Genomic DNA, 417,196 nt, shown 5'->3' with positions numbered 1-417,196 from the left:
GCAACACCGGTCACCATCACCGCCAATACGACCTATGTCGCCTCCTATCACACGACAGGCGCATACGTCGCGACCAACAATTTCTTTACGACTGCCGTCACCAATGGTCCGCTGACGGCCCCGTCAAGTGCGGTCGCTGGCGGCAACGGCGTCTACGCTTACGGCGGGTCGGCGACCACGGGGCTCTTCCCGAATGCTACCTTCAATTCAGCCAATTACTATGCCGATGTGATCTTCCGCCCGCAGCTTGCCGCATGACGCATCGGGAAGAGGAGTACGAACGGAATCGATGAGGCTGATAGGACGCAAATGCCGACCGCTCCGCCTACCCACGTTCACGGCGTGCCGATGAACAGGATCGAACGGCTCCCGGTAACCGTGCTGGCCGGCTTCCTCGGCGCCGGCAAGACGACGCTGCTCAGCCATGTGCTGAATAACCGCCAGGGCCTGCGGGTCGCGGTCATCGTCAATGATATGAGCGAAGTGAACATAGACGCCAGTCTCATTCGCGACGGCGGCTGCAACCTGTCGCACACGACGGAGACATTGATCGAGCTCAGCAATGGCTGCATCTGCTGTACCTTGCGCAACGATCTTCTGACGGAAGTGCGGCGGCTGGCCGAAGAGGGGCGATACGACTATCTGTTGATCGAAGGAACGGGCATTGCCGAGCCGCGCCCTATCGCGGCAACTTTTTCCTTCCGCGACGAGAACGGCGTCTCCCTCTCCGATTTTGCCAGACTCGACACGATGGTCACTGTGGTCGATGCTGCAAACCTGCTAGCCGACTACAGTAGCGCCGATCTGCTTGCCGACCGTGGCCTGCAGCGGGACCCAGAGGATCGGCGCACACTGATCGACCTACTGGTGGATCAGATCGAGTTTGCCGATGTCGTCGTGATCAACAAGATTTCGGACGCGACAGAAGAGATCCGCTCGGAAGTCCGCAAGACGGTGGCTGCACTCAACCCGGATGCTCACCAGATGGAGACGGATTTCGGCAGGATATCTCTCGATACCGTTCTCGATACGGGCCTCTTTGATGAAGCAAAAGCCGCCGCCCATCCCCTGTGGCACAAGGAATTGTACAGTCCAGGGGAGCATATTCCGGAGACGGAGGAATACGGCGTATCAAGTTTTGTCTATCGCACAAGGCGTCCCTTCGACCCGATGCGGTTTCGGGCATTCCTCGACGAGCCTTGGCCCGGAGTGTTGCGCGCCAAGGGCCATTTCTGGCTTGCCACGCGCCCACGTCATGTGGGTCTGATGTCGGCTGCCGGGATTCAGCGGCGCTGCGAGCCAATGGGACTCTGGTGGGCAGCCGTACCCCGGCAGGACTGGCCGGACCATCAGCAGTTTCATCAGCACCTGCAGAGCCGATGGGACAAGGCTTGGGGCGATCGCCGGCAGGAACTGGTCTTCATCGGCGTCGACATGGACGAGACGGGTGTGCGGACCGCACTTGACGGATGCCTCGCCAGCGCCGATCCGCGCGACTGGGCGACTCTCGAAGATCCGTTTCCGGCCTGGTAGCGCGGGCGGTGTAGTACAACTCGCGCGTTAACCGGCTCGACCAGCCGGAAAGCGGTTAAGATCATCATATCGACGTATGGGGGTACCACCCATCTACCCCGGATTGCTGTCGTCCGTTCCCTTACGAAAGCTGGCAGGATGCAATCTTGTAGTGTCGATCGACGGAATGGGGACGCCGCTGATGCGGAGAATTCATGTCAGTAATCGTGAGTATCTGAGTACAATTGGTGGAGCGTTGTGTATCGGTCGTGCGCCGCCTGCCTGGAGTGCAACCCTTGGATCCGCGACGGTCGTGTCCTCGACGAGCACAGACGGTTCCGCCAGCTTTGCCAGTCAGGGTAGCGCAACCGTCCAATCCTCCTTCACCGGCACGGTCACATCGTCCCTGATATCGCCAGGCGACATGCAACCCTCCCCGGCATCGTCGACGGCGATACCGGCGCCTGCGCCTGCGGCCGATGGCGGCGTTCTGGACACATCCACGAAGACGGCTTCGGCCGCGACGGTCTTCGACACGTCGTCCTCGACATCTCAGCGCACCGTGCTTGGCCCGGATCCGTACGAGGAGGCTGCGACGCTGCCCGCTGCTCCTGTGCTGACCGGTGTTGGCAGCGGTACCGATACCGGCAGCGGTGAAACGGTGGCGCCCGCTCCTTCGTCCAACAGTGTCGCCACGGCTTCGCTGCGCCTCCAGGCCTCGGTTGCATCCATCTCACTCGAGCCGAGCCAGGACTCTTCTGCTGAGACGACAGCGGCCCCGACAGCATTGTCGGGACCGGTGACGGTGCCTTTGCCAGTGGCGACGCCCAACAAGATCGCGCTCGAAAACCTGAAGCAGGGCAACCCCATCAGCGAATGGGGCCTGGAGGGCGATGGCAAGGGCACCATCCAGGGTTTTGCCACCGAAATCAGCACGAATATCGGCCAGACGGTCGATTTCAAGATCGCCACCGACTCCACGCACTACCGCATCGACATCTACCGCATGGGCTATTATGGCGGGCTCGGTGCACGCAAGGTCGACTCGATCGAGCAATCGCTGACCACGGCGCAGATTCAGCCGCATCCGATCGTCGACATGTCGCTCGGTCTTATCGATTGCGGCAACTGGTCGGTTTCGGCCAGCTGGCAGATCCCCGACGATGCGGTATCCGGTGTCTATTTCGCCAAGCTGGTGCGTGAGGACGGCACCGAGGATGCCAGCATCATCCCCTTCGTCGTTCGCGACGATGCGTCCACCAGCAATATCGTCTTCCAAACCTCGGATACGACATGGCAGGCCTATAATGCCTGGGGCGGCGCCAGCCTCTATTATGGCCAAGTGCCCGTCGATCCCGCCAACATGATCGGCTACCTGCCGCCGAACTGCAGCTGCGGCCTGACCGCGATCGGCCGCGCCTCGGCGGTCAGTTATAACCGCCCGATCATCACCAATACCAGCCCGATCGGCGGCTCGCATGATTATATCTTCGGCGTCGAATCATCCGCCATCTCGTGGTTGGAGCAGAATGGCTACGACGTGTCCTATATCTCGGGCGTCGACGCCACGCGCAACGGCGCGCTGCTGCTCAACCACGATGCCTATTTGTCCGTCGGGCACGACGAATACTGGTCAGCCGAACAGCGCGCCAACGTCGAAGCGGCGCGCGATGCCGGCGTCAACCTCGCCTTCTGGAGCGGCAACGAATGCTATTGGAAGGTGCGCTGGGAAAGCAGCATCGACGGCAGCGGCCAGGCCTACCGCACCATGGTCTGCTACAAGGAGACCTGGGGCACGAGCACGGATCCGAGCAATGTCGGCACCGGCACCTGGCGCGATCCGCGTTATGCCGATCCGGGCCAGGAGCCGGAGAATTCGCTGACCGGCACCATGTTCCAGGTGGACAGCTACCGCCAGGATACGATCTCCATCCCCTACGACTACTCGAACCTGCGCTTCTGGCGCAACACCGACGTTTCCGAGCTTCAGGAGGGCGGGACCTATAATCTGGTGCAGAACCTGCTCGGCTACGAATGGGATTCCGATGTCGAGAACGGCTTCCGGCCGGATGGGCTTATCAATCTGTCGCTCTCCTCGGTTTCGGTGAGCACGTACCTGCGCGACTATGGCACGTCGATCGGTTCGGCCGTCGCCACCCACAGCCTCACCATGTATCGGGCCGAGAGCGGTGCGCTGGTCTTCGGCGCCGGCACGGTCTTCTGGTCCTGGGGTCTCAGCGACAACCATCAGGGCCCGACAACGCCGACCGACCGCAACGTGCAGCAGGCGATGGTAAATATGTTCGCGGACATGGGCATCCAGCCGACGACGCTTGATGCGAGCTTGATCCTCGCGACGAAATCGACCGACACGCTGAAGCCCACCTCGTCTGTCACGTCGCCGATCGTAGGCGCAAGCTTCCTCGAAGGCCAGCGTGTGACGATTACGGGCACGGCGCAGGATTTCGGCGGCGGCATCATTGCCGGCGTCGAAGTCTCTACCGATGGCGGCCAGCATTGGTTCAAGGCCACAGGCCGCGAGAGCTGGAGCTATAACTGGGTCGTGCAGGCCAGCGGCAACTATACGATCATGTCGCGCGCCGTCGACGACAGCGTCAATATGGAGGCGCCGTCGGTCGGCAAGCAGGTGACCGTCACCCTGCCGGCAACGCAGGGCCTTTGGACGCTGGCGGAAAAGCCCGCTGTCGAAACGGCGATCGATCGCGATTCCATCGAGCTCGGCCTGCGCTTCCAGGCGACGACGGCGGGCTCGGTGCAGGGCATCCGCTTCTACAAGGGATTCTACAATACCGGCGACCATGTCGTCAGCCTCTGGACCGCCGATGGGACGCTGCTGGCGACCGGCGTATCGACAGGTGAATCGCTCTCCGGCTGGCAGACGGTGATGTTCTCCAGCCCGATCCAGATCGCAGCCGGCACGACCTATGTGGCATCCTATCACAGCAATGGATTCTACTCCCTCACCGGAAATTATTTCAGCGATCCCTATGGCAGCGGTGCGCTGAAGGCCGTCGATGGCGGTGGCGTCTTCGCCTACGGCACCACTGCCGGCACGTTCCCCGGCCAAAGCCCCGGCACCGGCACCAATTACTGGGTTGACGTGGTCTTTGATGCCGGCCCGAACAGCGCGCCGGTCGCGACCGATGATACCGGGCTAGTCATCACCAGCAACAATACCGTCGTCATCTCGATCGCATCGCTTGTCGGAAACGATACGGATCCCAATGCCGACGCGCTGGCGATTTCGGCCGTTGGCAACGCCGTCAACGGTACGGTGACGCTCAACAAGCAGAACCGCACCGTAATCTTCACGCCGACCAACAATTATTCGGGGCCGGCAAGCTTCACCTATACGCTGTCCGACGGGCGCGGCGGCACGGATCAAGGCAGCGTCAGCCTCACCGTGAACCCAGCCCCTGCTGGAGAAACGCTGTTTACATCAAGCGAAGGGCCGACGGGAGCACGCTTCAACGACGGCCAGCCGATGGAACTCGGCATGAAGTTCGTCGCTTCCTCCAGCGGATTGATTACCGGCATCCGCTACTACAGGGCGGTCGGCGATACCGGAGCCCATACCGGCTCTCTGTGGACGGCCGACGGAACGCGGATCGCGACCGTCACCTTCGCCGACAGCGGATCGGTGAACGGTTGGCAGACCGCGACATTCGCCAACGCAGTGCATATATCTGCCGGCACGACCTATGTCGCCTCCTACAGCACGACAGGCTCCTACGTGGCGACGGCGAACTATTTCACGTCAGCCCATACCAATGGCTCGCTGACGGCGCTTGCCGGCAGCAATGGCGTCTACACAGTTGGGAGCTCGGCATTCCCGACCTCCAGCTACCAGTCGTCGAATTACTGGGTGGATGTCGTCTTCAACCAGTCGACGGGCAATACGGCGCCGGTCGCCGCCAACGACAATGGCTACACGACCTACTCCGACACGTCGCTGTCGATTGCTGCAGCGAGCCTGCTTGCAAACGACACCGATGGCGATGGGGACTCGCTCAGCATCACCGGCGTCAATGGTGCGGTGCACGGAACGGTGAGCTTCAACAGCCAGACCAAGACCGTCATTTTCACGCCGACGGCGGGTTATACGGGCGCGGCGAGCTTCTCCTATACTGTTTCGGACGGGTTCGGCGGCACGGCGTCGGCCACGGTCAGCCTCACTGTCAACGCGCCGCCGGCCGGGGGCGCGACGTCGAGCCTGTTCACCGGCGCCGACACGTCGGGAATTGCTGCCGCCAACGACGCCAACTCGGTCGAACTCGGCGTCAAGTTCATCGCTTCCGCCAACGGCCAGATTACCGGGCTCACTTATTACAGGAGCGCCCAGGATACCGGCACGCATGTCGGCTCGCTGTGGACGGCGAGCGGCCAGCTGCTGGCCCAGGCGACCTTCATCAATGAAACGGCGAGCGGCTGGCAGACGGTTTCCTTCACCCAGCCGATCAATGTTTCGGCCGGCACCACCTATGTGGCGAGCTACCATTCGAACGGCTTCTATTCTTCAACGGCGAACTACTTCACGACGGATTATACGAGCGGCGCGCTGACGGCGCCGGCAAGTTCGCTCAGCGGCGGCAACGGCGTCTACGCCTATGGCACGGGCAGCCTGTTCCCATCCGCCTCCTACAATGCCACGAATTACTGGGTGGACGTTCTCTATCGGCAGGGCAGCGGGCAGAACACGGTTCCGGTCGCTGCCAATGACAGCGGCTTCTCGACCAACACAGGCACGCCGATCACCATCCAGGCCTCGGCGCTCATTTCAAACGATACCGATGGCGATGGCGATCCGCTTACGATCACCGGCGTCAGCGGCGCGGTCAACGGCTCGGTCGCCTGGAATGCCCAGGCCCAGACGGTGACCTTCACGCCGACGGCAGGCTATTCGGGACCGGCGAGCTTCAGCTACGCGATCTCGGACGGCAGGGGCGGCACGGCCTCGGCACAGGTGGCGCTCACCATCAGCAACGGGGCCGCTGGTCCGGAACAGAACCTCTTTGCCGCCAACGCGACGCCCTCGGTCGTCTCGGTCAACGACAACCAGCAGGTCAATCTCGGCATGAAGTTCCAGGCCGATGCCGCCGGCTGGATCACCGCCATCCGCTTCTACAAGGGCGCCGACAATACCGGCCCGCACAACGGCTATCTGTGGACCGCATCCGGCACCTTGCTCGGCAGCGTCACCTTCAACAACGAGACGGCAAGCGGCTGGCAGACCGCGCAACTCAGCCAGCAGATCGCCATCCAGGCGGATACGACCTACGTCGTCTCCTACTCGAGCAACGGCAATTATTCGGCGACCGGCAATTACTTCGGCAGCGATGTGACGAATGGGGACCTGAAGGCGCCTGCCGGCAATAACGGCGTCTATGCCTATGGATCGGGCGGGCTGTTCCCGACCGCCAGCTATAACAGCACGAACTACTACGTGGACGTGGCATTCAAACCGCAGCTCGCGGCCTGACGCCCACGCGGAAGCAAGACCAAGCATGCCGTGAAGTGTGAGAGTATCGATGATGCGTACAGATATCAGATTGCCGGTTACGGTTCTCGCCGGGTTTCTCGGCGCCGGGAAGACGACTGTCCTCAATCATGTCCTGAGTAATCGGGAGGGTCGCCGGGTTGCTGTCATCGTCAATGATATGAGCGAGGTCAACATCGATGCGGATCTTGTGCGCGAGGGCGGGGCAGATCTATCGCGTACCGACGAGACGCTGGTAGAGCTCACCAACGGATGCATCTGCTGCACGCTGCGCGACGATCTCCTGAGCGAGGTGCGGCGATTGGCAGCCGCCGGCCGTTTCGACTATCTGTTGATCGAGGGCACCGGCATTGCCGAGCCGTTGCCGGTCGCAGCCACGTTTTCCTTCCGCGACGAAAGCGGGGCAGCCCTTTGCGACGTCGCCCGACTCGACACGATGGTCTGCGTCGTCGATGCGGTCAATCTGCTTGCCGATTACCAGAGTGCCGAATTCCTTGCCGATCGCGGCGAAAGGCGTGACGGGGACGATGAGCGCAAGCTCGTGGAACTGCTCGTCGAACAGATCGAATTTTCCGACGTCGTCATCATCAACAAGGCAGGCGACGTGCCGTGTGCCGATCTTGCCGAGGTTCGCCGGGTCGTCGCGGCACTTAATCCGGATGCCCAGGTCGTCGAAGCAGTCTTCGGCCAGGTGCCACTGAGCACAATTCTGGACACTGGTCTCTTCAGCGAGGCGAAGGCTGCCCGCAATCCGCTCTGGCACAAGGAACTCTTCGGCTGGGGCGACCATGTGCCGGAGACCGAGGAATATGGCATCAAAAGCTTCGTCTATCGCAGCCGCCGGCCATTTGATCCCTCGAGGCTGCAGGATTTCCTCGGCAGGAAATGGCGGGGCCTCATTCGCGCAAAAGGGCATTTCTGGCTCGCGACAAGGCCTGACGAGATCGGTCTGCTGTCGATTGCCGGCACCCAGTGCCGCATCGATACCAGGGGTTTCTGGTGGGCCTCCGTCCCAAAGGTGCAGTGGCCACGCTTTCCGCAGTTCCGTCAGCTCATCGACCGGCATTGGGACGAGGTCTGGGGCGACCGCCGCCAGGAACTCGTCTTCATCGGCGCCGGCTTCGACGAAGGAGCAATCAGGGCGGCACTCGATGACTGCCTGACCGGTGAGGAGACAGGCTTCGATCCGCAGATAGCTATCGGGCTCCGGGATCCGTTTCCAGCGTGGCCGCACGGGCATATGCATGCACATTCAAACAGTTAGAGCGTCCTCATGGACGTAAGGCGCCCTAAGGTGAAGACGTTTTGATTATCAACCAGAGGAGAGAACAATGAGCAACGAACTTTACGCAGATGGCATCGGCGAAATCACCATTACCGGAACGATCGTGCGCATCGACCTGATGTCGCTTTCGGCCACCGATCGTGATGCCAACAACAACCCGAAGCCGGTCTTTCGCCAGCGCATCATCATGCCTGTCGATGCCTTCGCCAATGCGGTCGATCTCATGCAGAAGGCGCTCGGCGGGTTGGTCGAAGCGGGTGCGGTGCGTCGCGTTGGCGATATGTCAGCTGCGGCAGCTGCCGATATTCAATCGGGGCCGGCCGGCGCTTCGAACGCTTCGCCGAACTTCAACTGACAAAACAGATATCGCCTCGGTTTCGTATTGGGTTTCGGGTGGGCCATGAGTGGTTTTCTGCATACCAACCTGCATTGTCTGGCGCTCGTCGCGCGACATCACGGCGTTGATCTTGCTCCTGAGCGATTGCAGCACGATTATGCCGTCGGCAACGATCCCGTTGCCGTGCGGCAGCTGCTGCGCATGGCCAAGGATGCCGGCCTCAGAGCCCGGCATCTGACGCTCGACTGGCGATCGCTGTTTCAGCTCGGCGAGGCCTTTCCAGTGCTCGCGGAACTGACGAACGGCAATTGGGTGGTTATCGCCGACGCTGTCGGAAGCGGCGAGGAGGAGAGAATTCGCGTTCTCGACCCGCTCGCCTCACGCGCCGAAGCGATGATGCTCAGTGAAGAGCAGTTCGCCAAGGCCTGGCTCGGATCGGTGGTTCTGCTGAAACGCAATTATCGCATGTCCGATGAGGACCGGCCTTTCGGTTTCCGCTGGTTCGTCCCCGAAATCATCAGGCAGCGCAGCTTCTTCCGAGATGTCGCGCTGGCAGCCTTCGTCCTTTACGGCCTCGGACTGACGACCCCGATGTTCTTTCAGCTCGTGATCGACAAAGTGCTCGTCCATCAGAGCTATGCAACACTGACGGTTCTAACTGTCGGTATCGGCGTGGCTCTCATCTTCGATGCGACTTTCAGCTTCCTGCGCCGCTATTTGCTGCTCTACGCCACCAACAGGATCGACATCCGGGTGGCGACCCGCACCTTCGGCCATCTGCTCAATCTGCCGATCGCGCTCTTCGAGCAGGCTTCGGCCGGCGTTCTCGTCAAGCATATGCAGCAGACCGGGCGTATCCGCGAATTCCTGACCGGCCGGCTGTTCCTGACGCTTCTCGATGGCGTGTCCCTCTTCGTCTTCGTGCCGATCCTGCTTCTCTACAGTGTCAAGCTGACGCTCGTGGTCCTGGGCTTCGCAGCGCTTGTCGGCCTGGTGGTGATGCTGCTGGTCGGGCCGTTCCAGCGCCGTCTGCAGGCGCTCTACCAGGCGGAAGGCGACCGGCAGGCCCTGTTGGTGGAAACCGTGCACGGCATGCGCACCGTCAAATCGCTGGCGCTGGAACCGCGCCAGCGCAAAGTGTGGGACGATTATTCGGCCCAGTCGATCTCGGTGCGCTTCCGGGTCGAGAAGATTTCGACCATCGCCCAATCGATGACCGGCCTTCTGGAAAAGCTGATGAGCGTGGCGATCATCGGCCTCGGCGCGCTCGATGTCTTCAATGGCGCGATGACGATCGGCGCGCTTGTCGCCTTCAACATGCTCGCCGGCCGCGTCTCCGGCCCGCTGGTGCAGATCGTCACCATGGTGCATGAATATCAGGAAGTGGCGCTGTCCGTGCGCATGCTCGGCGAGATCATGAACCAGCGGCCGGAGCAGGCGGGCCGGGGGCGGGGTGTTCGCCCGCGTCTGCAGGGCCGCATCGAGTTCGACCGGGTCACCTTCCGCTACGCTGCCGACAGCGCGCCGGCGCTCGATAATGTCTCCTTCGCCATTCCGGCGGGCTCGGTGTTCGGCGTGGTCGGCAAGAGCGGTTCGGGCAAGACGACGATCACCCGGCTCATCCAGGGGCTCTATCAGAGCCAGGAAGGGCTGGTGCGCATGGATGGTTATGACAGCCGCGAGATCGACCTGGTGCACCTTCGAACCAGCATCGGCGTCGTGCTGCAGGACAATTTCCTGTTCCGCGGCTCGGTCCGTGACAATATCGCCGCCGCCAAGCCCGATGCCAGCATCGAGGAGATCATGGAAGTCGCCCGCATCGCCGGCGCCGAGGAGTTCATCGAGCGCCTGCCGCGCGGCTTCGACACGCTGCTGGAGGAAAACGCCGCCAACCTGTCGGGCGGCCAGAAACAGCGGCTGGCGATTGCCCGCGCGCTGATCACCGATCCGAAGCTGTTGATTTTCGATGAGGCGACCAGCGCGCTCGACCCTGACAGCGAGGCGATCATCCGCGACAATCTCAGCCGCATCGCGGCCGGCCGCACCGTCATCATCGTCTCGCACCGGCTTTCGACGCTTGTCAATGCCGATGCCATTCTCGTCGTCGAGCGTGGCAAGGTCGCCGATATCGGCCGGCACGATCAGCTTGTGTCGCGCTGCATGACCTATCGCCACCTTTGGTCCCAGCAGATGAGGCAGGTCGCATGAGCGCGCACGCGAGAAAACCCAACGAGAACCTGCCCGCCCCACTGGACGAAGGCCGCTCGGACGAGAAACCCTCCGGCAAGGGGAGGGAGCTCATCGCTCGCCCGCCGCTGCCGCCCGCAATTGCAGAATTCCAGTCCGATGCCGTCGAGCTCGAGGAACGGGCCCCGCCGCGGGTTGCCCGGATGACGCTCTACTGCGTGACGGCGCTGATTGCTTCGGCGATCATCTGGGCTTCGGTCTCGTCGGTCGACGAGGTGGTGATCGCCCCCGGCAAGCTCGTCACCACCCAGCCGACCATCGTCGTCCAGCCGCTCGAAACCTCGATCATCCGCACGATCGAGGTCAAGGCCGGAGAGGTGGTGCATGCCGGCCAAACGCTGGCGACGCTCGACGCCACCTTCAGCCAGGCCGATGTCGGGCAGCTGAGGGCGAAGCTTGCCGCTCTTGACGCCCAGGTGAAGCGGCTGGAGGCCGAGCTTACCGGCAAGGACTATTCGGAGATCGCCGGCAACACGCCGGATGAGCAACTGCAGCTGCAGCTGTTCGGCCAGCGGCGCGCCTTCTACATGGCGCAACTGCAGAATTTCGAGCAGCAGATCGCCGGCCAGTCTTCCGTTCTAAAGGCAAACCGCAATCAGGAGGCCGTGCTGAACGACCGGCGCGACAACCTTTCGCAAATCGAGGCGACGCGAAAGAAGCTCTATGACACTGAAAGCGGCTCGCTGCTTACCATGCTCGGCTCGCGCGACGCACGTCTCGATGTCGAGGCTGATATCACCGCCGTGCGCGGCAAGGCCGACGAGGCGGCTCACACCTATGCCAAGCTGCTCGCCGACCGCCAGGCTTTCATCGAGGATTTCCGCCGCGCCGCGATGGAGCAGCTCGTGGAGCTGCGCAGCCAGCGCGACATGGCGGGCGAAGAGCTGAAGAAACTGGAGCTGCGCCGCAACATGGTGGCGCTGACGGCACCGGCCGATGCCGTCGTGCTCGATCTGGCGCAACGTTCGGTCGGTTCGGTGGTGCGGGAGGCCGAACCGGTTGTCACCCTGGTGCCGATCAACGTGCCGCTCGAAGCCGAAGTGTCGATCAATACGCGCGATATCGGCCGGGTGGCCGTCGGCAAGGAAGCGCGTATCAAGCTCGATGCCTATCCCTTCCAGAAATATGGCACCGCCTCGGGTGAAGTGAGAACCATCAGCCAGGACACCTTTCTAACCGGCCAGCAAGAGCAGACAGCCACCCCCAGCCAGCCGGCCGCCCCCTTCTTCAAGGCGCGGATCTTGCTTGCCGATACCCGGTTGAATGCCGCGGATGTGCCGGTGCGACTGCTTCCGGGTATGACCGTGTCGACGGAAATCAAGGTCGGCAACCGCACGGTGATCTCCTATTTCCTGTATCCGTTGCTGCGCGGACTCGATAACGCAATACGTGAACCGTAGGCTGACGGATCGGTTGGGTGAAACCCAGTTCCGAGTGAGCTTTGAGGCAGATGTCGCGTCTGTTCGCCTGCATTTTAGGCCGCCTGCATGTTCGAAGTCGGTCGCCGCTTGACGCTATATTCGCCTAACCTCACACTCGCAGTGTCGGTTGGTCGCAAAGAGAATCGATGTCGATGGGCTTCGAACTCGCACCGGCCCCTATTTTGTTTGTGAGGCCGCGCCATGGATAAGGTGTTATCAGCCGTCGATCCTCCTGGCGGCGGCCCAGGTTCACACTGGAATTTCCCATGGCGGACCGTCCCCCGCTGGCTGCTTTGGCCGGTGCTTTTGATAGGCCTGTTGCTCGTAGCGGGCATCGTCGTTTTTTTCGGCGGAAGCGACCGCCTCGAAGACCCGGCTGCGCGCGTTGAAGATCGAGCTCTCAATAAGGCTGCCCCGTCATCGGAAATCGCCGCCCGCCGTGATGATGAGGCTGCTTCTTCTCGCCGGCCGCTCTCGATATCGCCGCAGCTGATCGAGGTCCCGAAGCCCGAGCTGGCAGGTCAGTTTCTGCGGATGTGGCGCGTCTCGGGGTCGAGCATTTGTGCGGCTCTTCGAGAGGCCGGTATCGCGATGAGCGAGTGGAAAACCGCATCGATGCGCAATCGCAATTATGAATGCTATTTTCAGCGCGTTTATCAACGGGACGAGGCGCGTCCCCTCAGTTCCACCTTCCTCAAGGTTCGTGGAAACGAAGCGGGCGAGATTGTCGAGATCCGCGCCAGGATCATCGGGCCGACAACAGATGCGCAGGGGCGCCTCGCCCCGGCCGTCCTGCGCATGTTCGAGATCATTGTGAAGCAGGCGTGTTGGAGTGATTTCGAGGATAGTCTCACGTCTATCCAGAACCTGCGAAATGTCGAATACGATCGATTCGGCGCCTATCTCAGTTTCACGCGCGAAGCGGACGGCGGAAGCAATTTTGATTTTGTTCTCGGTCTTAAGGCGACTTCAGCTTCGCAGGTGAGGACCAAGACGTATTTTTCGCCAGAGCGCTGGCTAACCGGGACCGATCGCCCGAACGTTCCAGGGAAGGTGATCCTCACCGACCCCTCGGGCACCATGTCAGCCAATTGTGCAAGTTGACCGCGTAGCCGGAGGGGCGGCGCGCGGCCCTTTCGCCAATCCTAGTTCTTTAGACTAGGTGAAGCCGACGTAGCCGCGAAATACCTTCGATCTCGCCAGCTGATGAAGGCTGGGCGGGGCTAGTCCATGCGGAGGTCGGAACCACCGCAGACGGGGCAGGCTTAGTTTTGACCAAGCCCAGAAGGAAGCGCCGTTCAGTCGTCCGAATAAGGCAGCCTTCGACTATTTACAGTATTGTTGCAAATGCTGTATATAACAGCAAATACAGCAAGCGAGGACGTCATGCCCAGGCCAAGCGGTTCCTATTCTACCAGTGCTCTCCCGGAAATCCGGAGACATCATCGCCGAAGCGCTTCGTCATCCGGTCACCATCACCCAGCGCAACAAGCCGCGTCTCGTTCTGCTCAACATTGAGGACTATCAGCGGCTGATGAAACAGTCCGACCGCCGATCCGCCGGCACGATCGAAACCATGTCGGATGAACTCTTCGCTGAATTCGAGAACGCCGTCGAGACCTATGCCGGCGAGGATGAGGCAGGTCGGTAGTGAGCTAGGACCTGATCCAGACCGCAAGCGTCATACGCTATCCTTACCTGTGGGCGCGGGAGGCTGAAAGTGGAGAGACGGAAGGACGCAAGGAGCGGCCGGTCGCCGTGGGCGTGAGAATGCCGCGGCCGGACGGTGATCTGGTCCTGTTCTTTCCCATCACCACCAAACAGCCGGAGGCATCGCGGTTTGCCGTGGAGGTGCCTGTGATCGAAAAGCGCCGCGCCGGCCTTGATGCCGATCGCCGGCTTTGGATCATCTTCGATGAGTTCAACACCGACACCGTCGGCAATTCATTCTATCTCGAGCCCGAGCCGCCGACAGGCCGCTTCAGCAAGGCCTTCTTTCTGCCGTTGCTGCGCGACTTCACCAGCCGCCGCAGGTCGGCGACGGAAGTCAGCCGGTTCCGCGACCTGCCGCGGCGAGAGTACGGCGACGCATTGATCGTCATGAAGTGGATTTGACGAAGCAGTTTGCCTCCGCCGCCGCATCCATATCCTTGCGACGGAAGTAGATCGCCCGTCCGCAGCTGTGGCGCTGCACGATGATGATCTGTTCGTCCGTGGGATCGCAATCAATCCCATCCGCAATCTCCCACGTCAGCAAACGCGGGGAGTGTGACATTCCAACTTTGCAGAAACAGGACATTCTAACTTTGCGGCTACAGGCGAATCCGGCGTAATCAACATTATGGAACTCGCCATGGAGCGAACGCGAAACCGCTAGGACAGTGCTCGTCGCGCCTAAGCCAATGCCCCGAGATATCAATGCAGAGCCACTCTGGCGGGCATCGAGCGACGCGACGGCCGGTTGGTTGCGCGCATGGTCCTCTCTAATCGCCTTTGATGATAGCTTCGGCAGCCTTCTCAGCAATCATGATCACCGGCGAGTTCGTGTTGCCGGAGACGATCGCAGGCATGATGGAAGCGTCGACGACCCGAAGCTTCGCCACGCCGTGCACGCGCAGCTGCGCATCCACCACCGCCATAGGATCGCTGCCCATTTTGCAGGTGCCGACGGGGTGGAAAATGGTCGTTGCGATGTCACCGGCGCGGCGGATCAGGTCCTCGTCGCTCTCATATTCTTTGCCCGGTAGCATTTCCTTTGGATTGAAGCGGGCGATGGCCCTTGTCCCCATCAGTCTACGGGCGTGGCGGATGGATTTTGCCGCAAGCAGCCGGTCGCCGGCTGTCGACAGATAGTTCGGTCGGATTTCCGGGGGTTGGCTGGCGTCGCCTGTCGTGACATGCACGGTGCCACGGCTTTCCGGCCGGAGATTGCAGACGGAAACCGTGACCGCGGGATAGCGGTGCAACGGCTCGCCGAGCCGATCCGTGCTGAGCGGCTGGACATGATATTCGAGGTCCGCCGTGGCGACGGCGGGATCGCTTTTGGCGAAGATGCCGAGCTGGCTCGGCGCCATAGAAAGAGGGCCCGACCGGTTGATGGCATATTGAAGGCCCATTCCGGCGCGGCTGAAGAGGTTGTGGTAAAGCTGATTGAGCGTTCGCGCGCCTTCGATCTTGAAGACCGTGCGGATCTGCAAGTGATCCTGGAGATTTTCGCCAACGCCCTTCAGGGGGTGACGAACCGGAATATCAAGGGCCGAAAGAACCTCCGGTCGGCCGATGCCGGAGAGTTCCAGGATTTTGGGCGAGTTGATGGCACCCGCCGACAATACGACCTCGCGGGCGGCACGGGCGATGCAGAGCCGGCCGCCAAGCCGGAATCGCACTCCGGAAACCGCCTTGCCGTCGAACTCCAGCCGTTCCGTCTCCGCGCCCGTCAGGACGCGAAGATTCCCGCGCTTCATCGCCGGCCGCAGGAAGGCTTTCGTCGTGTTCCAGCGCAGGCCGCCCTTCTGATTGACTTCGAAATAGCCCGAGCCTTCATTGTCGCCATCGTTGAAATCATCAGTCTTCGGAATGCCGATTTCTTCCGCCGCATCGCGGAAGGCATCGAGGATCGGCCAGGAAAGGCGCTGGCGCTCGACGCGCCATTCGCCGCCGGCGCCATGCATGGCGGATTTGCCGCGGTAATTATCTTCCGACTTCAGGAAATAGGGCAGAACATCGTCCCAGCCCCAGCCGGCGTTTCCGGCCTGCCGCCAGTCGTCATAATCGGCCGCCTGGCCGCGCATGTAGATCATGCCGTTGATCGACGAACAGCCGCCGAGAAGTTTTCCGCGCGGATAGTTCAGTGCGCGGCCATTGAGGCCGGCCTCGGCGGCCGTCTTCATCATCCAGTCGGTGCGCGGATTGCCCATACAGTAGAGATAGCCGATCGGCACATGGACCCAGTGATAGCGGTCCGTGCCCCCAGCCTCGAGCAGCAGCACCCGATTCCGAGGATCGGCCGACAGCCTGTTTGCCAGAACACAGCCGGCGGAGCCGGCGCCGACAATGATGAAGTCGTAGCTTCCCTCGTCTATCGGCGTTTCATTGCCTTGCATCGTCACGCTGCAACTCCCGTCGCCGTAGGTTCGGCTGCCGAAAGCCGCCGCCAGAGCGGCGCCATGGCTTCCCCTATGCCATTGTAGAGCGCGTAGCGCCGGTCGTAATGGGCGGCGAGCGCGGCATTCGGCCGATAGTGCCGGTCGATACGCACCATGGCATCCGCGCCTTCCGTGAAATCGGCAAACAAGCCCACTCCGGTACCTGCCGCGATCGCCGCACCGAGAGCCCCGGTCTCCCTGGAGCCGGCGACCGAAACCGGCCCGCCGAGCACATCGGCAAAGATCTGCGGCCAGAGGCGACTGCGCGATCCGCCGCCGGACAGCACCGCCTCGTCGAAGGTCGCCCCCGCTCCGCGGAGCGTCTCGACGTGTTGGCGGTGGCCGAAGGCAACACCTTCAAGAAGGGCGCGGATCAGGTGTCCCTTGGTGTGCCAGCCGGCAATGCCGTAAAAGCCGGCCCGTGCATGGCCGTCCTGCTGGGCGCCGTAGAGATAGGGATGATAGAGGGGATCGTCGGCAGCCGGCTGGATTTCCGCCGCCAGTGCGCAGCAGGCATCGAAGGGCGAGGCGCCCTCCGCGTGCTCGCCGTAAAAGAATTCCCGCACCAGCCATTCAAGATTGGCAGCCGAAGTGGCGCTGTTTTCCATCGCCATGTAGCGCCTGCGATCGAAGGTCGAGGACATGAAGACGGGTCCGCCGAGATCAGGCCCGTCGATGATGACCTGGTTGATGCTCCAGGTGCCGGCGATGATCGAGGCGCTACCGGTGCGCGAGACGCCCGAGCCGAGGGCCGAGGCGACGACGTCGAAGAGCCCTGCGACCACCGGCGTGCCGGCGGCAAGACCGGTTTCCGCCGCGACCTCTTCCGTCACCCTGCCGGCGATGTCGGCGCTTTCGATCAGCCGCGGCAGCAGGTCCATGCAGTCGCCGAGGCCGTAAGCCTCCATCAGCGTGCGGTCGTAACGGCGAGCGGCGAGATCGAGCAGCCCCGCCCCTGACATATCCGACATCTCGCTGACACGCTCGCCGGTCAGCCGGTTGACGACGAAATCCTTGGAGTAGAACACCGTGCCGATGCGTTGGAAAACCTCAGGGCGATGACGTTTCAGCCAGGCGAGCAGCGTCGGGGTCTGCGATGGCCAGGGCCGTTGGCGGGCGATCGGATAGGTGCGATCGCCGACAGCCTCGGCCGCCCATTCCTCGACGAGCCCGGTCGCCCGCGTATCGAGCGATTGGATGCCGAGGAAGGGTTCGCCATTTCGATCCAGCGCATACAGCCCGTTGCCGTGACCGGCGCAGCCGATTGCGGCGATATCAGCCGCAGCGATGCCTGCCCGGTCGAGGCAGGTGCGGATGACGCGTTTGGCGTTGGTCCAGAGCTCGCCGAGATCCCGCTCGACATGGCCGGGACATGGCATGCGGCTATGCCCCTCCTCTCCCGCATAGGCCACCTCCCGGCCGGTACGGTCGAAGATCACCGCCTTGATGACGGTGTTGCCGGCGTCGAGCCCCAACAGATATTCTCCCATTCCGAACCCCTCCCAAGGTTCTGTCATTGCCTGCGCAATTCCAAAGATAAACCGCTTCACGCTTTTCCGGGAATTGCTTCAGCACCTCAGCCTTGCTGATAGATTGCAACGGCTTCTTCGCCGCTCGCATCCTGGTGGATGATCGCCATCAGGGCGCGCACGACTGCGCTCGGATTGGCATGCTGGTAGATGTTGCGGCCATAGACCATGCCCATCGCCCCCTGCCGCATCAAGGCGGCGGATTTGGCGAAGACGGCGGCGAGATCCTCCTTGCCGCCGCCGCGCACCAGCACTGGGCATCGCGCCGCTTCGACCACGCGGTGGAAATCCTCCGCATTCGCCGTCGGATCGGCCTTGACGATATCGGCGCCCATTTCGCGGGCGAGCCGCGTCAAGGTGACGATCTTGTCGGCATCACCATCGACCATGTAGCCGCCGCGCTCGGTGACCGGCTGCATGACCAGCGGTTCGATCATCAGCGGCATGCTGTATTTCTCGCAGTCCGCCCGGACGCGCGAAATGTTCTGCACGCACTGGCGAAACAGATCGGGCTCATCCGGCAGCATGAACAGGTTGACCACCACGCAGGCGGCATCCATCTGCAAGGCGCCGACCAGCGGCTCCGCTTCGTTTTGCAGCACCGCCCACATGTCGCGATGGCGGATGCGGTTATAGGGATTGCCCATGTCGATGCGCATGACGAGCGCCGGCTTGTCCTTGCCGGGCAGATCCTGCAGCAGGTCCGCCTGGCCGTAATTCATCTGGATCGCATCCGGCTTCGCATCGACCAGCGCCTTGAGCACGGCCGGCATGTTCTCCAGCCCGTCGAGAAAGGACGGCTCGTTGCAGACGCCGTGATCGATTGCCACATCCAGGCAGCGGCCGTTGCCGAACAGCCGGTTCATCCGGACCTTGCGGTTGTCTCGCATAGTTCACTCCTTCGTTCGTTCCTTGCGGAAAGGGTTGTTTCGGCCACACCGTGGCGCTCGCGCATGATGGTGAGAAAGCGGATGTGTTCTTCGGCGGCGCGCTCAGCCGACCAGCCTCTTTCGGCAGCCAGCAGGCCGAGCACGGCGTCAGCCATGTCGAGCGAGAGCTCGCCGGAAATTGCCAGCGTCGTGCGGCGCAGCAGCAGGTCGTCGAGATGCTCGACGGCTTCGGCGTGGATCAGATACTGGATTTCGCGAAGGCTGTAGCCGGCATGCGGCAGAGGATGGTCAGGCGCTGCCGCGATGAAGCGGACGACGTCGTCGGCCTCGGTGCCGTAGCGTGCGAAGAGGATCGCAGCGCGATCGATGGAGATGCCCGTCGAGGCCGCAAGATCACGAACCCAGCCGCCGCTATCTTGGGGGAAGGCACGCCCGCCGCCAAATGCTCTTTCCGCCGTATTGATGCGCCGAGGCCGGCCGAGCCGTTCCAGCACCATGTCGGCCGCCAGCTCACCGAAGGAGCGGAACGTCGTCCACTTGCCGCCGATCATGCAGAGCACCGGCGGGCCGCCATCACCCCTTTCGATCACGGTGCAGAAATGATCCCGCGGGATGCGGCCGGTAAAACTGTCCTTGCTGGCCGGCAGCGGGCGCACCCCGGCAAACTGGAAGACGATCTCTTCCGGCCGGATGCGAATGCCGGGCAGCACGAAGGCAAGCGATTGCAGAATATAGTCGCGCTCGTCGCTCTCGCAGCGCACGGTGCCGGGGTCATCGACGCGAATATCCGTCGAGCCGACCAGCACCTTGCCGAGATAGGGAAAGAGGATGCAGATGCGCCCGTCCTCGTTCTCGTAATAGATCATGTGGCCGTCGAGCATGTCGCGGAGCGCCGGATTGTCGATGATGAGGTGCGACCCCTTGGTGCCGCCCATCAGTGGTTCAGGCCGCGCGCCTTCGGGAAAAATCGATCCATTCGCGATGTCGATCCAGCCGCCGGTCGCGTTGATGACCAGCGTCGGTTGGATGCGAAACGTCTCCCCGGCGATGCCGTCGCGGAGCTGAAAGTCCCCCGCCCCGGCCTGCTCAATCGTCGCATAGTTCAAGGCCCGGGCATGCGGACCGGCAGACAGGCCGTCGCGCAGCAATTCGATGCCGATGCGCTCCGGATGGCTCACCCAGGCGTCGTAATAAGTCGCGGAACTGCGGATCCCAGGATTGAGCGCCGGCCATTTTGCCAGTGTCGCCCGGCGTCCGCGAAACTGGTGGCGGGGCATCAGCGCGCGCTTGCGCGTCAGGAAATCGTAGATGGCAAGGCCAGTCTTGATGGCCACGGCACCGCGGCGGCTCGGACGCCGGGTGAGACCGAGGAAGCGCACGATGCCGTTGGCAAGACCGGAGAAGACGTCGAAAACAGGAACCATCGTCGGCAAGGGCGCCACATAATGGGGGGCGTTGCGCAGCAGCCGGTCTCGCTCGACGAGAGACTCCTGCACGAGGCTGAATTCGCCATTCTCCAGATAGCGCAGCCCGCCATGGACCATGCGCGAGAGAGCTGCACTGGCACCGGAGCAATAGTCGCCCTGCTCGACGAGCAGCACGTTCACGCCCTGCAGCGCCAGCTCGCGGAAGACGCTGAGCCCGTTGATGCCGCCGCCGAGGACGCAAACGTCCACCTTCGGGCTTTGGCGAAGCCCGTCCATTGTTTCCACACGGTTCATGATGGCGTCCGTTATCCGTCCATGGTGGCGAGCTGCGCCGATATGGCGGTGTCGATGGCCGCGAGATCGGCGGTTGAATGGCGAAGCGTTCCGGCCCGCGCATTGTCGAGCGCCTGCGCCGGGTTTCTTGCGCCGCAAAGCGCGAAGGTTACGCCAGGCTGGGCCAGTGTCCAGCCGATCACCGTCTGCGCGATGCTGGCGCCGTGGCGCTCCGCGACAGGCCGGATCGCCTCGGCAAATTCCTTGGCCTTGCGGCGGTTGGCGACGGAAAAGCGCGGATTGTCCTTGCGCTGGTCGTCGCCGGAAAACACGCGCTCAGGCCCGATCGCGCCGGAAAGCAGGCCGAGCGCCAGTGAGGAATAGCTGAGCGTCGACACGCCGTTGGCGATGGTGAGCGGCAGCAGTTCCGCCTCGATCTGGCGATCGATCATGCTGAACCGCTCCTGGATCGCATCGAGCGAACCGGTCGCGATATATTGTTCGAGTTCCGAGCGGTTGACGTTGCTGGCGCCGATCGCGCGGATCTTTCCGGCCTGTTTCAGCTCTTCCAGCGCCGCGACGGTCTCCTCGATCGGCGTCGTCGGATCCTGCCAGTGGGTGATGTAGAGGTCGATATAGTCCGTGCCGAGGCGGCGCAGGCTCTCCTCCACCTCGTGAACGATCGAGTCCCGCCCGAGATGGCGGTGAACCGGCTTGCCGTCCTGGTCGAAGAAATGGTTGCCCTTTTGCGTATGCCACACCAGCCCGCATTTGGTGGCGATCACCGCCTTGTCGCGGCGTCCGGCGAGCGCCTTGCCGACGATTTCTTCAGATCGGCCCAGGCCGTAGGCCGGCGCCGTGTCGATGAGGGTGACGCCGGCATCGAGCGAGGCCTGGATCGCGGCGATGGATTGCGCCTCGTCCGTGCCGCCCCACATCCAGCCGCCGATCGCCCAGGTGCCGAGGCCGACGGCCGAGGCCTTGACGCCGGAACGGCCGATTTCGCGGGTCAACTGTTCGCCGCTCATGCGGAAAATCCTTCCTCGGATGCGAGTTCAAGAATGCGCGCGCCCGTCGCCTCGTCGGTGACGAGCGTATCGAGGTGGTTGCCGCGCAGGATGCTGAGGATCGGTCCGGCCTTGTTCGGGCCGCTTGCGACGCCGATCTTCGTCGGGATCGAGGCGAATTCCGGCAGCGTCAGCGAAACCAGCGACCGGTTGAGACTGTAGTCGCAGACGCGGCCGTGATCGTCGAGCAAATGGGCGAGCAGTTCGCAGCTGGCGCCCGAACGCTCGATTGCCGCGCGATCGGTGCTGGAGGAAGGGTGAAGGTCGTAATAGCTCGAATCATCGGTCAGGATCGAGCCGATGCCGACCACTGCGACCTTCGCTTCCCGCGCCCGCCGGAAGACGTCGGCGACGGAGCGCATATTGATCAGCATCGACCGCTGCTCGGCGTCATCGGCAAAAAGCGGCGCGTGGATTTGGTAGGAGCGCCCGCCGAGCCGGTCGGCCATCAGGGTCGAGACGTGGTTGACGTCGGTATAGTGTTTGCCCTGCACGCAGCCGGTGGCCGGGATGACCTCGACATCGAAGCGGCGCGGCGCCTGGAGGCCGGCGACGACGGCGCTGACGCCCTTGCCGCCGGTGATGCAGATCGTATCGCCATCGGCGATTTCTTCGAGCAGCAGCCGGGCCGCCGCCTCGCCGACCGCCTGCAGCGCGGTCTGCGGATTGTCGGAGACTGTGGGGACCACGACCGCGCGGCTGATGCCGCCGACCGCCAGAAGCCGCTCCTCCATATCAACAAGAGGTTCGATCGGCGATTTGATCTTGATCTCGACCAGGCCGAGCTGACGGCCCCGCTTGATGAGACGGTTGACCGTGGCGTGTGAGATCCCGAGCTGATCGGCGATCTGCGCCTGCGTCAGCCCCTCCAGAAAATGCAGGACGAGGGCCTGGTGCATCTGGCGGGCGATGACGACTTCCTCACGCGGGGCTGTCGTCCTCGGTTTCAGTTTGGCGATCGGCATGTCAGGCGGCCTTCCGCTTGTGCAGGAAATGGTCGATGGATACGGCGGCAAGCAGGATGCATCCTTTGATCATGTCCTGCCAATAGACGGAAACGTTTAGCAGGATCAGCGACGAGGTGACGAGGGAAAGAAGCGCGATGCCGAGAATGGCCCCGAGGATGGTTCCCGAGCCGCCGTTCAGCGAGGCTCCGCCGATCACCGCGGCTGCGATGATGTTCAGCTCCATGCCGACGCCGAAAGTGGGTGTCGCCGCGCCGAAGCGGGACATGTAGATGACGCCGGCGACACCTGCGAGCGTCGAGCAGAGCACCGTCACCCAGAACTTCACCTGGTTCGTCTTGATGCCGGAATAGAGCGCCGCCTTTTCATTGCTGCCCGTGTAGAACACCTTGCGGAAGGCGGTCGCCCGGCGCAGCAGGAAATCGAACAGGATGACGACGGCGACGAAGATCAGGATGACATAGGGAATGCCGTAGAACGTGCCCTGCCCCACTGCCTTGAAGCCGACCGGCAGCGTGAAGAGCGAGAGCGGCGTGCCCTTGGTGATGATGAGGCAGAGGCCACGCACGATCACCATGCCCGCCAGCGACGTGATGAAGTGGTTGAGCCCGACGACCGTCACGAAGAAGCCCATGATGGCGCCGATGGCACTGCTGGCAAGAATGCCGGCAAGCGAGGCCGTCCACGGATCGAGGCCGGCGAGAAAGAGCGAGCCCGAGAGCACCATCGCGAAGCAGACGACGGAGCCCACTGCAAGGTCGATGCCGCCGACGATGAGCAGGATCGTCATGCCGACGACGACGATGCCCTCCACGGAAAAGCTCATCAGCATGGCGCGGAAATTGCCGAGCGTCAGGAAGTGCGGGGAGGCGAAACTCATGATGATGCCAAGCGCCAGAATGATCGCGATCAGCCCCGCCTCGCGCATCGTGCCGATGCGTTTGAAGGACGACGTCCTGGGCAAGCCTGCCGCCATCGTGTCGATTGCCATTTCCCTCTCTCCCATGTTCTCTTCACGCGGCATGGTCTGCCGCCCCTGCGCTGCCCATGCCGGAAGCAAGGCGGATCACGGCCTCTTCCGACATCTCGTCGGCACCGAGTTCGCCTGCGATGCGTCCCTCGCGGACGACCAGCAGACGGTCGGAAAGGCCGAGCAGCTCCGGCATTTCCGACGAGATGACGATGATGCCGATGCCCGAGCTTGCCAGCTCGCGCAGCAGCCGGTGGATCTCCGCCTTCGCGCCGACATCGATGCCGCGCGTCGGCTCGTCCATCAGAATGACCTTCGGCTTCACCGCGAGCTGCTTGGCGATCGCCACTTTCTGCTGGTTGCCGCCGGAAAGCGATTTCACCGGCGCCTCGATGCCGCTCATGCGGATGGCAAGCCTTCGGGCAAAATCATCTGCTAGCGCGGCCTCCGCGCGGGCGTTCAGCAGCCCGACCGAATTGGTGAGCGCCTTCAGGTCCAGCACCGATATGTTCTGCGCGATGGACATTTCGAGAAAGATGCCGGACCCCTTGCGGTCCTCGGACAGGTAGACGATGCCGGCTTTCACCGCATCCGAATAGGTGCGGATCGATTGCGCCGTGCCGTGCAGGCGGACGGTTCCTGCCGTACGCGGCCGCAGTCCGCAGATGCCTTCGGCGATTTCGGTGCGGCCGGAGCCAATAAGGCCGCCGATGCCGAGGATCTCGCCCTTGCGCAGGCCGAAGCTGACGTCGTGAAAACGCACGCCGTCACTGATGCCGTCGATCTCGAGCATGATCTCGCCTGAGGTTTCGCCGGCGCCGAGCTTGTCTGGATAGAGCTGCGTGATCTCGCGGCCGACCATCCGGCGCACCACCTCATCCGGCGTCACGTCGGCAATGCGGTCGGTGCAGACGTAGCGGCCGTCACGCAACACGGTGACCCGGTCGCAGAGGCTGAAGATTTCCGCCATGCGGTGGCTGATATAGATGATCGAAATGCCGTTCGACTTGAGGTCGCGGATGATCGAGAAGAGCTGTTGCGCCTCGGTCTCGGTCAGGGCAGCCGTCGGTTCGTCGAGGATCAGCACGCGGCAGTCGAGCGTCAGCGCCTTGGCGATCTCGACCAGCTGCTGGCTTGATATCGGCAGGTCGGCGACCTTGCGGCGGACATTGATCGCGGCAAGCCGGTTCATCACCGCCTGGGCATCGCGCTCCAGCCCGCGGTAGTTCATGAGCGGCGCCCGGCGACGGTTGGTCGCCGCCATGAACATGTTTTCGGCAACCGTGGCATCGGGGCAGAGCGCGATTTCCTGGTGCACCAGGCCAATGCCCAGAGACTGGGCGGCGGCGGGAGAGGAAATGCGCACAGCCTTGCCGTCGACGCGGATTTCGCCTTCGGTCGGCTGCAGCACACCGGCGATGATGTTCATCAGCGTCGACTTGCCGGCGCCGTTCTCGCCGCAAAGCGCATGGACTTCACCGCGCTCGAGGGTGAAGTCGACATCCGTCAACGCCTTCACCGCCCCGAAATGCTTGGTGACACCATGAATGGTGAGCACGGGCTCCGCCATCATCTTCCTCCTCTCCATCTCGGCCATCCGCACCGAAAAGTGCGGATGGCCTGTCGGGGTCTTATTCCTCGATGCCCTTCGTGCCGCGATGCTTCAGGTACTTGTCCCAATAGAAGTCGTCGGCATTTGCGGCGGTCACGATGGAGAGGCCGTTGTCGACGACCGGGATGCTCATCGGGTTGAAGCCCGAGCGCTTGGCGTCGTTCATCGGATCGATCAGTTCCGGGTGCTTGGCGAGCCACAGCAGCATGAAGCCCATGTAACCCTGCATGCCCTGGTTGGGGTTGATCGAGCCGAAGACTTCGCCAGCCTTGATCATGTCGAGAATGTTGGCGTTGACGTCGGCGCACATGACGAGGACCTTGCCGCCGGTTTCCTTGTTGGCCTGCGCGGCGCCGATCGCCGAATTCGCTTCCGGCATGAAGACCGCCCCGAGGTTCGGATTGGCCTGGATGAGGCTGGAAAGCCCTTGATAGGCCTTGGTCGGATCCTGGTTGGATGCGGCGCGGCCGACGAGCTTCATATCAGGCCACTTCTCTTCCATGCGGGCGATGAAGGCAGCGATGCGCTTGTCGTGGTTGTCCTGACCGGGATTTTCCAGAACGGCATATTCGCCCTTGCCGCCCATCTTCTCGGCGATCGCATCGGCGGCATAGGTGCCTTCGCGGGTGTTGTCCGAGGTGATGAAGGAGACGCGCTTGGAGAGCGGCGAGTCGGCGGCGAAGGTGACAACCGCGGTGCCTTGGCCGATGGCGCGGTTGATCGGCTCGATGAACGGGTCGGAGTTCATCGGATGAACGAGAATGCCGGCCGGATTTTGCGCCAGCGCCTGATCGAAGGTGGCGATCTGCTTGTTGACGTCATATTCCGGCGTGCCGGTATATTCCGTTTCACAGCCGAGCTGCTGCCCCGCCTGCTTGAACATCTCGTAGACGGGGAACCAGTATTCGACGCCCGAAACCATGACGTTCATGACGTATTTTTCGCCTGGCTTGCAGCGGAACGGGTTCTCCGTCGCAGCGGCGGCGGAGCCGGCGATAAACGTTGCAGCAAGAACCGCCATTGCGGTCGTGGTGAGTAAAGTGCGCAAGAGTCCTCCTTGAGGCCGAAGCCTCTCCCAATAGCCCGAGAGCGCCGAAAAGCGCCGCTGATCGTGTTGAAGTCCGGACTTCCTCCTCGACGTCCGGTATGGGCAGCTAAACGTAAAGCTCGAGGGCTGTCAATATAATTCACGATATGAAATATATTTCAGGAGGATCAGGTGCGGCGTCTCAACCGACGGATCGCCAAGGCGCGGTCGCGGCCAGCCACTGTCGTGTGCGGGCCTCGGGATCCGGGTTGCGAGTGATATCGGTGACTACGGCAGCGCTATCGGCGCCGTTTTCCAATACCAGCGCCGCGCGTTCGGCGGTGATCCCGCCAATGGCAACGAGCGGCATCGGCCCGACACGCCGCCGCCAGTCCGCAAGGCGTTCGACGCCTTGCGGCGCCCATCTCATTTCTTTGAGGATTGTGGGCCAGACCGGCCCAAGGGCAACATAGTCCGGCGCGGCGGCCAGCGCGGTTTCTAGTTCTGATGGATCGTGCGTGGAAAGGCCGAGCTTCAGGCCGGCGCGGCGAATAGCAGCCAGATCGGCAGCCATCAGGTCCTCCTGCCCGAGATGAATGAAATCGCAGCCCTCATCGATCGCCAGCTTCCAGTAGTCGTTGATGATCAATTGGCAGGCCGCTGCGGCACAGGCGGCCTTCGAACGCCGGATCTCCTGGCGAAGCACTGGCTCCGAACGGTCCTTGATGCGCAACTGGACGAGTTTGACGCCGAGCGGCACCAGACGCTCGATCCATTCGGCGCTGTCGACGATAAGATAGAAGGGGTCGAGCTTCATGAGAAGACGGCCTTTCCGATGACGGGAGTAGAAGGAACGGCCATGTCGCGCGGCTCCAGCGGCACGGCGCCATACGCGAGACGGCCGGCATCGATGGCAAGCGCGAAGGCCTCAGCCATGGCGGCGGGATCGCCCGCGCCGGCAACGGCGGTATTGAGAAGAACGGCGTCGTAACCGTACTCCATGACGGCGGCGGCATGCGACGGGCGGCCGATGCCGGCATCGACGACCAGCGGCACATCCGGGAAATGCGCCCGGAATGCCCGCAGCGCCATTGGGTTTACCGGTCCCATGGCGGAGCCGATCGGCGCGCACCAGGGCATAAGAACGCGGCAGCCGGCGTCCAGCAGCCTTTCGGCGACGACAAGATCGTCGGTCGTATAAGGGAAGACCTGAAAGCCCTCGCCGGTGAGGATGCCCGCCGCCTCGACGAGGCCGAAGACGTCAGGCTGCAGCGTGTCGTGATGACCGATCACTTCAAGCTTGATCCAGTCGGTGCCGAAGACTTCGCGCGCCATCTTCGCCGTCAGCACGGCCTCCTGCACGCTGTGGCATCCGGCGGTATTCGGCAGCACGCGTACGCCGAGCTCGCGGATCAGCTCGAAGAAGGCGCCACCCGCCTTGCCGCCGGCGGCCTCGCGCCGAAGCGAGACGGTGACAATTTCGGCCTTCGAGCGTCTCACGGCTTCTGCAAGGACGGCGGGTGACGGGTAGCGGGCGGTGCCGAGCAGCAGGCGCGAGTGGACTTCAACATCATAAAGTTTCAGCATCTCAGCCTCCTTGCATCGGTGAGAGAATTTCGATGCGGTCGCCTTCGCCGAGCCTGAAATCGGCGCGGTCCTCGCGGTGCACCAGCTCGCCATTGACGGCAGTTGCCAGCCAGCCGCCTTCGTAGTCCAGAGCGAGAAGCAGGTCTGCGAGCGTCGCGGCCGCGACCTGCTGTTCCTCGCCATTGATGATGAAGGTCATGACGCCCTCCTTTCCGGTTGTCCTTGTTCTGTGAGAAGACGCCGCGCCACCTCGCCGGCCATCGCCGGCGCCAGCAGAAAGCCGTGGCGATAGAGGCCGTTGACATGGAGGGTGGATCCCTCCTGTGTCACACGCGGCAGATTGTCGGGATAAGCGGGGCGCACACCTGCGCCGATTTCCGTGACCCGTGCCTCGCCAAAGGCGGGATGCATCGCATAGGCGGCGTTCAGCAACTCCATCAGCGAACGCGCGGTAACCGGGCCGGCATCGTCGCTTTCGATCATCGTCGCGCCGACCATGAAGCGGTTTTTCTCGCGCGGCACGATGTAGATCGGGTGGCGGGGATGCAGCAGGCGGACGGGGCGGGAGAGACTGAGCTCGCTTGTTTCGAGGCAGAGCATCTCACCTCGAACACCGCGCAATCCGGGCAGCCGGCCGATCTGGGCGGCACCGGTGCAGTCGATCACCCAGTTATAATCGACATCCGCTTCGCCGGGCTCGCCGAACGTCAGGCGCATACGGGCATCCTCAAGTCCTGCTGCCAAGGCCGAGAGCGCCTGTCGCGGATCGAGATGCGCTTCCTGCCGGAAGAACAGCGCCCTGCGGAAGCGGCCGGCGAGATCAGGCTCCAGTGCTACGATCGCCGGCTCGTCCAGCCATTCCCATCCACTTGTCCGGCGGGAAAAGCGGTCGAGCTCGCCGGCATCGCGTCCGCCCGCCACGACAAGCGTTCCCCGGCGTTTGACATGACCCGGCAATGCCGCCTCCCACCAATCGGCGGCCAGCCGGCCGAGCGTCAGCACCGGCTCCTCCGCGCTCTCCCGTTCGCACCACGGGGCCAGCATGCCGCCGGCAAAGCCGGAAGCGCCGGCGCCGACCTCGCCCGCCTGATCAGCGACGCTGACCCTGAAACCGTGCCGATAGAGCTGCCACGCAACGGTGAGGCCGGCAACGCCGGCCCCCTTGACGAGAACGCGCATTGTCATTCTCCGGCGGGCGGTTTCGTCGCCTCTGCGACCGGCATGTAGAGATCGCCGCCATCGCGGTACTTGGCCGCCATCGCTTCCAATCCCTCTTTCTGAGCTTCGGCGCGAATGTCGTGGGAAATTCGCATGGAGCAGAATTTCGGGCCGCACATCGAGCAGAAATGCGCCACCTTGTGCGCCTCCTTCGGCAGGGTCTCGTCGTGGAAGGAACGCGCCGTATCCGGGTCGAGGGAGAGGTTGAACTGGTCCTCCCAGCGGAATTCGAAGCGCGCCCGCGACAGCGCATCGTCGCGGATGCGGGCGGCCGGATGCCCCTTGGCAAGATCGGCAGCATGCGCTGCGATCTTGTAGGTGATGACGCCGGTCTTGACGTCGCTGCGGTCGGGCAGCCCCAGATGCTCCTTCGGCGTGACGTAGCAGAGCATGGCTGTGCCGAACCAGCCGATCATGGCTGCGCCGATGCCGGAGGTGATGTGATCATAGCCCGGCGCGATGTCGGTCGTCAGCGGTCCGAGCGTATAGAAGGGCGCTTCGCCGCAGACCTTGAGCTGCTTGTCCATATTCTCTTTGATCTTGTGCATCGGCACATGGCCGGGGCCTTCGATCATCACCTGGCAGTCCTTCGCCCAGGCAATCCTTGTCAGCTCGCCAAGCGTTTCCAGCTCGGCAAATTGTGCTGCGTCATTGGCATCCGCGATCGACCCCGGACGCAAACCGTCGCCGAGCGAGAAGGAGACGTCATAGGCACGGCAGATGTCGCAGATTTCCTCAAAATGCTCGTAGAGGAAACTCTCCTTGTGGTGATGCAGACACCACTTGGCCATGATCGAGCCGCCGCGTGAGACGATACCGGTGACGCGATTGACGGTGAGCGGGATATAGGCCAGCCGCACGCCGGCATGGATGGTGAAATAATCGACGCCCTGCTCGGCCTGTTCGATCAGCGTATCCCGATAGACTTCCCAGGTCAGATCTTCGGCAATGCCGTTGACCTTTTCGAGCGCCTGGTAAAGCGGAACAGTGCCGATCGGAACCGGCGAATTGCGAATGATCCACTCCCGGATGTTGTGAATGTTGCGGCCGGTGGAAAGGTCCATGACCGTGTCGGCGCCCCAGCGGATCGCCCAGACCATCTTCTCCACCTCTTCCGCCATTGACGAGGTGACCGCCGAATTGCCGATATTGGCGTTGATCTTCACGAGGAAGTTCCGGCCGATGATCATCGGTTCGGTCTCGGGGTGGTTGATATTGGCGGGGATGATCGCCCTGCCCTCGGCGACTTCCCGGCGCACGAATTCGGGCGTCACGAAATCCGGAACATGCGCGCCGAAGCTCTCGCCGTCGCGCGCGAGCGCCTCCTTCGCGGCCTGCCGGCCGAGGTTTTCGCGGATCGCGATAAACTCCATTTCCGGGGTGATAATGCCGGCACGCGCATAGGCGAGCTGGGTGACGGCGCGGCCGGCCTTTGCCTTAAGCGGCGTGTTGCGAATGGGAAATTCCGGCGTCAGCCGCTCGCCCGTGGCAAAACCATTGTCTTCAGGCTTCACCACACGGCCTTCACAGGCTTCGACGTCGCCGCGCGCCCTAACCCAGGCCTCGCGCAAACGCGGCAGCCCGGCGTCGATGGAGACCACATGGGCCGGATCGGTATAGGGGCCGGAGGAATCATAGACCGTAACCGGCGGCTCGCCGGAGGTCGGGTGAAGGCTGATTTCGCGCATCGGCACGCGCAGATCCGGATAGAGGGTTCCGGGTTTGACGATCTTGGTCGAGGCCGGAAGCGAGCCGGTGGTGACGACGGGGGTAAGCTGGGGTGCAACAATATTCATGGATGAGGCTCCAAGGTTTGACGTTTGGAGACCCAGTTCCAGTGTTGGAATGATGGAAGGACGCCTTGCGCGACAAAGCGAAAATCCGCCCAACAGCCGCAGCGTCCGCACCGTCCCTACGCCAGTATGAACTGGATCAGGTTCAACGGGTCACTGCGCCACAATCGGCAAAGCCGAATCGTCTAGCAGAATCTCAGCCCCTTGCCGGGACACCCCTGGTGAATGTTCGCCATCAAAGACCGCAGCGGCGCTTGTGTCAAGCCACGGCTGATGTGTTCTCGTCCAGCCCTTGAATTCGGGGCAACCCCGCGAAGCGATGAGTCGCAGGGAGGAACCGTTTCATCTTGGCTGGCGACTCGCCGCTTTTGAAGCCGGCACAAGATCGCTTACAATCCGCGGCTAGGCCGGTTCGAATTGCGATCGAATTTCAGAGCGAAGGCGGAGCGCCAGGTCGGGGCTGTCGGAGGTCAGGTGGCCGATTCCACGCTTCAGCCAGGCGCGGATCAGCGTTTCATCGTTCAGCGTCCAGGCGCAGAGCCGTTCCAATGGAAGCTTCTGCCTGATGAGCGGCCATTCCGCCGCCATCAGCTCGTGATGAATGGCGACAATATCGACCAGACTATCGACCCTTTCGAGAAAGGCCTGCAATCCGCCCTGTTTCGCAGCCCATTCTGCATTCACAGAGACGAGGCGGGCGATATAAGGCGCCACACGGCGGCACTCCTCAAGAAGAGGGACGTCAAACGAGGTTAAATGGCAGCGTGCGGCAAGGCCGAAGCCTTCAATTTCGGCGGCGACTTTTTCGACGATGCCGGGATAAGGCCGCCCCTCTTCATCTGATTTGATCTCCACATGGAGCTGCTTGTCGCCACCGGTGACGAGCACCGAGAGCACGTCCGCAAGCGTTGGCACAGTGTCATCGGAGCCTTCAAGATGGGTCTCGCCACGCAACTCCGGCGTCAGCGCACGAACCGACCCGGTTTTGTCCGTCGTGCGATCCAGCGTCGCATCGTGGATGACGACCAGCTCGCCAGAATTGGTGAGGTGTACGTCGAATTCCACTGCATCGATCTCGAGCGCAAGAACGTTTCGGAAGCCCGTCAATGAGTTTTCGGGCCATAGGTTGCGGGCGCCGCGATGGCCGGTGATCTTGGTCATGCAGTTCTCCTCAAAAATGAGACGGATCAGCGAAGAGTGGGATCAAGCTTGTCGCGCAGCCAGTCGCCGACCAGCGAGATCGCAAGCGTGGTCATCATGATCACGAAGGCCGGCGCCAGCATGATCCAGGGTGCGCGCGTCAGGTACTCGCGGCCAAAGCCGACCATGTTGCCGAGGCTGGTCTCCGGCGGCTGCACGCCGAGGCCGAGGAAGGAAAGCCCGCTTTCCATCAGAATGATCTCCGGGAAAGTGAGAGTCATCGAAACGATCAGCGTCGAGGCGACGTTCGGCAGGATATGGTTGATGTAGAGGCGCGCCGGCCTCGCTCCGAGCTGGACGACCGCGGCAGCATAGCCCTGCGCGCTTGCCGAGATCGCGAGCCCGCGGGCGATGCGGGCATAACGTTCCCAGCCGTAAAAGCCCATCAGGCCGATCAGCAGCGGCATCGAAGAACCGAAGAACGCAAGAATCGCGAGCGACATGATGAGGAAGGGCAATGCCGCCTGGAAATCAGCGAGCACAAGCACAAGATGCTCGACCGCGCCGCGGAACTTCGCAGCAGCAAAGCCAAGCGCCGTGCCGAAGACGGCCGAGATGATCGTGGCGCCGAAGGCGATGGCAAGCGAGACCCGGATCGACTGAAGGAGCCGGGAGAGGACGTCGCGGCCAAGTTCATCGGTTCCGAGCAGATGGGCGGGATTGCCCGGCTGCGACAGGCGGCTGCGCAAATCCATGGCGGTGATGCCGTAAGGGCGGATCATATCGGCGCAGAATGCTACGAACACCATGGCCGCAAGCCAGGCGATGGCGAATGCGACGGAGAAAGGCACGCGCCGCAACTGTCTGATGAAGCGGATGAGGATGGATACTTCGGACGATCGCGGGCGGGCGGTGTCGGTGACGCTCATGCCGGGCCTCCTGTCAATGGGCGCTTTGGCTGCGAAGCCGCGGATCGAGCCAGCCATAGAGCAGATCGACGATGAGGTTTGACGCGACCATGGCGGCGGCGATCATCAGCAGGATGCATTGGACGACAGCGAGATCGCGATTGGACACGGAGACGACCAGCAGGCGGCCGATGCCAGGCCATGAGAAGATCGATTCCACTACGACTGCACCGGCGATCAACGAACCGACCATGAATCCGACGATCGTGACGATCGGCACTGCCGCGTTCGGCAAAGCGTGGCGCCAGACGACGTCCGGCCACTTCATGCCTTTGGCGGATGCCGTGCGGATATAGGGCTGGCTCATCACTTCGATCATCGCGCTGCGCGAGAAGCGCGCGAGAATGCCGATTCCACCGATGCTCAGCGTCAGTGTCGGCAGGATGCCGTGCTGCCAGGTGTCCTGCCCACCGGAGGGCAAAACGCCGAGGGTGATGGAGAAGATCAGCACCAACAGCAGCCCCATGACGAAGGAAGGGATAGTGAAACCGAAAATTGCCGCCAGGATGACGCCCCGGTCGACCGTGCTCTGGCGGTGAAGGGCGGCGTAGACGCCGGCCGGAATCCCGATCACCAGCTTGAGCAGAAGCGCCGGCACGGTGAGCTGCAATGTCGCCGGAATGCGTTCGATCACCAGCTGGATGGCGGAGGCCTTGTCGCGCATGGAGACGCCGAAATCGCCGGTGAAAATCGATTTTATATAGGCAATGTACTGGATCCACAGCGGCTGATCGAGACCCCAGGCTTTGCGGAAGGCATCGACCGATTCCTGCGGAACATCCGGGCCGAGCATGACCTGGGCCGGATCGCCGGACATGCGCAACACGACGAAAGCGAAGGTCAGCACCGCGAGAATCGTCACAAGGGCACGAAAAAGACGGATGAGAGCGAAACGCAGCATGGCTTTCCCCTTACGCGGCGACCGGCTGGCCTGCGCCGGCGACCATGTGGCAGGCCGCGCTCCGGCCTTGCGCAACCTCTCGAAGCAGCGGCGCGCTTGTGCGGCAGATATCAGCCGCCAGGGGGCAACGCGGGTGGAAGGCGCAACCGGATGGGCGGTTGGCCGGGTTCGGCGGTTCGCCCTGCAGGATGACCCGGCCGATGAGCGGCTTGCCCGGTACCGGCACACTGGAGACCAGCGCATTGGTGTAGGGATGCATCGGCGTCTGAAAGATGACGTCGGACGACGCCTCTTCGACGATCCGCCCGAGATACATGACCGCAACCCGGTCGGCGACGTTGCGCACCACCTTGAGGTCATGGCTGATGAAGATCATGGCGATACGATGCTGCTCCTGGAGATCGCGGAGCATGTTGACGATCTGCGCCTGAATTGACACGTCGAGGGCCGAGACCGGCTCGTCGCAGATCAGAAGTTTGGGGCGCGAGGCGAGCGCGCGGGCAATGACGGCGCGCTGCCGCTGACCGCCGGAGAGTTCGTGGGGATAGCGCCCCGCCTGATCCGGCCGCAGCCCGACGGCAGCCATCAGCTCGGCGACACGCGTTGGCCGATGCTCCTTCGGTACCAGCCTGTGAATCGCAAGCGGTTCGCCGATCTGATCGGCGATCGTCAACCGCCGGTCGAGGGCTGCCAGCGGATCCTGGTAGACGAGCTGCATCTTGGCGCGTAGCGCCCGCCATTCCGGTGTGCCGAGCCTGGGCATCGGCCTGCCCTCGAAGAAAGTCCCGCCTCCCTGCGGCGGATCGATCCCGAGCAGCAGGCGGCCGAGCGTCGATTTGCCGGAGCCTGACTCTCCCACCACACCGAGCGTTTCGCCGGCCATGACCTTGAGTGCAATTCCGTCGACGGCCCGAACCGGCGTCATCTTGCCGAACGTGCCCTGGCGCACCGCGTAGGTTCTGACCAGATCTTTGGCTTCGATCAGAGGTTCGCTCACGATGCGGTCTCCAGAGCGTGCATTGCAAGCCGGCGTGTCGTTCCGACCGGATGATGGCAGGCAAGAACGCGACCATCGGCGGTCGAACGCAGGTCCGGCATGCGGATCCGGCAGTCCATGGCGACATTGAAACACCGGGGAGAAAAGGCGCATCCGTCCGGCATGTCTTGCGGATGCGGAACGATCCCGGGAATCGGAATAAGCCGATCGCGCGGGCCGTCGAGCCGCGGAATGGCGTCGAACAGGCCGCGCGTATAGGGGTGCTGCGGGCTCTCGAAGAGGGCTTCGATCGCACCCTGCTCCACGATGCGGCCGGCATACATGACGCAGGCGCGTTCGCAGACCTGGCTGACGGCGCCGAGATCGTGGCTGATGAAGATCGTCGCCATGCCGGTTTCGGCGCGAAGCTCGATCAAAAGATCGAGGATCTGCGCCTGAATGGTGGCGTCGAGGGCGGTGGTCGGTTCATCGGCGACGAGGAGATCCGGCTCACCGGCGAGCGCCATGGCGATCATCAGGCGCTGACACTGGCCACCGGAAAACTCATGCGGGAAGAGATCGAAACGGCGGCGCGCATCGGGAATGCCGACCATGTCCATCAGGCGCAAGGCCTCGCTCCCGGCCGCCGCGCCGAACAGACCGCGATGGATGGCCAGCGCCTCGGTAATCTGCCGGCCGATGCGGAGAACAGGATTGAGCGAACTCGACGGATCCTGGAAGATCATGGCGATGCGCTTGCCGCGCACACCCTCCAGCACGGGGCGCGCGCTGCCGAGGATTTCCTGTCCGTCAACGCGAACGGAGCCTGTGACCGTCGCCTTGCCCGGCAGGAGCCCGAGCGCCGCCAGCCAGGTGACCGACTTGCCGCAACCTGATTCGCCGACGAGACCGATCGCCTCGCCGCGGCGGACATCAAGGTCGATGCCGTGCAGGACCTGGACGCCGTCGAATGCGACCTTCAGATCACGCAGTTCCACAAGATTGGAAACCATCGGAGCTCACCTCCATTTCAATAGACGACGCCGGCCGCGAATAGGCGGCCGGCGCGGGGAAGCATTTGATCAGGCGTTCCAGTTCGATGCGCGGAAGTCCATGGCGAAGGCAGGCGAAGCCTTCCACTTGAGTGAGGACTTCATGCCGGTAAAGACGGCGTTCTGGTGCAGGACCTGGTAGACGGGATCTTCGCGCTCGCAGATTTCAAGCATGCGGGCGATCGCCTTCTGGCGCTGGGCCCTGTCAGTCGAAGTCTCGAGCACGACGGAGAGCTTGTTGACCTCATCGTTCGTCCAATCCTTCTTCTGCTGGACTTCGCCGTTCGGGCCGAACTGGACGACCAACGGGGTGATCGGGTCATTGATCGTGTTGGAAGCCGACCAGTCGCGCACACCCTTGACGCCCTGCGGATCGTGGATCTGCGCCCAGTTTTCCTTCATCTGGATTTCGACGTTGAGGCCGACCTGCTTCCACATCTCGATCATGATCTGCGCATTGGCGGTCTGGTTCGTATAGTAGTTGTTCAGCAGGCGGTAGGGGATCGCGTCGCCCTTATAGCCGGCGTCCTTCAACAGCTTCTTGGCCAATTCCGGATCGAATTGCGGGGCTGCCCATCCATCAACGAACATGCCGGAGGTCTTGAAGGAGTCGAACTGCAGACCGGCGGGAACGACAGTCTTTCCAGCCCATAGCGCTTCGACGATCGCCTGGCGGTCGATCGCATGGGTCATGGCACGACGCACGAGGGGACTGGCCAGGACCGGGTTCTCAGTGTTGAACACCGAGACGCGGTGATTCCAAATGGTCGAGCTCTGGACTTCAAGGCCCGAAACCGACTGGATTGCAGAGATCTGATCCGGCGGTAGATCGCAGGCGAAGTCGTATTCACCGGAAAGCAGGCCGTTGACGCGCGAGGCCACTTCCGGAACCTCGACGAAGCGGATCTGCTGGAGCGGCGGGCGACCGCCCCAATATTCGTCGAAAGCAACGAGCGTCAACGACACGTCCGGCTTGTATTCGCCCACCATGTAGGGCCCAGTCGTTACTGGCTTGCGGGCCCATTCGGCGTAGCTCTTGGCTTCATCCCAGGCGCGGCGGTTGGTTATCTGGCTGCCCATGGAATAGAGCCGGCCTTCGAGCGTCACGTCCGGCGTCGCATTGTGAAAGCGGACCGTGTACTTGTCGACGACTTCGACACCGGCGAGTGCGGGCCAAAGACGGCGGGCCACACCCGGGACGGTGGCCGGGAGTTCTTTGACGGTGGTCGGCTTGTTGTCGGCCTCGAAAATCGTCTTGCCGCCCTTCGGCTCGGTATTGCCGAAAATACGTTCCCTGGAGAAGGAGAAAGCCACGTCCTCGGCGGTCATTTCGTCGCCATTGTGGAACTTAACGCCTTGGCGCAGCTTCAACTCCAGCGTCTTGTCGTCGATGCGCTTCCATTCCGTGGCCAAGCCCGGTACCGGGCCCTGGTTGCCCATCCAGTCGCGCAGGATCAGACCCTCCCAGAAATTCGGGAAGAACACCCGCTCGCCGACATTCGACTGCTCGTTCCAGACATCCAGAGTATTGTTATTGGTGATCTTCTGAACGGCGATCGTTACCGACGGACGAACGGCCTGGCTGAACGACATACGTGGCAGGACGATGCTGCCGGCTGCTGCTGACAACAATCCCAACGCATGGCGGCGGTTGATAGAAAGCATGGGTCTCTCCTGTTGAAACAATGGTCAAAACCGGCAAGCCGCGCCTTCGCCGGGCGGAAGGCCGCCGCTTGGGCGTGGCGTTAAATCGACAGACGAATTTTCGCCGGCAGGCTAAGCGTTGTTGAAGCCCCTTTACCGCGCCGCCGACTTCGCGTAGCTCTAGGTTACAAATGTTACGCTCATGTGACATTTGAGAGGATTGTAATTTGTCCAATCAACAGCTCATGGTGAGGGCTTCGTGGCTCTATCACGTCGAAGGCCTGACCCAGGCGCAGATTGCCGAGCGGATGCTTCTGACCCGGCGCCGGGTGAACGAACTGCTTGCCGCGGCGCTGGACCAAGGCATCGTCCGGATCAGTTTCAACTCGCCGCTGGCGGAGAATGTCGAACTTGAAGCCGAGTTGCGCAACCGGTTTGGTCTTCGCGACGTGGTGATCGTCCCTACCCCTGTCGACAAGTCCCAGATGCCGGTCGTGATCGGCCGCGCCGCCGCGATGTTTCTCGAGCGGCTGATCCAGGCGAGCGACCCCTCCTCGCTCGGCGTCGGCTGGGGCGCGACCTTGCGGGAGACGGTACAGCACATGGCGGCAGCCAATGCGCCCGGCATCAAGGTTCGCTCGATGATGGGAGGGCTGACCCGTGGATCGGAGATCAACACATTCGAGATCGTTCGGCGCTTTGCCAAGGTGTTGAACGCTCAGTGCCATTATCTTGCGGCGCCGATTTATGCTGATGATCCGGGCTCCAGAGATACGATCGTCGCGCAGACGGTGTTCCAGAGTTTGCTCCGCGAGGCCACGGCAGTGGACATATCAATCCTGAGCGTCGGCGATGTATCGTCGGAATCGTTGCAGGTTCGATACGGGCTGCCGACGGGAACCGATATTGGTGAACTGACCAACGCCGGCGCAGTCGGCGACCTGCTCGGGCGATATCTGGATGCGGAAGGCCGCGAAATAGATCATCGGCTGAACCGCCAGGTCATCTCCCCCGAGCTTACCGACTATCGCCGGGTTCCGAACCGCCTGCTCGCCTCCGGAGGCGATCACAAGCGGAAAATTTTGTCGGCCTGTCTTACGGCCGGCCTCGCCACGGCCATTATCACCGACGCCGATAGCGCAGTTTGGCTTCTCGGCAAGCAGGGACCAAAATCCGCGAGCGTTGCTAGGGATGACTAGACTTCGTGGCTGTGAGAAAGGAACCGGAAGCCAGGATTCTGCAGCTAAGGGACGGCAATGAGGTCCAGGCGCCAGCTATTCGATGCGCCCCTTCGCGCGCCGCACGAATAGGCGCGCAATCTCCGGTCATATCAACCAATGCCAACCATGCGGGCCATCGGGTGGGCGAACCGGTGCGTGCGCCGGCGGCCGTAGCGGCGCCGGTCGCCCAACATTGATTGTGGATGGGCGGGCTTTACCGGCCCATTTCGCTCGCGCCCCTTGGACGCGTGCTCCATATTCTCTCGCTCACGGCCAGGTGACAGCGACCGCGCGTTCATCGGTCCGACGGCACCGGCTCATCATCCTGTCGCAACGCGATTTCTGCATTCATGGCTTATCGTTTCGTCCACACTGCCGATCTCCATCTCGACTCTCCGCTTCGGTCGCTGGCGCTTCGCAACGCCGAGCTGGCCGATCTCGTGAGTGACGCCAGCCGGCAGGCGCTGATCGTGATCGTCGACCTTTGCCTCGAGGAGCAGGTCGATGCACTCGTTATCGCCGGCGATCTCTATGACGGGGAGCAGACGTCGATGAAGACGGCGCGCTTCCTGGCTAGCCAGCTGGAACGGCTGCACCGGGCGGGGATCTGCGTCTTCAAGATTCGCGGCAATCACGATGCGATGTCGAGGATCGCCAGGGAGCTGGTGATGCCCGATACGGTGAAGATCTTCGGCGGCCACGCCGAGACCGTGGAGGCGACGAAAGGCAGCCTGTCGATCGCGATCCACGGTCTGAGCTTTGCCAAGCCGCAAGCGCCGGACCCGCTTCTGCCGAAGTACAAGCCGCCGGTGGCGGGAGCGGTCAATATCGGCATCATGCATACGAGCCTTGCCGGATCCGCCGGCCATGACGTCTATGCGCCCTGCAACGTGCTCGACCTTCACGCCTCGGGATTCGACTACTGGGCGCTCGGGCATCTTCATCAGCGGAGCCAGTATCCCGGCACGGCGACGATCATCATGCCGGGCATGCCGCAGGGCCGCGACATCAACGAGTCGGGCGTCAAGACCGTGTCGCTGGTGACCGTGGCGGATGACCGGACGGTGACGGTCGAGGAGCGGCGCACCAGCATCGCGCAGTTCGAGCGCGTCGATGTCGACCTCACGGGTGTCGATGATTGGCGTGATGCGGCCATGGCGATCGAAGCGGCACTTGCGGGGCAGCGCGACCATACGGCCTCGCCACATCTCGTCACGCGCCTCAGGCTTTCCGGCCGCACGCCGCTCTCCTGGCAGCTTCGCCGCGATGTCGACCTCATGCAGGCGGAAGCCGAGCAGCGCAGTGACCGGATCGGCCGGACCTGGATCGAGAAGCTCGAACTCGCCTTCGAAGCGCCCTCGATCCTCGCAGCCGAGTCCGCCGCCGATCCCGTCATTGAACTCGGCGCGCTGATGCGGGACGAGGTCATCGCCCGCAGCGGCTTTCGCGACGATGTAAGGGAGATGGTCAGGGACCTGCTCGCCGACCTGCCGCCCGAGAGCCGGGCCTTTGCCGGCCATGACGAGGCGGGTTTCGAATGCTTCATCGACAGCCTTCTCGCCGACGGCGCCGAGGACATCACCGCCCGGATGAAGGCCGCGGAGCGGGGAGACAGCTGATGCGCCTGCGCCGTCTCGACCTCATCCGTTATGGCAAGTTCACCGACCACTCGATCGACTTCGGCCCGGTCCGACCGGGTTCGCCCGATCTGCACATCGTCTATGGCCTCAACGAAGCGGGGAAGTCGACCACCTTCGCCGCCTACCTCGATCTGCTCTACGGCATAGGCGAGCGCAGTACCTACAATTTCCTGCATCCCTACAATACGATGAAGGTCGGTGCGCGGCTGGAATTCGGTGGCGCGGAGCACGAGCTGGCGCGGCTCAAATTGCGGACCGGCAGCCTCGTCGATGATCGGGGACAGGCTGTGAACGAGGCGCTGCTCGCCGGCGCGCTCGGCGGCGTCGGCCGCGAGGCCTATCGCACCATGTTCTCGCTCGACGACCAGTCGCTCAAGGAAGGCGGCAACGCCATCATCCAAAGCAAGGGCGAGCTCGGCGAGTTGCTGTTCTCGGCAAGCTCGGGCCTCGCGGGCCTCAGCCGTTCGCTGGTGACGGCCGTCGACGAAGCCAATGGAATCTACAGGAAGCGGTCGTCGAGCACGAAACTGGCGGAACTCAAACGCTCGCTCGAAGCGCTGAAGGCCGAGCGCAATGCCATCGACACGCTTGCCTCCACCTATTCGGGCCTGAAGTCGACCCACGAGCAGGCCGACGCCGCCTATGCCGCGACGACGCGGGAACTGGCCGAGGCCAAGGCCCGGCACCAGGAGCTGACGCGTCTTCTCAGCGCCCTGCCGGCGGCGCTGGAACTCCGGCGGCTGGACGCCGATGCAGCCGGCATGGGCGACCTGCCGCGGCCGCCGGCCGAATGGTTCACACTGCTGCCGCAGCTTTTCCGCGACGAGACGCGGCTGCAGGCGCTTGTCGAAACCGCCGACCGCACGCTGCGCCAGCTTGCCGACGAGATCGAGGCGATCACGATCGACGACAAGGCGCTGGCGATCGCTGCGCATATGGACATGCTGGATCAGGGTCGGGCGCGCTATCTCGCGGCTGAGAGCGACCTGCCGAAGCGCCGGCTGGCGCTGGCCGAACAGGAAGGCGAGCTGGTGCGGCTGCTGGCCGATCTCGAACAGCCTGGCCATACGACGCCCGAGGCGCTGCTGCTGCCCGCCTCGCTGATCGGCATCATCCGCGATCTCATCGAGCGACGTTCCGGCGTCGAGGCCAACCTGGCTGCCGCAGGCCGCGAACTGGTGCGAGCGCGCGAGAATTTCGAAAGGCTGAACAAGGAAGGCGGCTCGCAAAACGGAGCCGCGGTCGTCGATCCCGCGCGTCTCGGCCGCGTCGAGGCCGCCCTTGGCCGGCTGACGGGATCTGACCTTGCGGTGCGGCTCACCATGGAAGAACGCGCACTCGCCCAGGTGAAGCGAATACAGGAGAAGCAGTTCGCACAGCTTGCGCCCTGGACAGGTGATGCCGTCGCTCTGCAGCGGACGAGCGCGGCGGAGCCTCGGCAGGCCGAGGCCTGGCGTGGCCAGGCGATCTCCATCGACAAGCGGATTGCCGATCACGAGGCACGGCTGCGCGATCTCGGCACCGAACAGGCGCTGACCGAAGCCCGGATCGCGGCTTTCGTCGCCGGCGGTTCGATCGACGATGCCGAGGCCGCGAGGCTGCGCGACGAACGCGATGCCGCCTGGCAGGCGCATCTTGCCAGCTTGAATGCCGCCACCGCCCGGACATTCGAGGAGCGGATGCGCCAGGACGATGTCGTGTCCGCCGGCCGGCTGTCACGCGCGCAGGAACTTGCCGAGCTGCGTCAGCTCCGCCTGACCGAAGCGGCAACGGCGGCAGCGATCGAACGCCAAAGGGAATTGCTTAGAGAGGCGCGCGCCGAACATGATGTGCTTGCCGAGCGCATCCGCGGTCTCCTGCCCGAGGCAATCGAATATGACGCCAAAGCTGCGGCGCGCATTGCAGCACTTGAGGCGTGGAGCACCAAGCGAGCCGCGGCGCTGGCCGCCTGGGACGATCTGCAGCGGGCCGAAGAGGCGGTAGAAGTGCTTCGCTGCGAACTGGACAGCCATGCCGCAACGCTTGCGGCGAGCCTTGCGGATGCCGGCCATGGTGGCGCCGAGGATCTGCCGGTCGCCGCGCTGATGCAGGCGGCGAGCGATATGCTAGCCGCCGGCAAAGCCGAACAGGCGGCGCGACAGGCGCACGAGAAGGCGATCGGCGATCTCGACCGCGATGTCAGGGAACGTGACCGCGACCGGCAGGAGGCGGAAGCCGCGGTCGCGGCCTGGGACCGGGAGTGGGCGGAGGCGCTGTCGCGAACCTGGTTTGCCGACAAAGCCGGCTCGTTGGCTGCCGTCCGGGCCGTGCTGGATGCGCTCGGCACACTGCCCGCCATCCTGAAGGAACGGGATGACCTCGCAAGCCGCGTTGCCGCGATGGAGCGCGACCAGGAGCAATTCCGCGGGGATATTGCCGCTCTTCTCGCAGACTGCGGCCTCAGCCGGTTGGCATCCGATACGCTCGCCTCGGCCAATGCGCTGGTGGAACGCCACGAGGCAGCCCGGCATGCGGCTCAGCTTCGGGCAGACCGGCATGCGGATCTCGACAAACATTTGGAGAAACGACGGGCGCTGGAGGAGGAACTGGCCGTTCACAATGCCCGCAAGAATGAACTGACGGGTTATTTCGGCACGGACTCGCTTGCCTCAGTCGAAGCATTCCTGAACCAGGCGCGGGAGCGGGACCGGCTGGAGGCGCGCGCCGTCACCTTGCGCGGCCAGATCACCGAGGCGTTGCGCGCGGCAAGTTTTTCCGAAGCCGAACGCCGCCTTGCCGATATCGACGCCCATGCCGTCGAACGCGATGCGATGGAGCTTGGCGCCCGGATCGAGGATCTCACCGAGCGGGCCAAGCTTCTCTATTCCGACGTGTCGCTGGCGCGGCAGAAGCTCGAGGCCGTGGGCGGAGATGATGCGGTGGCGCGGATCGAAGCCAAGCGCCGAACCATCTTCCTCGAGATCGAGGAACTGGCCGTGCGGCATCTGACGCTGCGCGCCGGCACGCTGGCGGCCGAACAGGCGCTGCGCATCTATCGCGAAAAACACCGCAGCTCGATGATGAACCGCGCATCGGAAGCCTTTCACCTGATCACCGGCGGCAACTATTCCGGCCTGACGACCCAGCCCGACCGGGACAAGGAAATACTGATCGGCGTGTCGCGCGACGGCGGCTCGAAGCTTGCGGACGCGATGTCGACCGGCACGCAGTTCCAGCTCTATCTCGCGCTTCGGCTGGCGGGCTATGAGGAATTTGCAGCGCTTCGCCCGCCCGTGCCCTTCATCGCCGACGACATTATGGAGAGCTTCGACAATCCCCGCTCCGAAGAGGTTTTCCGCCTGCTCGGCGCAATGGCAAGGGTCGGGCAGGTCATCTACCTCACGCATCACTGGCATCTCTGCGAGATCGCGCGACACGTCGTTCCTGATGTCACCATACACCAGCTGCCATGACCGGCCGCAAAGACATCAGCCCTGCCACGGATCCAGCACGGCAACGCCCGCGCCTTCGAAATCCCTAATATTACGCGTAACCACGGTCAGGCCGAGAACCAGGGCGGTTGCGGCAATCAGAGAATCCACTTCATTGCGCCGATCCGGAATATGCAGATGCGCGCAGCGTGTGGCGATCGCATCATCGACCGGCAGGATACGGCCGGCGAATGCGGGCCGCACCTGATTTTCCAGCCATGCACGCAGGCGAGCCCCCTGCGCCGCATCACGGCGCTGCACGCCGAGTATCCCCCGTTCCAGCTCCAGGATCGTGATGGCGGAGATGCATAAGCTCGCGGTGTCTTGCGCCCCGGCCCATGCGACCACATTGGCATCTGCCTTGCCGTCTCCGACCTTACGCAATTCGGAAACAACATTGGTATCCAACAAATATTTCAAGACAGATCGACCCCGCGCGGGGCGATCTCAACACGAGGCGGGTCGAAGTCGATATCTGACAAACCCGGCATGAAGAGAGCATCGACCAGGCTGCGGCGCTTGCCGGTGAGGCGCTCGAATTCGTCATAGGTCATCAACACGTGAGATGGCTTGCCACGATCCGTAATGATGACAGGACCATTTTGCGCCGCCTTCTTTGCCCTGCTCACGTCGTGATTGAGTTCGCGGCTGGAAAGACTTGTCACGTTCATCACGCATCTCCATGTAGGTACATACCTACATATAGTATTCGGAGGATGCAAGGCAAGTCAGATCGCATGCCTCGGGCGTGTTGGCTTCCCAGGTAATCTCTGATCTAGTCTGGACTCTCCGCCGCGCAGACCAGCCGCGGCCCTAGCATTCGAAAACGAGCGAGAGCTGTATTCTCATGACCACTCACCGCTTCCTTCCGACGCGCTTTCACAATGTTCTCGGTTCACTTCCGCCGGCGCTGCATATCGCCGACGGCGATACCGTCGTCACCGAGACGCTCGACGCCATCGGCTTTGACAAGGACGGCATCCGGCGGACATCCGGTCCGAACCCGATGAACGGCCCGATCTTCGTGGATGGCGCCGAACCCGGAGATGCGCTGAAGGTCGAGATCGTCAGCATGCTTCCGACCAGGGGTACCGGCTTTACCCGAAGCATCGTCGCGGCCAACGTTATCGATCCGGAAACGGCTCGCGACCTGCCGCCGCGGGACATGGCGATTTGGGCCATCGACCGCGAAGCGCTGACCGTCCGGCTATCCGAGCCGGTCGCCGGCCTCGAAAATTTCGTTCTGCCGCTTGCCCCGATGATCGGCTGTTTCGGCGTGGCGCCCAGCCTCGGTCAGGCGATCTCGACGGCGACCAGCGGCGAATATGGCGGCAACATGGATTATCGCCTGTTCGGCCCCGGCACGACCGTTCGTTTTCCGGTATCGGCTCCAGGCGCGCTGTTCTTTCTCGGCGATTGCCATGCCGTGCAGGGCGATGGTGAGATCGTCGGCACCGGCGTCGAGACGACTTTCGAAGTCACGGTTCGGCTGACGGTGGAAAAGAAGGCCGGACTGGTCTGGCCGCGCGGAGAAACCGCCGAAGACATCTTCACCATCGGCAATGGCCGGCCCCTCGATCAGGCGCTTCAGCATGCCACCAGTGAGATGCTGAATTGGCTGGCCTCGGATTACGGCCTCGACAGAACGGCGGCAAGCCATCTGCTGGGCCAGGTGGTGCGTTATGATGTCGGCAATGTCTTCGATCCGGCCTATACGATGGCCTGCCGTGTCGCGAAGAAATGGCTGGTCCGCCGATCGTGACGGCATCTGCTTCAGTCGTAGCGCGACACAAAGCCGGAAACCGTCGCCAGGCAAAGCTGTTTTTCCTCGACATGAGGCATGTGGCTGGAATTTTCGAAGAGCACCCATTCGCAGCCGGGAACGCGTTCAAGGTAGGGCTTTACCACCAGGGGCGTCGCCTCGTCATATTTCCCCGAAATCAGCAGCGTCGGCGCCTCGATGCGGTCGAGCCGGTCTTCGATCGTCCAGTCCTTCATCGTGCCGATGACGTGAAACTCGGTCGGGCCGTTCATGTTGCGGTAGACGGTATTGTCCTCGTCCATGATCGCAAAGGTCCGCGCCACTTCCGGCGGCCACGGAACCACACGGCAGACATGGCGGTCATAGAAGACCCGTGAGGCGGCGATGTAGTCAGGATCGGTGAGGCTTCCCGCCAGCTCGTGTTTGAGCAATGTGTCCTGCACCTCTTTCGGCAGCTCCTTCCTCAGCCGGTTCGCTTCCGAAACCCAGGTGTGCATGTTGGCCGGCGAGTTGGCGATGACAAGCGCCTGCAGGCCTGGCGGCCGGCGTACCGCATGCTCGGCGCCGAGCATGCCGCCCCAGGACTGGCCGAGGAAGGCATAACGATGCTGGATGCCTATATGGGTAAGCAGCGCGTCCAGCTCTTCAAGAAACAGACCGACCGTCCAGAAATCCGGTCCCTTATCAGGAAGCCGGGTGGAATTGCCGTTGCCGAGCTGGTCGTAGTGAATGACCGGGCGGCCGTCGAGGGCGGCGATATCCTTGAAGGAATCGACATAATCATGTGTGCAGCCGGGTCCGCCATGAGCGACGACGAGGGGCAGCTTGCCGCTCTCCAGCGAGCCGGTGATGCGATACCAGGTGCGATAGTCGCGAAAGGGCAAATAAGCTTCATTCGTCGCGATTTCGGTCACCGGCGTCTCCATCTCTGGTCTGTTGAAGACCATAACGCGACGGTAGCGGCGACGGCAGCTATCACAAGTTATAGGGTGGCCAGGTCTGCGTCGGCCGTTCTTCGAGCAGGCGGTAATGGGTGGCGCGTACGACGGCCTGCGTGCGGTTGCGGGCGCCGAGTTTCTTTGCCGCCGCATTGAGATGCATGACCACGGTCGGCACCGAACGGTCGATGATGCGGGAGATTTCCTTGGCCGAATAACCTTCTGCCGAATGGCGCAGGCATTCGCGTTCCCGCTCTGTCAGCCGAACCGTGCCGACGCTCCTCGCCTTCCGGTCGAAAAGCGAATAGGCGGTCTCGTGGAAGACATGGGCCAGCAGGTTGAAGTCGGCAATATAGCGCAGCGCATGCCGTTCGAAATCGTTGTTGCGGCCGAACCGGATGCCGGTGACGGTGGCATAGTCGCCGCGTGGCATGTGAACCGGGACGGTGACGCCGGTCGACATGTCGCGTTCGCTCAGATAGCGCGTCACCGGCGCGGTGTCCTCGCTCATGAAGCCCTTGATCAGCGTGTCGGCATCGGGATCGTAATTCCAGAAGAAGGGTGCGGAGGTGCGCAGCGCCACCTGCTGCACCGGATCGATGCGGAAGTACCCGCGATCGAACCAGTAATCGTGCATGTCGTCCGAAATGTTCCTGAGCTTCAGTAGCGACGGTATCATGATCGCGCCGTCGAGATCGTAGGGCACCGGCGTATAGTCGTAGATCAGCGCCTCGAAGCCGATCTGCTTCATCGCCTCGAAGGCCTGGTCGATCCGGCCGTCCAGCGTTTCATGCGCTGTGAACTGCCGTCTGATCGTTCCGATGTCGTCAAGCATGGGCTGCTCCGGTTTCGACGTGGCGCCCTACCCTATCACTTCTTATAGCTGGCACGGAACGCGATTTCCGGTAAAAAATTAACCACGCCCAAATATTGAGCAAGTGAAACCTTCTGCCGGAGCGGTCAATGTGGCGTGAAATACAGCCGGACGAGCGATTCCAGATCGATGTCGATGGCTATCGCGTCGTTGCCTACAGTTTCGGGACCGGCAGCGAGACGATTTTCTGCCTGAACGGCGGGCCGGGTCTGCCCTGCGATTATCTGCGCGAGGCGCATTCCTGTCTCATCGACAAGGGTTATCGTGTCATCGCTTTCGACCAGCTCGGCACCGGCGCTTCCGACCGGCCGGACGATCCCTCGCTCTGGACGATCGGCCGTTATGTCGAGGAGACGGAAACGGTGCGCAAGGCGCTGGGGCTCGGCAAGGTCCACATGCTCGGCCATTCCTGGGGCGGGTGGCTGGCGATCGAATATGCGCTGACTTACGCTCAGAACCTCAAGACGCTGATTCTCGAGGATACCGTCGCCGACATGCCGCATCTAATTTCGGAACTGGAGCGGCTGCGCGCCGCACTCGGTCCCGAAACCGTCTCGATGATGCAGAAGCACGAGGCGCAGGGCACCTATAATCATCCCGAATATCTCGCCGCCGTCACCATTCTCAACTACCGCCATGTCTGCCGTCTGCCGGAATGGCCGGCGCCGGTCCGCCGCTCGCTCGACGACTGGAACATGGCGCCCTATGAGACGATGCAGGGGCCGAACGAGTTTCTCTATATCGGCAACCTCAAGGACTGGAACCGCATCCCCGATCTGCCGCGGCTGACGCTGCCGGTGCTGATCACGACCGGAGAGCATGACGAGCTGACACCGGCCTGCGCGCTGAGGATGAAGCTGGCGCTCCCGAATGCCGAGCTCAAGGTGTTTGCCGATGCCAGCCATATGCCGTTCTATGAGAACCCGCAGGATTATTATCCGGCGCTTCTCGATTTCCTGGCCCGGCACGAGGCAGGCTGATGCAAGAGGGAGCGAACCGGAGCCGACGAAGACAAAGGGGCGATCGCCGTCATGCATCGCTATAAATTCGTTCTGACGCGACCGCTGCAGTTCCTGCCCGTCATTTTCGGCATCAGCGTCATCACTTTCATTCTGGTCCGCCTGATCCCCGGTGATCCCGCCCGCAACATCCTCGGCACGCGCGCGACGCCTGCAGCCCTTGCCAGCATCCGCGCCCAGTACGGCCTCGATCAGCCGATGTGGCTGCAATATCTCTATTTCCTCAAGAATCTCGCCAATGGCGAGATGGGCAAGTCGATCCTCTACAAGATCGACGTGCTGAAGCTGATCGTCACCCGCATCGAGCCGACGCTGGCGCTCGTCGCCTCCAGCGTCGTGCTGTCGGTGCTGATCGCGGTGCCGATGGCGGCGATCGCTGCGCGCAATGCCGGCCGTGCGCCGGATCATGCGGTGCGCATCGTCTCGACCTTCGGCATCGGTTTTCCGCCCTTCTGGCTGGGGCTGATGCTGATCATCCTCTTCAGCGTCGAACTCGGCGTGCTGCCGGTTTCCGGCTACGGCGCGACCATCGGCGACAAGCTTTCCCATCTTGTGCTGCCGAGCCTGACGGTGGCGCTGTCGCTCTCGACCGTTTTGACGCGAAGCCTGCGGGCGGCAATGATTGAAGCGCTGAAGTCGGATGTCGCGACGGCAGCGCGCGCCCGCGGCATGCCGGAAGGCATCGTCTTTTGGCGGCATGTGCTGCCGAATTCGCTGGTGCCGACGATCAACCTGCTTGCCGTCAATATCGGCTGGCTGATCGGCGGCACGGTGGTGGTCGAGAGCGTCTTTGCGCTGCCCGGCATGGGACAACTGCTTGTCAGGGCGATCTTTTCACGCGACTACATGGTGGTTCAGGGCGTCGCCATGGTCTTTGCCTGCGCCACCGTGCTCATCAATTTCATCGCCGACATCGTCACTGTCGCCGTCGATCCGAGGGTGAAGTTATGAGCGTCGAGGCGATCGTCCCTGCATCGCCCGGCTGGCGCAGGTTTTTCCGCAGGCGGCTGATGCTTGCCGTCGGTGCCGGCCTGTTGCTGCTTTTCGTCCTGCTGGCAGTCGGCGCGCCCGTCATCGCGCCCTACGATCCGATCATGCAGAATGCCGAGGTGCGGCTGCAGGCGCCTTCCTTGTTACATCCGTTCGGCACCGACAATTTCGGCCGCGATATCCTTTCCCGCGTCATCTGGGGCGCGCGCATCGACCTGCAGATGGCCCTGATCGGCGTCATCTTCCCCTTTCTGATCGGCACGACCGTCGGCACGGTCGCCGGCTTCTTCGGCGGCATCGTCGATGCGCTGTTCATGCGCCTCGTCGATATCATCCTCGCCTTCCCCTTTCTCGTGCTGATGCTGTCGATCATAGCGATCCTCGGCCCCGGCCTCGGCAGCTTCTACATATCGATGGCGCTGGTCGGCTGGGTGTCCTATGCGCGGCTGATCCGGGCACAGATGTTGGTGCTGAAAAGCAGCGACTATGCCGTTGCCGCCGTCAGCCTCGGCTTCAGCCGCCCGCGCATCATGTTCCGCCACCTGCTGCCGAATGCGATCGCGGGATCGATCGTCTTTTCGATGTCGGATGCGACGCTGGTGCTGCTCAGCGGCGCCGCCGTCAGCTATCTAGGTCTCGGCGTCCAGCCGCCGATCGCCGAATGGGGGGTGATGGTCGCGGAAGGACAGAGCTTCATCACCACCGCCTGGTGGATCACCCTGTTCCCCGGCCTCTCCATCGTCTGCCTCGCCTTCGGTTTCAGCATGCTGGGCGATGCGCTCGGCGAGTTGCTGGGGGTGCACGAATGAGCGGCTCCCTGCTGTCCGTGCGCGATCTCACAGTCAGCGCCCATCTCGATTCCGGCCCGCGCACGCTGCTCGACGCCGTCTCGCTCGACCTCGGCAAGGGCGAGGTCCTCGGTCTCGTCGGCGAGAGCGGCTCGGGCAAGAGCCTGTTCTGCCGTTCGCTGGTGCGGCTGCTGCCCTCTTCGCTCTTGAAGATCGACAGTGGCTCGGTGCTGCTCGAAGGGCGCGACCTCATGCGGGTCGACGACGGCGAGATGCTGAAGGTGCGCGGCGGTGAGATCGGCATGATCTTCCAGAACCCGACCAGCCATCTCGACCCAGTGATGCGGGTCGGCGAGCAGATCGCCGAGGGCATACGCTATCACGAGGGGCTCGGCGCCCGCGAGGCCCGCGCTGCTGCGACTGATATCCTGGCGCAGGTCGGGTTCCCCGATCCGAAGCGTCAGTACGACAGCTATCCGCACGAATTTTCCGGCGGCATGCGGCAGCGGGCGATGATCGGCGTGGCTCTCTCCTGCAATCCGAAGATCCTGATCGCCGACGAGCCGACGACGGCGCTCGATGTGACCATCCAGGGGCAGATCCTGCGGCTGCTAATCGACATTCGCGACCGGCGCGGCCTGTCGATCATTCTCATTACCCATGATCTTGGCATCGTCGCCCAGACCTGCGATCGCATTGCCGTGATGCGCGGCGGCAAGCTTCTTGAAGCGGGGCCGAAGCGGGCGATCCTGGCGCGGCCGCAGCATCCCTATACGATCAGCCTGATCGACAGCCACCCTTCGATATCGGGCGAGACTCCCGCGTCGTCGCCCGCGGTGGCGGACGCCGGCCGGCCGCCAGGACCATTGCTTGAGATCGACGATCTCCATGTGCGGTTCAGAGCCGGCGGCGGCCTGCTGAAGGGCGGCGCCAAGTCGGTCAGCGCAGTTTCCGGCGTCAGCCTGCGGATCATGGCCGGGGAGACGGTCGGCATCGTCGGTGAGTCCGGCAGCGGCAAGAGCACGCTTGCTCGCGCCGTACTTAGCCTTACGCCGCTTTCCTCCGGCCATGTCACCTTCGACGGCGTCGATCTGGCGCTGCAGAAGGGCGCGGGCCTGGCAAAGCTCAGGCGCGAGACGGCGATGGTCTTCCAGGACCCCTATAACGCGCTCAATCCGCGATTGACGATTGGCCAGATGCTTGCCGAGGTGCTGAAGGTGCAGGGCAAAGTGGGCAAGGCGGATATCCCGGCGCGGATCGGCGAACTGCTCGATCTCGTCGGCCTCGAACGCGAATTCGCCGGCCGCAAACCGCGCAGCATGAGCGGCGGCCAGTGCCAGCGCGCCGGCATCGCCCGGGCTCTCGCCGTCGACCCGAAAATGATCATTGCCGATGAATGCGTCGCCGCCCTCGACGTCACCATTCAGGCGCAGATCATCGAGCTCTTCCGCGAGCTCACCGCGAAAATGGCCCTGACGCTGATCTTCATTGCCCATGATCTGGCGATCGTCCGCAATCTCTGCGAACGCGTGGTCGTCATGTATCGCGGCGAGATCGTCGAGGAAGGCCGCTGCGAAGAGGTGTTCGCGCGGCCTAAGCATGCCTATACGGCGGCGCTGATTGCCGCCATTCCCGACATCGATCCTGACAAGCCGCTGCTGCAAGGCGCCGGCGGCAGGGAGGATCTTCAATCGATACCGATCCAGCCCATCAAACGCATGCCATAACAACGAAGGGAACGAACTCATGACAAACAGGTGGAAATCATTCGGGCTCGCAGCCTTGCTCGCCGGCCTGACGCTCAGCGCAAGCTATGCCGATGCCGCCGGTGTGCTCACCATCGGCCGCCGCGAGGATTCGACGACGTTCGATCCGATCAAAACAGCCCAGAACATCGACAACTGGGTATTCTCAAACGTCTACGACGTGCTGATCCGCGTCGACAAGACAGGCACGAAGCTGGAGTCCGGTCTTGCCGAAAGCTGGACCGCCTCGGATGATGGCCTGACCTACACGTTCAAGATTCGCGACACGAAATTCTCGGACGGTTCGCCGCTGACGGCGGAAGACGCCGCCTACAGCCTGCTGCGCATTCGCGACGACCCCGCTTCGCTCTGGAGCGATTCCTACAAGGTGATCGATACGGCGGTGGCGACCGACGCGCATACGCTGACGATCAAGCTCAAGAACCCGTCAGCGCCGTTCCTGTCGACGCTGGCGCTGCCGAACGCCTCCGTCATCTCCAAGAAGGGCATGGAATCGCTGGGCGCCGACGCCTACGGTGAAAAGCCGATCGCATCCGGCGCCTTCGTGATCGAGGAATGGCGGCGCGGCGACCGGGTCATCCTGAAGAAGAACCCGAATTTCTGGCAGGCCGACCGCGTCAAGCTGGACGGCGTCGAATGGATCTCGGTGCCCGACGACAATACCCGCATGCTGAACGTCCAGGCTGGCGAGCTGGATGCGGCGATTTTCGTGCCCTTCTCCCGCGTCGAGGAACTGAAGAAGGATCCGAACCTCAATGTCGCTATCGACGCCTCGACGCGTGAGGATCATTTGCTGATCAACCATGCGCATGGCGCGCTCGCCACGAAGGAAGTCCGCCAGGCGCTGGATCTGGCGATCGACAAGAAGGCGATCGTCGATACCGTCACCTTCGGCCAGGGCACCGTCGCCAATTCCTACATTCCGAAGGGGGCGCTCTATTATTACGCCGACAATCTGCAGCGGCCTTATGATCCCGCCAAGGCCAAGGAGTTGCTGGCGGCCGCCGGCGCCTCCAACCTGACGCTCAACTATCTGGTGCGCGCCGGCGACGAAGTCGACGAGCAGACGGCCGTCCTGGTTCAGCAGCAGCTGCAGAAGGCCGGCATCACCGCCAATTTGCAGAAGGTCGATCCGAGCCAGGAATGGGACATGCTCGTTGCCGGCGATTACGACATTTCGGTCAACTACTGGACCAATGACATTCTCGATCCGGACCAGAAGACCACCTTCGTCCTCGGCCACGATTCCAACAACAACTATTTGACCAACTATAAGAACGAGGCGGTGAAGGAACTGGTCGCCAAGGCGCGTCTCGAGCTCGACCCGAAGAAGCGTGAAGCGATGTATGTCGATCTGCAGAAGATGTCCAAGGACGACGTCAACTGGATCGACCTTTATTACAGCCCCTATATCAACGTCACGCGCAAGAATATCGAGAACTTCTACCAGAACCCGCTCGGCCGATTCTTCCTGGAGGATACGGTCAAGAACTGAGTTCGGGCAGCATGCAAATGCTCCGTCGCCGTAAAGGCGGCGGAGCTTCATCTTTGCTGCGACACCTGGCTGGGGCGTGCTTACTCGGCGGCCGCCGCGAGCTTGTCCTGCGTCCTGGTGTCGAAGTCGCTGGCGTCGTGGCGTTCATGCAACTGACCCGACGGTTCGCCGGAAGTCCGGTTGACCATGCGTCCGCGCTGCACGGCCGGGCGGCTGAAGATCGCATCGGCCCAGCGCTGGACGTTCTTATAGTCCTCGACCTGCAGGAATTCGGCCGCGCCGTAGGTCCAGCCCTTCACCAGCCCGCCATACCACGGCCAGACGGCAATATCGGCGATCGTATATTGGCTGCCGGCCAGATATTCGGTTTCGGCGAGACGGCGATCGAGCACGTCGAGCTGACGCTTCACCTCCATGGCGAAGCGGTCGATCGCATATTCGATCTTCGTCGGCGCATAGGCGTAGAAGTGGCCGAAGCCGCCGCCGAGATAGGGGGCGCTGCCCATCTGCCAGAACACCCACGACAGGCATTCTGCGCGCTCGCTTGGCTCAGTCGGCAGGAAAGCGCCGAACTTTTCGGCGAGATAGGTGAGGATGGCGCCGGATTCGAAGACGCGGATGGGCTTTTCGCCGCTGCGGTCCATCAGCGCCGGGATCTTGGAGTTGGGATTGACCTTGACGAAACCGCTGCCGAACTGGTCGCCATCGCCGATGCGGATCAACCAGGCGTCATATTCCGCGCCGCTATGGCCAAGCGCCAGCAGTTCCTCGAGCATGATCGTGACCTTCTGGCCGTTCGGCGTGCCGAGCGAATAAAGCTGCAGTGGATGACGGCCGATCGGGAGCTCCTTCTCATGCGTCGGCCCTGCGATCGGGCGATTGATGTTGGCGAATTGGCCGCCATTCGCCTTGTTCCAGGTCCAGACCTTCGGGGGTACGTAATCGGAAGAACCGCTCATCTTTCAAACTCCTGGCATTGGTCGGATAGAGCGCGGCGCCCGGTTGGACGGCCCGCATTTTCCTTGACATAGCAGAGGCGATGAGGGTTTGTCACAGGTCTCGGACCTGTTTCACGCAATCGTCAGAGTCTTGGCAAAGCTCAAGAAAACGGCGGTTCAGGCGTCCGCTTCGGCAAGACGCCTGCCCGTTAAGGCCGAAAACAGACGTTCGCTGGCCGCCCACAAGGTGTCTCCTGGTCGGCGATGACAAACTGATCCGGCCTGATGCCGTAGCTGACCCGCTCGCGGGGATCGGCCGTGCCGGGACGCAGCGTTCCGCTCAGGCCGCCCCCTCGCCTTCATGATTGACAGCCGTCCTGGTGCCGGAGGAGAACATGATCAGGGCGAAGAGCGGTTCGGTGCCGAGGGCGCGCGCCCAGTGGCGGACGTTGCGGGGAATGCGGATGGCGTCGCCGGCTTCGAGCCGGTAAAGGGCATCGCCAAGCTTGTGTTCGCAGTTGCCGGAGATGACGTAGAGGATTTCCTCGCAATCGGGATGCGAGTGCAGCTGGTTGCGCTCACCGGGATTGATGCGGCAGGTGCCGAAGGTCATCTCGGCGCCGGGCGTGCCGTCGCCAGTGATCTTCCAGTTGAGTTCGCCCCATGTGGTCGGCATGAATTCGCCGCCGGCTTTCCTGAAAATGACATCTGTCTCGGTCAAGGTCGTCTTTCCCTGTTCAGAAATTTGTGGTGACGCCGGCATCCGCGCGTCGATAGAATTCGAAGAGCTTCATGATCTCGCGGGCAATTTCGAGTGTGCCGCGGGTGATCGATGTGCCGGAAAGGATCGCATCCGTCAGATGCAGGATCTCCGGCACGTAGCCCAGATAGAAGAGGTTGTTGTTGTAGAGCTGGCCGAGCGAATGCTCCGGCTCGTAGATGAGCGCGGCATTCTCGTCCGGCTGGATGAAGCTTGCGGCGCGGCCATAGGACGGCAGGTCCGCCTTGCGGAAGTAAGTCAGCCGGCTGCCGTTTTCGACGATGGCGTTGGCGCCTTCGCCGATGATCTCGACCCGCTCGAAGATGCTGCCGCCGGATTGGCCGGCGGCAAGGTGCAGCGTGCCGATCGCGCCGGAGCGGAAACGCAGGCTGGTGACGGTGGCCCCCGTCAGCGCTTCCCATTCATAACTGGCGCGTTCGATCTCGCCGCCGAGGAAATTGAGGATCGCGCCCGGATGAAAGATGTGGTCGAGGAAGCTCTGCATCCTGACGAGATCGGCGCGCTCTTCCGGCTTCGGCAGGCTCTGGGGATAACGGACATTGATCGAGGTCAGCCTGCCGAAACCGGGCGAGCCGATCAGGTCCTTGAGCTTCTCGATCGTCGGGAAGAAGGTTTTCTTGAGGCCGGTCATCACCATGCGGTCGGCCGCAGCACTGGCCGCCTGCAGCCTTTCGATGTCTTCCATCGTCGCGGCGGTCGGTTTTTCCATCCAGACATGCGCGCCCGCGGCAAGCGCGTCGAGCGCCAGATCCGTTGCCTGCACCCGGCCGTCGGGATGATAGGCGGTAACGAGAAAGACCAGCTCCGGTCTTTCCTGCTCGAGCATATGGCGGTGATCGGTATAGGCTTTGCCGGCGCCGAAAAGCTTGGCGAATTTTTCGGCGCGGGAAAGATCGAGATCGCAGACGCCGGCGAGCTCGACCGGGGCATAACGCAAGGCCGGGTAGATATTGCGGTAGGCATGGCCGCCGGCGCCAATAAAGCAGGCTTTGATGCGGTGGTCGAATTCGAAATTGTAGCGGATTTCCCGCTGGACGTGGTGCGACATGGTCAGCCCTTGATTGCTCCCTGCGTCAGACCCTCGGTGAAGCGGCGCTGCATCAGGATGTAGAGAAGAATGATCGGCAGGAATGAAATGACCGTCCCGGAGAAGACCAGGCGGTAATCGGACGCATAGGTGCTGGCGAAACGGACCAACCCGAGCGGCAGCGTCTGCACCTCCGGACTGATCAGCACGATCAGCGGCAGGAAGAAGTCGTTCCAGGTGGAGAGCGCGCTGATGATGACGAGCGCCTGCACCGCCGGCGTCGAGATCGGCAGGAAAACCTTGGTGAGGATCTGGATATGCGAGGCGCCGTCGATCTTGGCGGCCTCGATCAGGTCATCCGGCACGCCGATGAAGAAGCTCCGCATCAGGAATATGCCGAAGGGAATGCCGTTGCTCACCTGCACCAGCACGATTCCAGCAAGGGTGTTGACAAGGTTGAGCCCGAAGAGCACCTGATAGAGCGGAATGACGATCGCCTGGACCGGCACGGTGAGGCCGAGGATGAAGGCGTAGAACAGCCATTCGCGGCCAGGAAATCGGATCTTGGCAAGGGCATAGCCGGCAGGCGCGCAGGTAATCAGCGACAAGGCGACGACGCCGACAAGGTTGATGAGGCTGTTGCCGAGGAGGTCGCCGAATCCGCCGATCTGCCAGGCATCCAGATAGTTCCGCCACATCAGATCGGCGGGCAAGGTGAAGGGATCGGCCTGGCCGATTTCGGCCTCGGTCTTGAAACTCGAGATCACCAGCCAGATGAAGGGGGCAAGGATCAGGATCAGCGCTGGGGTCAGCGCCAGCGCCACCGGCCATTCGCGATTGCGGGCACTCATTGGGACAGCCTCGCGCGCCAGCGGTTGAAGACGATGGTGATGACAATGGCCAGCAGGCTGAGCAGGATGCAGAGGACCGCTGCCAGTCCGTGATCCTGGGATTGGAAGGCGAGCCGGTAAATATAGGTGGTGATCAGTTCGCTTTGGTAGAAGGGGCCGCCATTGGTCATGACGAAGACCGTGGCGAAGCCCTTCAGGCCGTTGATCATCGCCAGAGAGACGACGAAGGTCATCACCTCGCGAAGCCCCGGCAGCGTCACATGGATCAGCTGCTGGAAGGCGTTGGCGCCGTCCACCTCAGCCGCGTCGTAGAGCGAGCGGTCGATATTCTGCAGGCCGGCGATGAAGAGCAGCATGTAGAGGCCGAAGCCCTGCCACGAGCTTGCGACATTGACGGAAAAGAGCACCAAGGCGGGATCGGAAAGCCAGCCTTGCGTGAAGGAACCAAGCCCGATCCGCGTCAGCGTCGTGTTCAGGAGGCCGAAGAAGGGATCGTAGATATTGGCCCAGATGACGCCAACCACCGCCAGCGACACCAGATGCGGCAGGAAAAAGGCGGTGCGGAAGAAGACCTGGGTGATCCTGAGCCGGCTGACGGCGAGCGCCAGCAGCAGGCCGAGCCCGCCTGCCATCACCACATGGTATGCGAGCCAAACGAACGTATGGACGAGGCTCTTCCAGACGATCGGATCATGCGCCGCCTTCGCGTAATTGCCGAAGCCGACGAAGCTCGCGGACGTGTTGAAGCCGGCCGAACTGTTGAAACTCAGCCAGAAGGTAGCGGCGATCGGCAGAAGGGTGAAGACGGCGTAAAGGCCGAGCGCCGGTGCCATCAGCCAGAATGCGGTGCCGGCATCGCCATTGGCTGAGCTGGGCCCGGCCGCCCGGCGTTTGGACATACGGACGGATGTGCCGCCCGTATGTCCCGCCGCGGCAGGTCCGGTGCTGAGAGGAGCCACGACCTTGCTGCCTGATGTTTCGGGGATGGCCACTATTTCGCCTCTGCCATCTTTGCCTGGATCTGCTTCATGCCTTCCTCGCCGCCGATCTGGCCGGAGATCAGGCCCTGGATGACTTGGAAATAGGTGTCGAGCACGGTGCCGGGCAGATAGACGCTCGGGTTGTAGCCGACGCCGCCTGCGGCTGCGGCGAAGATATCCTTGAGTACCGGGGTCGGCGGCTCGACGCCGGGGATTTCGCGCGGATAGATCATCGTGCTTGCCGGATCCTGCGCGCGTTTCTTCATCACCGCATCCGACAGCATGAAGTCGATCCATTTCATCGCCAGTTCCGGCTGCCTCGAATTCACGGGCACCAGCCAGCTCCAGCCGACGCCGCCGGTCGGCATCGCCGCGCCCTTGATGTCGGAGGGCATCGGCGCATAACCGGCATTCGACAGGTCATAACCGGCCTTGCGGGCATTGGCGGTGAACCAGGGGCCGGCAACGAACATGGCGGCGCGCTTGTTGAACCAGAGCCGCGAGGCACCATCGAGATCGAGCCCGGCCATCTCCTTCTTGATGTCGCCCGCCTCGACCAGCTTCTGCAGTCGGACGGCGCCGGCGGCGACGGACGGGTCGTCCCAGGCGATCTCGCGGCGCAAGGCCTTGCCGATCACCTCCTTGCCGCTCGCCGACTGCAGCAGGTTGCCGAAGAGATGACCGGCGCTGCCTGTTGTACGCGGGCCGATGGCGATCGGCTGCAGGCCGGCCTCCTCGATCGATTTCATCAGCGTTTCGAATTCGCTCCAGGTCGACGGGATCTTCCACCCGGCCTGCTCGAAAATGTCCTTGTGATACCAGATACCAAGCGCATCGAGCCCATCGGGAACCTCATAGATCTCGCCGCCGAACTGGCCCTTCAGCTCGGTGTAAAGCCAAGGATAGATCTGGTCCTTCCAGCCGCGCTTTTCGTATTCTTCGGTGAGCGGGATCACCTGCTTGGCGTTTTTGACGACGCTGATACGGCCGATGCCTGAATTGGTAAGGATCACGTCGGGACCGGCGTCCGACTGGATGGCGGCCTGCACCGCGCCGTTGCTGATCGTGCCGGTCGGCGGCATGAATTCGACGGTCACACCGGGATTGGCCTTTTCGAAATCGGCCTTGATGCCGTTCCAGAGCTGCGCGACCAACGGTTCGGTGATCTGTTCGGGACCCCACATTTTCAGGGTTTCGGCGTGCGCCGGCGAGCTTGCGGCGATCATCGCCGCCAGTGCCGAGCCGCGGGTAAGAAATTTCAGCATTGTTCCCTCCTCCGGACCGCTCCCCGGCCCAAGTTTTTAGATTGTCGAAGGAGACCTCCCTCTCCTTCGATTTCCCCGGCTAACCCTTCTGAAACCGCGCCATGACGGCCTGCTGGACATCGCTGATATGCGCGTGCATCAGCGCCTTGGCGCGGGCAATGTCGCGCGCCTTGAAAGCCTGCAGGATCTGATCGCGCTCCTCGGCGGCTCTTTTGGCCAGATCGCGGCTTTCATTGGCGATCGAGCGGCAGATCTGTATCTGCAGCGCGAGCCGCGCCAGCGTCTCGATCAGCGGCAGGCTCCCGGAAAGCTCGGCAATCGTCTCGTGAAATTCCTTGTCGCGCGTGCCGTAAGTCTCCATGTCGCCGCGGCGCAGCGCGGCCACTGCCTCATCGAGGATGCGTTCGAAGTCGGCAATATGCCGGTCGCTCATCTGTGGAACGGCGAGCTCGACGGCGAAGCATTCCAGCGTCTTGCGCAGATTATAGAGGTCGTCGATCTCCTTCGGCGTGAAGCTGCGCACGAAGAAGCCGCGATAGGGCTTGATCTCGATCAGCCCCTCCTTAGCCAGCGTGCCGATCGCCTCGCGGAACGGCGTGCGGCTGACCTGCAGCCGTTCCGTCAGTTCCTTTTCATCGATCGACACGCCGCTCGGCAATTCCCCGGAGACGATCAGGCGAACGATTTCCTCGTAGATCCGCTCGCGAAGGGTGAGGTGGCGCGGTGCGTTCATGGTCTCCATTTCCGTCTGGCATTCGAGGATTAAGTATGCAATATGCAAAAGAATATACAATATGGAAAATACAAAATCGGGAATTTTATCGAAAACACACAGGGAAAGTTCAAAAAGGGGAGGAAAAGCAATGGGAAAGGTCTATGTCATCGGCACCTGCGACACCAAGGGAGCGGAACTGCGCTACGCCCAGGAGGTGATTAATGCGGCCGGCGCCGATGCCGTGCTGGTCGATGTCGGCACGCTTGGGGAGGATGCCGGCGCCGATATCCGGGCGCGCGACATCGCCGAATTTCATCCCGAGGGTGCGGCGGCTGTCCTCGGGCAAACGGATCGCGGAACGGCGGTTTCGGCCATGGCCAAGGCGCTGACGGCCTTCCTGACGTCACGCGGCGATATCGGCGCCGTCCTCGGCCTCGGCGGTACCGGAAATACCGCACTCGTCACGGAAGCAATGCGCGCACTTCCGATCGGTCTGCCGAAACTGATGGTCTCGACCGTCGCCTCCGGCAATGTCGCGCCCTATGTCGGGCCGAACGATATCACCATGATGTATTCGGTCGTCGATGTCGCCGGCCTGAATGCCATTTCGCGCAAGGTGATCGGCAATGCGGCGAACGCAGCGGCCGGCATGGCCCGCAATCCTATCCCCGCCTCGAGCAATGATCGGCCGGGTATCGGCATGACCATGTTCGGCGTCACCACAGCCTGTGTCACGCAGGTGCGCGAGATACTCGGCAAGACGCACGAAATCTACGTCTTCCACGCCACCGGCGTCGGCGGCCAGTCAATGGAGAAGCTTGCCGATTCCGGCCTGCTGCAGGGCGTAATTGATGTAACGACGACGGAGGTTCCGGATCTCCTTGTCGGCGGCGTCTTCCCGGCGACCATGGATCGCTTTGGCGCCATCATTCGCACCGGCCTGCCCTATATCGGCTCGGTCGGCGCCGTCGATATGGTGAATTTCGGCGCGCGGGAAACCGTGCCTGGGGCTTTCCAAGATCGGAGGTTGCATGTCCATAATGCGCAGGTGACGCTGATGCGCACCACGCCGGAAGAAAATCGCCGGATCGGCACTTTCATCGTCGAACGGCTGAACCGGATGCAGGGGCCGGTCCGGTTCCTGCTGCCGCTGCAAGGCGTGTCGGCGATCGATGCCGCCGGTCAGCCGTTCCACGATCCGGACGCCGATGCGGCGCTGTTTACGGCCATCCGCGATGGCTGGCGTGATGCGGAAAACAGGCGTCTCGTCGAGATCGACGCCCATATCAACAGCCAGGAATTCGCCGCGGCACTCGTCGCCAATTTCCATGACATCCATGCCTGAGGAGACAGTTTTGACCCGCATCGACAGAAAAGACATTCTGAACACGCTTCGCCGCAAGATCGCCGAGGGCCGGCCGATCATCGGTGGCGGCGCCGGCACCGGCCTTTCCGCCAAGAGCGAGGAAGCCGGCGGCATCGACCTGATCGTGATCTATAATTCCGGGCGTTACCGCATGGCCGGGCGCGGCTCGCTGGCGGGCCTGCTCGCCTATGGCAATGCCAATGAGATCGTCAAGGAGATGGGCCGCGAGGTTCTGCCGGTCGTGCGTCATACGCCGGTGCTGGCCGGCGTCAATGGCACCGATCCTTTCATGCTGCCCGATCACTTCCTCGAAGAGTTGAAGGCGATGGGTTTTGCCGGCATCCAGAATTTCCCCACAGTCGGACTGATCGACGGCACCTTCCGCGCCAATCTCGAAGAAACCGGCATGGGCTTCGATCTCGAGATCGACATCATCGCCCGCGCCCACGCCAAGGACATGCTGACGACCCCCTATGTCTTCAGCCGCGAGGACGCCGTCGCCATGACCAAAGCCGGCGCCGATATTGTGGTCTGCCATCTCGGCCTGACCACGGGCGGCGCGATCGGCGCCGAAACGGCGCTGACGCTCGACGGGTGCGTGGACAAGATCAATATATGGGCCGATGCCGCGCGGTCGGTGCGCGACGACGTCATCGTGCTCTGCCATGGCGGCCCGATCTCCATGCCGGCGGATGCCGCCTATGTGCTCGCCCGCTGCAAGGGCTGCAACGGCTTCTACGGCGCAAGTTCGATGGAGCGGCTTCCGACCGAGATCGCGATCCGCGCGCAGGTCGAGGACTTCACCAAGATATAGGCGTGGCTTGGACCGGCCGAGTGCCAGCTGCCGGCGCCTCCCTCGCGGGGCGCCGGCAGCGGAAGAGCTACGGCATGACCATGGCGCCGGTTTCCGACGGCGCGAGGACTTCGTCCAGCTGCCTGACGAGGGCGCGGTCGCCGTCCACATCCGCCGCCAGCCGGGAGAAAAGATCGGCCATACCCCGAAAAATCGTTGCCGCCGGATCGTCCTCTCCGAGGAAATCGGCGATCTCCTGCATTTCGGCAACCCAACGATAGGCCTTCGGATACATATCGGGAATGGATTTCGACAGCTTGCGCTCGATATCGGGAAGGCTTTCCGCGAGTTCGGCCTTCAGGCTTTCGGCAGCACCCGAACGCGATGCGGCAAGCAGCATTGCGGCACCAAGCCCGGCAAATCCCTTGTTAATGCCGGCATAACACATCTTCAGCGCCGATGCCGCGCCGAGCGGTCCATCGAGCCTGCGGACCTTCAGGCCATGTTTTTCAAGCAGCCGGCTCCGCTCCGCGCTATCGCCGCTGATATAGAGTGTCGGACCTGATTTGCCGGCAACCGGCGGACCGCCGATGATGGCGCCATCAAGGACTTCTACCCAGCTGCCTTCAAACCGCGCCGCCAGTGCCTGCATCGTTTTCGGCGCAATCGCATTGAGGTCGATGAAGGGCGGCGGCGCGGGATTCTCCAGTGATATTTCGGCGATGAGGCCGGCGACGCTCATCGCCTCCGCCGGCGGAACGATCGATAGGACCAGCTCTGTCTTCGTCAACTCCTCGAGCGCGACCGGAATCATCCCGGCTGCTTGCGCTCGTGCGATCGTCGGCTCGCTCCGGCCGTCGAGATAGGTCAGCACCGTGGCGCCATGGTCGATCAGCCGTTTGGCGACGGCGCTTCCCATCGCGCCCGATCCGATGATTGCGATATTGCCCATGTGAACCTCGATGATTGATGATATCGCGGTAAAGCTATTGCCGACGGCCGTGCCGTCAACTGCGACGATCCGCCCCGAGCCCCTCCAGATGGCCGCTTCCTGCGTTGCGATGTTGCGGCATTTCTGCTTGATATCGGTCAAAGCAGAGGTGGCCGGCGCCGGTATGATCGGTGCGCCTAGTCGTATTCGGGAATATTGAACTCAATGTATCGGACGATCATCTGCGGCATCGGCATGGGTTCCCGGGAAACGGCAATCCGCCTCCTGCGCCGGGCGGCGGCGCTGTTGGACCACGGCGGCAGCATCGTCGTCCTGCACGTCGTCGAGAATATTCCGCACCGCCACCTCGTGGATCTTCCGGAGGAATTCGAGACGACGGCGATGGCCGACGCCGAAAGGAAGCTCGTATCGCTCTGTCGGGAATTGGGTGTTCCGGCAACGGTCGAGGTTCGCATCGGCGTTGCGGCCTCCATGCTCGCGTCGGCCGCCAAGGAGAGATCGGCCGATCTCATCCTGCTGTCATCGCATGTCCCCGATATCACCGACTACGTCTTTTCCTCGATCGTCGAGAAGGTCGTGCGCCACGCGGGCTGCTCGGTGCTCATCGATCGCCGTCCCGATCAGTTGCAGGAAGACGGGGCGCTGTTGTAGCTCTCCACAGCCTCCCCTCCCCTCCGGCGCCCTGACCACCTATATTTCAGGCAAATCAACGGCAGAATTGGCTGCCTGAGCGGAGACATGCATGAGCCAGGATCCCTATGAGCTTCTGGGCGTGAAGCGGGATGCGTCGCAAAAGGATATTCAAAGCGCGTTCCGTAAGCTTGCCAAGAAGCTGCACCCCGACCTGAACCCCGGCGACCGGAAGGCCGAGGAGCGTTTCAAGGAAATTTCGACCGCCTACGAGATTTTGAGCGACGAAGAGAAGCGCGGACGCTTCGACCGCGGCGAGATCGATATGACGGGCGCTGAGCGGGCGCAGCGCAGCTATTATCGGGACTATGCCTCGGCCGGCGGCACCGATAATCCCTATCGCAGCAACGCCGGCTTCGCAGACTTCGGCGATGCCGACGACATCTTTGCGAGCTTCTTTTCACGCCGCACTGGCGGCGGCCGGGCGCGCAGCCAAGGCCAGGACCGGCGCTTTTCAATGGAGGTCGATTTTCTCGAGGCCATCAACGGCACCAGGACCGAGGTCAAGCTTCCGGATGGCCCCGCGCTAGAGGTGGGGATCCCGCCGGGAACGCGCGACGGCCAAACCTTGCGGTTGCGCGGCAAGGGGGAGCCGGGTGCTGGCGGCGGGCCGGCAGGCGATGCGCTCATCGAAATCCGTGTGCGTCCACACCGCTTCTTCACGCGCGACGGCGACGACATCCGCCTGGAGCTGCCGATTTCGCTCGGCGAAGCGGTGCTCGGCGGCAAGGTTCGCGTCCCCACGCCTTCAGGCCCTGTCAATCTGACGCTGCCGCCTCATTCCAACACCGGAAAAGTCCTGCGCCTCAAGGGCAAGGGCGTTCCGAAGCGCGGCGGCGGGCACGGCGACGTCTATGTCTCCCTGAAGATCGTCTTGCCCGATCAGCCTGATGAACGGCTGACGTCCCTGGTGAAGGAATGGGCGGCGGCACATCCACACGATCCGAGGAAGAACATGGAGGCCTGATCATGGATGATCATGAGTTCCGTCTTTACTTGCAAATCGATGTGGTCCAGCTCGATTTCTGGATCGAACAGGGCTGGCTTATCCCGGAGATCTCAGGCGAAAAGCGACAGTTTCGCGATGCCGATATCGCCCGCGCGCGGCTGATCCTGGATCTCATGCGCGATATGGGTGTCAACGAGGCCGGAGTCGATGTCGTCATGGATCTGGTCGATCAGCTTCATGGTATCAGGGGAACGATGGGCAGGCTGATGACGGCCATTTCCAGGCAGGAGCGCGATGTCCAGCAGCGGCTGGTCGAAAGTCTCGAGGATTTGGAACGGTTTTGACGAGGCCGCGGCTCGTGCCTATGTCGTGAACCAGTAGCGGACGATATGGAAGAACAGTGGCGCGGCGAAGGTGATAGAATCCAGCCGGTCGAGTACGCCGCCATGGCCCTCGATCACATAACCCCAGTCTTTGGCGTTGAGATCGCGCTTGATGGCTGAGAGCACGAAGCCGCCGAAGAAGCCGGCTACGACGATGACGGTGCTGATGGCGGCCGCCTGCAGGGGTGAGAACGGCGTCAGACGATAGAGCAGCGTTCCCACCAGGATCGCCGAGGCGCCGCCGCCGATCAGGCCTTCGAGGGTCTTCGATGGACTGATGTTCGGCGAGAAGCGATGTTTTCCCAGAAGCTTGCCCCACACATACTGGAAGACGTCGCTGAGCTGCACGACGATCACGAGATAGACGAGAAGAAGTGCCGACGGCGTGCCGGTCTCAAGCATCAGCAGTGCGGGCGCGTGGCTGATCGAGTAGACCGTCAGCATCAATCCCCATTGCACCCTGGCAGTCCGCGCCAGGAACTCGTTGACGTCACCGGTCAGCGTCGCCACCGCCGGCAGGATCAGGAAGGCATAGACCGGAATGAAGATCGCAAAGAGGCCGTACCACAATGTTCCGAGCAACACATATTGCAGCGGTAGGACGACGAAGAAGGATAGGAACAGCGCCTGGTGGTCGCCGCGCCGTGACGGCGTCAGCGTCCAGAATTCGCGAAGCGCCATGAAGGACAGGAATGCGAAGAGGATGACCACCGCCGTGTCGCCGAGCAGAATCGCGCCGCCGAAGACCGCGACCATGATCCACCAGGAGCGGATGCGGGCATTGAGGTTCTGCACAGTGGCGACGGAGCCGAGTTCGCTCGCGCGCCGCTGTAGGATGAAACCGATGGCGGAGGCGACGGCGAGCAGGCCGAGGATCGCGGCAAGGACGATGGAGAAAAAGCTAGTCATGCGACGCGCCCCCCGTCTGCCAACTCAATGATCGCGGCGCGGGCGCGGGCGAGAAATGCATCCTTGCCTTCGCCCGGTTCGACGCGCAGCGGCTTGCCGAAACGCGCCGTGCAGGTGATCGGCACGATCAGTATGCTTCCCTTCGGCAGGATGCGCTGCAGATTGTCGAGATGGATCGGCACGAGATCGACATCGGGGAAACGGCAGGCAAGGCGATAGATGCCGCTGCGGAACGGGGCAATCTCTTCGGTGGCGCTTCTCGTGCCTTCCGGAAAAATCAGGATCGAACGCCCCTCTTCGAGCAGCCGCTCGAGCGGCTCCAGCGGGTTGCTATCAGGCAGAGGCTTGCGGTCTATCAGAACGGCGCGCAGGCCCTTCTCCGCAATGAAACGGCGAAAGGCGCTGGTTCCCCAATAGTCGCGCGCCGCAACCGGATGGGTCAGCCGCCGCACCTGATACGGCAGGGCGGCCATGACGGCGACCGTATCGACATGGCTGTTGTGGTTGGCGAAATAGATGCGGCGGCGCGTGTCGGGCGTGCAGCCCCGCCACTCGCTGCGGGCGCCGACCATGATACGGACGAACAGCACAAGGAGGCGACGGACGAACGCGGTCATGATCGCTCCAGCGAACGGGCAAGCGTTGTCGTGCGGGTGATGCAGGTGACGAGGCTTCCGGCCGCGATGATGGCCGAGGTCAGGATCAGCGAGCAATGGCTGGCTAAGCTGGTCGGCGTGACGCCGATGCGCGTCAGCCACGCGCTCAGGGCGATCGTCCAGGACGATGACCGGCTCGCGATCGGTCGCCGCGAGGCGTCCTGTTCTTCACCCATTCCCTTGTTCCCCAACCCAACAGTTCTCCTGCATATCCTGCAAATATCGTCGCGCCAAGCCCTGCAGATCCGGTCCGAGCTATCATCTTGTCAAACGACGGAGGCGCTCGTTGGAAGGGAAATTCTCAACCGGGAAGCGCGACCGCATCGGGGTGCAGCCTGCCGCGCCGCGTTCTTTCCGCCAAGTCGCGGCGCCATGCAGGCATCCAAAAAAATCGGCGGCCGACGAAAGAGCCCAAGCAGTCGATCAGCCTGATTTTTAAGCCTGTTCTCTCCTTGACACCTTTTTAGGCGCTACTATGATTTTTGAACCAGATGGTAAAAAAGGGGAGCAATTGATGACCAAAGACATGCTGATTTCGCGCCGGGCAGTGATCGCATCGGGCATTGCGCTCGGAGTGAGCAGCCTGGCCCCGCTCGCAAGGGCTGCCGCCCCGCTGAAAGTTGCCGGCATTCATGCGTCGCCGGTTGAAAACGCCTGGAATTCCTGTCTTCACAATGCCCTTCAGGACGCTGCCAAGGAGGGCGTCATCGAATATGTCTTCTCCGAAGGTGTCTCAGGCACTGATTATCCGCGCGCCATGCGCGAATATGCCGAACAGGGCAACAAGCTGATCATCGGCGAAGCCTATGCGGTGGAGAAGGAGGCCCGGCAGGTCGCGGCCGATTATCCGGAGACCGCTTTCGTGCTGGGTTCGAGCGGCGAGCAGGCCGGTGACAATTTCGGCGTCTTCGGCACGTGGAATCATGACGGCGCCTATCTGGCCGGCATGCTTGCGGGCAAGATGACCAAGTCGAACGTCGTCGGTTCGGTCGGCGCCATTCCGATCCCCGAGGTCAACATGCTGATCAACGCCTTTGCCGCGGGCGTCAAGGCTGTCAATCCCAACGCCAAGCACCTGGTCTCGTTCATCGGCACCTTCTTCGATCCGCCGAAGGCCCGCGAGGCCGGTCTTGCCCAGATCGACGCCGGCGCCGATATCCTGTTCGGCGAGCGCATCGGCACGGCCGATGCCGCCAAGGAACGCGGCATCAAGTCGGTCGGTTCGCTGGTCGATTACACGCCGCGTTATCCCGATACGGTGTTTGCCAATGCCATGTGGTATTTCCGCCCGATCCTCAATGCAGCGATTGCCGATGTCGCCGCCGGCAAACCGGTCGGTAGGAACTACACGTCCTACGGCCTGATGAAGGAAGGCGGCAGCGACATCGTCTTCGTCAAGGGTGTTGCGCCTGCCGAGGCTGAGGCGGCGATGGAAGCCAAGCGGGCGGAGATCAAGGCCGGCACCTTCGAGGTCCCGAAGATGATGGAAGAGCCGAAGTAGTTCGGCTGATGCAGGGCGACGCGACGGAACTGGCGGCAGCGATCAGGCATGGCAGCCTGAGCGCTGTCGAAGCGATGCAGATCTGCCTCCAGGCAGCGGCGCGGCATGCGCCGCTCGGCGCGATCGCCTATCTCGACGGCGCCATGGGTCTTGCCGCGGCGCAGGCCTGCGACCGGGAGCGGCAGCGCGCGCCTCAGCATTTTTCGGCGCGGCCCTTTGCCGGCGTACCGGCCTTGGCGAAGGATCTGGGCGGTCCCTTCCGCGGACTGCCGGTAACCTCCGGTTCCCGCCTCTTCGAGAGAAAGGGCGGCGACGCCGATTCCGATCTCGCTTCGCGGTTCCGCGAGGCCGGCTTCTGTTTGTTCGGCCTGACGACGAGCCCCGAATTCGGCCTTTCGCTTGCCAGCGAACCGGCGGTGGGGCCCGTCTGTCGCAACCCGCTCGATCCCACGCGCACCGCCGGCGGCTCGTCCGGCGGTGCGGCGGCAGCGGTTGCCGCCGGGATCGTCGCGATTGCCCATGCCACCGATGCCGGCGGCTCGATCCGCGTGCCCGCTGCCTGTTGCGGCCTTGTCGGAATGAAGCCGACCCGCGGCGCTATCCCCTGCGGACCCTCTTTCGGCAACCACCTTGCCGGCATCGCGAGTGAACTGGCGGTCTGCCGCTCGGTGCGGGATACGGCGCTGATTTTCGACCGGCTGAGCGGCAATGCACGCGGCCCCGTTCCGGATCCCTCTCCCGCCGATGTCGATGCCGGCCGTCTGCGGATCGGCCTGTTGACCGACACCGGGCCGGCCTATCCGACCGAGGATCGCCGCCTTGCAGCCGTCGCGGACGCCGCGCGTGTGCTCGAAACGGACGGACACGTCATCGTTCCCTTGGCCTGGGCCGACTTCGAATGGAGTGTTGCCGCCAGCAGCCGTGCCTTCGCCGATATCGTTTCCGTCAACCTCGCCGCGCTGATCAAGGCGGCAGCCCTTGAGGAAAGCAGGGCCGAGCCCCTCACGCAGGCTTTCGCCATACGCGGACGAGCGCTCTCGGCAACCGAACTCTGGAAAACGCTGAACGATGCTGTCCTGGTGAGCCACGCTCTCTGGGCGCTGTTCGACAAAGTCGACTGCATCCTGATGCCGATGCTCGCCTCCGCGCCTCTTGCGATCGGCTCGTTTCCGTCCGATCATGCCGACACCGATCTGCATCTGGAGCGAATGACCGCGTTTGCGCCGCTTGCCTGCCTTGCCAATGTTTCGGGTTTTCCTGCTTTGACGCTGCCTTTCGGACAGGATGAGCTGGCCATGCCGCTGCCGGTGCAGCTGATGATGCCGATGGGTCACGAGCCGGGGCTTTTGTCGCTTGCGGCACGCCTGGAGGCGGAGGGCCGATGGCAGCACCGTTTTCCGGTGGCGGGGTTGCCGTCATGACGGGGCCCGTTCTCGAAATTGTCGGTGTCAGCAAACGGTTCGGCGCCAATCTTGCCAATGACAATATTTCCATGACGCTGGCCAAGGGCGAGGTCGTCGCTCTGCTCGGCGAGAACGGCGCGGGCAAGACCACGCTGATGAGCATCCTTTTCGGCCACTACGTGCCTGATGCCGGCCGAATTCTGATCGACGGCGCCGAGTTGCCGCAGGGCAAGCCGCGCGCGGCGATCCGCGCCGGCGTCGGCATGGTGCATCAGCATTTCTCGCTCGCGCCCAATCTGACCGTTCTCGAAAACGTCATGACCGGCACGGAAGGACTTTGGTCCTGGCGATCGGCAACATCGGCGGCACGCAAGAAACTCCTGGCGATATCGGAGCGCTTCGGCCTGCAGGTCGATCCGAATGCCCGTCTTGGCGACCTTTCGGTCGGCGAGCAGCAGCGGGTGGAAATCCTCAAGGCGCTCTACAATGATGCCCGCATCCTGATCCTCGACGAGCCGACGGCGGTGCTGACCAACATCGAAGCCGAGCGGCTGTTTGCGACCCTGAAGGAAATGGCCCGCCAGGGCCTGTCGCTGATCTTCATCTCGCATAAGCTCGACGAGGTGATGGCGGCGGCTGACCGCATCGTCGTGCTGCGCGCAGGCAAGATGGTCGCTGAGCGCCGGGCGTCGGAAACCAGCAAGGCGGAACTCGCCGAGCTGATGGTCGGGCACCGCGTGATGCGGCCCGTGCGCGAACCGTCGGCACCCGGCGCCGTTGCGCTCGAAGCTTCAGGCGTGACCGTGCGAACCGGCGGCATCGATCGCCTCAAATCGATCAGCTTCCGGCTGCATCAGGGAGAGATCCTCGGCATTATCGGCGTCTCGGGCAATGGCCAGGCGGCATTGGCCCATCTTCTTTCCGGCACGCTGGCGCGCAGCGGCGGCGACCTCAGGCTGTTCGGGGAGCTGGTCGGCGATCTTGGCGTCGCCGATGTCGTCGAAGCCGGCATCGGCCGCATTCCCGAGGACCGCAACCATGAGGGCGTGATCGGGGAAATGGCCATCTGGGAAAACGCCGTGCTGGAGCGCATCGCCTCGCCGGCCTTCTCGCGCCACGGCCTCGTCAACCGCAAGGCAGGCATGGCCTTCGCGCGCGAGATCATCGACGGCTTCGACGTTCGCGGCGGCGGCCCGGCGATCCGCACGCGGCTGCTCTCCGGCGGCAATATGCAAAAGCTCATCCTGGGGCGCAGCCTCTATCGGCTGCCGCGCATTCTGATTGCCGCCCAGCCTGCCCGCGGCCTCGACGAAGGCGCCGTGGCCGCCGTGCATGCGCGCCTGCTCGACGCCCGCCGGCAGGGGACTGCGGTGCTGCTGATCTCGGAGGATCTTGACGAGGTGATTGCGCTTGCAGATCGCATACAGGCGATCGTCGGCGGCCGGCTGTCGCCGCCCGTCGACGCCGATGGCGCCGACGCCCGCAGACTGGGGCTGATGATGGCTGGCGAATGGCAAGAGACCCGCGAGGCCGATCATGCGATTTGAGCGCCGCGAGCACCGCCCGCTTTATCTGCTGATCGTCACACCCGTTATCGCCGTCATCGCGGCGCTAGCGCTGGCGGGGATCTTGATTTCGATCGCCGGCGCACCTGTTCTCGATGCCTATTGGCGCATCCTGACCGGCGCCTTCGGCTCGCGGCTTTCGGCGACCGAAACCTTGACGCGGGCAACGCCGCTGATGCTGACCGGACTTGCCGCCGCCGTTGCCTTCCGGGCGCGGCTCTGGAATATCGGTGCCGAGGGCCAGTTCTATCTCGGCGCCATCGCCGTTGCGGCGGCAAGCTCGAAACTGCTCGGCGCTCTTCCGGCACCCATTCTTATTCCGCTGCTGCTGCTGATTGGTACGATCGCCGGCATGGTGCTGATTTTGCTCCCGCTGTGGCTAAGACTGCGCTTTTCCGTCGATGAGGTCGTCACCAGCCTGCTTATGAATTTCATCGCCGTGCTTTTCGTCTCGATGCTGATCGATGGCGTCCTCAAGGATCCGCTCGCCTTCGGCTGGCCGCAGTCGCAATCGGTCAGCGATCATGCCATGCTGCCGAAGCTGATCGCGCGCTCGCGCCTGCATATCGGTTTGGCGATTGCGATTGCCCTGGCGGTCGCCGTCCACTTCGTCCAGTCCCGCACCGTATTTGGGATGCAGTCGCGGGCCGCGGGCCTTAACCCTGCCGGTGCGGTTTTTGCTGGTGTGCCGCTCGGAAGAACACTGGTGAAGGTTGCCTGTCTCTCCGGTGGGCTTGCAGGTCTTGCGGGAGCAATTGAAGTGATGGGCGTCAAGGGTTACGTGACGACCGACCTGTCGCCCGGTTTCGGCTATGCCGGTATCGTCGTCGCAATGCTCGCCAATCTCAATCCGCTCGGCGTTGTCTTCGCCGCCATTTTCACGGCCACGATGTTCGTTGGCGCCGACGGCATGAGCCGAGGTCTCGGCATCCCGACCTATATTGCCGACGTCACGGTGGCGCTGTCGCTCCTGACGATGCTGATTGCATTGTTCTTCACCCAATACAGGATAAGGCGATGACGCAATTGTTCGATATCATCGCCTCCGCCGGCCTCTGGGCGGCAATCCTGCGGATCGCCACGCCGCTGATTTTCGGCACGCTCGGCGCTTTGCTGTGCGAACGGGCCGGCGTGCTCAACCTCGGCATCGAAGGCATCATGACATTCGGCGCGATGATCGGCTGGCTTTCTGTCTATCATGGTGCCGATCTCTGGACCGGCCTGTTGATCGCGGCGGTCGCCGGCGGCTTCTTCGGCCTGCTGCATGCGTCGCTGACGGTGACGCTCGGGCTCTCCCAGCATGTCTCCGGTCTCGGCGTCACGCTCTTTGCCTCCAGCTTCAGCTATTATGTCTTCCGGCTGATTGTGCCGCTTGCCAATACGCCGCCCACCATTGTGCCGTTCCAGCCGATCGCCATCCCCGGTCTCTCGACGCTGCCTTTCATCGGTCCGGCCTTCTTTACGCAGACGGCGCCCACCTATCTTGCGATCGTGATTGCACTGCTGATGGCCTACATCATCTTCGGAACTCCTGTAGGGCTCGCGATCCGCATGACCGGTGAAAATCCGCATGCAGCGGAAGCCCAGGGCGTTAATCCGATGAAGGTGCGATACGGTGCAGTCATCATCGGTAGCGCGCTGATGGGAATGGGCGGCGCCTTCCTGACCTTGTCGGCGTTCAACAGCTTCTTTCCGACCATGGTGCAGGGCCGCGGCTGGATCTGCATCGCGCTTGTCGTGTTCGCCTCCTGGCGGCCGGGCCGCGCGCTGTTCGGGGCTCTGCTCTTCGCCTTCTTCGATGCCTTTCAGCTTCGGCTGCAAACGGCGCTGAGCGGGCTTGTACCCTATCAGCTCTTCCTGATGACGCCCTATATCCTTTCCATCGCCGCTCTTGCCGTCATGGCCCGCCGCGCGCGCGTGCCGCAGGCGCTGATGCAGCCCTATCGTCGCGGCGAGCGCTGAAGCCGCCTTTTCCAGCGAGGTTCCGATGTTTGATCTAATCGTCAGAAACGCAAATCTCCCCGATGGCCGAACCGACATCGACATCGGCATTGAGGGCGACAGGATCATCGCCGTCGAGCGCAATCTGCAGGCGCATGCGCCAGAGGAAATCGACGCAACCGGCAGGCTGGTCAGCCCGCCCTTCGTCGATCCGCATTTTCACATGGACGCCACGCTGTCGCTCGGGCTGCCGCGCATGAACGTCTCCGGCACCTTGCTCGAAGGCATAGCGCTCTGGGGAGAGTTGCGACCGATCGTGACCAAGGAGGAACTGGTCGATCGCGCGCTGCGCTATTGCGATCTCGCGGTCACGCAAGGCCTGCTTTTTATCCGCAGCCATGTCGATACCAGCGATCCCAGACTGGTGACCGTCGAGGCGATGATCGAAGTCCGCGAAAGGGTCGCGCCCTATATCGATTTGCAACTGGTCGCCTTTCCCCAGGACGGTTATTACCGCTCGCCGGGGGCGATCGACGCGCTCAACCGGGCGCTCGACATGGGCGTCGATATCGTCGGTGGCATTCCTCACTTCGAACGGACGATGGGCGACGGCACCGCGTCGGTCGAGGCGCTCTGCCGCATCGCCGCCGATCGCGGCCTGCCGGTCGACATGCATTGCGACGAAACCGACGATCCGCTCTCGCGCCATATCGAGACGCTGGCCGCCCAAACCATCCGCTTCGGCCTGCAGGGACGTGTCGCCGGCTCGCATCTGACCTCGATGCATTCGATGGACAATTATTATGTTTCCAAGCTCATCCCGCTGATGGCCGAGGCGGAGATCAATGTGATCCCCAACCCGCTGATCAACATCATGCTGCAGGGCCGGCACGATACCTATCCGAAACGCCGCGGCATGACCCGGGTGCGCGAGCTGATGGATGCCGGGCTGAATGTCTCCTTCGGGCACGATTGCGTCATGGATCCCTGGTATTCAATGGGGTCCGGCGACATGCTGGAGGTCGGCCACATGGCGATCCATGTCGCGCAGATGGCGGGCATCGACGACAAGAGGAAGATTTTCGACGCGCTGACCGTCAATTCGGTGAAGACGATGGGGCTCGCAGGCTACGGACTGGAGAAAGGATGCAATGCCGATCTCGTCATCCTCCAGGCGAGCGACACGCTGGAAGCATTGCGGCTGAAGCCCAATCGGCTGGCGGTGATCCGCCGCGGCAAGGTCATCGCCCGCACGGAGCCGCGCATCGGCGAGCTTTTTCTGAACGGGCGTCCGGCCCGGATCGACCCCGGCCTGGACTACATACCTCGCTATTGAGAAGTGACGGCGCTGACCATCGCTGAAGTGCGAGACCCTCTCCGTCTCTCCGCTATCCCGCCGCTCGGCGAGCGGTGATGATCCATGCCTGCGAGTCGAACAACACGCCCTCCGGCGTCATATGCGCCTCCAGTAGATCACGCAGCCGCTCCAGCGGTTTGTCTGGAGGTTCGTCGGTTTGTGCGAGCGCGTCCTTCACAAGATAGAGGTTGATGAGCGCCTCAAACGCCGCATCGACATCCGATCCGTAAAAGACTGGCTCCCGCACCTCGGCAAAGTCGATCGCGGCGAAGCCTGCTGCGCTGAGAAGCTCGGTGGCGACGGTTGGATCGCCGAGCGAAAACGGATTGGGAGTACCCGGGGAAATGGCAGTTTCAGGCGCCAGGGCCTGCCGGATGGCGCCGGACCACGCGTTGCGCTCCTGGCTCTGCCATACCATCCACACGATGCGCCCGCCCGGCCGCATCGCCCGGCCGATATTGGCAAATGCCGCCGCCGGATCGGCAAAAAACATCACGCCGAATCGGCTGATGCAGAGGTCGAAACCGGCTCTCGGGAACGCATGGGACTGCGCGTCTGCCTGCTCGAACACCACATTTCGCAAACCCTCCGCGGCACTCCGCCGCCTTGCGACCTCGAGCATCTCAGCCGAAACGTCCACACCGACCGCCTCTCCCTGCGTTGCGGCGCGGGCGGCCTCGCGAGTCGTTTGCCCTGCACCGCAGCCGATATCGAGCACTCGATCACCCGCGCCGACGCCGGCGGCAATCCTGAGGTGCTGATTGTGTCTCGCCAGTTCCGCATCGTAAAAGTCGGCACGATCCAACGTCATAACGCTTCCCTCTGCTGTGTTGGATGGGGCAGTCCAAGCGGCCGTCACGCGTGTCATGTGACGCGAAAACAGATTGCATATTAGGATCAGTTATGCAAGGTGGAGAGTAATTGCTGGCTGCAACCAGGAGGATGAGGCCGTGGAAACGACCGGATCAACGCTCGTCACCGAAAAGATCGTCGAACTCAAAGGTGCGAAACTGCAGAGCCAGGCCTTCGGCGACCCTGCCGGCGCACCGGTCCTGCTGATTATGGGAGTGATGTCGTCGATGCTATGGTGGCCGGAAAGGTTCTGCGAGGAGCTCGCCGCCCAGGGACGCTACGTCATCCGCTACGACCAGCGCGACACCGGCCTTTCCACGCATTATGCGCCGGGTGAGCCGGGCTATTCGTTTGGCGATCTCTCCGAAGACGCCATCGCCGTTCTCGATGGCTATCGGATTGAAGCCGCGCATCTGGTGGGGATGTCAATGGGCGGTTTCGTCGCACAAGAGGCCGCATTGCGCCACCCCCGGCGGGTACTGACCCTCACTCTGATCAGCACGTCCCCGATCGGGATCGTTGGCCTGCCTTCCTCGACCAAGGCTTACAAAGAACATTCTGCCGCTGCCGAGCACATCGACTGGTCGAACCTTGAAGCCATTGCCGATTTCATGCGTCGCGATTCAGCCATGCTGGCCGGCACCAGGCATCCGCACGATGCCGAGGCGGCGAGCAACCTGATCGCACGCGACATGGACCGCGCCACGTCCTTTGTCAGCGCAACCAATCATTTCATGCTGTTGAGCGGGGACAAGGCCGCCACCCTGAATGCGTCCAACATCGTGGCGCCGCTGCTCGCAATCCATGGCACATCAGATCCGCTGTTTCCGATCGAGCACGGAGAGGCCTTCACCCAAGTCGCGCCGAATGCGCAACTGCACCGGATTGCCGGCGGAGGACACGAAATCCACGATCGCGACATTGACGAGATGGTGCGCGCCATTGCCGATCATACCAGGCTCTCACCCAGCGGCTGAGTGGCTGGACGCGCCAGCCATGCCGCTGTCGCTTCCAGCATGCCTGATGCATCAGGCGATCTTCTGACGGACCGGCAGCTTCCAGCCGGGTCGGACGAAGTGGCAGGTATAGCCGTTCGGAATGCGCTCCAGATAGTCCTGGTGCTCCGGTTCGGCCTCCCAGAAATCACCGGCCGGCACGACTTCGGTGACGACCTTGCCGGGCCACAGGCCGGATGCATCGACGTCGGCAATCGTGTCCCTGGCGACGCGCTCCTGCTCGGGGCTGGTATAGAAGATCGCCGAGCGATAGCTCATGCCGACGTCGTTGCCCTGGCGGTTGCGCGTGCTCGGGTCGTGGATCTGGAAAAAGAATTCGAGGATTTCGCGATAGCTGATCTTGGCGGGATCGAAGATGATTTCGATCGCCTCGGCGTGGGTTCCGTGGTTGCGGTAGGTGGCGTTCGGTACGTCGCCGCCGGTATAGCCGACGCGGGTCGAAATCACGCCCTTGTAGCGGCGGATGAGGTCCTGCATGCCCCAGAAGCAGCCGCCGGCGAGCACTGCACGTTCTTCGGTCATTGGGGTGTCTCCTTGTTTTCCAAGAGATAGTGTCTCGCGCCGCCGATTTCCATAAGGCGCAACGAGCGCAGCCTCGCTATCGCCGCCAAGGAAGATGATGAGGTCTATAGTCGCTGCCGGCTCAAGAAAATCAGGCCTTGATATGGAATCCTTCCTGGAGCCAGGGATGCAGCGCCTGGCTGGCCGCAAGGATATCGCCCTTCCCGTTGACTTCAGCACCTGAAAACCGGGTGACGATGCCGCCAGCCTCCTCGACCATCAGCGCCGAGGCGCCGAAGTCATGGATCGAAAGCCCATCCTCGAAAAAACCATCAAGCCTGCCGCAGGCGACATAGGCGATCGACAGCGCCGCCGAGCCGAGGCGGCGCACACCGGCCGTATTGGCCATCAGACGCTTGATGGCGTCAAAATAGGTTTCTTCGGCGACCGCCTTGACCTGGCCGGGGATCGGCAGGCCGGCGCCGATAAGCACGTTCTCGATGTCGGCGACATCAGCGCAGCGGATAGGCTCGCCGTTGAGATAGGCGCCGCCGCCGGTCTCGGCGCTGAACAATTCGTCCTGCATGGCGTCATAGACGACGCCGGCAACCAGCCTGCCGCCTTCGGCGATGGCGATCGTCATGCCGAAATGCGGAACACCCCAGGCGTAATTGGTGGTGCCGTCGATCGGGTCGATGTAGATGATCGGCGTGTCCGGCCCGGCCGTGCGGTTGCCGACGGCTTCCTCGCCCTGGATGGCATAATCCGGAAAGGCCTTGGTCATTTTGTCGACGATGATCTGCTCGACGGCGACATCGATCTCGGTCTGATAGTCGCGCGGCGCCTTGGCGAGCATTTCCCGAGAGGTTCGCCGCCGCAGCGAGACGCGGGCGGTTTCGCCCGCCTTCACCACTGCTTCGGCAAGCACGACAAGGCGGGATGACGCGGTCGGCGAAAGACGCGCCGATATGGGAGAAGATGCCATGAAAAATCCGGATGCTGCAGACGGTGTGCCTCGTGCGGAGCCACTCCCTTGGCAGAGGCCGATGATGGTTTTATGAACCCGCCGAGGCCTAGCGATGATATTATATCAGGCGGTCCGTCGATGCATCGAAGAGATGGATCTGAGCCGGGTCGACCGAAAGGCCGATCATATCTCCTGTTTTGACCCTGTCGCGGCGCGTCTCGACGATCGTCAGTTCCGGCTCGGTCGCCGCGACTATGAAGGTCGAGGAGCCGGTCGATTCGACGAAGGCAATCGGCACGTCGAAACTGCCCTGCCCGGGAGCGACAACCTCGATATGTTCAGGCCGGACACCTGCGATGAGCTTGCGGCCGGGCTCGATGGCGCGGTTGATGGCAAGTGTCTGCTTCACGGCGCCGAAATCCAGGATCAGGCTTTTGCCGTCTTCCGCGACGATCGCCGGAATGAAATTCATAGCGGGAGATCCGATGAAACCGGCAACGAACCGGTTTGCCGGCCGGTCGTAGAGATCGAGCGGTGCGCCCTGCTGTTCGATGATGCCGTCGCGCATCACCACCACATGGTCGGCCATCGTCATCGCTTCGACCTGGTCGTGGGTGACGTAAACGAAGGTTGCGTTCAGCCGGTCGTGCAGCGACCGGATTTCCTTGCGCATATGGACACGCAGCGCCGCATCGAGGTTGGACAGCGGCTCGTCGAACAGGAACGCTTTGGGATGGCGGATGATGGCGCGGCTCATGGCGACGCGCTGGCGCTGGCCGCCGGACAGTTCGCGCGGATAACGCTTGAGGAGATGCGAAAGACCGGTTGTCGCCGCCACCTCCTCTGCCGCCTTCTTGGCTTCCGCTTTGGCGATGCCGCGGATGCGCAGGCTGTAGGTCAGGTTTTCCTCGACCGTCATGTGCGGATAGAGCGCATAAGACTGGAACACCATGGCGACGTCGCGCTTGCGCGGCGGCACGCCGTTCATCAGCTCGCCGGCGATCCGGAGGTCGCCGGTCGAGATGCTTTCAAGACCGGCAAGCGAGCGCAGCAAAGTGGACTTGCCGCAGCCCGAAGGGCCGACGAGCGCGACGAAAGTACCCTTGGCGATCGACAGGTCGATGTTCTTCAGGGCGTGGAAGGCGCCGTAATATTTGTTGACGCCTCTGAGCTCGATCTGTGTGGTCATTTGAGGGCTCCAGAGGTGAGGCCGGATACGATGCGGCGCTGCAAGAGAACGAAGATGGCGAGGATCGGCGTCACATACATCGTCGCGTAGGCCATGATGTTGTTCCACTCGTTGGTGTTCGGCCCCATGAAGGAGTTGAGACCGACGCTTGCCGGCTGAAGATCGACCGCCTGGATCATCGACTTCGAATAGACGAATTCGCCGAAGGCCTGCATGAAGATCAGGATGGCGCTGACGAGAATGCCGTTGCGAGCGAGCGGCAGCACGATGTTGAAGAAGGCGCCGACGCGCGAATTGCCGTCGACGAGGGCCGCCTCCTCCAGCTCCTGGGGAACGCTCATGAAGGTGGCGCGCACCAGGATGACGAAGAAGGGCATGCTCTTGGCCGCGACCGCGATGATGACGGCAAGCCTGGGATAAGAGAGCATGCCGATCTGCGAGAATCCGACGAAGATCGGCGTGATCATCAGCGAGGCTGGCAGGACCTGCAGCATCAGGATCAGGAACAGGCCGATATCCACCCAGACGTTACGGTATCTGGCGAGCACATAGGCGCAGCCGACGCCGAGCAGCGTGATCAGCGCCACCGAGCCCAGCGCGATGACCAGCGAATTCCAGAGATAGCGGCCCATGCCGCGGCTTTCCCACACGTAGGTGTAGGTGCCCCATTGGGGTGCTGCCGGCCAGAAACTCGGCGGCGTGGCGAACATCTCCGAGCCGCTTTTCAGCGCAGTGATGTACATCCAATAGAGCGGGAAGAGATAGATCGCCGCCATGACGATCGATATTGCCAGCATCAGCCGGTCGCGGTTCGTGGTCGTGCTCATCCGCGCACCTCATGACGTGTGGAGCGGACATAGACGACGGAGGCGAACATGACAAAGACGATCATGATGACGGAGATCGTCGCCCCCTTGGCGAAATCATATTGGCGGAAGGAAAGGTCCCAGGCCCAATATTGTGTTACGTTCGACGAATTGTTCGGTCCGCCCGAGGTGATCGCGGCGAAAAGATCGAACTGCTGCAGGGTGAAGATCAGCCCGAGCGCGATGATCGCGCCGATCGTCGAGCGCATCATCGGCAGCGTGATCGTCCAGAAGCGCTGCCAGACATTGGCGCCGTCGAGTTCGGCCGCTTCGTAGAGATCGGCGGGAATGCCGGCAAGGCCGACGGAAAGCAGGATCATGTTGAACGAGGTGCCGAGCCAGATATTGGCGATGATCACGGCATAAAGCGAATAATGCGGGTCCGAGCGCCAGAAGATATTGCCGGAGATGATGCCGCTTTCCTTGAGGATGAAGTTCAGCACGCCGAAATCGCCTGACAGAATCCAGTTCCAGATGGCGCCGACGACGAGGCCGGGCATGACCCAGGAGACGAGGAACAGGCCGCGCATCCATGAGGCGCCGGGAAAATTGACCCAGAAGAACAGCGCCAGGCCGAAGCCGATCAGGAACTGGCCGGCGATCGAGCCGGTGACGAAGAGGACAGTGTTCGCGAGGATCGGCAGCGTTTCCGGCTGTGCGAAGAGGTCGGTATAATTCTTGAAACCGACGAAAGGACGCGAGAAGGTCCCGAGGCTGAACATGTCGACCTCCTGGAAACTCATCACCACATTGTAGATGAGCGGCAGTCCCGCCATCAGGAACAGAAAGCCGAGCGGGAAAGCGACGAGCACGATATCGAAACCGCGGCCGTCCCTGACGCTCATCAGGATCCTTTTCATGCGTCCTCCGATGCTCCGATCGGGGCCGCCTGGCGCATCATGCGGAAGACGGCCCCTGCCGGGAGGAAATGGTTGAGTTATCCCTTCTTCCCAGCGGGGGTCCGAAGGGGGAGCAAGCCTCAGCCTAACACCGCTTTGATCTTATCCGCGGCCTGGTCGAGCGCGTCCTTCGGGCTCATCTGGCCGGTCAGCGCCGCCTGGATGGCGTCCTGGATCGCCTTGGAGATCTTCGGCCATTGCGGGTGCGGGCCGCGCGGCTTGGCGTATTTCAGCTGTTCGAGGAAGACCTTGAGGGCGGCGTCCTTCAGCGGCTGGCCGCTTTCGGGGATGGAGATGTCGGAACGGGCCGGAAGCTGGCCGAAATTCTTGAACATCTTGTCGTCCTGCGAGGCGAAAAATTCGAGCGCCTTGAAGGCTTCGGCCGGATGTTTGCTGCTGGCGAAGATCGCCCAGTTGAAATCGCCCATGGCCGAGGACCGTTCAGCCCCTTCCTTGGGAACTGGAAGCAGGGTGACGCCCCAGTCGAATTTCGCTTCCTGCGTCATGCGGTCGAGTTCCCACGGACCGGAGATCGCCATGGCCGCGTTGCCGGAGTTGAACGTGCCGGTCGAATCCCACTGTCCGCGCGTCAGCGTGTCGGGAGAAGCGAGCTTCTCGTCCATGATCGTCTTCCAGATCCCGAGCGCCTTCACTGCGCCGTCGGCATTGATATGCTCATAGCTGCCGCCGCCCATCTGAGCCCAGGGGAGGAATTGGAAGGTGCCCTCCTCATTAGCCTTGGCCGAGAAAGCGAGACCGTAGATGTTCTTGGCGGGGTCGGTCAGCTTGCGCGCATCTTCGACCAGCTCGTCCCAGGTCTGCGGCGGCTTCGCCGGATCGAGGCCCTTCGCCTTGAACATATCCTTGTTGTAGTAGAGCGCGATCGTGTTCGTCGCCTTCGGCACACCGTAATATTTGCCGTCCCATTCGACCGATTTCAGCGGGCCGGGGAAATAATTATCCGGCTTGATGACGGTCGACTTGGCGATCATGTCGGTGAGATCGAGGAAGGCGCCGCGCGACGAGAACATCGCATGTTCCGGATTGTCGACCGCGATGATGTCGGGGGCTTGGCCGGTGGCATAGGCGCGCATCGCCTCGGTGACGACGTCGTCGAACTGGATCAGCCGGTATTCGATCTTAATGCCGTTGTTCTGGGCGTTGAACTCTTTGACGAGGTTCGGCGCCGGCTGGGTGTCCTTATCAAGCGACCAGAGTGTCAGCGTGACATCCTCGGCCTTGGCCGAAAGGCCGAACAGTGAAACGCCTGCAAGCGCCAGAGCGCCGAGAATTGCATATTTGCGGATAGCCATGGTTCTCCTCCTTTGTGGTTATCCCCGTTGCCGGCAATTCCTCCTTGCCGGGCAACGATGTCATCAGGCCGGATCGACGACGAATTCGCCGCCCCGGGCATGCTTGAGGTGGTTGAGCGCATAGACCTGGCCGGTCATTTCCAGTTCATCGCGGTAGACCGGGTCGTGCCAGCCTTCGATGTCGATCGAGCCTGACCAGCCGGCAAGCCGCAGCTCGGAAATGATGTCGGTCCAGTTGCTGTCGCCGAAGCCCGGCGTGCGCATGAAGACGAATTTTTCCTTGCCGAAAATGCCGTGTTCCTTGATGACTTCCCAACGAATGGTCGCGTCCTTGCCGTGGACGTGGAAGATTTTATGCGCCCACTTGCGGATCTGCGGCATGGGGTCGATCAGATAGACCATCTGATGGCATGGTTCCCATTCCAGCCCGATATGATCATCCGGCGTCTCGTTGAAGATCAGCTCCCAGGCATCCGGATTATGGGCGATATTCCAGTCGCCGCTTTCCCAGTTGCCGTCCATCGCGCAGTTTTCGAAGGCGATCTTGATGCCCTTGTCGGCGGCACGCTTGGCAAGCTCGCTCCAGATCTGCTTGTAGCGCGGCAAGCTGTCGGTCAGCGGCTTGCCGCGGATGCGGCCGGTGAAGCCGGCAACGCAGGTCGCACCGAAATGATGGGCATTGTCGATGCAATCCTTCCAGCCCTGCAGGGTCTCGAGGTCGATTGCGCTCTCTTCCAGCGGATTGCCGAACATGCCGAGCGTCGAGATGGTGATGTCGCGATCGCCGATCGCGTCGAGGCAGCGTTTGCCGAGTTCCGCGAGATCCTGGCCCTTGGTCGTCTGCCAGAAGAAGGGCTCGAAGCTTTCGAAGCCCAGATCGGAAATCTGGCCGATGCGAGAGGCGGCATCGCCCTTGTTGCCGCTGACCATGGTGCCGATGCGAATGGATTTTGCAGGGTTGCTCACGTCACGTCTTCCTATGCTGAAATTTCGATGCGCCGGCCGGTCTTGGCGCTTTCGATCGCGCCGAAGACCATGGCGAGGCTTCTGATATTGTCGGAATTGACCGTTTCGGGCTGCTTGCCGGTTCGGATCGCTGCAATGAAATCGGCGATGACGCTGGCGTGGCCGTGGGTTTCGGCATCGTGTTCAGGACCGGGAACGTTTACGGAGGCAGCTCCACGCAGAAGGCCGGGCTCCTCGCCGGCGACCGCCGCCTTGAAACTCTCCTCGCCATCCCAGGTCAGCATCCCCTTCGAGCCGACGAGGCGCCACTGGCTTTCCCAGCTGGTGCGCTCGCCCTCGGCGCACCAGGAGCCGCGATAGGTGAAGACGATGTCGTCGGAAAATTCGAAGATGGCGTTCGCCGAAGCGCCGTGCCGGTACCACGAGTCCTTCGGATTGCGCTCGACGCAATAGACGGCGAGCGGCTTCCTGTCGGCGACGTAACGCGCGGCATCGAAGGTGTGGATCGCCATGTCGAGAAGCAGCACATTGTCCATCTCCTCGCGGAAACCGCCGAAATGCGGCGCGAGGAAGAAGTCGCAATGAATGCCGGTGAGATCGCCGATCGCGCCGCTGTCGACGAAACGGCGCAGGCGCCTGATGCCGGAGATGAAGCGGCGGTTCTGGATGACGGCGTGGATGCTGCCGGTCTCTGCGGCGAGATCGATCAGCGCGGCCCCCTCGGCGAGCGAGGCAGCCATCGGCTTTTCGCTGAGCACATGGCAGCCGGCCTTGAGTGCCGTCGACACGACGTCGTAACGGGCGGACGGAATGACGATGTCGAAGACCAGGTCTGCCTTTGTCGCCGCGATGACGTCGGAGAGATCCGAACCGATGACGGCGCTGTCGAGGCCGAACTCGGCGGCGAGCTGTTCCGCCGTCTCGCGGTTGAGGTCGACGAGGCCGACGATGGTGATGGAGTCGGCGAGATCGGGGTTGGAAGCGATGGCACGCAACCAACCTTTGGACATAGCTCCGCACCCGCACAGAATGGCACTAAATTTCACGATTTCCTCCAGGGAATGGCGCCACTCTCCTCGTGACACGCACTCCGTAAACGTTTACGACTGTAGGCGAAAACATTTTGCGGTGTCAATAGAGGCCAACTGCGAAATTACGGCCCAGGAGGGAATCGCAGCCGATGAAGGGAATCCGCCAGCTTGCCGAACACCTGGCTATTTCGATCGGCACGGTGTCCCGCGCCCTGAACGGCAGGCCGGATGTCAACGAGGAAACGCGCCGTCGGGTGCTGGCGGCGGCCGAGGCGCTCGGCTATGTCGCCAATCAGTCGGGCCGGAGCCTGAGGCAGGGAGAGACGAAGGTCATCGGTCTGATGATCGAATCGAGCGCGGAGGCGGTGGAAAATGCCGACAACTTCTTCCTCGGCGTCACCAGCGGCTTGCAGAGCGTCTTCGCCCGCCACAAGCTCGACCTCGTCATGCTGCCCTGCCCGAGCGACGAGGACCCGCACGAATACTTGAAGCGCATGGTGGCGCGGCGCATCGTCGATGCGATGATCATCTCGAACACGCAGCGCATCGACCGTCGCATCGATCTTCTTTCGCGGGCAAAGATTCCGTTCGTTACGGTTGGTCGCAGCCTTTCGGCGAACACCTTCCCCTGGATCGATCTCGATTTCGAAGGCGTAGCCGACCGCGCGGTCGAGCGGTTGGCCGCGCAGGGCCACCGCCGGATCGCAATTACCGCGCCGTCGAGCGAGGTCAATCTTGGTTATGTCTTTGTCGAGAGCTATCGCCGTGCGCTCGAGCGACACGGCATCGCCTTTGATCCGTCGCTCGTCATCCGCGTCAAATCGAGCGAACAGGGCGGCTACCAGGCGGCCCATGAACTGCTGATGCTTGAGGATCGGCCGACGGCGGTGATCCTGATCTACGAGCTGATGGCGATCGGCCTTTACCGCCGCCTGATGGAATCGGGCGTCATGCCCGGCCGTGATCTCGCGGTGATCGGCTTCCGCGATGCGCCGCGCGCCCGATTCCTGCAGCCCTCGCTCAGTTGCTTCCGCATGTCGCTCTACGATCTCGGCGTCGCGCTCGGTCAAATGCTGCTCGCCCGCATGCCGGCCTATCGAGAATTCTATTCCGATGCCGGTGGCAACATGATCTGGCCACTCGAACTGGTGGCAGGAGAAAGCGACGCGTTCCAGCTGACGGAGGCCTGAAGGTTGCCGGCTTCGGCCTCCCCTGCGGGCACGGCAGAGGATATAATGGCTGGGTGACAAAAAATGTCTCGCGAAGCCCGATCATTCGAATTTAATCTCTATGCCAGCCGGTATTTCGGGTCGAATATGGTTGCCGGTTTCGATCGATCAGGAGGGGTCATGACGGTATCATCCATCTCGCGGCGCACGCTGATGAAGGGCACCGCCCTGCTCCTCGCGTCGACGGCGCTCGCTCGCCAGGCGCTGGCGCAGGCCACGCCCACCGGCGGCCGGCTGATTGTCGCGGCCGATTCCGAGCCGAAGAACCTCAACCCCGCCATCGTCGCTTCGAACGGCGTCTTCTTCATCGCCAGCAAGGTGATCGAACCACTGGCCGAAGCCTCGTTCGAAGGCAAGGACGGGCTTGCGCCGCGGCTTGCCACCTCCTGGGAAGGCTCGGCCGACGGGCTTTCCGTCACCTTCAAGCTGCGCGACGGCGTCACCTGGCATGACGGCAAGCCGTTTACCTCGGTCGATGTCGCCTTCTCCGCCCTCAACATCTGGAAGCCGCTGCAGAATCTCGGCCGCCTTGTCTTCGCCAATCTTGAAGCCGTCGATACGCCCGACGACTACACCGCCATCTTCCGCTTCTCCAAGCCGACGCCGTTCCAGCTCATCCGCAATGCCCTGCCCGTCGTCACCAGCGTCGTCGCCAAACACATCTTCGACGGCAGCGATATCGCCGCCAATCCGGCCAACAACAAGCTCATCGGCACCGGCCCGTTCAAGTTTGCCGAACACAAGCCCGGCGAATACTACCGGCTGACGCGTAATGAGAATTATTGGGACAACGATCAGCCGAAACTGGACGAGATCGTCTTCCGCGTGCTGCCCGACCGCGCCTCGGCGGGTGCGGCGCTCGAGGCCGAGGAAATCCAGCTCGCCGCCTTCTCGGCCGTGCCGCTGGCCGATCTCGACCGTATCTCCAAGGTCGATGGCATCAAGGTGATCTCGAAAGGTTACGAGGCCTTGACCTATCAGCTCGTCGTCGAGATCAATCACCGCCGCAAGGAGCTCGCCGACCTCAGGGTCCGCCAGGCGATCGCGCAGGCGATCGACAAGAAATTCGTGGTCGACACGATCTTCCTCGGTTATGCCGCCGCTTCCACCGGCCCGGTGCCGAGGAATGCGCCGGAATTCTATACGTCCGATGTCGCGGCCTATGATTTCAATCCGGCGGCCGCCAATGATATTCTCGACAAGGCGGGTTATGCCAAGGGGGCGGACGGCAACCGCTTCAAGTTGAAACTTCGTCCCGCGCCGTATTTTAACGAGACCCGCCAGTTCGGCGATTACCTTCGCCAGGCGCTTGCCGCGATCGGCATCGATGCCGAGATCGTCAATGCCGATGCGGCCGCGCACCAGAAGGCGGTTTACACCGACCATGATTTCGACCTCGCCGTCGCCCCGCCAGTGTTCCGCGGCGACCCGGCGATCTCCACCACCATTCTCGTTCAGTCCGGCACGCCTGACGGCGTTCCCTTCTCCAACCAGGGCGGCTATGTCAATCCCGAGCTCGACAAGATCATCAAGCAGGCCTCCGAAACCGTCGACACGGCGGCGCGCACCGATCTCTACCGCAAGTTCCAGCAGCTCATCGTCGCCGATCTGCCGCTGATCAACGTTGCGGAATGGGGCTTCATCACCGTCGCCCGTGACACCGTCCTCAACGTCGCGGACAATCCGCGCTGGGCCGTCTCGAACTGGGGCGATACCGCGCTGCAATCGTGATAGGATCGGCCGTAATTCTCTTCCGGAGGCCTTATCCGGCGTGAAACGCGCAATCCTCCTCCTGCGGCGTAGGGCGATCAGCAGCCTTCCAGTGCTGCTGATCGTGGTGATCTTCACGTTTTTGCTGCTCGAATCCGCCCCGGGCGATGCCGTCGATGCCTATCTGGGCGCGATCGGCGGCGGCGATGCGGCACTCAGGCAGGCGCTGCGCGAGAGCTACGGCCTCGACCGGTCCATGCTGGCACGGCTCTGGCTCTATCTTTCCTCGCTGGCGCGGCTTGATCTCGGCTGGTCCGTCGCCTTCGACCGGCCGGTCGGCGCGCTCATCGCCGAACGCCTGCCCAATACGCTGCTGTTGATGGGCAGCGCGACGGCGCTTTCTTTTGGCCTTGGTTCCGCGCTCGGCATCCTCGCCGGGGCGCGGCCGGGAACCTTGCGCGACCGGCTGTTGTCGATCGGCTCGCTGATCGTCTATGCCATTCCGAGCTTCTGGCTCGGCCTTGTCCTCAGCATTGCCTTTTCGGTGAAGCTGCGCTGGTTTCCGATCGCCGGCATCGAGACGATCGCTTCGGGCAAGACCGGCTTTACCCGCGCCCTCGACATATCAGATCATCTTGTCCTGCCGGTCGGCGCCCTGGCCCTGATCTATCTCGCCTTGTTCCTGCGGGTGATGCGGGCCGGCATGGCTGAGGCCTGGAAGCTCGATTTCGTCCTGTTCGCCCGCGCCAAGGGCCTGTCGCGCAGCCGCATCGTGCTTCGTCATGTGGCGCGCAATGCGCTGTTGCCGCTTGTCACCATGCTTGGGCTGCAATCGGCGGCCATGCTCGGCGGCAGCGTGGTGATCGAGAGCGTCTTTGCGATCCCCGGCTTCGGGCGCTTGGCGCAGGAAGCAGTCAACGGCCGCGACGCGCCGCTGTTGATGGGCATCGTCGTCACCAGCGCTGTTCTCGTCATTTCGGTCAATTTCCTCGTCGATCTTATCTATGCCGCGCTCGACCCGCGCATCGGCGCTTCGGAGGGTGACGCATGAGCCGTCTTCAGCGTCTGCTCGGCACGTGGGAAGGCATGGCCGGATTTGCGATCCTGGTCATCCTGCTTCTGTTCGGGCTGCTTGCCCCTATCATTTCGCCCGGCGATCCGCTGAGGATCGCCGGGCGGGCGCTGCTTGCGCCCTTCACCGACCCGGCCTTTCCACTTGGCACCGATCGCCTCGGACGTGATGTGCTCGCCGGCCTGCTCTATGGCGCGCGAACCTCGCTTGCCGTCGGCCTCGCGGCAGCCTTTTCGGCGATGGTCCTCGGCGTCTGCGTCGGCATGGCGGCCGGATTTTCCGGCGGGTTCGTCGACGAGGCCTTAATGCGCGTAGTCGACGCCTTTCAGATCGTGCCGGGCTTCCTGCTTGCCCTCGCCTTCGTCAGCACTATCGGGGTGTCGACCCCGATCGTCGTTTTTGCCATCGCGCTTGGCGCCTGGGCCGATCCGGCGCGGCTGACGCGAGCCCAGGTGCTGGCGATCCGCGAGCAGGATTACGTCGCCTCGGCAAGGGTGATCGGCATGCATCCCGCGGAAATCGCCTTTCGTGAGATCCTGCCGAACGCGCTGCCGCCGGTGCTGGCGCTTTCCGCTACCATCGTCGCCGGCGCGATCCTCACCGAGGCGGCGCTTTCCTTTCTCGGCCTCGGCAATCCGAATATCGCCACCTGGGGTTCGATGATCGCCGAGGGCCGCAGCGTGCTGCGCTCGGCCGCTTATCTCTCCGTCCTGCCGGGCGCCGCACTTGCCGTCACCGTGCTCGGCGTCCATCTCTTCAGCGAAGGTCTCGGTAAGGCGCTTGGCGATGACGGCGGGAGGGCGGCATGAGCGACATCTTCTGCAGCCTCCGGCAGCTTTCGGTCACCTATTGGCGCGGCAGGAACAATACGACCGCGCTCGATCGTATCGATCTCGATATTGCCACCGGCGAGAGGCTGGCGATCATCGGCGAAAGCGGCTCCGGCAAGAGCACGCTCGCCCGGGCGCTCGCCGGTCTGCTGCCTGGCGGAGCGAAGGTCACCGGCGAAATGCTCTGGCCCGCCCTGGGCCACCCGCCCCGCCCGGGCCGCGATTTCGGCTTCGTCTTCCAGGATCCCGGCACCAGCCTCAATCCCGTCCTGACGATCGGCGAGCAGATTGCCGAGGGCGCCAGGCGCCATCTCGGGCTCAGCCGGAAACAGGCCTCTATCCGAGCCGAGGAACTCCTTGGACGAGTGCGAATACCGCAGCCAGACAAGGCGCTGCGGGCCTTTCCGCATCAGCTTTCCGGCGGCCAGCGCCAGCGCGTGGCGATCGCGGCAGCGATCGCTGCCAAGCCCGCTCTGCTGATCGCCGACGAGGCGACGAGCGCTCTCGACGTCGTCGTCCAGGCCGAGATCGTCCGCCTGCTCGATGGGCTGGTGCGCGAGGACGGCATGACGCTGCTCTTCATCACCCACGACATCGCGCTCGCCTCCGGATTCGTCGACCGAATCGCCGTCTTCCGCGATGCGCGCCTCGTCGAGGCAGGCCCCGTGCGCTCGGTGCTTTCGACGCCCGTGAGCAACTATACCGCCGCTCTCATCGCCAGCCATCGCGATCTGGCGACGCCACCTTTGATCGAAGAGCCGGCGCCATGAATCCTCTGCTGTCCATAGAAAACATCTCGAAGGACTTTTCTTCCGCCGCCCGCCGGGTTGCCGCGCTCGACAATGTTTCGCTGACGATCGCAGCCGGGGAAACGCTCGGTCTGGTCGGCGCCTCCGGCAGCGGAAAATCGACGCTGTCGCGCATCCTGCTGCGGCTTCTCTCCTGTGATGCCGGTGCGATCCGTTTTGAGGGAGAGGATTGGTTGAGGCTGAGAGGTGCTGCCTTGCGCCGCAGGCGGGTGCGCATGCAGATGGTGTTCCAGGATCCGCTGGCCGCCTTCAACCCGCTGGCGACGGTCGGTTCGGTGCTTGACGACCCCTTGCGCATCCACGGCGTCGTGTCGAAAAACCGGCGTGCCGGCGAGATCGCCATGCTCCTCGAACGTGTCGGCCTGCCTTTCGACTATGCCCGCCGGCCGGTCCGCGCGCTCTCCGGCGGCCAGCGCCAGCGTGTGGCGATTGCCCGGGCGATCGCCACACGGCCGTCGCTGCTGGTGCTCGACGAGGCGGTCTCGGCGCTTGACGTCACCGTGCGCGGCAGGATCCTCGAACTTTTAGTCGAGCTGCAGAAGGAGCACGGCATTGCCTGTCTGTTCATTTCGCACGATCTTGCCGTGGTGCGCGCCGTTTCCCACCGCATCGCCGTCATGGACGGCGGCCGGATCGTCGAGACCGGTCCGGCCGCGGCGGTTGTCACCGCACCTCAATCGGCTGCCGGCCGGGCACTCGTGGCAGCCGTTCCCAGTCTTGTGACCGACCCGTTGTGAAGGAGGCGTCCATGTTCGATCTCGGTTGGAATCCCCTGCTCGGTACGCCTTCGTACCCCGCGGAGCGCTACGCCATGCTCGCCGACACGATCGGCCGCATTCTGCGCTGTCGGGGTGACGTCGTGCTGGTTCAGGCAGAGGCGGTGGTGGCGCTCGAAGCGGTGGCAGCCAGTCTCGCGCGTCCCGGCCTTTCGGCCCTCAACCTCGTCACCAGTGCCTATGGCGGCTGGTTCGGGCAGTGGCTGCGGCGAGGCGGCGCAAGCGTTCGGAATCTCGTCGCCGAACCGGGCTTGCCGATTGAGATCGACGCTGTCGCCGAAGCGCTCGATGCCGGCCCTCATATCGATGTGCTCGCCGTGGTTCACGCGGAATCTGCGAGCGGCATTCTCAACCCTCTGCCAGAGATACTCGCGCTTGCGCACGCCCGCGGCATCGTCACCGTCGTCGATGCGGTCGCCTCGGTCGGCGGGCATCGGATCGATGTCGATGATCTCGGCATCGACATCGCGGTTATCGGCCCACAAAAGGCGCTCGGCGGTCCGGCGGGTGTCTCTGCGCTCTCCGTCAGTCAGCGTGCCTGGCATCTCGTTCTCAAGGGCGGCGCGGCACGCGACTCGATCCTGTCGCTGGCCGATCTGAAGGGCTGGATCGACGACGGTCGGCGCATCCTGCCAGGAACGCCGGCGCCGCTGGAATTCCTTGCGCTGGAGGCCGCACTCGACCGCATCGAGGCCGAGGGCCTTGAAAATGTCGTCGCCCGCCATGCGCTGGCGGCATCGGCGACGCGGGCCGGGCTTGCCGCACTCGGCGCCCCGGTCTGGGTGCCGGCGGCAAAGGCGTCGAACCTGGTGACGGCGGTGCCTTTGCCGGAGGCACCGGAACCGGCTTCGCTGATCGCGGCCGCGGGGCGCCTAGGGGTCGAGCTGACGGAAGCCGTGGGAACGGCGCCCGCCCGCCTCGTGCGGCTGAACCACACAGGCCCGCGCGCCGCATTCCAGACAGTGCTCTCGAATGTCGTGGGCTACGGCGCGGCCCTCAGGCAGACCGGCCGTCCCGCCGATATCGCCGCCGCTGCAGAGGCTATAGCCGCAGCCTACAGTCGCTGATCTTATGTTCGGGTCTTGATAATCGCGGCTCGGCAAGGCAGGAGAGTGGCATCGCGGAGACCGGATGCAGATGACGAAATTGCTGGATGCGCAGGGCCTGGAGATTTTGCACGAGGGGCATCGCACCCGCCTGAAATGGCATCGGCTGCGCAAACGGTTTGCCGATCCGCTGTTCTCAGCTGAGGTGATGGCTGAGGGATTTGCCGCAGGCGCATCGATGGAACTCGATCTGCGCGTGCGCGCCGACGGCGGTTTCGTCGTGCTGCACGATGAGGACCTCGAAGGGGAAACGACCGGTCATGGACCGATCGCCGAAAAGCGCCTCAGCGACCTCAGTAATGTCAGGATGCAGGGGGGCGACCGGCCGCTGATCCTCAGCGAGGATCTTGCCGCCATGCTGCAAGCGGCCCACCCGGCCGCACTGCTGCAATTCGACATGAAGGACGACTACGAGGCGGTCGGCGCGCAGGGCATCGCGCATCTTGCCGCGCATTTTCAGGAGATCGCCGCCTCGGTGATCGTCAGCGCCGGCAGTCTCGACCTCATCGTCGCGGTCAAGGAAAAGCTTCCGCATCTGCTGCGCGGCATCGATCCCACGGACAAGCTTTACGATATCAGGCAGGCCGGCGGCTGGAAGGCGGTCGAGATCGAATTGCGCGCCGACCTCCGCGGCCCGACCGAACCGGACACGGTCTATCTCCACTGGCCGCTGATCCTTGACGCCGCGAAGGATGGATTGGATATGATCGCGCTCTGCCAGGGCGAAGGCAAACGCGTCGATGCCTGGACCTTTACCCTGAAGCATCCCGAGGTCGGTTTCAGCGAATCGGAATGGCGGAACTTCCAGGCGCTGATGGCGCTGAAGCCGGATCAGATCACCACCGACGAGGCGCCGGCGACCGAACGCGCCTGGAGCAGCCGCATGGCCGGCTAACCGGTCCGGAAATGTGCAGCCGTTCCGGACGATGGCATGCCTTAAGCAACGAGCTTTTAGCCGGCGACTGACAGCCCCTCGTTCTCAAGGATGAAGGCGAATTCGCCGGCAAGCCCCGGCGCATGGGCGATAACCGGCCCGCCATCCGCAAGCAGCTTGTCGATCGGCGGCATCGCCACCACAGCGCCGGCCTCTTCGGCAATCAGCGCGCCGGCAAGCATGTCCCAGGCATTGAGATGGCGTTCGTAATAGAGGTCGACGGCACCCTCGGCGACACGAACCAGGTCGATGGCGGCCGCGCCCGTGCGGCGATAGTCCATGCCGCGCTCGTGCAGCCGTCTGGAGACTGCGAGATAGTCGTCGAAATTCGTTTTGCGGGAATGGCCGAGGATGACCAGCGCATTGGCTGGATCGACGGTCGCGGCGGCATGAATGGCAAGCCCGTCCTTGAAGGCGCCATCGCCGCGCACGGCATGGAAAACCTTGTCCTCGGCGCCGTCGTAAACCACGCCGATCTCGATCCTGCCGCCGGCGACGAAGGCGATCGAGACGCCCCAATGCCGGAAGCCCCTGATGTAGTTGGTTGTGCCGTCGATCGGATCGACGACCCAGGTGCCGGCCGCGCCCGATCGGCCGCCGCTCTCCTCCCCCATGAACGTATCATCGGGAAAGCGCGAGATGAGCCCGTGGCGGATCGCCTGTTCGGCCTTCCTATCGGCGACAGTGACGAAATCCTGCAATCCCTTGTTTTCGACGGCGAGCGTGCCGGGATTGATGTCGCGCCGAAACCGGGCCGCTTCCCGTCCGGTCTCGAGGGCGACGGCGATCGCGACCTCCGCCCGTGCCCGAATGGCGGCGCTATCGAATGCGGAACTCATCAGGCAGTCCTTCTTCTTATCAGTGTCACCGGCGTAAACTCGACGCGCGCCGTCAGGTCCGGCTCGGCTATCCGGCTCATCAGCAGGTCGACGGTCTGTTCAGCCTGGACATCGCAAGGCTGGCGGATGGTCGTTAGCTCATAGGCGGTCCAGCTCGCCTGTGGAATATCGTCGTGGCCGATGATGGAGAGCGGCGGCGCGTCGTCGCGGCCGCGGCCCTGCATGATGCGGTCGAGGACGCCGCAGGCCATGTGGTCGTTGGCGCAGAACAAGCCGTCAATGCCGGATGCGGCAAGTTCGCCGGCCGCATCATATCCGCTCCGGTAATCGTTGATCCTGATCTGTAGAAACTGCGGCTCGGCGCCGAGTTGCCTGCAGCGGTCAATGAAGGCCTCGCTGCGCCGCCGCGCCGTGTAGGATATGGCGGGAGCGGCCATCACGGCGGGCTTTCGCACGCCGCTTTCGATCAAGTAGGTGGCGGCGAGATGGCCAGCCATGCGGTCGTCCGAGATGATGCGATCGACGAAGGGAATGTCGTTGCCCTTGTTGATCAGCACGATCGGGACCCCCTCGGCCGCACATTGCTCGCAGATCGCTGTCGGCGGTGCGTCCGAGGTGACGATGACGCCGGACACAGCGTAATGCAGCAGCTGGCCGATAACAGTCGATGTATCCGCCTCCTGCGAGGTCGGCAGCAGGATCGGGCGGAAATTGCGGGCAAGCAGCACCCTCGCCAGATGCTCGATCTGCATTGTGCGGAACGGATTGTCGAGGCCGGCGGCGACGACGCCGACGAGATCGGACCGTTTGTTGGTGAGGCTTCGCGCAAGATAATTCACCCGATAGCCGAGCTCCTTGGCGGCCTGATAGACCTTTTCGCGGGTCTTCGGCGAGACGCTGGCATCCGGCGTGAAGGCACGTGAGACGGCCGCGCGTGAGACGCCGGCCACCCGCGCCACATCGAAGGAGGTTACCTTGCGCGGTCCCTTATCCCTGTCTGGCAACTGCTTTTTCCCTCTCTGCCGACGGCCGCATCAGATCGGGCAGATCCGTGCAGATGCCGAGAACCGGAAGCTTCATGATATCCTCGAGAACGGCCGGCCGCTCCTCGTGCCAGAGCACGATCTCGCGGCCCGCCTCGAAGGCGCGGCGCGTCAGCGCGTCGCTCACCAGATCCTGCGGCCGCTCGCCTGCCCTCTCCCAGCAGAGATGCAGGATATCGGCGCCGGCCTCATCCCCCAGGGCATGCGGATCATGGCCGACACGGATCAGCACCGAAAGCGGGAAATCGCAGCCCGCGTCCCTGAGTTCACGCACCTGTGCCGTATCGAAGGAGCCGAGGCAGGCAAAACGCTGGTTCATCTCGGCAAGATGGCGCCAGCAGCGCAGGCCCGTCCCGGGCGCCTTGAGCTCGACGTAGAGACCCGCGCCGGTCTCGCGGCCAAGTGCGGCGACCTCCGCAAAACTCGGCACGTCGACGCCGTCAAGAGCGGCGAGCTCGGAGGCCGTCATTTCGGAAATACGGCGGTCGACGCCGAAGACGCGCTCGAGATGGTCGTCATGCGAGACGACAACCACGCCGTCGCGGGTCAACTGCGTATCGAGCTCCCACATCTCGGCGCCGAGTTCGGCAGCGCGGCGGAAGGCGGCGAGCGTGTTCTCGCGTTCATGGCCGCTGGCGCCGCGATGGCCGATGCAGAAGGGAAGCCGGCCCTTGGCCGCCGGCCAGCCGTATCGCTCGAAAAATGCCTGGAAATCGCGGGTCATCAGAGCCTCCTGCCGGTTTCGTCGAAGACGAACACACCGCGGCTGTCGATCGCCCACCGGACATCGTCGCCGACATGGATATCGTTGCGCACCGGCTGGATCGAACGCAGCAGCGGCCCGCCGGCAAGATGAACGTCATAGAGGTTCTCGCGGCCCTGCGTTTCGGCGAAGGTGACCTTGCCGGAAACGGGCGTGTCGCCTGCCGGGGTGAAGTGCTCCGGCCGGACTCCGAGCATCAGCTTGGTGCCCTCGGCGGCGCCGACGCTATCGGGCAGCGGCACGCGGATCTCGCTTTCCGGGATCCTAAAGGCGCCCTTGTCGACGACCCCGCGCAGGAAAGTGATCGGCGGATTGCCGAGGAAGCCGGCGACGAAGGCGGTCTTCGGATCATTGTACATTTCGGCCGGCGTGGCGATCTGGACGATCTCGCCTTCCTTCATGATGGCGATGCGGTCGCACATGCTCATCGCCTCCACCTGGTCATGGGTGACGAGAATGGCGGTGATGCCGGTCTCGCGCTGCAGGCGACGAATTTCCGAGCGCATTTCCAGACGCAGCTTGGCGTCGAGATTGGCGAGCGGTTCGTCGAGCAGCAGCACATCCGGCTTGCGGATCAACGCGCGGGCCAGCGCCACGCGCTGCTGCTGGCCGCCGGAAAGCTGCGCCGGTCGGCGTTCCATGAGATTATCGATATGGACAAGCCCGGAAATACGATTGACCTCCTTGCGGATGTCGGCAGCGTCGACGCCCTTCACCTTGAGGGGAAAACTGATGTTTTCGGCAACCGTCATGTGCGGATAGAGCGCATAGGACTGGAAGACGACGCCGACATTGCGGGCCTGGCTCGGCAGGTCGGTGACGTCGCGGTCGCCGAAGAGGATGCGCCCGCTGGTCGGCCGGTGAATGCCGCAGACCGCAAAAAGCGTTGTCGATTTGCCGCAGCCGGAAGGCCCGAGCAGCGCCAGCATCTCGCCGTCGCGGACTTCGAGCTGCATGTTCTCGATGACCTTGGTGGAGCCGAAGCTCTTTGAGAAATTGTCGAGGAGGATGCGCATCAGCCTTTGCTCCCGCCGCCGTAGATGTTCATGAGATATTTGTTGAAGAGCGCGTAAGCGATCAGCACCGGAATAAGGTAGAAGAGCCCGACCGCCTTGAACATATTGAAATCGTAATTGTTGTCGTCGGCGAGGAAGCCCGCAAGATAGACCGACAACACCTGCACGTCATTGCCCGGCGCCAGCACCTGCGGCAGGATGAATTCGCCCCAACCGGCGAGGAAGGAGAATAGCCCGAGCGCCATGATGCCGGGCTTGACCTGCGGCAGCACGAGGCTGCGCCAGACCCGGAAGCGCGAGGCGCCGTCGACGACGCCGGCCATTTCGATTTCCCAGGGCACGGTGTCGTAGAAGCCTTTCATCAGCCAGATGCCGAGCGGCAGGTCGATCGCCGCCTTCACCAGGATGACGCCGATCAGCGAGTTGTAGAGGCCGATCATCTGCAGCACGATGAAGATGGCGATGATCAGCGTCACCGACGGAAAAGCATGCAGCACCATGACGCCGGCGAGGAAGAAGCCGCGTGCCGGCACGTTGAGCCGCGACAGCACATAGCCGGCCATCGACGAGACGATCAGCACGAGGCTGGTGGTGCAGGCCGAAAACAGCAGCGTATTCACCGTCACCTGCCAGATATTCGCCTTGCCCGGCGTCGTCTGCCACAGGAAACGCCAGTGATTAAGCGTCAGGCCGGAGGGCAGCAGCGCATCCGGCTGCTTCACCGTCACGGTGTCGAGGAAGAGATAGACATACATCAGCAGCAGCGGCAGGCTGACAATGGTGAGCGCCGTTATAACGGGCCAGCTGCGGTAATTTGCCGAGGGCTGCGATTGTTCGGCCATGGTCAGTCCTCGATCAGGGGCTTGGCGACAAGCGTGCCGTAGTTGAAGACGCGCAGATAAAGGAGCGACAGCATCACGCCGATGACGACGAGCACCAGCGCCATGGCCGCGCCCAACCCGTATTCGAGATTGCCGGCATAATTCCTGAGCGCGGTGTGATAGGCGGAGAGCGCCCAGACCTCGGTCGTGTTGCCCGGCCCGCCATTGGTGGCGAGCAGGATTTCATTGAAGGAGGCGAGCAGCGACAGCGTCTGGTAGCAGGTGACGAAGAGGATCGGCCAGCGCATCTGCGGCAGGATGATGTAGCGGATCTGCTGCCAGCGCGAGGCGCCGTCGACCTCGCTGGCATAAAACTGGCTCTTCGGAATGGCCTTCATCGCCGAGGAGAACACCAGCATGCCCATCGAGGCGCCGATAAAGCCGTTGATCAGCACGACGAAGAACCAGGCATTATAAGCGTTGTCGAGCAGATAGTTCTTCGGCGGATAGCCGAACTTGCCCATCAGGATCGAAATGAAACCGGTATCCCAGGCGAGCCATTTCCACAGCATGACATAGATGACGACGGGGGTGATGCGCGGCAGAAGCCAGATGCCGCGAAAGATCGAGGCCGGCGTCGGCGGCATATAATGCGTCCAGATGGCGAGCAGCAGGGCATAGCCGACATTGAAGAGCGTCAGCACCAGCGCGACGTAGAGCGCGGTGTTGAAGAGCACGCGGGCCATGTCGGGCGAGGTGGCGATGCGCGAGAAATTGTCGGTCGTCCACGTCCAGCCGGTATAGGTGGCCTCGGCCACCCTTTCCTTCTGTTCCTGAGTCAGCTTGAGACCGACGGTGTCCAGCGCAGAAAACAGCTGCTCCTTGCTGTCGAACCGGGTGTTGACGACCGAGCGGTTGAACTGTTCGGAAATCTGCTTGACCTCGCGCGTCGAAGGCCGGTCGGCGAGGTCCTTGATCATGCGCTCGGCTTCGCGGCGCGTCGGGAAGACCTCGCCGGCATGTTTGGCGCGCAGCTCCGCGGCGATACCAGGCGCAAGGCCGAGACCCTCGACGGCCTTTAGGCCCGCCTCGTCGATCGCGTAGCGCGGTTCGGTCATCTCGGCGGCAATGTCGGGCATGGCCGACTTCAGTGCGATCAAGGAATTGGGTGCGATCTGATAGACGCCGCCGGAAATGCCGGTTGCGGTCGTCATATTGGTCATCGAGAAGACCGCCGTCAGAACGACCGGCATCAGGAAGAACAGGACGATCATGATCGCGGCAGGCGCGATCATCACCAGTCCAAGCCTTCTGGACGATTTCATGGAAGCCTCCTCGCGGGACGGACCGGGCAGCGGGGTCGCCGCTGCCCGGAAGAGTGCTTCGACTTTAGCGGATGACGATCTTGTCGCCGAGCGTGCTCTTCAGCTCGCTCTCGGCATCGCCGATGGCGGCGTCGACGGTCTTGGCGCCGGTCCAGGATGCCTCGAGGTTCTTCCACATAATGTTCCAATATTTTCCGAAATCGGAATTGTTCGGCATCGCATTGGCATGCGGCAGCAGGCGCTCGGTGGCTTCGCGAGCCCAGCGGTCGTCCGCATAGAAGTCCACTTCGGCTTCGGCTTTGGAGATGCCGAGATGGGCCGATTTGATCGCATGCAGCGCGTTGATGCGCGGTTCGGAGGCGATCGTGATCAGCTGAGCGGCGATCTGCGTATCTTCATCGCTGTGTCCTGCGGTCAGCATGTAGACGAGCGGATGCGTCAGCGTGTTGGCCTTGCCGCCCTCGCCGGCCGGGATCAGCGTGAAGACGATGTTGTCGAAGAAATCCTTCAGGCCTTCCTGGTTGACGAGGCGGGCATAATGCCAGGTGCCGGCGTCCCAGATGCCGGCCTTGCCGGTGGCGACTTCCTTCCACCACTGATCACCCGGCATGCCGATATGGTTCTTCTTGGTGACGCCCGTTTTCACGGCATCGGAGATGAACTGATAGGTGCGGGTCATGGCCGCCTTGTCGAAAACGAGCTTGCCGTTTTCTTCCATCGTGCCGCCGAAGCTCGTGTAGAACTGCCAGTAGTCAGGGCCGTTGCTGGGGCGCGGATAAAAGCCGTAACCGGGCTGGACGAGACCCTTGTCCTGCATCTTCTTGGCATCTTCGAGCAGGTTCTTCATGGTGTACTTGCCGTCCTGAACATTCTGCGGCAGCGCATCGAGATCGGCGTCGCTATAGCCGATCGCCTTCATGTAAGGCTTCCAGAAGAACATCGGGCGGGATTCGGCATCCTGCGGAATGCCGTATACGGTGCCGTTGTACGAGGCGATCTGCATCAGGTTTTCGTAGATGCCGTTGAGCGGCCAGGCGTCGAGATCAACGTGATCCTCGATCGGAACGATAAGGCCGGCCTGTGACCAGGGCGCGATGTCTTCATGACCGCTGGCGACGATGTTCGGGGCGGTCTTGGCTTCCGCGGCAAGCGTCAGCGCCTGCTTGAAATCGTCCCAGCCGGAATAGGCCTTCTTCTCGATGGTGATCTTCAGGTCTTCACCCTTGAGAGCTGCTTCGCGCTGCAGTTGCTGGGCTGCGATCTCGATGGCGTCGAGTCGATAGGTGTCGTTCGGGCCGGTGCCGCCTGCCCAGACGCTGATGGTGACGTCTTTGGCAAGCGCAACGGCGGAGGTCGAGGCCAGGATGGCGGCCGCAATCGTGAGGGATTTCAGTGTCGGCAAAATGGTCATTTTCTTCGTCTCCCTGGAAGAGCAGTGTGAGGCCTCTTGACGGGTCAGCACTGTCGCTTGACGGCCGTTCCGAAACCCACGAAAACGTGACTAGTCCCGCTCTATGGGGTCGATGTAACGGCCGAATGACAAAATTGAGCACGTGTGCAAAATTATTATGACGATGTCCTAAAGACTTGCAAGCGCCGGTTTCCGGCGGGGATGTTTTGCGCTTCAAATTGCGCTTTTGCTGGTCTAGCATTGCCCCCATGAGCCTAGAATCCGTCCGCGCCTTCCTCCGTGCGCATGCACCCGATATCGACATCATCGAAACCACCGAGAGCTCCTCGACGGTGGCGCTTGCCGCCGAAGCCCACGGCGTCGAGCCCGCGCAGATTGCCAAGACGATCTGCCTGCGCGTCGGCGAGCAGATGATGCTGGTCGTCGCCTGTGGCACGGCGCGACTCGACAATCGCAAGTTCAAGGACACGTTCGGAGCAAAGGGGCGCATGCTCGACGCAGAAGAGGTCGTGGCGGTCACCAGCCATCCGGTCGGCGGTGTCTGCCCGTTCGGCCTGCCTTCGCCGCTGCCCATTTACTGCGACGTTTCGCTGAAGCGCTTCGACGAAGTCGTGCCTGCGGCCGGCTCGACCAATTCGGCCGTGCGCATCGGCACCGGACGGCTGGCGGAGCTTACCGGCGCGAGCTGGGTCGATGTCTGCCAGTAAAGCGGCAAAAGAACTTCAAACCTGGGAAAGAGTCCCTATATTAGCTCTCGATATGCCGTGGAGCATGGACAGGAGATCAGGAATGCCGGGTACCGTTTCGCGTTTTGCCAAGTTTGCGGCGATTGCCGTACTGACGAGCGCTACCGTTTTTGCTTCGCTTGGTGATGCCGAGGCGCGCCGCGCCGGCGGTTCCGGTTTCGGCAGCCGCGGCACGCGTACATTCCAGGCTCCGCCCGTCACCCAAACCGCGCCGAACACTGCTGCGCCGATCGAACGGTCGATGACGCCGCGCACAACTGCGCCCGCTACGGCCCAGCAGCCGCTCGGCGCCCAGCGGCCCGGCTTCTTCAACGGCTTCGGGCGTTCGATGATCGGCGGCCTGATTGCCGGCGGCCTGCTCGGCATGCTGCTCGGTCACGGTTTCGGCGGCGGCTTCGGCTTCCTCGGCATGCTGCTGCAGATCGCTCTGATTGGCGGCGCCATCATGCTCGCCATGCGTTATTTCGCCAACCGCCGGCAGCCTTCCTATGGGGTTGGCGGCCAGAGCCGGTCCTACGGCCAGTCTTTCAATATGTCGCCGTCGAACAATTCATCCTTCCAAATCCCGGCGATCGGCTCGGGCGCTGGTTACGGTGGACAGGCGCGCGGCAATCGGCCGAAGGATGAGATCGGGCTGGCACAGGCCGACCTCGATCAGTTCGAAGAATTGCTGACGAGCGTGCAGACCGCCTATGGCGCCGAAGACTATGGCACGTTGCGCCGGCTGACGACACCGGAAGCGATGTCCTATCTTGCCGAGGAGCTCGGCGAAAACGCCACCAACGGCGTGCGCAACCGCGTCTCCGACGTCAAGCTGCTGCAGGGTGATATCGCCGAGGCCTGGCGCGAAGACGGCCAGGAATATGCGACGCTCGCCATGCGTTACTCCTCGATCGATGCCATGGTCGAACGTGACAGCGGTCGTGTCATTTCCGGGGATGACGGCCGACCGAGCGAAAGCACCGAGATTTGGACCTTCGTGCGCAGGCCCGGAGCGGACTGGAAGCTCGCTGCTATCCAGGGCACCGGCCAGCGCGCCGCTTAAAACAGCGCCTCTGTTTGTGCCGCCCAAGCTGCCGGTCAGCTTGGGTGGCATTTTAGTTGACCGCGACCGGTTTGGAGCGCATGCGGGAGACCGTCTCGCGTTCCGCCCGTTTGCAGCGCATCGGCGGCAAGCCACGATCCATCAGGTCCATATCTTCCAGCACCATGTCGCCCATCTTCTTGAAGGCGCTGTCGAGGGCGCCGGCCCGGTGCGCCGAGCGGATGAAGCCTTTCAGGCCGCGCACCGGATGATCGGGCGGCAGCGGCTCCTCAGGATAGACATCGCTCGCCGCGACGATATGGCCTGACGAGACGGCCGCCATCAGCGCATCGAAATCGACGACATCGGCGCGGCTGAGCAGGATGAAGGCCGCGCCCTTGCGCATGCTGGCGAAGCCCTCGGCGCCAAGGAATCCCCTGTTCTCGCTGGTGACGGCTGCGACGACGAAGACGAAATCGCTCTTGGTCAGCACATCCTCCAGGCTTGCCGGTTCGACGCCGTTTTCCTCGAGGATCGAGCGGGGCTGCCAGGGATCGAAGACCCTGATGCGCGCCCTGAAGCCGGACAGCACGCGACGCAGCGCCTTGCCGAGATCGCCGAAGCCAACAATGCCGATCTCGGAGCCTGCGATCAGTCGCGCGCTCGCATTGCCCTCCCCTCCCCAGAGTTCGCTGCCGTGGCGAAAGTCGACATCGGCATCGACGATGCCGCGCGCCAAGGCCAGCGCGAAGCCGAGACCGATTTCGGCGACCGGTTCGGCGAAGACCTGGCCCGTCGTCACGACATGGATGCCGCGCTGGAAGAGCACGTCATAGGGCATGTTGTTCAGGAGATTGCTTTCGACGTTGAGGATCGATCGCAGGACCGGCATTCTGGCCAACGTTTCCGCCGAAAGCGGCGGCTGGCCGATGATGTAGCGCGCTCTGCCGAGGATCTCGTCGCCAAGCCCGGCGATATTCTCCGGATCGGCTTCGACCACCTCGTATTTCGCATGCAATTCGGCGCGCGCCCGATCGCTGAAGATCAGATCGAGCGTGCGCGGTTCGGGCGCACTGATCGCCAGCGGCCGTTCGGCATTCGTCATGGGTGTGTCCTCCATCGCGGGCGGCTTGCATCGCCTCGCCTCTGAAGGGTTCATAGCCCCTGCCTGCAGCTGTTTCCAGTTCGCCAAAGAGGAATGCAGAGCGCGATCCGTAAAATCGGCGTCGCTCCTGAGCGACCGGCGCGGCGAGAAGCAATGGAAAGCGGCAATTGCCTATCAGATAAGCAGTTGAATTGACTTGTTATTTAATGACTTTTCCATTGACGCTGCGAATCCCTTGAATTAGCTTCAGGGGCGCGAGCCAGCCCTGGTCTTCGGCAGCCGCAGGATTTTCGAAAACGCGAGGGAATCGACAATGAAATCAGCACTGAAGAGCGGCCTGCTTGCCTTGGCTGCTGTAGCGCTTCCGGCAGTCGCTTCCGCCCATCCTGCCGTTGGCGAAGCCGCCGGGTTCAGCCATGGCTTTGCTCATCCGCTGTCCGGACTCGATCATGTCCTCGCCATGGTGATGGTCGGCGTTTTGGCTTTCCAGCTCGGCGGCCGTGCTCTCTGGCTGCTGCCGGCAACCTTCATCATGGTGATGGCGATTGGCGGGGCTCTCGGTGTTGCCGGCGTCAATGTTCCCTTTGTTGAAATCGGCATCGCGTTTTCCGTCATCGTTCTCGGCACCGTCGTTGCCCTCAATGTCAGGGCGCCGCTTGCCGCAGCGCTCGGCATGGTCGGATTCTTCGCCATCTTTCATGGCCATGCGCATGGCGCCGAAATGCCGGAAGATGCGGCCGGCGCCGCCTATGCCGCTGGGTTCATGATCGCCACTGCACTGCTTCACGTCGCCGGCCTCTCCCTTGGTTACGTCATCAGCCGGGCCGGCGAACGGCAGGGCGTCTTCGTAACTCGCGCGGCCGGCGGTATTGCTACCATCGCGGGCGTCGGCATCCTGGCCGGCTTGATCTGAACCTGACGGCATTGCAGCCGCCCCGGCGGCAAACGCTTCCAAAACATCACGGTGCAACGAGAACGCTCGGTTTGCGTGGCATAACCGGGCGTTTCTGCGTCATCGCTCAAAGTGCGGCGGACTTGACCTAAATCAAATCCTCTCCTGTCGCGTCGGGCTATAGCTGACGCACGATCAACGAACGGACATCCAAATTGACGCAGGGCCGCCTTGCCGGTTGTCGGTGGGGTGCGAGAGTCAGTATAGTGATTTCAGAAATTTCTGAAATCACAGTTGGAACGGAAACCGCTATGAACCTTCCGCCTCTCGTCCAGTCCTTCGTTCTCCACTTCGGCGAAATGGGATCTCGCTGGGGAATCAACCGCACGGTCGGCCAGATCTATGCGCTGCTTTTCGTCTCGCCGGCGCCGCTCTGCGCCGAGGAGATTGCCGACTCGCTCGGCATCTCGCGCTCCAATGTTTCGATGAGCCTGCGCGAACTTCAGGCATGGAACCTCGTCCTTCTCAAACACAAGCCGGACGACCGCCGCGATTTCTTCACGACGCCCGATGATGTCTGGCTGATTTTGCGGACGCTTGCCGAGGAACGAAAGAAGCGGGAAGTCGATCCGACGCTGTCGGTTCTGCGCGAGATCCTGATGCAGCGCCCTGCCAGCGAGGCCGAACGGCACGCGCAACAGCGCATGAGCGAAATGCACACGCTGATCGAGCAGCTGACCCATTGGTACGAGGACGTTAAACAGCTTGAAACCGAAAGGCTCGCGACGCTCCTCTCGCTGGGCGCGAAAGTGACGAAGCTTCTGGAGGCCAAGGACCGGGTGGTTTCGCTCGGCCGCAGCCGCCGGCCGAATCCTGCGAACAAGAGTTAGCGCCATGGGCACTGCTTTTTTCGACGCGAAGGACAGGAGGGAGACTGAGCCGGCGCTGAACGGCGATACCGTCTCGCCCCTCACCGGTCAGGATGATGCGAAAAGAGGGTTGCGCCGAGCGGCGATGCTGCAGGCACTCGCCGCCGCGATCTGGATTCCGCAGGCCGGGTTACTGGCCGTCTCGGTCGGCCGCATCGCCGATGGCAGCGGATTGCAGGCCGTTGTCTGGCCGGCCCTCGGCATCCTTCTTCTCGGACTGGCAAGAGGCTGTCTCGACACGGCCGGCGGCCGCCTGGCCTTTCATATCGCGCGCGCCGAGCTCAGCCGCAGGCGGCGGACCGCGGTTGCGACGCTCTCCACGTCGTCGCCGATCGATCGAGGCCGACCGGCCTCCGGCAAAGCCGCAAGTGTGCTGGGCGAGCAGGCTGAACTCATAGTGCCCTATCTCGCCCGTTTCCAGCCGGCGCGAGTGAAGGCGAGCCTTGTGCCGCTCGTCATCCTTGCCGTCATCCTTCCGGTCTCCTGGATTGCCGCGCTGGTGCTGCTGTTTGCCGCGCCGCTGATCCCGATCTTCATGGCGCTGATCGGCTGGCGTGCCCAGGCGGCCAGCGGAAAACAGCTTATTGCCACCGGCGGCCTCAACAGCTTCCTGCTCGATCGGCTGCGCGGACTGGCGACGATCCGTGCGCTCAAGGCGGTGGATGCCACCGCGCTCAGGCTGCGCCGCGAGGCGGAGTCGCTGCGTGCGCGCACCATGGCGGTGCTGAAGATCGCCTTTCTTTCCTCGGCCGTGCTCGAACTTTTCGCAGCACTCGGCGTGGCGATGATTGCCGTCTATGTCGGTTTCAGCCTGCTCGGCGAGATCCGCTTCGGCACCTGGGCAGGCCGGCTCGACCTGATCGAGGGATTGTTCATACTGCTGCTGGCGCCGGCCTTCTTCGAGCCGCTGCGCGAGCTTTCGGCGGTCTGGCACGATCGGGCCGCCGGCGAAGCGGCGCTGAAAGCTATGGACGCCTTGGCTGCCGGCGGTCTGTCCATTCGAGGATCGGCCGAAGCCGCGACAGCCCAGGGCACCGAGGCGCCGCACATCCGTTTTGAGAATGTCGATTTCCGCTACGCCGCCGATGAGCCGCTGGTCCTCTGCGGCTTCGATCTCGATATTGCCGCCGGTGAACATCTGGCGCTTCTCGGCGCCAGCGGTTCCGGCAAATCGACGCTTCTTTCACTGATGGCGGGGCTGGCGCCCTGCACCGGTGGTCGCATCGTCATCGGCGGCGTCGAGCTTGCGGATGACACCGCCGCGCTCTTGCGCGGCGGCATGGCGTGGATCGGCCAGAAGCCGCATTTTTTTGCCGGCACCATTACGGGCAACATCACGCTCGGCAGGTCCGACATCCCACGCGGCGATGTGACGGGTGCGCTTGATGCGGCGAGACTGGAAAAAGTAGCCGCCGCCTATGGCGGCCGACCGCTCGGCGAAGGCGGCATCGGGCTTTCCGGCGGCGAGGCGCTGCGGCTGGCGATCGCCCGCGCCGCCTACAATCCGCATCTGAGGATCATCCTCGCAGACGAGCCGACCGCGCATCTCGACGCCGCCACTGCCGCCGAAATCACCGAGAGCCTGCTGTCGCTTTCCCGTGGCCGCACTTTGATCGTTGCCACCCATGATCCATTGCTGGCCGCGCGCATGCACCGCACCGTGCGCATGGACGCCGAGTTTATTGTGAGGGAGGCCGCGGAGTGAGCACATTCACTGCAGATCTCAAGCCGATCCTGAGCCTGTTCTTTGCCGAGCGCAGGCGCGCTCTGCTGCTCGGCGCAGCACTTTCGGCAGCGACGGTTACGGCGGGCATCGCCCTGCTCGGCCTGTCCGGCTGGTTCATCACCGCCACCTCGCTTGCCGGCCTTTCGGCCGCTGCCGCCGTCACCTTCGACGTCTTCGCACCGTCAGCCGGCATCCGCCTGCTCGCCATCATCAGGACGGCGGCACGGTATGGTGAAAGGCTGGCGACCCATGACGCGACGCTCGGCGTGCTGGCCGCTCTTCGCGAAAGACTGTTTCGCGGCTTCGCCGAACCGGGTGCCGCACGCACGCTCCTGCATCGTCCAACAAGGCTGCTCTTCCGGCTGACGGCCGATATCGATGCGCTCGACTCTCTTTATCTCAGGATCCTTGTGCCGGCCGCGGTGGCGATCGGCGCTGCCCTTGCGGCAAGCCTCGTGCTGGGGCTCATGCATCCGCTGTTCGGCCTGTTATTCGGCGTCTTTCTCGCCGGCACCGGCCTGGGGCTGCCTTTGATCGCTGCTCGGGCGGCGCGCAAACATGCCCGCAGGCGCGCCCATGGCATCGAGGCACTGCGGTCGCGGACGATCGATCTCGTCGCCGGTCACACCGACTTGTTGATGGCCGGCCGACTTGCTGCGCAGAGGAGCGCGATCGCTGCCGCCGACCACTATGCCGGCCGCGCCGACGACCGGCTGAACCGCGTCGAAACCGGCCTGACATTCGCCTTCGGCCTCGTCTCCACCCTGCTATTGACGGCATCGCTGCTTGCCGTCGCCGCCCTTGCGGAAACCAACGCGATTACCACGCCGGTTGCAGCCCTCGGCCTGCTCGTCGCCTTTGCGGCCGCCGAACCCTTTACAGCTCTGCGCCGTGGTGCCCTGGAACTTGGCCGAACCCTGCTTGCGGCAAAGCGCGTCGCGCCGCGGCTTGCCGCCGCCGCAACGCCAGAACCTATGGGGCTGCCGCTGCCGGGATTTGCTTTTTCGCTGGCCGCTGTGTCCGCATTCCATGAAAATTCCGCCGTGCCGGCACTCCAGGTCAGCGAACTCACACTTCAGCAGGGCGAACGCCTCGCGGTGATCGGCAGCAGTGGTGCCGGCAAGTCGAGCCTCCTCGCTCTGCTTTCCGGGGAACTGCCGGCAAGAACGGAAAGTGTTGCGGCGGTAACGGCGTCCTTGCTGACGCAGCGGACGGAACTCTTCGAGGACAGTCTGCGCGGCAATCTCGCTCTTGCCGACCCGGATGCGAGCGAGACCCGTCTTCGGGAGGTGCTTGCTGCCGCCGGCCTGCTTGCCGATGTCGAGACCATGCCGCGGGGGATCGATACGCTTCTCGGCGAAGGCGGCCTCGGCCTTTCAGGCGGCCAGTCGCGCCGGCTGGCGCTTGCCCGGCTCTTCCTGCGCGACACGCCGCTCTGGCTGCTCGACGAGCCGACCGAGGGTCTCGACGGCGCCACCGCCCGCGACGTGCTCTGTCGCCTCTCGGCAATGGCGCAGGGTCGCTCGCTGGTGATCGCCACCCATATCCGCCGCGAAGCTGCGATCGCAGACCGCATCGCCGTCATCGAAGGCGGCCGCATTTCAGAAGTTTCACGCCGTGGGGAGGCGGCGTTCGAAAAGGCGCTCGATCGGCTTCGGCCGGACTGAGCACGACCGCATGCCCTCAGCGCCAGCCGGCGCTGAGAAACGCTCCGTACCCCGTGGGACCGTGGGAGAAAGACAATGGAACTAGATATCGTCGCGCTATCGCGCTTCCAATTTGCGCTGACGGCGCTTTACCACTTCCTGTTCGTGCCGCTGACGCTCGGCCTGTCCGTGCTCCTGGCGATCATGGAAACCGTCTATGTCATGACCGGCCGCCAGATCTGGCGGCAGATGACGAAATTCTGGGGCACGCTGTTCGGCATCAATTTCGTGCTCGGCGTCGCCACCGGCATCGTCATGGAATTCCAGTTCGGCATGAACTGGAGCTATTACAGCTATTATGTCGGCGATATCTTCGGCGCGCCGCTGGCGATCGAAGGCCTGATGGCCTTCTTCCTCGAGGCGACCTTCGTCGGCCTGTTCTTCTTCGGCTGGGACAAGCTGTCGAAGGTCGGCCATCTCGTCGCCACCTGGGCAGTGGCGCTCGGTTCGAATTTCTCCGCGCTCTGGATCCTCATTGCCAACGGCTGGATGCAGAATCCGGTGGGATCGGCGCTCAATCCGCAGACGATGCGCATGGAGATCACCAGCTTCTTCGATGTGGTCTTCAATCCGGTCGCCCAGGCGAAATTCGTTCATACGGTGTCGGCGGGTTATGTCTGCGCCTCGATCTTCGTGCTCGGCGTCTCGGCCTGGTATGTGCTGAAGGGCCGGCATATCGAGCTTGCCAAGCGCTCGATGACGGTCGCCGCCTCCTTCGGCCTCGCCTCGGCTCTTTCGGTCGTCGTGCTCGGCGACGAGAGCGGTTATCTCGCGACCGAAAACCAGAAGATGAAGCTCGCCGCTATCGAAGGCATGTGGAAGACGGAGCCGGCGCCGGCTGCCTTCACCGCCTTCGGTTTCCCCGATCAGGAAGCGCGCGAGACGCATTTCGCCGTGCATATCCCCTGGGTCATGGGACTGATCGGCACACGGTCGCTGACGACCGAAATCCCCGGCATCGACAAGCTCGAACAGCAGGCCGAGGTGCGAATCCGCGACGGCATCAAGGCTTACGACGCGCTGATGCAGATCCGTGCGACGCCGGCGCAGGACCAGGTCGCGCAGGAAGTGCGCAGCTCCTTCGAGGATCTCGGCCATGATCTCGGCTACGCGCTTCTTCTGAAGCGCTACGTCGACGATCCGCGGCAAGCGACCGACGCGCAGATCGTGCAGGCTGCGCGTGACACGATCCCGCATGTACCGACGCTCTTCTGGTCCTTCCGCATCATGGTCGGCCTCGGCATGTTCTTCATCCTCTTGACCGCCACTTTCTTCTGGCTGTCGGCCCGGCGCCATCTCGATAAATATCCGCTGCTGCTGAAGATTGCCATGCTGGCAATCCCCCTGCCCTGGGTCGCCATCGAGCTCGGCTGGGTCGTCGCCGAATTCGGCCGCCAGCCCTGGGTGATCGAAGGCGTGCTGCCGACGGCGGCCGCCGTCTCCAGCCTCGGCGCCGGCACGGTGCTTTTGACGATCATCGGTTTTGCCGCGCTTTACACGGTGCTGATCGTCATCGAGATGAGCCTGATGATCAAGGCGATCCGCCAGGGGCCGGAACCGGACGACGACCCGGAAGCCGTCCTGATTTCCGAAACCCTCGTCCCGGCCGCGGAGTGACCTGCCATGATCCTTCACGAACTCATCGACTACGAAACCCTGCGCCTCATCTGGTGGCTACTGCTCGGCGTGATATTGATCGCTTTTGCAACGACAGGCGGCTTCGATCTCGGAGTCGGCACGCTTTTGCCCTTTGTTGCCAGGACCGATGCGGAGCGGCGCGTGGCGATCAACACGATCGGCGCTACCTGGGAAGGCAACCAGGTCTGGCTGATCCTCGGCGGCGGCGCCATCTTCGCCGCCTGGCCGCCGCTTTATGCGGTCTCCTTCTCGGGCTTCTATCTCGCCATGTTCGCGATCCTTTTCGCGCTCATCCTGCGCCCGGTCGGCTTCAAATACCGGTCGAAACGGGAAAGCGTCCGCTGGCGAAACGCCTGGGACTGGACGCTTTTCATCGGCGGGTTCGTGCCGGCGCTGATCTTCGGCGTTGCCGTGGGCAACGTGCTGCAGGGCGTGCCGTTCCGCTTTGCCGAGGACATGCGGATCTTCTACGAAGGCTCGTTCTTTGCTTTGCTTAACCCCTATGCGCTGCTCTGCGGGCTGTTGTCCGTCGCCATGTTGACGATGCACGGCGCCGCCTGGCTGGTCTTGAAGGCGAGCGGGCCGGTGGCGGAGCGGGCCAGAAGCTATGGCAGTATCGCCGCCCTTGCCGCCATCGTGCTCTTTGCCCTCGGCGGCCTCTTCCTATGGATCGGCGTTGGCGGCTATCGCATCGCCAGCGATATCAGCCCGATCGGACCGTCAAACCCGCTGCTGAAGAGCGTGGTGATCGAGAATGGCGCATGGCTTGCCAATTACAACGCCCATCCGTGGATGATCCTGGCGCCTGTCCTCGGCTTTGCAGGTGCGGCACTGGCCTTACTCGCAATGCGGGCAGGACGCGAGGTGACGACGCTCATCTTCAGCAAGATGGCGATACTGGGCATCATCTCCACGGTCGGTCTGGCGATGTTCCCGTTCATTCTGCCCTCCTCGCTCGATCCGCGATCGAGCCTGACGGTGTGGGATGCATCCTCCAGCCATATGACGCTGTTCATCATGCTGGTCGTGACGGTGATCTTCCTGCCGATCATCGTTGCCTACACCGCCTGGGTCTACAAGGTTTTGTGGGGCAAGGTCGACGAGAAGTCGGTCACCGACAAGAACAGTCACGCCTACTGAGGGAGACGAAACGATGTGGTATTTCGCATGGATCCTCGGCCTGCCGCTGGCCGCCGCCTTCGCCGTCCTCAACGCCATGTGGTATGAGCTGATGGACGACGCCGCCAAGAAGAAGGCGTCCGAAACGTTGAAGTAATTAGGGAAAGGGCGCGGCTTCAAGCCGCGCCCTTCTATTGGGTCAGCCTTCCAGCCACTTTACCTGTTCGGGCGTCAGCCGGATGTCGAGTGCGGAGAGACTGTCTTCCAGTTCGGCGACGGTGCGCGGCCCGATCAGCGGGATGACCGGGAAGGGCTGGGCGATCACATAGGCGAGCGCGATGTGGATCGGGTTGCGGCCGAGCTTGTTGGCAAGTTCGATGGCGCGGTCGCGGCGTCCGAAGTTGCGCTCGGAATACCAGACGCGCACGATCTCCTCATCGTCTCGCTTGTCGCGGCCGGCGCGGCCGGTAAAGAAACCGCGACCCTGGCTCGACCAGGCAAAGTTCGGGATCTGCTTCTCGTTCAGCCATTTCTTCCAATCGTCATCGGAAGCGGCAACACAGCCGGCCCAGATGGGATCGAGCATTTCGGCAAGCGAGAAGTTGTTGGAGAGTGCGGCCGGCGCGGCCTTGCCGGTCTTTTCGGCATAGGCGATGGCTTCGTCGAAACGCGCTCGCGTCCAGTTCGAACCGCCGAAGATGCCACGGATGCGGCCGCGCTTGACCTCGGCATCCATGGCGTCGACGAACTCGCCGACCGGCACGTCGGTATTGTCGCGATGCATGAAATAGACGTCGACATAGTCGGTCTTCAGCCGGGCGAGCGATTGATCGAGCTGTTTTGCGATCATATCGGGGTAGCAGAGCGGCGAATGGGCGCCCTTGCCGATCAGCACGATCTCCTCGCGCGGCACCTTGCGGCTGGTGTGCCAGTCGCCGAAGATCGCCTCCGTCTTGCCTGCGCCATAGACAAAGGCCGTATCGAAGGCATTGCCCCCTGCCTCGTAAAAGGCGTCGAGCGTCAGCGAGGCGGCAGCGAAATTCGGGAAGAACTCGAAGCCGAGTGTCACGACCGAAGCGGGCTTGGAAATGCCGGGGATCTGGCGCTGCGGAATGCTATTGCCGAGCGTGACCGGGCCGCCGGCAATATTGTTCGTGCGCTTGACCGCCTTCTCGACACCGTATTCGAGACCGACCGAGGCACGCCATTGGTCAAGCACGCGCAGGTTTCCGATCGAATCCGCCCAGTTCATACCTGGAGTGCTGAACTCGGTTTTGCCAGCGCGGATGGCGTCGCCCGCCGCATCGGCTTCGAAGGAATAGAGCCAGCGATCTTCCTTGACCTCGATCGTCTCCTGTTTACCGCCCTTGAAGACTTCGATCTTGCCGACGCCGCCTTTGTGACCGGAGGCGAACCAGAAGTCGGCGACCTCGATCCGGCCCTCGGAGCCGATGATACGCAGGACGTTGTCCTGCTGCGCCATGATCGAGCAGGAGACTTCGGCAATGATCTCGTTCGGGAATTTGAGCACGGCCGACGCCCATTCATCGACGCCGCTCTCGCCGAGATGAGCGACACCCGAAACCTTCTCCGGTTCGAGGAAGGCCTTGCCTTCCGCCGCACCCGCAATCAGCCTGGCCATCGAGACCGGATAGCCGCCGACATCGAGAATGCCGCCGCCGGCTGTATCGTTGGCGAACAGCCGGTGTTCCGGCTTATAGCTGCCCATATTGAAGCCGAAGCTCGAGCGGATGATGCGTAGCGTGCCGATGACGCCGCTCTTGATGAGTTCGACCAGCTTCTCCGTCTGCGGATGCACGCGGTACATGAAGGCCTCGCCGGCAAAGACGCCGGCCTTCTTGGCTTCGTAGTAGACGGCCTCGGCATCATAGGCGGACAGCGCGATCGGCTTTTCCACCAGGATATGTTTGCCGGCGCGCGCAGCCTTGATCGCCCATTCGGCATGGCCGGTATGGGGCACGGAAATGTAGATCGCATCAACCTCGGGGTCGGAAAGCAGCGCTTCGTAGCCGTTGACGATGCGTGCGCCGGGGAAGTTTTCGGCAAGTCCCGGCTTGGAAGGATTACGGGTGGCGATTGCCACCAGCTTGCCGGTACGCGAATGGGCGACGCCATCGGCAAAGGTGCGGGCGATGGTGCCGGGGCCGATGATGCCCCAGCGGATCGGTTGATCGGACGTCATGGAAACCTCTTTCGTCTTTCTGCCTTGGGAGGGGTTTAGCGAAGCCGTTTGCCGGCGCCGTCGAAAAGGAATGTGTGGCTTGCGGGAAGGCCGACGGTCAGCGTCTCGCGATTGCCGGCGACACGCGATTCCGGCCGCTCGATGATCAACTGCTCGCTGCCAATGGCGGCGTAGATATAGCTGGTGTTGCCGAGATGTTCGGCGACGTCGATGGCGACGGTGAGATCGGCATCGCCCATGCCGGCATCGACGAAATGTTCGGGACGGATGCCGAGCGTCACTTTCGCGCCGGCTTCGATGGGATCGGCGACGGGCAGCGGCAGGCGCGTATTGGTGTTGCTTTCGAGTGCAATCACCGCCCTGCCCGGCTGCGTCTCGACCACAACGGCCTTAAGGAAATTCATCTTCGGCGAGCCAACGAAGCCGGCGACGAACTGGTTGGCGGGATCGTCATAGAGATCGAGCGGGGCGCCGATCTGCTCGATATTGCCGGCGCGCAGCACGACGATCCTATCGGCAAGCGTCATCGCCTCCGTCTGGTCGTGGGTGACATAGATCATCGTGGTACCGAGCTGCTTGTGCAGCCTGGAGATCTCTACCCGCATCTGCACGCGCAATTCGGCATCGAGGTTCGATAGCGGTTCGTCGAAGAGGAAGACTTCCGGTTCACGGACGATGGCGCGGCCGATTGCGACGCGCTGGCGCTGACCGCCGGAAAGCTGTTTCGGCCGCCGCTTCATCAGCTCGGTGATCTGCAGGATCTCGGCGACATGGCGCACGCGCCGCTCGGTATCGGCCTTCGGATTGCCGTTCATGCGCAGGCCGAAGCTCAGATTTTCCTCGACGGTGAGGTGCGGATAAAGCGCATAGGACTGGAAGACCATGGCGATGCCGCGATCGGCCGGCTCGACGTCGTTGACGACCCTGCCGCCGATCCGAAGCTCGCCTGAGGTAATGTCCTCGAGGCCGGCGATCATCCTGAGCAGGGTGGACTTGCCGCAGCCGGACGGGCCGACGAAGACGACGAATTCGCCATCCTTCACCTCCAGATCGGCGCCATGGATGATCTCGAAGCCGCCGAAGCGCTTGACGATGTTGCTGAGTGAAAGCTCTGCCATGCGGCCTCCCGATTATTTGATTGCGCCGGCCGCGATGCCGGCGATGAAATGGCGCTGAAGAGCCACGAAGACGACGAGGATCGGCGCCGTCAGCAGCACCGCGCCGGCCATGATGCCGCCCCAGGAGACCTTGGTGAGGCCGATCAGCGTTCCCAATGCCACCGGCGCCGTCATCATGCCCGGTCTGGAATTGATCAGCAGCGGCCAGAGGTAATTGTTCCACGAGTGCAGGAAGAGAATGATCGCCAGTGCCGCCATGGTCGGGCGCGCCAGCGGCAAGGCGATACGCAGGAAGATCTGCCATTCCTTGACGCCTTCGACCCGGGCCGCATCGAAAAGCTCGCCCGGCATCATCGAGAAGGATTGCCGCATGAACAGCACGCCGAGCGAATTGAACAGCGGCGGCACGATCAGCGCCACCCAGGTGTTTGCCAGCTTGAACTCGCGCGCCACCATGATGAATTGCGGGATGACGACCACGGAGAAAGGCAGCGTGATGGTGCCGAGGATGATGGCGATGACGACGGTGCGGCCGACGAAACGGTAACGTGCCAGTGCCCAGCCAGCCATCGAAGTCAGCAGCACCGAGAGCACCGTATAGATGAGCGCCACGCCGATGGAGATGACCATGGCCCCGATGAAATCGGTATCGGCCTGCAGGTTCTTGAAATTCTCGACGAAGTTGGTCGATGGCCACAGCACGATGTCAGGGCTGAAAATGCCGTTGTCGGGCATCGTGGAGAAGACGAACATCATCCAGAGCGGAAACAGCCAGATTATCGCAAGCGGCGCCAGTGCGGCATGCAACGCGATCTGGCGCAGCAGAAGGGATTGCGATTTGGATTTCATTTCGGATCCCTCCCGACCCAGAGATTGAGAAGCGAGATCGCCACGGCAAGGGCAGCCATCGTATAGGCGATCGCCGAGGCATAGCCAAAGTTCAGCGCGGTAAAACCCTGGCGATAAAGGAAGAGGCCGAGTGTTTCCGTGCCGCCGCCGGGACCGCCGCGATTGGTGATGAGGAAGGGCTCGGTGAAGAGCTGCATGGTGCCGATCACCGAAAGCACCACACAGAAGAGGATGATCGGTTTCAACAGCGGCAGGGTGATATGAAAGAACTGCTGTACCTTGCTCACCCGGTCGAGCGTTGCTGCCTCGTAGACATCGTCGGGAATGGCCTGCAGGCCGGCGAGGATGATGATGGCGTTATAGCCGGCCCAGCGCCATGTGACGGCGAGGATGATCACGGCCATCGCCGCATTGGCATTGTCGAACCAGGATATCGGGCTGAAACCGATGGCCGAAATCATCTTGTTGATGACGCCGAAATCGAGGCTGAACATCAGCCGGAACACGGCTGCGTAAGCGACCTCACCGACGACAACCGGCGCAAAGAAGGCGAAACGGAAAAGCGGACGCGCTTTCAGGAGCGGCGAATTGAGCAGCACGGCCATGACGGTCGCAAGCGCGATCATGACCGGCACCTGGATCACCAGAATGATCAGCGTGTTGTAAAGAGCGTTATAGAAGGCAGGGTCGTAGAAGAGCCGGCCCCAATTGGACTGGAAACTGTATTTCCACGGGTTGATGCGGGTGTTCTGAAAGGAAATCAGGAACGAATTGATGATCGGCCAGATCCAGAAGGTGGCAAAGATCAGCAGATAGGGAGCGAGGAACGCATAGGCGCTCCGGGTTCTGAACGGCATCCAGTTTCCTCCACACGAACTAAATGAATGACCGGCTGCGTTGCAGGCCGGGGGAATGCCGGGCGCTCGGAGCGCCCGGCATCGTCATTCATTGCGCGATGGGAAGACCGGTCGCCGAAGCGATCTGGTTGGCGGCGTCGTCGAGAGCCGCTTTCGCATCGGGGTAGCCGCCGGCGAAGAACTTCGCCTGCGTCGCCCTGAAGATGCCTTCAGCATCGCTCTGGAAGGCGGTGCCGCGGCTCGGAACGATCTTCGGCAGCGTCGCCAGGATATCTGCCCAGACCTTCTGCCCGCCCCAATAGGGCTGCGGCTCGTTGACGAAAGGATCCTTCTCGGCCGAAAGCAGCGACGGCACCAGGCCGAATTCCTTCAGCATGGTCACCTGCCCCTCGGTGCTGCCGAGGGCATAGTTGACGAACTTCCAGGCCGCTTCCTTGTTTGCGGACGCTGCCGAAATTGCAAGCGACGAACCGCCGAGATTGGCCGCGTGCGGGCCGTCGGCCGTCAGGCTCGGCATTCTGTAGACGCCCCATTTGCCCTTGAGATCGGGAGAGGTCGAGCGCACGGTGCCTTCATACCAGCCGCCATAGAGCTGGCTTGCCGCCTTGCCGGCGGTATTGGCCTGGATCTTTTCGTCCCAGTTGGCGGCCGTCAGCGTGCCGGCATCCTTCATCTCCTTTACCTTCTGCAGCGAAGCGACGCAGGCCGGCTGGTTGATGGTGATGTTCTGGCCGTCGGTCGAGAAATAGCCGCAGCCCTGCTCGTTGGCGATCATGCGGAACCATTCGCTGTCGCCGTTGAAATCGGCCTGTGCCATGACGACACCGGGATTGGCGGCCGAGATCTTCTTGCCGGCGGCAATGAAATCGTCCCAGGTGCTGATGGTGCTCGGATCGACGCCGGCCTTTTCATAGAGATCGCGGCGGTAGAAGACGGCGACGGGACCGGAATCCCAGGGCATAGCATAGGCGACATCGCCGACCTCGAGCTCGGTGCGCTTGAAGTCGGGGAACTTCGCCTGAATATCGGCTGTGTAACCGAGCTCTTTCAGATTGGCAAAGCAATCCGGGAAGCGGCTCCAGAAGATTTCAGCTTCGAAATTCTCGATGCTGACGATGTCGGGCAAGCCTTCGCCGCCGGCAGCGCAGGCTGCGAGCGTCTTGTCGAAGACCTGGCTGTTTCCGAGATCCTCCACGGTGATCTTGATATCGGGAAACTGCTTGTTGAAGCCGGGCAGCGTGGATTTCAATGCCGACGCGGCGACATTCCAGCTCCAGATGGTCAGGTTGGCCGACTGCGCGAAGGCGGAGCCGGAAGCGAGCAGTGCGACAGCTGTGGTCGCGGCGAGAAGTTTGAAGCGCATTGAAAATCCTCCCTTTTCAATTGCCGATCTTTCACGAACGCGGTTAGACTATCCGCAAGGGAGCGGCTGTCTCCTAAAAAGGGAATATGGATTTGGCGGAAAGTAAGATCGGCACGAGTGCAATCTACCGGCCCGGCGCCGGCAGCATCGAGGGTTCGCCGACGACGCTGCAGATGTTTCATGCCCATCCGCTCGTCATGGCCATGCCGCACTGGCATGCGCAGGTCGAGGTCAACTATGTCATGCGCGGCACTGTTCATTATCGGATGAGCGACCACGAATTCCGGCTGAACGCCGGCGAAATGTGCCTCTTCTGGGGCGGCCAGCCGCATCAGATGGACGAATCATCGGATGATTCGCTCTACGCCGGCGCCCACCTGCCGCTCATCTATTTCTTTCGGCTGCGTTTGCCGATCAGCATTTCCAGCCGGCTGATGAAGGGCGAGACGCTGCTGACTTCGGCAACCGATGCCGCCGACAACGAAAATTTCGCTCGCTGGTTCCGCTATTCCAAGTCCGGCGATTCCGCCAAGGCCCAGCACGCCGTCGATGAATTGCTGCTGCGCATCGAGCGTATTGCGCTCGAACCCTATTCGATGACGACATCGAAGACGACCGTCAGCCTGGAAGGCGATCAGCCGCATCCGAATTCCTCGCGCAGCGTCGCGCGCATGTGCGACTTCATCGCCGCCAATTTCCTGCAGGACATCGATTCGGTCGACATCGCCCGCGCCGCCGATCTGCACCCGAAATATGCGATGAACCTGTTCAAGCGATCGACCGGCATGACGATCAGCAAATATGTGACGCTGCTCAGGCTGTCGCGCGCCCAGGCGATGCTGATGAGCGAGGGCGCCAATGTGTTGCAGGTGGCGATGGACAGCGGCTTCGGTTCGATCAGCGCCTTCAACAAATCCTTCCGCCACATCGCCGGCATGTCGCCATCGGATTTCCGCCGGGATATCCGGCTGGTGACGACGGTGCCCGCCGGTTCCTTCCAGAACTAGCTCACAACACCGCGGCGACAGACGACCGTTTCTCGGCAAGTTCGATCTGAATCCCATCGGGATCGCGCAGAAAGGCAACCTTGTGCAGAATTTCGGCATTGACAGCCAGGCGCGGCCGTTCCTTGACCTCGACGCCGGCCTGTTCCAGCCGGGCGAATGTCTCATCGACACTTTCGAACAGGAAGGTCAGATGCCGTAGCCCTGCCGTGCCCTCGGGAACGTCAACCGCCCTTGCCGCACCACCGGCCGGCGCGACGATTTCGAGCATGCCGCCGCCGGCATCGAGAAAGGCGATCCCAGAGCCGTCGGCCATCGTCTTGCGCAGATGCAGGCGCAGGCCGAGCAGGCGGCAGTAAAAATCGATGGTACGGTCCATGTCACTGACCGTCATGCCGACATGTTCAAAGAATTTCAGCATGGGTGCTTCTTTCGTTTGCGGATGAGAACGGATTTCGGCGGCGGCTTGAATATTGGATGAGCGGGATTGCTGGAGGCTGCAGACGGGTGGGCGCTTGCGCTCTCTCAATCTCGCCACTAGGTTGTCGTCGAAACACGGGGCCACCAAAGTCATGCATATTCGAAGAGCGGTATCCGCCGATGCGGAGGAGCTGTGCAGTCTCCTGAACGAAATTATCCTGGCCGGCGGAACAACCGCGCTCGAGACGCCGCTTACCGCCGCGGAATTCGCAGATTGGTTCATCGACGGCGAGTTTCCCCTTGTCTGTTATGTGGCGGAGCATGACCGGTCGCTTGTCGGCTTTCAGTCGCTAAGCGGCGATCCGCCGAAGGGTTATGCCGATATCGCAACATTTGCCCGCATGAGCCCGAAGATCTCAGGCGCCGGCAGCGCCCTTTTTCCGGCGACGCGGGCAGCAGCCGAAGAGCTCGGGCTCGAATTCATCAATGCGACCATTCGTGCCGACAATGTTGGCGGTCTTGCTTATTACGCAAAGATGGGCTTCGAGCCCTATGACAGGCTCATCCAGGTTCCGCTGTTGGACGGAAGGCCCGTCGATCGGGTCAAGAAACGGTTCAAGGTGGATGCCAAGCCCCGTCCGGCACCCACCGTTTGACCGTTCGAAGGCCCCGTCGGAAGGCCCCGCGTCCGTAGCCCTATTAACGCCCCTCCCCTGCTTTGCTCACAGGCCGGCAGCCGCGCGCTGTTCCTCCGGAAGCCAGGAGCGGTAGAGCGGATGATCGGCGGCAATCGGCATCGGCGTCGGCTTGCCGGTGCGCTGCGAGAAATAGGCGGCCGTCACCAACTCCAGTGAGTTACGGGCATCCTGCAGCGTCACCGGCGGTTCCTTGCCCTCGATGATCGCCTTGTGGAAGAGCTCGAACTGGCGGGTATAGCCGTCCTCGCCCGGCACATAGGCGGCCAGCGCCTCGTCGATCCGCGCCTGGTGTTCCTCCGTCCCAGCCGTGAAGACCCAGGGATCGCGACCCATCGTGTAGGGTTCGAGTATGCTTTCGGCGACGAGATCGCTGAAGCAGAAGCGCAGCCGCGAGATCTCCTTGCGCGAGCCGAGCGTCATCGACAGCGTCGCCAGCGAGCCGTTCTGCATCTTGACCGAAAGGGCGGCCGTATCTTCCACTTCGATCGGATTGACCAGCGTCGCACCATAGGAAAACACCTCGGCGCAGGGTCCATGCACATAATTCAGCATGTCATGCGCGTGGATCGCGTGGCCGAGAAGGCCGCCGCCGAGCTCGCTCGCCCATTTGCCGCGCCACGGCACGGCGTAATAATCCGGGCCGCGCCACCAATGGGTCTCGATCGTCGTCAGGAACGGTTTGCCGGCCAGGCCGCGCTCGATCAGCAGCTTCAGCTTCTGCAGGCCGGAGCCGTAGCGATACTGGAAGATCGGCATCAGCTTTTGGCCGGGGAAGCGGGCGAGGATGCGGCCCATTTCGTCGACCTCGGCGATCGAGCCGAAGAGCGGCTTCTCGCAGATCACGTGCTTGCCGGATTCGATGCCCTTGCGGCAAAGCTCGAAATGCGAGCTCGGCGGCGTGGAAATATCAATGATATCGAGATCGTCGCGGGCAAACAGCGAGTCTGCGTCCTGCGTGTATTCGCCGATGCCGAACTCTTCGCACAGCGCTTTGCCGCGATCCTCATCGAGCGAGCAGAGTACGGGAACCTCAAAGAGATCCTTGTTCCAGCCGAAGCCGGTTAGGTGCCGCGCGGCAATGCCTGCGCCGATGACGCCGACGCGCAATTTCCTGGTCATGTCATCCTCCTCAGCGAGCGCCGATGCGCGCGGCTTTCGTCTGGGCTTCGAGCGAAAGGCGGCAGACCTCGAATACGTGATCCTGCGTCATCGCCGTCTGCGTGCGGTTGCCGACATCGGCGGTGAAGGCGTCGAAATAATCGAGCTTTTCGCCACTGCAATCGATATGGGTCATTTCCTTGCCGTTGACGAGGAAGAGGTGATCCTTGCCCGGCCGGCCGGCAATGTCGATATATTTGCGCAGCTCGATATAACCCTCGGTGCCGAGGATGGTCAGGCGTCCGTCGCCCCAGGTCGGCAGTGCCTCCGGCGTGAACCAGTCGACGCGGACATAACCTGCCGCTCTGTCGGAGCGCAGCAGCACTTCGCCGAAATCCTGGAAGGCCGGCTTGTCGGGCATGCCGAAATTGCCGATCGAGCTGGCGATGACCTCGCCCGATCTCGAGCCTGTATAGAACAGGAACTGGTCGACCTGATGCGAGGCGATGTCGACGATGATGCCGCCGAAGGCTTCCGGATCGAAGAACCAGTCGGGCCTCGTCGGCAGCTGCAGGCGGTGCGGGCCGACGCCGAGCGTCTGGATCACCTTGCCGATCGCGCCTTCGGCGACGAGCTTGCCGGCCTTGACGGCGGAGCGCACGCAATGGCGCTCGGAAAAGCAGATCGAGAAGATCTTGCCGGTCTCTGCCACGGTGCGTTTGACCTCTTCGAGCTGGGAGAAGGTCGTGACGCCGGGCTTATCGGTCATCACGTCCTTGCCCGCTTTCATCGCCCGGATGGCAAGGCCGGCGCGGTCGCGCGGGATCGCGGCAATGCAGATGACATCGATCGACGGATCGTCGAACAGCTTTTCGCGATCGATCTGCGGCGCACCGGGATAGGTCTTCTCGAACGTCTCACGCAATGCCGGCACCGAGGTCCGAGGGCAGTAGCCGACGAACTCGCCGCCTGCGGCAAGCAACCCCTTCACGTGATCGAACGTATGCCCATGGTCGATTCCGACGACGGCAAATCTCAACATTGCTGCAATATCCTCCCGGGATTTTCTGAGCACCGGCTGGCGCCGACATCCTCCATGTCGGGCAAAACAGATAACGAAACTTGCCTCCTGTCAAGGCGAGATCGAGGCTGAAATTGCCTATCGATATATGTAAATACCTGAAATCAAACAGATATTTAGTATCTAAATAGTTATTTACTGCCTTCCGGCGCCGTTTTGCCGACAAGCCGCTCATTCGATCCGATTGGACGAAAGTCTTTTTCTCCAGCATCTCTTGCCCCGTCTGCGTGAATGTGATCGATTTCTGCCGCCGCCGGGTTGGAGGGCGGCAACGACCTCGAAGATATTCAAAGAGCGCTCCCCGCTTGCCTGTGACGGAGGATCACCATGTCTCATCCCCTTCTCAATGCCGCTGCTTCGTCTGGTCTTTTTGTCGGCCGCGTCTGGAGCCCCGAGGCAGCAGGACCGAGCATCGTAACGCTTCGCGAGGGCATGTTGGTCGACATTACCTCGCGCGAGGCGCCGACGCTGAGTGCGGTGCTCGAAAAGCAGGATGCCGCCGGCTTCGTCCGCGCTGCAAAAGGCAAGGCGATCGGCTCGCTGGAGGAGATCGCCGCCAACAGCAAGGGAGCGCCGGACACGGCTCGTCCCTATCTGCTGGCGCCCGCCGACCTGCAGGCGGTCAAGGCCTGCGGCGTTACCTTCGCCCAGTCGATGATCGAGCGCGTCATTGAGGAGAAGGCGGCCGGCAATCCTGATCGTGCCGCGTCGATCCGCGAACGCGTCAGCACGCTGATCGGCGGCAGTCTCACCAATGTCAAGGCCGGTTCGCCCGAGGCTGCCAAGGTGAAACAGGCCCTGATCGACGAGGGCATGTGGTCGCAATATCTCGAAGTCGGCATCGGCCCCGACGCCGAGGTCTTCACCAAGGCACCGGTACTCTCTTCGGTCGGCTGGGGCGCCGATGTCGGCCTGCATCCGATCTCGACCTGGAATAATCCCGAACCGGAAATCGTGCTTGCGGTCAACAGCCGCGGCGAGATCAAGGGCGTGACGCTCGGCAACGACGTCAACCTGCGCGACGTTGAGGGCCGCTCGGCGCTCTTGCTCGGCAAGGCCAAGGACAACAACGCCTCCTGCTCGATCGGTCCGTTCATCCGCCTGTTCGATGCCGGTTACGGGCTGGATGACGTGCGCAAGGCCGAGCTCGACCTGAAGGTCACCGGCGAGGATGGTTTCGTGCTCAATGGCAAGAGTTCGATGTCGCAGATCAGCCGCGATCCGACCGACCTCGTCAAACAGACGCTCGGGCCCCATCATCAATATCCCGACGGGTTCATGCTCTTTCTCGGCACGCTGTTTGCCCCGACCCAGGATCGCGACGCGCCGAAGCAGGGTTTCACGCATAAGATCGGCGATGTCGTGGAGATTTCCTCGGCCGGTCTCGGTACGCTCGTCAACACGGTGCGGCTCTCCACCGAATGCCCGCCCTGGACCTTCGGCATTTCGGCGCTGATGCGCAATCTGGCGAAGCGCGGATTGCTATAAGTTATTGAGCGCATAACTTGTCGCGAAATGTACCGGCTTGGTGTCAGCCGCTCTGATCAACAGGTTTGCTATGACAAATAGCTGTCTACAAAGCGGTATCCAAGAACGCTCAGATGACGAAAAAGTGCGCCTTTGTGTCGCTAACAATGCCGACCTGTATCAGGCAATATTCCGTGCTCATGGATTGCCTGATCAGCGAACCAGCGCATTTTGGACAAGTGATGCAGTCGCACCTCCATACTATTCCAACATGACGACCCTTGACCGGGATGCAACTGAAAAGCAGCTGATTGAAATCGATCGGCTGACAGATCGGCTAGGACGGCGACCTAGTGTCAAAGACGGCTTTTCCAAGCTAGATCTCAACAACAACGGGTTCCGGTTGTTGTTTTCCGCATCATGGATTTGGGCTGAACCACATAAAAGTTCATCGAGTGCGCCTCAAGGTTGGGTACGCATTCGCGAGGTGGCAGCGCTGGATCGCTGGGAACATTCCTGGAAAGAGTCTGGTAGCCCGACCGATGCCAACGTCTTCACACCTGCCCTGCTTTCCGATCCCGACATGCACATCTATGGTCGATTGGCCGGCGACGGCTTTGATGCGGGGTTCATCGCAAATCGATCGCCGCAGGTTGTAGGCATCTCCAATATTTTTAGCTTGGCTGGTACGCCGCAGGCCTTCCGGGATGCAATTTCGTTGGCCAGTATCGCCTTTTCAGGCGATTTGCCCCTTGTCGGATATGATCGCGGTGAAGCGCTAGACGAAATGAAAAAGCTCGGTTTCAAGCCCGTCGGCCAATTGCGGATCTGGCTATCTGATGAGGGCGCATAAACGCTTTCCCCGTTTGTTGTCCATTAGCGTTGTTTGGCGGGAAACCAACGCTACGCCCTCTTACTGGTTCCGCCGCCTGCCCTGCAGCAGGTCGAGCACGGAGTTGGCTGCCTCGAGGACGTTCGTCCCCGGCCCGAACACCGCGGCAACGCCGTGTTCGTGCAGAAATTCATAATCCTGTCGCGGAATGACGCCGCCGCAGACGACGATGATATCGCCACCGCCCTTTTCTCTCAGCCTGTCGATCAGCTGCGGCAGCAGGGTCCGGTGACCGGCCGCCAGCGATGAGACGCCGACGACATTGACCTTTTCACCGAGCGCCACGCCGGCGGCCTCCTCAGGCGTCTGGAAGAGCGGTCCGGCAAGCACGTCGAAACCGATATCGCCGAAGGCCGAGGCGATCACCTTGGCGCCACGGTCATGCCCGTCCTGGCCGAGTTTGGCGACCATGATCTTCGGCCGCTGTCCCATCGCTTCCGTGACCTCCGCCATCCGGGTCTTCAGCACGGCAAGTTCCGGCTCGTTGTCATAGGCCTCCCCATAGACGCCCTTGATGACGGCAGGCGTGGCGGCATGATCGCCGAAGGCTCCGCGCATGGCATCGGAGATCTCGCCGACGGTGGCGCGCGCCCGTGCCGCCTCGATCGATGCTTCCAACAGGTTGCCGCTCCCGGTGCGCGCCACCTCTGCAAGGGCGGCCAATGTCTCGCGCACGGCATTGCCGTCGCGCCGCCGCCTGGTTTCCTCGATCCGTTTGATCTGGGCGGCGCGCACGGCGCTGTTGTCGATCTCCAGAATGTCGATCGGCCGTTCGTTGTCGAGCCTGTAACGATTGACGCCGACGATGACCTCTTCGCCCTTGTCGACGGCAGCCTGGCGGCGCGCGGCCGCCTCCTCGATCATCCGCTTCGGCAGGCCGTCATTGACGGCTTTCGTCATGCCGCCGAGCGCTTCGACCTCCTCGATCAGCGCCCAGGCCCTATCGGCAAGCTCCTGCGTCAGGCTCTCGACGTAATAGGAGCCGGCCAGCGGGTCGACCACCTTGGTGACGCCGGTTTCGTGGCTCAGGATGAGCTGGGTGTTGCGAGCGATGCGGGCGGAAAATTCCGTCGGCAGCGCGATCGCCTCGTCGAAAGAATTGGTGTGCAGCGATTGCGTGCCGCCGAGCACGGCCGACATCGCCTCGAAGGCGGTGCGGATAATGTTGTTATAGGGATCCTGCTCCTGCAGCGACACGCCGGAGGTCTGGCAATGGGTGCGCAGCATCAGCGAGGCCGCCTTGTTCGGCTGGAACTCCTCCATGATCCGGCTCCAGAGCAGCCGGGCGGCGCGCAGTTTCGCCGCCTCCATGAAGAAGTTCATGCCGATCGCAAAGAAGAAGGAGAGCCTTCCGGCGAAATCATCGACGTTGAGGCCCTTGGCAATCGCCGCCCTGACATATTCGCGACCGTCGGCCAGCGTGAAGGCCAGCTCCTGCACCAGCGTCGCACCGGCCTCCTGCATGTGATAGCCGGAGATCGAGATCGAGTTGAATTTCGGCATCTCCCTTGCCGTATATTCGATGATGTCGGCAACGATCCGCATCGAGGGTTCCGGCGGATAGATATAGGTGTTGCGGACCATGAACTCCTTGAGGATATCATTCTGGATGGTGCCTGAAAGGTCGGCCCTCGGCACCCCCTGCTCCTCGCCTGCGACGATAAAGGAGGCGAGGATCGGGATGACGGCGCCGTTCATCGTCATCGACACAGACATTTCCCCGAGCGGAATGCCGTCGAACAGGATCTTCATATCCTCGACGCTGTCGATCGCGACACCCGCCTTGCCGACATCACCTTCGACGCGCGGATGATCGCTGTCATAACCGCGATGGGTGGCGAGATCGAAGGCGACCGACAGGCCCTTCTGGCCGGCGGCCAGATTGCGGCGGTAGAAGGCGTTCGATTCCTCTGCCGTCGAGAAGCCGGCATATTGACGGATTGTCCACGGCCGGCCGGCATACATGGTGGCGCGCGGGCCGCGGGTAAACGGCGCAAAGCCGGGAAGCGAGCCGAGATGCGCGGCGCCTTCGAGATCCTCGGCCGTATAGAGCGGCTTGACGGCAATGCCTTCCGGCGTCTGCCAAATCAGCGTTTCGGGCGAGGCACGCAGTTCCTTCTGCGCAAGCTCCGCCCAATCCGACAGCGTCTTCTTCGTCATGCCTTCCTCCGGCTCTTTCATCGCACCTTATCATTTCATAGGCGCACAATGCGATAAAGCCTTAGGACGTTGAACGCAGCAAAGCATCGATCGCCTGCCTCATCCGCCACGAGTTTGCTGGGCCGACCTATTTGTGGTCCAGCCTGGCGACCAGCCGGTCACCGAGCCACTGAATGCCGCAGACGAGGATGACAAGGACGGCCACCACCGCGATCATCACATTGGTTTCGAAGCGCTGGTAGCCGTAGCGAATGGCGAGATCGCCGAGTCCGCCGGCGCCGATTGCGCCTGCCATGGCCGAGGCGCCGATCAGCGTCACCAGCGTCACGGTGAAGCCGGCGACGATGCCGGGCAGCGCTTCGGGCACCAGCACTTCGCGCACGATGGTCCAGCGATTGCCGCCCATGGCGCGCACGGCATCGATCAGCCCGCGGTCGACCTCGCGCAGCGACACTTCGGCGATACGGGCGTAATAGGGCGTCGCGGCGATGGCGAGCGGCACGATGGCCGCCCATGTGCCAAGCGCGGTGCCGACGATCAGCCGCGTCAGCGGAATCAGGGCCACCAGCAGAATGATGAAGGGCACCGAGCGGAAACCGTTGATAACAGCGCCGAGCACGCGATTGATCCAGAGATTTTCAGCGATGCCGCCGCGTGCGGTGACGACAAGGGCAAGGCCGAGCGGCAGACCGGCGACGAGGGAGATCACGCCGGAGGCGACGGTCATCAGGACGGTCTCCCAAAGCGAGCGGATCAGCAGTTCAAACATGATCGGCGTCATAACCAAGCACCTCCACCCGGGCGGACCGGGCCGTCAGAAATTGTTCGACCTTCCCGGCAAGCGCGGGGTCGCGCATGGGAACGGCGATGAAGAACCGCGCAACCGGCTGGTTCTGAATATGGTCGATGCCGCCATGGACCAGACGGAAGGAATGCGGCAGCGCCGCCGAAAGCTCGGCAAACAGCGCGCCTTGCGCTTCGGGCCCGGCCAGATCGACACTGAGGATCGCCTCACTGCCGGATGTCGCCGATAGCCGGCCGGCTATATGATCGGGAAGCTGCGGGCGGATGCCGCCGAGCAGGCTCCTTGTGATCCTTTCTTGCGGATTGGCGAAGACCGACCAGACCTGGCCCTCCTCGACGATCCGCCCGGTATCGATGACCGCGACCCGATCGGCAATGCCGCGCACCACTTCCATCTCATGCGTGATCAGCAGAATGGTCAGGCCGAGTTTGCGGTTGATATCTTTGAGTAAGGACAGGATCGACCGGGTCGTCTCGGGATCAAGCGCCGACGTTGCCTCGTCGGACAACAGCAGCGCCGGACGCGCCGCGAGCGCGCGGGCGATGCCGACGCGTTGTTTCTGGCCGCCGGAGAGCGAGGCGGGATAGGCCTTCGCTTTGTCGGCAAGCCCGACGAGCTCAAGCAGCTCACGCGCCCGATTCAGGCGCTCGGCCCTGGCAACGCCCTCGATCTTCAGCGGCAGCGCGACATTGTCTTCGACCGTCTTGGCCGAAAGCAGGTTGAAGTGCTGGAAGATCATGCCGATGCGGCGGCGCAGCGGCTGCAGTTCCCGTTCTTGAAGTCCGGTGATATCGCGGCCTTCGATACGGATCTCGCCGCTGTCGACGCGCTCCAGGCCGTTCAGGCAGCGGATCAAGGTCGATTTGCCAGCGCCGCTGCGGCCGATGATGCCGAGGACTTCGCCCTTCTTCACCTGCAGCGAAATGCCGTCGAGCGCGGCCGTGGCTCCGAACCGACGCTTCACGTCGACAAGTCTCACCACTTCTTCGGCCGTTGCTGCTTGCGGCTGCGGCTCGATTGTCGTGGCGGAAACAAAGGAATTCATCTGCTTTTCCTTAGAAACACCAAAGGCGGTCCTGGCATGAAACGCCCGGACCGCCTTTCGGCAGGCCTTAACCCCGGCCGAGTTTCGGATCAATAGGCGCTGAGACCCGTCCCCTTATAGACCTTGTCGAATTCGGCCTTGACGGTGTCGTTCTGATAAGACGACACAAGCGTCTTGACCCAGTCCGCATCCTTGTTCTCGGCCTTGACGGCGATGAAATTGCGGTACGGATTATCGGCGACCGGCTCCTGCGCGATGCGTTCGGCCGGAGAAAGGCCGCTCTTCAAAGCCCAATCGGTGTTGACCACACCGGCATCGAGATCATCGATCGAACGGCCGACGATGCCGGCATCGAGTTCTTTGATCTCGATCTTCTTCGGATTGTCGCTGACGTCGGCGACCGTTGCAAGAATGCCCGTGCCGTCCTTCAGCTTGATCAGGCCTTCGCTCTGAAGAACGCGCAACGCCCGGCCTTCATTCGAGGGATCGTTCGGGACGCCGATGACGGCCCCTTCCGGGATGTCGGCGACGGACTTGTATTTCTTGCTGTAGAGGCCGATCGGCCAGACCCCGGTATAGCCGGCGCGGACGATATGATATCCGTGCTGCTGGATCTGGTTATCGAGATAGGGCTGATGCTGGAAGGCGTTGGCGTCGATCTCGCCCTGCTCCAGAGCTTCGTTCGGCTGCGTGTAGTCGTTGAAGACGACGGTCTCGATCTTCAGGCCTTTCTTGGCCGCCTCACTCGTGACGACACGCCAGATGTCCTCCTCTTCGCCGGCCATGATGCCGACTTTGATCAACTTGTCCTCGGCAAAGGAGGGAGTGGGAACTGCAAAGGCAAAAAGTGCGGCAGCAGAGACGGCGACGGCAGCAAGAGCCGCCCGGCGCGAAAACTGTAAGCCGTGAAGGTTTTTGTTCTTGGTCATAGTATATCCCGTCTGAATGAATGAGGCCGAACGCCCCGATTAGGCTGAGCATGGCAAATGCGCGGATCGGGGGCGAAGCACGAACGTCTGATGTGAAGGAAGAGCCTGAAAAACTCTTGCCCCGCCTTCGATATCGGCAGGATAAATTTCTATCAAATTTATGGATTAATTGCGGCCCTTAAGCATGTCCTGAAGAATGAAGGTGGCGCTTGAGAGGCGCGCTCGCCGAGATCGTGATGGCGTAGCGCCTGTCCAAGTGTGGGCGACATCAGGGTAAAGCCATGCCAATCCTCCCCATCCAGATGCGGAGGAAATCTTTGGTTGCGGACCATATGGCCTCAGGCCGGCTTCTGCTTTGGGATGCGCGGCAGGAGGATCGTCAGCAGGCCGAGCAACGGCAGGTAGGAGCAGACGCGGTAGACGAAGTCGATGCCGTGCGTATCGGCAAAATCACCGAGCAGCGCCGCACCTAGCCCCCCTGCCCCGAACGCGAAGCCGAAGAAGACGCCGGCGATCAGGCCGACGCGGCCGGGCACGAGCTCCTGAGCAAAGACGACGATTGCCGAAAACGCCGAAGCGAAGATCAGGCCGATGACGACGCTGAGCACCCCCGTCCAGAGAAGGTTCGCATAGGGCAGCAGCAATGCGAAGGGAATGACGCCGAGGATCGAAAACCAGATGACGAAACGGGCACCGAAGCGATCGCCGATCGGTCCACCGAGGAAAGTGCCGACGGCAACCGAGCCGAGGAACAGGAAGAGCATCAACTGCGCCTGCTGCACGCTGAGTTCGAACTTGTCGATGACATAGAAGGTGAAGTAGCTGGAGACGCTTGCCATATAGACATTCTTCGTTGCCGTCAGCAGCACGAGGATCAGCAGCGCCCAGACGACCCTGTTCTGCGGCAGCGGCAGGGTTCGACTGACGGCAGGTCTGCTGGCGTTCTGGCGCCGATGGCTCATGTACCAGTTGCCCACCCAGCTCAGCACGATCATGCCGACCATGGCGATGACGGCAAACCAGGAGACACTGTGCTGGCCGAGGGGCAGCACGATGAAGGCGGCGAGCAGCGGACCGATGGCCTGGCCGGCATTGCCACCGACCTGGAAAAAGGACTGCGCAAAACCGTGGCGACCGCCGGAGGCAAGACGGGCGACACGCGAGGATTCCGGATGGAAGACCGCCGAACCGAAGCCGATCAGGCTTGCTGCCACCAGCAGCAGTGTGAAACTGCCGGCGTTGCCGAGCAGAATAAGGCCACAAAAGGTGCTCGCCATGCCGACCGGCAGGGAATAGGGCATCGGCCAGCGATCGGTGACGATGCCGACCGCCGGCTGCAGCAGAGACGCGGTGACCTGAAATGTCATGGTAAGAAGGCCGATCTGCACGAAGTCCAGGTCGTAATTCGCCTTGAACAGCGGATAGAGTGAGGCGAGCAGCGACTGCATGATGTCGTTCAGCATATGGCAGAAGCTGACCGCCATCAGAATAGACATCGTCGTTTTTTCGAAACGGGGCGCGCCTTCAGCAACGGTTGCCATCAATATCTCTCCTGAACAGGTACGGTCGGTGCCGTGCTGCGTCTTTTTCGATGGATTTTCGGCGATCGGGGCTGGCAAGACTGTCGCGCGACGGTCGCTGAGAAGCATTTAACCCACGCCTGGCAGCAATCGCCAGCCCGGTTTCTCCAGGATCGGTACGGCTTTTGTTCGATTTTCCTTCAGTGGAGCGGGTTCTTGCGCAGTCATCCCCTCTTTCCGATGGGGGTTTTCATACCACAGTCAGCCGGGATCGTCGCATATGTGGTATGCTATATGAAAACAACCATGGAAAACCGCTCAGGGGGGCACTACAGCTGCGGCGATTGAAATGCGATCGAGGCTGACAATACGCGATGAATGTCAAGACACCGAATGCCATAGACAGCTATGTCGGAGCGCGCATCAGAACGCGCCGGCAACTGCTCGGAATGAGCCAGGAACGGCTTGCCGATCAGATCGGCGTGACCTTTCAGCAGGTTCAGAAATACGAAAAGGGCATCAACCGCATCGGCGCGAGTCGTTTGCAGCGGATCGCCGAAGTGCTTCACACCTCACCGAGCTTCTTTTTCGAGCAGGGCGACTCCGAGCGGTTGGCGGTGCGAGAGCTGGATGCACCGGACCACGCCGATCCGGTTGCAGAATTCCTGCGAACCAAAGAGGGGCTGGTGCTCAATCGTGCCTTTCTGAAGATCGCCGATCCCCAGATCCGTGCGACGATCATTGCACTGGTAACGGCGATGGGGCAGGCGGAAAGCCGCGGTCCGACACTGGCGGCCTCCATCGGGGATATCACCCGCCCGCCCGGAGACTAACCGGACGGAATGGCAATTCGCGTGTTCAGATCCAAGTCATTTGCCAAGCTGCGGCGGACCGGCCAGTGTCAAAGGGTTTGCATGCTCGACATTGCGATTTCAGTACAATGCCGTTGTTTCTGCTTGGTCTCGTCCGATTCGGCCTGAATGCGCGATTGCCGCACGGGTCCAGGGCACGCTCGCTTGGGCAAGTGCTCGAAAAAGATTGGACAACTTCTTGATTGGGTCTTGTTAACCCTATTTGCCTTGCCACTCTTCCAGAATCGGCGATAAATGCGGTTTCAAAGCGCGCAGAGCTTTTAAATCGCATTTTCGAGATTTCTATGAATATGGCACCGCAGATAGAGAAAGCAATTTCCGATGTCGATCAGCTGATCATCGGTCAGGCGCAGGAACTATCCGACAAGCTGAAGCAGCATCGGCTCGAAATGTTTCCACCGCGCGCGCTGAAGGGGCTCAGGGAATTTCAGCTTGCCGAAGTGGCGCGGTTTCTCGGCGTAACCAGCGGCTATCTTCGCAATCTGTCGCTGGAGGGCAAGGGTGTCCTCCCCCAGGTGACCCCGTCGGGCCGTCGGTCCTACACGGCGGAACAGATGGAAGAGATGCGCGCCTTCCTCGAGCACAATGCACGCGCCGGTACACATTATGTCCGCCATCGCCGCGGCCACGAACATCTGCAGGTCGTCGCCGTGGTCAACTTCAAGGGCGGCAGCGGCAAGACGACAAGTGCGGCCCATCTTGCCCAGCACCTTTCCCTGACTGGTCACCGCGTGCTTGCCGTCGATCTCGACCCGCAGGCGTCTCTCTCGGCCATCCACGGTTTTCAGCCCGAGTTCGACGTCAACGAAAACGAGACGCTCTACGCCGCCATTCGCTACGACAACCGGCGTAGGCCGCTGCGGGAGGTGATCCGGCCGACCAATTTCCCGAACCTTGATCTGGTGCCGGGCAACCTGGAACTAATGGAATTCGAGCATGACACGCCGCGGGTCCTCGCCCAGGGCAAGTCAGGCGACTATGGACGCGTCTTCTTCGCCCGGCTGGACGAGGCGCTTTCTTCGGTCGCCGACGATTACGACGTCGTCATCATCGACTGCCCTCCCCAGCTCGGCTTTTTGACCATGAGCGCCATTTGCGGCGCGACGGCGGTCCTGATCACCGTTCATCCGCAGATGCTCGATGTCATGTCGATGTGCCAGTTCTTGCAGATGCTCGGTGAAGTGCTGAACACGCTGAAGGGCGCCGGCGGCAACATGAATCTCGACTGGCTGCGTTATCTCGTGACCCGCTACGATCCGCAGGACGGGCCGCAGACACAGATGGTCGCCTTCATGCGGTCGATGTTCAAAAACCACGTGCTCACCAATCCGATGCTGCGCAGCGTGGCGATTTCAGATGCGGCGATGACCAACCAGACGCTTTATGAGGTCGAGCGAAGTCAGTTTACCCGGGCGACCTACGACCGCGCCATGGAGGCAATGGATGCGGTCAACACCGAAATTGTCAATGTGATCCACAAGGCGTGGGGGCGGTAATGACCAGGAAGTTTACTGCAGTAAACCGTGGCGGGGAGACGGCTGATGGCGCGTAAAAATCTGCTCTCCAGCCTGATGGACGACGCCAAGAAGTTTACTGCGGTAAACAATGAGGATGAGCCGACCCATGGCGATGAGAAACAGCACATCACCTATAAAGGGATCGGCGCTCTCGGGGCCGTCACGCGCAGCATTGACGCGCTGGCTGCGAAGGCTGATGCAGCCAGGGCGATCGAAGAGCAATTGGCGAGCGGCGAGACGGTAGTCGATCTCGATCCCGCGCTGATCGAAGATTCCTTCGTGACGGATCGGTTGGTCCATACCGACGAGCAGTTCCGCGAGTTGGTCGAAGCGATCCGCCTGCGCGGGCAGGATTCGCCGATCCTCGTGCGCCCGCATCCCCAGAACGACGGCCGATATCAGATCGCCTTCGGGCATCGCCGCGCCCGCGCTGCTAAAGAGCTCGGCCGGCCCGTCCGCGCGGTGGTCAAGAAGCTCGACGATCGCGACCACGTCATTGCTCAGGGACAGGAGAATTCGGCGCGCGCCGATTTGTCCTTCATCGAGAGGACGATGTTTGCCGACAGGCTCGATGCGCTGGGCTTCGACCGGCAGACGATCATGTCCGCCCTCAGCGCCGACAAGACCACGGTTTCCAAGATGCTGTCCGTCACCAAACGGATTCCAGCCGAAGTCCTGGCTGCGATCGGCGCGGCCAAGACCACTGGCCGCGACCGCTGGCATGATCTTTCGGTGAAATTCGAGACTGAAAACATCGCCGCCAGGGCAATCGAGTTTACCAGGTCGGCGGCGTTCGAGACCGCCGAGCCGGACACCCGCTTCGACATGCTCGTTGCATTCATCAGCAGGAAGCATCGAGCCTTGCCCACCGCCGCGCTTGAACCCGTGGCCCGCGCCTGGCAGCGCCAGGACGGAGCCGTCAAGGCGAAGATCAAGGATGATGGAAGGCAGTTCACCATAGCGCTGAAGGCGGAAAAGGCATCTGCCTTTGGAGCCTACATCGCCAGCAATCTGGATCGCCTCTACGAGGCGTTCGAGAAGACATTGGATTCGACGAAGAACGGAGATCAATAAGCAAAAGAAAAGGCCCCCGAACGTTGCCGTCGCGGAAGCCCTCTCTGATCTAGACACCCAGAGAATCACATTTCCGCGAATCATAGTCAAGAGTCTTTGGCACCGAATTTGGTGAGCTGCGATCTTTTGCCTTGAGGAAGGCGAAGAAAATGGAAAGCGGAAATGTGACGACGCCCTTCGGGCGGCGGCCGATGACGTTTGGCATGTTGGCAAGCCAGACTGCGGCCGGAAAAATCGAGCCCGGTCGATCGATCGACAAGTGGAAAATCTACCGCGCCCTGTGTGAGGCCAAGCCGATGCTCGGCATCACCGACCGGGCACTCGCCATCCTCAACGCCCTGCTGAGCTTTTATCCCAAGGGAGAGCTCTCCGAGGAAAATGGGCTGGTCGTGTTCCCGTCCAATGCCCAGCTCTCCCTGCGCGCGCACGGCATGGCGGAGCAGACGATCCGCCGCCACCTGGCAAGCCTTGTCGAGGCTGGGCTGCTGATCCGCAAGGACAGCCCGAACGGCAAGCGTTATGCCCGCAAGGAACAGGGCGGGGACATCCGCGAGGCATTTGGTTTCTCATTGGCGCCGCTGCTCGCGCGCGCGGACGAGATCGAGCGGCTGGCGGCGGAGGTGGCGGCCGAACGATTGCATCTGCAGCGGCTCAAAGAGCGCTTGACGCTATGTAGGCGCGACGTTGCCAAGCTCATCGAAATGGCGCTGGAAGAGGGGGTCGCCGGCGATTGGGGGGGAATCCATCTGCATTTCCGCAATATCGTCGAGCGACTGCCACGCTCGCCATCCGCTGCCCAGATCGCAGATGCGCTCGACGAATTGGAACTGCTGCGCAACGAAATAACCAATCAGTTGGAAATGCAGGAAGAAACACACAATCGTAGCGGCAATGCCCCACATTATGAGCGGCACATACAGAATTCAAACCCACAATCCATTACTGAATTTGAACCAAGCTTCGAAACGAAGCAGGGCGCAATGGCGGACGATCGACCGGTAGGTCAGGCCGAACCGGCCGCCCCAGTGCAGAAAAGGGAAGACACGAACAGCCATGTCCAGGCCGCCACATATGCCTCCGCTGGCAGCGGCGCGCTCAAATCCTTTCCGCTGGGCCTGGTGCTGCAGGCCTGCCCCGAGATCGCGGCCTACGGACCGGAGGGCTCGATTGGCTCCTGGCGCGATCTGATGGCAGCGGCTGTGGTCGTTCGTTCGATGCTCGGTGTCAGCCCGTCGGCCTACGAAGAGGCCTGTGAGGTCATGGGGCCTGAAAATGCGGCCACCGTCATGGCTTGCGTCCTCGAAAGGGCAGGACACATCAACTCAGCCGGCGGCTACCTGCGCGACTTGACGCGTCGTGCCGAAAGAGGAGAGTTTGCCATTGGCCCGATGTTGATGGCCCTTGCCCGCACCAGTTTGCCGATGAGAAACAAGACAGGATGATTGGTCTTTGCCCGCAAGCTTATGGTCGACGGCTACAAGCGTTGTAGCCGCAAAGTTAGAATGTTGTCCTGTTTTTGCAAAGTTGGAATGTCATACTCCCCGTTTTGCTGACATGGGAGATTGCGGATGGGATTGATTGCGATGAGCGAGCGCGATCTGCAGCGGGTCGAGATTTTGTCGAAGTGATCGCCGGCCGGATAGCGATGGTCGCAGGGGCGCATGTGCTTGATCTGAGCTGGCGCCAGGTGCAGCGGCTGTTGGATCGCATGAGCACCGACGGCGCCGTGTCGATCCGACATAAGGCGATTGGTCGGCGTCGAACAACCGGATCAGGGACGGTGTCGGGATTTTGCGGTGACGCTGGTTCGTGAACGTTATACGGATTTCGGTCCGACGCTCGCGGCCCAGAAGCTTGCCGAGCGCGGCGGATTGCGGGTGTCGCGCGAGAGGCTGCGTCGCTAGATTTCGGAGGCCGGCCTGTGGCTGTAACGCAAGCAGCCGGCTCGATGCGCGATGGAAGGGACGCTCCCTGCCCTACAAAGTGTTCGACAAAGACCAGCGGGTGGCGCATGCGACCATCGTCGAGAACAAGCGGCTCGGCGATGCTCGACGATATCTAGGATATGCCAGGACCAGCTGCCGAAGCCTGGTGTGAAGACCAATAGCGAGAAGACGGCTACGTGCGACTGGCTCACGGAAGGATTTACGAACGATCCAGCGGTGATCGAATGCCATAAGGCTGGGCTGGCAAAGCTTAACGCTACCGAGTGAGGCGTTAATCATCGTCTCAAAGCTAAATCCCAAGCGTGCCCTGATCTGATCTTGCAATCCGGACCAGCCACTCAGATTCCGCCTGGACGGCCTGCCGGGATGGAGGCTACGTGACATTTCCTTTGCAGAGATCCGGACCTTCCAACTTATTCGTGGAGAATCTAACCCCAAGCGAATCTGCGTAATGCACGTTTTGGAACATTCTCGCCAAGCAGCCTGGTGGTTCAGTTTCTATCTGCCTGAAGACGTGCCATATGCTGCCGAATTCTCATCGCTTTGCCTTGCCACTTACGCGCTGGAAAAACGCCCGAATTGATCGCTGATCTAAGCGTTCCTGCCGCTTGGGATCAAACTAACGGATTGTACCGACGTTCGCTCTACGAGCTTGCAAGGCACAACGCGACTGCTCGGACGAGCCTTGTTTCCCGCGACCACGCTATTCAACAATTCCGCCCCTTCCAGACCTAAATCGTAATATGGCAAGGCCGCAGTGGTCAGTTCCGGCTTCAGCGCCAGGGAAACAGTCCGGAAATCGTCAAAGCCGACAATACTGACGTCCTCGGGAATGCGCAGACCCAATGCCATTGCTGCTATGTAGATCTGGATCGTCATTTCGTCGTTGCCGCTCATGATTGCGGTCGGCCGATCCTTTTGTTGCAGCATTTCTGTGGCGACGGCAAAAACGTAATTCTTCTCCGCTCCAACCGGTCCTTCCATGCCCAGACGGACACTCAGGTCGGTCTCAGCAAGGCCAAAGTCTGCAGCGGTTTTCCGGAAGGCATCGAGGCGCAGCTGCGCACCCAGCAAGATGGGATTGAGCCGGATGTAGCCGATCTTTCGATGACCCCGGTCAAGCAGATAGCGGGTAAGATCTTGCGCGCCTTGGTAGTCATCCGGCTCGATCGACGGCAACAGTTCCTGCGTTTGAGGCCTGCAGTTGATCATGACCGTCGGAATTCGCACGTCGCCTGCCTCAGGATCCACGGTGCGACGATACATTGTCACATAAAGAACCCCGTCAATCCGGTGGGACTGGAACATTTTCCAGATTTCAGCCTCTCTCTTGGACGAGGCACCTGTATTGGCCATGAGAATGGTCTTACCATTCGCATTTGCCCAATCCTGTATTCCCCGCACAATGTCGACCGAATAGGGCGTGGTAGACACATAATCTGTGATGATGCCGAAAGTGTTGGAGCGGCTCGACCTTATGAGGCGCGCGGCCATGTTCGGGATGTAGCCGAGATCCCGAATAGCCTTTTCCACACGCTCCCGTGTTTCCTCCGTCACGTAAGGCTCGCCGTTAATGACTCGGGAGACTGTCTTATTCGAAACCCCGGCCGCCTTCGCGACACTGATAATGCTGACCATGTCCCGCCATCTCCTTGTAGGCAACCGTTCTAAACCAGATGGCTGACAACGTCGACATATTTTTATGACAACGTCGACATCGCGTGTTGACAACGTCGTCATACCGAGATTATGTTCCAGGAATGCAAGGGTGCTGACGTCAGCGCCCGGGCGAGCAAGGGAGGAATCAATGAAGAAATTGCTTGGTGCCAGCGCGCTTGCGCTCATCTTCATGGCGGCCGCAGCGAAGGCCGAAACCATCAACATCCTTGTCGAAGGCGGCGGCGAGATGCTGCAGAAGGCCGCGGCCGAGAAATTCACCAAAGAAACCGGCATTGAGGTCAAATTCACCATCGTTCCCTATCAGGGCGTGTTCGACAAGTTCTCTGCCGAGATCGCCTCCGGCTCGTCGGCATTCGATATCGTGGCCATCGACGTCGTCTGGAACGCAAAGTTCGCGAGCCACGTCGAGGATCTTTCTCCCCTCTTCACCGACGCAGTGCGCAAGGATTTGCCGCCGGCTTTGCTTGCCGACGCAAAGGTTGGCGACAAAATGATCGGAATGCCCGCGTGGGCGAATGCCGAGATCGTCTTCTATCGCAAGGACCTCTTCGATAAGCCTGAGGAAAAGGAAGCGTTCCAGGCAAAGTTTGGGTATCCCCTTGCGCCGCCCAAGACCTGGCAGCAATGGCGTGACATGGCGAAATATTTCACGCGCGACACTGACGGCGACGGCAAGGTCGACTTCTGGGGCACCGACACCATCGGCACCTTCTCGGAAGAATGGATGGCGCATGTGCTGCAGGCGGGCTCGCCCGGTGTGATCCTTGACAAGGCTGGCAATGTCATCATCGACAACGAGGCGCACAAGAAGGCCCTCGAGTTCTATATAGCGCCGCACTGCACCGATCATTCGGTTCCTGATAACGTCAACGAAATCGGCTGGGGCGAGGCCCAAAATCTGTTCTATCAGGGCAAGACAGCGATGATGAAATTCTGGGCGCACGCCTACAAGATGACGCCTGAGGATTCCAAGGTCAGCGGCAAAGTCGGCGTCGCTCCGATGTTGGCCGGTGATGCAGGCATCGCCGCTATTCCGGGTCCGTGGTACAATGTCATTCCTTCGGCATCCCAGCATAAGGATGCGGCGAAAAAGTTCATCGCTTTCGCAATCGCCAACAACGGATTGGGCATCGAAGCCAAGCTCGGCCTTGCCGCGACAAACTCGGCCTATAACAGCTACGCCGGCAAGCCCGGCTATGAGCATTTCAAGCCGCTGCTTGAAACGTTGGGCGCGCCGGCAACACAAGGCCGGCCGATGAACGAAAAATATCAGGAAATCGTCGACGAGGCTGTCTTGCCGGCCGTGCAGCAGGCGCTGACATGCAAGGCGGACGTCGGAGACGTGCTGACGGAAGCCAAGGAAACGATCGAGGATATCCTCAACTAGTCCGACTTTTCCTCAACATCGCGGGAGGTTCATTTCACGTCCCGCGCCATCAGCTTTCGGAGACGAACATGTCGGATGAAAACCGATTTGTGCTCTGCATGCTCGCGCCCGCGGTTGCGATCCTCGGCTTGTTGGTCGCCTACCCCGTGGGGCTGCTGATCTTCGATTCCTTCTTCAAGGTCGAAACGATCACGCCTCACATCCGCGAATGGGTTGGGCTGCAGAACTATGTCGATGCCTTGACCTCGAAGCGCGTCGCCGAAAGCGCTCTGCGGACGCTTCGGTATTCGGTCTTCGCACTCTTCTTCGAGTTCACCTTCGGCTTCTGCGCCGCATTGTTGTTCTCGGCCATGGTGGGCCAGTCGCGTTGGCACCGCACGATCTTTGCTCTGCCGCTGATGGTGCCGCCGATCGTCGCCGGCCTACTGTGGCGGTTCCTGCTGGTCGGCAATATCGGCATCCTGAACTACGGGCTGGTTCGCCTGGGGTTGATCAGCGACCCCAACGAGATTGCTTGGCTCTCCAGCGAGGATATCGTCATCTATTCCGTATCCTTCGCCGACATATGGCTGACGACCTCCTTTGTCGCACTCGTGTCCTATGCAGGGTTGACGAACATCCCCAAGGATCTGCTCGAGGCGGCGCGGATCGACGGAGCGAACGCGCTCAAGCGGTTCTGGCATGTCACCCTGCCGCTGATGCGGCCGGTCATTGCCGTCGTGGTCATCGTGCGGGGCGTGGATGCCGCCAAGACGTTCGATCTGATCTGGATCCAGACGCAGGGCGGTCCCCGCCATGCCTCGGAAGTGTTTTCGATGAACATCTATCAGCGCATGGTTCGGTTTGGTGATCTCGGCGAGGCCTCCGCATCCGGTACGCTGTTCCTCCTCGTCATGATGGTTCTGGCCGGCATTGCCTATTGGAAGATCTGGAGGCCGGCCCATGCATAGAGCGTCTCGCCCCAATGTCAGCGGAGTCCTGATCAACGCCGCAGCCTTGGTGCTCGTGCTGTCCTACGCGCTGCCTTACATCTATTTGCTGATGACCTCGATCAAGCCGGCGGCCGATGTCCAGCAGATCCCGCCGAGCTTCTTTCCCGCCGCCATATCGTTCGAGAATTTTCGGGAAGTCTTGCAATCGTCGACACTTCCGAGGGCGTTCGCCAACTCCCTCACGGTGGCGGTACTAACGACCGCGCTTTCGCTGCTGGTGGCGGTGCCGGCCGCCTACGTTGCCACCCAGTATCGTCGCCGGATCACGACACTTTTCCTGCTCTTTGCCCTGGTCACGCGCATGGTGCCGTCGGTCTCGCTGGGCGTGCCGCTATTTCAGCTTTTGAAGTCCATGGGTCTGCTCGACACCATTCCAGGGCTGGTTCTCGCGCATACTTCGGCCGCTGTGCCACTGGCGCTGTTGCTGATGTCCGCATTTTTCGAAGGCGTGCCCAGGGAACTAGAAGAAGCCGCGCGCATGGATGGCTGCACAAGGTTCCAGGCCTTTCGCAAGATCATCCTTCCGATCATGACCGGCGGGATCGCGGTGACCGCGCTCTTTACGTTCATCACCAGCTGGAACGAGTTCCTCTACGCACTGCTGCTGACGTCTGAATCGACCAAGACGGCCCCGATTGTCATTGCCGAATACAATTCCGTCTATGGACTTGCCTGGGGCGCGATGACGGCCGCCGCGGTGCTCTATTCACTGCCCGTCATCATCGTAACGCTCGCACTTCAAAAGCAGATCGTCGGCGGGCTGACGTTCGGCGCTGTGAAGGGATGAGGAGACCAGCATGGCCGGTATAAAACTGCGCAATATCAACAAGATCTACGGAAACAGCTTTCACGCTCTGCATGATCTCAGCTTCGACATCAGGGACGGCGAGTTCATGGTGTTTGTCGGTCCGTCGGGTTGTGGGAAGTCGACAGCGCTCAGAATGATTGCAGGCCTGGAGAACATTTCCAGCGGTGAACTTAAGATCGGTGACCGGGTCGTAAACAATGTCGATCCCAAGGACCGTGACATTGCCATGGTCTTCCAATCCTACGCGCTCTATCCGCATAAGACGGTGCGCGAAAACGTCGCCTTTCCCTTGCTGATGGCCAGACTGCCCAAGGCCGAGATCGACAGCCGGGTGAACGAGGCCGCGCGCGTTCTCGAGCTGACGGCATTGCTCGACCGGAAACCGGCGCTTCTCTCTGGTGGGCAGCGCCAGCGCGTCGCGATGGGGCGGGCGATCGTCCGCAAGCCGGCAGCCTTCCTGATGGATGAACCATTGTCGAACCTCGATGCCAAGCTGCGCGTGCAGATGCGGGCCGAGATCGCCAGCCTGCAAAGAAAACTGAATGTCACCACCATTTATGTGACCCACGACCAGGTCGAGGCGATGACGATGGGTGACCGCGTCGCCGTCATGAAAGGCGGCGTGCTGCAGCAAGTCGACACACCGCAAAACCTCTACAATCGCCCTGACAACGTCTTTGTCGCCGCCTTCATCGGATCACCCTCGATGAACTTGTACGAGGCCGTTTTGAATGGCAGGACGCTGACCCTGGGCAACAACAGTTTCGAAATCCCTGACCGGGTTTTCGAATATCGCCCCTCGCTCAACGCTGCATCCAACCGTCGGGTCATTGTCGGTATCCGGCCCGAGCACATGAACGACGCTGCAATCCGGCCTTCTTCGGCCGAGATCGCGGCCCCGGTCACTCTAGTCGAGGCGCTGGGTTCTGAATCCATGGTGCACCTGAATATCGACGCGCCTTGGGTGGATGCCGGCGACCCGGACGCCATTGCCGACATCGGCAACGATAAAACTGCTGTCGCCCGTTTTTCTCCGAAGAGCACAGTCCGCGCCGGTGACGTTGCGCGCATCGCTATCGATGCGGAAGAACTTCACTTCTTTAGGCCTGACACCCGCACCAGCATCTGGTGATCAAAAACAGAGAGCTGCTTGAACGCATTTTCCCAGGCGTCTTGCGAGCAACCATCAGTCTACTCTCGCTGTGGAGTAAGAAATGTCCGAGGAGACATTAACAATGGCTAGCGAAAACTGCTTCGATGTCACGAAATATCCCGCAGGGAACCCCTATGAGGATATTGGAGCGGTCATCAACAGCATCATTGCCGATATCAAAAGACGGCAACCGGTATCCGATCTGAATGACGGCGGAAAACCCGGAGCGGTTATCTATATACCGCCAGGCGATTACCGGCTTGTCACTCAAGTCGTTATCGACGTGAGCTATCTGAAGATCGTGGGCTCCGGCCATGGTTTTACGTCTTCGAGCATTCGTTTCAACGTACCCGCAAACGAGCTGAGACTCTGGCATGAAGTGTGGCCGGGCGGAAGTCGGGTCCTCGTCGACACATCTCCAGTGGCCGCCGACGGTGAGGCCGCAGGAGCCGCGTTTTATGTTAAGCGCACCGGAAATCCTCGCATAAGTTCGGTGGAGTTTGCCGACTTCTGCATCGACGGCCTGCACTTCATTGACGATGGTTCGGGGCGAGATGACGCAGAAAATACATACAAGAACGGCAAAACCGGAATCTATGTAGGCAGCGCCAATGACTCATTCCGAATAACCGGGATGGGTCTTATCTATCTGGAGCATGGAGTTACTGTTCATCATGCAGATGCGCTCGCGATAGATAACAATTTCATTGCCGAGTGCGGCAACTGTATCGAATTGAAAGGTATGGGGCAGGCGTCAAGAATAGCGAATAATTTCGTTGGAGCCGGCTACAGGGGCCATTCCATCTTCGCCGAAAACTATGGGGGTATTCTGATATCCTCAAACAATGTATTCCCCAGGGGAGCCAGCAGCATCTATTTTTCCGGCGTCGTCCGTTCCTCGGTCACAGGAAATAGATTCCACTCCTTTTATCCCGGAATGTTGGTTCTTGCCGATAACTGCTGCGAGAATTTGGTCTCCTCCAATCACCTTTTGCGAGATCGCGAACCATGGGCGCCCATGCAGAAGTACGACAACGGGCTGGATGATCTGTTCGGACTTCTACGAATCGACGGGAGCAACAACTCGGTCATCGCAAACCACATCTCGGAAACGATTGATACTCAGTATATCAAGCCGATCGCCGCAAAGCCTGTGATTATCAACCTGGCCTCCGGGAGCGGAAATTACATCGCCAATAATCACATCGTGGCCACGACCGAAAAGTCGCAAAGCAGCGATGCACCCGAAAGTGCCTGCTTTTCAACACAAGTGGGCGCCTTGCTTTCAACGAGCAATTTAGAGACGCTCGAAGTCACGGCAGTGAAGGTCCAAGAGGGCTCCGTACGGAACACAGTGCTCGATTCAGGCAGTGACGAACAGGTTCAGTTGGATAGGACAATGAACGCGTTTCGGGCCACTCCAGCCATAGGATAGCCATAGCGGCTCCCGTGCTCAGATCGTCGGCCTCGGACCTTGAGCGCAACCGTTCCTGATCCTTGATCGGACACCAAGCGAAAAGAGAAAACTGAAATGCCACCTCAGTCACTGGCCGCGGTCGCGGCCAGATAGCGACCGTGCGCGGGGGCGGTGACCATTCACTTTGTGGAGGAACAGCATGCGAAGGCAGAAAATGCGATTGGCGCTTGGGACGCGCGTTGAATGCTGGGCGACATCGAAGGAACCGAGCTCAGACGAATTCCAATTTCGCATTCTGCAGGGGGACCAGCTCTTGTGGGGGGTGAAACGCTTCTCGGAGTTTTCGGAATTTTACAGCTACCATCATCGTGAAGCGGGTGAGGTGGAGTTCGAATGGGATGAAGGCAGAACAGACTTCACCTGGGCCTATGCTTACAATCCACGGACAGTCTCAAAGACCGGAATCACTGTTTTGGAATTCGGTGAACACTTGGTGGAGCGCACCGGACCCGAAATCGACGGCTGGTGTACAGCCGACCCGCAACGGCCACGCCTGCACTTCTCGCCAGTCAAAAACTGGATGAATGATCCCAACGGGTTGTGCAAGGTTGGCGATGTCTGGCATCTGTTTTACCAGTTCCATCCGGGCAGCACGGATTGGGGCCCGATGCATTGGGGGCATGCGACCAGCCACGACCTATGTGCGTGGCTTCACATGCCGGTCTTCTTGCGACCGGAACAGAATCTCGCCCGCCTCGGTGCGACCGGTGGTGCGTTCTCGGGGAGCGCGTTTAAGGATCGGGACGGAAAGATAAAGTTCTATTATACGGAGCGCCTGCCCGCCTACGATCTCTTCGCAGATTACCGCGAAGTCCAGAAGATCGCCGAACCAGGCCGCAACCTCATCAACGCCGAGCGGATCGCGACCGTGCTGGAGATCCGTCCGGAAGGCGTGAAGCATGATTTCCGAGATCCTAAAGTCTGGTGGGACGACGCAGCCAATGCCTATCGGATGATCCTGGGTGCATCGATATATGGCGATCCGGCGGTGCTGCTTTATGGCTCCGAGGATGGACTGGAATGGCAGTATCTGGGGCCACTTTACCGCGCGCCCGTCAATTTCCGCGAAGAAGGCGCCCGCGCCGTGGAATGTCCCGACTTCTTTCGGCTGGAGGACAAGTGGGTTTTTGTGATGGGCTTTGTGGGCCATATCGAACCAACGACACGGCGCCACAATCTCCTCTACGCCCTGATCGGCGAGTTTATCGACGATCGCTTCGTGCCTGATACGCCCGAGCTGCAACTGCTGGATTTCGGCACTGACTATTACGCGATGCAGAGTTTTGAAGCCGAAGGGCGGCAAATTGCCTTTGCATGGCTTTTCAACTGGGAATACCGCAAGCCAGAGGGTTCAGCCTATTCCGGCGAAATGTCCTTGCCCCGTGTTCTAACTCTCAGTGAAGACAAGAAGAAGATATGCATGCTGCCGGCGCACGAGGTCGACGAGCGCTATGTCGCCATCCCTCTCGCCCCGAACCAGAGCGGCGGTTACGCACTGCCCGGCGGTCCGATCGAGATCCGGCTTTCCGGATCGCTGCAGGGCAGCAAACTTGTCGCGACGGCGGGCGGCGAACTTGCTTTCGAGGTGGGCGTCGCCGACGGCATCCTTTCGATCCGGCTCGCCCAGGATGATGGCGCGATTCAATACGTGGCGGAGCTTGGCAGCGGGAGGGATCTTCGTCTGTTTCATGACCGCGGAATCGTCGAGATATTCGCCGATGGCGGAGCGGTTTGTGGAACCCGCCGCGGCTACGTAAATATAGAACCCGATCGACTGGAAATCTCATCCTCTGCATTAGCGCAGGTATTTGAAAGGCATTCGGAATGATTCTTTGCTGTGGCGAAGCAATGATCGATATGCTTTCCACGTCAGCGAAAGCCGGAGGACGGGCTTCGTTCCTCATGCCGCCAGGTCCGTCTTCGGCAGATGCGGGAGCATTTCCTCTTGAAAGCTTGCGATAGCGAGGCTGATCGTTCGAACGTCAGCCGCGAATATAATTCGGGTATTGGGCCCGGATCACATCGATGATCGACAGCGTGCCGGACAGATGTTTTCGGAGCGCCGCCGTCGCTGCTTCGGGCTTACCCGACGCGATGGCGTCGACGATTGCTTCGTGGTCGGCGAGGACCGTCTGCATCTTGCCCGGCATCGGGAGGTTGAGGCGCCGCAACCGGTCGAGATGCACGCTCTGGCGCCTGACATTGGCCCAAAGCTGCAATATGCCTGCTTTCTCGTAGATCTTCCGGTGAAAATCGCGGTCGATTTCGTCGAAGATGTCATAGGTCTCCGGGGACCCAACTGCCTTCTGCCGCGTCAAAATCTCGCGCAGGTCCGCCGCCGTCTCGGCCGGCGACTCCTCGGTCAGCCGCCGCACCGCCTCAAGTTCGATCGATAGTCGCAGAAACTGCGCCTGCCGCGCATGGTCGGTGTCGATCTTGGCGACAACAGTCGCATATTGCGGATAGACTTCGACAAGTCCTTCTTCCTGAAGCCGCATCAGGGCATCGCGCACAGGCGTCTGGCTCACCCCGAATTCCAGTTGCAGCGAGGCGCGCGACAAGACTGTCCCCGGCGCAAGCTCCACCGTCAATATCCTTGCCCGCAATATCTCGTGGATCTGCAGCGCCACCTGTCGTGACCGATCCAACTGGCTTTCCCGAACCATTCCGCTCATGTCTCTGCCCTGTTTCCGCGTCGTCAAATCGACTAAACCACATTTTTTGGCTTGATGCACTGATGCATTAGTGCTTCAATGACCAAATCCGCCTCGGGAAAGGCGGCAGAGGGCTGAGGCCCGCATCCTTTGGGAGGACCAGATGCAAATTCTAAAACATTGTCTTGTGGCCGCGGCGCTGACACTCGGCCTTTGCTCGGCCGGCCAGGCGCAGGAGAAGACCGCTATTTCGATTACCCGCCAGCCGGGCATTCTCTATCTCGCCAGCCATGTCATGGAGACCCAGAAGCTGATCGAAAAGCATGCGGCGGCCGATGGCGTGGCCGATGTGACTGTCGAATGGCGGACCTTCAGCGGCGGCGGGGCTCAGACCGATGCCTTGCTTGCCGGCAATGTCGACATCGTCAATACCGGCACCGGCAACCTGCTTCTGCTTTGGGATCGCACCAGGGGAAAGGTGAAGGGGATCATCACCAGCTCCGCGCAGCCGGTGATCATGGTCAGCAATGATCCGCGCATCAAGTCGCTGAAGGACATTACGCCGTCCGACAAGATCGCCGTGCCGACGGTCGGCGTGTCCACGCAGGCGATCCTGCTGCAGATGGCGGCGGCGAAGATGTTCGGTGAGGACAAGGTCAAGACATTCGATCCGAACACCGTTCAGCTCGGACATCCGGACGCGGTTGCGGCAATTGCCAATCCGAACCACGAGGTGAAGAACCATTTCGCAGCGCCGCCTTTCCAATATATCGAGCTGAAGCAGCAGGGTGTGCACAGGGTCACCGATTCCAAGGAGATCCTGGGCGGTGCGCTGACCCAGGCGACCTTCTTCACCACCACGACATTCGCCGACGCCAACCCGAAGATCGTCAAGGCGCTGCGCGAGGCGACGGAAGAAGCGGTCGCCTTCATCAAGAAGGATCCCAAGGCCGCCCTCGAAGCCTACAAGACAGTGTCGGGCGACAAAACCAGCCTCGATGATCTGCTCGCCATGCTGAAAGAGCCGGGCATGGATGAATGGCGCACCGACCCGCAGGGCACGATGAAATTTGCCGAGCACCTGCACAAGATCGGTACGCTGAAGACCATGCCGAAGGCCTGGACCGACTATTACCTGCCCGACTCCGCCTATCTCAACGGCAACTGACGGCACCAGGGCGGCGGCGCTTCAGAGCCGCGGCGCTTCAGAGCCGCCGCCCCCCCTTCAAGGAGTAATTCCAATGCTTCAGGCCATTGCCCGCACGGGCAACGAGACCGCACCGGCGGCCGAGAGAGAGCCCCTCCTCAAGGTCGACAACGTCACGCTGCGCTACAAGACCCCGAACCTGCTGGTCACGGCCACCGAGGGCGTCAGTTTCTCCGTCAGCCAATCCGACAGGTTCGTGCTGCTCGGACCGTCCGGCTGCGGCAAGTCAACGCTTCTGAAAGCGGTCGGCGGCTACATGACTCCATCGGCAGGTTCCATCCATATCAACGGGCGCCAGGTGAAATGTCCGGGACCCGACCGCATGATGGTCTTCCAGGAGTTCGACCAGCTGATGCCCTGGAAGACAGTGCTGGAGAACGTCATGTTCCCGCTGCTGGTCGCCCGCAAGCTGCCGAAGGGCGAAGCCGAGGCATTGGCGCGCGAATATATCGACAAGGTAAAGCTGACCCGCGCCGTCGACAGCTATCCCCACACCCTGTCCGGCGGCATGAAGCAGCGCGTCGCCATCGCCCGCGGCATGGCGATGCAGCCGGATATCCTCCTTATGGACGAGCCTTTCGCAGCGCTCGACGCGCTCACCCGCCGGCAGATGCAGGACGAACTGCTCCAGCTTTGGGAGGATACCAAGTTCACCGTCATCTTCGTCACCCATTCGATTGCCGAAGCAATCAAGATCTCGAACCGGATCCTGCTCCTGTCGCCGCATCCGGGCAGGGTCAAGGCGGAAGTGGTGGATGTCGACAAGGTCAGCCACCAGGACGGCAGCGCCGCAGCGCTCGAGCGTGACATCCATAACCTGCTGTTCTCCTCGGAACCCGGCCACAAGGAATAAAGCCATGTTGTCCGCAAACATCATTCTTGCGCCCGATGTCGAGGCCGCCAAGCCCTACGACAACGTCAAACCGGTCGAACAGAGGCTCAGTGCATTCGAAACGCTCTGGGGCATCGGCGCACTGCGCAAGACATTGCTGATCGTCACGCTGGCGATCGTCTGGCAGCTCTACGCCTCCTATCTCGATAATCCCCTTCTATTCCCGACGCTCAGCGACACGATCATCACGCTGATCGACCGCTTCGCCGACGGCACGCTGCCGGCCCGCATCTGGACGACGCTGCAGATCCTATTCACCGGATATGCGCTCGGCACGGTGCTCGCCGCACTCCTGACCGTGCTTGCCATCAACACGCGCATCGGCACGGATTTTCTCGAGACGATGACGGCGATGTTCAACCCGCTACCGGCGATATCGCTGCTGCCGCTGGCGCTGATCTGGTTCGGCCTCGGTGCCTCCAGCCTCGTCTTCGTGCTGGTGCATTCGGTTCTCTGGGCAGTGGCGCTGAATACCCATTCCGGCTTCCTCGGGGTCTCGCGCACCTTGCGCATGGTCGGTGCAAACTATGGGCTGACGGGCATTGCCTATGTGCTGCGGATCCTTGTGCCGGCCGCGTTCCCCTCCATCCTCACCGGCCTGAAGATCGGCTGGGCCTTCGCCTGGCGCACGCTGATTGCCGCCGAGCTCGTCTTCGGCGTGTCCTCGGGCCAGGGAGGCCTTGGCTGGTTCATCTTCGAGAACCGCAACCTTCTCGATATTCCGGCAGTCTTCGCCGGCCTCTTGACCGTGATCATCATCGGCTTGATCGTCGAAAACCTGGTCTTCCAGACAATCGAGCGCCACACCATCCAGAAATGGGGAATGAAGGAATAGCCGCGAATACGGTTTTCCCATCCCGAGAAGGTATCCTCATGACACACAGAAAAACGCCGGACATGCTGCGAAGCGCGCGGTGGTTCGCGCCTGATGATCTGCGCAGCTTCGGCCACCGCTCACGCATGATGCAGCTCGGCTATGCCGAAGAGGATTTTCGCGACAGGCCGATCATCGGCATCCTCAACACCTGGTCCGAGCTCAATACATGCCACTCCCACTTCAAGGAGCGCGTACAGGACGTGAAGCGCGGCGTCTCGCAGGCCGGCGGCTTCCCCGTCGAAATGCCGTCGCTGTCGGTCGACGAAAGCTTCACGAAGCCCACCTCCATGCTCTATCGCAACATGCTGGCGATGGAGACGGAGGAGACGATCCGCTCGCATCCGCTCGACGGCGTCGTGCTGATGGGCGGCTGCGACAAGACCACGCCGGGTCTCGTCATGGGGGCGCTGTCGGCCGGCGTGCCGATGATCTACCTGCCCGCCGGGCCGATGCTGCGCGGCAATTATGCGGGCAAAATCCTGGGCTCCGGCTCGGACGCCTGGAAATATTGGGACGAGCGCCGCGCCGGCAACATCACCGATGCCGAGTGGCTCGGCGTTCAAGGCGGCATCGCCCGCTCGGCCGGCACATGCATGACGATGGGCACTGCCAGCACCATGACGGCGATTGCCGATGCGATGGGCCTGACGCTGCCGGGCGCATCGTCCATTCCTGCCGTCGACGCCAATCACCAGCGGATGTCGGCAGCTTGCGGGCGCCGCGCCGTCGAGATGGTCTGGGAGGATCTGACGCCCGACCGGATCGTCACGGAAGCGGCATGCCGCAATGCCGCGATAGTCGCCATGGCCACCGGCTGTTCCACCAACGCCGTCGTCCACCTAATCGCGATGGCCAGGCGCGCCGGCATCAACCTGACGCTCGACGATCTCGACCTGCTTGGGCGGGTGACGCCGCTGATCGCCAATGTCCGCCCATCGGGGAAAGACTATCTGATGGAGGACTTCTTTTATGCGGGCGGCCTGCGGGCGCTGATGAAACAGCTCGAGGACCGGCTCGACCTGACAGCCCTGACCGTCACCGGAAAGACCATGGGCGAAAACCTGATGGGCGCGGAGGTCTATAACGACGATGTCATCCGGCCGCTTTCGAACCCGGTCTATCACCAGGGATCGCTTGCCGTTCTGCGCGGCAACCTCTGCCCCAACGGCGCCGTCATGAAGCCGGCGGCCTGCGATCCGAGGTTCCATGTGCATCAGGGGCCGGCGCTGGTTTTCGACAGCTATCCTGAGATGAAGAAGGCGATCGATGACGAGTACCTCGACGTCACGCCCGACCACGTCCTTGTGCTGCGCAATGCCGGGCCGCTCGGCGGTCCCGGTTTTCCGGAATGGGGCATGCTGCCGATCCCGAAGGCTCTGATCAAGCAAGGTCATCGCGACATGCTGCGCATTTCCGACGCCCGCATGTCCGGCACGTCCTACGGCGCCTGCATTCTGCATGTGTCGCCGGAGAGCTATATCGGTGGCCCGCTGGCGCTGCTGCGGACCGGTGACATGGTGCGCCTCGATCTGCCCAGCCGCCGGCTCGACATGCTGGTGGACGAGGCCGAGCTCGTCCGACGCCGAGATGCGTGGAAGGCGCCGGAGCCGCATTTTCAGCGAGGCTATGGCTGGATGTTCTCACGCCATGTGACGCAGGCCGACCAGGGCTGCGACTTCGATTTTCTAGAAACAAGCTTCGGCAGAGCCGCCGGCGAACCGGATATTTATTGAGGAGGGATGGGAATGACCGACTACGTACTGAGCGAGGCGACACGCGCGAAATTCAAGAAGATTTCGACCGCTTCGATCGCCACCGCCCTCTTCAAACGCGGCCTTCGAAACCAGTTCATCCAGGGTGTCGTGCCCGTGGCCCCTAAGGCGGAGGTGATGGTGGGACAGGCATTCACGCTGCGCTATATTCCCGCTCGCGAGGACCGCAATCCGATTACGGTTTTTCAGAACCCAAATCACCCGCAAAGAGTGGCGATGGAGACCTGCCCCCCCGGGCAGGTGCTGGTGATGGATGCGCGTAAGGATGCGCGAGCTGCGACGGCGGGTTCCATCCTGATCACCCGGCTGGCGCTCCGCGGCGCGGCGGGCGTCGTCTCCGACGGCGGCTTTCGCGATGCCGAAGGGATCGGCGCGCTTGATATGCCGGCCTATTACGCCAAGCCGTCGGCGCCGACCAATCTGACTTTGCACGAGGCGCTCGATATCAATGTGCCGATTTCCTGCGGTGATGTCGCCGTGTTTCCGGGCGACGTCCTGGTCGGCGACCGCGACGGCGTCATGGTCATCCCGGCCCATCTGGCTGAAGAACTCGCGGATGAATGCGCGAATATGGAAAGCTACGAGGACTTCGTCCTCGAGCAGGTCAAGGCGGGCGAGACTATCATCGGCCTCTACCCCTGCACCAAGGAGGAACATCGGCAGAAATATCAGGCCTGGCAAAAAGAAAACGGCCGCTGAGTTTGCCCGAAGGAGCCCGTGTTTCGAACCGAGGCCCCGCCCCCGGCTATTTTCCGTCAAGCCACTCTTGCAGCTCCGCCTCGGCCCGTTCCAATGCGCTGTAATTCAGTAGCTTGCGTAACAACGCAACGGTCACGGCACGGGCGCGCAGGTTGAAGCGGCCGTCTTCGTGATCGTCGCCGGCCGCCTGATACACGTCGAGCTTGTCATAGAGCTGCTGCAGCCGGTTCTGCACGCTGCGCAGCGACAGGCCACGGCGTTTGGCGATAGCACGGTCCGTCAGGCCGAGCGCGATATCGACGAGGATCTCGTATTCGGAATCGGTGAAGCCGTTTGTCTGGCCGAGGCTCTTCTGCTGCAGGCCCCGCACTTCGCGGTCGATGACGCATTGGCTCTCGATGAAGATCGATCGCAGGGCAAGCTTCAGCCGCTCGTCGGAAGCTGATTTCAGCACATAGCCATAGGCCGCGCCATCCGGCACGATGCGCGAGACGCCGCGCACATAGGCCTCGTCCGAATAGTTCGACCAGAACAGGATGCGTGTCTCCGGCCGCTCCTTCCAGATCGTGCGCGCCGCCTCTATGCCATTCCTATTGGCCATCTGCAGATCCATGACGATATGCGCCGACTTATGGTCGCGGGCAAGCTTCTCGCCGGCGGTCCCATTCTCCGCCTCGATGATCGTATCGCATTCCGGCAGGGCGGCATTGACCGCCTCGTGCAGGTAGGACCGGTGCAACGGGTCGTCCTCGACGATCAGAACCTTCATTTGGCCTCGCTCCTCAGTTTGGTTCGTCCGCCGGCCTATTCGGCGCAAGCGGCAGCACGACGCGGACGGCGGTTCCGCGGTTGTTATGGCCAGGCCCCGTCGTGAAACGCGCCGAGATCAGCCGCGCGCGGGTCTTCATGTTGTCGATGCCGCCACCGATCCGCCCCCGGACTTTGGAGAGCCCCGTACCGTCGTCGGAGATTTCGATCGACAGCTGTTCCTTGTCGGCCTCAAGCCGCACCATGATTGCCAGGGGCGCGGCATGACGCACGGCATTGTTAATCGCCTCCTGGGCGATCCGGAACAAGGCGACGCTGACGGTCGGTTCCAGTTGCTCCAGCGCGCCATTCGTCTCGTCGACCAAGCCCCATTCGATCGCCGATCCGGTATCGCGCGTCGAGCGGTCGAGATGATGCTCGATTGCCTGGGCAAGGCCGAAGAGCTGCAGCACGGAGGGTTTTGCCTGCTCGATGATCTGCCGCAGATCCTGCATGCAATGCTGCAGGGATCGCGAAACCGGTTCCAGCGCCTCGGCCGTCACTTCGCCATTGCGCGACAGCCGATCGATCCGGCGCGCCAGCCGCGTCAGGTCGGCAAGCGTCTGGTCGTGAAGATCCATGCCGATCCGCTGGCGCTCCTGCTCCAGTGCTTCCGTCAGCTTCAGGGCGCCTTGCCGCAACCCCTCCTCGCGAGCGCGCGCCTCCGCCTCCACGATCGCGGAGCGCTGCGCCTGCTCGGCGGCCTGCAGCGCGAAGAAATAGGGCGTCAGCAGATCGGCGATAATGCGGGCGCGTTCGATATCCTCCATCGTATAGACGCCGGCGTTGTGAGACGAACAGGAAAGCGCTGCGATAATCGTGCCCTGCACCTTCATCGGGACATGCAGGCGGCTTCTTAGAGACTGTTCGACGATCGGCCGCTTGAAGGCGCCCTCAAAATGGAAGCGCTGGTCCGTCATGGCATCGTCGGAGAGCAGAAAGTCGACCTCGCCGCGCAGCAGCGAACGAATGGGACTGTTGACCACCGGCGCACCGGCAATCTCGCCCCAGGCGGTCTCGATCCCGGTCTCATAGGCCGTGTGATAGTTGCCGCCTTCTAGCAGCACGCAGACGTCAAGATGGTCGTGCGGGATGATATGCGCGACCTCGGCCGCCACGGAGCGGATGGCTGAGCGAAAATCGAGTTGGCCGGCGAGCAGCCGGGAAATTCCGAGATAATGGTCGAACAGGGCTGCCGGTGCTGGTTGCAGCATTGTTAGTTCCTCCCCGTCACGACAGGCTTCTCAACCTGCCATGATCCTCTCCCAGTAAGCGCCGCGGAAACGCCGCCGTCTTGCGTAAACCCGCAGCTTGTTGCGCAAAACCCGCAAACAACTTGCCGCCTTGCCCCTGTACAGGTCTGCCGATCTCCCCCATCCTGCCCTTACTGAGAGGAGGAAGCTCAGTGCAAGAACAATTTTCACTCGGGCCCTGGGCCCACGGGAGTGAAGCGATCGGCCGACCGGCGCGATCATGAGGGAGGAAGACATGACAATTCGTAAGATGCTTCTGGCATCGGCCGCTATTGCTTGCGCCGCGATGCCCATTTCTGCCTTTGCCGACACCTCGAGCAAGAAGATCGCCCTTTCCAACAACTATGCCGGCAACTCGTGGCGTCAGGCCATGCTGACAAGCTGGAGCAAGGTGACGGGCGAAGCCGTGAAATCAGGCGTCGTTGCCGCGGCCGATCCCTTCACGACGGCCGAAAACCAGGCGACGGAACAGGCGGCGCAGATCCAGAACATGATCCTGCAGGGCTATGACGCGATCGTGCTGAACGCCGCCTCGCCGACGGCACTGAACGGTGCGGTCAAGGAAGCCTGCGACGCCGGCATCACCGTCGTTTCCTTCGATGGCATCGTCACCGAACCCTGCGCCTGGCGCATCGCGGTCAATTTCAAGGAAATGGGCCGTAGCGAGGTGGAGTATCTGTCGAAGAAACTCCCAGAGGGCGGCAATCTTCTCGAGATCCGTGGCCTTGCGGGCGTCTTCGTCGATGATGAGATCTCGGCCGGCATTCACGAGGGCGTCAAGCAGTTCCCGCAGTTCAAGATTGTCGGCTCCGTGCATGGCGATTGGGCGCAGGACGTGGCGCAGAAGGCTGTTGCGGGCATCCTGCCGAGCCTGCCCGAAATCGTTGGCGTGGTGACGCAGGGTGGCGACGGATATGGCGCCGCGCAGGCGATCGCCGCGACCGACAGGAAGATGCCGATCATCATCATGGGCAACCGCGAAGATGAATTGAAGTGGTGGAAGGAGCAGAAGGACGCCAAAGGCTACGAGACCATGTCCGTATCCATCGCGCCCGGCGTCTCCACGCTTGCTTTCTGGGTCGCCCAGCAGATCCTTGACGGCAAAGAGGTCAAGAAAGATCTCGTGGTACCCTTCCTGCGGATTGACCAGGACAACCTCGAAACCAACCTCGCCAATACCCAGGCCGGCGGTGTCGCCAACGTCGAGTACACGCAGGCAGACGCGATCAAAGTCATCGAGTCGGCAAAGTAATCTCCCGGCGAATGCCGCTCGGCCGCAAATGGCTGCGCGGCATTCCTTGCGATCAGGTGTGGCGGGCTAGCATGGATGACGTTTTGAAGGCGATGATCGCCGTCGAAGACGCCAAGGTGAGCTTCGGCGCCGTCAGGGCGCTCGACGGCGTCACGCTCCGCGTCATGCCTGGCGAATGCGTCGGCCTGGTCGGTCACAACGGCGCAGGAAAATCGACGATCGTCAGCGTTATCAATGGCGGCCTGACGCCGCATGAGGGAAGCGTGGCGAGTGATGGCGAGCGGCTGGAGCGCTATGGCATCAATGCCGCGCGAGGGCGCGGCGTGCGCTGCGTCTTTCAGGAACTGTCCCTCTGCCCCAACCTCTCCATCGTCGAAAACACGCGCATCATGCATCGCCATCTCGGTGGCTTCGGCTGGCGCAGGCGTGCCGCAAAAATCATCGAGAGAAGTCTCGATGCCGTCTTTCCCGGCCATGGCATCGATAGCGGCCGTGTCGTCGGGGATCTTTCGATCGCCGAACGGCAGATGGTCGAGATATCAATGGCTTTTTCCGATGCCGGCATAGCGCCGCGGCTGGTGATCCTCGACGAACCGACCTCGTCGCTCGACGCAAGCCTCGCCCGCCAGATGCTCGACCATGTCCGCCGCTTCGTCGCGGCCGGCGGCTCGGTCATCTTGATTTCGCATATCCTGCACGAGATCCTCGAAACCGCCGACCGCATCATCGTCATGAAGGATGGCCGCGTTGTTGCCGAACGTCCGGCGCGGGAGTTTGACCATCATGGGCTTGTGAAGGCCATGGGAACGGTTGTAAAGGAAGAAACCGGCGACCGCCCCGCGCGCGCGCAGTCCGAGGCTGCCCTCGTTCTGTCGCATCAGACGGCTGGCCGGCCTTTCACGGCCCGCAAGGGTGAAATCATCGGACTGGCAGGCCTTGCCGGCCACGGGCAGACCGAACTGCTGCTCGCGCTGCATGCCGCTCAGTCCGGCAACTGGCTGCCCGAACGCGATCCGCTCGTCACCTTCGTTGCCGGCGACCGCCGCCTCAATGGCGTCTTCGAACTGTGGAGCATCCTGCGCAATTTCTCGATTGCCTCGCTCGGCGATTTGTCGCGACGGGGTGTCATCGTCCCGGACGAAGAACAGACGAAGGGCAACGACTGGAAGCGGCGGATCGAAATCCGCACACCCGATATGGCGAGTCCTATCCTGTCGCTTTCGGGCGGCAACCAGCAGAAGGTGCTGTTTGCGCGCGCGCTTGCGACACACGCGCCCGTCGTTCTGATGGACGATCCTATGCGCGGCGTCGACGTCGGGACCAAGCAGGAGGTCTATGCTATCATCCGCGAGGAAGCATCACGCGGGCGCACCTTCATCTGGTATTCGACCGAGATGGACGAAGTCCGCCTCTGCGACCGCGTCTATGTCTTCCGCGAGGGCCGCATCACCGCCGAACTCGCTGGCGACGCCGTCAGCGAGACGAACATCATCGCCGCCTCCTTCGAAGGGGTCGCCGCATGACATTCCGGTTCTCCGCGGACGCGATGCGTCTTGCCATCCCCGCCCTGTCGCTGACCCTGCTGCTCGCTTCCGTATTCTGGCTGCAGCCGCGCGCCATGAGCTATGTCGGGCTCAACCTGCTGTTCAACCTGGCTGTGCCGATCGCGCTTGCGACGATCGCCCAGATGCTTGTCATGGCGGTCAATGATCTCGATCTCTCCATGGGCACCTTTGTTAGCTTCGTCGCCTGCGTCAGTGCCACTTTTCTGCGTGATGCGCCCGTTATCGGCATCCTGATCCTTTCCGGCGCGGTCGCAGCCTATGCGGCGCTCGGCGTGGTGATCCATTTGCGCAACCTGCCATCGATCGTAGTGACTCTCGGCATGAGCTTCGTCTGGGGCGGCCTTGCCGTGCTGCTGCTGCCGGCGCCGGGCGGGCAGGCGCCGGACTGGGTGCGCTCGCTGATGACCGTCAAGCCGCCGCTGGCGCCCATGGCGATCGTCGCCAGCATCGTCATCGCCGCCGTCGCCCATCTTCTCGTCATGCGCTCCTCGCTTGGCGTGCTGATCCGCGGCATCGGCGGCAATCAGCGTTCGGTGGAGCGCGCCGGCTGGTCGATCGTCGCAGCGCGCGCCGCAGCCTATGGGCTTGCCGGTCTCTTCGCTGTGCTTGCCGGTATCGCCCTTGTTGGTCTCACGACCTCGGCCGACGCCAACATTGCGCTGCGCTACACGCTGCTGTCGATTGCCGGCGTCATCCTCGGCGGCGGCGAGTTCATCGGCGGCCGCGTTTCTCCGATCGGCGCCGTCATCGGCGCGCTGACACTGACGCTCGCCGGCTCTTTCCTATCCTTCCTGCGCATCTCGCCCGACTGGCAGATCGGAGCGCAGGGCGCGATCCTGATCATCGTGCTCGCGTTGCGCTTGATGCTGAACCGCCTGGAGAAGCGGGAGAAACGCCGATGACCTCGCTCTTCAGCCTCTTCGGTAAGCCCTGGATCTGGTCGTGGCTTGCCGCCTTCGTCGTCTGGTTCCTGACCATCATGGTGACGTTCGGCGCCAGCACGCTCGGCCTGTCGCAGGCAGCATTCACCTTCGCGGCCTTCTCGGTCATCGTCGGCATCGGCCAGATGTTCGTCATCACGCTTGGTCCCGGCAACATCGATCTCTCGGTTCCCGCCACCATGACGCTTGCCGGTACGGTGGCGCTGAAACTGATGAATGTCGAAAACGGAATGATCCTGCCGGGACTCCTCGTCGCCATCGTCATCGGCCTTGTCATCGGCCTCGGCAACTATGTGCTCATCAAGGCGCTCCGGATTCCACCGATCATCGCTACGCTATCCGTGAGCTTCATCGTGCAATCCGCAGCGATCTGGACGAACCGCGGATTGCGGATCAAGCCCCCGAGCATGCTCGCGGAATTTACCACTTCGACCACGCTCGGCGTGCCGAACGTGGCGATCGTCGCACTCTTCATCTCGCTGATTGCCTGGTTCCTGCTCGAGAAGACGGTCTACGGTCGCTGGATCTCAGCGATCGGCCAGAGCATGCCGGCCGCGCGCATGGCCGGAATACCAGTCGACGGCACGCGCTTCGTCACATACCTCTTCTGTGCCGTGCTCGCTTCCATTGCGGGCTACCTGCTTGCCTGCTTCTCCGGCGGCGCGGCCCTCAACATGGGCTCCGAATATCTCCTGACCTCTATCGCCGTCGTGGTGATCGGCGGCACGGCGGTCGCCGGCGGCGATTCCAACGTGCCTGGCATCTGGGGCGCATCGCTCTTCATGTTCCTTGTTGTTTCCATGCTCAACACTTACGGGCTCGGCGCCGGCATCCGCCTCATCATGACCGGCCTCATCATCATCAGCGTCATCATGCTCGCCGGCGGCCGGCGGGTCGGCATGCGATAAACGGAAAGACCATCATGGCAGAGGCCAGCATCTACGAAATTCACGACCCGCGGTTCCGGCAGATGATTGTGACGAGCGCCGGCCTCGACGAACTCTATTCCGGCTGCCGCTGGGCGGAGGGTCCCGTCTGGTTCAACGATGCGAATCAGCTTCTGTGGAGCGATATTCCCAACCAGCGCATGCTGCGGTGGACGCCCGAGGGCGGCGTCTCTGTCTATCGTCAGCCGTCCAACTTCGCCAATGGCCATACGCGCGACCGGCAGGGGCGGCTGATCTCCTGCGAACATGGCGCGCGCCGGGTAACGCGCACCGAGATCGACGGCTCGATCACCGTGCTTGCCGACCGTTTTGAAGGCGCGCCGCTCAATTCGCCGAATGATGTGGTGGTGAAGTCAGACGGCACGATCTGGTTTACCGATCCGACCTACGGTATCATGTCCGACTATGAGGGGTTTCAGGCCGAGCCGGAGCAGGCGACCCGCAACGTTTACCGGCTCGATTCGGCGACCGGCGAGCTTGCTGCCGTCGCTAAGGATTTCACTCAGCCGAATGGCCTCGCCTTTTCGCCGGATGAGACGGTTCTCTATGTCGCGGATTCGGCAGCAAGCCACGATGAACACCTGCCGCGTCACATTCGCGCCTTCGACGTCGTCGGCGGCAGCAGGCTGGCCAACGGCCGCGTTTTTTGTCAGATCGACAATGGCATTCCGGACGGAATCCGCACTGACGTGGAGGGTAACCTCTGGTCGAGTGCGGCCGATGGCGTGCATTGCTTCGACACGACGGGAAATCTGATCGGCAAAATACGCGTGCCTCAGGCTGTCGCGAACCTCACCTTCGGGGGGCCCAGGCGTAACCGTCTGTTCATCGCGGCCACCTGCTCGGTTTATTCGATATACCTGGCTACGAGAGGCGCTCAGATGCCGTGAGCTTGTGTGCTCCGTTCTGTCGTAACATGGCGCATCAGATCGGCGAAGACGGCAGCGAGCTTTCGCATTCGACGTAGAACTGGACGTCAGATGCCCCGCCGATCACGCCTTGCCGGAACAATCAGTGAGCTTGCACGCTACTTCCCCACATTCAAACATGGGAGATGACAATGGCGTCCATGACACTCGAAGACCTCTCTTCGCACCTGAAGAAGATCGACTTCTGCATGTTCTCGACGAATGCCGGATCCGGCCGTATCTCAAGCCGGCCGATGAGCAATAACGGCGACGTCGAGTATGATGGCGACTCCTGGTTCTTCTCCTACGAGGAAACCCGGAAGATTGCAGAGATCGAAAGCAACAAGGACGTGTCGCTGACGTTCACGGCTCCCCCCAGCCTGCTTGGCAAGCCTGGAATCTTCATTGCGATTGAAGGCGTTGCATCGCTGGTGCGAGAAAGGGCCGCCTTCGAAGAACACTGGGTTGCCGATCTCAAGCGCTGGTTCCCGGAAGGGATCGACACGCCTGGCATCGTGCTGATCAAGGTGTCGGCGTCCTCTATCCAATACTGGGACGGTGAAGACAACGGCGAAGTCACCCTCGCCGGTTCCAGCGCGCGGTCCTGAATTAGGAGGAACGCAGCAAGGCGTCGATCTCGGACCGGGAAGGCATGGCGGGCGCAGTGCCCGGCCGTGTCACGGCGATCGCTGCGGTCGCACAGCCGAAGCGGATGGCCTCGATCGGTGCGTATCCTTCGGAAATCGCCGTTGCGAAGCCGCCGAGGAAAGCGTCCCCGGCTCCCGTCGTGTCGACGACATTTCCCGCCCGAAATGCAGGGACGAATTCGCTCTGCCCGGCGGCGTGATAGTAGGCCCCGCGCGCGCCGAGAGTGATGATCACTGCTCGCGCCCCCCGATCGACCAGTGTGCGAGCCGCTGCACCTGCCTGCTCATCGGTTTCGATAGCATGGCCCACCAATTCCGCTGCTTCGACTTCATTGGGGACGATGAAATCACACAGAGCGTAGATGCTGTCTGGGATCGTGCGTGCGGGCGCAGGGTTGAAGATCGTCGTGGCCCCTGCCCTTTTGGCGATCGACAGTCCATGGATGGCCGCCTCGAGCGGCTGTTCGAGCTGAGTCATGAAGATGGCGGCGCTTTTGATCTCGGCCCGGTTCGCATCGACATCCTCGATGCCGATGAGGCCCGCCGCACCCGGCGCGACGATGATGGCATTGTCGCCGCTCACCTCGTCGACGAAGATGAAGGCGGCGCCTGACGAAACGCCGTCCATCTTCATGACATTGGCTTTGACGCCCGCCTCCGCATAGGCTGAAAGCGCCATCTCGCCGAACGGGTCGTTGCCGACCCTTGAAATGAAGGTCACCTTGCCGCCGGCCTTTGCCGCCGCAATTGCCTGATTGGACCCTTTGCCTCCCGGCCCGAGCGTGAAACCGGAACCCATCAGCGTCTCACCGATATGGGGCAGACGCTTCGCCTTATAGGCGGTGTCGGCGGCAAAAATGCCGAGAATGACGATCCCGCTTTTCTCGCTCATCTCCGAGCTTCCTCCGCTGGAATGACGCCCTTGGTCAGAAGGAAGCAGCCGTAAAACCGCAATTCCCCCGTTGCGATCACGCAATAGGCCTTCTTGGCGATGTCGTAGAAGGCCATGCGTTCGACGGGATACATCGGCGAGGGCTTGCCTTCGGCGCGGTCGACAATCGCCTGAACTTCCTGCTGAATCGGCGGAATTTCATCCGGCTTGCCGATCACTTCCATACGGCCCACCGACGGCTGGATCGGTGTGTCCAGGGGCAAGACCGACAAGATCGCCTCGATTGCCTGCGGCGCAGGAATGTTCTCCATGGTCAGCAATTTACCGAGACGCGTCTGGCGGGCGATCGAATCCGATGGAAAATTCATGTCGGAGATGACGAGATAGTCGCCGTGCCCCATATTGCAAAGTGCTTGAAGAATGTCGCCGTTGAGTTCGGCCCTGATTCCCTTGAGCATTGATCTTCCATCCTTTTCTCGTGGCCGGAGCACCGGCCGTGCTTCAATTGGTATGCCCTGTGATATCCGGCTTCGGTTGGGGGCATGGGCCGCTGGAACCGCGCACGATCAGCGATCCGTCGACCATTTCGTCTGCCGTGCCCGGCGGCTCCTCCAGCAGAAGGCTGACCGCGCGCCGTGCCAGCATGTCGGCCGGCTGGCGTATGGTGGTCAGTCGCGGCACCACGAGATTGGCGAGCGAAATGTCATCGAAACCTGTGACCGACAGTTTTCGCGGCACGTCGATCTTGAGGTCGCGCGCCGCGCGTAGTGCGCCGATAGCCTGCTGGTCGCTGGCGGCCGCGATCGCCGTCGGCCGGTCCTGCGCCCGGCGCGAAAGCAGGTTACGGGCAATTCTTTCGCCGGACTCGTAGTCGAATCTGCCGTAGACGATTTCCAGGTCAACGGCCTCGCCGGTCTTGGCGAACCCGTCCATGCGGCTGACGAAGGCCTCCTTGCGCATGCGCCCGGCTTCGGTGTCGGTCGGCCCGGCAATATAGGCAATGCGCCGGTGCCCCAGCCCATAAAGATGATCGGCAATCAGGGTGGCCGCTTGCGCATGGTTGGTCGACACCAGGGGAAAGGTGCCGAAGCGCCGGTCGAGCGATATGACCGGGACCGAAGCCGGCAGATCAAGACCCGAACCGTCGCTCGAAGCCACGACGATGATGCCGCGCACCGACCGGTCGAGAAAGGCCGAAACGTGGCTCTGCTCCGCCTCGCTGTCGTCATGCGAGCTTGCCAGCATCAGGCTGTGACCGCATTCGAGCGCCGCACGCTCGACGCTTGCCGCAAGCTGCGCAAAGAAGGGATTGGTGATGTCGGGAACGACGAGGCCGATGACGTCGGTTCTGCTGGTGCGCAGCGCTCTTGCGGTGACGTTCGGCCGGTAACCAAGCGCCGAAATGGCATCGTTGACCTTTTCGCGCAGCATCGGTTTGACCGCGGCTTCGCCCGACAACACGCGCGAAACGGTGCCCACGGATACGCCCGCATGTTCGGCAACGTCCTTGACTGTCGGCATCTTCGCCATTTCCAACATCCCGCAGCTATTTTACGGCGCCTGCGGTCATCCCAGCGATGATATGCTTTTCCAGCACAACGCCGACGACGACCAGCGGCAGGATCCCGGCGGTGGAAAGGGCAGCCATCGACCACCAGTTGATGCCCTGGCTGCCTGTCTGGCTGGCGATCATCACCGGCAGCGTGTTGGTGTTGGTGGAGGTCAGCAGCGCGGCGAAGAAATATTCGTTCCAGCACAGGATCAGCGCCAGCAGGAAGGCGGCGACCATGCCCGGCAGAACCAGCGGCACGATGATGCGGGCAAACGCGCCCCAGACCGACAGGCCATCGACCAGAGCTGCCTCTTCGAGCTCTACCGGTATCGTGGCGAACTGGTCGCGCATGATCCAGACGACGATCGGCAGAACCATCAGCGTATAGACGGCGATCATGCCGGCATAAGTGTCGAGCAGCGCCAGTTCCTTGTAGAGAACCAGGAATGGCAGGGCGAGGACGACCGGCGGCATGATGAGCTGCGACAGGAAGAAAAAGGAGATGTCGGAATTGCGCATATGGCCGAACTTGTAGGAAAAGCGGCTGAGCCCATAGGCGGCCAGCGATCCGAGCACGACCGCAAGGGCCGATGCCGTGACCGAGATGATGACGCTATTCCAGAGCCGGCGCATGAATTCGTCGCGCACCGTCGATATCTGCGAGATGGTATCGGGAGAGAGCCCGAGCGAACGCCAGCCGAGCCAGCTGGGCGTAAAATTGAACCAGGGGATCAGATTGCCGCGCATGACATCCGCCGCCGTCTTGAACGAGGTCGAAACCGTCCAGAACAGCGGGAAGATGCAGACACATGCCCAGATGATGAGCAGGCCGTAGACGGCAAAACGCATGGCCCACCAGCGAATGCGCTGGCCCCGCCCGTATTTTTCGAGATCGATGCGAACCATCAGAGCCTTCCTGTCATCCGCTTGACGATACGGTCGGAAATCTTCATCAGCCCCGTCATCCCGACGACGATGATCACCAGATAGACGAGCGCGAGCAGCGTCCCATAGCCGACATTCGAACGGTCGCGGTATTCGCGATAGATGAAACTGGTGACGGAATCGGTCGCCCCGCCCGGGCCTCCCGATGTCACCGTGATGATGATGTCGGCGAGCTTGAGCTTGAAGATAATGCGGATCATCACCGCCGTGACCGACACCGGCAGCATGAGCGGGAAAATGACTTGCCAGAAGCGCTGCCACTTGGTGGCGCCGTCGACTTCGGCCGCTTCCAGCACCTCGCGTGACAGAGCCTGCAGTCCGGCAAGCAGCATGATCATCATGAACGGAATGAAGGTCCAGGCATCCATGATCATGACCGAAAGCCGCGCCGTCAGCGGATCGCCGAAAAAGGAAGGGTTTTCCCAGCCGAGCCAGCGGGCCAGGCGCGCGATCGGGCCGAAACGGGTCTCCAGCATCGATTTGCCGACCATCCAGCTCACCGCGACCGGCGACAGCATCAAGGGTACGAGGAAGGTGACCCGCCAGAACTTCCGGGCAAGAATTTCCTGATTGAGGAGCAGCGCCAGGCCGAAGGCGATCGCGTATTCGACTGCAATCGCTAGGGAATAAAGGATCATGTTGAGCAAGGCGTTGGCATAGAACGGATCGGCGATCATCCCTCGCACATTGTCGAGCCCGTTAAAACGCCTCCCGGCAGAAGATGCGAGGTTCCAATCGGAAAAGCCGATCCAGAGCGCAAAGAGTAGTGGAAACACCACCATCGACACGACGAAAAGCGCGGCCGGCAGCACAAAAAGCGCCTTCTTGCCGGCCTCGCCGTAAATGACCACGCGCGTGACGCAAAGAACCGCGGCCCAGAGGAAGTACGCATAGAGGACGGGTCGCCAGTTCGCAAAACCCCATTCGGGCCAGCCCAGCTCATGGGCACCCTGCAAGACAAAGGATGTTATGAACCATGCGGCGCTGAGCCACAGAGCCGCGCGACCCCAGAAACGGCGGCTCGCGGAAATGGAGCCGGCTTCGACCGTGTGCAGCAGGTCGCCTTCGACTGTCGACATGATATTCCTCGCCCGGATAGAAAAGGCGCCGGCGGATCGCTTTCGGTCCGCCGGCGCGTTTGGTCAGAGGGTCAGAGCCCGAGGCTCGCCCGATAGAGTTTCAGCTGGCTGTCGCGGCCGATCTGGTCGGTGATCTTTTCCCAGGCGGCCGCAATCGCATCCGCGGTCTCCTGTGCCGACTTGTACTGTCCGGCAAAACCCTTTGCCAATTCGTCCTCGGCAACGGAGTAATATTGGAAGATGCCGGGTATGCGCGGTTCGATCGCAGCATTTGGGTGGTTATAGCTGTCGGCGTTCGAACCTAGATAGTCCTCGACAAAGGCGCGGTCGTAACCAGCCTTTTCCCATTCGTCGTAGTTGAAGTTGGACTGACGATAGGGCTGGAATCCCGAGGGATAGGCCGAGGTCCAAAGCGACAGATCCTTGCCGCCGAGATGGGCTGCCGCAGACCAGGCCGCCTTGCGCTTCTTCTCGTCACTGGAGACCCGCTTGGTGACGTAGATGCCCCAGCCGAGATAGGCCATGTTGGGCGCTTCGTTATACTTCTCTTCCCATTGTCCGGTCTTGCGGTTGTAGACCCGGTTGGAGCCGCGGTTGATGCCGAAGCCGACCACATCGCCGACAACTGAGGAGTCCGAAGTGCGCGCGCTGGAGCCGACGTCGCCCCACCACATCAGCATCGCGCCGGTGCCCGCCAGGAACTGCGAGAAGGCCGTTGTGTTGGGATCCGCATTGATCTGATCGGCCGGATAGGCCTTGGCGGCGATCAGATCCAGCACATCCTGGATCGCCTGGACCCAGGCGGGGTTGTTGACCAGCGGCTTCATGTTTTCGGGGTCGAACAACCACGCCGGGTCGCCCGGATATTTGGCATAGGCGGTCGCGCGGTTCTCGATGAAATAAAAGCCGAAACCGCCCAGCCCTTGAGCGGGTCGAGATAACCGTAGGCCGGCTGGCCGGTCAGCGGATCGGTTTTGCCGATCAGCGCCTTGGACGCCGCGTTGACGTCCTGCCAGGTCTTCGGCGGCTCGGCCATGCCGCTGATCGAGCCTTCGCCGAAGTAATCCTTACGATAGGCGAAGGTGTGGCAATCGCCGTCTATTGTGACGCGGTAGGTCTTGCCGTCCCAGGTGCCGACCGGGGGCTTTAGGTAGTTCACCAGGTCGTCGGCTTCGATCTGCTTTGCAGCCCAGTCCGGCATCTCGTCCAAAAGCCCTCGCCCGGCGGTGTCGCCTTCGAAGGGCGCGCCCATTTCCAGAATATCGTAATCAACTGTGCCGGTGGCGATCGACTGTTGAAGGCGGGCATTGTAGTCCGCTTGCGCAAGGTCGATCCAGTTGATCTTGGCGCCGGTATAGGCTTCCCACGGCTTCAGGAAACCGCGGAACAGGAAGTTGTGAAGGTTCTGGTTGTTGAGCCCCATGAAGGTCAGCTCGACACCGGCGAATTCGCCCTGCTTGACGTTGGCCTTGGTCGGACCGAGGCAGAGCTCGCCGACCTTCTGCCAGTCTGCATCCGTCGGCGAGCCCTTGCCGACGCCGGGGATCTGCAGGATCTGGGCGCGCAGATCATCGGCGGCGAAGGCGGTGCCGGCAATTCCGCCCATTGCGCCTGATAGGCCGAGCAGAGCCGCTGCACTTGCCGTTCCGCGCAGGACGTCACGGCGGCTTGCCTGACGGCGCATCAATGCATCGTAAATTTCGACTTTCATGTCTTCCTCCTCCACGTTGTGCGCTGCCGCCAGTCGGTCTTGCCGAACTGGACCCGGTCCGATTTTGGGACTGGTCTCGTGCAGAACTATCTGGTAAACAGGAAAATGAAACGTTTCATATTCCTGTTTGAAACCGCTCCTCTCGGTCTCGTCATCGAGCATTAGACGGCAAGCGGGAAAAGTCAACATAAAATGAAACGTTTCATGGAGGAGGTTCGGCGGTATCTCGAGCAGCGGCAGGAGGCGGGTTTCTCAAGCTTGATGCCGCGGATATTGTCGAGAGATTTTTATCCCTCGGGATCGGCCCGTGGGTGGCCGGAAAGCGATTGGGAGGCATATGGCTGAGGTCAATATTTCGGAGGCGCGCAAGGCGTACGGCGCCCTAAATATCCTGCACGGCGTCGATATCGAAATTCGCGACGGCGAGTTTGTGGTGCTGGTCGGTCCGTCCGGTTGCGGCAAGTCGACGTTGCTGCGCATGGTCGCCGGTCTCGAAAGCATCACCGGCGGCACCATTTCGATCGGCGGAAAGATCGTCAACAATCTGCCGCCGAAGGACCGCGACATTGCGATGGTCTTCCAGAGCTACGCGCTCTACCCGCACAAGACCGTTGCCGAAAACATGGTCTTTGCACTGCGCCTGCAGAAGCAGCCGGCCGACGTTATCAAACAGCGCCTGCAGGCGGCGGCCGAAACGCTCGACCTCGTGCCCTATCTCGACCGCTATCCGCGCCAGCTTTCCGGCGGCCAGCGGCAGCGCGTCGCGATGGGGCGCGCCATCGTCAGGTCGCCCCAAGTCTTCCTCTTCGACGAACCCCTGTCGAACCTCGACGCCAAGCTGCGCGTGCAGATGCGCAAGGAGATCAAGGAGCTCCACCAACGGCTGAGAACCACGACGATCTATGTCACCCATGATCAGGTCGAAGCGATGACCATGGCCGACAAGATCGTTGTCATGCAGGGCGGCAAGGTCGAACAGACCGGAACGCCCCTGCAGCTCTACGATCGACCCCGCAATACATTCGTGGCGACCTTCATCGGCTCGCCGTCGATGAATCTGCTGAAAGGCCGCTACAAGGCCGATGGTGCGTCCTTCGTCACCGAGACGGGAGACGAAATTGCGCTTGGTTTCACGCCGGAAGCGACCGACGGGCAGACTGTGCTGCTCGGTGTGCGCCCGGAACATCTGTCGCTCGGCCCAAGCGGCTTGAGCGCGACCGTCACCGTCACCGAACCCACCGGCCACGAGACGATGGTGTTTCTGCGCTACGGCTCCGGGGAGCTTGTCGCCGTGCTGTCCGAACGGCACGATTTCGAGCCGGGTCAGGTCGTGACGATAGCCGCTCGGCCGGGTAAGCTTCATCTGTTTGACGCGGAGTCCGGCAAGACGCTGCGGCGAGATTGAGCAGCCGCTTCTTGTCGACGTCAGGTCGCCCGATAAGCGCGTGGGCTGCGCGGCGTCGGCAATGATCCGAGAGCACATTGCTCCTAAGCCGTCCTTGAACATCGCCTACAGTTCCTCAAGCGACGGCGGGAGGAGCGGCCGAGAACTTTCGATATGTGATTTCATCGATCAGGCTTATCATCGGTTTGGAGGCTGTAGATGCTTTCGACGGAGCGAGATCTAAAGCGGGGCGGTGAGCGGTTCCCCATTCCTTCGCAAGGCGAAGTCGAGGGCAGGCTTTTGATGTTCGAAGTGGTTGCCGTCACCTGCCTGCAGGAGCTTATTGCAAAAACAGATTCGCATCTGGTTTCCAGGCTTCGCCGAAAGCTCATTCGCAATCTGAAGGAAAGGTGCGCCCCGTTGAAGCTATGTACGGAGGACGAAAAGGCCGCAAAGGAGTTCGCGCTTCAACTCTTGAGCGCAGCGCTGGAAGAAGCTGAAGACGAGAAGCGAGCCGCTAGCCAAGATCCGCAGTGAGCCTTCGAGAGGTTCGGCTGAGTTTGATCGGTCAATGCTCGGATGGGCCGTGAGCGGGTTCCAAGAGCAAGGAGATCGAAATACACGCTCCTCAGCCGATGCCACTCAGAAATTCCTCGGTCTCCATGAGTTCCAGCTGGACGGAAAACCGATCGTGTAGCAGTTCCAGCGACGCGTCATACGTGTCGTCGGCGCTGCTGCAGACGGCGTCCTTCAGCACGATGACACGATAGGCGAGATCGATGGCACCGAGCGTCGTCGCAAGCACGCAGACATCCGTCTCCCCGCCGGTGATCACAAGGGTGTCGACCCGCTCCGACTGAAGGAGTGTATGAAAGCGGCCGTCGATCCAGGGCGAATAGGTGCACTTGTCGAAGGTTCGCGCCGGCGGAACAAGCGAGGCTAGCGAGGAGGCCAGTTCGACGAACTCGCGCGGGAGATGCTCGCCCGTCATCATCCACCATTTCTGGTAATAGTCGCGCCATTTTCCCGGCATCGCGTCCGGATGCTGCGGCGGCACGAAGCGGGTAAATATCGTCCGGGAAGGATGCCGGCCGGCAAGTTCCTCGATCTGTGGAGAGATCCGAACCATCCAGGGCACGTGCCACGGGGTCTCTTCGGCAAACATGCGCTGCATGTCGACGCAAAGATGCCGCCACTCGCCGATCCCGCCCATCACATTCTCCGTTCGTTTCGGGCGTCAACCGCTGCCCGGAACGAAAGTTCCCGACAGATGAAGATCAGCGGCTCTCTAGGCGATGGCTCCTGAGGCGATCGTCCGTGACCCGGCGCTGTTTTCCAACTTGGCGAAGCAGTCGAGTTCGCGAAGAGGAACCGGTTTGGAGAAGAAATAGCCTTGGAGATCGGTGCAGCCGAGGGCGGTTAGAAAGTCGCGCTGATATTCGGTTTCGACCCCTTCCGCTGTCGTCGAGATGCCGAGGTTGCGGCTGAGGGTGACGATCGCGCCGATGATCGCCGCACCGTTGGCTTTTGCGCCGAGCTGCGAGACGAAGGAACGATCGATCTTGATGCGGTCGATGTCGAAACGCACCAGGTGGCTGAGGCACGAAAAGCCGGTGCCGAAATCATCGAGAGAAATTTGAATGCCCCGGCTGCGCAGCGATTTCAGGACCGTATAGACATCCGAATTATCCTCGATCAGCGAGGACTCGGTGAGCTCGAGCTCGAGGCGGGATGGCGGTAGGCCGGTCTCTTCAAGCACGGCAAAGACTTCCTCGGCGAAGTTTGGTCTTCTCAGCTGAGCCGGCGACACGTTGACCGCCACGAAGGTGTCTTTGGGCCATTTGCAGGCGGCTTTGCAGGCTTCCCGCAAGACCCAGAAACCGAGAGCGTCGATGAGGCCGCCCTCTTCGGCCACTGGGATAAAGCTCGCAGGCGTCAGCAGTCCGCGCTGACTGTGGCGCCAGCGCACGAGAGCCTCAGCGCCCGAGGCTGTATATCCGCCCTCGGCGCGATGCACCGTCTGGTAATAGACCTCAAGCGATCCGAAGTCAGGCTTGCCGCTACCGAGGCCGGGTTTCGAACCGTCAGCGGCCGTGCCTTGGGCCAGGACTTCGCGCAATTCGTTCTTGAGAATGTCGCGCGCGTTTCTGCCGCCGTCCATGGACGGGGAATAGACGCGCCACTGGCCTCTCCCGCCCATCTTTGCCTCGTAAAGCGCGACGTCGGCATAACGCATGAGGTCATCGGCATTTCGTCCGGCGTCCGGCACGATGGTGATGCCGATCGAGCCGCCAACCCGGGCGACCGCTTCGCCCCTCAGAAGCGGGAAGGGCCTGCCAAGTTCGGCGACGATCGCGTCGCATATGGACAGCAGGATTTGATCGTCATTTTTGATGTCCCGCAGAAGCAGGGCAAATTCGTCGCCCCCGAGCCGGGCGAGCGTGTCATCAGGGCGAAGGACGGACCGGATCCGCTCCGCGGCCATCCTGATGAGTTCATCTCCGGCGGCATGGCCGAACGTGTCGTTCACGGCTTTGAAGCGGTCGAGGTCGAGAAGTGCTACGGCTGAGCGCTCGGTCGAATGCCGCGTGTCGGTCAGACATTCCTCGAACCGCATAGCGAACAAAGCGCGGTTTGGAAGGTCGGTCAGCACGTCATGCAAGGCAAGCTGCCTTGCATGCAGCTCGCTTCTCTTCAATTCGCCGAGACTGCTCCGCAGCCGTACCAGCAGCACCGAAAGCAGCACGGCGATCACCAGGGCGGCAATCGAAAGCGCCGGCATCAATCGGCCTATCACCCGTGAACCTGGAAGATCGGGTCGCCACACGATGAAGCCGATCGGTTCACCATTTGCCGTCGCGTCGATTTGGAACGCGACCTCATTTTCGTCGGGATCGGCCGTGCGGGCAAAGCGGGCTCCGTTGAGGCCCTGTTGCCGGCTCAGTTCGTCGAGGGCCGCACCATCGAGAAACCGCACGACGATCAGGAATTGCCGCATCGGCTGCGGCTGGCCCTGGGGCGCTTCGTTGATGGCGACGATGCCAACGATCGTCGGCCGGCCCTCCAGCCGCATCAGATTGGCGAGCGCATGGTTGGGGCGAAGCGCGCTCGCCCGACGGCTTTCCAGCGAGGATGGCATTCGGTCGCTGAAAGTCGGGCTTTGGCTTGCCGTAAGACGGCTGTCTTTAAGGAGCGGCAAAAAGAGAGGTTTCATCCACCGATAGCGTTTTTCGGTTTTCGCGTCGGTCAGCATGCTGAGCTGAGCCTTCTCGTCGACGACAAAGGCCTGATCGTATCCGAAGGCGGACATTGCGGTTTCGCTGATTGCGCTGCCGGCCGCCCCGGTCAGAACCGTATCGAGGCTGGAGGAAACCCCTGCCGACCGGGACGCGGGATAAACGCGGGCGAGATAGCCGTTGCCGAACTGACCGATGACATGGGCGACCTGATCGACCTGTTCGCGCAGGCGGGCATTCACCAGCTGACGCTGGCGATCAAGGGCCGCAGCGTCGCTTTCGGTTCCCGCCCAGAGCGCCGATAGCACGACGAGTCCAATCGCTCCGAGCCCGCTGATGGCGATCAGAAAGAGAATTCTTCCCGAGGCGATCCAGGACTTCTGAAACGTGTTGGAGCTGGAAGGAACAACGATGTGCAAGCCTGGACCCCTGGACACCACGATACGGGCGCATTCGTCAACGCTAACAAATAAGCGTTCACGTAGAATTAAAGGCTGCGGCGCACTATGGGGCGAGATCGATCACGCCCAGGGGGTTCCGGCGATGTTGCGAATATCCATACAGACTTTATTGCGCGGAGCGCTGATGGTGGGCGGGGTGGCTGTCGTTTTGGCTGCGGTCTCGCCGCTGCCGGTGGCCGCGCAAGAGCCAATGCCGATGAGAGTCGCCGTCGAAGGTGCGTTTCCGCCCTTCAACTATCTCGACGCGAACAACAAACTTCAGGGTTTCGACATCGATATTGCCAATGCCCTCTGCGAGACCGGCAAATTCGAATGCCAATTCATCATCGAGAAGTGGGACGACATGATCCCCGATCTTATTGCCGGAAAATACGACGCGATCATCTCATCGATGTCGATGAGCCTGGAGCGGCGCCAGAAAGTCGCTTTCACCGAGAAATACTACAACAGTCCGTCAGTGTTCATCGCTCGGAAGGATTCGCCGATCAGCGACGTCAGCCCCGCCGCCCTCAGTGGTAAAAAACTCGGGGTGACCTCTTCGACGGCGCAGGAATCTTACGCCAACCATTTCTATCCCGACATGAAGAAGACGGTATTCCGGTCGTCTCCAGAATTGTACAAAGGCCTGTCGGACGGGCGCGTCGACATTATCCTTGAGGATAAGCTCGCCATTTACGACTGGATCGCCAATACGAAGGCGGGAACCTGCTGCGCATTCAAGGGGCCGGATCTGGTCGACGTCACTTATTTTGGTGAAGGTGCCGGGATTGCGGTGCGTCTGGACGACAAGGAGCGTCTTGCACGCCTGAACGAGGCGTTGAAGGCGATCAAGGAAGACGGGACTTATGACATGATCAATGCCAAATATTTCCCGTTCAGCATCGAGTAGAAGGCTACAGAATTTACGTGATTGATGCGAGATGGCCGGTTCTTCCCGGCCATCTCCGTTTTGGTGCCTGATGCATGTCGCCCGGAAGTGTGCAGCGGTTCCGGGACAACGACATACATAAGAACAAGGAGCAAAAGCGCGCCCGCTGCACGCTTTTGCGCGATATGCTTTATCGTCAGGCGGCTTTCGCGACCTCTCCGTGCGGGTCGAGAACAAACTTCGTCGCCGCGCCGTGGTCGAAGCTCTCATATCCCTGGACGGCTTCGTCGAGCGGGATGACCTTGGCGTTGACGATGTCGGCGATCGGCAGGCGGTCGTGGAGGATCGCTTGCATGAGCTGGCGATTGTATTTGAGCACCGGCGTCTGGCCGGTGTGGAAGGACTGCGCCTTGGCCCAGCCGAGGCCGAAGCGAAGCGAAAGGTTGCCGTGTTTGGCGGCATTGTCGACGGCGCCAGGATCCTCGGTGACGTAGAGGCCGGGAATGCCGATCGAGCCTGCGGCGCGGGTGATCTCCATCATCTGGTTGAGCACGATCGCCGGCTGTTCGCCGCCCGAATGGCCGCGGGCCTCGAAGCCGACGGCGTCGATGGCGCTGTCCACCTCGTTGCTGCCGACGACCTCAGCGATCATGTCGCCTAGACGGTCGCTCTTGGAAAGGTCGATCGGTTCGAAGCCAACCTTGGCCGCATGTGCCAGGCGGTCCTTGTTGAAATCACCGATCATGACGACCGCAGCGCCGAGGATACGGGCGGAAGCAGCCGCTGCAAGGCCGACAGGGCCGGCGCCGGCGATGTAGACCGTCGAGCCGACGCCGACGCCGGCGCGCACGGCGCCATGGAAGCCGGTCGGCAGAATATCGGAGAGCATGGTGAGATCGCGGATCTTCGCCATTGCCTTGTCGCGATCCGGTATTTTCAGCAGGTTGAAATCGGCGTAGGGGATAGTGACATAGCGTGCCTGTCCACCGATCCAGCCACCCATGTCGACATAGCCGTAAGCACCACCGGCGCGGGCCGGGTTGACCGTCAGGCAGACGCCGGTATCCTGGGACTTGCAGCAGCGGCAACGGCCGCAGGCGACATTGAACGGCACCGAGACGATATCGCCGATGTCGAGCATCTCGACGTCGATCCCCTTCTCGATGATCTCGCCGGTGATTTCGTGACCGAGGACCAGGCCAGGCATCGCCGTCGTGCGGCCGCGGACCATGTGCTGGTCGGAGCCGCAGATGTTGGTCGAGATCACTTTCAGAATGACGCCGTGTTCGATGCGGCGGCCGTCGGGCGCTTCCAGCTTCGGGTCGTCGATGTCGCGAACTTCGACCTTGCCCGGCCTCAAATAAACGACGCCTCTATTCTTGCTCATGGATTCCTCCCATTTGTTGAATGCCTCGATCTGCAGCCGATGCAGCCGATGGCGATGCTTTCCTCCGGCCTGCCTCCTCTGCAGTCCGGCATTCACACGCCGCAACCGGCGGTGTTCGAATTTCGCAGATAGGCGGGGACAGACTGGATCGAGGAGAGAGTGAGTACGATAGGGCTTGCCTTGTCGTGCCGCTCTCGTCATCGCCCGCCGCAATCCGTAGATCTGCTGCGAAAAGAGCTGGTTTAGGCTACAGAACCTCCTTTCGATCCATCTGGATATCTTCCGGATAACGATCCGGTGATCCCAGAGGATTTCAGTCCTTCTACCACCGTGGCAGCGCGCCGGCGGCCTGTCTGCCATACTTCATGTCGCTCGCTTGCGCGGCAGCGCCGTGAACGTGACAAGAAAACCATGCCTGACGAAAAACAGAGCCCGGAAAAACGACACGGGTGCCCCTCAAGACGACAATCGGCAAAGTCGTCGTCTTCAGTCTCCGATGATCATATCTGTTCGGCCAGCGGCAGATGCCGTTTCCAATCGTGATTGGACATCGGCTGCGTCCTGAGCCACGCTGTTTTTGGGAGCGGACCGTCTATTTTTCCGAAGATAGGAGGCCGGAATGGAACAGCATGCACTGGAGCAGCTGAAAACAGTTGCGAAAATCAGCACGAGCATAAAGCCCCTTGAACTGACGCGGCGCGAACGCATTGAACGCTGGGCCGAATGTCTCGAACGCAGCCCCAAACCGTTTTTGAGGACGCTTCACGAGACAGAGTATCAGCCGATCGCAGATCGGCTTGCCCTGCGGGGTGACGACACCCCGATCTCCGTTGCGTTCGCTGATCCCATTCTGCGGGCGGCCGGAATGGAAAATGACAGCTATGGAGAAGCCAAACGGTTCTTCGAACTCGGCGACGAACAGTTGCACGAGCTTGTCTGCTTCTGTCATTTTGGCGAAAGTGTCAGCGCGGCAGCAGTCGCTCGCCGCGTGCGCAGGATCGCAGATCCGAGACCAAGCGGGTTTTTCGCTCAGCTTCGTGCGTTCTTCGGCTAAAAAAGCCGTGACGCTGTAAGGCTGGCGTTCGCGGCCCGTCACGGCTGCCGGCAGGTCACGCGCCACGGCAAGGCGAACAGGATCCGCGCAAAACGGTTGTCCGGTAACCGGAGGATAGGCTTCGCGCTTTTCCCGGCAAAACCGCTACGCGCTTTTGCGGGGTTGCCCTAGCCGGCGTAAGACCGCCGGCCTCGGTTGAAGTCGACCGCGGTATGCCAGAACACGGCGCCGAGGATGATCGCGCCGCCGAAATATGTGGCGACGGGCGGCTGTTCTGAAAACAGCAGCCAGACCCAGAAGGGCGTCAGCACGATTTCCATCGTGCCGATCAGCGCGGCTTCCGCCGGCGGCATCCGCTTTGCCCCGGCGAGGAAGAGCACCAGGGCGAGGGAGAAATTGGTGGCGCCGAAGGCGGCAAGGACGATCCAGTTGTGCAAGTCGAGCGAGCCGACCGAGCCGAACGGCGCGAAGATGACGAGGGTCAGGAAAGCGCTGACGACGGTCGGCGGCAGGCTCGGGACGCCGGGATCGATTCGCGGAATGATGATAACGAGCGCGAAGGAGGCGGTCATGCCGAGCGCCAAGAGGTCGCCCCAGCCGGTGCCGCCGCCAATCGACGAGGCGACGATGACGCCGACGCCGAAGAGGGACACGGCGCCGGCGATCAGCGTCCGCCTGGCGACCCTCTCCTTGAGGATGAGCCAGCCGAACAGAGCCGCGATGAAGGGCGTCGTCGCATAGATCATCGTCACATTGGCGACGGTGGTCATGTAGAGCGCCCCGATGAAACATCCCTGACTGAAGGTCTGGCATGCGATCATCGCAAGACCGGACGGATGGAAGACGGAACGCCATTGCCGCCGCGAGATGCCCCCTTCGAGGAAAAGGCAGGGGATCAGCAGGAACAGGCCTCCGAACAGCGACCGCCAGGCGATCGCCGTCCATACGTCGGTCGTGAGGAGTCGCGAGTAAACGCCGCTCGCGCTCCAGGCAAGCGTCGCGGCAACGATGAGAAGCACACCCTTCTCGTGCTCGCTGCCTGCGAGGCGCGTGGTCGGATTTTCAATAGTCACGCAGAGATTCTCAAAGAAGGAAGTCGAACGCCGCTCATTTCTGCGCCAGGAATTGACATTAGACAAACGGATAGTAGTGATAGCTATCATCAGTTTTTTCTATGGCTACCGATGCAAGAGCCGATCGAAAGCGACCTTCTCAGAACCTTCCTGGTTGTCGCGGAGACGTCGAACTTTTCGGCGGCCGCCCAGCGCATCGGGCGGACGCAATCTGCCGTCAGCGCCCAGATCAAGAGGCTCGAGGCGGCGATTGGCGAAAACCTTTTTGAGCGCGGCGCCCGCGGCGTGCTGCTCACGCGCCAGGGCATTCAGCTCGTGCCCTATGCCCGCAGGGTCATCGATCTCCTGAACGAGGCCGCAGCGACGATCCGCAGCAAGCCTCTGGACGGGCCGGTGCGCATTGGAATTCCCGAGGAATACAGCCAGACGGTGCTGCCGGCGGCGCTCGCGGCTTTTGCGGTGCGCCACCCAGCGGTCGAAGTAACCGTCTCCTGCGATTACACGGTCCGCAACCTTGCCGCCCTGGAACGGGACGAACTCGATCTTGCCGTCGTTTTTGACTGGAGCGATCAGAACAAGGGCGAGGTCCTCTGCGTCGATCCGACCGTCTGGGTCACATCGATGGTCCATCGGCTGCACGATCTCGATCCCCTTCCCATTGCGACTTATCGCAACTCCACCTGGTCACGCGATTTTGCGCTTCGGTCGCTGGAGCAGATCGGCCGCAATTACCGCATTGCCTTCATCGCCGATACGGGCTCGGGGCTGAAGAATGCCCTGACCGCCGGCCTTGCCGTCACGACGCTTTCCCGCAGCAGCATCCCGTCCGGCTGCCGGGAACTGACCGCCGAAGACGGTTTTCCGCCGGTCGATTCCTCAAAAGTGGTGCTGCGCCGGAGCACCTATCGTTCCAGCGAAGCCGTTCGGGAACTCGCCGAGATGGTGCGGGACGCTTTCCAGCCTATGGCGACGCCTGCGATGGCGTGATGCGACGGCGCAAGCGGCGCCGCGTCTCCGACGGGCTCTCGGAAAAACTTGCCCGGTAGCTCCTCGCAAAGGCCGAGGCCGAATTGAAGCCGGTCGCCGCCGCAATGTCGGCGAAGGAGGCCGTCGTCTCGATCACCTTGCGGCGCGCCGTGTTCAGACGCAGCGCGAGATAATGCACATGCGGCGGTGCGCCGATGCTCTGCTGGAAAAGATCCTGCAGATGCCGGGCGCTGACGCCCACCCTGCGGGCGAGCCGGGCCAAAACCAGCGGCTGCTCGATATGCTCTTCCATCAGATGCACCGCCTGCGTCACCCGGGGGTCATGCAGGCGCAGTCCCGCCGAGGCTGCGGAAAGCGGTTCGTCGATATGGAAGGAAGGCTGCTCGTAACGGAACAGCCGGCTGACTTCGAGCGCCAGCGAATAACCCTGCCGCTGCCGGATCACTTCGAGCATCAGGTCGACGGTCGGCAGCGACCCTGAGGTCGTCAGCCGCTTGCCGTCTATCACGAAACGATCCTTGACGGCCCTGACCTCGGGATAGGCCAGCGCGAAATCTTCGTAGTCCTCCCAGTGCACGGTCGCCGACAGGCCGTCGAGCAGGCTTGCTTCGGCCAGCAGCCATGTGCCGGACTCGACGCCGGCAATCACCGTGCGGTAGCGGGCGGCCCGCGACAGCTGCATTTTCAGCGCCGGCGTCGCGCTGCGGCGCCAGTCGTAGCTGGCCAGCACGAAAAGCGGTGCGTCCTCAGTCGACGCCCGGAAGCTTCCCTGGGCAGGCACGGCGATATTGCTGGTGGTCGGCACCGGTGCTCCGTCCGGCGTCAGAAGCCGCCAGCGATAGAGCTCGCTGCCGGCGATGCGGTTGGCACCGCGCAGCGGCTCGATGACGGATGCAATCAAGATCAGGTTCGTATCCGGGAGGACGAGAAGGTCGATATCGAGCCGTTGCTTCGATCGCTGCAGCAAAGCCATCTCCTCTTTCCGATAATGTATCGGATAGTACCGAAAATGCAAAGCATCCTCGGCCAACCTGCCGCGTAATGCCAGTCAAGACGGGGAGAACAAGAATATGCCATTAGCGATGAACCGCGATGTTTTCATCACCTGCGCTGTCACCGGTGCCGGCGATACGGTTTCCAAATCCAGCCTTGTTCCCATCACTCCCAAGCAGATCGCGGATTCCGCGATCGACGCCGCCAAGGCTGGGGCGGCTGTCGTTCACTGCCATGTCCGTGATCCGGAAACGGGGGCCGCCAGCCGCCGCAACGATCTCTACAGGGAGGTGACCGAGCGCATCCGCTCGGCTGACATCGACGTTGTCCTCAATCTCACCGCCGGCATGGGCGGGGACCTGATCTTCGGCGATGTCGAAAGCCCCCTCCCCCTCAATCAGAACGGCACCGACATGGCCGGCGCCAGTGAGCGCGTCAGCCATGTCGCCGAATGCCTGCCGGAGATTTGCACGCTCGACTGCGGCACGATGAACTTCAACCTTGGCGACTATGTCATGACGAACACGCCGGCCATGCTGCGGGCGATGGCGAGGAAGATGACGGATCTCGGCGTGCGGCCTGAGATCGAGGCTTTCGACACCGGCCATCTCTGGTTCGCCAAGCAGCTTGCCGAGGAAGGCCTGATCGAAGACCCGGTGCTGATCCAGCTCTGCATGGGCATTCCCTGGGGCGCGCCCGACGATCTCAACACTTTCATGGCGATGGTCAATAACGTGCCGCAGAGTTGGACCTTCTCGGCCTTTTCGATTGGCCGCAACGCCATGGCCTACCCGGCGGCAGCGGTTCTCGCCGGCGGCAATGTGCGCGTCGGACTTGAAGACAACCTCTTCGTCGGCAAGGGCCAGCTCGCCACCAATGCGCAGCTCGTCGAAAAGGCGGTGCAGGTGGTGGAAGGCATGGGAGCCCGGATCATCGGACCGGAAGATGTGCGCAAGAAGCTGAAGCTGACGAAGCGCTGAGGATATCATGACCAAGATCAGCAAGGCGGCTTGTATCGGCGGCGGCGTCATCGGCGGCGGATGGATCGCCCGTTTCCTGCTCGCCGGCATCGACGTCGATGTGTTCGACCCGCATCCGGAAGCAGGCCGCATTGTCGGCGAAGTCATCGCCAATGCCGAAAAAGCCTATGCCATGCTGACCGGCGCGCCACTGCCGCCGCGCGGCAGGCTCCGCTTCTGCCAGACGCTGGCGGAAGCCGTTGCCGACGCCGACTGGATCCAGGAAAGCGTGCCGGAAAGGCTCGACCTCAAGCGTGGCGTGCTGATCGAGATCGATGCGGCCGCGCGCCCGGATGCCCTGATCGGCTCTTCTACCTCGGGCCTGCTGCCGACCGATCTGCAGCGCGACATGACGCATCCCGAACGCCTCTTCGTCGCCCACCCCTATAATCCGGTCTATCTGCTGCCGCTCGTCGAAATTGTCGGCGGCGAGAAGACCTCGGCAGCGACCATCCGGGCGGCGATGGAAAGACTGCCGCCGATCGGCATGAAGGGCGTCCACATCGCCAAGGAGATCGAGGCCTTCGTCGGTGACCGGCTGCTCGAAGCGCTCTGGCGCGAGGCCTTATGGCTCATCCACGACGACATCTGCACCGTCGAGACGCTCGACGACGTCATCCGCTATTCCTTCGGCTTGCGTTGGGCGCAGATGGGCCTGTTCCAGACCTACCGCATCGCCGGCGGCGAGGCCGGCATGCGCCATTTCCTCGCCCAGTTCGGCCCCTGCCTCGCCTGGCCCTGGACCAAGCTCACCGACGTCGTCGATCTTGACGATGCGCTTATCGAAAAGATCGGCCGACAATCCGACGAACAGGCGTCCGGCCTTTCCATCCGCCAGCTTGAGCGAATCCGCGACGAAAATCTCGTCGGCATCCTGCAGGCGCTGAAGGGCGGCGACGGCGGCAAGGGCTGGGGCGCCGGCAAGCTGTTGAAGGGTTTCGAGCAGTCGCTGTGGGCGCGAGGGGGAGGCGAGACCATGCCCGCCGATCCTTCGAAGCCGCTGCGGCTTATCGAAGCCAAGGTGAGCCCTGCCTGGGTCGACTATAACGGCCATATGACCGAGCACCGCTATCTCCAGGTCTTCGGCGATACGTCCGATGCGCTGCTGCGTCTCGTTGGGGTCGACCTTGCCTATGTCGAGGCGGGGCACAGCTATTACACGGTGGAAAGCCATATCCGCCATCTCGGCGAGGCGAAGCTCGGCCAGGCGATCCATTCGGCCTGCCAGATCCTGACCGCCGACGAGAAGCGGCTGCATGTCTTCCACACATTGCACGACACGGCGACGGGCGAGCTCATCGCAACCGCCGAGCAGATGCTGCTGCATGTCGACAGCAAGGAGGGCAAGGCAGTGGCGGCGCCCGCCGCCGTGCTCGACAGGGTGAAGGCGATTGCCGCGGCCCATGCGGAACTGGCGCTGCCCGAAGGCGCCGGGCGTCACGTCGGCCAGAGGCGGTAGGAGGATCGGCATGGATTTCGGTCTCAGTGCAGAACAGGAAATGATCGTGGAGACGGTCCGCGCTTTCGTCGAAACCGAGATCTATCCGCATGAGAACGAGGTCGAGCGGACCGGCTTCGTCCCGCCGGAACTCGGGCGCGAGATCCAGCGCAAATGCATCGCTCTCGGCTTCTATGCCTGCAATTTTCCCGAGGAGGTCGGCGGCGCCGGCCTCGACCATGTCACCTTCACGCTGGTCGAGCGCGAGCTCGGGCGCGGCTCGCTGGGTCTGACGGTCTTCTTCGGCCGTCCCTCTGGCATCCTGATGGCCTGCGAGGGCGAGCAGCGCGAACGCTATCTCCTGCCGGCGGTGCGCGGCGAGAAGATCGACGCGCTTGCCATTACCGAGCCGGATGCCGGTTCCGATATGCGCGGCATGAAATGCGCCGCCCGCCGCGACGGCGCCGATTTCGTCCTCAACGGCACGAAACATTTCATCTCGCACGCGGATGTCGCCGATTTCGTCATCGTCTTTGCTGCCACCGGCGAGGAGGAAACGCCGAAAGGCATCAAGAAGAAGATCACGGCCTTTCTCGTCGATCGCGGCACGCCGGGGTTCGAGATCCTGAAAGGCTACCATTCCGTTTCGCATCGCGGCTACCACAATAGTACCCTCAGCTTTACCGATTGCCGGATTCCCGAAGCCCAGGTGCTGGGCGAGGTGCATCGCGGCTTCGATATCGCCAATCAGTGGCTCTACGGCACGCGATTGACGGTTGCCGCTACCTGCGTCGGCCGGGCACGCCGTGTCTTCGAGATGGCCCTGCCCTATGCCGCCGAACGCAAGCAGTTCGGCCGGCCGATCGGCGCCAATCAGGGCGTCTCTTTCAAGCTCGCCGACATGATCACCGAGATCGACGCAGCCGACTGGCTGACGCTTGCAGCCGCCTGGCGGCTCGATGCCGGCCTTTCCGCAGATCGGCAAATTGCCTCGGCCAAGCTCTATGCCTCCGAAATGCTGGCGCGCGTGACCGATGAGGCAATCCAGATCTATGGCGGCATGGGCCTGATGGATGACCTGCCGCTTGGCCGCTTCTGGCGCGATGCGCGCGTCGAGCGCATCTGGGACGGCACCTCGGAAATCCAGCGGCATATCATCAGCCGCGACCTGCTCCGGCCCTTGGGAGCATGAGCCGATGACATCCAGCCCGCTCGACCGCCTGGTCAGACCGCAAACGATCGCCGTCTTCGGCGGCCGTGAGGCGCGCCGGGTGATCGAGCAGTGCGACCGCATGGGTTTTGCCGGCGAGATCTGGCCTGTTCATCCCAAATTGGACGAGGTGCTCGGGCGGCCCTGCTATCGCTCGCTCTCCGATCTGCCCGGCGCACCGGACGCGGCCTTCGTCGGCGTCAACCGAACCCTTACCGTCGACATCGTTCGCGGCCTTTCACGCGCCGGCGCAGGCGGCGCGGTTTGTTACGCATCGGGCTTCAGCGAGGCGACGGCGGAGCTTGCCGATGGCGCCGAACTGCAGCAGGCTCTTGTAGCGGCGGCCGGCGACATGCCGATCCTCGGGCCGAACTGCTACGGGCTGATCAACGGCCTCGATGGTGCGCTTCTCTGGCCCGACCAGCACGGCATGAAGCGTATCGAATGCGGTGTGGCGATCCTCACCCAGTCTTCCAATATCGCGATCAACCTGACCATGCAGACACGCGGGCTGCCGATCGCCTATGTGGTCACGGCAGGCAACCAGGCACAGACATCGCTTGCGGATGTCGCCTGCGCGCTCATGGACGATCCGCGGGTTACGGCGGTCGGCCTGCACGTCGAAGGTTTCGGCGATCTCTCCGGCCTCGAACGCCTGGCCACCATTGCCCGCCGGTTGAAGAAGCCGGTCGTCGTGCTCAAGGTCGGCAGGTCCGAGCAGGCAAGACATGCGGCGGTATCGCACACCGCCTCGCTTGCCGGCAGCGATGCGGTAGCCGACGCCGTGCTCGCCCGTCTCGGTATCGGTCGTGTCCACAGCCTGCCGGCGCTGCTCGAAACCCTGAAGCTGCTGCATGTCGCCGGTCCTCTCCCCGGCCATTCGATCTCGTCCATGAGTTGCTCCGGCGGCGAGGCTTCGCTGATGGCGGATGCCGCCGTCGGCCGCGATGTCGAATTCCCGGCCCTGCAGCCGCAGCAATTGCCGCGTCTGCGGCGGGTTCTCGGCGAGATGGTGACGCTCTCCAATCCGCTCGACTACCACACCTTCGTGTGGGGCGATTTCAGCCGCCAGACAGAAGCCTTCAGCGCCATGTTCGCAGGCGGTTATGCCCTCAATCTCGTCGTCCTCGATTTCCCGCGGGGCGACCGCTGCGATGCGTCCGAATGGGCGACGACGGCGGATGCGGTCATCGCGGCGGCTTTCGCCACCGGCGCGCTGGCCGGTCTTCTCGCGACCCTGCCCGAGAATATGCCGGAGCCGATCGCCGATCGACTGATGACCAATGGCATCGTCGCTTTCTCCGGTATCGATGAAACCATCGCTGCGGCGGAAGTCGCCGCCGGCATTGGCCAAGCTTGGAATAGCCCGCCTCCCCTGCCGCTGCTCGACGTCGCCCCCACAGCCGGCGAAATCGAGACGCTGACGGAGAGCGAGGCGAAGGCCGAGCTTGCCGCCTGCGGCCTCCCCGTTCCCTGGGGGCTGCAGGCTTTTTCTCCCCGCGAAGCCGCCGAGCAGGCCGAACGGCTCGGCTTCCCCGTCGTTCTGAAGGGGCTCGGCATAGCGCACAAGACCGAGGCAGGGGCTGTCGCGCTCAACCTCAGGAATTCGCAGGCGGTGTCGGATGCGGCAGCGGCCATTGCCTGCGATGCCGGTTATCTCGTCGAGAAGATGGTCGATCCTCCGGTCGCGGAACTCATCGTCGGCGCCACCCGCGATCCCGTCTTCGGATTGTCGCTGACATTGGGAGCGGGCGGAATTTTCGTCGAATTGCTCGAAGATTCCGTCATACTGCCGCTTCCGACGACGAAAACCGAGATCTATGCTGCGATTTCGCGTCTCAAGATTGCGAGATTGATTCATGGCTATCGCGGCCGGCCAAGGGGCGATCTCGAAGCCACCGTCGCTGCTGTCGCAGCTACGGCAGAATATGTCGTAACGAATGCGGTGCGCCTGGAGGAACTGGACCTTAATCCCTTGATGGTTCTTCCCGAAGGGCTGGGTGTTGCTGCTGTTGATGCTCTCATACGGCGAAGGAGGTAGCACGGTTTGAGCGACCATATTGGCACACGACGTGACGGCGGCGTGTTGGAAGTCGTCATCGACCGGCCGAAGGCGAACGCCATCGACCTTGCGACCAGCCGTGCCATGGGATTGATCTTCCGGGATTTTCGCGACGATCCTGAGTTGCGCGTCGCCATCGTCACGGGCGCCGGCGAAAAATTCTTCTGCGCCGGATGGGATCTGAAGGCTGCTGCATCAGGCGATGCGGTCGACGGCGATTACGGTGTGGGCGGCTTCGGCGGATTGCAGGAGCTGCGCGACTTGAACAAGCCCGTCATCGCAGCTGTCAACGGTATCTGTTGCGGCGGCGGACTGGAGATAGCGCTTTCGGCCGATCTGATCATCGCCGCCGAACATGCGAGTTTTGCCCTGCCGGAAATCCGTTCGGGCACCGTTGCCGATGCGGCTTCGATCAAGCTGCCGAAGCGCATCCCCTACCATATCGCCATGGACATGCTTTTGACCGGGCGTTGGCTCGACGTGCACGAGGCGCATCGCTGGGGTTTCGTCAATGAGGTTGTGCCGGCCGAACGGCTGATGGAGAGAGCCTGGGAGCTCGCCCGCCTGCTCGAAAGCGGGCCGCCGCTCGTCTATGCGGCCATCAAGGAGATTGTGCGCGAAGCGGAGGGTTCGACGTTCCAGACTGCCATGAACAAGATCACCAAGCGGCAGTTTGCGACGGTCGACAGGCTCTATTCGAGCGAAGATCAATTGGAAGGCGCGCGGGCCTTTGCCGAGAAGCGAAGCCCTATTTGGAAAGGAAAGTAAGAGGCGGCGGCAACCGCAGCATTTTCCCGCATGATGCGGGCACCGGAGGTGGAGAGGAAACCGCCTGCGGACCTGCCCGGAAGTTCTGTCAACGCACCACAAAGAAGGAACAGGGGAATGAACGACTATAGCAAATATCTCACAAGCCGCGTCACCGCCGGCGGATTGAGCCGCCGCGAATTCATGGGACGTGCCATGGCGGCCGGCATCACACTTGCCGTCGCCGACAAGCTCTTCACCGAAAGTGCCGAAGCCGCCGAACCGAAGCGCGGTGGCCACCTGAAGCTCGGCCTAGAAGGCGGTGCCGCCACCGATTCCAAGGATCCGGCGAAGTTCTTGTCGCAGGTCATGTTCTGCATCGGCCGCTGCTGGGGCGACATGCTGGTCGAATCCGATCCGCTGACGGGTGCCGCCGTGCCCGCACTTGCCGAATCCTGGGAGCCCTCGAAGGATGCCGTGACCTGGACCTTCAAGATCCGCAAGGGCGTCAAGTTCCACGATGGCAAGGAACTGACGATCGACGACGTCGTTGCGACGCTGAAGCGTCACACCGATGCGAAGTCGGAATCCGGCGCGCTCGGCGTGCTCGGTTCGATCAAAGAGATCAAGGCACACGGCGGCAACCTTGTGCTGACGCTCAGCGAAGGTAATGCCGACATGCCGCTGCTGCTGTCGGACTACCATCTGGTCATCCAGCCGAATGGCGGCGTCGACGATCCGCTGGCCTCGATCGGCACCGGCCCCTACAAGATGACGAGCTTCGAGCCCGGCGTCCGGGCGACATTCGAAAAGAACAAGGACGACTGGCGCAGCGACCGGGGCTACGTCGACTCGATCGAGATCATCGGCATGAACGACGCCACCGCCCGTATCGCCGCACTGTCGTCCGGCCAGGTGCACTACATCAACCGCGTCGATCCGAAGACCGTCAACCTCCTGAAACGCGCCCCCAACGTCGAGATCCTCTCGACTGCCGGCCGCGGCCATTACGTCTTCATCATGCATTGCGACAAGGCGCCGTTCGACAACAACGATCTGCGCCTCGCGCTCAAATACGCCATGGACCGCGAGACCATGGTGGAGAAGATCCTCGGCGGCTACGGCAAGGTCGGCAACGACTTCCCGATCAACTCCACCTATGCGCTGTTCCCCGAGGGCATCGAGCAACGCGTCTACGATCCCGACAAGGCAGCCTTCCACTACAAGAAGTCGGGCCATAGCGGCTCGGTGCTGCTGCGCACCTCCGAAGTCGCCTTCCCCGGCGGCGTCGATGCGGCCGTCCTCTATCAGGAAAGCTGCAAGAAGGCCGGCATCGAGATCGAGGTCAAGCGCGAACCGGGCGACGGCTACTGGACCAATGTCTGGAACGTCCAGCCCTTCTCGACCTCCTATTGGGGTGGCCGTCCGACGCAGGACCAGATGTATTCCACCGCCTATCTCTCAACGGCGGACTGGAACGACACCAAGTTCAAGCGTCCTGACTTCGACAAGATGCTGTTGCAGGCCCGCTCCGAGCTTGATGAAGCCAAGCGCAAGGACATGTATCGTACGATGGCAATGATGGTCCGCGATGAAGGCGGCGTGATCCTGCCGATGTTCAACGACTTCGTGAACGCCTCGACCAAGCAGGTGAAGGGCTATGTCCACGATATCGGCAACGACATGTCGAACGGTTACGTCGCAACCCGCGTCTGGCTGGACGCCTGATGGCAGGGGGCGCAGCGCCCCTCCGATCTCCGACGAAGCTGGGACCGTGGGAAGAAAACCCTCGGTCCTCCCGACGTTTTAGCCAAAGGCATTTGCCATGACCAACCCTGCCCCAAGCAATATCTTGCCGGGCCTGAGGCTCCGGCAGCGTTTTCCGTTGCTTGCCCTCATCCTCGAGCGCTTCGTGCTCAGCATTATTCTACTTTTTGCCGTCTCCATCCTGATCTTCGGCGGGCTCGAAGCCCTGCCTGGCGATTTTGCCACCACCTATCTCGGTCAGTCGGCAACGCCGCAGGCGGTTGCCAATATCCGCCAGGATCTCGGACTGGACCGCCCGGTGACGACCCGTTACGTCGAATGGCTCGGCAATGCCGTCCAGGGTGACTTCGGCACCTCCTGGGCCAGCAAAAATTCGGTGAGCGAACAGATCGGCAAACGTCTCGGCAATTCGCTCTTCCTGGCGGGGTTTGCGGCGGTGATTTCGGTGCCGCTCGCTGTCGGTCTCGGCATGTTCTCGGTGCATTTCCGCAACCGCATGCCGGATAAGATCATCAACGTGATCTCGCTTGCGGCGATCTCGCTGCCGGAATTCTTCATCGGCTACCTGCTGATCCTCTTCTTCGCCGTGAAGTTCGGCATGGCGACCTTTCCGGCGACCGTCTATGACAGCATGGGCTTCGCCGAGCGGCTGAAGGCGATCGCGCTGCCGACCGCTACCCTGGTGCTTGTCGTACTGGCTCATATGATGCGCATGACGCGGGCTGCGATCCTCTCGGTGATGTCGTCGGCCTATATGGAGACCGCCGAGCTTAAAGGTCTCAGCGCCTTCCGCGCGATCGTCAAGCACGCCGCCCCCAACGCGCTGGCGCCGATCATCAATGTCGTCGCATTGAATCTCGCCTATCTCGTGGTCGGCGTCGTCGTCGTCGAAGTGGTCTTCGTCTATCCCGGCATGGGGCAATATATGGTCGACGCGGTCACGGTGCGCGACATGCCCGTGGTGCAGGCCTGCGGCCTGATCTTCGCGGCCGTCTACATTTTCCTCAATATGATCGCCGACATTCTTGCGATCATTGCCAATCCCCGGCTGAGGCATCCGCGATGAGAGCAAGAGACATTCCCATCACCGCCTGGATCGGCATGGCAGGCATCGCCATCGCCTTCATCTTCGCTGTCTTCGCGCCCTGGATCGCGCCTTACGGGGAGACCCAGGTCGTCGGTGACGTCTGGCAGCTGCCTGACGATAAATACATCTTCGGACTCGATAATCTCGGCCGCGACATCCTCTCGCGGCTGATCTATGGAGCGCGCACGACGCTCCTGGTCGCCTCCGCCGCCACCATCATCTCCTTCTCGCTCGGCGTCATTCTGAGCTTCACCGCGGCCGTCTCCCGCGGCATCATCGACACGGTATTTTCGCGTTTCAATGATTTGATGATGTCGATCCCGACGCTGATCTTCGCGCTGGTGGTGCTGGCGGTGCTGCCGCAAAACCTCGTCGTACTGATCCTCGTCATGGCGATCCTCGATTCCACCCGTGTCTACCGCCTCGGCCGCGCTGTAGCGCTCGATGTTGCAGTGATGGAATTCGTCGAGGCGGCCAAGCTGCGCGGCGAAGGCAAGCTCTGGATCATCTTTCGCGAGATCCTGCCGAACACGCTGTCGCCGCTGCTGGCCGAGTTCGGACTGCGCTTCGCCTTCTCGATCCTCTTCCTCTCGACGCTGTCCTTCCTCGGCCTCGGCATTCAGCCACCGGCGGCCGACTGGGGCGGCATGGTCAAGGACAATAAGGACGGCATCATCTTCGGTATCTCGGCAGCACTGGTGCCGGGCACGGCGATCGCGACGCTTGCCATCTGCGTCAACCTCGTCGTCGACTGGCTCCTGAAACGCACATCCAGCCTCAAGGGAGGGCGAGGCGATGCCTGAGCTTCTTTCCGTTCGCAATCTCAAAATCGAAGCGACGAGCTACCCGCCCGGTGAAGCGCCCAAGCGGGTAACGATCGTCGACGGCGTTTCTTTCGACCTGCAGAAGGGCAAGGTTCTCGGCCTGATCGGAGAGTCGGGCGCGGGCAAGTCGACGATCGGCCTCTCGGCGCTTGCCTACGGCCGCGGCGGCGCCGAAATCACCGGCGGCGAGGTGCGGCTCACCGGCACCGATATTCTGGCGCTCGGCAAAAACGGCATCCGGAAAATCCGCGGCGCACGGGTCTGCTACGTCGCGCAATCGGCTGCCGCCGCCTTCAATCCGGCGCATAGGCTTGGCGATCAGGTGATCGAAGCATCCGTCAAGCATGGATTGATGAGCAGGGAGGAGGCGCGCAAACGTGCGCTTTATCTCTTCCGTGTCCTCGGCCTGCCCAATCCTGAGACTTTCGGCGAGCGCTTCGCCCACCAGGTCTCCGGCGGTCAGTTGCAGCGCGCGATGACGGCAATGGCGCTCTGCTCGAATCCTGAACTCATCGTCTTCGACGAGCCGACCACGGCGCTTGACGTGACCACGCAAATCGACGTGCTGGCAGCGATCAAGCATGCGATCGAGGAGACCCATACGGCCGCCCTCTACATTACCCACGATCTTGCCGTCGTTGCCCAGATTTCCGACGACATAATGGTGCTGCGCCATGGCAAGCAGGTGGAGTATGGCAGCGTTCAGCAGATCATCGAAGCGCCGCGACAGGACTATACCCGGGCGCTGGTCAATGTCAGGCAGGCCTATCGCGAGGAAGCCGCCGATCAGTCCGCCGCGCTTCTCAAAGTGGAGAATGTCAGCGCCGAATATTCGAACGGCTTCAAGGTGCTGCACGATGTCTCGCTGCATGTGCCGAAGGGGCAGACGCTTGCCGTCGTCGGCGAATCCGGTTCCGGTAAGTCGACCTTGGCACGCGTCATTACCGGTCTCTTGCCGCCGAGCAGCGGGCGCGTCGTCTTTGTCGGCAAGCCGCTGATGCCCGGTCTCAAGAGCCGGCCGAACGACGACCTCAGACGCATCCAGCTGATCTATCAGATGGCCGATACGGCGATGAACCCGCGGCAGACGGTGCGCGACATCATCGGCCGGCCGCTGACCTTCTATTACGGCCTGAGGGGTGGCGCGAAAACCGCACGGGTGAAGGAACTGCTCGACCAGATCGAAATGGGCAACGGCTTCATCGATCGTTACCCGGCCGAACTGTCCGGCGGCCAGAAGCAGCGTGTGGCGATTGCGAGGGCACTCGCCGCCAAGCCGGAACTCATCCTTTGCGACGAGCCGACTTCGGCGCTCGATCCGCTGGTGGCGGAGGGCATCCTCAAGCTGCTGCTGCGCCTGCAGCAGGAAGAACAACTATCCTATGTCTTCATCACCCATGACATTGCGATCGTCCGGGCGATCGCCGACAGCGTGGCGGTGATGCATCGCGGCAGGCTGGTGCGGTTCGGGCCGAAATCGACGGCGCTGTCGCCGCCCTTCGACGACTACACCGACCTGTTGCTGAAATCCGTACCCGAGATGGAGATCGGCTGGCTGGAGCGCGTGCTTGCGACGCGGCGCATGGAAAGCGCCGGCCACTGAACGGAAAGGAATGGGTATGGGCTCGCGCGGCTTCACCACCATCGAGAATGAATGGATCACGCTGAAGGACGGAACGCGGCTCGCCGCACGCATCTGGATGCCTGACGGCGCCGAGCAGGATCTCGTTCCCGCCGTCTTCGAATTCCTGCCCTATCGCAAACGCGACGGCACCAGTCCTCGCGACGAGTCGACCTATCCGGTGTTTGCTGCTGCGGGCATTGCCGGGGTGCGCGTCGATATCCGCGGTTCGGGGGAATCCGACGGCGTCATCGACGGCGAATATACCGAGCGTGAGCTTGCCGATGCCTGCGAGCTGATCGCCTGGATTGCGGCGCAGCCGTGGTCGAACGGCGCGGTCGGCATGATGGGTATCTCCTGGGGCGGCTTCAACAGCCTGCAGGTCGCAGCCCTGCGCCCACCGGCGCTCAAAGCCGTCATCTCGATCGCCTCGACCGTCGACCGCTACAATGACGATATCCACTATAAGAACGGCTGCCATCTCTCCGCCCAGCTCTCATGGGCGGCGACGATGCTTGGCTACCAGTCACGTCCTCCCGATCCGGCACTTGTCGGCGAGCGCTGGAAGGAGATGTGGCTTGAGCGCCTGGCAGGCGAACCCTTTTTCATGGAGGAGTGGCTGACCCATCAGCGGCGCGATGATTTCTGGCGTCACGGCTCGATCTCAGAGGACTTTTCGAGCGTCGAAATCCCGGCGCTCGTGATTGCCGGCTGGGCCGACGGCTATCGCAATACCCCGCTGATGGCGGTCGAGGGTCTGGGCGAGAAGGCGAAGGCGCTGATCGGCCCCTGGGTGCACAAATATCCGCATTTCGCCTGGCCGAAGCCGCGCGCCAATTTCCATGCCGAAGCGATCGCCTGGTGGAACAGATGGCTGCGTGGCGAAGATAACGGCATCGACAGGCTGCCGCCGGCCCGCGCCTATATTCTCGATGCCGTCCGCCCGGCGCCGCGGCGTGACAGCGATCCTGGTTTCTGGGTGGCTAAGGACAGCTGGTCGCCGCCGAAGATGCAATGCTTCTATGTCGAGCAATTCGGCAGGCTGACGGAGGACATGCCGATCCCGCATGCGCCGGAGCATCCGGTCTATCTGAGTTCTCCCCTCGATACCGGCACGGCATCCGGTGAATATTTCACCCTCAAGCCCGACGCCGAAATGGCGATCGATCAACGCACTGACGACGCCGGCTCGCTGGTCTTCGATACGACGCCGCTGGCGCGGGATCACGACTATCTCGGCCGGCCGGTGCTGACGCTTGCGCTGCGATCCCGGGCAACGAGCGGAAATCTCTGCGCCCGGCTCGTCGATGTTCATCCTGACGGCACGGCGACGCGGGTCGCCTTCGGCGTCGTCAACCTCACCCATCGCGACGGCAACGCTGATCCGAAACCACTGTCCGCGGGCGAGACGGTGTCGCTCCGGCTTGTGCTCGATGCCTGCGGTTATCGCTTCCGCAAGGGCCATCGCATCCGCCTTTCGCTTTCCACCGCCTATTGGCCGATGATCCTGCCGCCGCCGGAACACGAAGGGTTCGATATCGATATTGCCTCGCTTGGTCTTGGGCTGCCGATGCTTGGCGAACACAGGAGCATTGAAATCGACGAACCGGCCAATCCCGATCCTTTACCGAAATATATCGAGCATGCCGCCGCCGCGACCAAACGACAGGTCGTCCGTGACCTTTCGTCCAACCGCACGAAATATCGCATTCATGAGGATACGGGGCTCTACGAACATCCTGAGACCGGCCTGTCGACCCGGCAGTTGCGGGAGGAAGTCTGGTCGATCTCACCCAATGATCCGCTGTCGATGACAGGGATTTCGACCTGGACCTGCGACATGCGGCGCGCCGGCTGGTTCGTCCGCACCGTCGCAACTGCGCGGATTGCCTGCACGGCGACCGATTGGATCATAAGCGCCATCGTCACGGCATTCGAGGATGACGTGCAGATCTTCGAAAAGGTCTTCGCGGAAAAGAAGATCGCCCGCGACCTGATGTGATCGTCAGGCGGTCGCAAAATGCCGGACGGCCTCGCAGATCGCGCGAAAGCCGTCCTTGGCGCCATCGCTCATGTGGCGGGCGCGCAGCCAGGCATGCACCATCTGCGGCTCCTCCCGGAATGAGACCACGATGCCCTCAGCAGCCAGCCGGGCGGCATATTGCCGGCCGTCGTCGCGCAGCGGATCGAAATGCGCGACCGTGATGAAGGCCGGCGGCAGCCCGGCAAGCGACGGCGCCTGCAGCGGCTCGGCGATCTCGTTGTTGCCAGGCGCCTGCAGGATCGTGCGATAATAGGTGACATCCGCCGTGGTCAGGCCGGGCGCCGCAGCCATTTCGACATAGGAACCCGCGGCAAGATCGCCGCCGAGCGCCGGGTAGATCAGCACCTGGCCGACGACGCCTGATAGCTCCTCATTGCGTGCGCGCAAGGCAAGGCCGGCCGCAAGATTGCCGCCGGCGCTGTCGCCGATCAGCACGACCTTGCTCCCGGCGGAAAGCAGATGTTTCAGCACGGCAAAACCGTCATCCGTCTGCGCCGGCCAGCGATATTCGGGCGCGAGCCGATAATCGACCGAGACGAGTTCCGCGCCGGCGAAATCGGCGATCTCGGCGCAAATGGCATGATGGCTCTCAAGCGAACCGACCACAAAACCGCCGCCATGAAGATAGAGCAGAATGGTGCGCGTGACGATTTTGCGCGGTCGGTAGCGCCGGATCGGGATGCGCTGAACCATACCGTCCGCAAAGATCATATCCGGGGGGAGCGGTCGGTCGAAGCGCGCGCAAAGAGCATCGTACCAATGCCGCTGCTGTTCGATCGACGCCTCGATCGCATCCGGCGGATAAAAAGCATCGCAAATTGCGAGAAATTGCAGGATGCCCTTTTCGGTGGGGACAGGCGTTGGAGCGGACATTGAGGGTCCTTTCGATTTGGAACATGCAGATCCATGTCTCTGGCCGACTCTGCCGTCATCTTGCGCCTTTGCGATGGAACCGATCTGTCCGGCAGCGACCCGTTTATGTCGCGGCGCTCGATTATTTCGAGCCCATTCAAAATTCGCAAAATTTTTTTGGCGTGGACCCAAGGAAAGCTATCGGAGAAACGTCTCAATCCCGAAATAGCATCTTGCTTGATAGCTTGGGGGTAGGTGCGCATTGGATGCGGAGCTCATAGAACGAGCGCAGGGAGGTGACCGGGAGGCCTTCGGGCAACTGGTCTCGCGCCATTATGATTTCGTTCACGCGACGGCATGGCGATGGTCGGGCAGTTCCACCGACGCTGACGATATCGCCCAGGAGGTCTGCGTCAAGCTCGGCGCGGCCATCCGCGGCTTTCGCGGCGCCAGCCGCTTCAGGACATGGCTCTACACGCTGACGCTCAACGCCGCCCGCGACCATAGACGCAGACTTGCGCGGGAAGAGCAGACATTCCGCGCTTACGCTGCCGAACCGCAGCAGGATGCGCCGGGCGGAAACGACGACGAGCTGTCGAGCGCATTATGGGCGGCCGTGCGCGCTTTGCCGGAACGGCAATGCGACGCCGTGCTGCTCGTCTATGGCGAAGGCCTCAGCCATTCGGCGGCCGCCGATGTCATGGGCTGCTCGGAAACGACCGTGTCCTGGCAGGTGCACGAGGCGCGCAAGAGGCTGAAGGCCATGCTCGGCAAGGAAGAGGTATGATGGACAAGGAACTCGAAAAGCTCTCCCGCCTGACACCGCCGGCAGCCGATCCGCAGGCGCGTGCACGCGCCCTTGCGGCGGCGATGCAGGCCTTCGACAGCGCAGAAAATAATGCAGCGGCAGCCCAAGGAAACGCGAAAGGTTGGCGTCCAAGCTCCATCATCAACCTGATATGGAGCCCTGCCGTGAACAAGAAATTCCTCGCCGGTTCAGCCCTTGCGACGCTGCTCGTCATTCCCGCCGCCGGCTATCTCACCCTCGAGCTGACCCGCAACCAACCGATTATCGACCAGGAAAGGATCGCCGGCACTGTTTCGAAAAAGGAAATGCCGATACCGACTGGCCGGCCGGCCGCGCCCGCGCTTTCCGAAGCGGTGACCGAAGAGAACCGGCTGCCTCAATCCGCGGCGGCCGACAGCGCTCAAGCCTTGCAGGACAAGGAGCAGGCGGTCGCGGCGCGGAAATCTGATCTCAATTCCGACGACATCTCCGCCCTCTTAAATAGGCCGGGTGGTACAATGTCCGAAGGGGCCAAACGCTCTGTTGCACCAACTGCCGCTGCTCCCCAGCAGCAGCTGGCGGAGCCGATGGCCGTCGCCCCCTCGCCTGCTCCGCCGACGGAAAGCCGTATGCAGGTTCAAGCCGATTCCAGTCGCGAGCGCTTTGCCAATGCTGCGGCAAATCCGATCAAGAGTGTCGCGACCGATCCGGTCTCGACCTTCTCCGCCGATGTCGACAGCGCCTCCTATTCCTTCGTCCGCCGGTCGCTCACCGGCGGGGCAATGCCCGATCCGCAATCCGTTCGCGTCGAGGAGATGATCAATTATTTCCCCTATGACTGGCCGAGGCCTGAAAATGCCGAGCAGCCATTCAAGGCGACCGTGACCGTGATGCCGACACCGTGGAACCACGACACGGAACTGATGCATGTGGCGATTAAGGGCTACGACATCGCGCCGGCGACTGCACCGCATGCCAATCTGGTCTTCCTGATCGATGTTTCTGGTTCGATGGACGAGCCTGACAAGCTGCCGCTGCTGAAAAGTTCCTTCCGCCTGCTGGTCAACAGGCTGAAGGCCGACGATACCGTCGCCATCGTCACCTATGCCGGCAATGCCGGCACGGTGCTCGAGCCGACGCGGGTGTCCGAGAAGTCGAAGATTCTCTCGGCGATCGACAGGCTGGAGGCTGGAGGCTCGACTGGCGGTGCCGAGGGCATCGAGGCGGCCTACGATCTTGCCCAAAAGGCTTTCGTCAAGGACGGCGTCAATCGGGTGATGCTCGCGACGGACGGCGATTTTAATGTCGGCCCGTCGAGCGACGAGGATCTGAAACGCATCATCGAGGAGAAGCGCAAGGAGGGCATCTTCCTCACCGTTCTCGGCTTCGGTCGCGGCAATCTCAACGATTCCCTGATGCAGACGCTGGTCCAGAACGGCAATGGCAGCGCCGCCTATATCGACACGCTCGCGGAAGCGCAGAAGACGCTGGTCGACGAGGCCGGATCGACGCTGTTTCCGATCGCCAAGGACGTCAAGTTCCAGGTCGAGTTCAACCCGGAACGGATCGCCGAATACCGGCTGATCGGCTACGAGACACGCGCCCTCAAACGCGAGGATTTCAACAATGACCGCGTCGATGCCGGCGATATCGGCTCCGGCCACAGCGTCACGGCGATCTATGAGATTACGCCCAAGGGAAGTCCCGCGGTCATGAATGACGACCTGCGTTACGGCGCCGCCGATAAGGCATCGGCCGAGACGCCAAGCAGCGCGCATCAGGGCGAGCTTGCCTTCCTCAAGATGCGCTACAAGCGGCCGGGCGAGGACAAGAGCGCCCTGATCACCACGCCGGTCGGTGACGGCAACACGGTCGCCACCATCGACGCCGCGCCGCAGGACGTTCGCTTCTCGGTGGCCGTCGCCGCCTTCGGCCAGAAATTGAGCCGCACCAGCGCCCTCGATGCTTATTCCTATCAGGCGATTGCCGATCTCGCTGCGGCATCACGGGGAACGGATGCCTTCGGCTACAGAACCGATTTCCTCGGGCTCATCCGGTTGGCTGACGGGCTCAGCCAGCGATGAGGAGAAAAGTACCGCAAGCGGAGGCCGCCTGGTAAGGCGGACTCTGCTGCTGGGCGTTTGAAGATTAAGGCGGATTTTCAGTGGGACGAGGAGCTTTGCGTTCAGCTGCGGGCAAATTCGAGAAGGGGACCGATGTCGTGATTGTCGGCGGCCTGAAGCGCCGCGACATAGCGCCTGCGCAGCTCGCCCATGTCGCCGAGGCGCCCGCTCCCCCAACTGAAGGGCTCTTCGTCCAGTCTTTCCACGAGAAGATCGGCTGCCAGCCGCGCATGACGCCCGTTGCCGTTTGGGAACGGGTGGATGGCGACCAGACGATGGTGGAAACGGATTGCGATCTCGTCCGTCGCGAAGGTCTCATGCTCGATCCAGTATCGCACGTCGGCAAGCAAAGCCGCGAGCTCGACCGGGATGCGGTAAGCCTGAATACCAATGTTACGCTCCGTCGCCCGGAAGCGACCTGCCCATTGCCAAACCTCGCCGAACATGCGTCGGTGCAATGTGCGCATGAAGTCTTCCGTCAGCATCCTGTCGACCGACATGTGACGTCGTCCGCGGACCCAGGCTGCGCCCTTGACGATGTTTTCCTGTTCGGCCTCGTTGAGGTCGTTTCGATGCGTGATCCAGCTCTGAAGCAGGCCCTCGCGTTCCTGCGGTTCAAGCGGTGTTGCGTCCTCGGGTTCCTGGAAGAGGTCGGTCATTTCTCTGACCAGAGATCGCGCTCGGAAAGCTGGTCACGGATGTAGGCCTGGATACGGGACTCAAGATCGGCGTCATTGGTTCCCTGCGCCTCCAGGCGCATCGTATGCGCGACCCGCTGAAGTTCGCGCAACGCGATCTTTCTCGCCCGTTCATTGAGCGAAATCTCGAGTGACGTATTCGGGACCAGTGCGTAAACGAGGGTGCAGTCGAGCGCCTCGGCTGCGCGGCGCAAGGTGCCAAGCTGGATCGTTCCTGATGCCTCCGACTTCTCGATCGTTTCCACTGTCTGCGGCCGGATCCCCATCCGGGAGCCGAGTTGGGCTCCGGTCATGCCGAGTGCGTCGCGCAATGCGCGAACCCAACCTTTGGGGGGCGCTCTGAAGTTTTCCGCAGGCTGTAGCGCTCTAAGGCGTTCATCAAGCCGTTTTCGCGCTCGTTTTCGCACCTCGCCCTTCATCACTCACACCTCTTGCCCTGACAACAAAATCATATCACAGGCTGATTTAACGCAGGTAAATATCAGTTTATAGGCTGATAAGCAATGCATAGGAATCAGCTTATAGCATGAGTAAGATGTGCATTTATCAGAGTCGTGGGCTGATTCCGTTGTCAAGCCCCACTCAAGAACGGGACGATGCGCGCGCTATCCCAGTCTTGACCCGTTGGCCGTGAGATACACGGCGTAGAGCGACGTGGTTGCGGTGATGAAGAGGCGGTTTCGTTTCTCGCCGCCGAAAGCGACATTGGAGACGATCTCGGGAATATGGATCTTGCCGATCAGCGTGCCATCTGGATCATAGCAGTGCACACCGTCGCCGGCGCTCGTCCATATCCTTCCCTTCCGGTCGACGCGGAAACCATCGAAAAGCCCCGCGGTGCATTCGGCAAAAATGCCGAGGTCGCTCAGCTTGCCATCATCGGACACGGCGAGCTTCCTGATATGGCGCGGACCGCCGGATAGGTGCGTCCCGCCGGTGTCGGCGACATAAAGCACTGTTTCGTCGGGACAAAAAGCCAGCCCGTTCGGCTTGATGAAATCCGAAGTCATCCGATCGGTTGCGCCTGTTGCCGGATCATGCCGGTAGACGTGGCATCCGCCGATTTCCTCTTCGCCGTAGTCTCCCTCATAATCGTGGAGGATGCCGTAGCTCGGGTCGGTGAACCAGACGGTGCCATCGGATTTGACTGTGACGTCGTTGGGCGAATTGAGCCGTTTGCCGGCAATCCGATCGGCCAGCACGGTAATCCCGCCGTCGAAATCCGTTCGCGTGACGCGGCGCGTCAGATGTTCGCAGGTGATCAGCCGGCCCCGATTGTCGACCGTGTTGCCGTTGGAGTTGTTGCTGGGCGAGCGGAAGACAGATGTTTCCCCGCTGGTATCGTCGTAGCGCATGATGCGGTTGTTGGGGATATCGGAGAAGATCAGGTAGCGCCCAGCGGCAAACCAGGCCGGCCCCTCCAGCCAGCGGCCGCCCGTCCAAAGCCGCTCGACGCGGGCATGGCCGACGAAGCAGTGTTCAAAGCGCGGGTCGAGAACCTCGAACCCCGTACCCTCGATTTCCCCGAACATGATGCCTCCTCGCGTCAGATTGTTATCGATACCATTTTGTCCTGTTTTGTGTCCTACGTACAGAGCAATGGACTGTGGAACGCGGCACTCCAGCAATAATATCCATTGTGCGATGATAGCGATAACTTTATCGTATCCTCAATTGCCAACTCGGTAGCTGTTTAAGGGCGGGACCAGTGAAAAACGAGGATGAGCCAAAAGACAAACGTCCCAAGGGAGGAGACGCCCAGAAGCTGACAATGGCTGAAGTCGCCAAATATGTCGGCGTCTCCGCCATGACCGTTTCGCGCGCCTTTCGCCAGGATGCGAGCGTTTCCGAAGAGACGCGCAAGCGCATCATGGAAGCGGTCGATGCGCTCGGTTACGTCATCGATCTCTCGGCCGGCAGCCTTTCCTCGCGGCGCAGCGGCTTCATCGCGGCGCTCGTGCCTTCCATCAACAATTCGAACTTCTCCGACACCGCCCGCGGGATCACCGATGCGTTGGAGAATACCGGCCTTCAGCTTCTTCTCGGCTATACCGACTATGCCGCCGAGAAAGAGGAAAAGCTGATCGAGGCGATGCTGCGCCGGCGCCCCGAGGGCATCATTCTGACAGGCGGTTCGCATACCGACCGGGCGCGGCGGATGCTTGATAAGGCCGGCATTCCGGTGGTTGAAACCTGGGAAATTCCGGAAGAGCCGATCAATCACGTCGTCGGCTTTTCCAACAGCGAGGCGATGTCGCTGCTGGTGCGGACGCTTGCAAGTCAGGGCTATCGGCGGTTCGGCTATATCGGCGGAACGACGGCGCGCGATACGCGCGGCAGCCAGCGACGAAGCGGGTTTTTAAAGACCGTCGACGAACTGGGATTCGGACCGGGCCGGGCGATTTCCTTCGGTGTGCCGCCGATCACCATGGAACAGGGCGGCCAGGCGGTGATGAGCCTCCTGGAGCGCTGGCCGGACACGGAAGTCGTTCTCTGCGTCTCCGACCTTTCGGCCTTCGGTGCGATCATGGAATGCAAGCGCAGGGGAATGCGCGTGCCTGAAGATATCGCCATTGCCGGTTTCGGCGACTACGAGATCTCGTCGATCTGTCATCCTAGCATCACCACGATCAATGTCGACTGTTACGGCATCGGCCGTCAGGCCGCCGTCCGCCTGCTCGATGCCCTGCAGGCGGGCGGCGAGGCGACCGGCGACGAGATCATACTGACCGGCTATAGGGTCGTGTTGCGCGAGAGCACGGATCGAAGCGCCCGGTAATCCGTGCCTTGTCAGAAGGCGATCTGGACTTTCATCGACTTGCTGCGGTCGCTTGCCAATTCAAAGGCGGTGACGGCCTCATCGATCTTAAAGACACCTGTCAGCAGCGGCTTCAGATCGACGCGTCGCGCGTTGATCAGCTCGACGGCAAGCGCAAATTCCTCGTGAAAGCGGAATGTTCCGCGCATCTCGATTTCCTTGGCGACGATCATGTTCTGCGGGATGGAGACATCGCCGCCAAGGCCGAGCTGCACGAGAACGGCACGGGGCTTCAGCACTTCCAGACCGGCGCGCACCGCCCGCTCATTGCCCGATGCTTCGAACATGAGGTCGAAATATCCCTTGTCGGCGCCGTAGGCGGCGAGGTCGGCGGCATGCGTCGCGACATTGATCGTTCGATCCGCACCGCTGGTGCGGGCGATCGCCAGAACGCTGTCGGTCACATCGGTCGCGACGATTTCGCGGGCGCCGAGAACGCGCGCAGCAACGATCGCCAGCATGCCGATCGGGCCGCAGCCGGTGACGAGCACCCGTTTGCCCAGCAGTGATCCGGCGCGGCTGGCGGCATGCAGCGTCACGGCAAAGGGTTCGGCGAAGGCCGCTTCGTGAATGGAAATGCCGTCGGCAACCTTGTGGCACTGCCAGCGCTCCGCCACCAGCCGCTGGCGAAAACCGCCCTGAATATGCGGCATTGGCATGGCGCTGCCGTAAAACCGCATGTTCAGGCAGTGGTTCTGCTGTCCCTTCAGGCAATATTGGCAATGATTGCACGGCCGGCTCGGAGACACCGCTACCCGGTCTCCGACGGCAAGATCGCTCACACCGGCGCCCAGCGCCTTGACCGTGCCGGCGATCTCATGGCCGAGGATCATCGGCTCGCGCAGGCGCACAGTGCCGAAGCCGCCATGATTGTAATAATGCAGGTCGGAGCCGCAGATGCCGCCGGCTTCGATGGCAATCTCAACCTGCCCCTCTCCGGCAACCTCCGGCTGGCGCTCCTCGATCCTGAGATCCTTGGCGGCATGAATGACGATGGCTTTCATAGCGAAACCCTCACACGACGGGAGTTGGAAGCGGGTTGCCGGCAAAATGCGCCGCGAGATTGTCTCTGACCAGCTGACCCATGGCCTTGCGGGTTTCGACGGTACCGGAGCCGTGATGGGGCTGCAACACCACGTTTTGAAGCGTCAGGAAACGCGCATCGATCTTCGGTTCGTTGAGGAAGACGTCGAGGCCGGCAGCCTGAATGGTGCCGTTCTGCAGGGCCGCGATCAGCGCCTCTTCATCGACCGTGGTCCCGCGAGAAACATTGATCAACATGCCGTTGGGACCGAGCGCTTTCAGCACTTCGGCATTGATGATCTTCATCGTCGCCTGCCCGCCCGGGACGATGACGATCAGGAAATCGGCCCAATCGGCAAGTGCGACCAGGTCCGGCTGGTAGGCATAGGCGACATCCGCGTGTTCATTGCGGGCGAAATAAGCGATGTCGCAGCCGAAAGCGGCGGCCCGCCTGGCGATTGCCTTGCCGATCCGCCCCATGCCGGCGAGCCCAACCTTCTTGCCGGAGACCCGGGTCACCAGCGGCATGGCGACATTGCCCCACCGGCCGGCGCGGACGAAACCATCGGCCTCCGGAATCTGCCGCGCCGTGGCAAGCAGCAGGCCGATGGCGATGTCGGCGACGTCCTGGGTCAGCACATCGGGGGTATTGGTGACGCGAATGCCGTTGACCCGGGCATGGGAGAGGTCGATGGCATCGGTGCCGACGCCATAGCAAGAGACGATCTCCAGCTTCGGCAATTGCTTCATCAGCTCGGCGGAGGCGCCGATTTCACCGCGCGTCGCGATGGCGCGAATATCCTTGCCGACCCTTGTGATCAGTTCTTGCCGGTTTGTCGCTTCCCACAGGCGGTGAACGCGATACTTCGCCTCCAGATCGACCATATCCCATTCCGGATAGGCTCCGGTCATCAAGATCTCTACTTCAGGCATTCCGTCTCCGCCGCATTTTGACAGTTGATTATGTTATCGATAACATATAATCCGGACAAGCGATGTCAAGTGAGTTTCACCTGAAGTGGCGGTATAAGCCGTCATTCGCAGCGACACCGGAGGAGTTATTTGCATGAAGAACTTGTTTGATCTGACCGGACGGCTTGCCCTGATCACCGGCTCCAGCCAGGGGATCGGTTATGCGCTGGCCGAGGGCCTGGCGCAGCATGGCGCTGAGGTCGTCATCAACGGCCGCACGCCCGAAAGCGTCAAACGCGCCGTCGAGACCCTCAAGGCTCAAGGCCTGTCGGCCCATGCGGCCATCTTCGATGTGACCAGCAAGGACGCCGCCAAAGCGGGCATCGATGCGATTGAGGCCGATATCGGGCCGCTCGACATCCTGATCAACAATGCCGGCATGCAGTTTCGCACACCTCTGGAGGATTTTCCGGCGGACAAATGGGAGCTTTTGCTGACCACTAATATTTCGAGCGTATTTTACGTCGGCCAGGCGGCCGCCAAAGCCATGATCGCTCGTGGTCAGGGCAAGATCATCAACATCGCCTCGGTTCAGAGCGAACTGGCCCGTCCCGGCATCGCCCCTTATACGGCGACCAAGGGCGCCGTGCGCAACCTGACGCGCGGCATGTGCGCCGACTGGGCCAAGCACGGCCTGCAGATCAATGCGATTGCGCCGGGTTACTTCAAGACGCCGCTCAACCAGGCGCTTGTCGACAATCCCGAATTCTCGTCCTGGCTCGAGAAGCGGACGCCGGCCGGTCGCTGGGGCAATGTCGAGGAACTGGTCGGTGCCGCCGTTTTCCTCTCAGGCCGAGGCTCGTCTTTCATCAACGGCCACACGCTTTATGTCGATGGCGGCATCACCACCTGCCTCTGACAGAGACGCGACGATGGAGCTCGAGAAAGAAGCGCCGTCTCTGGCCGTCCTGGTCATGGGTGTCAGCGGTTGCGGCAAGTCCTCGGTCGGCGAGGGCATCGCCGCTCGAAACGGCATGCGGTTTGTGGAGGGCGACCAACTCCACCCTGCGGCAAATGTCGAGAAGATGGCGAAGGGCATACCGCTCACCGATGATGACCGCCTGCCGTGGCTCGACCGGATCGGCGTGGAAATAAAGGCCGCGCAAGACGCGTCGCAAGGATTGGTGATCTCGTGTTCGGCGCTGAAGAGAATCTATCGGGAGAGGTTGAGGCAGGCGGCAGGCGGGCGCCTCGCCTTTGTTTTCCTGGAGGGGTCGCGCGATCTGCTGCTGTCGCGGATGCAGGCCCGTCAGGGCCATTTCATGCCGGCGTCGCTGCTCGATAGCCAGCTGCAGACGCTGGAACCGCCCACCGGTGAAGCCGGTGTGGTCACTGTGACGATCGATATGGCTTTGGATGATATGGTGGCGCTGGCTTGTGAGGAGCTGAGAGGCGCGGCCGTCAACGGAGGGTTTCATGCAGGATGATTATAGAGCAGACGTCGCCGTCATCGGTGCCGGCATCATGGGCACGGCGATTATCACGCGATTGATTGAGACCGGGCACAAAGTAACGGTCTTCGATCTTGATGCCGAAAAGGTTGCGGCGCTGGAAGCCAAGGGGGCTCGCGCAGCTGCTTCCGTGGAGGAGGCGGTCTCCGCCTCGCAATTCTGCGTGCTCAGTCTCAATCACGCCAGCATCGTCCGCGCTGTCGTTTTCGGCGAGAAGGGCGTTGCGGCGGCGGCCAGCGCCGACAAGCTGCTGATCGACATGTCCTCCATCGACCCCTCCGAAACGGCAGATATGGCGAAGCGGCTGCGTTCGGAAACGGGCATGGCATGGGTGGATTGCCCGCTTTCGGGCGGCGTGCCCGGCGCGCTCGGCGGCAAATTGACGATCATGGCCGGTGGCAGCCCCGAGGATTTCGAGCGGGCGCGCGTGGTGATGCGGCATCTTGCCGCCAATTATACGCTGATGGGCGCCTCCGGCGCCGGGCAGACCACCAAGCTGATTAATCAGCTATTCTGCGCCGTGCTGTTTCAGGCGGTCGCCGAAGCCGTCAAACTCGCCGAAGCTGGCGGCGTCGATCCCGCCGCAATTCCGGCAGCCCTTGCCGGCGGCCGAGCGGACAGCCGGATATTGCAGGAATTCATGGCAAAATTCGCCGCCCGGGATTTCTCGCCGACGGGCCGGATCGACAACATGCTGAAGGACCTGGACTCGCTTCAGGCCTTTGCGCTGAAGACCAACACGCCGCTGCCGATGACGGGTGTGGTGGTGGAGATTCACCGCCTGCTGTGCGCCGCCGGCCTTGGGCCGAAGGACTCCGCCGAGATGATGCATCTCCTCGACGGATTTCGCGCCGGCTGACCTCATCTTGCGGAGTGGGAATTGCCACTTTCCGCTTGACTACCGATGAATGTTATCGATAACATATGTTTATAAGAGCTGCAGCTTTGGGAGGAGCCACAGTGGAAGCCAAGAGACTGCTGGAGTTCCAATCGATCACCAAGAGCTTCGGCGGCACGCAGGCGCTGCGTGACGTGTCGATCGATCTGCGCGAGGGCGAGATCCTTGCACTGCTGGGCGAAAACGGCGCCGGCAAATCGACGCTGATCAAGACGCTTGCCGGCATCTACAAGCCCGATCATGGCGACATCCTTTTTCGCGGCCAGAGCTACCATCATCGCCCGCCGAAGCCGAACGAGCGGCAGCCGGTCGCCTTCATCCATCAGGATCTCGGTCTGATCGAGTGGATGACGGTCGGCGAGAATATGGGTCTGTCGCAAGGCTTCTCGATGCGAAGCGGTCTCATCGATTGGAACAGGACGCAGGCGCGGTCCAAGGAAGCGCTGAAGCTCGTCGGCTGCGACTTCGATCCGACGACGCGGGTCTCGGCCCTGTCGCGCACCGAAAAATCGCTCGTCGCCATTGCCCGCGCGCTTGCCGTCGAAGCCGACGTTCTGGTGCTCGACGAGCCGACGGCGAGCCTTCCGGCCGATGAAGTCGATCGGCTGTTCAACGCCATCCGCCCCCTGAAAGAGCGCGGCGTCGGCATGATCTATGTCTCCCACAGGCTCGACGAGATCTTCCGCATCGCCGATCGCGTTGCCGTGCTGCGCGACGGATGCATGGTCGGGCAGAAGCCGGTCAGCGAGACCACCCCGGACGAACTGGTGACGATGATCATCGGCCGCAGCGGCGACAGCCTCTTTTCCAAGGCCGAGATCAAGCCCGGCAAGGCGATCGTCGAGGTTCGCGACGTCGTCTGTGCCGGCACGAGCCCGATATCCTTCGATATCCGCGAGGGTGAGCTGCTTGGACTGGTCGGATTGCGCGGCGCCGGCCAGGAACGGATCGGCCGGGCGCTGTTCGGCTGCGAGCCCTTCAACGGCTCGGTTCTGCTGCATGGCGAGGCGCCGGATCTTTCCAGCCCGCGGCAGGCCATGGCCTCGGGCATCGGTCTGATTGCCCGCGACCGGACGGAGGAATCCGTCGCACTGTCGCTGTCAATTCGGGAAAATACCTATCTCAATCCGGGCGCCGTCGGCCGCGGGATTTTCTCCTTCCTGTCGCCGCGTGGCGAAGCCGATCTTGCCCATGCGATCGGCCATTCCGTCGGCCTCAGGCCGAACGATCCGGATCTGCCGGTGGAGGCGCTGTCCGGCGGCAACCAGCAGAAGGTGGTCGTCGGCCGCTGGCTGGCCACCGGCCGCAAGCTGCTGGTCGCCGAAGACCCGACCGCCGGCGTCGACATCGGCGCGCGCGCCGAAATCTACCGCCTGATCACCCAGGCGCTGGAAGCCGGTCTCGCGGTCGTCGTGGTCTCGACGGATTTCGAGGAAATCGCCCATATCTGCCACCGCGCGCTGGTTTTCTCGCGCGGCAAAATTGTCAGCGAACTGAGCGGAAGCGCCCTGACGACGGAGGCGGTCATCACCGCCGCCTCCGCGTCGGAAGCGGCTTGAGCCATCGGGAGAACAGCCATGCAATCCATAGAATCCACCGCGCTGGAGCCGACCAAGAGCGAAATGGCCGGCCTGTCCACCGGCCAGAAGATCGGACGCCTGATCCCGGTTTACGGTCTGGTCATCCTGACCGCCGGCCTGATCGTGCTCTTCTCGATCCTCCTGCCCGATACGTTCCCGACCGTGCTGAACGTCCGCTCGATCGTCTCCGACAAGGCGATCATCGCGCTTCTGTCGCTGGCCGCAATGATCCCGATGGCATCGGGCCGCATCGATCTGACCGTCGGCTACGGCATCGTGCTCTGGCATATTCTCGCCATCAGCCTGCAGACGGCCTACAGCCTGCCCTGGCCGGTCGCGGTCGTCATCGTTCTCGCGCTCGGCGTCCTCACAGGCTTCATCAACGGCCTGCTCGTCGAAGTCGCCAAGATCGACAGCTTCATCGCCACGCTCGGCACCGGAACGGTTCTTTACGCGCTTGCCCTCTGGCACACCGGCGGCCGGCAGGTGGTCGGTGTCCTGCCGGACGGTTTTTATGCGCTGAACGGCACCATGCTCTTCGGCCTGCCAATCACCGGCTTCTATGTGCTGCTGATCGCGATCTGCATGTGGATCGTCCTCGAATACCTGCCGATCGGCCGTTATCTCTATGCCATCGGCGCCAATCCCAAGGCTGCGGCCCTCAATGGCATTCCCGTCCGCAAATTCGTGATCGGCGCCTTCGTCACCTCGGGCCTGCTGGCAGCGTTGACCGGCGTCCTTCTCGCCTCGAAGCTGCGCATCGGCCAGGCGAGCGTCGGCCTCGAATATCTGCTGCCGGCACTTGTCGGCGCCTTCCTCGGGTCAACGACGATCAAGCCGGGACGGGTGAACGTCTGGGGGACCCTGATCGGCGTCATCATCCTGGCGGTCGGCATATCGGGAATTCAGCAATTCGGCGGGTCGTTCTTCGTCGAACCGCTGTTCAACGGCGTGACACTGCTGATTGCCATCGGCATAGCAGGTTATGCCCAGCGCAAGCGCGGAGCTGTGAGGAGGATCACACCCGCATCCAAATGAGGATGCCGGCTCATCCGGCATTCCAGAACAAACAAAATGGAGGAGTGAACATGAAGCGCAGGACTTTGATGCAGGCAACGGTCGCAACCGTCGCCCTCATGCTGAGCATGCCGGCGATGGCGGATTCGATGGCTGACGCCAAGGCCGTGGTCGAGAAATATGCGTCCAAGGTGAGCGCCTGGGATGGCCCGACGAGCGGCCCGAAGGGCGCCACCGGCAAGAACATCGTCATTCTTGCTGCCGATATGAAGAACGGCGGCATCCTCGGCGTCGTCAACGGCGTTCAGGAAGCGGCAGGCGCATTGGGCTGGACGGTGAAGGCGCTGGACGGCGCCGGTTCGATCGGCGGACGCACAGCGGCTTTCGGCCAGGCCATGGCGCTGAAGCCCGATGGCATCATCATCAACGGCTTCGACGCCGTCGAGCAGAAGCCTGCGATGGAAGCGGCGAAGGCCGCCGGCATTCCGATGGTTTCCTGGCACGCCGCTTCGGCGGTCGGCCCGGTTCCTGAGGTCGGCGTATTCGCCAATGTGACCACCGACGCGATGGAAGTCTCGAAGTCTGCGGCCGATTGGGCCTTCGCCGATGCCGGCGGCAAGCCGGGCGTCATCATCTTCACCGACTCCACCTATGCGATCGCGATCGCCAAGGCCGACCGCATGAAGAAGGAGATCGAAGATCTCGGCGGCACCGTGCTCGAATATGTCGACACGCCGATCGCCGAAACCTCCCAGCGCATGCCGCAGCTGACCACCTCGCTGCTGCAGAAGTACGGCGCCAAGTGGACGCATTCGCTGGCGATCAACGACCTCTACTACGACTTCATGGGCCCGTCGCTTGCCTCGGCCGGCATTGCCGGCGACGGCAAGCCGGTGAATGTCGCGGCCGGTGACGGCTCGGAGAGCGCCTATCAGCGTATCCGTGCCAAGCAGTACCAGGCCGTCACGGTGGCCGAGCCGCTCAATTTGCAGGGCTGGCAGCTCGTCGATGAATTGAACCGCGCCTTTGCCGGTGCTCCGTGGTCGGGCTATGTCTCGCCGTTGCACGTGGTGACCAGTGAGAATGTCGAGTTCGACGGCGGACCGAAGAACAGCTTCGATCCCGATAATGGCTATCGCGATCAATACAAGAAGATCTGGGGCAAATAGGCCTTTCAAGCAGGGCGTATCAACCGGTACGCCCTGATCCCTGACATCACATCACTAACGATCCAGCTCCTGCGAGTTTTGGAAGAGAGAACCTATGATCATTCGTTACGCTTTGTTTGAGGGCGAAATCCATCCCGGTCGGGAAGAGGAATTCCGCGACTTTGTGAGACAGCAGCTCGTTCCTCTCTGGACGCAATTTCCGGGTGCGGAGGAAATACGGGTGCTGGACGGGGTGGAGCGCGACGAGGGTGCTCCGGTCTATGCCATGGCGCTCGCCATTCGTTATCCCGACATGGAGGCGGTCGATATGGCGCTGCGCTCCAATGTGCGCTCGGAGAGCCGCGAGGTGACGGGGGAGCTGCTGAAGCTCTTCACGGGCAAGGTGCACCATCACGTATTTTCGGCCAGCGAATACCCGCCGCAGATCGCCTGATGTAGCTGATCCCCGCGGCTCAACCGGCTGAACCAAACACCTTCAGCGCCTTGGACACATCGTCTCAGGTGCTTTTTCATAAGATTTCCGATCCGGAGGTCAGAGCTCGATGACGCGGTGTTGGTCGTTGCAGCGGGCCGCAATGCCAAGTGCAAAGGATGTCAGGTCCCTGCCGCGCATTGGCTCTGGCCGGAATTCTTGGCGCCGTAGTGCCGCCGCCAAGCATCGTCCGTGCTCCTGCAGTGAATCCGAAGTGATTCGAAATTTCCGTTCGGCGTTCCTCAGATCATTGTCCGAGTGCAAGGCGCCGAAAGAGATGAGCGCCGGATTTACAACAGCAGATATCGGCGGTTTCTGCAAAACAACTTAGCATACTCTTCCCGCGTGGCGTCCGTGCAAAAAATGCTCACAAATTTACGAAAAGAGCAACATACTGGCTCTCCGTGGGCTCCGTTTACACTCTCTAAAATATATACCCCTAGATTTTTGGGATATCGGAACGACGTTCTCAGGATCGTCACCTACGCCATGATGGCGGGCCGGCATCCGAAATCTTGCATGAAATCAAGGTTGTTTCTTCACGTGCGCTTCCGCGTCTCGGAGCACTGGCTTCGGCCGCTCCGGGTAAGCAGCGTGCATGCGACGCGGCATGTCCGGCGCGACGAGCCGCGGCCGCGCGCATTCGGGGAACGGATCGAGACCGCACACATAATGAGATGTGTCGATCGATCCTGGTGCCCCAGCCACTTTTGACAAACCTCGCCAACGATGGAGAGTGCCAATGAACAGCATTAAGAGTTTTGGGATCGCGGTGCGTCTCACCCTCGGCTTTAGCTTCCTGATTCTGCTGATGGCCGGTCTGACCATCTATTCGGTTCTAGAGGTTGGGTTGATCAACAGCAATCTTGAAACGATCAACGACGTCAACAGCGTCAAGCAGCGGTTTGCCATCAACTATCGCGGCAGCGTGCACGATCGGGCGATCGCCATCCGCGACGTGACCCTGGTGAACTCGGCGGACGAACGCAAGGCGGCCGAGACACTGATCGAAAAGCTGGCGGCCACTTATGCCGAGAATGAAAAGCGCATGGCCGACATGGTTGCATCTCCGGCCGGTGCGACGGATCAGGAAAAGGCCATTTTGAACCAGATCGCCAACATCCAGGCGAAAACCAATCCTCTGGTTGCGGAAATCATCGCGCTGCAGGTGAAGGGCGATACCGAAGCGGCCCGCAAGATCCTGCTCGAACAGGCCCGGCCTGCCTTCGTGGAGTGGCTCGGTGCCATCAATAAATTCATCGACTACCAGGAAGCACTGGACAAATCGATCGGCGGCGAGGTTCGTAGCTCGGCGAGCGGCTTCAAGCCGATAGTGCTGACCGCGCTCGGCATTGCGGCTCTTCTTTCGGTCGTCGCTGCCGCCGTAACATCCCGTACGATCGTCGGCCCGCTGGCAAAGCTCCAGCTTTCGCTGAAGGCGATGGCGGAAGGCACTCTCCACGGCGACGGTCGTCTCGAAGCCCGCGGCGACGAGATCGGCAGGCTCGCCCGCGCCGTAGCCGGCTTGCGCGACGCGATTTCAGCAAAGGCCGAACGGGAGGCCGATGCGGAAAGCAAGCGGGCGGTGGCGGAACGTCACCGGCTCGAACAGGATGCCGACGAACGCCGCTCCCTTGCCGAGCAGACGGACCGGGCGGTCGGCCAGTTGGGCAGTGCACTGCAGGCGTTGGCCGATGGCGACCTCACGCAGCAGATCGGCACGCCGTTCATCCCGTCCCTGGAAAAACTCAGAGCCGACTTCAATTCCGCGGTCGAAAAGCTCCGTGCCGCCATGCAGAAGGTTGCCGAGAACGCCAGCGCGATTGCGGCCGGCGCACAGGAGATCCGCTCCGCTTCGGACGATCTCGCCAAGCGGACCGAGCAGCAGGCCGCCTCCGTCGAGGAGACCGCCGCTGCCCTGGAAGAGATCACCACCACCGTCGCCGACTCCAGCAACAGGGCTCAGGAGGCAGGCCAGCTCGTCCGCAAGACGAAAGACAATGCGGAACGCTCGGGCGGCGTTGTCCGTGACGCAGTCGATGCCATGGGCAAGATCGAATCCTCCGCCACCGAGATCGGCAGCATCATCGGCGTCATCGACGAGATCGCCTTCCAGACCAACCTGCTGGCGCTGAACGCCGGCGTCGAGGCTGCCCGCGCCGGTGAAGCCGGAAAGGGCTTTGCCGTTGTTGCCCAGGAAGTGCGCGAACTGGCGCAGCGTTCCGCTAAGGCGGCAAAGGAAATCAAGGAGCTGATCAACGCTTCGAACGGCCATGTCAAAAACGGCGTCGCGCTGGTTGGCGAAACCGGAAAGGCCCTGCAGGAGATTGCGGTACAGGTGCAGCAGGTCGACGGCAACGTCGGCGCCATTGTCGGCGCCTCGCAGGAGCAGGCGACGGGGCTGAAGGAAATCAATACCGCCGTCAACAGGATGGACCAGGGCACCCAGCAGAACGCCGCCATGGTCGAAGAAGCCACAGCCGCCGCTCACAAGCTCGCCAAGGAAGCCGACGCGCTGTTCCAGCTCCTGGGCCAGTTCAACATTGGCGGGGCGGTGGCATCGAGGCGCATATCGCAGCCTGCTCCCGCGCAGCATGCTCAGCCCGTGGCTTCGCCGGCGCGCCAGATGATCGCCAAGGTCGGTAGGTCGTTCCAGGGGAATGCGACCCAGGGGAACGCGGCATTGGCCGGCGATTGGGAAGAGTTTTAAACCACAGAGGGTTCTGCTGAAAAAATAAAGTAGCGAAGGGCAGCGTTTGCTGCCCTTCCTGTTCTTATCTTACGCCCGAGCCGGGACCTTGGCCGGAAGCAGGGCGTTGACCACGACCGCAACGGCGATGTTTGCCGCAAGCGCCAGCAGCCCGGTATAGACGGTGAAGGGTTCACCGCCGAGGCTGATCAGATGCAGCGGCTTCCAGCCGGCATCCCAGACGAGGTAGGTGCCGCCGCAGAAGCCGACGAACCAGCCGGCAAGCAGACCGGGTGCGCGGAACCAGTTGGTATAGAGACCGAAGACCAGAGCCGGCAGCGTCTGCAGGATCCAGATGCCGCCGAGCAGCTGCAGGTCGAGTGCGAACTGCGTCGGCAGGAAGATGATGACGAGCAACGCGCCGACCTTCACCACCAGCGACGTCACCTTCGCGACCTTGGCTTCGCCCGCATCGCTGACCTTGGGGTCGACATAGGCCTTCCAGAAATTGCGGGTGAAGAGGTTGGCCGCGCCGATGCTCATCACCGCCGCCGGCACCAGTGCGCCGATCGCGATCGCCGCAAAGGCGAAGCCCGAGAACCAGCCCGAAAACAGCGTCTTGAACAGGGTCGGAACGACGTCATTGGCACTGTCGAGCTTCAGGTTGGCGGCATGGCCCATATAGCCGAGCAGCGCCAGAAGGCCGAGCAGCAGCGTATAGGCGGGCAGCATGATCGCATTCTTGCGGATCGTCTTGCCGCTGTTGGAGGCAAAGATGCCGGTCAGCGTATGCGGATACATGAAGGCCGCGAGCGCCGAACCGAAAGCGAGCGTGGCATAGGCGACATACTGATTGCCGCCGAGCAGCAGGTTGCCGGAACCCTTGGCCTGGAAGGCCGCGTCAGCCGATGCGAAGACATTGGCGTAGCCGCCGAGCTTCGACGGGATAAGCGCGACCGCTGCGATCACCACAATATAAATCATGATGTCCTTGACAAAGGCGATCAGAGCCGGGGCGCGCAGGCCCGCCGAATAGGTGTAGAGCGCCAGCACGATGAAGGCGATCGCCAGCGGCAGCTCGCCGTGCAATCCGAGTGCCTTCAAGACCGCCGTCATGCCGACGAGCTGGAGGGCAATGTAAGGCATGGTGGCGATGACGCCCGTCGCCGCGACGGCGAGCTCGAGACCGCGCGATCCGTATTGGCCGTGAACGACGTCGGCGGCTGTGACATAGCCGAAATCCTTGGCGCGTTTCCACAGGATCGGCATGACCATGAAGACGAAGGGATAGACGACAATCGTATAGGGCAGCGCGAAGAAACCGTAGGCGCCGACGGTATAGACCAGCGCCGGAACGGCGATGACTGTATAGGCGGTATAGAAGTCGCCGCCGACGAGGAACCAGGTGATCCAGGTGCCGAAGTTTCGCCCGCCGAGACCCCATTCATCGATATGGGCGAGCGTCTCGGGCTTGCGCCAGCGGCTGGCGACGAAACCCATGACGGTGACGAGGGCGAAGAAGAAGATGAAGACGGCGAGCGCCGTGCCGTTGATGTCAGTCGTCATGGCGAACGCTCCGATAGGCAATCCAGGTCAGCGTCGCCGTGATCGGCACCCAGAGAAGCTGATACCAGTAGAAGAAGGGGAAGCCGAAAAGCGACGGCTCGCGGAGATTGTAGAATGGCGGCCAGAGCAGACCTATGTACGGAATGATCAGCAGCCATAGCGCTGCCTTGCTACGTGGTTTTTCCATGTCGGAGTACCTTTCAGGCGCCGCAATAGCGGTCGCCATGTTCCAGTTGTCGGCGTGGAAGGCAGGTCTGTCAGCCGGCGGCGGCAGCAGGCCCGGTTCGGGTCGCTCGAGCTTTTCCGGCGGATCGGAAGCTGATGTAACGCATGTGAATTCCTCCCAACGGCTGGCACTTGGCAAGCCGCGAATGGAGTCCTAGGGCGTCGGTTTTATCCTCACAAGATGGGCGCAGAGCTGAAATGCCGGGCTCTACCCAGAAGTGGGTAGGCGCGAATTTGCGTCGATTTTCGAGGCGATGCCGTGATCGAGCGCGTAGCGAATGAGGCCTGCGGTGGTGGGGATGCCAAGTTTCTTCTTGAGGTTCTTGCGATGGGTTTCCGCCGTGGCAGAGCTTATCCCGAGCACTTCGGCGATCTCGCGGTTGCTCCGCCCGGCAACGATCAGCCCGAGGATATCGCGTTCGCGCGGCGTCAAGGGGTTGCTCCCCTCCTCCCCCCGTTCCCCCATCAGCGCGTCGAAGACGCCCGAGGAGAAATAGGTGCCGCCATCCGCGACGGTTTCGATCGCCGCGACGATCTCCTCTGTGGAGACGTCTTTCAGAACATAACCGGCGGCGCCGCGCATGACCGAGGAGGAGATATATTCCCGGCTGTCATGCATGGAAAGCATCACGACGCGGGTCTCAGGAAGTTCGCTCCTGAACAGTTCGATCGCATCGATGCCGCTGAGCTTGGGCATGTTGATGTCCATCAGCACCACCTGCGGCTGGATCTGCCGGGCGATATCGAGCCCGGTTTGCGCCAAGCCCGCGGTGCCGGCGACCTCGATATGATCGAATGTTTCGAGCACGGCTTTCAATCCGTCCAGCACCAGCGGATGGTTGTCGATCAGGAGTACCTTGATTTTCGGGCGTTCCGTCATGCGGCTTGCGCCTGCTTGCCAGGGGCAAGATTGGCCGATCTCGGCATCATCGCCGTCAGCGTCGTGCCCGCCTCGCTGCTGTTGATGAGAAGCAGGCCCCGGAAGTGCGCCATCCGCTCCTGCATGTTGCGCAGGCCGAGGCCCGAGCCGCCGGACGCGCCATCCCTAGCGCCATCGAAGCCGGTGCCGTTGTCGGAGATGGTCATTCGGGCGCGGCCGCCGTCATTCCAGAGCTTGACCGAAAGCTTCGAGGCGCCCGAATGCCGTTCGACATTGTTGAAGGCCTCCTGGGCGACGCGATAAAGGGCGGTGCTGGCTTCCGCCTTCAGCATGCCGGCAAAGCCCGAGGCGTCGATCGTCGTCTCGATCCCCGTCCGTTCGGCAAAGTGATGGCACAGTGCCTCCAGCGCCGCCGTCAGGCCGAGATCGTCGAGCACGCGCGGGCGCAGATCATGCGAGAGCAGCCGGATTTCCTTGATGGCGCCGTTCAGCGCCTCGACGCCGCGCTCGATGGTCAGTGCCGCCTCGTCGACATTGGTCCTGACCTTGCGGCCGGCGAGATCCATCGCATAGCGCACGCCGAGAAGGGTCTGGGAGATGCCGTCATGCAGCTCGCGCGCCAGCCGGGTGCGCTCCTCTTCCTGGGTGTCGATGACCCGCTGCGTCAGCTCCTTGAGCCGGCTGTCGGCCATGCGGCGTTCGTGGAATGTCAGCAGCATGCAGGTGGTGAAAACGACGAGCACTGCGGGCACGGCGATCAGCGCGACGATGACGAAGGTCCGTCTGATATTGGCGCGCATCACCTTGTTGGCGGCCGCACTTTGGGCGAAGACGTCGTCCAGATAAACGCCGGTTCCCACCACCCAGTGCCATTTGTCGAGACTGACGACGAAGGAGAGCTTGTCGGCGATCTGTCCGGTGGAAGGTTTCTGCCATTTGTACTGGTGCAGGCCGCCGCCCGCCTTTGCGGTGGCGATCAGCTCGGCAATCACCTTGTCGCCATCGGGATCCGTCAGGTCGAGCCAGTTTTGTCCATGCCGGAAGCTCTGGCGCGGATGAACGATATTGTTTCCGTCATAATCGTAGACGAAGAAATAGCCGTCCTTGCCGTAGTCGAGCGAGGTCAGAATACTAGCCACCTGCTGTTTGGCGGCTTCGTCGTCGGGGCCGGCCTTGTCGTAGATCGTCTGGATGGCCGATAGGGCAAGATTGGTCAGATTGAGGATCTCGGCTTCCCTCGTCTTCAGCATGTTCTGCTCGAACGTCTCGATGCTGTTCTTGGCGAGATTTGCCGATTGCCAGGTGATGAAGGTGGTGATCGCGAGGATCGAGATGACGAGGGGGACGATCGCCAATGCGATGATCTGGTGTCGTAACGTCAACGATCGGTCCTCCCCGGGATGCGCGCCGGAATTATGCGCTTTGCCGAATGCGTGTCCAGCGGCTTGTCGGTGTTGGCCGGCAAGCGCTATTCCACTGGCACGAACAGGCCGAGCTTGACGTCACGCAGCACGACATTGGTATGCATGCGGCGGATCTGCGGATTGTCGGCCATGATCAGGGCGGCGATGTCGTCATAATGCTCGACGTCGCGGGCGGTGACGATCGCGATCAGATCGACGGCGCCTGTGACGTAATAGACTTGCTGAATATGATCCTGCTTCTCCGCCCAAAGGCGGAATTTCGCCAGCGCGTCGTAATTGTCGCGCTCGATCTCCATGCCGACGATGAAGACCATCGATGTCGGCGTCGCCTTGCGATCCAGTACGGCCACCTCCGCCTTGATGATCCCCTCCTCGCGCAGCCGCTTCAACCGCCGCTGCACGGCGGAGACCGACAGTCCGACCCGTTCGGCGATCGTTTCAGCTTTCAACTGGCAATCGCGCTGAACGATATCGAGAATGTCGCGGTCAAAACGATCCAGTTGCTCCATGGTCCAGTCCGATCCTTGCCACAGCAAGCGTTGCGCCACATTCGCAGCGTTGAAAACATTATTTTGCTCATAATATGCAAAAGAGATGGAAATTGCGCGAAAAAACCGCGTTCTTTTATCATTATCCTTCGCAGATTGAATTCAGCCGGAACTATGCATGTCGGATCAGCCCTCTCCTGCTCTTCGCGTCGAAGATCTCTATAAAAGCTTCGGCTCGCAACAGGTTCTGAAAGGTATCTCGACGGAGGCCCACAAGTCGGACGTGATTTCGATCATCGGTTCGTCGGGCTCCGGCAAGAGCACGTTCCTCCGATGCATCAATTTCCTGGAAACGCCGGATCGCGGCCGCATTGCCGTGAACGGCGAGGAAGTCGCGCTGAAGGCCGGCCGCGGCGGGCGGCTGCAGCCGCACAGCTGGCGGCAGATCGAACGGCTGCGGACCGGACTGGGGATGGTGTTTCAGAGTTTCAATCTCTGGGCGCATCGCACCGTGCTGGAAAACGTCATCGAGGCGCCGGTGCATGTCATGGGCATTTCAAAGCGCGAGGCGATCGAAAAGGCGGAATCTCTGCTCCACAAGGTCGGGCTCTTCGACAAGCGCGACGCCTATCCCGCCTTCCTCTCCGGCGGTCAGCAGCAGCGCGCGGCAATTGCGAGGGCACTTTGCGTCGATCCCGCCGTCATGCTTTTCGACGAGCCGACATCGGCGCTCGATCCGGAGCTGGTCGGTGAGGTCCTCAAGGTCATCCGCGATCTCGCCGAAGAAGGCCGGACCATGCTGATCGTCACGCATGAAATGCGTTTCGCCCGGGATGTTTCGAGCCGCGTCCTCTTCCTGCATCAAGGACGGATCGAGGAGGAAGGGCCGCCGGAACAGGTTTTCGGGGCGCCGGTCAGCGCCCGCTGCCGGGAATTCACCCGTCTCAGCGCCCATTGATCCACATCAGCCATCATCGACAACACTCGAACCAGGAGATACCTGCGAATGAAACTGCTCCCCACGCTTTTTGCCGGCGCGGCACTTGCGCTTTCTGCGGTTGCCGCACAGGCCGAAGTCCGCTTTGGCGTCATGAATGAATCCTATCCGCCGTTCTTCGCCAAGGACGCCTCGGGTGAGTGGCACGGCTGGGAAATCGACCTGATGAACGCCGTTTGTGCGGAGATGAAGGAGAAATGCTCAATCGTCGACATTTCCTGGGATGGTCTCATTCCGGCTCTTGAGAGCAAGAAATTCGACGTGATCTGGTCGTCGATGTCGAACACGGCGGAACGCTCGAAGGTGATCGACTTCACCGACAAGTACTACAACACCCCGAGCACGCTGATCGGTCCCAAGGACCAGAAGCCGGGCGCCACTGCCGAGGATGTGAAGGGCAAGACCATCGGCATCCAGGTGTCGACGATCCAGTCCGAATATTACAAGAAATACTTTGCCGAGGCGGCCGACGAAAAGACCTACCAGACGCTCGACGAGGCCTTCCAGGATCTGGCCTCCGGCCGTATCGACTACGTCTTCGGCGATTCCCTGGCGCTCGACGCCTTCCTGAAGAGCGATGGCGGCAAGGATTGCTGCGCCAAGATGGGAGATGTCGCCGACGACAAGGAAATTCTCGGCGCCGGCGTTTCGGGCGGTCTGCGCAAGGAAGACACGGAGCTGAAAGCCAAGCTGAATGCGGCGATCGCTGCGGTTCGCGCCAACGGCCAGTATGGCGCGATCACCAAGAAATATTTCGACTTCGACATCTACGGCGCGAAGTAAGCAGTCTCGGCGATGGCAACCGCGCAACAAGGCATTCTGGATCTGCTGTCTCCCTATCCTCCGGGATGGGGCGGCGTTCTTTTGGCAGGCGCGGTCTCCACGGTCGCCATCTCGGCTTGCGCCTTCGCTGTCGGAATTTTGCTCGGCACCGGCGGCGCGCTTGGAAAGCTCTCGGCCAATCGCGCGCTCCGCCTGATGCTCGATCTCTACACCACTGTCATTCGCGCAGTTCCCGAGCTGATCCTAATCGTCGGCCTCTATTATGCCGGCACCGACGGCCTCAACCGGCTGCTGGCGGCGATGGAGCTGCCGCCGATCGAAGTGAACGGCTTCGTCGCGGCCGTCGCCGTGCTCGGCTTCGTGCAGGGCGCCTATATGACGGAAGTGCTGCGCGGCGCGATCCTTGCCATTCCCACCGGTCAGATCGAAGCCGCCAAAGCTTTCGGCATGGGGCCGGCGCTGCGATTTCGCCGCGTCTTGCTGCCGGCGCTGTTGCCGAACGCGCTGCCGGGGATGGCCAATCTGTGGATGTCGGTCACCAAGGACAGCGCGCTGGTGGCGGTCGTCGGCTACCAGGAACTGGCGCTCGCCACCCGCCTCGCCGGGGCGAGCACCAAACACTACTTCGTGTTTTTCCTCGCTTCCGCCCTTCTCTACCTCGCCATCACGCTCGTCTCCAACGTCGCTTTCAAGCTGATCGAAGGACGGGTGCGGCGCGGACAGCCGCGTCTCGCCTGAGAAAGCCGCGCCCTATGAGTTTCACCTGGATCTCTTCCTATTGGCCGCTGCTTCTGACCGGCGCCTGGCAGACCGTGTCGCTGCTTGTCATTTCCGTCATATTTGGTTTTCTCATCGCCATCGGTCTGGCCTTCGCACAGGTCAGCGGTGGCAGGCTGACGCGGCTGCTTGCCCGCGGCTACTGCACCTTTTTCCGTGGCACGCCGCTGTTGATTCAGCTGTGGCTTCTCTATTACGGCGTCGGCTCGCTGCTGCCGATGGTCCCCGGCATCCGCCAGACCCTGTTCTGGCCGATCCTGCGCGAAGGCTTCTTCTTCGCCGCGGTCAGCTTCACGCTGAATTATGCGGCTTACGAGGCAGAGGTCCTGCGCGGCGCGCTGCTTGCCGTTCCCAAGGGTGAGCTCGAAGCCGGGCGAGCCTTCGGCCTGTCGCCGTGGAAGCTGACCCATCGGATCTGGCTGCCGCGCGCCATCCGCATTGCGCTGCCGACGATCGCCGGAGAGATCGTCATGCAGCTGAAGGCGACGCCGCTTGCCTTCACGGTGACGGTGATGGATCTCTATGCCGTAGCCAACAAGGTTCGCCAGGACACGCTGCTGGTCTATGAGCCGCTGCTTGTCGTCACCCTCTTCTATCTGGCCCTGACCGCAGTCATCGCCCGCGTCTTTCGAGGTCTCGAAGCGCAGGTGCCGGTGCGGCGTTAGGCGGACGGACGTTTCTCACTTTGTTTTTAAAGCCCGCCGCCGGCAACGGCGCGACAGCCTGAATGGAGATCTCTTCATGAGCACGATACGAATCCTCGATGGCGGCATGAGCCGCGAGCTGTTGCGGCTCGGCGCCGAATTGAAGCAGCCGGAATGGTCGGCGCTGGCGCTGATCGATTCGCCGGATATCGTCCGCGAGGTGCATAAGGAGTTCATCGATGCCGGCTCTGAGGTCATCACGGCCAATAGCTATGCGCTGGTGCCCTTCCATATCGGCGAGGACCGGTTTCAGAAGGAGGGTGCAGCGCTGATCCGTCTTGCCGGCCGCCTGGCGCGCGAGACGGCCGATTCCGTTACTGATCGCAAGGTGCTGGTCGCCGGTTCGCTGCCGCCGATCTTCGGCTCCTACGAGCCGCAGAATTTTCAGCCTGCGCGGGTGCAGCATTATCTCAGGGTGCTTGTCGAAAACCTCGCCCCCTTCGTCGACATATGGCTCGGCGAGACGTTGAGCCTGATCGCCGAGGGCGACGCCGTGCGCGAGGCGGTGGCGGCATCGGGCAAACCCTTCTGGATTTCCTTCACGCTGGCCGATGACGAAGCGGATATCAAAAGCGGCGAGCCGAAGCTTCGTTCCGGCGAAAGCGTCGAGGCGGCGGCGGCCTGGGCGGTGTCATCGGGTACGGAGGCCCTCCTGTTCAACTGCAGCAAGCCCGAGGTCATGCGGACAGCTGTGGAGACGGCAGCGCGGGTGTTCCGCAAGACGGACGCCCCGATCGAAATCGGCGTCTATGCCAATGCCTTCGAAGGGGAACAGGGCGAGTCGGCCGCCAATGAAGGCCTGCACGAGACCCGCGGCGACCTGAACGACGACGTCTATTCGCGTTTTGCCTGCTCCTGGGCCGAGGCTGGCGCGACGATTATCGGCGGCTGCTGCGGCATCGGTGCCGCCCATATCCATCGCTTGGGCAAGACGCTTTTGCGCTGAAGCCGCGGAGAGTGGCGGCGGTCGTTCATGCCGCCGCTCTCTCCGATCGATCGGGATGCGGTGCGCCGTTATTTCTACCGCCGAAACTTAGGCTTTGCCGGTGAGAGAGCCTGTCGATAAATAACTTGATTTGATTGATCATCTTTTATAACCCGACCTCGTATTTAACTGTTGGAAGGTTGTCATGAATTTCAGATCCGTGGCCAGCTGGCTGGCTGCCTCGTTTATTTCTATTTCCGCTGTTTTCTCCGCGTCCTCTGCCATCGCAGAGCAGAAAACGATCACCGATGTGATCGGCCGCCAGGTGAAGGTCGACCTTCCGGCCGAGCGCGTCGTCCTCGGCTTCTATTTCGAGGATTACATGGCCGTTGGCGGCGAGAAGGCCTATGATTCCGTCGTCGGGATTTCACGCGAGGCATGGGAGGGCTGGGTTCCCGCGAACTGGAAGATGCATCTTGCCCACCACCCCTCGCTTGGCGACATTGCCGATGTCGGCGAAGTAGAAGCCCAGACTTTTTCCATCGAAAAGGTGCTGAGCCTTAATCCCGACCTGGTCATCCTGGCCGACTGGCAGTACCAGGCGCTCGGCCAGGACGCCCATCGTCTCGAAGAGCAGGGAATTCCTGTCGTTGTCGTCGACTACAACGCCCAAACCGTCGAGCGCCATGTCGCCTCGACCGTGCTGTTCGGGCAGCTGACCGGCCAGGATACGCGCGGCAAGGAGATCGCCGATTGCTACGCCGGCGCGCTGAAGGACATCGCCGTCCGTGTGGCCGCATCGGGCAAGCCGAAGCCAAAGGTCTATGTCGAATTCGGCAATAAGGGGCCAGCGGAATATTCCTTCACCTACGGCAAGAACATGTGGGGCGCCATGTCCACGGCGGCCGGCGGCGACAATATCGCAGCGCCCTTCGTGGAGTGGTGGGGGCCGATCAATCCGGAGCAGGTGCTGGCGTCCAAGCCGGATGCCATCTTCATTTCCGGCCGCGAGAACAACAAGAGCGAGACCGCTCTCCCGATGGGACAGGGTGTGAAGGCCGACGAAGCCCGCGAAAAGCTCAAGGCTTTCGAAACCCGCCAGGGCTGGAGCGAACTGCCGGCCGTCAAGCACGGCCAGCTCTTCGGCGTTTATCAGGGCGCCTCCCGCACGCTCTCGGATTTTGCAATGGTGCAGTATATCGCCAAGCAGCTCTATCCCGAGCAGTTCAAAGACGTCGACCCGGTTGCCAACTACCTCGGCTATTACAAGAAGTATCTGCCGGTGGTTCCCGAAGGCACTTTCGCCATCGCCGTCAAGGGTTGATCCTGGTCGGTCCTTCTTTGCGAGCGCCATGTTCCATGGCGCTCGTTTTCCGTTGAAATGGGTGTTTGGATGACAGTGACCGCCCGCAATGCCGAAGCGATCGGCGCGCACCGCCTGCGCGAACGCAGGCGCTGGCGCAGTCTTCTGATTTTCGTGGCTCTGATGGTGGTTTGCCTCGTTCTCGATATCGCGACAGGCCCGTCGCTGCTGTCGCCAGTGGAAGTGGTGCGTTCGCTCACAGGTCTCGGCGAGCGCGCGGCCATGACTGACGCCATCGTTCGCGGCCTGCGCCTGCCCATGGCGCTGATGGCGCTTGCCGTCGGCGCAGCACTCGGGGCCGGAGGCGCGCAGATGCAGACGCTTCTCAACAATCCGATGGCAAGCCCCTATACCCTCGGCATGGCGGCTGCGGCGGGGTTCGGGGCGGCGCTGGTGCTGGCGCTCGGCGGTTTCGGCCTCGATGCGATGATCGCCGTGCCGCTCGGCGCTTTCGTCTTTTCCATGTTGGCGGCGCTCTTTCTCTTCACGCTGGCATCGATGCGCCGCATGACGGCGGAAACCATCATTCTCGGCGGCATCGCTCTGCTATTCTTGTTCCAGTCGCTGCTGTCGCTCATCCAATTTCTGTCCTCGCCGGAGCTGTCGCAGCAGATATTGTTCTGGCTGTTCGGCAGCCTGACGAAAGCGACCTGGCCGACGCTTGGCCTGACCGCGGCTGTCACCCTCGTCTGTTGCGCCATGCTGATGGCGGATTCCTGGAAAATCGCGGCCTTGCGCATGGGGGAGATGCGGGCCGCAAGCCTCGGCGTCAACGTGCGGCTCTTGCGCATGAAAGTCCTCGTCATCATCGCGGTGATGACGGCGACCGCCACGAGTTTCGTCGGCGTGATCGGCTTCATCGGCCTCGTTGCCCCGCACATCGCCCGCATGACGGTCGGCGAGGATCAGCGCTTCTTCCTGCCGATGTCCGTCGTCAGCGGCGCGCTGATGCTGTCGGCCGCCTCCGTCGTGTCGAAGTCGATCATCCCCGGCGCGCTGTTTCCCGTCGGCATCGTCACCGCCATTGTCGGCGTGCCGTTCCTGCTGTGGTTGATCTTCGCGCCGAAGAGGTCCGGCGTATGATCCGCCTCGAAAACATCGCCATCGAACGCGGCGGGCAGAGAATTGTCTCCGGTATCGACGCCTGCCTGGAAGCTGGAAAGATCCATGCCGTCATCGGTCCCAATGGCACGGGTAAGACCACGCTTCTGCGCGCCCTCTTCGGCGATCTGCCGCTTGCCGAAGGCAGGCTCACGCTCGGCGGGCACAGTCTTTCCGCCGGACGCACAGGCGCGCGGGCGCTGAAATCGTGGCGTGAGAGCTTTGCCTATATGCCGCAGGACACCGCCACGGATATTGCGCTCACCGTTCTCGAGGTCGTAGTTCTAGGCCGCCTTGGCCGGCTGTCGCTGCACATTGATGACGAAACGCTCGAAATGGCGATGACGCGGCTTTCACAGACCGGCATCGACCATCTCGCCGGCCGCAACATCGCGTCGCTGAGCGGCGGACAAAGGCAGATGGCGCTGTTTGCCCAGGTGCTGATGCGCGCGCCGAAAGTCATGCTGCTGGACGAGCCAGTCAGCGCGCTTGATTTGAAGCATCAGCTTGCCCTGCTCGACCTGGTGCGCCGGGAAACGCGCGCCAATGGCTGGATCACCATGGTGGTGCTGCACGATCTCAACCTGGCCTGCCAGTATGCCGACAATCTGCTGGTGATCGCTGAGGGAACGATGAAGGCAAGCGGTCACCCGCAATCGATCGTCACACCGTCACTGATCGCACAGACTTACAGCGTGAATGTCGAAGTTCTGCGCGATCGGCGCGGCCAGCCCGTCATTCAGCCGCTGGTCGCCGAAAACGCGTGAGAGTGATGCTGACGACCAACGCGGCAGTTCATTTTGCCGTTTTTTGAAGTTCGAGCAGAAGCTCGATCAACTTCGGCGCCATCACCCTGATTTCTGAAAGATGGACGGCGCTCAGCCTCATCAGAAGCTTATCCGCCTTCTCTGTCAGGAGGATCGTCTGGCGACGCCTGTCAGTAGGATCGGCATGGCGCTCGACCAGCCCTGCGTCCGACAGCCGTCCGACGAGTTCGGTCGCCGTGTGCGGCGCGATGATCAGCCGCTCGGCCAGCATCCCGATGGTCATGGCTTCGCCGCCGCGTTGTCCCTTGATCGCCAGCAGCGCCTGATGCTGCTGCACGGGCAGTCCTTCCGACTGGGCGGCTGAGGCGCTGAAGTCCATGAACTGGCGAAGCGCGAACCTGAGGTCGGCGAGCGCCTCGTAATCCTCCTGTCTCAGCGGCGGCGGGATTTTCTTCACAGTCATTCTCCTCTGCCGCTTGGTTCGCAGGAGGCGATCCATGCGTGCGCTATTGCCGATCTCGAATAGATGCACGGCCGCCAGCCGGTCAAGTGAGGCATCTTCCGACAGATTTTCGTCTTCTCGCTTTCGTCCATTGATTTATATCGTATCACGATATAATGACGCCACACGAGCAGACCCATTTCCGCATACCAGAGGCTTCCATGGCGCAGCAGCAACCAAGCAACCGCCCGCATGATTTCACCGGCGGTCTTTCCCGGCGCGAGGCCGGCGATTTCACCACCGACAGGCGGGTGCTCCTGCTGATCGGAATGTCCATCATTATCGGCACATCAGGTGCGTTTGCGGCCTGGTGTCTCGTCAGCCTGATCGCGCTGGTGACCAATGTCATCTGGTTCGGGCAGATCGGCATTCAGCCTAACTCTCTGGCATCAGTGCCGCGGTCGCTGTGGATGGTGCTGGTGCCGCCGCTCGGCGGGCTGGTCATCGGCCTGATCGCCCGCTACGGGTCGGAAAAAATCCGCGGCCACGGCATTCCCGAGGCGATCGAAGCCATCCTGATCGGCGGCAGCCGGATGTCGCCGAAGGTCGCAGTCCTCAAGCCGCTGTCATCGGCGATCTCGATCGGAACGGGCGGCCCGTTCGGCGCCGAGGGGCCGATCATCATGACCGGTGGGGCGATCGGCTCGCTCTTTGCTCAGTTCTTTCACATGAGCGCGGCCGAGCGCAAGACGCTGCTCGTCGCGGGTGCCGCCGCCGGCATGACGGCGATCTTCGGCTCGCCGATCGCCGCGGTCATGCTGGCGGTCGAACTGCTGCTGTTCGAATGGAAGCCGCGCAGCTTCATTCCCGTCGCTGTCGCCGCTTGTGTGTCGATCTGCTGGCGTCCCCTGCTTTTCGGCACCGGCCCGCTGTTCCCGATCCATTTTCAGGTTGATTTGCCGTGGTGGGGGATTTTCGCCTGTGCGGCGCTGGGCATCATATCGGGGCTGCAATCGGGATTGTTGACGACGCTGCTCTATAAGATCGAGGATCTGTTCGAGGCGCTGCCGATCCACTGGATGTGGTGGCCGATGCTCGGCGGTCTCGTCATCGGTCTCGGCGGCCTGATCGAGCCGCGGGCCATGGGCGTCGGTTACGACATTATCGATGGCCTGCTCAACAACCGGCTGCTCGCGCCGGCAGTCATGTCGATCCTCTTGGTGAAAACCGTCATCTGGCTGTTTGCCCTCTCGTCGGGAACCTCAGGCGGCGTGCTCGCCCCCCTTCTCATCTTCGGCGGCGCGCTCGGATGGCTGGTCGGGCTGATTATGCCTGGCAATGATCCCGGCTTCTTTGCACTGCTCGGCATGGCGGCGATGATGGGCGGAACAATGCGCGCGCCGCTGACGGGAACCTTCTTCGCGATGGAGATCACCGGCGACGTCAGCACGCTCGTTCCCCTGCTCGCCGCAACCGTGGTCGCCTATGCCGTCACGGTGCTGCTGCTGCGCCGCTCGATCCTCACCGAGAAGATCGCGCGCCGCGGGCAGCACATCACCCGCGAATACGGCGTCGATCCGTTCGAGCTTTCCCGGGCAAGGGAAATCATGATCAGCGAGGTCGATACGCTTCCCGTTACCATGACGGTCGGAGAAGCCTGCGATTTCTTCGCCTCGCAGCAGAAGACGCACCGGATCTATCCGCTGGTCGATGCTGCGGGCAAGCTCGCCGGCATCGTCTCGCGAGCCGATGCCCTGCTCTGGCAGGGCAAGCCCGACCTCGCGGCCCAGACGCTTGGCGAAACCGTAACGGATGATTCCGTTCCCGTCGGGCATCCTGACGATACGGTCGCATTCATTGCCGATCTGATGCTGTCGACGGATAACGGCCGTATTCCGATCGTCGATCCGGCATCGGGCAGACTGCGCGGCCTGATCGCCCGAAAAGATCTGCTGCGGCTGCGCAGTTCCTCGAGGTCCGCGGAACTGGACCGGCGGCCCTATCTGACCGCAGGAGCGAGAAGCAAACCGTAATAGCCGCGCCGCTTGCCAGGTTTGTAGCTTCGGCTTATATAGTCATCATGGTCATTCTGGTCATGGAGTTGCGCAATGGAGCCATCACGGCAAGGCGATGAAAGCTGGACCGTCGCCAGCGCAAAGGCAAAGCTTTCCGAGGTTATCGAACGCGCGCAATCCGCGCCGCAAACGATTACCCGGAACGGCAAGCCGAGCGTCGTCGTCGTCTCCGCCGAGGAGTGGCAGCGCAAGACTGCGCGCAAGGGTACGCTTGCCGAATTCCTGATGAGTTCGCCGCTGCGTGGCGCCGATCTGGATATCGAGCGTCAACGCGACGAACCGCGTGATCCCGAACTGTGAGGCTTCTGCTGGACACCAACGTGCTGTCGGAGGTGACGAAGCCGAACCCCGACATGCGCGTCTTGGCTTGGCTGGATAAGCTGGATGAGGATCGCTCCTTCATCAGCATCGTGTCGGTCGCGGAGATCCGGCGCGGTGTTGCCTTGATGGACAACGGACGGAAACGCGACGCGCTGGCCGAATGGCTTGCCCGGGACCTGCCGCTACGCTTCGAGCGCCGTATTATCCCGGTGGATGAGCGGGTTGCCTTAGCCTGGGGGGACCTTATGGGCCGCGCGAAGCGGAGCGGCCGCGGCCTGTCGTCGATGGATGGACTGATCGCTGCAACCGCGGTTGCTCACGATCTCACTCTCGCCACGCGCAACACCAGGGATTTCGAGGGGTTCGGGATCGAACTCATCGATCCCTGGATCGCATAGCCCCGCGAAGGCTGCGGCGCAGCCTTCAATGCAGCCCGAACAGGTTGAGCAACTCCTCGCGGTGCCGGACGAATTCCGGGGCGCTGCGGTCGCGCGGGCGCGGCAGATCGATGTCGATCAGGCGCGGCTCGCCTCCCTTTTCCCGCGGCAGGATCAGAATCCGGTCGGCGAGATAGATCGCCTCCTCGAGATCGTGCGTGACGAGAATGGTCGTCACATCCTCGTCGCGCCAGATGCGGGCGAGCTCCTGCTGCATGCCGATCTTGGTCATCGCATCGAGCGCGCCGAGCGGTTCGTCGATCAGCAGGATTTCCGGCTGGACGGCAAGCGCCCGGGCGATGCCGACGCGCTGCGCCATGCCGCCGGACAGTTGCCTTGGATAGGCCGCCTCGAATTGCTGCAGGCCGACGAGCTTGACGTAATGGCGCGCACGCGCCCTCGCCTGCTCGCGGGTGAGACCTCTCGTTTCCAGCCCGAAGGCGACGTTGCCGAGGACGTCGAGCCAGGGAAGAAGGCGCGGCTCCTGGAAGATGACGGCGCGTTCCGCGCCGACGCCGCGGATTGCCTTGCCGTCGACGATTACCTCACCGGTATCGGACTCTTCGAGACCGGCCAGTACCCGGAGCAAGGTCGTCTTGCCCGATCCGCTGGCGCCGACGATGGCGAGGCTTTCACCGGAGCGGATGTGGAGGTTGATATCTTTCAAAACCTGCAGATGGCTGCCGTTTAGCTTGTAGGATTTTGAGAGGTGACGGATCGTCACCTCTCCGCGGCGAATGTCCTGGGCGAGGCTCATTGCAGTTCCTCAGTTGCTTGCCGGCTTGGCGTCGGCGGTGAAGATGATGTCCTTGGCCGCCAGCTGGCCCTGCTTCAGCTTGCCTTCGCGAACCAGGACGTCGATCCAGAACTGGATGTCGCGCTCGACTGGCAGGCCGCCGGCGCGCACGCCGTAGCCCCGGAAATACTGCGCGATATCAGGGTTCTCGCCCCGCTCGCTGAGTGCCTTGGCCAGGATCTTCTTGGTCTCCTCGGGATGTTCGCTGGCATAATCGAGGGCACGGGCCGATTGCTCGACGAAGATCTTTGCAGCCTCGGGATGCTGCTGAATGAAATCACGGCGCAGGACCACGAAGCCGCCGGCGATGTCGCCGAGCACGTCGGTATCGTCGAAGACCGCGCGCAGGCCGCCGTTCTTCAGCGCCGCACCCTCGAAGGTCGTCTGCCAGTAGCCGAAAGCGGCGATATCGACCTGCTTGGAGCGCAGCACCTGCTCGAGCTGCGGCCCAGGAACGACGACCTGGTTGGCGGAATCACTCGGCAGGCCAACGGAATGCAGGGCTTCGCGGATGGTGTAATCGAGATGGGCGCCGAGCGTGTTGACGGCGATGCTCTTGCCGGCAATGTCCTTGATGCTTTTGATCGGGCTGTCTTCCAGCACGTAGAAGGTCGACTGCACTTCGTCATTGATGCCGTTCGATGGATAAGCGGCGACGAAATCATTGCCGCCGATGATCGAATTCAGCACGGCGGAGGTGGCGGCGCTGCCGATCTCCACGTCCCCGGATGCGAGAGCGATGAGAGAGGCCGGGCCGCCCTGGGCATAGCCGACATTCTCAAAGGTGATGCCGGTGTCTTTGAAATAGCCGAGCTCTTCGGCGAGTTCATGGGCGGCAAGGCCGCCTTGGCTCGCGAGGTAGCGCAGTTTCACCGTGTCGGTGGCGGCGGCCGGCGTGGCAAGACCGAGCGCGATCACGGCCGGCAGGAGAAGGTTGCGGGGATGGAAGGTCATGGAAAGTCCTTTCGGAAGAGGAAAATCGGAGGAAAAGATCAGGCGTTCGGCTGCGACCAGCGGCAGAGGCGGCGCTGCAGGAGAACGAGCAGGGCATTGGCGGCAAGCCCGAGGAAGGCGAGCAGCAGGATCGCCGCAAACATCAGCGGGATCTGGAAATTGTACTGGGCGTTCATGACCTGGAATCCGATGCCCTTGTTGGCGCCGATCATCTCGGCGGCGATCAGCAGCAGAAGTGCGGTCGTCGCCGAGAGACGCAGGCCGACGAAGATCGCAGGAACGGAGGCCGGCAGGATGACGCGGCGGAAGACGGTCAGCGATCCGGCGCCATAGGTCCGCGCCATCTCGATGAGCTTCTTGTCCACCTCCTTGACGCCGCCGATCGTGGCGAGCAGCACCGGGAACAGCGTCGCCCAGAAGATCACGAAGATCTTCGACGTTTCGCCGAGGCCAAGCAGCAGGATGAAGACCGGATAGAGCGCCAGCGCCGAGGTCTGGCGGAAGAGCTGCAGGATCGGATCGAGCGCCTGTTCGACCGCCCGAAACTGGCCCATGAACAGGCCGAGCGGAATGCCGACCACGACGGCGAAAGCAAAGGCGGTGCCGGATCGCTGCAGGCTGATGGCGATGTCATCGAGCAGTGCGCCATTGGCAAGGTTGGTCCAGAGCGCCGACAGGATCACGTTCAACGGCGGGAAGATGGCGGGATTGATCCAGCCCCTGGTGCTCGACACCTGCCAGAGCACGAGGAAGGCGATGAGCAGACCGTAGCGCGGCAGAAGCGATGCGAGCAGACCGCGCACATGCGACGCGAAAGTCGGCGTAATGCTTTCGCCGCTCTTCAGGCGGCCGAAGCTTCTTGGGAGAGCCTGATTGATTTCATAAGCCATGGACCGCTCCTCACTCTGCTGCCTGGAGAGCTGCACGGCCCGCAGCCCATCGATTGGCCGGGAAAGGCAGGCCGAGGTTTTCCCGCAGCGTCTTGCCTTCATAAGCTGTGCGGAACAGGCCGCGGCGCTGCAGTTCCGGGATGACCAGATCGACGAAGTCGTCGAGCGCGGTCGGCAGCCAGGGCGGCAGAATGTTAAAGCCGTCGGCCGCTTCGTTCTCGAACCATGTCTGCAGCGTGTCGGCGATCTGTTCGGCAGTGCCGACGATGGTGTAGTGACCGCGGGCCGATGCGATCCACTGATAGAGCTGGCGGATGGTGAAGTTGTTTTCGTCGGCGATCTGGCGGATGAGGGCTTGGCGGCTCTTCATGCCCTCGGTCGGCGGCGCCGGCGGCAGCGGTCCGTCGAGATCATAGCCGTGCAGGTCGAGCGTGCCGCCGGTTAGGCCGTTGAGGAGGCCGATCCCGTCCTCTTCGACGATGAGCGACGTCAGACGGTCGTATTTCTCCCGCGCCTCCGCTTCGGTTCTGCCGACGAAGGCGGAAACGCCGGGCATGACCAGGATGTGATCGGGGTTACGGCCGAGGCCGCGGGCGCGTGCCTTGATATCCCGGTAGAATTCCTGGGCGGTTTCGATGTGCTGATGGGCGGTGAAGATCACCTCGGCCGTAGCCGCGGCAAGACCGCGTCCGTCTTCGGACTGCCCGGCCTGCACGATCACGGGATGGCCCTGCGGCGAGCGCGATACGTTGAGCGGGCCGCGCACGCTGAAGTGCTCGCCGCGATGATCGGTGTCGTGCAGCTTCGCCGGGTCGTAGAACACGCCGGTCTCCTTGTCGCGGATGAAGGCGTCGTCCTCGAAGCTTTCCCAGAGTTTGCGGACGACGTCGACGTGCTCGGCGGCGCGGCGATAGCGCTCGGCATGCGGAAGCTGGGTGTCGCGGTTGAAGTTCTGCGCCGTGAGGTCGCCTGTCGTGGTGACGACGTTCCAGCCGGCGCGGCCGTCCGAGATCAGGTCGAGCGAAGCAAATTTCCGGGCAGTGGTATAAGGCTCCTCGTAGGTGGTCGACGACGTCGCGATGAAGCCGAGATGTGTGGTCAGGGGCGCGAGCGCCGAGAACAATGTTACAGGTTCAAAGCCGGCCACGCGGGCGTTGCCGCCCTCACGCGCGCCGCCGAAACCGACCGCCAGTCCGTCTGCCAGGAAATAGGCATCGAAGAGGCCGCGCTCGGCTGTCAAAGCGAGCTTTTTGTGAAATTCGAAACTGGTGGCGCCATCGGCCGGCTGGTCGGGGTGGCGCCAGGATGCTACATGCTGTCCGCCACCAGGAAGAAATGCCCCAAGCCTGATTTTCCGTGTCATTTCGCGTCCTCTCCGTTTGCCGCCAACGGCTCCGTCGTTTCGGGCCGAGGCCAGTTTGGCTTGTCAGGACGTTAGAGTACGTTCTCCATAGATTTTATAGAGAAACTTAATTTCCAAATTGCGGGAGAAGAGTGAATAGTTTTGCGGGATCGGTCTGAATCTGGAAATCGGAGATCGGCGCGCCCGCAAGATGGCGTCTTGCGCTCGGTCGCTGCGTGGCTATGTCAGGCGGGTGGGCGGCGTTTTAGCGGCTGTCGCTGAACGCCTGCGGACGCACCGGCTTGTCGACGAATGTCCGTGCCGGCAGATATGCCTTGATATGCAAGGCGTCAGCCCCGTCTTGGCCGGGCCGGGGCATGCTCCAGGCCGGCGGCGGCCCTCTTCAGGCAGTCGAGATAGCGGTCCCGGTTGGCGATGCCGTCGTCGCGGGGCGTGACGAGGCAGAGTGTAGCTGCGGCATGGCCTTCCTCGCCGCGCACCGGCACGGCAAAACAATGGGTGAAACTGTCAACGATGCTGTTGAAGGTAAAGAGACCTTCACGCTCGGCCTGGCGCACCTCGGCGATGAAGGTCTGAGGCTCGAGCCATTCGCCGCCCGGCAGCCGGAAATCCTGCGGCGGAATGAAATTCAGGATGTCCTGATCCGACAGATGCGCAACCAGCAGGCGGCCCGACGCCGTCCACGGGATCGGCACCGATTGGCCAACATCGGTCGAAATGCGGAACGGCCGCGCGCCTTCGCGCATGCGCACCACTGTGTATCTGTTGCCATCCAGCATGCAGAACTGCGCCGTCTCCCGTGTCTCGCCGGCAAGCCGTTCCAGCGTCGCCTCGCATTCGCGGGTGAAATCGAAATGGTTCTCATAGGCGGCGCCGAGGAAATAAAGCTTGCGGCCGAGATAGACGCGCCCCTCGCCGCCGGTGAATTCGAGAATGCCATTGCTCAGCAGCAGGTTGACGAGTTCGTACACCGATGAGCGCGGCGCACCGATCTGCGCGGCGATTTCATTCGGCTTCAAGGCCTGCCGCTTCTGGCGCAGGAAATCGAGGATCTCGAAGGCGCGGTCGAGCCCTCGGGCGCGCTTGCCGGCTGCTTCGTCCTGAACTGCATCCATCACTGTCAATCCGTTCTTCTTGGGCCCCGTGCTTGTCGGGCTCTGTTCTTGTCCGGCCAAGCTTTTCAAGCCGTCTGCCGCGACTGTCAATCGATCGCGTCATGCTTCGCAAATGAATCTTCGCACCCCCTCTTGCGGGGTAAAAAAATCGGCATAAGATCAACTCGTCCGGTATAAAGATCATATGTACAATATAGCGGACAGATATAAATGGCAAGCCGCCAGCGCTGCCGCAAAAAGGGGATCGACATGAAGAATTTTGAAGAAAGCATTTCCGTTTCACTGCGCCGCCGCCTTCTCGCGGGCGCTGCTGCTGCCGCGGCCCTCCTCGTCTTTTCCACGGGAACGGCCTCGGCCGCCGCCAATTGCATCAAGGGCGACAGGAAAGCGCCTTATACGATCGGCTGGGCGAACATCTATTCGGTGCCGACCTGGATGAAGCAGACCGAAGGCACCATCACCGCCGAGGTGGAGGAGCTGAAAAAGGCGGGTCTCGTGAAGGACCTGATGATCACGGACGCGCAGGGCAACGCCCAGACGCAGATCCAGCATATTCAGTCGATGATCGACGCCAATGTCGACGCCATCGTCGTCATCGCCGGATCCTCCAACGCGCTCGACCGCGTCATTTCTGATGCCTGCGACAAGGGCATTGCCGTCGTCAATTTCGACAGCCTTGTTAATACCGACAAGGTGACGGCGAAGATCAACACCGATTCCAACGAATGGGGCGCGACCGCCGCCAAGTGGATGGTCGACCAGCTCGGCGGCAAGGGCAAGATCATCATCATGAACGGCCCGGCCGGCATTTCGGTCAGCGACGACCGTCGCAAGGGTGCCCAGCCGGTGCTCGACGCCAATCCGGGTCTGCAGGTGATCACCGAGACCAACACCGAATATAACGTCGCGCCGGCACAGGAAGCGATGACCAGTCTGCTGTTTGCCAATCCTGAGATCGACGGCGTGCTGTCGCTCGGCGGCGCGCTGTCGGCCGGTTCCGTCCTCGCCTTCGAGCGCCAGGGCCGCGACCAGGTGCCGACAACGGGCGAAAATGCCCGGCAGTTCCTGGAACTGTGGAAGGAGAAGGGCCTGAAGGGCTGGGCGACGATGCAGCCGAACTGGCTCGGTGCACTTTCCGTCTATACCGCCGTGCAGGCGCTGCAAGGCAAGGACGTGCCCTCCTTCGTCAAGGTGCCGCTGCCCGTCATCGACGACAGCACCATCGGCAGCTACCTCGCCCGGGCCGACAAGTTCCCGGCTGACGGCTATATCTACTCGGATTATGACAAGGCGCTCTTCGACAAGCTGCTTGCCACCAAATAATCCGGATTGAGGGATGCCGTCATGACGGAAGAAAGACCCCTGCTGGAAGCCCGGCAGGTGTTCAAGGGATTTTTCGGCAATCCGGTCCTGAAGGGCGTTGATATCGCTCTTCTGCCGGGCAGGGTTCACGCCCTGCTCGGCGAGAATGGCGCCGGGAAGTCGACGCTGATCAATCTCCTGTCCGGCGCCCTCTCGCCTGACAGTGGGTCCATTCTTGTCGACGGCAAGCCTGTCGGGCGTTTCAGCCCGGCGGCGGCGCGCGCGGCAGGCATCGCCGTGGTTCAGCAGGAGCTGAGCCTGACGGCCAGCCTGTCGATTGCCGAAAACATCGGGACCGGCGCCTTTCCGCGCCGGTTCGGTCTCATCGACTATCGAGCGCTGCATCGCGGCGTACGAGAGGTCTGCGACATGGTCGGGCTCGCCGAACCGCTCGACATGCCGGTCGCCGATCTCTCGCTTGGTCGTCGTCAGATGGTGGAGATCGCCAAGGCGCTGTTTCGCAAGCCGCGCGTGCTCATCCTGGACGAGCCGACCTCATCGCTCTCCGCCCATGAAGCCGGCATCCTTGCCCGCCTCATCGAAACGCTCAAGGGTCGCGGTACCGCACTCCTCTATATTTCCCACCGCCTCAACGAGGTGCAGGCGCTCTGCTCGCATGTCACGGTGCTGAAGGACGGCGGCGTCACGGCCGACCAGTCGCTCTCCGGCATAGATGGCGAGGGGCTGGTTCGGCTGATGGTCGGCCGCGAGACCGGCGACCTGTTTCCGCCGCGCCCAGTCGCCAAGCCCGGCGTGATGCGCATCAGTGTCGAGGATTTTTCTGCCGGCATGGTCCGCCATATCGGCTTCTTCGGCCGCGCTGGCGAGATCGTCGGCATCGGCGGGCTGGTGGGACAGGGGCAGGAAGACCTGCTGCTCGGCCTCTATGGCGCGATTCCCGCGTCTGCCGCCCGGGCGGAAGTATCAGGCAAACCGGGCCTGCCCGCAAATGTCGGTGCGGCGAATGCGGCGGGCATCGTCTATGTGCCGGCCGACCGCAAACATGAGGGACTGGTGCTGCCCCACTCCATCGCCGCCAATCTCATCCTACCCTCGCTCGGACGGCTCGCCCGCAAGGGACTGCGCGACCGGCCGGCGGAAAGCGGCCTGGTCGCCGACCTCGCCCGCCGGCTAACCATCAAGGGCGATACGGCCCGCCCGGTGCAGGCGCTTTCCGGCGGCAACCAGCAGAAGGTGGCGCTTGCCAAGTGGCTGCCGCTCGATCCCTCCATTCTGCTTCTCAACGATCCGACCCGCGGTGTCGACATCGAGACCAAGCGGGAAATCTACCTGATGCTGCGCGCCTTCGCCGCCGAGGGGCGGCTCGTCATTCTCGTCAGTGCGGATACGCCGGAACTCGTCCATCTCTGCGACCGCGTCGTGGTTCTGCGCGAGGGCCGCGTCGCGGCAACACTATCGCAGGATGCGATCAGCGAAGGCGCGATCGTCGGGGCGGCCATGGGTATTGCGGCTACGCCGCGGGGAGAGGCGGCATGAGCACGATTTCGTCATCCCGGCTCTACGGTTCGATCCAGCTCCGCCGCAACCGCGGCCTTGCCGGCCTCTATCTGGTCGTCGCCGGCTTTCTCATCCTCTACGCGGTGCTCTTTCCCGGCATCCTGACCATCGGCGGATTTTCCAAGTTCACGCAAAACTGGTTCCCGCTCGCCCTCGTCACCATGGCACAGGCGCTGCTCATGCTGAACGGCGGCATCACGCTGGCGATCGGCCCGCTCGTCAGCCTCGGCGCGGTGATCGCGGCGACGACGATGCAAGGGGTGCTCGGCGTACCGGGCGGCATTGTCGCGGTCGCGCTCGCCGGCCTTTCGATCGGCGCCGTCATCGGCGCCATCGTCACGTATCTGAGGCTGCCGGCGATCATCGTCACGCTGGCCGGCTCCTTCATCATCAGCGGCGTCGCGCTCATCCTGCTGCCGCGGCCGGGCGGCTTCATTCCCGACTGGCTGTCGACGGTGCTTGCCGGCCACACGCCCGTCGCCTTCCTGCTGCTCATCGTGATCCTGGCGCTCTGGAAAGCCTTTCTTGCAACGCCGCTCGGCCTCGGAATCTATGCCGCCGGCGACAACCCGGTCGGCGCATTTCGCTCCGGCGTGCCGGTCGAACGGGTGAAGGTCGCAGCCTTCGCACTCTCCGGTCTGCTTGCGGCGCTGACCGGCCTCTTTGTCGCCGCACAGACCGGCTCGGGCGATCCTGTCATCGGCACACCCTTCACGCTGAACTCGATCGCCGCCGCCGTGCTCGGCGGCGTCGGCTTCCTCGGCGGCAAGGGCACGATGCGCGGCGCGATCTGCGGCAGCCTGCTGCTCTCGGTGATGATCAACGTGATGTTCTTCATGGGCTTTCCGCCGGTCGCCCAATATGTCGCGCAAGGCTTGATCATCGTCGGCGCGGTCGCCGTGCCGGAACTTCTTAACGGTTGGAGGGCAAGGCGATGAACATCGTCAGATCCGCGTTTCGCAATCCGCCGCTGCTGACCTTCCTTCTGGTCGCGCTCGTCTGGATCGTTGCAAGCTTCACATTGCGCGGTTTCGGCGCCTATGGCCATCTGCGCTACCTGCTTGAACTCGCTGCGGTGATCGGCATCGTCGCGGCCGGTCAGACGCTCGTCATCCTGATGGGCGGCATCGACCTTTCGGTCGGCGCTGTTATCACCGTCACAGCTATCCTGTTGCCCCTGATCTCTCCGGCCTGGGATCCGACCGGCCTTGCCGGTATCGCCGTAGCCCTTGCCATCGCCACGGTAATCGGCCTGATGAATGGAGCGGGTGCTGCCTATCTTCGCGTGCCGCCGATCATCATGACGCTTGCCATGGCGACCTTCCTGCAGGGCCTGCTCGTCATCGTCGCCGGCGGCAGCGCCGTCACCGTCAGCAATCCGGCCGTCATTCTGCTCGGCCAGGCGCGGCCGTTCGGCATTCCCTCGGGCATTCTGCTGTGGCTCGCCGTCGCGATCGTCGTCCTGCTGCTCGTCCACCGCATGCCGATCGGCGCCCGGTTCCTGGCGCTCGGGGCAAACCCGCTCGCCGCCCGGCTTTCCGGCGTCAGCATCACCCGCAACACGCTGATCGTCCATACCCTGTCCGGCTTCTTCGCCGGGCTTGCGGGCATTCTGGTGCTCGGCATGAACCGGCAAGGTTATGTCGGCATCGGCGACCCCTATCTGCTGACCTCGATTGCCGCCGTCGTGCTCGGCGGCACCTCCATCCTCGGCGGCCGCGGCACCTATGCCGGCACCATTCCGGGGGCGATCCTGCTCGTCACCACAACGGCGCTGATCACCGTCGTCAACGCCTCGCCCGGCTGGCGCTCGATCATGTTCGGCACGCTGATCCTCGCCCTGCTGCTGGTGTCCGGCCGCGAGGCGCGCCGATGACGAAGCGCTATGACGGGCCGGTGATCGACCCGCACCACCACCTCTGGGACCTCAGCCTGCAGCGCCACCCCTGGCTTGAGAAGGCGCGGGCTTCCGGCGAGGAGATGGTGGTCGGAAACCTCGGACCGATCCTGCGTGATTACGGCATCGACGATTATCGCGCCGATGCCGCGCAACAGAACGTCGTTGCGACGGTGCATGTGGAGGCCGGCTGGTCGGCTGCCTACCCGCTGGAAGAGAGCCGCTGGCTGGAGGGTCTCGACCGCAGCTCCGGCGTGGCGCACCGTTATATCGCCGGCGTTCCTCTCGACGGCCCGGATGCCCCGCGCCTGCTCGAAGCGGAAGCGGAAAACCCAAACGTCGTCGGCATCCGCGATATTCTGAGCTGGCATCCCGATGCGGCGAAGCGTTTTGCGCCGCGTCCGGATCGAATGGGCGATCCCGCCTGGCGCGCGGGACTGGCCGCGGCCACCCGGCTCGGGCTGGTCTTCGACCTGATGCTTTATCCCTGGCAGATGGCTGAGGCGCTCGACCTGGTGCGGGCCTTTCCGCAAACGCTTTTCGTCCTCAACCACGGCGGCAGCCCCATCGACCGGACGGAGGACGGCATGGCGCTCTGGCGCCGCGGCCTGCGGGCGCTCGGCGGCGAGCCGAATTTGCGCCTGAAGATCTCCGACCTCGTCGCCTATGACCATGCGTGGACGCTTGAAAGCCTGCGGCCGGTGATTGCACATTGCCTCGATTGTTTCGGCCCTGAACGTGCGATGTTTGCGAGCGATTTTCCGGTCGCCGGCCTGCATGCTTCTTTCGACGAGGTCTATCAGGTGTTCCGCACGGTCGCCGCCGAGCTCTCCCTCGACGAGCAGCGCGCTTTGTTCTTTGCCACCGCCAACGACACCTATCGCTTTGGTTTGGCCGATCCGGCCGAGATCGGGAGAGGCTCCCATGTCTGACCTTCATGCCGCGAACGAAAACATCCTGATCGACGAGCGGACGCGCGGCTTTCCCCCGGGCCATCCGCCTCTTTCGCCTGTTGCGATCGGACAGCAGGGGTGGAAGCCATATGACGGCAGGATGGCGCTGCCGCTGCTCTCGCTCGACCGGCGGGCCTTCGCCGGGAATGTCGAGCTGATGATGGCCTATGTGAAGAGCAATAGCGCCGACATTGCTCCGCATGCCAAAACGCCGATGTCGACAGCGCTGGCGGACATGCTTCTTTCGGCCGGCGCGTGGGGTACGACCGTCGCCGACATTCGCCAGGCCGCCGTGCTGCTTAGGGCGGGGCAGCGCCGCCTGATCCTTGCCAATGAGATCGGCGGGGCCGCCGCCGCCCGCCGGCTGGCGGCGCTGCTTTCGGACTATTCCGATGCGGAAGTTCACGTCTTCGTCGATTCGACAGCGCTGGTCGAGGCGCTTGCCTCCGCCTGGCTGGAACGCGGAGATCTGCCACCGCTCGGCCTGATGGTGGAATTCGGCGCCGGCCGCGCCGGCCTTCGCAGCGCTGATGCTGGCGCGGCGATTCTCGATGCGATCCTTGCCGTGGAGACGCCGGCCTTCCGGCTGAGCGGCATCGCCGCCTATGAGGGCGCGGCGGCGACCGCCGATCCGGAAGAGACGATGCTTCGCATCGACGCGCTGATGGCGATGACATCAGATTTCCTGCCGAAGATCCGCGCTGGCATCGGAAGAGAGCGGCCGCTTCTCGTTACAGCAGGCGGTTCGGCGTTTTTCGATATCGTGGTTGCGCGGCTTTCAGCGGTTGTCGCAGCCGATCCCGCCTGCCGACTGGTGCTGCGCAGCGGCGCAATCTTCTTTCACGATCATGGCGTCTATGAACGTGGCCTTGCCGGTCTCGATGCGCGCGGCGGCTTTCGCATCGGCGGCGAAATCGTTTCCGCGGCGGCAGGTTTCCGTCCGGCGCTCAGGATCTGGGCCGAGGTCCTGTCGCGGCCGGAGCCAGGGCTTGCGATCTCAGGTATGGGCATGCGCGATGTGGCGATGGACCAGGGCCTGCCGCGGCCCTTGGCGCTTTATCGCAATGGCACGTGCTTCGCCGACCTCGAAGGCGCCAGGGTTTTCCGCCTCAATGATCAGCACGCCTTCATGGCGCTTGCCGATGACAGCGACGTCGCCGTGGGCGACGTCATCGAGTTCGGCATCTCGCATCCCTGCACGTGCCTTGACCGGCATGCGATCCTTTATGGCCTCGATCCGGATCACTCGGTGACGGCAGCCTATCTGACCAGCTTCGGCTGAATTCTCCCTCGTTAAACCAAGAAAAGGAAAAGCTGCATGATCCAGCGTTATCAGAAGGGCTCGCGTATGAGCCAGGCCGTCAGCTACGGAGGTCTCGTCTATATCGCCGGTCAGGTTGCGGAAAACCGCAAGGCCGATATCGAGGAGCAGACCCGCGATGTGCTCGGCAAGATCGACGCCCTTTTGAAGGAAGCCGGGACCGATCGCTCGCGTCTCCTCGCCGTCAATATCTTCCTGCCGGCGATTACCGATTTCGAGGCGATGAACGGCGTTTATGACGGCTGGATCGACATCGAAAACCCGCCGGCCCGTGCCTGCACCGAAGCCCGCCTGGCCGACCCGGACCTGCGCGTCGAAATGACCGCGGTGGCGGCGCTGTAACTGCGCGGCGACCGCCCGCACTGGAGGGACCATGCATAGCGGCCTCGTCAATCCGATCGACTTTTTGCGTGAGGGCCGCCAAGCCGGCCAACTCGCTATTCCCTATTCGATCGACCGTTCGCCCTATTATCAGATCCGCATTCCGATCCTTCGCCTCAGAAATGGCGAAGGGCCGTCTTTGCTGCTGATGGCCGGCAACCACGGCGACGAATACGAGGGCGAACTGCAGCTCGGACGGTTGATGCGCCTGCTTCACGTCGCTGACATAAGTGGCGCCGTCACCATCCTGCCGATGGCGAACCTGCCGGCGGTGATGGCGGCCAAACGCTGCTCGCCCTTCGACGGCGGCAACCTCAACCGGGCCTTTCCCGGCGATCCCACGGGGGTCCCGACAGCGCGCCTGGCGCATTTCCTAGAACACGAACTCTTCCCGCGCCATGACGTCGTCTTCGACCTGCATTCGGGCGGCACGTCGATGGCACACCTGCCCTGCACGTTGATCGAGCGGCAGGCCGACGCCACCCGCTTCCAGCGGTCCGTCGCGCTTATGCGGGCGATGGGCGCATCGCATGCCTTCATCGCCGATAATGGGCGGGCGGCGCCGACATCGATGGGAGCTGCGGCAAGGGCCGGCATCATTGGTCTTTCCGGCGAGTTCGGCGGCGGCGGAACCGTGACGCCCGCGACGATGGCCTTCACGGCGGCAGCGATCGACCGGCTGCTGGTGACACTCGGTATTATCGGGCGTCCGGTCCTCTCCCGCGCACCGCTCGCCGAGCCGGGGCCGCTGCAGCTCCTTTCGCTGTCGCGGCACAGCCAGGGCATCTATGCCGATCGCAGAGGCTGGTTCGAGCCGGCCGCCCCGCTTGGCGCCACCGTTTCGGCCGGTGATCTGGCCGGATGGTATCATGATCTGGAACGCCCGGAGCAGCCGGAGGAAGAGCTGCGCTTTGCCGAAGGCGGCATCGTCATTTCCCACCGGCTGCATTGCGACAGTCAGGCCGGCGATTGCCTGATCCAGGTCGCCGAACCGATTGCCGCTTAGCTGATCCCGTCGACCGCCGCCCTGACCCAGTCGAGACGTTTTGCCGGGATGAGGCCGTAATTGTAGAAGTTCACGCCGTCGGCCCCGGCATCGGCGGCGGCCTTGGCGCGGGCCGCCAGTATCGCGGCTTCACCGACCTCGGGATAGAAGACACGCAAGCCGACGCCGAGGAATTTTTCCGGGCCGATCGCCGCCCGGCCGGTGCGGATGACATCACCGACGGCATCCGGCTCCATGTCGTAGCAGCAGAGGATCGCCCCGTCGCAGAGCCTGCCGACGGCGGTGAGATCGACGCCGCCGAGCCAGCCGTGCTTGAGGTCGATCAGCACGATCCGGCTCGCCGGATCGGCCGCCGCCTTGATCTCGCCGATGAGGCTGGTCACCGGCTCGCTACGCCAGGCGAGATAGGCGTGCAGATCCGGATGATCGAGGAAGGCATTGATGCCGGCCGCCGGAAAATCCGGGAACTGGCGTTCCGGGATATCACGTTCGCAGAATTCGGCGATGAAGCGCGCCACCGATCGGCGTGCGCTTTCGACCGGTACACCGGCCTTTGCCGCGCGCGCCGTGCAATGGTCGCAGAAGCAGAGCGACAGCAGGAAATCGTCTTCGGCATTGAGGCCGACGCCGTCTTTCTCGTGATGGTATTCATGCGCGAAGCCCATGAAGTTCGGGCTTTCGAGCTCGACCATATCCGGCCGATAGTTGGTGGTGATGTCGCGGACAAGGGTGACGGCATAGGCGCGCGCCGCCGGGCTGGAGGGGCAGAGATTATAATAGTTGGGATTGCCGAAGGCGTTGCGCGTCACGTGATCGGGATGCAGCATGCCGAGGCGGCTGTTGTGAAGGCAGACCGTCCAGCAGGAGACAGCGAGACCGGTCGCTTCCCGCTCCCTGGTCAGCGCCTCCAGCACGTCGCCGCGCTCGGTGACATTTCGCGCCATCAGCGGCTGGATCAGCTTGTCCTGCCACAGGCTTTCATCCGGCCGAAAGTAAACCGTCCCGTCCTCCGGAAAATAGGCCTTCTGCTGCGGGCTGCGCGGCTGGAGAAAGCGGCCGGCATGATAGGAGGCCGCCATGCTGATCGTATTGAGGCCGGCCCGGTTGCGAAACTCGGCGGCAATCGCATCAAGCCCCTGGTCCTGGATATCCCAGGGGTAGGTCCACATGGAAAGGTGCATGGCGCGCTCCGCTCAGATCTGTCCGCTTTATAGAACATGCGTCCATAATAGTGTCCAGGCTGATCTTTGAACGCGGAGGGCGGGCGAAAGTCGCCCGCCCCTGCCCCGTCAGCGGCTGATCGTTGCTTGCAGCGCATCGATGGAGGATTGGATGCCGGCCTCGGTCGACATGGTGAAGTCTTCCATTTCGAGGCTGACCCAGCCGTTGTAGCCGATCATCCGCACCACCGAGAAGAACTCCTTCCACCATTGCAGATCATGCCCTGCGCCGACGGCGACATAGTTCCAGGTGCGGTTGGCGACGTCGGTGACGTCCTTCAGTTCCAGAAGACCATTGACGTCGGCGAGACCACGCTCGATGCGGGTGTCCTTGCCGTGGCAATGATGGATTGCGTTACCCAGCGCCCGGGCCGAAGCAATCGGGTCGGCGCCCTTCCAGAACAGATGGCTCGGATCGAGGTTCATGCCGACGGACGGCCCGACCTCATTGCGCAGACGGAACAGGGTTTCCGGGTTCCAGACCAGCATGGCTGAGAAGTTTTCGAGAGCGTATCTCTCGACGCCGACTTCCTTGGCGAGCTTGACCAGATCGTGCCAGAGCGGGAAGGCGCGGTCTTCCCACTGGTAGCGGTCGCGTTCCGGCATCTCGTCCGGCCAGCTCTTGGTGTAGACCAGCCAGTTCGGCACCATGTCACCGGGCGCGGCTTCCGGAAGTCCGGACATCGTCACGATGGTTTTGACGCCGATCTCGCCGGCAAGACGGATCGTCTGTTCCATTTCCTTGCGGTGGCGCTTGCCCATGTCGCCAGGATCGAGCGGGTTTGCCGAGCAGTTCAGCGCCGCAATTTCAAGGCCGCGGGCTTCGATTTCCCTGAGCCTGGTTTTCAAAAGCCCTTTGTCTTCAAGCAGCTCGTCAGCGCGGAAATGCGGGGCACGCGACCAGCCGCCGCCGGTCATTTCGATGCCCTCGACGCCGAGTTCAACGCATTTGTCGAGCATATCAGTAAATGACAGGTTGCCCATCACGTCGGTGCAAATGGAGAGTTTCATCGTCTCGATCTTTCCTTATGAAAAATGAGGGCGCGCCCTGTGAGGGGGTGGAGGAGATCCCGGCGCGCCTCCGGAGGGAACTATTTGAAGTCGACCCAGGCGGCACCCGCATCAGCCGAGCGGACGCAGTTTTCCAGCCAGCGCACGCCTTCGGTGCCGGCTTCGATGCCGGGATAATGGTGGCTCCTGAGGAAAGCTTCGTCGCCGCGGCGCTTTGCGTCGATCGCCTGGGCGATCCAGAGGTAGATGTTCGCCCAGCTGTCGCCGAGGCCTTCGGTGTGCAGTGCGCCCATGCGGTCGGCCGCGAGGCTTTCCTCTTCGAGATAGGGCATGCCGTGGTGCAGGGTGCGGTTCGGCTCGCCCTGGACTTCGTAAATCAGCTGGTCGGGCTGGGCATCCGACCATTCGATCGAAGCCTTGGAGCCGACGAAACGGTAGCGCTGCGAACCCATGTTGCCGGCATTGACCGACGACACCCAGAGACGGCCGCGGGCGCCGTTGTCGTAATGCATGAGAACGGTTGCGTGGTCTTCGAGCGGCGCGCGGGTCGGAATAAAGGCTTTGCGGTCGCAGAGCAGTTTTTCGATCTTCAGATGCGGCAGCACCACTTCGGAGAGATAATAGAGGTGGGTGCCGATATCGCCGAGAACGAAGGTCGGGCCGGCGGTCTTCGGATTGGTGCGCCATTTCACCGCCTCGCCGGCGCCGGCGTCGTCGCCCGAATTGAAGCCGTGGGTATATTGCATGTCGACGATGCGGATTTCGCCGAGCATGTCCTTCTTGACCATCGCCGCCATCTGATGAACCAGGGGATGGCCGGTGAAACCATAGGTGACGCCGACGATCAGGCCTTGCTCTTCGGCGAGCTTGGCGATTTCCTCGCATTCGGCGACGGTGAAGAACAGCGGCTTTTCGCAGATCGCGTGCAGCCCGGCTTCCAGGCACGCTTTGGTGATCTCGTAATGGGTGAAGTTCGGCGTGGCGATCGAGACGACCTCGACGCCGTCCTCGCGCCCCGCCTCCCCGGCGATCAGCTCCTTGTAGTCGCCATAGCATCTGTCGGCTGAGACGCCGATCTTCGTGCCGAAATCGCGCCCGCGCTCGGCGTCCAGGTCGAAGGCGCCGCAGACGAGCCGGTAGGTGCCGTCCCGCTGGGCGCCGGTTCTATGCTTATAGCCCACCTGCCCGGTGCGGCCGCCGCCGACCATGCCCCAGCGCAAGGGGCGCTCGATGGATCTTTCTCCGTTGATCATCCGATCATTGCTCCTGAAATGGCCTGCCGCATCATTCCGCCGCCATGGCGGTCGGTGGGGCGTAAAGCGTGGGTTTCGGTATCATGTTGACGGGTTCGAGGCCGCCGCTGGTCACGGCTCTCAGAGCGGCATCGGCCACCAGCGTGGCCGCGTACCCATCCCAGGTGGAAGGACCCCCGGCCGTTCCCTCAGAGGCGGCGGCGATCCATTCGCGGAATTCCTGGTCGTAAGCTTCAACGAAGCGCTCGCGCCAATCCTCGGGGATCGCCTGGCGAATACCGTGCGAATCCGAGATCACGGTTGCCGGGCGGTTCGGCAGCGCGGCGACGCCCGCCTCGCAGCTGATCTCGCCGCGGATGTCATAACCATAGGCGATGTTCACCGAAATCTCGACGTCAACAAGCGCACCCGAGGCCATGTGCAGGAGGACGAAAACCGGGTCGCGCAATTCCCCGCCGCGCGAGGAGCGGCGCGGCACACGCACCTCCACGCCGGTGACTTCATCCGACAGGAGCCAGCGGGAAATATCGGCATCGTGGACCAGCGTGTCGTTCAGCGGCATCTCGGAGGTGTAGAGCCCTTCGGGAACCGAGGCATTGCGATGCACGGAATGAAACATGAGCGGCGCGCCGAGTCTCCCGCCGTCGATGACCGCCTTCAGGCGGCGATAATCGGCATCGAAACGGCGCATGAAACCCACCTGGACGAGCCGCCTGCCGAAGGCCATTTCCGCCTCCATCACGCGGAGCGCTGCCGCCTCGGAGGTCACCAGCGGCTTTTCGCAGAACACCGGCTTGCCGGTGGCAATGCAGGCAAGCAGCTGCTCCTCATGCGCCGGCCCCCAGGAAGAGATGATCACGGCCTGGACTTTTTCCGAAGAGATCAGTGCCGAAGGGGTGGCGAACACCTCCGCCCCCGCAGGGGCGGCAGCGGCGGCGCGGATCTGGTCGATGTCGGTGACACCGACGATTTCGACACCGGAAACGACGTTCGTCAGGCGGCGGATATGATCCTGACCGATCATGCCGGTGCCGATGACGCCAACCTGAAGGGTCATTTCGCCCCCCAGTGCTTATCGATGTAACGCTGCATTTCCGCGCGCATGAAGGTGCCGCTCTGATCGGCCTTGTCCTCCCAGGCAAAGACGCAGGCGGTCATGATGCCGTCGAAACCGATCTCGGCGAGCGTGCCGAAGAACTCCTCCCAGGGAACCTCGCCCTGGCCGATATTGAGGTGCTGGTGCACCCGGGCATTGGTGCCGGGCGGGTTGAGGATATAACGAAGGCCGGATGAGGCCTTGTGGTTGAAGGTGTCGCCGACATGGACATGTGCCAGCACGTCCTTCGCCTCACGCAGCATCGCCTTGGTGTCGTCGCCGAAATAGAAGGTATGCGGGGCGCAATAGAGGAACTTGACGCTCTTCGAATTGACAGTGCGGATGATGTCGAGCGCCGGCTGCAGCGTTTCGCACCAGTCTTCCGGATGCGGTTCGACATTGAGCTGGATGCCCTCGCGCTCGAAGAGCGGCACCAGTTCCTCCATTGAGCGCCACCAGGCGTCCTCGCAAGCCTCGATCATCGAGCCTGTATGGCAGCAGTAGCAGGATCCCCTGTCCGGATGCGGGCCGCGGCCGAACTCGGAATTCATCGTGTCGACTTCCAGCTCGACGGCGATCTCGATGGCGCGCTTCCAGTGCTTGACGGCGGCCTTGCGTTCGGTCTCGTCGTTGGAGGCCCAGCGGTACATCGGCAGCAGCGAGGCGATGCCGACATCCGCCTCCTTCAGCGAGCGCTTTAACGACTTGATCCGCTCGGGAAAGACGCGCGGCGCCTTGAACCATTCGAGGAAATCGCCGCGCGGCGAGAGTTCGATCCAGTCGTAGCCGAGTTCCTTGACCTTTCCCGGCAATTCCTCGAGCGAGAGATGCCGATGCATGAAGGGGTCGATTGCGATCTTCATTTTGACCTCCGAATTCCAGACATGATTTTCCTTTCCCGGCGGCGGTCTTTCTGACGCTGCCGGACGCTGTGTGTTTTGCGCTGTGTCGTTTGTGGTGCCGTCGGCAGTTACTCGGCTGGCGGCGGGTGTCCCTCATGGCTTGCCATGTAAGTATCGATTTGAGCTTCGAGGCCTGCCATGGTCTCGCCGCCGGCCATCAGGTCAGTAATCTCCTCGCGGGTCTTCTCGCCCCGGCGGAAATCGGCGGCGATTGCGCCGCGGATGAGAACGGCGAAGTGATCGCCCACCGCCATGGCATGCATGACCTGGTGGGTGATGAAGATCACCGCCAGACCCCGCCGCTTTGCTTCATTGACGATCCGGAGCACATGCGCTGCCTGCTTCACGCCGAGAGCGGCCGTCGGTTCGTCAAGGATCAGCACGCGCGCGCCGAAATGCACGGCCCGGGCAATGGCGAGCGACTGGCGTTCGCCGCCGGAAAGGCCGCCGACAAGGCGGTCGCCATCGTCGATCCGGGTGATGCCGAAATCCTGCACGGCCTTGACGGCAATCTCATTGGCTTTCCTGCGGTCATAGACCTTGAACGGACCCCAGCCCTTGGTCGGCTCGACGCCGACGAAGAAGGATCGGCCGATCGACATCAGCGGAAATGTGCCGCCGAATTGATGCACTGCCGAGATGCCCTTTTCCTGCGCATCGCGCGGCCCGCTGAATTCGACCGGATTGCCATCCATCAGAATGGCGCCGCGCGTCGGCTTGTGGACACCCGCAAGCGTCTTGATCAGCGTCGATTTGCCGGCGCCGTTATCGCCGAGCAGGCAGAGCACCTCGCCTGCACGGACCTTGAGCGAGATGTCGTGCAGCACGTCGATCGGGCCGAAGCTCTTGTCGACATTCTGGAGTTCAAGGATCGGAATATGGTCGGACATGGTTTGACGCTCACTTCCTTTTCTTCGGCACGAAGCTCAAGGCCATCTGCCGGAACGTGTTGTTCATCAGAACGGCGGCCATCAGCATCACGCCGATAATCAGGTTGGACCAATTACGGTCGATGTCGGTGAAGTAGATGCCCTGGCTGACGACGGCGAAGGTCAGCGCGCCGAGAAAGATCCCGGCGACCGAACCGAAGTCGCCGGTGAGCAGCACGCCGCCCACCACGATCGAGACGATCGTATTGAAGATGTAGTTCATGCCGCCTGAGACCTGCGCGGAATTGAACAGGATGGCGCCGCACATTCCGACGAAAGAGGCGGCCGTGCTCGAGAGAATGAAGAGAACGATCCGCAGCCGGTCGGTCGGGATGCCGGCATTGCGCGCGCTGACTTCGTCTCCGCCCATGGCGACGATCCAGTTGCCGTAGCGCGTCGCGTGCAGCACAAAACCAAAGATCAGGGTCAGCGCCAGCCACCACAGGATGATCACCTGGAATTTGCCTTGGATGAGATCGCCGAACACCGTCTTGGCCCAGGCCGGCGCGTTGAGCGGAACCGAAGCGGCCCCGGTCAGGATGACGGAACCCGCAAGCACGAGCCCCTGCACCGCAACCAGCGTGCCGAGTGTGATGATCAGCGAAGGCACGCTGGTGCGCACCGCCAGGAGACCGTTGACCAGGCCCACGAGGACACCGATGGCGAGCACGCCGAGCATGCCGATGACGATCGGCAGCTCGTAATAGCCCGAGAGAATGGCGATCGTCATCGAGCCTGCCGGGATCATCGCGCCGATCGAGATATCGAGTTCGCCTGATATCATCAGAAGGCCGACAGGCAGGGCGACGATACCGAGATTGGCGGCGAAATTGACCCAGCTTGCCGCACCGAAGAGCGCGCCGAGGCTGACTCCACCGAAGGCGACATAGAAGACAATCACCGCGACGAAGCTCAAGACGGCGCCGAATTCCGGGCGGCGTACAAACTGTCCCATAGAAAAGCCGTTCATCTCTTCGCTCTCACTTCTTCTTTTTCGCTGCATAGGACATCGCCATCAGCCGGAACTTGTCGTTCATCATCACGGCGAGCAGCAGGAGCGCGCCGATGATGACGCTGCCGAGATTCGGGTCTATGCCGGTGAAATAGATGCCCTGATTGACGATCGCGAAGGTGAGCGTGCCGAAGACGATGCCCACCACCGATCCGGCGCCTCCGGTCAGAAGCACGCCGCCGATGACCACGCACATGATCGAATTGAAGATGAAGGATTGCCCGCCGAGCACCTGAGCGCTCTGGTAGACGAGCACCTGGCTGACGCCGACGAAAGCGGCGGAAAAGCCCGACAGCATATAGAGGGCGATGGTCAGTCGTTCCGTCGGAATGCCGGCGTTCCGGGCCGAGACCTTGTCGCCGCCGAGGGCAAAGATCCAGTTGCCGACGGGCGAGATGTGCAGCAGGCAGAAAAACGCTGCCGCAAACAGCACCCACCAGAAGATCGTCACCTGGAACATGCCACCGATGAAATCGCCGAGGATCGCTTTGACCGCCGGGCTTGGCACCAGCGACACGCCGGTGCTGCCGGCGATCAGCACGGTAAAGCCCAGCGTCAGGCCCATGACGGCGAACATCGAGCCGATGGTGACGATCAAGGACGGGACACGGGTGCGGTTGACGAGATAACCGTTGAAAAGTCCGACGAGGAGCCCGACGCTGAGGCCGGCGGAAATCCCGACGATTTCAGGCAGGCCGTAATGGCCGGAAACGATTGCCACCGTCAGGGAGGATGCCGGGATCACCGCGCCGATCGAGAGGTCCATTTCGCCTGCGATCATCAGGAGCCCGATCGGCAGCGCGACGATGCCGATCTCGGCGGCGACGTTGAGCCAGCTCGCATAGCCCGCAGCGGACAGGAAGACCTTGCCGCCCAGCAGGGCGAAGAAGACGAAAACCGCAATCAGGCCCAGCAACGAGCCCGCTTCAGGGCGTCGGGAAAGCTGACCGATGGTCGCTTTGGCATGGCCGCCCGAAGGAATCGACGGGGCGAGGACATCGTTTCTCGCGTTCATTTGACACCACCAATAAAGCCGCATGACCGATAACGGTCGGCGCTTCTGAAAGAATGGAAGCCGCCCGCGTGAGGGGCAGGCAGCTTCACCACGTCCGGCCGATCCCCTTACCGAGCGCCGGCCTTCACGCCTGCCAAGGTGGCGTCGACGTTGGAAGCGTCGATGACGCCGGGGCCGGTCAGGATCTCCCGGGTCGGCACGGTGAGCCCGTAATTGACGTTGCCGTTCAGGATCGAGACGGCCAGATAGCCCTGCAGGTAACCCTGCTGGTCGATCGCGCAAAGCTGGCTGCCGCTCTTGATGTTGTTCAGAACGGTTTCATCCATGTTCATGCCGCAGACCTTCACCTGTCCCGCTTTGCCGGCCTGTGTCACGCCGTTGACTGCGGAGTTCGTATCGACGTTGCCGATCGCGAAGACGGCCTTGATCTCCGGATGCTGCAGCAGATGCGCCTTGAGCGCCTGCGCCACGGCGGTGGCTGAACCGAATGACGTCGCCGGCAGCGGCAGCGCCGAACCGACGCCGCCACCTTCCGTCACGCCATCGGTCATGCCTTTGCAGAACGCCTCGATGTTTGCCGCACCCGGCAGCGTGTTGAGGCAGACGGCGTTTTTCAGGTCGTGCTTGGCGAAGTAGCTGCCCGCGGCCTTGCCGGAGAGATAGTCGTTGGAGCCGACATAGTTCATCGCGCCGAGGCGATCGGCGGCTTCGATGCCGCCGGCATTATAGATAACCAGCGGAATCTTCTTGTCGACGACCGCTTTGAAGGCAGGGTCCATCGCCTCCGGCACCCAGTCCGGACCGACGATCGCATCGGCGCCCTGGTCGATGGCCTGGCGGATCAGCTCGGCCGCATCGACGCCGAGATTGTCGTAATTCTGCGGGCCGAGCCAGACGACCTTGCCGCCCTGTGCCTCAACGACCTTGCCGGCATCCTCGGCGCCGCGCTTGACGATCGACCAGAACGGATCGTCGGGCTTGCCGCCGACAACGAAGATGTTGGCGGCCATAACGGCCGTGGCAGTGCAGGTGATGATCGCGGCAGCCGATACGCTTGCCGCAAGGCGGCGGAATTTACTCATCTCAATCTCCTCCCATGGCCCGCCTTCCTGGCGTGACCGTGAGGAGAAAGATATCACCGCTTGAAATTCTCGAAATGTGAAATCATACTAAACATGCATAAAGTGTCATAGAGTATCAATCATAATGATATGAACACTCCGACGATGGAGAGCAATAATCATGCGGCGGCCGACCATCTCCGATCTTGCCAAGGAGGCCGATGTCTCCATTGCGACCGTCAATCGGATTCTGGCCGGCACCGCCTCCGTCAAAGGCACGACCGTGCAGCGCGTCCAGGCCGCCGCGGAGCGGATCGGCTTTTACGGCGCAGGCGCAATCGAGGACCGGCTGCGTAAGTCGGCGCCGAAATACCGGCTTGGCTTTCTGCTGCAGCAATCCAGCCGCGAGCTCTACCAACTCTTCGGCAAGAAGATCGTCGAGGCATGCCGCGCCAGGCGCGATGAGGTCATCGATCCCCTGGTCGACTTTGTCGATCTCCTGACCCCGGAAAATATTGCCGGCCGGCTCAAGGCGCTCGGTGCAAATTGCGACGCCGTTGCCGTCGTCGCCGCCGATCACCCGGTGATCGCCCAGGCCATCCGCGAGCTGCACGAGAAGGGTAAGCCGGTCATCGCCTATATTACCGACCAATCCGCCCGGGAACGGGCCGCTTATGTCGGAGCCGACAATTGGAAAATGGGGCGGACGGCGGCATGGCTGATCTCGAACATGAGCCATGGGCCGGGGCGCATTGCCGTCTTCATCGGCAACCATCGTTACCAGTGTCAGGACGTCTCCGATGCAAGCTTCCGCTCCTATATGCGCGAACACGCGCCGCATCTGACCATCGAGGACAGCCGCCCCACGCATGAAGAGCCGAACGAGGCTTATCGGATGGTCAAGGAACTCTTGGCGACGACGGATGATCTCACCGGCATTCTGATTGTCGGCGGCGGCATTTCCGGGGTCTTGCGGGCGCTGAGGGAAGTGCCGCAGGAGCGGCGCCGGAGCATTCGCCTCGTCTGCCGGGACATTGGCCCGGAGACGCGAAAGGGCCTGTCAGAGGGGATGATTACCGCGGCTCTCTGTCATCCGCTGGAACAGACGTCCACGGCGCTGGTCGAGACGATGATTGAAACGATCACGCAGGGTGCGTCGGGTGCCACGATTCAGCGGACCATTACCTTTGAAATCGTGACGCCAGAGAATATCTGAGATGCCCCATCGCGGCGTTCGCCGCGACTAAAGCCCGCGACCGGAAGCCGGCGCGGGCTTGGAAAGAGGTTATCCGTGTGTCGTCTCAGATATTGACGACAAGGCCCTTGGCTTTCAGCACCGGCGCCAGATTGCTGACCTCGATGACCGATTTGCCCGCCTTATAGGCGGCGATATAGCCGGCTTCGGCATCTTCGCGGGCCTGCGAAAGCCTCGCTGCTTCCTGCGCTTCCTGCCTGCGCACGACCACCAGGCCGTCGGCATCTCCGACGATGATGTCGCCGGGATTGATGGTTTCGCCGCCGACGATGATCGGGTCGTTCACCGCCGCAATGGTTTCCTTCACCGTGCCCTTGATGCAGACGCTAAGCGAGAAGACCGGGAAGCCGAGTTCCCGCAACTGCAGCGTGTCGCGCACGCCGGTATCGGTCACGAGACCGCCGATGCCCTTGGCAAGGCAGGCATTGGCGAGCACATCGCCGAAGGATCCGGCTTCCTCATATTCGCCCGCCGAGACGACGATGATATCGCCGGGCTTTGCATAGTTGATGGCGAGCTGCAGCATGATGTTGTCGCGCGGCGCGCATTTGACCGTGAAGGCCGGGCCGCAGAGTTTCATGCGGTAGTCGACCGGCTTGAGGCGGGAGGAGAGCGCGCCGCGGCGCCCCTGGGCTTCGTGGATGGTCGCCGGCGAAAATTTCGAAACGGCCTCGATGTCAGCTTTGCTGGGCCGTTCAGCGATGTCTTTTATATGAATCATGGGTGCCTCACGTCGTTGGTAGACGGCGGGCAAATCCCGCCGTCTTATCTCGGTTGAATGTCTTCGGGAGGTTCCGAGACCGGTCGGTCTACGGGATCGGGTCGAATTTCAGCTCGGAGAGCGGCACGACCTTATCGGTGCGGGTCATCTTGTATTCGGTATTCGGGCCGAGCCACTTGTCCCAGATCTTGTTGATCTCGCCCGATGTGTCGAGCTTGCGCAGGATTTCGTTGATCTTGGCCGTCAGCTTCGGCTGATCCTTGGCCATGCCGATGCCGATCGGCTGGTAGAGCATCGGCTCCTCGATCATCCGCATTTCCTTGCCCTTGCTCTTCGATTCATTGACGAACTTGGTCGTCGTCATGGTGTTGGCGACCATGCCGCGCGCCTTCCCCTGCTGGACGGCGAGATAGGCCGATGCGGTATCCTGGAAGGTCAGCGGGTCGGATTTGTTGAGCTTGATCGACATTTCCGATGTCGAGCCCTTGGTCGAGGCGATGCGCTGGCCGGCGTAATCGGCCTTTGTCTTGCCGGCATCGTCGGCCGGCACGATCAGCATTTCCTTGGCGAGATAATAGGGATCGCTGAACTGGATCTGTTCGGCGCGGCTCAGTGTATAGGCAAGGTTTGCGACGGTAATATCGACGCGGCCGAGCTTGACCTCGGGCACGCGCGCCTCGACCGAGACCGGCTTGATTTCAGCCTTGACGCCCAATTCCTTGGCGATGGCGCCGCAGAGGTCGACGTCGAAACCGGCCATCTCACGGGTCTTCGGATCCGGCGAGGCAAATGGCGGAACGTCGGCGAACGTCGCGCAGCGCAAGGTCTTGGCCGACATAATGGTGTCGAGCTGATCGGCCTTTGCCGGCATGGCGGCCGCGATGCCGGCAAATGCGACGGTGAGGCTTAGGTATTTCCAGTTCATTGCTGTTCTCCTTTGTTTTTGATCGTTGGTATCAGTGCCTGAGATCAGCGAGGAAACGCTGAGCCCGGGGATGGCGCGGATTGCTGAAGAATTCCTTTGGGGTCGCCGTTTCGATGATCTGGCCGGCATCGATGAACCAGATCCGGTCCGCGACCTCGCGTGCAAAACCCATTTCGTGGGTAACGCAGAGCATGGTCATGCCTTCGGCGGCCAGGCTCTTCATGACGGCGAGCACTTCGCCGACCATCTCGGGATCGAGCGCGCTCGTCGGTTCGTCGAACAGCATCACCGGCGGTTCCATGGCAAGCGCACGAGCGATCGCCACCCGCTGCTGCTGGCCGCCCGACAGCTGACCGGGATAGGCGCGGGCCTTGTCGGCAAGGCCGACCCGATCGAGCAGCTTGAGGGCCTTTTCATGCGCGATCTCGGGCGCCACACCCTTCACCCGGATCGGCGACATCGAGACGTTTTCGGCGACCGAAAGATGCGGAAACAGGTTGAAGTTCTGGAACACGAAGCCGATCCGGCTGCGCATTGCATTGAGTTCCCTTGCCCGCATCGAGGCATGAATGTTCTGCCCTTCGAGCGTGATCGATCCGCTGTTGATCTCCTCGAGGCGATTGATCGTGCGGATCAGCGTCGATTTTCCCGATCCGGAGGGTCCGCAGATGACCACGACCTCGCCACGTGCGACCTGCGCGTCGATATCCTTCAGGACCGGGTAGTCGCCGTAGCTCTTGCAGACCTGAGAAAGCCGGATCGTCTGCGATTCCTGCGTTGAAACGGACATGGTCATAGCTGCTCCGATACGATTTTCGACGGCGTGACCACGGCAGCGGCGGGCACGAGAAGTCCCGCACGCCGCCGGGTGATGCGCCGCTCGAGGCGATTGGCGAAGTAGGTCAGCGTCCAGCAGATGATGAAGTAGACGATTGCCAGAATGAGGAAGACCTGGAAGGGTTGCGTCAGCAGCTGGTTGTTGACCTGGCTTGCCGCAAAGGTCAGATCAGGCACGTTGATCACATAGCCGAGTGTCGTGTCCTTGATCGTCGAGACGAAGGTGGAGATGATGCTCGGGATCATGTTGTAGAGCGCCTGCGGCAGGATGATGTAGCGCATCGCGCCCATGTAGCCGTGGCCGAGCGCCCTCGCCGCATCCATCTGGCCGGGTCCGAGGGCGACGATGCCCGCTCGGACGACTTCGCTGAGGAAGGCGCTCTGATAGACCACCAGCGTCGTCAGCATGGTGACGAAGCTCGGCACGTCTGCGCCGGTCAGCAGCGGAACCAGGAAATAGCTCCACAAAATGAGCATCAAGAGCGGCACGCCACGGGTGAAATAGACAAGTGCCGTGACCGGCCAGCGCAGCAGCGGCGACTTGGAAAGCCGCGCCATTGCAAACAGGATGCTAATAGGAAAGGCGAAAGCGATGCTGAGCGCCGACAGGATCAGCGTATTGGCGAGCCCGCCGAGCGGTCCGTTCGGATATTGGCCGATCAGGAGCAGCAGCCAGTAGTCGCGGACGATGGCGATCATGTCCTGGATCATGCGCGCGCCCTCCAGGCGGGATCTGCGCGCATCGACAGATAGGCGCCGATGCTCATGATCACGAGCGAGAAGAAGAGGTAGAGAACCGTGCCGATCAGGTAGATTTCGAAGGTGCGGAAGCTCAGGTTTTCGACTTCCTTGACGGCATGCGTCAGCTCCGAGGCGCCGATGACGACGGCGAGACTGCTGTTCTTGAACAGGGAGACGCTGTGATTGATAAGCGGCGGCAGCGCGTTGCGCACGCCCTGCGGCATAATGACGAAGCGCATAGCCGAGACGTAACCGTGGCCGAGCGCACGGGCGGCCTGCATCTGGCCGTCGCTGACCGAGCGCACGCCCGAACGAAGATCTTCGCTGAAATAGGCCGCCTGGCAGAGCCCGAGCCCGATCACCGCGAAAATCGCCTCGGCATTATGGCTGGCGAGCCATGTCGCGACCCCGTTCGGCATCAGGGTGAAGATCCCGAAATACCACAGCATCAGCTGCACCAGCGTCGGGACGTTTCTGTGGTAGGAAACGTAAGCGGCGACCAACGGATCGCCGAAGCGAAAGGGCGACAGGCGTATACCGAGCAGCAGCAGTGCGAGCGCCATCGCCAGCGTCCAGGACCCGGCATAGATGATGAAGGTCATCTGGATGCCATGCAGCAGCATCGCCGAATATTCAGGATTTCCGAGGATTGCCGAAAGGTCGAAACCGCTCACGGGGTTGGCTCCCCGGATGGATCCGTCTTCGGCTTCGGCTTCGCCGTCTGCAGGCCGCCCATGACCTGCAGCGTCGGCGTGATCTCCATATGTCCGATGTTGACGGCGACGGGAGCCGCTATGGCGAAGGCGATCGCGTCGGCGATATCGGCCGCCTGCGGCAGTTCGAAACCATCGATGAACCGCTCCCGGATGCTGGGGTCATCGCCGTGGACGTGATTGAAAATATCGGTGGCGACCCGGCCGGGGCAGATTTCCGTGACCCGCACCCGCTTGCCGAAAGCGTCGATGCGCAGCTGGTTGGACAGCATGCTCACTCCCGCCTTGGTGGCGTGATAGGACGAGTTGCCGCCGAAATTATAGGCGCCGGCGATCGACGAGATGTTGATGACGTGGCCGCGGTCTCGCGCCACCATGCCCGGCACGACGAGGCGGCAGATATGCAGAACCGCCCGCAGATTGACATCGACGATGAGATCGATATCCCCCTCGTCGGCTTCCAGGAACTTCTTCGGCCGGTCGACGCCGGCATTGTTGACGAGAATGTCGAATTCCACCCGGCCCGCGAGCTCGGCGATTGCCGGCCGATCGGTCACATCGATGGCATGAGCGATACAGCCCGTACGCTCGGACAGCTGCTGCAGCGCCTGGGCACTGCGGGCAACGGCATGGACTTCGATGTTCTCCCGGCGAAGCCGCTCAACCACGGCTGCGCCGATTCCGGAGGATGCGCCGGTCACCAGTGCGGTCTTGTAGTCGGAGAATGGCATTGTAGTTCCCTTGTGATTGATGAAGACAGTAGCGAAGCTTTAACCCCTTGCCTAAGACCGATTATCTCTGGAGCAATAAGCAACGGTTATGGAGCAGGTGCGGTCTCCCGAAGAAGAGAATGCGGTGATGCCGGTACTCTCTCTCGGCCTTGCCTCGGACGGCATCGCGTTGCAAAAGCAATGCGCCTCTGCAAACATGCCATCCGCAGATCAGAATGGTACCCCGATCCCCATGGACATCAGACGCCTCAAATCCTTCATCGTGATCGTCGACAGCGGCAGCATCACACGAGCGGCGGATCTTTTGCACATCGCCCAGCCGGCGCTCAGCCAGCAGCTTGCAGCACTTGAAGAGCATTTCGGCCACAAGCTCTTGATCCGCAGCCAGCAGGGTGTCAGCATGACCGATGCCGGACACGCGGTATATCGCCATGCCCAGATCATCCTTCGGCAGATGGAGCAGGCGCAGGCCGATGCTTCCGCCGCCGGCAATTCGCTTGCCGGGCGCGTCTCGGTCGGCCTCGTGCCGTTCAGCAGCGCGGCGACGCTCTCGGTGGACCTTTTGGCGGAGACCCGGAAGCGGCATCCCGGTATTCTGCTGCACCTGACCGAAAGCGTCGGCCAGACCTATAGCCAGATGATCATGAACGGCCGGCTGGAAATGGCGCTTCTGCATGGAACCGGGCCGATCAAGGGCGTGCGGTTCGAACCGATCCTCAGCGAAGAGTTTTTCCTGGTCGCCCATCGCGACTTTGCCATCGAAGCGGATACGAAACCCGTTGCGGTTAACGCTCTCGACGGCATACCGCTGCTCCTGCCACCGGCCTATAATTTCGTCCGTCGCGCGGTCGATACCGCCTTCACCCGCACGCGCACCAATTTGAAGGTCGTGGCGGAAGTCGAGATCGTCCGCACGCTCGCCCGCGCGGTCGGCAGCGGTCTCGGCGCGACGATCATGCCGAAGGCGATTGCCGACCGCATCGTCTCGGAATCGAGCGAGCCGCTGATCTGCCGGCTCGTCTCGCCGCGGATCGAAGAAACCCTGTCGCTTTGCGTTTCCGACCAGAATCCCCTGTCGGAACCGGCCCTTGCCGTCCGGGATATCCTTCTTGAGCTGACGGCGCGGCTGAAAGCCTGAGAGGGGGCGCCGGTCAGCGCATGTCCTTGCAGAACTGGGCGATCCGTGCGCAGCCCTCACCGAGTTTTTCCATGCTTGTCGCGTAGGAAATGCGAAAGAAGGGGCTCATTCCGTAAGCAGCACCTTGCACAGTTGCGACATGATGCTCCTCGATGAGCGCCATGACGAAATCGACGTCGGTCTCGATCTTGCGCCCGCCCTTGCTGGTCTTGCCGATCAGCCCTGATATGTTGGGATAGATGTAGAAGGCGCCTTCGGGCCGGTGGCAGCGCAAGCCTTCTACCTCGGATAATTTGTCGAGAACGAAGTCGCGTCGCGTCTTGTAGATCGCAGCCCGCTCCTTCAGCAGATCCTGCGGCCCGTCCAGCGCTGCGGTTGCGGCCGCCTGGGTCAGTGTGGCGATGCCGCCGCCATTCTGGCCGTTGACGTTGCTGATCGCCGAGATCAGCTCTTTCGATCCGGCGCAGAATCCGAGCCGCCAGCCGGTCATTGCATAAGCCTTGGAGACGCCGTTCATCGTCAGGACGCGGTCGTACAATCTCGGCTCGACCTCCGCGATCGTGCAGAACTGGAAGTCGTCATAAACCAGGTGCTCATAGATGTCGTCGGTCATGATCCAGACATTGGGATGGCGCAGCATGACCTCGGCAATGGCGGCCATCTCCGCCCGGGAGCAGGCCGCGCCGGTCGGATTGTTCGGGAAATTCAGGAAGAGCCATTTGGTGCGCGGCGTGATCGCCGCCTCCAGATCCTCCGGGCGCAGCTTGAAGCCGGCGTGCTCGTGGCAGGGGACGGCAACCGGCACGCCGCCGGCGAATTTGACGATGTCGGCATAGCTGACCCAGGAGGGTGTGGGAATGACGACCTCGTCGCCGGGGTTGCAGGTCGCCAGCATGGCGTTGAAGATCACCTGCTTGCCGCCGCCGGAGACGACGATCTGGCTGGCATCGTAGTCGAGATTGTTGTCGCGCTTGAACTTCCTGATGATGGCGGCCTTCAGCGCCGGCGTGCCGTCCATCGGCGGATATTTCGTATCGCCGGCAAGTGCAGCCGCATGGGCCGCTTCGATCGCATGCGCCGGGGTGGGGAAATCCGGCTCGCCGGAGGAGAGGCTGACGACCTTGATTCCTTTGGCGGCCAATTCCCGGGCGCGCTGGGTCATGGCGGCGGATGCTGAAATGGAGACGTTTTTCAGACGGTCGGCGATCACGGACATCGGCATGGTCCTTCGATGAGGGATTGAAACGAGAGACCGCCCGCAGGCGATCGGAATTGCGTCAGTCGGCGAGTTCGGCGGCAGGTGCGAGGGTGGCACCGGTGGCTTCGATTTCACCGCGGACGATGCCGGCAAGCTCGAGGGCGCCCGGCGTGTCGCTGTGAACGAGGATGGAGCGCGCCGGCATGGCGATCACGGCGCCTTCGATGGTCTCGACGCTGCCGTCGAGGAGGAATTTTCGCACGCGCGCACGCACGGCGGTTTCGTCCTTGATAACGGCGCCCGGAAGCCCGCGCGTGACAAGCCTGCCTCCGGCGTCATAGGCACGGTCCGCAAGGAAAAGCGCCAGTGTCTTCAGGCGCGCGCGTTTCGCCGCCTGCTCGATCTCGCTGCCTGACGTGACGAAGACGACGAGATTGGCGTCGACGGTTGCGATCGCATCCATCATGAGGTCGGCAAGGACAGGGTCGCGGTTGACCATATTGCCCATGGCCGCATGAAAGCTGATATGGGAGACCGCGACCCGCTCGGCTCTGGCGATCGCCATCAAGGCCCCGAGTTGATAGAGCATCTGCTGGCGAAGCTCGTCCGCCTGAAAGGGTATTTCGCGCCGGCCGAAGCCCAGCCGGTCGGGCAGGCCGGGATGGGCGCCGATGCCGACGCCATTCTGTTTTGCCAGCCGCACCATCCGCCCCATCGTATCGGGGTCGCCGCCGTGGAAACCGCAGGCGATGTTGGCCGAGGAGACGATTTTCATCATCGCTTCGTCGTCGCACAGCCGGTAGGGACCAAATCCCTCGCCCATGTCGGAATTCAGATCGATCTTCATCAGTTCCTCCTTTCGCTTCCCTTAGGCCATCGCCTTCAGGGCGCGCTTGACCATCCCGGATGTCAGCCTGACATCCTCGACATAGCGGGCGACGGCCTGTTCGACTGCGCGCGTCTCCGCATGCGTCGACCGGATGAATTTCAGGCGGGCGCCGATGCGGGCCTGCCCGAGCCGCCAGAGGTCGCATTCGATCACGCCGGCGACCTTCGGATAGCCGCCGGCGGTATTCGCATCGCTCATCTGCACGATGGGTTCGCCGCCGGGCGGAACTTGGATGACGCCGGGCACGACGCCGTGGGAGCGCATCTCGATGGAGGCGGTCGGCGTGATCGGCTCGCCGGACAGACGGTAGCCCGTGCGGTCGCTGCGCGAGGAAATCCGCCAGGTCTGGCCCCAGAAGGCTTCGCCGTCGCCGGCGAAAAGATCGTGCTCGCCAGCAGGCAGGGCACGGATCGGCAAGGTGTTGTCGACGGGCGCCGGGAAGACGTCGCGCAGTGCCACGGCCGGCTCGACGACGGCGAGGCCAGTGGTCGGCAGCATGGCAATCTCCGCGTCCTCACCGACCGCGATCCGATCGCCCTTCGCCAGCGGCCGGCCGGCATTGCCGCCGAAGCCGCCGCGCAGCGACGTGCTGCGCGACCCCATGACAACTGGAATATCCAGCCCGCCGCCGACCGAAATATAGGCGCGCGCCAGCCGCGGGGGTTGCTTCAGTTCGAGAACCTGTCCGGGTTCTGCGGAATAGGCGCACCAGGGAATGAGTTCCGATCCGGCGAGGTGAGGATGGCCGTCGGCTCCGGTCACGGCAAAGACGGTGCGCCGCTCGAAACGCAGGCTGAACGGGAAGGTCTGGACCTCGATCACCGCCGCATTCTCGTCATTGCCGACGAGAATATTGCCGATCCTGACCGCAAGCGGATCCATCGCGCCGCTCGCCGACACGCCGATGTCGCGATAGCCGGGGCGTCCCAGATCCTGCACCGTATTGAAGGGCCCGGTTTCCAAGATCTCGATCATAGCTCGATCCTTGCCGGCAGGAACCGCACCGTATCTCCGGGCGCCATCATGGCAGGGGTCGGCGCGGTCGGGTCGAACATCTCAAGCGTCGCAAAGCCGATAGAATTCCAGCCATTGGGGCCGGTCAGCATGGCGACGCCGGTCTGCATGCCGCCGATCGTCACGCAGCCTTTCGACATCTTCAGCGACGGCACGGTCTTTCGCGGCATGTAGATACGCGGATCGAGGCCATGCAGATAGCCGAAGCCGGGCGCGCTGCCCAAGGCGAAGACACGGTAGGTCGCTTCATGATGGATGCGGACGACCTCGCGGTCGCTTAAGCCCGAGAGATCGCAAAGAGCGGGAAGATCACTCGCATGTTCGCCGCCGTACTGGACGGGAATTTCGATGGTCTTGCCGTTGAGATCGATGCTCTGCGCATTCTCCCATGCCTCCAGCAGCCGGGCGACCACCGCCTCGGGATCCTCGGGCGTCTCCTTGAAGATCACCAGCAGGTTGGTCATTCCGGGAATATCCTCGGCAAGATCCGCCCAGCCTTTGACGGTCCGGGACAGGGCCCAGATCCGTCGCTGCGCGGCAAGATCGAAATCGCCCGGCGCCTCGAGCAGGAAGGATCTGGCCCCGATCGAGGAAACCCGCGCCCGGCTTTGGATGGCCGGAACGATTTCGCGTTGCGATGCATGTCTGTTCGTCGTGGCGATCATGATGGCAGCTCGATTTCGAACAGAGGGTCACCGAAGCCGACCAGGGCGCCGGGCTCGGCGAGCAGCCTGGTCAAGACACCGGAACGGCTGGCGCGAAGGGGAAGCAGCACATGCCTTACCCTGATGAAGCCGAGGAGATCGGCATCGGATACCGAGCGCGGCAGAGTTTGCGGCGTGACGGCGGCGGCCGGATGTTCGGCGCAGAAATGCCCCGCCAGCGGCGCCTTCACGACAACAGGTGGGGAGCCCGGAGCGCGGGGTGTTGCTGCCTGCGAGTTGATCCGGGCGCCGCCCTCCCCTGAGATGACGATGCGGAGCTGTCTATCCGGTCCGGAGATTTCCAACCCCTCCACGCCGGCGGCCGTCAGAGCATCGGTGAGAAATGCAATGGTTACGGGATCGCTGAAGTCGATGGCGCTCATGCCGCCGTCCTCCGCAGCTTCAGCCAGTGCTCGAGATAGTGGATATCGGTCTCACCGCGCGCGAATGCGTGGTCCTCGAAGAGCGCGCGCAGGAAAGGGATATTGGTGGCGATGCCCTCGATCTCGGTGCCGGCAAGCGCCTCGCACATTCTGGCCATTGCTTTTGCCCGCGTCGGTGCGTGGACGATCAGCTTGGCGATCAGCGAGTCGTAATAGGGCGAGACCCTGTAGCCGGGATGAATATGCGTATCGACGCGGATGCCCGGCCCCTGCGGCAAAGCCAGACGGGTGATGACGCCTGCCGAGGGCAGGAAAGTGTCGGGATCCTCGGCGTTGATGCGGCATTCGAAAGAGTGACCCTCGCAGGTGACATCGCTCTGGGCGAGATCCAGAACGTCACCCTGGGCCGCTCTTATCTGCACCTGGACAATATCGACCCCGCTCGTCACCTCGGTGACGGGATGTTCGACCTGAAGCCGCGTGTTCATTTCGATGAAATAGAAAGCGCCGTCCTCATAGAGGAATTCGAAGGTGCCGACGCCGCGATAGCCGATCTGGCGGCAAGCCTCTACGCAGGCCATGCCGACCGGCTGGATGATGTCGGGCGCGATTCCCGGCGCCGGTGCTTCCTCCACCACCTTCTGATGGCGGCGCTGCATCGAGCAGTCGCGATGGCCCAGCCACAAGGCATTGCCGTGATCGTCGCAAAGAACCTGGATCTCGATATGGCGCGGATGCTGCAGGAACTTTTCCATATAGAGGGAGGGCGAGCCGAAGGCCTTGCGCGCCTCTTCCCGGGTCAGCGCGATCGCTTCATGCAGCTGATCGGCCCTGGGCACGACGCGCATGCCGCGTCCGCCACCGCCCCCTGACGCCTTGACGATGACGGGATAGCCGATCTCCAGCGCGATGCGCTCGATTGCGGCCGGGTCGTCGGGCAGCGCGCTGTCGGGACCGGGAACGCAGGGGACGCCGGCCGCCATCATCGCCCGCTTCGCCGCGATCTTGTCGCCCATGGTCGCGATCGATGAAGCAGTCGGACCGATGAACGTCAGCCCGGCCTTTTCGACGGCGTCGGCGAAGGCGGCGTTTTCCGACAGAAAACCATAACCGGGATGGATGGCGCCGGCGCCGGTCAGGCGTGCGGCGAGAAGAATGGCGTCCTGATTGAGATAGCTCTTGCCCGCGGTCGACGGGCCGATGCAGAGAAAATGGTCCGCGGTCTTGATGTAGGGCGCTTGCCGGTCCGCCTCGGAGCAGATGGCGACGGTCTTCAGGCCGAGTTCGCGGCAGGCGCGCTCTATCCGGGCGGCGATCTCGCCGCGATTGGCGATGAGGACCGTGTCGAAACGGCGTCCTGAAGCAGCGGATTGTTCCGATGTTTCCGGCATCAGGCGATCTCCGCCAGCAGGTCGCCGGTCTCGACCTCGCCATTGTCGATATCAGTCAGGTGCGTGATGCGCCCGAATCGCGGCGCGGCGATCGTATTGAAGACCTTCATCGCCTCGATGATGAACAGGGTCTGCCCCTCCTCCACCGCGTCGCCGATCGCGACGAATGGCGGCTCGCCGGGCGCCGGCGCCCGGTGCAGGACGCCAAAGACGGGCGCCTTGACCGCATGGGAGGTTTTCTCGGCGCTCGAAGGCGCATCGGAGACAAGGCTTATTTTCGATCCAGTGTCTTGCGAAGGTTCGGCAACAGCGACCTCTGCCGGCGACGAGCGGAAAATCCGCACCGTCACGTCCTTTTCCGTCACGGTCAGCTCGGTAATGTTCGATCGTCCGACAAAGTCGATCAGCGTCTTGATCTTCGAGAGGTCCATGTGCGTGCTCGGAATTTCAAATTCCACCGCGCGCAAGCCTGAACTGCATGTCGCCCGGTGTTGTGATTTCGTAGCACGATGCGCCGACTGATGGGGTCAGACGAAGTTTTGATGGAGTGCAATCGGCGCACGCCTAGAAAGGTTTCGCCTGTCCGCCTAGGCGTAGGAACTCCCAGAGCACTCGAGGCCGCGGATTGCGGCCGGGGAGAAGATTACTTGTGGCATTCCGGGGCGGACAACTCGTCGTCAGTTCCCCAGGTCGAAAGCCACTTTCCGACCTCGACGCCGGTGACGTGCAACCCCGTCGCTTCAAATTCATTCCAGGCGTCAAGCGTCTCCTGCCGCCGCGCCTCGCGCTTCTCCTCGCGCTCGACATATTGCGCGATGGCTTCACGCATGATCCAGTGGGACGAACGGCGGCGGACCTCGGCCAGTTGTTGGGCGCGGCCCTTCAGCTCATCATCGAGTTTGAATGGCGATGCCATCAGCTCTCCTTAGCAGAGGTAATAGCTGACGCTAATTTAGGCGTCCTCGCTGTATTTGTCGTGAATGAATTCAATAAAGCAGTTCCGGCATCGTCAAGCCTTCGGAGCGGCGATGCTCTCCCGCAGGATAAGTTTGCTGCGGATGACGGTACGCATCGCCACCGCATTTTGCGTCTGCCCGAGGGCGTTAAGCAGAAGTTCTACGGCAGCGCGCCCCATTTCCTCCACCGGCTGCTCGATCGTCGAGAGCGGCGGCGAGCAGAATTCGCAGACGGGAGAGCCGTCGAAGGAGACGATGGAGAGGTCGTCGGGAACGCTCAAGCCGGCGCGCTGAATGCGGCTCATGAATGAGATCGCCATGTCGTCGCTCGTCGCGATGACGGCTGTCGGCCTTGCCGCGAGCTTCATGAAATCATCGACCGCGCGGATACCGATCTCGAAGCCATGCTGATATTCCAGATCGCCGCCGGATCTCGACACGGCTTCCTCGGAAAGCCCCCCTGCCCGCAGCGCCTCGAGCACGCCACCGTAACGCTCGACGTCGTGATAGTTGCCTGCGGGGCCGGCGATATAGAGGAAGCGCCGATGACCGGAACGGAGCAATTCCGTCGTCGCGTCCCGTATCGCCTCCCGGTCATTGGTCACGACGCTCGGCAATCCTGCATCGCTCATGTCGAACAGCATCGAGACGATCGGCAGCCCCGAATCCGCGGGCGAACGCCCGTCGACTTCCGGAAGTTTCGATGAGAAGATGATGGCTCCCCGAACCGTTCCGCCGAAGGCAAGATCGAGGATGTGCCGTTCGGAGATCGCCTCGCGGTCAAGATTGGCGATCATCAAATTATACCCCCGCTGGATCAGGGATTTGTTGATGCTCTGCAGGACCTGCGGAATAATCTGCGAAGCGCCATAATAGGGTGATCCGGGCAGGATGATCATGATCGTATTGGATCTGCCGACCCTGAGACCACGCGCCATCGCATTGGGCGTATAGCCGAGTTGTTTGGCCGCCGCATTGATCCTGACACGTGTCTTCTCGTTGACCCGTCCGGGGTTGGCGAGCGCGCGGCTGACCGTCGATATCGCAACACCGGCGAGTCGCGCCACATCGGCCATCAATGCCGTTGACTGCTCCTCTCCAACTACATCCTTGTTTTTATTCACGTTTATTTCTCTCTCCGGGATGCTTCGATCTGCAACTCTAAGATAGGCGGTGGCTTATAGCAAACGTTTGCCAAAAATCGCTTGCCAAAAAAACCAGCTTGGCTATCATCTCCCAATGGCAAACGATTGCCATTCCTTAATGCGTTGAAAAACCATGGCTTATGAGATGCGGAACTGCTGTTCCGCACTCCGGAAAGTCGTGCCTCGAGAAATGGGATAGATATGGCTACTGCCGACCAGCTGCGCTTCGGCGTCGATCTCGTGACGTTCTTTCATCCTGGCTTCTGGGGCGTCGATAGCGATGATGCGATCGTCGCCTATGCGCGCGCCGAACCGCGCGCCTTCTGGGACAAGATCCTCGACAGCGTCCAGGCCTCCGGCGTCACCGGCGTCGAGCTGACCTTCTCGCCCTTCAACTGGCAGGATGCGATCAAGACCTATGGCTCCGTCGACGCCTTCGCGACCGAACTGGCGAAGCGCGGCCTGACGCTCTGCAGCGGCTTCTTCGCGGAACTGGAGGCGGCGGGCGATTTCACCGACCCCGAGGCCCAGCGTGCGCTGATCGACAAGGCGGAGCGCTATGCCGACTTCCTCAAAGCCTGCGGCAGCGAGATCATGGTGATCGGCGCCCCGCTTCGCCAGACGCTTGGCGCCCAGCCGGTGCAGTTTTATAATTTCGACCGCGCAAAGGCGATTGCCGACTTTCTGAACAGTCTCGGCGCGACCCTCTATGCCAGGGGCGTGCGGCTGGCGCTGCATACCGAGGCCCATTCGATTTTTGCCGGCGCGCGCGACGTCGATCTGATGATGCTTCTGACCGACCCCGCTTATGTGCATATGTGCCCGGACACGGCCCATATCATCGTCGCAGGCTCCGATCCCGTCCAGCTCGTCGATCGTCATCATGAGCGGATGATCATTGCTCATTGGAAGGATGCGATCGGCCCAATGCCCGCCGACACCCTGATCGACAAGCACATTCACGATCGCCACCGCCCCTATTTCTGCGGTTTCGGCCTCGGGCGGGTTGACTGGCCAGCCTGGATCCGGCTGTTGCGCGACCGCGCCTATGAAGGCTGGGCGATCCTCGAACTCGATGCCGCGCCGGATCCCGTCCGCGACATCGCCAATGGGCTGACGCTCGTCCGGCAGGCGCTCCTGCCGATCTATCGCTGACAATCATTCCGAAGACGACGAACGCCCCGCAAAGAGGGCATTTTCAAGAGGTGGAACTATGAAGACCATGATGAAGCTTTTTCTTGCCGGCGTGGCAGTTGCCGGCCTCTGCGCTTCGGCACAGGCCGAGGACAAGCCGACGATCGAGATCATGTCGTCCTGGACGTCGGGCGGCGAAGCAGCGGCCTTGAACGTCATCAGAAGCGAATTCGAAAAGCGCGGAGGCGTCTGGAAGGATTCGTCCATCGCCGGCTTCGGCGCGGCCGATGCCGCCTTCCAGAACCGGATCGTCGCCGGCGATGCGCCCGGCGCCAAGCAAGGCGTCATCGGCCTTGCGGCTGCGGATTTCGTCGGCCAGGGCCTGTTCAACTCGATCGACGATGTCGCCGCCGCCGGCAAATGGGCCGACGCCCTGCCGAAATCGATCACCGATCTCATTTCCTATGACGGCAAGGTCTATCTCGCGCCGACCGGCGCCCATGGCGAAAGCTGGGTCTTCTATTCCAAGGAAGCCTTCGACAAGGCCGGCATCGCCGAGGAGCCCAAGAGCTGGGAAGAATTCTTCACTGACCTCGACAAGCTGAAGGCTGCCGGCATTATTCCGGTCGCCTGGGGCGGGCAGCCGTGGCAGCAGACCAAGGTCTTCAACATGATCCTGCTTTCGCAGGTCGGGATCGACGGCTTCCTGAAGATTTATGTCGACAAGGACAAAAGCGAGGCATCGGTCGAGGGCGTGAAGAAGACCCTCGAAATCCTCGGCAAGCTGCGCGCATATGTCGATGCCGGTGCTGCCGGTCGCAATTGGAACGATGCGACAGCCATGCTGATCACCGCCAAGGCCGGCGTGCAGTTCATGGGCGACTGGGCCAAGGGCGAATTCACCGTCGCCGGCAAGGAGCCTGGCAAGGATTATGGCTGCATGATCGCGCCGGAATCGAAGGGCATGGTCTACATCGCCGACTCGCTGTGGTTCCCGAAGACCGGCAATGCGGGCACCGACAAGGCGCAGAAACTGCTCGCCGATGTCGTCATGGACCCGGCCGTGCAGGTCGAGTTCGCGCTGAAAAAAGGCTCCGTGCCGATGCGCACCGACGTCGACAAGTCGAAGCTCGATGTCTGTGCCCAGAAGGGTGCGGAGCTGATGGCTTCGGGCGCAATCGTGCCCGACCAGGCAATTGTGCTGACGCCCCAGCAGGTCGGCGCGCTCGACGACTACGTCGACGAATACTGGAGCGGCGGCTCGGATGACGCAGCCGCTGCGGCTGAAAACTTCTTCGCCATCTTCGAGTAGGATAGCGCGCGTGGCGTCGGCCCGATCCCGACGCCGCGGCTGCCCGGCCGCTGCCTTCGCGCAGCGGCGCGAGCCCTGCTTTTCATCCGTCAACGAGCTGGCCGATGTCCATCAAACGCAAGCCCAATCTTTCCGCGACCATCGCGCTGCTGCCGACATGGTTCGTCGCAATCGTGGTCTTCATCGGCACCATGGCCTGGTCGATCAGGCTATCCTTCACCAATTCGACGCTGTTTCCGTCCTCGACCTATGTCGGCTTCGCACAATATTCGAAGCTCTTCTCTTCCGCCAAATGGCTCGCTTCGCTGCATAACGTGCTGATCTTCGGCGTCCTCTACGTCGCCGGCTGCCTGCTGCTCGGCTTTCTGCTGGCTGCGGCGCTGGACCGCAAGATCCGCTTCGAAAGCGCCTTCAGGACCATCTTCCTCTATCCCTACGCCATGTCCTTCGTGGTGACCGGGCTGATCTGGCAATGGATGCTCAATCCGACGCTCGGCATCCAGGCGAGCGTGCGGTCGCTCGGCTGGGAAAGCTTCGTTCTCGACTGGGTGGTCAATCGCGACATGGCGATCTACGCGCTGGTACTCGCCGGCATCTGGCAGGGTGCGGGACTGGTCATGGTCATTGCGCTTGCCGGCATGCGCGGCATCGAGGCCGAGCAATGGAAGGCGGCACGGATCGACGGCATTCCGGTCTGGCGGATTTACGTCTCGATCATCCTGCCGCAGCTCGGGCCGGCGCTGGCGGCGGCCGGCATGCTGCTCGCCATGGGCGTGATCAAGACCTACGACATCGTCGTCGCCATGACCAATGGCGGCCCCGGCAATGCGACTGAGGTGCCGGCGAAATTCATCATGGACAATCTGTTCGGGCGCCAGAATCTCGGGCTTGCCACAGCCGGCGCGACGGTGCTTGTGCTCGGCGTCATCATCGCGGTCGCCCCTTTCCGCTATGTGATGCACATGCGCGCAAGAGTGAAGGGAGCCGCCTGATGGCCGGTCCTCATCCGAACGGCCCGAAGCCGGCACGGCTCACCGCCGGGCGCATCGGCCTTTATGCCTTCCTGGTCGTGGCAGCACTTTTCTTCCTTCTGCCGCTCTACACAATGGTCGTCACCTCGCTGAAATCCATGGACGAGATCCGGCTCGGGCAGATCTTCGCGCTGCCGGCCAGGATCGATGTCTCCGCCTGGGCGACCGCCTGGTCGGGCGCCTGCATGGGAACCGTCTGTGTCGGCATTCGCAGCGGCTTCTGGAATTCGGTGGCAATCACCCTTCCCGCGGTGGCACTCTCGGTTTTCATCGGCGCCGTCAACGGCTATGCGCTGTCGCTCTGGCGGCCGCGCGGGGCAAATGCGCTCTTTGGCCTGCTGATGGCCGGCGGCCTCATCCCCTACCAGATCTTCCTCTATCCGATGGTCCGGGCGATGGCGAATATCGGCCTCTACAATTCGCTTGCCGGCATCATTCTCGTCCATGTCATTTTCGGTCTGCCGCTAGTGACGCTGCTCTTCCGCAACTATTTCGTCAGCGTGCCGGAGGAGCTCTGCAAGGCGGCACGCGTCGATGGCGCGGGTTTCTGGCGCATCTTTTTCGAGATCATGCTGCCGATCGCCGTGCCGATGGTCGTCGTCGTTTCCATGCTGCAGTTCACCGGCATCTGGAACGACTTCCTGCTCGGGCTCGTCTTTGCCGGGCGCGACAATCTGCCGATGACCGTCCAGCTCAACAATATCGTCAACACCACGATGGGCGAGCGCACCTACAATGTGAACATGGCGGCAACGATCCTGACCGCCATCGTTCCGCTTGCCATCTATTTCCTGTCCGGCCGCTGGTTCGTGCGCGGCATCGCCGCCGGCGCCGTCAAGGGGTAACGCTTCCATGCAATCCGCCGTCTCCGTTAAGGATCTGAAGATCGCCTATGGCCACCATACGGTGATCGAAAAAATGTCGATCGATATTGCCCCGCAGGAGTTCCTGGTGCTGCTCGGCCCTTCCGGCTGCGGCAAGTCCACGCTTTTGAACGCCATTGCCGGGCTGCAGGACATTGTTGCCGGCGAGATCTGGATCTCAGGCAAGAACGTCAGCTGGGAGGAGCCGAAAGACCGCGGCATCGGCATGGTCTTCCAGTCCTACGCGCTCTACCCGCGCATGTCGGTTCGCAAGAACCTCTCTTTCGGCCTTCGCGTCGCCGGTCTGCCGAAGGCCGAGATCGAGGCCCGTGTCGCCCGCACCGCCGCTCTCCTTCACCTCGACACGTTGCTCGACCGGCGGCCGGCCGAGCTTTCCGGCGGCCAGCGCCAGCGCGTCGCCATCGGCCGGGCGCTGGTGCGCGAAGTCGATGTCTTCCTCTTCGATGAACCGCTGTCGAACCTCGACGCCAAGCTGCGCAACGAATTGCGCGTCGAGATCAAGAAGCTGCATCAGCGCCTCGGCAACACCATGATCTATGTGACCCATGATCAGGTCGAGGCCCTGACCCTTGCCGACCGCATCGCCATCATGCGCGACGGCGTCATCCAGCAGCTTGCCTCGCCGGCTGATATCTATCGCCGCCCGGCCAACCTCTTCGTCGCCGGCTTCATCGGCGCGCCGGCTATGAACTTCGTCGAGGGCCGGATCGAGCGCGGCGACAGCGCGCCGGTCTTTCGGAGCAAGGGGCTCGCCGTCGATCTCTCCGGTTATTCCTTTCAAGCAGCTGTGGCGGAAGGACCGGCAACGCTCGGCTTTCGCCCTGAGCATCTCGTGCTCGACGGGGCGGCAGCCGGCCTGCCCACCATTCCCGGCCGCGTTTCCGTCGTCGAGCCGATGGGATCCGATGCGGTCGTCTGGTTCGATTGGGCCGATCAAAGCCTCTCGCTGAGGCTGATGGGTGACGTCACCCTGCAGCCAGGCGACGCCGTGGCTCCCGGGCTCGATATCGCCAAGGCGTCGCTCTTTGGCGCCGACGGATCGCGGCTCTGATGGGCCGTCCCTTTGTTTTCTCGCAATTGCCGAAGCGCTCTGCGCCGTTTTGAGCAATCGCTTCAGGACAGGAATTGGAAAGACATGTCTGAGATCGTCTATGATGCGCTGGTGATCGGCTCCGGCGCGGCGGGTTCCGTCGCGGTCAAAGAACTGACGGCGCAAGGACTGTCGGTGCTGTTGCTCGAAGCCGGCCCCGCCGTCGGGCCTGCGGATTTCGACCCGGCGCGCAAGAAGGCGCCGGCGAGCAGCATCAATATCTGGGAGCGCGCCCGCGCCACGATCAAGGGCCAGCCGATCCAGGCGCGCGCGGCCTTTTTCACCGAGCGCTTCAGCCACTTCTTCGTCAACGACCGCAAGAACCCCTATACGACGCCGAAGGGCGAGCCCTTTCTCTGGATCCGCGGCCGCCAGGGCGGCGGGCGTCTGCACAGTTTCGGCCGTGTGCTGCTGCGCTGGACGGATGACGATTTCAAGATCCGGTCGCGCACGGGAAAGGGCGTCGACTGGCCGGTCTCCTATGACGAGCTCATGCCTTTCTACGACGAAGTGGAGACCTATCTCGGGCTCTACGGCAACAAGGACGATGTGCCGACCCTGCCGGACGGCATCTACGCAAAACCGGCAAGCCTGACGCCCGCCGAACAGATCTTCAAGCAAGCAGTTGAAAGCCGTTGGCCGGAGAGGCGAGTCGTCTCCTGGCGCTACATTGCGCCGGATGCCGAACGCATGCCGCGGCCGCTCAGGGACGCCAAGGCCACTGGCCGGCTGACGGTCCGCTACGACGCCGTCGTTCGCCGCATCACGACGGATGAGAAAACCGGCCGCGCCGCCGGCGCGGAATTCATCGACCGCAATACGGGTGAGATATCGACGGCTCGTGCCGCGACGGTCGTGCTGTCGGCCTCGCCGATCGAGAGCGTGCGGCTGCTCTTGAATTCGGCGTCGGCACGCCATCCTGACGGGCTCGGCAACAGCTCTGGCGCGCTCGGCCGCTATTTTATGGATCAACTGCCCTGCCTCGCCTTCGGGTCCTTTTCGAAGGCGAAGGGCTGGGCGCCCGACGAATCCGCTCCGGCCGACCCGTTCTACAACCCGTCGGGCGGGATCTTCATTCCCCGCTTCGGCGAGGGCGATGCCGCTCGCGGCGATTTCGATTACCAGGGCAGCGTCGGCCGGGCACCTGTTTCCGGGGAGACCGATGCGCGTCTCGCCTTCTTCGGTTTCGGCCGCATGCTGCCCTATGCCGACAACCGCATCACCCTCGACGCCAAGCGCAGGGACGCCTGGAACATTCCCGTGCCGCATATCCGCTGCGTCATGCAGGCGGAGGAGCAGGCGCTGCTCCGCCGGCAGGAGGAGACGCTGATCGCCATGGTGAGCGAAGTCGGCGGCGAGCTCGAATTCATCGGCTCGCCCACCGGCCTCAAGGAGATGGGCAAGGGCGCCTTCCCTGATGCCGATGCTTTCAGCCGCTTCATGTTCCGCACATGGTTCCGCAAGACGATGTGCATGGGCGCGGCGATCCATGAAACCGGTGGTGCGCGCATGGGCGAAAACCCGGAGGCGTCGGTGCTTAACCCCTACAACCAGGTCTGGGATACGCCGAACCTCATTGTTACCGACGCCAGCGCCTTCCCCGGCAGCGGTATCGCCGGCACGACGCTCACCGTCATGGCCCTGACACTCCGTGCCTGCCGCAACCTTGTCGACCGGTACCGGGCGGGGCAGTTGTAAGGGGCGCTTGGAACGACAGACGCGGGTAACCGTTTCAGTTCGATCAGTGGTCGTCATATAAGCTTCGCACTGACATGCTCCTGTCAACAAAAGCAGGAAGGAAAACCCATGTCTCAATCACATCAGGACCAGCTCAACCGGATAAAGGCCGAAATCGCCGACAGCTTCGATGAGGAGCTGGAAATGCAGATGGAGGAGGACCGGCTGGACGATCTGGTTGCCGAGGGAATGTCGGAACCGGCCGAGCAGACGCTCGAGCGAAAGATCTATTTCCGCGAACTCTTCCGGCTGCAGCACGAGCTGGTGCGGCTCCAGGATTGGGTCCAGCACAAGAAACTGAAAGTGGTGGTGCTTTTCGAGGGCAGGGATTCAGCCGGCAAGGGCGGCGCGATCAAGCGCGTCACCCAGAGGCTCAATCCGCGCGTCTGCCGCACCGTCGCACTGCCCGCCCCGACCGAGCGGGAGCGCCATCAATGGTATTTCCAGCGTTACGTTCCGCACCTTCCCACAGCCGGCGAGATCGTGCTCTTCGACCGCAGCTGGTACAACCGCGCCGGCGTCGAGCGGGTGATGGGGTTCTGCACCCCCGATGAACTCGAGGAGTTCTTCCGCTCGGTGCCGGAATTCGAACGAATGCTGGTCCGCTCCGGTATCGTGTTGATCAAATACTGGTTCTCGATCACCGACGAGGAGCAGGAATTCCGCTTCAAGATGCGCATCCACGATCCGCTGAAGCAGTGGAAGCTTTCACCGATGGACATGGAAAGCCGTGTCCATTGGGAGGAATATACCAAGGCCAAGGAAGAAATGTTGGCGCGCACGCACACCAAGGAAGCGCCTTGGTGGGTGGTGCAGGCCGTAGACAAAAAACGGGCCCGACTGAACTGCATCGCCCATCTTCTCGACCAGATCCCTTACGAGGATGTGCCGAAACCGGAAATCGAGTTGCCGGATCGCATCCGCCATGCCGATTACAACAGGGCGCCGGTTCCGCCTGAAATGCAAGTGCCGGAGCGCTATTGAAGGCGTGGCGCGACAGGTCGGCTGACGCAGCAGAAAATCCAGGGACCGGATGGCCCTGGATTTCCTGTATAATCCGCTAAGCGCAGCACGTGTGCCGGCCGCCGGCACGCTTCACATGCCGTCAGGCGGCGATATCGGCCATCTGGTTCAATTCCTCGATAGCTTCATCCGGCAGCATGAGCCCGGCAGCGGCGAGGTTCTCCCTGAGATGACCGACGGAGGAGGTGCCGGGGATCAGCAGGATGTTGGGCGCGCGACGCAGCAGCCAGGCGAGTGCCACCTGCATGGGTGTCGCATCGAGGCGTGCGGCGACATTGGAGAGCGTCGAGGACTGCAGCGGCGTAAAGCCCCCGAGCGGGAAGAAGGGCACATAGGCGGTGCCCTCGCGGGCGAGTTCGTCGATCAGGCGATCGTCTGCCCGATGTGCCAGATTGTACTGATTCTGCACGCAGACGATCTCGGTGATTCCGCGCCCTTCGGCGATCTGCTTCGATGTGGCATTGCTTAAGCCCACGTGGCGAACCAAGCCTTGTCGTTGGAGATCGGCAAGCACCGTCAGCGGCGCTTCGATCGACCCTTCGGCCGGGCCATGCACGTCGAACATGATCCTGAGGTTGACGACGTCAAGCACGTCAAGACCGAGGTTGCGAAGATTGTCGTGCACTGCCTGCGTCAGCTCATGGCGCGAGAAAGCCGGAATCCAGGATCCGTCCGTGCCGCGCCTGGCGCCGACCTTGGTGACGATGACGAGATCATCGCAATAGGGGTGGAGGGCTTCGCGGATGATCTGGTTGGTGACGTGCGGACCGTAGAAATCGCTGGTGTCGATGTGGTTCACACCGCTGGCGACCGCCTCGCGCAGCACCGCAAGCGCAGCGCCATGATCCCTGGGCGGGCCGAACACGCCTGGCCCGGCGAGCTGCATGGCGCCATAGCCAAGTCGCTTGACGTTGCGGTCGCCGAGATTGACGCTGCCGGCCTGATCGATAATGGACATGATCTCACTCCTTTCAAGAGATGCCGCCAAGACTACGCCTTGGCGGATCGTGTGAAAACCGGGTACAATCCGTACGAGCCGTGCGGAGTGGCGAACAGTGAAAGCAGATTTAAACGATCTCAATGCCTTTGTCGCCGTGGCGCGAGCCGGAGGTTTTCGCGAGGCGGCGCGGGCCAGCGGCAGCAGCGCCTCCTTCTTGAGCGAGGCGGTGCGTCGCCTCGAAGCTGAGCTCGGGGTCAGACTGCTCAACCGCACCACGCGAAGCGTCGTTCCAACCGAAGCGGGCAAAGGCCTGCTGGAACGGCTTGGCCCTGCTTTGACGGAGGTGGAGGCCGCGCTCGATGTAGTCAACCGATTTCGCGATAGGCCAGCCGGTTCGCTGCGGCTCAATGTGCCGGTCAGTGCGGCGCGGCTGGTGCTGCCAGCCATCGTTCCGCCATTCCTCGCCGCCTATCCCGATATTCGCCTCGAGATCGTCGCCGAGGAGAGCTTCGTCGACGTGCTTGCTGCCGGATGCGATGCCGGCATCCGCTATGACGAGCGGCTGGAGCAGGATATGATCGCGATTCCGATCGGGCCGCGCCAGCAGCGCTTTGCCACTGCCGCATCCCCCGACTATCTCGACCGTCATGGCCGGCCGCAACATCCGAGCGAACTTCTCGATCATGCCTGCCTGCTGGGCCGTTTTGACAGCGGTGCGCTGACGACGCCCTGGGAATATGAGCGGGACGGCGAAGTGGTGCGGGTCGAACCATCAGGACCACTGATCGTCAAAGTCGGCGGGGCGACCGATCTGTCTGTCGACGCCGCCATAGCGGGCACGGGCGTGATCAGCATTTTCGAAGACTGGCTGCGCCCGTATTTTGACAGTGGTGTTCTCGAGCCCATTCTCGAACCCTGGTGGCAGCGCTTTTCGGGGCCGTTTCTCTATTATCCCGGACGGCGCCTGGTGCCTGCACCGCTCCGCGCCTTCATCGATTTCGTCAAGGCGTCAGCTAACCCGGCTTGAACGAAGTTGCCGGCGTTAGAACTTGACCTCGGCATTGTCGCCCATGTCCGGTTTGCTGTTGGAGACCGCTGCGGCCGCCATTTTGATGTAGCTGATAATTGTGCCCGGGCTGTCCCAATATTCGGCCGAAGACGGGGTAATCTTCAGAATACGGATGGAAGGGTCGTCAGGGTTGTCCCACCATGCCTTTGCCGGCGTCGCCCATAATTCCCGGATCTTCTCGCGATCGTTCTGCACCTCGGCCGTTCCCGATACGGAGACATATTTCTGTCCCTTGCTGTCGGCGAAGGCGAGGCACACGTTGGGCCAGCGGGCGATCTCATCGTCCTTGTGGCTGGCGAGATCGGTTAGAAAATAGACCGCATTCTCAAGCTGTGCGCTATAGGCTGACATCGGTCGGGCGCGCAGGTCGTCGCCGTTGCGGGTCGTCAGCATGCAGAAGCCGATCCTGTCGATCAACTCCCACACGCGCGTCACATCGTCATGCTCGACCATTATTATCTCCATCTGTGCAAAAGACGGAGTAACCATCTGCTGACGTCGATGTTCCCGCGACTTACCGAGCCAACTCCCGGAAGGTAACCGAATAGCGCAGACGGTCGACGGGCGGGATGGAATGTTCCCAGAGCTTTCTTGACGCGCCGGCCAGAAGATAGGCTGAGCCGGGATCAAGCACCAGCGATTGCCTTTGCCATTTGTCGCCATTCCGACGTCTCAGCCTGAAGGTGCAGGACGAAAGCAGGGAAATGCCAATGACACGGCCGAACACCAATTTGTCCCTGTGCCAGCCGATCGGAGCCCCGGGTGCGTATTCGGTCACGAGAGCATGCTCGAGCGCCTCCGCCTCTATTCCTGCGAAACCTGCCGCGATCTCACGAATGGGTAGCAGCAATGACGGTATCGGCTCTATTTTCCTGATGCTCTGACTGTCGAAGTCATATTTCCAGCCGAAGGAAACCGTCCTGCGCTTGCCTTCGAACCCATGGAAGTCGAAGGCTTTGAACGGCAGGGCGGGTACCGCTTCGAGAACGGAGCGCTGCAGATCCGGGGGAACGACATCCGGCGAATATCGGAATCCCTCCGGAAAGCGGTCGCCGGCCTGCCCAAAGAGATCCTCCTGCCCCGTCACCATTCGTTCCTCAATGCACGCTTGGAGTTTCCGTGACCGTTGCGAAGTCTTCTGCGACCAGTTCACTAACGGCTATCAGGATTTCCTCCCGTGAAAAGCCCGTTGTCAGCGCACGCTGGATCAGGTCCTGCAGATCCGGCTCGACCACATCACGGCAATCCTCGAGGCGTTCTTCTGAAACGACAAAACTATTCGCTTCGTCCATTGTCTATCCTTTCGGGAAAGCTATCAACGCGCTGCCGTCTGCTTACGCCCGGCCAGCAGTCCTTCCCGCTGCATCTTCTTGCGTGCGGCCTTGCGCTGCCGGCTGATCGCCTGGGCTTTTTCTCTGACGCGGCGTTCGGACGGCTTCTCATAGGCGCGCCGTTCCTTCATTTCGCGGAACAGCCCTTCGCGCTGCATTTTCTTTTTCAACGCCCTCAGGGCTTGATCGATGTTGTTGTCTCTGACGAGTACCTGCATTCGCATTCTCCTTGTCTGGCCCCCTGTCTGGATGGCAGGCCGCTCCTCCGTCAGCCGCGTTTATCAGGCAATCAGGCCTGCATTCATGGCGGCTAAGAAGGGAAATCCCTTCACGCTCCAGCAGTTTGGGACAGGATCGCGACCCCTGCGCCGGCCGATCAACGACCGCAACCGCAGTCGCCATGTCGTGGTTCAAAGAAATCCTCTGACGGCTGCCGGCTAAATCAGCTTGCTGCTGGGATTGCCCATGGCCCGCCCGGATGGCGCATGCCGCCGATCCTATTGCGTTCATTCACGTGTCGGCACCGCTTGGGTGTCCGGTCAGATCGACTGCGGCCACAAGGTAGGTGCCGGCGTCACGGATTGCAATGGTGTGCAGCCGGCATACAAGCAGCGACAGAAGAGCGCCGCCGCAGCATAGTCACGAGGGAGGTTCTTTCAAGTTTACCGGGTGTAAATTGGTCCAAATTGCTTCAAATTTGATTGAAGGAGGTAACGTATTGGTCGCTTCTTAAGCGTCCATGCACGTTATGGATGAATGTTAACCTTGCGTTAAATACCCCATTGACTTGCATGATTAATAAGTTGTTAAAGAAGCCGCTCGCAAAGGTCAAAATGACCCACTGAAAAACAATTTTAGGAGAAACTAATGGCTTCCCTGATTCACGCAACTGATGATAGTGCAACTTTTGCAGAAACCGACGTAATTTCCGGAAATCTTCTGTCCAACGATTCCTCCGACAACGGCAACCTGTTCCTGCGCGCCTTCGACCAGCAGACGGTCGGCGCCAAGCGGGCCGGTCAGATCACCGAAATCCAGGGCGACTACGGCACGTTCTTCGTCAAGGCCGACGGCAGCTACACCTATGTGCTGAGCGATGCTGCCAAGATCGGTTTCGCCAACGGTGAGACGCTGGTAGAAAAGGTTTCCTACAAGATCTCCGACGGCGCCGGTCACACCGATATGGGCCTGTTCACCCTGAACATCCAGGGCGTGACCCAGATCAAGCCGGTCGCTGTCGATGACACCTACAACTTCACCGAAGGCCAGCCCATTGGCGGCAACGTTCTGGACAACGACATTGCCGGCGACAACGGCAAGATGTTCCTGCGCCAGTTCCTGAGCACCAAGGTTGACGCCGCTGCCGACGCCGTAACCGACGTTGCCGGCACGTATGGCACGTTCCATGTCAAGTCGGATGGCACGTTCACCTACGACCTGAACGCCGATCTGGATGCAGGCGTGACCTACACGGAAGTTCTCCGCTATTACAAGATCTCCGACGGCGAAGGCAATACGGACACTGCCAAGGTAACGCTCAACATCGTCGGCACGGACGCTCATCCGGATGGCGTCGGTGTTTGATCCGAAGCAATAGATCAGTGAGACAAGACGCCCGCCGCGCGATCGGCGGGCGTTTTCGCATCTGCTTTCTTGATAGATACTTTCTGGATATAGTTGCTCGTAATCCTTTTTAGCTAGTTCTTATAAAATCCTCAGGCGCGTAGTCTTGTTGTTCGGAGGACACGCCGTTGACCGAACACATCGAACCCAGGCAAATCGAAACGGACGATCTGACGAAAGTCTGGTCCGTCACGGAATTTTGCGCTCGTCACCATATCGATGCCGAGGAACAAGCGTCGCTGCTGAAGCTTTTCGGGCCGTTCGCGACGGCCTGCGAACTGCTGCACAATGCCAGACGTGCACAGCGATTCAGATAAAGTCCTTTATTCTTCCCTCGCTCTTCTTTGCGGAAGAAGAACGGCTCCAACATATGCCCGAGTTAGGATCTGACCCTGCCTTCGCCGGCGACTGCCTGATGTTGCAGTGTCGCCTGCGCGTCTGAACAGACGCGCGACGCGCTGGGGCGATTTCCTGAATTGCTCCTCGCTTTCTGCACAAAATCTGCAATCCGGCGCGGCATCTTCCCGCCATGAGCAAGAACGTTAGCCCGCCCCGCCCCGCCCCCTCCGCTTTGCCTGATCGCCTCCGCAATGACGGATGGTGGCTGAGGGAAGCGTCTCAAGACACCCCTGCCGCGACGGGTTCGGACACCAGGCTATCGTGATCGCAACGCGGCATTTGCAAGAGGAGCAGCAATGGATACAACCGATATTTTGACAGAGCCGATGACGATCAAACGCGGCAGCCGCCGGACCTTGGCGCTGCTTGCGCTGGTGGCACTTGCGGATTTTCTGATCTTTGCCCAGGAACTCGGGATAAACCTCTTTCTTTTTGCGCTCGCCGTCTGCGCCGGCATTCTGTTTTCGGCCAGGAGGAGACCGCAGTTTTCGATGGCGGCTTCCCTGCTCGGTTCTTTGGTCCTGGCTTCGGCGCCGCTTGTGGAGGCGCCCTCGTTCACCGGCCTTGTCCATTGTTTGGGCGCACTGATGTCGGTTGCTCTCGTCTGCGCCAGGCTGATGCCTCGCCGGCTCACCGACCTGCCCCTGGTGTTTTTCCGCTTCGCCGTCGTTATTCCCTTGCGGCTTGGCGAGAGTGTCCGGAAATATTTTGCGACTCCGGCCAAACGATTTTCTTTTGCTGTGGTCCGACAGGGCGTCGGCCTCTGGGTAATGCCGGTCATTTTCGCAGCGATCTTCATATCGCTCTTTGCTGCGGCCAATCCGCTGATCGAGATCGCCCTGCGCAGCATCGATTTTGCCGTTTTGCTGCAGTTCCTCGATCTTTGGCGGATCGGCTTCTGGATCATGACCGCTATCGTGGTCTGGGCGATGTTGCGGCCGCGCCTGAAGCGTCGCGCTGCAAGATCGCAAGCCGGCAGATCGTTCATGATCGTGCCCGCCAGGAATGCGCTTCTTGGCCATGCTTCGCTGTTGCGATCGCTCGTCTTGTTCAACGCGATTTTTGCCGTGCCGACGCTTCTCGATCTCGTCTATCTCTGGGGCGGCGCAGATCTGCCCGAGCACATGAGCCACGCCGAATATGCGCATCGCGGCGCCTATCCGCTGATTGCCACGGCGCTTCTCGCCGCCGGTTTCGTTCTCATCGCGATGCGGCGCGGCGGCCCCGGCGATCATAGCGCGCTGATCCGCGGCCTCGTCCATGCCTGGATCGGTCAGAATGTCCTGCTCTGCCTGTCCTCGATGCTGCGGCTCGGGCTTTACGTCGAGGTCTACTCGCTAACGGAGCTGCGTGTCGCCGCCGGTCTCTGGATGGGCATCGTCGCCATCGGTCTTGTCCTGATCCTGCTGCGCATTTTGTTCAACCGTTCCAACGCATGGCTGATCGCCGCGAACCTCGCCTCCCTCCTTCTGGTTCTCTACATCAGTTCCTTCATCGATTTTCCGGCTTTTATCGCCCGCTTCAATGTCGCCCACAGCCAAGAGATCAGCCAGGAAGGCCCGCCGCTCGATCTCGACTATCTCTCCTCGCTCGGCCCATCCGTCATTCCGGCGCTCGATCGCTATATCCAGATGCTGCCGGACCACCTGATCGACAAGAGGAGCGAAGCGGTGACGCTTCGCTACTATCTCTCCAAGAATTTTCAGATGCGCCGGCGTGGCTGGCGGAACTGGACCTTCCGATCCGCACGGCTGGAGAGCTATCTCCTGTCTTCTACGACCATTGCAAGATAGGGCGAGAACGACGACAACAGGCACGACAAACCAACACAGGATCGGTAATGGCACCCCGCATTCTCGTCGTCGATGATGAACCGCACATTCGTGATGTGATCTGTTTTGCTCTCGAGCGCGCTGGTCTGACATCGACGGCCGTTCGCACCGGTACCGAGGCGATGGCGGCCTTCCGCCGCGGCAATATCGATCTGATCATTCTTGATATCGGCATGCCGGATATGGATGGTCTGGAGGTCTGCCGCCAAATCCGCAAGACATCGGGATTGCCGATCCTGTTTCTGTCTGCCCGCGACGAGGAGATCGACAGGATCTTGGGGCTCGAAATCGGTGGCGACGACTACGTCACCAAGCCTTTCAGCCCCCGCGAACTCATCGCGAGGGTCAAGGCGATATTGAAGCGAAGCGGCAACGGGGCGGCGCCCGACAGACGCCATGCCGCCCTTGTCGCCGGCGAGATCAGCCTGGATCGCCACGGCCGGACGGTCATGTTCGGCGACAGCGTCCTCGGGATGACGGCGCTGGAATTCGCAATCCTGGAAGCATTGCTGTCGCGTCCCGGTATGGTCTTCAGCCGCGAACAATTGATGGAAGCGGCCTATGGCGCTGGCACCTACGTCGCCGACCGGACGATCGACAGCCATATCCGCAACATCAGAGCCAAATTCACCGCGGTCGGCGGCGCCGGGATCATCGCGACGGTTCACGGCATCGGCTTCAAGCTTGGCGGTGAAATCGGGAGGAAGGCCTGATGCCGGCGCTGAAAGTAGCGGTGAAATGGCGGCCGGGGCTGGCGCTGATCGTCTATGCCGTGCTGCTCGCCGTCATGGCACTGCCGATCCTGATCGTCGTCTGGTTTCGCGCCTTGGAGGCGAGTTCCAACCGCATGGCGCCGGCGGAAATCGGGGCGCTTGCCATTGTCGCGATACTGACGCTCGCCATTGCCTATGTGCTGACGCGCACCATCACCGGGCCTATCGACGCCCTGATCGCCCGCACGGAAGAGATCGCTCGCGGCGGCAAGGCGGCAATCCGTCCGCTCGACAGCTATGGAACGCGGGAAATCGCGGTGCTTTCGCAAAGCTTCCTCGATCTTGCCGGGAAACTGGTCGACCGCACGGACTATGTCCGCTCCTTTGCCGCGCATGTCTCCCACGAGCTGAAATCGCCGCTGACGGCTATCCGGGGCGCGGCGGAACTTCTGCGCGATGACGATGCCGAGAAGCCGATGACGAAAGCACAGCGCTTGCATTTTCTCGACAATATCGTCGCGGACGCGGTCCGGCTCGACGCGTTACTGCAGCGGCTGCGGGAGCTGGCGCAGGCGGAAACGCCTGTGAGCGAGGGCCGAAGCAGTGTCGCCAGCATCATAACTTCACTGCGCGCGCGTTTCCCCGCCCTTGATGTTTCGGCTGTCGGAGATGCGGAAACATCGATCGCGCTCCCGCACGAAGCAGCCGTCATCGTCTTTGCCAACCTTGCCGAAAACGCTTTGCAGCACGGCGCCACGCTGTTGGAATTCGTCATATCGGCCGACGACCGCAAAGTCGTCTTTCTCGTCCGTGACGACGGCAGCGGTATTTCCGAGGCAAATCGCGAACGCATCTTTCAACCGTTCTTCTCGACCCGCCGGGAACAGGGCGGCACAGGCTTGGGCCTCGGCATCATCCGCGCCATGCTGAGTTCCCATGGTGGCACGATCTACCTTCGGCCGACGGTTGGCGCCGGCGCCGAGTTCGAAATCACGCTGCCCGTGCCATCGCCGCGCAGTTGAGGTGAACTTCCTGCCCTCAGCTTTTCAGATAGCTGACGACAGCGTCGGCAATCATGCCGCGATGGCGTTCGATGGTGTCGCCGTCCGAGAGATTGCGCCTGAAGATCGTGCCGAACGTATAACGGTTGGAAACGCGGAAGAAGCAGAAGGCGCTGATCATCATATGGATGTCGATCGGGTCGGCCTTACGCCGGAAGATGCCCTGGTCGAAGCCGCGCTCCAATATGCCTGCGATGGTTTCGATAACCGAAACGTTGAGATCGCGGATCGCCTCCGAGCGAAGCATATGGGCGGCATGATGAATATTCTCGATGCTGACCAGGCGGACGAAATCCGGATTGGCCTCGTCGTGGTCGAAGGTCGTCGAGATCAGCGTCCGCAACGCCTCTTCCGGCTCGAGGTCGGAGAGATGCAGATCGGATTCCAGCGAGCGGATCTTGCGATAGGACTGCTCCAGGACGGCAAGATAGAGCCCCTCCTTGCTGCCGAAATAATAATAAATCATCCGTTTCGAGGTGCGCGTCTTCTCGGCAATCGAGTCGACGCGGGCGCCGGCGAGGCCATGGGTCGAAAATTCTTCGGTCGCGACGAGGAGGATGTCTTCCTTCGTCTGCTCCGGATCATTCTTCCGGCCGTTTTCGCCCCGTTCCGCCATGGACCTCGCTACCGCACTTTCTAATCTATTGTTTTAGCACTCGAAATTCGGTCTTCGGCTTCGGTTAAGCATGCGTTTTCTGTTTCCGATGCCCATCAGTCTTATTCACGTTGACGACATGTTTCAATAGATGCCGCTTGACATACGAACTAGTTAGTACATTTTGAAGAGGCGACCAGTGGAGGAATTGATCGCGACGGCGATATCTTGGTCACGACGCGCCATGCGGGTCTGACGACGGTCGGCCAGCAGGGCAAGGCCACGCTTGGGAGGAGCGAATGATCCGTATCATCGATTTCTATTTCTTCGCGCTGAAGGTGGCGATCGCGCTCCTGCTGGCAGCTATGGTCGTGCTGGTTTTCGGCAATGTCGTCCTCCGTTATGCCTTCAACCAGGGCATCACCTCTTCGGAGGAACTTTCGCGCATCTTTTTCGTGTGGCTGACCTTCCTCGGCGCCGTCGTCGCAATGCGCGAGCACGCCCATCTCGGCGTCGATTCCCTGATCACGCGCCTACCGAAGCCTGTCGCCAAACTCGCCGTGCTTCTCGGTTATGGCATGATGCTCGCCGCCACGTGGCTGATGATCAGCGGCAGCTGGACCCAGACGCTGATCAACCTTCATGTGTCGGCTCCGGCAACCGGAATTTCGATGGGTGTCTTTTACGGCGCCGGACTTGCCTTCGGTGTGCCGGCCTTTTTCATCCTTCTGTGGGACGCCTTCGCGATCGTCACCGACCGCATCGATGTGACGACGGCGGCGCTCGTGCGCGACAGCGAGGAAGAGGCTGCGCTCGAAGATCCCGCCCACACGGCTTTTCCCGTGCTGAAGCCGAAGCACTGAGGAGGCCGCCATGACCGTCACCATTTTCCTCGGCGCACTTCTCGGTCCGATGGCGCTCGGCGTGCCGATTGCCTTTGCCCTCATCATAACAGGCGTGGCGCTGATGATGTATCTGGGCATGTTCGATGCGCAGATCGTCGCGCAGAACGTGCTGAACGGCGCCGACAGCTTCCCGCTGATGGCCGTGCCCTTCTTCCTTCTCGCCGGGGAGGTGATGAACACCGGCGGCCTTTCGCGCCGTATCGTCAATCTCGCCATGGCCATGGTCGGCCATATCAGGGGCGGCCTCGGCTTCGTCGCGATCTTTGCGGCCTGCGTGTTATCCAGCCTTTCGGGATCTGCCGTCGCCGATGCCGCTGCCCTTGGCGCCCTGCTCTTCCCGATGATGCTGAAATCCGGTCATGATCCGGCTCGCGCCGGCGGCCTGCTCGCCTCGGCCTCGATCATCGGCCCGATCATCCCGCCTTCGATCGGCTTCATCCTGTATGGCGTCATAGGCGGAGTTTCGATCACAAAGCTGTTCCTGGCCGGCATTGTTCCCGGCCTGCTGATCGCGGCTGCCCTCTGCGTCACCTGGCTGATCGTGGCCCGCAAGGAACAATTCGCCCTGCCACCGAAACAGAGTGGCGCCGTGCGGATCAAGGCCTTCGTCGAAAGTATCTGGGCGCTGATGCTTCCCGTCATCATCATCGTCGGCCTGAAATTCGGCGTGTTCACCCCGACCGAAGCCGGTGTCGTCGCGGCGGTCTATTCTCTGTTCGTGTCGATGGTCGTCTATCGCGAGCTGCCGCCGTCTCGGCTGTTCGAGGTCTTTGTCGCGGCCGCGAAGATCACCTCGGTGGTGATGTTCCTGGTGGCCTGCGCCGCTGTCTCGGCCTGGCTGATCACCGTCGCCGATGTGCCGGGCGAGCTTGCAAGCCTCGTCGAGCCGCTGATGGACAATCAGACGCTGCTGCTGCTTGCCATCATGGTGCTCATCGTCGTCGTCGGTACGGCCATGGACATGACACCGACGATCCTGGTGATGACGCCGGTGCTGATGCCGATCATCAAGCAGGCGGGCATCGACCCGGTCTATTTCGGCGTGCTGTTCATCATCAACAATTCGATCGGTCTGATAACGCCGCCGGTCGGCACGGTGCTCAACGTCATTTGCGGCGTTTCGAAGCTGTCGATGGAGGATCTGATGAAGGGCGTCATTCCCTTCATGATCGCCGAGCTGATCGTTCTGCTTCTGCTCGTCCTTTTCCCTGCGCTGGTGACCGCTCCGGTCGCCTGGTTCGGACACTGATGTCGCCGATGAGGCGATGGAATTTCAACGCAGCCGGAGGGAGATGCCGGCTCTATCCTGGGAGGAAAACATGCTGAATAGATTGACGAAACTGGCGCTGGGACTGGCCCTACCAATTGCCCTCTTGGCAAGCGGCCCAGCAATGGCTGAAATCCGCGAACACAGCCTCAAATTCGCTGCCGCCAACAATAAGGGCCATCCCCAGGTCATGGGCATGGAGAAGTTCGCCGAGCTGGTGAAGGAAAAGAGCGGCGGCAAGATCGAGGTCAAGCTGTTTCCGGGCGGTGTGCTCGGCGGCGACGTCCAGACGGTGTCTGCCCTGCAGGGCGGCGTCATCGAGATGACGGTGCTCAACGCCGGCATTCTCGCAAGCAACGTCAAGCAGTTCGGCGCCGTCGACCTGCCCTTCCTCTTCAACAGCGGCGAAGAGGCGGACAAGGTGATGGACGGCGCGTTCGGCACCAGCCTGATGAAACTCCTGCCCGACACCGGCCTCGTCGGCCTCGCCTATTGGGAGCTCGGCTTCCGCAACCTCACCAACAACCGTCATGCGGTCACCAAGCTCGAGGACATCAAAGGTCTGAAGATCCGCACCATCCAGTCACCGATCCCGATCGAGCTCTTCAATAGCCTGGGCGCCAATGCGGTGCCGCTGCCCTATACGGAACTCTATACCGCGCTCGAAACAGGCACCGTCGACGGCCAGGAGAATCCGGCTGCCAACATCATCAACGCCAAGTTCTTCGAAGTGCAGAAGTACATGACGGTGACCCGTCACCAGTACAATCCGCAGATCGTGCTCATCAGCAAAAAGTTCTGGGACGGCCTGAACGACGAGGAAAAGGCGGTCTTCGAGGCGGCTGCGACCGAAGCCCGCGACTATCAGCGCAAGGTTTCGAGGGAGCTCGACGCCAAGGCGATCGAGGAAATCAAGAAGACCGGAATGGAAGTCGCCGAACTCAGCCCCGAAGAAACGCAGAAGCTGCGCGACGCCGTCAAGCCATTGGTCGACAAGTTCGCCGCTCAGATCGGCGCCGATACCGTCACGCAGCTCTTCAAGGAGCTCGACACGGTTCGCGGCAAGTAAGCAGATCGGGCCCGCGGGCGACCCCGCGGGCCTTCCCCATCACGAGCAAGACAGGAACTGGCGCATGGCCGAGACACTCCTGAAACCGTTGAAGGCCGGGCTGATAGGCTCCGGCATCCAGGCCTCGCTGACGCCTGCCATGCATATGAAGGAAGGTGCGGCGCAGGGGCTGGACTACGATTATGAGCTGATCGATCTCGTCAAACTGAATGCGTCGCCGGCCGATCTTGCGCGTTTGATCGGCGATGCCGAAGCGCGTGGACTTGCCGGTCTCAATATCACTCATCCCTGCAAGCAGCTCGTCATTCCCCTGCTCGGCGAGTTGTCGCCTGAGGCCCGGGCGCTTGGCGCCGTCAACACCGTCGTCCTGAAGGACGGCCAACGCTTTGGCCATAACACCGATTGGTGGGGCTTTGCCGAGAGTTTTCGGCGGGGGCTGCCGCAGGCAGACCTTTCCGCCGCTGTACAGCTTGGCGCCGGCGGGGCCGGCGTGGCGACCGCCTATGCGATCCTGACGCTCGGCCTTAAGCGGCTGACTGTCTTCGATCGCGAGCACGAACGCGCCGTCGATCTGGCCAAAACGATGTCCGCGCTCTTTCCCGGCGCCTCGGTCGCCGCGGGAAATGATCTGGAAGCAGCGATGAATGGCGCATCCGGCCTGATCCATGCGACACCGACCGGCATGGCCAAATATCCCGGCGTGCCGCTTCCGCCCGAACTCCTCGAACCAGGGCACTGGGTTGCAGAGATCGTCTACTTCCCCCTTGAGACCGAGCTTCTGCGGCAGGCAAGGCAGCGGGGCTGCAGAACGCTCGACGGCGGCGGCATGGCGGTCTTTCAGGCTGTCGGCGCCTTTCGCCTGATCACCGGCAGGGACCCCGATGCCGGCCGCATGCTCGCGCATTTCAAGACGATGACGACTTAACGCGTATCGGAAGGACCCTGCGATGAAGACATCGATAGCGACCGTCTCGCTGAGCGGCGACCTCAGCGACAAGCTGGAGGCGATCGCCAAGGCCGGTTTCGACGGGGTGGAGATTTTCGAGAATGATCTGCTGATCTTCGACGAGAGTCCGAAGGAGGTCGGCCGCATGGTGCGCGATCTCGGCATGGAGATCACGCTGTTTCAGCCGTTCCGCGATTTCGAAGGCATGCCGGAGCCGCTGCGCAGCCGTACCTTCGACCGGGCGGAGCGCAAGTTCGACCTGATGCAGGAGATGGGCACCGACCTCGTGCTGGTCTGTTCGAACGTCTCGCCGGCCGCACTCGGTGGCCTCGACCGGGCGGCGGCCGATTTTCATGAACTCGGCGAGCGCGCCGCCAGGCGCGGCCTGCGCGTCGGCTACGAGGCACTTGCCTGGGGCCGCCACATCAACGATCACCGCGATGCCTGGGAGATCGTCCGGCGGGCCGATCATCCGAATATCGGCCTGATCCTCGACAGCTTTCATACGCTGTCGCGCAAGATCGACGTCAACTCGATCCGCTCGATCCCGAAGGAGAAGATCTTCATCATCCAGCTCGCCGATGCGCCGCTGATCGACATGGATCTGCTCTACTGGAGCCGGCACTTCCGCAACATGCCGGGTGAAGGCGACCTGCCGGTGCTCGACTTCATGAAGGCGGTCGCCGCCACGGGTTATGACGGTTATCTGTCACTGGAGATCTTCAACGACCAGTTCCGCGGCGGATCCGCCAGTGCCATTGCCGTCGATGGCCGCCGCTCGCTGATCTATCTCGGCGATCAGGTCAAGCGCCAGCAGCCGGAGAGCGCGCTGCCGGTGCCGGTGATGCCGCCGCGCGCCAAGGTCGAAGGCATCGCCTTCATCGAGTTCACCGCCGACGAGGACGAGGCGGCGGCGCTCGAGGCGCTGTTTGCAAGCCTCGGCTTCCGCAAGGCGGCGAGACATAAGAGCAAGCAGGTGACGGTCTTTCGCCAGGGCGCGATCAATCTCGTCGTCAACACCGAACGCAAGGGTTTTGCCAGCGCCTCCTATGCCGTGCACGGCACCTCGGCCTATGCCGCCGGGCTGATGGTCGACGATGCCAAGGCGGCGCTGCAGCGCGCCGTCGCACTCGGGGCCGAACGCTTCGAGCAATCGCTCGATGCCGGCGAGATCGAGATGCCGGCGGTGCGCGGCGTCGGCGGCGGCATCCTCTATTTCCTCGACCGACAGAGCGAGCTTGCCCGCATCTGGGAGATCGAATTCGATGCGATCGACGACGATGCCGCGCTGCAGTCGACCGGGCTGCAATCGATCGACCATATGGCGCAGACGATGAAATACGAGGAGCTTTTGACCTGGCTGCTCTTCTACACCTCGCTCGTCGAGGCCGAGAAGACGCCGATGGTCGATATCGTCGATCCCTCCGGCATCGTCCGCAGCCAGGTGGTGGAGAATGTAGAAGGCTCGCTGCGCATCACCATGAACGGCGCGGAAAACCGCAACACGCTCGCCGGCCGCTTCATCGCCGAGACCTTCGGCTCCGGCATCCAACATCTCGCCTTCAGGACCGACGACATCTTCGCGACCGCCGCTGCCCTTGCCGCGAACGGCTTCGTGTCGCTTTCGATCTCGCCGAACTATTATGACGATCTCGAAGCCCGCTTCGGCCTCGAGGCCGAATTCGCCGATCGGCTCAAGGCCAACAACATCCTCTATGACCGCGACGAGGCCGGCGAATACTTCCAACTCTACAGCGCGACCTATGGCGAGGGACTGTTCTTCGAGATCGTCGAGCGGCGCGGCTACCGCGGCTATGGCGCCGCCAACGCCATCTTCAGGATTGCCGCGCTGAGGAAACATTTAAGGCCGCCGGGACTGCCTCGCGCCTGAGGCGCCACGTCACGCCGAGGTCCGCAGCATGAGCTCGGCATTGAGAAGAATGCGGGCCGCCGGCGTGGTGGCAAGACCCTCGCCCTCGTCGAGCCTGCCGAGCAGCATTTCGATCGCAAGCCGCCCGATCTCGTTATAATTCTGCGCCACCGTCGTGATCGGCGGGCAGGCGTATCGCGACAGCGGGTGATCGTCATGTCCGGCGACCCGCAAGTCGTAATTGGCGCCATGGCCGACCTTGAGGCCGAGCTGGAATGCGGCGGCGATAACGCCGAAGGCGACGCGGTCGTTAGCGCAGAGCACGGTGCGCGTCGGAAAGCCCTGGCCCGACGTCAGGATGCGGGTCGCTTCCTCGAAGCCGAAGCGCTCGAAGTCCCAGCTCTTGCTGTCTGTAAGCTCGACGATGCTCGGCGCCATCTTGAACTGTTCCATCGCCTCCAGATAGGCCGTCTGCCGCGTCAGCGCATTGGTGTTGACATGCGGCATGCCGAAATAGCAGGGCGGTTCGCCCGACCGGCAAAGATAGTCGACGATCAGGTTGAAGCTCTGGCGGTTGTTGGTGCCGACGAAGGAGGATGTCTCGTCGAGCGGCGAGTCGACATAGATAAGTGGAACGCTGCGGCCGAGCTCGTCGAGCGTGGCGTGGTGAGATTCCACGCCAAGCGGTGCGATGATCGCCCCGGCGACATTCATCGATTTCAGCGTCTTGATCGCCCGGTCCTCCATTTCGGCCTTGCCGTCTGACGACAGTACGAAGGCCAGGAAGCCGGTCTCGTTGGCGATCATCTCGATGCGGCGGGTGAGCGCCATATAGAAAGGATCGGTGGAATTGGGGATGATGACGCCGAGAATGTTGCTGCGCCGCCGGTTGAGGTTGACGGCGAAGATATTCGGCCGGAAACCCGATTTCTTCAGCGCCTGCTCGATCGTCTCCCGCGTCTTCTGGCGCACCGACATCGGATCGCTGAAATATTTCGAGACGGTGGGACGCGACAGGCCGACGAACTCCGAAAAGTCCTCCATGGTTTTGATCGTCTTTCCCACCATCTGATCTCCTGACGCGGCGTCTCCGACGGTTTCTAGATGACTCATCGCCGGACGAAAAGCGGCGCTGTCGATCACCCGAACCTAGTCTATGGAGAACTGCACCTTCATCGTTGCCGGATCGGCGGACTTTTTGGTGATGAAGGGAAGCACTTCGCCAAGCGGCAGCCGGTGGGACACCAGCTGCGCCATGGCGCCAGTATCCCTCCTGAGAAGGTCGAGCGCCTGGGGAATGTTGCGGTTCAGCGAATGAGAGCCGGCGAAGCGGATCTGCCGCCGGAAGATTTCGAACGGCGCAATGGAAATGCGCTGATCGGGGGAGCAGACGCCGAAGACGAGAACCGTGCCGCCATCGGTGGCGAAGTCGATCATGCCTTCGACGACGCGGGCAACGCCGGTTGCATCGGCAACGAAATCAAAGCTGCGGCGGCGGCCGGCGAGTGCTTCGGAGCCGGAGACGGCCGTCTCCAGTCCCAGCCGTTCGGCAAAGGCCAGGCGGCCTTCGTTGATATCGGCAACCGTCACCGACGAAACGCCTTCGGCCTTCAGGGAAAGCGCTAGCAGCAGCCCGATCGGTCCGGCGCCGAAGACCAGCGCCGTTTCGGTTCCCGCCGCACCGGCCCGCAGGCCGGAGCTGCCAAGGCCGTTCAAAACGCAGGCGAGCGGCTCGGCGAGCGCGGCGAGATAGAAGTCGAGATTGCCGATCTCATGCAAGTGGTCGGTTCTCACCAGGCTGTATTCAGCAAAACCGCCGTCCTCCGTCACACCATAGGCCTTCAGATCGCGGCAGAGGTTGGTCATTCCCTTGCGGCAGGCCCGGCACGTTCCGCAGGGAAGATTGGGATCGACGACGACGCGGGCGCCGACGGCAAGGCTGGAGACATCGCCGGCCACGGCCTCGATCACACCGGCATATTCATGACAGGGGACCAGCGGAAAGCGGCCCTCGCCGTAACGGCCGTGGAGGACGTCGATATCGGTGTGGCAAAGACCGGCGGCGCGCACGCGCACCAGCGCATGGCCGGGCCGCATTTCCGGCAGCGGCAGCGCCTTTGTGACCGCGATGCCCTTTTCGGTATAGCAGATGGCTTCCATTTCAGACTCCGGACTTCTTGCGCAAGGGCGATCAGCTCATCCAGTTGCCGCCATCGACATTGTAGGTCTGGGCAAGGATATAGTCGCTGTCCGATGAGGCGAGGAAGACAGCGAGGCCCTTGATGTCATCGGGTGTGGCGAAGCGGCCGATCGGAACGGATTTGGCGACGGCGGCCTTCTTCTCGCCGGGCTTCAGCCCCTCCCATTTGGCAAAATGCGCATCGACGACATCCCAATGCTCGCCGTCGACGACGCCCGGCGCGATGGCATTGACGTTGATGCCGTGTTTGACGAGGGCCAGTGCTGCCGACTGTGTCGCCGAGATGATCGCCGCCTTGGAAGCGCAGTATAAAAGCACAAGCGCCTCGCCGCGCCGCCCGGCCTGGCTGGCCATATTGATAATCTTGCCGCCCCTGCGCCGCTTGATCATGACGTTCGAGACTGCCTTCATCATGAAGAGCGGCCCCTTCAGGTTGATCGAGAAGACCTTGTCGTAGCTGGCCTCGGTTATTTCGTTGACCGGAGCCATGTCGAAAATGGCGGCGTTGTTGACGAGGATGTCGATGCCGCCGAACTCCTTGTCGATCTCTGCAACGAGAGTGTCGATGGCCGGCAGATCCGTGACGTCGAGCTTCATCGCCTTGGCCGCAGGGCCGATCGCGGCGGCGGATTTCGTTGCCCGTTCGATGTCGATATCGGCGATGACAACCTTGGCGCCTTCCTTGACGAATGCTTCGGCAAAGCCGAGGCCGATGCCGCGCGCGCCGCCGGTGATGAGGGCGACCTTGTCTTTCAGTCTCATGTGGTTCTCCAGTTCAGCCGGCGCAGACGCCGGTAATCCCATGTGATGGCTAACCCGCCTGACCAGAAGGTCCCGGCAGCCGTACTGTCGGGACCTTTCCGGGAGGAACTCGCGGCAAACCGCGAGGATGGAAGGTTCACTTAGGGTAGCCCGCCTTCTTCATGTCGCGTTCGACCTGTTTCTGGGCATTGTCGAGAGCGGCATCGACCGATTGCTGCCCGGACAGCGCGGCGGCGATCTGCTGGCCGACCAGTGTGCCGATGCCCTGGAACTCGGGAATGGCGACGAACTGAACACCGGTATAGGGAACGGGATCCTTGGTCGGCTTGGACGGATCGGCCGAGAGGATGGCCTTCAGCACGGTGTCGGCAAAGGGAGCCGCCTTCTGATATTCCGGCAGGGCGTAGGTCGATTTTCTGGTGCCGGGCGGCACCGCGACCCAGCCCTCCGTCTCACCAACCTTCTTGACGTAGTCCTTGGACGTCGCCCATCTCAGGAACGATTTGGCCGCATCGAGCTTGGTCGAGGTAGCCGGGATCGCCAGGTTCCACGACCATGACCAGCTCGATCCGTTCGCGGTGACGGCGATAGGCGCACGTGTGAATGCGATCTTGTCGGCGACCTTGCTCTGCTTCGGGTCGTAGACGCGGCCGGCAGCCGACGTGGCATCGATCCACATTGCGCAGTGGCCGGTCGAAAACAGCGCCTGGTTTTCGTTGAAGCCGTTCGCAGTCACGCCGGGAGGGCCGTATTTGGTCATCAGCTCGACGTAATCCGTAATTGCCTTCTTCCAAGGCTCGGAATTGATTTGCGGCTTCCACTCCATGTCGAACCAGCGCCCGCCATAGGCGTTGATCATGGTTCCGAGAAACGCCATGTTCTCGCCCCAGCCGGGCTTGCCGCGCAGGCACAGGCCGTATTGTTCCTTCGATTTGTCGGTCAGCTTGGCCGCATATTCCTTGATCTGGTCGTAGGTCGGTTCATCAGGCATCTTGATGCCGGCGGCATCGAAGAGATCCTTGCGGTACAGCGTGAACGAGCTTTCTGTATAGAAAGGCACTGCATAGAGCTTGCCGTCGACGGTCAGGCCCGTCTTGATCGGAGCGAGCAGGTCGTCATAGTCGTAGTCGGCGCCGAGATCGTCAACGGGCGCCAGCCAGCCTTGCTTGCCCCAGATCGGCGCTTCATAGCCGCCGATGGTGATGATGTCGTACTGGCCGCTCTTCGTAGCGATGTCGGTCGTCACCTTCTGGCGCAGGACGTTTTCTTCGAGCACCACCCAATTCACCTTGTTGCCGGTCTCCTTCTCCCATTCCGGCGACAGTTTCTGCATGATGATCATGTCGCCATTATTGACGGTGGCGATCGTCAGTTCCTCGGCGCCCGCCAGTCCGGCGGTGAGCGCGAGGCAGGCGACGGATGCAGATAAAACGCAAATGATCTTGCTCATGGTCTCCGCTCCTCCTTTACGGATGTTCACGCATAAAATTACATGCGTAAAGTTTTATCCGTCATCTTGGTCAACCTTGTCAAGGAGGTTTTGGAGGGGAAATTGGCCGGGATTCGAGCGTTTCGCGCGGAGATTTGGTTTGGTACGGGTCAAAAGTGAGTTTCGCAACGCAAAATAAACCCAGCCTCTTTCTATTGCGCCGCAATATTTAAATTATCGCGCGTAAAATTATTCTTGACTGGTTCTCTTAACCAAGTTACGGGCGGATCGAGGTTTTTTGACGAGTGCGCGGAGCGCAGATGCCGCCGCTTCCCGCATGAAGGAGATTGCAGATGCCGTCACCGCAAAGGGCGATTGCGCCCGAAGCGCTTGGGCCGACGATCACCGTCGGCGAAATCCTCGTGGAGATCATGGCGACGACGGTCGGCGCGGGTTTCTTCGAGCCGCAATCCCTGACGGGGCCTTATCCGAGCGGTGCGCCGGCCATCTTCATCGACCAGGTTGCGCGTATGGGCGGAGCAGCAGGCATCATCGCCGCCGTCGGCAATGACGATTTCGGCCGTTTGAACGTCGATCGCCTGCGCCAGGACGGCGTCGACGTATCCGCCATCGCAATCCATGAAGACTGGCCGACAGGCAGTGCTTTCGTTCGATACCGGCCGAATGGCGCCCGTGATTTCGTCTTCAACATCGCCAGATCCGCGGCCGGCCAGGTCGGCTTGACTTCCGCCGCTGAGGCTCTCGTCCGGCGCGCCGGCCATGTGCATGTCATGGGGACGGCCCTTACCATTCCCGGTGCCCGCCAGGTGATCCTGTACGCCGTTGAGACGGTGCGCGCGCGCGGCGGTTCGGTGTCGTTGGATCCTAATCTCCGTAAGGAATTGCTGACCGATGACGGCGCGCTGGAAAGCTTCAACCAGGTGCTTGCCACAGCCGACCTGCTGCTGCCTTCCGGCGAGGAGCTTTTCACCGCCGCCGGCAGCACTGACGAAACTGCGGCTGTCGCCAAGCTTTTGGAGAGCGGCATCGGCGAGATCGTGCTGAAGCGCGGCGAACAGGGTGCTTCCTTCTTCGGCCTCGGCCTCCCGCGCATCGATTGCGCCGCCTTCGCGGTTGACGAGGTCGATCCGACCGGCGCCGGAGACTGTTTCGGCGCGGCCTATCTCACCTGCCGCCGCAAGGGCATGGCGCCGGATGCCGCCCTGCTCCACGCCAATGCGGCCGGCGCTCGCAACGTGACCCGCCTCGGTCCGATGGAAGGCGTCTCCACCCTTGCCGAACTCACAGCCTTTATTGCCGCAACCCCGAGGAGATAGACGATGGACCGGATATTGACCCGTCTTGCCGCTGCCCGGCGCGAAGGCAGACCCTTCGGCATTACCTCAGTCTGCTCCGCCCATCCCCTCGTCCTCAGGGCTGCCATCCGGCGGGCGGTGCGCGAAGGCAGGCCGGTCCTGATCGAGGCGACCTGCAACCAGGTCAACCATCTCGGCGGTTACACCGGCATGACGCCGGAAGACTTCATCCGCTTTGCCGAGCGCATTGCCGCTGAGGAAGGCCTCGACCGCGCGGGGATGATCTTCGGCGGCGATCATCTCGGCCCCAATCCGTGGCGCAAGAAGACGCCGGAAGCAGCGCTTGAGCAGGCATCGCTTATGGTTGAAGCCTATGTCAGAGCCGGGTTCGGCAAGATCCACCTCGACGCCTCGATGGGCTGTGCCGGCGAGCCGGCGGCACTCGACGACCGGACGATCGCCGAGCGGGCCGCAGGATTGGCAGAGATCAGCGAAAGGACGGCGAAAGCGATCGGCGCGCCGCCGCCGCTCTATATTCTCGGCACCGAGGTTCCGGTGCCTGGTGGCGCTGATCATGCGCTCGAAGAACTCCGGCCGACCGCGCCGGAGGCCGCTCGTGCAACGATTGCCATCCATCGCGAAATCTTTTCGCGAGCTGGGTTGGAGGACGCCTTTTCCCGCGTCATCGCCTTCGTTGTCCAGCCGGGCGTCGAATTCGGCAGCGAGAACGTCATCGGTTACAGGCCCGAGTTTGCGACTGAACTGACCGCGCTTCTCGACGAGGAGCCGCAATTCGTCTTCGAGGCCCATTCCACTGATTATCAGACGCGGGAGGCGCTGACGCGGCTGGTGCGGGATGGCTTCCCCATCCTGAAAGTCGGCCCCGGCCTGACCTTCGCGCTGCGCGAGGCCGCCTATGCGCTGGACGTGATCGCGACCGAGATGGTTCCCGGCTACGGCGACAGGCCGCTGGCCGCCGCGATGGAGGCGGTGATGCTGTCGGCGCCCGGCGACTGGCAGGCTCACTATCACGGTGATGACACGGCCTTGCGTCTGCAGCGGCACTATAGCTACAGCGATCGTATCCGCTATTACTGGAACCGCCCTGAGGCGGATAATGCCTTCGAGACACTGCTCGCCGCTCTGCGCGGCAAGACAATTCCGGAGACGCTGCTGCACCAGTTCCTGCCGCAGCTCTCGCCGGCCGAAGCTGGCGATCCCGAGGCGATATTGATTGCCGCGGTCGACCGCGTGCTTGCCGACTACCAGAGCGCCGGCGGCACGACACCCATGAACTTCTGCACGCAAGGAAAAATGGCTTAGCAGCCGGGCGGGAACCTGCCCTGCCCTCTCCGAGCTTTACCGCGTCGTATAACCGCCGTCGATCACAAGCACTTCGCCGGTGACATAGCTTGCCGCCGGCGAGCACAGAAACAGGGCAGCGCCGGCGACCTCCTCCGGCTGCCCGACGCGCCCCATCGGCGTCATGCTGCACCAGGTCGGGAACCAGTCGGGATTGTCGATGCCGCCCCGCGACATATCGGTTTCGATATAGCCCGGCGCAATGGCGTTGACGCGGATGTTCTCGGCGGCAACTTCGCTGGCGAGGCTCTTGGTCATCATATGAACCGCCGCCTTGGACGTATTGTAGGCGACCTGGTTCTGCGGGATGTTGGAAACGATGCCTGAGATCGAGCCGATATTCAGAATGACGCCGCCGCCCTGGCGGCGCATAGGCGCGAGCGCGGCGCGGCAGGCGCGGAAGACGGCATCGACGTTGACGGTCATGATCTCGCGCCAGATGGCATCGGAAAACTCGCCGCTGTTGCCGTGAATGGCGATGCCGGCATTGTTGACGAGGACGTCGAGCCGGCCGGTCCGCGAAAGGGTTTCCGTCACGAGCTCATCGGCAGCAGGCTCCTTCACCAGATCTGCGGCGATGAACTCGAACTCGACACCGGCCCTGGAAAGCCGTTCCTCAGCGGCTTCGTTGCGCGTTCGTCCCGCGACGACGATCTTGGCGCCCGCCTCGCCGAGCGCTTCGGCGATTGCCAGCCCGATGCCGCGCGTGCCGCCGGTCACCAGCGCCACCTGTCCATTCAGGCGAAATCTGTCGAAGATCATATCCGTTTCCTTTCTGCGCTTGCCGGAGGGCTACATCTTCATCAGATGTCCGTGCTCTGCGGCAGGATGACGAGATCGCGGATCGTGACGTTGCGCGGGCGTGTCAGCATGAAGAGCACGGCCTCGGCTACTTCCTTCGGCTCCATCAGGCCGCCGGCGGCGAGCGCCTCATCCAGCTTTTCCTGCGGCCAGTCACTGAGAAGCGCAGTGACGACCGGACCGGGCGCAACGGCGCCGACGCGCAGGCCATGCTTGGCCACCTGCCTTCTGAGCGTGTGGACGAAGGCCTGAACCGCGTGTTTGGAAGCCGTGTAGATCGGCTCCCAGACGACGGGGACCAGGCCGGCGACGGAACTTGTCAGGATGATGTCTCCGGTCTTTCGCTCGACCATGTGCGGCAGAACGGCATGCACGGAGCGGAAGGCGGCGTTGATATTCAGGTTGAGCATTCGGTCCCAGGCATCGGGATCGCCGCCCAGCACCTCGCCGCCGATATAAGAGCCGGCATTGGCGTGGAAGATGTCCAACTGGCCAGCCTTCTGCAGGATTGCAGGCATCATCTGCGCCACGCTTTCGGGGTTCAAGAGGTCGACCACCAGCGGAATGGCATCTGCACCGAGTGTCGAGCAGATTTCCCGCAAGCCTTCCTCGTTGCGATCGATCAGCACGACCCGGGCGCCGGAGCCAAGCATCGCTTTGGCGCATTCCAGGCCGATACCTGACGCTGCCCCGGTGACGGCCGCGACTTTTCCAGACAGATCCTGTCCCATTTGCTTCCTCTGCTTTCCTGGTTGTTTAGGCTCGACCGTGCGAAATGCGCGATCGGCGTGCCAGAGAGTCGACGATGACGGCGACGGCAAGAACGGCGCCGGTGATCATGTAGCGAAGCGATGACGACAGATCGAGGAGCGTCAGCCCGCTGGCGATCGACTGGATGACGATGATGCCGAGAAGGGCCGAATAGGCGCTGCCGCGCCCGCCGAACAGGCTGGTGCCACCGATCACCGCCGCAGCGATGGCGTTGAGATTGACGTCGCCGGTGCCGGCCTGCTGGCTTGCGGTTGCCAGCCGTGCCGCCGAGAGCACGCCGCCGGTTGCGGCAAGCAGGGCACAGGCGACGAAGGCGCTGGCATAGATACGCGACACATTGATGCCCGAGCGGCGGGCAGCCTCCCTGTTGCCGCCGACGGCCTGCATGGATCGTCCCCATTTCGTGCGCGTCAGCGCATAATTCATCGCGATGACGAGGCCGACGAAGAGGCCGAACATCCAGGGGACACCACGCGACTGGTTGAGATAGAAGGCCACCGCCTCCAGAGCAACGGTGATGATGACGGCGCGCAGAACAAGTCCGCCGGTCGATTTTGACGACAGGCCGGCCGCCCGCCGCCGCGCCGCGGTGCGGTAACTGGAGAAAAAGAATGCAATGCCTGCAAAGGCTACGAGCGCATAGGCGACAGGATCCGGCATGACCATGATCTGCCCGAAATTCACCAGCCACGAGCCATAGGTCAGATTGATCGAGCCGGTCGATCCGAGAACGTAGAGCTGCAGCCCGAGAACCGCGAGCAGTCCAGACAGGGTGGAGACGAAGCTCGGCATGCCGAAGCGATTGAAGAGGAAGGCGTAGAGCGAGCCGATTAAGGCGCCGACAGCCATGGCGGCGAGGATGGCGAGCACCACCGGCCAGCCCTGGTTAATCCAGAAGACACCGGTGAGCGCCGAGGCGAAGCCGCTGACGGAGCCGACGGACAGATCAATTTCTCCAACCATCAGAATGCAGACGATGCCGAGCGAGATGACACCGACCGTCGAGCAGTCGAACAGCATGTTGACGAGATTGGCGCTGGAGAGAAACACCGGATTGAGCGCCTGGAATACCGTCCAGATGATCGCCAGGCCGACGATGACCGGCAGCGAGCCGAGGTCGCCGGAGCGGATGCGGTCGATAAAGCCGCGGACCCATCCGGTGAGGCTATCGTCATGGCGTACTCGTTCATCGCGCCGGTCGAGAAGCGGAGGTGCTGCCGGTTCGTTCTGAAAGGTCTTCATCATGGCCTGCCCTCCTCGTTCTCTTGGCCTTGCGCCTTGCGGCGCATGGCGCGGCGGGAGACGGAATTGTTGGACGCGCCGGTGATCGCGCTGACCAGCGCTTCGTTGGAGGCATCAGGCATGAAGGTGCCGTTGTTGCGCCCGAGCCGAAGGACGACGATGCGGTCGGCGACGGCACGCACATCCTCCATGTTGTGGCTGATCATGATGACGCCAAGGCCGCGCTCGCGCACGCGTTCGATCAGATCGAGCACTTCGGCCGTCTGGGCGACGCCAAGTGCCGCGGTAGGCTCATCGAGCATGATCAGTTTCGGCTCGAGCAAAAGCGACCGGGCGATCGCTACGGTCTGGCGCTGCCCGCCGGAAAGCGACGCCACCGGCTCGCGCACGCTTGGGATTCGGGCCGAAAGCTCGTTCAACAGCTTCCAGGCGCGGATTTCCATGGCGACCTCATCCAGTTGGAAGGGGTTTAGCTCCTTGCCGAGAAAGATATTGGCGACCACGTCGAGATTTTCGCAAAGCGCCAGATCCTGAAACACGGTAGCGATGCCGAGATCGAGGGCAGCACTCGGGCTCGACAGGTCTGCCTTTTTGCCCTCGAACAGGATCGTGCCCGAGCTCGGCTGGTGCACGCCGGCCAGGATCTTGATGAGAGTCGATTTGCCGGCGCCATTATCGCCGACGAGCGCCACGACTTCGCCGGCATGCACGTCGAGTTCGATATCGGTGAGCGCTGAGACCGCGCCGAAGTTTTTCGATATTCCGCGCAGGCTGAGAACGGGCTGGCGGGCGCCGTCGAGTATATGAGAGGTGTCGGACATCGCCTGGCCTTTCCGAAGCGAAATAAGGCAAGCGCAACCGGCGATCCGGCCGCGCTTGCCTTGGCTTGATTACTTGGTGATGCCGAGCTTCTTGCAGCCCTCGGCATAACGGCCGGTGCACAGTTCCTCGGCGGTGTTGATCTTCTTGTCGATGATCTCGGCCTTGAGGTTTTCGGCGGTGACGACAGCTGGCACGAAGAGCTGTGCCGGCGTGTCATAAAGCGTCATTTCCGCCTTGATAGTCTCTCCTGCCAAGAGCTTCACCGCGACGTTGGCCGCGGCCGCGGCGACGATTTCGCTCGGCTTGGAGATCGTGTTGTACTGATCCCCCGATATGATCAGCTGCAGTGCGGCGATCGTCGCATCATTGCCGGTCACCGGCGGTACGGGGTCGACACCGGCTGCCTTGAAGGCGGCGATGGCGCCGCCGCCGGTCCCGTCATTGGCGGCGACGACGCCGACGATCTGTTTGCCGAAGCGGGTGATCTGGCCGGCCGCCCATTGCTGCGCATTCGCCGGCTGCCAGTTCGGCGTGTCGAATTCGGCAAGCGTCTTGTAGCCGCCGCTGGCGAGACCCTCGTGAATGCCGTCCTTGATCAGCCCGGCGGCCGCATCCGTCGGCGAACCGTTGATCTGCAGGATGCCGCCGCCGTCGGTCGGCACGTTCTTAGCCTTCAGATGCTGGACGAGCGATTCCGCGATTGCCTTGCCGATCGCCTTGTTGTCAAAGGAGACGTAGAAATCGGCCTTGCCCGTCGGGATCGGACGGTCATAGGCGATGACCTTGACACCCTGGCTCTGGGCGAGTTGGACGAGAGATGCGGCGGCTGCCGAATCCACCGGATCGAGCACGATGACCTTGGCTCCCTGGGTGATGGCCGAATTGAATTGCTGCTGCTGTTTGGCGATATCGGCATCGGCATTCTGATAGATGACCTTGCATGAGGCGCAGAGCTTTTTCATCTCCGCGACGAAGCCTGGATGATCATGCTCTTCATAACGAGTCGAGCCCTGGTCCGGCATGAGGAATGCTACCGTCGCATCCGCAACGGCGCTTTGCGCGAAGGCGGAAGTACCGCCGAGCAGGGATAGGGCAAGTGCCGCGGCGCCTGCCGCTTTTGTCGAGAATTTCATCATTTCCATCTCCTCCCATTGGAAAAATTGTGTCGTTTCGTTGTTGCGATGTTCTACTGAACGAGCCGCCTCGCCTGTCCCGGCGGTATGCAGTTTTCTAAGGACAAGCATCTGCTGTCGCGAACCGCTCATTGCGTGTTCGCGTTCAAACCAGTGTTAGTTTTTGTCTCTCCTCCTCGTCCTCCCTGTCGCCCTTTCAGCGGATGGTTGCTTCTATTACCTGGAACCGTGCTCGTCCGGCGCCCTTATGCCGCCTTGACCACGTTGATATTGTCGCCCAGCAATCGTCGGAAGCGGGAGGGCGTCATGCCCTTTTCCGCGAGGAACTGGCGGTTGAAATTGGATAGATTGTTGAATCCGACCTCGAAGCAGATATCGGTGATCGATGCGTGATCGTCGCTCATCAGGATCTGACAGGCGAGATTGATGCGCAGGCGTTTCACATATTGCACCAGCGACATGCCGGTGTGGCGGCGGAAGGCGCGCGAAAAGGCGCCGGTGGATTGTTCGGCAATGCCGGCAAGATCGGCTTCGTCGAAGGATTTCGTCAGGTTCTCCCTGATATAGGCGAGTGCCTTGTTGATGCCGGCCGACATGTAACCGGACGGATCGGGCAGATAGCTTGGGCTGGCGAGAAGCTGGGCATCCTGCGCCCGGCTGAGCAGGCCGACGATCATCATGAAAAGCTCGATGCGGCGCACGCCGTGGGCCTGCTGCACCTCGTTCATCAGCGGCGCGACCTGCCGGCTGGTCTCGGCGCCGAAGAGCACCCCACGGCGGGAGGCTTCCAGCACCGGCTCGAAGGGGCCGAGCTCGGCCAGCACCTTCATCGTGTCGCTGATGAAATTTTCGCTGAACTGGATGAGCTGGCATCGGAGCGGAATGCTCGATCCCTTGGGGACGTCGCTGATCCAGTTATGGGGAAGATTGGGGCCGGCAAGCACGAGATTGCCCGGTTCGAACTCTCCGATGAAATCGCCCACGAAATAGCGCCCGGTTGTCGCCACGACGAGATGCAGCTCATATTCCGGATGGAAATGCCAGCGAACCGTATGATAGGGATAGCCGTGAGCCTTCGTAGCGAAAGATTCGCCCGGCCTGATCTGAACGACTTCCAAGTCAGGTTCCATCGGTTCCTCCTCCGAGGACGGGTTCCAAGCCCACCCGCCAAATTCCCTTTTTGGCTTTATCATTATTGAGCGGAGTGTAGTGGTCTCGTTTCGCCCTTGCCACCACGATTCGCGGTCAAAACCGATACTTTTTTGACGATCGACGCCGCGCAGGCGGTGCAAAAGATGGCGGCAATCCGCATCGAAGATCGCCCAGACCTAACTCAGGCGGCCAGCGCGGCGATGACGTTCCTGACCAGCGCAGCCGAAGACAGCCGGCTTGTGGCGCAGCTCGGAGCGCCGATCGCCCCGACGCGTATGGAAACGCCGCCACGCGCATTGGCGATCGCAAACATCGACTCATCGGTCAGATCATCGCCGATGGTGATCGGGCAGCGGTTCCTGAACGGGTCGGACTGGAAAAACCGCTCCAACGCATCACCCTTGCTCGAGCGTGCCGGTCGCAGTTCGAACACCATCTTGCCGAGCTGCAGCGCCCAGTTCGGCCCTGCGAGCTCGGCATAATGATGCATGCGCTCTTCGAGCACTTTTTCATATTCGGGCGCGAGGCGGTAATGGGCGGCAACAGCCGCGCCCTTGTCCTCGATCAGCACACCCGGATAGTGCTCGGCTTCCGCGGTCAGCGCATGCTTCAGCGCCTGAAACTCGGGTGACGCCTCGAGCGTATGCATCCCGGCGGCACTCCTGATCTCGGCGCCGTGCAGGCCCGCAGTCGGAAATGCAAAGGGTTTAAACAGGGCATCCGCATAGGCAAGCGATCGTCCGGTCACCAGCGCCAGGGCGCCGCCGAGCTTGTTCGACAGACGATGAAGTTGCCCGGGAAGGGCCTCCGGGACCTCGATCGCGTCCGGCGTGGGCGCAAGGTTGAGCAGCGTCCCGTCGATATCGAGAAACATTGCCCAGTGCTCCGGCTCATCCAAAACCAATGAAAGCATTTCCTGTGTGGCGTCGTCGTCCTGCACGGTCTTCTCCTAACTCTGCAATCATTGAAGCTAGGTCGCCGACCGGCCGCGACAAGATGACTTGGCAGTCGGGAACATCCCAAGGCAAGTCAGCGTTTTATCTGGCCGCCCGTTCGAAGCACTCTCGTCGTAAAAGGTAGTTTGATGGCCAAAAGCAGTTCCAAGCATAGCGAGGAGGTCAATGCTCCGTTGGCGCATGGTGCGACCGTTCTGCCGCTGGTGACTATCGACGACTACAACAACGAACTGCGTGACAGGAACGGCTTCGTTGGCGACAACGCCAACAAGAAGACCTTTCAGCAGAAGCTCGACGATTGGAGAAAACATGTCCGCAAATTCGGAGACGACCCGATCGGCGAGGTTGCAACAGCGAAGCTCTCCAAGAAAAAGATCGAGGCTCTGCTGAAGGGAGACGACATGGAGGCCGCCGCACTGATCATGGGCGCCATGGAAGATTTCGCGCAGGACTTTGCCGAGGTGATCAGGAAGTTCCTAAAGGACGAGCGTTGGTCCAAGACCGAACGCATCGTCGTCGGCGGCGGTTTCCGGCAAAGCCGCTTCGGGGAGCTGACGATCGCCAGGACCATGGTTATCCTCAAGGCAGCCGGCATAAATATCGAGGTCGTACCGATTGTCCATCATCCCGATGAAGCAGGGTTGATCGGCTCCGTCCATCTCATGCCGCCCTGGATGTTCAAGGGATATGAGGCAATTTTGGCCGTCGATATTGGCGGCACAAACGTCCGCGCCGGGATCGTCAAGTTCGGAAAGGAAAAGACACAGGATTTCGCTGACGCAAGCGTTTGGGAATCGACGATCTGGCGTCATGCCGATGACGAGCCGAGCCGTAGCGCAACAATGGAGAAGCTGGCGGCGATGTTGGAGGACTTGATCGAAAAAGCTCGAAAGAGCGATCTAAAACTTGCTCCGATTATAGGGATCGCCTGTCCTGGCATTATCAAGATCGATGGTTCCATCGAACGCGGCGGGCAGAATCTGCCAGGCGGCAATTGGGAAAGCGACAGCTTCAACCTCCCCGCCGCGCTGATGAAGGCCATTCCGGAGATCGGCGATCACAGCACATTCGTGATGATGCACAACGACGCCGTCGTGCAGGGCTTGTCGCAGATAGCCTTCATGAACGATGTGTCGAAGTGGGCGGTGCTGACAATTGGCACGGGTTTGGGCAACGCTCATTTCACCAACCGCGAAGGAATGAAGACGCGATAGCTGTAAACCCGGAGCCTGACGATGCTGCTCCGCCCGGGGACGCGGGAGCGACCCCGATCTGAGGTAAAGGCCGGCCGCGGAGCATTATGGTAAATAGCCGGTAAACAAGAAGGAATTCCACAAACGGAAGCGAACTGGGCGGTGAATTCCGCTAGGAGTGATTGGCCATTTTGCGGAACTTGGAGTGAGGAGACCGGATCAATAAGGCTAGTGGCGGCTCTGCGAGACCAGAGTCATATCATACCCGCCGAACCGTGATTCGCCTAGCACGGCAATTTTATTCGTCGCCGCTGATTTGATCGTGACCGCTGGAAGGTCGGCTTGAGTGCAATTGCTGGGCATGTTCCCTGGACGGCCATCGACCGGATCTCTGGGCGGCGAACGCCGACCTCTGAAGGCCAGGTGCGCTTAAAGCAGGGCGTAGCCCAAAACTGCTCACAATTCTTCAGCACCATGCCCTCGCATTCCTCCGTTTAGATCTGGGAGAAATGGCGGAGCGCCTCCTCGCCGTGGTATGCAGCAGCACGCTCTTGTGGACCTTCGGCCGAAATCTCCGGAGTTTGTTGATAGCAGCGTCTGGAGCGATGCGACGCTTTGCATATGGGGCCAGCGCTGCGAGGCTTTGATCTCGGTAAACAGAAACGATCCGAGGCCCGGAATCGGATCGTATGCCGCATTTGGGGGATGGAAAGATGGAGGCCCCTCCCCTCTCCTGCTTAGCGTAGGAAAAGATGGTGATAACGCCGACGGGTTATTTCCGGCGGTTTGAAAATGCGCTTATCTTTGCGGCTTCAAGCCTTGTGCAGACGAAAGATTGGATAATGAACTTCAAGGGAATAAGCGCTCCGCTCAACGCTGGTCGTCTCGAGCAGATGCTCGGGCTTGCCCCGTCACGCCGCGATCCTGAAAGCCAGGACGCAAATAACAAGTCTTCCGGCAATGAAGCCATTCGCCAGCTGGAGGCCGAAAACCTCTATCGTTCGTCTGCCTATAAATAATACGGATTACCTGATCCGGTCTGCGCTCCGTTACGAGATTCGGTCGTTGTAGGGCGGGGACGCCGACTCGCATGAAAATCCATCGGCCTTTTAGGCTCGCTTCGGCGGATGTAGACCTGACCGCTATTGTCAGCTGACAACAAAGCTAAGATTCCGGAATTCCACATGATTTCTTCTGTAATTCCGGTTTGTTCTCTCTTCGCCAACCAAGAAATCGCTTGACGGAACCGCCAGACTCACGATCATTTGCGCAAAATTACCCGATTTATCAGGATTTGCGTGAATGCCGACCAAGGCCGCGATTGTTGAAAAAGCCAAAAGAGCGAGTCAGGTCTCGATCGATGAGACCATTGCACAAGACTCGATGATGCTCAGCAGCCAGCTGCAAGTGCTGTTCGAGCGGCTGTTTTCGCCCCATGCCCGAAAGTCGCTGCGGCGGTTCAGCAGCACCGAGGCAGCCAAACTGCTCGGCGTCACCGACAGCTATGTTCGCCACCTCGCCGCCCAGGTGGAGAGCATCAATCCCGAAAAAACAGCGACCGGCCGCCGGGTGTTCTCGCTCGAGGAAATCCATGCGATGCGCCAGCATCTCGGGCGCACCAAACCATCCTACCTGCCGATGCGCCGACCGGGCGATCATCTGCAGGTGATCGCAGTTACCAATTTCAAGGGTGGCTCCGGCAAGACGACGACATCCATCCATCTGGCGCAGTTCCTGGCGCTTCGCGGCTACCGCGTCCTGGCCGTCGACCTCGACCCGCAGGCATCGATGTCTGCCATGCTCGGATATCAGCCGGAGTTCGATGTCGGCGAAAACGAGACGCTTTACGGCGCCATCAAGTATGACGAGACACGCCGCGACGTCGCTGACATTGTCCGCCAAACCTATTTCCCCGGTCTCGACCTGATCCCTGGCAATCTAGAACTGCACGAGTTCGAACACGATACTCCAAGGGCGCTGGCCGATACCAACCGCGACGACAAGGACATGTTCTTCATGCGGGTCGGCAATGCGCTGCATTCGTTGGAGCAGAGCTACGACGTCGTCATCATCGATTGCCCACCTACCCTCGGCTTCCTGACGCTGTCGGCTCTCTGCGCCGCCACCTCCGTGCTCATCACCGTTCATCCGCAGATGCTCGACGTAGCCTCGATGAACCAGTTCCTGACGATGACCTCCGACCTTCTGTCCGTGGTCAAGCAGGCTGGCGGCAATCTCGATTATGACTGGATGCGCTATCTGGTCACCCGTTATGAGGCCAATGATGGACCGCAGGCGCAGATCGTCGCCTTCCTGCGCAGCCTGTTCGGCGAGCGTGTACTTACCTCGATGATGGTCAAGTCAACGGCGGTTTCAGATGCGGGCCTGTCCAAGCAGACGATCTACGAGGCGGGACGCGAGACGATGCATCGCCAGACCTATGACCGCGGCGTCGAGTCTGTCGACAATGTCAATGCCGAGGTCGAGCAACTCATTCGAAGTGCATGGAGCAGGACATGAGCCCAAAAGGTCGCGATATCCTGAAAAGCATGGTTGGCGCCGTGGAGCCGGCGCGCCCGGAGGCGCCAAGCGCGCCGCCGCCGCATCGGCCCTCCGGCGCGGTCAAGGCGATGAACCTGTCGCTCGGGAGGCTAGGTGAGGAAGCGGCGGCTGCCAAGGCGCTGCGGGAATCGCTGGCCTCCGGCGACAAGGTGCTGGAGATCGATCCGGCTGCCGTCGAGATGTCCTTTATTCGCGACCGCATTCCGGTCGATGAAGATCCCGAATTCGAGCGGTTGAAGCAATCGATCCAGGGAAGCGGGCAGCAGGTTCCGATTCTGGTGCGCCCGGATCCAGTCAAGGCTGGGCATTACCAGGCAGCCTATGGTCATAGGCGCCTGCGCGCAGCCGCGGAGATCGGAATTCCTGTTAAGGCCGTGGTGCGCAAGCTCACGGATGAAGAACTGATCCTCGCACAGGGCCAGGAAAACGGTCCCCGTGTCGATCTGAGCTTCATCGAACGGGCGCTGTTTGCGCGCCGTATGGACGAACACGGCTTCAACCGCGATATGATTGCTAAGGCACTGGCGACGGACAAGCCTGAAACGTCGAGGCTCCTGCAAGTAGCGCAGACGATTGACCCCGAGATCATTCTGGCCATCGGCCCGGCTCCCAAGGTCGGGCGTCCGCGCTGGTTGGCCTTTGCTGAGAAATACAGGGAAGCCGGCGGACAGAAAAAGGCACAGGCCGCGATCCATACCGCTGGATTCGATGCACGGGAGACCAACAGCCGTTTCGACATCATCTGGAAGGCACTTGAGGAAAAAAGCGCGCCACAGCGGAGCGAGCAGACGCTTCGTACCCAAGGCGGCGCGCAGCTGGCTTCAGTAACCCGCTCCGGAAAAACCTTTCGCATCACCGCCAAATCGGCGGCGTTTTCAGAATTCCTCGCTCGGCGGTTGGCAGGCCTCGCCACCGAGTTCGAAGAGGAAAATGAGGGAAAATGAGGCAGTTAAGCCGATTGTCAGCTGACAATTCGGATTAGGAGATAACGCGCAAAAGAAAAAAGCCCCCGAACGTCACCGTCACGGAAGCTTTCCTCGTAGTCCTGAACACCTCCGAGAATCGCACTTCCGAGAATCGCTGTCAAGAGTTTTTGGCGCCGTTTTGGTGAGCGGATTTCTTTTGCCTCGTCGAGGTGGAAGAGATGGAAACCGGAAGTATAACGACGCCGTTCGGGCGGCGGTCGATGACGCTTGGCATGCTCGCCAGCCAGGTGATGGCAGGTGAAATCAGGCCGGATCAATCGGTCGACAAATGGAAGCTTTTTCGTGCGCTGTGCGAAGCAAAGCCGCTGCTTGGCATCAGCGATCGCGCACTGGCCGTGCTCAATGCGCTCTTAAGCTTTTATCCCAAGAACGAGCTGACCCAGGAAAACGGGTTGGTCGTATTCCCATCGAATGTTCAGCTTTCGCTCAGAACGCACGGCATGGCCGAGCAGACCGTGCGGCGCCATCTTGCCGCACTCGTCGAGGCGGGCCTTCTGCTGCGCAAGGACAGTCCCAACGGCAAGCGTTATTCCCGCCGGGACAGGGCGGGGGAGGTCAACGACGCCTTCGGCTTCTCGCTGGCGCCGCTGCTTGCCCGCGCCGAGGAGATCGAACAGCTGGCCGCCGAGGTGATGGCCGAGAGACTGCACGTCCAGCGCCTGCGCGAATGCATCACGCTTTGCCGCCGCGATATCGCCAAGCTGATTGAAGCCGCCGTCGAAGAGGAGGTTCAGGGAGATTGGCAGGTCCTTCATCAGGAGTTTCGGGCTCTGATCGAAGGCCTGCCGCGATCGCCGACGACGGCACAGCTCGAACAATTACTGGATGCATTGACGGCGATCAGGGCGGATATTCTTAACCGGCTGGAAAATCGAGTTAAATCGACAAAACAGCGCGGCAATGCCGATTATATCGAGCGTCACATACATAATTCAAACCCCGAATCCATCTCTGAACTTGAACCAAGCTTCGACACGAAGCAGGGCGCGATGCCGGAGCAAGACAATGGGCGAGGGGCCGTGACGCTGGAAGAGGGGAGGGCTGCGATTGCACATCCGGGCAGGCAGGAGGAGAGGCAAGGTCGACGACCGGGGACGCGCGATGATGCCGGCGGGCTGAAATCCTTCCCGCTCGGCCTGGTTCTGCAGGCCTGCCCTGAAATCCTTGCTTACGGTCCGGACGGCGAAGTCCGCAACTGGCGTGACTTGATGACCGCGGCTGTGACCGTGCGATCGATGCTCGGGGTCAGTCCGTCAGCCTACGAGGAGGCTGCTAACGCAATGGGACCGGAAAATGCCGCGACGGTGATGGCATGCATCCTGGAGCGCGGCGGCCATATCAATTCGGCCGGTGGCTACCTCCGCGACCTGACGCGGCGAAGTGAAAAGGGAGAGTTCGCGATCGGCCCGATGCTCATGGCGCTCCTGCGGGCAAATGCGGTGGCCGGCCGAAGGCGGGATAGTTTTCGGCGTTCGTCCGGGTCATCCATGCTCGGATAAGCGTCGGCGGCGATGCCGAAGGAGAGGGGGATATGCCGAATGTTAGGATGAGCCTTCGTTCCAGGAAGGTCTGCATGTCGCGACGTCCGTCCGCCACGCAGTAGACGACGACCTCGGTGCCGATGATACGGTAGATCATACGCCAGGGCTTGTGGTGCAGTTCGCGGTATTCGGTGGGGCAGATAGTGGTGAGCTCTTTCGGAATATTTCTTGATTCATCGACGTCGGCAGGCGCTTTCGATTTCGCTCAGGATGCGCTCTGCCGTCTCGGCGCCGTCGCGGGCTGCATGAGGCGATAAAGATCCTCGACGGCGCGTTCCGCGTCCTCGGCGAGAGAACTCGATAACGCATCAGGACTGGTTGGCGGCCAGACGTTTGCGGATGCGGGCGAAGGATTCCGATGCAGGGCGCAGCTTGCCTTCCTCGACCTGTCGATTGGTGAGCGCCAGCACCTTCAGCAGCGCCAGCGTCTCCTGCGTTTCTTCATATTGGGCGACATCCTGAGGGATCGCTTTGGCCTCGCCGTGAAAGGTAATGACGACGGGCTGCGGATTGTCCTTCGGCGTTCGGATAATCTCTGACGCATGCGCCTTGAGATAGCTGATCAGTTTGACCTGTCCTGACAGCTTCATTGCGACTACTCCATTTTGACCAGGATTTAGGTCATTGAACGGTCGATTGGAAGATCACGAGAATGGCGGAGCGCATTCCCGAATTCGAATTTCCGTCTCGGCTACGGCTGCTTTTTTCCTCCCAATGTCCTCGAAAGAGAATGTGATTTCTTATAATCATAATTGTCTACTGATTTTATAGAATACATATTGCAACTAGTGAGTGGATCGTGGCGTTATGACCTACCTCCTCAGCCTTCTCGACAAAAGCCCGATCGAACAGGGCCTCACCGGAGCGGATGCGCTGCGGGCGACGGTCAAGATTGCCGCCCGGGCCGAGGAACTCGGATATCACCGTTTCTGGGTCGCCGAACATCACAACATGTCCAACCTGGCGAGTTCCGCGCCGGAAGCGCTGATAGCCTATCTTCTCGCGAAAACATCGAGGATCCGGGTTGGCTCCGGCGGCGTGATGCTGCAGCACTACAGCGCCTATAAGGTTGCTGAGACCTTCAATCTCCTGGCATCGCTTGCGCCTGGCCGCGTCGATCTCGGCGTCGGCAAGGCACCCGGCGGCTTTCCGCTGTCGACGCGCGCCTTGCAGCTTGCCGTCGATCCGTCCAGGAAGCCGGATTTTGCGAGCCAGCTTTCCGATCTCAACACCTATCTCGCGGCCGACCCCAGTTACCAAGGCGCGCAGGCTACTCCTTTCCCGCCGACGGCTCCGGAGCGTTTCCTGCTCGGGGCCAGCGTCGAGAGCGCCAAACTCGCGGCCGAGAAGGGCTGGGAACTGGTCTTTGCCGGTCACCTGAACGGTGATCCTGACAATCTGCGCAGTACCTTCGAGGCCTACGAGCGGGCATCCGGCGGCAAACGACCCATCCTGGCGCTCGCAGCCTTTGCCGCCGAAAGCGCGGATTATGCCCGCGAGCGTGTCGGCAAGCTGGGCATCGTCAAAGTGTTCCTGCCGAACGGTCAGACCGTCAATGTCGGCAGCGCGGAGCAGGCTGCCGAATTTGCCCGCCAGGCCGGCGTCACCGATTACCGCATCGAGGAGAAGGTGCCGAGCGTCCTGCACGGCACGGCACAGCAGATCCGCAAGGAACTGGACGAGCTGCATCGCCGCTACGGCGTCAAGGAATTCGTGCTCGACACGCCGGCGCTTTCAACCGCCGACCGCCTTGCCTCCATCGAGCTGCTCGCCGCCGAGCGGCTTTCCCTCGTCGCCTGACCCTTTCCAAGGAGGATCGATCCCATGGCTCAGAAACACGTCACGTTCGGCATCATGCTGCAGGGTCCCGGCGGCCATATGAATGCCTGGAAACATCCAAGCGGACCGGCCGATGCCAGCGTCAATTTCGACTTCTTCGTGAGGAAGGCACGCAAGGCTGAGGCGGCCGGCATCGCTTTCGCCTTCGTCGCCGACGGGCTTTACATCAACGAGCAGTCGATCCCGCATTTCCTCAACCGGTTCGAGCCGATCGCCATTCTCTCGGCGCTGGCCGCTTCCACCTCGAAGATCGGCCTCGTTGGCACGGTCTCGACTTCCTACAGCGATCCCTTCACCATTGCCCGCCAGTTTGCCTCGATCGATCTCATCAGCGGCGGCAGGGCAGGGTGGAATGCGGTGACCTCGCCGCTCGAGGGTTCTGGCAGGAATTACAGCCGTGAACATCCCGAGCACGAGCTCCGCTACGAGATCGCCGAGGATTATATCGACGCGCTAAAGGGTCTATGGGATTCCTGGGACGATGATGCTTTCGTGCGCAATCGCGAGACCGGCGTCTTTGTCGACAAGGCGAAGATGCATCGCCTCAACCATAAGGGCCGGTTCTTCCGCATCGAAGGACCGCTCAATATTGGCCGCTCGAAGCAGGGCCAGCCCGTCGTCTTCCAGGCGGGCGCTTCGGATTCCGGCATCAGGCTTGCCGGCAAGCATGCCGATGCCGTCTTCACCAATGGCGGGCCGTTCGAAGAGGCGCGAGGCTTCTATCGTCAGCTCAAGGATAGCGTCATCGCGCATGGACGGCCCGCGGCCGAAGTCGGCGTCTATCCCGGCATTGGCCCCATCGTCGGCAGGACAGCCGAGGAGGCGGAAGCCAAGTATCAGGCGATCCGCGATCTCGTCACGATCGAGGAGGCGCTTCTCTATCTCGGCCGGTTCTTCGATCATCACGATTTCAGCGTCTACCCGCTCGATGAAGCGTTCCCCGAGCTCGGTGATATCGGCAGGAACAATTTCCGCGCCACCACCGACCGGATCAAACGAACAGCGCGGGAGAAGGGCCTGACGCTCCGCCAGGTCGCGCTGGATTCGGCGACACCGCGCACCGCCTTCATCGGCACGGGGGAGCATATCGCCGATGAGATCATCCGTTGGGTGGATTATGGCGCCGCCGACGGCTTCATTCTCGGCTTCCCCGTCATCGCCGAAGGCTTCGACGACTTCGCCGAGCACGTCCTGCCGATCCTGACTGCGCGCGGCTATTTCGATCCGGTTCTGAAGGGCGAGACGCTGCGCGATCATCTGGGCCTGCCCTTCCGGGAAAGCCGGTATGCGGCCGGCGCCGATCAGCTCGAGCCCGGAAAGGCTATCGGCGCCTGAGGCGCCGAGCGAACCGCCATGGACACCATCGCTCTGAACACGCGCAGCAACGATCCGATCGAGAAGGGCATCGCCGCTTATCTCGATGAGATCATCGCGCTTCGCCACGATCTGCACCAATATCCGGAGCTTGCCTTCCAGGAGCTCAGGACCAGCAAGATTGTGGCGTCCCGCCTTTCCTCCTGGGGCTATGAGGTGGCGACGGGCATTGCCGGCACCGGCATCGTCGCCACCCTCAGACGCGGCGAAGGCCGGAAGCGGATCGGCATCCGCGCCGACATGGACGCGCTGCCGATCGAGGAGGCGAGCGACCTTGCCTATGCCAGCAGCAATCCCGGCGTCATGCATGCCTGCGGCCATGACGGGCATACGTCGATCCTGCTCGCCGCCGCCCGCTATCTCGCCGAAAGCGGCAATTTCAGCGGCACGCTCAGGCTGATCTTCCAGCCCGCCGAGGAAATCGGCGCCGGCGCCCGCAAGATGATCGCCGAGGGCCTGTTCGAGCGCTTTCCTGTCGATGCGGTCTTCGGACTGCACAACTGGCCGGGCGTGCCGGCGGGCCAGTTCGGCTTCGTCACCGGCCCGGCCATGGCGTCTGTAGACCAGGCGGTCATCAGGATCGTCGGAAAAGGCGGCCACGGCGCCGAGCCGCACCGCGCCGTCGATCCGGTGCTGGCTTCGGCCTCTTTCATCACGGCCCTGCAGAGCGTCGTCTCGCGCAATGTCGATCCGCAGGATATGGCGGTCGCCACTGTCGGCTCGATCCATGCCGGCTCCGCCTCGAATGTCATCCCCGAGAGCGTGGAGATGAAACTGACCATGCGGGCCTTCAGCGAGGAGGTTCGCCAGCTGCTGCAGGAGCGCATTCCAGCCCTTGCGCGTGCCCAGGCCGAAAGCTTCGGCGCGGCGGCGGATGTCAACTACCGGCTCGGTTTTCCGGCGCTGGTCAATCATCCCAAGGAGACGGCCTTTGCCCGCGATGTCGCCTATGACACGCTCGGCCTTGCGGCGATCGAGAAGGATTTCCGACCGCGAACCGCGAGCGAAGATTTCGCCTTCATGCTGCAGGCCAATCCAGGCAGCTACCTCTTCGTCGGCAACGGCGACAGTGCGCCTCTCCACAGCGCCCACTACGATTTCAACGACGCGATCATCGCGCCGGCCGCCCGCTACTGGGTCCGGCTCGCCGAAACATTCCTCACTGAAGACAACGGGTGACGAACGATATGAGCGATACGTTTCTCTATACGAGCCCCCTCGATCCCCGCGCCAAGCCGCTGATCGATGAATTGATCCACGAATATGACAGCCGCTACGGCACCTATTTCAATGCCGAAGGCGCTGCAGCTGAATTGAACCGCTACCCCCCCGAAGCCTTCGCGCCGCCTCACGGCAATTTTCTCCTGCTGATCCGCAATGGCGAAACCATCGGCGGCGGCGCCTTCAAGCATTACGACGATCGCACCGCCGAGTTCAAACGCATCTGGACACGCTCGGACCTGCGCCGCCAGGGCCTTGCCCGCAAAGTGCTGGTGGAGCTGGAAGCTCAGGCGGCCCGCCAGGGATATACGAGGATCTATCTGACGACCGGCTTCCGCCAGCCCGAGGCCGTCGGCCTCTACCTGAATGATGGCTACACCGCTCTCTTCGACACGTCAGCCGATCCCGAGATCTACAAGAGCCTGCCCTTCGAGAAGGACATCACCCATCTCGTTTCGCCGGTCTTCGGAACCGAGGGGGCCGAACCTCGCCTGCGCGTGGCCGGCGCCAATCTCTGAACGCGACAAGACGATAATCATAAAAGGGAAGCAAGAATGGCACTGACAACGGATTTCGCCGGCATTGAGCCCGGCAGCAGGAGCAGCACGGCAGAGCCCAAGCAGGATTATTCCCGTTTCCGCATCGTGCCGGCGCGTCATCCGGAGCGCCTGGCGGGCACGATCTTCGCCGCTGTCGTCATCGTCGCCGTGCTCTATTCCACCTTCACCAATCCGCGCTGGGGTTGGGGTGTCTTTGCCGAATGGTTCTTCGCCGAGCCGGTGCTCGTCGGCCTTGGCAGGACATTGCTGCTGACCGCGCTTGCCGCCATATCGGGCTCCATCCTCGGTACAGCTCTGGCGCTCGCCCGCGTCTCCAGGTCGCCGCTGCTATCGGGCCTTTCCTGGGGCTATATCTGGCTGCTGCGCTCGATCCCGATGATCGTGCTGCTGCTGATATTGAACAATCTCGGCTATCTCTATGAAACGATCAGGATCGGCATCCCGTTCACCGACACGGTCTTGTTCGACTATCCTACCGTGCAGTTGCTGACGCCGTTCGCCGCTGCCTACCTCGGCCTCACGCTCAACCAGTCGGCCTTCTTCGCCGAGATTGTCCGCGGCGGCATTCTCTCTGTCGATCATGGGCAGCTGGAGGCCGCAGCCGCACTTGGCCTGCCACGCCGCCGCCAAGCCTTCCGCATCGTGCTGCCGCAGGCGATGCGCTCCATCCTGCCGACCGGGTTCAACGAGCTCATCGGATTGGCGAAAAGCACGTCCGTCGTCTACGTGCTGGCGCTGCCGGAGCTGTTCTACACCGTCCAAGTGATCTACCGCCGCAATCTCGAAGTCATTCCGCTGCTGATGGTCGCGACCGTCTGGTATCTGATCATTATGACCGTGCTGTCGGTCGCCCAGCACTATATCGAGCGCTACTTCTCCAAGGGCGCCGTTCGCAATCCGACACCGCTGCCTTTTCAAGCATTTTTCGGACGCTTCCGCCGCCCGCTGCCGGTTCTCGAGAGTGTGGCCGACAAGGCGCGTAATCCCGGTTTCCATGATGCGGGTGCTCTGCGCGCAGGCGGTGCGGTGCGCATCCACGGCATCTCGAAAAGCTTCGGCTCGCTGAAGGTGCTCGACTATGTCGAGCTCAACCTGCCGGCCGGCAGCGTGACCGCCATTCTCGGCCCCTCCGGTTCGGGTAAGTCGACGCTGCTGCGGTCGATCAATCACCTGGAGCGTGTCGACGAGGGCTTCATCTCCGTCGACGGCGATTTCGTCGGCTACAGCAGGAAGGGCGACACACTCTACGAGCTCAAGGAAAAAGAGATCCTCAAACGCCGCGCCGATATCGGCATGGTCTTCCAGAGCTTCAATCTCTTCCCGCACCTGACCGTACTCGAAAACTTGGTCGAGGCGCCGATCGAAGTTCGCGGCGTCGGCCGTAAGGAAGCCGTGCAGCTGGCGCAGGAGCTGCTGGCACGCGTCGGTCTCAGCGACAAGATCAATGCCTATCCGCGTCAGCTCTCCGGCGGCCAGCAGCAGCGTGTCGCGATCGCCCGGGCGCTGGCGCTCCGCCCAAAGGTGCTGCTCTTCGATGAGCCGACGTCCGCACTCGATCCGGAACTCGTCGGCGAGGTGCTCGACGTCATCAAGGAGCTCGCCCGCACCGGAACGACGCTCGTCATCGTCACCCATGAAATCGGCTTTGCCCGCGAAGTCGCCGATACCGTTGTCTTCATGGACAGCGGCCGCATTCTGGAGGCCGGTCCGCCGGCACGTGTTTTCACGCAAGCGGAGCACCCGCGGACACGCGAATTCCTCGCCAAGGTTCTCTAGCGCCTGACAGCGCTTGCGAAATGCCGGGCCGCGACGGGCGGCTTGGTCGAATGACAATAACCACAACCGTAAGATGAAATGGAGAAGGGGCATGGCATTTACAGATAGAGTTAGGCTTCTCATAGCGGGAGCCGTCGCCATTGGAGCGATCGGTTTCGGTTCCGCTCAGGCGCAGCAGAAGTTCGATCTCGGCCCCGAACAGCCGAACCGGCTGCGGGTGGAGAAGAACGAGAAGCGCATCGCTGAAATCAAGGACTTCAAGTTTGTTGAAAACGGAGTCTTCACCGTCGGCATCAGCTCGAGCGGCAATCTGCCCCTGCACGACTATGCCTCCGATTCCAAGACCGTCATCGGTTATGACGTCGATCTTGCGCAGGCGATTGCCGACAGCCTGGGCCTGAAGCTCAATCTCGTTTCCGTCGCTTGGGCCGATTGGCCGCTGGGGCTCACCTCCGGCAAGTTCGATGCTGTGATCTCGAACGTCACGGTGACGGAAGAGCGCAAGCAAAAGTTCGATTTCTCGACCTACCGCAAGGATGAGCTCGGTTTCTACGTCAGGGCCGAGAACCCGATCACATCGATCAAGGCGCCGAAGGATATTGCTGGCCTGAAGGTCATTACCGATGCCGGAACCAACCAGGAGAAGATCCTGCTCGAATGGGACCGCCAGAACGTCGCGGCCGGCCTGAAGCCGATCGAGGTCCAATATTACGACGACGATGCGGTGAAGGACCTCGCCGTTCAGTCCGGCAGGGCCGATGCCGTCTTCAGCGTCAACGCCACCCAGGCCTATGCGGCGGGAATCAACGGCAAGACCAAACTTGTCGGCACCGTCAGCGGCGGCTGGCCGATCACCGCCGAAATCGCCGTCACCACGCACAAGGGCAGCGGTCTGGCGGCGCCCGTCACCAATGTCGTCAACGATCTGATCGCCAGCGGCGCTTACAAGAAGATCCTCGACACCTGGAATCTCGGTCCGGAGGCGATCGACAAGGCCCAGACCAACCCGCCCGGCCTGCCGAAGAGCGGTTCGTAATGTTTACGGGACGGACGGCCGTTTGAGCTGGTCCGTCCCTGCCTTCCACTGCAAACGGAGACATATCGAACGTGGCGAATTTTCTTGATATCCGCAGCTTTTTCTTCGCGGCGCTGACGTCAGCCTTGACTGGCCTCAGTGCCGCCCATGCGGCCGATGATTTTGACCTGAGCCCGCAACAGCCGGGCAGGCTTCCTGCAGCCAGGAACGATGCGGCGATCGCTGCGATCCCTAGGGAATTCAAGTTTGTCACACCAGGCAAGTTCACCATCGCCGTCAGCCCCGGCGGCCCGCCGCTTGCGACCTATGCCACCGACGCCAAAACCGTGGTCGGCGCCGATCCCGATTACGCCTATGCCATCGCCGACAGCCTCGGCCTGACGCTGGAGATCGTCCCGGTCGCCTGGATCGACTGGCCGCTCGGCCTTACATCGGGCAAATATGATGCCGTCATCTCCAATGTCGGCGTAACCGAGCAGCGCAAGGAGAAGTTCGATTTCTCCACCTACCGCCAGGGCCTGCATGGTTTCTTCGTGAAATCTGACAATCCCATCACCTCGATCAAGGAACCGAAGGATGCGGCGGGTCTGAGGATCATCGTCGGCGCCGGCACCAACCAGGAGCGTATCCTGGTTAAGTGGAGCGAAGAGGACGTCGCCGCAGGCCTGAAGCCAATCGAACTGCAATATTACGACGACGAGGCGGCGAGCCTTCTTGCGCTGCGTTCGGGTCGCGCCGATGTCATCGTCCAGCCGCATGCCCAACTCGTTTTCATCGCGGCGCGCGACAAGAACATCAAGCGGGTGGGCACGCTGAGCGCCGGCTGGCCGGATCGATCGGATGTCGCCATCGCCACCCGCAAGGGAAGCGGGCTCGCCGATGCGCTGACCATCGCCACCAATGGCCTCATTAAGGACGGCACCTATGCAAGAATTCTCGACCATTGGCATCTTTCCGAAGAAGCCTTGCCGGCATCCGAGACCAATCCGCCCGGCCTGCCGAAATATTGATCAGCGGAAGACATGACATGAGCGGCGGCGATATATCGATCAGCCATATCGGCTTCCTCACCCCCGGCAACTATTCCGGCGATGATCCCTTGTCGGGACTGGAGCAGGCGCTCCAGGAACTGCATTATGGCGAGAAACTCGGCTTCGACAGCGCCTGGGTCCGCCAGCGGCACCTGGAGCCGGGGATCTCCTCCGCCAGCGCCTTTCTTGCGGCGGCCACCCAGCGCACCAGCCGGATCGAGCTCGGAACGGCGGTCATTCCGATCGGCTATGAGAGCCCCTACCGGTTGGCCGAGGACCTTGCCACGGTTGATGTCCTCTCACGCGGACGGCTGAATATCGGCGTCAGCGCCGGCCGGCCGCTGCATGCCGAGCTGATCGGCCCGCTCGCCTTCGACGGTGACTGGACGAGCTACGATTTCTCGCATGACCGCGTGCTGCGTTTTGCCGACAATCTGCGCGGCACCTATCTCGGCGACGACGAGACCCTTATCAAGACGCCCCTTGGCCCGCAGCGGCCGCGCCTGCAGCCCTATGCCAAAGGACTGATTGACCGAATCTGGTATGGCGGCGGGTCGCAGCGTTCGGCCGGCTGGGCCGGCCGCAACGGCTTCAACCTGTTGACCGGGAATGTGATAACGGGGGAGGGGACCGACGATTTCTTCGTTGCCCAATCCAGGCTGATTAAAACCTATCGCGACTCTGGAACGCCGCGCCGCGTCGCGCTCGGCCGCGTCATCGTGCCTTTCGACAGCGCCGATGCGGCAACGCGGCGCCGCTACCGCGATTATGCCGACGGCCGCCATCAGCGAACGCTTTCGCCGCAGGGCGAGCGGCGTACCTTGTTCGCCCGCGATATCGTCGGCACATCGGAAGAAATCTTGGAGCGGCTTTTCGCCGATCCGATCCTGCCCGAGGTCAGCGAGTTGCGGCTGGAGCTCCCTTACGAGTTCGAGCACGAGGAATACCGCCAGATCCTCCACGACTTCGTCACAAGAATCGCCCCGGAGCTCGGATGGAAAGCGCAGCCGGAAATTCGGGCCGCTTCCTGAGGGGCCGTCGGCAGACGACGTCACCCATTCGCCATCAAACAATCATCCTAGCAGGAGCATTCGTCAGTGACCAAATCGGTGGAATATTTCTTTTCGATCGGCTCGCCCTGGTCCCACATCGGCTTCGATGCCTTTACCGAACTGGCAGCGAAGAATGACGTCGTCGTCACGCCTTATCTGACGACGGTGGTCGAGGAGAATGGTGGCATCTTCTCGCGCAACCGGCCGGAGATCCGCCGCGCCTATTGGACGCGGGACCTCAAACGCTGGGCGCGCGTGCGTGGCAAGGAACTGCTGCTCGAACATCGGCCGGAGCTCAGCGATCCGACGCCGGCCTCCCTCTTCGTGATCGCCGCCTATCTCGACGGGCAGGATTGGATTGGCATTGCCCGCGCCCTGCAGCATGCTTTTTGGAGCGAGGCCAGGGATATCGGCAAGGCTGATATACGCGAGGCGATCGTTACATCAGCAGGTTTCGACGGCGCAGCGCTTCTCAGGCGCCAAGCCCACGACGACGTTCAGAACAAGTGGTCGGCAGACCGGGTGCATGCGCGCGACAGCGGCGTCTTCGGTTTTCCCAGTTATATCTATGACGGGGAGCTCTATTGGGGCCAGGACAACCTGCCCTTCCTCGAGCGTCATCTGCGAGGCGACAGACCGTAGACTTAAAGGCGAATCTTTTTTCAATCGGACCCCGAAGGAGAGATGCACATTCCTTTAATCGAGTAATTTTATAGACAATATTTGAAGCAACCACAGAGAGGAAAAACCATGTCAGGTTTCAAACTCGTCGGCATTGCCGGCAGCTTCAACCGCCCATCGAAGACATTGGCGCTCGTCCGGCATGTCGCCGAACGCGCCAGCATCAGATACGGCTTTTCGAGCAAAACCTATGATCTGCACGATGTCGGTCCGTCGCTGGGCGGCGCCTTGTGGCGCAAGGACCTCGACGAGCAGGCCAGGCGAGTCGTCGACGAGATCGTAAGGGCCGACGTGTTGATTATTGGTTCGCCGACTTACAAGGGCTCCTACCCCGGCCTTTTCAAACACCTCATCGATCTCATCGATCCACAGGAGCTTCGCGCGAAGCCGATCATCATTACGGCAACCGGCGGCGGCGACCGGCATGCCTTGATGGTCGAGCATCAGCTTCGGCCGCTGTTCGGTTTCTTCATGGCCCATACGCTGCCGACTGCCGTCTATGCGTCCGACCGTGATTTTGCGGATTACGCGGTTTCATCCGATGCGCTTTCGAACCGCATCGGCGAAGTGGTCGGCGAATTGTCGGCCTTCTTTCCAGAGACAAGACCGGCAGTTGCGGCGGCCGAATAAGGCGCGTCACGAAATTCGTTCTCAGGAGGCAGCGATGGATGATGCAGGCCCGCCGGGATCAAGCGAGCAAATCTGGAGTGTCTTTGACTTTGCCCGCCGATATCGGCTGGCCAAGCGCGAGGAGAACCGCCTGCTTATGCTCTACGGGCCGACTGCATCGCTGCGCGATCTTCTCGCCAATGCGCAACGTCATTCGTTGATTGTCCAACCTACCAGTTCCTGACAGGAGGTTCGCATGAAGCTTGATTTCCATCTCTGGCTGAAGGCTGCGATCGCCCGCTTCCAGCGCCAGCTGCGAAAGCCTGCCGACGCAATGGTCACCCGCGACGAGCAGCAGGACCGGTCGGCGCGCGAATACGAGCTTCACTATTGGGGCTCGATGCCTGGACTTTGGTATTGAGGAGGGTGGCGGGATGGCGATTGCTGTTGAGACCGGCGTCAGTCGGCACGACACCAGAAGAGCAACAGGAAACCTCATATCGCAGCTCAGGCATGCGGCCGGAATATGCACGATCGTCGGTTCCTTCACCTTCCTCTTCGCGCTGGTAATCGGGCTGATCCAATGAGCGAAGTCCTCATTCTTCCCGGATTGTTCGGCTCGGGAGAGGGGCATTGGCAACAGCACTGGCTGCAGGATCAGCCGGGCAGCCATTTTGTCGCTCAGGAGGATTGGGATCATCCCACCCTCGACAGCTGGCTGCCGCGATTGGAAGAAGCGCTTGAAGAGGCTGGCGAAGCCTATCTGGTTGCCCATAGTCTCGGGTGCCTGCTCGCCGCCAGGCTGGCCGGACGAAGCGCTGCCCGCCGCGTGAAGGGAGCATTGCTCGTTGCGCCCTGCGATCTCCCGGCCACGGAAAATCTGCATCCCGGGCATATCGCCTTCGGCGGCATGCCGACGGCGCCTCTGCCATTTCCGAGCATCGTCGTCGGCAGCATGAACGACGCCTACATGACAGTCGATCGGCTGACCTTGTTTGGCCGCCTGTGGAAAGCCGAGACCAGGAATATCGGCCTTGCCGGCCACATCAATATCGCCAGCGGTTTTGGCCGCTGGCGAACCGGTTACCGGCTGCTGGATGCCTTGAAGATGCGCGCTGGCGATCGAAGGCGCAACGTTTTCGCGCGGCCGGCTTTTGCGATGTGAATGGAAGCGGAATGTCCGATATCATCGACGATCTCCTGCGCCTCAGCGAAGATCCGAATGCCGACCCGAGGAGCAGGCGCCGGCAAACCATGGAGCGCCTGGTGCAGACGCTGCTTGCCATGGCCGATGCTGAAATTGGGCCTGACGAGGCGCAACATCGCCATTCGATCATTCATTTGACGACGATCATCCACGACATGACTGGCAGGATCGCCGAGGCTGACGATACGACATTTGCGGCAATCGTCAGGGAGGCCGCGATGTTGATCCGCAGCCTGCAGCGGCGCCAGGCCGATGCGGCCAGATTTACGGTGCATTGAAAGGTGAGGGATTTCACCGAGCATAGGCAGGCTTTGATGCGGCGAAGCGAGGTCCGGATGTTCGGCGCAACCGGCATGGCTCTCACGAACGAGCTCGTGTCGCTCAGCCTTCGCCCCGAGCTTGATCCCGGTCCCGAGCCGCACCGGACACCGCTGACCGAGATGGAGGTGGAGACGTTCGCCAGGCGGCTGCTGCAGGAATCCGCCGGCGCGCCGCTCTGGGTTTTCGCCTATGGATCATTGATATGGAAGCCGGATTTCGATGCGGTCGAGTGGCAGCGCGGCGCAGCCAGGGGTTGGCATCGGTCTTTTTGCCTGAAGATGACACGTTGGCGGGGAACCCAGGCTCAGCCTGGCCTCATGATGGCTCTTGATCGGGGCGGACGATGCAACGGCATTCTGTTCAGACTTGCCGATGATGATCGCCTTGGCCAGATTCGACGCTTGATCCGCCGTGAGGTCGGCACGATCGAAGATGCGGCGACGGTTCGCTGGATTCTTGTCGAGACCGCACATGGCTTCGTGCGCGCGCTGGTTTTCTGGGCCGGCCCGAAGGGGGAGCGCGTTTCGCGGAAATTGCCCTTGGAGACGGTGGCGCGCGTGCTTGCCAGGGCCTGCGGACACGTGGGCTCCTGCGCCGAATATCTCTATCTGACGGTGAAGCATCTGGAAGAACGCGGCATTCGTGATCGCAATTTATGGCGCCTCCAGAAGCTCGTCGCAGCCGAACTCCTGTCGATCCATGGCCTTAACGACATCACGCAAAGCCGTTAAGCGCCGTTGCGTCTCTTCTGACCCGCGGCGCTTTGACGTTTGGAATTGCTTGCATTCCCTCAGAGCTTGCCTTTCCAGGGTACAAGGTAGGTCTCCAGGAAACGGATGGCGGCCGAGAAGGTGAAGGCGCAGACCGCGATGATGGCGATGCCGACAAAGACAACGTCGGTTGCCAGGAACTGCGACGCCGACATGATCATGAAACCGATCCCGCGCGTAGAGGCGATCAATTCGGCCGCAACTAGCGTGCTCCAGCCGACGCCGAGGGCAATGCGGATGCCGGTGAGGATTTCGGGCAGGGCCGACGGCAGGACGATGTCGATGAAGAGCTGTAGCCGGTTGGCACCCAGCGAACGGGCGGCATTGACGCGCTCGATCGGCAGCGAACGAACGCCGGCCTGGGCCGAAAGGCAGATCGGCGCAAACATCGCCAGCACCAGCAGCGTGATCTTCGAGGTTTCGCCGATCCCGAGCCAGATGATCATCAGCGGCAGGTAGGAGAGCGGCGGAAGCGGCCAGTAGAACTCGATCGGCGCATCGAGCACCCCTTTGGCCCAGCGGTTCAGGCCCATGAGCAATCCGAGCGGAATGCCGGCAGAGATGGCGATCAGCGCTGCGACGACGATGCGGAACAGACTTGCAGCGACGTGTTCAGAAAGCGACGCACCGGCGTAACCATCGCGATAGATGACGCCGATCTGCGTCAGCACCTCATCGGGCCGCGGCAGGAAAAGGTGAGGGACTATGCCAAGGGCCGCGACGAGCCACCACAGCAGCAGAATTGCCAGGGCAGTGGCAACACTGATGGCCACCGTTGATCTCTCGCCGGCGCCGAAGCCGGCCATCTTCACCAGCTTGACCTGGCGGTTCTCTCTCTGCGCCGCAGCCGGCGAGGACTGCATTACATCGCTCATGCGGCGCTCCTCAAATCTTCGCTGCTGTGGAGAATGGCGCGGATCTCCTCACGCAGCTCGGCAAATTGCGGCGAGGCCTTGATCGATCGTGCGTCGCCGGTTTCGGCGAAGCGTCTGATAAAATCGAGATCGAAGCGGGCAACGACGCGCCCCGGCCGAGGCGACATGACGAGCACCTGCGTGCCGAGAAACAGCGCCTCTTCGATCGAATGGGTGATGAAGAAAACCTTCTTCGCCGTCTTGTTCCAGACGGAAACCAGCAGTTCCTGCATCTGTTCGCGGGTCAGGCTGTCGAGCGCGCCGAAAGGCTCGTCCATCAGCAGAATAGCCGGATTGGTCGCAAGCGCCCGGGCGATACCGACCCGCTGGCGCATGCCGCCCGACAGCTCATAGGGAAACGCATTGGCGAATTCGTCGAGACCGACGAGCCGCAGCAGCTCGAGCGCGCGCGATTGCCGCTCCTTGCGGTTGACGCCGGCAAATTTCAGGCCGAGCGCGACATTGTCAGTCACCGATTTCCAGGGTAGCAGCGAATCTTTCTGAAAGACGACGCCGCGATCAGCACCCGGCCGTTCGACGGCGCGGCCATCGAGCGTGATCCGGCCATCCGACAACGGAAGAAAACCGGCAATCGCATTGAGAAGGGTTGATTTGCCGCATCCCGAGGCGCCGAGCGCGACGACGAAACCCCGCTCGGGGATATCGAAGGAAACGCGATCGAGCGCGTGGACGGTCCGCCCGTCGCGGGCTGCAAAGAAAACGCTGGCATGATCGACTTTAAGCATAGTGCCGCTCGCAGGTTCGATGCCGGCGCGAAAGTGTAGCGCCGGCATCGGGGAGGATCAGTTGCTGACGCTGGTAAGCGCGTCTGCGGTGACGAAGGCGCCGTAATTTGCCAGCACGTCGGACACCTTGCCCTGTTCCTTCAGGAACGATGCCGTGTCCTTGAGGATCTTGCCGGCGCCGGCCTTTTCGCCGCCGCCGAGCCAGGCGTCCGATGCCTGCACTTCGGGGGTAAGCAGCGTCAGGTTTTTCAGCGCCGAGGCCTGCTGCTCGGCGGTGCCGCCGAGCAGCTTGGCAAGCGACTTGGCATTGTCGCTGTCAGGCCCCCAGGCGGCCTTGTCCGAGGCGAAGGACGCATAGTATTTGGTGACGACCGAGGCGAAGCCCTTCAGGAATTCCGGGTTCTCGGTCGCGAACTTCGAGGTGGCGACCCAGGCGGAGAATGTCGGCGCACCCTTGTCCGCCACATCCTTGGAGGTCACCAGAACCTTGCCGTTCTTCTTGAGTTCGGTCAGCGCCGGATCCCAGACGAAACCGCCGTCAATATCGCCGCGGTTATAGCTCGCCACGATCTCAGGCTGGGGGATTGCGAAGACCTGGACGTCCTTCTCGGTCAGGCCAAGCGATTTGATCAGCGCCAGAAGCTGATAGTGGTCCGTGGAGACGGGCGCGGCGGCAAGCTTCTTGCCTTTCAGATCGTTCAGGCTTTCGATGCCCGAGCCGTTGCGGACGACGAGAGCCTCGTCGATGCCCGAGATGGAGGCGAGGTAGAAGGCCTTGACCTCGAGCCCGCGCGATACCGCAGCCGCAAACGGGCTGGAGCCGACATAGCCGACCTGGACGTCGCCGGAGGCGATGGCGGCAAAGATTTCGGCGCCTGAATTGAACCTGCGGAAATCGATGTCGTATCCGGTATCCCTGGCGAATTCGCCGTTGGCGATCGCCACCGAAGACGGCAGGGCGTCGGTTTGATAGCCGACGACGACCTTCTTGTCCGCCGCCTCAGCGGCGATCGCCGTTGCGAGAGTGCCGACGCCGACGGCGATTGCGGCAAGCAAATTTCTGAAATTCATCTTGAGCCCCTTTGTTCGAGGGCCACCCGGCCCCTTGATCTCACCTGCAAAAGGGTAATCGCCGAGAAGGGGCTGGCGGGAGGAATAACAAACTATATTTATAGACTATGGAGATATTTGTTTCCGTGATTCTGCCGCTTGTGCCATCTCCGTGGCGGCGAGTGACAAGAAGCGGCGTTACCGAGCCTCAGGGAGAATGCGTTGACATACGATGTGATCGTCGTCGGTTCCGGCTTTTCAGCGATCGCTGTGACCTGCAATCTCGTCGAGCTGCTTCCCGCTTCAGCGAAGATTGCGGTCGTCGGCGACGATGCCGGATTCGGACGCGGGACGGCATATAGGACAGAGCTCTACCTCCATCGCCTCAACGTTCCCGCCGGCCGCATGAGCCTGCTGCCCCATCACCCTGATGATTTCGTTGACTGGCTGAAAGCCCATGGACGCCCTATGCAGGCCGGCGATTTCGCCTCGCGCAGCGATTACGGCCTTTATGTCAGGGATACGCTTGCGCGGCTGCTTCGAAAGCGGGATGGCCGATGCCGGGTCGACTTCATCAGGGCCAAGGCGGCCGGATGCGTGGAGCGCTACACCAGCACGCTCGCCTTCCATCTCGGCAATGGCGACGAGATTGCCGGAAAGAATGTGGTGCTCTGTCTTGGCGTCGGAAACGCGAACCTTCCGGTCGATCCGTCAGGCATCCCGCCATTTTTGCGATCGCGGATCGTCGAGAACCCGTGGCGGCTTTCATGGCTGAGGCGTGTCGCACCATCCGATGCGGTCTGTATTCTCGGTTCCGGCCTGACGATGATCGATCAGGTTCTGGCACTTCGCGCCCATGGCCACAGAGGCAGGATCGACGTGCTTTCGCGGCGCGGCCTGGCACCGCTCGGCCATGCAAGGACGCCGCCGGCGCCCCTGCCGATCGACGCTCACACGCTTCCCGGCACGATCAGCGGTCTGTTGAAGAGCCTGCGGGAAAAGAGCAGGGAGGTCGCCGACTGGCGGAGCGTGATGGACGGCCTGAGGCCGGTCACGCAGGCTCTCTGGCAGCGGCTTTCGCACGAGGAGCGGGCACGATTCCTCAGGCATGCGCTTCCCTGGTGGAATATCCACCGGCACCGGGTCGCGCCCGACGTGTTCGCCGGCTTTGAGAAATTGGTCTCGGACGGAATCGTTCGCTTCCACGCGGGCTTCCTGAAATCGCTCGAGGCCAGGGAAGGCAGGCTCATTGCCGGCTACAGGGTCAGGGCCAAGCGTGAGATCGCCGAGATCAAGGCGGACTGGCTGGTCAACTGCACGGGAATGGAGCGCGCCGGGATCAGCCATTCGCCGCTTCTGAAGGAAATGAGCCGCTTTCAGCTGATCGTCCCCGATCCTCTCGGCCTCGGCATCCAGGTGGATGCGGCTTCAGAAGTGACGGCTCCGTCCCGGATCTCGCCCGCGCGGCTCTTTGCCGTCGGCGCCTTGACGGCGGGACAATTCTGGGAGATCACCGCCGTCCCGGACATCCGGGTGCAGGCGAAGGCTGTAGCCGAAGAGATCGTCAAAGCGAGGCCCGCCTCCGGCGCTTAGGCTGACAAACTTGGGACCGGCACGGTGCTGTTGAATTGCTGGCCTCCGACAGCTACAGTATTTGGTAGGCCATAATACGATTCCTGAATTCGGCTGCCGCAGCAAAGCTTGAGCCGGCGAAGTCATCCAACACTGAGGTACAGCATGAGCGGTGCTCTGAAGGACGCAGCAATCAGGGTCGAGCGTCCTGCGAAGACCCTGCGAGAACTGGCGCTCGACAAGGTCCGCGAGGCCATCGTCAACGGATATTTCCGTCCGGGAGACCGGCTTGTTGAGCGCGACCTCTGCGCCCAGCTCGGCGTCAGCCGGACGGTCGTGCGCGAGGTTCTCAGACATCTGGAATCGGAAGGGCTGGTCGCCAATCTGCCGAACAAGGGACCGATCGTCGCCCAGCTGGATATCGAGGAAGCCAAACAGATCTATGAAATCCGCGGTGCGCTCGAAGGCATGGCGGCGCGGCTCTGCGCAGAACGCGGCAGCCCCGAGATCGTCGCCGCGCTCGAGGAATCCCTGAGCGCAATCCGCAACAGCTATCGCGACAACGATATGGCGGGCGTGCTGACCAATACTTCTTCCTTCTATCAAACGCTGTTCACCATGGTCGACCGGCATGTCGCCTGGGGTGTCGTCAACCTGCTTACCGTACGCATCAACCATCTGCGCTCGATGACGATCAAGACGGAACGGCGCGGCATCGAAGGGCCGGCACAGATGTCGAAGATCGTCGACGCTATCCGCCGCGGCGACGGTGAGGGAGCCCAGCAGGCGGCGATGGATCATGTCGCAGCCGCCAGCGCAATTGCCGAAGCGGTACTGTCCGCCCAGAAACCTGCTGAATAATTCCTTAAACGCGTCTCATTCAATTCGCTAACGACCGCTGGGCGACCGCCGGCAAGCTAGATCGGCCGGCAACGGACGTTTCCGTCGCCGGTCGACTGCAACTCTATCCCCCCGTAACGCTTTTCATGACGGCTCGCTGCATCGAACGCGGGGTCAGGCGATTTGAAAATATAATTATCTTGTTCATGAACCCGGCAACTACGGAGGCCTTGCCCTGTGACAGCGCGCGGAGACCGCTTTCGGCGACCGGACGGGGCTTCATCGTCAGAATACGCAGCATGCGCGAGACAGGGGCGCTGGCGGCTGAATCGAATCCGGTTTCGGTGTGTCCTGGGCAAAGGCAGGTGACGGTCACGCCTCGAGGGCTGAGTTCGTCGTACAAAGCTTCTCCAAAAGACAGCACGTAAGACTTCGTTGCTGCATAGGCAGAAAAACCAGGGACGGGTTGGAATGCCAGGATGCTCGCTATGAGAAGTATCTGTCCTGACCCGCGGGTTGCCATATCCTGTCCGAAGATAAAGCTCAGTTCCGTTACCGCCGTGATGTTGAGCTGTATCATATCGGTCGTGCGCTCCAGCGGGGTGTCCAGAAAGTCCCCATGCAACCCATACCCGGCATTGTTCACCAGAATATCGATCTGCAGCGACTTATCGTCCAGACTGCTTTTCAAGCGAGCGGCAGCACCAGGGACTGCAAGATCGATCGGTTCAACAACGATCTCGACACCATATTTCTGTCGAAGCTCTATGGCGAGCTTCTCCATCGGCTCCCTCCGCCGGGCGGCGAGCACGAGATTTACCTTCTGCGCTGCCAAGAGTTCCGCATATTCGAGACCCATGCCACTGGAGGCACCGGTGATCAGGGCCCGCTTCGCTGCGGCACCGTTCAATTTTCCTATGAAGGTTTGCGTTTCCGCGTTGGCAACGTGTTGCATCTGATTTCCTTTCAATTGCGTGGCTGTTTCGGCGGAGCTGACAGATGTCGGCCTTTTTCGCCCGTGCAGAATCGATCCTTCACCGGAGCAGGACGCTCAAGATGCGTCCGGTGAGTGTTTCACGATCTTCCACCGTGCCTGCTCGCCGGGAATTTTCGCTATAGCGTTCATGACAAACTCCGATGTAGACAAAAGAAACATTGAGGTCTATATAGGCGGCAATGTAGCCACTGTCAACAATGTATCCACGAGAAACTTTATCGCCATGACAGACGTCCAAAACCGCCCCTATCATCACGGTGATCTCCGCCGCACGATTATTGAAACTGCGCTGAACATGCTCCGAGATGACAAGAACTGGCAGTTTACGTTGCGCGAAGTCGCTCGCCGGGCTGGCGTCAGCCACGCCGCGCCCTACAAGCACTTCTCGGATAAAACTGCTCTGCTTGTCGAACTCGCCTTGATAGGTTTTGACCGTCTGCGCGAGGCACTGGCGCAGGCGAAACCCGAAGCACCACCATCTCTGATCGAGGAAATTACTCCGATATCTCGTGCATATGTCGCGTTCGGAACCGATAACCCGGCCTTATATCGTTTGATGTTCAGCGCGGAGGAGGGACAGGCCGTAGGGATGCATCTCGACGAAAGGGCACTCGCGGTATTCGACGTAGTGCTTGAAATGCTCGGGCGCGGTCAGGCTACAGGGAGCATTCGCAAGCGGCCAGTCAGGGGACAGGCCGCGGCCGCATGGGCGCTCATTCACGGCATCACCATGCTCGCAATCGATGGACTTCTGGTGCCGGAAAAGGTCGGATCTGCACCGCTGGAGGCAGCCCTTGCCACTCTGGTGGAAGGGCTGGCAACCCCGCAGCGCTTAGCTACGTGATACGAAGTCTGGGCCGAATGGCCAATCGATGTCGCCTTCGGCCGTCATAGGAACAAGCGGCGTTTCGTCGGAGCACGCGTTGATGCTAGGCGCGATCTCTCGTAATCCATGCCGAGTTTGTAGGCGGAGCATGGCCATCGCGAGAAGCCGCTATTTGAATGAGGAAGCTGTGGCAATGTGCTGGATCGTTGCCTCAATGCCGACCTTACGGCGACTGAGCAGATCGCGCGCTCAAGAACTTCCGCAGCGTAGATAACGGCCCGAGAGGGCGCAAACCTGCCGTTGACACTGACGACTTCAGTTCGCCCCGGGTCGGGAGCGGCCGGAGAAGGCGCGAAGTTCTCTGTCCCGCATGACTCAAACTCCACGCTAGTGACGGGCGAGCATTTTTTAACAGGCTCGAAATTCGCGTTTTTGGGCCAATCTAGACAGCGTTTGCCTGGTCACGCCGAGGTCTTCGTAACGATTGACGACCCTCGTCGCCGGCAGGCCTATTGCAGCGGGGCCAAGGCGCAGGCGGTGTCATCTTAAAGGGTCGCACGAGCCGCTTGAGCCCGACTTTCGCCCGTTCCACGACCAGCGCCCGCTCTAGCTTGACATCCGTCTTCGCTCGATGTGATGGTATGCCATAATCAGTAATATAGGCGAATATGGACCGGGTGCCGCATTGCTGGGGAGGCGGTTGCCGACTGGCTCCAAGCGACACGACAAATGAACGCGCTTCCGAGCGTTCAGGAGCCCTGCCAATTGGGAGTTTTCGAGGATCGAACTCAACTGCGCCAACGCAGAAACAAACTTGACACCGAGATATTATGGTATACCATAATACAAAATAGAGAAATGAGGTGTTCCATGGCCATCCAAATTCGCAAGACGGGACTGCAGATCGAAACGACGCTGATCGAAGGCGGCAAGGCCGCAGCGGTGCCGCTGAAGCTGATTACTGCCTTCGCGGTGGTGAAGAACCCTTGGGCGGGCCGCGGCTTTGTCGAAGATCTCAAGCCCGAAATCCATGCGGGTGCTCCGGTTCTCGGCGAATTGCTGACCAAGATGATCATCGATGCGGTCGGGTCCGGCGATGCGGTTGAAGGTTACGGCAAGGCCGCCGTGGTCGGCCTGGACGGTGAGATCGAACATGCCTCCGCGCTCATCCACACACTGCGCTTCGGCAATTTTTATCGCCACGCCGTCGGCGCCAAATCCTATCTCGCCTTCTGCAACACCCGCGGCGGCGCCAATGCGCCGATCATGATCCCGCTGATGGACAAGAACGATGAAGGCCGCCGCTCGCACTATCTCACAATCCAGACCTCGATCCCCGATGCACCTGCCGCCGATGAGATCGTCGTGGCGCTTGGCGCTTCGGTGGGCGGGCGTCCTCATCACCGCATCGGCGACCGCTACCAGGATCTGAAAGATCTCGGGCAGGACGTCGCCAACCCTGCGGGCGTTTGAAAGGGTGGGCGCTGAGATGCTGACAGCCGGATCGATCTCAGGCGCCGCTGCAGCAAAGGGCGGCGCCGGTGACTTGCCCCGAAAGAAGACGGTAAGCGGAACGGCCTATCACGAGGCCGGCAGCGGTGAGCCGCTGGTCCTCATTCATGGTGTCGGCATGCGGCTCGAGGCCTGGGCGCCGCAGATCGCCTTTTTGTCGGCCGGCCATCGCGTCATCGCCGTCGACATGCCGGGACATGGTGAGAGCGCAAAGCTGCCGGCGGGCAGCCGTCTTGAGGAGTTCGTCGCCTGGTTCGGGCGGTTTCTCGACGAAATGGCGATCGGTAGGGTGAATGTTGCCGGCCATTCCATGGGTGCGCTGGTATCGGGAGGGGCGGCGGCGACGTTCGGCGAACGGATCAGCCGTGTCGCTTACCTCAACGGCGTCTACAGGCGCGACCAGCAAGCAAAGGCTGCCGTGCTCGCACGGGCCGCGGCCATCCCGGTGACGGGCGTGGACAAGGAAGGTCCCCTGGCTCGCTGGTTCGGCGATGATGCAGACAGCGTCGTTGCCCGCGAACTGACGCGGAAATGGCTGAGCCTCGTCGATCCGGAAGGCTACGCGGTCGCTTACGCCGCTTTTGCCGGCGGAGACGAGACCTATGCCGATTGCTGGAAAGACGTGGCGGGTCCGGCCTTGTTCCTGACGGGGTCCGACGATCCAAACTCGACGCCTCTGATGGCGGAGCAGATGGCGGCGCTTGCGCCCAAGGGCTGGGTCCGCATCGTCGAAGGCCATCGTCACATGGTGAACCTGACCGCGCCTGATATCGTCAATTCGCTGCTCGCCGAGTGGCTGTCGTTCGGGGAGGATGAACGATGACAATCCAGACTGTCGATCCAAGAGCATTGCGCGATGCGTTCGGAGCTTTTCCGACCGGCGTGACCGTCGTCACCGCCTGCGACGGGGAGGGGAATCCGATCGGTTTCACCGCGAACTCCTTCACCTCGGTCTCGCTCAATCCGCCGCTGCTGCTCGTCTGCCTTGCCAAGACCTCGCGCAATTTCGCCATCATGACCGGCGCGCCGCATTTCGCCATCAATGTGCTCTCGGAAACGCAAAAGGACGTGTCGAACACCTTTGCGCGGCCGGTCGAAGACAGGTTCGCGGCGGTCGAATGGGCCAAGGGATCGGCCGGCTGCCCGATATTCTCGAACGTCGCGGCCTGGTTCGAATGCGCCATGGAACAGGTCATCGAGGCCGGCGACCATGTCATCCTGATGGGGCGCATCGAGGCTTTCGATAATAGCGGCCGCAACGGTCTCGGCTATGCGCGCGGCGGCTATTTCACGCCGACGCTCGCAAGCAAGGCGGTTTCCGCGGCAGCTGAGGGCAATATCGAACTTGCGGCCGTCGTCGAGCGCCGCGGAGAAGTTCTGCTGCTGGGCGACGATGTACTCTCCCTGCCAAGCGTCGACGCCCATGACGGCAACCCGACCGATGCTTTGCAAGAATATCTGGAGACGCTCACCGGGCTGAAGGTCAGCATCGGCTTTCTCTATTCGGTCTATGAGGGCAAGAGCGACGGCAAACAGCACATCGTCTATCACGCCGTTGCCGGCGACGGCGAGCCAGCCGGCGGCAGGTTCGTAAAACCTGACGCCTTGGCTGCAGCAAAGTTCAAGACCAGCTCGACCGCCGACATCGTCAACCGCTTCGCGATGGAAAGCTCGATCGGCAATTTCGGTGTCTATTTCGGCGACGAGACCGGCGGCAAAATTCATCCCATTCCAGCCAAGGGCGCAAAAGCATGAAATTCTCCCTCTTCGTCCATATGGAACGGCTCGACGCCAGCCAGAGCCACAAGAGCCTCTATGAGGAATTCGTCGCGCTCTGCGAGCTCGCCGATAAGGGCGGCATGCATGCGATCTGGACGGGCGAGCATCATGGCATGGATTTCACCATTGCCCCCAATCCGTTCGTGACCATTGCCGATCTCGCCCGCCGCACGTCGCGGGCAAGGCTCGGGACGGGAACGGTGATCGCCCCCTTCTGGCATCCGATCAAGCTTGCCGGCGAAGCGGCGATGACCGACATCATCTGCGATGGAAGGCTCGATATCGGCATTGCCCGCGGCGCCTACTCCTTCGAATATGAGCGTCTGCTGCCCGGGCTCGATGCCTGGGGCGCCGGCCAGCGCATGCGCGAGCTCATCCCGGCGGTCAAAGGAATCTGGAACGGCGACTACGCCCATGATGGGGAGTTCTTCAAATTCCCCGCGACCACCTCGGCGCCGAAGCCGCTGCAGCAGCCGAACCCGCCGATCTGGGTTGCCGCGCGCGATCCGAACTCGCATGAATTTGCCGTCGCCAACGGCTGCAACGTTCAGGTCACGCCGCTCTGGCAGGGTGATGACGAGGTCCAGTCGCTGATGGACCGCTTCAACGATGCCTGCGCCAAGAACCCCGATGTCGAGCGGCCGAAGATCATGCTCCTGCGCCACACCTATGTCGGCTCGTCGGAAGAAGACGTCGCCCAGGCCGCCCATGAACTCAGCGTCTACTACAACTACTTCTTCACCTGGTTCAAGAACGAGAAACCGATCAGGCAAGGCCTGATCGAGCGGATCCCGGAGGAGCAGATCTGCGCAAACGCGATGCTTTCGGACGAGGTCATGCGCACCAACAACGTCGTTGGTAACGTGCAGACCGTCATCGACCGGCTCAAGGCCTATGAAGCCCTCGGCTATGACGAATATTCCTTCTGGATCGACACCGGCATGAGTTTCGAGCGCAAGAAGGCGTCGCTCGAGCGTTTCATCGCCGAAGTCATGCCGGCATTTCAGGAGTAGGACCATGCGGCGTTTCCAGCATTATATCGACGGCGAATTCTCGGATGGCGAGGCTTCCTATCCGAGCATCGATCCGGCTTCCGGCACGGTCTGGGCGGAAATGCCCGAGGCGCGCGAGAATGATGTCGATCGAGCTGTCAACGCTGCCGAAAGGGCGCTCTACGAAGGCCCCTGGGCAAAGATGACGGCCACTCAACGCAGCAAGCTGCTCTACAAGCTCGCCGACCTGGTTGCCGCCAACGCCCAGGTCCTCGCTGAATTGGAGACGCGCGACACCGGCAAGATCATCCGCGAAACGTCAGCGCAGATCGCCTATGTCGCCGAATATTATCGCTATTATGCCGGGATATCAGACAAGATCGAAGGCTCTTACCTGCCGATCGACAAGCCTGACATGGATGTCTGGCTTCGCCGCGAGCCGATCGGCGTCGTCGCCATGGTCGTGCCGTGGAACAGCCAGCTCTTCCTGTCGGCTGTCAAGATCGGCCCGGCGCTCGCAGCCGGCTGCACGATGGTGGTCAAGGCCTCGGAAGACGGGCCGGCGCCCTTGCTCGAATTCGCCCGCCTGGTGCATGAGGCGGGCTTTCCCGCCGGTGTCGTCAACATCATCACCGGTTTCGGCGCCTCCTGCGGCGCGGCCCTCGGCCGCCACCCGAAGGTCGCGCATGTCGCCTTTACCGGCGGACCCGAAACCGCCCGGCACGTCGTGCGCAACTCGGCCGAAAACCTCGCTTCCACCTCGCTCGAACTCGGCGGCAAGTCGCCCTTCATCGTCTTTGCCGACGCCGACCTCGAAAGTGCCGCCAACGCCCAGGTCGCGGGCATCTTCGCGGCGACCGGACAGAGCTGCGTTGCCGGCTCGCGCCTGATCGTCGAGCGCAGCATCAAGGAAAGGTTCGTCGCGCTGCTGCGGCAGAAGGCGGAAGCGATCCGCATCGGCGCACCGCTCGACATGGCGACTGAAGTCGGGCCGCTTGCCACCAAACGCCAGCAGGACAATATTGGCGCCCTCGTCGAGAGATCGATCGCAAGCGGCGCCCGGCTGGTCACCGGCGGGCGCAAGATCGATGGCGAAGGCTATTATTTCCCGCCGACGATCCTCGATTGCGACGATGTCGCTTCGCCGTCGCTGATCGAGGAATTCTTCGGGCCGGTCCTATCCGTCGTCTCCTTCGAGACCGAAGCCGAGGCGCTGCGGCTTGCCAACGACACCCGCTACGGCCTGGCCTCCGGCATCTTCACCCAGAACCTCACCCGGGCGCACCGGCTGATGAAGGGCATCCGCGCCGGCATCGTCTGGGTCAACACTTACCGCGCCGTCTCGCCGATCGCGCCCTTCGGCGGCTTCGGCCTGTCGGGCCACGGCAGGGAAGGCGGCATGGCCGCGGCGCTCGATTATACCCGCACCAAGACGATCTGGCTTCGGACCTCGGACGATCCGATCCCCGATCCTTTCGTGATGAGGTGACGAGATGTTTTACGAGGTCCGCACCTATCGGCTGAAGAACGGAACAATCCCGCAATATCTCAAGGTCGTCGAGGAAGAAGGGATCGAAATCCAGAAGAGCCATCTCGGCGCGCTGGTCGGCTACTTCTTCTCGGAGATCGGCACGATCAACGAAATCGTCCACATCTGGGCCTTTACGAGCCTGGACGACCGGGAGGCGAGACGCCAGCGGCTTCTGGCCGATCCCCGGTGGCAGGCCTTCCTGCCCAAGATCCGCGACCTCATCGAGGTGGCGGAAAACAAGATTATGAAGCCGGCAAGCTTCTCTCCCCGAGCGAGGCGCGCTGACGGCATAAGGCGTAACCCGTAGGACAAACCAGAACAGGGATAAGGGAACATGAAAACGACATTTGCTTTCGCGGCGGTTGCCGCATTCGTGGCGGTCTCCGCGCCGGCGCACGCCGACAGCATGGTCTTCTCGAGCTGGGGCGGAACGACCCAGGATGCGCAGAAGGCGGCATGGGCAAGCCCGTTCACCGAGAAAACCGGCATCACCGTCGTCCAGGACGGCCCGACCGACTACGGCAAGCTCAAGGCCATGGTCGAGGCCGGCGAAGTCAACTGGGATGTCGTCGACGTCGAAGGCGACTATGCCGCCCAGGCCGGCAAGAACGGCCAGCTCGAGAAACTCGACTTTTCCATCATCGACAAATCCAAGCTCGATCCGCGCTTCGTCACCGACTATTCGGTCGGCAGCTTCTATTATTCCTTCGTCATCGGCTGCAATGCCGATGCCGTCAAAGCCTGCCCGAAGACATGGGCCGACCTGTTCGACACGACGAAGTTTCCCGGCAAGCGCACATTCTACAAGTGGTCGGCTCCCGGCGTGATCGAAGCCGCACTGCTTGCCGACGGCGTGCCTGCCGACAAGCTTTATCCGCTCGATCTCGACCGCGCCTTCAAGAAGCTCGATACGATCAAGTCGGATATCATCTGGTGGTCGGGCGGCGCCCAGTCGCAGCAGCTGCTGGCCTCCGCCGAAGCGCCCTTCGGCAGCGTCTGGAACGGCCGCATAACGGCGCTTGCGGCGACCGGCATCAAGGTTGAAACCTCCTGGGAGCAGAACATCACGGCTGCCGATGCGCTCGTCGTGCCGAAGGGCGCGCCGAATGCCGAGGCGGCGATGAAGTTCATCGCGCTGGCAACCTCGGCCGAACCGCAGGCTGCCCTTGCAAAGGCTACGGGGTACGCGCCGATCAATCTTGACTCGGCCAAGCTGATGGACCCGGAAACCGCCAAGACCCTGCCGGATCAGCAGACCGCAAGCCAGGTCAATGCCGACATGAACTACTGGGCTGATAATCGCGATGCCATCGGCGAGAAGTGGTACGCTTGGCAGGCGAAATAGTCCGAAACTGGAGATGAACGGGCACGGCGAAAATTCGCCGTGTCTCCTGCAGCGGCGGTACCCGTCCATTGGACCTCGCCGCTGCGGAAATTGACGGGTGGGAAGGACTGTCATGTCGACGTATAGCGAAGCCTCCGGCGCAATTGAGCCTCTGTCAAAGATACGCAGGGCAACAGGTTTTGGTGGGGTCGTTCCGGCTCTCGCCTTTGTCGGCATCTTTTTTATCGTGCCGGTGGCGATACTCTTGCTGCGCAGCGTGCTGGAACCCGTGCCGGGGCTCGGAAACTACGCGCAGCTGATCGGCTCTGCCACCTATCTCAAGATTTTCGCCAATACCTTCATCGTCTCAGGCCTCGTCACCGTGATTTCGCTTGCGATCGGATTTCCCGTCGCCTGGGCGCTGGCGATCATGCCCGGTCGGCTGAGCACGGTGATCTTTGCGATCCTGCTGCTCTCGATGTGGACCAACCTTTTGGCCCGCACCTATGCCTGGATGGTGCTTCTGCAACGCACCGGCCTCATCAACAAGATGCTGATGGGCATGGGGCTGATCGACCAGCCACTGGCGCTCGTCAACAATCTGACCGGCGTGACGATCGGCATGACCTATATCATGCTGCCTTTCATCATCCTGCCGCTCTACGGCGTGATCAAGAAGATCGACCCGTCGACGCTGCAGGCGGCAGCCCTTTGCGGCGCCAACCGCTGGCAGTGCCTGACGCGTGTTCTCCTGCCGCTCGCCATGCCCGGCATGGCGGCCGGCGCACTCATGGTCTTCGTCATGTCGCTCGGCTACTTCGTCACGCCCTCGCTTCTCGGCGGTACCGCCAACATGATGCTCGCGGAGCTGATCGCGCAATTCGTGCAGTCGCTGGTCAATTGGGGAATGGGCGGTGCAGCGGCGTTGGTGCTCCTGGTGGTGACGCTGTCGCTTTATGCCGTGCAGCTGCGTTTCTTCGGCAACCCGAACCCGGGAGGACGTTGATTATGCTGCTCAATTTCGATCGTCTCGGCTGGTGGAAATACGTCCTGCTCGCGATCACGCTTCTGACCGCGGCCTTTCTGCTGCTGCCGATCGTCTTCATCGCGGCCCTGTCCTTCGGCTCCTCGCAATGGCTGATCTTTCCGCCGCCGGGCTGGACCTTCCAATGGTACAATGAACTCTTCGCCGACCCGCGCTGGCTGGAATCGGCTTTGACGAGCTTGAAGATCGCGGTCATCGTGACTGTTCTGTCGGTGCTGCTAGGGCTGGTGACGTCCTTCGGGCTGGTGCGCGGTTCGTTCATGTTCCGCGATGCGCTGAAGGCGCTGTTTCTGACGCCGATGATCCTGCCGGTCGTCGTTCTCGCCGTTGCCCTCTACGCCTTCTTCCTCCGGATCGGCCTTGGCGGCACCCTGACGGGCTTCGTCATTTCGCACCTCGTGCTGGCGCTGCCCTTCTCGATCCTATCCATATCAAGCGCGCTGGAAGGCTTCGACAAGTCGATCGAGGACGCGGCCGTGCTCTGCGGCGCCTCGCCTTTAGAAGCGAAGATCAGGGTCACTCTTCCGGCGATCGGCCATGGGCTGTTTTCGGCCGCCGTCTTTTCGTTCCTGACATCCTGGGATGAGGTCGTGGTGGCGATCTTCATGTCCAGCCCGACCCTGCAGACGCTGCCGGTAAAGGTATGGGCGACGCTGCGGCAAGACCTGACGCCTGTTGTCGCTGCCGCATCGACCCTTCTCATCATTTTGACGATCATCTTGATGGCGCTGGTTGCCGTCGTGCGTAAGGTACTGAAACAATGAACGATGCATTCCTTCAGATCCGCGGAATACGCAAGGAATACGGCCCTGTCGTCGCCGTGCACGACGTCAATCTCGATGTCCGGCGCGGTGAATTCCTGACTTTCCTCGGCCCCTCCGGATCCGGCAAGAGCACGACGCTCTACATCCTGGCCGGCTTTGAAAACCCGACGAAAGGCGACATCACGCTCGAGGGCAAGACGCTGCTCGCCACGCCGTCGCACAAGCGCAACATCGGCATGGTGTTCCAGCGATACACCCTCTTTCCGCATCTGACCGTCGGTGAAAACATCGCCTTTCCGCTGAAAGTGCGGCGTAAATCGAAGGCCGAGATTGACAGCAAGGTGAAGGAGATGCTCCGCCTCGTCCGGCTTGAAGGCTTCGAGGATCGCAAACCGGCGCAGATGTCCGGCGGCCAGCAGCAGCGTGTCGCTCTTGCCAGGGCCCTAGCCTATGATCCGCCGGTGCTTTTGATGGACGAACCGCTGTCGGCGCTCGACAAGAAGCTGCGCGAGGAAATCCAGCACGAGATCCGCCGCATCCATCAGCAGACCGAAGTGACGATCCTTTACGTCACGCACGACCAGGAGGAGGCGCTGCGGCTCTCCGACCGCATTGCCGTCTTTTCCAAGGGCGTCATCGATCAGATCGGTACGGGCCCGGAGCTCTACGCAAATCCCAAGACGCGTTTCGTTGCCGAATTCGTCGGCGACAGCGACTTCATTTCATGCGACCTGGTGTCGTCCTCCGGCGGACAGGCCACCATCGCGCTCGGAGGCGGAACCATCTTCAACCAGATTCCGGTGCATGGAAAAGGGACCTCCGGCGCAAGGGCGGCGCTGATGCTGAGGCCGGAGCGCATTCGGCTGTCGCGAGCAAGAGCCGCGGGCGCAGGTCTTGCCGCGACTGTCAGCGACATTACCTTTCTCGGCAACAACATCCACGTCTCCACGGAGACGGCGACAGGCGAGGCGCTTTCGGTTCGCTTGCCGTTCGGTCATGAGGCTATTGCCGGGCTCAATCGTGGAGATATAGTCCATCTCGATTTCGATCCCGGCGCCGCTCACGTATTCTGTTGAAAGTTGTCCCATGAAACTCAATGATCCCTCGCTGTTCCGTCAGGCATGTCCCATCGCCGATCGCTGGATCGAAGCGGAAGGTCGCGCATCGGCCATGGTCCGCAATCCGGCGACAGGTGAAGTGCTGGGTGCGGTCCCTGACCTCAGCGCGGCGGAAACGGAAGATGCCATCCGGGCCGCCGTCGTCGCCCAGAAGCTTTGGGCGAAGAAGACCGCCGGTGAGCGCGCAACCGTGCTCAAGACATGGCACCGCCTGATGATCGAAAACCGCGACGATCTGGCGATGATCCTGACGCTGGAACAGGGAAAACCGCTTGCTGAAGCCAAGGGGGAAATCACCTATGGTGCGAGCTTCATCGAATGGTTCGCCGAGGAGGCAAGACGCATCAACGGCGAGATCGTACCGGGACATCAACCGGACAAACGTATCCTCGTGCTGCGCCAGCCGGCCGGCGTCGTGGCGGCGATCACGCCCTGGAATTTTCCGAACGCGATGATCACGCGCAAGATTGGCCCCGCGCTTGCTGCCGGCTGTGCCGTCGTTCTCAAGCCGGCGCTGCAGACGCCGTTTTCCGCAATCGCGATCGCCGTCCTCGCTGAGCGCGCCGGCCTGCCGCCAGGCCTCCTCAACATTGTCACAGGTGATGCAGCTGCAATCGGCGGGGCGCTGACTGCCAGCCGCGACGTCCGGGTCCTGACCTTCACCGGCTCCACCCGGACGGGTGAGCTGCTTTACCGGCAATGCGCGCCGACGATCAAGAAGCTCGGTCTCGAGCTCGGCGGCAATGCGCCGTTTATCGTGTTCGACGATGCCGATCTCGACGCGGCGGTCGAAGGCGCCATCATCGCCAAGTTCCGCAACAACGGTCAGACCTGCGTCTGCGCCAACCGGCTTTACGTCCAGGACGGCGTCTACGAGGCATTTGCAGGCAAGCTCGCCCAGGCGGTTTCGAAGTTGAAGGTCGGCAACGGTCTGGAGCGTGACGTCGTGCTTGGCCCGCTTATTGACGACAACGCGGTAGCCAAGGTCGAAAGCCATATTCAGGACGCTCTGGCAAAGGGCGCCGGGATCGTAACGGGAGGCAAGCGCCACGCGCTCGGCGGCCATTTCTTCGAGCCGACCATTCTGCGTGACGTTGCTGCCGGTATGCAGGTCGCGCGTGAAGAAACCTTTGGCCCCCTTGCACCGCTTTTCCGGTTCCGGGACGAGCAGGACGTCATCGAGCAGGCAAATGACACCGAGTTCGGCCTTGCTTCCTATTTTTATGCGCGCGATCTGTCGCGGGTCTTCCGCGTGGCCGAAGCGCTTGAATATGGAATGGTCGGGGTCAACACCGGTCTCGTCTCCACCGCGGAGGCGCCGTTTGGCGGCGTCAAGATGTCCGGCCTCGGCCGCGAAGGATCCAGGCACGGGTTGGACGAATATACCGAGCTCAAATATGTATGCTTGGGCGGTATAGCCTGACCTTCAACCTTTGCGTTCCAGCGCCGCCGGTCTTTCAGACGGGAGGCTGTAGCGCTCGCGCAGGGGCAATGAAAGATCGGCATGCCTCTCGTGAGTATTGCTATCTTTCTGACATCCCCGCCGCTCCCGGACGGACGGTCGAACTCTGGTCATTTCCCCGGCATTACCTTCTGGACGCCGGCCTCACGGGGTGCCTGAAACGCTGTTACCCGGCCTCTGGCAGCTCCGTTGTCCGAGGGCAGAATGTGATGAATATTGACAATATTTGCTACGCTAGCCATGAGGGGAACGAAAAGGCATTGCCGATGGCCTCGGGTAGCATTCATGTGAACGTCAGTGGGCAGTTGCAGGATCATATCCAGCAGCAGATCGGCGACGATGGCCTCTATGAAAATGCCAGCGAATACATTCGTGCTCTGATCCGGCGCGACTTGCAGGCGTGGGATATGCTGCAGAAAGAGCTTGCGCCCGCGATGCGGGCCGACGGCAGCGAGTTTGTCGCCGTTTCGGCTGAAGACGTCATCCGCCGCAACAAGCGCCGATAGTCATGCGGGCTTATCGATTTTATCCGCGCGCCGAAGCCGCGCAAGACAAGATTTGGCGCGATACCTTCGAAGCATGGGGACAAAAGCAGGCGGACGCTTACATTCTCGGGTTGCATGCTTATTTGCAGCGCCTAAGGGGATCGACTGGCGACAACTTCCACAACGTCTGGCGGGAGTTCGAGAATGGTGATCTCGGCATCATCAGCATTCTTTACGAACGGATGAATCTGTCTCTCCGGCTGAAAGAGGACTTGGCGGCTCTCTCACGCAAGCAGCCGTGAATGGCAGGCGCCCCCGTCCTCGCTGAATCGGAAATTTGCTGCCTCCAGATCGCGTCGGCACGACCCTCAAAGAAGGATGCTGTTGCGAGCCAGTCGATGATGACGCATTCGAAGCGGGGGTGAGCAGCTCCGAAATAACATTCCTATCGAGAACGATCACGGGGTGAAGTCCCGAAGCTCACGGATTGGCTCTCGGGACGGGATGTCGAGTTCGACGACGCCGACCGAGAGCAAGCGGGTGCGAATGGCATCTGCGAGATTGCGGGCCACTGGCTCGCTGGACGCAAGCGCGGTGCGCAAAATATGCCTCGCTTCATCCTCCATGGAGTGGCCGTGTGCTGCGGCGCGCATGCGCAACCTCTGTATCAGCCCATCGTCCAGACCATGGATGGTCATGCTTGCCATATCCATCTCCATTGATCTGATTGCATATTAATTGGATTACAGTGATTCAAGATAATTCCGGCGTAAAGCGCTGGGCAACATGCGCGCCGCCAAAAGGCAGCGCGGGACGATGGCTCGCTTCTCCATTTTCAGAACCTGTGTTCTGCACCCTCAATCGGATCTGCCCAGACCGTCATCCCAGGCGCAAACGGTGTCTCGCCATTGGTGCGCACGACCATTTCGCCGAGATCGGCGGCATCGAGATAGAGGATTGCATCGGCGCCGAGCCTTTCGATGTGGCGGACTCTGCCCTGCCATTGCCCGGCATCTGCCGAAAGGCGGATATGTTCCGGACGGATGCCGTAGATCGTGCAATTCATTCGCCGCGCCGTCTCACCACCATAGAGGTTCATCTTCGGGCTGCCGATGAAGCCGGCGACGAAGGGGGTGGCGGGATTGCGATAGAGCTCCATCGGGCTGCCGATCTGCTCGACCGCTCCGCCGTTCAGCACGACGATCTTGTCGGCCATCGTCATCGCTTCGACCTGGTCGTGGGTGACATAGATCATCGTCGATTTCAGCCGGGCGTGGAGGTCGGAGATCTCCAGGCGCATCTGGGCTCTGAGCGACGCGTCCAGATTGGAAAGCGGCTCGTCGAACAGGAACACCCTGGGATTGCGGATGATCGCCCGGCCGATGGCAACGCGCTGCCGCTGGCCGCCGGAGAGCGCTTTCGGCTTTCTCTGCAGCAGATGCGTGAGCTGCAGCGTTTCCGCTGTCGCCGCGACTTTGGCGGCGATTTCCACCTTCGACCGGCGGGCGAGCGAAAGGCCGAAGCCGATATTCTCGGCGACTGTCATATGCGGGTAGAGCGCATAGCTCTGGAACACCATGGCAATGCCGCGCTCGGAGGGTTCGGCATGGGTTACGTCCTTGCCGCCGATGGTCAGCATGCCTGACGTCGTCTCCTCCAGGCCGGCGATGATGCGTAGCAGCGTCGACTTTCCGCATCCCGACGGGCCGACGAAAACGACGAACTCGCCGGAGGCAACCTCCAGATCGACCCCCTTGATGACCTCAAGGGCGCCGAAGCTCTTGCGAACCTGTTTGAGAGTGAGCTCAGCCATTCTGCTACCCTTTTACTCCGCCTGACGTCATGCCGGCGACGATCTGGCGGTTGAAGAAGATGAAGACGATCAGCGGCGGGATCGTCACGAGGAGAATGTTCATGAAGAGGAGATTGTACTGGCTCGAATACATGCTCTGGAAATTATAGAGCGTCAGCTGCACCGTCACATTCTCCTTGCCCGGCAAGTAGTAGAGAGGGTTAGTGAAATCGTTGAAGATCGCGATCGATTGCACGACGATATTGGTCACCGTTACCGGCTTCAGAAGCGGCAGGACCACCCGGAAGAAGATCTGCCGGGGCTTGGCGCCGTCGATCAGCGCCGCCTCGTCGAGATCGCGCGGGATAGTCGAGATGAACGAGCGGTAGAGCAATATCGAAAAGGAGAGGTTATAGGCGACCTGGATCAGGACCATCCCTGTCATGGTCTTGAAGAGACCGATATCCTGCAAGAGGCCTATTGTGGGGACAACGGCCGGCGGCATCATCAGGCCCATGAAAAGCGCAGCGAAGGCCACACGGTTCCAGGCGGTATTGCGGCGCTGCATGACGTAACCGACCATCGCCGAAAGCAGGATGAGGATGGTAACGGAAACGACCGTAATCAGCGTCGAATTGAAATAGGCGAGCACGAGCTGATAGTCGCGCGCCTTGAAGACCGCGACGAGATTATCCCAGAACAGCCAATGCTCAGGGAGTTCGAAATCGAGGCGGGACGCTTCGGATTTGGATTTGACCGCCTGGAGAGCGACAAAAACGAAAGGCATGACGAAGATGACTGCCGCAAAGGCAAGGGCTATGGCGCCCGTTACATAGGGGCGGACGCTTCTCATTCCTCGACCTCGCGCCGGTTAAACCACAGGGTGATTGGCAGGATGATCACGGCAATCAGCGCGAACAGAATGACGTTTCCGGCCGTCGACAGACCATAGAAACCAGCTTGGTACTGTTTGTAGATGACCGAGGCGATCACATCGGAGGAGAAACCCGGCCCCCCGCGGGTCATGGCCCATATGAGGTCGAATGAACGGAGCCCGCCAATCAGCGACAATGTCACGACGATGACGGTGGCCGGGCGCACGAGCGGCAGGGTGATCCGGAGAAATTGCTGGAGCCGCGTGGCGCCATCGATCCTGGCGGCCTCATAATAGTCAGGGCTGATCGCAGCAAGACCGGCGATGAAGATCAGCGTGGCAAGACCGACACCCTTCCAGACGTCGACCAAGGCCACGGAGAAGAGCGCGAGCGCTGGATTGGTCAGCCATCCCGGCCCAGGAATGCCGAGCGTCTCGAGCGTGACGTTGATGATGCCCTTCGTTGGATGCATCATCACCGCGAAGGTAATGCCGATTCCGATCGTCGAGACCAGGACAGGAAAGAAGACCAGCGTTCTCAAAAAGCCGCGGGCGAAGATATTGCCGGTCAGGAGCACGGCCAGCAGCAACCCGCAGACCGTCTTCAGCCCGGATGTCGTCACGGCATAGATCAGGGTGTTGATCAGTCCCTTGATCAGGAACGGCTCGGAGAAGAACTGCTGAAAATTTTCGAACCCGATGAATTCGGCCGTCGAAAGATCCCAGCGCGTCAGGCTGAACCAGAGAGACGAAACCGTGGGAACCAGAAACAGCACGCCGTATATGATGGCAGCCGGAATGAAAAACCACAGCGGGTAGGGCGATTTGCGCGAGCGGGGGCGTGTCTCGGTCATGACTACCTCTTCGATCGGGTGGAACCTCGCCCCATCGGAAGCGAGGTTATATGGCCCGAAAGACCGCTACCAGTTGGGCAGACCGAGCTGCTTGGCCTGTTTGCGCACATCGTCGTCATAGAGTTTCGCCGCATCGGCGGGCAGGCGAATGCCGGAGCCGACTTCGACGGTGATCTGCTCCAGTGACGGTCCCTTGACCGGTGATACGAATTCCAGCGCCGGCGTCGTTTTGCCCGCGGTCTCGAAGTAAGGGAGCATGTCCTTGACGACAGGGGGCACATCGGCAGGCAGATCGCAACCATCGACCAGCGAGGGCCCCTGAACCGTGTTGGTCTCGACCATGATCTTGCAGCCCTGGACACCTCCGGCGAAGTCGACGAACTTCTTCGCTTCTTCGATATGCGGGCTGGCGGCGGGAATGTAGAGGGCAGGCGGCATCCACACCGTCAGGCCATTAACAGCGGTGTCGTCGCTCGGCTGCGCAAAGAAGCCGACATCGCCGAGGTTTTCCGGATAGTTCTGCTTAAGCACGCCGACTGCGAAGCTCAGCATTGGGTAATGCGCCGCCTCGCCGGTCGCGACCATTCTCAGGCCGTCGTCATAGCTTGCCGCGCCAAAGTCCTCGTTCATCAGGCCGGCGTCGTGAACATCCTTCAATCGCTCGAAGCCTTTTGTGGCCGCCGGCGTCTCGGCATATTTCGCCTTGTTGGCGGTATAGTCGGCGGCGAAATGCGGCACGGCGGCATGCAGATTGTAATAATCGGCCAGAACGAAGAGCTGCGAGGTCCAGGTGTCACGATAGGTCTGCGCGACGGCGACCTTGCCCGCAGCCTTGACCTTTTCGTTGTTCGCCATGAAGTCCGCCCATGTCTTCGGAACGGAGAGGCCGAGATCCTGATAGATCTTTCTGTTATAGAGAATCCCGCCCGCCATCGCTGTGCCGAAGGGAACGCCGTAAAGCTTGTCACCGGCGCGGACGACGGATTTGAAACCGTCATCCACCTTTGCCTGCGAGGGAAGGCCGCTGAGATCGACAAGCGTCTGAGCAGGCTTCAGCGCCTGCAGCAGCGAGCCGGAATTATAGAGGAACACGTCTGGCATCTCGCCTGTCGCTAGACGCGTCTTGACGATGTTGTCACCTTCGCCGCCGCCCGGCCTTTGTTCGATTTCGATTGTTACATCAGGCGCCTTGGCCTGGTAGGCGGCAACCAGTGCTTCGGCGGCTGCAACCGTATCGGGACTGTTGTCGATCAGGAATGACAGGGTGACTTCCGCATGCGACGGGTTGGCCGCTGCCAGCGCCAGAAGCGTGGATGCGCCGGCGAGAATGAGCCTTATCCGATGTGTCATGACGTTCCTCCTCTGAACGATGTGACCTGTATGCTCCTCAGGAATCGGGTAGGGAAAAGACCAGCCGGTGCGTGCCCGGGGAAAGAACCGCATCCTCGAAGACAGGCTCCCCATTGAGCGTCGGGTTCTGGTGCCGCCGGCCGGGCCGGAAGCGGCCGACGCAACCCTCCGGCAGCGTCAGCACATAGGTGATCTCGCTGCCGGTGCAGTGCCAACCGGCCTTTATGCGCCCCTGGCTGATATCGTGATAGGCTGAAACCGGGGAAAGCGACGGGATCGGCGCGGGATCGACAATCACTTCTGCAAATCCTGGCGCTTCCGGGCTCGGCGAAATGCCGGCGACGCATTCGAACAGCCATTGGCAGACCGCCCCATAGGCGTAATGATTGTAGCTGTTCATGTCTGGCTCGTAGATGGTACCGTCGGGCGCCATCGAATCCCAGCGCTCCCAGATCGTCGTCGCTCCCTTCGAGACCTGATAGAGCCAGCCCGGCACGTCTTCCTGCAGGAAGACCTTTTCGGCCAGATCGTCCATTCCGAGCTTCGTCAGCGCCGGCAAAAGGGCAGGGGTGCCGATGAAGCCGGTGCCGATCTTGTAGTCGGCATCGATGATGACCTTGCGGAAATGTTGCTGTGCGGCTTGCCTGTGCTCAGCCGGTATCAGATCGTAGAGGAAAGCGAGCGCATAGGAGGTCTGGTCGTTGTGAGCGAGCCGTCCCGCCGGCGTGATGAACTCGTTGGCAAAGGCCAGCCTGATTTCTCCGGCGCGCCGCTTCATCTGCTCTTCAAGCGCCTCTTCGCCGAGAACGGCGGCGATCCTTGCCAGAAGATCTGTCGAGATGAAGTGGTAGATGGTGGCCGCACAATCGTCGGCGATCGTCGGGCGCGGCTTTCTGTTGTCGCCGACCGGTTGCAGCCAGTCGCCGAAAGTGAAGCCGCGCGCACCCCAGTGCGACGGCGGACGCACGATCGGACCATCCGAAATGGACCAGACGAAATCGACCCAGCGCACCATGGGATCCAGGCATTCCGAAAGAACGGCCCGATTGCCGTAGTGGGTGTAGAGCACCCAGGGGATGACGACGATCGCGTCGCCCCAGCCGGTCGAGCCGGCATAGCCCGGGAAGTCGGCGGGATGCAGGCGAGTGGGATCCGGCGAGAAATGTGATACGGCCCCGTCCTCGCGCTGATCGGCCATTACGTCGCGCAGATATTTGCTGAGGAAGGACTGGCTGTCGCTCAGCCAGCACGCGGTTGCGGCAAAGACCTGCGCGTCGCCCGTCCAGCCCAGGCGTTCGTCGCGCTGCGGGCAATCTGTGGGTACCTCGACGAAATTGGCGCGCTGCGACCAGATGGTGTTCTGCACCAGGCGATTGACGAGAGAATTGCCTGAAGTGAAGCCACCGGCGGGTTCCGGCACCGACGAGATCGGGATCGACGCGATTTCGACGATTTTTGCATTGCCGTTGATCGTGACCCGCGCATAACGGAAGCCGTGGAAGGTGAAATGCGGCGCATAGGTCTCGTCGCCGTCTCCGCGCAGCGTATAGAGGGTGTGCGCTGCGGCCGCACGATAGTTGCGATTGTCGAAATGGCGATCGGGGCCGAGGACTTCCGCATGCTCCACCCGCACTTCGGCGCCGCCTGCGCCGCGGACCCTGTACCTGACATAGCCGCCGGCATTCTGGCCGAAGTCATAGATCGTCCTGCCTTCATCATCGCTCCAGCTGTCGATCGGGGCGAGCGGCTGTAACTCCCGCACCGCTGCCGTCTCATGCGCGACGAGCAGTCCTTTGTCGAACGGCAATCGCTCGACCCCATGCGTTTCCGCGGCGTTTTCGAGACGTGCGTCGAAAATCTCGCCGAAATAAATCCCCGACTTCAGTATCGGCAGAGGACCGCTTTGCCAGGTCGTATCGGTGGAAAGTAGGGGACCGCTAGGGCCGACCAAATCCGCAATGGCGCCGATCCTGTCGCCCCAGCAGTTGGGAATAGCCTTGGCGCCCCACATGATGGGCGAGCGGTACCATCCGTCCGCAAGCCAGATTTCTATCCGGTTGGGGCCGGGTTTCAACAGTTTCGAGATGTCATAGCGCTGATAGGCAATGCGGTCGTCGTAATTCGTCCAGCCGGGCGTCAGCACGTCGTTCCCGACGCGGGTGCCGTTGATGAAGCAGCGATAAAGGCCGAGCGCCGAGATGAAGAGTTCGATCGGAAGGCCGGCACCTTCGTGATCGAAGGTCTTGGAGACGAAGCTTGCGGCCGTTCCCTGGCCGCGGTCCGACAGTGGTGCGATCATGTCTCCAGACCAAGCGCGCGAAACGCGATCGCCGCTGATGGCTGCCGGCTGAAAGTTCATCAACACCTCCTCGATAATGTAGAACGTTCTCCATATAACGTTCTACATTTTTTTAGGAAGCGCAATAGAAATTTCGTCGCCAGTCTGCCATGGTGTTTTGCGGGCGATTGTGACGGCCTGCAGAGTAATCCCAGAGATTTCATGTCGATCGAAGAGAAACAAAAACCGCAACGAAACGATCGCGTGACGATCCGGACGGTGGCAAAGCACGCAGGCGTATCGGTGGCTGCGGTCTCCAAAGTGATGCGAAACGCTTACGGTGTCAGTGAGGCGCTGCGGGCGAGGGTGACCGAAGCTATTGAAGCGCTTGGCTATCGCCCCTCACGGGCGGCGCGGGGCCTTCGCGGCCGCAGTTTCACCATCGGCGTGCTTTTGATCGACATCCGCAATCCCTTTCTGCCGGAAGTGATCGCCGGCGTGAACGGTGTGCTGGCGCCTTCGCATTATCAGGCGATGATTGGCGTCAGCGATGCGCGCGTGCAGCTGGAGACGTCGCTGATCGAGTCGATGATCGACTACAAGATGGACGGGCTGATCCTGGTTGCGCCGCGCCTGCCCTCGGAAATCATAGCAAAATTCGCAGCTCAGATACCGATCGTCGCGGTCGGCTATCACGATGCCGGCGCCACGGCCTTCGATACGGTGAATGCGGACGACCAGCGGGGCGCGGAGATCGCGGTGGAGGCGCTGCTTGCCTGCGGCTATCGCGATATCGAAATGCTGAGCCTCGGCGAGCGCGAGGGACATCAGGTCTCCGTCGTTCGCCAACGTGAGATCGGATTCCGCCGAGCAATGCAGCGCGCCGGATTCGGATCGTCTGCGCCGATCACTAAAATTCCGATAGCGCCGCCCAAACGGGAGGAAACGATGCGAAAGTTCCTGTCAAGGAAGAACAGGCCGCGCGCCGTGTTCTGCTGGAGCGATCTCGACGCCATCACCCTTCTGAGCCTGGCGATGGAAATGGGTGTGCGTGTGCCCGAGGATCTTGCCGTCATCGGCTATGACAATTCGTCGACCGCAGCGCTTGGCCTCGTTAATCTCGCAAGCATCGATCAGTCGGGCAGGGAACTCGGTCAGGTCGCCACCCGGACATTGATTTCGAGAATAGAGGGTCGCATCGGCGCCGAGCATATTTTTCAGATACCGTCGCTGGTCAGCCGCAACAGCCTGACCCTCTCCAACGCTCCGGTCACTTAGAAGATATGGGAGGCCGGCAACCGCTGTGCGCTTGCCGGCCTCGTAATCTCAGGCGGCCTTGCCGAGTTTCGAGGGACGTGTGGCCGCTGCCTTCTCGACCATGGCGGTAACCTCGGCGCGGCGTGCGCCTGAAAGCGGCAGTCGGGGCATGCGGACGCGTTCGGAGCCGCGGCCCATGATCTGTTCGGCGAGCTTGATCGACTGCACGAGGTCATGCTCGGCATCGAGATGCAGAAGCGGCATGAACCAGCGGTAGATCTCGCGGGCCTTCTCCCAGTCGCCGCGTTCGGCGGCGGCAACGAGTTGCACGGATTCCTCCGGGAAGGCGCTGGTGAGGCCCGAGACCCAGCCCTTGGCGCCGAGCATCAGACCCTCGAGAGCGACGTCGTCGAGGCCGGCGAAGATATCGAAGCGATCGCCGAAGGCGTTGATGAGGTCGGTGAAGCGGCGCGGATCGGGCGCACTTTCCTTGACAGCCTTGATATTCGGTACGTCGGCCAGCACCTGCAGCACATCGGCGCCGATGTTGACCCGATAGGCCGGCGGGTTGTTGTAGAGCATGATCGGCAGCGACGTGGCTTCGGCGACGGTGCGGAAATGCGCGATCAGCTCCTCCGGCTTCGGCACATAGACCATGGCCGGCAGCAGCATCAGCCCATCGGCGCCGAGCTTTTCGGCGTCGCGAGCATAGGCGACGGCGCGGCGCGTGTCGAATTCGGAGACGCCTGTCACGACGGGAACGCGGCCGTTGACGACCTCGACGGCGGCTTTCAGGATCGTGCGCTTTTCATCGGGATCGAGCGAATTGTTTTCGCCGCATGTGCCCATGACAATCAGGCCGTTGACGCCGTCATTGACGAGTGCGTCCTGAACGCGCTGGGTCGCAGGCAGATCCACGGAAAGATCTTCGTTGAACTGTGTCGTTACGGCGGGAAATACGCCCTTCCATCCTGTCGTCATCGCTTGAACCCCGTTGAAGTCACGAGCGTTATATACAAACTGTCGACAGGACTCAATCGGCTTTATGAGCACCGTTGCAGAAACCGATCGAAACGCAATACAAGGCTCTCATGAAGGGGAGGGACGGATGCAGAACGAGGCTGAAAATGTACGGGTGCGCGGCTCCGGCACGCAGAGCGTCTATGTGACGCTGCGCCGCGAGATCCTGTCGATGGCATTGGAACCCGGCAGTCCGCTCGATGAGGTGCGGCTGTCGGAGCGTTTCGGCATGTCGCGCACCCCCATCCGCGAGGCGCTGCTGCGGCTTGCCGCAGACGGACTGGTTACGACCCTGCCGAACCGGAACACGATCGTCGCGCCGATCGATTTTCCCAGCCTGCCCACCTATTTCGAAGCGCTAACGCTGATGTACCGGGTCACGACGCGCGGGGCGGCTGCGAGGCGGAACGGCGAAATCATGAAGATGATCCGCCAGCATCAGAAGGATTTTGCTGATGCCGTCGCGGCGCGCGACGCCTATGCGATGATCGTGGCGAACCGCGAATTTCACGTGGCGATCGCCGAGCTTGCCGGCAATTCCTATTACACGGCCTTCTTCGCGAGGCTCCTTGATGAAGGCCGGCGCATCCTTCGCCTTTATTATTCAACCTTCGACGACCGCCTGCCGCGTCAGTATGTCGATGAACATGAGGAAATCATCGCCGCGATCGAGGCTGGCGATGCCGAGCGGGCCGACCAGCTGGCAATCGCCCACGCCGGCCAGATCGTCCGCCAGATCCAGGATTATCTCGCCCGCAACCTCGACCGGCCGATGGCGATCAGCTTGTCCTGAAGCACCGGATCAGGGCACAGCGAATGCGTCAATCCTGAACGCCAGGCGCGTTTCCAGCCTTGAGCTTGACCTCGATGACCGGGACCACGACCTTGGGGCGGCGCACCGGCAGGACGAATGTCAGTTCATTTTCGGCCACGGGGAACTGAGTGTTTGCCCATAGGGTATTGGCGGAGGGGCGCAGCCAGGTGACCTCGCTGGCGTCATGCAGGAATTGCGCATATTCGATCTTGCCCGCCAGCGCATCGAAATGCAGGTGCTTATAGGGCCAGTTGAACAGGTGAATATAGAGCCGGTCGCCGTTCTGCGTCAGCCGGCAGTCGGGCGGAGCGGGGAAGTCGGACTGGGTGCAGCCGACGATGCTGCGTTCGTGCAGCGCCATCCATTCCTCATAAGCGGCAAGGGCTGATATCGCACGGTGGTCGAGCGTGCCGCGTGCCGTCGGCCCGACATTCATCAGCAGATTGCCGCCGATCGCAACAGTGCCGATCAGCATCTGCACCAGCTGCTCCGTGCTTTTCCAGGTGTCCTCGTCGCGATGATAGCCCCAGGAACCGCTGAGCGTCTGGCAGGCTTCCCAGACGACGCGCCGGCCGTCGCGTTTCGGCCAGGCGCGTGGCATATATTGCTCCGGCGTGACGATGTCGGGCTGCAGGCCGGCAAGATCGAGCCGGTTGTTGATGATGATATCGGGGGCAAGCTCGCGCACCAGGCGCACGAGCTTCTCGCTTTCCCAGTCCCGATGGCCCTTTCCCACAAGTTCGCCGAGCTTCCACTGCGGGTAGCTGAAGTCGAACCACATGATGTCGATGCGTCCGAACTCGGTCAGCAGTTCGCGCACCTGCTCGCGCATGAAGGCGGCATAACGCTGCATGTCCCGGCCTTCGTTGATTTTCGCCGCATCGGGATGATTGCGCTGCGGGTGGCGCGGATCGACGGTGAAATCGGGATGATGCCAGTCGATCAGTGAGTAGTAGAAGCCGATCCTCAGGCCTTCGGCGCGGAAGGCGTCGACGAAGGGGTGCAGCAGATCCTTTCCATAAGGCGTGTTGGTCACCTTGAAGTCAGTGGCCTTGGTGTCCCAGAGGCAGAAGCCTTCATGGTGCTTGGTCGTCAGCACGACATATTTCATGCCCGCGGCTTTGGCGCGTCTTGCCCATTCGCGCGGGTCGTAGAGATCGGGGTCGAAATGATCGAAATATCTCCGATAGTCGGCGTCATCAAGCTCTTCGCGGCTTTTGACCCATTCATGGCGCGCCGGCAGGGCATAGAGCCCCCAATGCACGAACATGCCGAAACGGTCATGAACGAACCAGGCCTTCTTCTCCTCGGGCAGGGCCAGTGCCTGCAGATTGTCGGCATCCATCGGATACTCCTCCTGTTCTTCAGGTCGTTTCGCGGATGATGAGTTCGGGCACGATGACGATGCCGTGCTGACGGTTCTTGGTGGCGATGCGGCTGAGCAGCAGGCGCACGGCTTCCTCGCCCATTTCCCGCTTATGCACCCGCAGCGTCGTCAGCGCCGGAGACAGCAATTCGGCCGCCGGGATGTCGTCGAAGCCGATCAGCGCGATTTGTTCGGGAATGGAAATGCCGGCAGCCCGGCAGGCCTTCATGGCGCCGATAGCGTTGAGGTCGTTGTAGCAGATCAGGGCATCGATGCCGGGGATTTCTGCCAGCAATTGCGCGGCGGCCGTCTGCCCGCCGGCCGCGGTCGGGTCGCAATGGACGATCGCCTGCGCCTCAATTCCGTGGGCGGCCAGTGTCTTGCGGAAACCGATAAGACGGCTCTTGCCGCCGAACGAGCTGCGCGGCCCGGCGATGATCGCGATCTTGCGCCGTCCGCGCTCTACCAGATGGTCGATGGCGCGCGATGCGCCGATCTCATAGTCCGTAACGATGGTTCCCGCGATCTCGTTTGGAGCCTCGCGGTTGATGAGCACGACGGCGCGGTGCGGCGCCAGCGCCTTGTGCAGTGCGGCGTCTGGCAGCCGCGGGCTGCAGACGATGATCCCGTCGACCCGATGCCTGAGCAATGCTTCGATGAGTTCTTCCTCCCGCTTGCTGTTCTCGACGACATTGGACAGAAGCAAATTGTAGCCGGCCGCGCTCGCCGCATCCTCCGCCCCCCGTATGACTTCGGGAAAAAACGGATTGGTGATGTCAGGAACGAGAAGGCCAATGGTCTTCGAGCGATCGGACCGCAATCCGCGCGCGAAAGGATTAGGTCGGTAGTTGAGCTGGCTCGCCGCCGAAAGAATTCGCTGGGTGGTTTCCGCGCTGGCTCCACCCTGGTCGTTGAGCACGCGCGACACGGTCATCGGCGAGACGCCTGCGGCGCGCGCGACATCGGCAATGGTTATCTTGAATTCTGGCTCTTTGGGGCGGCTCACAGGGGTGGTCTCATAAGTGGGGGCGATAATTTGCGATAACGATAACTATCATAACCTCGGGAAAATCCAAGGATCCTCCAGCTGATTATCCGATACCGAGAATCTTTTTGACAAGATTGAGCGGTAACGTTAACGTAACCAGAAGAGGAGATTACGTTAACGATAACCTACGGCGAGATCCTTGGGAGGAGAAAATGCAATACGCAAGAACTCTACGACGGCAGGTCGTCTCGACCGTCGCCGCTGCCATCCTCATCGGTGCGGGTTGGGCCGGCGCCGCGCTCGGTTTTCAGGAGGCGCCGGAACTCAAGGCGCTCGTCGATGCCGGCAAGTTGCCGCCGGTTGACCAGCGGCTGCCCAAGGAGCCGCTGGTGCTCACGCCGCTTGAATCGGTCGGCGCCTATGGCGGCACCTGGCGCACGGCCACCTTCGGCGGTGGGGACAGCGAGATCGAACGTTCGATCGGTTATACCAGGCTTGTCCGCTGGAACCCGGAATGGACCGAGGTGATCCCAGACATTGCCAAGAGCGTCGAAGTCAATGCGAATGCCACCGAATATACGTTCACCCTGCGGCAAGGCACGCGCTGGTCGGACGGCAAACCCTTTACTGCCGACGATCTGGTCTGGTGGAACGAGAACGTGCTGCGCAACACCAAGATCACACCCGCTGCGCCGAACTGGCTGACCGCGGGTGGTCAGACCGTCAGGGTCGAGAAGATCGGCGACGACAAGGTGGTCTTCAAATTCGCCGCGCCGAACGGCCTGTTCCTGATGAATATGGCGACTGTGCGCGGCTCCGATATTTTGGCTGCGGCACCCGCGCACTACCTCAAGCAGTTCCACAAGGATTTCAATCCCGACGGCATCGACGCCCTGGTGAAGGCGGCAGGCGCAACAGACTGGGTCCAGCTCTTCAACAACAAGATCGGATTTCCCGGTCGCTGGCGCGATCTCGGCCGCCCGACGCTTGATGCCTGGGTATTGACGGCGCCCTATAACGGCACGACCCAGGTCGTCGCCGAACGCAATCCCTACTATGCCAAGGTGGATACATCAGGAAACCAGCTGCCCTACTTCGACCGCATCACCATCGACGTGATGCAGGATACCCAGGCGATCATCCTGAAGGCGATCAGCGGCGAAATCGACATGCAGAACCGCTTCATCGAGACGACGGACGCCCGCACGGTGATCGTGCAGAACCAGCAGAAGGGCGGCTACGGCCTGTTCATCGCCCGGCCGGCCTGGTCGAACGCGCTGCTGATCACGCTCAACCAGACCCACAAGAACCCGGCCTTGCGCGCAGCCTTCTCCAACAAGGATTTCCGCATCGGCCTCAGCCACGCCATCAACCGCGAGGAGCTCAACCAGCTGATCTATGCCGGGCAGGCCAAGCCCTATCAGGCCGCACCCCGGGAAGGATCAGCGCTCTACGACGAGAAGATGGCGACGCAATATCTGGAATATAACGTCGATCTCGCCAATCAATATCTCGACAAGGCGGGCCTGACCAAACGCGACGCCGAAGGTTTTCGTCTCGGCCAGGACGGCAAGCGGATCACTTTTGCCATCGACGCCTTGACCGGAAGCCCGATCCAGGTCGACGCCCTCGAGATGATCCAGCGCTACTGGCGGGCCGTCGGCATCGACATGCAGCCGCGCCCGGCCGAACGCTCGTTGATCTTCTCCCGCCTGCAGAACAACGACAATGACGGCCTCGGATGGGTCGGCGGCGGCGGTTACGACTTCCTCGGCCTGCTCGATCCCAAATGGTATTTTCCGCACGAATTTGAATCGAGCTTCGCCACCGCTTGGGGCCTTTATTACCAGAACCCCAAGGATCCGAACGCGCAGGAACCAAGCGCTGCCGCCAAGAAGCAGATGGATCTTTACCGGCAGGTGCAGGAAGCCCCGACGCTCGACAAGCAGCTCGCCGCCATGAAAGAACTGCTGGCGATCACCCGTGACGAGTTCTACGTGATCGGCACGAACCTGGAGCCGGATCGTGTCGGCATCGTCAAGACCAACATGCACAACGTTCCGAAGGTCATCCCCAGCACGTCATTCTACATGACGCCGGGACCGGCGAAGCCCGAGACTTTCTACTACCAGCAGTAAAGCCACGTGATCGGTGGAATGGCGTCCGTGGGCGCCATTCCCAAAGCAAGGCACAGCCCCGCCCAATCACCCATTGCGACCGGCGATCGCCGGTTGAAGGAGCTTGAACATGGCCGGCTTCATCATCAGACGTCTGCTTTACATGATCCCGATGATGTTCGCGATCTCGGTCGTGACCTTCATCATCATTCAGCTGCCACCGGGCGACTTCCTGACTGCGATGACCGCGCGTCTCGCCTCGCAGAACGAAACCATCGATCCCAGCGTCATCGCCGGCCTGCGCGAGCGCTATGGCCTCGATCAGCCTTGGACGGTGCAATATTGGAAATGGATCAGCGGCATCCTGCTGCATGGCGATTTCGGCCAGTCCCTCGATTGGAACAAGCCGGTCAGCGAATTGATCTGGGCACGCATGGGCCTGACCATGGTGGTCTCGGTCACCACGCTGCTCTTCGTCTGGGCGGTGGCCTTTCCGATCGGCATCTATTCGGCCGTGCGGCAATATTCGCTCGGCGATTATTTCGCCACCTTCTTCGGCTTTCTTGGCCTTGCCATCCCGAATTTCCTGCTGGCGCTGGTGCTGATGTTCGTCTCGGCCCAGTATTTCGGCCAAAGCGTCGGCGGGCTGTTTTCGCCCCTCTATATCAACGCTGCCTGGAGCTGGGCCAAGTTCGGCGATCTCATCTCGCATATGTGGATCCCGGTCGTCGTGCTCGGCACCGGTGCGACGGCGGCGCTGATCCGCATCATGCGCGCCAACCTGCTCGACGAGCTCAACAAGCCCTATGTCGACATGGCGCGCGCCCGGGGCCTGAGCGAAATCCGGCTGCTGCTGAAATATCCGGTGCGGGTGGCGCTCAACCCCTTCGTCTCGACGGTCGGCTGGGTGCTGCCGCACCTCGTCTCGGGTTCGGTGGTGGTCTCCATCGTCCTTAGCCTGCCGATCACGGGACCGCTACTTCTCAACGCCCTGTTTGCCCAGGACATGTATCTGGCCGGCACCTTCATCCTGCTGATGAGCATGCTGACGCTGATCGGCACGCTGATCTCAGACCTGCTGCTTGCCTGGCTCGATCCACGCATTCGCAATGGCTGAGGAATGATACCAATGACCGATCAAGCCATCGCACTGATACCTGAACGTGTTCGCAATTCCGATGCGGTCGCCGGCCAGTGGAAACTCATCTGGCACCGCTTCCGCCGCCACCGGCTGGCGCTTGGGGCCGGCGTCGTCATCCTGCTGATTTACCTAGTCGCCCTGTTTGCCGAGGTTCTCGCTCCGGTTTCCTCGCAGACCTATGATTCCCGCTATACCTATGCGCCACCTCAGCAGCTGAGGTTCGCCGGCTATGATGCGGCGGGGAGATTTCATCCGCTCTATGTCAACGGCTATTCGATGAAGGTCGACCCGATCGCACTCAGCCGAACCTATGTGCCTGATCCGGCCGTCGTCATTCCCGTGGGCTTCTTCGTCAAAGGCGAACCTTACCGGCTCTGGGGATTGTTCGATCTCGACCGTCACCTGATCGGCCCGATCGAGGCGGGCAAGCCCTTCTACCTGTTCGGCGCCGACCGGCTGGGGCGCGACGTCTTCAGCCGAACGGTGCATGGCACGCGCGTTTCCATGTCCGTGGGTCTGATCGGTGTCGCGATCAGCCTCGTCCTCGGCATCATCCTCGGGGGCATCTCCGGTCTTTACGGCGGTTGGGTGGACGATGTCATCCAGCGTTCCATCGAGCTCATCAACTCGATCCCGACCATTCCGCTGTGGATGGGGCTTGCGGCTGCCGTGCCGATCAGCGCCGACCCGATCCTGGTCTATCTCTGGATCACCGTCATCCTGTCGCTGATCGGCTGGACCGACTTGGCACGTGTGGTGCGCGGCCGTTTCCTGTCGCTGAAGACCGAAGACTTCGTCATCGCCGCCCATCTCGATGGCTGCTCCAGGATGCGCATCATCTGGCGGCACATGGTCCCGTCCTTCATGAGCCACATCATTGCCTCGGTCACGCTCGCCATCCCGACGATGATCCTTGCCGAAACCGCACTTTCTTTCCTCGGAATCGGCCTGCGGCCGCCGGTCGTCAGCTGGGGTGTGCTGCTGCAGGAGGCGCAGAACATTCTCGCGGTCACGAGCGCACCCTGGCTGTTTCTTCCGGGCCTGGCGGTGATCGTCACCGTACTTGCCCTCAATTTCCTTGGTGATGGATTACGCGATGCTGCAGATCCCTATGAATACTGACGCCAATTTCGCCGCCGGCGGCCGGCAGGGGGATCGCGATCCACTGATCGAGGTCGACGAGCTCAGGACTCATTTCTTCGGCGGCGCGGGCACGGTGAGGGCGGTCGACGGCGTCTCCTTCTCCATCCCGCGCGGCAGGACGGTCTGCGTCGTCGGCGAATCCGGGTCGGGCAAGAGCATCACCGGCCGCTCGATCCTCAACCAGGTCCCGCGCGGCGGGCGGATCGTCTCGGGCGCGATCCGCTACCGGCCCGATCCGGCAGCCCCCGCGATCGATCTCGCGGCGCTCGACCCGCGCGGCCGCGATATGCGGACGATCCGCGGTGCCCAGATCGGCCTGATCAGCCAGGAGCCGATGGCAGCACTTTCACCCGTCCATACGATCGGCAACCAGATGATGGAGGTGATCCGCCTGCATCTGAAAATGGGAAAGAAGGAAGCGCGCGAGCATGCGATCGAAACGCTGGCTCTCGTCGGCATTCCCCGGCCGGCCGAGCGCATGGAAAGCTATGCCTTCCAGTTTTCCGGCGGCATGCGCCAGCGCGTCTGCATCGCGCTGGCGCTCGCCTGTCGTCCTAAACTGCTGATCGCCGACGAGCCGACCACGGCGCTTGATGTGACCACCCAGGCCAATATCCTCGATCTCCTCGCCTCGCTGCAGGCCGAATTCGGGCTCTCGGTACTGTTCGTCACCCATGATCTCGGCGTGGTGGCCGAGATCGCCGACGAGGTCGTCGTCATGTATGTCGGCCGAGTGGTGGAGGCGGGTGACGTCGACACGATCTTCCATGCGCCCGTTCATCCCTACACCAAGGCCCTGCTGCAATCGGCGCCGCGCATGCACGGGCAGCCGACCGAACGGCTCGCGACCATCGAGGGCATGGTGCCCTCACGTTTCGACCGGCCCGAAGGCTGCAGCTTTCATCCCCGATGCAGGCAGGCGAGGGCGGGGCTGTGCGATCAGAAAGACCCCGAGTCCGTCGTCATCGGTGTCGGGCACGTCGCCAGCTGCCTGCTTTACGAGGGAAGACAATGATGGCCGATCCCATGACGCAGCCAAGCCCGCTGCTCGAACTGAACGATCTCAGGATGCATTTCCCCATCCGCAAGGGCGCGTTCCGACGGGTCGTCGGCCACGTCAAGGCGGTCGACGGCGTTTCGCTTCGCGTCGATGACGGCGAGACGCTTGGCATTGTCGGTGAATCCGGCTGCGGCAAGTCCACACTTGCCCGCACAGTGCTGCGCATCTACCAGCCGACCAGCGGCGAGATCCGCTATCGCGATCGCAGCGGCGGCACGGTGGATCTGGCGGCCCTCTCCGGTCCCGCCCTCGATGAAGTCCACCGTGACCTGCGCATCGTGTTCCAGGATCCGCAATCCTCGCTCAATCCGCGTCTTCCCGTCATCGACATTATCGGTGAGGTATTGAGCGTCAACGGCATCGCCAAGGGCCGGGAACTCGAGCACCGGGTCGCCGAGCTGATGCAGAGTGTAGGCCTGCGGCCCGAATATATGCGCCGCTACCCGCATGCCTTTTCGGGCGGCGAACGCCAGCGCATCGGAATTGCCCGGGCGCTGGCGTCCAACCCGCGCCTTGTCATCGCGGATGAGGCGGTCTCGGCGCTCGATGTCAGCGTGCAGGCTCAGACCATCAATCTCCTGCAGGATCTGCAGGAGCAGTTCGGCCTGACCTATCTTTTCGTCGCTCACGATCTCTCGGTCGTCCGGCACATCTCGGACAATATTGCCGTCATGTATGTCGGCCGGGTGGTCGAAAAGGCGCCGACGGAGCAGATCTTTTCGCGCCCGCGCCATCCCTATACCGAAGCGCTGCTTTCGGCGGTGCCCATCGCCGATCCGAGGATGCGCCGCCACGGCAAGCGCATCCGGCTGGCGGGCGAGGTCGCCGACCCCGCGCATCCGCCTCCCGGCTGCGCATTTCATCCGCGCTGCCGCTACGCCACCGAGCTTTGCAGGCAGGAGGTGCCGGACCTGCGCGCCGTGACGGCCGATGGGCACGCGGCCGCCTGTCACTACGCCGAAACCCTGTCGCTCAATCCCTTTGCCGACCGTACCGTTCCGGAGTTCAATTGATGCCTGAATTCATTCCACGCTCCGCGCAGCGTCCCATTGTGGATACCTCCTCCAGGACGCTCGATCTCATCTACTTCGATCTCCTCGCGCTTCCGTTGGATGGCCGGGAGACGCGGCGGCTGCCCTTGCACGAAAGCCTCTACGTCGTGCTGTCGGGGCAGGTGGATATCGAGGTGGATGACGTCAGCTTCGGGGCGGTGGGCCGGCGAGCCGATATCTGGGAAGGCGATGCGGACTCGGTTTACGCGCCCGTCAACGCCAACGTCCGGGTATCGGCTCGTGGCGGCCCGGCCGAAGTCGCGATTGCCGGCGGCATCTGCGAGACGCGCCACACCCCGTTCCGCGTCACGCCTGAGGAGGTCGACGGGGTCAATGTCGGCTCGCCCGATACGCACAGCCAGCGGCGGATCGTCCACCTGCTCGGTCAGCGCCAGAACGGGCGCTGCGGCAATCTTCTGGTGAGCGAGCTCTATGCCGGCGAGGGCTGCTGGTCGGGCTATCCTCCCCACAAGCACGATACGGAAGACGGCGACGCCGAGACCCTGCACGAGGAACTTTATCATTATCGGTTCCTGCCGGAGACCGGCTTCGGCAGCCAGATCACCTATGACGACGACGGTCCGGTCAAGATCCTGATGACCCGTGATGGCGATACCGTCCTGGTCGATCGCGGTTACCACCCGACCGTCACCTCACCCGGCCACCGGGGCTACATCTTCACCATCCTCGTCGGCAAACACCGCCGCGGGCTGATCCAGCGCTTCGATCCTGCCCATCAGCATCTGACCAAAACCATCCCCGGCATCGATGCGATGCGCGAAAAGTTCAAATAGTCAGGCAATCGGCCGCCTGTGCCGGCTCGGTCGGCACCGCCAGATTTCCGTCCTAGGAGAGAGACGATCCATGCGCGAGCGTACGCGAATAAATGTTGATGCCGGCCAGGCCGTGCGCCCGTTCAACCGGTTCTGGCGCGGCACTGGCTTTTCGCCGGCCGAGCTGCTGCTCGAACCCGAAATGCGCCAGATGCTCGCCTATATGGGCGGCCTGCCCAACGAGGGCATCCGATATCTGCGCGTCCATTATCTCTACAATCTGCTGCGCTCGACCGGCGGCGCGGGTTATGACTGGTCCCTGCTCGACCGGGCGCTCGACGTGATGATCGAACACCGCCTGAAGCCGTTCTTCGAGCTGATGGGCAATCCCTCGGGCCTCTTCACCGACTATGAGGACATGGATCAGGTCAGGCGCTGGCGGGATCTGGTGACGGTGATCGGCGGATCGCTACGGCGCGCGCTACGGCATGGACGAATTGCGCACCTGGTACTTCGAAACGACGAACGAGGCCGATTCCGGCTGGTGGACCTATGGGATCAAGGGCTACACCAACTATTACGACGCCTGCGTGGCAGGGCTCGATGCGGTCGATCCCGGCCTGCCGATGGGTGGCCCAGGTACCGCCCGCACGCTCTCGCCGATCTTTCGCGCCCTGATGGCTCATTGCGACAGCGGCACCAGCTGCCTGACCGGCGGCGGCCCGCCGCGCCTCGACTACATCTCGATCCACGAGAAGGGCGTCAACGGCAGCAAGGACGACCTGACCCCGAAAACCCATGCCATTGTCGACCGCACGCTGCTCGTCGTCGATTATCTCAAGGAGCACCATCCGCGCCTTGCCGGCCTGCCGATCATCAATGACGAATGCGACCCGCAGCTCGGCTGGAGCGATCATCACAGCTGGCACGGCAAGACCTATTATGCCGGCATCATTGCCCGCATCATCGAACAGCACGACCGGCGCATCATCGCCCCGAAAGCGGCGAATTTCACCTTCCTCAGCAATGACCACGCTTTTATCGGCGGCTGGAGCCAGCGCACGATCTTTGCCTATTTCGGATCGCGCAATTTCACCAAGGCGCAGTGGGAGCACAAGACCGATCTGGATCGGCTGGTGACTGACATCGACACGGCGCCGCCCTTCGACATCATCAAAAAGCCCGGTCTCACGTCGATGGAGCTGCTGGCGACGCTCGGCGACACTGTCTGCAAGGTAACGGCCGAGCCGCCGCTGGCCCCCGACCAGGATGGATTGGCGATCCTGCCGACGCGGCTGCCGGGCGGGGGTGTTTCGATCAGCCTCATCCACAGCGTCGATGCCATCAACCGTTCGGGCCGGACCGCCGTGCGCCTGGAGGTCGGCGGCCTCGCTCTCGGTCGCCATGCATTGTGCCTGCTGCGCATCGACGAGGAATTCACCAATCCGATGGAAGTGTGGGAGGCCCAGCGCGACGAAAGCAATCCGCGCGGACCCTTCGAGCCGGTGGGCACCCCGCCCGAACCTGACGAAGCGCAGTTTGCCGAACTGCGTCGCGCCCAGGAGCCGGCTTTGCTGCACCCGATCAGTGTCGTCGAATGCGACGAGGGGCGGATCAGCGTCGATCTCGATGTACCCTTGCCGTCGCTGACGCAGGTGCTCGTCGTCCCCGACACCGGCGCGCAGCCTGCCGCACCCACCGGCCTTATCGTCGAACGCTACCGTGGTCTCGGCGGCCGGGAGGAGCGCATGCTGTTCTGGGCGGCCGGCGATAGCAGTCCGGCCATCTTCTACGATGTCCTCACCAGCAGGGATGGTGAGACCTTTGAAAAGGTCAGCCCCGCGCCGCTGATCTCGACGGCATTCCTGCACATGTCGCCGCCGGAAGGCGCGCAATACGCGGTGCGCGCCCGGGATGCATTCGGCCGCCACAGCGAGCTCTGCATTTCCCGTCGGTGAGCAAGGAAATCATGGATATCGCCTATTTCACCAAGACCCTGGAAGGCCTGCCGCTGGAGACAGCGGCAGAGATCACGGCGGGGCTGGGCTTCGACTGCGCCGATCTTCTTATTCGCGAGGGCCACGCCGTTTCGCCGGACAGGCCGGACGAGGTCGTCAAGGCGGTCAAGCTTTTTGCTACGGCCGGCCTGCGCATCCCGATGGCGACCATCGACGCCACGCAGCCTGACGATGCCGCGTCCCGGCTGCTCCATCATTGCGGCGAGGCCAGCATCGGGCAGGTTCGGCTCGGCTTCTGGCGTTATGATCCGTTGCGGCGCTGGCAGGTGCAGCTCGACGAAGCGCGGCGCGACCTCGATGGCTTCGAACGCCTCGCCGACAAATTCGCGATCAAGCTCACCGTCCAGCTTCACGGCGGGACGCTGCACGCCTCGGGTGCGCTGGCAGCGCAACTGCTGGCCGGGCGCGATCCAAGGAGGATCGGCGCCTATCCCGATCCCGCCAACCAGCTCATTCGCGAGGGCAGCGAGGACTGGCGTCTGACGCTGGATCTTCTCGATCCCTGGTTCTGCTGCATGGGTGTCAAGAATTGCGGCTGGTTTCCCGGCGCTTACGGCGCCCGCGGCCAGCGTGCATGGCATTCGGACTGGTACGGGCTCGACGAAGGCATGGTGCCCTGGAACGACATCGTCCCGCATCTCATCACCACCGGATTTGCCGGCGTGCTCTCAATGCATTCGCAATACCGGCTCCCCCGCGACCAGGCGCTAGACAAGGCCCGCGTCGATCTTGCCCATCTCAGGCGCCTCGTCGCCGCAGCGAAAGAGTAGAACCATGAGCAAACAGGCTCCCATCATCGCCGTCCTTTTGACCGAAAAGACCCGCCGTATGATGCTGGACGATGCGGCGACCGCCCGGTTGAACGGCCTCGGCGAGGTGCGCTGGCCGGCCGGCGCCACGATCGACGCTGCCGATGTCGACCAGTTGCTGCAGAATGCCACGGCCTGCCTCACCGGTTGGGGCACGCCGCCCTTCAATCCGGCGGCGCGCCAGCGCCATCCGCGACTTTCTCTGGTGGCCCATTCGGCAGGCAGCATCCGCACGCTCGTTCCGGCGCGCCTGTTCGATGACGGCCTGCGCGTCACCCATGCCGCTTCGAAGATTGCCGCTTCGGTTGCCGAATTCGTCGTCGCCGAAGCGCTGCTTGCCATGCGCGGCATTCACCGGCTGCATCATCGATTGCGCAGAGGCGGTGAATGGCTCGATGTCCGCGCCGCCGTGCCGCAAAGATTGCTCGGCGCCAGAACGGTCGGTATTGTCGGGGCCGGATATGTCGGGCGGGCAGTCATGCGTCTGCTCGTTCCATTCGGCTGCCGCGTGCTGGTCGTCGATCCCTATCTCGACGACGGCGAGGCCGCAGCGCTCGGCGTCGTCAGAACAGGATTGGACGACGCGCTTGCCCAGAGCGATGTGATTTCCCTGCATGCGCCCGTCCTGCCCGAGACGCGTGGGATGATCGGCGCCCGCGAACTGGCGCTGCTGCGCCCCGGCGCGCTGTTCATCAACACGGCGCGGGCCGAGCTGGTCGACGAGGCCGCACTGCTCGCCGAAATCAGGTCCGGCCGCATCGAGGCGGCGCTCGATGTCTTCGACAATGAGCCGCTGCCTCAGGACAGTCCGTTCCGCGACCCTCAGCTGACCAATGTCACGATTTCGCCGCATGCCGCCGGCCACACCGAAGAGGCACATTTCGCCCAAGGGCAGGCCATGGTCGACGAGATCGGCCGGCTGCTGCGCCGTGAACCGCTTCAGCACGAAGTGTCGCGCGCCATGCTCGAGCGGATGGCGTGACCATGGACCGAAGCATCGGAGGTTCCGTGACGGCGCCGCGCATCAGAATTGTCGAGATCGATGCCTTCGAGCGCGATATCAGGCTGCGCCTGCCGTTTCGCTTCGGTGCGGCAACCCTCGAAAAGGCGCCGCAGGCCTTTCTCAGGGTGCGCGTCGAGGATGAGGAAGGGAAAACCGCCATCGGCGCCGCCGCCGAAATGATGGTGCCGAAATGGTTCGACAAAAACCCGGCGCTGACGCCGGCGCAGAATGTCGATCAATTGCGCGGCTCTATCCGCGTAGCCACGGCTGCGTCGCGGGAACCGTCCGCCCCGATAACATTGTTCGCCGCCGCCCGTCTGAACGAGATGGAAACCGCCCGCCGCCTGCCGGGAAATCCGCTGGCCGCCGGTTTCGGTCCTTCGCTTGTCGCCCGCGCAGCACTCGACGCCTATTGCCGCCTTGCCGGCATTTCCTTCTTCGATGCGGTGCGTCGCAATATCATCGGCATCGGCGGCCCGATGCTATCAGGCGATATCGACGCGGATGCAGTGTCGGCTGTGCTGGCCGGCTTTCGTCCCGCCGGTTCCATCTCGGCCCGGCATACGATCGGGCTTCTCGACCCGATCACCGAGAGCGAGATCGTCGATCCCGTCGATGACGGCCTGCCGCAGAGCCTCGAGGCGGTGATCGCGCGCTATGGCAATCACTGGTTCAAGATCAAGCTTTCGGGCGCGGTCGATGCCGATATCGACCGGCTGGCGCGCATCGCCGCCGTGTTGGACCGCTTGCACGATTATCGGGTGACGGTCGACGGCAACGAACAATTCGGCGCCGCCGAACAGCTGAGCGCATTGCTGGCGCGGATCGAGACCGTGCCCCGGCTGGCCAGGTTACGTGCGGCCATTGCCTTTGTCGAACAGCCGTTCTCGCGCGCGATCACCATGGAAACGCCGCTCGGGGATCTGGCAGCGCAATTGCCCTTCCTGATCGATGAGAGCGACGATGGCGACGGCGCCTTCGCCCGCGCCCGGCGGCTTGGTTATACCGGCGTCTCCTCGAAGACCTGCAAGGGCATTTACCGCTCGCTCATGAAGGCGATCCGCATCAGAACCGCGGGCGTGCCGGGGTTGTTTCTCTCCGGCGAGGATCTGACCTGCCAGGCCGGGCTTGCCGTGCAGCAGGACTTGGCGCTGGTTTCGCTGCTCGGCCTCTCCCATGTCGAGCGCAATGGCCATCATTATGTGGCCGGCATGCAGGGCGCGCCGCAGGTGGAGAAGGTGCGTTTTGCCGCTGCCCACCCCGATCTCTACGAGCAGGGGCGGGACGGGCCGCTGCTGTCGATCCGCGACGGCCGGATCGCCATCGCTTCGCTCGGGGCCGTCGGCTACGCGAGCGGCGCTTTACCCGATTTCGGATCGATGAAGCCATTGTCATGATGACGAAAAGCGCGAGCGGTTTCGTTCGATTATCATGAGGTCAGAAAAGCTTTCAAATGTTTATGTTACTCGTCCGGCGCGCTCCAGGATGCGGAGCGCAAGCTTCAGATGCGGCATATCAAGCATGCGCCCGTCAAGTTGAATGGCGCCTGCATCAGGGTTCGCGGCAAAGGCGGCGGTGACCTTCTCCGCCCAGGCGATTTCGAAGGCATCCGGCGTGAAGGCGTGATTGATCGTTTCGACCTGACCCGGATGGATGGCCATCATGCCGGAGAAACCGTCGCGCCGGGCGCGGCCGACATAGGCCCGCAGGCCATTGAGATCGCGAAAATCGGGATAGACGGTATCGATCGCCGGAACGGTCGCTGCATGGGCTGCAAATAGCGTGAGCGAGCGGGCAAGCTCGTAAGGCGGCGTATAGCGGCCATCTGTCCTGCGCGCGGTCGTAGCCCCGATCGCGGCCGGCAGATCCTCAGCGCCCCAGGTCAGGCCGCAGAGCTTGTCCGAGACCTCGCGATAGCTGCCGATCTCGAAGATCGCCGATGGCGTTTCCGTCGCGATCGGCAGGATGGGAATAGTAGCGGCGAGGGCGCTTGCAAGCTTCAGCACGGAAGCAGCGCCCTCGGCCTTCGGCAGCATGAGCGCGAAAGGCTGAAGGCCGCTTAAGGCGGCGAGGTCGTCTTCGAATTCCGGCGAGGCGAGGGGATTGATGCGGATAAGGAGCTTGGTCTCGCCGGCATGGCGCTGCACGAATTCGTGCACGCTGTCGCGGGCCTTTGGTTTATTGGCTGGTGCGACGGAATCTTCCAGATCGAGAATGACGGCATCGGCGCCCGATGCGAGCGCTTTTTCAAAACGTTCCGGTCGATCGCCGGGCACGAAGAGCAGCGAACGCAGCCTCATGATGACTTCCCCTTCAGCATGGCGGTACGCAGGCACTGGCAGACGATCTCGTTACGCTGGTTCAAGGTGATGTGTCGGAAGGTGACGATGCCGGCATCGGGGCGGGAGTTCGAGCGGCGCAGCTCCGTCACTTCGGTTTCTACCCGCAGCGTATCGCCGATGAAGACCGGTTTCGGCATTGTCACCTTGTCATAGCCGAGATTGGCGACAAGCGTGCCGAGCGTGGTGTCACTGACCGAAAGACCGACGGTCAGCGCGAAGGTGAAGGTGCCGTTGACGACGATCCGGCCGAACTCGGTTCCGGCCGCATATTCCGCATCGAGATGCAGCGGCTGCGGATTGTGGGAGAGTGTCGTAAACAGCAGATTGTCGGTCTCGGTGACCGTGCGGCGAATGTCGTGGGCGATCCGGTCGCCAACCGTCCATTCGTCGAAATAGCGGCCGGCCATCACTCCTCTCCCTTCATGACGGTGACGACCAGCTGGTTTTCCGAGACTCTGGTTCCGGGGGAGACCTGCAATTTTCCGACGACGCCGTCGAATGGCGCCCGCAGCGTATGCTCCATCTTCATGGCTTCGACGGTCAGCAGACGGTCCCCTTTGGCGACCGCGTCGCCCTCAATGACGTCAACCGAAATGACGAGGCCCGGCATGGGTGACAGGATGGCGCCGTCGCCCACGCCGTGGTTCGCCTCGACCTCACCCGCATGGGGCAGGCCGATCGACCAGGCATTGCCCGCATCGAAAAGCACCGTCACTTGGTCCATCTCGACGGCATTTGTTTCGAGGTCAGCGCGTGCCCGTCCCCAATGGAGATGACCGTCGATGCGCACACGTACGCGGCTGTCGCTTGGCCCGGCGATGCGGAAGCCGGTCAGCGCAGACCAGGGATCGCCAACCATGCCCTTCGAAAGTGCCGTGGCTGCTTTGTCGATGACGGTTTCATCAGGATCGTTGGCCACGAGGCTTTCGCCATGGCGGTCGAGGAAGCCGGTATCGATCCTTGCGGCGCGAAAATCCGGATGATTGGTGACGCGTGCGAGAAGACCGGCATTGGATCGGACCGGCCAGACCTCGATGCCGGCACAGGCGGCGGCGAGCTTAGACAGGGCGGCCCCGCGGTTCGGTCCATGCGCAATGATCTTGGCGATCATCGGGTCGTAGAAGGCGGTGATCTCGTCTCCCCGCTCGACGCCGCTGTCGACACGAACCGCCTGCGGCATTTCAAGATGGTCGAGCCGGCCGGTCGAGGGCAGGTAGCCGGCGGCGGGGTTTTCGGCATAGAGCCGGGCTTCGAAGGCCCAGCCGTTCATGGTGATCTCGTCCTGGCTTTTCGGCAGCGGCTCGCCGCTCGCGACCTTCAGCTGCCAAAGCACCAGATCTTCGCCTGTTATGGCCTCGGTAACCGGATGCTCGACTTGCAGGCGCGTGTTCATCTCCATGAACCAGATGCGGTCGGCATTGAGGCCCGAGGAGGCGTCGGCGATGAATTCGATCGTGCCGGCGCCGACATAATTCACCGCTCTTGCGGCCTTGACCGCCGCATCGCAGATCGCCGCGCGGGTGGCGGCATCAAGGCCGGGGGCAGGGGCCTCTTCGATGACTTTCTGGTGCCGGCGCTGCAGCGAACAATCGCGTTCGAAGAGATGAACGCAGTTTCCGTGCGTGTCGGCAAAGACCTGCACCTCGATATGGCGCGGATTGGCGATATAGCGCTCGATCAGAACACGGTCGTCGCCGAAAGAGGCGGCTGCCTCGCGGCGGCAGGAGGCGAGACCTTCGGCAAAATCCTGCGGCCGGTCGACGCGCCGCATGCCCTTGCCGCCGCCGCCAGCGACGGCCTTGATCAGCACGGGGTAGCCGACGATATCGGCTTCGGCCGAGAGCCTTGCTTCGCTCTGGTCTGGCCCCAGATAGCCGGGCGTCACCGGTACCCCTGCCGCCTGCATCAATTGTTTGGCGGCATCCTTCAGCCCCATGGCGCGGATGGCAGCCGGCGGCGCGCCGACCCAGCTCATGCCCGCCTTTTCGACCGCTTCGGCAAAATCCGCATTTTCCGACAGGAAACCGTAACCGGGATGGATGGCCGCAGCGCCGCTTTTCCGGGCGGCCTCGAGGATGCGTGCCTCGGAGAGATAACTCTCTCGGGCGGGCGGCGGGCCGATGGCGACTGCCTCGTCCGCTTCTCTCACGAAAGGCAGGCCGGCATCGGCCTCGGAATAGATGGCAATGGTGCGGATGCCGAGTATCTTCGCGGTGCGGATGATGCGGCGGGCGATCTCGCCCCGGTTGGCAATGAGAAGACTTTCCATCATCGCCGCCTCACATCCTGAATAGGCCGAAGCGCGGCCCTTTCGGGATCGGCGCATTTAGGCAGGCGGAAAAGGCGAGGCCGAGCACATCTCGTGTCTGGCGTGGGTCGATGATGCCGTCGTCCCAGAGGCGGGCTGTGGCAAAATAGGGATTGCCCTCGGCCTCGTAGCCCGCACGGATCGGCGCCTTGAACGCCTCTTCCTCGGCGGCCGGCCAATCCTCGCCGCGCGCTTCCATCGCGTCGCGGCGGATGGTGGCAAGCACCGAGGCCGCCTGTTCGCCGCCCATGACGCTGATGCGGCTGTTCGGCCAGGTGAAGAGGAAGCGCGGGCGATAGGCGCGGCCGCACATGCCGTAATTGCCGGCGCCGAAGCTGCCGCCGATGATGACGGTGACTTTCGGCACGGTGGCGGTCGCCACCGCCGTCACCAGCTTCGCCCCATCCTTGGCGATGCCGCCGGCCTCGTAGCGGCCGCCGACCATGAACCCGGAAATATTCTGCAGGAAGAGCAGCGGCACGCGGCGCTGGCAGGCGAGCTCAATGAAATGTGCGCCCTTCAGCGCACTTTCGGAAAAGAGCACGCCGTTATTGGCGATGACGGCGACAGGCATGCCCCAGATGCGGGCGAAGCCGCAGACGAGCGTGGTGCCGTAGAGTGGCTTGAACTCATGCAGTTCCGAGCCGTCGACGATTCGGCCGATCACCTCGCGCACGTCATACGGCGAGCGCACGTCCTCCGGAATGATGCCGTGAAGGTCCTCGAGGTGGAGCTTCGGCGGCCGGGGGGATTGAATGTCTATATCGACCGACTTCACGCTGTTGAGGCTGGCGACGATATCGCGCACCAGAAGCAGCGCATGTTCGTCGTTCTCGGCGACATGATCGACGACGCCGGAGCGGCGGCCATGGGTTTCGGCGCCGCCGAGCTCTTCGGCCGAGATGATTTCGCCGGTCGCGGCTTTGACCAGCGGCGGGCCGGCAAGGAAGATCGTGCCCTGATTGCGCACGATCACCGTTTCGTCGGACATCGCGGGAACATAGGCACCGCCGGCGGTGCAGCTTCCCATGACGCAGGCAATCTGGGCAATGCCTTCGGCCGACATCTGCGCCTGGTTGTAGAAGATCGCGCCGAAATGATCGCGGTCGGGAAAGACCTCGGCCTGATGCGGCAGATTGGCGCCGCCGCTATCGACCAGATAAAGGCAGGGCAGCCGGTTCTGCATGGCGATTTCCTGCGCCCTGAGATGTTTCTTCACCGTCATCGGAAAATAGGCGCCGCCCTTTACCGTCGCGTCATTGGCGACGATCATGACCTCACGGCCGGATACGCGGCCGATGCCCGATATGATGCCGGCGCCCGGCGCCTCGTCGCCATACATTCCGTTGGCCGCCAGCGCGCCGACCTCCAGGAAGGGGCTGCCGGCATCGATCAGCAGCTGAATGCGGTCGCGCGGCAGAAGCTTGCCCTTGGCCGTGTGACGTTCACGTGCCGATTGCGCGCCGCCCTCGCGCGCCTTTGCCGAGCGCTCGTAGAGCTCGTCGATAAGCGCCTTGTTCTTGATGGCATTGGCTTTGAAGGTCTCGCTGTCGCGATCGATCGCGGTCGAAATCTCCGTCATGATGCGATGAGCTCCCGGCCGATCAGGTAGCGGCGGATTTCGTTGGTACCGGCCCCGATATCGTAGAGCTTGGCGTCGCGCAGGAAACGCTCGACCGGCCATTCCTTGGTATAGCCGGCGCCGCCGAGCGCCTGGATCGCCTCCAGCGACACCTTCACGGCATTCTCGCTGGCAAAGAGGATCGCGGCCGCCGCGTCGGTGCGCGTGGCACGGCCAGCGTCGCAGGCGCGGGCGACGGAATAGACATAGGCGCGCGACGAGTTCAGCGCCACATACATATCTGCGATCTTGGCCTGCATCAGCTGGAAATCGCCGATCGGTTTGCCGAACTGCTTGCGATCGCGCACATAAGGCAGCACGACATCGAGGCAGGCCTGCATGATGCCCAGCGGACCGCCGGCAAGCACGGCGCGCTCGTAATCGAGACCGGACATCAGGATCTTCACGCCTTCGCCTTCCCGGCCCATCAGCGCCTCGGCCGGCACCTCGCAATCCTCAAAGACCAACTCGGCCGTATCGCTGCCGCGCATGCCAAGCTTGGAGAGCTTCTTGGAGACGCTGAAGCCGGGCATGCCCTTCTCGATGATGAAAGCGGAAATGCCTTTCGGACCGGCGGCGGGATCGGTCTTGGCATAGACGACGAGGACGTCGGCATGCGGCGCATTGGTGATCCAGAATTTGGTGCCGTTCAGAATGTAGCGGGCGCCCTTGCGCTCGGCCCGTAACCGCATGGACACGACATCGGAGCCGGCGCCGGCTTCGGACATCGCAAGTGAGCCGACATGCTCGCCGGAGATCAACTTCGGCAGATGGCGCTGCTTCTGCTCCGGCGAGGCCCAGCGGCGGACCTGATTGACGCAGAGATTGGAATGAGCGCCGTAACTTAAGCCCACCGAGGCCGAGGCGCGCGACACTTCCTCCATCGCGACGACATGCTCGAGATAGCCGAGACCGGCGCCACCGAATTCCTCCTCGACGGTGATCCCATGCAGGCCGAGTGCCCCCATCTGAGGCCAGAGCTGGCGTGGAAACGTGTTGCTTTCGTCGATCTCCGCTGCCAGCGGAGCAATATGATCGGCGGCAAACCGCGCCGTCGTGTCGCGGATCGCATCCGCGGTTTCGCCAAGCGAAAAATCAAACATGGCACTCCTCCCGCTAAAATATGTAGCGCGGGTTGCGAAAGGTTCAAAGTGCCCTTGATTTTGATGCGGGTAAGGGCCATCCCCTTCGAAAGCCGGGAGGTTTACCATGCGACAGTTCACGACAGGAGACCTCAACAAGCAGGTCGGCGATGTCATCGATGCTGCGAGCCGCGAGCCAGTCGTTCTCACCTGGCATAACAAGCCGCGTTTCGTGCTGATTAGCTATGAGCGCTTCGAGCGGATGCGCAGCGGCATGGACCCGCGTCGTGCCCATCACATCTCGGAGATGCCGGACGAACATTCCGAGTTGTTCGCAGAGGCGATCGATCGGCTGTCGAAGAGCGAAGGCTACGACGACGAGCCATGAGCTTCGCGCTGCCCGATCCTTGCAATGCGTGCCGGCCGAGAATTACGGGGCGGCTGCCCTATTCGTCCGGGAATAGCAATCGTTCATAGTCTACCGCGCCGTGGAGGACATGCAGCACTTCGACCGCGTCGGCAATCCGGTAAAAAATCAGATAGTCGCCGTAGGGGCGCCGGCGGATGCCGGAGTCTTCCCGGCCGGGCAGCAGGGGAAAGGAGCGGGGCCTATGCCCCAGTGATTCGCACCGCTCGTAAAGCTCCCTCACGAAGGTCTCGGCGCGAGCCGGATTGCCGTCCTTGATCCAGCGGCCAGTATGCAGCATGTTTTCCCAAGCCGCATCGGTAATTCTGACCTTCATTTCCCAGCGCTTTGATCCACAAGGCCGAGTTCCTCGCGAAGCCGCTTGAATGCCGCATCCAAGGGCATGGTGCGCCCCGCTTCAGCGTCGGCGATGCCGCGTGCCAGTGCCTCATCCAACGCCTTCAGCTTTTCGGCGCGATCGCGTTGCTGGTTATAGCGCTCGCGTACCAGGTCGCGGATATATTCACTGCTCGATGCGAAGGCGCCGGTGCGCACCTGATCGCGGACGAATTGCTCCAGTTCGCCGGTGAGGCTCACGGTCATCTGTCCGGATGGTTTCATGGCTACGGTCTCCTTTACTTTTCTTATAGCATATAGTGAAAATTAGTGGATATCACTATTCTACACTGGTGCCGGTACGCGAAGCCAATCGGGTCAAGTTGAGCGGTTTGACTTAGCCTCGATTTTCCGCTTCTTCCCGCCGGAAAGCCTCCGGGCTCTTGCCCATCCATTTCCGAAAGGCCCGGAAGAAGGCACTGGGCTCGGAATAGCCGAGTTGTACAGCGATCTCGCCAATGGTCTTCGAGGTGTTCAGCAGCAGTTCGATGGCAAGGTCACGGCGGATATCGTCCTTGATGGCGGCATAGCTTTGTCCCTCGTCGTGCAGGCGGTGGCGGAGTGTAGAGGAGGGCATGCGCATGTCGGCGGCAAGTGCTGCAAAACTCGTCCAGGCATTGGGCGTGGCTTGGTTCAAGCGGCGGCGGACGGCGGCGGCGATGCCGGCGTCGTAACGGTAGCGCACCAGAATATTGGCCGGCGCACCGCGCAGGAACTGTTTCAGAGCCTGTTCGCTGCGGGAGATCGGCAGGTTGAGCATGGCGCTGTCGAAGCCGAGCCGGCTGATGGCCTGGGAGAAGCGTACGGGCGCGCCGAAGAACAGCCGGTAGTCGGCGCCTTGCTTGGGTTCGGCGCAGCGGAAATCGACGAGGCGGATCGGAATGCGCCGCCCGACCAGCCAGCAGATGATGCCGTGCAGGATGATCCAGTAGGTTCGATAGGCGAAGGCCGAACGTGGGCCGCCGGCATCCCTGAGCTCGACTTCGGCGAGGCCATCGCGGATGATGAGCTGCCCCCTGGGATCGTCGAGCACGACATCGAGGAAGCGCAAGGCCCGGCGCAGCGCGTGGCCGAGCGTCGGCGCATGCAGCACGCAATGGCAAAGCAGCGTGAAGCTGCCGCTGCGCATCGGGCGCGCGCCCATGCCGAAGAATTCGTCGTCGAGTTCGCCAGCAATTGCAAGCCACAGCGCGCCATAGGTCTCCGCCGAAACCGACTGGTCGATGACAGCAGGCAGGCCGACGCGGGCGAGGATCGGTGCCGTCGGCTTGCCGAGCCGCCGCAGGCTGTCGAGCGCCTCCTCGACGAAACCCGGCGCGATCATGCGTCGCTCGATCTCGGCCATGCCAATCCTCACTATGGCAAAACTGTCCGAAACTATGGAGCAGTTTTGTCATCGCTTGCAATAGGTAGAGCGAATAGAATCGCTGCTGTCGGTTGCGCCTGGAGGAGGGCGCGTGCTGGCAGGGAGGACTGGATCCATGCTGATCGCAGGAGCAAATTTCATCGTCACCGGCGGCGGCTCCGGTCTCGGCGCCGCAACAGCGCGCATGCTCGTCGAAGCCGGCGGGCGCGTGACGATCGCCGATCTCAATGCGGAAGCAGGTGAAGCGATTGCCCGGGAGTTCGGCAGCGAGGCTCGCTTCGTCAAGGCCGATGTCAGCGATGGCGAGGACGGTGCGGCTGTGGTGGCCGCTGCGGTCGAAGCTTTCGGCGGTTTGCGCGGACTGGTCAATTGCGCCGGTGTCGCGCCGGCCGAAAAGGTGATCGGCCGCGACGGACCGCACCGGCTGGAGAGTTTTGCCCGCACCATCGGCATCAATCTCATCGGCACGTTCAACATGATCCGGCTTGCCGCGGCCGCGATCCGGATCATGGAGCCGGATGCGGAAGGCGAACGCGGCGTCATCGTCAACACGGCTTCGGTTGCCGCTTTCGACGGACAGATCGGTCAGGCGGCCTATGCTGCCTCCAAGGGCGGGGTGGCGGCGATGACCTTGCCGATCGCCCGTGAATTTGCGCGGCACGGCATCCGTGTCGTGTCGATCGCGCCCGGCATATTCGAGACGCCGATGATGGCTGATATGCCGGCGGAAGTGCAGGAAGCGCTCGGCAAGAGCGTGCCCTTTCCGCCGCGACTCGGCCGGCCGGCGGAATTTGCCGGACTGGTGCGCCATATCTTTGAAAACAACATGCTGAACGGCGAGGTCATCCGCCTTGACGGCGCATTGCGGATGGGCGCGCGTTAAGCGTCGCCCGAGGAGGAAAAATGGCATTGCAGGACCCTATCGTCATCGTCGGTGCGGCACGTACGCCGATCGGCAGCTTTCAGGGAGAGCTGAAGGATGCGGCGGCACCCGAGCTTGGCGCAACTGCGATCCGCGCCGCACTTGAGCGCAGCGGCGTCGAGGCCGAAGCGATCGAGGAAGTCGTCTTCGGCTGCGTGCTGCCGGCAGGGCAGGGGCAGGCGCCGGCACGCCAAGCGGCCATCCATGCCGGCCTGCCGTTTTCGACAGGCGCCAGCACCGTCAACAAAATGTGCGGCTCGGGCATGAAGGCTGTCATGATGGCGCATGACCTGATCGCCGCCGGCAGTGCCTCGGTGGCGGTTGCCGGCGGCATGGAAAGCATGACCAACGCGCCCTATCTCCTCGACAGGGCTCGTGGCGGCTACAGGCTTGGCCATGGGCGTGTCGTGGATCACATGTTCCTCGACGGGCTGGAGGATGCTTATGACAAGGGGCGCTTGATGGGCAGCTTCGCGGAGGATTGCGCCGAGGCCTATCAGTTCACGCGTGAGGCGCAGGACAACTATGCGATCGCATCCCTGACGCGGGCGCAGAAGGCGATTGCGGACGGCTGTTTTGAAAGGGAGATCGTGCCGGTCACGGTCAAATCGGGCAAAGCCGAGCAGGTGGCAAGCCGCGACGAACAGCCGGGCAAGGCCAAGCTCGACAAGATTCCGACATTGAAGCCCGCCTTCCGCGAGGGCGGCACGGTGACGGCGGCCAATTCCAGCTCGATCTCCGATGGCGCGGCAGCCCTGGTGCTGATGCACCGCTCGCAGGCGGAACTGCGCGGGCTCAAGCCGCTTGCCACGATCCTCGGTCATGCCACGCATTCGCAGGCGCCCAATCTTTTCGCCACCGCGCCGATCGGCGCGCTGCAGAAGCTCTCCGATCGCACCGGCCTGGCGCTTTCGGAGGTCGACCTGTTCGAAATCAACGAGGCATTCGCCGTCGTCGCAATGGCGGCGATGCGCGACCTCGACCTGCCGCATGAGAGGGTCAACGTGCATGGTGGCGCCTGCGCGCTCGGCCATCCGATCGGCGCGTCCGGCGCCCGGATTCTGGTGACGCTGCTTGCAGCGCTGCAGCGCTACGACCTGAAACGAGGCATGGCGGCGCTCTGCATTGGCGGCGGCGAGGCGACGGCTGTCGCCATCGAGCGGCACTAGCGGGAAGAGGAGGAGCCATATGATCCTTTCCGAACTCCAGCAGCAGATATCAGATGTCGCCCGCGACTTTGCCCGCGACCGGCTGGCCCCGGGAGCGGCCAAACGCGACCGCGAGCATCTTTTCCCGCGCGACGAATTGAAGGAGATGGGCGAACTCGGGCTGCTCGGCATGCTGGTGCCGGAGGCCTATGGCGGCTCGGATACCGGCGTGGTTGCCTATGCCGCGGCACTGGAGGAGATTGCCGCCGGCGACGGGCCTTGTTCGACGATCATGAGCGTGCACTCCTCCGTCGGCTGCGTGCCGATCCTGAAATTCGGCACCGAGGAGCAGCGCCAGCGCTTTCTGCCGAAACTGGCAAGCGGCGAATGGATCGGCGGTTTTGCGCTGACCGAGCCGCAGGCGGGTTCGGATGCCTCCAACCTGAAGACCCGGGCGCGGCTTGACGGCGACCACTATGTGATCGACGGCTCCAAGCAGTTCATCACGTCGGGAAAGAACGGCAATGTCATCATCGTCTTTGCCGTCACCGATCCGGATGCCGGCAAGAAGGGCATCACTGCCTTTATCGTGCCAACGGAGACGCCGGGCTACGAGGTTATCCGCGTGGAGGAAAAGCTCGGTCTGCATTCCACCGATACCTGCCAGATCGCCTTCAACGCCATGCGCATTCCTGTCGATTTGAGGCTCGGTGCGGAAGGCGAAGGCTATCGCATCGCGCTTGCCAATCTCGAGGGCGGGCGGATCGGTATTGCCGCGCAGGCCGTCGGTATGGCGCGCGCGGCCTTCGAGGCGGCGCGTGATTATGCCAAGGAACGTACGGCCTTCGGCAAGCCGATTTTCGAGCATCAGGCCGTCGCCTTCCGCCTTGCCGATATGGCGGTTCGGATCGAGGCGGCGCGTCAGCTGGTCTTTCATGCCGCCGCCTTGAGAGAGGCGGAGCTGCCCTGCCTTTCGGAAGCCTCGATGGCAAAACTCTTTGCCTCGGAGATGGCCGAGCGCGTCTGTTCCGACGCGATCCAGATCCATGGCGGCTACGGCTATATGGCCGATTATCCGGTCGAGCGCATCTATCGCGATGTGCGCATCTGCCAGATCTATGAGGGAACGAGCGACGTGCAGCGCATGGTGATCGCCCGCAATCTATAAGAACCATACCGGCCTGCTTCCGGGGAGGGACGCATGGCCGGCAAAGGGAGGAAAGAAGAAATATGGTGGATTCCGCTCGTTTGAGCCTGCACGTCCCCGAACCTGCCGTCCGCCCCGGCGGCCAGCCCGACTTTTCCAACGTCAAGATCGCCAAAGCCGGTTCCGTGCCGCGTCCCGAGGTCGATGTCGCCTCGGAAGAAATCCGCGAGCTTGCCTATTCGATCATCCGCGTCTTGAACCGTGATGGCGAGGCGGTCGGTCCATGGGCGGGGTCGCTCTCCGATGAGGAATTGCTGACCGGGCTTCGCAACATGATGAAGCTGCGCGCCTTCGACGCCCGCATGTTGATGGCGCAGCGTCAGGGCAAGACTTCCTTCTACATGCAGCATCTCGGCGAAGAGGCCGTCAGCTGTGCCTTCCGCAAGGCGCTCAACAAGGGAGACATGAATTTCCCGACCTATCGCCAGGCGGGGCTGCTGATCGCCGACGACTACCCGATGGTCGAGATGATGAACCAGATCTATTCGAACGAGAGCGATCCTCTGCACGGCCGGCAGCTGCCGATCATGTATTCCTCCAAGGAACACGGCTTCTTCACCATCTCCGGAAATCTCGCCACCCAATATGTGCAGGCGGTGGGCTGGGCGATGGCCTCGGCGATCAAGAATGACAGCCGCATTGCCGCTGCCTGGATTGGCGATGGATCGACGGCGGAATCGGATTTCCATTCGGCGCTCGTTTTCGCCTCGACCTACAAGGCGCCTGTGATCCTCAACATCGTCAACAATCAATGGGCAATCTCCACTTTCCAGGGCATTGCCCGCGGAGGCTCCGGCACCTTTGCCGCTCGCGGCCTCGGCTTCGGCATTCCGGCGCTCAGGGTCGACGGAAACGATTACCTCGCCGTCCATGCCGTCTCCCGCTGGGCGGCGGAGCGGGCTAGGCGCAATCTCGGCCCGACGCTGATCGAACATGTGACCTACCGTGTCGGCGCCCATTCCACCTCGGATGATCCGAGCGCCTATCGGCCGAAGACGGAATCCGAAGCCTGGCCGCTCGGCGACCCCGTGCTGCGCCTGAAGAAACATCTGATCGTCAAGGGCGTCTGGTCGGAGGAGCGCCACGTCCAGGCGGAAGCCGAAATCATGGACGAGGTGATCGAGGCGCAGCGCCAGGCGGAGGCGCACGGCACGCTGCATGCCGGCGGCCGTCCTTCGGTGCGCGACATTTTCGAGGGCGTCTATGCCGAGATGCCGGCGCATATCCGCCGGCAGCGGCAGAAGGCGGGGTACTGACATGGCCAGGATGACGATGATCGAGGCCGTGCGCAGCGCCATGGATGTCTCGATGGCGAAGGACGACAATGTCGTGGTCTTCGGCGAGGATGTCGGCTATTTCGGCGGCGTCTTCCGCTGCACCCAGGGGCTGCAGGCAAAATACGGTAGGACGCGCTGCTTCGACACGCCGATCAGCGAATCCGGCATCGTCGGCACGGCAATCGGCATGGCCGCCTACGGGCTGAAGCCCTGCGTCGAAATCCAGTTCGCCGATTACATGTATCCGGCCTATGACCAGCTGACGCAGGAGGCCGCACGCATCCGCTACCGCTCCAACGGTGATTTCACCTGCCCGATCGTCGTGCGTATGCCGACCGGCGGCGGCATCTTCGGCGGCCAGACGCACAGCCAGAGCCCGGAAGCGCTGTTCACTCATGTCTGCGGCCTGAAGGTGATCGTTCCTTCCAATCCCTACGACGCTAAAGGCCTGCTCATCGCGGCGATCGAGGATCCGGATCCGGTCATGTTCCTGGAGCCGAAGCGGCTTTATAACGGCCCCTTTGACGGTCATCACGAGCGGCCGGTCACACCCTGGTCGAAACATGATCTCGGTGAGGTTCCCGACGGCCATTACACCATCCCGATCGGCAAGGCCGAGATCCGGCGCGCCGGGTCGGCGGTAACTGTGATTGCTTATGGCACGATGGTGCATGTGGCGCTTGCCGCGGCCGAAGATGCCGGCATCGATGCCGAGGTGATCGATCTCAGAAGCCTGCTGCCGCTCGACCTCGATACGATCGTCAAATCTGTCACCAAGACCGGGCGCTGCGTCGTCGTCCATGAGGCGACCCTGACGTCGGGTTTCGGCGCCGAGGTCGTGTCTCTGGTGCAGGAACATTGCTTCTATCATCTCGAAGCGCCGGTTGTGCGCGTCGCCGGCTGGGACACGCCCTATCCGCATGCGCAGGAGTGGGACTATTTTCCCGGTCCCGGCCGTGTCGGGCGGGCGCTTGCCGAAGTCATGGAGGCCTGAGCCGTGGGCGAATTCATCATCAAGATGCCGGATGTCGGGGAAGGGGTCGCCGAGGCCGAGCTCGTGGAATGGCACGTGAAGACAGGCGATCCGGTGCGCGAGGATATGGTGATTGCCGCCGTCATGACCGACAAGGCGACGGTGGAAATTCCCTCACCCGTCAATGGCACCGTCATCTGGCTTGCCGGCGAGATCGGAGACCGTATCGCGGTCAAGGCGCCGCTGGTGCGGATCGAAACGGCAGGGGAATCCGACGAGGCTCAGCACATACGGATCTCGCAGGCGCCGGTCGCCGAAACGCCTAAGGCCGAGATTGCCAAGCCCGTCCCGGCGGCGACAACTCCTGCACCTGCACCTGCACCTGCACCTGCACCTGCACCTGCACCTGTGCCTGCTCCCGCGCCTGTGCCGGTCGAAAAGCCGATCGCCGCGCCCTCCGTGCGGCTGCTCGCCAGGGAAAGCGGCGTCGATCTCAGACAGGTGCAGGGAAGCGGACCGGCCGGTCGGATCCTGCGCGAAGATGTGGAGCAGTTTCTGTCTCAGGGAACAGCTCCCGCGGCGACCCGGAACGGATTTGCCAGGAAGACGGCGACTGAAGAAATCAAGCTGACCGGCCTGCGCCGCCGCATTGCCGAGAAGATGGTGCTGTCCACCTCGCGCATTCCCCACATCACCTATGTGGAGGAAGTGGATATGACGGCGCTCGAGGAGTTGCGCGCCACCATGAATGGTGACCGCCGGCCGGATCATTCGAAGCTGACGGTTCTGCCCTTCCTGATGCGGGCGCTGGTCAAGGCGATTTCCGAGCAGCCCAACGTCAACGCCACCTTCGACGACGATGCCGGCATCATCACACGCCACAGTGCCGTGCATATCGGCATCGCCACGCAGACGCCCGCCGGTCTGACGGTGCCGGTGGTGCGGCATGCGGAAGCCCGCGGCATTTGGGATTGCGCGGCGGAGATGGTCCGGCTGGCCGAAGCGGCGCGCTCTGGGACCGCGACGCGTGAAGAGCTTTCAGGCTCCACCATCACCATCAGTTCGCTGGGCGCGCTCGGCGGCATCGTCTCGACGCCTGTTATCAACCATCCCGAGGTGGCGATCATCGGCGTCAACAAGATTGCCACGAGTCCGGTCTGGGACGGCGCGCAATTCGTGCCGCGCAAGATGATGAACCTCTCCTCCAGCTTCGATCACCGCATCATCGACGGCTGGGATGCGGCGACCTTTGTGCAGCGCGTCCGTACGCTCCTCGAAACGCCGGCGCTCATTTTCATCGAAGGCTGATCCATGAAAGAGATTGTCTGCAAGCTCCTCGTCATCGGCGCCGGCCCGGGCGGTTATGTCTGCGCCATCCGCGCCGGGCAGCTTGGCATCGATACCGTCATCGTCGAGGCCGGCAAGCCGGGCGGCACCTGCCTGACGGTCGGCTGCATTCCCTCAAAGGCGCTGATCCATGCGGCCGAGGAATTCGCCGCCACGCAAAAGATGCTCTCCGGCAAGAATCCAATGGGTATCCGCGTTGAAGGCGCCTCGATTGATCTTGGCAGGACGATCGCCTGGAAGGACGGCATCGTCGGCCGGCTTACGGGCGGCGTTTCCGGGCTGTTGCAGAAGGCGCGGGTCAAGATCGTTCATGGCCGCGCTCACTTTCGCGACGGCAAGACGGTGGAGGTCGAGACGGAAACCGGCCAGCAGATCATCCGCGCCGAGACCGTGGTGATCGCCACCGGCTCCGATCCGGTTGAGCTTGCCAACCTGCCATTCGGGGGTCGAGTCATTTCCTCGACCGAGGCGCTGTCGCTGACCGAGCTGCCGAAGAAGCTGGTCGTGGTCGGCGGCGGTTACATTGGGCTGGAGCTCGGAATGGCCTTCTCCAAGATGGGATCTGATGTGACGGTGGTCGAGGCGACGGCGCAGGTGCTGCCGCTCTATGATGCCGAACTCGTGCGTCCCGTCATGCGCAAGCTCACTGAAAGCGGCATCCGTGTGCTGACCGGCGCAAAGGCGACGGGCCTTGCCGACAATGGTGAGGCATTGCTCGTCGAAACCTCCGATGGCCGGCGAGAGAGCCTGCCGGCGGACCGCATTCTCGTCACCGTCGGTCGCCGCCCGAGAACGGCGGGTTCGGGTCTTGAGGAACTCGATCTCGATCGCGCGGGCCCTTATCTCAGGATCGATGATCGCTGCCGCACCTCGATGCGCGGCATCTATGCGATCGGCGACGTGACCGGCGAACCGATGCTCGCCCATCGGGCCATGGCACAAGGGGAGATGGTGGCGGAGATCATCGCCGGCAAGAAGCGTGCGTGGGACAAGCGCTGCATCCCCGCCATCTGCTTTACCGATCCGGAGATCGTCAGCGCCGGCCTCTCCCCGGCGGAGGCGCAGGCGCAAGGTTATGAAATCCGCACCGGCCAGTTTCCCTATAGCGCCAATGGGCGCGCGATGACGATGCTGTCGGAAGAGGGCTTCGTACGCGTCGTCGCTCGTGCCGACACCAACCTCGTGCTCGGCCTGCAGGCGGTGGGGGCAGGCGTTTCCGAACTGTCGGCGGCTTTTGCCCTGGCGATCGAAATGGGCGCGCGGCTGGAAGATATTGGCGGCACGATCCACGCCCATCCGACCCGCAGCGAAGCGGTCATGGAAGCGGCGCTGAAAGCGCTGGGAAGCGCATTGCATATCTGAGCCGATCTGGCCAAGAGCGTGGCGGCGCTCAACGGAGCGCTAACTGTGTGGCTCGCGACCTCGGCCGTACCAGAGCCGCCGAATCGCCGCTACCTGCTGTTGCGCTCCAGCATCGTCAGATGCTCGGAGCACACCGTTTCGACCAGCCCAAGCAAAGAAGCAGTCTGCTCTGAGAGCCAACCAAGAGCCTCCTCACTGATCTCGAAGTGCTTGGAGTAGCGCGCTTTCACATAAGCCTCGTTCAGCGTGTTGAACCACGCGCGTTCTCGATGCTGATCGCGCGGGAATGCCTCCGCGAGACGCCGGTCCTGTTCCTCTGCAAGCGAGCGCAGGAATTTGATGTTGTGGGAAGGTGGGCCGTAGTTCGTCAGCGTCAGGAGTACGCACGAATAAGCCTGTTCTAGAGACTGATGGAACGCGAATGCGGCGCGTTTTCGCTGTTGCTTCGTGCGAGCGTAATCCGCCCACTCAGCAAATTCCTTTGCGGCAACGGATCTGTCTTCAAAGTGCTCCTTCGCAACCCGCAGGCGATCCGCTGGTGAGAGCGGCCGCGGCTCCGCAAGAGGTTCGTCGTCGAGTTCGTAGAGAACAATGCCTTCCTTGCGGATGTCGGAGAAGAAGTACTGTCCCTCCTTGAGGTAGGAGTTTACCTCGCGCCTGGAGTGGACGATGAAGCTCACCGGCGTCTCGATCGACTTTTCATGGATCAGTCGGTCGGCGGCCTTGTGCCAGTACTCAGCGAACTCGCAGAGCTTGCGGTTATTGACGATGATCAGGAGATCGAAATCGGAGCGATATCCCTTCATCGTGAAGGGCTCATCGACCCATCCACCCTTGGCGTAGGAGCCGAACAGGATGATCTTCAAAATGCGTCCGCGCTTCTTGAACTCCGCAGTGCCGTCCTTCAGCGCATCCTCGAACTCCTCATGGAGGATTTCCAGAACGCTGACAATCTCGCGCTGCTTGCGAAGCGGAATGTGATCGAGAGACGACTTCATGGCACCATCGATAGGGGAAAGTTTCTGCAGCGTCCACCGGCAGTTTTGATAGGGTTCACCTTTGGTTCGCCGGGCAGAATAATGCTCAGGGTCAACGACGAGCAGTGAAGTTATGCTGGGCAAAATGTCAGACGGTATGAGATTTGTGTAAAGTATCGCAATCGCTATGTTGAGAAATAATACAATATAGAAACATTGTTTTCGGCCTGCAATAACTCACTTCCGATAAGCATTACTTATCGGAAGTCAGGCGTGGCCTGATGCAATCTATCCGATGACGGATGATAACTAACAGATAGCGTCCGTTTAACAATTCATTTACCATGAATTCAATGGGTTACGACTTGTCCAAAAAATTCCCATGACTAGCCTGCAAAAGGTAAGCGGGGCTGATTTGGTGGCCATGACGATGCATTCAGCATGTTTGACGCAGAGCAGGGTGCTCGAAGGGCCGAGAGCGTTCAGGCGCGTGCTGCAACCAGGGAGGCGAGGGGTGCAACAAATGATCTTCGTCATTGATCCCCAGCCGCCGATCGCCGAGATAGTGCCAGAACGACAGGCCGAGCTTTTGGGAGGTCTTCATCAGCCCGAGCATGCTGTCACGCGCCTGCCGGCCGTTGCGACTGACCGTGCCGCCGGAAATTTCTCGCTTGATGACAAAGCCGCGCAGATCTCTTTCCGACGCATTGGTATGGAGCGGGGTTTCAGGCCGCTCCACAACCCGCAGCAGTTCGGCCTTGCGGCGGCTCAGCCGAAACAGCAGTTTGTCGAGGTCGCCATAACCGGTGCGCAGCGAGAAAATCCGATCGAACCGGGCCTGAATGCCCCAAGCTGCACGGGGATCAGGTCCTCGCTGAAAGGCTTTCAGGGCCGTGTAATAGCGCCAGATGAGATCCCGCAGAGTTTCGACATGCCGTACTTGGCCGGGTGTCGCCGGCATCAGCTTGTGCAGCAACCGCTCGGCGTGGACGCAGCACAGCGCATGGGTGCCGACGCGGAACTGTCCGGCATCGTCGGACACAATCACCGCATTGCCGACCAGGCCATGATGGCGGATGGCGCCCCAGATGCCTGCCTCGGCAAACGGGCGGATTATTTCCTTGTCGAAGATGTCGATGCCATTGGAGGCCAGGTACTCGAGAAACGGAACCTGATTGGCAACCGCCGCGGTTCACATGTCTTCAACCGCGCCAGAAGGGCGGGGTCCACCTGACGGTCTTCCAGAAAGGTGAAGGCGGCATCGTTGAGAACATAGTCCTGATAGTTGCGCGCAACAGGGCCAGAAAGTTCAGCCGCGACTTCGATGGCGCAGTGCGAAAGGCGGTGAAATGTTCGCCGCCGATCTGTGTCGTATGGAAATTGCGGTTGGCATGACGCGCACCTGTGTCGTCGACCGTGACAAAGGGAGCCGAGACCAAGCCCGCATGCAGCACGGCGGCATCCTCGGCATGAAAGCCATCCAGCCGCTCTGTCAAAAACCGGATGACCTGGCGTTTGGAAATCTCGACACCGACATCGTTCAGCAAGGTCGTCAATCGCTGCGTTGTGACTTGCCCATGGCTATGAAGCATCAGGCAGAAACGACGCAGACTGGCGCCGTAGCCGCCCTTAATTCCTGCTGGCAGCGGCGCAATGATCGTGCGTCCTTCCGGTGTCACCCAGCATTCGCGGCGATAGCGCACCACTTCGGCCCGCACGATCAGATCCCGGACCACGCACTCCTTGTAGCCCTTGAAGCGCGATCCGGGTGGCGCCTTGGCAGGCAGCACCTCTTCGCGCGTGACGCTGCCCTTGTCGTCTTTCGGCCCGCGACGCCGCGCAGGCTTTCGGCTGCCGGCAACCGTTTTGCCACTCGTTGCCTGTTCCATGCCCGACGGCCTGAAGGATGGGCGCGGCGGCAGGTTTTTAAGCCTCGCAATCTCATCGCGCAGAAGCTGGTTGTCGACCTTCAGCCGCGTGTTCTCTACCCGGAGCAGGTCGTTTTCTTCTCGAAGCTTTCGGTTGTCAGCCTCAAGCGCTCCAATCCGGATTTCTGCCCGATCGGCCCGCGCCACAAGTCCCGTCACCAATTCCCGCAGCGCCTTCAGCGACAACGTATCAGCATGCTCGACCATGGGGAGGCGGCGCTTCGACATAAAGGAAGTGAATCATGATTCACAAAAAATCGGAATCCCCCCGTGCCACCAGATCTGCTCCAGTTACTGCAAAAGCCGGTTGCCGACGCGACCGCGATTTTGGTGCGGCTCGATGAGCGCATCGCCCGTTCGCCGGTCGGTAACGGCTTCCTCGAACGCGCCCATTTTGCTGATGCCTGCGCCTCCCTCTGGATCGACGGCGAACTGGTTCATCTCGAAGACCTCGTCCTCCACGACGCCACCCGAGACAACTGCACTCCAACCTACGAACTGACCATCGCCCGCGACGTGCTGCGCAGTCGCCGCCGCATTGCCAGCCAGCCGCTGGCCTGGGCCCTCAGCTCCAACGGCCTGCGGAGAGGGGCCAGCCTTCGGGGGTGGGTTAGACGGCACCTCAACGAGCAGCGAGGTCGAACCGGATATTGGTCCGGTCGGGGAGGGAAGCGGGACGATGGCGATGACGGGACTGACGGGCTCGACGCTGAGTTCGCCGCCATAGCGCCGGTGCTGGCCCGATCGGAGGCCGCGACCGAACAGGTAAATGGCTCGGCCGCGCCAAAAGCGCTCGGGACAAGGTTCCGATGGTCTATGATCTCGACTGGGAGAACGAGCGGTTCGAGGAATGGCGCTGCGTGTTGGGGCAGGCGCAAGACCTGCCGCCGTGCAGCAGGCGGTCGTCGCCCTCGATGCTTGGAACGAGCTGGCCGTGCCTGCAGCATGCCCCGTGGCTCGGCCGGCTGCTGGCCGCCTCGATCCAGCGCCAGACCGACCTCACCACGGAGGCGCATCTGAAGGTGGTCAATCTTGGCCTCCCGTCGATCGGCGCCGGCATCGCGACCGGGAAACTCGGCTGCTCGCCATCGCCCACGGTCTTTTGGTGGGGAACCGAGATTGGGATGAAAGAACATGACCTGTTGGCGCCCGCGATCGGCGAGACCCGTGGCGTTTGCAATCCGCGTGGCTACCCGAGAGAGTCCGCCCACCAGCTTCGACTTGGGCTTCATAGTCGATGTGCCGGCTGACCCGAACCTACCTGCTAGCTTGCTCTCGGAAACCGGCGATAATGTCCGGCGACAAATAGCCGGCGCAGGACAGGAGAGTGTTACCACCCTTCTTGGCAATCGATTCCGCGATTAGGCGTTGGACCGCCAGCGCATCGGAAGCTCGGCCGTCAATCAACTTTGACGCCGAGAGTCTCCACGATCTCGGCTGCCACCAATTGCGGGCAACGAGAACGGGCGAACGATGCAATGTAGGCAGGTCCATATCACCTTTCGGCGAATACGCGTGGTTGTGATTGCCTCCTCTTGGTCATTGGGTGCCGGGATCAAGGCGCTTGCTAGTCGAGCGAGCATGAACCGAATGCTTCCTTCCCGCCGCGGAGGCGCGCGTTACTCATGTCAGCAGGCGTGATAGCCACTTGATAAATCGCCGGAACGGCGAGGGATTATGATCGGCTAATCGGTCGTTCTCTTTGATCTCGAATTTGGTCGAGGGTCGCGTGCCCACGACATAGTAGCGGCAGTTATCACCCTTGGCGACGATTTCCCTGAATGCGCAATCGGGTTCGCACTCGATCTGTTCAGCCTTCTCCAGAAATCCACCTACAAAATGGTACATCTGCGGTCGTGGTCCAGCCAGGCCAAGAGGCGCGAGAGCATAGTTGAGCAATTGCATCATCTGGAAACTGGCGCAGGACATGGAGAACGCGAAGACGTTCTCGCGCGCCTTGAGGGGATGACCAGCAGGTAAGCCTTCGATGTATTTCGGGTCGTCAAGCAAGCCTTCGCGCTCGGTTTGAACTAGGCCGGTTGAATACTGTCCGAGGCAAGCCATACAGGCTTGCCCGGGAGCGCAGGTGTGGGCACGCCAATCGGCGCGCCTAAGCTCGCCATTGGACTTCGTCTGCACGGCAATGCCGCCGTCAATGACCGGTATCAGGTGGGCGTAGGCGATCAGATTCAGGACATGCCGACCCCAAGGCCGATCAACGCAGGAAAGGAGAATGTCGCAATCGAGCGCTTTCCTGAATCCTTCCTCCTCGTAGACCGCAACAGACACCGGCTCGCAATGGAAGTTCGATCCCGTTGCGACAGATTGCAGGCGGTCGGCCAAAGTAGTTGCTTTCAAATTCCCTACGTTCGACCGTTCAGCATAGACAAGCCTGTCAAGGTTATGCTCTTCAATGTGGTCGAAATCTATGACCTTGACGTCTTCAAATCCTGTACGAGCAAGGGCCTCGCCAATCAGGCCGCCGACGCTCCCCGCGCCCACGATTCCTACTCGTAGTCGCGCCAGATCGGCCTGCCTTTTCTTTCCCCAGGAGGCAACGGTTCGAATCTGCGCCTTCGTCGATTTCGGAGCCGGCAGCAAGCCGTCGTAGTAGTGGAGACCGAAGACGTCGCCTACGACCCTGACGAGACCGCAGTCCATCCGTTCATAGGTTCGCGGAGCAGTGCGCATCCAAAAGCGACCGCTCCAAGAGCCGTCGCCAGCCATCGTGAGGCCGACGAACGGCAGTTTCGTAGCACCAAACACTCGTCCAGCATTGCCGCATTCGGCGTTGATGTCGTCGCGGCTCATGTTTTGCCAACCTCGACCGTCCGGATGGCTATGGAGGAGCGCGAGGCCCGCGTCAGCTGCGTTTGCTTCCGACAAAGCTCGTTCGAAATAGCCGGGATTGAAGCTAACGTTGCCGTGAACCGACCTTTCGCCTTCACGGGGGAAAATGACTTTGCTGATCAAAGCCGTCGTCCGGGACGAACCCCGACTTAGGTTCCAGAGTGCGAAACAAAGGTCCTCCTGGCGGTCCCGCCTGAGAAGATGACCGCGGAGCACGCGATCGCACTCCTTGGTCATTGCTACGCTGTAGCTGTCTGTGGTCATTGGCTGTCCCACAAGTTCCAGACATGGTTCATGTAGGAGCGAACTGGCTCATCAAGCCTTCCGCGATGGTTATATGGCCGAGACCAGTATTGCCACTCGCCACCAAGCCCGGTCTGAAACGGCGCAGCATGTTCCTTGTGCACGCCACCAGTCGGATGCACGCCGCCGGGATTCAAGGGGTGGACCTCAGGCGACAAATGGATGCCACTCGGCCATGTGAGCGGAAAGTCCGGCGGCACCACAAAGCCGATCTTGAAAGTCTTCCCCGCGTAAGGGCCGGACTGCACCGTGTAGTCAAAGACCAGCTTATCGGACGTATCCGGTACGGGTACCACCTGATAGCCAAGAGCAGTCAGCCCCATTATCATGAGGCCAGCTCCCTGTTCAAACGCGGGGTCGGAAACGGGAGTAGGTCCTACCGAAATGGTGACGAAGACCATGCCGTCACGGAGCCGGATGACTTCGTCGCCCTTTCCCTGATAGCTCTCCCGTTCGTCACCGCGGTTGATGCGGACGAGATAGATCTGAGACGGATCCTGCCCCGTTGCCTGCCTTATTATCTCATTGGGCGTCATCTTGCGGCGAGGCGGATGGTAGGGCTCCCCGTCTACAGTGATCGTGATGTCTTTGCGTGCCGGCCGGGTCGTGAACCTCTCAACACCAGTCGGAACAAGCGCGATCTGATCGTCGCCCTCATAAATGTCGGCAGCACCATCACCACGGTGGATGATGACCTCGCTATCGGTTTCGGCGCGAGCGAGGTACACGAGATTGTCCGCGCTGATGTGAGGACGGGGCCAGACCATCGCGAGCCCGTCGACGGAAAACGAATAGTCGACACCCGCACTCTTGATGACAAAGAAATGATGGTCGTCGTTGTCGAGCTTCGCCAACTCGTTGGGACGCTTGGTTTCAAGCTCACCGGCCGGCAGGTGGTGAAGGACTACGTAGTCTTCGACAGGATGCTTGCCAGCGGCTTCAACGATCTGACTCCCCGTTACCTGATGGTCGCCGATATGCACTTTCGAGAAAACGAAGTTCTCGTTGGAAATGAAGATGAAACGGCCGCTGCCGGAACGGCCGTGGTTTCCAGAAACGTCATCTGCATGCGTGGTCATGTTCAGGTTCTCCGGTTGGCGTTCCCGCCGATACCGAAGACATAAATCTGGGGCAGCCCAGAGTCAATTATATGTTACGCATTTGGTGGCAAATTTATTTAAAAACGTCGCGCTCAATGCGTTTCATGTTTCGGATTCCCAGGTTAGGCGTTCTTTTAAGCTATTGAATTTGTTATGTGAAAGAACGCCATTGTGCTGCAGCTGTCCCACGACGATTCCAGGCGCGATTTTGATGCGCGATGCGAAGGCTGTGATTTCCTTCTCATCTCCGGAGAAGGTTTTCTGAAATTCTCGCATCTCCGAAGCTGGAATCAAAAAGTCTGAAGCCCAAAGATTCGCTTCTTCTTCCTGGACGGGGGTCGCGCTCCCTGGCCCTCGGTCGATGTCGATAAAAATCTCTTTTCGGCTATGAAGCAGTAAGTGCGCGCACTCATGGAAGAAGGTGAACCAGAAATGGTCGCCGGTTAAATATCGCGCACTTTGCTGGATCAATGCTTTCCGCGGCGAGAGCCACCTCGACGCCCCGCTTGCTCTGGTTTTTGGAAGCGGCTTTTCAAGAACGAATGCGACGCCGGCATGCGCACAAAGGTCTCGAATTTTTGGAAGCGCTTCCGTCAACGACGTTCTCGAAAGTGGTCGCAGCTGTCCGAGCGCGCTAAGAAATGCGTCGCGATCATACTCCCGGGATTCGATTGCTTGAGCACTCCGCTCACCAATGCGGAGCCAAGCAGCCAAAGCGGGTCTGTTCGCGGTGAATTTTTGCGTGGTCCTAAAATCGACCTGAAGAAGTTCGTCGATCTTTTCCTCGCAAGCTTTGACGGTGCCGACTCCGAAGAAAACAAGCACCTCTTTGACCTGCGCGGCCCTGTCGGCGACTTTCCGTAAGTACCCCCGTTCGGCCAGCTCTTTGATAGGAAACAGCTTTGCCCATTCGTAGGAATCCACCAGAGACTCTTCCTCTGAGAGTCTGGCGCTGTGAAGCCGATAGTTGGCCTCCATATTGATCCAAATGGAGGCCGAGACATCAAGAACCTTCTCGAGCTGCAGTGCGGTTTCCGGTTCTATCGGGGCTTTGCCGGCGATGATCTCCGACAGGAGCTTCCCTGATCTACCACAACGGCGAGCAAGCTCACGAGCGGATATATCGAGATCGTCCAGATACATCTGAATGAGGTCGCCTGGTGGCGCACAATGGTCAGGATGGTAGTTATGGCTACGATCGGTCATCGTTGTTTCCCTCGGGCGGCGGGCGTTGGGATGATACCTAGGATTTCGATCTCTTTGACGGCGGACAAATCATCAATTGGGGCTACTGGGCTATTTGCGGCCCGGAACTCCAACTGATGAGTTTTTCCAACGTTGAGCGTAAATTTCCCTGATGCCGGAGAAACCGTGCAGCTTACAGGCGGTTTGGCCGGGATTTCTGCCATATTGGGGGCAGCTTGAAGAAGCGAGAGCATGCAGCAGATCCGCCGGGCAATTTCCTCGCCAAAGGCATGGACGAGATTGCGATGGTGGTTGCATAGCTCTTGGCAAGCCTTGTCAGGGAACCGGATTTTCAAGAGAGTCCCAGTAATTGTTTCCAAACACGTAACAATAAAAATGATTCTCTGCAATACGAGACGAGCGCTATCTTTGCAAATACGCTTTTTGCCAAGAACGAAGCGTGCGGGGTTCTCGGGGAAGCGGCAAGCAGACCCCGTCGGGCGGAGGGGGTGAGCGGTCGGATATTGGTAGCGGAGACGATGAGCTGCTGTGAGCTCCTATGTCGGCGCCTGGTTCTGGAACTAGAACCTCCCATATGATCAAAGCTGTTGCCGAGCGCCTTGAGGGTGCGCCGCGGCAGCTTCGCCGACGCTGGGCGGATTAGTTCAAGGCACGGGCGGTGGCGGAGGCGTTAGAGCCAGGCGAGAGCGTCTCGGCGATTGCGCATCAGCTCGGGATTCACCCGTCGCAGCTCTTTGGCTGGCGTCGTGCGGTCTTAGACGCTGGGAAGGTTTCCAAGCACCGACATTTTACCGCTGCTTGCCAGCCTCGTTCTTGCGGAGAATGGACAATGGACACGGTCTTCAGAGACGATCCTCTGGCGAAATGGGGACGGTTGGAAGCCTTCACACCTTCATGATGTTTGCCCCACTAATATAACCCGACCTACGCGGAAGTCATTCAGAAGCAAGCGGACGTCAACGAGATCCTTCCCGCGCTCGCCGCGATCAGTATCAACGTATTCCTGGGAGCCTACACCGCCTCACGCCAGCATCCGCGCTATGATATGGATGAAGGCTACAAGTATGTGACCAACCGGACGCCGTTCGAACCTGCTGAAATTGTCCTGGTGGTCATCGGCGACACCACGGCAAGCCATCTGGTGCGCCGGCCGACTGACATCGTGGATGACATACTCTTTTAAAAAGCCAAAAGCCGCTTCGGATTGCTCCTCGGCGGCTCTTGGACTAACAGCATAGCTGCTAGTGGTCTCAGTCACTATATGGGACAGAACACCAATCCTGTCAAAGGTTGACCCTCTCCCGGACCCTCTCCATTCGAGCACAGGGGAGCACGTATTAGCACTCAGGGATAACAGGATAACACGGGAGCACAGGAAATTTCCTGTAACCGACTGGAAAACCTTGCTTTCCCTTCTTATCTCAACGCCTCAAAACCTCTGACTTGACGATACATGGGCAAAGAATTATCCATGAATGGGCGATACATGCGGAATCAAAAACGCTGAGACGATTACTAAATACTTGAAATAACTACATAAAATAATTATATCTAGGCTACGAAATTTATTGAAAGGAATATCATATGGCTCCCGCCGTTAAGAAGAAGATCGAAGAGAAGCAGGCCGAGCTGCGCCAGCAGGTGTTCGGTACGGTCGACCCGACCGATGTCTGGAACCGGAAGACCGCCAAGGGCTTCACGACCATCCCCCGCACCATGCCGCTCCTCGGATCCATCATGGATGCCCTCTCGGGGAAGGGCAAGCCTGTTTCGTCGACGTACCTCGAGCTGTGGTGCCGGAGCAACGACGACGGCTTCGTAACGCTCAGCAAGCAGCAGGAAATCGCGTTTGCCTCGGGGTTCTCGGGGCTGCGCGGCGTCTCGACCTGGAAGGAACGCGTGCGCAAGCTCGAGGAGCTTGGATTCATCGCGACCAAGCCCGGCGTGTCGGGAAGCCTTCACTATGTGCAGATCTGGAACCCCTATCTCGTTGTCAGCCAGCACAAGACCAATGGCACGGAAGGTTTTCCGGCAGACCGTTTTCACGCCCTCTACGAGCGAATGTTGGAGATCGGCGCAACGGATCTGGAGATCTGACTATGCGCGCCATCTTCTATATCGACGGATTCAACTTCTACCACGCGCGCCTCCGCAAGAACCGGCAGTTCCGTTGGCTGAACGTTCATGCGTTGGCACAGGCACTTGCCACGGCCGACGATCCGAACACCACCATTGACGTGGTCAACTTCTATACCGCTTACGTGTCGGGCAAGATCGATCCGGCTGCCGTGGGCAAGCAGCAAGCATATCTGGCTGCGCTGAAGTCGACGGGCGCCATTGCGATCCATTCGGGGAACTTCACCATCAGCAACAGGTGGGTCAAGCTCGTCCACCCGCCGATGGCAAAGCCTGACGGCTATGTCTGGCCTCAACCCTATCCGGAATTCGTGTATGTCGCCACGCCGCAGGAGAAGGGAACGGACGTAAAGCTGGGTGTCCACCTGGTACGGGACGCGTTCCAGAACGCCTTTGATGTGGCTTATGTGCTCACCAACGATACAGACCTGGTCGAACCGATCCGGATCGCGACCGAAGATCTGGGCAAGACGGTGGTGGTCGTCGCTCCCGTACTGCCGCAGCAGGCCAACCGCCCCGTGCCGGCGCCTTCGTTGACGAAGGTGGCTTCCAAGGTCGCCTACATCACCGACGCTGACCTCGCGGCCGCGCTGTTCGCCGATCCTCTGCCGCGCAGCAAGATGAAGCCTCTTACCAAGCCGGTGGATTGGGTTTGAGGCGCGTTGCCTCTTGGAGGAGAACGCGAGGCGGCGGGCAGGGGAGTGCGTCTAGCGAATGAGAGGCGTGTCTGGATCCATGCCCGCCTCCTGCATGTATTTCCGCACCTTGGCATTGAGTTCCGGAGACGCGGTAAGGGCGACAGTGTTCGGGTCGAGGTCGGGAAGGGCCACGGCCTGGAAGGAGTCGACAGAATTCGTGATGATCCACGCGGGCGACACGCACTCAATCCCGATACGACCAAGCAAATGCGAGGATATCCGCATACCGCCGCGGTCGACGCCAAAGTCTATCCTTAGCGGATACTCTGCATCTTCCGGGTCAAAGACCGCTTCCCAGCCGCAATCGATAGCGATTTGTTCGAGCTGCCGCATGCCCACAAATACCAGGATGTACACGTGACCACGGACGAACGCCCAAAGATGTTCGACGTTCTCGATGGTCAATGTGAACGGATAGTAGGGTGCCCAAGTGCGATCCCGCCGTTCCGCGTTCCACATATGCATAAACGGGCCTTCCAGATTGAGGCGATCGAAAACCCCTTTGATCTGTGCATCCTTGGTCCGCAGCACCACGTAGGTAAGCCCGGCTTCGGGCGTCCGGATTTCTTCTCCATGTTCAAGGGCGTCGGCGATGCAGGCATTCATCTCCGCCGAATAGACACGTTCTGGGGTGGAATTGGCCTGCCGCGTAACACCCGTCATGCCCCGCAAACGGTCTGAACGATCGTTCTCAAAGAACTCGTGCAGGATCTCCAGGTTCTTCTTCTGCTTCCTGGCTCGCTCGTTTTTCGACTTTTTGGCTTTCACCTCCACGAGATAGGGGTCGCTTGCTCCCATAAGCGCGACATCCCCATGCCGAATGGTCGTGGTGAGGTCGGTAAGCATGGCCGGAACGTTGTTTTGTAGCGCGTCGAGCACCAGGCCGAATTCGGTCGGCAACCCGTCCTTGCCAGAGAGGAAGCCGGCATCCTGCTTAATCTTGAATTCGTGGGCGCTGTAAAAGGTGTGTTTCAGGGCGAACTTGTCCATATAAAGGAAGGCCAGCGCATCACCGAAGCACTTCCATATGAAGACATCATTGCGCAGGCTCTCTACGCGTGTCGTGAGAAACTTGCGGCGGGACTCCGCCTCCGGCGGCAGTGCCTTCAGCTCGGCATTGCGGGCTTTGATCTGCGCCTCGGCCCGCATGATTTCCTTGATCAGCAGGACCTGGATATCGCACAGAATACCAAAATTTCCGTCATTCTCCTTTAAGGCATGGAGGAGCGCATGCGCTCGCCAGAATGATCTTTTTCGAAAGCCGATCATTGTCCTTATCGCCTCAAATCAGGATGCATTCGATCTCGTCCAAACTTACGTCGTCGCTTCGGCGATCATAAGCTGGGTCGTCCGGGTCGACGAATGGTTCGCGATGTTGGCGGCCTTCTCGAGCGTGCCTCCATTCTTGAGATAGGCCGTTATACCGGTCGCTCGAAACGTGTGATTAATACGGTGGTGCTGATTCCGGCCGCGACCGCACGGCGTTGGATCATGGCGTAGGCATTGGCCTGGGGCAGGACAGTTCCGGACAACTGCTCGGTCCCGCGCTTGATTGTCTGGAAAACGTGGCCCGGGGCGTGTCCTTGAGGTCGGCGGCTTCGATATAGTCGTCAAGATAAGCCTGGAGCGAATGGTGGCTTGGAAGCTCCACCTGCTGCCACCCTTTTCGTGAAGCCGAACCCACAGGCGCCGGCTCTGCAGGTAAGCGTTCCGCACCTCCATGCCGGTGGTCGCTCCGATCCGCGCGAAAGTATAGGTCATGAGGCCGATCAACGCGCTGTCACACTTGCCGATTAGGGTGTCGCTCGGAATCCCGTCGAGCAGCTTGCGCGCTTCTTCCGGAGACAAGACCGGCGTCTTGCCTCGCCGGCGGGAATGTTTCAGGCCCCGCACCGAATGGGCAGGATTGGATGCATGACGTGCCCCGTCACCAGCCAGTCGAACAGGTGCCGCACGGCGGCCAGCCTTTGCTTTACCGTCGGCGCCGAGCGGGTGCCCGTCAGCTCCTCGATCCAGCCCGCCACATGGATCGGCGTAATGGCGTCAAGGGACCGTGCGCGAAGTTCGCACCAGCTCAGAAACTCAACGGTGGCCTTGGTGTAGGAGCGTCGCGTGTTCACGTTCCGGATCTGGGCAGTGAAGAATTCCAGGAACTTCGTCCGGACATTGGCCGGAACATCCGTCAAGGCAGCTGGCAGGCCAGCCGAGAAAAGAACAAGCTCGCCGCTCATGCCGGCACCTCCATATGCTGGAGGATAGTGTGATAGGCAGCCGCTAACGTGGCGGCCGTGTAGGCATCATAAATGGTGAAGTCCGCTTCATGCAGCACTTCGGCTTTGAATTCGTTGTGCCAATCCGGATTGGCGGTAACGATGATAGGCCGGTCGATCTCCGCAAACTGGTCGGCAGTAATATCGATGATGATGTCGCCTTGCTGGACCCAAGCGTGCGAATGATCGTCGCGTTCGCCGAGGACGTAATCAAAGGCGTCCAATCCCTGGGCTTTCAGATAATGCCCGAGCAACAGGGTCGCATCGCCACACGCCCCTGTTGGGAAGTTTTGCATGGTGACGGGCAGCTGATCAGCCGGGGCCTGCTCGATCGCATCCCGGAACCGACGAGCGAGGATTTCAAGCTGCTCCAAAGTGGCATCTCCTATATATGATAAGGAACATTATCACAGATAATCAAGCACCAATTGCAACTAGGTCTTCGGTTCGAATCCGTTCAACTGCTGCTAGACGTGAATGACCTCGTCTGAGGCACTGCTCTCATCAAGAGCTGAGCGCATAATAGAGCGCGCTTAGCCAGGCAGACATTCTGTGAGTTGGCTGCTTTGCGCCCGGAATTCGATTATTCAAGTCGATTCGGTGGTTTCCTGAAAACTCTGCGCGTACTACGGGATCGCAGAGTGGCAGCTATGTTCGATGCCGGCGGAGGGCTTCTGGCTTGATGCCCTTCCTGCGTTCCGCTCGTGGTTCGCTGAGCCGGACTATGACTCGCCCCAGACTTTCAAAGAAAATGTCTTAAAAGTTCATTTTGTCTCCAATATTGGTCTTCTTAAAGTTGAGAAACGCCGCTAGTCTTCCCGCTGGGGGGAGACATCAATGCAGACTTTCGAAAGTGGTACAGAGGAACAAGAAGCCGACAAACCTGGCGATCTTGCCATTGTTGTCGATGTTGCGGCCAGCTTCACCTACGCATCTTACCAAAATGCCATCCCGGTCATCCGATCGATTCTGATTGAGAATAATACCGATAGGCACATTGAAAACTGCCGCCTCGATCTGACGTCTTCGCCTTCCTTCTTGAGGCCGAAATCATGGATAGTTGACCGTCTGATGCCGGGCGATCGGCTTCCTCTGGTCGATCGAAAAGTCGAATTCGACGCCGGTTATCTCTCGGGCCTAAATGAGGCAGAGCGCGGCGAGATTACGTTACGCCTATCAAGGGGCGGAGAGATTCTGGACGAACAACGCCTTCCCGTCAGACTGCTTGCGCGGGACGAATGGGGAGGCGTTGCCGATATGGTGCAACTGCTGCCAGCCTTCGTCATGCCGAACGATCCTGGGGTGGCCCAAATCCTGCGGACGGCAGCAGAAAGGCTTGCTGCGCATGGCTATCCACGCGGATTGGACGGCTACCAGTCACAGGATCCTCAGCGAGCTTACATGCTGACGGCGGCTATCTATTCAGCTGTTGCGGGGATGGGATTGCACTACGCTGAACCGCCGGCAAGTTTCGAGAGCCGCGGTCAGAAGATCCGGCGCCCCAGCACGATTTCCGAGGAGCGGCTGGCGACCTGTCTCGATACTACCCTTCTTTTTGCCGCCGGGCTGGAAGCAGCCGGATTACACCCAGTCGTCTTGATGTTCGACGGACATGCGGCAGTTGGTGTATGGCTGGCCAAGAGAACCTTCGCCCATGCGATCGAGACGGATCAGATGGAGGTCCGAAAGGCTCTGGCATCGCGCGAGTTGATAGTTTTTGAAACGACTGGCGTGACGCATCGTCCCGCCATGACCTTGGAAAGCGCACAGCGGGTCCTGGACAGCCGTCTCGGAGAGGGGGAAGCTCACGCATTCGTTGCGGCGATCGATGTCAGGCGATCGAGAAGCGGCGGGGTCATGCCACTCGCCTCACATGAGCCGGTCCGGCGCAATGTCCTCGATGACGATATGACACCCGCTGCGGGCCTGCCACTTCCCTCAGCTCCCAGTTTTGCCGAGTTACCGGCTGAGACCATCGAGGTCAAACCGACCACCGCCGTCGGACGCATCGACCGATGGCAGAAGAAACTGCTGGATCTGACCCTTCGCAACCGGCTCCTCAACTTTCCGGAATCGAAGAAGATGATTCCGTTTCTTTGTACTGACGTCGCCTATCTCGAAGACCGACTCGCGAATGGCGCTGCAGTGCGGATCATTTCATTGCCCGAACAGAACCCACTCGGCGAACGGGACGCGGCGCTCTATCGAGACGTGCACGGCCGCGATCTTCAGCGCAATTTTGCTGCCGAGGCTCTACTGAGGGACGAGCTCCCGTCGCCACTGGACACTCACCAGCTCGAGGCTCGGTTGATCGACCTGTACAGGCAGGTCCGTAATGATTTTGCTGAGGGCGGAGCGAACACCCTGTTTCTTGCCGTCGGCTTCCTGCGGTGGAAGAAGAAACCGGAGGATGAGCGCAGCTATCGAGCGCCGCTTTTGTTGGTTCCGATAAAGCTTGAGCGCCGCAGTGCCAGTTCGCGCTTCACGATCCGTTTTCATGAGGACGAGCCGCGCTTCAATGCGACCCTTTTGCAATTCCTGGAGCGGAATTTCGACCTGACACTTCCCCAGTTCGGCGGCGACCTGCCGCTCGATGACAATGGGGTGGATGTACCACGTCTTCTCGCTATCATGCGGCAGGCGGTCCGTGACGTGCCGGGTATGGAGGTTGTGGATGAGACAGCATTGTCCACATTCTCCTTCGCGAAATTCCACATGTGGAAGGATCTGGTCGAACGCACCGAGGCGCTTCGCGAGAACCGGGTAGTCCGCCATCTGATCGATACGCCGGAGGAAGCCTTCCAAGAGGGCGGCGGACAATCGGCGTTTCGCGATGAACGTGATCTCGATCATGCTTATGCGCCAGCGGACATCATTTGCCTTCTTCCTTCAGATTCCTCCCAGACAGCGGCAAGTCTCGCGGCCGCCGAAGGGCGCGATTTCGTCATTGTCGGTCCTCCCGGTACGGGCAAGAGCCAGACCATAGCAAACATGATTGCGAACTGCCTTGCGGTGGGGAAAACGGTCCTGTTTGTCGCTGAAAAGACGGCCGCGCTCGACGTGGTCTATCGTCGATTACGCGCGCACGGCCTCGGAGATCACTGCATCGAATTGCATTCGCACAAGGCTGATCGCCGACATTTCCTTGGACAGCTCAAGGCAGCCTGGGAGCATGGCGGTCGGACAGATGCGTCGGAGTGGGTCGCGATCAACGAGCGACTTCGATTGCGCCGCGACGAGCTCAATGCCTACGTCGGAGCTTTGCACAATCGTTATCCAAACGGATGGACGACTTATCTGGCATTGGGCGTCGCGCTCAAGGCTGTTGACGCTCCGGCACCAACCTTGTCATGGTTGGAACGAGACGCTCATGACGCGCAGACGTTACGCGAGCTTGAAGACCTTGCGGGCGAACTCGGCTTGGTCTTCGCATCGGTCGAACGGCAGCCAGCACTGGACCTTGTCAGGGTTGGCGAATGGACTTCCGCCTGGCAGGATGGGTTGTTAGCGTCCGCACAATCGTTGCAGAATGCGATCGATCTGTTGGCCAGCTCAATCGACGGGTATCTCGCGAGCATGAGCCTGAAGCCGCGGGAACGGTCGTCACAAGCCGAACTCCAAGCACTGGAAGGTCTAGCGCGAGCACTGCAGAAATGCCGAGGTCGCGACATCACGATCGCATTCGATCGTGACTTCGCGCGATGTGCCGAGGCACTGGAAAGTCTTCGAAATTCTATCGAGGCCTATCGCGAAGCAGAGCGCGGACTTGCAGCATCTTATGGAGCCTCCGCCGTCCGCGATCTCGATCCGGACGTGCTGGATCGCCAATGGCGAGAGGCGAGCGCATCGTTTTGGCCAAACGCGATGCTCGGCAAGCGCAAGCTTCAAAAGCTGCTGCAAAGCTATGCCGATAAAGGTACCGTGGAACCGGAGCAGGACCTTCCACTATTGCGCCGCATGAAGGATTGCCTGGCGGCGATCGACCAGAATCTGTTGAACGGAAAACCCTTGCCGGTACACGGCCTGGGTACAGACGTCGGAGTGGTTGCCCAAACTTTGGAACTAGCGCGAGAGTTTCGTGCCACCATGCCGCTTCCGGGACGTGATCAGGAAGAGATACGGTCGGCGCTCCGCATCATCGCACCATGTCTCCACGCAGTGGTTGAAAACGATGGCGTTCGGCAAGGGGGAGACAGGCTTCTTGCCGCAGTCGAAGGCTTTAAGGAAGCGCGACAGCGCTTCAGCACGATTGCGGGGTGGGATCGCTCTGGTGAGAAAGACGTGGTCGACCTTGCGACGCTCAGCTTGATGCTCTCATCGGAGCACGACATCTGCTTCGCGATTGGTCGGCCTGGTGCCGGATCAGAAGCCGCGCAATGCACGCGAACCTGTCCTCTCTGGTCGAACAGATTGAGACTGGGGTGATCCGGCCCGATGAAGCGCGAGCTGCGTTTCGCCTCGGTTACGCGAGGTGGTGGCTTCCGAAGGTTCTGGACGCAGACCCTGTTCTGCGGAATTTCCGCCGTTTCCAGCACGAAAACGCAATTCGTGAATTTCGTGAAATCGATGATCTCGTCCGATCACACGCTACCTCACGTGTCGTCAGTGTGATTGCCCACGGATTGCCGCCCGTTCAGAGCGTTTCCCGTAATTCGGAACTCGGCCTATTGCGCTACCAGATGGAGTTGCAACGGCCGAGCCAGTCGATACGAGACATGATCGGCAAGATGCCGCAGAACTTTTCAAAGCTTGCGCCCTGCATGCTTATGTCGCCGCTCTCCATTGCTCAGTATCTCCCACCGAACCAGGCGTTGTTTGACGTTGTGATCTTCGATGAGGCGTCGCAGATAACAACCTGGGATGCTGTCGGCGCCATCGCGCGAGCGCGCCAGACGATTATCGTCGGGGATCCGAAGCAGTTGCCGCCGACGAACTTCTTCGGACGCAACGAGGACGAGGAGGACGTCGCCGACCATGAGAAGGATCTGGAGAGCATTCTTGACGAGGTGAAGGCAGCTGGCATTCCAGTCCGTGATTTGCGATGGCATTATCGCAGCCGAAGCGAGTCCCTGATCGCTTTCTCAAACCATCACTACTACCAGAACCGTCTGGTAACGTTCCCGTCGCCCGCCGTGGAAGACCGCGCCGTGCATCTGCGCAAGGTACCCAACGGCATTTACGACCGTGGGAAGAGCAGAACCAACCGGATCGAAGCAGAGGCAGTCGCAAAAGAAGCCGTTTCCCGAATGAAGGCGGGGTTGAAATTGCCTGAAAAAGATCGCCCGACGCTTGGGGTTATCACCTTCAACACGCAGCAGCAGTCGCTGATCCTCGATCTCCTCGATGCCGCGCGCCGAGATGATCCGGAGCTGGAGTGGTTCTTTGTCGAGGAACGGGTCGAGCCCACGATCGTCAAGAACCTGGAGAACGTCCAGGGTGACGAGCGAGACGTCATCCTGTTTTCGATCACGTTCTGGAAGGACGCCGCTGGCAAGCTGACGATGGATTTCGGGGCGCTCAACCGGGAAGGTGGCGAGCGCCGCCTCAATGTTGCTGTGACACGTGCGCGGCAGGAACTCATCGTCTTCTCGGGTTTCACGGCTGACCAGATCGACCCGACCCGCACAAAGGCACTCGCCGTACAACATCTGAAGACATTCCTCGACTACGCTGAGCGTGGCGCGATCGCCCTGCCGGCCCAGGATATCGGCTCTGTCGGCGGTTTCGACTCCCCGTTCGAGGAGGCCGTCGCTGCGCAATTGGAGCGGCGCGGCTGGCGAGTCGTGCCGCAGGTTGGGATTTCCGGATTTCGGATCGATTTCGGGATCCGCCATCCGGATCTGGCGGGTACCTATCTGGCGGGCGTGGAATGTGATGGCGCGACCTATCACGGATCGGCCACCGCCAGAGACCGTGACAAGGTGCGTGAACAGGTATTGAGAGGCCTTGGCTGGAACATATTGCGCGTCTGGTCGACCGATTGGTGGTTCGATGCAGCAGGTTGCGCCGAGCGGCTTCATGCCAGCCTCGAAGCTCTCCTCGAGGAGAGCAGGGCGCGCCGTGCGACGGAAATGGAGGACACCGCGACCCGCTGGAACATGGGGCACGAGGTGGAGGGGATTGACGAAATTCAGGACGACGAAGCCGCCCCTTCTGTCGAGCAGGCTGCTATTTTGCCTCCAGTAATCGTCGACACTGAACTCGTCTCTGTGGAGACACCGCCCTCTTCAATCAAGTTTGAATCGGCGGAAATGCAGCCACCCGCCGCTTCGGTCGGCGACGAAGCATCGAATGGACTGCGTTATCGTGTCACAGATCTGTCCAGCTTCCGAGCCGATCCCGATCAGTTCTTCGAATTCGCCTATAGAGATACCCTGCGAGCTATGATCGAAGTGGTCATCGAGACCGAAAGTCCGATACGCACAGACATACTAGCCCAGCGGATTTCTCGAGCACACGGCTGGTTGCGTACCGGTGGACGAATCCGAGAGATGATCGACCTTCACCTCCGCGCTGTCCACACCACCAAGGAATCGAGCGGCGAATTTGTCTGGAAGGCGGGAGCCGTTTCCGAAATTATTCCATACCGGCAACCAGCCAGTGAAGATGCACGCAGATCAATCGCCGATATCCCGCTTGCGGAACTTGCTTTTGTGGTACTCGACAATCCCGACTTACTGGACCAGCTAGATCCGGCGCGAGATCTGGCTCGGCTGCTTGGTGTCGAGCGTCTTGCCGCTGTTTCCCGTGCACGGCTTGACGAAGCCATTGCGAGAGCGCGGCGGCATATTTCAACCACCGATTCATTCGAGTAGCCATGTTCCGATTTATTCATTCAAGCGACCTCCATCTTGGCAAGCGCTTCGGCAATTTCTCGGGCGACTTGCCCAGTCGATTGCGCGAGGCAAGACACGCAGTCATCGCAAGGCTCGCTCAGCACGCCCGTGAACAAGGCGCCACCACTATTCTGCTCGCGGGCGACACATTCGACACCGAAACGCCTGCGCCGGATGTGCGAAGACAGGCTCTCGCAGAGATGCAGAACCACGCCCCGATCCAATGGATAATTTTGCCCGGCAACCACGATTCGCTGCAGTCAACGCAGCTTTGGACGACGCTGAATGCAGAAGCGCCGGAAAATGTCGTGCTCGCTGTTGAGTCCCGACCGCTCGAGTTGGCGAGGGACGTCATTCTATTGCCTGCGCCTTGCACCACACGCCGCCCTGGCCGGGATTTGACTGAATGGATGGATGGCGAAGCAACGCCAGACGGGGCGCTCCGCATCGGGCTTGCCCATGGCGCAATTCAGAGTTTCTCAGAGGAGGCAATCGCCTCGGACGTTATTGCGGCGGACCGGGCACGGCGGGCCGGCCTTGACTATCTGGCGCTTGGCGATTGGCACGGCGCGGTGGAGGTCGATCAGCGAACCCATTACTGTGGTACGCCTGAACCCGACCGTTTCAAACACCAACGTCCAGGCACCGCGTTGCTTGTTAGCATTGCCGGCCCCTCCGCCCAGCCCGAGGTAATGCCGTTGCCGACGGAGAGCTTTGCCTGGCGCCGGCTGGATCTCCACCTTCTCGAAGGCGACGATCCCGTCTTGGCCCTAGAAACGCTCCTGCCGGATTCCAGGCATCGAAGGATGACACTCGCCCGCGTGGTGGCGACAGGCCGCAGTCGTGTGGCGGCGTGGGCGGCGTTGGCGGGTGCGGCCGAAAGACTGTTGCCGGATTTCGCATTCCTCGAGTTGGATGACATCGGCATTGTAACGGAGTGCGAGGTCGAAGACCTTGACCAGATAGATCGCGGAGGCGCGCTTCGCGAGGCCGCGAATGCGTTACGTGCCGAGGCCGACGACGAGGGTCGGGCATCGTCTGAACGTGATATCGCACGGGCGGCGCTGGTACGCCTTTATTCTTACGCACAGGCGATCACACCATGAAAATCTCGGCACTACGCTTGTTCAACGTGAAGCGGTTCGCTGGTCGTGGTGTTGCCATTGACGGTATCGGCGATGGCGTTAACGTCCTTTGCGCTGCCAACGAGTTTGGCAAGTCGACCAGCTTTGAAGCGCTGCACGCACTCTTTTTCCAACCACATTCTGGTACTCCAGCCGATGTTCAAAGATTGCGGCCCTACAGCGGTGGCAATCCGTTGCTCGAAGCCGACATCTCTACGGCCGAAGGCCGCTTTCGGATTACCAAGCAATATTATGGCGGCCGATCGGCACGTGTTTCCGATCTTGGTACCGGCCGGCTATTAGCCCAGGCAGACGAGGCCGAAAACTTCATTGCCGGTTTGATCAGAGGGGGTACCGCAGGGCCAGCAGGTCTCCTTTGGGTGCGCCAGGGAATTACCGGGATCGAAAAGCGATCCCGCTCCGAGGAAGATGGTGAAAAGCAGGTGCGACAGAGCTTGCTAGAATCCGTGCAGGGAGAGGTTGAGGCCGTTACTGGTGGGCGCCGGATGGCTGAAATCATGGCCGCCGCGAGAGACGCAGTTTCGGAGATGGTCACCTCCACCGGGAGGCCGAAGAGTGGAGGACGCTACGCCGCTGCGATCGAGGAGCGCGAAAAACTCGCTACGGACGAGCAGAGGCTTTTAAACGAAGTCACTGTTCTACGAGAGGCTCTGAACAAGCGGGCGAACGCAGCAAAGCGGCTTGCCGAGCTCGACAGTGCCGAGGACAGGGCAGAGCGGCGAAAGGCAATCGAGAAGGCGCAGGCTGGTTTTGACGCCGCAAAGGCGCACAGCGAGAAGTTGAAGACGGCTGAAGCGGAACTAAAACTCGTTCGAGAACGACGGAACAGTGCGGAGCGGGAGCTTGAAGCGTTCTTAGCAGCCTTTGAAAAGGCAAAGGCACTGCAGGAGAAGCTAGTTGCCGCTCAAGGGCGCCGTGCCGAGGCCGTAAGCAAACGCCGCGAGGCCGCAGAGGCGATCGAAAAGACTCGTGAGGACGTCGAGGCTGCGGAGGCGGAGGAGCAGGAGGCACGAGATCGGCTTTCCCGCCTGGATGCGGCATTGAGGGCGCGTGAGGCAGCGGAACGTTTAACTCAATTAAAGGAACAACTGGCCCAGTCGGAGGCGGTCCGCCAGGCTTTCGAAGAGGGTGAAGCGCAACTCTCACTTTTGAAGATACCTCCGAATGCCATCGATGAGCTTCAAACCCTGGAAGTCGAAATTGCGAAGCTCCGCGCTGTCAATGAGGCTGCTCGTCCTTCACTTGCGATTAACTACAGTAAGGATGCGGCAGGCCTAGTGACCATGAACGGCACGCCGCTGACGGAGGGGGAAGAGCGCACTTACGATGGTCAAGCGCATCTTGAAGTGCCAGGATTTGGCACGATTACGGCACGCTCAAACCATCACACTGGGAGCGACGACCGCCTCGAGCAGGCCGAATCGAAGCGGCGCACGCTACTTGCATCAATGGGTGTCGACAGCCTGGCTACGGCACGGGCGCGCCAGGTCAGCGCGCAGCACTTTGACGCTGACCTGCGTGAGCTGCGGGCTCGGCTGTCGCTTCTCGCGCCGGAGGGACTGTCGAAGCTTCGAGAGGATGTTGCCTCGGCTGAGTTGATTAGCGCCGAGTCCGTCGAATTGAAAGAGGATCCCACGCTGGTCCGGGCAGCTCTTCGCGAAGCAGAAGAGCGGCGGAAGAAGACGCGACAGGCCTTGCGGGAGGTGGAGCCCCACCAGGCACGAGCCGACGAAGCCTTCGTCACAGCGGAGACGGCGTTGGCCAAGTTGATGGCCGAACAAGCCCAGGTCGAAGCGATCCTGGGTCCAGAAGAAGCTCGGGTTGAACGCACGCAGGTCTTATCGAATACATTGGCTGACCTTGACGTGGCACTCTCCAAGGCCGAAGCGCATATTGAGCACCTCGGCTCTGCCGCGGTCGATCTGGAATCGGTCGAGGCTGCACTGAAGCGCGCGCTTTCAATCGAACAGGCAACCGATAGGGAGATCAACGCGCTACGCGAGCTCATGGCCGGCCTGAACGCTGAGATCCGTGCACAGTCAGACGAGGCGGTGGAAGAGAAGTGGCGTGAGGCCGCCGAGGCTTACTCTGCCGCGAAGGCGCGTGCCGAGGCGTTCGAGAAGGAAGTAGCTGTCCTGCAGCGGTTGACTGCAGCATTGGAGACTGCCCGGTCCGAAGCCCGCGAACTTTACCTCAAGCCCGTCATGGCAGAGCTGGGGCCTCTTCTCAGACTGCTCTTCGACGATGTTTCGATTACCTTCGACGAAAAGACGCTGTTGCCTCAGACTATCCTGCGCAATGGACAGGAAGAGGAGGTCGATCGCCTGAGCGGAGGTATGCGAGAGCAGCTCTCTGTACTGACGCGGCTTGCCTTTGCGAGGCTGCTTGCGCGCGACGGTCGACCGGCCCCAGTCATCCTTGACGACGCACTTGTCTATTCGGATGACGATCGCATTGAAAAGATGTTTGACGCACTCCATCGACAGTCGAGAGATCAGCAGATCATTGTTTTTTCCTGTCGCCAACGGGCTTTTCAGAAGCTCGGGGGAAACATACTGCACATGTCAGAGTGGCAGCCGAGCCTCTGATCAGTAGCTCTGATTTATGGAATGAAATCAATGCTTCGTTGGCGGCGCGTTGTGCTACGGATTTGATGCAATTTGCTTATTAGCACTTTCTGGCCTCGGAGTGCTTCTGGTTCCCTTCAAGGCGTTTGGATTGTCGTGTTAGAGCCCAAACGGACTGGGAGCGGTCATAGGCCGATGATCGTCTTCAGATCTTTGAGGTCCGGTGGGAGTTCATCGCGCATTTTTGTCGCGAATGCACCCGCTAGCTATCGACGAAGTTGTTCGCGGGACAGGGCCGGTTGATCGAAAGGAGTTTTCGCCAAGGCGGGCCTGCCGGCTTCGGCCTGCGACGTACCCTCATTGATGAACAGGGTGCTATCAAAGCGGTCCTGCAGCGCGGCGAGCACAAGAGCATTCAGACTGATCGCGTCATTCTGACGCCTGGGCCGGTCGGGGAGTAAACCTGATTCACGAGGCCTACCAGGCCCTTCCCCACCATGGCAAGCCGGGAATGGTAATCCCCGGTGAGCCGCAGCTAGATGTACCGAAAGCGTACGAAATCTATGCATCGGCGTTCGGATCGAAAATTCTTTTTACCCTTGTTCAATTACCCCACATTTCGTTATGCGATCGCTGATTGCTTGCTGGACTATATCCCCTTAGATCTCAATCAGTGTTTGTTTAAGAGAAGCTCGACAGCCTGAGGTTTTCGAGCCCGCGCGATTTTTTTCTGCGCAACTTCTTGGGAGGTGTTTTGGATGCCTGATCCAGTGGAACCAATTGAACTCAAGGATCTGGATGATTCAGAGCTTTCGGATGACGAATCGTCGGCGGATCAGGCAGCAGAAGATCTCGACGCGATTCTCGACCAAATTATCGGAGAGCTGACAGCTGGTCAGCAACAGCAGCTGCAACAGGCTGAGGCGGCTTCGCCCTCCATCACACAGGCAGCAAGTGCGATCGCAAACAGGACGGCCGTGGCCGCACTGAGCCGAAGCGTACCGAGTATGGCTGATGTGCCCGATGCCACGTTCCGCCAGATGACCAAGGAGCAGATTGAGGATCTGAGGAGTGGCCTTGATAGCCTTCAGGATGCGGTGAATTCGATAGCGAAGTCGCCTGGCAAAGGGCCTCTTTACACCCGGCAAAAATTTTGGGCTTTCGTGATTCCCAGTGTTTTAGTTGCGGCATCCTCAATAACGGCGATTATCGCTCTTGCTATTTCAAACCAGTCCAAGAACCCAGAGTCCGACTCCACAGATACGGATGAAATCCCGGAGGAGCTGAAGCAGATCCTCACGGAGCGCGCCGAGGAATGGAAAAACCTTCCATTGGCGGAACTTTGTAACAGAATGCGCGACTTCGCTCTGGCTTATGCGCAGTCGATGCTCGCGCAATTGGTGGCGGTTCGCGACTTAAAACTGCTAGTTATTGATGCCGCGAAGCGTGATGAACTCGACGCCTTTGCGCAGAAAACAGCACCAGGCATCGCGGTGGCCGTAGAGAACGCCTACGTCGAAACCGAAGAGCGGCCGCGATTCAAGACGATTTACGATACAATCAAGCGTTGGAAGCTACAGCAAAGTGACGCCACCGAGGTGCCTCTCACAGTACCGCAAGCCGTGATAGTTCTGGAGCTCGCGATTGCGCGGATTTACTCAGTGATTAAGGCCGCGGGTAAGCATCATGACTGAGGTTGTCTGCATTTTGTCTGGTTGGAAAAACGAGCGCGCGGCGTTGACCTACTGGGATCGCGTACGACAGAATTCTCCGGTACTCGCAGACGCGGCAGTAAACATATCGGATATTGGGCCGAAACTGCTCGGACGCGATGATTTGCCATCCCAGTTTTCTGACAGCGCGCGTCGGCGCGTTGCAATTCAATATGAGCAATCAACGGCCTTCTGGCGTTCTAAGATTGCTGCGCTCGCATCAGACACAATCACAGAAGAGGCTGTTGGGTTCCTCGCAGAAGACGGGCTCGATCTCGGTCAACACGCATTCGCCTTCCGTCGACGGATGTCAGAAGGCGAGATCCACGTTGTGCTTCCGCTTTTGCGTTTGAGAATTGATGGTCAGACGATTTCGACCGTAGTGTCCGGGTGGGCAGGAAAATCGGTGGAGCGGTTCGGGGGGGCGAAGGTCAGGCCGATGGTGGCAACGGTCACCGGATGGGACATCGGTGCCGAAGTAGGCTCAATCGGGTCGCTCATAGGGATGGTTGTTATCTCGTCCAATCCTGCCATCGGCATACCAATGATGATCGGCGGACAGATCTTGTCTTTTGTCTTCCAACAGATTGGACGCTCGCAGCACACTTCGCCTTCCATTCCCACCGTGCAGCAGATACGGGCGGCTGTTAAAGGGGCGCTAGAGGATCAATATGTGGTCGAGCTCGCGGACGAATCAGCTGCGCTCTGGCACTTCATCAGACGTGGTTATGATGAAGGCTGGGACGACCCTTCCGCTGCACCTGATCCGACTTCCTATAACGACTTTGTTAATTGGCTCACGGGAGCTCTCGTGCCCAATCGAGATGGTGGAGCCACGGTCACGAAGGCCAATGTCAAACTTGCATTGCACCTTGGAGACACGGACAGCGATGGTGCACAGACGGGCCTTCGCCATCTTCCAAACTTTCTTGCGGCCGCCAGCATCGAAGTGCTCGCACTTCAGCTAATGGTTCTATGTGCGGGGGCAGTAAGCGGCTTCGGAGAATCTAGGGACCGGGACAAAAATGCAGTTTTTCGAGCAGCTTTGGACCGCGGGCAATCGCGGATCGATGAACTAATAAAAACTACAAACGCCGCGATTAAATCAGCGAATGATGCTTTGGCGGAGCGCCTGGCCAAAATATCCGACGTCTACGCTGAGCCGACGTTTGTGTATTCGAGCCAGCCGGACGGGACCTCATACTGGCACTGGATGATTAAAGATGAGGGAAGGTTTCCACCAGGGTTGGCTGAACCGTTCAACTGCGGGCAATTTACAAAAACCTACGGTTGCTGTTCCGATTTTAAGCTTGAAGGGACGACTCGAGATCAGGCAACCGAAGCGCGCAGGCAAAAGGTCGACGAACTTTCAACTGCTTTCAAGCCTATTTTTGGTATTCCGGATCTGGATAAGCAGAACAAGATCGTCGCGTCCTGGCAACGGGCACACGACGACATTTCTAAGGCGCTCAGGGCACTTAAGTCCGCATAGTAGGCGTAATCCGGCCCCGAGCAACGAGGTTAACGGTGCTCTCGAGGATGCGCTGACCGTGCAGCTGCGCGCCGTTATCTGCGCGATAAGGATAATCGCTTCGGCATCCTCCTCGTCGTTCACAACACTGCGCCAGGGGTGGAAGAAGGGGAGTGGCTATCTGAAGTTCGCCGAGGTCATGACCCATCTGGAGACGATCGCGCGGGACATGGGGTCTGCCGATGCGCTGGCGCCTCAGATGATCCCCCCGATCGTGCTCGACCCCGAACACGCCACGGTGTTCGTCAATGAACGAGATCATCACCTCAACGGGGGTCGAGCTCCGCCATCGCGAAATAAGCCGAGGCCTTGCGCAGTATCTCGTTGGCCTGCCGAAGCTCTCGGTTCACCGGCAAACAGCCGCAGGCGACCCTCGAAACTCCTCAATGGCATCGCTACAAGCGGACGCGGGTACGTTCAGCGATACGCCGGTTCCTCGAACTCGCGCGGCCAAGCGTCAAGCTTTATTGCGAGCTGAGTTGCAGCTGTAATCTTAGCCGTCGAGATAAGCCTTTTGGATAGGTGACTGCTGTGCTTCAAGGGGGTTACAATCTCCGGGCGAAATGCGGGAGATGGAGCATGCGCCAGAGCTATGGCAGTCCGCGGTGCTGTTCAGGGCGCCGGGGTTGCTCATCGGCGCCCTCGCATTTGTTGCAGCCGGCGGCATGACCGTCAGCGACTTGCTTGCTTCATGGAACGCTTCTGGCGGCACCGGGATGCAAGATCAAGGGCAATATTAGCATCGAAACCGGCGAACGAATTTTCCATGTGCCGGGGCAGCGATATTACGCACAACGAAGATCAGTCCCCGGTATGGAGAACCGTGGTTCTGCTCGGAGTTTGAAGCTTGGGCGGCCGGTTGGCGGAAATCAAAAGCGTAATGAAGTAGGAATTTGCAACTTGGATTCCTTTGTGGCACCGCGAGTTTTTTTGATGCCGCTGCTTGGCTGTTGCCATGGTGTTCACGTTCTGGGCTAAAAAGATCGCATAATGGATCGAAGGGAACACCAATTCATCGGACACGCCGATGGGCGGTACGGTGAAGGGAACTACGCCGGCAAGCGCGCCTCGGCATAATGGTCGGCGGCCTTTTCCAGCACCTCTTCTGCCCACTGGTTCAGACTCTTTCCCGAAAGCTCAGCAGCAAGAGCTGCTCGGCGATGGACTTCGGGAGCGACACGAAACATCATCTTCCCGGAATAGGGTCGCTGAGCTCATTGCCGATTTTCCTGCAGGTCTCCAGGTAGTCATTGACTGCCTCATGGAAGGCTTTCTTGAGTTCAGCGACACTGTCACCGTGAAAGCCGATTACATCGGAGATACCTGCAATCCTGCTGAAAAACACATCGCCCTCAGCATCGAATTCGATGCGAGCGTGATATCCGTTGTAGGCCATGATGTTCATGGCGTTACTCCAATCTGCATCAGGAACTCGCGAGCATCGCGGACCAGATAACGCTTGGCTTCCTTGTCCGGATGAGGTCGATGGAAGCTCGCAATGATCCCGTCTTGACGAGCGCGTTGCCCGCTCACCCGTCGGCGCCGGCTGGATCGAGCGCCAAAATTATGCCGACGCCTGCGCCTCGCTGTGGATCGACGGCGAACTCGTGCATCTCGAGGACCTCGTCCTCCACGACGCCACCCACGATATCCGCACGCCCACTCATGAGCTGACTATCGCTCGCGACGTGTTGCGAACGCGCCGGCGCATTACCGCACAGTCGCCCAACTGGGCGCTGTCTGCCGGGGGTGTCCGAACCCTGCGACAGACCCAGGCGTGGCCTGGACCATCAGACGGTCCTACCGGTACCGCGGACGAGAGCAGCGTCGAGCCAGCAAAAATGGCCGAGCGGGAAGGGGAGGGAGATGATGAGGACGCGCAAAATTTGCCCGGCGTCGACTATGCCGCCATCGATGCGGTGCTGGCCCGCTCGGAGGCTGTAATCGAGGACGCGACACGGCCCGGCCGGGCTCCGGCCGATAACCGCGAACGAGACCCTCTCGTCTATGACCTCGACTGGGACGAGGATGCCCGGCTCGACGAATGGCGCGGCGTACTGCGCAAGGTCGAAGACCTGCCGGCGGTGCTGCAGGCCATCATCGCCCTCGATGCCTGGAACGAGCTTTCCGTCCTGCAGCACGCCCCCTGGCTCGGCCGGCTGTTTGCCGCGTCGATCCTGCGAGAGGCCGGTATCACCACCAGCGCCCATCTCACCGCCGTCGATGTCGGCCTCAAAACCATTCCGGTCGATCGGCGCTGTCATCGCGACCGGGAGACGCGGTTGCTGGCCATTGCCCATGGTTTTTTGGCGGCTGCCGAAATCGGCATGAAAGAGCATGACCGGCTGTTGTTGGCCCGTACCTTGATGGACCGGAAGCTGGAGGGGCGACGGACGTCGTCAAAGTTGCCGGAGCTGGTCGAACTGGTGATGGCGAAACCACTGGTGTCGGCCGGGATGGTGGCGAAGACGCTGGACGTGACGCCGCAGGCGGCGCGGCGGATTGTTTTGGAACTGGGCTTGCGCGAGATGACGGGGAGGGGGAGGTTTCGGGCGTGGGGGGTATTGTGAGCAGATCACTCGGTTCGACAATCAAGGTCTTTCACAGAAGTGAGGGCGCATCGGAGAACGGGGAAAAAAATAGCGAGAACGGATGCACGCCGCGGAACGCCCATGCACGAGACGCTCACGATGCTCCGCGAGATGGTCAAAGCTCAACTCTGCTCCTGTCTAAGCAAGGTCCTGGGGCCAAAAGACCCGCCCCATCTGGATAAAGGTGGTCGATGATGTCTTGCTTCAGGTGAGTGACATTGCCGAAGCGCTCAGTAACCCATTGATCCTTTCGCAAGGCTCCTGATCATCGATCACGACGGGCTCCGCCAGGACGAAACTCTTCGCTTGCTGCTTGCTCTTGACCACTCCTTCTTTCATGCGGTCATGGCAGCAGATCCGGCGCCCCGCTGCAACCACATCGTCGGAAATGTCTGAATCCCGAACATCGGTGAGATGTTTCGGGCCAACAGATGCGTATCGTCATTGATTATCCCTGCCGATGACTGAAAACAAGCGTGGGGGAGTATGCCGAAAGCGCCGGCGCGCGTGCCTTTTCAAGTAACGCAAACTGCGCACCGAAAGCAGTCGGTCAATGGTTCGGCGCAGACCAATAATCGGCGGAGTCAACCAATCAAACACGATGCCAGCGGTCTTTCGGGTGGGCAAGATTTGCCTGCTGCAGGAAAATGAGTTGATCTCCGCCTTCGCCACTTCGTCCAACGGTTCGGGAGGCGGTGAATAGATTTTGCCCTGGTCGAGGGAAAGGATCGTCAACGTCGTCAGCATTGTGAGTCTCCTCTAATCGTGCGCCAGTCGACGCGGAGAGGAGTATTCTCTATGACAGGCCCGTTTAGGGTCCTTCAGCGGATGCTAAAAAGTACTAAATTTCCAAAAGGCCACGACAACCGAAACTCCCTGATCGGTTGCCCCTTCGCGTGCCGCTCGGCTGCCGAGGCGCGATAGTCACATCCCCATGTTCGGACGAGCGGGCGGTGCGGCGCCATCAGTCTTCTTCAAGCCCGGCAATCCGCAAACCCTCGAGGATAGGAGCAATCCTGCTTGGGTCCTTGGCCGGCTGTCCTGCCCTGATCCGTGCGATCGTGACAGCCGGAGAGGCTTTTCTGAGCTCCTCGAGGAAATGACGGGCTTGATCGAGGCGGCCGAGATGCGCGTTGGCGGCGATCAGCATCCAGAGACTGGCATCGAAATTTGGATTAATCGCAAGCGCTCGTGCAGCCGAAACCAGGACCTCGCTGTAATTTCCCAAGATCATTTGTGCATGGGCCGTGCCGCATAGCGAAATGTGGGCGAGGGGATCGCGTGGTGAGAGCCGACTCGCCCGATGGAACAAGGCGAGCGCCATTTCGACGCTGCCACAATGCAGGTTGGCTACGCCTGCCGCGGTCACGACCATCAGATTGTTAGGGTTAGCCTCGACGGCCTCCTTCAGTACCGCCATGCCCCAGTCGTACTCCCGTGCAACCTGAACCAGCGCCATGGCGCAATGCGCCGTAACCGCCGGGTCGCCTGCAGAATTCTCCAGACCCCTTCGCGCCAGCATGAAGCATTTTTCGCGGTCTTCAGGCCCGAGCGGTGGCCAGCCCATGGTAATCCGGTGCTCCAGTGCCCAAGCTGCATGGGCGTTGAGCAGTGCGTTGTCGGGCTCGAGCGTTAGCCCCTCAGTGAGCAGCGTAAAGGCCTCGGCATTGTCGCTCGCAGATTCTGTCAGAATTTTTGACAGCGCCCTTAAGTAGATGTCGTATGCAGCAATGCTACCCGGCCGCTCGCGCCGCGAGCGGTCGATCTCCGCCCTCTGGATCAGTGGACCGACGATGGTCGCGACGCGTTCGGTGATGTCGTCTTGGAATTCGAATACGTTGTCCAGTTCGCCGTCGAAGCTTTGGGCCCAGAGATGCGCGCCGCCGATACCCTCGACCAACCGTGCCGTAATCCTCAGCATATTGCCGCGTCGCCTGACGCTGCCTTCGAGCACATAGCGAACGCCGAGCTCCTTCGCCACCCACCTTACATCCATCGCGCGGTCTTTAAAAACAAAGCTGGAGTTGCGGGCTACCACAGCAAAACTCTTGAACCGGCTGAGTGCGGTGATGATGTCATCTACCACGCCCTCGGAGAAATAGTCCTGCTCGGCGACGTCACTGAGATTGGCAAAGGGCAAAACTGCAAGTGCCGGCGCGACGGAAAGCGCAACATTGGTCTTTTCTAATCCGTCGATTGAGCGAACCAGGCGATAGCCGACACGAGGGACCGTTGCGATCCATTCACGCCCATCGGGGGTGGGGCCAAGCAATTTCCGCAGGGCCGCGATTTGCACGGTCAAATTTCCTTCTTCGACGATCGCGTCTGGCCATACCCTTTCCATCAGGACCGCCTTTGAAACGATTCCTCCGTCGGCCTCGAGGAGTGCCTGGAGGAGGGCGAGGCCTCGGTGGCCAATAGCCACGGACTTGCCGCTCCGCTGCAGCAGACCGCAGCCGACATCCAGGACAAACGGGCCGAAGGTATGTCGCGGCTCCACCATGCGTGCAATATATGCGATTAAAAAACCCTCGGAAACTGGCGATCGAGGCTGAAGGGGTCGCTGAAAGCATCCCGCGCTAGCGAAGTTTTCACACTTTTGGTTGATTATCAGGACACTTCCAAGACGATGAATTTAGGAACGATAAGCCAACCTTATCGGTCGTTATTAAGCGATGACGAGCGGTGCGGTTGTGTGTAATATTAAGGCAGTATCCGCACTTTTTGCCCTTCGCCAAACATGGATTCGCTTTCGCCTTCTGCCTCCACTACCCCGACCTGGTCGACGCGACTGCCGGACTAGGCGCTATTGCCGCGGCCGACGTCGGGCCTGGCCGCCAGTATTACCCTGAAATCGCTCGATAATCTGATCATGCCGACCCGGGTGGCTCGGCTGCGGGGCGAAATCGCTTTGTTCTCAGGTCCGCCGTCGTCGCGGCGAAAATGCTGGGCCGCAGCGAGGAAGAGATCGCCTTCCGCGACGCGGTTTTGCTGACGGTTGTCGGCGACGGTCTGCCCGGCCGGAAAACTACTCCTGGCCACACGGTTGCTGACCCGCCGATCCGCTCAGTGGGTACGCCATTCGTCAAGGAGTTCGCCGCGCTGTTGGCAATCCGCTCGCCGCGATCCTGGATCTGGTCCATGCCGCCAAGCTGCCGCGTCTATGTCGAGAAGGTGCTGGTGCCGGAACTCAAAGCCGGCGACATCGTCATCCTCGACAATCTCGGCTCCCACAAGGTCAAGGAGATCCGCGCCGCCATTCGCAAGGCCGGCGCCCACCTACTCTTCCTGCCAAAATATTCCGATCGAAAAGCTCTTCGCCAAGATCAAGCACTGGCTGCGCCAGGCCCAAGCCAGATCAAGGCAGGCCGTGCAGGACGAACTGCGGACAATCCTCGACGCCTTAAAAACATCCCGCTCTAGACTAGACATTCGTGAGAGCGAAGCGCCACTGTGCAGCGAAATACTGTGTCGGCGTTAAAGGCTGTTCGACGCGACTGTTCTTCGCCATCCCTAAGTACAAGCATTACCTAATCCTCGTCACCGCCGGTCAGATAGGCTATTCTTCGTTCTGCGGAAGTTGATTGCTGATTGTTGCATGCCGATCGCCGGACCGTTGGGATGGTCCTCGCTGAGTTCGTCGCTGGAGAGCCGAGGAGGCGGACATGGAGGTCTCAGGCCTCAGCTTCAGACGTCAAGTAGATCTGCTGAAGCGCGAGCTTGCCGACGCGATCGAACGGCAGGCGGCGACGAGCGAAATCCTGCGTGTGATCTCAACCTCGCCCGACGACGTGCAGCCGGTATTCGACGCGATAGCGGAGAGCGCAGCAAGGCTTTGCGGGGCAGAATTCTGTTTCGTATTTCGGTTCGACGGAGCGCTGCTGCATCCGGCCGCGTATCACGGCATTTCGCGCGAGGGCATCGAAGCCGTACGTGCCAAGTTTCCGCGCCAACCGAATAGAGGCAATGTGACGGGCCGAGCCTTTATCAGCGGAATGGTCGAACAGATCCCCGACGTTTTTACCGACCCAGATTATCAGATGCTCCCTCTCGCCAAAATCGTGGCATACCGCAGCGCCATTGGCGTGCCGCTCTTGTGGAAGGGGCGTCCGATCGGAGCGATAGCCGTCACTCGACGGGCCGTCGGATGCTTTCCTGAGCGCCAGGTCGAACTCCTCCGTATCTTCGCCGATCAGGCGGTGATTGCGATCGAGAACGTTCGGCTCTTCGATGAGGCGAAGGGGCGCAACCGGGAGCTCACCGAGGCGCTCGAGCAGCAGACGGCAACCAGCGAAATCCTGCGCGTCATCTCGACTTCGCCAACCGACGTGCAGCCGGTATTCGACTCAATCGCGAAGAATGCGGCGAGACTTTGCGCGGCGGAATTCTGCTTTGTCTTCCGGTTCGATGGGGAACTCATGCACCCGGTCGCTTATCATGGTGTCTCTCGCGAAGGCATCGAAGCGGTTCGAGCCATCTTTCCCCGGAAACCAAGCAGGGCCAATGTGACGGGGCGTGCCGTTCTCAGCGGCGCCATAGAGCAGATTGCCGACGTGTTTGCCGATCCCGAGTACCAACTCCTCTCGTTGGCGAAGATCGTGTCCTACCGCAGTGCCATCGGTGTGCCGCTCACGCTGAACGGCCGTCCCATCGGAGCGATCGGCGTCGACCGCCGCGAGATCGGATGTTTTCCGGAGCGCCAGGTCGAGCTCCTGCGAACCTTCGCCGATCAAGCGGTGATCGCAATCGAGAACGTCCGGCTGTTCACCGATCTGGAGAAGCGCAATCTCGAGCTAAAAGAATCGCTCCAGCAGCAAACTGCGACAGCGGATGTCCTCAAGGTCATCAGCCGGTCAGCATTCGACCTGCAGGCAGTGCTCGATACGCTTGTCGAATCGGCTGTGCGACTTTGCAACGCTTATGATGCAGTGATATTCCTGAAGGATGGCGACTTGCTCCATGCGAGAGCGCATCACGGGCCGATTCCAATGGATTTATTCGGCTGGCCAATGTCACGGGACTGGGCTACAGGGCGGGCGGTCCTGGACCGCAAGCCGATTCACGTCCCCGACCTGAGCGCCGAAGCCGACGAGTTCCCGGACGGCCAGCGCATGGCCGTTCGGATGGGACATCGCACCATCCTTGCGGCGCCACTGCTACGGCAACACGAGGCAATTGGCGGCCTCGTTATCCGCCGTACTGAGGTCAAGCCGTTCACCGAAAAGCAGATTGGCCTTCTCCAGACCTTTGCCGACCAGGCGGTCATCGCGATTGAGAATGTGCGGCTGTTCGACGAGGTGAAGGCGCGGACTGCCGAGCTGGCCGAAGCGCTGGAGCAACAGACCGCGACGGCCGACGTGCTGAAGGTCATCAGTCGTTCCGCATTCGACCTGCAGGGGGTTTTGGATACCCTTGTATCGTCAGCTGCCCGTCTTTGCGACGCGGATATGGCGACGATGACCCGGCCGATGGGTGGCGCGCACTATCCTGTCGCCAGCTGCGGCCTCTCACAGGAATTCGGCCAGTATCTTCGGGCTCTCCCGCTGGAGCCAGGGCGCGGCACCATCGTTGGGCGAACGCTGCTCGAAGTCCGGCCGGTTCAGGTCGCCGATGTTCTAGACGACCCGGAGTACGAGCTGATCGAGGGGCAAAGACTTGGCGGTTTTCGGACCGTACTCGGGGTGCCGCTCTTGCGTGAGGGAAGCCCGATCGGCGTCCTCGCATTGACCCGATCGACCGTGCGGCCATTCACCCATAAGCAGATCGAGTTGGCTTCGACCTTCGCCGACCAGGCGGTGATCGCAATTGAAAACGTCCGCCTTTTTCAGGAGGTGCAAGACAGAACCGAGGAGCTTTCGCGCTCGCTCAGAGAACTGAGAACCGCTCAGGATCGATTAGTCCAGACGGAGAAACTCGCTTCGCTCGGGCAGCTCACCGCTGGTATCGCCCACGAAATTAAAAACCCGCTGAACTTCGTCAACAATTTTTCAGCGATCTCCGTTGAATTGATCGAGGACCTGCAACACGCACTCGATGGTGCAGTCGCAGAGGGCGCAGGACGGGCCGAAATCGACGAGATCTCTGCGATGCTCAAAGGCAATCTCGAAAAGATTGTCGAGCATGGCAAGCGTGCCGACTCGATCGTCAAGAACATGCTCCTGCACTCACGCCAAGGGGTCGGCGAGCGCAGGCTGGTCGACATCAATGCTCTTGTCGAGGAGAGCCTCAATCTTGCCTATCATGGCGCCCGCGCCGAAAAGCAGGGTTTCAACATAACCCTGCAGAAATCGTTCGATCCGGCGGCCGGCGAAGTTGACGTTTACCCACAGGAGATCACACGCGTTCTTCTCAACTTCATCTCGAACGGCTTTTACGCAACGGGACGCCGCGCGGCTTGCGAGAACGGTGATGTGTACGAGCCAATGCTGGCCGTGATCACCCGGAACTTCGGCGACAGTGTAGAGATTATTATCCGCGACAATGGCCCCGGCATCCCCCCCGATGTGAGAGCGAAAATGTTCAACCCGTTCTTCACAACTAAGCCTGCTGGCGAGGGAACGGGGCTCGGGCTTTCCCTCAGCCACGATATCATAGTCAAGCAGCACGGCGGTTCGATCGAGGTGGAAACAGAAATCGGGCACCACACAGAGTTCCGCATTCAACTGCCCCGAATTGCCGCCGCGACAGGAACCTCGAAGGGTGAACCATGAGCCTTCTCATCCTGGTGGTCGACGACGAGCCGGACATCGAGCATCTTTTTCGCCAACAGTTCCGCCGTGATTTGCGCGGCAGGCGGTTCCTGATGGAGTTCGCGCAATCAGCGCGAGCTGCCC

The 417,196-nt window shown here is 61.7% G+C and carries 377 protein-coding genes, 15 pseudogenes, 1 riboswitch and 1 other annotated feature (1 of these 394 only partly in view); of the genes and pseudogenes, 216 read left to right on the top strand and 176 right to left on the bottom strand.

What is annotated here, in order from left to right:
* The 10 genes and pseudogenes from EFR00_RS02270 to EFR00_RS02225 form a co-directional block, all read left to right on the top strand.
* A partial coding sequence (locus EFR00_RS02270; RefSeq protein WP_125864843.1) for a DUF4082 domain-containing protein occupies positions 1-258 on the top strand: 258 nt, incomplete at its 5' end.
* 90 nt (positions 259-348) lie between these two features.
* The gene (locus EFR00_RS02265; RefSeq protein WP_077994636.1) at positions 349-1,533 is read left to right on the top strand and encodes a GTP-binding protein; all 1,185 of its coding nucleotides are present in this window, start codon (positions 349-351) and stop codon (positions 1,531-1,533) included.
* A gap of 166 nt (positions 1,534-1,699) precedes the next feature.
* Positions 1,700-7,012: a DUF4082 domain-containing protein gene (locus tag EFR00_RS02260; RefSeq protein WP_225887888.1), complete on the top strand. Its 5,313-nt coding sequence runs from the start codon at positions 1,700-1,702 to the stop codon at positions 7,010-7,012.
* A gap of 49 nt (positions 7,013-7,061) precedes the next feature.
* Positions 7,062-8,294, top strand: a complete 1,233-nt coding sequence (locus EFR00_RS02255) for a GTP-binding protein (protein WP_040112892.1) — start codon at positions 7,062-7,064, stop codon at positions 8,292-8,294.
* A gap of 67 nt (positions 8,295-8,361) precedes the next feature.
* Complete coding sequence (locus EFR00_RS02250) at positions 8,362-8,670, top strand: hypothetical protein (protein WP_040112893.1); 309 nt, start codon at positions 8,362-8,364, stop codon at positions 8,668-8,670.
* A 45-nt stretch (positions 8,671-8,715) separates the two neighbouring features.
* A complete protein-coding gene (locus EFR00_RS02245; protein ID WP_040112894.1) occupies positions 8,716-10,860 on the top strand; it encodes a peptidase domain-containing ABC transporter in 2,145 nt (714 codons plus the stop codon).
* A complete protein-coding gene (locus EFR00_RS02240) occupies positions 10,857-12,299 on the top strand; it encodes an HlyD family type I secretion periplasmic adaptor subunit (RefSeq protein WP_040142909.1) in 1,443 nt (480 codons plus the stop codon). Before EFR00_RS02245 ends, EFR00_RS02240 begins: the two co-directional genes overlap by 4 nt.
* A gap of 321 nt (positions 12,300-12,620) precedes the next feature.
* On the top strand, positions 12,621-13,424 hold the full coding sequence (locus tag EFR00_RS02235; protein ID WP_077994115.1) for a DUF6030 family protein: 804 nt from the start codon (positions 12,621-12,623) through the stop codon (positions 13,422-13,424).
* Positions 13,425-13,706: 282 nt separating this feature from the next.
* Positions 13,707-13,971, top strand: a pseudogene (locus EFR00_RS02230) (type II toxin-antitoxin system prevent-host-death family antitoxin).
* Positions 13,972-13,982: 11 nt separating this feature from the next.
* Positions 13,983-14,435, top strand: a complete 453-nt coding sequence (locus tag EFR00_RS02225; RefSeq protein WP_077994117.1) for a hypothetical protein — start codon at positions 13,983-13,985, stop codon at positions 14,433-14,435.
* Positions 14,436-14,803: 368 nt separating this feature from the next.
* Here the strand turns inward: EFR00_RS02225 and EFR00_RS02220 are convergent, their stop codons facing one another.
* From EFR00_RS02220 to EFR00_RS02125, 20 genes are all read right to left on the bottom strand, one after another.
* The gene (locus EFR00_RS02220; RefSeq protein ID WP_125864845.1) at positions 14,804-16,423 is read right to left on the bottom strand and encodes a GMC family oxidoreductase; all 1,620 of its coding nucleotides are present in this window, start codon (positions 16,421-16,423) and stop codon (positions 14,804-14,806) included.
* A gap of 2 nt (positions 16,424-16,425) precedes the next feature.
* On the bottom strand, positions 16,426-17,955 hold the full coding sequence (locus EFR00_RS02215; protein ID WP_077994121.1) for an FGGY-family carbohydrate kinase: 1,530 nt from the start codon (positions 17,953-17,955) through the stop codon (positions 16,426-16,428).
* Positions 17,956-18,041: 86 nt separating this feature from the next.
* Positions 18,042-18,884 carry a class I fructose-bisphosphate aldolase gene (locus EFR00_RS02210; protein ID WP_077994123.1) on the bottom strand — a complete coding sequence of 281 codons (843 nt, stop codon included), beginning with the start codon at positions 18,882-18,884 and terminating at the stop codon, positions 18,042-18,044.
* Positions 18,857-20,605: a glycerol-3-phosphate dehydrogenase/oxidase gene (locus tag EFR00_RS02205; protein WP_077994125.1), complete on the bottom strand. Its 1,749-nt coding sequence runs from the start codon at positions 20,603-20,605 to the stop codon at positions 18,857-18,859. Before EFR00_RS02205 ends, EFR00_RS02210 begins: the two co-directional genes overlap by 28 nt.
* 11 nt (positions 20,606-20,616) lie before the next feature.
* Complete coding sequence (locus tag EFR00_RS02200; RefSeq protein WP_077994126.1) at positions 20,617-21,612, bottom strand: aldo/keto reductase; 996 nt, start codon at positions 21,610-21,612, stop codon at positions 20,617-20,619.
* Positions 21,609-22,616, bottom strand: a complete 1,008-nt coding sequence (locus tag EFR00_RS02195) for a sugar-binding transcriptional regulator (protein ID WP_077994127.1) — start codon at positions 22,614-22,616, stop codon at positions 21,609-21,611. The genes EFR00_RS02200 and EFR00_RS02195 overlap by 4 nt, the downstream gene beginning before the upstream one ends.
* 1 nt (position 22,617) lies before the next feature.
* Positions 22,618-23,607: an ABC transporter permease gene (locus EFR00_RS02190; RefSeq protein ID WP_009993333.1), complete on the bottom strand. Its 990-nt coding sequence runs from the start codon at positions 23,605-23,607 to the stop codon at positions 22,618-22,620.
* Positions 23,608-23,629: 22 nt separating this feature from the next.
* Complete coding sequence (locus EFR00_RS02185) at positions 23,630-25,156, bottom strand: sugar ABC transporter ATP-binding protein (protein ID WP_077994128.1); 1,527 nt, start codon at positions 25,154-25,156, stop codon at positions 23,630-23,632.
* Between the two features lie 61 nt (positions 25,157-25,217).
* Entirely contained in the window at positions 25,218-26,246 is a 1,029-nt protein-coding gene (locus tag EFR00_RS02180; RefSeq protein ID WP_077994129.1) for a substrate-binding domain-containing protein, read from the bottom strand.
* A 181-nt stretch (positions 26,247-26,427) separates the two neighbouring features.
* Entirely contained in the window at positions 26,428-27,042 is a 615-nt protein-coding gene (locus EFR00_RS02175; RefSeq protein ID WP_009995226.1) for a thiamine phosphate synthase, read from the bottom strand.
* The gene (locus EFR00_RS02170; protein ID WP_009995225.1) at positions 27,039-27,812 is read right to left on the bottom strand and encodes a thiazole synthase; all 774 of its coding nucleotides are present in this window, start codon (positions 27,810-27,812) and stop codon (positions 27,039-27,041) included. Before EFR00_RS02170 ends, EFR00_RS02175 begins: the two co-directional genes overlap by 4 nt.
* 1 nt (position 27,813) lies before the next feature.
* Entirely contained in the window at positions 27,814-28,011 is a 198-nt protein-coding gene (thiS, locus tag EFR00_RS02165; RefSeq protein ID WP_040112909.1) for a sulfur carrier protein ThiS, read from the bottom strand.
* Positions 28,008-28,991 (bottom strand): glycine oxidase ThiO, encoded by a 984-nt coding sequence (gene thiO, locus EFR00_RS02160; protein ID WP_206428375.1) that lies wholly within the window; start codon positions 28,989-28,991, stop codon positions 28,008-28,010. Before thiO ends, thiS begins: the two co-directional genes overlap by 4 nt.
* A gap of 2 nt (positions 28,992-28,993) precedes the next feature.
* Positions 28,994-30,826, bottom strand: coding sequence for a phosphomethylpyrimidine synthase ThiC (gene thiC, locus EFR00_RS02155; RefSeq protein WP_077994131.1), 1,833 nt, complete (start codon positions 30,824-30,826; stop codon positions 28,994-28,996).
* A gap of 95 nt (positions 30,827-30,921) precedes the next feature.
* Positions 30,922-31,053: riboswitch (TPP riboswitch) on the bottom strand.
* A 172-nt stretch (positions 31,054-31,225) separates the two neighbouring features.
* Entirely contained in the window at positions 31,226-31,984 is a 759-nt protein-coding gene (locus tag EFR00_RS02150) for a glycerophosphodiester phosphodiesterase family protein (protein WP_077994134.1), read from the bottom strand.
* A 26-nt stretch (positions 31,985-32,010) separates the two neighbouring features.
* A complete protein-coding gene (locus EFR00_RS02145; protein ID WP_077994136.1) occupies positions 32,011-32,892 on the bottom strand; it encodes an ABC transporter permease in 882 nt (293 codons plus the stop codon).
* Positions 32,893-32,905: 13 nt separating this feature from the next.
* Positions 32,906-33,832, bottom strand: coding sequence for an ABC transporter permease (locus tag EFR00_RS02140; protein WP_077994138.1), 927 nt, complete (start codon positions 33,830-33,832; stop codon positions 32,906-32,908).
* Positions 33,833-33,842: 10 nt separating this feature from the next.
* Positions 33,843-34,829, bottom strand: a complete 987-nt coding sequence (locus tag EFR00_RS02135) for an ABC transporter ATP-binding protein (RefSeq protein WP_009984568.1) — start codon at positions 34,827-34,829, stop codon at positions 33,843-33,845.
* Entirely contained in the window at positions 34,826-35,821 is a 996-nt protein-coding gene (locus EFR00_RS02130) for an ABC transporter ATP-binding protein (protein ID WP_077994141.1), read from the bottom strand. Before EFR00_RS02130 ends, EFR00_RS02135 begins: the two co-directional genes overlap by 4 nt.
* A 69-nt stretch (positions 35,822-35,890) precedes the next feature.
* Positions 35,891-37,525 carry an ABC transporter substrate-binding protein gene (locus EFR00_RS02125; protein WP_077994143.1) on the bottom strand — a complete coding sequence of 545 codons (1,635 nt, stop codon included), beginning with the start codon at positions 37,523-37,525 and terminating at the stop codon, positions 35,891-35,893.
* Between the two features lie 206 nt (positions 37,526-37,731).
* Between EFR00_RS02125 and EFR00_RS02120 the strand changes: the two genes are divergently transcribed.
* The 3 genes from EFR00_RS02120 to EFR00_RS02110 all read left to right on the top strand — a co-directional run bounded on the left by EFR00_RS02120 (position 37,732) and on the right by EFR00_RS02110 (position 43,816).
* Complete coding sequence (locus EFR00_RS02120; protein WP_077994146.1) at positions 37,732-38,703, top strand: sugar-binding transcriptional regulator; 972 nt, start codon at positions 37,732-37,734, stop codon at positions 38,701-38,703.
* Positions 38,704-39,074: 371 nt separating this feature from the next.
* Positions 39,075-40,343 carry a metallophosphoesterase family protein gene (locus EFR00_RS02115; RefSeq protein WP_040142935.1) on the top strand — a complete coding sequence of 423 codons (1,269 nt, stop codon included), beginning with the start codon at positions 39,075-39,077 and terminating at the stop codon, positions 40,341-40,343.
* The gene (locus tag EFR00_RS02110) at positions 40,343-43,816 is read left to right on the top strand and encodes an AAA family ATPase (RefSeq protein WP_077994149.1); all 3,474 of its coding nucleotides are present in this window, start codon (positions 40,343-40,345) and stop codon (positions 43,814-43,816) included. The genes EFR00_RS02115 and EFR00_RS02110 overlap by 1 nt, the downstream gene beginning before the upstream one ends.
* A gap of 15 nt (positions 43,817-43,831) precedes the next feature.
* Here the strand turns inward: EFR00_RS02110 and EFR00_RS02105 are convergent, their stop codons facing one another.
* Complete coding sequence (locus EFR00_RS02105; RefSeq protein ID WP_077994152.1) at positions 43,832-44,254, bottom strand: type II toxin-antitoxin system VapC family toxin; 423 nt, start codon at positions 44,252-44,254, stop codon at positions 43,832-43,834.
* Positions 44,251-44,505 (bottom strand): type II toxin-antitoxin system Phd/YefM family antitoxin, encoded by a 255-nt coding sequence (locus EFR00_RS02100; protein ID WP_004677292.1) that lies wholly within the window; start codon positions 44,503-44,505, stop codon positions 44,251-44,253. The genes EFR00_RS02105 and EFR00_RS02100 overlap by 4 nt, the downstream gene beginning before the upstream one ends.
* Positions 44,506-44,681: 176 nt before the next feature.
* On the opposite strand from EFR00_RS02100, the gene EFR00_RS02095 reads away from it, so the two are divergent.
* A complete protein-coding gene (locus EFR00_RS02095) occupies positions 44,682-45,596 on the top strand; it encodes an acetamidase/formamidase family protein (protein WP_077994154.1) in 915 nt (304 codons plus the stop codon).
* Between the two features lie 11 nt (positions 45,597-45,607).
* Here the strand turns inward: EFR00_RS02095 and EFR00_RS02090 are convergent, their stop codons facing one another.
* Positions 45,608-46,510 (bottom strand): proline iminopeptidase-family hydrolase, encoded by a 903-nt coding sequence (locus EFR00_RS02090; RefSeq protein ID WP_077994643.1) that lies wholly within the window; start codon positions 46,508-46,510, stop codon positions 45,608-45,610.
* 61 nt (positions 46,511-46,571) lie between these two features.
* On the bottom strand, positions 46,572-47,369 hold the full coding sequence (locus tag EFR00_RS02085; RefSeq protein WP_037146061.1) for a helix-turn-helix transcriptional regulator: 798 nt from the start codon (positions 47,367-47,369) through the stop codon (positions 46,572-46,574).
* Between the two features lie 128 nt (positions 47,370-47,497).
* On the opposite strand from EFR00_RS02085, the gene EFR00_RS02080 reads away from it, so the two are divergent.
* The 5 genes from EFR00_RS02080 to EFR00_RS02060 are packed head-to-tail and all read left to right on the top strand — an operon-like array spanning position 47,498 to position 53,466.
* Positions 47,498-48,388, top strand: a complete 891-nt coding sequence (locus tag EFR00_RS02080) for a proline iminopeptidase-family hydrolase (RefSeq protein WP_009992900.1) — start codon at positions 47,498-47,500, stop codon at positions 48,386-48,388.
* Between the two features lie 51 nt (positions 48,389-48,439).
* Positions 48,440-49,378: an ABC transporter permease gene (locus tag EFR00_RS02075; RefSeq protein ID WP_040112919.1), complete on the top strand. Its 939-nt coding sequence runs from the start codon at positions 48,440-48,442 to the stop codon at positions 49,376-49,378.
* Complete coding sequence (locus tag EFR00_RS02070) at positions 49,375-50,226, top strand: ABC transporter permease (protein WP_077994156.1); 852 nt, start codon at positions 49,375-49,377, stop codon at positions 50,224-50,226. The genes EFR00_RS02075 and EFR00_RS02070 overlap by 4 nt, the downstream gene beginning before the upstream one ends.
* Positions 50,223-51,932 (top strand): dipeptide ABC transporter ATP-binding protein, encoded by a 1,710-nt coding sequence (locus EFR00_RS02065; protein ID WP_077994158.1) that lies wholly within the window; start codon positions 50,223-50,225, stop codon positions 51,930-51,932. The genes EFR00_RS02070 and EFR00_RS02065 overlap by 4 nt, the downstream gene beginning before the upstream one ends.
* Positions 51,933-51,951: 19 nt before the next feature.
* Positions 51,952-53,466, top strand: a complete 1,515-nt coding sequence (locus tag EFR00_RS02060) for an ABC transporter substrate-binding protein (protein ID WP_040142947.1) — start codon at positions 51,952-51,954, stop codon at positions 53,464-53,466.
* An 80-nt stretch (positions 53,467-53,546) separates the two neighbouring features.
* Here EFR00_RS02060 and yghU read toward each other — a convergent pair whose 3' ends face one another.
* The 7 genes from yghU to EFR00_RS02025 all read right to left on the bottom strand — a co-directional run bounded on the left by yghU (position 53,547) and on the right by EFR00_RS02025 (position 60,041).
* Positions 53,547-54,425, bottom strand: a complete 879-nt coding sequence (gene yghU / locus EFR00_RS02055; protein WP_077994161.1) for a glutathione-dependent disulfide-bond oxidoreductase — start codon at positions 54,423-54,425, stop codon at positions 53,547-53,549.
* A gap of 319 nt (positions 54,426-54,744) precedes the next feature.
* Positions 54,745-55,125 carry a cupin domain-containing protein gene (locus EFR00_RS02050; RefSeq protein ID WP_077994162.1) on the bottom strand — a complete coding sequence of 127 codons (381 nt, stop codon included), beginning with the start codon at positions 55,123-55,125 and terminating at the stop codon, positions 54,745-54,747.
* Between the two features lie 16 nt (positions 55,126-55,141).
* Entirely contained in the window at positions 55,142-56,233 is a 1,092-nt protein-coding gene (locus EFR00_RS02045; protein ID WP_077994165.1) for a Gfo/Idh/MocA family protein, read from the bottom strand.
* A gap of 2 nt (positions 56,234-56,235) precedes the next feature.
* Positions 56,236-57,063 (bottom strand): carbohydrate ABC transporter permease, encoded by an 828-nt coding sequence (locus EFR00_RS02040; protein WP_077994168.1) that lies wholly within the window; start codon positions 57,061-57,063, stop codon positions 56,236-56,238.
* Positions 57,060-58,055: a carbohydrate ABC transporter permease gene (locus EFR00_RS02035; protein WP_077994174.1), complete on the bottom strand. Its 996-nt coding sequence runs from the start codon at positions 58,053-58,055 to the stop codon at positions 57,060-57,062. The genes EFR00_RS02040 and EFR00_RS02035 overlap by 4 nt, the downstream gene beginning before the upstream one ends.
* On the bottom strand, positions 58,055-59,308 hold the full coding sequence (locus EFR00_RS02030; protein WP_077994180.1) for an ABC transporter substrate-binding protein: 1,254 nt from the start codon (positions 59,306-59,308) through the stop codon (positions 58,055-58,057). Before EFR00_RS02030 ends, EFR00_RS02035 begins: the two co-directional genes overlap by 1 nt.
* Before the next feature lie 79 nt (positions 59,309-59,387).
* Entirely contained in the window at positions 59,388-60,041 is a 654-nt protein-coding gene (locus EFR00_RS02025; RefSeq protein WP_077994183.1) for a GntR family transcriptional regulator, read from the bottom strand.
* Positions 60,042-60,171: 130 nt separating this feature from the next.
* Between EFR00_RS02025 and EFR00_RS02020 the strand changes: the two genes are divergently transcribed.
* Together EFR00_RS02020 and EFR00_RS02015 are read left to right on the top strand one after the other, a co-directional pair.
* The gene (locus EFR00_RS02020; RefSeq protein ID WP_077994186.1) at positions 60,172-61,368 is read left to right on the top strand and encodes a Tm-1-like ATP-binding domain-containing protein; all 1,197 of its coding nucleotides are present in this window, start codon (positions 60,172-60,174) and stop codon (positions 61,366-61,368) included.
* A gap of 10 nt (positions 61,369-61,378) precedes the next feature.
* Positions 61,379-62,203, top strand: coding sequence for a phosphoenolpyruvate hydrolase family protein (locus EFR00_RS02015; RefSeq protein ID WP_125864842.1), 825 nt, complete (start codon positions 61,379-61,381; stop codon positions 62,201-62,203).
* 67 nt (positions 62,204-62,270) lie between these two features.
* Here EFR00_RS02015 and EFR00_RS02010 read toward each other — a convergent pair whose 3' ends face one another.
* Positions 62,271-63,134 carry an NAD(P)-dependent oxidoreductase gene (locus EFR00_RS02010; RefSeq protein WP_040143318.1) on the bottom strand — a complete coding sequence of 288 codons (864 nt, stop codon included), beginning with the start codon at positions 63,132-63,134 and terminating at the stop codon, positions 62,271-62,273.
* A gap of 204 nt (positions 63,135-63,338) precedes the next feature.
* On the opposite strand from EFR00_RS02010, the gene EFR00_RS02005 reads away from it, so the two are divergent.
* The 3 genes from EFR00_RS02005 to EFR00_RS01995 all read left to right on the top strand — a co-directional run bounded on the left by EFR00_RS02005 (position 63,339) and on the right by EFR00_RS01995 (position 65,117).
* Positions 63,339-63,785 carry a universal stress protein gene (locus EFR00_RS02005; protein ID WP_040112931.1) on the top strand — a complete coding sequence of 149 codons (447 nt, stop codon included), beginning with the start codon at positions 63,339-63,341 and terminating at the stop codon, positions 63,783-63,785.
* Positions 63,786-63,876: 91 nt separating this feature from the next.
* Positions 63,877-64,791, top strand: a complete 915-nt coding sequence (locus EFR00_RS02000) for a DnaJ C-terminal domain-containing protein (RefSeq protein WP_040142969.1) — start codon at positions 63,877-63,879, stop codon at positions 64,789-64,791.
* Between the two features lie 2 nt (positions 64,792-64,793).
* A complete protein-coding gene (locus EFR00_RS01995; RefSeq protein WP_077994187.1) occupies positions 64,794-65,117 on the top strand; it encodes a chaperone modulator CbpM in 324 nt (107 codons plus the stop codon).
* A gap of 18 nt (positions 65,118-65,135) precedes the next feature.
* Here EFR00_RS01995 and EFR00_RS01990 read toward each other — a convergent pair whose 3' ends face one another.
* From EFR00_RS01990 to EFR00_RS34165, 3 genes and pseudogenes are all read right to left on the bottom strand, one after another.
* Positions 65,136-66,065, bottom strand: a complete 930-nt coding sequence (locus EFR00_RS01990) for a phosphatidate cytidylyltransferase (protein ID WP_077994189.1) — start codon at positions 66,063-66,065, stop codon at positions 65,136-65,138.
* Positions 66,062-66,682, bottom strand: a complete 621-nt coding sequence (locus tag EFR00_RS01985; RefSeq protein WP_040112935.1) for a lysophospholipid acyltransferase family protein — start codon at positions 66,680-66,682, stop codon at positions 66,062-66,064. The genes EFR00_RS01990 and EFR00_RS01985 overlap by 4 nt, the downstream gene beginning before the upstream one ends.
* Positions 66,679-66,783: pseudogene (locus EFR00_RS34165) on the bottom strand (CDP-alcohol phosphatidyltransferase family protein); the annotation flags it as partial. The gene EFR00_RS01985 and the pseudogene EFR00_RS34165, both read right to left, overlap by 4 nt.
* 452 nt (positions 66,784-67,235) lie before the next feature.
* Here EFR00_RS34165 and EFR00_RS01975 point away from each other — a divergent pair.
* Genes EFR00_RS01975 through EFR00_RS01950 form a run of 6 tightly spaced genes read left to right on the top strand, consistent with a single transcriptional unit; the run spans position 67,236 to position 74,467 of the window.
* Positions 67,236-68,222: a BMP family protein gene (locus EFR00_RS01975; RefSeq protein WP_077994190.1), complete on the top strand. Its 987-nt coding sequence runs from the start codon at positions 67,236-67,238 to the stop codon at positions 68,220-68,222.
* A gap of 8 nt (positions 68,223-68,230) precedes the next feature.
* Positions 68,231-69,643 (top strand): amidase, encoded by a 1,413-nt coding sequence (locus EFR00_RS01970; protein WP_077994192.1) that lies wholly within the window; start codon positions 68,231-68,233, stop codon positions 69,641-69,643.
* Positions 69,640-71,172, top strand: coding sequence for an ABC transporter ATP-binding protein (locus EFR00_RS01965; protein WP_077994647.1), 1,533 nt, complete (start codon positions 69,640-69,642; stop codon positions 71,170-71,172). The genes EFR00_RS01970 and EFR00_RS01965 overlap by 4 nt, the downstream gene beginning before the upstream one ends.
* Positions 71,162-72,211, top strand: a complete 1,050-nt coding sequence (locus EFR00_RS01960; protein ID WP_009995191.1) for an ABC transporter permease — start codon at positions 71,162-71,164, stop codon at positions 72,209-72,211. Before EFR00_RS01965 ends, EFR00_RS01960 begins: the two co-directional genes overlap by 11 nt.
* Positions 72,208-73,152 carry an ABC transporter permease gene (locus tag EFR00_RS01955; RefSeq protein ID WP_040112939.1) on the top strand — a complete coding sequence of 315 codons (945 nt, stop codon included), beginning with the start codon at positions 72,208-72,210 and terminating at the stop codon, positions 73,150-73,152. The genes EFR00_RS01960 and EFR00_RS01955 overlap by 4 nt, the downstream gene beginning before the upstream one ends.
* 25 nt (positions 73,153-73,177) lie before the next feature.
* On the top strand, positions 73,178-74,467 hold the full coding sequence (locus EFR00_RS01950) for an amidohydrolase family protein (protein ID WP_077994193.1): 1,290 nt from the start codon (positions 73,178-73,180) through the stop codon (positions 74,465-74,467).
* A 52-nt stretch (positions 74,468-74,519) separates the two neighbouring features.
* Here the strand turns inward: EFR00_RS01950 and EFR00_RS01940 are convergent, their stop codons facing one another.
* A complete protein-coding gene (locus EFR00_RS01940) occupies positions 74,520-75,299 on the bottom strand; it encodes a class I SAM-dependent methyltransferase (protein WP_077994194.1) in 780 nt (259 codons plus the stop codon).
* Between the two features lie 139 nt (positions 75,300-75,438).
* Here EFR00_RS01940 and EFR00_RS01935 point away from each other — a divergent pair, with 139 nt between their 5' ends.
* Positions 75,439-76,317, top strand: a complete 879-nt coding sequence (locus EFR00_RS01935; RefSeq protein ID WP_009991913.1) for an alpha/beta fold hydrolase — start codon at positions 75,439-75,441, stop codon at positions 76,315-76,317.
* Between the two features lie 51 nt (positions 76,318-76,368).
* Here the strand turns inward: EFR00_RS01935 and msrA are convergent, their stop codons facing one another.
* The 8 genes from msrA to EFR00_RS01895 form a co-directional block, all read right to left on the bottom strand.
* Positions 76,369-76,878, bottom strand: a complete 510-nt coding sequence (gene msrA / locus EFR00_RS01930) for a peptide-methionine (S)-S-oxide reductase MsrA (RefSeq protein WP_010051614.1) — start codon at positions 76,876-76,878, stop codon at positions 76,369-76,371.
* 130 nt (positions 76,879-77,008) lie between these two features.
* Complete coding sequence (locus EFR00_RS01925) at positions 77,009-77,842, bottom strand: inositol monophosphatase family protein (RefSeq protein WP_077994196.1); 834 nt, start codon at positions 77,840-77,842, stop codon at positions 77,009-77,011.
* A 100-nt stretch (positions 77,843-77,942) separates the two neighbouring features.
* A complete protein-coding gene (locus EFR00_RS01920; RefSeq protein ID WP_040142984.1) occupies positions 77,943-79,013 on the bottom strand; it encodes an ABC transporter ATP-binding protein in 1,071 nt (356 codons plus the stop codon).
* Positions 79,010-79,840, bottom strand: coding sequence for a carbohydrate ABC transporter permease (locus EFR00_RS01915; protein WP_040112945.1), 831 nt, complete (start codon positions 79,838-79,840; stop codon positions 79,010-79,012). The genes EFR00_RS01920 and EFR00_RS01915 overlap by 4 nt, the downstream gene beginning before the upstream one ends.
* Entirely contained in the window at positions 79,837-80,739 is a 903-nt protein-coding gene (locus tag EFR00_RS01910) for a carbohydrate ABC transporter permease (RefSeq protein ID WP_040112946.1), read from the bottom strand. The genes EFR00_RS01915 and EFR00_RS01910 overlap by 4 nt, the downstream gene beginning before the upstream one ends.
* A 119-nt stretch (positions 80,740-80,858) precedes the next feature.
* Positions 80,859-82,091, bottom strand: coding sequence for an ABC transporter substrate-binding protein (locus EFR00_RS01905; protein WP_040112947.1), 1,233 nt, complete (start codon positions 82,089-82,091; stop codon positions 80,859-80,861).
* 63 nt (positions 82,092-82,154) lie between these two features.
* Positions 82,155-83,057 carry a sugar phosphate isomerase/epimerase family protein gene (locus EFR00_RS01900; RefSeq protein WP_077994199.1) on the bottom strand — a complete coding sequence of 301 codons (903 nt, stop codon included), beginning with the start codon at positions 83,055-83,057 and terminating at the stop codon, positions 82,155-82,157.
* 11 nt (positions 83,058-83,068) lie between these two features.
* The gene (locus tag EFR00_RS01895) at positions 83,069-84,103 is read right to left on the bottom strand and encodes a Gfo/Idh/MocA family protein (protein ID WP_077994200.1); all 1,035 of its coding nucleotides are present in this window, start codon (positions 84,101-84,103) and stop codon (positions 83,069-83,071) included.
* Positions 84,104-84,237: 134 nt separating this feature from the next.
* Here EFR00_RS01895 and EFR00_RS01890 point away from each other — a divergent pair, with 134 nt between their 5' ends.
* The 8 genes from EFR00_RS01890 (at position 84,238) to EFR00_RS01855 (ending at position 92,515) form a co-directional block, all read left to right on the top strand.
* Entirely contained in the window at positions 84,238-85,278 is a 1,041-nt protein-coding gene (locus tag EFR00_RS01890; RefSeq protein WP_077994201.1) for a LacI family DNA-binding transcriptional regulator, read from the top strand.
* Positions 85,279-85,437: 159 nt separating this feature from the next.
* Positions 85,438-87,048 (top strand): ABC transporter substrate-binding protein, encoded by a 1,611-nt coding sequence (locus EFR00_RS01885; RefSeq protein WP_077994202.1) that lies wholly within the window; start codon positions 85,438-85,440, stop codon positions 87,046-87,048.
* Between the two features lie 40 nt (positions 87,049-87,088).
* Positions 87,089-88,078, top strand: coding sequence for an ABC transporter permease (locus tag EFR00_RS01880; RefSeq protein ID WP_077994203.1), 990 nt, complete (start codon positions 87,089-87,091; stop codon positions 88,076-88,078).
* On the top strand, positions 88,075-88,908 hold the full coding sequence (locus tag EFR00_RS01875; protein ID WP_040142995.1) for an ABC transporter permease: 834 nt from the start codon (positions 88,075-88,077) through the stop codon (positions 88,906-88,908). Before EFR00_RS01880 ends, EFR00_RS01875 begins: the two co-directional genes overlap by 4 nt.
* Positions 88,905-89,699 (top strand): ABC transporter ATP-binding protein, encoded by a 795-nt coding sequence (locus EFR00_RS01870; RefSeq protein WP_040142996.1) that lies wholly within the window; start codon positions 88,905-88,907, stop codon positions 89,697-89,699. The genes EFR00_RS01875 and EFR00_RS01870 overlap by 4 nt, the downstream gene beginning before the upstream one ends.
* Positions 89,696-90,475, top strand: a complete 780-nt coding sequence (locus EFR00_RS01865) for an ABC transporter ATP-binding protein (RefSeq protein WP_040142998.1) — start codon at positions 89,696-89,698, stop codon at positions 90,473-90,475. Before EFR00_RS01870 ends, EFR00_RS01865 begins: the two co-directional genes overlap by 4 nt.
* 11 nt (positions 90,476-90,486) lie before the next feature.
* Complete coding sequence (locus EFR00_RS01860) at positions 90,487-91,581, top strand: pyridoxal-phosphate-dependent aminotransferase family protein (RefSeq protein ID WP_077994206.1); 1,095 nt, start codon at positions 90,487-90,489, stop codon at positions 91,579-91,581.
* Positions 91,582-91,651: 70 nt separating this feature from the next.
* Entirely contained in the window at positions 91,652-92,515 is an 864-nt protein-coding gene (locus EFR00_RS01855; RefSeq protein ID WP_077994652.1) for a glycerophosphodiester phosphodiesterase, read from the top strand.
* Between the two features lie 56 nt (positions 92,516-92,571).
* Here the strand turns inward: EFR00_RS01855 and EFR00_RS01850 are convergent, their stop codons facing one another.
* The 7 genes from EFR00_RS01850 to EFR00_RS01820 form a co-directional block, all read right to left on the bottom strand.
* Positions 92,572-93,393: an inositol monophosphatase family protein gene (locus EFR00_RS01850; protein WP_040143004.1), complete on the bottom strand. Its 822-nt coding sequence runs from the start codon at positions 93,391-93,393 to the stop codon at positions 92,572-92,574.
* Positions 93,393-94,397 carry a LacI family DNA-binding transcriptional regulator gene (locus EFR00_RS01845; protein ID WP_040112958.1) on the bottom strand — a complete coding sequence of 335 codons (1,005 nt, stop codon included), beginning with the start codon at positions 94,395-94,397 and terminating at the stop codon, positions 93,393-93,395. The genes EFR00_RS01850 and EFR00_RS01845 overlap by 1 nt, the downstream gene beginning before the upstream one ends.
* The gene (locus EFR00_RS01840; protein WP_077994209.1) at positions 94,381-95,160 is read right to left on the bottom strand and encodes a glycerophosphodiester phosphodiesterase; all 780 of its coding nucleotides are present in this window, start codon (positions 95,158-95,160) and stop codon (positions 94,381-94,383) included. Before EFR00_RS01840 ends, EFR00_RS01845 begins: the two co-directional genes overlap by 17 nt.
* On the bottom strand, positions 95,160-96,215 hold the full coding sequence (locus EFR00_RS01835) for an ABC transporter ATP-binding protein (protein WP_040112960.1): 1,056 nt from the start codon (positions 96,213-96,215) through the stop codon (positions 95,160-95,162). Before EFR00_RS01835 ends, EFR00_RS01840 begins: the two co-directional genes overlap by 1 nt.
* The gene (locus EFR00_RS01830) at positions 96,215-97,057 is read right to left on the bottom strand and encodes a carbohydrate ABC transporter permease (RefSeq protein ID WP_009992530.1); all 843 of its coding nucleotides are present in this window, start codon (positions 97,055-97,057) and stop codon (positions 96,215-96,217) included. Before EFR00_RS01830 ends, EFR00_RS01835 begins: the two co-directional genes overlap by 1 nt.
* Positions 97,058-97,059: 2 nt before the next feature.
* Positions 97,060-98,361: a carbohydrate ABC transporter permease gene (locus tag EFR00_RS01825; RefSeq protein ID WP_040112961.1), complete on the bottom strand. Its 1,302-nt coding sequence runs from the start codon at positions 98,359-98,361 to the stop codon at positions 97,060-97,062.
* Positions 98,362-98,425: 64 nt separating this feature from the next.
* Positions 98,426-99,772, bottom strand: coding sequence for an extracellular solute-binding protein (locus EFR00_RS01820; protein ID WP_077994212.1), 1,347 nt, complete (start codon positions 99,770-99,772; stop codon positions 98,426-98,428).
* Between the two features lie 248 nt (positions 99,773-100,020).
* On the opposite strand from EFR00_RS01820, the gene EFR00_RS01815 reads away from it, so the two are divergent.
* Both EFR00_RS01815 and EFR00_RS01810 read left to right on the top strand, forming a co-directional pair.
* Positions 100,021-100,479 (top strand): YbaK/EbsC family protein, encoded by a 459-nt coding sequence (locus EFR00_RS01815; protein WP_040112963.1) that lies wholly within the window; start codon positions 100,021-100,023, stop codon positions 100,477-100,479.
* Between the two features lie 82 nt (positions 100,480-100,561).
* Entirely contained in the window at positions 100,562-101,563 is a 1,002-nt protein-coding gene (locus tag EFR00_RS01810) for a Tim44 domain-containing protein (protein ID WP_077994213.1), read from the top strand.
* Between the two features lie 52 nt (positions 101,564-101,615).
* On the opposite strand, the gene EFR00_RS01805 is transcribed toward EFR00_RS01810, so the two are convergent.
* Positions 101,616-102,647: a hydroxyacid dehydrogenase gene (locus EFR00_RS01805; RefSeq protein ID WP_077994214.1), complete on the bottom strand. Its 1,032-nt coding sequence runs from the start codon at positions 102,645-102,647 to the stop codon at positions 101,616-101,618.
* Positions 102,648-102,960: 313 nt separating this feature from the next.
* On the opposite strand from EFR00_RS01805, the gene EFR00_RS01800 reads away from it, so the two are divergent.
* The 7 genes from EFR00_RS01800 to cydX all read left to right on the top strand — a co-directional run bounded on the left by EFR00_RS01800 (position 102,961) and on the right by cydX (position 110,814).
* The gene (locus EFR00_RS01800; RefSeq protein WP_077994216.1) at positions 102,961-103,560 is read left to right on the top strand and encodes a HupE/UreJ family protein; all 600 of its coding nucleotides are present in this window, start codon (positions 102,961-102,963) and stop codon (positions 103,558-103,560) included.
* A gap of 290 nt (positions 103,561-103,850) precedes the next feature.
* Positions 103,851-104,429 (top strand): GbsR/MarR family transcriptional regulator, encoded by a 579-nt coding sequence (locus EFR00_RS01795; RefSeq protein WP_009994603.1) that lies wholly within the window; start codon positions 103,851-103,853, stop codon positions 104,427-104,429.
* Between the two features lie 4 nt (positions 104,430-104,433).
* Positions 104,434-106,173, top strand: a complete 1,740-nt coding sequence (gene cydD, locus EFR00_RS01790) for a thiol reductant ABC exporter subunit CydD (RefSeq protein ID WP_077994217.1) — start codon at positions 104,434-104,436, stop codon at positions 106,171-106,173.
* Positions 106,170-107,861 carry an amino acid ABC transporter ATP-binding/permease protein gene (locus EFR00_RS01785; protein WP_040112968.1) on the top strand — a complete coding sequence of 564 codons (1,692 nt, stop codon included), beginning with the start codon at positions 106,170-106,172 and terminating at the stop codon, positions 107,859-107,861. Before cydD ends, EFR00_RS01785 begins: the two co-directional genes overlap by 4 nt.
* Before the next feature lie 75 nt (positions 107,862-107,936).
* Positions 107,937-109,517, top strand: a complete 1,581-nt coding sequence (locus EFR00_RS01780) for a cytochrome ubiquinol oxidase subunit I (RefSeq protein WP_077994218.1) — start codon at positions 107,937-107,939, stop codon at positions 109,515-109,517.
* A 6-nt stretch (positions 109,518-109,523) separates the two neighbouring features.
* The gene (gene cydB, locus EFR00_RS01775) at positions 109,524-110,678 is read left to right on the top strand and encodes a cytochrome d ubiquinol oxidase subunit II (protein WP_040143022.1); all 1,155 of its coding nucleotides are present in this window, start codon (positions 109,524-109,526) and stop codon (positions 110,676-110,678) included.
* A gap of 13 nt (positions 110,679-110,691) precedes the next feature.
* Positions 110,692-110,814 (top strand): cytochrome bd-I oxidase subunit CydX, encoded by a 123-nt coding sequence (gene cydX / locus EFR00_RS01770; protein ID WP_040143024.1) that lies wholly within the window; start codon positions 110,692-110,694, stop codon positions 110,812-110,814.
* Positions 110,815-110,856: 42 nt separating this feature from the next.
* Here the strand turns inward: cydX and EFR00_RS01765 are convergent, their stop codons facing one another.
* The 5 genes from EFR00_RS01765 to EFR00_RS01745 all read right to left on the bottom strand — a co-directional run bounded on the left by EFR00_RS01765 (position 110,857) and on the right by EFR00_RS01745 (position 117,047).
* Entirely contained in the window at positions 110,857-112,860 is a 2,004-nt protein-coding gene (locus EFR00_RS01765; RefSeq protein ID WP_040143025.1) for an aldo/keto reductase, read from the bottom strand.
* Positions 112,861-112,895: 35 nt separating this feature from the next.
* On the bottom strand, positions 112,896-113,978 hold the full coding sequence (locus EFR00_RS01760) for an ABC transporter ATP-binding protein (RefSeq protein WP_040143026.1): 1,083 nt from the start codon (positions 113,976-113,978) through the stop codon (positions 112,896-112,898).
* Between the two features lie 12 nt (positions 113,979-113,990).
* Positions 113,991-114,827, bottom strand: coding sequence for a carbohydrate ABC transporter permease (locus tag EFR00_RS01755; RefSeq protein ID WP_010056938.1), 837 nt, complete (start codon positions 114,825-114,827; stop codon positions 113,991-113,993).
* Positions 114,824-115,684: a carbohydrate ABC transporter permease gene (locus EFR00_RS01750; RefSeq protein WP_010056936.1), complete on the bottom strand. Its 861-nt coding sequence runs from the start codon at positions 115,682-115,684 to the stop codon at positions 114,824-114,826. The genes EFR00_RS01755 and EFR00_RS01750 overlap by 4 nt, the downstream gene beginning before the upstream one ends.
* 88 nt (positions 115,685-115,772) lie before the next feature.
* A complete protein-coding gene (locus tag EFR00_RS01745) occupies positions 115,773-117,047 on the bottom strand; it encodes an extracellular solute-binding protein (protein ID WP_077994219.1) in 1,275 nt (424 codons plus the stop codon).
* An 86-nt stretch (positions 117,048-117,133) separates the two neighbouring features.
* Here EFR00_RS01745 and EFR00_RS01740 point away from each other — a divergent pair, with 86 nt between their 5' ends.
* Complete coding sequence (locus EFR00_RS01740) at positions 117,134-118,054, top strand: helix-turn-helix domain-containing protein (protein WP_010059592.1); 921 nt, start codon at positions 117,134-117,136, stop codon at positions 118,052-118,054.
* Between the two features lies 1 nt (position 118,055).
* Here EFR00_RS01740 and EFR00_RS01735 read toward each other — a convergent pair whose 3' ends face one another.
* Positions 118,056-118,472 (bottom strand): VOC family protein, encoded by a 417-nt coding sequence (locus tag EFR00_RS01735; protein WP_077994220.1) that lies wholly within the window; start codon positions 118,470-118,472, stop codon positions 118,056-118,058.
* Between the two features lie 151 nt (positions 118,473-118,623).
* Here EFR00_RS01735 and EFR00_RS01730 point away from each other — a divergent pair, with 151 nt between their 5' ends.
* The gene (locus EFR00_RS01730) at positions 118,624-119,127 is read left to right on the top strand and encodes a GNAT family N-acetyltransferase (RefSeq protein WP_077994221.1); all 504 of its coding nucleotides are present in this window, start codon (positions 118,624-118,626) and stop codon (positions 119,125-119,127) included.
* 66 nt (positions 119,128-119,193) lie between these two features.
* Here the strand turns inward: EFR00_RS01730 and EFR00_RS01725 are convergent, their stop codons facing one another.
* Both EFR00_RS01725 and EFR00_RS01720 read right to left on the bottom strand, forming a co-directional pair.
* A complete protein-coding gene (locus tag EFR00_RS01725; RefSeq protein ID WP_077994222.1) occupies positions 119,194-120,288 on the bottom strand; it encodes a Gfo/Idh/MocA family protein in 1,095 nt (364 codons plus the stop codon).
* A 10-nt stretch (positions 120,289-120,298) separates the two neighbouring features.
* Entirely contained in the window at positions 120,299-121,309 is a 1,011-nt protein-coding gene (locus EFR00_RS01720) for a Gfo/Idh/MocA family protein (protein WP_077994224.1), read from the bottom strand.
* Positions 121,310-121,675: 366 nt separating this feature from the next.
* Here EFR00_RS01720 and EFR00_RS01715 point away from each other — a divergent pair, with 366 nt between their 5' ends.
* Complete coding sequence (locus EFR00_RS01715; RefSeq protein WP_077994225.1) at positions 121,676-122,836, top strand: fumarylacetoacetate hydrolase family protein; 1,161 nt, start codon at positions 121,676-121,678, stop codon at positions 122,834-122,836.
* A 70-nt stretch (positions 122,837-122,906) separates the two neighbouring features.
* Positions 122,907-123,668: a hypothetical protein gene (locus EFR00_RS01710; RefSeq protein ID WP_077994654.1), complete on the top strand. Its 762-nt coding sequence runs from the start codon at positions 122,907-122,909 to the stop codon at positions 123,666-123,668.
* A 60-nt stretch (positions 123,669-123,728) separates the two neighbouring features.
* Here EFR00_RS01710 and scpA read toward each other — a convergent pair whose 3' ends face one another.
* From scpA to EFR00_RS01685, 5 genes are all read right to left on the bottom strand, one after another.
* Entirely contained in the window at positions 123,729-125,867 is a 2,139-nt protein-coding gene (scpA, locus tag EFR00_RS01705; protein WP_077994655.1) for a methylmalonyl-CoA mutase, read from the bottom strand.
* A gap of 127 nt (positions 125,868-125,994) precedes the next feature.
* Entirely contained in the window at positions 125,995-126,648 is a 654-nt protein-coding gene (locus EFR00_RS01700; RefSeq protein ID WP_040112982.1) for a methionine ABC transporter permease, read from the bottom strand.
* Positions 126,629-127,717 carry a methionine ABC transporter ATP-binding protein gene (locus tag EFR00_RS01695; protein WP_077994226.1) on the bottom strand — a complete coding sequence of 363 codons (1,089 nt, stop codon included), beginning with the start codon at positions 127,715-127,717 and terminating at the stop codon, positions 126,629-126,631. Before EFR00_RS01695 ends, EFR00_RS01700 begins: the two co-directional genes overlap by 20 nt.
* 89 nt (positions 127,718-127,806) lie before the next feature.
* Positions 127,807-128,646: a MetQ/NlpA family lipoprotein gene (locus EFR00_RS01690; protein ID WP_040143037.1), complete on the bottom strand. Its 840-nt coding sequence runs from the start codon at positions 128,644-128,646 to the stop codon at positions 127,807-127,809.
* Positions 128,647-128,984: 338 nt separating this feature from the next.
* A complete protein-coding gene (locus EFR00_RS01685; protein ID WP_040143326.1) occupies positions 128,985-130,187 on the bottom strand; it encodes an MFS transporter in 1,203 nt (400 codons plus the stop codon).
* Between the two features lie 353 nt (positions 130,188-130,540).
* Here EFR00_RS01685 and EFR00_RS01680 point away from each other — a divergent pair, with 353 nt between their 5' ends.
* The 5 genes and pseudogenes from EFR00_RS01680 to EFR00_RS33425 form a co-directional block, all read left to right on the top strand.
* Positions 130,541-130,999 carry a helix-turn-helix domain-containing protein gene (locus EFR00_RS01680; protein ID WP_077994227.1) on the top strand — a complete coding sequence of 153 codons (459 nt, stop codon included), beginning with the start codon at positions 130,541-130,543 and terminating at the stop codon, positions 130,997-130,999.
* A gap of 323 nt (positions 131,000-131,322) precedes the next feature.
* Complete coding sequence (gene repA, locus EFR00_RS01675; RefSeq protein ID WP_077994228.1) at positions 131,323-132,534, top strand: plasmid partitioning protein RepA; 1,212 nt, start codon at positions 131,323-131,325, stop codon at positions 132,532-132,534.
* A 45-nt stretch (positions 132,535-132,579) separates the two neighbouring features.
* The gene (gene repB / locus EFR00_RS01670; protein ID WP_040143039.1) at positions 132,580-133,629 is read left to right on the top strand and encodes a plasmid partitioning protein RepB; all 1,050 of its coding nucleotides are present in this window, start codon (positions 132,580-132,582) and stop codon (positions 133,627-133,629) included.
* A gap of 149 nt (positions 133,630-133,778) precedes the next feature.
* A complete protein-coding gene (repC, locus tag EFR00_RS01665; RefSeq protein WP_040112988.1) occupies positions 133,779-135,071 on the top strand; it encodes a plasmid replication protein RepC in 1,293 nt (430 codons plus the stop codon).
* A 126-nt stretch (positions 135,072-135,197) separates the two neighbouring features.
* A pseudogene (locus EFR00_RS33425) lies at positions 135,198-135,530 on the top strand (helix-turn-helix domain-containing protein); the annotation flags it as partial.
* 636 nt (positions 135,531-136,166) lie between these two features.
* Here EFR00_RS33425 and EFR00_RS01655 read toward each other — a convergent pair.
* On the bottom strand, positions 136,167-137,213 hold the full coding sequence (locus EFR00_RS01655) for a LacI family DNA-binding transcriptional regulator (RefSeq protein WP_040143041.1): 1,047 nt from the start codon (positions 137,211-137,213) through the stop codon (positions 136,167-136,169).
* 169 nt (positions 137,214-137,382) lie between these two features.
* On the opposite strand from EFR00_RS01655, the gene EFR00_RS01650 reads away from it, so the two are divergent.
* From EFR00_RS01650 to EFR00_RS01625, 6 genes are all read left to right on the top strand, one after another.
* Positions 137,383-138,642 carry an ABC transporter substrate-binding protein gene (locus tag EFR00_RS01650; RefSeq protein ID WP_009990454.1) on the top strand — a complete coding sequence of 420 codons (1,260 nt, stop codon included), beginning with the start codon at positions 137,383-137,385 and terminating at the stop codon, positions 138,640-138,642.
* A 68-nt stretch (positions 138,643-138,710) separates the two neighbouring features.
* Complete coding sequence (locus EFR00_RS01645) at positions 138,711-139,592, top strand: carbohydrate ABC transporter permease (RefSeq protein WP_040112989.1); 882 nt, start codon at positions 138,711-138,713, stop codon at positions 139,590-139,592.
* Complete coding sequence (locus EFR00_RS01640; RefSeq protein WP_010053991.1) at positions 139,585-140,421, top strand: carbohydrate ABC transporter permease; 837 nt, start codon at positions 139,585-139,587, stop codon at positions 140,419-140,421. Before EFR00_RS01645 ends, EFR00_RS01640 begins: the two co-directional genes overlap by 8 nt.
* 10 nt (positions 140,422-140,431) lie before the next feature.
* A complete protein-coding gene (locus EFR00_RS01635) occupies positions 140,432-141,574 on the top strand; it encodes an ABC transporter ATP-binding protein (protein ID WP_077994229.1) in 1,143 nt (380 codons plus the stop codon).
* A gap of 103 nt (positions 141,575-141,677) precedes the next feature.
* Positions 141,678-143,030, top strand: a complete 1,353-nt coding sequence (locus EFR00_RS01630; protein ID WP_010058559.1) for a NosD domain-containing protein — start codon at positions 141,678-141,680, stop codon at positions 143,028-143,030.
* A gap of 181 nt (positions 143,031-143,211) precedes the next feature.
* On the top strand, positions 143,212-144,900 hold the full coding sequence (locus EFR00_RS01625) for a glycoside hydrolase family protein (RefSeq protein ID WP_077994230.1): 1,689 nt from the start codon (positions 143,212-143,214) through the stop codon (positions 144,898-144,900).
* 154 nt (positions 144,901-145,054) lie between these two features.
* On the opposite strand, the gene EFR00_RS01620 is transcribed toward EFR00_RS01625, so the two are convergent.
* Positions 145,055-145,747, bottom strand: a complete 693-nt coding sequence (locus EFR00_RS01620) for a GntR family transcriptional regulator (protein WP_077994231.1) — start codon at positions 145,745-145,747, stop codon at positions 145,055-145,057.
* 142 nt (positions 145,748-145,889) lie between these two features.
* On the opposite strand from EFR00_RS01620, the gene EFR00_RS01615 reads away from it, so the two are divergent.
* The 5 genes from EFR00_RS01615 (at position 145,890) to EFR00_RS01595 (ending at position 151,173) form a co-directional block, all read left to right on the top strand.
* Complete coding sequence (locus EFR00_RS01615; RefSeq protein WP_077994232.1) at positions 145,890-146,894, top strand: ABC transporter substrate-binding protein; 1,005 nt, start codon at positions 145,890-145,892, stop codon at positions 146,892-146,894.
* Between the two features lie 73 nt (positions 146,895-146,967).
* The gene (locus EFR00_RS01610) at positions 146,968-147,786 is read left to right on the top strand and encodes an ABC transporter ATP-binding protein (RefSeq protein WP_051649998.1); all 819 of its coding nucleotides are present in this window, start codon (positions 146,968-146,970) and stop codon (positions 147,784-147,786) included.
* Between the two features lie 4 nt (positions 147,787-147,790).
* On the top strand, positions 147,791-148,660 hold the full coding sequence (locus tag EFR00_RS01605; RefSeq protein ID WP_040143051.1) for an ABC transporter permease: 870 nt from the start codon (positions 147,791-147,793) through the stop codon (positions 148,658-148,660).
* A 38-nt stretch (positions 148,661-148,698) separates the two neighbouring features.
* Positions 148,699-150,435: an L-arabinonate dehydratase gene (gene araD / locus EFR00_RS01600; protein WP_040112996.1), complete on the top strand. Its 1,737-nt coding sequence runs from the start codon at positions 148,699-148,701 to the stop codon at positions 150,433-150,435.
* 12 nt (positions 150,436-150,447) lie between these two features.
* Positions 150,448-151,173: a ribonuclease activity regulator RraA gene (locus EFR00_RS01595; RefSeq protein ID WP_040143052.1), complete on the top strand. Its 726-nt coding sequence runs from the start codon at positions 150,448-150,450 to the stop codon at positions 151,171-151,173.
* 46 nt (positions 151,174-151,219) lie between these two features.
* On the opposite strand, the gene EFR00_RS01590 is transcribed toward EFR00_RS01595, so the two are convergent.
* Together EFR00_RS01590 and EFR00_RS01585 are read right to left on the bottom strand one after the other, a co-directional pair.
* Positions 151,220-151,942 (bottom strand): response regulator transcription factor, encoded by a 723-nt coding sequence (locus EFR00_RS01590; protein ID WP_040112998.1) that lies wholly within the window; start codon positions 151,940-151,942, stop codon positions 151,220-151,222.
* Positions 151,943-151,955: 13 nt separating this feature from the next.
* Positions 151,956-153,194: a GAF domain-containing sensor histidine kinase gene (locus EFR00_RS01585; RefSeq protein ID WP_040143054.1), complete on the bottom strand. Its 1,239-nt coding sequence runs from the start codon at positions 153,192-153,194 to the stop codon at positions 151,956-151,958.
* Positions 153,195-153,468: 274 nt separating this feature from the next.
* Between EFR00_RS01585 and EFR00_RS01580 the strand changes: the two genes are divergently transcribed.
* From EFR00_RS01580 to EFR00_RS01555, 6 genes are all read left to right on the top strand, one after another.
* Complete coding sequence (locus EFR00_RS01580; protein WP_077994234.1) at positions 153,469-154,485, top strand: ABC transporter substrate-binding protein; 1,017 nt, start codon at positions 153,469-153,471, stop codon at positions 154,483-154,485.
* 71 nt (positions 154,486-154,556) lie between these two features.
* Complete coding sequence (locus tag EFR00_RS01575) at positions 154,557-156,008, top strand: sugar ABC transporter ATP-binding protein (RefSeq protein ID WP_077994657.1); 1,452 nt, start codon at positions 154,557-154,559, stop codon at positions 156,006-156,008.
* A complete protein-coding gene (locus EFR00_RS01570) occupies positions 156,005-156,952 on the top strand; it encodes an ABC transporter permease (RefSeq protein ID WP_040143059.1) in 948 nt (315 codons plus the stop codon). The genes EFR00_RS01575 and EFR00_RS01570 overlap by 4 nt, the downstream gene beginning before the upstream one ends.
* Complete coding sequence (locus EFR00_RS01565; protein WP_040143061.1) at positions 156,949-157,899, top strand: ABC transporter permease; 951 nt, start codon at positions 156,949-156,951, stop codon at positions 157,897-157,899. Before EFR00_RS01570 ends, EFR00_RS01565 begins: the two co-directional genes overlap by 4 nt.
* A 14-nt stretch (positions 157,900-157,913) precedes the next feature.
* The gene (locus EFR00_RS01560) at positions 157,914-158,828 is read left to right on the top strand and encodes an SMP-30/gluconolactonase/LRE family protein (RefSeq protein WP_040143064.1); all 915 of its coding nucleotides are present in this window, start codon (positions 157,914-157,916) and stop codon (positions 158,826-158,828) included.
* Positions 158,829-158,998: 170 nt separating this feature from the next.
* The gene (locus EFR00_RS01555; RefSeq protein WP_040143067.1) at positions 158,999-159,454 is read left to right on the top strand and encodes a pyridoxamine 5'-phosphate oxidase family protein; all 456 of its coding nucleotides are present in this window, start codon (positions 158,999-159,001) and stop codon (positions 159,452-159,454) included.
* A 1-nt stretch (position 159,455) separates the two neighbouring features.
* On the opposite strand, the gene rbsK is transcribed toward EFR00_RS01555, so the two are convergent.
* The 6 genes and pseudogenes from rbsK to EFR00_RS01525 all read right to left on the bottom strand — a co-directional run bounded on the left by rbsK (position 159,456) and on the right by EFR00_RS01525 (position 165,672).
* A complete protein-coding gene (gene rbsK / locus EFR00_RS01550) occupies positions 159,456-160,385 on the bottom strand; it encodes a ribokinase (RefSeq protein ID WP_010042076.1) in 930 nt (309 codons plus the stop codon).
* Positions 160,382-160,843, bottom strand: a complete 462-nt coding sequence (locus EFR00_RS01545; protein WP_009990172.1) for an RbsD/FucU family protein — start codon at positions 160,841-160,843, stop codon at positions 160,382-160,384. Before EFR00_RS01545 ends, rbsK begins: the two co-directional genes overlap by 4 nt.
* 43 nt (positions 160,844-160,886) lie before the next feature.
* Positions 160,887-161,915: a LacI family DNA-binding transcriptional regulator gene (locus EFR00_RS01540; RefSeq protein ID WP_040143069.1), complete on the bottom strand. Its 1,029-nt coding sequence runs from the start codon at positions 161,913-161,915 to the stop codon at positions 160,887-160,889.
* Between the two features lie 16 nt (positions 161,916-161,931).
* Entirely contained in the window at positions 161,932-162,843 is a 912-nt protein-coding gene (locus EFR00_RS01535) for a carbohydrate ABC transporter permease (protein ID WP_040113007.1), read from the bottom strand.
* Entirely contained in the window at positions 162,843-163,961 is a 1,119-nt protein-coding gene (locus EFR00_RS01530; protein WP_077994235.1) for a carbohydrate ABC transporter permease, read from the bottom strand. Before EFR00_RS01530 ends, EFR00_RS01535 begins: the two co-directional genes overlap by 1 nt.
* A gap of 71 nt (positions 163,962-164,032) precedes the next feature.
* Positions 164,033-165,672, bottom strand: a pseudogene (locus EFR00_RS01525) (extracellular solute-binding protein).
* Between the two features lie 337 nt (positions 165,673-166,009).
* Between EFR00_RS01525 and EFR00_RS01520 the strand changes: the two are divergent.
* Both EFR00_RS01520 and EFR00_RS01515 read left to right on the top strand, forming a co-directional pair.
* A complete protein-coding gene (locus tag EFR00_RS01520; protein WP_077994236.1) occupies positions 166,010-167,077 on the top strand; it encodes an ABC transporter ATP-binding protein in 1,068 nt (355 codons plus the stop codon).
* A 198-nt stretch (positions 167,078-167,275) separates the two neighbouring features.
* Positions 167,276-167,593, top strand: coding sequence for a hypothetical protein (locus tag EFR00_RS01515; protein WP_010054050.1), 318 nt, complete (start codon positions 167,276-167,278; stop codon positions 167,591-167,593).
* A 91-nt stretch (positions 167,594-167,684) separates the two neighbouring features.
* On the opposite strand, the gene EFR00_RS01510 is transcribed toward EFR00_RS01515, so the two are convergent.
* Positions 167,685-168,269 (bottom strand): cysteine hydrolase family protein, encoded by a 585-nt coding sequence (locus EFR00_RS01510; protein ID WP_040113011.1) that lies wholly within the window; start codon positions 168,267-168,269, stop codon positions 167,685-167,687.
* Between the two features lie 75 nt (positions 168,270-168,344).
* On the bottom strand, positions 168,345-170,711 hold the full coding sequence (locus EFR00_RS01505) for a putative bifunctional diguanylate cyclase/phosphodiesterase (RefSeq protein WP_077994237.1): 2,367 nt from the start codon (positions 170,709-170,711) through the stop codon (positions 168,345-168,347).
* Between the two features lie 124 nt (positions 170,712-170,835).
* Here EFR00_RS01505 and EFR00_RS01500 point away from each other — a divergent pair, with 124 nt between their 5' ends.
* Positions 170,836-171,642, top strand: a complete 807-nt coding sequence (locus EFR00_RS01500; protein ID WP_040113013.1) for an ABC transporter substrate-binding protein — start codon at positions 170,836-170,838, stop codon at positions 171,640-171,642.
* 175 nt (positions 171,643-171,817) lie between these two features.
* Here the strand turns inward: EFR00_RS01500 and fdhA are convergent, their stop codons facing one another.
* Entirely contained in the window at positions 171,818-173,008 is a 1,191-nt protein-coding gene (gene fdhA, locus EFR00_RS01495) for a formaldehyde dehydrogenase, glutathione-independent (protein WP_004674667.1), read from the bottom strand.
* A gap of 619 nt (positions 173,009-173,627) precedes the next feature.
* Between fdhA and EFR00_RS01490 the strand changes: the two genes are divergently transcribed.
* Entirely contained in the window at positions 173,628-174,062 is a 435-nt protein-coding gene (locus EFR00_RS01490; protein WP_040113014.1) for a hypothetical protein, read from the top strand.
* Between the two features lie 167 nt (positions 174,063-174,229).
* On the opposite strand, the gene EFR00_RS01485 is transcribed toward EFR00_RS01490, so the two are convergent.
* Positions 174,230-175,135 carry a DMT family transporter gene (locus EFR00_RS01485; protein WP_077994240.1) on the bottom strand — a complete coding sequence of 302 codons (906 nt, stop codon included), beginning with the start codon at positions 175,133-175,135 and terminating at the stop codon, positions 174,230-174,232.
* Positions 175,136-175,246: 111 nt separating this feature from the next.
* On the opposite strand from EFR00_RS01485, the gene EFR00_RS01480 reads away from it, so the two are divergent.
* Positions 175,247-176,122, top strand: a complete 876-nt coding sequence (locus EFR00_RS01480; RefSeq protein ID WP_077994241.1) for a LysR substrate-binding domain-containing protein — start codon at positions 175,247-175,249, stop codon at positions 176,120-176,122.
* Here the strand turns inward: EFR00_RS01480 and EFR00_RS01475 are convergent.
* On the bottom strand, positions 176,097-177,095 hold the full coding sequence (locus tag EFR00_RS01475; RefSeq protein WP_077994242.1) for a GlxA family transcriptional regulator: 999 nt from the start codon (positions 177,093-177,095) through the stop codon (positions 176,097-176,099). The genes EFR00_RS01480 and EFR00_RS01475 overlap by 26 nt on opposite strands.
* Positions 177,096-177,192: 97 nt before the next feature.
* Here EFR00_RS01475 and bcoG point away from each other — a divergent pair, with 97 nt between their 5' ends.
* From bcoG to EFR00_RS01425, 10 genes are all read left to right on the top strand, one after another.
* Positions 177,193-178,095, top strand: coding sequence for a 3-dehydrocarnitine:acetyl-CoA trimethylamine transferase BcoG (gene bcoG, locus EFR00_RS01470; protein WP_077994244.1), 903 nt, complete (start codon positions 177,193-177,195; stop codon positions 178,093-178,095).
* A gap of 7 nt (positions 178,096-178,102) precedes the next feature.
* On the top strand, positions 178,103-179,593 hold the full coding sequence (locus EFR00_RS01465) for a carnitine 3-dehydrogenase (protein ID WP_077994246.1): 1,491 nt from the start codon (positions 178,103-178,105) through the stop codon (positions 179,591-179,593).
* 10 nt (positions 179,594-179,603) lie between these two features.
* Positions 179,604-180,764, top strand: coding sequence for an acyl-CoA dehydrogenase family protein (locus tag EFR00_RS01460; protein WP_077994248.1), 1,161 nt, complete (start codon positions 179,604-179,606; stop codon positions 180,762-180,764).
* Positions 180,765-180,768: 4 nt separating this feature from the next.
* The gene (locus EFR00_RS01455) at positions 180,769-182,823 is read left to right on the top strand and encodes an acetate--CoA ligase family protein (protein WP_077994251.1); all 2,055 of its coding nucleotides are present in this window, start codon (positions 180,769-180,771) and stop codon (positions 182,821-182,823) included.
* 6 nt (positions 182,824-182,829) lie between these two features.
* On the top strand, positions 182,830-183,612 hold the full coding sequence (locus EFR00_RS01450; RefSeq protein WP_077994252.1) for a carnitinyl-CoA dehydratase: 783 nt from the start codon (positions 182,830-182,832) through the stop codon (positions 183,610-183,612).
* A gap of 117 nt (positions 183,613-183,729) precedes the next feature.
* Complete coding sequence (locus tag EFR00_RS01445) at positions 183,730-185,319, top strand: ABC transporter substrate-binding protein (protein ID WP_077994253.1); 1,590 nt, start codon at positions 183,730-183,732, stop codon at positions 185,317-185,319.
* A gap of 97 nt (positions 185,320-185,416) precedes the next feature.
* Positions 185,417-186,424: an ABC transporter permease gene (locus EFR00_RS01440; protein ID WP_040113021.1), complete on the top strand. Its 1,008-nt coding sequence runs from the start codon at positions 185,417-185,419 to the stop codon at positions 186,422-186,424.
* Positions 186,421-187,248 carry an ABC transporter permease gene (locus tag EFR00_RS01435; protein WP_040113022.1) on the top strand — a complete coding sequence of 276 codons (828 nt, stop codon included), beginning with the start codon at positions 186,421-186,423 and terminating at the stop codon, positions 187,246-187,248. Before EFR00_RS01440 ends, EFR00_RS01435 begins: the two co-directional genes overlap by 4 nt.
* Positions 187,241-188,872: an ABC transporter ATP-binding protein gene (locus EFR00_RS01430; protein ID WP_077994254.1), complete on the top strand. Its 1,632-nt coding sequence runs from the start codon at positions 187,241-187,243 to the stop codon at positions 188,870-188,872. Before EFR00_RS01435 ends, EFR00_RS01430 begins: the two co-directional genes overlap by 8 nt.
* Positions 188,873-188,888: 16 nt before the next feature.
* A complete protein-coding gene (locus EFR00_RS01425; protein WP_077994255.1) occupies positions 188,889-190,892 on the top strand; it encodes a CocE/NonD family hydrolase in 2,004 nt (667 codons plus the stop codon).
* Between the two features lie 3 nt (positions 190,893-190,895).
* On the opposite strand, the gene EFR00_RS01420 is transcribed toward EFR00_RS01425, so the two are convergent.
* Complete coding sequence (locus EFR00_RS01420) at positions 190,896-191,807, bottom strand: alpha/beta hydrolase (RefSeq protein WP_040143091.1); 912 nt, start codon at positions 191,805-191,807, stop codon at positions 190,896-190,898.
* Between the two features lie 241 nt (positions 191,808-192,048).
* On the opposite strand from EFR00_RS01420, the gene EFR00_RS01415 reads away from it, so the two are divergent.
* Entirely contained in the window at positions 192,049-192,573 is a 525-nt protein-coding gene (locus EFR00_RS01415; RefSeq protein ID WP_009985105.1) for an RNA polymerase sigma factor, read from the top strand.
* Entirely contained in the window at positions 192,570-194,657 is a 2,088-nt protein-coding gene (locus tag EFR00_RS01410) for a vWA domain-containing protein (protein WP_077994256.1), read from the top strand. Before EFR00_RS01415 ends, EFR00_RS01410 begins: the two co-directional genes overlap by 4 nt.
* 101 nt (positions 194,658-194,758) lie before the next feature.
* Here EFR00_RS01410 and EFR00_RS01405 read toward each other — a convergent pair whose 3' ends face one another.
* From EFR00_RS01405 to EFR00_RS01395, 3 genes are all read right to left on the bottom strand, one after another.
* Complete coding sequence (locus EFR00_RS01405) at positions 194,759-195,355, bottom strand: mobile mystery protein B (RefSeq protein WP_040143095.1); 597 nt, start codon at positions 195,353-195,355, stop codon at positions 194,759-194,761.
* The gene (locus EFR00_RS01400; protein ID WP_040113030.1) at positions 195,352-195,813 is read right to left on the bottom strand and encodes a mobile mystery protein A; all 462 of its coding nucleotides are present in this window, start codon (positions 195,811-195,813) and stop codon (positions 195,352-195,354) included. Before EFR00_RS01400 ends, EFR00_RS01405 begins: the two co-directional genes overlap by 4 nt.
* A 186-nt stretch (positions 195,814-195,999) precedes the next feature.
* Complete coding sequence (locus EFR00_RS01395) at positions 196,000-196,926, bottom strand: SMP-30/gluconolactonase/LRE family protein (protein WP_077994257.1); 927 nt, start codon at positions 196,924-196,926, stop codon at positions 196,000-196,002.
* A 176-nt stretch (positions 196,927-197,102) separates the two neighbouring features.
* On the opposite strand from EFR00_RS01395, the gene EFR00_RS01390 reads away from it, so the two are divergent.
* On the top strand, positions 197,103-198,173 hold the full coding sequence (locus EFR00_RS01390) for a LacI family DNA-binding transcriptional regulator (RefSeq protein WP_040113032.1): 1,071 nt from the start codon (positions 197,103-197,105) through the stop codon (positions 198,171-198,173).
* Between the two features lie 11 nt (positions 198,174-198,184).
* On the opposite strand, the gene EFR00_RS01385 is transcribed toward EFR00_RS01390, so the two are convergent.
* Complete coding sequence (locus EFR00_RS01385; protein ID WP_077994258.1) at positions 198,185-199,216, bottom strand: L-idonate 5-dehydrogenase; 1,032 nt, start codon at positions 199,214-199,216, stop codon at positions 198,185-198,187.
* 10 nt (positions 199,217-199,226) lie between these two features.
* On the bottom strand, positions 199,227-200,168 hold the full coding sequence (locus EFR00_RS01380) for a 2-hydroxyacid dehydrogenase (protein WP_077994259.1): 942 nt from the start codon (positions 200,166-200,168) through the stop codon (positions 199,227-199,229).
* Between the two features lie 133 nt (positions 200,169-200,301).
* Here EFR00_RS01380 and EFR00_RS01375 point away from each other — a divergent pair, with 133 nt between their 5' ends.
* The 8 genes from EFR00_RS01375 (at position 200,302) to EFR00_RS01340 (ending at position 209,504) form a co-directional block, all read left to right on the top strand.
* A complete protein-coding gene (locus EFR00_RS01375; protein ID WP_077994261.1) occupies positions 200,302-201,066 on the top strand; it encodes an SDR family oxidoreductase in 765 nt (254 codons plus the stop codon).
* 13 nt (positions 201,067-201,079) lie between these two features.
* Complete coding sequence (locus EFR00_RS01370; RefSeq protein ID WP_077994263.1) at positions 201,080-201,634, top strand: gluconokinase; 555 nt, start codon at positions 201,080-201,082, stop codon at positions 201,632-201,634.
* Positions 201,624-202,517: an NAD(P)-dependent oxidoreductase gene (locus EFR00_RS01365; RefSeq protein ID WP_077994265.1), complete on the top strand. Its 894-nt coding sequence runs from the start codon at positions 201,624-201,626 to the stop codon at positions 202,515-202,517. The genes EFR00_RS01370 and EFR00_RS01365 overlap by 11 nt, the downstream gene beginning before the upstream one ends.
* A gap of 101 nt (positions 202,518-202,618) precedes the next feature.
* Positions 202,619-204,115, top strand: coding sequence for a sugar ABC transporter ATP-binding protein (locus EFR00_RS01360; RefSeq protein WP_077994266.1), 1,497 nt, complete (start codon positions 202,619-202,621; stop codon positions 204,113-204,115).
* An 18-nt stretch (positions 204,116-204,133) separates the two neighbouring features.
* Positions 204,134-205,174: an ABC transporter permease gene (locus EFR00_RS01355; RefSeq protein WP_040113039.1), complete on the top strand. Its 1,041-nt coding sequence runs from the start codon at positions 204,134-204,136 to the stop codon at positions 205,172-205,174.
* 50 nt (positions 205,175-205,224) lie between these two features.
* The gene (locus EFR00_RS01350) at positions 205,225-206,322 is read left to right on the top strand and encodes an ABC transporter substrate-binding protein (RefSeq protein WP_040113040.1); all 1,098 of its coding nucleotides are present in this window, start codon (positions 205,225-205,227) and stop codon (positions 206,320-206,322) included.
* Positions 206,323-206,416: 94 nt separating this feature from the next.
* Positions 206,417-206,755, top strand: coding sequence for a hypothetical protein (locus EFR00_RS01345; RefSeq protein WP_009994201.1), 339 nt, complete (start codon positions 206,417-206,419; stop codon positions 206,753-206,755).
* 781 nt (positions 206,756-207,536) lie between these two features.
* Positions 207,537-209,504: a HAMP domain-containing methyl-accepting chemotaxis protein gene (locus tag EFR00_RS01340; RefSeq protein ID WP_077994268.1), complete on the top strand. Its 1,968-nt coding sequence runs from the start codon at positions 207,537-207,539 to the stop codon at positions 209,502-209,504.
* Positions 209,505-209,573: 69 nt separating this feature from the next.
* Here the strand turns inward: EFR00_RS01340 and mctP are convergent, their stop codons facing one another.
* The 5 genes from mctP to EFR00_RS01315 all read right to left on the bottom strand — a co-directional run bounded on the left by mctP (position 209,574) and on the right by EFR00_RS01315 (position 214,111).
* Positions 209,574-211,049, bottom strand: coding sequence for a monocarboxylate uptake permease MctP (gene mctP, locus EFR00_RS01335; RefSeq protein WP_077994270.1), 1,476 nt, complete (start codon positions 211,047-211,049; stop codon positions 209,574-209,576).
* Entirely contained in the window at positions 211,039-211,236 is a 198-nt protein-coding gene (locus EFR00_RS01330; RefSeq protein WP_007539443.1) for a DUF3311 domain-containing protein, read from the bottom strand. Before EFR00_RS01330 ends, mctP begins: the two co-directional genes overlap by 11 nt.
* A gap of 246 nt (positions 211,237-211,482) precedes the next feature.
* On the bottom strand, positions 211,483-212,154 hold the full coding sequence (gene mctR, locus EFR00_RS01325; RefSeq protein WP_077994273.1) for a two-component system response regulator MctR: 672 nt from the start codon (positions 212,152-212,154) through the stop codon (positions 211,483-211,485).
* Positions 212,151-213,536 carry a two-component system sensor histidine kinase MctS gene (gene mctS / locus EFR00_RS01320; protein ID WP_077994275.1) on the bottom strand — a complete coding sequence of 462 codons (1,386 nt, stop codon included), beginning with the start codon at positions 213,534-213,536 and terminating at the stop codon, positions 212,151-212,153. Before mctS ends, mctR begins: the two co-directional genes overlap by 4 nt.
* Before the next feature lie 86 nt (positions 213,537-213,622).
* Entirely contained in the window at positions 213,623-214,111 is a 489-nt protein-coding gene (locus EFR00_RS01315; RefSeq protein WP_483475614.1) for an Lrp/AsnC family transcriptional regulator, read from the bottom strand.
* Positions 214,112-214,244: 133 nt separating this feature from the next.
* Between EFR00_RS01315 and EFR00_RS01310 the strand changes: the two genes are divergently transcribed.
* From EFR00_RS01310 to EFR00_RS01275, 8 genes are all read left to right on the top strand, one after another.
* Entirely contained in the window at positions 214,245-215,024 is a 780-nt protein-coding gene (locus tag EFR00_RS01310; protein ID WP_077994277.1) for an ABC transporter ATP-binding protein, read from the top strand.
* Between the two features lie 48 nt (positions 215,025-215,072).
* Positions 215,073-215,846 carry a transporter substrate-binding domain-containing protein gene (locus EFR00_RS01305; protein WP_077994279.1) on the top strand — a complete coding sequence of 258 codons (774 nt, stop codon included), beginning with the start codon at positions 215,073-215,075 and terminating at the stop codon, positions 215,844-215,846.
* A 12-nt stretch (positions 215,847-215,858) separates the two neighbouring features.
* Positions 215,859-216,584 carry an ABC transporter permease gene (locus EFR00_RS01300; protein ID WP_077994281.1) on the top strand — a complete coding sequence of 242 codons (726 nt, stop codon included), beginning with the start codon at positions 215,859-215,861 and terminating at the stop codon, positions 216,582-216,584.
* 14 nt (positions 216,585-216,598) lie between these two features.
* Entirely contained in the window at positions 216,599-217,288 is a 690-nt protein-coding gene (locus tag EFR00_RS01295) for an ABC transporter permease (protein ID WP_077994282.1), read from the top strand.
* A gap of 76 nt (positions 217,289-217,364) precedes the next feature.
* The gene (locus EFR00_RS01290; RefSeq protein WP_077994283.1) at positions 217,365-218,273 is read left to right on the top strand and encodes a homocysteine S-methyltransferase family protein; all 909 of its coding nucleotides are present in this window, start codon (positions 217,365-217,367) and stop codon (positions 218,271-218,273) included.
* A gap of 184 nt (positions 218,274-218,457) precedes the next feature.
* Positions 218,458-219,576, top strand: a complete 1,119-nt coding sequence (locus EFR00_RS01285; protein ID WP_077994285.1) for an ABC transporter substrate-binding protein — start codon at positions 218,458-218,460, stop codon at positions 219,574-219,576.
* A gap of 69 nt (positions 219,577-219,645) precedes the next feature.
* Positions 219,646-220,698, top strand: coding sequence for a FecCD family ABC transporter permease (locus EFR00_RS01280; RefSeq protein WP_077994287.1), 1,053 nt, complete (start codon positions 219,646-219,648; stop codon positions 220,696-220,698).
* A complete protein-coding gene (locus EFR00_RS01275) occupies positions 220,695-221,483 on the top strand; it encodes an ABC transporter ATP-binding protein (RefSeq protein WP_077994290.1) in 789 nt (262 codons plus the stop codon). The genes EFR00_RS01280 and EFR00_RS01275 overlap by 4 nt, the downstream gene beginning before the upstream one ends.
* Before the next feature lie 28 nt (positions 221,484-221,511).
* Here EFR00_RS01275 and EFR00_RS01270 read toward each other — a convergent pair whose 3' ends face one another.
* The gene (locus tag EFR00_RS01270; RefSeq protein ID WP_040113053.1) at positions 221,512-221,940 is read right to left on the bottom strand and encodes a MarR family winged helix-turn-helix transcriptional regulator; all 429 of its coding nucleotides are present in this window, start codon (positions 221,938-221,940) and stop codon (positions 221,512-221,514) included.
* Positions 221,941-222,146: 206 nt separating this feature from the next.
* On the opposite strand from EFR00_RS01270, the gene EFR00_RS01265 reads away from it, so the two are divergent.
* The 3 genes from EFR00_RS01265 (at position 222,147) to EFR00_RS01255 (ending at position 224,719) form a co-directional block, all read left to right on the top strand.
* Complete coding sequence (locus EFR00_RS01265) at positions 222,147-223,958, top strand: chloride channel protein (protein WP_077994304.1); 1,812 nt, start codon at positions 222,147-222,149, stop codon at positions 223,956-223,958.
* A gap of 75 nt (positions 223,959-224,033) precedes the next feature.
* Positions 224,034-224,300, top strand: a complete 267-nt coding sequence (locus tag EFR00_RS01260) for a type II toxin-antitoxin system Phd/YefM family antitoxin (RefSeq protein WP_077994308.1) — start codon at positions 224,034-224,036, stop codon at positions 224,298-224,300.
* Positions 224,297-224,719 carry a type II toxin-antitoxin system VapC family toxin gene (locus EFR00_RS01255; protein ID WP_077994312.1) on the top strand — a complete coding sequence of 141 codons (423 nt, stop codon included), beginning with the start codon at positions 224,297-224,299 and terminating at the stop codon, positions 224,717-224,719. Before EFR00_RS01260 ends, EFR00_RS01255 begins: the two co-directional genes overlap by 4 nt.
* A gap of 25 nt (positions 224,720-224,744) precedes the next feature.
* On the opposite strand, the gene EFR00_RS01250 is transcribed toward EFR00_RS01255, so the two are convergent.
* The 5 genes from EFR00_RS01250 to EFR00_RS01230 all read right to left on the bottom strand — a co-directional run bounded on the left by EFR00_RS01250 (position 224,745) and on the right by EFR00_RS01230 (position 229,876).
* Complete coding sequence (locus tag EFR00_RS01250) at positions 224,745-225,515, bottom strand: ABC transporter ATP-binding protein (protein WP_077994313.1); 771 nt, start codon at positions 225,513-225,515, stop codon at positions 224,745-224,747.
* Between the two features lie 9 nt (positions 225,516-225,524).
* Positions 225,525-226,508, bottom strand: a complete 984-nt coding sequence (locus EFR00_RS01245) for an ABC transporter substrate-binding protein (protein WP_077994314.1) — start codon at positions 226,506-226,508, stop codon at positions 225,525-225,527.
* Positions 226,509-226,546: 38 nt separating this feature from the next.
* Positions 226,547-227,398 (bottom strand): ABC transporter permease, encoded by an 852-nt coding sequence (locus EFR00_RS01240; protein WP_077994315.1) that lies wholly within the window; start codon positions 227,396-227,398, stop codon positions 226,547-226,549.
* A gap of 10 nt (positions 227,399-227,408) precedes the next feature.
* Positions 227,409-228,761 (bottom strand): LLM class flavin-dependent oxidoreductase, encoded by a 1,353-nt coding sequence (locus tag EFR00_RS01235; protein WP_040113060.1) that lies wholly within the window; start codon positions 228,759-228,761, stop codon positions 227,409-227,411.
* Between the two features lie 329 nt (positions 228,762-229,090).
* On the bottom strand, positions 229,091-229,876 hold the full coding sequence (locus EFR00_RS01230) for an IclR family transcriptional regulator (RefSeq protein WP_077994316.1): 786 nt from the start codon (positions 229,874-229,876) through the stop codon (positions 229,091-229,093).
* A 249-nt stretch (positions 229,877-230,125) separates the two neighbouring features.
* Here EFR00_RS01230 and EFR00_RS01225 point away from each other — a divergent pair, with 249 nt between their 5' ends.
* From EFR00_RS01225 to EFR00_RS01190, 8 genes are read left to right on the top strand one after another with little or no spacing between them, the layout of a single operon-like run.
* Positions 230,126-231,199 (top strand): ABC transporter substrate-binding protein, encoded by a 1,074-nt coding sequence (locus tag EFR00_RS01225; RefSeq protein WP_077994660.1) that lies wholly within the window; start codon positions 230,126-230,128, stop codon positions 231,197-231,199.
* A 21-nt stretch (positions 231,200-231,220) separates the two neighbouring features.
* Positions 231,221-232,735 carry a sugar ABC transporter ATP-binding protein gene (locus tag EFR00_RS01220; protein WP_077994318.1) on the top strand — a complete coding sequence of 505 codons (1,515 nt, stop codon included), beginning with the start codon at positions 231,221-231,223 and terminating at the stop codon, positions 232,733-232,735.
* The gene (locus EFR00_RS01215) at positions 232,732-233,694 is read left to right on the top strand and encodes an ABC transporter permease (RefSeq protein WP_077994319.1); all 963 of its coding nucleotides are present in this window, start codon (positions 232,732-232,734) and stop codon (positions 233,692-233,694) included. Before EFR00_RS01220 ends, EFR00_RS01215 begins: the two co-directional genes overlap by 4 nt.
* Positions 233,691-234,632: an ABC transporter permease gene (locus tag EFR00_RS01210; RefSeq protein WP_040143135.1), complete on the top strand. Its 942-nt coding sequence runs from the start codon at positions 233,691-233,693 to the stop codon at positions 234,630-234,632. The genes EFR00_RS01215 and EFR00_RS01210 overlap by 4 nt, the downstream gene beginning before the upstream one ends.
* Positions 234,629-235,585 carry an amidohydrolase family protein gene (locus tag EFR00_RS01205; protein ID WP_077994321.1) on the top strand — a complete coding sequence of 319 codons (957 nt, stop codon included), beginning with the start codon at positions 234,629-234,631 and terminating at the stop codon, positions 235,583-235,585. The genes EFR00_RS01210 and EFR00_RS01205 overlap by 4 nt, the downstream gene beginning before the upstream one ends.
* A complete protein-coding gene (locus tag EFR00_RS01200; protein WP_077994323.1) occupies positions 235,578-236,888 on the top strand; it encodes an alanine racemase in 1,311 nt (436 codons plus the stop codon). Before EFR00_RS01205 ends, EFR00_RS01200 begins: the two co-directional genes overlap by 8 nt.
* 36 nt (positions 236,889-236,924) lie before the next feature.
* The gene (locus EFR00_RS01195; protein WP_077994327.1) at positions 236,925-237,269 is read left to right on the top strand and encodes a RidA family protein; all 345 of its coding nucleotides are present in this window, start codon (positions 236,925-236,927) and stop codon (positions 237,267-237,269) included.
* Positions 237,270-237,300: 31 nt separating this feature from the next.
* Positions 237,301-238,314, top strand: a complete 1,014-nt coding sequence (locus EFR00_RS01190; protein ID WP_077994328.1) for a succinylglutamate desuccinylase/aspartoacylase family protein — start codon at positions 237,301-237,303, stop codon at positions 238,312-238,314.
* On the opposite strand, the gene EFR00_RS01185 is transcribed toward EFR00_RS01190, so the two are convergent.
* The 9 genes from EFR00_RS01185 to EFR00_RS01145 form a co-directional block, all read right to left on the bottom strand.
* Entirely contained in the window at positions 238,311-239,495 is a 1,185-nt protein-coding gene (locus EFR00_RS01185) for a hypothetical protein (RefSeq protein ID WP_077994330.1), read from the bottom strand. The two genes, EFR00_RS01190 and EFR00_RS01185, sit on opposite strands and share 4 nt — an antisense overlap.
* 108 nt (positions 239,496-239,603) lie before the next feature.
* Complete coding sequence (locus EFR00_RS01180) at positions 239,604-240,545, bottom strand: sugar phosphate isomerase/epimerase family protein (protein WP_077994332.1); 942 nt, start codon at positions 240,543-240,545, stop codon at positions 239,604-239,606.
* An 80-nt stretch (positions 240,546-240,625) separates the two neighbouring features.
* The gene (locus tag EFR00_RS01175; protein WP_077994334.1) at positions 240,626-241,798 is read right to left on the bottom strand and encodes a Gfo/Idh/MocA family protein; all 1,173 of its coding nucleotides are present in this window, start codon (positions 241,796-241,798) and stop codon (positions 240,626-240,628) included.
* A 31-nt stretch (positions 241,799-241,829) separates the two neighbouring features.
* The gene (locus EFR00_RS01170) at positions 241,830-242,855 is read right to left on the bottom strand and encodes a Gfo/Idh/MocA family oxidoreductase (RefSeq protein ID WP_040143152.1); all 1,026 of its coding nucleotides are present in this window, start codon (positions 242,853-242,855) and stop codon (positions 241,830-241,832) included.
* Positions 242,852-243,757 carry a sugar phosphate isomerase/epimerase family protein gene (locus EFR00_RS01165; RefSeq protein ID WP_040143154.1) on the bottom strand — a complete coding sequence of 302 codons (906 nt, stop codon included), beginning with the start codon at positions 243,755-243,757 and terminating at the stop codon, positions 242,852-242,854. The genes EFR00_RS01170 and EFR00_RS01165 overlap by 4 nt, the downstream gene beginning before the upstream one ends.
* 107 nt (positions 243,758-243,864) lie before the next feature.
* On the bottom strand, positions 243,865-244,686 hold the full coding sequence (locus EFR00_RS01160) for an ATP-binding cassette domain-containing protein (protein ID WP_077994335.1): 822 nt from the start codon (positions 244,684-244,686) through the stop codon (positions 243,865-243,867).
* Between the two features lie 10 nt (positions 244,687-244,696).
* Entirely contained in the window at positions 244,697-245,695 is a 999-nt protein-coding gene (locus EFR00_RS01155; RefSeq protein WP_077994336.1) for an ABC transporter permease, read from the bottom strand.
* 10 nt (positions 245,696-245,705) lie between these two features.
* Positions 245,706-246,752, bottom strand: coding sequence for an ABC transporter permease (locus EFR00_RS01150; RefSeq protein WP_077994344.1), 1,047 nt, complete (start codon positions 246,750-246,752; stop codon positions 245,706-245,708).
* Between the two features lie 107 nt (positions 246,753-246,859).
* Positions 246,860-247,834 carry a sugar ABC transporter substrate-binding protein gene (locus EFR00_RS01145; RefSeq protein ID WP_077994346.1) on the bottom strand — a complete coding sequence of 325 codons (975 nt, stop codon included), beginning with the start codon at positions 247,832-247,834 and terminating at the stop codon, positions 246,860-246,862.
* Between the two features lie 160 nt (positions 247,835-247,994).
* Between EFR00_RS01145 and EFR00_RS01140 the strand changes: the two genes are divergently transcribed.
* The gene (locus tag EFR00_RS01140) at positions 247,995-249,029 is read left to right on the top strand and encodes a LacI family DNA-binding transcriptional regulator (RefSeq protein ID WP_077994347.1); all 1,035 of its coding nucleotides are present in this window, start codon (positions 247,995-247,997) and stop codon (positions 249,027-249,029) included.
* Positions 249,030-249,114: 85 nt separating this feature from the next.
* Here EFR00_RS01140 and EFR00_RS01135 read toward each other — a convergent pair whose 3' ends face one another.
* The 6 genes from EFR00_RS01135 to EFR00_RS01110 all read right to left on the bottom strand — a co-directional run bounded on the left by EFR00_RS01135 (position 249,115) and on the right by EFR00_RS01110 (position 253,736).
* Positions 249,115-249,789: a 4-carboxy-4-hydroxy-2-oxoadipate aldolase/oxaloacetate decarboxylase gene (locus EFR00_RS01135; protein WP_077994348.1), complete on the bottom strand. Its 675-nt coding sequence runs from the start codon at positions 249,787-249,789 to the stop codon at positions 249,115-249,117.
* A gap of 88 nt (positions 249,790-249,877) precedes the next feature.
* Complete coding sequence (locus EFR00_RS01130; protein WP_077994349.1) at positions 249,878-250,714, bottom strand: ABC transporter substrate-binding protein; 837 nt, start codon at positions 250,712-250,714, stop codon at positions 249,878-249,880.
* A 31-nt stretch (positions 250,715-250,745) separates the two neighbouring features.
* Complete coding sequence (locus tag EFR00_RS01125) at positions 250,746-251,510, bottom strand: amino acid ABC transporter ATP-binding protein (protein WP_040113072.1); 765 nt, start codon at positions 251,508-251,510, stop codon at positions 250,746-250,748.
* On the bottom strand, positions 251,507-252,262 hold the full coding sequence (locus EFR00_RS01120) for an amino acid ABC transporter permease (RefSeq protein WP_077994350.1): 756 nt from the start codon (positions 252,260-252,262) through the stop codon (positions 251,507-251,509). The genes EFR00_RS01125 and EFR00_RS01120 overlap by 4 nt, the downstream gene beginning before the upstream one ends.
* On the bottom strand, positions 252,259-252,966 hold the full coding sequence (locus EFR00_RS01115) for an amino acid ABC transporter permease (protein WP_077994357.1): 708 nt from the start codon (positions 252,964-252,966) through the stop codon (positions 252,259-252,261). The genes EFR00_RS01120 and EFR00_RS01115 overlap by 4 nt, the downstream gene beginning before the upstream one ends.
* Positions 252,963-253,736: an SDR family oxidoreductase gene (locus EFR00_RS01110; protein WP_077994360.1), complete on the bottom strand. Its 774-nt coding sequence runs from the start codon at positions 253,734-253,736 to the stop codon at positions 252,963-252,965. The genes EFR00_RS01115 and EFR00_RS01110 overlap by 4 nt, the downstream gene beginning before the upstream one ends.
* A 232-nt stretch (positions 253,737-253,968) precedes the next feature.
* Here EFR00_RS01110 and nac point away from each other — a divergent pair, with 232 nt between their 5' ends.
* Positions 253,969-254,874: a nitrogen assimilation transcriptional regulator NAC gene (gene nac, locus EFR00_RS01105; RefSeq protein ID WP_040143173.1), complete on the top strand. Its 906-nt coding sequence runs from the start codon at positions 253,969-253,971 to the stop codon at positions 254,872-254,874.
* A gap of 13 nt (positions 254,875-254,887) precedes the next feature.
* Here the strand turns inward: nac and EFR00_RS01100 are convergent, their stop codons facing one another.
* The 9 genes from EFR00_RS01100 to EFR00_RS01060 form a co-directional block, all read right to left on the bottom strand.
* Positions 254,888-256,090: a pyridoxal phosphate-dependent aminotransferase gene (locus EFR00_RS01100; protein ID WP_077994662.1), complete on the bottom strand. Its 1,203-nt coding sequence runs from the start codon at positions 256,088-256,090 to the stop codon at positions 254,888-254,890.
* 61 nt (positions 256,091-256,151) lie between these two features.
* Positions 256,152-256,919 (bottom strand): 5-oxoprolinase subunit PxpA, encoded by a 768-nt coding sequence (locus tag EFR00_RS01095; protein ID WP_077994362.1) that lies wholly within the window; start codon positions 256,917-256,919, stop codon positions 256,152-256,154.
* 21 nt (positions 256,920-256,940) lie between these two features.
* Positions 256,941-257,936 carry a 5-oxoprolinase subunit C family protein gene (locus EFR00_RS01090; RefSeq protein ID WP_077994364.1) on the bottom strand — a complete coding sequence of 332 codons (996 nt, stop codon included), beginning with the start codon at positions 257,934-257,936 and terminating at the stop codon, positions 256,941-256,943.
* Positions 257,933-258,640, bottom strand: coding sequence for a 5-oxoprolinase subunit PxpB (gene pxpB / locus EFR00_RS01085; RefSeq protein WP_077994366.1), 708 nt, complete (start codon positions 258,638-258,640; stop codon positions 257,933-257,935). The genes EFR00_RS01090 and pxpB overlap by 4 nt, the downstream gene beginning before the upstream one ends.
* Complete coding sequence (locus EFR00_RS01080) at positions 258,637-259,062, bottom strand: acetyl-CoA carboxylase biotin carboxyl carrier protein (protein ID WP_040113080.1); 426 nt, start codon at positions 259,060-259,062, stop codon at positions 258,637-258,639. The genes pxpB and EFR00_RS01080 overlap by 4 nt, the downstream gene beginning before the upstream one ends.
* Complete coding sequence (accC, locus tag EFR00_RS01075) at positions 259,059-260,453, bottom strand: acetyl-CoA carboxylase biotin carboxylase subunit (RefSeq protein ID WP_077994372.1); 1,395 nt, start codon at positions 260,451-260,453, stop codon at positions 259,059-259,061. Before accC ends, EFR00_RS01080 begins: the two co-directional genes overlap by 4 nt.
* The gene (locus EFR00_RS01070) at positions 260,453-260,884 is read right to left on the bottom strand and encodes an acetyl-CoA carboxylase biotin carboxyl carrier protein (protein WP_077994374.1); all 432 of its coding nucleotides are present in this window, start codon (positions 260,882-260,884) and stop codon (positions 260,453-260,455) included. The genes accC and EFR00_RS01070 overlap by 1 nt, the downstream gene beginning before the upstream one ends.
* A 212-nt stretch (positions 260,885-261,096) precedes the next feature.
* A complete protein-coding gene (locus EFR00_RS01065) occupies positions 261,097-261,369 on the bottom strand; it encodes a CopG family ribbon-helix-helix protein (protein WP_077994376.1) in 273 nt (90 codons plus the stop codon).
* A 93-nt stretch (positions 261,370-261,462) separates the two neighbouring features.
* Entirely contained in the window at positions 261,463-262,533 is a 1,071-nt protein-coding gene (locus EFR00_RS01060) for a LacI family DNA-binding transcriptional regulator (protein WP_077994378.1), read from the bottom strand.
* Between the two features lie 222 nt (positions 262,534-262,755).
* Between EFR00_RS01060 and EFR00_RS01055 the strand changes: the two genes are divergently transcribed.
* The 7 genes from EFR00_RS01055 (at position 262,756) to ppk2 (ending at position 270,726) form a co-directional block, all read left to right on the top strand.
* Positions 262,756-263,709 (top strand): sugar phosphate isomerase/epimerase family protein, encoded by a 954-nt coding sequence (locus EFR00_RS01055; protein ID WP_077994382.1) that lies wholly within the window; start codon positions 262,756-262,758, stop codon positions 263,707-263,709.
* 58 nt (positions 263,710-263,767) lie between these two features.
* Positions 263,768-265,000 carry an ABC transporter substrate-binding protein gene (locus tag EFR00_RS01050; protein WP_077994389.1) on the top strand — a complete coding sequence of 411 codons (1,233 nt, stop codon included), beginning with the start codon at positions 263,768-263,770 and terminating at the stop codon, positions 264,998-265,000.
* A 104-nt stretch (positions 265,001-265,104) separates the two neighbouring features.
* On the top strand, positions 265,105-265,992 hold the full coding sequence (locus EFR00_RS01045) for a carbohydrate ABC transporter permease (RefSeq protein ID WP_077994391.1): 888 nt from the start codon (positions 265,105-265,107) through the stop codon (positions 265,990-265,992).
* Positions 265,992-266,876, top strand: coding sequence for a carbohydrate ABC transporter permease (locus EFR00_RS01040; RefSeq protein ID WP_077994397.1), 885 nt, complete (start codon positions 265,992-265,994; stop codon positions 266,874-266,876). The genes EFR00_RS01045 and EFR00_RS01040 overlap by 1 nt, the downstream gene beginning before the upstream one ends.
* Before the next feature lie 7 nt (positions 266,877-266,883).
* Positions 266,884-267,966, top strand: a complete 1,083-nt coding sequence (locus EFR00_RS01035) for an ABC transporter ATP-binding protein (RefSeq protein ID WP_077994399.1) — start codon at positions 266,884-266,886, stop codon at positions 267,964-267,966.
* An 84-nt stretch (positions 267,967-268,050) separates the two neighbouring features.
* On the top strand, positions 268,051-269,703 hold the full coding sequence (locus EFR00_RS01030; RefSeq protein WP_077994401.1) for a GMC oxidoreductase: 1,653 nt from the start codon (positions 268,051-268,053) through the stop codon (positions 269,701-269,703).
* Positions 269,704-269,811: 108 nt separating this feature from the next.
* Positions 269,812-270,726, top strand: a complete 915-nt coding sequence (gene ppk2 / locus EFR00_RS01025; RefSeq protein WP_040113090.1) for a polyphosphate kinase 2 — start codon at positions 269,812-269,814, stop codon at positions 270,724-270,726.
* Positions 270,727-270,847: 121 nt separating this feature from the next.
* On the opposite strand, the gene EFR00_RS01020 is transcribed toward ppk2, so the two are convergent.
* Complete coding sequence (locus EFR00_RS01020; protein ID WP_077994404.1) at positions 270,848-271,723, bottom strand: aldo/keto reductase family oxidoreductase; 876 nt, start codon at positions 271,721-271,723, stop codon at positions 270,848-270,850.
* Positions 271,724-271,820: 97 nt separating this feature from the next.
* Between EFR00_RS01020 and EFR00_RS01015 the strand changes: the two genes are divergently transcribed.
* Complete coding sequence (locus tag EFR00_RS01015; RefSeq protein WP_040143196.1) at positions 271,821-272,732, top strand: LysR family transcriptional regulator; 912 nt, start codon at positions 271,821-271,823, stop codon at positions 272,730-272,732.
* A 15-nt stretch (positions 272,733-272,747) separates the two neighbouring features.
* Here EFR00_RS01015 and EFR00_RS01010 read toward each other — a convergent pair whose 3' ends face one another.
* The 4 genes from EFR00_RS01010 to rpsU all read right to left on the bottom strand — a co-directional run bounded on the left by EFR00_RS01010 (position 272,748) and on the right by rpsU (position 274,323).
* Entirely contained in the window at positions 272,748-273,227 is a 480-nt protein-coding gene (locus EFR00_RS01010) for a pyridoxamine 5'-phosphate oxidase family protein (RefSeq protein WP_040113093.1), read from the bottom strand.
* A gap of 61 nt (positions 273,228-273,288) precedes the next feature.
* The gene (locus EFR00_RS01005; protein WP_010040593.1) at positions 273,289-273,864 is read right to left on the bottom strand and encodes an alpha-ketoglutarate-dependent dioxygenase AlkB; all 576 of its coding nucleotides are present in this window, start codon (positions 273,862-273,864) and stop codon (positions 273,289-273,291) included.
* Between the two features lie 7 nt (positions 273,865-273,871).
* A complete protein-coding gene (locus EFR00_RS01000) occupies positions 273,872-274,066 on the bottom strand; it encodes a hypothetical protein (protein ID WP_077994406.1) in 195 nt (64 codons plus the stop codon).
* Between the two features lie 23 nt (positions 274,067-274,089).
* Positions 274,090-274,323: a 30S ribosomal protein S21 gene (rpsU, locus tag EFR00_RS00995; protein WP_077994409.1), complete on the bottom strand. Its 234-nt coding sequence runs from the start codon at positions 274,321-274,323 to the stop codon at positions 274,090-274,092.
* A gap of 649 nt (positions 274,324-274,972) precedes the next feature.
* Between rpsU and rapA2 the strand changes: the two genes are divergently transcribed.
* The 5 genes from rapA2 to EFR00_RS00965 all read left to right on the top strand — a co-directional run bounded on the left by rapA2 (position 274,973) and on the right by EFR00_RS00965 (position 279,694).
* On the top strand, positions 274,973-275,689 hold the full coding sequence (gene rapA2 / locus EFR00_RS00990) for a calcium-binding lectin RapA2 (RefSeq protein ID WP_010056244.1): 717 nt from the start codon (positions 274,973-274,975) through the stop codon (positions 275,687-275,689).
* Between the two features lie 167 nt (positions 275,690-275,856).
* The gene (locus tag EFR00_RS00985) at positions 275,857-276,045 is read left to right on the top strand and encodes a hypothetical protein (RefSeq protein ID WP_010056241.1); all 189 of its coding nucleotides are present in this window, start codon (positions 275,857-275,859) and stop codon (positions 276,043-276,045) included.
* A 378-nt stretch (positions 276,046-276,423) separates the two neighbouring features.
* A complete protein-coding gene (locus EFR00_RS00975) occupies positions 276,424-277,920 on the top strand; it encodes a DUF4153 domain-containing protein (RefSeq protein WP_077994411.1) in 1,497 nt (498 codons plus the stop codon).
* A gap of 47 nt (positions 277,921-277,967) precedes the next feature.
* Positions 277,968-278,672, top strand: coding sequence for a response regulator (locus tag EFR00_RS00970; RefSeq protein ID WP_077994413.1), 705 nt, complete (start codon positions 277,968-277,970; stop codon positions 278,670-278,672).
* Positions 278,672-279,694, top strand: coding sequence for a sensor histidine kinase (locus EFR00_RS00965; RefSeq protein ID WP_040143206.1), 1,023 nt, complete (start codon positions 278,672-278,674; stop codon positions 279,692-279,694). The genes EFR00_RS00970 and EFR00_RS00965 overlap by 1 nt, the downstream gene beginning before the upstream one ends.
* Positions 279,695-279,710: 16 nt before the next feature.
* On the opposite strand, the gene EFR00_RS00960 is transcribed toward EFR00_RS00965, so the two are convergent.
* Positions 279,711-280,349, bottom strand: a complete 639-nt coding sequence (locus EFR00_RS00960) for a TetR/AcrR family transcriptional regulator (protein ID WP_040113100.1) — start codon at positions 280,347-280,349, stop codon at positions 279,711-279,713.
* Positions 280,350-280,627: 278 nt separating this feature from the next.
* On the opposite strand from EFR00_RS00960, the gene EFR00_RS00955 reads away from it, so the two are divergent.
* The 5 genes from EFR00_RS00955 (at position 280,628) to EFR00_RS00935 (ending at position 286,406) form a co-directional block, all read left to right on the top strand.
* The gene (locus EFR00_RS00955; protein ID WP_040113101.1) at positions 280,628-281,191 is read left to right on the top strand and encodes a TRAP transporter small permease; all 564 of its coding nucleotides are present in this window, start codon (positions 280,628-280,630) and stop codon (positions 281,189-281,191) included.
* Positions 281,192-281,201: 10 nt separating this feature from the next.
* On the top strand, positions 281,202-282,482 hold the full coding sequence (locus EFR00_RS00950; RefSeq protein ID WP_040113102.1) for a TRAP transporter large permease subunit: 1,281 nt from the start codon (positions 281,202-281,204) through the stop codon (positions 282,480-282,482).
* Positions 282,483-282,552: 70 nt separating this feature from the next.
* Entirely contained in the window at positions 282,553-283,569 is a 1,017-nt protein-coding gene (locus EFR00_RS00945) for a TRAP transporter substrate-binding protein (RefSeq protein WP_040113103.1), read from the top strand.
* Positions 283,570-283,633: 64 nt separating this feature from the next.
* Complete coding sequence (locus EFR00_RS00940; protein ID WP_040113104.1) at positions 283,634-284,494, top strand: shikimate dehydrogenase; 861 nt, start codon at positions 283,634-283,636, stop codon at positions 284,492-284,494.
* A 22-nt stretch (positions 284,495-284,516) separates the two neighbouring features.
* Positions 284,517-286,406 (top strand): bifunctional sugar phosphate isomerase/epimerase/4-hydroxyphenylpyruvate dioxygenase family protein, encoded by a 1,890-nt coding sequence (locus EFR00_RS00935; protein ID WP_040113105.1) that lies wholly within the window; start codon positions 284,517-284,519, stop codon positions 286,404-286,406.
* A gap of 9 nt (positions 286,407-286,415) precedes the next feature.
* Here the strand turns inward: EFR00_RS00935 and EFR00_RS00930 are convergent, their stop codons facing one another.
* From EFR00_RS00930 to EFR00_RS00915, 4 genes are all read right to left on the bottom strand, one after another.
* A complete protein-coding gene (locus tag EFR00_RS00930) occupies positions 286,416-287,429 on the bottom strand; it encodes a LacI family DNA-binding transcriptional regulator (RefSeq protein ID WP_040113184.1) in 1,014 nt (337 codons plus the stop codon).
* Between the two features lie 105 nt (positions 287,430-287,534).
* A complete protein-coding gene (locus tag EFR00_RS00925) occupies positions 287,535-288,545 on the bottom strand; it encodes a zinc-dependent alcohol dehydrogenase family protein (protein ID WP_040113106.1) in 1,011 nt (336 codons plus the stop codon).
* Between the two features lie 31 nt (positions 288,546-288,576).
* The gene (locus EFR00_RS00920) at positions 288,577-289,347 is read right to left on the bottom strand and encodes an L-iditol 2-dehydrogenase (protein ID WP_040113107.1); all 771 of its coding nucleotides are present in this window, start codon (positions 289,345-289,347) and stop codon (positions 288,577-288,579) included.
* A gap of 136 nt (positions 289,348-289,483) precedes the next feature.
* Positions 289,484-290,797, bottom strand: a complete 1,314-nt coding sequence (locus EFR00_RS00915) for an ABC transporter substrate-binding protein (RefSeq protein WP_040113108.1) — start codon at positions 290,795-290,797, stop codon at positions 289,484-289,486.
* A gap of 332 nt (positions 290,798-291,129) precedes the next feature.
* Here EFR00_RS00915 and EFR00_RS00910 point away from each other — a divergent pair, with 332 nt between their 5' ends.
* Together EFR00_RS00910 and EFR00_RS00905 are read left to right on the top strand one after the other, a co-directional pair.
* Positions 291,130-292,113, top strand: a complete 984-nt coding sequence (locus tag EFR00_RS00910) for a tagatose kinase (RefSeq protein ID WP_077994416.1) — start codon at positions 291,130-291,132, stop codon at positions 292,111-292,113.
* Between the two features lie 3 nt (positions 292,114-292,116).
* The gene (locus tag EFR00_RS00905) at positions 292,117-293,415 is read left to right on the top strand and encodes a D-tagatose-bisphosphate aldolase, class II, non-catalytic subunit (protein ID WP_077994418.1); all 1,299 of its coding nucleotides are present in this window, start codon (positions 292,117-292,119) and stop codon (positions 293,413-293,415) included.
* A gap of 36 nt (positions 293,416-293,451) precedes the next feature.
* Here EFR00_RS00905 and EFR00_RS00900 read toward each other — a convergent pair whose 3' ends face one another.
* From EFR00_RS00900 to otsB, 7 genes are all read right to left on the bottom strand, one after another.
* Positions 293,452-294,216, bottom strand: a complete 765-nt coding sequence (locus tag EFR00_RS00900) for an SDR family NAD(P)-dependent oxidoreductase (protein WP_040113111.1) — start codon at positions 294,214-294,216, stop codon at positions 293,452-293,454.
* 41 nt (positions 294,217-294,257) lie between these two features.
* On the bottom strand, positions 294,258-294,986 hold the full coding sequence (locus EFR00_RS00895) for an SDR family oxidoreductase (protein ID WP_040113112.1): 729 nt from the start codon (positions 294,984-294,986) through the stop codon (positions 294,258-294,260).
* Between the two features lie 25 nt (positions 294,987-295,011).
* Positions 295,012-296,271 carry a sugar ABC transporter permease gene (locus tag EFR00_RS00890; RefSeq protein WP_040113113.1) on the bottom strand — a complete coding sequence of 420 codons (1,260 nt, stop codon included), beginning with the start codon at positions 296,269-296,271 and terminating at the stop codon, positions 295,012-295,014.
* Entirely contained in the window at positions 296,268-297,089 is an 822-nt protein-coding gene (locus tag EFR00_RS00885) for an ATP-binding cassette domain-containing protein (protein WP_077994420.1), read from the bottom strand. The genes EFR00_RS00890 and EFR00_RS00885 overlap by 4 nt, the downstream gene beginning before the upstream one ends.
* Before the next feature lie 69 nt (positions 297,090-297,158).
* Entirely contained in the window at positions 297,159-298,232 is a 1,074-nt protein-coding gene (locus EFR00_RS00880; RefSeq protein ID WP_184314150.1) for an ABC transporter substrate-binding protein, read from the bottom strand.
* A gap of 236 nt (positions 298,233-298,468) precedes the next feature.
* On the bottom strand, positions 298,469-299,353 hold the full coding sequence (locus EFR00_RS00875) for a helix-turn-helix domain-containing protein (RefSeq protein WP_040113115.1): 885 nt from the start codon (positions 299,351-299,353) through the stop codon (positions 298,469-298,471).
* 203 nt (positions 299,354-299,556) lie between these two features.
* Positions 299,557-300,288, bottom strand: a complete 732-nt coding sequence (gene otsB / locus EFR00_RS00870; RefSeq protein ID WP_051650006.1) for a trehalose-phosphatase — start codon at positions 300,286-300,288, stop codon at positions 299,557-299,559.
* Positions 300,289-300,459: 171 nt separating this feature from the next.
* Between otsB and EFR00_RS00865 the strand changes: the two genes are divergently transcribed.
* The 5 genes from EFR00_RS00865 (at position 300,460) to repC (EFR00_RS00845) (ending at position 306,571) form a co-directional block, all read left to right on the top strand.
* Positions 300,460-301,545, top strand: coding sequence for an ROK family protein (locus EFR00_RS00865; protein ID WP_040113117.1), 1,086 nt, complete (start codon positions 300,460-300,462; stop codon positions 301,543-301,545).
* A gap of 734 nt (positions 301,546-302,279) precedes the next feature.
* Complete coding sequence (locus EFR00_RS00860) at positions 302,280-302,543, top strand: hypothetical protein (RefSeq protein WP_125864841.1); 264 nt, start codon at positions 302,280-302,282, stop codon at positions 302,541-302,543.
* A 283-nt stretch (positions 302,544-302,826) separates the two neighbouring features.
* The gene (gene repA / locus EFR00_RS00855) at positions 302,827-304,044 is read left to right on the top strand and encodes a plasmid partitioning protein RepA (RefSeq protein WP_040143221.1); all 1,218 of its coding nucleotides are present in this window, start codon (positions 302,827-302,829) and stop codon (positions 304,042-304,044) included.
* On the top strand, positions 304,041-305,030 hold the full coding sequence (repB, locus tag EFR00_RS00850) for a plasmid partitioning protein RepB (RefSeq protein ID WP_040113119.1): 990 nt from the start codon (positions 304,041-304,043) through the stop codon (positions 305,028-305,030). Before repA (EFR00_RS00855) ends, repB (EFR00_RS00850) begins: the two co-directional genes overlap by 4 nt.
* A 200-nt stretch (positions 305,031-305,230) precedes the next feature.
* Positions 305,231-306,571, top strand: coding sequence for a plasmid replication protein RepC (gene repC / locus EFR00_RS00845; RefSeq protein ID WP_077994422.1), 1,341 nt, complete (start codon positions 305,231-305,233; stop codon positions 306,569-306,571).
* A 43-nt stretch (positions 306,572-306,614) separates the two neighbouring features.
* Here the strand turns inward: repC (EFR00_RS00845) and EFR00_RS33420 are convergent.
* Positions 306,615-306,922 (bottom strand): annotated as a pseudogene (locus EFR00_RS33420) (type II toxin-antitoxin system RelE/ParE family toxin); the annotation flags it as partial.
* Positions 306,922-307,203 (bottom strand): type II toxin-antitoxin system Phd/YefM family antitoxin, encoded by a 282-nt coding sequence (locus EFR00_RS00835; protein WP_040142502.1) that lies wholly within the window; start codon positions 307,201-307,203, stop codon positions 306,922-306,924. The gene EFR00_RS00835 and the pseudogene EFR00_RS33420, both read right to left, overlap by 1 nt.
* Before the next feature lie 217 nt (positions 307,204-307,420).
* Here EFR00_RS00835 and EFR00_RS00830 point away from each other — a divergent pair, with 217 nt between their 5' ends.
* The 16 genes from EFR00_RS00830 (at position 307,421) to EFR00_RS00765 (ending at position 320,051) form a co-directional block, all read left to right on the top strand.
* On the top strand, positions 307,421-308,413 hold the full coding sequence (locus EFR00_RS00830) for an MsnO8 family LLM class oxidoreductase (RefSeq protein WP_040142504.1): 993 nt from the start codon (positions 307,421-307,423) through the stop codon (positions 308,411-308,413).
* A gap of 24 nt (positions 308,414-308,437) precedes the next feature.
* On the top strand, positions 308,438-309,787 hold the full coding sequence (locus tag EFR00_RS00825; protein ID WP_077994424.1) for an LLM class flavin-dependent oxidoreductase: 1,350 nt from the start codon (positions 308,438-308,440) through the stop codon (positions 309,785-309,787).
* Positions 309,788-309,805: 18 nt separating this feature from the next.
* Complete coding sequence (locus EFR00_RS00820) at positions 309,806-311,005, top strand: M20 aminoacylase family protein (RefSeq protein ID WP_040112589.1); 1,200 nt, start codon at positions 309,806-309,808, stop codon at positions 311,003-311,005.
* A gap of 8 nt (positions 311,006-311,013) precedes the next feature.
* Positions 311,014-311,565, top strand: a complete 552-nt coding sequence (locus EFR00_RS00815) for a GNAT family N-acetyltransferase (protein ID WP_077994665.1) — start codon at positions 311,014-311,016, stop codon at positions 311,563-311,565.
* A 36-nt stretch (positions 311,566-311,601) separates the two neighbouring features.
* A complete protein-coding gene (locus tag EFR00_RS33865) occupies positions 311,602-313,383 on the top strand; it encodes an amino acid ABC transporter permease/ATP-binding protein (RefSeq protein WP_077994426.1) in 1,782 nt (593 codons plus the stop codon).
* Positions 313,384-313,474: 91 nt separating this feature from the next.
* Entirely contained in the window at positions 313,475-314,419 is a 945-nt protein-coding gene (locus EFR00_RS00805; protein ID WP_077994428.1) for an ABC transporter substrate-binding protein, read from the top strand.
* A gap of 89 nt (positions 314,420-314,508) precedes the next feature.
* On the top strand, positions 314,509-315,429 hold the full coding sequence (locus tag EFR00_RS00800) for an ABC transporter substrate-binding protein (protein WP_425376251.1): 921 nt from the start codon (positions 314,509-314,511) through the stop codon (positions 315,427-315,429).
* Positions 315,430-315,446: 17 nt separating this feature from the next.
* Positions 315,447-316,481 carry an LLM class flavin-dependent oxidoreductase gene (locus tag EFR00_RS00795; protein WP_077994434.1) on the top strand — a complete coding sequence of 345 codons (1,035 nt, stop codon included), beginning with the start codon at positions 315,447-315,449 and terminating at the stop codon, positions 316,479-316,481.
* A gap of 66 nt (positions 316,482-316,547) precedes the next feature.
* The gene (locus EFR00_RS00790; protein ID WP_040112594.1) at positions 316,548-317,144 is read left to right on the top strand and encodes a 2-hydroxychromene-2-carboxylate isomerase; all 597 of its coding nucleotides are present in this window, start codon (positions 316,548-316,550) and stop codon (positions 317,142-317,144) included.
* Between the two features lie 108 nt (positions 317,145-317,252).
* Complete coding sequence (gene msuE, locus EFR00_RS00785) at positions 317,253-317,813, top strand: FMN reductase (protein ID WP_040112595.1); 561 nt, start codon at positions 317,253-317,255, stop codon at positions 317,811-317,813.
* 34 nt (positions 317,814-317,847) lie between these two features.
* Positions 317,848-318,036, top strand: a complete 189-nt coding sequence (locus EFR00_RS00780) for a hypothetical protein (protein WP_040112596.1) — start codon at positions 317,848-317,850, stop codon at positions 318,034-318,036.
* A 12-nt stretch (positions 318,037-318,048) separates the two neighbouring features.
* A complete protein-coding gene (locus EFR00_RS32880; RefSeq protein WP_010055200.1) occupies positions 318,049-318,213 on the top strand; it encodes a hypothetical protein in 165 nt (54 codons plus the stop codon).
* 13 nt (positions 318,214-318,226) lie between these two features.
* On the top strand, positions 318,227-318,379 hold the full coding sequence (locus EFR00_RS32875; protein WP_010055201.1) for a hypothetical protein: 153 nt from the start codon (positions 318,227-318,229) through the stop codon (positions 318,377-318,379).
* Complete coding sequence (locus EFR00_RS00775) at positions 318,376-318,957, top strand: RBBP9/YdeN family alpha/beta hydrolase (RefSeq protein ID WP_040112597.1); 582 nt, start codon at positions 318,376-318,378, stop codon at positions 318,955-318,957. Before EFR00_RS32875 ends, EFR00_RS00775 begins: the two co-directional genes overlap by 4 nt.
* Positions 318,958-318,968: 11 nt before the next feature.
* Positions 318,969-319,277, top strand: a complete 309-nt coding sequence (locus EFR00_RS00770) for a hypothetical protein (RefSeq protein WP_040112598.1) — start codon at positions 318,969-318,971, stop codon at positions 319,275-319,277.
* Positions 319,278-319,334: 57 nt separating this feature from the next.
* A complete protein-coding gene (locus EFR00_RS00765; protein ID WP_425376250.1) occupies positions 319,335-320,051 on the top strand; it encodes a gamma-glutamylcyclotransferase in 717 nt (238 codons plus the stop codon).
* 59 nt (positions 320,052-320,110) lie between these two features.
* On the opposite strand, the gene EFR00_RS00760 is transcribed toward EFR00_RS00765, so the two are convergent.
* Genes EFR00_RS00760 through tauA form a run of 3 tightly spaced genes read right to left on the bottom strand, consistent with a single transcriptional unit; the run spans position 320,111 to position 322,821 of the window.
* The gene (locus EFR00_RS00760) at positions 320,111-320,965 is read right to left on the bottom strand and encodes an ABC transporter permease subunit (RefSeq protein WP_077994438.1); all 855 of its coding nucleotides are present in this window, start codon (positions 320,963-320,965) and stop codon (positions 320,111-320,113) included.
* Positions 320,962-321,750 (bottom strand): taurine ABC transporter ATP-binding protein, encoded by a 789-nt coding sequence (locus EFR00_RS00755; protein ID WP_077994667.1) that lies wholly within the window; start codon positions 321,748-321,750, stop codon positions 320,962-320,964. The genes EFR00_RS00760 and EFR00_RS00755 overlap by 4 nt, the downstream gene beginning before the upstream one ends.
* Before the next feature lie 57 nt (positions 321,751-321,807).
* Positions 321,808-322,821 carry a taurine ABC transporter substrate-binding protein gene (tauA, locus tag EFR00_RS00750; protein WP_077994440.1) on the bottom strand — a complete coding sequence of 338 codons (1,014 nt, stop codon included), beginning with the start codon at positions 322,819-322,821 and terminating at the stop codon, positions 321,808-321,810.
* A 201-nt stretch (positions 322,822-323,022) separates the two neighbouring features.
* On the opposite strand from tauA, the gene EFR00_RS00745 reads away from it, so the two are divergent.
* Positions 323,023-324,393, top strand: a complete 1,371-nt coding sequence (locus tag EFR00_RS00745) for an FAD/NAD(P)-binding protein (RefSeq protein ID WP_077994442.1) — start codon at positions 323,023-323,025, stop codon at positions 324,391-324,393.
* A 144-nt stretch (positions 324,394-324,537) separates the two neighbouring features.
* The gene (locus EFR00_RS00740) at positions 324,538-325,233 is read left to right on the top strand and encodes a GntR family transcriptional regulator (protein WP_077994444.1); all 696 of its coding nucleotides are present in this window, start codon (positions 324,538-324,540) and stop codon (positions 325,231-325,233) included.
* A gap of 103 nt (positions 325,234-325,336) precedes the next feature.
* Here EFR00_RS00740 and EFR00_RS00735 read toward each other — a convergent pair whose 3' ends face one another.
* The gene (locus EFR00_RS00735; RefSeq protein WP_040112604.1) at positions 325,337-326,167 is read right to left on the bottom strand and encodes an SDR family NAD(P)-dependent oxidoreductase; all 831 of its coding nucleotides are present in this window, start codon (positions 326,165-326,167) and stop codon (positions 325,337-325,339) included.
* Between the two features lie 265 nt (positions 326,168-326,432).
* On the opposite strand from EFR00_RS00735, the gene EFR00_RS00730 reads away from it, so the two are divergent.
* From EFR00_RS00730 to EFR00_RS00665, 14 genes are all read left to right on the top strand, one after another.
* The gene (locus EFR00_RS00730) at positions 326,433-327,053 is read left to right on the top strand and encodes a TetR/AcrR family transcriptional regulator (RefSeq protein ID WP_040113123.1); all 621 of its coding nucleotides are present in this window, start codon (positions 326,433-326,435) and stop codon (positions 327,051-327,053) included.
* Positions 327,054-327,905: 852 nt separating this feature from the next.
* Positions 327,906-328,508, top strand: a complete 603-nt coding sequence (locus EFR00_RS00725; RefSeq protein WP_077994446.1) for an amino acid synthesis family protein — start codon at positions 327,906-327,908, stop codon at positions 328,506-328,508.
* A gap of 16 nt (positions 328,509-328,524) precedes the next feature.
* Positions 328,525-329,370 carry an alpha/beta fold hydrolase gene (locus EFR00_RS00720; protein ID WP_077994448.1) on the top strand — a complete coding sequence of 282 codons (846 nt, stop codon included), beginning with the start codon at positions 328,525-328,527 and terminating at the stop codon, positions 329,368-329,370.
* Positions 329,367-330,302 carry a flavin reductase family protein gene (locus EFR00_RS00715; RefSeq protein WP_040112607.1) on the top strand — a complete coding sequence of 312 codons (936 nt, stop codon included), beginning with the start codon at positions 329,367-329,369 and terminating at the stop codon, positions 330,300-330,302. The genes EFR00_RS00720 and EFR00_RS00715 overlap by 4 nt, the downstream gene beginning before the upstream one ends.
* Positions 330,299-331,339, top strand: coding sequence for an LLM class flavin-dependent oxidoreductase (locus EFR00_RS00710; RefSeq protein ID WP_077994449.1), 1,041 nt, complete (start codon positions 330,299-330,301; stop codon positions 331,337-331,339). The genes EFR00_RS00715 and EFR00_RS00710 overlap by 4 nt, the downstream gene beginning before the upstream one ends.
* 4 nt (positions 331,340-331,343) lie before the next feature.
* Complete coding sequence (locus EFR00_RS00705; protein ID WP_077994451.1) at positions 331,344-332,807, top strand: aldehyde dehydrogenase; 1,464 nt, start codon at positions 331,344-331,346, stop codon at positions 332,805-332,807.
* 4 nt (positions 332,808-332,811) lie between these two features.
* Positions 332,812-333,156 (top strand): NIPSNAP family protein, encoded by a 345-nt coding sequence (locus EFR00_RS00700; protein ID WP_077994461.1) that lies wholly within the window; start codon positions 332,812-332,814, stop codon positions 333,154-333,156.
* Between the two features lie 27 nt (positions 333,157-333,183).
* Complete coding sequence (locus tag EFR00_RS00695; protein ID WP_077994463.1) at positions 333,184-334,194, top strand: ABC transporter substrate-binding protein; 1,011 nt, start codon at positions 333,184-333,186, stop codon at positions 334,192-334,194.
* A 112-nt stretch (positions 334,195-334,306) separates the two neighbouring features.
* Entirely contained in the window at positions 334,307-335,179 is an 873-nt protein-coding gene (locus tag EFR00_RS00690) for an ABC transporter permease (RefSeq protein ID WP_077994465.1), read from the top strand.
* Positions 335,180-335,181: 2 nt separating this feature from the next.
* Complete coding sequence (locus EFR00_RS00685; RefSeq protein WP_077994467.1) at positions 335,182-335,982, top strand: ABC transporter permease; 801 nt, start codon at positions 335,182-335,184, stop codon at positions 335,980-335,982.
* A complete protein-coding gene (locus EFR00_RS00680) occupies positions 335,979-337,058 on the top strand; it encodes an ABC transporter ATP-binding protein (protein ID WP_077994468.1) in 1,080 nt (359 codons plus the stop codon). Before EFR00_RS00685 ends, EFR00_RS00680 begins: the two co-directional genes overlap by 4 nt.
* A 10-nt stretch (positions 337,059-337,068) precedes the next feature.
* A complete protein-coding gene (locus EFR00_RS00675) occupies positions 337,069-338,523 on the top strand; it encodes an NAD-dependent succinate-semialdehyde dehydrogenase (RefSeq protein WP_077994470.1) in 1,455 nt (484 codons plus the stop codon).
* 305 nt (positions 338,524-338,828) lie between these two features.
* Positions 338,829-339,068: a ribbon-helix-helix domain-containing protein gene (locus tag EFR00_RS00670; RefSeq protein WP_077994670.1), complete on the top strand. Its 240-nt coding sequence runs from the start codon at positions 338,829-338,831 to the stop codon at positions 339,066-339,068.
* A gap of 2 nt (positions 339,069-339,070) precedes the next feature.
* Positions 339,071-339,349 carry a type II toxin-antitoxin system RelE/ParE family toxin gene (locus EFR00_RS00665; protein ID WP_077994472.1) on the top strand — a complete coding sequence of 93 codons (279 nt, stop codon included), beginning with the start codon at positions 339,071-339,073 and terminating at the stop codon, positions 339,347-339,349.
* A gap of 156 nt (positions 339,350-339,505) precedes the next feature.
* Here EFR00_RS00665 and EFR00_RS00660 read toward each other — a convergent pair whose 3' ends face one another.
* The 6 genes from EFR00_RS00660 to EFR00_RS00635 form a co-directional block, all read right to left on the bottom strand.
* A complete protein-coding gene (locus EFR00_RS00660; RefSeq protein WP_077994474.1) occupies positions 339,506-339,754 on the bottom strand; it encodes a FitA-like ribbon-helix-helix domain-containing protein in 249 nt (82 codons plus the stop codon).
* A gap of 128 nt (positions 339,755-339,882) precedes the next feature.
* Positions 339,883-340,860, bottom strand: coding sequence for an ABC transporter ATP-binding protein (locus EFR00_RS00655; RefSeq protein ID WP_040112616.1), 978 nt, complete (start codon positions 340,858-340,860; stop codon positions 339,883-339,885).
* Positions 340,861-340,864: 4 nt separating this feature from the next.
* A complete protein-coding gene (locus EFR00_RS00650) occupies positions 340,865-341,692 on the bottom strand; it encodes a carbohydrate ABC transporter permease (protein ID WP_040112617.1) in 828 nt (275 codons plus the stop codon).
* On the bottom strand, positions 341,689-342,567 hold the full coding sequence (locus EFR00_RS00645; protein ID WP_040142546.1) for a carbohydrate ABC transporter permease: 879 nt from the start codon (positions 342,565-342,567) through the stop codon (positions 341,689-341,691). The genes EFR00_RS00650 and EFR00_RS00645 overlap by 4 nt, the downstream gene beginning before the upstream one ends.
* Positions 342,568-342,633: 66 nt before the next feature.
* On the bottom strand, positions 342,634-343,917 hold the full coding sequence (locus tag EFR00_RS00640) for an ABC transporter substrate-binding protein (protein ID WP_077994476.1): 1,284 nt from the start codon (positions 343,915-343,917) through the stop codon (positions 342,634-342,636).
* Positions 343,918-343,954: 37 nt separating this feature from the next.
* A complete protein-coding gene (locus EFR00_RS00635) occupies positions 343,955-346,276 on the bottom strand; it encodes an alpha-L-rhamnosidase (RefSeq protein ID WP_040112619.1) in 2,322 nt (773 codons plus the stop codon).
* Between the two features lie 141 nt (positions 346,277-346,417).
* On the opposite strand from EFR00_RS00635, the gene EFR00_RS00630 reads away from it, so the two are divergent.
* Positions 346,418-347,473 (top strand): LacI family DNA-binding transcriptional regulator, encoded by a 1,056-nt coding sequence (locus EFR00_RS00630; protein WP_077994478.1) that lies wholly within the window; start codon positions 346,418-346,420, stop codon positions 347,471-347,473.
* Between the two features lie 48 nt (positions 347,474-347,521).
* On the opposite strand, the gene EFR00_RS00625 is transcribed toward EFR00_RS00630, so the two are convergent.
* Positions 347,522-348,433: a dihydrodipicolinate synthase family protein gene (locus EFR00_RS00625; RefSeq protein ID WP_077994487.1), complete on the bottom strand. Its 912-nt coding sequence runs from the start codon at positions 348,431-348,433 to the stop codon at positions 347,522-347,524.
* Between the two features lie 127 nt (positions 348,434-348,560).
* Here EFR00_RS00625 and EFR00_RS00620 point away from each other — a divergent pair, with 127 nt between their 5' ends.
* Positions 348,561-349,265 (top strand): GntR family transcriptional regulator, encoded by a 705-nt coding sequence (locus EFR00_RS00620; RefSeq protein ID WP_077994489.1) that lies wholly within the window; start codon positions 348,561-348,563, stop codon positions 349,263-349,265.
* Positions 349,266-349,293: 28 nt separating this feature from the next.
* Here the strand turns inward: EFR00_RS00620 and EFR00_RS00615 are convergent, their stop codons facing one another.
* The gene (locus tag EFR00_RS00615) at positions 349,294-350,631 is read right to left on the bottom strand and encodes an alpha-L-fucosidase (RefSeq protein WP_077994491.1); all 1,338 of its coding nucleotides are present in this window, start codon (positions 350,629-350,631) and stop codon (positions 349,294-349,296) included.
* A 19-nt stretch (positions 350,632-350,650) separates the two neighbouring features.
* Complete coding sequence (locus EFR00_RS00610; RefSeq protein ID WP_077994493.1) at positions 350,651-351,658, bottom strand: LacI family DNA-binding transcriptional regulator; 1,008 nt, start codon at positions 351,656-351,658, stop codon at positions 350,651-350,653.
* A gap of 194 nt (positions 351,659-351,852) precedes the next feature.
* Between EFR00_RS00610 and EFR00_RS00605 the strand changes: the two genes are divergently transcribed.
* From EFR00_RS00605 to EFR00_RS00560, 10 genes and pseudogenes are all read left to right on the top strand, one after another.
* A complete protein-coding gene (locus EFR00_RS00605; protein WP_077994495.1) occupies positions 351,853-353,778 on the top strand; it encodes an ABC transporter substrate-binding protein in 1,926 nt (641 codons plus the stop codon).
* A gap of 109 nt (positions 353,779-353,887) precedes the next feature.
* Positions 353,888-354,874 carry an ABC transporter permease gene (locus tag EFR00_RS00600; RefSeq protein WP_040142556.1) on the top strand — a complete coding sequence of 329 codons (987 nt, stop codon included), beginning with the start codon at positions 353,888-353,890 and terminating at the stop codon, positions 354,872-354,874.
* Positions 354,875-354,886: 12 nt separating this feature from the next.
* The gene (locus tag EFR00_RS00595) at positions 354,887-356,020 is read left to right on the top strand and encodes an ABC transporter permease (RefSeq protein WP_077994498.1); all 1,134 of its coding nucleotides are present in this window, start codon (positions 354,887-354,889) and stop codon (positions 356,018-356,020) included.
* Positions 355,995-357,056: an ABC transporter ATP-binding protein gene (locus EFR00_RS00590; RefSeq protein WP_208655930.1), complete on the top strand. Its 1,062-nt coding sequence runs from the start codon at positions 355,995-355,997 to the stop codon at positions 357,054-357,056. Before EFR00_RS00595 ends, EFR00_RS00590 begins: the two co-directional genes overlap by 26 nt.
* On the top strand, positions 357,056-358,114 hold the full coding sequence (locus tag EFR00_RS00585) for an ABC transporter ATP-binding protein (protein ID WP_208655928.1): 1,059 nt from the start codon (positions 357,056-357,058) through the stop codon (positions 358,112-358,114). Before EFR00_RS00590 ends, EFR00_RS00585 begins: the two co-directional genes overlap by 1 nt.
* Positions 358,114-358,947, top strand: a complete 834-nt coding sequence (locus tag EFR00_RS00580) for a 5-deoxy-glucuronate isomerase (RefSeq protein WP_077994503.1) — start codon at positions 358,114-358,116, stop codon at positions 358,945-358,947. Before EFR00_RS00585 ends, EFR00_RS00580 begins: the two co-directional genes overlap by 1 nt.
* Positions 358,948-359,017: 70 nt before the next feature.
* Positions 359,018-360,884, top strand: a pseudogene (locus EFR00_RS00575) (GH39 family glycosyl hydrolase).
* Positions 360,885-360,895: 11 nt separating this feature from the next.
* On the top strand, positions 360,896-361,714 hold the full coding sequence (locus tag EFR00_RS00570; protein ID WP_077994505.1) for a sugar phosphate isomerase/epimerase family protein: 819 nt from the start codon (positions 360,896-360,898) through the stop codon (positions 361,712-361,714).
* A gap of 4 nt (positions 361,715-361,718) precedes the next feature.
* Positions 361,719-362,735 carry a hydroxyacid dehydrogenase gene (locus EFR00_RS00565; protein WP_077994507.1) on the top strand — a complete coding sequence of 339 codons (1,017 nt, stop codon included), beginning with the start codon at positions 361,719-361,721 and terminating at the stop codon, positions 362,733-362,735.
* Positions 362,732-364,153, top strand: a complete 1,422-nt coding sequence (locus EFR00_RS00560) for an enolase-like domain-containing protein (RefSeq protein ID WP_077994509.1) — start codon at positions 362,732-362,734, stop codon at positions 364,151-364,153. Before EFR00_RS00565 ends, EFR00_RS00560 begins: the two co-directional genes overlap by 4 nt.
* 60 nt (positions 364,154-364,213) lie before the next feature.
* On the opposite strand, the gene EFR00_RS00555 is transcribed toward EFR00_RS00560, so the two are convergent.
* From EFR00_RS00555 to EFR00_RS00535, 5 genes are read right to left on the bottom strand one after another with little or no spacing between them, the layout of a single operon-like run.
* On the bottom strand, positions 364,214-365,056 hold the full coding sequence (locus EFR00_RS00555) for an HpcH/HpaI aldolase/citrate lyase family protein (RefSeq protein ID WP_040112632.1): 843 nt from the start codon (positions 365,054-365,056) through the stop codon (positions 364,214-364,216).
* Complete coding sequence (locus tag EFR00_RS00550) at positions 365,053-365,505, bottom strand: MaoC family dehydratase (RefSeq protein ID WP_009994412.1); 453 nt, start codon at positions 365,503-365,505, stop codon at positions 365,053-365,055. The genes EFR00_RS00555 and EFR00_RS00550 overlap by 4 nt, the downstream gene beginning before the upstream one ends.
* Positions 365,505-367,370 carry an acetyl/propionyl/methylcrotonyl-CoA carboxylase subunit alpha gene (locus tag EFR00_RS00545; protein WP_077994511.1) on the bottom strand — a complete coding sequence of 622 codons (1,866 nt, stop codon included), beginning with the start codon at positions 367,368-367,370 and terminating at the stop codon, positions 365,505-365,507. Before EFR00_RS00545 ends, EFR00_RS00550 begins: the two co-directional genes overlap by 1 nt.
* A 7-nt stretch (positions 367,371-367,377) precedes the next feature.
* Positions 367,378-368,988: a carboxyl transferase domain-containing protein gene (locus EFR00_RS00540; protein WP_077994513.1), complete on the bottom strand. Its 1,611-nt coding sequence runs from the start codon at positions 368,986-368,988 to the stop codon at positions 367,378-367,380.
* Positions 368,985-370,130: an isovaleryl-CoA dehydrogenase gene (locus EFR00_RS00535; RefSeq protein WP_077994514.1), complete on the bottom strand. Its 1,146-nt coding sequence runs from the start codon at positions 370,128-370,130 to the stop codon at positions 368,985-368,987. Before EFR00_RS00535 ends, EFR00_RS00540 begins: the two co-directional genes overlap by 4 nt.
* Before the next feature lie 106 nt (positions 370,131-370,236).
* On the opposite strand from EFR00_RS00535, the gene EFR00_RS00530 reads away from it, so the two are divergent.
* Entirely contained in the window at positions 370,237-370,497 is a 261-nt protein-coding gene (locus EFR00_RS00530; protein WP_077994515.1) for a type II toxin-antitoxin system prevent-host-death family antitoxin, read from the top strand.
* Between the two features lie 58 nt (positions 370,498-370,555).
* Here the strand turns inward: EFR00_RS00530 and EFR00_RS00525 are convergent, their stop codons facing one another.
* The 3 genes from EFR00_RS00525 to EFR00_RS00515 all read right to left on the bottom strand — a co-directional run bounded on the left by EFR00_RS00525 (position 370,556) and on the right by EFR00_RS00515 (position 372,256).
* Positions 370,556-370,852 carry a type II toxin-antitoxin system RelE/ParE family toxin gene (locus EFR00_RS00525; RefSeq protein ID WP_077994516.1) on the bottom strand — a complete coding sequence of 99 codons (297 nt, stop codon included), beginning with the start codon at positions 370,850-370,852 and terminating at the stop codon, positions 370,556-370,558.
* The gene (locus EFR00_RS00520; protein ID WP_040112636.1) at positions 370,849-371,136 is read right to left on the bottom strand and encodes a type II toxin-antitoxin system ParD family antitoxin; all 288 of its coding nucleotides are present in this window, start codon (positions 371,134-371,136) and stop codon (positions 370,849-370,851) included. The genes EFR00_RS00525 and EFR00_RS00520 overlap by 4 nt, the downstream gene beginning before the upstream one ends.
* A gap of 112 nt (positions 371,137-371,248) precedes the next feature.
* On the bottom strand, positions 371,249-372,256 hold the full coding sequence (locus tag EFR00_RS00515) for an AraC family transcriptional regulator (protein ID WP_077994517.1): 1,008 nt from the start codon (positions 372,254-372,256) through the stop codon (positions 371,249-371,251).
* Between the two features lie 136 nt (positions 372,257-372,392).
* Here EFR00_RS00515 and EFR00_RS00510 point away from each other — a divergent pair, with 136 nt between their 5' ends.
* The 7 genes from EFR00_RS00510 (at position 372,393) to lpdA (ending at position 380,513) form a co-directional block, all read left to right on the top strand.
* Positions 372,393-373,160 (top strand): 3-hydroxyacyl-CoA dehydrogenase, encoded by a 768-nt coding sequence (locus EFR00_RS00510; RefSeq protein ID WP_077994520.1) that lies wholly within the window; start codon positions 372,393-372,395, stop codon positions 373,158-373,160.
* Positions 373,161-373,180: 20 nt separating this feature from the next.
* A complete protein-coding gene (locus tag EFR00_RS00505; protein ID WP_077994522.1) occupies positions 373,181-374,368 on the top strand; it encodes an acetyl-CoA C-acyltransferase in 1,188 nt (395 codons plus the stop codon).
* A gap of 19 nt (positions 374,369-374,387) precedes the next feature.
* Positions 374,388-375,515 carry an acyl-CoA dehydrogenase family protein gene (locus EFR00_RS00500; RefSeq protein WP_077994524.1) on the top strand — a complete coding sequence of 376 codons (1,128 nt, stop codon included), beginning with the start codon at positions 374,388-374,390 and terminating at the stop codon, positions 375,513-375,515.
* 62 nt (positions 375,516-375,577) lie between these two features.
* Positions 375,578-376,810: a 3-methyl-2-oxobutanoate dehydrogenase (2-methylpropanoyl-transferring) subunit alpha gene (locus EFR00_RS00495; protein ID WP_077994526.1), complete on the top strand. Its 1,233-nt coding sequence runs from the start codon at positions 375,578-375,580 to the stop codon at positions 376,808-376,810.
* 1 nt (position 376,811) lies between these two features.
* Complete coding sequence (locus EFR00_RS00490) at positions 376,812-377,825, top strand: alpha-ketoacid dehydrogenase subunit beta (protein WP_040142596.1); 1,014 nt, start codon at positions 376,812-376,814, stop codon at positions 377,823-377,825.
* Between the two features lie 3 nt (positions 377,826-377,828).
* Positions 377,829-379,112, top strand: a complete 1,284-nt coding sequence (locus EFR00_RS00485; protein ID WP_077994531.1) for a dihydrolipoamide acetyltransferase family protein — start codon at positions 377,829-377,831, stop codon at positions 379,110-379,112.
* Positions 379,113-379,115: 3 nt separating this feature from the next.
* Positions 379,116-380,513 (top strand): dihydrolipoyl dehydrogenase, encoded by a 1,398-nt coding sequence (lpdA, locus tag EFR00_RS00480; RefSeq protein ID WP_077994534.1) that lies wholly within the window; start codon positions 379,116-379,118, stop codon positions 380,511-380,513.
* 89 nt (positions 380,514-380,602) lie between these two features.
* Here the strand turns inward: lpdA and EFR00_RS00475 are convergent, their stop codons facing one another.
* From EFR00_RS00475 to EFR00_RS32870, 3 genes and pseudogenes are all read right to left on the bottom strand, one after another.
* Positions 380,603-381,511 carry a nucleotidyltransferase and HEPN domain-containing protein gene (locus EFR00_RS00475; protein WP_077994537.1) on the bottom strand — a complete coding sequence of 303 codons (909 nt, stop codon included), beginning with the start codon at positions 381,509-381,511 and terminating at the stop codon, positions 380,603-380,605.
* Between the two features lie 461 nt (positions 381,512-381,972).
* Positions 381,973-383,646, bottom strand: a pseudogene (locus EFR00_RS34160) (IS66 family transposase).
* A gap of 63 nt (positions 383,647-383,709) precedes the next feature.
* Positions 383,710-383,880, bottom strand: a complete 171-nt coding sequence (locus EFR00_RS32870; protein ID WP_167482287.1) for a hypothetical protein — start codon at positions 383,878-383,880, stop codon at positions 383,710-383,712.
* A 347-nt stretch (positions 383,881-384,227) separates the two neighbouring features.
* Here EFR00_RS32870 and EFR00_RS00465 point away from each other — a divergent pair, with 347 nt between their 5' ends.
* Positions 384,228-384,668: a DUF1612 domain-containing protein gene (locus EFR00_RS00465; protein WP_077994539.1), complete on the top strand. Its 441-nt coding sequence runs from the start codon at positions 384,228-384,230 to the stop codon at positions 384,666-384,668.
* Between the two features lie 373 nt (positions 384,669-385,041).
* Here EFR00_RS00465 and EFR00_RS00460 read toward each other — a convergent pair whose 3' ends face one another.
* From EFR00_RS00460 to EFR00_RS00445, 4 genes are all read right to left on the bottom strand, one after another.
* On the bottom strand, positions 385,042-386,391 hold the full coding sequence (locus EFR00_RS00460; protein ID WP_167482286.1) for a HesA/MoeB/ThiF family protein: 1,350 nt from the start codon (positions 386,389-386,391) through the stop codon (positions 385,042-385,044).
* Positions 386,392-386,528: 137 nt separating this feature from the next.
* Positions 386,529-387,650 carry a multiubiquitin domain-containing protein gene (locus EFR00_RS00455; protein WP_077994545.1) on the bottom strand — a complete coding sequence of 374 codons (1,122 nt, stop codon included), beginning with the start codon at positions 387,648-387,650 and terminating at the stop codon, positions 386,529-386,531.
* A gap of 123 nt (positions 387,651-387,773) precedes the next feature.
* Complete coding sequence (locus EFR00_RS00450; RefSeq protein ID WP_077994548.1) at positions 387,774-388,877, bottom strand: HigA family addiction module antitoxin; 1,104 nt, start codon at positions 388,875-388,877, stop codon at positions 387,774-387,776.
* On the bottom strand, positions 388,874-389,212 hold the full coding sequence (locus EFR00_RS00445; protein WP_125864840.1) for a hypothetical protein: 339 nt from the start codon (positions 389,210-389,212) through the stop codon (positions 388,874-388,876). Before EFR00_RS00445 ends, EFR00_RS00450 begins: the two co-directional genes overlap by 4 nt.
* A gap of 323 nt (positions 389,213-389,535) precedes the next feature.
* On the opposite strand from EFR00_RS00445, the gene EFR00_RS34155 reads away from it, so the two are divergent.
* The 4 genes from EFR00_RS34155 (at position 389,536) to EFR00_RS00430 (ending at position 391,669) form a co-directional block, all read left to right on the top strand.
* Entirely contained in the window at positions 389,536-389,775 is a 240-nt protein-coding gene (locus EFR00_RS34155) for a transposase (protein ID WP_125864839.1), read from the top strand.
* A gap of 147 nt (positions 389,776-389,922) precedes the next feature.
* Complete coding sequence (locus tag EFR00_RS32865) at positions 389,923-390,060, top strand: hypothetical protein (protein ID WP_167482285.1); 138 nt, start codon at positions 389,923-389,925, stop codon at positions 390,058-390,060.
* Positions 390,061-390,461: 401 nt separating this feature from the next.
* Positions 390,462-390,974, top strand: a complete 513-nt coding sequence (locus EFR00_RS00435) for a hypothetical protein (RefSeq protein ID WP_077994549.1) — start codon at positions 390,462-390,464, stop codon at positions 390,972-390,974.
* Between the two features lie 2 nt (positions 390,975-390,976).
* Positions 390,977-391,669, top strand: a complete 693-nt coding sequence (locus EFR00_RS00430) for an NYN domain-containing protein (RefSeq protein WP_077994550.1) — start codon at positions 390,977-390,979, stop codon at positions 391,667-391,669.
* Positions 391,670-391,720: 51 nt separating this feature from the next.
* On the opposite strand, the gene EFR00_RS00425 is transcribed toward EFR00_RS00430, so the two are convergent.
* The 3 genes from EFR00_RS00425 to EFR00_RS00415 all read right to left on the bottom strand — a co-directional run bounded on the left by EFR00_RS00425 (position 391,721) and on the right by EFR00_RS00415 (position 394,355).
* Complete coding sequence (locus tag EFR00_RS00425; RefSeq protein ID WP_077994551.1) at positions 391,721-392,980, bottom strand: hypothetical protein; 1,260 nt, start codon at positions 392,978-392,980, stop codon at positions 391,721-391,723.
* Between the two features lie 611 nt (positions 392,981-393,591).
* Positions 393,592-393,942: a site-specific integrase gene (locus tag EFR00_RS33395; RefSeq protein WP_245435251.1), complete on the bottom strand. Its 351-nt coding sequence runs from the start codon at positions 393,940-393,942 to the stop codon at positions 393,592-393,594.
* Positions 393,939-394,355, bottom strand: coding sequence for a hypothetical protein (locus EFR00_RS00415; RefSeq protein ID WP_077994552.1), 417 nt, complete (start codon positions 394,353-394,355; stop codon positions 393,939-393,941). Before EFR00_RS00415 ends, EFR00_RS33395 begins: the two co-directional genes overlap by 4 nt.
* A gap of 463 nt (positions 394,356-394,818) precedes the next feature.
* Here EFR00_RS00415 and EFR00_RS34150 point away from each other — a divergent pair, with 463 nt between their 5' ends.
* From EFR00_RS34150 to EFR00_RS00385, 7 genes and pseudogenes are all read left to right on the top strand, one after another.
* The gene (locus EFR00_RS34150) at positions 394,819-398,406 is read left to right on the top strand and encodes a DUF4011 domain-containing protein (protein WP_425376249.1); all 3,588 of its coding nucleotides are present in this window, start codon (positions 394,819-394,821) and stop codon (positions 398,404-398,406) included.
* Positions 398,358-400,796 (top strand): DUF3320 domain-containing protein, encoded by a 2,439-nt coding sequence (locus EFR00_RS34145; protein WP_425376248.1) that lies wholly within the window; start codon positions 398,358-398,360, stop codon positions 400,794-400,796. Before EFR00_RS34150 ends, EFR00_RS34145 begins: the two co-directional genes overlap by 49 nt.
* Positions 400,797-400,798: 2 nt before the next feature.
* Positions 400,799-401,923 (top strand): metallophosphoesterase family protein, encoded by a 1,125-nt coding sequence (locus tag EFR00_RS00405; RefSeq protein WP_077994554.1) that lies wholly within the window; start codon positions 400,799-400,801, stop codon positions 401,921-401,923.
* Positions 401,920-404,550 carry an AAA family ATPase gene (locus tag EFR00_RS00400; protein WP_077994557.1) on the top strand — a complete coding sequence of 877 codons (2,631 nt, stop codon included), beginning with the start codon at positions 401,920-401,922 and terminating at the stop codon, positions 404,548-404,550. The genes EFR00_RS00405 and EFR00_RS00400 overlap by 4 nt, the downstream gene beginning before the upstream one ends.
* Positions 404,551-404,795: 245 nt before the next feature.
* A pseudogene (locus tag EFR00_RS33390) lies at positions 404,796-404,987 on the top strand (recombinase family protein); the annotation flags it as partial.
* 300 nt (positions 404,988-405,287) lie between these two features.
* A complete protein-coding gene (locus EFR00_RS00390) occupies positions 405,288-406,223 on the top strand; it encodes a hypothetical protein (RefSeq protein ID WP_077994559.1) in 936 nt (311 codons plus the stop codon).
* Complete coding sequence (locus EFR00_RS00385) at positions 406,216-407,733, top strand: hypothetical protein (protein ID WP_077994561.1); 1,518 nt, start codon at positions 406,216-406,218, stop codon at positions 407,731-407,733. Before EFR00_RS00390 ends, EFR00_RS00385 begins: the two co-directional genes overlap by 8 nt.
* A gap of 227 nt (positions 407,734-407,960) precedes the next feature.
* Positions 407,961-408,075 (bottom strand) — a sequence feature (AL1L pseudoknot).
* Here EFR00_RS00385 and EFR00_RS00380 read toward each other — a convergent pair.
* A pseudogene (locus EFR00_RS00380) lies at positions 407,990-408,119 on the bottom strand (IS3 family transposase); the annotation flags it as partial. It overlaps the preceding feature by 86 nt.
* A gap of 216 nt (positions 408,120-408,335) precedes the next feature.
* Between EFR00_RS00380 and EFR00_RS33385 the strand changes: the two are divergent.
* Positions 408,336-408,653, top strand: a pseudogene (locus EFR00_RS33385) (sunset domain-containing protein).
* A gap of 168 nt (positions 408,654-408,821) precedes the next feature.
* Here EFR00_RS33385 and EFR00_RS34005 read toward each other — a convergent pair.
* Positions 408,822-409,177: pseudogene (locus EFR00_RS34005) on the bottom strand (type II toxin-antitoxin system HicB family antitoxin).
* Positions 409,174-409,284 (bottom strand): annotated as a pseudogene (locus EFR00_RS34000) (type II toxin-antitoxin system HicA family toxin); the annotation flags it as partial. The pseudogenes EFR00_RS34000 and EFR00_RS34005, both read right to left, overlap by 4 nt.
* Between EFR00_RS34000 and EFR00_RS00355 the strand changes: the two are divergent.
* Positions 409,275-410,342, top strand: a pseudogene (locus EFR00_RS00355) (RHE_PE00001 family protein); the annotation flags it as partial. The pseudogenes EFR00_RS34000 and EFR00_RS00355 sit on opposite strands and share 10 nt — an antisense overlap.
* Before the next feature lie 462 nt (positions 410,343-410,804).
* Here EFR00_RS00355 and EFR00_RS00350 read toward each other — a convergent pair.
* Both EFR00_RS00350 and EFR00_RS00345 read right to left on the bottom strand, forming a co-directional pair.
* The gene (locus tag EFR00_RS00350) at positions 410,805-411,110 is read right to left on the bottom strand and encodes a hypothetical protein (RefSeq protein WP_077994568.1); all 306 of its coding nucleotides are present in this window, start codon (positions 411,108-411,110) and stop codon (positions 410,805-410,807) included.
* 217 nt (positions 411,111-411,327) lie between these two features.
* Positions 411,328-412,866: a winged helix-turn-helix domain-containing protein gene (locus tag EFR00_RS00345; protein ID WP_077994570.1), complete on the bottom strand. Its 1,539-nt coding sequence runs from the start codon at positions 412,864-412,866 to the stop codon at positions 411,328-411,330.
* A 440-nt stretch (positions 412,867-413,306) separates the two neighbouring features.
* Here EFR00_RS00345 and EFR00_RS33995 point away from each other — a divergent pair.
* From EFR00_RS33995 to EFR00_RS00325, 4 genes and pseudogenes are all read left to right on the top strand, one after another.
* Positions 413,307-413,420: pseudogene (locus EFR00_RS33995) on the top strand (hypothetical protein); the annotation flags it as partial.
* 99 nt (positions 413,421-413,519) lie between these two features.
* Positions 413,520-413,844 (top strand): annotated as a pseudogene (locus EFR00_RS00335) (transposase); the annotation flags it as partial.
* Between the two features lie 184 nt (positions 413,845-414,028).
* Complete coding sequence (locus tag EFR00_RS00330; RefSeq protein ID WP_077994572.1) at positions 414,029-417,073, top strand: GAF domain-containing protein; 3,045 nt, start codon at positions 414,029-414,031, stop codon at positions 417,071-417,073.
* Positions 417,070-417,196 carry the beginning of a response regulator gene (locus tag EFR00_RS00325; RefSeq protein ID WP_009995274.1) on the top strand. It continues 263 nt past the right edge of the window, so 127 of the gene's 390 nt are visible here — the first part of the coding sequence; its start codon is at positions 417,070-417,072; its stop codon lies beyond the right edge, outside the window. Before EFR00_RS00330 ends, EFR00_RS00325 begins: the two co-directional genes overlap by 4 nt.

Origin of the sequence: Rhizobium sophoriradicis (assembly GCF_003939025.1) — a bacterium.
GTDB lineage: Bacteria > Pseudomonadota > Alphaproteobacteria > Rhizobiales > Rhizobiaceae > Rhizobium > Rhizobium sophoriradicis.
Note: the sequence above shows the minus strand (reverse complement) of the source record. Positions and strands in the feature narration are given on the sequence as shown.

Excerpts from the sequence above, each read along its gene's own strand:
- EFR00_RS02195 (WP_077994127.1), bottom strand. The coding sequence starts at position 22,616 with ATGCCGATCGCCAAACTGAAACCGAGGACGACAGCCCCGCGTGAGGAA.
- EFR00_RS00630 (WP_077994478.1), top strand. The coding sequence starts at position 346,418 with ATGTCGATCGAAGAGAAACAAAAACCGCAACGAAACGATCGCGTGACG.
- EFR00_RS01950 (WP_077994193.1), top strand. The coding sequence starts at position 73,178 with ATGTTTGATCTAATCGTCAGAAACGCAAATCTCCCCGATGGCCGAACC.
- EFR00_RS00490 (WP_040142596.1), top strand. The coding sequence starts at position 376,812 with ATGGCCAGGATGACGATGATCGAGGCCGTGCGCAGCGCCATGGATGTC.
- EFR00_RS32865 (WP_167482285.1), top strand. The coding sequence starts at position 389,923 with ATGGATGAAGGCTACAAGTATGTGACCAACCGGACGCCGTTCGAACCT.
- EFR00_RS00675 (WP_077994470.1), top strand. The coding sequence starts at position 337,069 with ATGAAACTCAATGATCCCTCGCTGTTCCGTCAGGCATGTCCCATCGCC.
- EFR00_RS01280 (WP_077994287.1), top strand. The coding sequence starts at position 219,646 with ATGACAGTGACCGCCCGCAATGCCGAAGCGATCGGCGCGCACCGCCTG.
- EFR00_RS00885 (WP_077994420.1), bottom strand. The coding sequence starts at position 297,089 with ATGTCCGACACCTCTCATATACTCGACGGCGCCCGCCAGCCCGTTCTC.
- EFR00_RS01615 (WP_077994232.1), top strand. The coding sequence starts at position 145,890 with ATGCAAATTCTAAAACATTGTCTTGTGGCCGCGGCGCTGACACTCGGC.
- EFR00_RS00970 (WP_077994413.1), top strand. The coding sequence starts at position 277,968 with ATGGCACCCCGCATTCTCGTCGTCGATGATGAACCGCACATTCGTGAT.
- EFR00_RS02125 (WP_077994143.1), bottom strand. The coding sequence starts at position 37,525 with ATGCTTTCTATCAACCGCCGCCATGCGTTGGGATTGTTGTCAGCAGCA.
- EFR00_RS01290 (WP_077994283.1), top strand. The coding sequence starts at position 217,365 with ATGAGCACGATACGAATCCTCGATGGCGGCATGAGCCGCGAGCTGTTG.
- EFR00_RS01650 (WP_009990454.1), top strand. The coding sequence starts at position 137,383 with ATGAAGAAATTGCTTGGTGCCAGCGCGCTTGCGCTCATCTTCATGGCG.
- EFR00_RS02000 (WP_040142969.1), top strand. The coding sequence starts at position 63,877 with ATGAGCCAGGATCCCTATGAGCTTCTGGGCGTGAAGCGGGATGCGTCG.
- EFR00_RS01870 (WP_040142996.1), top strand. The coding sequence starts at position 88,905 with ATGAGCGACATCTTCTGCAGCCTCCGGCAGCTTTCGGTCACCTATTGG.
- EFR00_RS00465 (WP_077994539.1), top strand. The coding sequence starts at position 384,228 with ATGGTCTATGATCTCGACTGGGAGAACGAGCGGTTCGAGGAATGGCGC.
- EFR00_RS00895 (WP_040113112.1), bottom strand. The coding sequence starts at position 294,986 with ATGGGACAGGATCTGTCTGGAAAAGTCGCGGCCGTCACCGGGGCAGCG.
- EFR00_RS01780 (WP_077994218.1), top strand. The coding sequence starts at position 107,937 with ATGGAACTAGATATCGTCGCGCTATCGCGCTTCCAATTTGCGCTGACG.
- EFR00_RS01760 (WP_040143026.1), bottom strand. The coding sequence starts at position 113,978 with ATGGCAGAGCTTTCACTCAGCAACATCGTCAAGCGCTTCGGCGGCTTC.
- EFR00_RS01100 (WP_077994662.1), bottom strand. The coding sequence starts at position 256,090 with ATGTCCGTGATCGCCGACCGTCTGAAAAACGTCTCCATTTCAGCATCC.
- EFR00_RS01050 (WP_077994389.1), top strand. The coding sequence starts at position 263,768 with ATGAAGACCATGATGAAGCTTTTTCTTGCCGGCGTGGCAGTTGCCGGC.
- EFR00_RS02240 (WP_040142909.1), top strand. The coding sequence starts at position 10,857 with ATGAGCGCGCACGCGAGAAAACCCAACGAGAACCTGCCCGCCCCACTG.
- EFR00_RS00830 (WP_040142504.1), top strand. The coding sequence starts at position 307,421 with ATGACCTACCTCCTCAGCCTTCTCGACAAAAGCCCGATCGAACAGGGC.
- EFR00_RS01585 (WP_040143054.1), bottom strand. The coding sequence starts at position 153,194 with ATGCTGCAACCAGCACCGGCAGCCCTGTTCGACCATTATCTCGGAATT.
- EFR00_RS01765 (WP_040143025.1), bottom strand. The coding sequence starts at position 112,860 with ATGACGTCCGATCAACCGATCCGCTGGGGCATCATCGGCCCCGGCACC.
- EFR00_RS01645 (WP_040112989.1), top strand. The coding sequence starts at position 138,711 with ATGTCGGATGAAAACCGATTTGTGCTCTGCATGCTCGCGCCCGCGGTT.
- EFR00_RS00735 (WP_040112604.1), bottom strand. The coding sequence starts at position 326,167 with ATGCAACACGTTGCCAACGCGGAAACGCAAACCTTCATAGGAAAATTG.
- EFR00_RS01465 (WP_077994246.1), top strand. The coding sequence starts at position 178,103 with ATGACCAAGATCAGCAAGGCGGCTTGTATCGGCGGCGGCGTCATCGGC.
- EFR00_RS01005 (WP_010040593.1), bottom strand. The coding sequence starts at position 273,864 with ATGGTGACGGGGCAGGAGGATCTCTTTGGGCAGGCCGGCGACCGCTTT.
- EFR00_RS00455 (WP_077994545.1), bottom strand. The coding sequence starts at position 387,650 with ATGACCACGCATGCAGATGACGTTTCTGGAAACCACGGCCGTTCCGGC.
- EFR00_RS01020 (WP_077994404.1), bottom strand. The coding sequence starts at position 271,723 with ATGTCCATTATCGATCAGGCCGGCAGCGTCAATCTCGGCGACCGCAAC.
- yghU (WP_077994161.1), bottom strand. The coding sequence starts at position 54,425 with ATGAGCGGTTCTTCCGATTACGTACCCCCGAAGGTCTGGACCTGGAAC.
- EFR00_RS02030 (WP_077994180.1), bottom strand. The coding sequence starts at position 59,308 with ATGCTGAAATTTCTTACCCGCGGCTCGGCACTGGCGGCGATGATCGCC.
- EFR00_RS00890 (WP_040113113.1), bottom strand. The coding sequence starts at position 296,271 with ATGATGAAGACCTTTCAGAACGAACCGGCAGCACCTCCGCTTCTCGAC.
- EFR00_RS00385 (WP_077994561.1), top strand. The coding sequence starts at position 406,216 with ATGACTGAGGTTGTCTGCATTTTGTCTGGTTGGAAAAACGAGCGCGCG.
- EFR00_RS00680 (WP_077994468.1), top strand. The coding sequence starts at position 335,979 with ATGAACGATGCATTCCTTCAGATCCGCGGAATACGCAAGGAATACGGC.
- EFR00_RS01740 (WP_010059592.1), top strand. The coding sequence starts at position 117,134 with ATGGATTTGGCGGAAAGTAAGATCGGCACGAGTGCAATCTACCGGCCC.
- EFR00_RS01475 (WP_077994242.1), bottom strand. The coding sequence starts at position 177,095 with ATGGCTTTGCTGCAGCGATCGAAGCAACGGCTCGATATCGACCTTCTC.
- EFR00_RS00635 (WP_040112619.1), bottom strand. The coding sequence starts at position 346,276 with ATGAACTTTCAGCCGGCAGCCATCAGCGGCGATCGCGTTTCGCGCGCT.
- EFR00_RS01595 (WP_040143052.1), top strand. The coding sequence starts at position 150,448 with ATGACCGACTACGTACTGAGCGAGGCGACACGCGCGAAATTCAAGAAG.
- EFR00_RS00540 (WP_077994513.1), bottom strand. The coding sequence starts at position 368,988 with ATGACGGAGATTTCGACCGCGATCGATCGCGACAGCGAGACCTTCAAA.
- mctR (WP_077994273.1), bottom strand. The coding sequence starts at position 212,154 with ATGACGGAACGCCCGAAAATCAAGGTACTCCTGATCGACAACCATCCG.
- EFR00_RS02020 (WP_077994186.1), top strand. The coding sequence starts at position 60,172 with ATGGGAAAGGTCTATGTCATCGGCACCTGCGACACCAAGGGAGCGGAA.
- EFR00_RS00645 (WP_040142546.1), bottom strand. The coding sequence starts at position 342,567 with ATGACCGAGACACGCCCCCGCTCGCGCAAATCGCCCTACCCGCTGTGG.
- EFR00_RS02100 (WP_004677292.1), bottom strand. The coding sequence starts at position 44,505 with ATGAACGTGACAAGTCTTTCCAGCCGCGAACTCAATCACGACGTGAGC.
- EFR00_RS02265 (WP_077994636.1), top strand. The coding sequence starts at position 349 with ATGAACAGGATCGAACGGCTCCCGGTAACCGTGCTGGCCGGCTTCCTC.
- EFR00_RS01150 (WP_077994344.1), bottom strand. The coding sequence starts at position 246,752 with ATGAACGCGAGAAACGATGTCCTCGCCCCGTCGATTCCTTCGGGCGGC.
- EFR00_RS02245 (WP_040112894.1), top strand. The coding sequence starts at position 8,716 with ATGAGTGGTTTTCTGCATACCAACCTGCATTGTCTGGCGCTCGTCGCG.
- EFR00_RS00570 (WP_077994505.1), top strand. The coding sequence starts at position 360,896 with ATGGATATCGCCTATTTCACCAAGACCCTGGAAGGCCTGCCGCTGGAG.
- EFR00_RS01145 (WP_077994346.1), bottom strand. The coding sequence starts at position 247,834 with ATGAGTAAATTCCGCCGCCTTGCGGCAAGCGTATCGGCTGCCGCGATC.
- EFR00_RS01080 (WP_040113080.1), bottom strand. The coding sequence starts at position 259,062 with ATGAGCGCCATCGACTTCAGCGATCCCGTAACCATTGCATTTCTCACC.
- EFR00_RS00615 (WP_077994491.1), bottom strand. The coding sequence starts at position 350,631 with ATGGATGCCGACAATCTGCAGGCACTGGCCCTGCCCGAGGAGAAGAAG.
- EFR00_RS00960 (WP_040113100.1), bottom strand. The coding sequence starts at position 280,349 with ATGGCGGAACGGGGCGAAAACGGCCGGAAGAATGATCCGGAGCAGACG.
- EFR00_RS02175 (WP_009995226.1), bottom strand. The coding sequence starts at position 27,042 with ATGAAGCTCGACCCCTTCTATCTTATCGTCGACAGCGCCGAATGGATC.
- EFR00_RS01305 (WP_077994279.1), top strand. The coding sequence starts at position 215,073 with ATGAAACTGCTCCCCACGCTTTTTGCCGGCGCGGCACTTGCGCTTTCT.
- EFR00_RS01710 (WP_077994654.1), top strand. The coding sequence starts at position 122,907 with ATGACAAATAGCTGTCTACAAAGCGGTATCCAAGAACGCTCAGATGAC.
- EFR00_RS01375 (WP_077994261.1), top strand. The coding sequence starts at position 200,302 with ATGAAGAACTTGTTTGATCTGACCGGACGGCTTGCCCTGATCACCGGC.
- EFR00_RS01380 (WP_077994259.1), bottom strand. The coding sequence starts at position 200,168 with ATGCCTGAAGTAGAGATCTTGATGACCGGAGCCTATCCGGAATGGGAT.
- EFR00_RS01355 (WP_040113039.1), top strand. The coding sequence starts at position 204,134 with ATGCAATCCATAGAATCCACCGCGCTGGAGCCGACCAAGAGCGAAATG.
- EFR00_RS02250 (WP_040112893.1), top strand. The coding sequence starts at position 8,362 with ATGAGCAACGAACTTTACGCAGATGGCATCGGCGAAATCACCATTACC.
- EFR00_RS01915 (WP_040112945.1), bottom strand. The coding sequence starts at position 79,840 with ATGAGCACGACCACGAACCGCGACCGGCTGATGCTGGCAATATCGATC.
- EFR00_RS01440 (WP_040113021.1), top strand. The coding sequence starts at position 185,417 with ATGACCAACCCTGCCCCAAGCAATATCTTGCCGGGCCTGAGGCTCCGG.
- EFR00_RS01260 (WP_077994308.1), top strand. The coding sequence starts at position 224,034 with ATGGAGCCATCACGGCAAGGCGATGAAAGCTGGACCGTCGCCAGCGCA.
- EFR00_RS00535 (WP_077994514.1), bottom strand. The coding sequence starts at position 370,130 with ATGTTTGATTTTTCGCTTGGCGAAACCGCGGATGCGATCCGCGACACG.
- EFR00_RS01110 (WP_077994360.1), bottom strand. The coding sequence starts at position 253,736 with ATGCCATTCTCCGACTACAAGACCGCACTGGTGACCGGCGCATCCTCC.
- EFR00_RS00620 (WP_077994489.1), top strand. The coding sequence starts at position 348,561 with ATGCAGAACGAGGCTGAAAATGTACGGGTGCGCGGCTCCGGCACGCAG.
- EFR00_RS01370 (WP_077994263.1), top strand. The coding sequence starts at position 201,080 with ATGGAGCTCGAGAAAGAAGCGCCGTCTCTGGCCGTCCTGGTCATGGGT.
- EFR00_RS01795 (WP_009994603.1), top strand. The coding sequence starts at position 103,851 with ATGAACCTTCCGCCTCTCGTCCAGTCCTTCGTTCTCCACTTCGGCGAA.
- EFR00_RS01445 (WP_077994253.1), top strand. The coding sequence starts at position 183,730 with ATGAACGACTATAGCAAATATCTCACAAGCCGCGTCACCGCCGGCGGA.
- EFR00_RS01910 (WP_040112946.1), bottom strand. The coding sequence starts at position 80,739 with ATGAAAAGGATCCTGATGAGCGTCAGGGACGGCCGCGGTTTCGATATC.
- EFR00_RS01435 (WP_040113022.1), top strand. The coding sequence starts at position 186,421 with ATGAGAGCAAGAGACATTCCCATCACCGCCTGGATCGGCATGGCAGGC.
- EFR00_RS01570 (WP_040143059.1), top strand. The coding sequence starts at position 156,005 with ATGACATTCCGGTTCTCCGCGGACGCGATGCGTCTTGCCATCCCCGCC.
- EFR00_RS02170 (WP_009995225.1), bottom strand. The coding sequence starts at position 27,812 with ATGCTGAAACTTTATGATGTTGAAGTCCACTCGCGCCTGCTGCTCGGC.
- accC (WP_077994372.1), bottom strand. The coding sequence starts at position 260,453 with ATGCCGGAAACATCGGAACAATCCGCTGCTTCAGGACGCCGTTTCGAC.
- EFR00_RS01250 (WP_077994313.1), bottom strand. The coding sequence starts at position 225,515 with ATGAGCCTCGCCCAGGACATTCGCCGCGGAGAGGTGACGATCCGTCAC.
- EFR00_RS00715 (WP_040112607.1), top strand. The coding sequence starts at position 329,367 with ATGACAATCCAGACTGTCGATCCAAGAGCATTGCGCGATGCGTTCGGA.
- EFR00_RS00400 (WP_077994557.1), top strand. The coding sequence starts at position 401,920 with ATGAAAATCTCGGCACTACGCTTGTTCAACGTGAAGCGGTTCGCTGGT.
- lpdA (WP_077994534.1), top strand. The coding sequence starts at position 379,116 with ATGAAAGAGATTGTCTGCAAGCTCCTCGTCATCGGCGCCGGCCCGGGC.
- EFR00_RS00825 (WP_077994424.1), top strand. The coding sequence starts at position 308,438 with ATGGCTCAGAAACACGTCACGTTCGGCATCATGCTGCAGGGTCCCGGC.
- EFR00_RS01275 (WP_077994290.1), top strand. The coding sequence starts at position 220,695 with ATGATCCGCCTCGAAAACATCGCCATCGAACGCGGCGGGCAGAGAATT.
- EFR00_RS01685 (WP_040143326.1), bottom strand. The coding sequence starts at position 130,187 with ATGGCAACCGTTGCTGAAGGCGCGCCCCGTTTCGAAAAAACGACGATG.
- EFR00_RS01755 (WP_010056938.1), bottom strand. The coding sequence starts at position 114,827 with ATGAAATCCAAATCGCAATCCCTTCTGCTGCGCCAGATCGCGTTGCAT.
- EFR00_RS01970 (WP_077994192.1), top strand. The coding sequence starts at position 68,231 with ATGCAGGGCGACGCGACGGAACTGGCGGCAGCGATCAGGCATGGCAGC.
- EFR00_RS00950 (WP_040113102.1), top strand. The coding sequence starts at position 281,202 with ATGACCGTCACCATTTTCCTCGGCGCACTTCTCGGTCCGATGGCGCTC.
- cydX (WP_040143024.1), top strand. The coding sequence starts at position 110,692 with ATGTGGTATTTCGCATGGATCCTCGGCCTGCCGCTGGCCGCCGCCTTC.
- EFR00_RS01530 (WP_077994235.1), bottom strand. The coding sequence starts at position 163,961 with ATGTCGACAGTCGAAGGCGACCTGCTGCACACGGTCGAAGCCGGCTCC.
- cydD (WP_077994217.1), top strand. The coding sequence starts at position 104,434 with ATGGGCACTGCTTTTTTCGACGCGAAGGACAGGAGGGAGACTGAGCCG.
- EFR00_RS01965 (WP_077994647.1), top strand. The coding sequence starts at position 69,640 with ATGACGGGGCCCGTTCTCGAAATTGTCGGTGTCAGCAAACGGTTCGGC.
- EFR00_RS00820 (WP_040112589.1), top strand. The coding sequence starts at position 309,806 with ATGGACACCATCGCTCTGAACACGCGCAGCAACGATCCGATCGAGAAG.
- EFR00_RS33865 (WP_077994426.1), top strand. The coding sequence starts at position 311,602 with ATGGCACTGACAACGGATTTCGCCGGCATTGAGCCCGGCAGCAGGAGC.
- EFR00_RS00730 (WP_040113123.1), top strand. The coding sequence starts at position 326,433 with ATGACAGACGTCCAAAACCGCCCCTATCATCACGGTGATCTCCGCCGC.
- EFR00_RS01855 (WP_077994652.1), top strand. The coding sequence starts at position 91,652 with ATGACGAAATTGCTGGATGCGCAGGGCCTGGAGATTTTGCACGAGGGG.
- EFR00_RS02255 (WP_040112892.1), top strand. The coding sequence starts at position 7,062 with ATGATGCGTACAGATATCAGATTGCCGGTTACGGTTCTCGCCGGGTTT.
- EFR00_RS00660 (WP_077994474.1), bottom strand. The coding sequence starts at position 339,754 with ATGGCAAGCATGACCATCCATGGTCTGGACGATGGGCTGATACAGAGG.
- EFR00_RS01920 (WP_040142984.1), bottom strand. The coding sequence starts at position 79,013 with ATGACCACACAGATCGAGCTCAGAGGCGTCAACAAATATTACGGCGCC.
- EFR00_RS00430 (WP_077994550.1), top strand. The coding sequence starts at position 390,977 with ATGCGCGCCATCTTCTATATCGACGGATTCAACTTCTACCACGCGCGC.
- EFR00_RS01210 (WP_040143135.1), top strand. The coding sequence starts at position 233,691 with ATGAACATCGTCAGATCCGCGTTTCGCAATCCGCCGCTGCTGACCTTC.
- EFR00_RS01350 (WP_040113040.1), top strand. The coding sequence starts at position 205,225 with ATGAAGCGCAGGACTTTGATGCAGGCAACGGTCGCAACCGTCGCCCTC.
- EFR00_RS02010 (WP_040143318.1), bottom strand. The coding sequence starts at position 63,134 with ATGGGCAATATCGCAATCATCGGATCGGGCGCGATGGGAAGCGCCGTC.
- EFR00_RS01535 (WP_040113007.1), bottom strand. The coding sequence starts at position 162,843 with ATGGTTCGCATCGATCTCGAAAAATACGGGCGGGGCCAGCGCATTCGC.
- EFR00_RS01340 (WP_077994268.1), top strand. The coding sequence starts at position 207,537 with ATGAACAGCATTAAGAGTTTTGGGATCGCGGTGCGTCTCACCCTCGGC.
- EFR00_RS00505 (WP_077994522.1), top strand. The coding sequence starts at position 373,181 with ATGGCATTGCAGGACCCTATCGTCATCGTCGGTGCGGCACGTACGCCG.
- EFR00_RS01040 (WP_077994397.1), top strand. The coding sequence starts at position 265,992 with ATGGCCGGTCCTCATCCGAACGGCCCGAAGCCGGCACGGCTCACCGCC.
- EFR00_RS01625 (WP_077994230.1), top strand. The coding sequence starts at position 143,212 with ATGCGAAGGCAGAAAATGCGATTGGCGCTTGGGACGCGCGTTGAATGC.
- EFR00_RS01565 (WP_040143061.1), top strand. The coding sequence starts at position 156,949 with ATGACCTCGCTCTTCAGCCTCTTCGGTAAGCCCTGGATCTGGTCGTGG.
- EFR00_RS00935 (WP_040113105.1), top strand. The coding sequence starts at position 284,517 with ATGAAGACATCGATAGCGACCGTCTCGCTGAGCGGCGACCTCAGCGAC.
- EFR00_RS01610 (WP_051649998.1), top strand. The coding sequence starts at position 146,968 with ATGCTTCAGGCCATTGCCCGCACGGGCAACGAGACCGCACCGGCGGCC.
- EFR00_RS02200 (WP_077994126.1), bottom strand. The coding sequence starts at position 21,612 with ATGAGCGGCGAACAGTTGACCCGCGAAATCGGCCGTTCCGGCGTCAAG.
- EFR00_RS02115 (WP_040142935.1), top strand. The coding sequence starts at position 39,075 with ATGGCTTATCGTTTCGTCCACACTGCCGATCTCCATCTCGACTCTCCG.
- EFR00_RS01230 (WP_077994316.1), bottom strand. The coding sequence starts at position 229,876 with ATGGATGCAGTTCAGGACGAAGCAGCCGGCAAGCGCGCCCGAGGGCTC.
- EFR00_RS01750 (WP_010056936.1), bottom strand. The coding sequence starts at position 115,684 with ATGCCGTTCAGAACCCGGAGCGCCTATGCGTTCCTCGCTCCCTATCTG.
- EFR00_RS00755 (WP_077994667.1), bottom strand. The coding sequence starts at position 321,750 with ATGCTTAAAGTCGATCATGCCAGCGTTTTCTTTGCAGCCCGCGACGGG.
- EFR00_RS02215 (WP_077994121.1), bottom strand. The coding sequence starts at position 17,955 with ATGGGAGAATATCTGTTGGGGCTCGACGCCGGCAACACCGTCATCAAG.
- EFR00_RS00450 (WP_077994548.1), bottom strand. The coding sequence starts at position 388,877 with ATGACCGATCGTAGCCATAACTACCATCCTGACCATTGTGCGCCACCA.
- EFR00_RS00865 (WP_040113117.1), top strand. The coding sequence starts at position 300,460 with ATGGCCAAAAGCAGTTCCAAGCATAGCGAGGAGGTCAATGCTCCGTTG.
- EFR00_RS00640 (WP_077994476.1), bottom strand. The coding sequence starts at position 343,917 with ATGACACATCGGATAAGGCTCATTCTCGCCGGCGCATCCACGCTTCTG.
- EFR00_RS01135 (WP_077994348.1), bottom strand. The coding sequence starts at position 249,789 with ATGATTCATATAAAAGACATCGCTGAACGGCCCAGCAAAGCTGACATC.
- EFR00_RS01425 (WP_077994255.1), top strand. The coding sequence starts at position 188,889 with ATGGGCTCGCGCGGCTTCACCACCATCGAGAATGAATGGATCACGCTG.
- EFR00_RS01010 (WP_040113093.1), bottom strand. The coding sequence starts at position 273,227 with ATGGTCGAGCATGACGATGTGACGCGCGTGTGGGAGTTGATCGACAGG.
- EFR00_RS01620 (WP_077994231.1), bottom strand. The coding sequence starts at position 145,747 with ATGAGCGGAATGGTTCGGGAAAGCCAGTTGGATCGGTCACGACAGGTG.
- cydB (WP_040143022.1), top strand. The coding sequence starts at position 109,524 with ATGATCCTTCACGAACTCATCGACTACGAAACCCTGCGCCTCATCTGG.
- EFR00_RS02150 (WP_077994134.1), bottom strand. The coding sequence starts at position 31,984 with ATGACCAAGATCACCGGCCATCGCGGCGCCCGCAACCTATGGCCCGAA.
- EFR00_RS01715 (WP_077994225.1), top strand. The coding sequence starts at position 121,676 with ATGTCTCATCCCCTTCTCAATGCCGCTGCTTCGTCTGGTCTTTTTGTC.
- EFR00_RS01160 (WP_077994335.1), bottom strand. The coding sequence starts at position 244,686 with ATGTCCGACCATATTCCGATCCTTGAACTCCAGAATGTCGACAAGAGC.
- EFR00_RS01000 (WP_077994406.1), bottom strand. The coding sequence starts at position 274,066 with ATGGACGAAGCGAATAGTTTTGTCGTTTCAGAAGAACGCCTCGAGGAT.
- EFR00_RS01540 (WP_040143069.1), bottom strand. The coding sequence starts at position 161,915 with ATGGCGAAGATGCCGACAGTCAAGGACGTTGCCGAACATGCGGGCGTA.
- EFR00_RS01140 (WP_077994347.1), top strand. The coding sequence starts at position 247,995 with ATGCGGCGGCCGACCATCTCCGATCTTGCCAAGGAGGCCGATGTCTCC.
- EFR00_RS01690 (WP_040143037.1), bottom strand. The coding sequence starts at position 128,646 with ATGACCAAGAACAAAAACCTTCACGGCTTACAGTTTTCGCGCCGGGCG.
- EFR00_RS02080 (WP_009992900.1), top strand. The coding sequence starts at position 47,498 with ATGTGGCGTGAAATACAGCCGGACGAGCGATTCCAGATCGATGTCGAT.
- EFR00_RS01860 (WP_077994206.1), top strand. The coding sequence starts at position 90,487 with ATGTTCGATCTCGGTTGGAATCCCCTGCTCGGTACGCCTTCGTACCCC.
- EFR00_RS01180 (WP_077994332.1), bottom strand. The coding sequence starts at position 240,545 with ATGAAACTCTCCATTTGCACCGACGTGATGGGCAACCTGTCATTTACT.
- EFR00_RS00495 (WP_077994526.1), top strand. The coding sequence starts at position 375,578 with ATGGTGGATTCCGCTCGTTTGAGCCTGCACGTCCCCGAACCTGCCGTC.
- EFR00_RS00590 (WP_208655930.1), top strand. The coding sequence starts at position 355,995 with ATGCTGCAGATCCCTATGAATACTGACGCCAATTTCGCCGCCGGCGGC.
- EFR00_RS01720 (WP_077994224.1), bottom strand. The coding sequence starts at position 121,309 with ATGTTGAGATTTGCCGTCGTCGGAATCGACCATGGGCATACGTTCGAT.
- EFR00_RS01830 (WP_009992530.1), bottom strand. The coding sequence starts at position 97,057 with ATGGCCGAACAATCGCAGCCCTCGGCAAATTACCGCAGCTGGCCCGTT.
- EFR00_RS01460 (WP_077994248.1), top strand. The coding sequence starts at position 179,604 with ATGGATTTCGGTCTCAGTGCAGAACAGGAAATGATCGTGGAGACGGTC.
- EFR00_RS02190 (WP_009993333.1), bottom strand. The coding sequence starts at position 23,607 with ATGGCAATCGACACGATGGCGGCAGGCTTGCCCAGGACGTCGTCCTTC.
- EFR00_RS01835 (WP_040112960.1), bottom strand. The coding sequence starts at position 96,215 with ATGCGCATCCTCCTCGACAATTTCTCAAAGAGCTTCGGCTCCACCAAG.
- EFR00_RS01745 (WP_077994219.1), bottom strand. The coding sequence starts at position 117,047 with ATGCGCTTCAAACTTCTCGCCGCGACCACAGCTGTCGCACTGCTCGCT.
- repC (WP_077994422.1), top strand. The coding sequence starts at position 305,231 with ATGGAAACCGGAAGTATAACGACGCCGTTCGGGCGGCGGTCGATGACG.
- EFR00_RS01175 (WP_077994334.1), bottom strand. The coding sequence starts at position 241,798 with ATGATCAACGGAGAAAGATCCATCGAGCGCCCCTTGCGCTGGGGCATG.
- EFR00_RS01580 (WP_077994234.1), top strand. The coding sequence starts at position 153,469 with ATGACAATTCGTAAGATGCTTCTGGCATCGGCCGCTATTGCTTGCGCC.
- EFR00_RS00405 (WP_077994554.1), top strand. The coding sequence starts at position 400,799 with ATGTTCCGATTTATTCATTCAAGCGACCTCCATCTTGGCAAGCGCTTC.
- EFR00_RS00350 (WP_077994568.1), bottom strand. The coding sequence starts at position 411,110 with ATGCTGACGACGTTGACGATCCTTTCCCTCGACCAGGGCAAAATCTAT.
- repA (WP_077994228.1), top strand. The coding sequence starts at position 131,323 with ATGAATATGGCACCGCAGATAGAGAAAGCAATTTCCGATGTCGATCAG.
- EFR00_RS02065 (WP_077994158.1), top strand. The coding sequence starts at position 50,223 with ATGAGCGGCTCCCTGCTGTCCGTGCGCGATCTCACAGTCAGCGCCCAT.
- EFR00_RS00975 (WP_077994411.1), top strand. The coding sequence starts at position 276,424 with ATGGATACAACCGATATTTTGACAGAGCCGATGACGATCAAACGCGGC.
- EFR00_RS01605 (WP_040143051.1), top strand. The coding sequence starts at position 147,791 with ATGTTGTCCGCAAACATCATTCTTGCGCCCGATGTCGAGGCCGCCAAG.
- EFR00_RS01630 (WP_010058559.1), top strand. The coding sequence starts at position 141,678 with ATGGCTAGCGAAAACTGCTTCGATGTCACGAAATATCCCGCAGGGAAC.
- EFR00_RS00770 (WP_040112598.1), top strand. The coding sequence starts at position 318,969 with ATGTCCGATATCATCGACGATCTCCTGCGCCTCAGCGAAGATCCGAAT.
- EFR00_RS00930 (WP_040113184.1), bottom strand. The coding sequence starts at position 287,429 with ATGGAGGACTTTTCGGAGTTCGTCGGCCTGTCGCGTCCCACCGTCTCG.
- tauA (WP_077994440.1), bottom strand. The coding sequence starts at position 322,821 with ATGAATTTCAGAAATTTGCTTGCCGCAATCGCCGTCGGCGTCGGCACT.
- EFR00_RS02070 (WP_077994156.1), top strand. The coding sequence starts at position 49,375 with ATGAGCGTCGAGGCGATCGTCCCTGCATCGCCCGGCTGGCGCAGGTTT.
- EFR00_RS00815 (WP_077994665.1), top strand. The coding sequence starts at position 311,014 with ATGAGCGATACGTTTCTCTATACGAGCCCCCTCGATCCCCGCGCCAAG.
- thiC (WP_077994131.1), bottom strand. The coding sequence starts at position 30,826 with ATGAATATTGTTGCACCCCAGCTTACCCCCGTCGTCACCACCGGCTCG.
- mctP (WP_077994270.1), bottom strand. The coding sequence starts at position 211,049 with ATGACGACTGACATCAACGGCACGGCGCTCGCCGTCTTCATCTTCTTC.
- EFR00_RS00510 (WP_077994520.1), top strand. The coding sequence starts at position 372,393 with ATGCTGATCGCAGGAGCAAATTTCATCGTCACCGGCGGCGGCTCCGGT.
- EFR00_RS01265 (WP_077994304.1), top strand. The coding sequence starts at position 222,147 with ATGGCGCAGCAGCAACCAAGCAACCGCCCGCATGATTTCACCGGCGGT.
- EFR00_RS01500 (WP_040113013.1), top strand. The coding sequence starts at position 170,836 with ATGTTGCGAATATCCATACAGACTTTATTGCGCGGAGCGCTGATGGTG.
- EFR00_RS00475 (WP_077994537.1), bottom strand. The coding sequence starts at position 381,511 with ATGAAGTCGTCTCTCGATCACATTCCGCTTCGCAAGCAGCGCGAGATT.
- EFR00_RS01295 (WP_077994282.1), top strand. The coding sequence starts at position 216,599 with ATGAGTTTCACCTGGATCTCTTCCTATTGGCCGCTGCTTCTGACCGGC.
- EFR00_RS01730 (WP_077994221.1), top strand. The coding sequence starts at position 118,624 with ATGCATATTCGAAGAGCGGTATCCGCCGATGCGGAGGAGCTGTGCAGT.
- EFR00_RS00595 (WP_077994498.1), top strand. The coding sequence starts at position 354,887 with ATGACCGATCAAGCCATCGCACTGATACCTGAACGTGTTCGCAATTCC.
- repB (WP_040143039.1), top strand. The coding sequence starts at position 132,580 with ATGGCGCGTAAAAATCTGCTCTCCAGCCTGATGGACGACGCCAAGAAG.
- EFR00_RS01055 (WP_077994382.1), top strand. The coding sequence starts at position 262,756 with ATGGCTACTGCCGACCAGCTGCGCTTCGGCGTCGATCTCGTGACGTTC.
- EFR00_RS00695 (WP_077994463.1), top strand. The coding sequence starts at position 333,184 with ATGAAAACGACATTTGCTTTCGCGGCGGTTGCCGCATTCGTGGCGGTC.
- pxpB (WP_077994366.1), bottom strand. The coding sequence starts at position 258,640 with ATGATCGCCACGACGAACAGACATGCATCGCAACGCGAAATCGTTCCG.
- EFR00_RS01070 (WP_077994374.1), bottom strand. The coding sequence starts at position 260,884 with ATGGACCTCTCGAAGATCAAGACGCTGATCGACTTTGTCGGACGATCG.
- repA (WP_040143221.1), top strand. The coding sequence starts at position 302,827 with ATGCCGACCAAGGCCGCGATTGTTGAAAAAGCCAAAAGAGCGAGTCAG.
- EFR00_RS02260 (WP_225887888.1), top strand. The coding sequence starts at position 1,700 with ATGGGGACGCCGCTGATGCGGAGAATTCATGTCAGTAATCGTGAGTAT.
- EFR00_RS01330 (WP_007539443.1), bottom strand. The coding sequence starts at position 211,236 with ATGGAAAAACCACGTAGCAAGGCAGCGCTATGGCTGCTGATCATTCCG.
- EFR00_RS00955 (WP_040113101.1), top strand. The coding sequence starts at position 280,628 with ATGATCCGTATCATCGATTTCTATTTCTTCGCGCTGAAGGTGGCGATC.
- EFR00_RS00555 (WP_040112632.1), bottom strand. The coding sequence starts at position 365,056 with ATGAGGCTGCGTTCGCTGCTCTTCGTGCCCGGCGATCGACCGGAACGT.
- EFR00_RS02145 (WP_077994136.1), bottom strand. The coding sequence starts at position 32,892 with ATGAGCGTCACCGACACCGCCCGCCCGCGATCGTCCGAAGTATCCATC.
- scpA (WP_077994655.1), bottom strand. The coding sequence starts at position 125,867 with ATGACGAAGAAGACGCTGTCGGATTGGGCGGAGCTTGCGCAGAAGGAA.
- rpsU (WP_077994409.1), bottom strand. The coding sequence starts at position 274,323 with ATGCAGGTACTCGTCAGAGACAACAACATCGATCAAGCCCTGAGGGCG.
- EFR00_RS00390 (WP_077994559.1), top strand. The coding sequence starts at position 405,288 with ATGCCTGATCCAGTGGAACCAATTGAACTCAAGGATCTGGATGATTCA.
- EFR00_RS00925 (WP_040113106.1), bottom strand. The coding sequence starts at position 288,545 with ATGGAAGCCATCTGCTATACCGAAAAGGGCATCGCGGTCACAAAGGCG.
- EFR00_RS02220 (WP_125864845.1), bottom strand. The coding sequence starts at position 16,423 with ATGCAAGGCAATGAAACGCCGATAGACGAGGGAAGCTACGACTTCATC.
- EFR00_RS01635 (WP_077994229.1), top strand. The coding sequence starts at position 140,432 with ATGGCCGGTATAAAACTGCGCAATATCAACAAGATCTACGGAAACAGC.
- EFR00_RS01735 (WP_077994220.1), bottom strand. The coding sequence starts at position 118,472 with ATGCTGAAATTCTTTGAACATGTCGGCATGACGGTCAGTGACATGGAC.
- EFR00_RS00710 (WP_077994449.1), top strand. The coding sequence starts at position 330,299 with ATGAAATTCTCCCTCTTCGTCCATATGGAACGGCTCGACGCCAGCCAG.
- EFR00_RS00670 (WP_077994670.1), top strand. The coding sequence starts at position 338,829 with ATGGCCTCGGGTAGCATTCATGTGAACGTCAGTGGGCAGTTGCAGGAT.
- EFR00_RS01940 (WP_077994194.1), bottom strand. The coding sequence starts at position 75,299 with ATGACGTTGGATCGTGCCGACTTTTACGATGCGGAACTGGCGAGACAC.
- EFR00_RS01215 (WP_077994319.1), top strand. The coding sequence starts at position 232,732 with ATGAGCACGATTTCGTCATCCCGGCTCTACGGTTCGATCCAGCTCCGC.
- EFR00_RS00585 (WP_208655928.1), top strand. The coding sequence starts at position 357,056 with ATGGCCGATCCCATGACGCAGCCAAGCCCGCTGCTCGAACTGAACGAT.
- EFR00_RS01575 (WP_077994657.1), top strand. The coding sequence starts at position 154,557 with ATGGATGACGTTTTGAAGGCGATGATCGCCGTCGAAGACGCCAAGGTG.
- EFR00_RS02025 (WP_077994183.1), bottom strand. The coding sequence starts at position 60,041 with ATGAACGCACCGCGCCACCTCACCCTTCGCGAGCGGATCTACGAGGAA.
- EFR00_RS01700 (WP_040112982.1), bottom strand. The coding sequence starts at position 126,648 with ATGACGCCGATCATGTTTGAACTGCTGATCCGCTCGCTTTGGGAGACC.
- bcoG (WP_077994244.1), top strand. The coding sequence starts at position 177,193 with ATGCCATTAGCGATGAACCGCGATGTTTTCATCACCTGCGCTGTCACC.
- EFR00_RS01985 (WP_040112935.1), bottom strand. The coding sequence starts at position 66,682 with ATGACCGCGTTCGTCCGTCGCCTCCTTGTGCTGTTCGTCCGTATCATG.
- EFR00_RS00720 (WP_077994448.1), top strand. The coding sequence starts at position 328,525 with ATGCTGACAGCCGGATCGATCTCAGGCGCCGCTGCAGCAAAGGGCGGC.
- EFR00_RS00805 (WP_077994428.1), top strand. The coding sequence starts at position 313,475 with ATGGCATTTACAGATAGAGTTAGGCTTCTCATAGCGGGAGCCGTCGCC.
- EFR00_RS00700 (WP_077994461.1), top strand. The coding sequence starts at position 332,812 with ATGTTTTACGAGGTCCGCACCTATCGGCTGAAGAACGGAACAATCCCG.
- EFR00_RS01515 (WP_010054050.1), top strand. The coding sequence starts at position 167,276 with ATGCTTTCGACGGAGCGAGATCTAAAGCGGGGCGGTGAGCGGTTCCCC.
- EFR00_RS02060 (WP_040142947.1), top strand. The coding sequence starts at position 51,952 with ATGACAAACAGGTGGAAATCATTCGGGCTCGCAGCCTTGCTCGCCGGC.
- EFR00_RS01155 (WP_077994336.1), bottom strand. The coding sequence starts at position 245,695 with ATGAACGGCTTTTCTATGGGACAGTTTGTACGCCGCCCGGAATTCGGC.
- EFR00_RS01240 (WP_077994315.1), bottom strand. The coding sequence starts at position 227,398 with ATGGCTTATGAAATCAATCAGGCTCTCCCAAGAAGCTTCGGCCGCCTG.
- EFR00_RS02110 (WP_077994149.1), top strand. The coding sequence starts at position 40,343 with ATGCGCCTGCGCCGTCTCGACCTCATCCGTTATGGCAAGTTCACCGAC.
- EFR00_RS01850 (WP_040143004.1), bottom strand. The coding sequence starts at position 93,393 with ATGAGTTCCGCATTCGATAGCGCCGCCATTCGGGCACGGGCGGAGGTC.
- EFR00_RS00725 (WP_077994446.1), top strand. The coding sequence starts at position 327,906 with ATGGCCATCCAAATTCGCAAGACGGGACTGCAGATCGAAACGACGCTG.
- EFR00_RS01420 (WP_040143091.1), bottom strand. The coding sequence starts at position 191,807 with ATGTCCGCTCCAACGCCTGTCCCCACCGAAAAGGGCATCCTGCAATTT.
- EFR00_RS02210 (WP_077994123.1), bottom strand. The coding sequence starts at position 18,884 with ATGCGAGACAACCGCAAGGTCCGGATGAACCGGCTGTTCGGCAACGGC.
- EFR00_RS01095 (WP_077994362.1), bottom strand. The coding sequence starts at position 256,919 with ATGAAGATCGATCTGAATTCCGACATGGGCGAGGGATTTGGTCCCTAC.
- EFR00_RS00545 (WP_077994511.1), bottom strand. The coding sequence starts at position 367,370 with ATGATGGAAAGTCTTCTCATTGCCAACCGGGGCGAGATCGCCCGCCGC.
- EFR00_RS34145 (WP_425376248.1), top strand. The coding sequence starts at position 398,358 with ATGCACGCGAACCTGTCCTCTCTGGTCGAACAGATTGAGACTGGGGTG.
- otsB (WP_051650006.1), bottom strand. The coding sequence starts at position 300,288 with ATGCTTTCATTGGTTTTGGATGAGCCGGAGCACTGGGCAATGTTTCTC.
- EFR00_RS02140 (WP_077994138.1), bottom strand. The coding sequence starts at position 33,832 with ATGCTGCGTTTCGCTCTCATCCGTCTTTTTCGTGCCCTTGTGACGATT.
- EFR00_RS00690 (WP_077994465.1), top strand. The coding sequence starts at position 334,307 with ATGTCGACGTATAGCGAAGCCTCCGGCGCAATTGAGCCTCTGTCAAAG.
- EFR00_RS01820 (WP_077994212.1), bottom strand. The coding sequence starts at position 99,772 with ATGACCATTTTGCCGACACTGAAATCCCTCACGATTGCGGCCGCCATC.
- thiS (WP_040112909.1), bottom strand. The coding sequence starts at position 28,011 with ATGACCTTCATCATCAATGGCGAGGAACAGCAGGTCGCGGCCGCGACG.
- EFR00_RS00740 (WP_077994444.1), top strand. The coding sequence starts at position 324,538 with ATGAGCGGTGCTCTGAAGGACGCAGCAATCAGGGTCGAGCGTCCTGCG.
- EFR00_RS01385 (WP_077994258.1), bottom strand. The coding sequence starts at position 199,216 with ATGAAAGCCATCGTCATTCATGCCGCCAAGGATCTCAGGATCGAGGAG.
- EFR00_RS00605 (WP_077994495.1), top strand. The coding sequence starts at position 351,853 with ATGCAATACGCAAGAACTCTACGACGGCAGGTCGTCTCGACCGTCGCC.
- EFR00_RS01905 (WP_040112947.1), bottom strand. The coding sequence starts at position 82,091 with ATGGCTATCCGCAAATATGCAATTCTCGGCGCTCTGGCGCTTGCAGGC.
- EFR00_RS01815 (WP_040112963.1), top strand. The coding sequence starts at position 100,021 with ATGAGCCTAGAATCCGTCCGCGCCTTCCTCCGTGCGCATGCACCCGAT.
- EFR00_RS02205 (WP_077994125.1), bottom strand. The coding sequence starts at position 20,605 with ATGAACCGTGTGGAAACAATGGACGGGCTTCGCCAAAGCCCGAAGGTG.
- EFR00_RS32875 (WP_010055201.1), top strand. The coding sequence starts at position 318,227 with ATGGCGATTGCTGTTGAGACCGGCGTCAGTCGGCACGACACCAGAAGA.
- EFR00_RS01430 (WP_077994254.1), top strand. The coding sequence starts at position 187,241 with ATGCCTGAGCTTCTTTCCGTTCGCAATCTCAAAATCGAAGCGACGAGC.
- EFR00_RS02005 (WP_040112931.1), top strand. The coding sequence starts at position 63,339 with ATGTATCGGACGATCATCTGCGGCATCGGCATGGGTTCCCGGGAAACG.
- EFR00_RS00515 (WP_077994517.1), bottom strand. The coding sequence starts at position 372,256 with ATGGCCGAGATCGAGCGACGCATGATCGCGCCGGGTTTCGTCGAGGAG.
- EFR00_RS00525 (WP_077994516.1), bottom strand. The coding sequence starts at position 370,852 with ATGAAGGTCAGAATTACCGATGCGGCTTGGGAAAACATGCTGCATACT.
- EFR00_RS01545 (WP_009990172.1), bottom strand. The coding sequence starts at position 160,843 with ATGCTCAAGGGAATCAGGGCCGAACTCAACGGCGACATTCTTCAAGCA.
- EFR00_RS01030 (WP_077994401.1), top strand. The coding sequence starts at position 268,051 with ATGTCTGAGATCGTCTATGATGCGCTGGTGATCGGCTCCGGCGCGGCG.
- thiO (WP_206428375.1), bottom strand. The coding sequence starts at position 28,991 with ATGCGCGTTCTCGTCAAGGGGGCCGGCGTTGCCGGCCTCACCGTTGCG.
- EFR00_RS01590 (WP_040112998.1), bottom strand. The coding sequence starts at position 151,942 with ATGAAGGTTCTGATCGTCGAGGACGACCCGTTGCACCGGTCCTACCTG.
- EFR00_RS01245 (WP_077994314.1), bottom strand. The coding sequence starts at position 226,508 with ATGACCTTCCATCCCCGCAACCTTCTCCTGCCGGCCGTGATCGCGCTC.
- EFR00_RS00520 (WP_040112636.1), bottom strand. The coding sequence starts at position 371,136 with ATGAAACCATCCGGACAGATGACCGTGAGCCTCACCGGCGAACTGGAG.
- EFR00_RS01990 (WP_077994189.1), bottom strand. The coding sequence starts at position 66,065 with ATGACTAGCTTTTTCTCCATCGTCCTTGCCGCGATCCTCGGCCTGCTC.
- EFR00_RS01400 (WP_040113030.1), bottom strand. The coding sequence starts at position 195,813 with ATGAAGGGCGAGGTGCGAAAACGAGCGCGAAAACGGCTTGATGAACGC.
- EFR00_RS34150 (WP_425376249.1), top strand. The coding sequence starts at position 394,819 with ATGCAGACTTTCGAAAGTGGTACAGAGGAACAAGAAGCCGACAAACCT.
- EFR00_RS00600 (WP_040142556.1), top strand. The coding sequence starts at position 353,888 with ATGGCCGGCTTCATCATCAGACGTCTGCTTTACATGATCCCGATGATG.
- EFR00_RS01120 (WP_077994350.1), bottom strand. The coding sequence starts at position 252,262 with ATGATCCAGGACATGATCGCCATCGTCCGCGACTACTGGCTGCTGCTC.
- EFR00_RS01810 (WP_077994213.1), top strand. The coding sequence starts at position 100,562 with ATGCCGGGTACCGTTTCGCGTTTTGCCAAGTTTGCGGCGATTGCCGTA.
- EFR00_RS01200 (WP_077994323.1), top strand. The coding sequence starts at position 235,578 with ATGTCTGACCTTCATGCCGCGAACGAAAACATCCTGATCGACGAGCGG.
- EFR00_RS01395 (WP_077994257.1), bottom strand. The coding sequence starts at position 196,926 with ATGTTCGGGGAAATCGAGGGTACGGGGTTCGAGGTTCTCGACCCGCGC.
- EFR00_RS00435 (WP_077994549.1), top strand. The coding sequence starts at position 390,462 with ATGGCTCCCGCCGTTAAGAAGAAGATCGAAGAGAAGCAGGCCGAGCTG.
- EFR00_RS00945 (WP_040113103.1), top strand. The coding sequence starts at position 282,553 with ATGCTGAATAGATTGACGAAACTGGCGCTGGGACTGGCCCTACCAATT.
- EFR00_RS01365 (WP_077994265.1), top strand. The coding sequence starts at position 201,624 with ATGCAGGATGATTATAGAGCAGACGTCGCCGTCATCGGTGCCGGCATC.
- EFR00_RS01510 (WP_040113011.1), bottom strand. The coding sequence starts at position 168,269 with ATGGGCGGGATCGGCGAGTGGCGGCATCTTTGCGTCGACATGCAGCGC.
- EFR00_RS00915 (WP_040113108.1), bottom strand. The coding sequence starts at position 290,797 with ATGAGCAAGATCATTTGCGTTTTATCTGCATCCGTCGCCTGCCTCGCG.
- EFR00_RS01090 (WP_077994364.1), bottom strand. The coding sequence starts at position 257,936 with ATGATCGAGATCTTGGAAACCGGGCCCTTCAATACGGTGCAGGATCTG.
- EFR00_RS00760 (WP_077994438.1), bottom strand. The coding sequence starts at position 320,965 with ATGAGCGATGTAATGCAGTCCTCGCCGGCTGCGGCGCAGAGAGAGAAC.
- EFR00_RS01235 (WP_040113060.1), bottom strand. The coding sequence starts at position 228,761 with ATGACACGGAAAATCAGGCTTGGGGCATTTCTTCCTGGTGGCGGACAG.
- EFR00_RS00550 (WP_009994412.1), bottom strand. The coding sequence starts at position 365,505 with ATGGCCGGCCGCTATTTCGACGAATGGACGGTTGGCGACCGGATCGCC.
- EFR00_RS01285 (WP_077994285.1), top strand. The coding sequence starts at position 218,458 with ATGAATTTCAGATCCGTGGCCAGCTGGCTGGCTGCCTCGTTTATTTCT.
- EFR00_RS01885 (WP_077994202.1), top strand. The coding sequence starts at position 85,438 with ATGACGGTATCATCCATCTCGCGGCGCACGCTGATGAAGGGCACCGCC.
- fdhA (WP_004674667.1), bottom strand. The coding sequence starts at position 173,008 with ATGAGCAAGAATAGAGGCGTCGTTTATTTGAGGCCGGGCAAGGTCGAA.
- EFR00_RS01130 (WP_077994349.1), bottom strand. The coding sequence starts at position 250,714 with ATGAACTGGAAATACCTAAGCCTCACCGTCGCATTTGCCGGCATCGCG.
- EFR00_RS00780 (WP_040112596.1), top strand. The coding sequence starts at position 317,848 with ATGGATGATGCAGGCCCGCCGGGATCAAGCGAGCAAATCTGGAGTGTC.
- repC (WP_040112988.1), top strand. The coding sequence starts at position 133,779 with ATGGAAAGCGGAAATGTGACGACGCCCTTCGGGCGGCGGCCGATGACG.
- EFR00_RS00875 (WP_040113115.1), bottom strand. The coding sequence starts at position 299,353 with ATGGAACCTGACTTGGAAGTCGTTCAGATCAGGCCGGGCGAATCTTTC.
- EFR00_RS00835 (WP_040142502.1), bottom strand. The coding sequence starts at position 307,203 with ATGAAGCTGTCAGGACAGGTCAAACTGATCAGCTATCTCAAGGCGCAT.
- EFR00_RS00345 (WP_077994570.1), bottom strand. The coding sequence starts at position 412,866 with ATGGTGGAGCCGCGACATACCTTCGGCCCGTTTGTCCTGGATGTCGGC.
- EFR00_RS01995 (WP_077994187.1), top strand. The coding sequence starts at position 64,794 with ATGGATGATCATGAGTTCCGTCTTTACTTGCAAATCGATGTGGTCCAG.
- EFR00_RS00625 (WP_077994487.1), bottom strand. The coding sequence starts at position 348,433 with ATGACGACAGGATGGAAGGGCGTATTTCCCGCCGTAACGACACAGTTC.
- EFR00_RS01405 (WP_040143095.1), bottom strand. The coding sequence starts at position 195,355 with ATGACCGACCTCTTCCAGGAACCCGAGGACGCAACACCGCTTGAACCG.
- EFR00_RS01890 (WP_077994201.1), top strand. The coding sequence starts at position 84,238 with ATGAAGGGAATCCGCCAGCTTGCCGAACACCTGGCTATTTCGATCGGC.
- EFR00_RS00965 (WP_040143206.1), top strand. The coding sequence starts at position 278,672 with ATGCCGGCGCTGAAAGTAGCGGTGAAATGGCGGCCGGGGCTGGCGCTG.
- EFR00_RS01310 (WP_077994277.1), top strand. The coding sequence starts at position 214,245 with ATGTCGGATCAGCCCTCTCCTGCTCTTCGCGTCGAAGATCTCTATAAA.
- EFR00_RS01195 (WP_077994327.1), top strand. The coding sequence starts at position 236,925 with ATGATCCAGCGTTATCAGAAGGGCTCGCGTATGAGCCAGGCCGTCAGC.
- EFR00_RS00795 (WP_077994434.1), top strand. The coding sequence starts at position 315,447 with ATGAGCGGCGGCGATATATCGATCAGCCATATCGGCTTCCTCACCCCC.
- EFR00_RS02040 (WP_077994168.1), bottom strand. The coding sequence starts at position 57,063 with ATGAGTGCCCGCAATCGCGAATGGCCGGTGGCGCTGGCGCTGACCCCA.
- EFR00_RS00665 (WP_077994472.1), top strand. The coding sequence starts at position 339,071 with ATGCGGGCTTATCGATTTTATCCGCGCGCCGAAGCCGCGCAAGACAAG.
- EFR00_RS00940 (WP_040113104.1), top strand. The coding sequence starts at position 283,634 with ATGGCCGAGACACTCCTGAAACCGTTGAAGGCCGGGCTGATAGGCTCC.
- EFR00_RS01190 (WP_077994328.1), top strand. The coding sequence starts at position 237,301 with ATGCATAGCGGCCTCGTCAATCCGATCGACTTTTTGCGTGAGGGCCGC.
- EFR00_RS01170 (WP_040143152.1), bottom strand. The coding sequence starts at position 242,855 with ATGACCCTTCAGGTTGGCGTCATCGGCACCGGCATGATCGGTCAGGAT.
- araD (WP_040112996.1), top strand. The coding sequence starts at position 148,699 with ATGACACACAGAAAAACGCCGGACATGCTGCGAAGCGCGCGGTGGTTC.
- EFR00_RS00705 (WP_077994451.1), top strand. The coding sequence starts at position 331,344 with ATGCGGCGTTTCCAGCATTATATCGACGGCGAATTCTCGGATGGCGAG.
- EFR00_RS00910 (WP_077994416.1), top strand. The coding sequence starts at position 291,130 with ATGCCGTCACCGCAAAGGGCGATTGCGCCCGAAGCGCTTGGGCCGACG.
- EFR00_RS01185 (WP_077994330.1), bottom strand. The coding sequence starts at position 239,495 with ATGCACCTTTCCATGTGGACCTACCCCTGGGATATCCAGGACCAGGGG.
- EFR00_RS01955 (WP_040112939.1), top strand. The coding sequence starts at position 72,208 with ATGACGCAATTGTTCGATATCATCGCCTCCGCCGGCCTCTGGGCGGCA.
- EFR00_RS01220 (WP_077994318.1), top strand. The coding sequence starts at position 231,221 with ATGACGGAAGAAAGACCCCTGCTGGAAGCCCGGCAGGTGTTCAAGGGA.
- EFR00_RS32880 (WP_010055200.1), top strand. The coding sequence starts at position 318,049 with ATGAAGCTTGATTTCCATCTCTGGCTGAAGGCTGCGATCGCCCGCTTC.
- EFR00_RS01925 (WP_077994196.1), bottom strand. The coding sequence starts at position 77,842 with ATGGCATCTTCTCCCATATCGGCGCGTCTTTCGCCGACCGCGTCATCC.
- EFR00_RS01045 (WP_077994391.1), top strand. The coding sequence starts at position 265,105 with ATGTCCATCAAACGCAAGCCCAATCTTTCCGCGACCATCGCGCTGCTG.
- EFR00_RS02045 (WP_077994165.1), bottom strand. The coding sequence starts at position 56,233 with ATGTCGCACCACGTCCAGCGGGAAATCCGCTACAATTTCGAATTCGAC.
- EFR00_RS01490 (WP_040113014.1), top strand. The coding sequence starts at position 173,628 with ATGGAACAGCATGCACTGGAGCAGCTGAAAACAGTTGCGAAAATCAGC.
- EFR00_RS00880 (WP_184314150.1), bottom strand. The coding sequence starts at position 298,232 with ATGGAAATGATGAAATTCTCGACAAAAGCGGCAGGCGCCGCGGCACTT.
- EFR00_RS01205 (WP_077994321.1), top strand. The coding sequence starts at position 234,629 with ATGACGAAGCGCTATGACGGGCCGGTGATCGACCCGCACCACCACCTC.
- EFR00_RS01655 (WP_040143041.1), bottom strand. The coding sequence starts at position 137,213 with ATGGTCAGCATTATCAGTGTCGCGAAGGCGGCCGGGGTTTCGAATAAG.
- EFR00_RS00775 (WP_040112597.1), top strand. The coding sequence starts at position 318,376 with ATGAGCGAAGTCCTCATTCTTCCCGGATTGTTCGGCTCGGGAGAGGGG.
- EFR00_RS02185 (WP_077994128.1), bottom strand. The coding sequence starts at position 25,156 with ATGGCGGAGCCCGTGCTCACCATTCATGGTGTCACCAAGCATTTCGGG.
- EFR00_RS01125 (WP_040113072.1), bottom strand. The coding sequence starts at position 251,510 with ATGACCATGTCCGTTTCAACGCAGGAATCGCAGACGATCCGGCTTTCT.
- EFR00_RS00900 (WP_040113111.1), bottom strand. The coding sequence starts at position 294,216 with ATGATCTTCGACAGATTTCGCCTGAATGGACAGGTGGCGCTGGTGACC.
- EFR00_RS00500 (WP_077994524.1), top strand. The coding sequence starts at position 374,388 with ATGATCCTTTCCGAACTCCAGCAGCAGATATCAGATGTCGCCCGCGAC.
- EFR00_RS01725 (WP_077994222.1), bottom strand. The coding sequence starts at position 120,288 with ATGACCAGGAAATTGCGCGTCGGCGTCATCGGCGCAGGCATTGCCGCG.
- EFR00_RS01065 (WP_077994376.1), bottom strand. The coding sequence starts at position 261,369 with ATGGCATCGCCATTCAAACTCGATGATGAGCTGAAGGGCCGCGCCCAA.
- EFR00_RS01805 (WP_077994214.1), bottom strand. The coding sequence starts at position 102,647 with ATGACGAATGCCGAACGGCCGCTGGCGATCAGTGCGCCCGAACCGCGC.
- EFR00_RS01345 (WP_009994201.1), top strand. The coding sequence starts at position 206,417 with ATGATCATTCGTTACGCTTTGTTTGAGGGCGAAATCCATCCCGGTCGG.
- EFR00_RS00425 (WP_077994551.1), bottom strand. The coding sequence starts at position 392,980 with ATGATCGGCTTTCGAAAAAGATCATTCTGGCGAGCGCATGCGCTCCTC.
- EFR00_RS01975 (WP_077994190.1), top strand. The coding sequence starts at position 67,236 with ATGACCAAAGACATGCTGATTTCGCGCCGGGCAGTGATCGCATCGGGC.
- ppk2 (WP_040113090.1), top strand. The coding sequence starts at position 269,812 with ATGTCTCAATCACATCAGGACCAGCTCAACCGGATAAAGGCCGAAATC.
- EFR00_RS01300 (WP_077994281.1), top strand. The coding sequence starts at position 215,859 with ATGGCAACCGCGCAACAAGGCATTCTGGATCTGCTGTCTCCCTATCCT.
- repB (WP_040113119.1), top strand. The coding sequence starts at position 304,041 with ATGAGCCCAAAAGGTCGCGATATCCTGAAAAGCATGGTTGGCGCCGTG.
- EFR00_RS01875 (WP_040142995.1), top strand. The coding sequence starts at position 88,075 with ATGAGCCGTCTTCAGCGTCTGCTCGGCACGTGGGAAGGCATGGCCGGA.
- EFR00_RS02085 (WP_037146061.1), bottom strand. The coding sequence starts at position 47,369 with ATGCTTGACGACATCGGAACGATCAGACGGCAGTTCACAGCGCATGAA.
- EFR00_RS01865 (WP_040142998.1), top strand. The coding sequence starts at position 89,696 with ATGAATCCTCTGCTGTCCATAGAAAACATCTCGAAGGACTTTTCTTCC.
- EFR00_RS00685 (WP_077994467.1), top strand. The coding sequence starts at position 335,182 with ATGCTGCTCAATTTCGATCGTCTCGGCTGGTGGAAATACGTCCTGCTC.
- rbsK (WP_010042076.1), bottom strand. The coding sequence starts at position 160,385 with ATGAGCGAGAAAAGCGGGATCGTCATTCTCGGCATTTTTGCCGCCGAC.
- msuE (WP_040112595.1), top strand. The coding sequence starts at position 317,253 with ATGTCAGGTTTCAAACTCGTCGGCATTGCCGGCAGCTTCAACCGCCCA.
- EFR00_RS01165 (WP_040143154.1), bottom strand. The coding sequence starts at position 243,757 with ATGAAGATCGCAATCGACCCCTTCATGCATCGGCATCTCTCGCTCGAG.
- EFR00_RS00650 (WP_040112617.1), bottom strand. The coding sequence starts at position 341,692 with ATGAGAAGCGTCCGCCCCTATGTAACGGGCGCCATAGCCCTTGCCTTT.
- EFR00_RS00920 (WP_040113107.1), bottom strand. The coding sequence starts at position 289,347 with ATGAGACTGAAAGACAAGGTCGCCCTCATCACCGGCGGCGCGCGCGGC.
- EFR00_RS01410 (WP_077994256.1), top strand. The coding sequence starts at position 192,570 with ATGATGGACAAGGAACTCGAAAAGCTCTCCCGCCTGACACCGCCGGCA.
- nac (WP_040143173.1), top strand. The coding sequence starts at position 253,969 with ATGGACATCAGACGCCTCAAATCCTTCATCGTGATCGTCGACAGCGGC.
- EFR00_RS00655 (WP_040112616.1), bottom strand. The coding sequence starts at position 340,860 with ATGGCTGAGCTCACTCTCAAACAGGTTCGCAAGAGCTTCGGCGCCCTT.
- EFR00_RS01520 (WP_077994236.1), top strand. The coding sequence starts at position 166,010 with ATGGCTGAGGTCAATATTTCGGAGGCGCGCAAGGCGTACGGCGCCCTA.
- EFR00_RS01560 (WP_040143064.1), top strand. The coding sequence starts at position 157,914 with ATGGCAGAGGCCAGCATCTACGAAATTCACGACCCGCGGTTCCGGCAG.
- EFR00_RS01555 (WP_040143067.1), top strand. The coding sequence starts at position 158,999 with ATGGCGTCCATGACACTCGAAGACCTCTCTTCGCACCTGAAGAAGATC.
- EFR00_RS01680 (WP_077994227.1), top strand. The coding sequence starts at position 130,541 with ATGAATGTCAAGACACCGAATGCCATAGACAGCTATGTCGGAGCGCGC.
- EFR00_RS00905 (WP_077994418.1), top strand. The coding sequence starts at position 292,117 with ATGGACCGGATATTGACCCGTCTTGCCGCTGCCCGGCGCGAAGGCAGA.
- EFR00_RS01455 (WP_077994251.1), top strand. The coding sequence starts at position 180,769 with ATGACATCCAGCCCGCTCGACCGCCTGGTCAGACCGCAAACGATCGCC.
- EFR00_RS01695 (WP_077994226.1), bottom strand. The coding sequence starts at position 127,717 with ATGAATTCCTTTGTTTCCGCCACGACAATCGAGCCGCAGCCGCAAGCA.
- EFR00_RS01825 (WP_040112961.1), bottom strand. The coding sequence starts at position 98,361 with ATGAAATCGTCCAGAAGGCTTGGACTGGTGATGATCGCGCCTGCCGCG.
- EFR00_RS01225 (WP_077994660.1), top strand. The coding sequence starts at position 230,126 with ATGAAGAATTTTGAAGAAAGCATTTCCGTTTCACTGCGCCGCCGCCTT.
- EFR00_RS02095 (WP_077994154.1), top strand. The coding sequence starts at position 44,682 with ATGACCACTCACCGCTTCCTTCCGACGCGCTTTCACAATGTTCTCGGT.
- EFR00_RS01800 (WP_077994216.1), top strand. The coding sequence starts at position 102,961 with ATGAAATCAGCACTGAAGAGCGGCCTGCTTGCCTTGGCTGCTGTAGCG.
- EFR00_RS01960 (WP_009995191.1), top strand. The coding sequence starts at position 71,162 with ATGCGATTTGAGCGCCGCGAGCACCGCCCGCTTTATCTGCTGATCGTC.
- EFR00_RS00330 (WP_077994572.1), top strand. The coding sequence starts at position 414,029 with ATGGAGGTCTCAGGCCTCAGCTTCAGACGTCAAGTAGATCTGCTGAAG.
- EFR00_RS33395 (WP_245435251.1), bottom strand. The coding sequence starts at position 393,942 with ATGAGCGGCGAGCTTGTTCTTTTCTCGGCTGGCCTGCCAGCTGCCTTG.
- EFR00_RS00565 (WP_077994507.1), top strand. The coding sequence starts at position 361,719 with ATGAGCAAACAGGCTCCCATCATCGCCGTCCTTTTGACCGAAAAGACC.
- msrA (WP_010051614.1), bottom strand. The coding sequence starts at position 76,878 with ATGACCGAAGAACGTGCAGTGCTCGCCGGCGGCTGCTTCTGGGGCATG.
- EFR00_RS02075 (WP_040112919.1), top strand. The coding sequence starts at position 48,440 with ATGCATCGCTATAAATTCGTTCTGACGCGACCGCTGCAGTTCCTGCCC.
- EFR00_RS00765 (WP_425376250.1), top strand. The coding sequence starts at position 319,335 with ATGTTCGGCGCAACCGGCATGGCTCTCACGAACGAGCTCGTGTCGCTC.
- EFR00_RS01840 (WP_077994209.1), bottom strand. The coding sequence starts at position 95,160 with ATGACCCGCGATTTCCAGGCATTTTTCGAGCGATACGGCTGGCCGGCG.
- EFR00_RS01035 (WP_077994399.1), top strand. The coding sequence starts at position 266,884 with ATGCAATCCGCCGTCTCCGTTAAGGATCTGAAGATCGCCTATGGCCAC.
- EFR00_RS01640 (WP_010053991.1), top strand. The coding sequence starts at position 139,585 with ATGCATAGAGCGTCTCGCCCCAATGTCAGCGGAGTCCTGATCAACGCC.
- EFR00_RS00530 (WP_077994515.1), top strand. The coding sequence starts at position 370,237 with ATGCGACAGTTCACGACAGGAGACCTCAACAAGCAGGTCGGCGATGTC.
- EFR00_RS01480 (WP_077994241.1), top strand. The coding sequence starts at position 175,247 with ATGCAAGAGCCGATCGAAAGCGACCTTCTCAGAACCTTCCTGGTTGTC.
- EFR00_RS00580 (WP_077994503.1), top strand. The coding sequence starts at position 358,114 with ATGCCTGAATTCATTCCACGCTCCGCGCAGCGTCCCATTGTGGATACC.
- rapA2 (WP_010056244.1), top strand. The coding sequence starts at position 274,973 with ATGGCTTCCCTGATTCACGCAACTGATGATAGTGCAACTTTTGCAGAA.
- EFR00_RS02130 (WP_077994141.1), bottom strand. The coding sequence starts at position 35,821 with ATGGTTTCCAATCTTGTGGAACTGCGTGATCTGAAGGTCGCATTCGAC.